310 protein-coding genes, 8 tRNA genes, 1 other RNA gene, 2 pseudogenes and 1 riboswitch (1 of these 322 cut by a window edge) are annotated in these 381,132 nt (G+C 37.5%); of the genes and pseudogenes, 122 read left to right on the top strand and 199 right to left on the bottom strand.

What is annotated here, in order from left to right; translation table 11 throughout:
• The 13 genes from CXF85_RS01970 to CXF85_RS01910 all read right to left on the bottom strand — a co-directional run.
• Positions 1–347: hypothetical protein (locus CXF85_RS01970; protein ID WP_157829005.1), on the bottom strand; the 347-nt coding region annotated here is incomplete at its 3' end.
• Between the two features lie 489 nt (positions 348–836).
• Complete coding sequence (locus CXF85_RS01965; protein ID WP_101226836.1) at positions 837–2,069, bottom strand: DUF4365 domain-containing protein; 1,233 nt, start codon at positions 2,067–2,069, stop codon at positions 837–839.
• Between the two features lie 670 nt (positions 2,070–2,739).
• Complete coding sequence (locus CXF85_RS01960) at positions 2,740–4,128, bottom strand: HNH endonuclease (RefSeq protein ID WP_101226835.1); 1,389 nt, start codon at positions 4,126–4,128, stop codon at positions 2,740–2,742.
• Entirely contained in the window at positions 4,121–4,984 is an 864-nt protein-coding gene (locus tag CXF85_RS01955; RefSeq protein ID WP_101226834.1) for a hypothetical protein, read from the bottom strand. Before CXF85_RS01955 ends, CXF85_RS01960 begins: the two co-directional genes overlap by 8 nt.
• Before the next feature lie 108 nt (positions 4,985–5,092).
• Positions 5,093–5,575 (bottom strand): hypothetical protein, encoded by a 483-nt coding sequence (locus tag CXF85_RS01950; RefSeq protein ID WP_101226833.1) that lies wholly within the window; start codon positions 5,573–5,575, stop codon positions 5,093–5,095.
• 371 nt (positions 5,576–5,946) lie between these two features.
• A complete protein-coding gene (locus tag CXF85_RS01945) occupies positions 5,947–6,303 on the bottom strand; it encodes a hypothetical protein (protein WP_101226832.1) in 357 nt (118 codons plus the stop codon).
• 597 nt (positions 6,304–6,900) lie between these two features.
• Positions 6,901–9,798, bottom strand: a complete 2,898-nt coding sequence (gcvP, locus tag CXF85_RS01940) for an aminomethyl-transferring glycine dehydrogenase (protein ID WP_101226831.1) — start codon at positions 9,796–9,798, stop codon at positions 6,901–6,903.
• A 369-nt stretch (positions 9,799–10,167) separates the two neighbouring features.
• The gene (gene gcvH / locus CXF85_RS01935; protein WP_101226830.1) at positions 10,168–10,557 is read right to left on the bottom strand and encodes a glycine cleavage system protein GcvH; all 390 of its coding nucleotides are present in this window, start codon (positions 10,555–10,557) and stop codon (positions 10,168–10,170) included.
• A 187-nt stretch (positions 10,558–10,744) separates the two neighbouring features.
• On the bottom strand, positions 10,745–11,833 hold the full coding sequence (gene gcvT / locus CXF85_RS01930; RefSeq protein ID WP_101226829.1) for a glycine cleavage system aminomethyltransferase GcvT: 1,089 nt from the start codon (positions 11,831–11,833) through the stop codon (positions 10,745–10,747).
• A 528-nt stretch (positions 11,834–12,361) separates the two neighbouring features.
• A complete protein-coding gene (locus tag CXF85_RS01925) occupies positions 12,362–13,657 on the bottom strand; it encodes a UbiH/UbiF/VisC/COQ6 family ubiquinone biosynthesis hydroxylase (protein WP_101226828.1) in 1,296 nt (431 codons plus the stop codon).
• Between the two features lie 525 nt (positions 13,658–14,182).
• Complete coding sequence (gene ubiH / locus CXF85_RS01920) at positions 14,183–15,511, bottom strand: 2-octaprenyl-6-methoxyphenyl hydroxylase (RefSeq protein ID WP_232771040.1); 1,329 nt, start codon at positions 15,509–15,511, stop codon at positions 14,183–14,185.
• An 80-nt stretch (positions 15,512–15,591) separates the two neighbouring features.
• Positions 15,592–16,929: a Xaa-Pro aminopeptidase gene (gene pepP, locus CXF85_RS01915; RefSeq protein ID WP_442871854.1), complete on the bottom strand. Its 1,338-nt coding sequence runs from the start codon at positions 16,927–16,929 to the stop codon at positions 15,592–15,594.
• A gap of 166 nt (positions 16,930–17,095) precedes the next feature.
• A complete protein-coding gene (locus CXF85_RS01910) occupies positions 17,096–17,698 on the bottom strand; it encodes a UPF0149 family protein (protein ID WP_101226825.1) in 603 nt (200 codons plus the stop codon).
• 559 nt (positions 17,699–18,257) lie between these two features.
• On the opposite strand from CXF85_RS01910, the gene CXF85_RS01905 reads away from it, so the two are divergent.
• The 4 genes from CXF85_RS01905 to CXF85_RS01890 all read left to right on the top strand — a co-directional run bounded on the left by CXF85_RS01905 (position 18,258) and on the right by CXF85_RS01890 (position 22,373).
• A complete protein-coding gene (locus CXF85_RS01905; protein ID WP_101226824.1) occupies positions 18,258–18,566 on the top strand; it encodes a cell division protein ZapA in 309 nt (102 codons plus the stop codon).
• Positions 18,567–18,734: 168 nt separating this feature from the next.
• Positions 18,735–18,915: non-coding RNA, 6S RNA (gene ssrS, locus CXF85_RS01900), on the top strand.
• A 493-nt stretch (positions 18,916–19,408) separates the two neighbouring features.
• Complete coding sequence (locus tag CXF85_RS01895; RefSeq protein WP_232771039.1) at positions 19,409–20,635, top strand: GAF domain-containing sensor histidine kinase; 1,227 nt, start codon at positions 19,409–19,411, stop codon at positions 20,633–20,635.
• Between the two features lie 220 nt (positions 20,636–20,855).
• On the top strand, positions 20,856–22,373 hold the full coding sequence (locus tag CXF85_RS01890) for a sensor domain-containing diguanylate cyclase (protein WP_101226823.1): 1,518 nt from the start codon (positions 20,856–20,858) through the stop codon (positions 22,371–22,373).
• A gap of 61 nt (positions 22,374–22,434) precedes the next feature.
• Here CXF85_RS01890 and CXF85_RS01885 read toward each other — a convergent pair whose 3' ends face one another.
• Both CXF85_RS01885 and CXF85_RS01880 read right to left on the bottom strand, forming a co-directional pair.
• Complete coding sequence (locus tag CXF85_RS01885; protein ID WP_101226822.1) at positions 22,435–23,151, bottom strand: hypothetical protein; 717 nt, start codon at positions 23,149–23,151, stop codon at positions 22,435–22,437.
• Between the two features lie 91 nt (positions 23,152–23,242).
• Positions 23,243–24,592, bottom strand: coding sequence for an MFS transporter (locus tag CXF85_RS01880; RefSeq protein ID WP_101226821.1), 1,350 nt, complete (start codon positions 24,590–24,592; stop codon positions 23,243–23,245).
• Between the two features lie 187 nt (positions 24,593–24,779).
• On the opposite strand from CXF85_RS01880, the gene murI reads away from it, so the two are divergent.
• The 10 genes from murI (at position 24,780) to CXF85_RS01830 (ending at position 34,632) form a co-directional block, all read left to right on the top strand.
• Positions 24,780–25,631, top strand: coding sequence for a glutamate racemase (gene murI, locus CXF85_RS01875; RefSeq protein WP_332870680.1), 852 nt, complete (start codon positions 24,780–24,782; stop codon positions 25,629–25,631).
• Between the two features lie 180 nt (positions 25,632–25,811).
• Entirely contained in the window at positions 25,812–26,999 is a 1,188-nt protein-coding gene (gene metK, locus CXF85_RS01870) for a methionine adenosyltransferase (RefSeq protein WP_101226819.1), read from the top strand.
• A 312-nt stretch (positions 27,000–27,311) separates the two neighbouring features.
• Positions 27,312–28,046: a 16S rRNA (uracil(1498)-N(3))-methyltransferase gene (rsmE, locus tag CXF85_RS01865; RefSeq protein ID WP_101226818.1), complete on the top strand. Its 735-nt coding sequence runs from the start codon at positions 27,312–27,314 to the stop codon at positions 28,044–28,046.
• Positions 28,047–28,184: 138 nt separating this feature from the next.
• Positions 28,185–29,147, top strand: a complete 963-nt coding sequence (gene gshB, locus CXF85_RS01860) for a glutathione synthase (protein ID WP_101226817.1) — start codon at positions 28,185–28,187, stop codon at positions 29,145–29,147.
• A gap of 97 nt (positions 29,148–29,244) precedes the next feature.
• Positions 29,245–29,889: a YqgE/AlgH family protein gene (locus tag CXF85_RS01855; protein ID WP_198555454.1), complete on the top strand. Its 645-nt coding sequence runs from the start codon at positions 29,245–29,247 to the stop codon at positions 29,887–29,889.
• Between the two features lie 91 nt (positions 29,890–29,980).
• Positions 29,981–30,427 carry a Holliday junction resolvase RuvX gene (gene ruvX / locus CXF85_RS01850; RefSeq protein ID WP_101226815.1) on the top strand — a complete coding sequence of 149 codons (447 nt, stop codon included), beginning with the start codon at positions 29,981–29,983 and terminating at the stop codon, positions 30,425–30,427.
• A gap of 35 nt (positions 30,428–30,462) precedes the next feature.
• On the top strand, positions 30,463–31,398 hold the full coding sequence (locus CXF85_RS01845) for an AEC family transporter (RefSeq protein ID WP_101226814.1): 936 nt from the start codon (positions 30,463–30,465) through the stop codon (positions 31,396–31,398).
• A gap of 164 nt (positions 31,399–31,562) precedes the next feature.
• The gene (locus CXF85_RS01840) at positions 31,563–32,531 is read left to right on the top strand and encodes an HlyD family secretion protein (RefSeq protein WP_101226813.1); all 969 of its coding nucleotides are present in this window, start codon (positions 31,563–31,565) and stop codon (positions 32,529–32,531) included.
• Positions 32,528–33,481, top strand: coding sequence for an ABC transporter ATP-binding protein (locus CXF85_RS01835; protein WP_101226812.1), 954 nt, complete (start codon positions 32,528–32,530; stop codon positions 33,479–33,481). Before CXF85_RS01840 ends, CXF85_RS01835 begins: the two co-directional genes overlap by 4 nt.
• A 2-nt stretch (positions 33,482–33,483) precedes the next feature.
• Positions 33,484–34,632 carry an ABC transporter permease gene (locus CXF85_RS01830; RefSeq protein WP_101226811.1) on the top strand — a complete coding sequence of 383 codons (1,149 nt, stop codon included), beginning with the start codon at positions 33,484–33,486 and terminating at the stop codon, positions 34,630–34,632.
• 52 nt (positions 34,633–34,684) lie between these two features.
• Here the strand turns inward: CXF85_RS01830 and CXF85_RS01825 are convergent, their stop codons facing one another.
• A complete protein-coding gene (locus tag CXF85_RS01825) occupies positions 34,685–35,575 on the bottom strand; it encodes a peptidoglycan DD-metalloendopeptidase family protein (RefSeq protein WP_101226810.1) in 891 nt (296 codons plus the stop codon).
• A gap of 178 nt (positions 35,576–35,753) precedes the next feature.
• Between CXF85_RS01825 and CXF85_RS01820 the strand changes: the two genes are divergently transcribed.
• Both CXF85_RS01820 and CXF85_RS01815 read left to right on the top strand, forming a co-directional pair.
• Positions 35,754–36,197 carry a DUF4124 domain-containing protein gene (locus CXF85_RS01820; protein WP_101226809.1) on the top strand — a complete coding sequence of 148 codons (444 nt, stop codon included), beginning with the start codon at positions 35,754–35,756 and terminating at the stop codon, positions 36,195–36,197.
• 65 nt (positions 36,198–36,262) lie between these two features.
• Positions 36,263–36,940, top strand: a complete 678-nt coding sequence (locus CXF85_RS01815; protein WP_101226808.1) for a DUF2982 domain-containing protein — start codon at positions 36,263–36,265, stop codon at positions 36,938–36,940.
• A gap of 81 nt (positions 36,941–37,021) precedes the next feature.
• Here CXF85_RS01815 and CXF85_RS01810 read toward each other — a convergent pair whose 3' ends face one another.
• Complete coding sequence (locus tag CXF85_RS01810) at positions 37,022–37,954, bottom strand: LysR family transcriptional regulator (protein ID WP_101226807.1); 933 nt, start codon at positions 37,952–37,954, stop codon at positions 37,022–37,024.
• A 145-nt stretch (positions 37,955–38,099) separates the two neighbouring features.
• Between CXF85_RS01810 and CXF85_RS01805 the strand changes: the two genes are divergently transcribed.
• A complete protein-coding gene (locus CXF85_RS01805; protein ID WP_101226806.1) occupies positions 38,100–38,624 on the top strand; it encodes an NADPH-dependent FMN reductase in 525 nt (174 codons plus the stop codon).
• Between the two features lie 225 nt (positions 38,625–38,849).
• Positions 38,850–40,112 (top strand): diaminopimelate decarboxylase, encoded by a 1,263-nt coding sequence (gene lysA, locus CXF85_RS01800; RefSeq protein ID WP_101226805.1) that lies wholly within the window; start codon positions 38,850–38,852, stop codon positions 40,110–40,112.
• Positions 40,113–40,441: 329 nt separating this feature from the next.
• Here the strand turns inward: lysA and CXF85_RS01795 are convergent, their stop codons facing one another.
• Together CXF85_RS01795 and CXF85_RS01790 are read right to left on the bottom strand one after the other, a co-directional pair.
• Positions 40,442–42,670 (bottom strand): CHASE2 domain-containing protein, encoded by a 2,229-nt coding sequence (locus CXF85_RS01795; RefSeq protein ID WP_101226804.1) that lies wholly within the window; start codon positions 42,668–42,670, stop codon positions 40,442–40,444.
• A gap of 90 nt (positions 42,671–42,760) precedes the next feature.
• Positions 42,761–46,846, bottom strand: coding sequence for a tandem-95 repeat protein (locus tag CXF85_RS01790; protein WP_101226803.1), 4,086 nt, complete (start codon positions 46,844–46,846; stop codon positions 42,761–42,763).
• Between the two features lie 945 nt (positions 46,847–47,791).
• On the opposite strand from CXF85_RS01790, the gene CXF85_RS23385 reads away from it, so the two are divergent.
• Positions 47,792–48,406 (top strand): hypothetical protein, encoded by a 615-nt coding sequence (locus CXF85_RS23385; protein ID WP_442871853.1) that lies wholly within the window; start codon positions 47,792–47,794, stop codon positions 48,404–48,406.
• Positions 48,407–48,555: 149 nt separating this feature from the next.
• On the opposite strand, the pseudogene CXF85_RS23380 reads toward CXF85_RS23385, so the two are convergent.
• From CXF85_RS23380 to CXF85_RS01765, 5 genes and pseudogenes are all read right to left on the bottom strand, one after another.
• Positions 48,556–48,870, bottom strand: a pseudogene (locus tag CXF85_RS23380) (FecR family protein); the annotation flags it as partial.
• A 133-nt stretch (positions 48,871–49,003) separates the two neighbouring features.
• Positions 49,004–50,377, bottom strand: a complete 1,374-nt coding sequence (locus CXF85_RS01780; protein ID WP_101226801.1) for a tetratricopeptide repeat protein — start codon at positions 50,375–50,377, stop codon at positions 49,004–49,006.
• A 256-nt stretch (positions 50,378–50,633) separates the two neighbouring features.
• The gene (locus CXF85_RS01775) at positions 50,634–51,293 is read right to left on the bottom strand and encodes a DsbA family oxidoreductase (RefSeq protein WP_101226800.1); all 660 of its coding nucleotides are present in this window, start codon (positions 51,291–51,293) and stop codon (positions 50,634–50,636) included.
• A gap of 63 nt (positions 51,294–51,356) precedes the next feature.
• Complete coding sequence (locus CXF85_RS01770; RefSeq protein WP_101226799.1) at positions 51,357–51,704, bottom strand: rhodanese-like domain-containing protein; 348 nt, start codon at positions 51,702–51,704, stop codon at positions 51,357–51,359.
• A 78-nt stretch (positions 51,705–51,782) separates the two neighbouring features.
• Positions 51,783–51,977 carry a YgaP family membrane protein gene (locus tag CXF85_RS01765; RefSeq protein WP_101226798.1) on the bottom strand — a complete coding sequence of 65 codons (195 nt, stop codon included), beginning with the start codon at positions 51,975–51,977 and terminating at the stop codon, positions 51,783–51,785.
• Between the two features lie 183 nt (positions 51,978–52,160).
• On the opposite strand from CXF85_RS01765, the gene CXF85_RS01760 reads away from it, so the two are divergent.
• The 4 genes from CXF85_RS01760 to CXF85_RS01745 all read left to right on the top strand — a co-directional run bounded on the left by CXF85_RS01760 (position 52,161) and on the right by CXF85_RS01745 (position 58,072).
• Complete coding sequence (locus tag CXF85_RS01760; RefSeq protein WP_101226797.1) at positions 52,161–52,481, top strand: ArsR/SmtB family transcription factor; 321 nt, start codon at positions 52,161–52,163, stop codon at positions 52,479–52,481.
• Between the two features lie 14 nt (positions 52,482–52,495).
• A complete protein-coding gene (locus CXF85_RS01755) occupies positions 52,496–55,942 on the top strand; it encodes an efflux RND transporter permease subunit (RefSeq protein ID WP_101226796.1) in 3,447 nt (1,148 codons plus the stop codon).
• Between the two features lie 2 nt (positions 55,943–55,944).
• Positions 55,945–57,024, top strand: a complete 1,080-nt coding sequence (locus CXF85_RS01750) for an efflux RND transporter periplasmic adaptor subunit (RefSeq protein ID WP_101226795.1) — start codon at positions 55,945–55,947, stop codon at positions 57,022–57,024.
• 247 nt (positions 57,025–57,271) lie between these two features.
• The gene (locus CXF85_RS01745; protein WP_101226794.1) at positions 57,272–58,072 is read left to right on the top strand and encodes a DUF481 domain-containing protein; all 801 of its coding nucleotides are present in this window, start codon (positions 57,272–57,274) and stop codon (positions 58,070–58,072) included.
• A 279-nt stretch (positions 58,073–58,351) separates the two neighbouring features.
• Here the strand turns inward: CXF85_RS01745 and CXF85_RS01740 are convergent, their stop codons facing one another.
• The gene (locus tag CXF85_RS01740; protein WP_101226793.1) at positions 58,352–59,935 is read right to left on the bottom strand and encodes an isocitrate lyase; all 1,584 of its coding nucleotides are present in this window, start codon (positions 59,933–59,935) and stop codon (positions 58,352–58,354) included.
• A gap of 343 nt (positions 59,936–60,278) precedes the next feature.
• Between CXF85_RS01740 and CXF85_RS01735 the strand changes: the two genes are divergently transcribed.
• From CXF85_RS01735 to CXF85_RS01695, 9 genes are all read left to right on the top strand, one after another.
• A complete protein-coding gene (locus CXF85_RS01735; protein WP_101226792.1) occupies positions 60,279–61,226 on the top strand; it encodes a LysR family transcriptional regulator in 948 nt (315 codons plus the stop codon).
• 6 nt (positions 61,227–61,232) lie between these two features.
• The gene (locus CXF85_RS01730) at positions 61,233–61,613 is read left to right on the top strand and encodes a CidA/LrgA family protein (RefSeq protein ID WP_101226791.1); all 381 of its coding nucleotides are present in this window, start codon (positions 61,233–61,235) and stop codon (positions 61,611–61,613) included.
• Complete coding sequence (locus tag CXF85_RS01725; RefSeq protein WP_101226790.1) at positions 61,613–62,335, top strand: LrgB family protein; 723 nt, start codon at positions 61,613–61,615, stop codon at positions 62,333–62,335. The genes CXF85_RS01730 and CXF85_RS01725 overlap by 1 nt, the downstream gene beginning before the upstream one ends.
• 347 nt (positions 62,336–62,682) lie before the next feature.
• Positions 62,683–64,851 carry a malate synthase G gene (locus CXF85_RS01720; RefSeq protein ID WP_101226789.1) on the top strand — a complete coding sequence of 723 codons (2,169 nt, stop codon included), beginning with the start codon at positions 62,683–62,685 and terminating at the stop codon, positions 64,849–64,851.
• Positions 64,852–65,289: 438 nt separating this feature from the next.
• The gene (locus tag CXF85_RS01715) at positions 65,290–65,739 is read left to right on the top strand and encodes a hypothetical protein (RefSeq protein ID WP_101226788.1); all 450 of its coding nucleotides are present in this window, start codon (positions 65,290–65,292) and stop codon (positions 65,737–65,739) included.
• 225 nt (positions 65,740–65,964) lie between these two features.
• Complete coding sequence (locus CXF85_RS01710) at positions 65,965–68,421, top strand: penicillin acylase family protein (protein ID WP_101226787.1); 2,457 nt, start codon at positions 65,965–65,967, stop codon at positions 68,419–68,421.
• 74 nt (positions 68,422–68,495) lie between these two features.
• Positions 68,496–68,882, top strand: coding sequence for an MAPEG family protein (locus CXF85_RS01705; RefSeq protein ID WP_101226786.1), 387 nt, complete (start codon positions 68,496–68,498; stop codon positions 68,880–68,882).
• A gap of 111 nt (positions 68,883–68,993) precedes the next feature.
• A complete protein-coding gene (gene pheA / locus CXF85_RS01700; protein ID WP_101226785.1) occupies positions 68,994–70,169 on the top strand; it encodes a prephenate dehydratase in 1,176 nt (391 codons plus the stop codon).
• Between the two features lie 112 nt (positions 70,170–70,281).
• On the top strand, positions 70,282–70,905 hold the full coding sequence (locus tag CXF85_RS01695) for a GspH/FimT family pseudopilin (RefSeq protein ID WP_101226784.1): 624 nt from the start codon (positions 70,282–70,284) through the stop codon (positions 70,903–70,905).
• 81 nt (positions 70,906–70,986) lie between these two features.
• On the opposite strand, the gene CXF85_RS01690 is transcribed toward CXF85_RS01695, so the two are convergent.
• The 11 genes from CXF85_RS01690 to CXF85_RS01640 form a co-directional block, all read right to left on the bottom strand.
• The gene (locus CXF85_RS01690; protein ID WP_101226783.1) at positions 70,987–71,331 is read right to left on the bottom strand and encodes a TapY2 family type IVa secretion system protein; all 345 of its coding nucleotides are present in this window, start codon (positions 71,329–71,331) and stop codon (positions 70,987–70,989) included.
• A 1-nt stretch (position 71,332) separates the two neighbouring features.
• The gene (locus tag CXF85_RS01685) at positions 71,333–71,740 is read right to left on the bottom strand and encodes a type IV pilin protein (protein ID WP_332870678.1); all 408 of its coding nucleotides are present in this window, start codon (positions 71,738–71,740) and stop codon (positions 71,333–71,335) included.
• A 31-nt stretch (positions 71,741–71,771) separates the two neighbouring features.
• Positions 71,772–75,470: a pilus assembly protein gene (locus CXF85_RS01680; RefSeq protein ID WP_101226781.1), complete on the bottom strand. Its 3,699-nt coding sequence runs from the start codon at positions 75,468–75,470 to the stop codon at positions 71,772–71,774.
• Positions 75,471–75,544: 74 nt separating this feature from the next.
• Positions 75,545–76,033, bottom strand: a complete 489-nt coding sequence (locus CXF85_RS01675) for a PilX N-terminal domain-containing pilus assembly protein (protein WP_232771038.1) — start codon at positions 76,031–76,033, stop codon at positions 75,545–75,547.
• Between the two features lie 35 nt (positions 76,034–76,068).
• Positions 76,069–77,085, bottom strand: a complete 1,017-nt coding sequence (locus CXF85_RS01670) for a PilW family protein (protein ID WP_232771037.1) — start codon at positions 77,083–77,085, stop codon at positions 76,069–76,071.
• Positions 77,086–77,108: 23 nt separating this feature from the next.
• Complete coding sequence (gene pilV, locus CXF85_RS01665; RefSeq protein ID WP_232771036.1) at positions 77,109–77,660, bottom strand: type IV pilus modification protein PilV; 552 nt, start codon at positions 77,658–77,660, stop codon at positions 77,109–77,111.
• A gap of 506 nt (positions 77,661–78,166) precedes the next feature.
• The gene (gene ispH / locus CXF85_RS01660; protein WP_101226779.1) at positions 78,167–79,096 is read right to left on the bottom strand and encodes a 4-hydroxy-3-methylbut-2-enyl diphosphate reductase; all 930 of its coding nucleotides are present in this window, start codon (positions 79,094–79,096) and stop codon (positions 78,167–78,169) included.
• A gap of 384 nt (positions 79,097–79,480) precedes the next feature.
• Positions 79,481–80,440, bottom strand: coding sequence for a PstS family phosphate ABC transporter substrate-binding protein (locus CXF85_RS01655; protein ID WP_101226778.1), 960 nt, complete (start codon positions 80,438–80,440; stop codon positions 79,481–79,483).
• 269 nt (positions 80,441–80,709) lie between these two features.
• Entirely contained in the window at positions 80,710–82,008 is a 1,299-nt protein-coding gene (gene phoR, locus CXF85_RS01650; protein WP_101226777.1) for a phosphate regulon sensor histidine kinase PhoR, read from the bottom strand.
• Between the two features lie 32 nt (positions 82,009–82,040).
• Entirely contained in the window at positions 82,041–82,748 is a 708-nt protein-coding gene (gene phoB / locus CXF85_RS01645; RefSeq protein ID WP_101226776.1) for a phosphate regulon transcriptional regulator PhoB, read from the bottom strand.
• A 234-nt stretch (positions 82,749–82,982) separates the two neighbouring features.
• A complete protein-coding gene (locus CXF85_RS01640; RefSeq protein ID WP_101226775.1) occupies positions 82,983–84,008 on the bottom strand; it encodes a porin in 1,026 nt (341 codons plus the stop codon).
• Between the two features lie 286 nt (positions 84,009–84,294).
• Here CXF85_RS01640 and CXF85_RS01635 point away from each other — a divergent pair, with 286 nt between their 5' ends.
• A complete protein-coding gene (locus CXF85_RS01635) occupies positions 84,295–86,037 on the top strand; it encodes a sensor histidine kinase (protein WP_101226774.1) in 1,743 nt (580 codons plus the stop codon).
• Positions 86,038–86,111: 74 nt separating this feature from the next.
• Positions 86,112–87,035 carry a recombination-associated protein RdgC gene (gene rdgC / locus CXF85_RS01630; RefSeq protein WP_101226773.1) on the top strand — a complete coding sequence of 308 codons (924 nt, stop codon included), beginning with the start codon at positions 86,112–86,114 and terminating at the stop codon, positions 87,033–87,035.
• 396 nt (positions 87,036–87,431) lie between these two features.
• On the opposite strand, the gene CXF85_RS01625 is transcribed toward rdgC, so the two are convergent.
• Positions 87,432–88,274, bottom strand: a complete 843-nt coding sequence (locus CXF85_RS01625; protein ID WP_101226772.1) for an HDOD domain-containing protein — start codon at positions 88,272–88,274, stop codon at positions 87,432–87,434.
• A 265-nt stretch (positions 88,275–88,539) separates the two neighbouring features.
• On the opposite strand from CXF85_RS01625, the gene trhP reads away from it, so the two are divergent.
• Both trhP and CXF85_RS01615 read left to right on the top strand, forming a co-directional pair.
• Complete coding sequence (trhP, locus tag CXF85_RS01620; RefSeq protein ID WP_101226771.1) at positions 88,540–89,931, top strand: prephenate-dependent tRNA uridine(34) hydroxylase TrhP; 1,392 nt, start codon at positions 88,540–88,542, stop codon at positions 89,929–89,931.
• 32 nt (positions 89,932–89,963) lie between these two features.
• Positions 89,964–90,209, top strand: a complete 246-nt coding sequence (locus CXF85_RS01615; RefSeq protein ID WP_101226770.1) for a YfhL family 4Fe-4S dicluster ferredoxin — start codon at positions 89,964–89,966, stop codon at positions 90,207–90,209.
• A 91-nt stretch (positions 90,210–90,300) separates the two neighbouring features.
• On the opposite strand, the gene cysB is transcribed toward CXF85_RS01615, so the two are convergent.
• A complete protein-coding gene (gene cysB, locus CXF85_RS01610; protein WP_101226769.1) occupies positions 90,301–91,275 on the bottom strand; it encodes an HTH-type transcriptional regulator CysB in 975 nt (324 codons plus the stop codon).
• A 280-nt stretch (positions 91,276–91,555) separates the two neighbouring features.
• Between cysB and CXF85_RS01605 the strand changes: the two genes are divergently transcribed.
• Positions 91,556–92,326 carry a hypothetical protein gene (locus tag CXF85_RS01605; RefSeq protein ID WP_101226768.1) on the top strand — a complete coding sequence of 257 codons (771 nt, stop codon included), beginning with the start codon at positions 91,556–91,558 and terminating at the stop codon, positions 92,324–92,326.
• 123 nt (positions 92,327–92,449) lie between these two features.
• Complete coding sequence (locus tag CXF85_RS01600) at positions 92,450–92,818, top strand: ribosome recycling factor family protein (RefSeq protein ID WP_101226767.1); 369 nt, start codon at positions 92,450–92,452, stop codon at positions 92,816–92,818.
• A gap of 74 nt (positions 92,819–92,892) precedes the next feature.
• Here the strand turns inward: CXF85_RS01600 and topA are convergent, their stop codons facing one another.
• The gene (topA, locus tag CXF85_RS01595) at positions 92,893–95,610 is read right to left on the bottom strand and encodes a type I DNA topoisomerase (protein ID WP_101226766.1); all 2,718 of its coding nucleotides are present in this window, start codon (positions 95,608–95,610) and stop codon (positions 92,893–92,895) included.
• 415 nt (positions 95,611–96,025) lie between these two features.
• Here topA and CXF85_RS01590 point away from each other — a divergent pair, with 415 nt between their 5' ends.
• A complete protein-coding gene (locus CXF85_RS01590) occupies positions 96,026–97,132 on the top strand; it encodes an arginase family protein (protein ID WP_101226765.1) in 1,107 nt (368 codons plus the stop codon).
• Between the two features lie 120 nt (positions 97,133–97,252).
• Here CXF85_RS01590 and CXF85_RS23035 read toward each other — a convergent pair whose 3' ends face one another.
• Positions 97,253–101,638: a beta strand repeat-containing protein gene (locus CXF85_RS23035; RefSeq protein ID WP_101226764.1), complete on the bottom strand. Its 4,386-nt coding sequence runs from the start codon at positions 101,636–101,638 to the stop codon at positions 97,253–97,255.
• Positions 101,639–101,901: 263 nt separating this feature from the next.
• On the opposite strand from CXF85_RS23035, the gene CXF85_RS01580 reads away from it, so the two are divergent.
• Entirely contained in the window at positions 101,902–103,263 is a 1,362-nt protein-coding gene (locus tag CXF85_RS01580; RefSeq protein WP_101226763.1) for a dicarboxylate/amino acid:cation symporter, read from the top strand.
• Between the two features lie 122 nt (positions 103,264–103,385).
• Here the strand turns inward: CXF85_RS01580 and sohB are convergent, their stop codons facing one another.
• Positions 103,386–104,450: a protease SohB gene (gene sohB / locus CXF85_RS01575; protein ID WP_101226762.1), complete on the bottom strand. Its 1,065-nt coding sequence runs from the start codon at positions 104,448–104,450 to the stop codon at positions 103,386–103,388.
• Between the two features lie 160 nt (positions 104,451–104,610).
• On the bottom strand, positions 104,611–107,034 hold the full coding sequence (locus tag CXF85_RS01570; RefSeq protein ID WP_101226761.1) for a VolA/Pla-1 family phospholipase: 2,424 nt from the start codon (positions 107,032–107,034) through the stop codon (positions 104,611–104,613).
• Between the two features lie 258 nt (positions 107,035–107,292).
• Between CXF85_RS01570 and CXF85_RS01565 the strand changes: the two genes are divergently transcribed.
• On the top strand, positions 107,293–108,030 hold the full coding sequence (locus CXF85_RS01565; protein ID WP_101226760.1) for a YciK family oxidoreductase: 738 nt from the start codon (positions 107,293–107,295) through the stop codon (positions 108,028–108,030).
• Positions 108,031–108,146: 116 nt separating this feature from the next.
• Here the strand turns inward: CXF85_RS01565 and fadD are convergent, their stop codons facing one another.
• The 9 genes from fadD to murJ all read right to left on the bottom strand — a co-directional run bounded on the left by fadD (position 108,147) and on the right by murJ (position 119,634).
• Positions 108,147–109,802, bottom strand: a complete 1,656-nt coding sequence (fadD, locus tag CXF85_RS01560) for a long-chain-fatty-acid--CoA ligase FadD (protein WP_101226759.1) — start codon at positions 109,800–109,802, stop codon at positions 108,147–108,149.
• Positions 109,803–109,919: 117 nt separating this feature from the next.
• On the bottom strand, positions 109,920–110,846 hold the full coding sequence (locus CXF85_RS01555; protein ID WP_101226758.1) for an alpha/beta hydrolase: 927 nt from the start codon (positions 110,844–110,846) through the stop codon (positions 109,920–109,922).
• Between the two features lie 85 nt (positions 110,847–110,931).
• Entirely contained in the window at positions 110,932–111,612 is a 681-nt protein-coding gene (locus CXF85_RS01550; RefSeq protein WP_101226757.1) for a M50 family metallopeptidase, read from the bottom strand.
• 75 nt (positions 111,613–111,687) lie between these two features.
• Complete coding sequence (gene tsaB / locus CXF85_RS01545; RefSeq protein ID WP_101226756.1) at positions 111,688–112,395, bottom strand: tRNA (adenosine(37)-N6)-threonylcarbamoyltransferase complex dimerization subunit type 1 TsaB; 708 nt, start codon at positions 112,393–112,395, stop codon at positions 111,688–111,690.
• A gap of 195 nt (positions 112,396–112,590) precedes the next feature.
• Entirely contained in the window at positions 112,591–113,034 is a 444-nt protein-coding gene (gene fkpB / locus CXF85_RS01540; protein WP_101226755.1) for an FKBP-type peptidyl-prolyl cis-trans isomerase, read from the bottom strand.
• 2 nt (positions 113,035–113,036) lie between these two features.
• Positions 113,037–113,570, bottom strand: a complete 534-nt coding sequence (gene lspA, locus CXF85_RS01535; protein WP_101226754.1) for a signal peptidase II — start codon at positions 113,568–113,570, stop codon at positions 113,037–113,039.
• Between the two features lie 370 nt (positions 113,571–113,940).
• Entirely contained in the window at positions 113,941–116,790 is a 2,850-nt protein-coding gene (ileS, locus tag CXF85_RS01530) for an isoleucine--tRNA ligase (RefSeq protein WP_101226753.1), read from the bottom strand.
• Between the two features lie 139 nt (positions 116,791–116,929).
• Positions 116,930–117,850 carry a bifunctional riboflavin kinase/FAD synthetase gene (gene ribF, locus CXF85_RS01525; protein WP_101226752.1) on the bottom strand — a complete coding sequence of 307 codons (921 nt, stop codon included), beginning with the start codon at positions 117,848–117,850 and terminating at the stop codon, positions 116,930–116,932.
• A 146-nt stretch (positions 117,851–117,996) separates the two neighbouring features.
• Positions 117,997–119,634 carry a murein biosynthesis integral membrane protein MurJ gene (gene murJ / locus CXF85_RS01520; RefSeq protein WP_101226751.1) on the bottom strand — a complete coding sequence of 546 codons (1,638 nt, stop codon included), beginning with the start codon at positions 119,632–119,634 and terminating at the stop codon, positions 117,997–117,999.
• A 347-nt stretch (positions 119,635–119,981) separates the two neighbouring features.
• On the opposite strand from murJ, the gene rpsT reads away from it, so the two are divergent.
• Together rpsT and CXF85_RS01510 are read left to right on the top strand one after the other, a co-directional pair.
• On the top strand, positions 119,982–120,242 hold the full coding sequence (gene rpsT / locus CXF85_RS01515; RefSeq protein WP_101226750.1) for a 30S ribosomal protein S20: 261 nt from the start codon (positions 119,982–119,984) through the stop codon (positions 120,240–120,242).
• Between the two features lie 242 nt (positions 120,243–120,484).
• Entirely contained in the window at positions 120,485–122,188 is a 1,704-nt protein-coding gene (locus CXF85_RS01510; protein WP_101226749.1) for a dipeptidyl-peptidase 3 family protein, read from the top strand.
• A 139-nt stretch (positions 122,189–122,327) separates the two neighbouring features.
• Here CXF85_RS01510 and CXF85_RS01505 read toward each other — a convergent pair whose 3' ends face one another.
• Together CXF85_RS01505 and CXF85_RS01500 are read right to left on the bottom strand one after the other, a co-directional pair.
• Positions 122,328–124,124 carry an acyl-CoA dehydrogenase C-terminal domain-containing protein gene (locus tag CXF85_RS01505; protein WP_101226748.1) on the bottom strand — a complete coding sequence of 599 codons (1,797 nt, stop codon included), beginning with the start codon at positions 124,122–124,124 and terminating at the stop codon, positions 122,328–122,330.
• A 448-nt stretch (positions 124,125–124,572) separates the two neighbouring features.
• On the bottom strand, positions 124,573–125,043 hold the full coding sequence (locus tag CXF85_RS01500; protein WP_101226747.1) for a DUF3010 family protein: 471 nt from the start codon (positions 125,041–125,043) through the stop codon (positions 124,573–124,575).
• 160 nt (positions 125,044–125,203) lie between these two features.
• On the opposite strand from CXF85_RS01500, the gene CXF85_RS01495 reads away from it, so the two are divergent.
• Positions 125,204–125,944, top strand: coding sequence for an SDR family NAD(P)-dependent oxidoreductase (locus tag CXF85_RS01495; protein ID WP_101226746.1), 741 nt, complete (start codon positions 125,204–125,206; stop codon positions 125,942–125,944).
• A gap of 71 nt (positions 125,945–126,015) precedes the next feature.
• A complete protein-coding gene (locus CXF85_RS01490; RefSeq protein WP_101226745.1) occupies positions 126,016–126,966 on the top strand; it encodes an amidohydrolase family protein in 951 nt (316 codons plus the stop codon).
• Positions 126,967–127,003: 37 nt separating this feature from the next.
• Here the strand turns inward: CXF85_RS01490 and CXF85_RS01485 are convergent, their stop codons facing one another.
• From CXF85_RS01485 to CXF85_RS22930, 3 genes are all read right to left on the bottom strand, one after another.
• Positions 127,004–128,179 carry a mandelate racemase/muconate lactonizing enzyme family protein gene (locus tag CXF85_RS01485; RefSeq protein ID WP_101226744.1) on the bottom strand — a complete coding sequence of 392 codons (1,176 nt, stop codon included), beginning with the start codon at positions 128,177–128,179 and terminating at the stop codon, positions 127,004–127,006.
• 216 nt (positions 128,180–128,395) lie between these two features.
• Complete coding sequence (locus CXF85_RS01480) at positions 128,396–129,166, bottom strand: class II aldolase/adducin family protein (RefSeq protein WP_101226743.1); 771 nt, start codon at positions 129,164–129,166, stop codon at positions 128,396–128,398.
• Positions 129,167–129,242: 76 nt separating this feature from the next.
• Entirely contained in the window at positions 129,243–129,416 is a 174-nt protein-coding gene (locus CXF85_RS22930; RefSeq protein ID WP_198555439.1) for a hypothetical protein, read from the bottom strand.
• Positions 129,417–129,505: 89 nt separating this feature from the next.
• On the opposite strand from CXF85_RS22930, the gene CXF85_RS01475 reads away from it, so the two are divergent.
• Together CXF85_RS01475 and CXF85_RS01470 are read left to right on the top strand one after the other, a co-directional pair.
• Entirely contained in the window at positions 129,506–130,732 is a 1,227-nt protein-coding gene (locus CXF85_RS01475) for a threonine/serine ThrE exporter family protein (protein ID WP_101226742.1), read from the top strand.
• A 307-nt stretch (positions 130,733–131,039) separates the two neighbouring features.
• Entirely contained in the window at positions 131,040–133,103 is a 2,064-nt protein-coding gene (locus CXF85_RS01470; protein ID WP_101226741.1) for a M13 family metallopeptidase, read from the top strand.
• Positions 133,104–133,184: 81 nt separating this feature from the next.
• Here CXF85_RS01470 and CXF85_RS01465 read toward each other — a convergent pair whose 3' ends face one another.
• Positions 133,185–133,898 (bottom strand): transporter substrate-binding domain-containing protein, encoded by a 714-nt coding sequence (locus CXF85_RS01465; RefSeq protein ID WP_101226740.1) that lies wholly within the window; start codon positions 133,896–133,898, stop codon positions 133,185–133,187.
• Between the two features lie 384 nt (positions 133,899–134,282).
• Here CXF85_RS01465 and CXF85_RS01460 point away from each other — a divergent pair, with 384 nt between their 5' ends.
• Complete coding sequence (locus tag CXF85_RS01460; protein ID WP_101226739.1) at positions 134,283–134,477, top strand: (2Fe-2S)-binding protein; 195 nt, start codon at positions 134,283–134,285, stop codon at positions 134,475–134,477.
• An 86-nt stretch (positions 134,478–134,563) separates the two neighbouring features.
• Here the strand turns inward: CXF85_RS01460 and bfr (CXF85_RS01455) are convergent, their stop codons facing one another.
• Both bfr (CXF85_RS01455) and bfr (CXF85_RS01450) read right to left on the bottom strand, forming a co-directional pair.
• Positions 134,564–135,031, bottom strand: a complete 468-nt coding sequence (gene bfr, locus CXF85_RS01455; RefSeq protein ID WP_101226738.1) for a bacterioferritin — start codon at positions 135,029–135,031, stop codon at positions 134,564–134,566.
• Between the two features lie 9 nt (positions 135,032–135,040).
• The gene (gene bfr, locus CXF85_RS01450; protein WP_101226737.1) at positions 135,041–135,526 is read right to left on the bottom strand and encodes a bacterioferritin; all 486 of its coding nucleotides are present in this window, start codon (positions 135,524–135,526) and stop codon (positions 135,041–135,043) included.
• 404 nt (positions 135,527–135,930) lie between these two features.
• Between bfr (CXF85_RS01450) and CXF85_RS01445 the strand changes: the two genes are divergently transcribed.
• The 5 genes from CXF85_RS01445 to CXF85_RS01425 all read left to right on the top strand — a co-directional run bounded on the left by CXF85_RS01445 (position 135,931) and on the right by CXF85_RS01425 (position 141,505).
• Positions 135,931–136,761, top strand: a complete 831-nt coding sequence (locus CXF85_RS01445; RefSeq protein WP_101226736.1) for an ABC transporter ATP-binding protein — start codon at positions 135,931–135,933, stop codon at positions 136,759–136,761.
• The gene (locus CXF85_RS01440) at positions 136,754–137,740 is read left to right on the top strand and encodes a FecCD family ABC transporter permease (RefSeq protein WP_101226735.1); all 987 of its coding nucleotides are present in this window, start codon (positions 136,754–136,756) and stop codon (positions 137,738–137,740) included. The genes CXF85_RS01445 and CXF85_RS01440 overlap by 8 nt, the downstream gene beginning before the upstream one ends.
• Before the next feature lie 37 nt (positions 137,741–137,777).
• Positions 137,778–138,392, top strand: a complete 615-nt coding sequence (cobO, locus tag CXF85_RS01435) for a cob(I)yrinic acid a,c-diamide adenosyltransferase (protein WP_101226734.1) — start codon at positions 137,778–137,780, stop codon at positions 138,390–138,392.
• A gap of 112 nt (positions 138,393–138,504) precedes the next feature.
• Positions 138,505–139,401 carry a cobalamin-binding protein gene (locus CXF85_RS01430; protein WP_232771034.1) on the top strand — a complete coding sequence of 299 codons (897 nt, stop codon included), beginning with the start codon at positions 138,505–138,507 and terminating at the stop codon, positions 139,399–139,401.
• A gap of 35 nt (positions 139,402–139,436) precedes the next feature.
• A riboswitch (cobalamin riboswitch) is annotated at positions 139,437–139,588 on the top strand.
• 36 nt (positions 139,589–139,624) lie between these two features.
• On the top strand, positions 139,625–141,505 hold the full coding sequence (locus CXF85_RS01425; protein WP_101226733.1) for a TonB-dependent receptor domain-containing protein: 1,881 nt from the start codon (positions 139,625–139,627) through the stop codon (positions 141,503–141,505).
• An 81-nt stretch (positions 141,506–141,586) separates the two neighbouring features.
• On the opposite strand, the gene CXF85_RS01420 is transcribed toward CXF85_RS01425, so the two are convergent.
• Positions 141,587–142,936, bottom strand: a complete 1,350-nt coding sequence (locus tag CXF85_RS01420; RefSeq protein WP_101226732.1) for a hypothetical protein — start codon at positions 142,934–142,936, stop codon at positions 141,587–141,589.
• A 356-nt stretch (positions 142,937–143,292) separates the two neighbouring features.
• Between CXF85_RS01420 and CXF85_RS22710 the strand changes: the two genes are divergently transcribed.
• Positions 143,293–143,430, top strand: coding sequence for a hypothetical protein (locus CXF85_RS22710; protein WP_157829004.1), 138 nt, complete (start codon positions 143,293–143,295; stop codon positions 143,428–143,430).
• Positions 143,431–143,514: 84 nt separating this feature from the next.
• Here the strand turns inward: CXF85_RS22710 and CXF85_RS01415 are convergent, their stop codons facing one another.
• Positions 143,515–143,892 carry a response regulator gene (locus CXF85_RS01415; RefSeq protein WP_101226731.1) on the bottom strand — a complete coding sequence of 126 codons (378 nt, stop codon included), beginning with the start codon at positions 143,890–143,892 and terminating at the stop codon, positions 143,515–143,517.
• 248 nt (positions 143,893–144,140) lie between these two features.
• Between CXF85_RS01415 and CXF85_RS01410 the strand changes: the two genes are divergently transcribed.
• The 3 genes from CXF85_RS01410 to CXF85_RS01400 all read left to right on the top strand — a co-directional run bounded on the left by CXF85_RS01410 (position 144,141) and on the right by CXF85_RS01400 (position 145,467).
• Positions 144,141–144,563: a hypothetical protein gene (locus tag CXF85_RS01410; RefSeq protein WP_101226730.1), complete on the top strand. Its 423-nt coding sequence runs from the start codon at positions 144,141–144,143 to the stop codon at positions 144,561–144,563.
• A complete protein-coding gene (locus tag CXF85_RS01405) occupies positions 144,560–144,763 on the top strand; it encodes a helix-turn-helix transcriptional regulator (RefSeq protein WP_101226729.1) in 204 nt (67 codons plus the stop codon). The genes CXF85_RS01410 and CXF85_RS01405 overlap by 4 nt, the downstream gene beginning before the upstream one ends.
• A 170-nt stretch (positions 144,764–144,933) precedes the next feature.
• Positions 144,934–145,467 (top strand): NUDIX hydrolase, encoded by a 534-nt coding sequence (locus CXF85_RS01400; protein ID WP_101226728.1) that lies wholly within the window; start codon positions 144,934–144,936, stop codon positions 145,465–145,467.
• Here the strand turns inward: CXF85_RS01400 and CXF85_RS01395 are convergent.
• Positions 145,464–146,165, bottom strand: a complete 702-nt coding sequence (locus CXF85_RS01395) for a glutathione S-transferase (protein WP_101226727.1) — start codon at positions 146,163–146,165, stop codon at positions 145,464–145,466. The two genes, CXF85_RS01400 and CXF85_RS01395, sit on opposite strands and share 4 nt — an antisense overlap.
• A gap of 145 nt (positions 146,166–146,310) precedes the next feature.
• Here CXF85_RS01395 and CXF85_RS01390 point away from each other — a divergent pair, with 145 nt between their 5' ends.
• Positions 146,311–148,650 carry a peptidase U32 family protein gene (locus CXF85_RS01390; protein ID WP_101226726.1) on the top strand — a complete coding sequence of 780 codons (2,340 nt, stop codon included), beginning with the start codon at positions 146,311–146,313 and terminating at the stop codon, positions 148,648–148,650.
• Positions 148,651–148,893: 243 nt separating this feature from the next.
• On the opposite strand, the gene CXF85_RS01385 is transcribed toward CXF85_RS01390, so the two are convergent.
• From CXF85_RS01385 to trmJ, 12 genes are all read right to left on the bottom strand, one after another.
• The gene (locus tag CXF85_RS01385; RefSeq protein ID WP_101226725.1) at positions 148,894–151,359 is read right to left on the bottom strand and encodes a putative bifunctional diguanylate cyclase/phosphodiesterase; all 2,466 of its coding nucleotides are present in this window, start codon (positions 151,357–151,359) and stop codon (positions 148,894–148,896) included.
• Between the two features lie 8 nt (positions 151,360–151,367).
• The gene (locus CXF85_RS01380; protein ID WP_101226724.1) at positions 151,368–152,600 is read right to left on the bottom strand and encodes a hypothetical protein; all 1,233 of its coding nucleotides are present in this window, start codon (positions 152,598–152,600) and stop codon (positions 151,368–151,370) included.
• Positions 152,578–153,012, bottom strand: a complete 435-nt coding sequence (locus CXF85_RS01375; protein WP_101226723.1) for a hypothetical protein — start codon at positions 153,010–153,012, stop codon at positions 152,578–152,580. Before CXF85_RS01375 ends, CXF85_RS01380 begins: the two co-directional genes overlap by 23 nt.
• Positions 153,013–153,221: 209 nt before the next feature.
• Positions 153,222–153,560 carry an ISC system 2Fe-2S type ferredoxin gene (gene fdx, locus CXF85_RS01370; protein WP_101226722.1) on the bottom strand — a complete coding sequence of 113 codons (339 nt, stop codon included), beginning with the start codon at positions 153,558–153,560 and terminating at the stop codon, positions 153,222–153,224.
• Between the two features lie 92 nt (positions 153,561–153,652).
• Entirely contained in the window at positions 153,653–155,515 is a 1,863-nt protein-coding gene (gene hscA, locus CXF85_RS01365) for a Fe-S protein assembly chaperone HscA (RefSeq protein WP_101226721.1), read from the bottom strand.
• Between the two features lie 100 nt (positions 155,516–155,615).
• Complete coding sequence (gene hscB / locus CXF85_RS01360; RefSeq protein ID WP_101226720.1) at positions 155,616–156,143, bottom strand: co-chaperone HscB; 528 nt, start codon at positions 156,141–156,143, stop codon at positions 155,616–155,618.
• 171 nt (positions 156,144–156,314) lie between these two features.
• A complete protein-coding gene (gene iscA / locus CXF85_RS01355; protein WP_101226719.1) occupies positions 156,315–156,638 on the bottom strand; it encodes an iron-sulfur cluster assembly protein IscA in 324 nt (107 codons plus the stop codon).
• A gap of 11 nt (positions 156,639–156,649) precedes the next feature.
• Positions 156,650–157,033 (bottom strand): Fe-S cluster assembly scaffold IscU, encoded by a 384-nt coding sequence (gene iscU, locus CXF85_RS01350; RefSeq protein ID WP_101226718.1) that lies wholly within the window; start codon positions 157,031–157,033, stop codon positions 156,650–156,652.
• 113 nt (positions 157,034–157,146) lie between these two features.
• The gene (locus CXF85_RS01345; protein WP_101226717.1) at positions 157,147–158,361 is read right to left on the bottom strand and encodes an IscS subfamily cysteine desulfurase; all 1,215 of its coding nucleotides are present in this window, start codon (positions 158,359–158,361) and stop codon (positions 157,147–157,149) included.
• A gap of 48 nt (positions 158,362–158,409) precedes the next feature.
• The gene (gene iscR, locus CXF85_RS01340; protein ID WP_101226716.1) at positions 158,410–158,916 is read right to left on the bottom strand and encodes a Fe-S cluster assembly transcriptional regulator IscR; all 507 of its coding nucleotides are present in this window, start codon (positions 158,914–158,916) and stop codon (positions 158,410–158,412) included.
• Between the two features lie 286 nt (positions 158,917–159,202).
• Positions 159,203–160,012, bottom strand: a complete 810-nt coding sequence (cysE, locus tag CXF85_RS01335; protein ID WP_101226715.1) for a serine O-acetyltransferase — start codon at positions 160,010–160,012, stop codon at positions 159,203–159,205.
• 32 nt (positions 160,013–160,044) lie between these two features.
• On the bottom strand, positions 160,045–160,851 hold the full coding sequence (gene trmJ / locus CXF85_RS01330; RefSeq protein ID WP_101226714.1) for a tRNA (cytosine(32)/uridine(32)-2'-O)-methyltransferase TrmJ: 807 nt from the start codon (positions 160,849–160,851) through the stop codon (positions 160,045–160,047).
• A gap of 357 nt (positions 160,852–161,208) precedes the next feature.
• Between trmJ and suhB the strand changes: the two genes are divergently transcribed.
• Both suhB and cobA read left to right on the top strand, forming a co-directional pair.
• Complete coding sequence (gene suhB / locus CXF85_RS01325) at positions 161,209–162,012, top strand: inositol-1-monophosphatase (RefSeq protein ID WP_101226713.1); 804 nt, start codon at positions 161,209–161,211, stop codon at positions 162,010–162,012.
• A gap of 181 nt (positions 162,013–162,193) precedes the next feature.
• Positions 162,194–162,997, top strand: coding sequence for a uroporphyrinogen-III C-methyltransferase (cobA, locus tag CXF85_RS01320; RefSeq protein ID WP_101226712.1), 804 nt, complete (start codon positions 162,194–162,196; stop codon positions 162,995–162,997).
• A gap of 137 nt (positions 162,998–163,134) precedes the next feature.
• Here the strand turns inward: cobA and CXF85_RS01315 are convergent, their stop codons facing one another.
• The 6 genes from CXF85_RS01315 to queA form a co-directional block, all read right to left on the bottom strand.
• Positions 163,135–164,535, bottom strand: a complete 1,401-nt coding sequence (locus tag CXF85_RS01315; protein ID WP_101226711.1) for a DEAD/DEAH box helicase — start codon at positions 164,533–164,535, stop codon at positions 163,135–163,137.
• Between the two features lie 481 nt (positions 164,536–165,016).
• The gene (secF, locus tag CXF85_RS01310) at positions 165,017–165,964 is read right to left on the bottom strand and encodes a protein translocase subunit SecF (protein ID WP_101226710.1); all 948 of its coding nucleotides are present in this window, start codon (positions 165,962–165,964) and stop codon (positions 165,017–165,019) included.
• A 21-nt stretch (positions 165,965–165,985) separates the two neighbouring features.
• Complete coding sequence (gene secD / locus CXF85_RS01305; RefSeq protein WP_101226709.1) at positions 165,986–167,833, bottom strand: protein translocase subunit SecD; 1,848 nt, start codon at positions 167,831–167,833, stop codon at positions 165,986–165,988.
• A 290-nt stretch (positions 167,834–168,123) separates the two neighbouring features.
• Positions 168,124–168,459 carry a preprotein translocase subunit YajC gene (gene yajC / locus CXF85_RS01300; protein ID WP_101226708.1) on the bottom strand — a complete coding sequence of 112 codons (336 nt, stop codon included), beginning with the start codon at positions 168,457–168,459 and terminating at the stop codon, positions 168,124–168,126.
• A gap of 203 nt (positions 168,460–168,662) precedes the next feature.
• Entirely contained in the window at positions 168,663–169,796 is a 1,134-nt protein-coding gene (gene tgt / locus CXF85_RS01295; RefSeq protein ID WP_198555452.1) for a tRNA guanosine(34) transglycosylase Tgt, read from the bottom strand.
• A gap of 106 nt (positions 169,797–169,902) precedes the next feature.
• The gene (gene queA / locus CXF85_RS01290; protein WP_101226706.1) at positions 169,903–170,973 is read right to left on the bottom strand and encodes a tRNA preQ1(34) S-adenosylmethionine ribosyltransferase-isomerase QueA; all 1,071 of its coding nucleotides are present in this window, start codon (positions 170,971–170,973) and stop codon (positions 169,903–169,905) included.
• A 251-nt stretch (positions 170,974–171,224) separates the two neighbouring features.
• On the opposite strand from queA, the gene aceK reads away from it, so the two are divergent.
• From aceK to CXF85_RS01250, 8 genes are all read left to right on the top strand, one after another.
• On the top strand, positions 171,225–172,988 hold the full coding sequence (aceK, locus tag CXF85_RS01285) for a bifunctional isocitrate dehydrogenase kinase/phosphatase (protein WP_101226705.1): 1,764 nt from the start codon (positions 171,225–171,227) through the stop codon (positions 172,986–172,988).
• 161 nt (positions 172,989–173,149) lie between these two features.
• Positions 173,150–173,226, top strand: a tRNA-Trp gene (locus tag CXF85_RS01280).
• Between the two features lie 192 nt (positions 173,227–173,418).
• Positions 173,419–173,799, top strand: a complete 381-nt coding sequence (locus CXF85_RS01275; protein WP_101226704.1) for a DNA polymerase III subunit psi — start codon at positions 173,419–173,421, stop codon at positions 173,797–173,799.
• 9 nt (positions 173,800–173,808) lie between these two features.
• Positions 173,809–174,297 (top strand): ribosomal protein S18-alanine N-acetyltransferase, encoded by a 489-nt coding sequence (rimI, locus tag CXF85_RS01270; protein ID WP_101226703.1) that lies wholly within the window; start codon positions 173,809–173,811, stop codon positions 174,295–174,297.
• 183 nt (positions 174,298–174,480) lie between these two features.
• Positions 174,481–174,729, top strand: coding sequence for a hypothetical protein (locus tag CXF85_RS01265; RefSeq protein WP_101226702.1), 249 nt, complete (start codon positions 174,481–174,483; stop codon positions 174,727–174,729).
• Between the two features lie 315 nt (positions 174,730–175,044).
• A complete protein-coding gene (prfC, locus tag CXF85_RS01260; RefSeq protein WP_101226701.1) occupies positions 175,045–176,625 on the top strand; it encodes a peptide chain release factor 3 in 1,581 nt (526 codons plus the stop codon).
• 329 nt (positions 176,626–176,954) lie between these two features.
• On the top strand, positions 176,955–178,715 hold the full coding sequence (gene argS, locus CXF85_RS01255) for an arginine--tRNA ligase (protein WP_101226700.1): 1,761 nt from the start codon (positions 176,955–176,957) through the stop codon (positions 178,713–178,715).
• Positions 178,716–179,009: 294 nt separating this feature from the next.
• Entirely contained in the window at positions 179,010–179,903 is an 894-nt protein-coding gene (locus CXF85_RS01250) for a TatD family hydrolase (RefSeq protein WP_232771033.1), read from the top strand.
• An 8-nt stretch (positions 179,904–179,911) separates the two neighbouring features.
• Here CXF85_RS01250 and CXF85_RS01245 read toward each other — a convergent pair whose 3' ends face one another.
• The gene (locus CXF85_RS01245) at positions 179,912–180,604 is read right to left on the bottom strand and encodes a hypothetical protein (RefSeq protein WP_101226698.1); all 693 of its coding nucleotides are present in this window, start codon (positions 180,602–180,604) and stop codon (positions 179,912–179,914) included.
• A gap of 154 nt (positions 180,605–180,758) precedes the next feature.
• Here CXF85_RS01245 and serB point away from each other — a divergent pair, with 154 nt between their 5' ends.
• Positions 180,759–181,769 carry a phosphoserine phosphatase SerB gene (gene serB / locus CXF85_RS01240; protein ID WP_101226697.1) on the top strand — a complete coding sequence of 337 codons (1,011 nt, stop codon included), beginning with the start codon at positions 180,759–180,761 and terminating at the stop codon, positions 181,767–181,769.
• Between the two features lie 105 nt (positions 181,770–181,874).
• On the opposite strand, the gene CXF85_RS01235 is transcribed toward serB, so the two are convergent.
• Entirely contained in the window at positions 181,875–184,346 is a 2,472-nt protein-coding gene (locus CXF85_RS01235) for a PilZ domain-containing protein (protein WP_101226696.1), read from the bottom strand.
• A 319-nt stretch (positions 184,347–184,665) separates the two neighbouring features.
• Here CXF85_RS01235 and radA point away from each other — a divergent pair, with 319 nt between their 5' ends.
• From radA to hpf, 3 genes are all read left to right on the top strand, one after another.
• Positions 184,666–186,054 (top strand): DNA repair protein RadA, encoded by a 1,389-nt coding sequence (radA, locus tag CXF85_RS01230; protein ID WP_101226695.1) that lies wholly within the window; start codon positions 184,666–184,668, stop codon positions 186,052–186,054.
• A 249-nt stretch (positions 186,055–186,303) separates the two neighbouring features.
• Positions 186,304–188,580 (top strand): S9 family peptidase, encoded by a 2,277-nt coding sequence (locus tag CXF85_RS01225; protein WP_442871851.1) that lies wholly within the window; start codon positions 186,304–186,306, stop codon positions 188,578–188,580.
• 333 nt (positions 188,581–188,913) lie between these two features.
• A complete protein-coding gene (gene hpf / locus CXF85_RS01220) occupies positions 188,914–189,249 on the top strand; it encodes a ribosome hibernation-promoting factor, HPF/YfiA family (RefSeq protein WP_101226694.1) in 336 nt (111 codons plus the stop codon).
• Between the two features lie 307 nt (positions 189,250–189,556).
• Here the strand turns inward: hpf and metH are convergent, their stop codons facing one another.
• The 5 genes and pseudogenes from metH to CXF85_RS01195 all read right to left on the bottom strand — a co-directional run bounded on the left by metH (position 189,557) and on the right by CXF85_RS01195 (position 196,153).
• Positions 189,557–193,249 carry a methionine synthase gene (gene metH, locus CXF85_RS01215; protein ID WP_101226693.1) on the bottom strand — a complete coding sequence of 1,231 codons (3,693 nt, stop codon included), beginning with the start codon at positions 193,247–193,249 and terminating at the stop codon, positions 189,557–189,559.
• Between the two features lie 55 nt (positions 193,250–193,304).
• A complete protein-coding gene (locus CXF85_RS01210) occupies positions 193,305–194,243 on the bottom strand; it encodes a homoserine O-succinyltransferase (RefSeq protein ID WP_101226692.1) in 939 nt (312 codons plus the stop codon).
• Between the two features lie 387 nt (positions 194,244–194,630).
• A pseudogene (locus CXF85_RS01205) lies at positions 194,631–194,924 on the bottom strand (methyl-accepting chemotaxis protein); the annotation flags it as partial.
• Between the two features lie 8 nt (positions 194,925–194,932).
• Positions 194,933–195,268, bottom strand: a complete 336-nt coding sequence (locus CXF85_RS23265; RefSeq protein WP_101226690.1) for a methyl-accepting chemotaxis protein — start codon at positions 195,266–195,268, stop codon at positions 194,933–194,935.
• 402 nt (positions 195,269–195,670) lie between these two features.
• Positions 195,671–196,153, bottom strand: coding sequence for a YajQ family cyclic di-GMP-binding protein (locus CXF85_RS01195; protein ID WP_101226689.1), 483 nt, complete (start codon positions 196,151–196,153; stop codon positions 195,671–195,673).
• Positions 196,154–196,357: 204 nt separating this feature from the next.
• Here CXF85_RS01195 and CXF85_RS01190 point away from each other — a divergent pair, with 204 nt between their 5' ends.
• Positions 196,358–196,723, top strand: coding sequence for a VanZ family protein (locus tag CXF85_RS01190; protein ID WP_101226688.1), 366 nt, complete (start codon positions 196,358–196,360; stop codon positions 196,721–196,723).
• Positions 196,724–196,778: 55 nt separating this feature from the next.
• Positions 196,779–197,750 carry a ketopantoate reductase family protein gene (locus CXF85_RS01185; RefSeq protein WP_232771032.1) on the top strand — a complete coding sequence of 324 codons (972 nt, stop codon included), beginning with the start codon at positions 196,779–196,781 and terminating at the stop codon, positions 197,748–197,750.
• 27 nt (positions 197,751–197,777) lie between these two features.
• Here CXF85_RS01185 and thiI read toward each other — a convergent pair whose 3' ends face one another.
• The 3 genes from thiI to pomA form a co-directional block, all read right to left on the bottom strand.
• A complete protein-coding gene (gene thiI, locus CXF85_RS01180) occupies positions 197,778–199,232 on the bottom strand; it encodes a tRNA uracil 4-sulfurtransferase ThiI (protein WP_101226686.1) in 1,455 nt (484 codons plus the stop codon).
• A 390-nt stretch (positions 199,233–199,622) separates the two neighbouring features.
• Positions 199,623–200,567 carry a flagellar motor protein MotB gene (locus tag CXF85_RS01175; protein ID WP_101226685.1) on the bottom strand — a complete coding sequence of 315 codons (945 nt, stop codon included), beginning with the start codon at positions 200,565–200,567 and terminating at the stop codon, positions 199,623–199,625.
• 59 nt (positions 200,568–200,626) lie between these two features.
• A complete protein-coding gene (gene pomA / locus CXF85_RS01170; RefSeq protein WP_101226684.1) occupies positions 200,627–201,391 on the bottom strand; it encodes a flagellar motor protein PomA in 765 nt (254 codons plus the stop codon).
• Between the two features lie 320 nt (positions 201,392–201,711).
• On the opposite strand from pomA, the gene CXF85_RS01165 reads away from it, so the two are divergent.
• From CXF85_RS01165 to dxs, 3 genes are all read left to right on the top strand, one after another.
• On the top strand, positions 201,712–201,960 hold the full coding sequence (locus CXF85_RS01165) for an exodeoxyribonuclease VII small subunit (protein ID WP_101226683.1): 249 nt from the start codon (positions 201,712–201,714) through the stop codon (positions 201,958–201,960).
• Positions 201,960–202,862, top strand: a complete 903-nt coding sequence (ispA, locus tag CXF85_RS01160; RefSeq protein WP_101226682.1) for a (2E,6E)-farnesyl diphosphate synthase — start codon at positions 201,960–201,962, stop codon at positions 202,860–202,862. Before CXF85_RS01165 ends, ispA begins: the two co-directional genes overlap by 1 nt.
• A 73-nt stretch (positions 202,863–202,935) precedes the next feature.
• On the top strand, positions 202,936–204,813 hold the full coding sequence (gene dxs, locus CXF85_RS01155) for a 1-deoxy-D-xylulose-5-phosphate synthase (RefSeq protein ID WP_101226681.1): 1,878 nt from the start codon (positions 202,936–202,938) through the stop codon (positions 204,811–204,813).
• A 123-nt stretch (positions 204,814–204,936) separates the two neighbouring features.
• On the opposite strand, the gene nqrM is transcribed toward dxs, so the two are convergent.
• The 21 genes from nqrM to CXF85_RS01050 form a co-directional block, all read right to left on the bottom strand.
• Positions 204,937–205,167, bottom strand: coding sequence for a (Na+)-NQR maturation NqrM (gene nqrM, locus CXF85_RS01150; RefSeq protein ID WP_101226680.1), 231 nt, complete (start codon positions 205,165–205,167; stop codon positions 204,937–204,939).
• 85 nt (positions 205,168–205,252) lie between these two features.
• Positions 205,253–206,272, bottom strand: a complete 1,020-nt coding sequence (locus CXF85_RS01145; RefSeq protein WP_101226679.1) for an FAD:protein FMN transferase — start codon at positions 206,270–206,272, stop codon at positions 205,253–205,255.
• Between the two features lie 362 nt (positions 206,273–206,634).
• Positions 206,635–207,858, bottom strand: coding sequence for an NADH:ubiquinone reductase (Na(+)-transporting) subunit F (nqrF, locus tag CXF85_RS01140; protein ID WP_101226678.1), 1,224 nt, complete (start codon positions 207,856–207,858; stop codon positions 206,635–206,637).
• A 64-nt stretch (positions 207,859–207,922) separates the two neighbouring features.
• Complete coding sequence (gene nqrE, locus CXF85_RS01135) at positions 207,923–208,546, bottom strand: NADH:ubiquinone reductase (Na(+)-transporting) subunit E (protein WP_101226677.1); 624 nt, start codon at positions 208,544–208,546, stop codon at positions 207,923–207,925.
• 4 nt (positions 208,547–208,550) lie between these two features.
• On the bottom strand, positions 208,551–209,174 hold the full coding sequence (locus tag CXF85_RS01130) for an NADH:ubiquinone reductase (Na(+)-transporting) subunit D (protein ID WP_101226676.1): 624 nt from the start codon (positions 209,172–209,174) through the stop codon (positions 208,551–208,553).
• Positions 209,174–209,944: a Na(+)-translocating NADH-quinone reductase subunit C gene (locus CXF85_RS01125; protein WP_101226675.1), complete on the bottom strand. Its 771-nt coding sequence runs from the start codon at positions 209,942–209,944 to the stop codon at positions 209,174–209,176. The genes CXF85_RS01130 and CXF85_RS01125 overlap by 1 nt, the downstream gene beginning before the upstream one ends.
• Positions 209,937–211,139: an NADH:ubiquinone reductase (Na(+)-transporting) subunit B gene (locus CXF85_RS01120; protein WP_101226674.1), complete on the bottom strand. Its 1,203-nt coding sequence runs from the start codon at positions 211,137–211,139 to the stop codon at positions 209,937–209,939. Before CXF85_RS01120 ends, CXF85_RS01125 begins: the two co-directional genes overlap by 8 nt.
• A 2-nt stretch (positions 211,140–211,141) precedes the next feature.
• Positions 211,142–212,479, bottom strand: coding sequence for a Na(+)-translocating NADH-quinone reductase subunit A (locus CXF85_RS01115; protein ID WP_101226673.1), 1,338 nt, complete (start codon positions 212,477–212,479; stop codon positions 211,142–211,144).
• A 677-nt stretch (positions 212,480–213,156) separates the two neighbouring features.
• On the bottom strand, positions 213,157–214,047 hold the full coding sequence (gene rpoS / locus CXF85_RS01110) for an RNA polymerase sigma factor RpoS (protein ID WP_101226672.1): 891 nt from the start codon (positions 214,045–214,047) through the stop codon (positions 213,157–213,159).
• A 113-nt stretch (positions 214,048–214,160) separates the two neighbouring features.
• On the bottom strand, positions 214,161–215,036 hold the full coding sequence (locus CXF85_RS01105) for a peptidoglycan DD-metalloendopeptidase family protein (protein ID WP_101226671.1): 876 nt from the start codon (positions 215,034–215,036) through the stop codon (positions 214,161–214,163).
• A gap of 85 nt (positions 215,037–215,121) precedes the next feature.
• A complete protein-coding gene (locus CXF85_RS01100) occupies positions 215,122–215,700 on the bottom strand; it encodes a YqaA family protein (RefSeq protein WP_101226670.1) in 579 nt (192 codons plus the stop codon).
• Positions 215,700–216,350 (bottom strand): protein-L-isoaspartate(D-aspartate) O-methyltransferase, encoded by a 651-nt coding sequence (locus CXF85_RS01095; protein ID WP_101226669.1) that lies wholly within the window; start codon positions 216,348–216,350, stop codon positions 215,700–215,702. The genes CXF85_RS01100 and CXF85_RS01095 overlap by 1 nt, the downstream gene beginning before the upstream one ends.
• Positions 216,351–216,368: 18 nt before the next feature.
• Complete coding sequence (gene surE / locus CXF85_RS01090) at positions 216,369–217,124, bottom strand: 5'/3'-nucleotidase SurE (RefSeq protein ID WP_101226851.1); 756 nt, start codon at positions 217,122–217,124, stop codon at positions 216,369–216,371.
• 30 nt (positions 217,125–217,154) lie between these two features.
• Complete coding sequence (gene truD, locus CXF85_RS01085) at positions 217,155–218,258, bottom strand: tRNA pseudouridine(13) synthase TruD (protein ID WP_101226668.1); 1,104 nt, start codon at positions 218,256–218,258, stop codon at positions 217,155–217,157.
• Between the two features lie 66 nt (positions 218,259–218,324).
• Positions 218,325–218,837: a 2-C-methyl-D-erythritol 2,4-cyclodiphosphate synthase gene (gene ispF, locus CXF85_RS01080; RefSeq protein ID WP_101226667.1), complete on the bottom strand. Its 513-nt coding sequence runs from the start codon at positions 218,835–218,837 to the stop codon at positions 218,325–218,327.
• A gap of 9 nt (positions 218,838–218,846) precedes the next feature.
• Positions 218,847–219,596, bottom strand: coding sequence for a 2-C-methyl-D-erythritol 4-phosphate cytidylyltransferase (ispD, locus tag CXF85_RS01075; protein WP_101226666.1), 750 nt, complete (start codon positions 219,594–219,596; stop codon positions 218,847–218,849).
• Between the two features lie 23 nt (positions 219,597–219,619).
• Positions 219,620–219,919 (bottom strand): cell division protein FtsB, encoded by a 300-nt coding sequence (gene ftsB / locus CXF85_RS01070; protein ID WP_101226665.1) that lies wholly within the window; start codon positions 219,917–219,919, stop codon positions 219,620–219,622.
• Between the two features lie 83 nt (positions 219,920–220,002).
• Positions 220,003–220,677, bottom strand: coding sequence for a hypothetical protein (locus CXF85_RS01065; RefSeq protein WP_101226664.1), 675 nt, complete (start codon positions 220,675–220,677; stop codon positions 220,003–220,005).
• Between the two features lie 177 nt (positions 220,678–220,854).
• The gene (locus CXF85_RS01060; protein WP_198555437.1) at positions 220,855–221,973 is read right to left on the bottom strand and encodes a beta-ketoacyl-ACP synthase III; all 1,119 of its coding nucleotides are present in this window, start codon (positions 221,971–221,973) and stop codon (positions 220,855–220,857) included.
• Between the two features lie 241 nt (positions 221,974–222,214).
• Positions 222,215–223,246 carry an ABC transporter permease gene (locus CXF85_RS01055; RefSeq protein ID WP_101226663.1) on the bottom strand — a complete coding sequence of 344 codons (1,032 nt, stop codon included), beginning with the start codon at positions 223,244–223,246 and terminating at the stop codon, positions 222,215–222,217.
• Positions 223,247–223,278: 32 nt separating this feature from the next.
• Positions 223,279–224,160: an ABC transporter ATP-binding protein gene (locus tag CXF85_RS01050; protein WP_101226662.1), complete on the bottom strand. Its 882-nt coding sequence runs from the start codon at positions 224,158–224,160 to the stop codon at positions 223,279–223,281.
• A gap of 173 nt (positions 224,161–224,333) precedes the next feature.
• Between CXF85_RS01050 and CXF85_RS01045 the strand changes: the two genes are divergently transcribed.
• Together CXF85_RS01045 and CXF85_RS01040 are read left to right on the top strand one after the other, a co-directional pair.
• Positions 224,334–224,540, top strand: a complete 207-nt coding sequence (locus CXF85_RS01045; protein ID WP_101226661.1) for a hypothetical protein — start codon at positions 224,334–224,336, stop codon at positions 224,538–224,540.
• Complete coding sequence (locus CXF85_RS01040; protein ID WP_101226660.1) at positions 224,531–224,758, top strand: hypothetical protein; 228 nt, start codon at positions 224,531–224,533, stop codon at positions 224,756–224,758. Before CXF85_RS01045 ends, CXF85_RS01040 begins: the two co-directional genes overlap by 10 nt.
• Before the next feature lie 16 nt (positions 224,759–224,774).
• On the opposite strand, the gene CXF85_RS01035 is transcribed toward CXF85_RS01040, so the two are convergent.
• Entirely contained in the window at positions 224,775–227,042 is a 2,268-nt protein-coding gene (locus tag CXF85_RS01035) for a GNAT family N-acetyltransferase (RefSeq protein ID WP_232771031.1), read from the bottom strand.
• Between the two features lie 250 nt (positions 227,043–227,292).
• On the opposite strand from CXF85_RS01035, the gene napE reads away from it, so the two are divergent.
• The 9 genes from napE to CXF85_RS00990 all read left to right on the top strand — a co-directional run bounded on the left by napE (position 227,293) and on the right by CXF85_RS00990 (position 234,286).
• Complete coding sequence (napE, locus tag CXF85_RS01030) at positions 227,293–227,457, top strand: periplasmic nitrate reductase, NapE protein (RefSeq protein ID WP_101226659.1); 165 nt, start codon at positions 227,293–227,295, stop codon at positions 227,455–227,457.
• 4 nt (positions 227,458–227,461) lie between these two features.
• The gene (locus CXF85_RS01025; RefSeq protein ID WP_101226658.1) at positions 227,462–228,043 is read left to right on the top strand and encodes a ferredoxin-type protein NapF; all 582 of its coding nucleotides are present in this window, start codon (positions 227,462–227,464) and stop codon (positions 228,041–228,043) included.
• A gap of 17 nt (positions 228,044–228,060) precedes the next feature.
• On the top strand, positions 228,061–228,366 hold the full coding sequence (locus CXF85_RS01020) for a chaperone NapD (RefSeq protein WP_101226657.1): 306 nt from the start codon (positions 228,061–228,063) through the stop codon (positions 228,364–228,366).
• A 93-nt stretch (positions 228,367–228,459) separates the two neighbouring features.
• Positions 228,460–230,958: a nitrate reductase catalytic subunit NapA gene (gene napA / locus CXF85_RS01015; protein WP_101226656.1), complete on the top strand. Its 2,499-nt coding sequence runs from the start codon at positions 228,460–228,462 to the stop codon at positions 230,956–230,958.
• 9 nt (positions 230,959–230,967) lie between these two features.
• Positions 230,968–231,468: a nitrate reductase cytochrome c-type subunit gene (locus tag CXF85_RS01010; protein WP_101226655.1), complete on the top strand. Its 501-nt coding sequence runs from the start codon at positions 230,968–230,970 to the stop codon at positions 231,466–231,468.
• An 8-nt stretch (positions 231,469–231,476) separates the two neighbouring features.
• The gene (locus CXF85_RS01005; RefSeq protein WP_101226654.1) at positions 231,477–232,064 is read left to right on the top strand and encodes a cytochrome c3 family protein; all 588 of its coding nucleotides are present in this window, start codon (positions 231,477–231,479) and stop codon (positions 232,062–232,064) included.
• 509 nt (positions 232,065–232,573) lie between these two features.
• Positions 232,574–232,786 (top strand): PA3496 family putative envelope integrity protein, encoded by a 213-nt coding sequence (locus CXF85_RS01000; protein ID WP_101226848.1) that lies wholly within the window; start codon positions 232,574–232,576, stop codon positions 232,784–232,786.
• A gap of 111 nt (positions 232,787–232,897) precedes the next feature.
• On the top strand, positions 232,898–233,551 hold the full coding sequence (pdxH, locus tag CXF85_RS00995) for a pyridoxamine 5'-phosphate oxidase (protein ID WP_101226653.1): 654 nt from the start codon (positions 232,898–232,900) through the stop codon (positions 233,549–233,551).
• Positions 233,552–234,286, top strand: a complete 735-nt coding sequence (locus CXF85_RS00990) for a substrate-binding periplasmic protein (RefSeq protein ID WP_101226652.1) — start codon at positions 233,552–233,554, stop codon at positions 234,284–234,286.
• Between the two features lie 18 nt (positions 234,287–234,304).
• Here the strand turns inward: CXF85_RS00990 and CXF85_RS00985 are convergent, their stop codons facing one another.
• From CXF85_RS00985 to CXF85_RS00810, 36 genes are all read right to left on the bottom strand, one after another.
• A complete protein-coding gene (locus CXF85_RS00985) occupies positions 234,305–235,129 on the bottom strand; it encodes a M48 family metallopeptidase (protein WP_101226651.1) in 825 nt (274 codons plus the stop codon).
• Between the two features lie 197 nt (positions 235,130–235,326).
• Complete coding sequence (locus tag CXF85_RS00980; protein ID WP_101226650.1) at positions 235,327–236,460, bottom strand: sodium ion-translocating decarboxylase subunit beta; 1,134 nt, start codon at positions 236,458–236,460, stop codon at positions 235,327–235,329.
• 8 nt (positions 236,461–236,468) lie between these two features.
• Positions 236,469–238,247: a sodium-extruding oxaloacetate decarboxylase subunit alpha gene (gene oadA, locus CXF85_RS00975; RefSeq protein ID WP_101226649.1), complete on the bottom strand. Its 1,779-nt coding sequence runs from the start codon at positions 238,245–238,247 to the stop codon at positions 236,469–236,471.
• A gap of 65 nt (positions 238,248–238,312) precedes the next feature.
• Positions 238,313–238,576 carry an OadG family protein gene (locus CXF85_RS00970; protein ID WP_232771030.1) on the bottom strand — a complete coding sequence of 88 codons (264 nt, stop codon included), beginning with the start codon at positions 238,574–238,576 and terminating at the stop codon, positions 238,313–238,315.
• 1,065 nt (positions 238,577–239,641) lie between these two features.
• Positions 239,642–239,718: transfer RNA gene (locus CXF85_RS00965), tRNA-Arg, on the bottom strand.
• A 64-nt stretch (positions 239,719–239,782) separates the two neighbouring features.
• Positions 239,783–239,859 (bottom strand) — tRNA-Arg (locus tag CXF85_RS00960).
• Positions 239,860–240,036: 177 nt separating this feature from the next.
• Positions 240,037–240,128: transfer RNA gene (locus CXF85_RS00955), tRNA-Ser, on the bottom strand.
• A gap of 88 nt (positions 240,129–240,216) precedes the next feature.
• Positions 240,217–240,293 (bottom strand) — tRNA-Arg (locus CXF85_RS00950).
• A 273-nt stretch (positions 240,294–240,566) separates the two neighbouring features.
• Positions 240,567–240,643: transfer RNA gene (locus CXF85_RS00945), tRNA-Arg, on the bottom strand.
• A 64-nt stretch (positions 240,644–240,707) separates the two neighbouring features.
• A tRNA-Arg gene (locus CXF85_RS00940) sits at positions 240,708–240,784 on the bottom strand.
• A gap of 79 nt (positions 240,785–240,863) precedes the next feature.
• Positions 240,864–240,955 (bottom strand) — tRNA-Ser (locus tag CXF85_RS00935).
• 374 nt (positions 240,956–241,329) lie between these two features.
• Positions 241,330–241,530, bottom strand: a complete 201-nt coding sequence (csrA, locus tag CXF85_RS00930) for a carbon storage regulator CsrA (protein ID WP_101226647.1) — start codon at positions 241,528–241,530, stop codon at positions 241,330–241,332.
• Between the two features lie 447 nt (positions 241,531–241,977).
• Complete coding sequence (gene alaS / locus CXF85_RS00925; RefSeq protein ID WP_101226646.1) at positions 241,978–244,608, bottom strand: alanine--tRNA ligase; 2,631 nt, start codon at positions 244,606–244,608, stop codon at positions 241,978–241,980.
• Between the two features lie 428 nt (positions 244,609–245,036).
• On the bottom strand, positions 245,037–246,080 hold the full coding sequence (gene dinB / locus CXF85_RS00920) for a DNA polymerase IV (protein WP_101226645.1): 1,044 nt from the start codon (positions 246,078–246,080) through the stop codon (positions 245,037–245,039).
• A gap of 216 nt (positions 246,081–246,296) precedes the next feature.
• Positions 246,297–247,361 carry a DNA polymerase IV gene (dinB, locus tag CXF85_RS00915; protein ID WP_269801138.1) on the bottom strand — a complete coding sequence of 355 codons (1,065 nt, stop codon included), beginning with the start codon at positions 247,359–247,361 and terminating at the stop codon, positions 246,297–246,299.
• 190 nt (positions 247,362–247,551) lie between these two features.
• Positions 247,552–249,003 carry a hypothetical protein gene (locus CXF85_RS00910; RefSeq protein ID WP_101226643.1) on the bottom strand — a complete coding sequence of 484 codons (1,452 nt, stop codon included), beginning with the start codon at positions 249,001–249,003 and terminating at the stop codon, positions 247,552–247,554.
• Between the two features lie 26 nt (positions 249,004–249,029).
• Positions 249,030–250,334 (bottom strand): DUF3644 domain-containing protein, encoded by a 1,305-nt coding sequence (locus CXF85_RS00905; RefSeq protein WP_101226642.1) that lies wholly within the window; start codon positions 250,332–250,334, stop codon positions 249,030–249,032.
• Positions 250,335–250,454: 120 nt separating this feature from the next.
• Complete coding sequence (locus CXF85_RS00900) at positions 250,455–253,682, bottom strand: type I restriction endonuclease subunit R (protein WP_101226641.1); 3,228 nt, start codon at positions 253,680–253,682, stop codon at positions 250,455–250,457.
• The gene (locus CXF85_RS00895) at positions 253,672–254,277 is read right to left on the bottom strand and encodes a DUF2971 domain-containing protein (RefSeq protein ID WP_101226640.1); all 606 of its coding nucleotides are present in this window, start codon (positions 254,275–254,277) and stop codon (positions 253,672–253,674) included. The genes CXF85_RS00900 and CXF85_RS00895 overlap by 11 nt, the downstream gene beginning before the upstream one ends.
• A gap of 8 nt (positions 254,278–254,285) precedes the next feature.
• A complete protein-coding gene (locus CXF85_RS00890) occupies positions 254,286–254,951 on the bottom strand; it encodes a hypothetical protein (RefSeq protein ID WP_101226639.1) in 666 nt (221 codons plus the stop codon).
• Complete coding sequence (locus CXF85_RS00885) at positions 254,951–256,201, bottom strand: restriction endonuclease subunit S (RefSeq protein ID WP_101226638.1); 1,251 nt, start codon at positions 256,199–256,201, stop codon at positions 254,951–254,953. The genes CXF85_RS00890 and CXF85_RS00885 overlap by 1 nt, the downstream gene beginning before the upstream one ends.
• Positions 256,201–258,468: a type I restriction-modification system subunit M gene (locus CXF85_RS00880; RefSeq protein ID WP_101226637.1), complete on the bottom strand. Its 2,268-nt coding sequence runs from the start codon at positions 258,466–258,468 to the stop codon at positions 256,201–256,203. Before CXF85_RS00880 ends, CXF85_RS00885 begins: the two co-directional genes overlap by 1 nt.
• 304 nt (positions 258,469–258,772) lie before the next feature.
• Positions 258,773–259,111, bottom strand: coding sequence for a hypothetical protein (locus CXF85_RS00875; protein ID WP_101226636.1), 339 nt, complete (start codon positions 259,109–259,111; stop codon positions 258,773–258,775).
• 10 nt (positions 259,112–259,121) lie between these two features.
• Entirely contained in the window at positions 259,122–259,466 is a 345-nt protein-coding gene (locus CXF85_RS00870; protein ID WP_101226635.1) for a hypothetical protein, read from the bottom strand.
• A 156-nt stretch (positions 259,467–259,622) separates the two neighbouring features.
• Entirely contained in the window at positions 259,623–259,988 is a 366-nt protein-coding gene (locus CXF85_RS00865) for a hypothetical protein (protein ID WP_157829003.1), read from the bottom strand.
• Positions 259,989–260,167: 179 nt separating this feature from the next.
• Positions 260,168–260,392, bottom strand: coding sequence for a hypothetical protein (locus CXF85_RS00860; RefSeq protein WP_101226633.1), 225 nt, complete (start codon positions 260,390–260,392; stop codon positions 260,168–260,170).
• Positions 260,393–260,416: 24 nt separating this feature from the next.
• The gene (locus tag CXF85_RS00855; protein ID WP_101226632.1) at positions 260,417–261,379 is read right to left on the bottom strand and encodes a DNA-binding protein; all 963 of its coding nucleotides are present in this window, start codon (positions 261,377–261,379) and stop codon (positions 260,417–260,419) included.
• Positions 261,380–261,545: 166 nt separating this feature from the next.
• A complete protein-coding gene (locus tag CXF85_RS00850; protein ID WP_101226631.1) occupies positions 261,546–262,037 on the bottom strand; it encodes a hypothetical protein in 492 nt (163 codons plus the stop codon).
• Positions 262,038–262,042: 5 nt separating this feature from the next.
• Positions 262,043–264,724 carry a hypothetical protein gene (locus CXF85_RS00845; RefSeq protein WP_101226630.1) on the bottom strand — a complete coding sequence of 894 codons (2,682 nt, stop codon included), beginning with the start codon at positions 264,722–264,724 and terminating at the stop codon, positions 262,043–262,045.
• A gap of 4 nt (positions 264,725–264,728) precedes the next feature.
• The gene (locus CXF85_RS00840) at positions 264,729–266,894 is read right to left on the bottom strand and encodes a hypothetical protein (protein WP_101226629.1); all 2,166 of its coding nucleotides are present in this window, start codon (positions 266,892–266,894) and stop codon (positions 264,729–264,731) included.
• Between the two features lie 13 nt (positions 266,895–266,907).
• Entirely contained in the window at positions 266,908–268,128 is a 1,221-nt protein-coding gene (locus tag CXF85_RS00835; protein WP_157829002.1) for a site-specific integrase, read from the bottom strand.
• A 284-nt stretch (positions 268,129–268,412) separates the two neighbouring features.
• Positions 268,413–269,492 (bottom strand): ferrochelatase, encoded by a 1,080-nt coding sequence (hemH, locus tag CXF85_RS00830; protein WP_101226627.1) that lies wholly within the window; start codon positions 269,490–269,492, stop codon positions 268,413–268,415.
• An 83-nt stretch (positions 269,493–269,575) separates the two neighbouring features.
• A complete protein-coding gene (ccmI, locus tag CXF85_RS00825) occupies positions 269,576–270,907 on the bottom strand; it encodes a c-type cytochrome biogenesis protein CcmI (protein ID WP_101226626.1) in 1,332 nt (443 codons plus the stop codon).
• A 36-nt stretch (positions 270,908–270,943) separates the two neighbouring features.
• On the bottom strand, positions 270,944–271,411 hold the full coding sequence (locus CXF85_RS00820) for a cytochrome c-type biogenesis protein (protein WP_101226625.1): 468 nt from the start codon (positions 271,409–271,411) through the stop codon (positions 270,944–270,946).
• Between the two features lies 1 nt (position 271,412).
• On the bottom strand, positions 271,413–271,961 hold the full coding sequence (locus CXF85_RS00815; RefSeq protein WP_101226624.1) for a DsbE family thiol:disulfide interchange protein: 549 nt from the start codon (positions 271,959–271,961) through the stop codon (positions 271,413–271,415).
• A 2-nt stretch (positions 271,962–271,963) separates the two neighbouring features.
• A complete protein-coding gene (locus CXF85_RS00810; RefSeq protein ID WP_101226847.1) occupies positions 271,964–274,003 on the bottom strand; it encodes a heme lyase CcmF/NrfE family subunit in 2,040 nt (679 codons plus the stop codon).
• A gap of 610 nt (positions 274,004–274,613) precedes the next feature.
• Here CXF85_RS00810 and ccmA point away from each other — a divergent pair.
• The 5 genes from ccmA (at position 274,614) to ccmE (ending at position 277,670) form a co-directional block, all read left to right on the top strand.
• Positions 274,614–275,261, top strand: a complete 648-nt coding sequence (gene ccmA, locus CXF85_RS00805) for a cytochrome c biogenesis heme-transporting ATPase CcmA (RefSeq protein ID WP_101226623.1) — start codon at positions 274,614–274,616, stop codon at positions 275,259–275,261.
• Between the two features lie 186 nt (positions 275,262–275,447).
• Positions 275,448–276,101: a heme exporter protein CcmB gene (gene ccmB / locus CXF85_RS00800; protein WP_442871852.1), complete on the top strand. Its 654-nt coding sequence runs from the start codon at positions 275,448–275,450 to the stop codon at positions 276,099–276,101.
• On the top strand, positions 276,101–276,847 hold the full coding sequence (locus tag CXF85_RS00795) for a heme ABC transporter permease (RefSeq protein ID WP_101226622.1): 747 nt from the start codon (positions 276,101–276,103) through the stop codon (positions 276,845–276,847). Before ccmB ends, CXF85_RS00795 begins: the two co-directional genes overlap by 1 nt.
• Positions 276,848–276,900: 53 nt before the next feature.
• The gene (ccmD, locus tag CXF85_RS00790) at positions 276,901–277,134 is read left to right on the top strand and encodes a heme exporter protein CcmD (protein ID WP_101226621.1); all 234 of its coding nucleotides are present in this window, start codon (positions 276,901–276,903) and stop codon (positions 277,132–277,134) included.
• Positions 277,134–277,670 (top strand): cytochrome c maturation protein CcmE, encoded by a 537-nt coding sequence (gene ccmE, locus CXF85_RS00785; protein WP_101226620.1) that lies wholly within the window; start codon positions 277,134–277,136, stop codon positions 277,668–277,670. The genes ccmD and ccmE overlap by 1 nt, the downstream gene beginning before the upstream one ends.
• 119 nt (positions 277,671–277,789) lie before the next feature.
• Here ccmE and CXF85_RS00780 read toward each other — a convergent pair whose 3' ends face one another.
• From CXF85_RS00780 to pgi, 10 genes are all read right to left on the bottom strand, one after another.
• Positions 277,790–278,005, bottom strand: a complete 216-nt coding sequence (locus tag CXF85_RS00780; protein ID WP_101226619.1) for a TIGR02922 family protein — start codon at positions 278,003–278,005, stop codon at positions 277,790–277,792.
• Between the two features lie 369 nt (positions 278,006–278,374).
• Positions 278,375–279,688, bottom strand: a complete 1,314-nt coding sequence (nagP, locus tag CXF85_RS00775; RefSeq protein WP_442871850.1) for an N-acetylglucosamine MFS transporter NagP — start codon at positions 279,686–279,688, stop codon at positions 278,375–278,377.
• Positions 279,689–279,747: 59 nt separating this feature from the next.
• Complete coding sequence (gene nagA / locus CXF85_RS00770; RefSeq protein WP_101226618.1) at positions 279,748–280,878, bottom strand: N-acetylglucosamine-6-phosphate deacetylase; 1,131 nt, start codon at positions 280,876–280,878, stop codon at positions 279,748–279,750.
• Positions 280,879–280,928: 50 nt separating this feature from the next.
• On the bottom strand, positions 280,929–281,843 hold the full coding sequence (gene nagK / locus CXF85_RS00765) for an N-acetylglucosamine kinase (RefSeq protein ID WP_101226617.1): 915 nt from the start codon (positions 281,841–281,843) through the stop codon (positions 280,929–280,931).
• Between the two features lie 188 nt (positions 281,844–282,031).
• Positions 282,032–284,671: a family 20 glycosylhydrolase gene (locus CXF85_RS00760; RefSeq protein WP_101226844.1), complete on the bottom strand. Its 2,640-nt coding sequence runs from the start codon at positions 284,669–284,671 to the stop codon at positions 282,032–282,034.
• Positions 284,672–284,961: 290 nt separating this feature from the next.
• Positions 284,962–286,524: a tryptophan halogenase family protein gene (locus tag CXF85_RS00755; protein ID WP_101226616.1), complete on the bottom strand. Its 1,563-nt coding sequence runs from the start codon at positions 286,522–286,524 to the stop codon at positions 284,962–284,964.
• Between the two features lie 21 nt (positions 286,525–286,545).
• Positions 286,546–288,093, bottom strand: coding sequence for a tryptophan halogenase family protein (locus CXF85_RS00750; RefSeq protein WP_101226615.1), 1,548 nt, complete (start codon positions 288,091–288,093; stop codon positions 286,546–286,548).
• A gap of 27 nt (positions 288,094–288,120) precedes the next feature.
• On the bottom strand, positions 288,121–288,825 hold the full coding sequence (locus tag CXF85_RS00745) for a SapC family protein (RefSeq protein WP_101226614.1): 705 nt from the start codon (positions 288,823–288,825) through the stop codon (positions 288,121–288,123).
• Between the two features lie 154 nt (positions 288,826–288,979).
• Positions 288,980–291,613, bottom strand: a complete 2,634-nt coding sequence (locus CXF85_RS00740) for a TonB-dependent receptor (RefSeq protein WP_101226613.1) — start codon at positions 291,611–291,613, stop codon at positions 288,980–288,982.
• 539 nt (positions 291,614–292,152) lie between these two features.
• Positions 292,153–293,793 carry a glucose-6-phosphate isomerase gene (pgi, locus tag CXF85_RS00735; RefSeq protein WP_101226612.1) on the bottom strand — a complete coding sequence of 547 codons (1,641 nt, stop codon included), beginning with the start codon at positions 293,791–293,793 and terminating at the stop codon, positions 292,153–292,155.
• Positions 293,794–294,048: 255 nt separating this feature from the next.
• Here pgi and CXF85_RS00730 point away from each other — a divergent pair, with 255 nt between their 5' ends.
• Positions 294,049–295,074, top strand: a complete 1,026-nt coding sequence (locus CXF85_RS00730; RefSeq protein ID WP_101226611.1) for a LacI family DNA-binding transcriptional regulator — start codon at positions 294,049–294,051, stop codon at positions 295,072–295,074.
• Between the two features lie 197 nt (positions 295,075–295,271).
• Here CXF85_RS00730 and CXF85_RS22925 read toward each other — a convergent pair whose 3' ends face one another.
• The 10 genes from CXF85_RS22925 to CXF85_RS00685 all read right to left on the bottom strand — a co-directional run bounded on the left by CXF85_RS22925 (position 295,272) and on the right by CXF85_RS00685 (position 304,687).
• On the bottom strand, positions 295,272–295,427 hold the full coding sequence (locus tag CXF85_RS22925) for a hypothetical protein (RefSeq protein ID WP_198555435.1): 156 nt from the start codon (positions 295,425–295,427) through the stop codon (positions 295,272–295,274).
• A gap of 161 nt (positions 295,428–295,588) precedes the next feature.
• Positions 295,589–295,939, bottom strand: a complete 351-nt coding sequence (rraB, locus tag CXF85_RS00725; protein ID WP_101226610.1) for a ribonuclease E inhibitor RraB — start codon at positions 295,937–295,939, stop codon at positions 295,589–295,591.
• Between the two features lie 20 nt (positions 295,940–295,959).
• Positions 295,960–296,688, bottom strand: a complete 729-nt coding sequence (locus CXF85_RS00720) for a 1-acylglycerol-3-phosphate O-acyltransferase (RefSeq protein ID WP_101226609.1) — start codon at positions 296,686–296,688, stop codon at positions 295,960–295,962.
• A gap of 178 nt (positions 296,689–296,866) precedes the next feature.
• A complete protein-coding gene (locus tag CXF85_RS00715) occupies positions 296,867–297,637 on the bottom strand; it encodes a response regulator transcription factor (RefSeq protein WP_101226608.1) in 771 nt (256 codons plus the stop codon).
• A 134-nt stretch (positions 297,638–297,771) separates the two neighbouring features.
• Complete coding sequence (locus CXF85_RS00710) at positions 297,772–298,917, bottom strand: ABC transporter ATP-binding protein (protein ID WP_101226607.1); 1,146 nt, start codon at positions 298,915–298,917, stop codon at positions 297,772–297,774.
• Positions 298,914–300,542, bottom strand: a complete 1,629-nt coding sequence (locus CXF85_RS00705; protein ID WP_101226606.1) for an ABC transporter permease — start codon at positions 300,540–300,542, stop codon at positions 298,914–298,916. Before CXF85_RS00705 ends, CXF85_RS00710 begins: the two co-directional genes overlap by 4 nt.
• A complete protein-coding gene (locus CXF85_RS00700; protein WP_101226605.1) occupies positions 300,539–301,549 on the bottom strand; it encodes an extracellular solute-binding protein in 1,011 nt (336 codons plus the stop codon). The genes CXF85_RS00705 and CXF85_RS00700 overlap by 4 nt, the downstream gene beginning before the upstream one ends.
• A gap of 107 nt (positions 301,550–301,656) precedes the next feature.
• Entirely contained in the window at positions 301,657–302,526 is an 870-nt protein-coding gene (locus CXF85_RS00695; RefSeq protein ID WP_101226604.1) for a sulfite exporter TauE/SafE family protein, read from the bottom strand.
• Positions 302,527–302,585: 59 nt separating this feature from the next.
• Entirely contained in the window at positions 302,586–303,101 is a 516-nt protein-coding gene (locus tag CXF85_RS00690) for a hypothetical protein (protein WP_101226603.1), read from the bottom strand.
• A 125-nt stretch (positions 303,102–303,226) separates the two neighbouring features.
• Entirely contained in the window at positions 303,227–304,687 is a 1,461-nt protein-coding gene (locus CXF85_RS00685) for an HDOD domain-containing protein (protein WP_101226602.1), read from the bottom strand.
• Positions 304,688–305,047: 360 nt separating this feature from the next.
• Between CXF85_RS00685 and nagB the strand changes: the two genes are divergently transcribed.
• Positions 305,048–305,854 carry a glucosamine-6-phosphate deaminase gene (nagB, locus tag CXF85_RS00680; RefSeq protein WP_101226601.1) on the top strand — a complete coding sequence of 269 codons (807 nt, stop codon included), beginning with the start codon at positions 305,048–305,050 and terminating at the stop codon, positions 305,852–305,854.
• 133 nt (positions 305,855–305,987) lie between these two features.
• Here the strand turns inward: nagB and panP are convergent, their stop codons facing one another.
• The 4 genes from panP to CXF85_RS00660 all read right to left on the bottom strand — a co-directional run bounded on the left by panP (position 305,988) and on the right by CXF85_RS00660 (position 310,301).
• Positions 305,988–307,619: a pyridoxal-dependent aspartate 1-decarboxylase PanP gene (panP, locus tag CXF85_RS00675; protein WP_101226600.1), complete on the bottom strand. Its 1,632-nt coding sequence runs from the start codon at positions 307,617–307,619 to the stop codon at positions 305,988–305,990.
• A 167-nt stretch (positions 307,620–307,786) separates the two neighbouring features.
• Positions 307,787–308,506 carry a tRNA (guanine(46)-N(7))-methyltransferase TrmB gene (trmB, locus tag CXF85_RS00670; protein WP_101226843.1) on the bottom strand — a complete coding sequence of 240 codons (720 nt, stop codon included), beginning with the start codon at positions 308,504–308,506 and terminating at the stop codon, positions 307,787–307,789.
• A 49-nt stretch (positions 308,507–308,555) separates the two neighbouring features.
• Positions 308,556–309,320 carry an ABC transporter permease gene (locus CXF85_RS00665; protein WP_101226599.1) on the bottom strand — a complete coding sequence of 255 codons (765 nt, stop codon included), beginning with the start codon at positions 309,318–309,320 and terminating at the stop codon, positions 308,556–308,558.
• On the bottom strand, positions 309,321–310,301 hold the full coding sequence (locus CXF85_RS00660) for an ABC transporter ATP-binding protein (RefSeq protein ID WP_101226598.1): 981 nt from the start codon (positions 310,299–310,301) through the stop codon (positions 309,321–309,323).
• Between the two features lie 317 nt (positions 310,302–310,618).
• Here CXF85_RS00660 and CXF85_RS00655 point away from each other — a divergent pair, with 317 nt between their 5' ends.
• A complete protein-coding gene (locus CXF85_RS00655; protein WP_101226597.1) occupies positions 310,619–312,982 on the top strand; it encodes a S9 family peptidase in 2,364 nt (787 codons plus the stop codon).
• A gap of 274 nt (positions 312,983–313,256) precedes the next feature.
• Here the strand turns inward: CXF85_RS00655 and CXF85_RS22920 are convergent, their stop codons facing one another.
• The 3 genes from CXF85_RS22920 to CXF85_RS00645 form a co-directional block, all read right to left on the bottom strand.
• Positions 313,257–313,406, bottom strand: a complete 150-nt coding sequence (locus CXF85_RS22920) for a hypothetical protein (protein WP_198555433.1) — start codon at positions 313,404–313,406, stop codon at positions 313,257–313,259.
• A 128-nt stretch (positions 313,407–313,534) separates the two neighbouring features.
• Positions 313,535–313,801 carry a hypothetical protein gene (locus CXF85_RS00650; RefSeq protein ID WP_101226596.1) on the bottom strand — a complete coding sequence of 89 codons (267 nt, stop codon included), beginning with the start codon at positions 313,799–313,801 and terminating at the stop codon, positions 313,535–313,537.
• Between the two features lie 359 nt (positions 313,802–314,160).
• The gene (locus CXF85_RS00645; protein WP_101226595.1) at positions 314,161–314,403 is read right to left on the bottom strand and encodes a hypothetical protein; all 243 of its coding nucleotides are present in this window, start codon (positions 314,401–314,403) and stop codon (positions 314,161–314,163) included.
• 209 nt (positions 314,404–314,612) lie between these two features.
• Between CXF85_RS00645 and CXF85_RS00640 the strand changes: the two genes are divergently transcribed.
• Positions 314,613–316,685, top strand: a complete 2,073-nt coding sequence (locus CXF85_RS00640; protein WP_157829001.1) for a winged helix-turn-helix domain-containing protein — start codon at positions 314,613–314,615, stop codon at positions 316,683–316,685.
• A gap of 227 nt (positions 316,686–316,912) precedes the next feature.
• Here CXF85_RS00640 and CXF85_RS00635 read toward each other — a convergent pair whose 3' ends face one another.
• Together CXF85_RS00635 and CXF85_RS00630 are read right to left on the bottom strand one after the other, a co-directional pair.
• The gene (locus tag CXF85_RS00635) at positions 316,913–317,116 is read right to left on the bottom strand and encodes a hypothetical protein (RefSeq protein WP_157829000.1); all 204 of its coding nucleotides are present in this window, start codon (positions 317,114–317,116) and stop codon (positions 316,913–316,915) included.
• A 104-nt stretch (positions 317,117–317,220) separates the two neighbouring features.
• Entirely contained in the window at positions 317,221–317,613 is a 393-nt protein-coding gene (locus CXF85_RS00630; RefSeq protein ID WP_101226592.1) for a hypothetical protein, read from the bottom strand.
• A gap of 452 nt (positions 317,614–318,065) precedes the next feature.
• Here CXF85_RS00630 and CXF85_RS00625 point away from each other — a divergent pair, with 452 nt between their 5' ends.
• Positions 318,066–318,458 (top strand): hypothetical protein, encoded by a 393-nt coding sequence (locus tag CXF85_RS00625; RefSeq protein WP_101226591.1) that lies wholly within the window; start codon positions 318,066–318,068, stop codon positions 318,456–318,458.
• Here the strand turns inward: CXF85_RS00625 and CXF85_RS00620 are convergent.
• Both CXF85_RS00620 and CXF85_RS00615 read right to left on the bottom strand, forming a co-directional pair.
• Entirely contained in the window at positions 318,455–321,145 is a 2,691-nt protein-coding gene (locus CXF85_RS00620) for a serine/threonine-protein kinase (RefSeq protein ID WP_101226590.1), read from the bottom strand. The two genes, CXF85_RS00625 and CXF85_RS00620, sit on opposite strands and share 4 nt — an antisense overlap.
• On the bottom strand, positions 321,138–322,151 hold the full coding sequence (locus tag CXF85_RS00615) for an FHA domain-containing protein (RefSeq protein ID WP_101226589.1): 1,014 nt from the start codon (positions 322,149–322,151) through the stop codon (positions 321,138–321,140). The genes CXF85_RS00620 and CXF85_RS00615 overlap by 8 nt, the downstream gene beginning before the upstream one ends.
• Before the next feature lie 841 nt (positions 322,152–322,992).
• Between CXF85_RS00615 and CXF85_RS00610 the strand changes: the two genes are divergently transcribed.
• Complete coding sequence (locus CXF85_RS00610; RefSeq protein WP_101226588.1) at positions 322,993–323,865, top strand: 1-acyl-sn-glycerol-3-phosphate acyltransferase; 873 nt, start codon at positions 322,993–322,995, stop codon at positions 323,863–323,865.
• Between the two features lie 244 nt (positions 323,866–324,109).
• Here the strand turns inward: CXF85_RS00610 and pulA are convergent, their stop codons facing one another.
• Positions 324,110–327,079, bottom strand: coding sequence for a pullulanase-type alpha-1,6-glucosidase (pulA, locus tag CXF85_RS00605; RefSeq protein ID WP_101226587.1), 2,970 nt, complete (start codon positions 327,077–327,079; stop codon positions 324,110–324,112).
• 597 nt (positions 327,080–327,676) lie between these two features.
• Here pulA and CXF85_RS00600 point away from each other — a divergent pair.
• The 3 genes from CXF85_RS00600 (at position 327,677) to CXF85_RS00590 (ending at position 333,658) form a co-directional block, all read left to right on the top strand.
• Positions 327,677–330,427: a TonB-dependent receptor gene (locus CXF85_RS00600; protein WP_101226586.1), complete on the top strand. Its 2,751-nt coding sequence runs from the start codon at positions 327,677–327,679 to the stop codon at positions 330,425–330,427.
• A gap of 125 nt (positions 330,428–330,552) precedes the next feature.
• The gene (locus CXF85_RS00595) at positions 330,553–332,049 is read left to right on the top strand and encodes a tryptophan halogenase family protein (RefSeq protein WP_101226585.1); all 1,497 of its coding nucleotides are present in this window, start codon (positions 330,553–330,555) and stop codon (positions 332,047–332,049) included.
• 88 nt (positions 332,050–332,137) lie between these two features.
• The gene (locus CXF85_RS00590; RefSeq protein WP_101226584.1) at positions 332,138–333,658 is read left to right on the top strand and encodes a tryptophan halogenase family protein; all 1,521 of its coding nucleotides are present in this window, start codon (positions 332,138–332,140) and stop codon (positions 333,656–333,658) included.
• A 53-nt stretch (positions 333,659–333,711) separates the two neighbouring features.
• On the opposite strand, the gene CXF85_RS00585 is transcribed toward CXF85_RS00590, so the two are convergent.
• Positions 333,712–334,401: a hypothetical protein gene (locus CXF85_RS00585; protein ID WP_101226583.1), complete on the bottom strand. Its 690-nt coding sequence runs from the start codon at positions 334,399–334,401 to the stop codon at positions 333,712–333,714.
• Between the two features lie 122 nt (positions 334,402–334,523).
• On the opposite strand from CXF85_RS00585, the gene CXF85_RS00580 reads away from it, so the two are divergent.
• The 3 genes from CXF85_RS00580 (at position 334,524) to ygjK (ending at position 339,041) form a co-directional block, all read left to right on the top strand.
• A complete protein-coding gene (locus CXF85_RS00580) occupies positions 334,524–334,928 on the top strand; it encodes a BlaI/MecI/CopY family transcriptional regulator (protein WP_101226582.1) in 405 nt (134 codons plus the stop codon).
• Complete coding sequence (locus tag CXF85_RS00575; protein ID WP_101226581.1) at positions 334,921–336,249, top strand: M56 family metallopeptidase; 1,329 nt, start codon at positions 334,921–334,923, stop codon at positions 336,247–336,249. Before CXF85_RS00580 ends, CXF85_RS00575 begins: the two co-directional genes overlap by 8 nt.
• A 290-nt stretch (positions 336,250–336,539) precedes the next feature.
• Positions 336,540–339,041: an alpha-glucosidase gene (gene ygjK / locus CXF85_RS00570; protein WP_101226580.1), complete on the top strand. Its 2,502-nt coding sequence runs from the start codon at positions 336,540–336,542 to the stop codon at positions 339,039–339,041.
• Between the two features lie 205 nt (positions 339,042–339,246).
• Here the strand turns inward: ygjK and CXF85_RS00565 are convergent, their stop codons facing one another.
• Positions 339,247–340,224: a zinc-dependent alcohol dehydrogenase family protein gene (locus CXF85_RS00565; RefSeq protein ID WP_101226579.1), complete on the bottom strand. Its 978-nt coding sequence runs from the start codon at positions 340,222–340,224 to the stop codon at positions 339,247–339,249.
• Between the two features lie 209 nt (positions 340,225–340,433).
• Between CXF85_RS00565 and CXF85_RS00560 the strand changes: the two genes are divergently transcribed.
• The 7 genes from CXF85_RS00560 (at position 340,434) to CXF85_RS00530 (ending at position 348,763) form a co-directional block, all read left to right on the top strand.
• The gene (locus CXF85_RS00560; RefSeq protein ID WP_101226578.1) at positions 340,434–341,333 is read left to right on the top strand and encodes a LysR family transcriptional regulator; all 900 of its coding nucleotides are present in this window, start codon (positions 340,434–340,436) and stop codon (positions 341,331–341,333) included.
• A gap of 24 nt (positions 341,334–341,357) precedes the next feature.
• On the top strand, positions 341,358–341,921 hold the full coding sequence (locus CXF85_RS00555; RefSeq protein WP_232771027.1) for a class I SAM-dependent methyltransferase: 564 nt from the start codon (positions 341,358–341,360) through the stop codon (positions 341,919–341,921).
• A gap of 36 nt (positions 341,922–341,957) precedes the next feature.
• Positions 341,958–343,115 carry a GNAT family N-acetyltransferase gene (locus CXF85_RS00550; RefSeq protein WP_232771026.1) on the top strand — a complete coding sequence of 386 codons (1,158 nt, stop codon included), beginning with the start codon at positions 341,958–341,960 and terminating at the stop codon, positions 343,113–343,115.
• Positions 343,116–343,138: 23 nt separating this feature from the next.
• Positions 343,139–343,741: a DUF938 domain-containing protein gene (locus tag CXF85_RS00545; RefSeq protein WP_101226841.1), complete on the top strand. Its 603-nt coding sequence runs from the start codon at positions 343,139–343,141 to the stop codon at positions 343,739–343,741.
• A 277-nt stretch (positions 343,742–344,018) separates the two neighbouring features.
• Positions 344,019–345,869 (top strand): hypothetical protein, encoded by a 1,851-nt coding sequence (locus tag CXF85_RS00540; RefSeq protein ID WP_157828999.1) that lies wholly within the window; start codon positions 344,019–344,021, stop codon positions 345,867–345,869.
• On the top strand, positions 345,866–347,449 hold the full coding sequence (locus tag CXF85_RS23030; protein ID WP_232771025.1) for a cache domain-containing protein: 1,584 nt from the start codon (positions 345,866–345,868) through the stop codon (positions 347,447–347,449). Before CXF85_RS00540 ends, CXF85_RS23030 begins: the two co-directional genes overlap by 4 nt.
• A gap of 3 nt (positions 347,450–347,452) precedes the next feature.
• Positions 347,453–348,763 carry a response regulator gene (locus tag CXF85_RS00530; RefSeq protein ID WP_332870679.1) on the top strand — a complete coding sequence of 437 codons (1,311 nt, stop codon included), beginning with the start codon at positions 347,453–347,455 and terminating at the stop codon, positions 348,761–348,763.
• 315 nt (positions 348,764–349,078) lie between these two features.
• On the opposite strand, the gene CXF85_RS00525 is transcribed toward CXF85_RS00530, so the two are convergent.
• Entirely contained in the window at positions 349,079–350,866 is a 1,788-nt protein-coding gene (locus tag CXF85_RS00525; RefSeq protein ID WP_101226575.1) for an alpha-amylase family glycosyl hydrolase, read from the bottom strand.
• Between the two features lie 72 nt (positions 350,867–350,938).
• On the bottom strand, positions 350,939–352,567 hold the full coding sequence (locus CXF85_RS00520; RefSeq protein ID WP_101226574.1) for an alpha-glucosidase family protein: 1,629 nt from the start codon (positions 352,565–352,567) through the stop codon (positions 350,939–350,941).
• Positions 352,568–352,847: 280 nt separating this feature from the next.
• Here CXF85_RS00520 and CXF85_RS00515 point away from each other — a divergent pair, with 280 nt between their 5' ends.
• The 3 genes from CXF85_RS00515 to CXF85_RS00505 all read left to right on the top strand — a co-directional run bounded on the left by CXF85_RS00515 (position 352,848) and on the right by CXF85_RS00505 (position 358,206).
• Entirely contained in the window at positions 352,848–355,403 is a 2,556-nt protein-coding gene (locus CXF85_RS00515) for a glycoside hydrolase family 31 protein (protein ID WP_101226573.1), read from the top strand.
• A 3-nt stretch (positions 355,404–355,406) separates the two neighbouring features.
• The gene (locus tag CXF85_RS00510; RefSeq protein ID WP_101226572.1) at positions 355,407–356,465 is read left to right on the top strand and encodes a glucokinase; all 1,059 of its coding nucleotides are present in this window, start codon (positions 355,407–355,409) and stop codon (positions 356,463–356,465) included.
• A 250-nt stretch (positions 356,466–356,715) separates the two neighbouring features.
• Positions 356,716–358,206: an MFS transporter gene (locus CXF85_RS00505; RefSeq protein WP_101226571.1), complete on the top strand. Its 1,491-nt coding sequence runs from the start codon at positions 356,716–356,718 to the stop codon at positions 358,204–358,206.
• A gap of 155 nt (positions 358,207–358,361) precedes the next feature.
• Here the strand turns inward: CXF85_RS00505 and CXF85_RS00500 are convergent, their stop codons facing one another.
• The 3 genes from CXF85_RS00500 to efp form a co-directional block, all read right to left on the bottom strand.
• Entirely contained in the window at positions 358,362–359,384 is a 1,023-nt protein-coding gene (locus tag CXF85_RS00500; protein ID WP_101226570.1) for a LacI family DNA-binding transcriptional regulator, read from the bottom strand.
• 286 nt (positions 359,385–359,670) lie between these two features.
• Entirely contained in the window at positions 359,671–360,357 is a 687-nt protein-coding gene (locus CXF85_RS00495; RefSeq protein ID WP_101226569.1) for an outer membrane beta-barrel protein, read from the bottom strand.
• A gap of 32 nt (positions 360,358–360,389) precedes the next feature.
• Positions 360,390–360,965, bottom strand: a complete 576-nt coding sequence (gene efp / locus CXF85_RS00490; RefSeq protein WP_101226568.1) for an elongation factor P — start codon at positions 360,963–360,965, stop codon at positions 360,390–360,392.
• Positions 360,966–361,063: 98 nt separating this feature from the next.
• Here efp and epmB point away from each other — a divergent pair, with 98 nt between their 5' ends.
• On the top strand, positions 361,064–362,104 hold the full coding sequence (gene epmB / locus CXF85_RS00485) for an EF-P beta-lysylation protein EpmB (RefSeq protein ID WP_232771023.1): 1,041 nt from the start codon (positions 361,064–361,066) through the stop codon (positions 362,102–362,104).
• A 66-nt stretch (positions 362,105–362,170) separates the two neighbouring features.
• Positions 362,171–362,473, top strand: coding sequence for a hypothetical protein (locus tag CXF85_RS00480; RefSeq protein ID WP_101226567.1), 303 nt, complete (start codon positions 362,171–362,173; stop codon positions 362,471–362,473).
• A 59-nt stretch (positions 362,474–362,532) separates the two neighbouring features.
• Here the strand turns inward: CXF85_RS00480 and CXF85_RS00475 are convergent, their stop codons facing one another.
• The 3 genes from CXF85_RS00475 to CXF85_RS00465 form a co-directional block, all read right to left on the bottom strand.
• A complete protein-coding gene (locus tag CXF85_RS00475; protein ID WP_101226566.1) occupies positions 362,533–364,197 on the bottom strand; it encodes a mechanosensitive ion channel family protein in 1,665 nt (554 codons plus the stop codon).
• Between the two features lie 130 nt (positions 364,198–364,327).
• Positions 364,328–364,831 carry a DUF3016 domain-containing protein gene (locus tag CXF85_RS00470; RefSeq protein WP_101226565.1) on the bottom strand — a complete coding sequence of 168 codons (504 nt, stop codon included), beginning with the start codon at positions 364,829–364,831 and terminating at the stop codon, positions 364,328–364,330.
• An 83-nt stretch (positions 364,832–364,914) separates the two neighbouring features.
• Positions 364,915–365,481 (bottom strand): DUF4136 domain-containing protein, encoded by a 567-nt coding sequence (locus tag CXF85_RS00465; RefSeq protein ID WP_101226564.1) that lies wholly within the window; start codon positions 365,479–365,481, stop codon positions 364,915–364,917.
• A gap of 282 nt (positions 365,482–365,763) precedes the next feature.
• Here CXF85_RS00465 and CXF85_RS00460 point away from each other — a divergent pair, with 282 nt between their 5' ends.
• Both CXF85_RS00460 and CXF85_RS00455 read left to right on the top strand, forming a co-directional pair.
• Positions 365,764–367,503, top strand: coding sequence for a substrate-binding domain-containing protein (locus CXF85_RS00460; RefSeq protein WP_232771022.1), 1,740 nt, complete (start codon positions 365,764–365,766; stop codon positions 367,501–367,503).
• Between the two features lie 60 nt (positions 367,504–367,563).
• Entirely contained in the window at positions 367,564–368,163 is a 600-nt protein-coding gene (locus CXF85_RS00455) for a hypothetical protein (RefSeq protein ID WP_101226563.1), read from the top strand.
• Between the two features lie 196 nt (positions 368,164–368,359).
• Here CXF85_RS00455 and CXF85_RS00450 read toward each other — a convergent pair whose 3' ends face one another.
• The 5 genes from CXF85_RS00450 to CXF85_RS00430 form a co-directional block, all read right to left on the bottom strand.
• The gene (locus CXF85_RS00450; RefSeq protein WP_101226562.1) at positions 368,360–369,556 is read right to left on the bottom strand and encodes a serine hydrolase domain-containing protein; all 1,197 of its coding nucleotides are present in this window, start codon (positions 369,554–369,556) and stop codon (positions 368,360–368,362) included.
• Positions 369,557–369,632: 76 nt separating this feature from the next.
• The gene (locus CXF85_RS00445; protein ID WP_101226561.1) at positions 369,633–370,487 is read right to left on the bottom strand and encodes a TolB family protein; all 855 of its coding nucleotides are present in this window, start codon (positions 370,485–370,487) and stop codon (positions 369,633–369,635) included.
• 55 nt (positions 370,488–370,542) lie between these two features.
• Positions 370,543–371,406, bottom strand: coding sequence for a TolB family protein (locus CXF85_RS00440; protein ID WP_101226560.1), 864 nt, complete (start codon positions 371,404–371,406; stop codon positions 370,543–370,545).
• 57 nt (positions 371,407–371,463) lie between these two features.
• Positions 371,464–372,327 carry a PD40 domain-containing protein gene (locus tag CXF85_RS00435; protein ID WP_198555432.1) on the bottom strand — a complete coding sequence of 288 codons (864 nt, stop codon included), beginning with the start codon at positions 372,325–372,327 and terminating at the stop codon, positions 371,464–371,466.
• Positions 372,327–373,196, bottom strand: a complete 870-nt coding sequence (locus CXF85_RS00430; RefSeq protein ID WP_101226559.1) for an alpha/beta hydrolase — start codon at positions 373,194–373,196, stop codon at positions 372,327–372,329. Before CXF85_RS00430 ends, CXF85_RS00435 begins: the two co-directional genes overlap by 1 nt.
• A gap of 257 nt (positions 373,197–373,453) precedes the next feature.
• On the opposite strand from CXF85_RS00430, the gene CXF85_RS00425 reads away from it, so the two are divergent.
• Positions 373,454–375,718 (top strand): winged helix-turn-helix domain-containing protein, encoded by a 2,265-nt coding sequence (locus tag CXF85_RS00425; RefSeq protein ID WP_101226558.1) that lies wholly within the window; start codon positions 373,454–373,456, stop codon positions 375,716–375,718.
• A gap of 120 nt (positions 375,719–375,838) precedes the next feature.
• On the opposite strand, the gene sigX is transcribed toward CXF85_RS00425, so the two are convergent.
• Genes sigX through CXF85_RS00410 form a run of 3 tightly spaced genes read right to left on the bottom strand, consistent with a single transcriptional unit; the run spans position 375,839 to position 377,490 of the window.
• Positions 375,839–376,372, bottom strand: coding sequence for an RNA polymerase sigma factor SigX (sigX, locus tag CXF85_RS00420; RefSeq protein WP_101226557.1), 534 nt, complete (start codon positions 376,370–376,372; stop codon positions 375,839–375,841).
• 15 nt (positions 376,373–376,387) lie between these two features.
• Positions 376,388–377,212 carry a mechanosensitive ion channel family protein gene (locus CXF85_RS00415; RefSeq protein ID WP_101226556.1) on the bottom strand — a complete coding sequence of 275 codons (825 nt, stop codon included), beginning with the start codon at positions 377,210–377,212 and terminating at the stop codon, positions 376,388–376,390.
• On the bottom strand, positions 377,212–377,490 hold the full coding sequence (locus CXF85_RS00410; RefSeq protein WP_101226555.1) for a hypothetical protein: 279 nt from the start codon (positions 377,488–377,490) through the stop codon (positions 377,212–377,214). Before CXF85_RS00410 ends, CXF85_RS00415 begins: the two co-directional genes overlap by 1 nt.
• A 272-nt stretch (positions 377,491–377,762) precedes the next feature.
• On the opposite strand from CXF85_RS00410, the gene CXF85_RS00405 reads away from it, so the two are divergent.
• Together CXF85_RS00405 and CXF85_RS22705 are read left to right on the top strand one after the other, a co-directional pair.
• Positions 377,763–378,821: an OmpA family protein gene (locus CXF85_RS00405; RefSeq protein ID WP_101226554.1), complete on the top strand. Its 1,059-nt coding sequence runs from the start codon at positions 377,763–377,765 to the stop codon at positions 378,819–378,821.
• 110 nt (positions 378,822–378,931) lie between these two features.
• A complete protein-coding gene (locus tag CXF85_RS22705) occupies positions 378,932–379,108 on the top strand; it encodes a hypothetical protein (RefSeq protein ID WP_157828998.1) in 177 nt (58 codons plus the stop codon).
• 550 nt (positions 379,109–379,658) lie between these two features.
• Here CXF85_RS22705 and CXF85_RS00400 read toward each other — a convergent pair.
• On the bottom strand, positions 379,659–381,132 hold the 3' portion of the coding sequence (locus CXF85_RS00400; protein ID WP_101226553.1) for a TOTE conflict system archaeo-eukaryotic primase domain-containing protein. 899 nt of this gene lie beyond the right edge of the window; only the last 1,474 of its 2,373 coding nucleotides appear in the window; its start codon lies off the right edge, out of view; its stop codon occupies positions 379,659–379,661.

The raw sequence follows: 381,132 nt of genomic DNA, 5'->3' as shown, positions 1-381,132 counted from the left end.
GAGAAAGTTATTATGGGTGGCCTGATAAGTTTGGTGAAATAAGCTTCTCGTTTGATTAAGTCTCTATTTTCCAGCCCCTTCAAAGCTAACAAAACATCAAAGCACTCTTTGGCCGTATTGGTTAAACTGTCATAGCCATCATCGCAATTTTTTAGAGCTACGCTTGTATATTCATTTAATTCACATAGATCCCTAATCGCGAAAATTTCGTCTGTCTCATTATTTAAAAACTTCAGAGAAGAAAAACCGTTAAATAGTAATTTCAACAAGTTCTGCTCAATACCCGCTCTCTTTTCCCCTTCAAGTTTCAGTTTTTCAGATTTATTTATCATATGTAGCTGTTTCATTTAATAATTTCTTTAATTAGTACTAGAGTACGGCATAGACTATTTGAGGTAAATTGAAATATCGAAACGATCAGAGTTAAGTGGAATGAATAATGTATCAACGTTTTTCTATCAAACAATATTACTATTAACTTAACCAATAAATTGAAGCTAAACCAAGACAGCTTACTGGCTTGAATTTTGGAACCAACAAAAACTCCCTAGAGGTTTTAGATTCAAAGTTACAAGATGAGTCACTTTTGATTAACAACTAAAAGCGATTGAATGGCACCTCATCACAATTAGGTAATTCGCTTTATTGCTCTAAATCCGAATCACTTCACTAAATTATGTTTTCGCTAAGCGCTAATAGTGGCCATGATGGGATTCAAATAAGGTCGAATGAGAATAGCTATCATGGGTCACCGACCCCTTAAATCTTTCTGAAAAAGATGAAGATACACTACAGAAAACCAACAGTTTAAAAGTAATAGCTATGAAATAATGTCTTTATGCTACTTTTTTAAATTCAATCTCAAATTTTAGTTTTGCCTGTTTATAATCGTCAATAAAGTGCCTAACATTCCAGATAATATTACTTTCGCCTCGCTTTTCTCCTATACCACTAAAAAATATAAAAATACTATGCAAGCATGACATTAAGCCACAATATTGATTACTAAGTTCTTCACATTCAAAAGGAGATAAACCTAATTCAGTTCCTTTTAAATAAATATCATTTACCTCATCAAATTTATCTTTGAAGTTATCATATAATTCATTAAAACCAATTTTTTTATCATCATAATTTTTCAATGTTTTTTCGGAAAAATCAAACAAAGGCAGAGATTGATTTGAGAATTTGGTGATAGTTTCAATAAACCCTCCCTTTGTCATGGTATTTTCAGAGTTAAATTTTGATACTGCTAAGTATGAATCATTCCATACAATACGAACATTAGAGCCTATATTTTCTCCATTGTTAGAATAAGGTAAATAATCATTATCTAATGCTTCAGAAAACCATTCTGTTTGGCATATATGATTGCAATTTCTTTCATCTTCAGCGGATGGGTAAACATATAACCATACAATCTGAGCTGGTTGATCTCGCCAGAGTGTTTTAGTTATATTACTTCTGTGATATTCACAATTTGCTATTTCTGGTGTTACTTTTTTTATTACATGGATTATTTCTAGCTGAGTATGTTCTTTATTTAAAATTATACTTGCAGAATATCTTTTCGCTCCTCTTATGCTTTTATCTGAAGTGGAGCTAATGGTGTAATTGTCATACGAAGGCATCTTATTTACTAGTCTTTTCAAGTCGGTAACCATACCACTATTAATTCTTTGAGCTTTTGGAACAATTATTTTCCATTGTTTTTGAGTATATTTAACATTTTGAGGAATTACTGTTTGCCAATAACACACTTCATTATCGATATCACATAAAATAATTAGCACAGAGAGGGAGTGCTCAAGCCAATATGATAAATGCTCTAATTTCCCTCGATAAATAAAAGCATCATCTTTTTCTTCTTTGAAATAGGATGCTCCAGATTTTATTTGAAGAGCAATGAGCTTTCCTGATGCGTTTTCATCTTCAACAGCTTCAATTTGAGCATCGATACCACAATCAACTATTGCTTGCTCCCTAAAAATACAGCCAATACGCTCGAATTGTGCTCCAACCGTATAAATACCAATTCTTTCACTATTTGAGCTTGAGGGGTATTTCATAAAATTAGCCTATTAACTGTTTATTTAAATTTCAGTGTTTGTGATTTTAATCTAAATAATATGATTATTCATTTGTTCTAGGAAATAATTTTATCAGTTAAACTTTCAAAATAATTAGAGCTAGAACGTATTTCATCACCCCAACCTATGTGTGTTTTTCGCCACCTATTGAAACTGGGGGGTGTGGTTATCGTTAATAAAGTTTGTGACTCGAACCACTGAATTTTGAAATTTATTTCAAATATAATTATGAATTAAATATGTAACTAGGCTCTTATTTTGACATTCAAGTCACAATAAAATTTTTCATAAAGATTGTGACTTGATCCATATGCCTACTTAGCAATATGTGGGTCTTTATAAATAATGAGAAACGCGTCACTTTGTGAGAAAATATAACAAACATTTACAATGATTACGCAAATTTTTTAGATTATCAATCAGCAAATGAAGTTGACTTCTAAGGATCTCTTTTACCACCAAAGTGGTCATTAGGTAATGAACGCCAAACAAGGCTTCGGATTAGATTTTGTATCGATAACGCCTTGCTCCCAGCCTTATATTGTGGATGGCGTTTTTGTGTAAAATTGATATTAGCGACTTACACAGAAACGACCGGAGTAGCATGAATCCTTGTGGAGAGATTTGTTAGATTTTGGTCAATAACAAACTACGCTTCTAATTTTTCTTTTATAGTTTTGTTCTCTATATAATTAGACAGCATATTGAACTTCTCATAACCATATTCTTTGCGGTTCTTACGCCCTTCCTCGGTATCATAATATCCCATTAGCGAAGTTATATAATCATGAGTCCGGCCTTCGAAAACATAATACCTTCTGTAGCTAAGTATATTAAAAATCTCCTCATCATTTTCATCATAACTATAAAAAAGGTCCAAATTAGATTTTGCATTCATCATCGTATTAAACGATGGCTGTTCCATAATTTTACTGGATGCATAACCAATTGCAATTTCCACCTCTCTATTAAAATCCACATGATATTTCTTCTTTATGTTCTCTTCCTGAATTATTTCATATTCAATTTCTTCGATAGTTTTTTCATCAGGTGAGCCTTTTTGCTTTTCATAAGCATCATTTATTCGTTTTTGATCAACTCCGAGAGAGGACAAGATCATTTCCCGCTCTTTATAGTGTCTTCTATCGGGCCTAAATACGTAGTCTTCTTCTTTATCTACACGCTGATGATAACTCTCATAAATTGGCTGCCCATCATACTGATCACTTAAAATCACATACCACTGAAAAGTCGAGAAAAGCTCAATATAGCAAACTAACAAGTTGGGGTTTGCGACTGCTGTAAATAAAATTAAAGTATGGGATGGATAGTATCTAATGTCTTTCTTATCTCTTTCTATAATCTCATCAAAAACACCTTTTGGATAAAATTGTATGAGACTAACATTATCTCTTATCTTCCCTAAATCAGAATCAAGGACCAGATTAAGAGTTGATCTATCAAGACCTAACTTAGAAGAAAATCCTATCGCAATCTTCGCGAAGCCTTTTTTAAATGCTTCATTATCCAACTCAAGGGGGAAAATTATAAGCCCTGTTACATCATCACAAGTGATGATCTCTGGCTTACAGTCACTACCATATTTTTCATCAACTTCCTTTTTAACCCTTTTTAAATAATTTTCTAACTGTTTTCCTCCGGCATAAACAATAACTTTCGATTGGTCAGAGCTATACTTGTGAATTGGTTTAACTGGAGCAACCTTGGATGCTTTCCAAAAAACCTCAATGCCACTTAGGTCATTTCCATACTTATCTCTATTGCTAAAAATAACTCCTTTTACAGCCCCTTTCTTGTTATTTCCTCTATCTTTTTTTATGCCGAGGCGAGTGCCGATACTGTCAAACATCTTATTGAAAGGTGCATCAATTACATTACCCAAACCTTCACCGCATGATCGACACAGAATACTATTATCTGTGAGCGCCCCGCCAATTGCCTGTTGAATAATGTGCTCGTTATGTTTAAGAACATCAGATTCGTTAAATAATTTTCCACACAAGTAGCATTTATCCATTTTTGTCCTGCTTAATAGCTTGTTCGGCTTTTTCCAGCTCCAACTTTGGTTTTACAATGTCTGTGTACATTTTAATTGCAGACATACCATCAACTGATATACCTACCATATTTTCTAATGGGCAATCCGGAGCACCTATTGCAACAGGTATGTATTTAAACTGAGTCCCATTGAATTTTACATTACCAGTTTTAAAAGTTTCTAAAACTTTCTCCAATACAGGATTAACTTTAGAAATCATGTTGGAAGAGTTTAATCCTTGAGCTTGAAGATATAGGCGTACTTCTGGGGAGATAATGTCTTCAACTTTTGCTTTATCAGCTTCTAATACTTCAGATATAATTAACTCAGGAATGTACTGTGACTCGTCAGAGTCTCGCTCTTGTTGCTTAATAGTTAAATCTATAATCCCAAAAGGAGGGGCAACTACCCAAGCATGACCAGCAGAAAAATCACCTTGATCCATTGACCAAAAGAAACGGTCGCCAATTCCTGATTGCTTAGGAAATGATACAGTAAGTGATCCTTTTACAATGTAATTCCAGAAGCCTTCTTTTTCCAGAATACGAGATAAAACCATAGATAGGTCTACACACGCACCTTGTCTTCCATCGCGTAACAACTCTTTATGCAGCTCTTCAACAATTAAAGGTATCACTTTTCTAGCCTCATCCAAATATTCATCACTATAGTTTCTTTCTTGGACAAAACGGGCATAGTTATTCAGATATTCAGGATTACCTTGCTCTACTCTCAAAAATCTCGGCTCGTCATAGAACCCTGGCTTAGAAGTATCAATGTTGTTTTTTTTGAAATCAGCAATTATTTTTTTTATTGAACTATGAAAATGTGCCATAACTATCCTTAAATACTAACGCCCATTTAAGGGCCTGATAATTGTTTGCTTAATTGTGTATCAAAGCGACACCGAGCAAACTGTTAGCAGTCCCGCTTTAAATTATTGTTAGACAAATATACTCAGATGCTCACTAACTAATCCACCGTTTTGATCACCAATTAAGATAGATTTTATATACTGCGTATCAATTGGACTTATACATGAAGCTTCAAGGTAAGGCATATAGTTTCGAGTCATTCCTGCTTTCTCCCATTTAACTAGAGTATCTTCAGCCGAAAGAAAACAACTATGCAATTTTGATGTATCTATTTCAAACCATACTGTTTTAGAAAATTTAACCTGACAAGGAACCCAGCGATACAATAATTCACTGGAATGCGATTCAGGTAAACGAAAATCAAATAAACTAATGCCTCCAATGGATTTAACGAAGGGATAATCAGTTTCAGAATTTCCTCCCCACTTATCTTCTGTACTTATATTCGGATTGGATAAGATGCTTCCACTTTTGATGATTTTGACTGCATTATCAAAGCTTGTGGAATGCCATACTTTTCCTTTCAATTTATGCGGAATTCTTTTCGGCATACGAATGCTCCTCTAGAGATTTTCCTAACAGCTTATTATGTAGACGTATCAATAATCCCCACCTACTCGATTCCTTTATAATCTATCGTAAAAACCTTTAATTTCAAACTCTTATTTTTTATCCTTTGTTTTTTGTAGTTACTTTTAACAACTATTGAAGATTAGAGATAATTCTCTGTAATCTGATGAAAAAACATTAGAAATAATATGGCAAATATACTTGAAGCTAAAGTCAGCAAGACACATTGCGGCCATTAGCATTTAACCTGCAATATTGATTTGGATTAGGTCTTGTTTCGATAACGCCTCATTAATATGCACAAAAGAGGCGTTATATAAACACCTCTGTATATGGATATCTGACAACACTGTCAATCGGCTCCGGTATCATCTGTAAAATCACCATACCCACCACAACCATCATTATCATCTGGGTAGAATTCATCGAAATCTATTGTACCAGAGCGTTTAGGCTTACTAACTCTTATTGGCTTATCATCATTAGCTAATGAAGAAAATATTGCCGCCAATAACTCTACTTTGTCTTTACGCTTGAATAGTGTAGGTACTCCAAAAGGTTTTCTTGGCTTAGCTGGCTCATCAAACAATGCTTCAAATGACTTATTGGCACTTTCACCATACAACTTAGCATTGATGGATTCAGGAGAATCACCAAACCTAATAGCCAATGGTGGCCTACTATTAACTAACGCTTTAGGTGTGACCACTACAGCTTCCTCTAGCCGCCTTGGCAATTCTCTACCGCATAAGAAGCACCTACCGCCTTCCACATGCCTGAAGTGAGCTAAGTACTTAGTGCCATCACATCTACTGCATCATTCCTAATTAGTACCATATAAGGTTTTTTGCATGTTGAGCCAAGCAAATAAACAGTTCAATGATATTAATGTTATTTAATGTATCACCCATCCAGATTGCTTAGTAAAAATCGACCGTAAGGTAATACAAATTTTGCAACAGAACCAATCGACCATAAGATGTTTAAGACGGGTTGTTTTCATCTGGATTTATAAAATTTTAGAGAGGGGATGTACGTGGACGGGATCATAGTATCGTGCCTGCATATAGATGAGCACTACTTATTATTCATAGTGGTAATTTCCCTCGCCCCTTGTCTGAAACTTTAAATACTTTGCAACAACAAGGTAATAATAAATCTATTGGTTTATAGTTAAAAAATAAAAAGGCGAACCATTTCTGATTCGCCTTTCAATATTATTTAGTTAGAGTTTCCAACTAGGTTAGCGGTTTCTAACTAGATCTGATCGGTTTCCAACTTCAACAGTCGTGATCAATTGAAAAAATTAGTCAATATAGCTTTCAATTGGAGGACATGAACAAATCAAATTACGATCCCCGTATACATCATCAATACGGTTAACTGTTGGCCAGAATTTGTTAGCTGCTGCTGCTGGTACTGGGAATACTGCTTCTTGAACCGTGTAACCACGATCCCAAACATCAGTAATATCAGCGAGTGTATGCGGAGCATTCTGTAGTGGGTTATCGTTTAATGCCCACTCACCAGATTCAACTTTACGTACTTCATCACGAATACAGGTCATTGCTTCAATGAAACGGTCAAGCTCAACTTTAGATTCTGATTCCGTTGGTTCAATCATGAACGTGCCCGCTACTGGGAACGACATCGTTGGTGCATGGAAACCGTAATCGATTAAACGCTTTGCTATATCAACTTCAGTAATACCAGAGGTTGCTTTAAGTGGACGTAAATCGATAATACATTCGTGCGCAACACGGCCATTTTTACCTGTATATAATAACGGGTAACTTTGGCTTAGTTTAGTTGCCATGTAGTTAGCGTTAGTGATTGCATATTTACTTGCATCAGTAACACCTTTTTTACCTAAAAGCGCAACGTAAAGGTAAGAGATACATAAAATACCGGCACTACCGTAAGGTGCTGCTGATACTGCGCCATTACCTTTCGTTTCTTCATCTACGTTGATGATTGCGTGATCAGGTAAGAATGGTGATAAATGCGCTTTAACGCCGATAGGACCCATACCTGGACCGCCACCACCGTGTGGAATAGCAAACGTTTTGTGCAAGTTAAGGTGAGAAACATCAGCGCCGATATGGCCTGGTGATGTTAAGCCAACTTGTGCATTCATGTTCGCGCCATCAAGGTAAACCTGACCGCCATTGTTATGAATGATGTTGCAAATTTCTGCAATCGTTGTTTCATATACACCGTGCGTAGACGGGTAAGTGATCATGATACAAGCAAGGTTGTCTGCTAACTCTTCAGCTTTCGCTGTTAAGTCGGCCATGTCAACGTTACCTTCTTTATCACAATCTACTACAACTACTTTAAAACCAACCATTTGCGCCGTAGCAGGGTTAGTTCCGTGTGCTGAAGATGGGATTAAACAAATGTTACGATGTGAATCACCACGGCTTTCGTGATACTTGCTGATTGCGATTAAGCCAGCGTATTCACCTTGAGCACCAGAGTTAGGCTGCATAGACATTTTGTCGTAGCCTGTTAATTCAACTAACCAATCGGCTAGTTCATCAATCATTTTCTTGTAACCTAGCGCTTGGTTAACTGGCGCAAAAGGATGCATGTTAGCAAATTCAGGCCATGATACTGGGATCATCTGCGCTGTTGCATTTAACTTCATCGTACAAGAGCCAAGAGAGATCATTGAGTGGTTCAATGCTAAATCTTTGTTCTCAAGTTTTTTGATATAACGAAGCATTTCTGTTTCGCTGTGGTACGAGTTAAATACTGGGTGAGTTAAAATTGCAGACTCACGTACTAAAGACGCTGGAATTGAAGAATGACCTAATGCAATCACAACATCATCTAATTCAGCTACGTTAAGACCGTGACCTTCACCTAATAAGATATCGAAAAGCCCAGCTACGTTTTCACGTGTAGTGGTTTCATCTAGTGAGATAGAGATTTGACCAGCAACGTCAGTGCGGAAGTTAACACCAGCAGTTAATGCACGTGCTACCACTTCATCTTTGTTAGTTAACTTGAATGTAAGCGTGTCGAAGTAGTGAGCATGCTTGGCAATTAAGCCTTTGCTTGCTGTACCTAAACATAAAATGTCAGTTAAACGGTGAATACGGTTAGCAATAGTTTTTAAACCTTGAGGACCGTGATAAACCGCGTAGAACGCTGCCATGTTGGCTAGTAATACTTGCGCTGTACAAATGTTTGAGTTGGCTTTTTCACGACGTATATGTTGCTCACGTGTTTGCATAGCCATGCGTAGTGCGTTGTTATCACGTGTGTCTTTTGAAACACCGATAATACGACCAGGTAATGAACGTTTGTATTTGTCAGACGTTGTAAAGAATGCAGCGTGTGGACCGCCGTATCCCATTGGTACGCCAAAACGCTGCGTTGAACCAATAACAGCATCTGCGCCTAATTCACCAGGAGACTTCAATAAAACTAAGCTCATGATGTCGGCAGCTACCGCTACAATGCCTTTTTTCTCTTGAATTTTAGCAATTAAGTCGCTGATATCAGTTACTTCACCGCTAGCGCCAGGGTATTGGATAAGGGCGCCGAAAATATCGTGATCAGCCGCTTCAGCAGCTGGTGCAACGATAATGTCAAAACCAAACATTTGTGCACGTTGCTTAACAACGTCAATTGTTTGTGGGTAAACATCATCACCGATAAAGAATAAGTTTGATTTTTTGTTTTTAGAAACACGTTTGGCTAATGCCATTGCTTCTGCAGCTGCAGTAGATTCATCTAATAATGATGCTGAAGCTAGGTCTAAACCAGTAAGGTCTATACACATTTGTTGGAAGTTTAATAATGATTCTAAACGACCTTGAGCAATTTCTGGTTGATACGGCGTATACGCTGTATACCAACCTGGATTTTCTAACACGTTACGTAAAATAACGTTTGGCGTTAAGGTACCGTAGTAACCTAAACCAATGTAAGTGTCGTTCACTTTATTTAAGCTAGCAACGGCTTTTAAATCAGCCAATGCTTGAACTTCTGTTTTACTCTCTTGGATGTTTGGCAAATCAGCTAAACGAATATCACTTGGTACGATTTCATCGATTAATGCATCAACAGATTCAACGCCTAAGTCTTTCAACATAGCTTGAGTTTGTGATTCGCTTGGGCCAATGTGGCGACGAATGAAGTCTTCAGTTTGCTCTAACTCAGCTAATGAGTTAACAATTACATTTGAGGTCATAACAGTTTCACTTAAATAAAATTTACATATTGAAAATATAAGAAAGCCTCATGTTCATAAAGAACAAAGAGGCTTAATATTTAGTACTAATAGTTTAGCTAAGATAATCAGTCTTTAGGCAAAGCCGTCAAGTTACTTGTTGCTGGAGCTTAGTAAGCCCTTAGCTACAATAAAGAGCTAAGTGACAAAACAAGTAACGCCGACAATGCCTACTAAAGTTGATTAACGACGCTAAAAATTTTTTCGTAAACAGTCAGCTGTTAGGCAAGGCGCTGAAGTTATGAGTTTTCTGAGCTTAGTACACTAAGCGATGAAAACGAATAACAAAGGCAACGCAGCATAAATGCTGAATGTGACCGAAAAAGAAAATTAGTCTTCGTCGATAGATGAAGCATAACCTTCAGCATCAAGTAAGTTTTCTAATTCACTTGCATCATCAAGTTTAACTTTAAATAACCAACCGCCACCAAAAGCGTCAGAGTTAACTAACTCAGGAGCGTCTTCAAGTTCTTCGTTGATTTCAACAACAGTACCTGAAACAGGTGCGTAAATGTCTGAAGCTGCTTTAACTGATTCTGCAACAGCAACATCATCGCCAGTGCTGATTGAATCATCAACGTCTGGTAATTCAACAAATACCATGTCACCTAAAAGGCCTTGTGCGTGTTCAGTAATACCAACAGTAACGATACCGTCTACTGCTACGCTAACCCACTCGTGAGAAGTGGCATATTTTAATTCTGTAGGGATGTTGCTCATTTTTATTTTTCCTATTTAAATTTTTAATTTAAGTAATTTTTATCGCACAAAACCACTAGATAATAGTATAAATCCTATGTAATTGGAATTACAGCGAAGCCGTCTAGTTGTGAGCCCTTGAGCTTAGTAAGCTAAGTGACAGGGCGAATAACGACGACAATAAAGCTGTAATTTCAAGTACGACGGATTAAAAAACTTTTTTGCCGTTACGAACAAAGCTTGGCTTGGTTACAGTAACTTTAACTAATTTTTTACGCATTTCAACTTCAACAACGTCACCTACTTTTACGCTACGTGGTACACGTGCTAAAGCAACTGAATGACCTAATGTTGGAGAGAAAGTACCTGAAGTGATTTCTCCGTTACCAAATTCAGTAACAACAACTTGATGTGAACGAAGCACACCTTTTTCTTCAAGCACTAAACCAACTAGCTTAGGCTGATCGCCCGCTGCTTTTTGTGCTGTTAATACGTCACGACCGATAAAATCACGGTCTGTAGGTTCCCAGCTAATTGTCCACGCCATGTTAGCCGCGATTGGAGAAACTGTTTCGTCCATATCTAAACCGTAAAGGTTCATGCCGGCTTCTAAACGTAAAGTATCACGCGCGCCTAAACCACAAGGAGCTACACCAGCATCTAATAGTTTTTGCCAAAAATCTTCTGCTGCGCTTTCAGGAACGATAATTTCGTAGCCATTTTCACCTGTGTAACCCGTAGTAGCGATAAATAAATCGCCAACTTGTACACCAAAAAATGGCTTCATGCCTTCAACAGCAGCACTTTCTTCTGGAGAAAGTAACGTAGCTACTTTAGCTATCGCTTCTGGACCTTGAACAGCAATCATGCCGTATTCAGGACGTTCAGTAATTGTTAGGTCAAAACCTACCGCTTGCTTATTCATCCATGCAAGATCTTTAACACGGGTCGCTGAGTTAACCACTAAACGGTAGTTAGTGTCTGAGAAGAAGTAAATGATTAAATCATCAATCACGCCGCCTTCTTCATTTAACATACCTGTGTATAACGCTTTACCAGCGGTAGTTAATTTTGCAACATCGTTGATTACTAAACGACGTAAGAAATCTTTTGCGTCAGTGCCTTGCACATCAACAATGGTCATGTGTGAAACATCAAACATGCCGGCATCGGTTCTTACTGCATGGTGCTCTTCGATTTGAGAGCCATAGTTAATAGGCATTTCCCAGCCATAAAAATCAACCATTTTTGCGCCTGAAGCTAAATGCTTTGCATGTAGTACTGTTTTGTTAGACATGTGTTTCACCTGAGAATTGACAAAGTTGACTAATTATAACTGTCAGCTACCGTTGATTCAACAGCAAAAACTACATTTAAAAAATATAAACCCGAGTTTAATGTAAAAACAGAATTAAATTTTAAAAACGTCCAAGTAATGAAATTAATGTCATTATTGTTTGGATGATCGAGGTACAGAACAAATAAAAGCCAATAATTTTATTGGCTTTTATTTGTTGATACATATACCAATCGGACTAATTAACTGCTCACTTAGCGAGAATTAAAAGGCATAGAGGCAAGGCATTGATTGAAGAGAATGGTTATTCCCTTGTCAAAATCAATAACGCCGCATGTAAGCCTTTTAAACTCGCCCTTTGGGAGCTCAGTAGCAAACTGATAACATCACAAAATGAATGAAATATAGAATAACTATGTTTAACTCATTTTACTTGTTCTCTGCTCGCTACTGTAGTTCTAAGTTGGACAGTTAATTAATCCGTTTGGTATTACTATATCAGTTGTTTATACGGGGAGGTTAGTCGCGTTAAAGAGTATCTTTTTGGTAAGCAAGCTCAGGCAGATCGGCCTTGATACCTAGCGCTTGAGCAATCAGACGGTTTTTAGCGGGGGCAAAATTGTTAATTAGATTCATGCCCATGCCACGCAGTAATTTTATCGGTGACTGTTGCGGAGCAAAAGCTTGTTTAATGCCAGCCATGGCCGCTATCATTTCAGTGGATTCACTTTTACGCCAGCGCGAGAATGCTTTCAGATCTGAGCTATTAACGAATTCAGTGTGACTTTCATCATGTTCACTAAGCTTTGCTGTTAACGTTTGTGCTAAAGCGGCGGCATCAAGCAAACCTAAGTTAACGCCCTGCCCGGCAAGTGGATGAATGGTATGCGCTGCATCGCCGATGAGTACTACGCGGTCTTTGACAAAGTCTTGTGCTAATCGCATAGTGAGTGGATAAGTAAAGCGCTCACTTTTCAGGGTAATATCACCTAATTTACCATCACTGGCTGCCGTTAATTCTTTGGCAAAGTCAGTTGCATCAAGATTTACTAGACGCTTGGCATCTTCCGGTGAGGTTGAATACACGATAGAACAGAGATCGCCTGTTCCCTCTTCTTTTGTATGTTTTAACGGTAAGAAGGCTAATGGTCCGGTCGGTAAAAAAACCTGCCAAGCGGTATTTTTGTGGCCTTGAGGGCATGCGACTGTCGCAACAATGGCGTGATGATCGTAATCTTTAAAGATCATCGCCATGTTCATTTGTTTGCGTACCCATGAATTAGCGCCATCTGCGCCAACAACGAGTTTAGCGATAATAGGTTGTGTTGGTGTGCTGCTCGATGAGTCTTCAGAAGAAGTATCATGTGCAAAGGAAGCAAACACTTCACTTTCGCCTTGGCTAATACTGGCTAACTTATTGTCGTTAAAAAAGTGAATGCCTTCATCAAGTTCAGCTTGCTGCCATAAGGCGTGGCGAATAACTTTATTTTCAATGATCCAACCAAGATTATCTTCCGGAGGGAAACTGGCACTGTCTTGGGCAGAGAAATCAAGTTTGCCAAGCCCTGCTTTATCCCACACATGCATGTGCTGATAATCTTGTGCACGGCCATTTTCAATAGCAGACCAAACGCCTAAATTTGCAAAGATGTTTTTGCTGGCCACATTAATAGCGCTGACTCTAACGTCAATGTTGTCATCTAGATCAGTCACGGCAGTAGTATCTACCAAGGCTATTTTTAGCTGGCTACTTTTACGTAAAGCTAATGCTAGCGTTAAACCCACCATGCCTGCACCAACGATTAACACATCAAATTTTTGCATTTTCTTCTCTTGTTAAATTCTTATAAGGCACTATTGGATCTCACTTTATTAATAATGAGAATGACCTAGGTAACGATAAAAGTAAAAGCCATATGGATCCTCGATTAAGTAACCACGAGGATGACGCCTATTTATAGTCGACCATCTGTCACTGTGATAACTAACATCATCATGCTCGACGTAAAAAAATAAAGTCATATGGATCTCATAGGAGTGACCACGAGGATGACGCCTATCTCAGTCGAACATCTATCATTGCGATAACTAACATCATCATGCTCGACGTTAAAAAATAAAGCCATATGGATCCTCGCTTAATTGATCATAGGAGTAACCAAGAGGATGACGCCTATCTCAGTCGAACATCTATCATTGCGATAACTAACATCATCATGCTCGACGCTATTAAAATACTAACACTTGCAGCCGTCATCCTCGAAGTCTCTGATCGAGGATCCAGTGCTTTCTCTATTTCTTGTCACATCACTGTAGCTAAACGTATAGCCCTATACCTAATAACCAGACCTAATAACCCATAGTCTTTTTAACTAAGGCATTTTTAAGTGGCGTTATAACATTAAGTGCCTGTAAGCCAATATTTCGACCTATCACCAACGGCGGTAAGTCATTAGCAAACAATGTCACCAATGAATCAGTTAATTGAATAACTTGTTGCTGGTCTTTAGCTCTATTGACTTGATAAGCATGTAATAAAGCAAAGTTACCAATATCTTGATCTGCTGCCAAAGCGTCTTTAACTAAGTCAGCCATCACCGAAACATCACGCAGACCTAAGTTAAAACCTTGCCCTGCAATGGGGTGAATGGTGTGTGAAGCATTACCTACCAACGCCATACGATGAAAGGTTTGTCGTTCGGCTTGTAGTAAAACTAACGGATAAGTATCGCGTTTACCCACATGGATGATGGCACCAAGGTAACTGCCAAAGGCGCGTTCTAGCGCTTCTTTAAAAGCATCATCGCTTAAGTGCTTAATTTCTTCAGCTTGAGAAGGTGTCATTGTCCATACTAGCGAGCAACGTGATTCACTATCAACAGCATTCATGGAGTTATTTAACGAAACCTTGCCTTGCTTAATCGGCTTTAACGGCAACATGGCAATAGGGCCAAATTCGGTAAAACGTTCAAAGGCTTTATGGTGATGTGCTTTGCTGGTGGTGACATTGGCAATTAAAGCAATTTGCTGGTAATCATCACAAGTGACCTCGATATTAGCGAGTTTTCTTACTGGTGATTGAACACCATCACAGCCAAGTAATAACTTTGCTGATAAAACTTTACCTGACTTAAGCGTCACACAGACCTGCGCCTTATTTGTGGCAACTTCGTCTTGCTCTTGCCAAGTTATGTCTTCTATTGAATCAGGACTAAACCAGTGAATATTCTGCTTTGTGCTGTTGTTAGCAGTACTTGTATTTTGACTTAACGCCTTTAATTGCGCCTTACCAATAAGTGCCATATCGATAACATAACCTAACGCATTAACGCCATGTTCGTTGGCTGTTAATCTTGCTTTACCAAAGTGACCACGATCAGAAATATCAATAGTCGTAATTGCACTGGCATCATCTTTTAGATATTGCCAAACGCCCTGCTTAGCGAGATATTTAGCGCTACCATGAGATAGCGCCAAAACACGCGCATCAAATAAGGCATTTTCAGTTGCAGGGCTTGTTTGATTAAAAGGTAGGGCTTCAACAATGGCAATGGATAATAAGCTTCCATCGTTTTTGGTTAATTTACTTAAGCTTAACGCCATTAAGCTACCAGATAAGCCGCCGCCTGAGATAATGACATCAAAATGTTGCTTATGTGTTTGCGTAAATTTTTCCATAGCGTTCATCTTAGTATTTTTATTTTTGTGTTAACTTCAGTTGAGTTTACGCAACTGAAGTTAACCTTGTATTGATTTAGTTATGCTTTGTGCGTTTCTTTCATTAACTCTTCAATATCTTCAATCGTTTGTGGCGAGTTAACGCTAAAGTTTTCAAAACCAGTTTCGGTTACGGCAATGTTATCTTCAATACGTACACCAATACCGCGCCATTTTTCTTCAACGCTTAAATCGCTGAGCGGAATATAAATACCTGGCTCGATAGTCATTACCATGCCTTGTTCAAATGCACGAAGCTGCTCTCTATCGGTATTGATATGATAATCACCGACATCATGTACATCTAAACCTAACCAATGACCAAGGCCATGAATAAAGTATTCTTTTATTTTTTTATCGCTAATCAGTTCGGTTAAATCACCTTGTAAGATACCTAAATCAACTAAACCTTGTGTTAAAAATGCATTGGTTAATACATTTAACTTGGCAAAACACATACCAGGTTTAATGGCATTAATGGCGAGGTTTTTGGCATCAAGCACTAATTGATAAATAGCTTTTTGTTCTGGGGTGTATTTTCCATTTACAGGGAAGGTACGGGTAATATCAGCGGCATAACCGGCTAATTCTGCCCCTGCATCAATGAGTAATAATTCATTGTCTTTTAAAACATCGCTATTAGCGGTGTAATGAAGAATATTAGCGTTATCACCACCCGCAACAATAGATGCGTAGGCTGGATGTCTAGCACCATGTCGCGCAAATTCATGCAGAATGTCTGCTTCGACTTGATATTCAAACTTACCGACAAAACAGTTTTGCATAGCACGCTGATGGGCGAGTCCTGAAATGTGGTTAGCTTGGCGCATCAAAGCCAATTCATTTTCTGATTTAATTAAACGTAGTTCAGCGACAATAGGGTCTGAATCGTTTAGTTGCTGTGGTGCATTAGCACCTTGACGAATACTGCTTTTGACTTGCTTTAACCAAGTAAAAACTTGCGCAGCAAAAGTATGATCATCAAAACCAAAAAACACTTGGCTTTTACCGTTAAGGTAATCAGACAGTAAGTTGTCAATGTCAGCCACTTCAAAGCTTTTATCTACGCCATAATCTTGTACGGCTTTAAGTTGACCTACACGGCGACCTTGCCAGATTTCATGTAAGGGATCTTTAGGTAATGAAAATAAAATAGACTCGGTATTACCCTGCTCACTTTTGAGTAAAACTAACAATGCATCGGGTTCATTAAAACCCGTTAAGTAGAAGAAGTTCTTATTCTGACAAAACGCATATTCAGTATCGTTACTGCGAGTCAATTCACTGGCCGCAGGAAATAAAGCAATACTGTTATTCGGCATTTTCGCCATTAATGCTGCGCGGTGTTTGCCATAATCACTTAAGGGAATCTGGCTTATAGCTGATTCACTTAATTGTGCGTTGTTATAAGGTGAAGTATTCAAAGGTGTTTTGTTAAAGGGTATGGAGGTCATAGTATTATTCGCGCCTATTTATTGTTGTTTTTGACTCTATTAACAATAACGGCTAAGCCTGCTGATTAGCCGTTATTCGTTAAAAGTAAGGTTAGTGAATAATCTTTTTGTCTGCGCTGTTACTTTCACGGTTAGGTGGTGTTGCTAGTTCACTAAAGCACAATAAAGCGGAAATTCGAACATACTCACTAATTTCAAAGTACGCTTGCTCGGTATCTTCGTCTTCTTCCATTTCGTCAGATAAGTTAGCAATTTCACTAAAATCGGTAAGCACTTCTTTAACTTCTTCAGAAACAATCGGGCTATCTTTGTGTTCTAAACCAAAACCTAAATTAAAACCTTGTACCCAGACACTTAATGCATGACCACGTTCAGCCATGCTGTCATCGTCATCAGGTAGTAAAAGAGTAAAGCTATAACTGTCATCTAATATGCTGGCCCACAATTCACTGTACACTTGCTTGAGTGCTTTTTTAACTGCCGTTGGAAAACCATCATTCTCATTGAATAAGTCATGAAGCATAGCTATATAGCCTTGGTTTTCAAATTCAAAACCTGCACAAACTAACCCGGTTAATACACCATGAATTTCACTCGCATGGCATTTTACGTCTTCGCTAGTCAAAATGGCTTGCAAGGAGGCAAAGTCCATTACGTTATTTTGGGTATCGATATTTGAGCTTGATTCAGTCATGATTTACTTTCTATGTTTGCTGGAAGTTATGATAAGTATGGTATCACTGCCGAAAATGCCAGAAAAGGAAATAATACCAATTCCAATAAGTTTCTTCCCACTCAGCGAGACTTAAAAGGCTTAGAAGCAAGGCGTTGATTGAAGATAATGGTTATTCAGGAGAATAAGCTCAGGATAATTGCTCCTGCATTATCTAATAAGGAACTTCCTGTACCGTCTGCATTCTCTAATAGGCTGCATCCATGCAGCGTCCTTGTCAAAATCAACAACACAGGCTGTAAGCTTTTTAAACTCGCCCTTGGGGAGTTTTCCAGCGATTAGGTAACTGCACATAATTTCTTTCATATAGAATAACTATATACAAAAAATTCTATTTGTTCTCAAACCGCTGGCAAGCTCTGAGTGTGAACTAACTTAATGGACTTGGTATAACAAAAAATGCCCATAAATTGTGCTATTTACTTGCATAGATGGCTCAGCATCGCTATGATGAAAAATAATAGACTAAAAATATTTTTATTTGGTCTATATTATTAATAATACTTGGAATTTTTTGTAAATGTCACAACGTACCGTAGAAATCAACATTGTTGATCGCAAGCTTAAAATCGCTTGTCCCATAGGCCAAGAAACCGCCTTATTATCTGCGGCGCAAGAATTAAGTGATCGTTTAACTAAAGCCGGTGCGAGCAAGGCCATTAGCAGTCCAGAGCAAACCTTATTAATGACCGCTTTAAATTTGGCTAATGATTTGTTGAAAACTCAGCAGCAATTAAAAATTGAGCAACAAGGTAATCAACAGAAAATCACGTTGCTGCAATCAACCATAGAACAAGCCATTTCCCATACTAAGCAAAAAATAGCTTAAGCATTAGTCGCTTACCTTATCCCTACATCGCTAGACTTATTTTCACCTTCGTTTATCTTAGCCACAGTTAAAGCTTAAAAATAAAACATAACGAATAATTACTCGTCACTCAGCCAAATATTATAAAAAAAAGCTTAGTTGATGATATATTTTTCGCTATACTGAGTTTGTCTTCTGGGGTGTTTGTATGTGAACTGTGTCCCTGAGCCGATAAGTTTTACCTAAGGAAGTTGATTATTAACTTTTGCGCAAGCCCGGCTCGTATCGGGAAGCCTACGGTTAGCATGATATTTCCGCCCTGAACACACGGTGTTCAGGACTCTGTGAACTGCGGCATCTTGGAAGCGTCTTTTCCCTATTTTAAAATTCCCTCTAATAATCATCAAATATCAGCGATATTTCCGCGCGTCTCTAGAAAATCACACTGTATTCAAAACTATGTGAACTGCGGCATCTTGGAAGCGTCTTTTCCCTATTTTAAAATTCCCTCTAATAATCATCAAATATCAGCGATATTTCCGCGCGTCTCTGCTCTTACCTTAATTAAAGTACACACGGTATTCAAAACTATGTGAAACTGCGGCATCTTGGAAGCGTCTTTCCCCTTGTTAAAATACTCCCCATTAGAAAAATAAAATATCAGCGATATTTCCGCGCACCACTGTGTTCTAGCCTAGTAAACTGCGCGACTACAACCTGTAATACCTAACATGCTTAAAATTATTATTCCGTAATAAATAAAGCCCTACGACCTAAAATACGCCTATCTATTGGTCAATGTAGCTCATGTTTCTTATACTAATATCATGAGTTAGTTATCACCTATCTAGGAAGGATAAATTTTGTATTATCACAAGCATGATGAGTTGATAGAAAGTTGGAACAAAACGCTTGCCGTGGTAGCTAAGCTGGCCTCTGTACCTGTAGCATTGGTTATGAAAATGGAACAAGATAATCTTAGTGTTTTTAGCAAAAACGAAAATAGTCAAAATCCCTACCAAATTGGTGACTCTGAGCACTTAAATGGCTCGGGGCTTTACTGTGAAGAGGTAATAAAATCACAAAAAACACTAAATATACCCAATGCCCTTGCTGACGAGAACTGGAATAAAAATCCTGATTTAGAACTTAATATGATCGCCTATCTTGGGCTACCGATAGTTGATGATGAAGAGACTCCCTTTGGTACTGTCTGTATTTTAGATAATAAGGAACATGTCTTTTCAGAAACAACCATTGAACTACTGGAAACGATAAAGCAAAGTTTTGAAGTTCAATTAAAACTATTACATCAACAGCATCTTGCAGAAGAAAAGCAACAACTTGAAGAGCTATCCATATTAATCCGTGGGCTTTCTCATGAAATGAATACACCATTAGGTATAGGAATCACGACAGTTGGCATCATAGAGTCCAGTATTGAAGCTATCCAAAAAAAATTAGACTGTAAGTCGCTCAATCAAACAACACTCATAAATAGCCTTAATACAATTAAGCAAAGTGTAAAGTTACTTACCAACAGCTTTAACAATGCAGCTGAAAAAGTCAGTACCTTACAAAGTTTATTAATAAGTGATAACGCAAAGTCAGCTAAAAAAATAGAGCTGTACCCATTAGTAAACAGCATTTTTGATAGCTATAAAAAGATGCTAAATACCCATAATATAAAATACAAAATCAAACAACAGCATAACGAACATACTGATGCTTTTATCGTGCCTGAATTACTCCAGCAAGTGTTACTTATACTTTGTAAAAACTCACTCGAACATGGCTTAGCTGAAACAAAGGATCCAGAAATACGAATTGAGCTAATAAATTACAGTAATGTCATAAAGTTGCACTACAAAGATAATGGTAAAGGAATTGATAGCGCTGAATATAATAAAATATTCAGCCCTTTTTATACAACCAGCCGCGCTATAGGCAGTAGTGGCGTTGGTTTAAGTATTGCTAAACGAATCATAACTCAACAGTTACACGGAGAAATATCTATCGTGAACTCATCTGGCGGTGTGCACTTCATTTTAAGCTTACCCAAAGCAACAACTTCTGCAGTTAAAAATTAAGTCATATTGACTCTCCGTGCTACCACTTAGTTTTGAGATTGAGTTCTTGTTTTAGCTATTTTCATTAACTACAACTACGCTTATTTATAGTCACGATTAAACTCCAACTTAATTTTTAGCACCTATAAATCAGGCAATTACTTTGTTTATAAGCTCATTAAAAACTAAACTCATCATTTTTTATTTTTTGCTGATTCTATTTGTGGCTTTTATAAAGGTAATGTCCCTTCACTACATTCAACTCCCACAATTATACGCACTAGAAGCCTCATCAGATGAAAAAGATATTAGCCGTATAAAAATGGCTTTTACCTCAAAAAGTAAAGAGTATGGGGTTATAAATTATGATAATGCCGTCTGGGATGAGACTTATCACTTTATAAATAATAAGAACACTGAATTTACTGAGAGTAACTTTGTTATTGATACCTATAAAAGCTTAGGCATTAATGGTATTAATATTTATGATAAACAAGCAAAAACAGTGTGGCACCAAGCATGGGATATTAATAACTGGAGTCCATTAACATTTCCACCTTTTGATAACCCCTCGTCATTTGTTAAGAAAAATATTTTAATTTCAGATGCTTTAATTAGTAAAAACAATAATAAGCCCGTTTCTCAAGTAGGGTTTACCTTTTTAAATGAAAAAATTATACTTTTTGCTGCGACCAGTATTTTTAAATCAAATTTAACGGGAAGTGCTAATGGCACTATGCTATTTTGGCGTTTTTTTGATGAGCAAGTGCTCACTGATTTACAGCAAAGAGCAGGCATCGATTTTACCGTAGAGCTTATTCAGCCAAACCTTAAAAGCATGGTAAAACTCACTTCAAAAAATGTCTTTATAAAAAACTCTTACCGCACTAAAAAAGGTGAAATATATGACGTTATTCCGCTTATAACAGGCAACGGCGGCATTAAATTTACTTATAAAGCGCCCATAAGACAGTTTTCAACAAGTTGGTTAAATCAATCGACCATTACCAGTTCAATGCTTTTTTTATTAACACTCTTTATGTTATTCATATTCTTTCATTACTTTATAATTCGTCCCATATTACGAGCAGATAAAAGGGTTACCGCGATAGTTAAAAACAATGACCATTCAATTCGATTTTATAGCAAAAGAAAAGATGAACTGGGCACATTATTTAATTTAATCGACAGACTTTTAGACAGTGTGGAATCGAAAGAGCAGCAACTAACATCTCATAATATACGTCTACAACATATCAGCCAAACAGACAGTTTAACCAAAATCCCTAACCGAAGGGCTTTTGATACTCATATGAAAAAATCACTCAATACCAGTAACTTAGGGTTAAATATTTCAATGATGATCTGTGATGTCGATTATTTCAAAAAATATAATGATAGTTATGGTCATGCTAAGGGAGATGAAGCCCTCTATTTAATTGCGCAAACATTGCGGAAAAACTTACATGAGGAGACGGATTTTGTTGCACGTTACGGTGGCGAAGAATTTGTTGTGGTATTAAAAAACACAAATAAAGATAATGCTCAAGCTGTTGCTAATAATTTAATCAAAATAATAGCTGATTTAAAAATACCACATAGAGAGTCTGATATTAATGACTCGGTCACTATCAGCATTGGTATCCATAGCTTTATTCTCGATGGACAGCAGCAATATATGCCATTTTTTGAGCTTGCCGATGAAGCGCTCTATCAAGCTAAAGAGCAAGGACGAAATAGAGCTATTACCAAAGGCTAATCTTACTTCGCTATTAGTTATTAATTCAGGTATCAACAGAACTAAGCCTATTTTTCTTAAGCTAACTTATGATATTCATGTCATTGATAATTTCTTGAATCGGTTTTTTATAATAAGTAGCAATCAACAGTAACCGTTGTAACTCAATATTAACCAACTGAACTTGACTACGGCATATTTTTGCAACGTTTTGAGTTATCAATTGATAGTTAGCCTCATCTATAACTTGCTGTTTGCTTTCAATTTCGATTAAGGCAAACAAAGCACTTAACTCGTGAGTGGCTAATATTGATAAATTTTTATTGGAATATAAATAGACTTCAACTGGGGTGAAGTTTTGGCTATCACGTTGACATAGCGCATTACATAACGATTCATTACGTTCAAATAACATCATAGATCGTAAATAATTAAATGGTGGTTCTACATTCGTTACCCGTGATTGATCGCCAGCTAATAAATAATGTAATACGTTTCGTTGTCGGTCATTCGTTTTATTAAAGTTACCCTCTAACTGCAATACAGGAGTAAAGAAATTTAATAAATCACTGCTTTTAAATTCCGAAATAAGGGCGAGTGGTAAGCCTTTTTTATCTATCCATTTTGTTGCTATTTGTTGATAAAAGCCAAATTTAATAATACTTTTTTGCCCTTGTAGGTATAGAAAAGCCAACTGCGCTATGTTCTCAGGCTCGCTAGAAATTGAAAAATGTTGAAGCAAAGCGTCAAAGTCATTTGACGTCAATAAATCAATCATTGTCTGCATGTGTTGCTTCATTTTTCCCTTATTCCTTATTTATTCATAGTTAAGCATTCGGCTTAATCTGATTCGCTCAGGCTTCCTGAAACGAGTATATTCAAGTAGAGCGTTATAATATTTTAACTTCAACAAAGTCTGGTCTAGGTAGGCTATCCAATACGCTATAAAGATAAATAACGACTGACGTTAACGCTGCAGTAATGAGGAATAACCAAGTTCCGCCAAGTTGGTCGAGAATAATACCACCGCCTAATGGTGCTATAGCATAGCCAAACTCATAAAACGAAGCAGCACCAAAGTACGCGCCGCGAAGATGCTCAGGTGCTAAACGGTCAATGTGAACATTCATGGTAGGGAAAAGAATCGTTTCAGCTAAGCTCATCACTACAATCGCTCCTATCCATCCCCAAAAAAGTGTTAACGGATTAAGCGCTAACCAAATTTGTGAACACATCAACAATACTAGCCCTACTTGTATTCGGCTAATTAATGATAAGTTTGCCATTAACTTTAATAATAGAAATTGTGTTGAGATTATGACGAGTGCATTGGTAAAAATCATCGATGAAATAAGTTGGAGAAGATCAGGTACTTCAGCACGCGTTAAGTATTGTATAAGCGAGCTATCCATTTGGGCATAAATGAACATGCATAAAATATTAGCCAGAATAAGACACTGTAATAACTTATCTGCAACTAACACCTTAATAATTTGATTAACCCCACCACCTTTCGTTGTAACCTTCTCTTGAGGTTTAGGCTGAGGCTTAGATTGAGCTTGTGAACCGGTTTCTACTGAGGCTGTAGTAATATCCACATCCATCATCTCAGTAGATATTTGTTGGGCTTTAACCACCTTCTCTTTATCAAGTTTGTTATGTTGATTAAAACCCCACCATAAAAGCACTAATAAAAAGGCAAACGCCCCTGCGGTAATATAAAAACTTGATTGCTCTCCTGTCAGTCCCATCCAAAGTCCTAACATAGGACCAACAGCACAACCAACATTAACAACAAAGTATAATGACTGCATGGCAAGCTCACGGGTGCCTTTATCTTTAATGATATCGCCGATTAATGCCGAGGTTAGTGGTCGCCATAAAGCAGTAGCAATAGAACATAACGTTATCACTAAGGCATAACCAGCTATAGAGTTTACCTGTGCTAATAACGAAAAAGAAATGATATATAAAATGCCACTGGCGTACATTAATTGATGACGACCAATGCGATCTGATAGCGCGCTACCAACAAAACTCACTAAAACAGAAATAACGGCAGCACTTGAGAGAATAAGTCCTACATGAGTGGCAGATAAAGCAAATTTTTCATAAAGAATGACCGCCAGAAATGGCCATACCATGTAATAACTGCCACGCGTAATAAATGAACCAAAGAGCAAAATCCACATTAGTTGTGGGAATTGTTTAAAACGTTTTGATGAGACTATATTTGACATATATTTCCTTTCTCCGCTGTCACGTTAGAAATAAGCTAAAGTAAACAGAGACAATACCTTGTGAATAAAAACTTTTAAAACACACTTTGTAAGTAAAAAACTTTACATAATTAATTATATTGCTTTTAGGCTGATAAAAGCAATACAATTTGCCAAGAACAACCTATTTTAATGTAGCAGAGCAACGATCATTACTAATCAAGAAAACAAGCAAAAGAATAAAGCAGAATTTAAGTCGGTAATCGCTGATAACTCAGCCCCAATTGGGGTCTTTGACTCTGGCGTAGGTGGGCTCTCTATTGCAAAGTGCATTGCCCAACAGCTACCCCATGAAAATATCATTTATATTGCTGATAGCCTCCATTCGCCTTATGGTGAAAAGTCTGTTGCTTTTATTATTGAACGAGTGAATTTTATTGCAAAACAACTCATTGCTAAAGGCGTTAAAGCTATAGTAATCGCTTGTAATACCGCCACAGTTAATGCCATTGAACAACTTAGAGCACAAGTTAACATCCCAATCATTGGTGTAGAACCCGCAATCAAGCCTGCCGCGAAACAAAGCATTAGTAAAAAAGTAGCGATATTAGCAACACAAGCAACCAGTGAAAATCAACGCTTTAAAGACTTAATTGATTTACATCATAATGGCGCACAAGTACTCATTCAACCTTGTCCTGGTTTGGTCGAATTTATTGAACAAGGCAAACAAAACAGCCAAGCATGTAATGCCTTGCTAAGACAATATATCGTTCCTTTAATTGATGAAGGCATTGATACCTTAGTACTTGGTTGTACCCACTATCCTTTTGTTCAACAACAAATCAGCATTATTGCTGGTCAACAAGTAAACATTATAGAAACAGCAGCCCCAGTAACGGTGCAGTTAACCAAGATATTACTTGAACAAAAGCTAGATGCGAGCAAAGAGCAACAAGGGCAAAGTCAATTTTTCAGTTCGCTTGAGACCAAAGAGCAAGAAAAAATCTTTAGCCAATTATGGCAAGAGCCACTTATTTTACATGCGTTAGCGCCATAATTAATTTCCTCGGTTGTAGTAGATACCGGTTAAATCCTCCAAAAACTTTACGCTAGTTCAATAAAAATCAAAATAATTAGAGACGTTTAGCCGTCTAGGCGTAAAAAAGCTAGAAAGTTGTTTTCAACAGGTGTAGAATCGCACCATTATTTTGTATAACTCAAATTTTTCTGAGGATTTATGTCTAGACACTTTTTTACTTCCGAGTCTGTTTCTGAAGGTCATCCTGATAAAATTGCCGATCAAATTTCTGATGCGGTTTTAGATGCTATTATCGCTAAAGATAAAAATGCCCGTGTTGCTTGTGAAACGATGGTAAAAACTGGTGTTGCAATCATTTCTGGTGAAGTTTCAACTACCGCTTGGGTTGATTTAGAAAAACTTACCCGTAATGTGATAAGTGAAATAGGCTATACCTCATCAGATGTTGGTTTTGATGGCGAAACTTGTGGCATCATGAATTTGATTGGCCAACAATCACCTGAAATAGCGCAAGGCGTAGATCGCAGTAACCCTGAAGAACAAGGTGCTGGTGATCAAGGTTTAATGTTTGGTTATGCAACCAACGAAACCCCTACGTTAATGCCTGCACCACTATACTATTCACACCGTTTAGTTGAGCGCCAAGCACAAGCACGTAAATCTGGTATTTTACCATGGTTACGTCCTGATGCTAAATCGCAGGTGACCTTTATCTATGAAGATAACAAGCCAGTAGCGATTGATACGGTTGTACTTTCTACTCAGCACAATCCTGAAATCAAACAAGAAGACTTGGTTAGTGCGGTAATGGAAAACATTATCAAGCATGTATTACCTGCAGAATTGTTAACTGAAGATACTAAGTATCATATCAACCCAACTGGCCGTTTTGTTATCGGTGGTCCGGTAGGTGATTGTGGTTTAACAGGTCGTAAGATTATTGTTGATACTTATGGCGGCATGGCTCGTCACGGTGGTGGTGCTTTCTCTGGTAAAGATCCATCTAAAGTTGACCGTAGTGCCGCTTATGCTGGTCGTTATGTTGCTAAAAACATTGTTGCTGCCGGTTTAGCTGACCGTTGTGAAATTCAAATTTCCTATGCAATTGGTGTTGCTGAGCCGACATCAATCTCAATTGATACATTTGGTACTGGAAAGATTTCTGAAGAGAAACTAGTTGAAATCGTACGTGAAAACTTTGACTTACGTCCATACGGTATCACTAAAATGTTAGACCTATTACACCCTATGTATCAGCAAACTGCTGCATATGGTCACTTTGGTCGTGAACCATTTGAAATGACTGTTGGTGATGATACGTTTACAGCCTTCAGCTGGGAAAAAACAGATAAAGCAGATGATTTACGTAAAGCTGCCGGTATTTAAACGCCAAGATTAGCTTAAGAAAGTAATTACTTAAAGCCGCTATTTTTGTTTAAATAATAGCGGTTTTTTTATGTCTATAATTTGAGCCTAAGGTAATGCTGAGTTTATGGACTTGTTGTGCACACGAAAAATAATTCAGGAGTAGACGCTTGATTGACCAATAACGGGTTATTGGAATTGAGAGCAACGTCGCCTTGAAATATTTTAACCCGCACAACTGAGTAATAATGTAATGGAATTGCTCTTAGCATTGTTTTTTAGTGTCGATGCCCCTATGTTGTTACTACTTACCCTTATTTATTTTTCCGCATAATGTCCAATCCTAGAATTTATCAAGCAAGTATTTTTACTTTACATGAATCCGTGAAATTATCTGACGATGCTTTCGGTCACTTGATTAGAGTATTACGTTTAAAAGAAGGTGATGAAGTCGTTCTTTTTAATGGTGAAGAAGCGTTTCAATATCAGGCTAAACTAATCGATGTGAGTAAAAAACAAGCTTACGCTGAAATATTAACTAAAGAAGCTGTTGATAACGAGTCGCCTCTCAATATTCATTTAGGTCAAGGTATATCTCGTGGCGATAGAATGGATTTCACCTTACAAAAATCCGTTGAGCTTGGCGTTAATACTATCACGCCATTATTTACGGAACGTTGTGGGGTAAAGCTAAATGCCGAGCGTCTTGAGAAGAAGCTTCAACAATGGCAAAAAATAGTCATTAGTGCCTGTGAGCAGAGTGGCCGTGCAAGCGTACCCGTTGTTGCAGAGCCGATGCTCTTAGCTGATTGGTTAAAACAGGAAACTAGCGCTTTAAAAATTAATTTACACCCAAAAGCTCAGCATTCCATTATGAGTTTACCAATGGAAAATACTCGTGTTAGATTATTAGTTGGGCCGGAAGGTGGTTTAACTGATGACGAAATTTCTAAAGCAAACGACGCCGATTTTCAAGATGTGTTATTAGGGCCAAGAGTATTGCGTACAGAAACAGCCGCATTAACGGCAATTACCGCATTGCAATGTCGCTTTGGTGATTTACAGTAAATTTATTACTGTTTATCTCAACTAAATCGTAAAAATTAATAACAGCTAATTATAAGATAAACACAAGATAACTAGACATTAAATGAAATTACGCCTTTCAACAACAGCGTTAAGAATCAACATTGAACAGGATTAAAAATGACTACAAATAAAGTAATAAAGCTCGGCATAGTAATGGATCCTATTTCACAAGTTAAAGTAGCAAAAGATTCATCAATGGCGATGATGCTAGAAGCTCAGAAGCGTGGCTATGAACTTTACTACATGGAAATGAAGGATTTATATCTTGAACAAGGTGAATGTCACGCGACAACACACAAGGTTAAAGTCTTTGATGATAGTGAGCACTGGTATGAATTGTCTGATCCACAAGATATAGCGGTAAGTGAATTAGATGCGGTATTGATGCGTAAAGATCCTCCTTTTGATACTGAGTTTATTTACGCAACCTACATGTTAGAACGTGCTGAAGAAGCAGGCACACTCATTGTAAATAAGCCGTCAAGTTTACGTGATTGTAATGAAAAGCTCTTTACTGCATGGTTTAGCGAATTCACCCCTAAAACTTTGGTGACTCGTAGCAGTGACAAAATTCGTGAATTTCACAAAAAGCAGCAAGACGTTATTATTAAGCCTCTTGATGGCATGGGTGGCGCTTCAATATTCCGCATAAAAGCTGATGACGCGAATGTTGGCGTAATTATAGAAACCTTAACGAACAATGGCGAACAATATGCCATGGTACAAGAGTTTATGCCTGAGATTGCTGATGGTGATAAGCGTATCCTCATTGTTAATGGCGAGCCTATGCCTTATTGTTTAGCGCGTATACCTGCTCAAGGTGAAACTCGTGGTAATTTAGCTGCTGGTGGACGTGGTGTTGCTCGCCCGTTAAGTGTCAGTGATAAAGCGATTGCTGATGCTATTGCTCCTGAATTGAAAAAGCGTGGTCTATACTTTGTAGGTCTTGATGTGATTGGTGATAAAGTAACTGAAATCAATGTAACGAGTCCTACCTGTATTCGTGAAATTGAAGCAGCTTATCCAATAAACATTAGCGGCAAGTTGATGGATGCTATTGAAGATAACATCAAAAAATAATAGTTGGAATTGCATGGCAAAATTACAAAAATCAGAACTAAAACAAGAATCCAAATCAAAGTTAACAAGCGAGCTTAACATTGGAGATTCACTGTCGATGAATAGTTTAGAGAACCAATTTTTGATTGCCATGCCTTCTCTTGGTGATCCCTATTTTAATAAAACGGTCACCTATATTTGTGAACACAATGAAGACGGTGCTATGGGTTTAATCATCAATTTGCCCGTTAACATCACCTTGTCTGACTTGCTTAAGCAAATAGACCCCGAAGAAGATGAAAAATCTGACAACGGGAGTGAGACTTCAAACAGTGGCTTAACGGAAAAAAGTAAGAGCATTGGCTTAGCTGATAATTCTCTCACTGATATTACCAATAGCTTAGAACAGTTAGTACTCACCGGTGGTCCTATTGCTCAACAGCGAGGCTTTGTTTTACATAGTTCACAAACAGGCTGGAGTAGTTCGTTAGTATTGAATAAAGAGTTAATGATCACTACTTCAAAAGATATCCTAATGGCATTAGGCACTGAAAAAGCACCTGAACAATTTATGGTTACCCTAGGTTACGCTGGCTGGGGCCCAGGTCAGCTTGAGCAAGAGCTGCAAGCCAATTCATGGCTTACCACGCCTGCAGACAGTGATATTCTTTTTAATACACCAATAGAACTACGCTGGAAAAAAGCGACAGAGAAGTTAGGTATTGATCTAGCCCATTTATCTTCAGATATTGGCCATGCTTAACTACTGCCCTTTTCATCTCTACTAGCTAAAATACTATCTTAAATGTAGTGGTCATAAATACCACTACATTGATTACACTCCAAGGAAAAAGATGTCGACTAAAACTAAATCACCTATTGGCCAACGTACCGTTATAGGCTTCGATTTTGGTAAAAAATATATTGGCGTTGCTGTAGGTCAAGAAATGACAGGTAGTGCGACACCACTTGGCTCGGTAAAAGCGACCGACGGTATCCCCCATTGGGACAATTTAGCTAAATACCTAAAAGAATGGCAACCTGATTTTATTGTCGTTGGTTTACCACTCAATATGGACGGTAGTGAGCAACAACTTACCCTAGATGCCAAGAAATTCGGTAACCGAATTAATGGTCGTTTTGGTATAACAGTAGAATTTCAAGATGAACGACTCACTACTGCAGATGCCAAAGAGCAGTTATTTGCTCGCGGTGGTTATAAGAACTTAAAAAAAGATAATATAGATGCGGAATCAGCAAGGTTGATTATTGAAAGCTTTTTTGAGCAACAGTATAACTAAAACTATTTAAAATCCCAGCTGATTTTTGAGGTACCATGAGTATAATCTCTATCATAATGCCACTTATCTTAGTGGCATTATTAGGTTTTTTTTGTGCAAAAAGCCAATGGCTTAATCGCGCTCAAATCGATGCGTTAAGTAAATTTACTTTTTATCTTAGTATTCCCGCTTTTTTATTTTATCAAATGGCGCAGGCTAATTTCACTGAGCAAATTAGTCCCGCGTTATTTGCGGCTTTTTACTTACCGGTATTATGCTGTTATTGCATAGCATGGTTGAGCCATTATTTTCTCATCGAGAGAAAAAAAACTTCATCAACGGCTGGCTCAGCAGTTTTTTCTTTAGGTGCAAGCTATTCCAATACAGTAATTATTGGCTTACCTATCTTATTAACCTTATTTGGTGAACAAGTCCTTGGCATAATATTCTTAATTATTACTTTTCATAGTGTCCTGTTATTTACCTTAACAAGTGCCATATCAAGCTTTAGTGCCAATGAAGAAAATTCTTTTAACGGTAAAGAAATTATCAAGCAGAACGTTAAAAATCCATTAGTTGTTAGTATTTCAACAGGTTTAGTCGTTAACTTACTAGGGATTGAATTACCCTCGATATTAGCTGATGGCTTAATGTTAATGGGTAAACCAGCGATCACCTTAGCGTTATTCATCTTAGGCGCTTCACTTGCTTATTATCACGTACGCGATAAGCTTTTTGCCATTGGCATAGCCAGCTTAACCAAGTTAGTTTTATTGCCGGCTTTAGTGTTACTAACAAGCCAAGTATTGTTCCAGCTGTCACCACTTAGCGTAACTGTGCTCGTTATATTGAGTGCTTGTCCAACAGGAGTGAATGCATACTTAATTGCTAAAACACATCAGCAAGAACAACAAACTGTTGCTGGAACTGTTGTGATGACAACATTGTTAAGCATGATCACTATCCCTCTGTGGTTATTCTTATTTGTATAAAGAAGCATATACTCAGCCTTGCCTACCTAGCAAATGAACGAACGACAGTGAAAGTAATATCAAAAACTTAACTGCCCTTGAGTTCACTTTCTGATAATAAATTGACTTTTAACTCATTGAGATTACACTAAAAACTAGTTTGTATTTCAATGAGATAAATAATCATGTCTGCCAAGTTTATCGTTCCTTGTTCTAATCTATTTATACTATTCTTCATACTAATTTCCCTTAGCGCTTGTGATAACAATAAGCCAGGCCTTGCCCTCGGTACATTAGAGCGAGAACGCATTGCTCATACAGCAACGGTTAGCGAAGTAATCACCGCTTTACCTGTCAGTGCGGGTAGTCAAGTAAGTAAAGGCACTATACTGGTAAAGCTAGATGACACCATTCAAAAAGCGCAGGTTGCTAAAGCACAAGCTCAAATGCAACAGGCAAAAGCTAATTTAGAGAAAGTGCATAATGGCGCCCGTGTAGAAGAAGTGGCTGCTGCTTCAGCGCAAGTAGCTGGCGAGAAAGCGGCGTTAGTAAAAAGTGTAGCTAATTATCAACGCGCTAAAATACTCATTAAAAAAGAGCTAGCAAGTCAAGCAACGCTTGATAATGCCCTTGCTTCACGTGATGAAAATACTGCAAAATTACATAGCGCTCAAGAAAAGCTATTGCAACTTATTAATGGCGCCCGTATTGAAGACCTTCAGATTGCCGAAGCTATTTTAGCAACCACCATTGCAGTGGTTGATAGCGAAAATAAAAAACTTAAAGACTTAACCATTACCGCTAAACGTGATGGTTTATTAGATAACTTACCGTGGAACTTAGGCGAACGTGTCACATTAGGTAGCCCAGTAGCGATTGTTTTAGCTGGAAAGGCGCCCTTTGCTCGTGTTTATGTACCTGAGCCCTATCGCGTAAAAATAAAAGTGGCTGATAAATTAGTGGTGCAAGTTGATGGCTTGACAGAACCCATTATTGGAACTGTGCGTTGGATATCTTCCGAGCCCGCTTTTACCCCTTATTTCGCCCTGAACCAAGCAGAACGCGCTAATCTTATGTATTTGGCTGAAATACAATTACCCGATAGTGCAGCAGAACTTCCTATGGGTGTTCCTGCACAAGTGCAAATGCCATGAGTACCGATTTTCATAGTACTGAGCATGATGAGTTTGCCATTAATGCTGAAAAACTTTGTAAAAATTTTGGGGCATTAACAGCAGTATCATCATTAGATTTAAAAGTTGAAAAACAAACTATCTATGGCTTTTTAGGTCCCAATGGCTCAGGTAAAACTACAGCAATTAGATTACTTACTGGTTTGTTAAAACCGACCAGTGGCCAAGTCAATGTGTTAGGTTGTCATTTACCCCAAGAGGCCAATAAACTTAGGTTGAAAATTGGTTATATGACGCAAAAATTCTCACTGTATGATGACCTTACGGTTAAAGAAAACTTACAGTTTATCAGTAGGATTTACGGTTTAACGGCTAACGAGCAGAAGTCTCGTTTGAGTGAATTATTAAGTACTCATCAGCTAACCCAACAAAGTCAGCAACTTGCTGGCAGCATGAGTGGCGGTCAAAAACAGCGTTTAGCACTTGCCGCTGCTGTAATACACAAACCTAAGTTACTCTTTTTAGATGAGCCTACCTCAGCAGTAGATCCTCAGAACCGTAGAGAATTTTGGGAACAGTTATTTGATCTTTGCGATCAAGGCACTACTATTTTAGTGTCAACACATTATATGGATGAAGCAGAGCGTTGTCATAAGCTCGCCATTTTAGAAAATGGTATCAAAAGAGCCGATGACTCACCCCAAGCCCTAATGAATAATATGACAACACAAGTGGTGGAAATTTCCGCTAATAATTTACGCCATATCAAAGATAATTTGATCAAACTTCCACAGGTAATTTCTGCTGCTCAGTTAGGCACGCACTTACGCGTTTTAGTGAATAAAAATGAGAGCCAACCTATAGCATTATTGCAACAGCAGCCTTGTCTAAAACCTAGCGATAAATTGGCCATTGTTAGGCCGAGTTTAGAAGATGTATTTGTCAGTTGTACGGGTCAGGGAGTTGCGTAATAATGAAAACATCCTTATTGAGAATTCAAGCGATTGTAATAAAGGAGTTATTGCAGCTTAGCCGCGATAAAATGACCTTTGGTATGGTCATCATGATCCCACTGGTACAATTACTATTATTCGCCTTTGCGATTAATACCAATGTGCGAGATATTCCCGTGGGTGTGGTCGATCACAGTCAAACATCACTCAGTCGAGTATTACAACAAACCGTTTCGGCAACCGGTATTGTCAGCTTCACTCACAGCTATCACTCGGTACAATCAGCACAAAAAGCTATCGACAATAGCGAAGTACGCGCGGTATTGATTATTCCGCAAGATGTTAGTCAACGTTTGGTTCGCCATCCTAGTGTCGGCTTTGGTTTACCGCCATCGAGTAAACAAGAAACAAGTCGCCCCATAGCGCAATGGTTAGTTGATGGCTCAGATACGGTCATAGCCGGTGCAATTAAAGGTTTGCGTAATATGCCGTTAGCTGAGCTATTAGACAAACCAGCCAACCGCAGTACCCCTACGTTTGAAGTCACCCTACTTTATAATCCAGAACAGCGTAGTGTGGTGAATATAGTACCCGGCCTCGTTGCGGTAATACTTACCATGACCATGATAATGTTTACTTCTGCCGCCATTGTAAGAGAGCAAGAGCGCGGTAATATGGAGATGCTTATTACCACGCCACTGGCCTCAATAGAATTGATGATTGGTAAGATATTCCCTTATATTTTTATTGGCGTTATTCAAGTCAGTATTATTTTAGGGCTAGGTTATTGGCTCTTTAATGTGCCGTTTAATGGTGGGTTAGCCCAACTAGCTCTGGCTACCCTACTCTTCATTTGCGCCAGCTTAGTACTTGGTTTAGTCATATCCACTATCGCAAAAAGCCAATTACAATCAATGCAAATGACTGTCTTTATTTTACTGCCCTCAATATTATTATCTGGTTTTATGTTTCCCTATGAAGGGATGCCATTACCCGCGCAATATATTGCTGAAGCATTACCTGCTACGCACTTCATCCGCTTGATTAGAGGTGTAGTATTACGTGATGTTGCTGTCGTTGAGATGAGCTTTGATATGCTTTGGTTGATAGCTTTTACTTGTTTTGGTTTACTTGTTGCCGCATTACGTTTTAAGAAGACCCTTGATTAGCCCTATGCAAACAGAGGTAAAAAATACAGAAGCTTTGATGTTAGGTGGTTAATCAAGGCTTATTGGCTCCGACCATGATCATTGCTCGTTTTGGGGTAAACACCTTGCCCTCATTATCTACAAACTTAAAAGGTATTGAGATACTATTAAGGCCTACGTTTTTAACAATTGAAAAGTGCAGATGAGGTCCGGTAGAAAATCCTGATGAACCTGAGCGAGCTAATCGATCACCAAGGGCTACTTTATCACCCTCTTTGACTAATGCTGTCTCCATTAAGATGTGTGCGTATGACGCAAAAGTACCATCATCATGCAGTACTTGAATGACATTTGCTTTATCAAGGAAATACCGAGTAGTACCACTCATATGGTAATCATCCTTAACAAAAATAACCGTACCAGCTCGAACAGCTGTTAAGTAAGTACCTACATCCATGGCGATATCAACAGCATATTTACTATACTCCCCCGTATGAGAAAACTCGCCATTAAAACCTTGGGTAATTCTATGGCCTTTTGGTGAACCGAAAGGGGCATGGTATTGGTAGCTATCAGCAACGCTTTTGGGATCACCTAATGCCCAGTTATAATTTATCTTAGGTGCTTTGTTTTTGCTTTCAAGTAAAGCGATTTTTCCTCGTGCTGGAATGACTTTGCTAATAAGTTTTTGACTAAATGGCGAGGTAAAGCCGACTTCAATAGGTGCATAAAAAGCACTTTTAGCATAGAGAGTGTAACCTTCCTCACTCTTTACATTATAAAGTTTAATTTTAGAGGTTGGTTTTTTCGGGCTAGTATATTTTAACGTTGAAAAGTCTTGTGCTTTTTCTGGCGGCTTATCGCTAAACACCCAGTGACCATTGGCATCTTTATATTTATACATCTGCCCTGCATGGGTATTAGTGATGCAGGTAACCAGTAATAATAGCCACAACCCTTTCATTATAAATCTTCCTTGTATTATTTAACAACGCGCTAAAAATTAATCATAGCAGGCTGTCACATCCTAATAAAGCTATGTTATTATTTCAATATTACGTCGATTAACGACGCTAATTACACAGTAAAGTTTTATATTATAAGCACTAAGATACAAAGCATTAAGATACAAAAGGGACTTTATGAAAATCTTAAGATTATTAGCAGTATTTGTACTGGTTACAAGCAGTATTTTATCATTTACCTCAATCGCTGAGATTTATACTTGGACAGATAAAGACGGTAAGGTGCACTTTAGTGATAAGCCAATTCATGATGAAAAAGTTACCAAGGTAAAACTGAAAGTAAATAATAATATTGCTAAAACTGTCACCCAAGATAGTCAATGGCAACAAGACTATAATAAAGCTAAACAAGCTAAGGCTGAAAAAACTCAAAAAGAGGCTAAACAATCCCGTAAAAGTAAGGGTTATTGCGATAATATAAAACGTCAACTCGCAATAATTAACCGCGGTGGCCGTATATATTTCATGTCACCCGAAGGCGAACGTACATTCCAAAATGATGAACAGCTTAAAGCAGAAAAGAAAAAATATACTAAGGCTTATAAAAAGACCTGCCGTTAACGTTTTGCCAACTATTTTAGCTCTGAGTATTAGCTAAAATAGATCAAAGAGTGAGAGAGGTAGTCATGTCAAGAGAGTTACCTGTTATCAATATTAAAGCGCAGAGTAATCACCATGCGCTCTTTTTAATGCTGACCGCATTTATAATTGCTTTTACCACGTTTGTTTTTAGTCAAGGCTATTGGCGACAATTTCAGTTGGTGATCATCTTTATTTACCTGTGTGCATTAGTGATATTTATAACGGGTTTAGCTAAGTATCTCGAACCTCAATACAGTTTATGTCTTAGTCCTAAGAGTATTAAATATCAGCATAGATATGGTCAATGGAAAATAGAGTGGCCAGAAATACAACGAATATCATTGATAAATGAAACCTTTGGCTTTACCAAAATACAGCTGCCATATATCGGCATTCGTTTAATACAGTTATCGTCACTCGCTCATCAGATTTCACCACGTTTGGCTAATCGTCTTATCCATGAACAAAAACCTTTATTAGCGTTTGCCATTAAGATGGATTTTCTAACCATTGAACAAAGTATTCTTAATTTTGAGCCTTTTATTTTACCTTCGGGTGAAGTATTGAAAGGACCATTAGCGGCCTTTCTTCATCACTGTACTGTGTTACATAAGGCATTGGGTTATCACTTGTTTCTACCTGAAACAGCCATTGATCGTGAACTTAATGAATTTTGTACTTTATTGACACAATGTATGAAGTCTTCTACTGAATACAAGTGAGCTATATCTTTGAAAAAATTTAAAATAGATTTAAAAGACCTTTTAAATCACCGCGAAGCCCTCCCCCAAAAAGTAATAAAACTAAGCTAGCGTTTTAGGCATTTTTTCTACAAGTAAATCAATGAAACAACGGACTTTAGGCGATAAATGTTTTCGGCTTGGATAAATAGCATAAACATCAATAGTAGGCGCGAGGTAATCACTGAGTAATATAGCTAACGTTTTATCTTTCAGTGCTGTTTCCATAACAAATTCGGGTAATCGGCAAACACCATGACCTGCAAGCACCATGGCTAATTCCATACTTGCGCTATTGCATAATAACTTTGCCTTCACTTCAACTTGACTATCAGTTCCATTTTTATGGCTATAACTCCATTTAGTGCTTTGCTTTAAGTTACTATAACAAATGCACTGGTGCGACTTGAGTTGCTCTGGTGATTTCGGCACGCCAAAACGTTTTAAATAGTCATGAGATGCTACCGTGTAACCATTGCAGCTGTATATTTTACGGCAAACCAAGCTTGACTCAGCCAGTTGCTCTGTTGCTCGAATGACTAAATCAAAGCCATCTTGAACCAAGTCGACCTGTCTATCATTTAAATCCAATACTAAGTTAACGTCGGGGTACTGGTGCATAAACTCGGATACTACATCTTGTAAGTGACTTTCAGCAAACGAAGTAGGACAGCTCACTTTAAGCACACCTTTCGGCTCTATATGACTTTGAGTTAACAGTGCTATTGCATCATGCGCATCGAGCACTAATTGTTGGCATTGCTCAAAATAGGCTTGTCCTTCCGGGGTCAAGCTAATAGAACGTGTGGTGCGATTTAACAAACGTACGCCAACACGAGCTTCAAGTTTATTCACTGTTTTACTGATGTAAGAGTTTGAATGGCCAGTGGCTATCGCTGCACCTGAAAAACTGCCACACTCAACGACTTGGGTAAAAACTACCATACCATCGAAAAGGTTACTCTCTTTACTTGAAATAAGGTCATTATGAGTCATATGGAAAAAGTCATTATCATTTAAGGGTATTAATTACATTTGATTATAGTTATATAATACTTACATCAAATGACTAAGCCAAAGTATTTAGTCATTAATTAAACATTTTAGATACCTAACTAGGTATAAATAAGGATGCATTATCATGAAATTATTAGCCTTTGCAGCCAGCAGCAGCTCAAAATCAATCAACAAAAACTTGGCGACTTACGCTGCCTCATTAGTATCTGGCGCGACTGTAGAAATATTAGATATTAACGATTATGAAATGCCTTTATTTAGTCAAGATAAAGAAGAAGTATTAGGTCAGCCTGATGCTGCCAAAGCTTTTTACGCTAAGTTGGGTCAAGCTGATGCTATTATTATTTCTTTTGCTGAGCACAACGGTTCATATACGGCTGCTTATAAAAACTTATTTGATTGGACTTCTCGCATCGATCAAAAATTATTTCAGAATAAACCAATGGTCTTACTGGCTACATCACCAGGACCCGGTGGTGCCAATACAGTATTAACCGCAGCAACTGGCTCTGCACCTTATTTTGCTGGTGATGTAAAAGCGAGCCTGTCGGTTCCTAGTTTTTATGATAATTTTGATAATGAAAAACAAGAGATTAGTAACCTAGCCATACTTGATCAGTTAAAATCTGCTATTGCTCAGCTAGGCTAGGTGGTCAGATCAACTAAGTTACTCTAGCCAATAAAGTAACTTAGTTAACATCATCAAATTCTCGGGTGATTGGGTGATAATTCCATAAGATATACCACCCCGATAGATTCCAGTTATGAGCTATAACATTTTACCTTGACGATATTGCACTTAGCCCTTGAATACTAGGGCAAGTTAGCATAAGTTTAGCTACATTATGTTTGCACAAGACTCGATGATTACCCTATGACACCAGTTACCTATTTCCCGCACAAAAATAATGAAATGTTTGTTGAAGATATTGCGATTAGCACTATTGCCAAACAGGTTAAAACCCCTTTTTATTGCTATTCAAGTACTGCCATTGAAACAAGCTTTCAAGATTATCAAAACGCTTTTAGCGATCAAGATACTTTGATTTGTTATGCGGTAAAAGCCAATAGCAACCAAGCGGTGCTTGCCACTTTAGCCAAATTAGGCTCAGGTGCTGACGTCGTCTCAATGGGCGAAATTCGCCGTGCAATAACAGCAGGTATTCCAGCCGATAAAATCGTTTATTCTGGTGTTGCTAAAACACAGGAAGAAATTGAGTATGCATTATCGTTAGGTATTTTTCAGTTCAATGTTGAGTCTGAGCCAGAACTAGAGTTGATATCAAAAGTAGCGACGTCACTTAATACTACTGCCGCGATTTCTTTTCGTATTAACCCTAATGTTTGTGCACAAACCCATGAAAAAATTTCCACGGGTAAAGCAGAAAATAAATTTGGCGTACCCATTTCAAAAGCCCGATTAGCCTATAAACAAGCTGCATCGTTACCCGGTATAAAAGTACAAGGTGTTGATGTACATATTGGTTCGCAATTAACAAATTTAGCTCCTTTTGAAGAAGCCTACCAACATATTGCACAGCTCGTTGTTGAGTTAAGAGCTGATGGCCATGACATTAGTGTGATTGATGTTGGTGGTGGTCTAGGTATTACTTATTTAGATGAAATCATCCCGAGTAAAAAGACCTATGCAGATATGGTTAAAGCGCAACTTGGCCACCTAAATTGTAAAATAATTATTGAGCCCGGCCGTTCGTTATTAGGCAATGCCGGTATTCTTGTCTCCAGTGTCGTTTTTGTCAAAACAGGAGAAGAGCGTCAGTTTTTATTACTTGATGCCGGAATGAACGATTTAATCAGACCAAGTATGTACGATGCATTCCATCAAATTATTGCGGTGAATCAAGAGAGTAACGCACTAAAAACCTATGATGTCGTTGGTCCCGTTTGTGAAACAGGCGATACCTTTGCCAAAGCAAGACAAGTACATCAATCTGACGCCGGTGATTTAATTGCGATTATGAGTAGCGGTGCTTATGGCGCTGTTATGTCATCTAGCTACAATACTCGTATGTTAGCCCCTGAAGTCATGGTAAAAGGTAATGAGTTTGCCGTGGTAAGAAAGCGCCCAAGTTATGAAGATATTATAAAACAAGATATTACGCCAAGCTGGTTGTAATAGTTATTGGCGCCTATTTATTATTAAATAGTCGCCAACACACTGATTAAAACTTTGTGCTTTTCGTAAAAGTTAAACATTGATGCGTGAATATGAAAGACTACTTTTTGTTGCAAGCGCTCGCCTCATCCGAACACCAGCTACCTTCCAAAGGTAGCTGGTGTTCGGATATATATTGCTCAACAACAACAACAACAACAACAACAACAACAACAACAACAACAACAACAACACACTTCGAGTACCCTGCTTTACTTGTGAATAGTTATATTTTTAAATCTCAGTTTTGTATATCTCATTGAATTTTATTCTTAATTAAACAGTTAGTTCTATTTTGTTGTGTGCTCAAAAACACCATTCCAATCTTTTGCAGGTGGCGTTTTCTGATAACCAGCAATTCGACTTAAATAGATATCATAAATTTTCTTGGTTGATACCGATTTTAATTGTTCAAATAAATTTTTTGCTGCCTGCCAATTTTGTTGATGATATTCGACAATGGCTTTGTTATAACAGGCTAGTTCCTTCTGCCCAAGACTTGAAAGCTCCCCTTTTTTACACAGTGGCTCAAAAATTATAATGGGGTTGTTTTTACCTTTTACTAAGACTCGATCTAATTCACGATAGACAAAAGCTGTTGCCAACGATGCAGTGGTATCGCTAACGATGATATCAACACCATAATTCTTTGTCAGACCCTCAAGCCTTGCACCAATGTTAACGTTATTTCCCATGACGGTGTAAGCCATTCTAAATTCAGAGCCCATGTTCCCTACATGCATCTCTCCTGAACTGATACCAACACCAACTTTAATTTTTGGCCAATTTTTTTTATCAAACTCGGGTTGAATTAATTTTATCGCTTCAATCAAATCAAAACTAGCACGAACTGCATGATTGGCGTGCTGTTTATCGGTAAGTGGTGCTCCCCAAAAGGCCATGACACAATCTCCCATATATTTGTCTATTGTACCTCTATTTTCATGGACCACTTTTGTTATTGGTGTCAAAAACTCATTCATTAATTGCGTTAAATCCCCTGGTGTCATCGTCTCAGAAATCGTTGTAAACCCCCTCACATCTGAAAATAAAACAGACATCTCTTTACTGTCACCAGTTAAACTTAATTCCTGAGAATTGGAATCCATTTCTTTTACCAATTCCGATGGAATGTATTGCTCAAAAAATAGATTCATACGCCGTTTCTGACGAGATTCTACAAAAAAATCATACGCGGTATGAACGAATGATTGAATAGAAACCAATAATATAGAGTTTGCCAGAGGTATAACAAAGTTAAATTTATGCCACAGTAAGAAACCAAAGCCTAATACACTAGCGATAGCAACAGGGAAGATTATTGCTGCACCCACGGCTCCTAGCCTTGAATAGGCCATATGCAATATTATTGTTATCAATAATAGAAAAACTGCTTCTATAGAATTCATATAGGAGGGTTTTAATTTAAAACGTTCATCCAAAATTCCTGAGATAATACTGGCATGAATTTCAACGCCTATATAAGTATCGCCTACCGGAGTTGAGCGAAGATCCATCATTCCTGTCGCCGAAGTACCTAAGAGTAAAATTTTATCTTTCAACATTTCTAAAGGAGTATCTCCCTTTAACACATCAATAACTGATACATAGGGGAAGCTATACATACCACCACGGTATGGAACATAAACAGCAAACTGGCCATCTACTGGAATTTTTTTATCTGCTACTTTTAGGTATTCGAGCGTCAGTGAGTTTAGTTTCTCTGCATTATTTTCAAACAAAAATTCAATATTATCTACGCCTAGGCTTACCATCGCAGTTCTCAGTGCCAAGGATGGATAAGCGTCGCCATTATATTCATATAAAAGAGGTACTTTGCGTAAACTGCTACTTTCTCTTGGGTAATTAAAAAAACCGCCATAAAAGGTTGCTTGACTCATATATTCATAATTACCAACAAAACCACCCGCTCGATAAAAATCAATATCAAGCGACTCCAATGATTTGGCCGTTACCAACGGCTCTGAAATAAAGCCTTTGGTTAAGTAATCAATATCGTCTCCACGGTAATTCTCAAAGGTATAGCCAATAACCACATTCCTTGCCACAAGACTTTCAGCAAATCTTGAATCCCCATCAAGCTCATCACCTTTCGTCTGTAAAAACGCTGCGACATCCTGTTTTTGAAATAATTCATTGTTGGAAAGAAGACTTAATAATTCCTTCGCACTAGTATCTTCTGCTTCAGGAAAAACGGAGTCAAAACCAATAACCTTAATTTGATAATCGGTATTCAGTTTATCAACTAATTCAGCCATTAAGGTACGACGCCATGGCCACTGACCAAGAGCAGAAATACTCTTTTCATCAATATCAAGTATGACTATCCTGTCATCAACTGTGTTCAATAAATCACTGCGTAGACGAAAGTCATAGAGTTGATTTTCCATGTTCTCAAGGTAGCGTGTTGGTAAAACACCCACTAAAAATAGGAAGAAAAATAGGAATAATATGCTCGATATTATTATTCGTATCTGTTTGTGTGATAAATTTTTCATTTTTTTCTTATTTTAACAATTGGCAATAACGTTTCATAAAAACAATTAATAACTATCGATAAGCAACTGAAAAAAATGTAAATATTAATTTTAGCAACCTACATAGTTGATAACAGTCGTTGCAGGTAATTCTCTAAACAGATCATCAATTTGAGGAGAACAATGTCCAAAACTCATATTATCTGTCTGAATGAACTGTAAATTAATCAAACCATCAGTCCCTGGCCCAGGGTTTTCAATTACGCCAAACAGTGGAATTAAATCGGTTATAGCAGCATTATCACTCAGATTTAACGTTCCGGATAACCAGGTTAACGCTGATAAACTTGAAATATCTGAAAGACTATTAAAACTCAACTCAAGATTAGCTAAAGACGTCAAACTTGAAAGATCGGCAATAGCTGCAGTCGCTGAAATACTATTATTATCAAGGTAAAGAGTTGCCAGTGTCGTAGGTAATGTTGAACTGGGAATGGTCGTAATCAGGTTATTGGATAATGTTAATATCTCGAGTGATGAAAAATTTGAAACCGCTGTAATAGTGGTTATGCTATTTGCACTTAAATCAAGTGAAGTCAGTGAGCTTAAACCTGAGAGAAAGGTAATATCTGACATACCAAGCAAATGTAAATTGAGCACAGTTAACGAAGTCATGGATGATAAAACAGATAAATCAGCCACCGCAACGTCAGCATTAGATAGTGAAAGGCTAGTAAGCGAACTAAGTGAAGACAATGATGATATATCAAGACCTGTATTCCAAGCAGATATATCATCCAACGTTAGCGTTGTTAATAATGGCAATGATGAGAGGAAAAAAAGATCATCAAAATAATTTTTTGTAAAATTTAGCGTTAATAAATTAGGTAATTGATTCATTCCGGTGTAATCAGCAGATACCCAATAGCTATCACAATTGAGAGATACAAATTCATGAACATAGATATAGCCATTTGCGGCTGCATTATCACTAACACAACCAGATAAAGTAGAATCAATAAAGACTGAAGTGGGTGCTAATAAATCGGCAACCAATACAGGGGTTACCGTCATATTATGTGCTGTTGTAGTTTGGCCACCATCATTATCAGTTACTGTCAGCGTGAAACTCAATGTAGTAGTCGCTGTTGTAATAGGCGAGTTAAATGATGCTGTCTGGCTATTAGCGTTTGTCCAGGAGCTTGTAACATCTATGCCGGAGGTTTGTGCCCACTGATACCCTGATATGGTACCATCTACGTCTGAGGCTGTAGCCGTTAGCGATACCGGTAAATCAACTCCTACATTTTGGTCCGCTGGCATATTAATGCTAGGAAGATCATTCACTGATATCACTGTAATGCTTATGGTCGCTGCAGTTGAAACCGTACTATTATTATCAGTTACCGTGAAGGTGAAGCTATCACTGCCGAAGTAATTGTTATTGGGAGTATAATTGAGGTTAGGAGCTGTCCCTGTTAGCGAGCCGTTGGAAACTGCCCCTGGTGAATAACTGATGACAGTTCCATCAATATCTATTCCAGCTAAAGTAATCGATAACGGAATATCCTCATCAGTTGATAATGTTTGCGGTGTAGCCGTTGGTTGGTCATTTACAGGTGTCACCGTTATTGTAAAGTTTTCAGTTGATGCAACAACACCATCTTCACCACCATCAACAACGGCTAAGGTTACTATACCTGAAGTTAAAACACCTTCAAGCGCTGTCCATGTTACTACACCGCTAGTTGATACAAGCATTCCTGCTGGAGCCCCTGTCAGGCTCCAGCTCAATTGCGTTCCATCATTAGCATCATCTATATCGCTTACCGTTGCACTATAGGTATAGAGTATATCCTCTGTTGCCGTTGTTCCTGCAATACTTGTGATATTTGGCGGATCATTTACTGCTGTTACGTTAATGCTAATTGTTGTTGCTAGTGAAGTTCCACCATCATTATCCGTTACCGTAAAGCTGAAACTATCACTGCCGAAATAATTATTATTGGGAGTATAAGTGAGATTAGGGGCTGTGCCTGTTAGAGAGCCGTTGGCAACTGCGCCCGCTGAATAACTACTAATCGTTCCATCAATATCTGCTCCAGCCAAAATGATCAATAACGGTATATCTTCAGCGGTGGATACTGTTTGTCCTGTTACTGTAGGAAGGTCATTCACTGGGCTTACCGTAATACTTACTATTGCAGGGGCTGAATCTATATCACCATCATTTATTGTATAGCTAAAACTATCAGCCACAGTTTCTGAACCATCATGAGTATAAGTAACCGTGCCATTATTATTGTTCACCAGGCTACCATTGGTAACAGTACTGAGGATGGTTATTATTAAACTGGAATTTGGCGTTTCTACATCAGTATCATTACTACGAATAGACATAGTAACACTCGCTCCTTCTGCCACTGTAGCAGTATCAGGGTTTGCAATGGGGGCATTATTAGCAATAATATTTATTGATACATCATCTGTACTCGTAAGACCAATATCGTCGGTTGCAGATAACTGAAATACCAATATTTCATCGGTACTAATATTCGGAGCAGTAAATGAAGGTATTAAACTATTGGCATTTAATAAGCTAACCCTTGTACCTGAAACCTGTGTCCAGCCAAAATTTACAATAATACCGTCAATATCAATGGTCGTGCCTGATAATGAGACTAAAGTCTGTTCATTAACTGTTTGATCATTACCTGCAGCAATTAAAGGCGCATTGGTGACAATAACATTGATTGCAACAGTATCCGTTGTTGAATCCCCAAAATCATCAGTAACTGTTAGGGTGAAAATAGCAATTTCGCTGTCAGTAATATCAGGGGTTGTGAAAGACGGATTTAAAATTGTAGTATTACTGAGTGTTACGTTTGTCCCCTGAGTTTGTGTCCAGAGAATAGAACGAATACTGCCATCAGTATCGGTTGCAGATCCTGATAAATTAACTAAATTTTGTTCATATATCGATTGGTCACCTCCAGCATTAGCTATTGGTTTTTGATTTGCAATGATGTTGATTGATACTGAATCAATCGCAGACTGACCAAAATCATCTGTCACCGTTAAAGTAAAGTTCAGGGTTTCATTGGTATCAATATCAGGTGCTGTAAATGATGGATTCAGGCTATTAAAATCATCAAATACAACAGTAGTTCCCTGCTGCTGATTCCATTCTATAACAGTAACTCTTCCGTCTGAGTCAGTTGCCGTAGCCGATAAACTAACTTGGTCCTGCTCCAAAATAGTTTGCTCAACTCCTGCATTCACATCAGGTATGACATTGGTTGGTACTTCCAGTAAATCATAATCAACGTCAGGAATACTGGTTGTTTGAAAATTGGTGAAATTATTGTTTTTGAAGCGAGTAATTGCAGCGTCTAGGTCAAGCCCCGATGGTAATACTCCTCCAGCAACAGATATGGCTACACCATTGATTGTTCCATCGATATTTCCATCACTGAAATCTGCAATAACTGCCTGCATAATTTCATAAGTTGGTAATGATAATCCCAAAGATACCGCTACTTGATTATCAATATTAGCAAGCCCTCCTGCAAGTAACGCATATTGCCTGGCCGTTTCAGGTACTGTCTGGTCTGGGTTTACTGGATCTGCGGGTATTATACTAAGGGGGTCAAATCCGAGTCCTGCTGTAAAGGTATCAATATTAATCAAATAAGCGGCATAAAAATCACTTCCAAATTCACGTAATGATTTGTCATAAATTGACTGAGAAATCATAGTCAATGCAATAGAATTATAGCTTGGGGGTAGAACAGTTGATAAGCCTTCTTCTGATGAAAATGTAATCTTACGTTTTTGATTAATATCAGGATTCTGATCCGTTTCATCGATAAAATCACCGCCACGGCTTTGCAGTAATAGATATCCTCGGACAGCGGGTAAGTCAAGATTGAATAATCCATTCACATCAGTTATTGCTGATGAAATTACTGACGTGTAATCAACAGTACCATCAACAGCAATGTTATAAGCATTAATAGTTGCCCCTACTAGCACTCCTTTAGTGACGCCGCCAGATACGTTGACTTTCACTACTTGTGCTGGGGGGATTTTTGTCACACCAACTGATGTTTCATCTTCACCTCCTCCGCACGCTGAGAGTATTAATATGCTTAGAGCGCAGCTAAAAATTTTCAAGTATGTTAATCGTTTATTCATAATCTTAATTCCTGCATGATACAGTCATATTAAATCTATGGATTTCTAGGTATCTATGGAACATTCTCCGCTGTAGAGTTACCAAAGATTAATGTCCCTGTGACAAGTTCACTTGGGGTCGTTATGTCGTTTTGTAATACATAAACTAACCCCGCTCCTGCAGGCAGATTATTGCTGCCAACCTTGCTACTAAATAAGCCAGAAAAACTACCTGTCCCTCTTAATGTAGAGCCAATATTTACGTTATCATAAGTTCCTGAAAACAAATGACTTCCATCAGCTATTGTTCCTGAACCAGAAGCATTCCAAACACTTCCATTGATACCTATACTAAGAGAATTTGCGACAGTTTGATTGGTAAAATCAACAGAGAACGAAGCTGTACCAAGTATACCTACATCACCTAAATTATTAGTTGGGTCGGTATTTCCAGCTAATGAATATACTGCTGAGCCTGAGATTGGTAACGCTTGATCAGTTTGAAAATTATCAAATTGCCAATGAAATGATGAGTTATTTAGATCAATTTTAGAAACAGTGCCGCCTATAGCTTCTGCCAGCATAAAGTTATTGCTCCAACGTCCCCAAGATAATCCTGAATGTGAATCATATCCAACACTAATTTGTTGTGCCTCTCCAAGACTAAAGAGCATGTTATTATTGGTTTCAGGTGAAAGTGCATAAAATTGAGTTAAACCATAATCTGCAGTGTTCAAACTGTCAGATGGAGTAACCGTTGCCGTTGATAAGCCCTCTCCATTACTAAAAAGTCCTGCAAAGGCGATTGAATTAATATCGGTAAAATCATACACCTTATTATCGATTCTAATCGGGTTACCATTTTGATCATACCCATCAGTTGAAACAACTGCTTCGTCCGCTCCTACTATCGAAATAATAAAATCGTTACTCGTCTGAGGAAATCCGGTGAAGGGTAGGATACCAATGGGAATGTCTTCAATATTAATACCCGAAAAAGGGCCTGCTAATGCCGGGTCAACTAATGTCGGGTCAACCAATGTCGGGTCAACCAATGTCGGGTCAACCAATGTCGGGTCAACCAATGTCGGGTCAACCAATGTCGGGTCAACCAATGTTGGCTCAACCAATGTAGGGTCAACCAATGTAGGGTCAACCAATGTTGGCTCAACCAATGTTGGCTCAACCAATGTTGGCTCAACCAATGTTGGCTCAACCGATGTTGGCTCAACCAATGTTGGCTCAACCAATGTTGGCTCAACCGATGTTGGCTCAACTGATGTTGGGTCAGCTGATTTTGGTTCAGTTGATGTTGGGTCAGCTGATTTTGGTTCAGTTGATGTTGGGTCGACTGATTTTGGTTCATTTGATGTTAGGTCGTTAGACGTTTCTCCAGAAGCGTTACTTTCATTATCAGTTTCATCTACATCGACCAGTTTATCATCTTCAATAACATCAGGATCTCCTAAGGTACGTTTGTTATCCGATAATAGAAATAAGATGGGATCAGCTGAATTAGAGACGAGGTTTATAGGTGGCATAATAATTCTAATAGGTGCTTCATTAGCAGAGGCTACATAGGCGTACTGGTTTTTTTCCAGTACCAATATACCGACAGCATTTGTGATAACGATAGAACCACTCGATACTGCAAAATATACTCCCGCAGGCATATTACCAGCCCCATCTAAACCTACACAGGTTGTAGTACAAATAAGAACACTGTAATCAGTCCCTCTGATACCTATCGTGGCAATGGGAGTTTTAACAAGATATTTAGATTTATCGGGCCCTGCTCCAATGGCACCACTAATCGTTCTAAAGCCACCTTTTAATAGGCTCATGGTCATCGATGATTTATCACTACTGCCCACAACATTTTGAACAGTATTTTTATTAAATTTATATTCTTCTAGCGATAATTCAGAAAGAGGTTTTAGCGTAACTTTTGCACCATCTATCATCAGAAGGTTTGCTCGAGCATCACTTCCTGTAGTGACAATATCTTTTTCAAATAGCAGAGAACCTCTTTTTAACGGAACCATACGCTCACGTTGAGCATTCACCTCACCTTTAGCAACCAATACTTTACCAATTTCAGCTGAAACATTGTTAACTCCTAAGACAGACAGAAATAAAATTATGCAAAATCGTTTTAAGTTCATTCCTTAATCTCCTTTAGAATTGGTAGTTAACGCCAAATTCAATAGCTGATTTTTTGTAGCTATACAATTCGAAAGCATCGTTTGAATTATTATCAATCCAAATAACTTTCCCCCAATAACTTAAATTTTCATTAATTAACCAAGTAGAAGTCCAATCAGCAGATGACTGTTTATCGATTCGATAATGACCAAAAAAACTTCCCTCATAATCAGTTTCTGCATACTGAAGTCCCAATCTTGAAATAACTTGAGACGTTAACTGATTAACAATAGCTAATTGAAACGCTAGTTTTTTATTAGCATAAGGTGATGATTCTATGTCCATTTTGTCCTCTACCGCGAACAGAGTTAGACGGAGCTGCCAACTTGATTCGAAGTTGGCCATATATCCTGCAGATAATAAATACTGAGTCATATCTCTTAACTCAAGAACTTTTTCATGACTATATTTAGAAATCTTAACTGACATCTCATAAGAAGAAGTTGAGTTTGCATCTAACTTATAATAGCTGTTGATAAAAGAACCTTCGCGGTCAAGATTTTCAGTTTGATAATCAATACTTGAGGTAGCTAAGCTAGGTTCAATATTAAACGCTTCACCTTTAACCCGTGATCTTAGAATACCTATATCTAGCTGAGTAATATTATTATCATTTGACCATTCTAATCCCGTTTGTAATATTTCGACATTCATGTCGACAAACTCTGCTGATGGATTACCTCTTAAATAAACCGCACCTTTAGATTTCCAACGCCAATCAGGTGCAATCGGCTTACTGTATGAATCAGATAATAATAACGTGTAGTAAGAAGAGGCTGTTTCTATATTTTTATCCGCAAGGGTGATGCCATTAATATCCCTGATACCGGTAGCATTATTTGCATTTGTATCATAACCAATTGAAAAAGAAGCTGTTGGTAAGTGAATAGTTTGATATAGATTATCTTTACTAGTTATTGCTCGAAGGTAAGTTGTAATAGCATTTTTGATGTTTTTTGGGGGAGACAATTCAAGGACTCGGTTAAAAATTCTTTTTGATTCTGAATATTCCTTGCTATGAAAATAAGCTCTTGCAAGTTCAAACATTGCACCGGCAAAATGTGGATTTGTTAAAATCGCACTTTCCAGTGCAAATATTGCTTCACTATATTGTTCTAACTCAAGATATGCAGTACCTAAATAATAATCGAAATTAGCATCACCTGCATAATCATAGGAATACGGACTTAATTGAGTGACTATATTTTCATAGTTATTTTCAATAACAGATGCTTTTGCTAGCTTTAAAAGGGAGGATAGACTAGGACGGTTTTCTGCATATACAGGTGTTGTAGTTATCACAAAATAACAGATAAATAAAAACAATTTGATAACTCTCAAATACATATAAAATCCTATTTTTCATAATTGAAAAAGTGACCCAATGTATTCGATAATTTAACCAATTATCTATACGTTATATTAATGCTTCTCACCTCTAACGTCTACACGAGGTATAAACAATAATATTATTGATTTTAAGTAGTGTTTAAAGTGTAATATATAAATTGAAATTCACAATGTTAATCGCTTTTTTATGACAACAATTAATATTAGCCAAAAAATATTCTTCGAACAAAGCAGCGAAACTGTAGTGGAAAATTTAGCACCAACTCGCTTCCTCCGTTGGCTGCCTTATATGTTCTTCAATATTTGCTAGCAACACCCGATAACCAACATTGCCATAAAGCACCTGCCGACCATTATCAATGATGTAAGATGGGCTGCCTTTCAAAGACAACGCTTTTGCTTGTTGGTAGTCTGCCATTAACGAGGCCATTGCGCTTCCGTCAAACATCGCTTTATTAATACGTTCACCATCAATACCCGCGGCCTCAAGCAACGAGAATAGTAAGCTTAGTTGGGCGATATCTTGTCCATCAATATAAAAGGCTTGTCGTATTAACAAGGCTATTTCTATGCTTTTATCTTTGCCATAACTCAGCTCAACAGCCTTTAGCACTAAATGGGCGTTAGCTGAAGTATTAGGTCGCACTTTATACCAAATATCTGGATTTATCGATGCATCAGGATAAGGCGCAGCAGAATCTATTACATGTTTTGCAAAACCCGCATAACCGCCACGTTCAGCCCACTGATTGGGTATTTTATTACAGGCATCGCCAAAAACATCAAGATAATGATAGCGTAACTCAATTTTACCTGACAATTTATTATTAAGTTCATCGATACGTCGTTGTGCTATCCATGCCCAAACACATAAAATATCACTGTAATAATCGATAACAACGGGAGCGGCCATGCTTTTTTCCTCTTTCTTAGGTACTGAACTTTTATGGGAAATTTAACTGTTAGCTATTAGCTATTAGCAGCAAGCATTGCAAATATCATCCAAACTTGACGTGATCACTGAAACATTCAGGTAACCAACGCGTTTTAATTGCTCCGCAGAAAAAATAGCACGTGCACCCGTTGCACAGTGTAAAAAAATAGGTTGTTTTTCATTGGGATACATTTTTAACATCTTCATTTCAAGTAAACCACGAGGGATATTTATTGTACCCTCAGCGGATTTCTCAGCATATTCACTGGGCTCTCGCACATCAATTATCACACCATTTTCTTGCTTGGCTAATACTACCGCTTCTGCTGCCGAAATAATGGTTAATGATTCTCTAGCTTGCGCGATTACATCAGGTATTGTTTTTAACATGCCCATTCCTCAATAGATAAATTAGGCTAACTTCGCCTAGTCATTACAGACGCTATTATTATCTTTAAAAGTCAATACTTAAGCGCTGCCCTTTAGTCCAATTTTTTTCAAAATAACCATCATCAAACACCATTTAGTGAAAGATGACTGTATTAAATTAACAGCAATAAAAACAGTAAACCATAACCAATGTTGAGAATAATTAACCGCTAAAAATAGTGATAGTAAAATCATAGTACCAGCAACTAACCTCAGAGCTTCGTTAATAGTCATTCCGCTTTACTCCTAATTATGTTTTTAAAATAATTTACTTTTAACAGCATCTATTTTCAATGCTATTTATTTAAATAACCATTCATTAGCATTTGCTAATAAATCTATATTAGCCTTTACTAATTTAGAAAACAAGTATAAAGTAAAATACATTAAGCCGTGCTAAAGACTTTGGATAAAATCATGAATACTGAACAACAGAAACTATTAGAAAATGCCACAGAAGTGGCCGCAATGTTGAAGCAATTATCCAACCCTTACCGCTTAATGATCTTGTGCTGCTTAAGTGATAATGAACTGACTGTTGGCGATTTAAATCAACGCATTGATCTTTCACAATCTGCACTTTCACAACACCTAGCCAAATTAAGGGAGAGTAATATTGTCACTACAAGACGTGAGTCTCAGACAATATTTTATCGTATTGCTAACCCCAAAATAGAAGAGTTACTGCGTGTATTACATGAGAAGTTCTGTAGCAATGAGCCAAGTATTAAAGTTTAACAAGTGCATTAATTATGACCATTAAAAAGACTTTTACCACCACGTTACTAAGTAGAGTACTTAACAGTAAAGTTCCGCTATTTATTTTGATCTTATCAATACTCGCTGGTTTGATGGCGCTTAACTTTACGCCACGTGAAGAAGAGCCACAAATTGTTGTCCCCATGATCGATGTTATCGTCGATGTCCCAGGGGTAAACGCCAAACAAGTCGAACGCTTAGTTACCACCCCACTTGAGAAACTATTAGCGCAAGTAAAAGGCGTAGAACACGTTTATTCTGTCAGTAATAGCAATCAATCCGTGGTCACTTTGAGATTTACTGTCGGTGAAAATCGCGAACGAGCACTGTTAAATACCTATAACAAATTACATGCTAATACCGAGAAAATTCCTGCCATTGTTAGTAATTGGCGGGTTAAACCTATTGAAGTAGATGATGTCGCTATTGTCATGTTAGCGTTATATAGCACCGATAGCAGTCAGGTAGATGATTTCGCCTTAAGACGACTTGCACAAGAAGTATCTACCTTTTTACAAGCTATCGAAAACACCAGTGAGGTTAACATTGTTGGTGGTCGCGCCCGCCAAATACAAGTAAATATCAATCCAGAACAAATGACAGCACGAAAAGTTACTGTTGATGATATTTTTAATGCTATTAAGGTGTCAAATGTATTAGAAAGCCACGGCAACATTACCTTATCGGATCAATCCATAACGCTTGAAAGTGGTGATACCTACCGGGATATTGAAGCCCTAAAGCAAACCCCTATCAGTGTTATTAATGGCAGCGTTATTTTACTCAAAGATATCGCTGAAGTAGTTGATGGTCCCGCAGAGCAAACCAGTTATACCTGGCTCGACTATGCTAACAATCGCGCTAAAAATCATGCTAACAATTCGGTTAGTGGTGCCCGTAATGATCTCCCTATGGTAACCATTAGTATTGCTAAGCAACAGGGTAGTAATGCTGTCACTGTTGCTAATGCTGTCCATGAGAAAATAGCACAATTACAATCGGCTATTTTTCCTGCTAATGTCGAAGTACAAGTATTACGTGACTATGGCGCAACCGCTAACGAAAAAGTAAATGATTTAACCACTAGCTTAGCCTTTGCTGTTTTTACGGTAGTGGTTTTTATTGGCGTCTTTTTAGGTTGGCGATCTGCGTTAGTGGTTGGTTTAGCGGTACCTATTTGTTACGGCATCACCTTATCGCTAGATTTAATTTTTGGCTACACCATTAATCGCGTTACCTTGTTTGCGCTCATTTTATCATTAGGTTTATTGGTGGATGACCCTATTACTGGCGTCGATAATATTGAACGGTATTTGGCAAAAATTAAAGGGAAAGCGAATACTAAAAATATGCATGACGCCATTGTATCCGCCATCAATGAAATACGTGTACCTTTATTAATGTCTACACTCACCATTGTACTTGCCTTTATTCCCCTGGCATTTATAACCGGCATGATGGGACCTTATATGGCCCCCATGGCCTTTAATGTTCCGCTAAGTGTTATCAGTTCAACCTTGGTCGCTTTTCTAGTTACCCCTTGGTTAGCTGGAAAACTTATTAAAGCAAAGCCTACTCCAACCAGTTCTTCTCAAGAAGTAAACCAGCAAGGTTTTCAACGCTTTTACCGTAAAATATTAACGCCACTGCTAGATAGCCGTGCAAAAGGTAAAGCAGTACTCGCTTTGGTATTAGTGTTATTTGTACTTGCCTCTTTATTACCTGTTATGCGTTGGGTGCCGCTGAAATTATTACCTTTTGATAATAAAAATGAAGTACAGGTCATTATTGATATGCCTGAAAGTGCTACCCTCGAGCAAACTGCTGCCATGGCCAAAAAAGTTTCAGTTATCTTACAAAGGATCCCTGAAGTGACCACCATTGCCAGTTATGTTGGCTTGCCCTCCCCCATAGACTTTAACGGCATGGTTAGGCAGTATTATCAACGTCATGCTCCTTATCTAGCTGACTTGCGAGTACTATTGCTTGATAAAAGCCAACGCCAGCATCAATCGCATGCCATTGTATTAAGAATGCGAGAGCACTTAGCACCGCTCAATAATCTATTAGCAAAAAACAGCGATATAAAAATTCGTGTGTTAGAAGTACCGCCGGGCCCGCCAGTATTGAGTACACTCGTTGCAGAAATATACGGTAGTGAATTCACTCAGTATGCCAGTTTACAGCAAGCAGCAGGCTTAGTAGAACAGCGCCTCAGGTTAGAGCCATTTGTGGTCGAAGTCGACTCTACTGTCGGTGGTGAGCAAACACAGTTACGCTTTGTTAGTGATAAAACCAAAGCAGCACTTTCTGGCATATCAACTGTAAGTATTAATCACACCATTGGCGTGGCAACAAAGGGACAAATTGCTGGTTATTTACACCTTGATAATGAAGCATCACCCTTAGCCATTAATATCAAATTGCCCCTTGAACAACGCCAATCATTGAGTGATTTAAAACGTCTATCCTTAAGGGGGCAAGCAGGCATAATTCAAACCAGTACCCCACAAGGTATTGATATGGCACCACAACCTTTAGTTTCTCTAGGTGAGCTTGGTGAATTTATTAAAAACACCCGTGATAAACCTATATTCCATAAAGACTTAAGACCTGTGGTTTATGTCACCGCTGATATTTCTGGTAGAACGCCTGCTGAAGTTATAGCAGACATCAATAGCGACTTAGTTCCGCACCAAACGGATACCAATAGTGATAATATTGAGCATACCGCTCAAAGGGACTGGCAAGACCGAAGCTTCCTAACTAATGGTGGCGGATCTTCTTGGCAATTACCCAAAGATATTGAGCTTTCATTTAGCGGTGAGGGTGAGTGGCGCATAACAATCAGAGTATTTCGTGATATGGGGCTAGCTTTTGCGTTCGCGTTAACAGCAATATTTATTGTTCTGAGGATTCAAACAGGCTCAGCTGCTTTATCAGGCATTATAATGTCAGCCATCCCATTAACGGTTATTGGTATTATGCCGGGTTTCTTTTTATTAAATCAATTTGGTGAGCGCCAAATTGCCGGAGCTCCTGATCCTATTTTATTCACCGCCACAGCGATGATAGGCATGATCGCCCTAGCCGGCATAGTGGTTAGAAACTCACTCATTTTAATTGAGTTTATTAGCCAAGCTCAACAACAAGGTGCTTCAATAAAAGAATCGTTAATTCAAGCAGGCGCAGTGCGAATGAGACCAGTATTACTTACAGCAGGTACAACACTATTGGGTAATTTAATTATCACCTTAGACCCGGTCTTTAGCGGGCTCGCCATAGCGATTATATTTGGCATTATCTCTTCAACAGTATTTACACTGCTGGTCGTTCCTATCGTTTATTCCTTAGTTTTTGATGGTAATAGAAATACCGACAACCAAGTAAAACATCAATTAGACGGTTCATTAGACTATTTATTAGAAAAGAAGGCTTAATCATGAGTACACCGCAAATTCAACAAGAGAACACAGCTAAAAAAGTCATTGTTCCTATATTAGCGCTTATTGTACTACTCATCATGGTGGCGTGGTTAGCGGGATCTTTTAACAACAAAGTCTCCCCTGGTTTTGAGACCCCTCCGACGGCATTGGTTAATTCAGCTAGCTATAGAGTAAAGAGTAGCACAGAGGCAATCTTTGAAGGTGTTGCCGCCAGTATTACCGCAAAACAAACCACGGTTATCTCTTCAAGATTACTGGCACGTATTGATAAAATCAACGTACGAGCAGGTGATATTGTTAAAAAAGGTGACATATTAATTACCTTAGAAAACGAAGGATTATCATCCAAAGTGATTGAAGCCCAAGAACAAGTCAATGCTGTGTTCGCTAAACACACCGAGGCACGACAAAACTTTAAACGGGCTAACGAATTATTCAATAAGAAAATTGCTTCTCAGTTTAATTTAGACAAAAGTAAGGCTAACTATCATAGTATCAAAGCCGAGTTAACCGCCGCGAAACAAAACTTAGCTCAAGCGCAAACAACATTAAGTTATGCAACACTACGTGCGCCAATTAATGGCAAGATTGTTGACCGCTTTGCTGAGCCCGGCAATACAGCACAAGCAGGTAGTAAATTATTATCGTTATACAACCCTCTTTCTTTACGTGTTGAAGCACAAGTACGAGAACAACTTGCACTTACGCTCACTCAAGGACAAAGTATCACGGTAGAACTACCAACGATAAAGGAAAAATCAGTTGGTCTAGTGGAAGAAATAGTACCTGCTGCTAACACCGGTTCACGTAGTTTTTTAATTAAAGTGAGCTTACCCTACCAAGAAAGTTTATTACCTGGCATGTATGCACGATTATTAATTCCTGCTGGTCATGCACAAAAACTTTACGTACCTAAAGACAGTGTTGCTCACGTTGGTCAACTCGACTTTGTGCACGTACTTGTTAATGGCCAAAGTCAAAGGCGCTTTGTACGCTTAGGTGGATTGAATGAGCAAGGTTTTGTTTCAATTATTTCTGGTTTAGTTAACGGAGAGATTGTTATCACAACTAACTAATAAGGGTTATTATTGCTGTTAGTCAGCATCAACAATGGCTATTATTCTTATTTTTATTTTTCATAAAAAAGATTCTGAATTTATCGTCTTAAATAGCTGAAATACGCCGATAAAGTAAAACATCATTCAATTTCTTTCATTTACATCGAGTTTACAAGTTGGCTATATAGCTAAAATTTGATAGGATCGCGGAAAATTTAATACATCAACATTTTAATCGATTAATAATCATTTTTTAAGGATGAACATGAAATCTAAAATAGCTATTGCTGCACTGCTTTTATTACCTCTTTCAGGTCAATATGCCATGGCTGAAGAAGCTGTCGCTGGAGAGTCAACGTTTACTACCTCTGCTGAGCTAGGCATGTTGTATAAAACAGGTAACTCTAAAAGCGGCGACATCAAAGCTGGCTTAAACATTAAGCATGAAAAAGACCAGTGGTTAAATTTACTTGCATTTAACGCTATAGCTAAAAAAACTGAAGTTGAAAATGCTGACGGCGAAGACGTTTATGAAAGTACTGATAATAAATGGGATATCTTAGGTCAAACTAACTATTCACTTCATGAAAATGGTAAAAACTATCTTTACGGTAACGCTTTTTATCAGCAAGATAAATTCAGCAGCTTCTCTTACCAAACATCGTTCTCTGCTGGTTGGGGTCGTCACTGGTGGGAAACTGAAACAAGTTCATTTTTTGCTGATATCGGACCGGGTGTAAAATACGATGTAACCCGTGCCGTGGCAGCAACAGATACAGATGCTGCAATTATTGAAAGCAGCGAAACTGCGGTAATAGTTCAAGCACAAGCTTTATACACTAAACAGATCAATGATTTTGTTGAATTTAAACAATATTTTGTTGCTAAGCAAGCACTTGAGTCTGATAAAAACAGTGTTTATAAGTCAGAAACTTCATTGACTACTAAGTTAATTGACTCATTACAGTTTAAATTCACTTTCCGTGTTGATTACGATACTGAAGTAGAAGAAGGCTTTGAGAAAACTAACACTGAAACGTCAGTGACATTAGTTTATAGCTTCTAAACTGTTCACTATGTAACAAGTAGCACCTTCAATGGACGTTACTTGTTGATGATTAAAAGGCTGTTACTTCACTTCGAAGACAGTCTTTTTTTGTGTCTAAATTAAAATGTATTTATTATACCATTTGGATTAATTATAGTTACTGAATACAATGAAAATAAGGTTTCAAGTACAAAAGGCTGATTAGGCAATAGTGAATATTCTGCTAAAAACAAAAAACCAGCCTTAATGGCTGGTTTTTATTAGTCAATTAGGAAACCTAATTAGAACGAGTTACTATTAAAACTGGTTAGAAGTATTGTTAGCGCCGCCTGCTTTAAGCGCATTTTCACCAGCAAAGTATTCTTTGTGATCATCACCCATATCAGAGCCTGACATGTTTTGATGTTTAACACAGGCGATACCTTGACGAATTTCTTTACGTTGAACACCTTCAACATAACCAAGCATACCAGCATCACCGAAGTACTCTTTAGCCAAGTTATCAACAGACAATGCCGTTGTATGATAAGTAGGAAGCGTGATTAGGTGATGGAAAATACCGGCTTCACGTGAAGTATCAGATTGGAAAGTACGTATTTTTTCATCAGCTCTTGCAGATAATTCAGAAGCGTCATAATCAGCATTCATTAAATCAGCACGAACATAAGAAGATACGTCTTCACCAGCAGCAACCATTGCATCATATGCTTGTTGACGGAAGTTAAGCGTCCAGTTAAATGAAGGACTGTTGTTGTAAACAAGCTTAGCATTCGGGATTTCTTTACGCACTTCGTTCATCATTGCCGTGATATCAGCAACGCTTGGTGTAGCCGTTTCAATCCACAGAAGATCAGCGCCGGCTTTAATTGCTTCGATGCTATCAAATACACAACGTTCTTCACCAGTACCTTGACGGAATTGGTATAAACCTGAAGGTAAACGCTTAGGACGAACAAGTTTGCCGTCACGGTTGAAACATACATCGCCTTCAGCCATTTGTGACACATCAATTTCTTCAACATCTAAGAAAGAGTTATAAATATCACCTTGATCGCCGGGCTCTTTAACAACTGCTATTTCTTTAGTAAGACCAGCACCTTCAGAGTCAGTACGTGAAACGATAATACCGTTATCGATACCTAGTTCTAGGAAAGCATGACGTAATGCACGAATCTTAGAATGGAAGTCAGCGTGAGGAACCGTTACTTTACCGTCTTGATGTCCACATTGCTTTTCATCAGCTACTTGGTTTTCAATTTGAAGAGCACAAGCACCGGCTTCAATCATTTGCTTAGCCATTAAGTAAGTCGCTTCAGCATTACCAAAACCAGCATCGATATCAGCAATAATTGGTACAACGTGAGTAACGTGGTTATCAATTTTATCTTGGATAGCAGCTTTGTTGCTTGGTGCCGCAGCATCTAATTCGCGGAAAAGACCGCCTAGTTCACGTGCATCAGCTTGACGTAGGAAAGTGTAAAGCTCTGCAACCAAAGAAGCTACTGATGTTTTTTCGTGCATAGATTGATCAGGAAGAGGACCAAACTCGCTTCGAAGTGCAGCAACCATCCAACCAGAAAGGTATAAGTAACGACGATCTGTTTTGCCATCAAAATGCTTCTTAATAGAAATCATTTTCTGTTGGCCAACAAAACCGTGCCAGCAACCTAGAGATTGAGTGTACTGTGAACTATCAGCATCATAAGCGTCCATATCTCTACGCATAATGTCTGCCGTATACTGAGCAATCTCTAAACCAGTTTTGAATTTGTTCTGTGCACGCATACGTGCAACTGATTCTGGGTTTATAGCATCCCAAGAACTTCCTGCATTTGCTTTAATCGCTTGAACTGCTTCTATTGCACTTTGATAGTTAGACATAACATTCTCCAAAAGTCTTGCTGTAGATTAATTAGTAGTTATTACTAGGTATTAGTTTTGGTTATTTAACTTTCGACTTAGAGACATTAAATCAGAGGTTGAACCTCAAGATGACTATAAGAAAGTAAGCTTTCATACCGGACTACAAAAACAATACCCCATCACATAGGTATTTTTGAAATATATAATCTCTATTACCACCATTCACACTATGAATACAAATACCCATTTATTGCCATAACTAGCTGCTTTATATTGCTCAAAAGATAAAATTTCATTGAATTAGCCTTTCATTTAGCTTATATCTATCTCACTTATATTTATTTACAGAGCCATTAATGACATGAATATTTCTAAAATTGATTTGAACTTGCTTATTTATTTAGACGTATTGTTGCGAGAGAAGAATGTTACCCGGGCAGCAAGCCAACTTAACATTACGCAACCAGCAATGAGTAATGGCTTAAAACGACTTAGAACTTTATTTAACGACCCTATTTTAGTACGTACTTCTGACGGTATGGTTCCAACAGAACGTGCTCGTGGTTTGGCACCTAGCATTCGTAAGATATTGCTTGAATTAGAAGAAGCATTACAAGGTGAAGAAGAGTTTAACGAGTTAAAGAGCCAACGTGTTTTTAGAATAATGGCGAGTGATTATGCCGCATCTACTTTAATTCCGACTCTATTAAAGGCCTTAAATGAAGTTGCACCCAATATTACCCTTGATATAATGACACCGAGTGATGTGACCTTCCATGATGTTGAGGCGGGTAAAATTGATATGGCGATAAATCGCTTTGATGAATTACCACAATCTTTTCACCAAAAAGCTATTTGGCGTGACTCTTTCTCATGCTTATTAAGTGCTGATAGCCCATTAGTAAGTAAATTTAATTTAAATGCTTATTTAGGTGCTAAACATGTCTGGGTTTCAAAAACAGGCTTTGGTGTGGGTGTCGGCATGGATCCTAAAGATGTTCAGAAACTAGGTTGGGTTGATGAAGCGCTTGCCCGCTTAGGTAAAAAACGTGACATAAAGGTTTTTACCCGTAATTATCATGTCGCTATGCAACTAGCTTATGAAGATAACTTAATTGCGACCCTACCGACAAAGGCTGCGCAGTTACACAAGAATGATAGTAATTACACTATTGTAAAGCCACCTTTTGATATCCCTGATATTGAATTAAAAATGATCTGGAGCCCTTTGCTTCATCATGATGCCAGCCACATATGGTTTCGACAACTCGTTATTGCTGCGGCACTAAAATGTCAGGAGAATATTTAATCTACTATGAATAATGTGCTTTATACCATTTTTGTCATCAGTATAAGTTTGCTGCTAGGTAAGCTCGCTAATTATTTATTAGCGGCTTTGCCAGCCAGTTTATACGGCATGATAATTTACGCGCTTTTTTTACAACTCAATTGGTTTAGTATCGAAAAGGTAACCAAAACTAATCAGTGGTTTATTAAACATATGGGTGTATGCTTAGTGCCTGCTGGCATGGGGATTATCAATCATTTTGAACTCATTCAACAACATGGTCTTGCGCTAGTGGTCATTATTTTTAGTACCACGTTTATTTTACTCACGGTTATTGGCTACTTGAGTGAGCGTTTTTTAATAACACCGGATAATCACCAAACAAACACAACGGCAGATTCAAAATAATGCTGACGACTTTCATCACTAACAGCCCTATATTGGCCAGTATAGTTATCACCTTAATCACCATAGCAACGTATCAATTCGCGGCCGCTTGCCAACAAAAATGGCAATATATATGGTTAAACCCTATGCTATTCACTATTAGCATTTTGGTGCCTTTTTTGCTATTAACTGAGATTAACTATCAGCAATATAGCGATAAAACTCAAATACTTAATCTTCTACTCGAGCCAGCTCTTGTTGCCCTGGGTTTACCACTTTACCAGCAATTGAAGCAAATACGCTTTTATTGGCGAGAAATGACCGCGATTTTAGTCTTAGGTATTACGGTGGTTATTATCGTAAGCTTTATGCTTGCTATGTGGTTGATAAAAGCCCCTGAAATAGCGATAGCCTTGTCATTAAAATCAGTCACAACGCCCATAGGTATCACCTTAACGGAACAATTATTTGGTGATAGCTCCATCACAGCTTTTGCAATATTAATTGCTGGCTTATTTGGTGCTTTACTCGGTCCTCAATGGCTTAGTTTCATTGGGGTTAATTCAGCTAAAGCTCAGGGTTTAGCTATTGGTAGTGCTAGCCATGTTATTGGCACAGCGGTACTAGTACGTAAGAGTGCGGAACATGGTGCATACAGCTCTGTAGCATTGATTTTATCCGCTGTTCTCACCGCACTTATCAGCCCTTGGTTAATACCTTTACTGCAGAAGTTATTTTACTAAAACAGCTCAATTTAATGAAACACCCTGTATTATTCACAAGGTGAATGATGTTTATCATAAAGTACAATAATATGAATTACTGTACTTCATCTGCATCAGACAACTTACTTAACCCTTATTTTACAGCGACTTGACGACTTACCTTTATCTATAATCTCACCCTACTTTCTTTTCTACCCCTAAAGCACTATTGCCAGCAGTGATAATAAGCCATAGGATTATCACTAATAGTTATTTCTACGCCTTTTTTGGCTACACTGTCATTGAAATGACGCTAGAAATAGAAACTTTTATATAGATATTCTTGAACGTTCAATACCAAATTTTGAATATAAGGTGAAGTAATAATGTCAGCGACAGTAACGATAGAGAACTTAACAGTAAGCCAGTGCCTTTTTGATTTTATTGAATATGAAGCATTGCCTGGTACGTCGATTAGTTCAGCGCATTTTTGGCAACAATTTTCCAGTATAATTAATGATCTTAGTCCCGAGAACAAGCAGCTTTTATTAAAACGTGATGCCTTACAAGCTAGCATTGATACTTATCACCAAGACAACAAGCCGCTTGAATTCTCTCACTATAAAAAATTCTTAGCGGACATTAATTACCTTGTACCGCAAGTAGATGATTTTAATATCAACACCTGCAATGTTGATAATGAATTAGCATTGATGGCTGGTCCACAACTTGTTGTACCGATAATGAATGCCCGTTTTGCCTTAAATGCTGTAAATGCTCGCTGGGGAAGTTTATACGATGCACTTTATGGTACTGATGTAATAAGTCATGATAATGGTGCACAGCCAAGCAAAACATATAATCCGATACGTGGCAAAAAGGTTATCGCGTTTGCCAAAGATTATTTAGACCAAGTCATTCCACTTGTTAACGGTAATCATAGCCAAGCCGTTAGCTATCACTTAACCGAACAACAATTGATGGTAGGTTTAGCTGACGGTCAACAAAGCCCCTTAAAAGATCCATCGGCATTTATCGGTTTTACTGGCAGCATAAACAAACCTGAGTCAATGATGTTTATTCATCACGGCTTACACCTCAATTTATTGTTCAATGATGATAGCGCTATTGGTAAAGAAGATGCTGCGAACCTGAGCGATATAATACTTGAATCAGCGTTAACCACTATTATGGATTGTGAAGATTCAGTAGCTGCAGTTGACGGCGAAGATAAAGTATTAGCTTACAGAAATTGGCTAGGGCTTATGACGGGCAAGTTATCTGCTACCCTCAATAAAAATGGTCAAACGATAACCCGCACCATGAACAAAGATTTAAGTGTTCAGACGCTTACTGGCGATAACGTTACCCTTAAAGGCCGTAGTTTGATGTTTGTCCGCAATGTCGGTCATTTAATGACAAACAATGCCATTATCGATAATCAAGGTAACGAAGTACCTGAAGGCATACTTGATGCAATGATCACCAGTTTAGTTGCCTTGCATGATTTGAAAGGTAATAGCGAATATAGCAATAGCAGTGAAGGTTCTATTTACATTGTTAAGCCTAAAATGCATGGCCCTGAAGAAGTGGATTTTGCTAATACCTTATTTTCTCGTGTAGAAACGGCATTATCATTACCTCAAAATACCGTGAAAATGGGTATAATGGATGAAGAAAGACGCACCAGTGTCAATTTGAAAAACTGTATTTTCGCTGCTAAAGATCGCGTAGTCTTTATCAATACCGGCTTTTTAGACAGAACTGGTGATGAAATTCATACTTCAATGATGGCAGGACCAATGGCCCGAAAAGCTGATATAAAGCTAACACCTTGGATTGCCGCCTATGAAGATAACAACGTTGATGTAGGGCTTGCTTGTGGGTTTAGCCAAAAAGCACAAATTGGTAAAGGTATGTGGCCAATTCCTGATCAAATGTCGAACATGTTAGCAACCAAAATAAACCATGTTGAAGCGGGGGCTAATACAGCTTGGGTACCGTCACCGACTGCGGCGACACTTCATGCTTTGCATTATCATCGAGTTAATGTATTTGATTTACAAAAGCAACTTACCCAGCGTAAGTCAGCTAACATAGATGATATTTTAACCATTCCACTAGCAGAACATACTAATTGGACTGAACAAGAAGTTAGTGATGAGTTAGACAATAACTGCCAAGGAATTTTAGGTTATGTAGTTCGCTGGATAGATGATGGCGTAGGCTGCTCTAAAGTACCTGATATAAATAATGTAGGTTTGATGGAAGATAGAGCCACTTTACGTATTTCTAGCCAGCATATTGCTAATTGGCTTACTCATAACATTTGTACAACAGCGCAAGTGCAAGCCAGTTTAGAGAAAATGGCGAGTATTGTTGATAAACAAAACGCTAGTGATAGTAGCTATCAAGCGATGAGTAATGACTTTAACAATAACATAGCTTTTAAAGCCGCTGCAGCGTTAATATTTTCAGGTGTAGAACAGCCTAATGGCTATACAGAGCCTTTATTACATCAATATCGCTTAGAAAAAAAGTGTCAGCTCAGCTAACCTCTAACGATATTACAACTCATTACTTCAAACTTAATGTTGAAAGCTGAATGTTTAAAACTGGATATTTAAAATAAGCAAAACTGCCATTATGGAAATATCCCGTAATGGCAGTTTTTCTTTATCGCCTATGTAAGTCACAGGAAAGAATGGAAGTAGCTTGCACGAGTAAATTGTTACTCATTTAAATCATTTGAAATACTTATTCAGCTGAACTGTTCTAATAATAAAGGTACTTATGTTGAATTACTGTCACTTTCTCTTTGAAATGTTCAGTTAAAAGCTATAAGCCATCTGCCGTGTGAAAGGTGCAGCTTATCTCAATTGGCTAGCATAATGATTAAACAACTCTTAAAGTAACATTTGTAACAATTAAGTAATGTTAAATTTTTAAAACAATACACTTAAAATACTGGCATAGCTAAAAGGATAGAAGCAATGAAATCAATTAAAGTACTATTAAGCAGTTGTGTTATCACATACATAACATTGATCTCTATTTCTACAGCTAATGCCAATCCTACCGTTAAAGTTCAACATTTAAATGTGACTAATACGCTAACAAATAAGTTTAATAGTTACGATATAATAAGCACTGCAAGTGAAATACAAAATAATTTATCAGTCAACTATCGAAATAGTCTATCTACCGGTTTGTTTATGTCTAATCCTGCCCTATTTAATAAAAAAAGCGCAGAGATAACAACAGATATAGTCAATAAATCTAACGACTTTTTCATTAGTGCTATGATATTTAATGACAAATTACATCAACTTATTTCATATTTCACTATTCCTAGCAATGAAAGTATGACTAAATCGCCTCTATCAACCACAGAGAGTACGGTAATAAAGCAGAAATGTAATAGTAAGTTAAATTTTAGCTAGTCTTCTCTTATTTCAACGTGGGAATGTCATCAGAATAGGAATACCCTATTCTCCTGAAACTATTGTCACTTTGACTACTTGCCTTTTTGATACGTTGATCATTTCCCCAATATTTTCCCTGCGCCCATCTTAAAGCTGCTTTTTGATAAAAATCAAAACTAAGAATATTCTCAGAGCGTATTTTACGTTACTCTGCTCTATACTTTTTTGTTAGCTTGTTTACCTATGAAAACATTTAAAAAACTACTCTTCGGCTTTCTACTCATTAGCTTGTTAGTTATAGCAACAGCATCAACTTGGCTTTACAGTAAAGTCGATAGCGCCCTCCCCATACTCGATGGAAAAAAAACAGTTTTTGGTCTAAAAAAATCTGCCATTATTGAGCGCGATGAGCAAGGTATTGCCACAATTAAGGCTCAAAACAGAAATGACATTGCCGTAGCTTTGGGTTTTGTTCATGCGCAAGAACGGTTCTTTCAAATGGATTTACTAAGGCGTAATTCTGCAGGTGAGTTAGCAAGCTTATTTGGTCCTTTAGCCCTCGATTATGATAAATCAATTCGTAGACATCGCTTCCGAGACAGAGCTAAAGTAATAGTTGCTCAACTACCTAAAAAACAACACGAATTAATTAAAGCCTATACTCGAGGTGTCAACCAAGGACTCAAATATCTAAATTCATCACCTTTTGAGTACCTGCTTTTGCAACAGGAGCCGGTTCAATGGAGTGAAGAAGACTCAATTCTAACAATTTTTAGCATGTACATAGATCTTCAATACCATGATGGACGGCGTGAGCGCACATTAGGTTTAATGAAAGCCGTTTTATCCGGTGACGTTTACGCATTTTTAGATCCAAAGGGTAGTATATGGGATGCAGCTATAGATAATAGTCATTACCCTCAAGCGCCTATGCCTTTAAATGCTTGGCCCTCAGCTTCTAGTTTTAACGCAATCCCTAAAGACAATAGGTACATCAAAGCGACCGCATTAGCTGATAGTAATGAAAATAAGTATCAAGGTGATCATTTGCCTGGCTCTAATAGTTGGGCTGTATCAGGGGCTTTAAGTACTACAGGTAGTGCGATAATAGCTAATGATATGCACCTTGGTATTCGTGTACCTAATACTTGGTTCCGCGCTTCTTTTGAATATCCACAGTCCCAAACGGATAATTCAAAAGCAGTAGGTTCAAACACAGTTATAGAACAAATTAAAGTGACGGGTGCCACCTTACCTGGTACACCGAATATGGTAATTGGTAGTAATGGTAATATAGCCTGGGGCTTTACCAACAGCTATGGTGATTATAGTGATGTCATTTTATTAACCACAAATGCTGATAACAGCCAATATCTAACGCCTTCTGGTTTTCAAGATTTTATCCTTCATAAACAAGTAATCGCGATAAAAGATCAAAAAGCACAAGAAATAACCGTAACAGATACCATTTGGGGCCCAGTTATTGGTAAAAATCATCAAGGACAATTACTTGCCTATCGCTGGGTTGCACATGATAAAGAGGCTATTAATTTCACAGCTACTGAGTTAGAACAAGCAAAGACAGTAGAACGTGCTTTCGATATTGCCGCACGTACCGGTATTCCGTCTCAAAACATGCTGATAGCGGATAACAACGGCGATATTGGTTGGACAATTATGGGACCAATCCCCAACAAAAAAGGCAATATTGGCGAAACGCCACAATCATGGGATTCAGGAGAGAATAGCTGGCAAGGTTATTTAACGCCTGAACAATACCCTCAGATAAAAAACCCAGAAAACCAAAGATTATGGACAGCAAACTCTCGCGTTGTTGGTGGCGATATGGTTGAAAAGCTTGGTAATGGTGGTTACGCACTTGGTGCTCGCTCACAACAAATTAGAAATAATTTACTGATTCAAGAAAAATTTGATGAACAAGCTCTGCTTAAAATTGGCTTAGATGACGAGGCGGTATTTTTACAACGTTGGCAGCAGTTTATTCTTGAGACAGTATTGACCAAGAAAGTACTCGCACAAGAGGAAAATTTTGTGCAGGTAAAAAATCTTTTAGAAAACACCGATGAATTAAGAGCAAGTGTCGACTCTGTTGCTTATCGCTTAGTGCGTAATTTTAGAATCAATCTAAGAGACAACGTTTTTTTCGAATTAAAAAGCAGTTTACATAATATTGATAAAGCATTTAACTTCAAGGCTATTCGCCACCAAATAGAAGTCCCTTTGTGGCAATTAATTAATGAGCAACCAGAAAACTATATGATGCTAGGTGAGAACAGCTGGCAGGATGTGTTCACGAAAGCACTAGAGTTAACGGTGGCAGATATGTCTATTAATCAACCTTTAACTGCGGCTACTTGGGGCCAACAAAATAGCTCAGCAATAAAACATCCATTAAGTAGTGCACTGCCCTTGCTAGACCATTGGTTGGATATGCCAACTAAAGCATTAGCCGGTGATAGTTATATGCCCAGAGTACAAGGAAACGCCTTTGGTGCTTCAGAAAGAATGGTGGTATCACCGGGTTACGAAGAAAATGGTATCTTTCATATGCCAACTAGCCAAGCTGGTCACCCGTGGAGTCCATATTATGGCATGGGACATAGTGACTGGGAACATGGTGTGCCTTCTCCATTTTTACCCGGTAAAACGTACTATAAGCTGACATTACTTAGCTATTAAATGATTCCCTGTGTAACTTAATCTTAATAAAATAAGAATTTAACAAACTTAACCAAGATAGATGACGAGATAATATGACAACTTTAATTATTTGCTTATTTTTAGCACTGCTTTTACCACTACTTGCAAAAGGCCCTGTCGCTTATGCCATGGCTAAACTTGGAGGGTATAATAACAACCACCCAAGGGAGCAACAAAGCAAGTTAACTGGATTTGGTGCACGTGCTTTAGCCGCGCATCAAAATGCTTTTGAATCAGTCATTCTTTTTGCCCCAGCGGTAATTTTAGCGGTGGCAACTGGCAACACCCAACAAAAAATAGTCATATTGGCTGTTGTTCATATTATTGCAAGAGTGTTATATAACATTTTCTATTTGTTGAATATCGGCCTATTAAGATCGATAGTATGGGCTATTGCGACCTTCTGTAGTTTCACTATCGTATTTCAATGCATTCCTTAACGTGCATTCATTAACAAAAAACGTCTAAAGAAACAGTTGACACTATTTAGCTAAGCTAGCTAGAGTAACTACTCAAAGTATGAAATCAATTAACGATAAAAAGGTAAACAAGTGAGCGAAAAGTTAGATTTAAATGAAATACGCCAAGAAATAACGCTTTTAGATCAAGATTTATTAGCTTCATTTGCTAAACGCCGTGCGTTAACACTTAAAGTGGCGAAGAGTAAAGTACAGCAAATTCGCCCTATTCGAGATCAACAACGCGAACAAGAGTTGTTAATACGCTTAATTAAACATGGTAAAAGCTTAGGGTTAGATGCTCACTATGTCACCAGTATTTTTCAAACAATTATTGAAGACTCGGTATTAAATCAGCAAGCTTACTTACAGAGCTTAGCAAACCCTGATATTCAAGTGCCAACTGTTAGTGTCGCATTCTTAGGTGATAAGGGTTCATATAGCTATCTCGCCAGTCATCGATATTTTTCACGACGTGCAGAGAAGATCATTGAATCTGGCTGTCAAAGTTTTTCCGATATATTACAGCAAGTAGAATCGGGTAAAGTTGATTACGGCATGCTGCCTATCGAAAATACAAGCTCTGGTAGTATTAACGAAGTTTATGACCTACTTCAACATACTAATCTATCAATCGTTGGTGAAATTACTCAACCGATAGAACATTGTCTGCTAACTTCGGTAAACACCACTTTAGATAAAATAAAAACGATTTATGCTCACGGTCAGCCTTTTGCGCAATGTAGTAATTTCTTAGATAAGCAAAATGGTATTCGAATTGAGTATTGCGATAGTACCGCTGACGCAATGGCAAAAGTGGCTGAATTACAAGACGATACTATCGCCGTAATAGGAAGCGAAGAAGGTGGTCAGCTTTATCAGTTACATGCCCTAGAACAATCTATTGCGAATCAAACTGAAAACCATTCGCGCTTTATTTTAGTTGCTCGTAAAGCCGTTGACGTCGCCGAACAAATACCAGCTAAAACAGCTATTATTTTGTCTACCGGACAAAAGGCGGGTGCCTTAGTTGAATGCTTGTTAGTTCTTAAAGATAAAGGAATTAACATGTGCAAGCTTGAGTCGCGTCCTATTCAAGGGCGACCTTGGGAAGAAATGTTTTATATTGATGTAGAAGCGAATTTAAAGAGTTTCGCCCTACAGGAAGCAATTAACGATATCACACCACACACTAATTTCATTAAGGTATTAGGCTGCTACCCTATTGAACACATCAGCCCTACTAGTGTTCCGAGCAGCGAAATTTAAAAAACGTGCAACTAGTGCTTTATGCCATTGCCTATAAAGGCATATAGCACTAGCGAGTCTTTCAGGAAAGTGTTATAAATATTAGATTAGTTGTATTAATCGGTCAAATATCATGCAGAATTATCTATTCAACATTAATAGCTCTAAAAGTGTTTGTTTACCCAAATTACAGTATCAAAAGTTATCCCCTACTCATCCCTCGAAACAAGGACATGGATTCTCCTTAATAGAGTTATTGGTGACTATCGCCATCGCGGGTCTTATAATTGCTATTTCACTACCTAACTTAGGTAGTTTCATTGCTCAAGTGCGCGTAGATAATGAGGTTTCAGAACTTCAGCGATTATTGCTGACAACCCGAAATGCTGCAATTAACTCGGGGGAAGATGCCACTCTTTGCCCGCTCCCTCTTGTCCCTACTGTCCCAGCTAGCTGCAAAGTGAGTAATGATTGGACAGGAAACATTGGCATTATATCTGTCGATGGGGTAATAAAAGAGAGAGAACCTATTCAAGCTGGTGATAAGCTTGACTTCACATTTAATAGTGTGACTTACAACTCTAGCGGGCAGTTAAATACTAATATCGGTGAGTTACGGCTATTTAGCTACTGCCCCAAAGATTTTGCCGATTTTTCTCGCGGTGTTGCGTTATCCTTATCAGGTCGAGCCTATTTAAGTTCTGAAGTTAATGGTGTAGAGAAAGATAGGCAAGGTAATGTTATTTCATGTAATTAGCGTATTTATAATTGATTAATTATTTATTAAAAAAGCGATATTCCCTAGGGAGTATCGCTTTTTTATAAACAAAACATCTCTTTAACGAGGGGTCATCCTATCTAGCGACCGAGCCTTGATACTTGTAAATTTCTCCTTATCCAATACACACTCAAAAGCTCGATATACTTTTATTTTGTCAGGAGACTTCTGAGTTGATACTTTCTTCCCAACGATACTATTAGTTAACAGAGATAATTTTTCAGGTTTAATACGATGAAATATAATAGTCTCGTTACCGCCGACTAGAACAACATGGCATTTAGCTGTTACTTTTTTACCTTTATCAATGTTTTTTTTATCCCCCCCCTCATTTGACAATGCCGCATGAGCAGAAAAAACAGACAACGTAAGTACACAACAGATTGATATAATAAAATTATTCATATTATCCTTCCCAACAGGCAATTGGTAACTTTTTACCTGTATCAGTTATTGTAATGTTCAAACACCCTGCATCTTGAGTTGCTTGTGTTCCTTGTGCCGTTGCCGTTAACGTAAAAGTACTGTTCACAACCGCTGATGAAATTTTATAATACCCGCTTGGCGTTTCCCACTCTGTAGCACTACCAACACCGAGCTCACTGACATTCGCCGTATAGGCTCGACTATCAACAAATAACTGCTCTTGTAAATTCGCCAAGCGAACCAGCTCTCTAGGTGCTTCTGCTCGATTAGAACGCACCACAAAATCACTATAAGAAGGGTAAGCAACAGCGGCTAAAATCCCCATAATAGCAACAGTTATCATTAATTCTATAAGGGTGAACCCTCTCGTAACATTCCATTTGCTCACACTTATACTTTTACCACTATTTAACATAAGTCTAATCCTCCGTAATATATAGGTAAGTTCTTAGCGTTTGCAATGTAAACCCTACAGGTACAATTTTACGACCCACGATGATATTACCAACAGATTCTTCAATGCCCGTTACGGAGTTAATCTGCTTAGTAACAATCAGAGTAGGGGCTCCCAAAAATTGTTCACTTATAAACGCAATTGTATCTTCTCTATTTTTTGGATCTTCATCTTTCCAATTATACTTACTAATTCCTAAAGACAAATCAACAGCATATAACCAACCCTGTCCACTTGGCAATTCACATGCCTCAGAATCTACAATTAAAGACGGTGGTGTGAATGTTGTAAAGTAAACAACATTATTAATGACTAAGGCTGTAGATGTGCTTTTTTCACCTAATTGTTCTAATTTTATCTTCCAACCAGACGCCAAACTAACCTCTAACAATAATTCCTCTTTTGCCTTAGTTTGTGTATCGGTTAAATTCAAGCTTGAAAATTCAGCAAAAGGGTTGTTAGTGTAATCCGCTAAATCCCCTATTCTAATAACCGTTGGAATAGCTGGCACACTACTTTCAGTGAATTGAAGAGTCCTTATATTACTATCTTTAATCATAAAGAACGTATCCTTATTAGTATCAATTCCCATAGGATTTGACCTATCTCCACTGCCTATCAATACGGCATCATAAGGGACATCTTGTTTGACGATAATGGCTTTATCATCCGAATCTTTTTTACCAGAATCAATGGTTTCGGTTATATAAGCTCTAACTACTGAAGGTTCGCTAAAAAAACGTCTATCATCAATAATATTTGCATCTTCACCAGGACCGAATTCTGCTAACTTAAATACAGAAAATTTAGTTCCATCATCTCCTGGCATATCAATACGCCAGACATTGCCACCTGTATCGCCTGCATATAATCGATCAGTTAACCCATCACCATCACTGTCTAGCGTAGCAATACTTGATGGAATACTATCGGTCCCAGCGAAAACAGTGTCTCCAGTAGGGCCTAAATCCCATAATAATGCCCCTGTTAGAGCATCAACCATAAAAATAGCTTTACCCTGACTATCAGCTCCGTTAATACCACCAATAGAATGAGAGTCCTTAGCTGGATCATAGCCCCCACCAAAAATCAATGATGGTTTAGCCGTATCCCCATCCAGGTTCAATTTTGAATATATTATTTTTGGCTGAGACCACGTTTGTCCTAGCTCTTGAAATGGGCTACCAGTTTCCCCTCCCTTAATAGTCCACATAACAAAGGGTTCCGTAGGTATTGTAACATCCATTGCATAATAAGAATTACCACCTCTACGATAACCAAAGAAAAGCCATACTTTATCATCGCCATTCACAACACCATCCCCATCGTGGTCAACAATATGTGAAGTAATAAGGCCATCGATACCGTAAACTTTATCGTCTGAGGTTAGATTAGAGCGTAATGAGTTAATATTAGAGAGGAACTCTTTAGGCATAAATGCCCAAGTTTCTGCTATAGTGTCGTCATTATCTTTAAACATGTGTAGTACACCGTGATTAGTACCTACGACAATATAAATATTATCATCACCATAATTGATAACAACTGGCTTAGAATGTAAAGGGTCACCAAAAACATCAGGTCGAATATCATCGGTATTTTCATCCTCATTATCATCATCAGAGTCCAACCCGTTTATCCAGTTAAGGTTTCCTTCTATAGCAGCCTGATCATCTGCTACATCTAGCGCTGCAGCTAAATCACTTTGTGAAGGATACACAGTACTAGTACTTGCGATAGCATAAGTTAATGCAACCATTTTATTACCAGAACCGACGGGATTAGCAGGGCCTATGTCACTTTTAATCTCTCTAGCAGCTTTTGTTCTAAGCATTTCAGCAACGCCGCCTTTGGACACAGTATCTCCATCAACACTGCTTGACCAGTAACTTTGTACCTCATCTGAAAAGTGCCCTGTTGATTGGTCTATTGCTGGAAGTTCATTAGCTCCTTCTTGAACGCCATCAATCACTTTATATTTTTTGATATTACCTTGCCATCTAGGACCTCTACTTGGCTGAAACATAGCATAGTACACAGAATCTAATGTTTCAGTTCTATCAAAGTTATTTGAGGCTACAGAGGCCGAAGTCAAGCTATCATTACTAGGTTCTATATTGCTAAGAAAATTAGTAAATGCCTTAATTAACGAAGAAGAATCATTGGCATAGACATATTGCCCTCCCCCTAAGTCAGCGGTTTCAGTAAGTAGAGGAGCGGCATCTCTTTCTGCATCTTCACCAAAGCCGATAGTGTGTATTTCAGCTATTTGCTTTCCATCAAGACTAAGATTCAAGTCATTTGTATTCATCCAGCCAGCGAGTGCAGCTAAATAACTGTATTGCCCGTCGAATGCAGCATCAGCTGTACCAACCGTAAAGGCATCTGCTATTGAAATACTATCTTGACCTGTTACTACGGGGAGTTCAAAAATATCATCAACAGCTTCCATGTCATAACTCGGCGCACCATCAGTTATAATTACCACGTATACTTTGTCTGAACATGCTGAAAATGGGCTTTGATATACTTCACTTACTTCTACGCCTACACTTGAATCTCTAATGGGTAGAGCACCTCCACTTTCTTTACCATAAAGAACTGTCTTACCACCAAGGTATCGAGATGCCTCATACAAAGTTTCGCACAATGGTGTCCAAGTATCTCCATTCAAACCATCAATTAAAGCTAATATGTCAGCTTTAGCGTCTACGGTTGTTTCTTGAATACCATGAACAACACGACCGCCATTTAAATTGTTATCAGCACCATTAACTTTTCTTGAATTGGGATTAAACACCATTAAACCAAAATCTACATTGGGGGTTGTGTTAATTATGGTGGTCACACTTTCTTTCGCAACATCTAACCGCGTCTTGTTCACAGTGGGTATACCACCATCACCAGGGGTTTCCTCTACATCGGCTTGGAGCCATCGGAGGTAATTATCCGTATAAAGTGTAATAGCTTGGCCTGCCCATGAAACGTCAGAAGGATCGCCATAGTATACGGGAGTCTGTTTATTACCCTCCCCATTTACAGGGTAACCCGAAGGAAGACTTTCTCCTGCTTTAGTGGTACCTGCATTGGTTTTACCTGCATCTATATCAGTGTTCAGCACATCAGCTTCACAATCTATGATGTTTATATTCGCACCATTATTGTCAGGAATATCTTGCCAACTACCATGGTGTCCTGAAAATGTATACTCTTTTATATGTCCGGTATAGATCCCTTCTGTTTCAAGTATACCTCGCGCTACCTCACAACTATTGATGGATTCAAGAAATCGGCGCACTTTAACATTATTACTAGCAACAGTATCAACTATGGGTATACTCGCACCATCAATCCCGCCTTTAGAAAAGTAGATGAATTTATCAGATAAAGCGTTTAGACTTCCAACAGCTGGATATGGATTTTCAGGATCATTAACATATCCTGCCTTATATTCCGCGGTGTGATCACTCATACTACCGGAGTTATCAAATATAATGAGTACTTTAGGCCTAGTTTTACTTTGTTGAGCGGTCTCACCAATATAGAGCTCGATATCTTCACTAAAACTACTCGTAGAAACCAGTAATAAAAAAACCGTAACACAACTGGTAAGTAGATTGATAACGACTTTAACGGCCCTATTTCTATCCTTTGATAAATTCATTTTAACTCTCCAAATCCGGTATGCGCTACAATGTTAATGGCTAAATTTAAAAACAATCTCATTAGATTGCTCCTTTACTTCAATAGTTGCTGTGCTATGCCTGAGTCAGCTGAGATGTTACTATTGCCTGTTCGTCCATAGGTACGGTTAGTATTCACTCTTAAGATATTACAACTGAATACCTCTGTAGATGACGCTAACTTAAGGTGGGGACAAGCAATATCAATATTAAATTGATTGTTTGCGACATTGACCGTCGCCGTTGAGCTTGTTGTTGTTCCTGATAGTAAGTCGGCCGAAGCGATTGGAAAATTATCACCTGATATAGGTTTAGCAAATCTATTGGTTTTCCCTGGAGCTACTTGATTAAAAATAACTTCATCAATAGCGCTAACAACTTCTTGAAGTGCTACAACTTTTTCTTCACTCGCCCCAGACATTTTCATATCTGTTGTACTATTTTGCATTAGCGCCGCAGCTACAGCAGTTAATGCGACTAAAAAAACAAGAGACACAACGAGAACTACGCCGTTTTGATTCGCTATATTGGGTGAATTTTTCATGTTTACCTCACTTGTCATTTTGCTTACGTTACTCATTACCACGATTCAACACTATTATTGTACAAAGTGATTGTAGAACTAAAAAGTAAACGGCGGTAATTATCATTTGGCTTAAAGGGTAAGTCATTCCCCAGTTGGTAAGAATTAGTATTAGTATACTTATTGTCAGGTCTGATTCCGCGAGCTAACACAAAAACCTTAACAGCTAATACTCTAGTGCCGCCAGTATTATCCCATAAATCTTGGGTCATATTAGTAGCAGAAATAAAGGTATCAACAATGCCATAACCTGGCTGAGTTGGATCAGTATCGGTATCTACGCCATACATAAAGCGGATTCTTTCAATTCCATCAATTATAGGCGAAAAGCTCATCTTAAAATTAGCCAAGCGCCCTTGCATTAAAACAGGCACATAACCATTTCCATCTGACTCTTCCCTGACATAATAAACATGATGCTGATATTGCCATAACCTTGAGTTATCAATTTCAGGAACAGCTGCATCAGCTCGAAACACGGCGCCGGAGGCTAAATTTGATGTTAAGTAATAATTCCCAGCGCTTACAGCAGCAACGGGATTAGAAATAACTCTTTTCAATTGAATAACATCTGAGCCAGTCATAATCCGAGTGTTATCAGCCATAGTCAAACAGGTTAGTGGCTTGAGTGATCCGGCAACAATCGTTTTCCCCCATAGCGTTCGAAAAGGACCTACCGCTTGAGGGAATGTTGCGTTATTCACCCCTTCCCCTACACAGTCGCCTCCCGGTTGAGCAGGAGTAGCAATTAAATTACTCTGGCTAAAGGTTCCGGAAAGGTCTCCCCAAAAATTTTGCCTTAGTAAGTCGTCAGTCAAAACACTAACGGCAAATCGACCGTTCTCTTGTAATTCACCATAACTCGAAGTTTCAGCTGTAGTAGAACGCATGCCAACAAAAACACTCATAACACCAGCAAAAATAACTAAACCAATAGATAATGAGACCATTAGTTCAACTAGAGTAAACCCTTTTGAAGTATGACGTACACGCCCTACCATTAAATCATTCATATTTAGCCTACTACCCTAAAGTTTTATATAATGAACGCTTGAACTACAACTTGGCGACTTTTTCCACTTGCAGCAGCTAAAGCACCGCAACTTCCATTTTTAGTGCTGTCTTTTATTTTCTGCCTTCCTTGCCAGCTAACAACAACTGTATAGGCGTTTTTAACGATATTACCAGCTACATCCACACCTGCTATAATACAGCCCCTGCCACCGATTAAACCTCCTACATTGACAGTGCCTGCAGTAACATTACCGCCCATAAGTGCCAATTCCCACTCATACCGGTCGTTCTTAATCATATCCACAATGCTGGCATCATCTATATATTTTCCTTCGCCATAATCGCTTTTTATATATTCCCTTAGTGCTAAATCTGGGTTTACCGATGGTGTTTGTGTACGCATTCTAGCAATGATATCTTGTGCCAAACTTGAAGCTAAAGAACGCTGCATGGCATCAAAACTGCCCTGTTTCGCAGTAATTTGCATTGCAACAGCACCTAAAATACCCGTTACCATTATGACCAAAGCGATAAGAACCTCAAGAAAGGTCATGCCACGTTGAGTACTTTTCAAACTAGCTACTATTGAATAATTATTCATATTTACTCCATAAGGGAAATGAATCAATTTTATAGAAAAATAAAGGGGATAAAACGGTAACATTGGATAAGTGTAGAGAAAAATTCACTGAGGGAGCATAACTGTAAGACTGTAAAAATCGATTAAGATTATCGGAGAGAAAACCAAGGAGGCTTGGATTCAATTTAGATTGTAGTCGCATAATTTACTACCCTACCATTTCCATGGTTATAACACAGCCGTACTGATATTCAAAAATCAGCACAACCTATTAAGAGTAGCATCCTAACACTTCACCATTATTTTTTTAATGTTTACAGCGACTACTCACGGCTCTAATCTAACCAATAATTAGCCAATGCATAAAACGCATGGTTAACAATAAGATATAGACTAATAATACAAATCAACCGACAACCGTACATTAACACCATGCCCACAAGCTTTGCAACAAGGTATTAACATAACGAATTATTTAACTTTCTGCTGGTAGATTAAGACTAGCGCAATTCAATGGGTACTGCAAACACTATGCTCTCTTCTTTTCCAGGATGCTCTATAACTTGATGACCACCATGTGTTTTTAGTGCTTCAACAACTTGTTTTATTAGTATTGCAGGCGCTGATGCACCTGCGGTTACTCCCACTTTATTAACGTCTATCAACCAGTCTGTTTCAATATTATCTGCTGTATCAATTAAGTAAGAGGTGACGCCCATTTTACTTGCCAGCTCTTTAAGTCGATTAGAGTTCGAACTGTTTTTTGCGCCAACGACCAACATAAGATCAACTTTATCTGCTATTTCTCGAACTGCATCTTGGCGATTTTGAGTCGCATAGCAAATATCATCTTTACGTGGCCCTTCAATTAATGGGAATTTAGCTTGCAGAGCTGATATTACATCCATAGTATCATCTACAGATAAAGTGGTTTGGCTACAGAAATACAGTTTTTCTGGGTTTTTAACCACTAAATTCGCAACATCATCAGGAGATTCAACTAAGTAAATACCTGCAGAGTCACTGCTATATTGTCCCATAGTCCCTTCAACTTCTGGATGCCCTGCATGTCCGATAAGAATACATTCAATATCCTTACGGCTAACACGAGAAACTTCCATGTGAACTTTTGTTACCAACGGACAAGTGGCGTCAAATACTTTTAATTCTCTAGATTTTGCTTCTTGTCTTACCGCTTTCGATACACCATGAGCACTGAAAATAACGGTATTATCATCAGGTACTTCATCAAGCTCATCAACAAAAATAGCGCCACGTTCTTTTAGGCCATCTACAACAAATTTATTATGCACAACTTCATGACGAACATAGATAGGAGCGCCAAATAAATCTAAAGCGCGCTCAACAATACTTATGGCTCTATCAACACCCGCACAAAAACCACGAGGGTTAGCTAAAATAATTTCCATACTTTTCCTTCAAAATAAGCGACAACAACGACTCACTGATACCAATTAATTTAATTAATGGTTCAACTTCACTTCAACATAAGCAATGATAATAAATTATCAAAAACAAGGCACTTGAGCAATAGCTAGCTATTGGGTTAGAAAGTAACAATGTTATTGAATAATTTGAGCTCTTTTAAAGATCACTGAGTAGTTTTATTGGGATTACATTATATCAATGAAACTCATTAATTATATATATTTTAACTGATGATGTTTTATTGACACAACTGAAGATGAATTAAATGATAAGGAGAATGGAAGTAATAATGAGGAAAGGTGAAATGAATAGGGCTAGCTTGATTCAAGCTTGCCCTATTAAATGATAGTAATGGAGTATCCGAATTATAAACCTAATTTCTTAAATTCTTTCGCAACTACTTCACTTGGTAGTGGTATGTAGCCATCTTTCTCAACAATTTCTTGTCCTGATTTAGAAAGAATCATTTTCAAAAATTCTGCCTCCATTGGAGGAAGGGCCTTATTTGGATGCTTGTTAACATAAACATATAAATAACGTGATAGTGGATACTTACCTGAAATAGCATTTTCCATATTCGCTTCAATAAAGGTAGTTCCTTTTTTAGCTAAGGGTAAAGCACGTACGCCAGAAGTTCGGTAACCTATACCTGAATATCCTATGCCATTAAGTGAAGCAGAAACAGATTGTACTACTGATGCTGAACCAGGTTGTTCATTAACACTGTTTTTAAAATCACCTTTACATAACGCTTTCTTTTTAAAGTAACCGTAGGTGCCAGATACTGAATTTCGACCGTAAAGTTGTACATCTTTTCCTGTCCAAACACCGTCTAAACCAAGGTCACCCCAACGGTCAATATCTTTATCCGCGCCACATTTTCGATTATTAGAAAAAACAGCATCAACTTGTGCAATTGTTAAGCCTTCTAATGGGTTATCTTTATGAACAAAAACAGCTAAAGCATCAATTGCTACTCTTACTCGGGTAGGTTTATAACCGTAACGTTTTTGAAATGCTTCAATTTCGCGCATTTTCATTTTTCGGCTCATTGGGCCAAGGTTTGCGGTTGCTTCCGTTAATGCTGGTGGCGCAGTAGATGATCCCGCAGCTTGAATTTGTATATTCACATTTGGGTAAGTGCGCTTAAAGTCTTCAGCCCAGAATGTCATCATATTTGCTAAGGTATCAGAGCCTACTGAAGAGACATTACCTGAAATACCACTAACTTTTTTATACTCGGGTAACTTTTCATCAAGCGCTGCTGCTGAAAAACAAATTAGACTTGATAAACTTATAATACTTATAACTTTCTTTAAACTCATGGTTATCTCCGGTAAGAGTTTGAACTATTTAATTGTTCACACTATACGAAGTGAACATGACAATTATATGGATGTTTTATGACAGAATTATGACGAGCAATAAGAAGATAATATCAACAAGCTAATTAAGGGGAGATGAACTCGATGAGAATGTGATTAAAATACGCTTAATTGAGTAAGAAGATGATATTACGATTGGCAATAATGTCATTCTGGATATTTTAAATAATCATAGAGTTAATCTAATGTATATCATCTATTAATTATTCTTAAGTAACAGATAGAGTGCTTGAGTCAAAACAGATTGAGAATTCACTTCCCTGCCCCCAATGGCTGTTAATTACTAATTCAGCTTGATGGTGATGTAAAACATGTTTCACTATTGCTAACCCTAAACCCGAACCACCAGTATCTCTCGAACGAGATCTATCTATACGATAAAAGCGCTCAGTCAAACGATTAAGATGCTCTGGTTTAATACCATCACCATTATCTTTGACTGAAAAAATAGCTTTATTATCTATTAACAGCCAACTCACCTCAATACAGCCTTTAGGTGGAGTATAAGCAATAGCATTAGATAGAAGGTTGGCACAAGCACTCTTCAATTCAGTTTCAGAGCCTAAAACACAAATATCCGTAGAAATATTCAGGCTAATTTGGTGCTGTTTATCCTGGTTAAGCCAAGTGACTTCATCAACTAATGTTCGAATTAATTGTGCCATATTGATGCATTGCTTCTCATCACCACTATTATTTTCTACTTTAGCTAAATTAAGTAATTGTTCAACTAAACGATCCATACGAGAGACTTGCCCTTCAATAGTCTGAAAAGCTTTTTGCCAAATAGGTTCAAATGTTTCCTGGGAAGCTTGAATCATTTCAACATATCCGCGAACAACGGTTAAAGGTGTTTTTAACTCATGTGAGACATTGGCAACAAAATCACGCCGCATATCCTCTAAACGCTGGAGGTTAGATATATCTCTTGCTAGAAGTAATACATGTTCGCTGCCATAAGCCATAAGGCGTATTTCAAGTTGTACATCAGAATGAAAGGGAGAGATTAACAAACAAGGGTACTCAAAATTCTCGTTTGCTAAATAATCTGAAAATTCAGGTGCTCTCAGTAAGTTATCTATCCGTAAACCAAAGTCATCCGGCCAACGAACCCCCAGAAGGCGTTGGGCTTTTTTATTACCCCACTCAATGGTCAGTTCCTCAGATAACATTAATGCCGCATCAGGCAGTGCTTCTGCGCCATCACGAAAACGGCGTATTTTTTCGTTTAATTGCTTTTGCTTATTACGCTGCTGTTTAACTTGCCTATATAAACCATCATATAAATACCCCCACACCCCTTTTGCTTGTGGAGGAGATAAAGCTTTCGACTGCCAAAGCCAATTGATCAGTTTAAATAAATGATGATAATGCCAAACCAATAAAAATATGCTGGTGGCAAGCATGGCTAGCAAAACATAATCAAATAACCAGCCAACAAAAGCACTGGTGACTAATAAGCCCATTAAGCGATAAATAATATTTATAAAAGATAAACGGAAGTGCATACTTGTCTAATTAATTTCCAACAGAGAAAAAGCTACAGTGAACTGACTTTTTTTAATTTACTTGAAAAGCGATAACCGGCCCCACGGACAGTTTGCACAAAGTCTTCATGTCCTTCACCTGAAATGGCTTTACGTAAGCGTCTGATATGAACATCAACAGTGCGGTCTTCAACGTAAATATTGGTGCCCCAAACATTATCTAATAACTGTTCACGTGAATATACTCGTTCCGTATGGGTCATGAAAAAGTGCAATAAACGAAACTCCGTTGGTCCTAAATCTAAGCTATTACCGTTAATAGCAACACGATGGGCAACAGGGTCAAGCTTTAAGCCATGAAAATCAACTTCTTCTTCAAGAGATGTTGGAGAAACACGGCGAATAACAGCTTTTATGCGTGCAATAAGCTCTTTAGGTGAAAAAGGCTTAGTTACATAGTCATCAACTCCGGCTTCAAAACCTTTTACTTTATCATCCTCATCACTTCTTGCTGTCAGCATAATAATGGGGATATTACGTGTGTATTCATTTTGTTTTAGCTTTTTCGCGAGCGCAACGCCAGTGCCACCAGGTAACATCCAATCTAGTAATATTAAATCAGGATAAGGATCATGAATTTTTGCTAATGCTTGGTCAATGTCACTGGCTTCAATAGCATTAAAACCATTTTGATCTAATACAAAGCTAATCATCTCCCTGATAGGGGTCTCATCCTCAACAACTAAAATTTTTCGACTCATGTATACATCCTAATAATATGACTAGCTGATTGAATCTATTGTTTGCAAAGCAAACATTAACAAAAGATTACACTTGATAAGTTATTGTGCAGAAGTTAAGTGACAGTTTTATGACAAAAGTGAAAATATCAATAAAGCTTATCGTTTTACCAAGCATAAATATATAAAAAAGCCATTAACCCACAGTAAGTTAACGGCTTTGTTTGAATTAAAAATTAAATATAAAGGTAATATTTAGAATTTTTGTTCCATTCCAATAGCAAAATATTTCCCTGCATCAGAGAACTTATAGAAATTACCATCATTCCCTTTAACGATATTCCCTTCTCTATCAGTATACCAAGCATACACCTTAGTCTTTTTACCTAATTTATAATCAGCACCGATACTAATGGCATCAGCCCCAGCAAATTCTTGATATTCAACTTTAGTAAGCACTTTACCTATTTTATAAGATAGATTAGCAGCATAACCTGTTTCAGATTTCCCCGTAGTAACAACTTCAGTATCAACGAACATAGCCCCCAAGCGTAAATCACCAATTTGATACATACCTGTTACACGTGTATTAGCTAAGGGCTCGGTTGTAGAAATAGAGTCTCCTCCTCCGTCAACCCCCTTAAATTTAACTGGCATATTTTCATCATGAGCAACTGATAAGAAAAAATCGGTTTTTTTCAAGTTTAAATCACCAAAAAAAACACCTACTGAATATGGATCATCGGCTTCATGATCATCAGAAATAATATAACTGGTTAATACTTGGAAATGTTTAAAAACAGGAGATTTATAAGTTATAGAATCGGCCACTCTATTTTCCCCTATGAAAAGATGTTTCAAATCACCTTCATAATCATTAAACAAATCAAACTTACCTTGAGATACTTTCAAAGTAGTGTCTGATCGACCAACAGTAAGCTCTCCAAAGTTACCTTTGACACCAACCCATTGATTACGAGCCGTTAGCGTATCTTTACTATCATCATTAACATTGACTTGCCATTCCAGTTTATAAATAGCAGTTAAGCCATTATCTAAATAATATTTACCTTTTACACCAACCCGAGAAGCATTACTTTTTAGCTCATTAAATGATTCACCTTTTTCTTCAGTGGCTTGTAATGAAATATTCAACTTTCCGTAAAAGTCAATAACCTCTTTATTTTCCTGCTTTTTGCTAATTGCGTCATCGGCAGCAAATGTAGGTAATGTTAATAAAGAACAAACAGCCATTGTAATACAGCTTTTAATCAGTTTCATGGGTATTCCTAATAAGTAAATTTTAAATTATCTGTAAGGGCATTAATAGATAGTACTTTACAATATGAAGATTACACTTTTGTTACAACTGTAAAGTTAAATTCATAAAAAACACCTATAACTGTCATGGTATCTATTTATATAAAATAATGTTTCAATTGAATTAAACAAGAAATTATTATAATTTTAGACTATATAATTTATTTTCGCGCACTTTATAAAAGATTCACTAGAATTAACTGTAAGTTCCTAAAATCACCTAAAAGACACCTAAAAGATAACTGATATGAAAATAACCAGCATATCGCGTAAGCTATTAACAAGAGTCCTCTCTGTTTATTTTATTTTAACGGTCAGTGTTACTGGCATTCAAATTATTGCTGAATATTTTAATACCAAAAGTCATATCAATAGTGAACTTCTCACCTTACAAAAAACAATTAGTGGTAGCTTAACGCGTGCTGTTTGGGAACTAAACACTCAACAAGCTGTTGATATTTCTGAAGGTTTAATAGCTATCCCTATGATACAAGGGATAACCGTAACAGATGAAGCCAATAATGTTATTACTCAACTTGGTGAAGTACTTACCGTTACTAACCTAGCTGCGCAAGAGAACTATAATGAACATCAGAGTATTAGCTCGTTAAGCGATGGGCTATTCGGCCACTCTTTTCCGCTGATATTTGAGTTTTCAGGACGAACTACAACCGTTGGAACCGTTACCTTACTCTCGAGTAATGATGTTATTTTTAGCCGCATCGAAGTAGGAATTTATTTTCTCATCGGCAACGCTATTGTCAAAACCGCTTTTCTGGTGTTCTTATTCTCATTGGCTTTTACAAAATTATTAACTGATCCGCTAAAAGACTTAACTAACCAAATGAAACAACTTGATCTCCATGATCCTGAAGCATCTAAATTTCATAGTATGAACGATGAAAGAAATGAACTTGATGTTTTAGAGGATGCTTACAATAATCTTATTGATGAACTAGTTGAATTTAAAGACAAACTTTCTTTATCGCAACGAGAAACTAATTTGGCAAATGACAAATTAGATGAACAAAATTTATTACTTGAGCAGGAAGTAGCAAGAAAAACCTCTACGTTAAGTAGAACGTTATTAAAAATGGAAGTTCAACAAAAAGAAATGCTAGCACAGCAGCACCAACTAGAAGGCGAGAATAACCGCCGCCGTAAAACTGAAAGTACACTGATGACCACAAATAAAGATTTAAAAAGCTCAATAATCGACCTAAGTAAAGCACGAGACAGGTTATTAGAAGCAGAGAAAATGTCATCTTTAGGACAACTCAGTGCTGAGGTTTCTCATGAAATAAATACCCCTATTGGCATTAGTATTACTTCAGCTAGCTATTTAGCTGATATTACTACTAAATTACAACAAGACATCAGCGCACAAAAATTGTCAAAGCGCACCATTGACAGTTTTATAGGTAATGCACAACAAAGTATCGAATTGCTATCCAGTAACTTACAAAGAGCTGCAGAGTTAATTACCAGCTTTAAGCAAGTTGCTGTTGATCAAACCAATGATAAAGTGAGATTAATCAATATTGCTAAATATCTTGATGAGATCATCCAGTCAATTCATCCTAAATTAAAGAAAACCAATCACTGTGTTAAAATAAGTTGCGATCCACATATTGAAATTTACACACACCCTGGTGCTATTGCTCAAATCATTATTAATTTAATTATCAATTCTATTATCCATGGTTTTAATAATATTAACCGCGGGATGATCAATATAGATGTGAGTATCGATCAACAAAGACTAGTTATACTGTATAAAGATAATGGTGTCGGTGTTACAGAAGAGCAGCTTGAGCAATTGTTTGACCCTTTTTATACCACTCAGCTAGATAAGGGTGGCACTGGTTTAGGCACTCATATAATTAAAAATTTAGTCATTGATACTCTTAACGGCTCAATTGACGCCTACTCAGAATCAGGTGAAGGCTTAAGCTATCGCATGACGTTACCTGACATGAGGTATAGCTAAAAGCTGCTGTCTTAACATTAGAATTCAGGTATGATAATCGCCGAAACACTCTCTTATCAGCCTAGGATTTACTTATGTGGTTTAAAAACCTTTACTTTTTTGCCTTTACTCGCCCATTTGAATGGTCTGAAGAAGACTTAGAAAAACATTTATCTGAGCACCTCTTTACCCCTCTAGGCTCTACAGAAGTTGCTCACTTTGGTTGGATTAACGCATTAGGTAAACATGGTGATACCAGTGTACATAGTGCAAACGGTAACTTTCTAGTTTGTGCGCGCAAAGAAGAAAAAATGCTTCCTGCCTCCGTTATTAAAGATATGGTTGAAGAAAAAGTCAACTTACTTGAACTAGAGCAAGGCCGTGGTGCTACGAAAAAAGAAAAAGAACAGTTCAAAGAAGATATAACGTTTGAATTACTACCTCGTGCTTTTTCTCGTATAACAGATACCCATGCTTACATAAGCCCTGTTAATAATATCATCGTTATCAATTCAAGCTCACGTGGTAAAGCAGAAGATTTATTAGCGTTATTGCGTAAAGTACTTGGCACCTTACCGGTTACCAGTTTCGAACCTGACATTTGTGCTGATGAAACCATGACTGACTGGCTAAACGAGAAAAGTTTAGGTGGTAAGTTTACTTTAGGTATGGAAGCTGAGTTTAATGCTTTAGGTGATGATGGTGCGGTTGTTCGTGTTAAAAACCAAGACCTGTTGAGTGAAGAGATTAAATCACATTTAGATGCTGATAAATACGTTGTAAAAGTAGCGTTAGAATGGGATGAATCGTTATCCTTTATTTTATGTGATGACTTAGCGATAAAACGAGTAAAGTTTTTTGATGTTATTCACGAACAAAATGATGATATCGATAGTGATGATGTAGTGGCTAAACTTGATGCAGATTTTGCACTAATGTCTGGAGAGTTAAATCGTTTCATTATCGATCTATTGGCTGAGTTTTCGATGAAGACGACTGACCTTTTAGAAAAAGATTAAACAATACCCGTTACCATTCAAAGTGCAGGATTTCAGTGGGAATTAAATTCACTTTAGGTAAGGCAAATAATTTAAGCATAGTCATTCTATGGTTTGATTATTTAACGCCGTATAAAGTCATTTAAAACCCATCGAAGAAGCGCTTGAGCAAAATCACTTCATCGTTGCTGTGATTTATAATGGCGCTACATGGATGTAGCTTATTAGAGAATGCAGGAGCATATTCTCCTGAATAACCATTATTTCATCACAGCGCCTTGAATTGAAATTGCTCAAGCACTCTGAAACTTGCATATTGATTGGTAACGGGTATATATATTTTAGCATTAAATAAAAATGGCAACTCAAGGTTGCCATTTTTATTATTATTTAATTTAAAAGTAACTTTAGTTATAATTAAATAAACATAGCCTTTACACCATCGCACATTTCTTTAAATTCATCACCTTCCATATAATCAACAGAAGGTAAAATTCCTTTCTTAGTATAATTTTTTAATAATGCCTCTTTGGTAGATTCATTTTTAAAGACATTATGATAAATAGCTCCTGCTCTTATAAAATCCAAATAATGAACTTCAGTTGGTAAAATAGTTAAATCGCTCCAACTTTCAGCTAATAAAGTAAAGTCCTCAGAAAACCCCCAACTGCGGGTAATTGCTCCCCCCACTCGTCCAGATAATTTAATAATTGCTTGCTGTAAAAAAGTAGGGTTAGCAAAAACATCAGGATGATTTTCTGCCTCAGTCAAAATAGGTAAAACACCAATATTATGTATTAATGCCGCTAATGTAATGGTGTCTAACGATAGTGAGGTACGCTTATTCTCTTTTAAATATAAATCCATCAAGCTAATCGCCACTGATGCGATATCAATAGTTTTTACCCAAGCCTTATTCATATACATAGTAACAACGTCATTATGCGAAACAAATACTTGCTCTATAGCCATTGCCGTTGCAATACTTTTAATTTGATTTAAGCCAATACGGGTTACCGCTTGCGGAACAGTTTCAACTTTAATACTACGTCCCAAGATCGCATTGTTAGCAACTTTGAGCATACCTAAAGATAAGGCTGGATCTTGCGCAATAATATCACTCATTTGATTTAAATTAATATCAGGATCATCCGCAGCACTTCTAACTTTTAATGCTACCTCCGGTAATGTGGGTAATACGAGAGTGTCTTGTTTTATCTTTTCAGTCAAAATTGTATACAGGGCATTTTCAGTTGCCATAAATCCACCTTTATTTTTATTGTGCTTACCATTAAAAGTAGCACATTTTTCTAAAAGTAATGCTTTTTATCAATGTTTTTCAAGCTAATAGCTGGGTTATCTACATTTTACCTATAACCTATTACACACATCTATCGACATTAGCTAAATAAATGTTGATCCACATCACCTTTAGCTTAATTCGAAATAGTCGCAGCAATGGCTATTGAGTATAATTTGCCGCTAATTTTTTTCGTTTTTATTCCATTTTAACTTTGAGTACCTCATGATAAAACCTGAACTTCTTTCTCCTGCCGGTAGTTTGAAAAATATGCGATATGCTTTTGCTTACGGTGCAGATGCTGTTTATGCTGGCCAACCTCGTTATTCTTTGCGGGTCAGAAACAATGAGTTTAGTTTAGAGAATATTCAAATAGGCATAAATGAAGCACATCAACTAGGCAAAAAATTCTATCTGGTTAACAACATAGCACCACATAACGGCAAGCTAAAAACCTTTCTGAAAGATATTGCACCTGTTATTGCCATGAAGCCAGATGCATTAATCATGTCAGACCCTGGCCTTATTATGCTGGCTAGAGAAAACTTTCCTGATATGCCTATTCACTTGTCAGTACAAGCAAATGCAGTCAATTGGGCAACGGTGAAGTTTTGGCAGCAACAGGGAATAGAACGTGTAATATTGTCGAGAGAACTATCCCTTGATGAAATTGAAGATATCAGATTTCATTGCCCTGAAATGGAACTAGAAGTATTTGTCCATGGCGCTCTTTGCATGGCCTACTCTGGTCGCTGTTTACTTTCAGGCTATATCAATAAAAGAGATCCCAATCAAGGAACCTGCACGAACTCCTGCCGTTGGAAGTATGATACTCATGAAGCCAAAGAAACAGAAACAGGTGATATTGTTGCTGTTAAACCGGAGTCCGTTGAAATATATATGCCAGAACAAGATATTATCGTCCCCTCACAGAAACCTATCGATGATGTCATTTTACTGCAAGAGCAAGGCCGCCCTGGTGAATATATGCCAGCATTTGAAGATGAGCATGGCACTTACATCATGAACTCAAAAGATCTACGCGCTGTAGAGCACGTTGAGCGCTTGGTTAAAATTGGTGTACACTCACTTAAAATTGAGGGACGAACTAAGTCATTTTATTATTGTGCAAGAACAGCGCAAGTTTATGGTCAAGCTATTAATGATGCCATGGCAGACAGAACATTCAATCAAAGTCTAAATACTGACTTAGAACATCTAGCACACCGTGGTTATACCGAAGGATTTTTACAACGTCATCGCCACAGTGATACGCAAAACTATGATTATGGCTATTCAAAAAGTGATACTCAACAATTTGTCGGGGAAGTGCTTGGCCGTAATGAAGAAACGGGTTTTATTGAAATTGACGTTAAAAACAAGTTCCTTACTGGTGATCTGCTTGAATTAATGACGCCCACTGGCAATCAAACATTTACCCTAAGTAATATGATTAACAGTAAAAATGGTGAGAGCATTAATGATGCAAAAGGATCAGGTCACTTTGTAGCAATTGAACTTGATACAGAATTAGATTTATCTTTTGGCATTATCATGCGCTATTTGGATGAAGGCGGTACAACTCGTCATCCATTTGCACAAAACCAAAAAGATTAATCGCTTGCCGATGATAAAAGGTCACAAGTGATATGGCATTAAAGATATTAGACTCATGTATTAATTGCGATATGTGTGATCCTGAATGCCCCAATGGTGCAATTACCCTTGGTGAAGAGATTTATGAGATTGATGTGGATAAATGTACTGAATGTATCGGTCATTATGACAAACCAACCTGCGTCAGTGTCTGCCCTATAGATTGCGTGAAACCCGATACAGATAATGTTGAAAATGAAGAGGTATTACTGGCAAAGTTTATAAGATTACATGGCTAGTCAGTGATGACATTTACAAGTATTCGCTTTGGAATGCTTGATTAGCGTACGACCGGTAATAAAAGATTATCACCGGTCGTTACTCCAACGTTTAACGCGTTGGTAATTTAATATCTTTCAAAAACTCATCAACTTCATGGTTATTCTTTAATAACATAGCTCGCGTAACAATATCTTTAGTCAAATGAGGTGCAAAACGCTCTATAAAGTCATACATATAGGCACGTAAAAAACTACCTCGTCTGAAGCCAATTTTAGTTGTACTGGCTTTAAATAGGTGACTTGCATCAATCACAACAAGGTCACTATCAATACGTTGATCAATTGCCATTGAAGCAATGACTCCAACGCCTACACCCAAACGAACATAAGTTTTTATGACGTCAGCATCTGTTGCTGTGAAAGCAATTTTAGGTTTTGCACCAGCGGCATCAAAAGCGGCATCAAGCTCTGAACGACCTGTAAAGCCAAAAACATAAGTAACAAGTGAATATTTTGCAATATCATTTATCGTTAGGTTTTGCTTTTTAGCTAATGGATGATCTGGACGAACAATAATACTGCGATTCCAGTGATAACAAGGAAGCATTACCAAATCGTTATACAAGTGTAATGACTCTGTAGCTATAGCGAAGTCTGCATCACCTTTAGCGGCCGCATCACTTATTTGTGCAGGTGTGCCCTGAGACATATGTAATGATACTTTACTATATCGTTTAATAAAGCCTTTAATAACATCAGGTAAGGCATAACGCGCTTGAGTGTGCGTGGTAGCAATACGCAATTTACCTTCATCTGGCTGAGTATGCTCTCGAGCAACAGCTTTAATACCTTCAACTTTTGAAAGAATTTGTGTCGCAATATCTATAACATCTTGACCAGCTTCTGTTACGTGTGTGAGGTGTTTACCACTACGACCAAAAATTTGAATACCTAACTCATCTTCTAGCATTCTTACCTGTTTAGAAATGCCGGGTTGTGAGGTAAATAAGCTATCTGCTGTCGCAGAAACATTTAAGTTATTGTTTAAGACTTCAACGATATAACGCAGTTGCTGTAATTTCATATAAATACTCAAGTAGCATTAAAAAATGCGAGATTTGTAATGTGCTTATGCCAAAATAATATACTTAATCGGACATTTATACCATAATAATTTTTTACTTTTTGTAAATAAAATCCCCCACTTCGCTCATATTTCATAAAGATTATTTTTTACTTAGTTATACTATATTAACAAACAGCTTTTTTTACACATTTTTCAGCTAAATCTACAACTAGTACTATGCTAAACAAAGCATTTTTTGTAGACTGCTTAGTAGTTTATTTATTCAAGAGAATCTTAAATGGTTGCTATTATTGTTGGCTTAATTATTGCCTTAATCATTATTGTTGTTGTGGTAACTTCCATTCAACAACATAAAGAAAAATTAGAAGCCGAAAAGCGCATTAAAGTATCGAAGCAAAAAGCGATTATTGATGAAAGTGAGGAGCTAATACTAAATTTAGCTAACCTGCCTAGCAACCCAAATATTATCAAAATATTAAACCGCCGTAGTTTAAATGCAGCTAAAACAATGCAAGAACTTATGCCTGTTGTAAAAGGTATTAAAAAAAGAGTACAGGAATTATCATCACGATTAAAAGCTTCGGAAGATCTGGCTGATAATCAAAGCGCTGCAGAAGAAAGCTTTACCTTGCCAGATAACGAGCAACAACTCGTTGCTATCCTACAATGTATTAAAAAATTACGTGCAGTGCTTAAGTCAGAACAAAGTAAAGGTGCTTTAGACGCACAGACCTTCTCTGCAGAAGATCAACGCTTAGCTGTCATGCAATTAAAAATCAATATTGAAAGCTTAGTTAAACGCGGTACTATGGCTTTTAATAAAGAAATGCTTGGCTCTGCTAGACAGTACTTTGAAAAAGCTTTGCAAAGTTTAGCCAGCACCACAGTAAAAAATGATTATGTAACAACTAGGCAAGCTGATGTTGCACAACAATTAGAAGATATCACTGATGCTTTAAAGCATACCAATGCCAAAGATGCCGCGAAAAAAGCAAAAAGTGAAGAGAATGAACTCGATTTATTATTTCAACCAAAGAAGAAGTGGTAGTTTATTACTTGCCCTCAAATCACATGAAGATGTTTGTTTCAGCTGATATACACAACTTCATGTGTCTTGGATATATATCGAATCATCCCAAACTTACCTAAACCATTCAAAACGATTAATGCTGTGGAAATAATTAACTCGATTAACCTCCCCTCATTTTTACGCCGAACAATGAAATCTTACGCTCTAAAGCTGTATATTAGGCAACAAGGCTGCCAGCTGAGTCGTATAGGCCGCTCTAGAAATTGGCAATTGCAAGCAACACCAAAACAATTACAATCCATAGTAACGTTTATAGAAAATGATAATGAAGTCAGCTGGCTATGGCTGTCAAAACGCCTTAAGAAAGAATACCAACACTTAAGTCATGAAAGTCTAGTAACACTAGCAAGTCGCCTTAATCCTCTGACTATCGCTGCATTGATGGCACAAACGGATTGTACATTAGCACAAGCACGAAAAGTATTAGATGAGTTAGAGGGAATAGATTAGCCTTATCTGTGCAGTTTATTGAGCACAAAAAAATAGGTACCAACGGTACCTATTTTTTTCAGCGCTGAGTTAGCTTATTCAGCAGACTTATCATCTGTCTTTTTTGGTTTTTTCTTTGTTGCTGTTTTCTTTACCGCTGGTTTTTTAGCTGCTTTCTTTTTCGGCTTAGGGATATCTTCTACCCACTTGCCCTCAATATATTTAGCAGTCCAACCAGTTGCTTTAGGCTTACCTTCCTCAGTAGCAATCTCTGTCATTACGTACTGCTCTTTCGTTTTACGGCTGTAACGTACTACCGACAAATTCCCTTCGTTATCTTTTGCTGGTGCATCAGCTAAGTAATAGAATTTTTCTGATATACGGTCTCTAAAACGTTGTAGCTCAGCAACCTTAGGTGCTCGTGTTTCACGAGAACGTGGAAAAGTGTGTGCCGCTAAAAAGATACCCGCTGCGCCATCACGTAGAACAAAGTGTGCTTCAGATTTTTCACACTCAAGTTCAGGCAGTTGCACAGGGTCTTCTTTTGGCGGCGCGGCTTCACCACTCGCTAATAACTTACGGGTATTTTTACATTCTTCATTAGTACAATCAAAATACTTGCCAAAACGGCCAGACTTCAATTCCATTGGCTCTTCACAACGGTCACAATCTAAAATAGGTCCATCATAACCTTTAATTTTAAACTCGCCCTTTTCAACTTCAATGCCATCACATACGGGGTTATTACCACAGACATGTAATTTTCGCGTTTCGTCAATAAGGTAGCTGTCCATTGCGGTGCCACATTTATCACAACGACGCATAGCCATAAGCGCTTCAGTTTCAGCATCTTCAGCTAAAACACTTTCAGCTTCTTCACCCGCCGTTAAGTTCATCGTTTTTGTACAACGTTCTTTTGGTGGTAGCGCATAACCAGAGCAACCTAAGAACACACCAGTTTGAGCCGTTCGAATGCCCATTTTACGATTACAGGTAGGACAATCTATATCAGTTAATACCGGTTCATTGGTTTGCATACCACCATCTTCAGATGGTTGGTCAGCTTTTGATAATTGTTTGGTAAAGTTTTTATAAAACTCATCTAAGACACCTTTCCAATCAGCAGTACCACCTGCTATTTCATCAAGCTCTTGTTCCATATTCGAGGTGAATTCATAGCTCATTAATTTTTCAAAGCTACCAGATAAACTGTTAGTAACAATTTCACCCATTTTTTCAGCGTAAAAACGTTTTTTGTCTAACCGAACATAACCGCGATCTTGAATCGTTGAAATAATTGACGCATACGTTGAAGGTCTACCGATAGAGCGTTTTTCTAACTCTTTTACCAATGATGCTTCACCGAAACGTGCTGGCGGCTTAGTAAAGTGCTGGGTGGGTTCAATATTATCTAACGTTAATACTTCGCCAACTTGCAAGTCAGGTAAATGTGTATCATCGCCTTTACTCAGCTGTGGATGAACAATTGTCCAACCATCAAACTGCATCACTCGGCCTTTAGCTTTTAAATCAAAGCTAGCAGCACTAATAGTTAATGTGCTGACTGTATAACGAGCAGCGGTCATTTGACAGGCAACAAACTGACGCCAAATTAGTTCATAAAGTCTCTTAGCATCGGGTTCAATACCCTCAAGAAATGCCGCTTCAAGTTTAACGTTTGATGGGCGTATTGCCTCATGCGCCTCTTGAGCACCGGCTTTAGAGCCATAAACTTTTGCATTTTCAGGTAAATAGTTTTCGCCAAAGCTATCAGCAATGTAATTGCGACACATTTCTACCGCATCTTTACTTAGATTGGTTGAATCAGTACGCATATAAGTTATATGACCCGCTTCATACAAACGCTGAGCTAAGCCCATAGTACGTTTAACGCCGTAGCCTAATTTAGTACTAGCTGCTTGCTGTAATGTAGAGGTAATGAACGGTGCAGACGGTGTACTTTTTGATGGCTTATCTTCACGTTTACTCACAGCATAATCTGCTGGTTTCAAAATCGCTAAAGCCGCATTCGTCTGTTTTTCATTAGTCGGCTTAAATGGTTTTCCATTTTCATGGGTAACATCAAGCGCGAGTACTTCACCTGTTGATGCGTGAGTATCCGCAGCAATTTCCCAAAACTCTTTTGGGTCAAATGCTTTGATTTCACGCTCTTTTTCAACAACTAATTTTACTGCAACAGATTGAACACGTCCTGCAGATAAACCACGGGCTACTTTTTTCCACAATAATGGGCTGACCATAAAGCCAACGACACGATCGAGAAAACGTCTTGCTTGCTGAGCATTAACACCCGGCATACTTAATTCACCTGGCGTAGAGAACGCTTGTTGAATTGACGTTTCAGTTATTTCATTAAAAACTACACGACGGAATTTTTCATCGTCTCCACCAATAATTTCTTTTAAATGCCAGGCAATCGCTTCTCCCTCGCGATCCAAATCGGTTGCGAGATAGATGATGTCGGCTTTCTCTGCTAACTTTTGAAGTTCTGCAACAACTTTTTCTTTACCTGGTAGTATTTGATAATTGGCTGCCCAATTTTTATCGGGGTCAATGCCCATACGATTAACCAACGCTTGTTTATCACGCTTGGCTTTGTATTTAGCTTTTGCTGCCGGTTCCATTTTACGTACTTCAGCCGGAGACTTAGCCGCAACTTTTTTACCGGTGCTACTATGGGGAAGATCACGTACGTGACCAACACTCGACTTTACAATAAAGTCATTACCTAGATATTTATTAATTGTTTTCGCTTTGGCTGGCGACTCGACAATAACTAGTGATTTTGCCATAAAAATTTATAATCCTTCGATAAAGACAAATTATTTTTGTCTTTTTATTCAAACGCTAATTTAGTCAACAAAGTGCGAGCGTACTTGTTATGACCTTGCTAGCGATAAAAAAAATATTTTATTTAAAATTATTTTTTGCATAACTATTTATAGGTATATCTATAAATATGCAAACTGACAAGTAATAATTTTACTTCTCAGTGAATGCTATTCACCCTGTTACTGGTTTTAGCTATAATAGGCATAATTGATATCACTGTGCGCTTAGTCACATTTTGCCTACATTTAGCGGCAATCATAATCGACTTTACGATAAAACATAAGAGCATAATGTTAAAAAACTTTAAATAATGAAAGTATGGGGCTCACATTCCTCAATCGATCACCCCTATAAATAATCTAATAGAGAGCTCAAATGACACCAATAACATCAACATTTTATAACAAACTCAGCAATTGCCTGTGTCCTCCTGGCAATGGCGTATTTACTGTAAATACCGCTAAAGAGCGTAAGGAGCAATTACATAAAACAATTTTCGGACAAGCCATCGGAGTTGAAGATTTATGGAAAACATCATTAAATCAACTACCAGAGGCATCTAAAGCGGTTATTTTAGGTATAGCGTCAGATTGTGGCGGTGGAATTTTACGTGGCGCGAATTGGGGACCATTATTTTTACGCGCGACTTTATTAGAGCAGTATCCGGAGTTAACCGCTTTTGATTTAGGTGATGTACGTGTTATCCCACACTTATTATCTGATAAATATTTAAATGAAGCGACGATAGCTAACTGTAAAAAAGCTTTATACCAAGATGAACATAGTGATTATCCTATTAGTCCATTAAGTATTACTGAAGACGTTTTACATGACTTCTACGCTGAATTCCCTGAAAAAGGTATTTTTGGCATTGGTGGCGATCATAGTGTCAGTTACCCGTTAACTAAAGCCTACTTACAAGCTAAAAAGCAACAAGGTAAACGCGCGGCAATAATACATTTTGATGCACATACCGATTTATTAGTAGAACGCTTGGGTATTGATTTATGTTTTGGCTCTTGGTGTACCCACATTTTAGATGACCTACATGAAAAGCATCACCTAATTCAAGTAGGCATTCGCTCTAGCGGTAGACCACAAAGTCATTGGGAGGATACCTTTGGTGTTAGACAACATTGGGCAAAAGATATTAAAGCCCATGGTATCAGTCAAACAGTAGATAACATTCTTAGCCAATTAGAAGGTGGAAATATTGATGAACTTTATGTCAGTTTTGATATAGACGCTATTGATGATAGTTTTGCCTGTGCTACAGGTACTCCTGAGCCGGATGGATTAATGCCCGATGATGCCATGGACATATTACGTGCCTTAGCGGCTAAGTACCCAATTACGGGTGCTGACATGATGGAGATAGCCCCTTTTACTGATAGTTGTGGTCAAGGTGTCGCAGGACAAGAAAAGACCTTAAAAGTAGGGGCTGATATTTCAGCGTTTTTACTTAAAGAAATGGCCAAGTAGTTTAATCTTTAGTTACTTGATTATTATTAATCATCCTGTATAGATACTTATTTAGTTCAGAAATTATCAGATATAAAAAAGGCTCCTAAGGAGCCTTTTTTTTGCATTTAATAGTAAAGATTAACTGGTTGTTATACTAATGATAGCAACCGTATACGAGGTAGCTACACCTAAAGGCGTTGTTACAGTAACCACAAGTGGTCCACTGATATTTTTGTCTTTAACACCTTCAACTGTTACAGAAAAACTACTACCACCATTAAAGCTTGTACTAGGCCATGTGTATGAACTTATCCCCTTGACAGATCCAACAGCAGCATCAAAACTAACTATTGTTCCTGCAGGCATAGGTTGATTATGGAAATCAGCAATAGTGACTGACGCTGCAGCAGTACCATCTTGAACTATGTTAATACTTGCACCATCGGTAGGATAATTAGTAACAAACCTTGGATTACTTCCAGACATTACCAATACTAAAGAGCCTCTAACATTAATTGACTTTTTAGTAGAGCAATTATCTGCATCACCACATAATGACCCGTTGTATTGGTTATCTTCTAAATCAAAATCGCTACTTGAGTTAAAGTCATCGAATTTCTCTTGTTGACCACCTACTTCACCACCGGCTCTTTCACCATCAGCAGCGGAAGGATCAGGGTTATAAATACCATCTTCATTATAATCAACAAAAGATTCGGTTAAATCATAAGGAGTACCATTAACATCAAGTCCTGCATTGCCATTATTTCCTAAAAATGCATCTTTCTCACTATTGTCATAAAGACCATTACCATTAAAGTCTGGGAATGATTCTTCACCAATAGCCGTTGCTGAAATAGTCGCTCTGCCACCATATTTTTGCGCCATAAAGTTGGAAGTTTGTGGTGAAGCACTATTAATTCTAGAAGCAAACGTTGTACCATCAGCAAGTCCCAATTCAGCGACTGTCGAGCTGCTTCCTGCCCCATTAGTTATTTTCATATCGAGACGAGTCGGTGATTCAAGCAATAAATAACTATTTCCTGCATAGATAAACTCTGAAGCAACTACAGATGAATTTATAAGATCCAAATTAACTTTGTCCACAATAGCGCTGGGACTATCGAAAATTGTACTTAAAGTCACAGTATCCGTACCAGCACTAGTTTCAACGGTGAATTCAATATCGTTACTACTAAAATCTTTACCTGCATAGATAATTTTCAGTACACTGGTTCCTACAAAAAAAGTAGCCTCACCATCACTAATACCTAATTCAGCAGACGTTGTACTACTGGCACCTTGATCAGCGAGTAAAATACCGATGTCTGTAGGTGTTGTTAGCTTAAGATAACTTTTACCATTTTCAGAAAACTCAGACGCAACGACAGAAGTATTTATTAAAGCTGCATTAACAGCTGAGACGATAGCTGACGTAGTACTGTAATTTTCGTCTAAGGTTACCGTATCGACCATAACTTCTGGGACGGCAACCGTCCCTTCATCGGTTGTGACAGTAAACTCGATATCATTTCCCAAAGAAAAGTCCTTACCATCACGAATACTATTAATACGATTTAATCCTAAAACTTGAGTAGCATCATTATAATAAGTAGTACCGTTAGCTATACCTAAAACATCCAGCGTAGTAACTGATCCAATAGAGGTATCTGCAATAGTGATATCTAAACCATCAGTTGAGATCAATTCAAACACATTTTCAAAACCAGATACGGCTTTAACACCTGAATTAACAAGTAAAGCATTGATTGAAGCGAGTAAATCAGCTTTAGATTCGAAATTTGTACTTAACGAAATATTATTATCAACTCCATCCGTCGTTGTTATCGAAAAGGTAATTTCTTTATCTCTAAAATCAAAACCTTTACTGATATCAGCAACACTTTTAATCAATGTAGGGCCATCATTAACTTCGCCTAATTCTTGCCCTTCTGGTCGAACATTTTGACTAGTCCAAATAACAGAACATACTCCTTTAGTGGTAACACAAGAATCTTCTATTGCCCCACCTTCAGTAGTAAAGGCAACAGCCGTACCATCAGGCGCAGGGTTATTAAATGCATCTGCTAACCTTGCCGTTATGGTGACTTCTGTACCATCTACATTCCAAGCTTCTGGATTAAATACATCGGCAGACAAACTAAAACTATCTTGGTCTGGGATGCCCGTTGAAATAACTAGAAGATTAGATTGTGTGAATATTGCTGTACCTACAGGGAATTCAAACTCAGCTCTAACTCGAACACTAGCATGCACTGTGCCTGAATTAACTACGGTTTGAACCAAACCATTACTATCAGTTTCTGCTGATGACGGACTCAAAACAATGCCGCCAACTTCAGTATTCAATGAAAAGTTAACAGTCTCATTAGCTACAACATTGCCATTGGTATCTCTCACTCTAAATACTACTGTCGAACTTTCAGTACCACCAACACCTTTTAAGCTAATAAGTTCGGGTGTTGCCGAAACAAATTCAATGCTACCAGAGTCTGCTGAGTTGATTGTTACTGTCCCTGTAGCAGATAAAACCGTTCCTCCTGCATTTGCTGTTGCAGTAACAAGATCATCTCCTTCACAACCTTGTGATAAATAAGTACTTTGAGCAACACCTGCGATGGTTGCTACTGGGGAGTCAATAATTGCGGTAGGTGTCGATAGGCCACTACAACCTGATGAGAAGGTAACTTCCACTGTTTCAGTAGTAAATAAAGTAGCTGGGGTTGTTGATATATCCCAAATGCTAACAGATAAACCTGCTGTAGCACCTGCTGATATTGAGGTAGCGGGAACATCTATCATGCCATTAGGTACACCCGCAACAAGAGCAGAGCCTATACCTAACGATGAAGCTCCAATTGAGAAAACTAAATCCTCTGATTCACCTGTTGCTAATTCTGCAGTCACAGTACCTGCACCAAGAGAATTACCAGCTAAAAGATCAACTACGGCAATATAACCACTTCCTGTTGTAGCGATTGCTGTTGAAATAGGAATACTACCGATGTCGGTGTTAAAAGTAACAATTACAGCTTTATTTACCCCTGTAACTGTTGCTGTAATTTTACCAGAAGATATACTACTTATTTGCTCAACCACATCACCATTAGTATCAGTTAACACCAAACTAATATTAACGCCTGTGCCAACACTATCACCTAGTGTAAAGAAACCTTGAGTAACCACATCACCCGCATTTGATCTAGCAGTTAAAACACCTGCACCTTCGACGGTACCTGCAGAGAGTGTGATCGTTGCATCACCAGTACTATTAGTAAGTACTGTGCCTATAATAGGATCAAGAACACCTAACGTGGAGGTAAAGGTCACCACTTCATTTGCTAAATCAGTGCCATCCGCTTGTTCAAAATGAATACTGATAGTTGCTGGGTTTGCATTAGAAATAGACGTACTGTTGGTAAAACTAGTAATAGTTAAAGTATCACCACCCAGCTCAGAACCATCACCTTCAGTAAAGAAGCCTTGAGTAACCACATCTCCAGCATTCGAACTAGCAGTCAAAACACCTGCACCTTCGACTGTACCAGCAGAGAGTGTAATCGTTGCATCACCTGTACTGTTAGTAAGTACTGTACCTGTCTTAGGATCAAGCACACCTAACGTGGAGGTAAAGGTGATCACTTCATTTGATAAATCAGTGCCATCAGCTTGTTCAAAATGAATACTGATAGTTGCTGGGTTTGCATTAGAAATAGATGTACTATTAGTAAAACTAGTGATAGTTAAGGTATCACCACCCAGCTCAGAGCCATCACCTTCAGAAAAGAAACCTTGAGTAACCACATCACCGTCATTCGAGCTAGCAGTTAAAATACCCGCACCTTCAACTGTACCTGCAGAAAGTGTAATCCTTGCATCACCTGTGCTATTGGTGAGTGCTGTTCCCGTAGCAGGATCAAACACACCTAAAGTTGAGGTAAAACTAATCACCTTATTATTTAAGTCTGTGCCATCAGATTCTTCGAAATGAATTGTTACTATCGCAGGAGTCGCATTGGAGATTGAAGTATTATTAGTAAAACTTGAGATAGTTAGTACATTACCCGATACTACTGAACCGTCTCCGTCTCCGTCTCCGTCACTATCAAAGCTAATATTATCAGTCGCACCATCGTAGCTGGCGATAACATTAACAGAGCCTTTTACGTCTGTTACTTTTACATCGATACTGGCAAGACCATTGGCATCTGTTGTTGCAGTACCAGCTATAGGATCTAGTTTGGCAGAGCCTTCAACTGCTAAGGCAAAGGTTACCGTTTTATTGACTACGGCACTTCCATTATCAAGTACAGTAGCAATAACAGTTACATTATTTGCGGCTGATAAATCACCATCGGATTTTATCACTGTTAAAGTGACACCCTCTGGGCTTCCACCATCATTACCACCGGTTAGATCACCACCATCTCCACCACCACATGCTACAAGTGTCATCATAGACATCAATAACATGGTAAAACTAAAACGTCGAATTAGCTGCATAAAGGGATCCCAAATTTCATTTTTTAAATATACTTAATAACTCATATTAACTGATAAATAACAAAAAGGTACTGCTTATTAAAAAAAAATTACAAACACTTACCAAGTTCAGCTGTTTTTACTTATAACTACTCTAACAAACTCAAAATAAAGTAGTTTTTAATCTAGGCAATTATTGCTAACCTTAACGCTGAACTTGGATGTGTAATATATGTATAATAATTACAACTTAACTTACCACTTAGCTGAAGTAACATAGACCTATGACAATTGATAAAACAACGTCCCCTACGCCAAATAAAACCAGTTTAACCAGCCGTATTGTTATCGGTATGGTTGCCGGTATTTTATTAGGTACATTTTTTCAGTGGCTGATGCCTAATGGCTCAGACAAAGTTATCAACCTCTATTTATTTGAGCTTTCTTTAAAAGGCTTCTTTGTAGATGGCATATTAGAAGTCATAGGCCAAGTTTTTATGGCCAGCTTACGTATGTTGGTTGTACCCTTAGTTTTTGTATCTCTAGTTTGCGGAGTCTGTTCATTAAAAGACACTAGCAAGCTTGGCCGTATCGGTGGCAAAGCTGTCGCTTTATACCTTGCTACTACAGCCATCGCGATTAGCTTCGCCATATTTATTGCTTTGATTATTGCTCCTGGTGAAGGGGTAAACATGGTCGCTAACAGTAGTTTTTCTGGTAGAGAGGCACCTTCTTTAGCACAAGTCATTATTCAAATGTTCCCAACGAATCCTTTTGAATCATTCGCTCAAGGAAATATGCTACAAGTAATCGTTTTTGCATTACTCTTTGGTATTGCTATTGCGCTTTCAGGGAAAGCTGGTGAGCGTATTGCTTCATTCTTCGAAGACCTAAGTGAAGTTATCATGCGTTTGGTAACTATTTTAATGAATATTGCTCCTTATGGCGTATTTGCATTATTGGCAACGTTATTTACCACAGTTTCACTAACTACCTTCGGTAATTTAATTGAATATTTCTTAGTGGTATTCTTTGTTCTTATTATTCATGCGTTAGTTACTTACCCTGTTATTTTAAAATTACTTACTGGTTTAAACCCATTAATCTTTTTAAAGAAAATGCGCGATGCTACTATTTTTGCTTTCTCTACAGCGAGCTCCAATGCCACCATCCCTGTCACTCTAGAAACAGCAACGAAAAAAATGGGTGTTAAAAACTCTATTGCTTCATTTACTGTACCACTAGGTGCCACTATTAATATGGATGGCACAGCAATTATGCAAGGTGTTGCGACTGTATTTATAGCCCAGGTATTTACTCAAGATTTAACGCTAGCCGACTACTTAACCGTTGTTCTAACCGCTACCCTCGCCTCTATAGGTACCGCAGGTGTTCCTGGTGTTGGCTTAATTATGCTAGCAATGGTACTAGAGCAAGTAGGTTTACCTGTTGAAGGTATTGCACTTATTATTGGTGTTGATAGATTACTAGATATGACACGTACCGCTGTTAATGTTACCGGTGATAGTATGGTGAGTATTGTAGTTGCCAAGAGTGAAGATCAATTTGACAATGAAATGTATCTAGATCCACAAGCGGGTCATAACATTGAAGAGATCGACTTTAAACACCTAAAAGACAATTAGGCCCAACAGAACAGTTAACGATTTCTGAACAAAAAAAAGCCTTGCGGAGTAAACTCAGCAAGGCTTTTTCAATGTGTCTATTATGTGTATTAACTCGGTTAGTGGTATTAACTAACCAACTATTACCCCGGGAAAATACTATTACGTTGTAATAACTTTCCTAAAAAGCTTTCCGCTGATAGAGAAGCGGCTTTAGAGAACTTTTCAGCCAAGCCTTTTTTCACTTCATACTTAATAGCAACGACTTTATGGCTTTTACTCTTACCTTGTAAGTAATCATCACTGGTTTGAATGCTATCTACTAGACCTAGCTCCAAGGCGGTTGTACCAAACCAATGTTCACCCGTTGCTACTTTTACCATATCTAAAGTCGGTCTACGTTCACTTACAAAGTTTTTAAATAAGACGTGCGTTTCTTCTAATTCTTCGATGAACTTTTCTTTACCCTTTTCGGTATTCTCACCGAACATAGTTACTGTGCGTTTAAATTCACCTGCAGTAAATTGTTCAAAATCAATATCATGCTTTTTCAATAACTTATTAAAGTTCGGTACTTGAGCAATCACACCAATAGAGCCTAAAATGGCAAAAGGTGCTGATATAATATTGTTTGCTACACAAGCCATCATATAACCACCACTAGCAGCGACTTTATCTACTGATACTGTTAGAGGAATATTATGCTGACGAATACGGTCAAGTTGTGACGAAGCTAAACCATAACCATGCACCATACCACCGCCACTCTCTAAGCGAACAAAAACTTCATCTTCAGGTTTCGCTACTGAAAGTATCGCTGTAACTTCTTCACGTAAAGAGCTGACTTCTTTAGCATCAATACTACCGTTAAAATCAACCACGAAAACATGCGCTTTGTTAGGCTCTTTTGCGCTTTCATCACCTGATTTAGCCAATTTTGCATTTGCCTTGTCGGCTTTAGCTTTTAGTTTTTCTTGTTTTTTGTCGGCTTTTTCTTTTTCTTTAAATTCTTCTTTACTCAATAACGCATGAATAATATCTTCTTCAGTCTCGATAAACTGTTCCGATAAGTCGGTGATATCAAGCTCACCTTTTTTGTGATGTTGTTTAGTAGCAGCACCTGCAATGGCAATAATAATGGCAATAACAGCCAAAACAAAAGTAATAGCTTTCGCTAAAAACAAACCGTATTCGTATAAAAATTCCAAGGTAACTCCTGAGGATATATTGGTAAATATAGGGATAAAATAATTGCCGTAATTCTACACTATTTTTATGTCTTGAAAACCATTGATAAAATAGTGTAAAAAACAGGCAAAAAAAAGCCCTCAAAAGAGGGCTTTTTTAAAACAGGTTTATAATGAAACGTTATTGAACAATAGCTTCATCTGTTACTGAAATCTGATGCCCCATACTCAAAATAAAGCTAACTAACTGACTTTGCATTTGTTGCGTCGCTCTTGCTGTCATTTCTGCATCTGGAGCTACTCCTGGAATAGCCATAGGTGTTAACACTGAACCATGGTGACCAAAAAGATAACGAACAGCGCCAGACACAGGTATTTCCGCGTCATATGTTGTGGTTGAAATGCTAGGTAGATTTAACAAAGCAATAGCCGGCTCTGTACCACCCATCGGTGTGTTTGGTGTCGTATTAATTACCACTTGGTCTGGCAAATTGTCACTGCCATTACCAATCACTTCCGTTAACATTATAGGTGTACTAGTCGCCGCTAAATCAGTTACATAGCTAATAGGATCACCTGAGTCTGTAACCGTTTGTGCCGCAAAAGTAAACTGAGCAAAAACCCCATTCAGCTCGGCTTGCTCTTCGATAGATAGACTATCGTAAAATGCTTCATAAGTTGCTGTTAATTGGTCTTGAGTAAAACCATTTGGAAATGTCATATCAACAAAGGCTTTGAAGTCATCTGAGCTTTTATAGACAAGATTAGACTTAACCAAACTACCAAAAGCAGGTGATTCCATACCAAAGTTAGCTAACATTAAGCCAGGTACAGATAGCGAAGCAGTATTTATCTTAAATAGTCCATCAACTTGCGGGGCTAATTCAGTGTTAGCCATAGCATTAATGCTTATGCCCATTATGCCACCTAAAGAGATACCAAAATAATGCACATTGCTTTGATCTAACATTAAATCAAGCGGGTCACCATTAACATCAGCCGCCCCCATAAAATTCAATCCAAAACGTAAACCTAAAGTATCAGCTATGGTTTGGCGAAAGTTATCTCGAGCGGTTAATAAGCTAGCTAAGTTAATGTAATGGAGCGTAGTGTCGCTACCATTAATATCATCATTGCCATCGCCATCTAAGTCAAAACCACGAGAACCATGTAATGGTGCGTCTATAGCCACCGTAGCAATACCATAAATAGATAACGCGCCTGTTACTGATAACATTTGCTCTTTATAACCAGATAATCCATGTTGTAGAATAACAATAGGCCAGCCGGCATCGGGTTTAACTAAAGGAGGTAACGGATTCGCCATGCCAGCACGAACTGCGTTAGCTATAGCTAAGTTTGGCGTGGTCATTTGTATGTCTATAGGCATCATAGCCCGTGGTGCTGGCACAGGGTTAAATTTAGTGATATTACGCTCGGTATCAATACCTAAATCACGCAGACCTGGAGCAGGTAATCCTTGCGCTTGTGATATAGCCATACAAGTAGCGTCATTACTATCAGGTACTGGTTCCACTGGAATGGCAGCAGGGTTCGTCGCGGCAAGTCCGGCTAACATAGCGCCTGAGTCACATAACGCTTTCCACCAATCATTTGTTGGGGCAAGCGGGTTTTCAGCACTAGGTATTGCTAAGTAATAAGGAAGCGTTATAGAACCTGTCATATAATTAGCAGCGCTATATACAGGGATGAGTTGATCTGGAATTTTCCCCGTTAATATATCAGCAGCAGACATTCCTGTATCTGTAATTGCTATAGTTGGCATTTGGCCTCTTGCTAAATTGGCGGCCATTAACCCTTTAATAGCATTCAGAGAGTCTGTAGTAGATTGAGTGGTCATCGCCATAGTATAAATAAGGCTATCACTATCAGCACCGGCGGCAACAATAGCACTTTCGTAACTGTTAATTACGCCTTGGAGCATTAACTGACTTTCAGTAGCTAATGGCTTAGTCGTTATATCTTGTCGAACAAGATCATAGGTAATGGAAGCAGCTATCGCTTTACCATCACTATCTTGGATATTATTAGTTAAAGCAACAATGTAAGTTGTTTTACCTTCGAGAGGCTTGAGTGGAGCAATAACAATACCTTTGCTAGAAGCTTGTGCAACAAAATCAACCCCAAAAGTTAATTCATTAACCACTTTACAAGCTGCGCCGCGAGGTACAGCTTCACAACCTATATCTTGACCCATTAGTGTTTCAAAAATACGTACTGAAGCCGGATTCATTACTGATACAGCATCTAGTGTTGTATCTTGTGGTAAATCGACATTAAGAACAAAAGGATTACTAACCGACCAACCGTCAAGTGCACTCATTGCAACAGCTGGGTCACTCCCATCATTTGGATCTTCCATTGGTAGTGCAAGCGTACCATCTTGTGTTCCTGAAAATAATAAGTCATTAGGGATAGATAAACGTGGTGTAGCTGCACCGGGATCAAAAACGACTCGTGCAAGGGAGGTAACAGCAGTACCATTATCTGCGACTTCTTTTTTTACATCTTCGATAGTTTCGCTATCACAAGCACTTAAACCAAGTGCGCTAATAATCGCAAGACTGAGAGCTAGCTTTTTCATGTTAAATTCCCCAATGCCGTAATATTTATTATGTGTTTTTTATGTTATTTTTATTTTATCAGTCAAACCAAAATTCAAACTATTGTTTGAATAACTAGTATGACCAGTTAAAGTTACCCCAAGATGTCACAAGGTTCCAGTGATTTTTTACTTTTTTGTTCTATTTAGTAACCAAAATAAACTTTTTGCTCGTCAATGAAAATACCAACGCGTAGAATAGCCAAGTAATTTCCTCACTCACAGCAATAAGATCCCAAGATGTATAATTATTCAATAAAAGATGCTTGTTTAACCAACAAAACTATTCTAGTAACGGGCGCTGGTGCTGGTATTGGCCGCACTGCCGCTTTAACTTATGCGCAACTTGGTGCTACCGTCATTCTATTAGGTAAAACGGTAAGTAAACTTGAAGCTGTGTATGATGAAATTGTTGCTTTAGGCAAAGCAGAGCCCGCGATTATCCCCCTTGATTTAAAAGGTGCGACTAAACAAAACTATATTGATATGTCTTCGACAATTGTCAGTCAATTCGGAAAACTTGATGGTGTATTACTTAATGCCTCTATTTTAGGCGAACTAACACCGTTCACTCAAATGCATGAGCAAGTATTTAATGATGTAATGAAAGTCAACGTAACCGCACAATGTTTATTAGCTCAAACATTAATACCGACGTTATTATTAGCACCTAATGCTTCCTTAATATTTACTTCGTCAGGTGTTGGTAGCCAAGGTAGAGCTTACTGGGGCCAATATAGCATCTCTAAATTTGCCACAGAAGGCATGATGCAGGTTATTGCAGATGAATATGAAGAATCAAATTTACGTACTAACGCGATTAATCCTGGCGCTACCAATACCAATATGCGTTCGTGTGCCTTCCCTGCTGAAGATAAAGACGAACTTGCTACACCAGAAGATATCATGCCTCTATATGTCTATTTAATGTCTGATGATAGCCTAGAAGTAAATGGTCAAACCTTAAAAGCTCAATAGAAGCCAATTTGATACACCTGAATAACCAACAAAAAAGGCAAGCTATTACAGCTTGCCTTTTTTATTGCTTGATATGAATTCATTACGGAATTCATATCGGCTTTACTATTAACGTCCTAGCGAAGTTCTCTTCTTAATATTTTACCGACATTCGTTTTAGGTAGTTCTTTTCTAAACTCAACTAATTTTGGTACTTTATAGTTAGTTAAATTTTCACGGCAATGTTTGATAAGTGTTTCTTCATCTAAATCATCCGATTTTTTCACCACAAATATTTTGACTATCTCACCTGAAACTTCGTGAGGTATACCAATAGCTGCAGATTCTAAGACCCCTTCATGCATGGCAAGTACTTCTTCAATTTCATTTGGGTAAACATTAAAGCCAGAAACAATAATCATGTCTTTTTTACGATCAACAATAGTGAAAAAACCTCTATCATCCATCATGGCAATATCACCCGTAGCAAACCAGCCATCTTTTAATACTTCAGCAGTAGCTTCTTCACATTTGTAATAACCTGTCATGACTTGAGGGCCTTTAACACACATTTCGCCTGACTCACCAATATCCGCTTCACTACCATCTTCACGCATGATTTTAACATCAGTTGAAGCGGCAGGAAGACCTATACTGCCGTCATAGGCTTCAAGATTGTAAGGGCTTATCGTTACTAAAGGTGCACATTCAGTTAAGCCATAGCCTTCTAACAAACGGGTACCTGTAACGGCTTGCCAGCGTTCAGCTACTGGTCGTTGCACTGCCATTCCGCCGCCAAGCGACATTTTAAGAGTACTAAAGTTAAGGTCACTAAAACCAGGGGTATTCAATAAGCCGTTAAATAAAGTATTTACGCCCGTAATCGCGGTAAACGGATACTTTGATAATTCTTTAACAAAGTTAGGCATATCTCTTGGGTTGGTAATCAATAAATTGGTACCGCCCATAGTAAAGAATGTTAGGCAATTCGCCGTCAAAGCAAAGATATGATAAAGCGGTAAAGCAGTTACCACTAACTCTTGGCCTTCTTCTAACATTGGGAAAATGGCCGCTTTAGCTTGTTGTAAATTGGCTACCATATTTCGGTGAGTTAACATTGCGCCTTTAGATAAGCCCGTTGTTCCACCGGTATATTGTAAAAAGGCCAGATCATCACCGCACAACTCTACCGGCGATAATGTAAGTCCTAAACCGCGTGATAAAGTAGTATTAAAACGTACCGCATGAGGGAGATTGAAAGCGGGTACCATTTTTTTCACGTATTTAACAACACAGTTTACTACCGTACCTTTGACTAAGCCCAAGCGATCACCTAGTGATGTCATGATGACATGTTTCACTGCGGTTTTATCCACCACTTTTTCAAGGGTTTGTGCAAAGTTCTCTATAATCAGCATTGCTTTAGCGTCAGAGTCTTTTAATTGATGCTCAAGTTCACGGGCCGTGTATAAAGGATTTACGTTTACAACAGTAAGTCCTGCTAATAAAGCGCCAAATAAAGCGATAGGATACTGTAAGCAGTTAGGTACCATAATGGCAAATTTATCGCCTCGCTCTAAACCTAAATCTTGTTGTAAGTATGCTGCAAAAGCGGTTGCTTGAATTGACAGCTCTTCATAGGTAATTGAAGCGCCCATATTAATGAAAGCAGTTTTATCACTATACTTTGTAGAATATTTTGTGAACATAGCCACAATGGATGGATATTTATCCGCATCTATTTCAAACGGTACATCACTAGGGTAACTTTTCTCTAACCAAATTTTTTCCACAACGACTTTCCTCAATAGGTAATTATGTTGCTATTTATTTTAATAATCATTTTATTTGCAGCAACTCATATTTCAATAATACAGTTTTATCAAATTTTCTAGTAATACGCCACAAATTTAAACGCTTGTTTGAATTTTACTGATAAAATGGCTAATTAAAGATGATAATTCCTTCGTTTGTTCCATATGAACATGGTGACCACCTACTAACTTGGACGTTGATAGGTTATCAACACCGGAAGAAAAATGTTCCAATCCTGTTGTAACCATTTTCATGCCTTTATCGCCAAATATCAATTGTAAGGGGCATTTAATATCACCAAACAATTGTTGTGCTTGCGCTAGACTTAATCGATAAGGTGAAACCGTACGTAAACGCGGATCTGAACGCCAACGATATAAAATACTAGCTTGGTTACGATTTATTGTGTCATCGGTCTTAATTTCAACTTCTATCAATGATCTTTGGACGATTAACTTAGCATGTTCCGGATTTAAATCAGACACATTTAATCGTGCTTTAATGGCAGTTTCTTCAGTAAAAGAACGGCTAGACTTAACTGACTTTACTCGGCTCAATATGCCTTTTCGTAGCTGATGAGTTGTTTGCTCTGCTGGCGCACAAATAAAGCCAAACGAGTCAATTAACGTCAAGGACTTTACTTTTTCAGGAAAAGCAGCAGCAAATGCACTCGCAATCATTGCGCCCATTGAATGAGCCACGATATCAATTTTTTTCCAATTATTCAGTTCAAATAGCGCGACTAAATCACTCACATAATCAAAAAAATGATAATGAGCACCAACACTACGATGATCTGAATGACCATGACCTGGCCAATCTAGTGCGATAATACGTCTATTGGAAAATGAGTTACTTTCTTGCGCTATTTGCTGTATTAAAGGTAAAAAGCTCGCGGCATTATCCAAGTAGCCATGTAAGCATAACACTGGTTGATGACGTTTATTCCCACAACCGATTGCGGCAAGTGTTAAATCACCTAACTGATAGCTAAGCTCATCAATTTCATTGTTATCTGCCATAGAGTTATACCTCTGAAAATTCACAGCTGAAACCACACTTTAAGATTAGAACTTTAAAACGGCACCTTTAAGTTAATATTTTGCTTTAAGCATGGGACTTTTTATTGGTTTTAATTAAGGAATACAGGGCTGCAATCGCTAACACGCACCATAATAATACCCAAACTAATTCAGGAACCATGGTCATTGAAGCTAAGGCGGCACCATCGCCTAAATCACGACCATCAAATAAGTACGTTGGACTAAATAAACTATTTAACAAAATACTTAAACCAAAAAACTTTAACAATAACTGTAGATAATATAATCGACGCATTTTTACAGTGAATACAAACATCACCGCTAAGCTCCCGATAATAATCATAGTAAGTAAATCTCTTGCCCATAAGACGATTGAAGCAAGCAGTAAAACGATCATCACGCCAGAAAAAATTTGTGCGGTACGTTGATGACTATTCGCCAGTTTGAACAGTAGCCAACCCCAAACAGTTGCTCCAGCATAACCAAAGAAGGTAATAAAGAAGCTTAAGCCACCTTGAGTAGTACATAGCCCTGCACCTGTAGCAAACAACTGGATATTGATGATTTCACCACCCGTAAGCAATGCAGCAATACCATGACTTATTTCATGAAAGTATGTTTCCAACCAATTCAGCGGGATAGAGACGATAGGAATTTGTCTGATGACAATCGCAGCCACCAAGAGGAAATATAATTGATATTTTTTCCAAAAGCTGGATTTAGTATTTTGTCGGCTACTCGTCATAATGTACTACCATAATATGCTGCTATAGTTTTATTCCAGAATTAACTGATCACAATTTACTGACCAAAATAGTTTTTATTTACCTGGAAGCTTTTTCCAAGAAACTGTATCTCTAACATATACCGGCTGAGCATCTTCGGCTGATACGCCCTGCCCTTGCTCTAATTTTACTTTACCAATACTCAACATAGCTTCTGCTGTCGGGAATAACACATATGGGCTGCCTTCATTGATTTTCAATGATAACAACTGTTCACCTAATTTTTCAGAGTACGCATCCCAACCTGTGCCAACAGCATAGAAAGAGGCAATAGCTACTGATGAAAGATGTTCTGTTAGCTTCTCTGGTGGTGTAACCGCTTCAGCTTGTTGTGCTTGCATAATATTATTTTCATCAAGGACAAAATAGCCATTATAAACTTCAGACATACGGGCATCTATTGCAGCAATAACTTCTTTCTGACCATGTTTTATATATGCCAATTGTGCCATAGCCTGTAAGCTAGAAACACCTACAACGGGTAAGTTAGCCGAAAAGGCTAGGCCTTGCGCCACACCAACACCAATACGAACACCAGTAAAACTACCTGGTCCTTGACCAAAAACAAGACCATCAAGTTCGGCTAGTTTTATTCCAGCCTCATTAAGCACTGCATCTATCATGGGTAGTAGATGTAAACTATGCGACTGTGGGCAAAGCTCATATCGAGAAAAGGTTTTACCGTTTACTTGTAGTGCAACAGAACATGCTTCCGTTGAAGCATCAAGAGCCAAATAATTCACTATATTTACTTACCTATATAAGTTGGTTGATATTTTAAGATTATCTTTTAAAAATAATAAAATAATTAAATTAATATTTATCCGAATTAAATGCTATCTTGCTCCCGGCGCGAGGACTGATGCATAGTTTTTCTATGTACCATTTATCGAAGTAAAGCTTCGCAACAAAGAGCAAGAAGTAATTAAGCGGATAACTTAAAGGATGTCGACTAAGTCTATAACGAATGTAACTGTTTGACCTGCAAGTGGGTGATTAAAATCGATAGTAACAGAGTCACCATTAATTTCTTTAATCATGCCTGGTAACTCACCACCGGGTTGAGAAAAAGTAATAATATTACCTATTTCTGCTGGTACTTCAGCAGAAAATTTATCAAGACCCATATAATGAATATTGTCTGGATTAGTCTCACCAAAAGAATCTTTTGCTTCAAGGGTAAATTCTCTTGAATCGCCTTTATTCATGCCAATTAATTCAGCTTCAAAAGCAGGAGAAATACTGTTATCACCCATAATGATTTTTGCTGGTTTATTATTTACTTTAGTACTATCAGCAGCAGAGCCATCACTTAACTTCATAGTTATATGAACAAGAATGCTTGAGTCACTTTGGATCTGTGTGTGCGTTGAATCGGTCATTATTACATCTCTACCTTATTTGTTTTATTCTTCTTTTCGTCTTTTTCGTTATCACTTTCTTTATTCGTGAAGGATTCAAAAATCATTAAAGCAGCACCAATAAAAATAGCAGAATCAGCAATATTAAACGCAGCAAAATGATAGCCAGCCCAATGAAAATCGAGAAAATCGATAACATAACCAAATAAGGCTCTATCGATTAAGTTACCTACCGCGCCACTTAAAATGAAAGCAAAAGCAATACTTAATAAGCGCTGTTGTTTAGGGGTTTTTGCCATCCAAACGAGAAAAACAATACTGGCGATACTGGCAATAGCAGTAAAGAACCAACGCTGCCAACCACCTTGATCAGCTAAAAAGCTAAAGGCTGCTCCGGGATTGTGAACGTATGTTAGGTTAAAAAAAGGTAACACTGACAAAGTTTCACGATAGTCAAACGTTCCGGCAACCCAATGCTTAGTTACTTGGTCAATGATCAAACAAAGTAGTGTTAACCACAACCAGCGTAAACCTGTTTCATTAAATAATTTTTTCACTTATGACAATTCCCATTCCACAATAAAAGAATACCAATTTCATTAAGTTTATTCGCACTCAGCGAGAGTTAAAAGGCTTTTATACAAGGCATTGATTGCAGAGAATAGTTATTCTATTGTTCAAATCAATAACGCAGGATAGATGCCTTTTAAACTCGCCCTTGGGAGCTTCTTCATAAAATGATAACGGCACAAGTATGTTTGATTTAGCTTGCTAGACCATCACAAACTCTATTTGTTCTAATTTCATGAAGACAGCTCTGAGCTGCAAGAAAATCAATGCAATTGGTATAGGCTACTAGGCAGTTAACTGCGTAGTAGCTTAGATAGTTTAACTTTAGAGAACTTAACTGAATTTACTTAAGTTAACTTAAGCAAATTGTCTCGTTTCACCAGCGCCATCAATATTAGTGATACAACGACCACATAACGTTGGGTGTGCTTCACTTTCGCCAATGTCAGTAGTGACATGCCAACAACGCTCACATTTAATACCTTCGGCTGGAGCAACAGTTAACCATAAACCTTCAACCTCAGTTTCAAGGGCATTTTCTGGTGCCGATGTTACGGTTTCAATAGTCGCTTTAGAGGTGATTAAAACAAAACGAAGCTCATCACCCAATTTAGCTAATTTAGCGGCTAGGTCAGCAGTTGCAAACAAAGTAACTTGTGCTTCTAGTGCTTTACCAACAGACTTATCTTTTCTTGCTTGCTCTAACGCGCGGTTAACTTCACCACGAACAGTCAATAATTCAGTCCAGTATTCATTACCAAGCTCTTCTGCTGAATCACTAACTTCAGCCTGTTTAGTGAGGCCATCGAACCAAACACCAGTAAAGACAAACTCATCGCGCTCACCGCTTACAGGTAAAGGTAGTGCTTCCCAAATCTCTTGTGCTGTAAACGACAAGATTGGTGCCATCCATGCAGTCATTGCTTCAGCAATTAAGTACATAGCTGTTTGACATGAACGACGTGCATTTGAATCGCTCTTAGCTGTGTATTGTCTGTCTTTGATAATATCAAGATAGAAACCGCCAAGCTCGTTAGTACAAAAGTTCATTAACTTATGTACAACTACATGAAATTCATATTCATCATACGCGTTAATAATGTCTTCTTGTAAACGAGCTGCTTTATCGATAACCCAGCGATCAAGCGCAACCATATCTTCAACAGCAACCATGTGGTTAGCTGGTTCAAAACCAGTTAAGTTAGATAATAAGAAACGTGACGTATTACGAATACGACGGTAAGCATCGGCTTGACGTTTGAATATTTCATCACCCGCTGTTATTTCTTGCGTGTAATTTACTGAAGCAGTCCACAAACGTAAAATATCAGCGCCTAAGTTGTTAGTAATTTCTTTTGGCGTAATAACATTACCTAACGACTTAGACATTTTGTGACCTTTAGCGTCAACCACAAAACCGTGAGTAAGTACTTGCTTATATGGCGCTGCACCATTCATAGCTACTGATGAAATCATTGATGACATAAACCAACCACGATGTTGATCAGAGCCTTCAAGATATAAATCTGCAATACCGTCAAATTCGTCACGCGCTTTGATAACTGATTCATGGGTAGTACCTGAATCAAACCATACATCTAAGGTATCAGGTACTTTAATATATTCGTTAGCGTCATCACCGATTAACTCGCTTGGCTCTAAATCAAACCAAGCTTGAATACCTGATTTTTCAACAAGAAGAGCAACTTCTTCAATAAGCTCAATGCTACGCGGATGCAATGCACCCGAATCTTGATGAATGAACAATGCCATAGGCACGCCCCACGTGCGTTGACGTGAAATACACCAATCTGGACGACCTTCAACCATAGATTCTATACGACGTTGACCCCAATCAGGGATCCACTGTGTTTTTTCGATTTCGTTTAATGAATCTTGACGTAAACCTTTTTTGTCCATGCTGATAAACCACTGCGGCGTAGCACGGAAAATTAGTGGTGTTTTATGTCTCCAACAATGCGGGTACGAATGATCTAATGCATGATGATGTACTAAAGCACCGTTTTCTTTTAACAACTCAACCACACTAGCATTGGCTTTAAATACATGTTGGCCAGCAAGTAATGGCGTATCTTCAAGATATACACCGTTAGCGCCAACAGGGTTAGCCACTTCTAAGTCATATAGTTTACCAACAACAAAATCTTCTACACCGTGACCTGGCGCAGTATGTACACAACCTGTACCTGAATCAGTAGTAACATGCTCACCTAAAACAACAGGAACCGTGAAGTCATAAAACGGATGTTGACATTGTACTAGCTCTAGCTCGCTACCTTTACAGAAACCTAATGCATGGTATTTATCAAAGCCGAAACGATCCATACAGGTAGTAACTAAATCAGAAGCAATGATTAAACGTTGCTTTTCACCTGCCTGTTCACATTGAACTAAAGTATATTCAACCTCAGCATTCACTGCTATTGCACGGTTAGCTGGAAGTGTCCAAGGTGTTGTTGTCCAAATCACAGCGCCGATTTCACCTTCGCCTTTATGGCCTTCTGGGTGAGAGAATTTATCTGCTACTGATTCGTCGCTAATAACAAATTTCACATCGATAGCGGGTGATTGTTTATCTTTATATTCAACTTCAGCTTCTGCCAAAGATGAACCACAATCAGTACACCAATGCACAGGTTTAAAACCTTGATGTAAGTGACCATTTTCAGCAATTTTACCTAATGAACGGATAATATTGGCTTCTGTACCAAAATCCATGGTTAAGTATGGCTTTTCCCAATCAGCGAAAATACCTAAACGTTTAAAATCTTCACGTTGACCATTAACTTGCTTAGCGGCGTACTCACGACATTTTTGACGGAAATCGCTAGCGCTGATCTTATGACCTGGTTTGCCGACTTTTTTCTCAACCATTAATTCAATCGGTAAACCGTGACAATCCCAACCCGGTACAAACGGTGAGTTGAAATCAGATAAGTTTTTTGATTTAACAATAATATCTTTTAAGATTTTATTAACCGCGTGACCTAAGTGAATATTACCATTGGCATAAGGAGGGCCATCATGCAGAATAAATGACTTTTTACCTTTTTTGGCTTCACGAATTTTGCCATAAAGATCTTTAGCAGCCCAATCTTTGAGCATGTTAGGTTCACGGTTAGCCATATTACCTTTCATAGCGAAAGAAGTGGCAGGTAAGTTCAAGGTCTGTTTGTAATCACTCATGTAAATCATTATCCGTTTATGTTGGCTGATAAATTTAACAAAACGCTATAAATATCAACCCGATTTATAACTGTTTATTTGATTAGTTTATTTTTCTTTAACTCAAGTAAAGTGCAAATAAAGCCTTTCGTTTAAAGCCTTATGCTAATACTTTTTTTGCTTGTTCACTGTCTTGATGAATTTGCGCGGTTAGCGCTTCAAGGCTGTCAAACTTAATCACTGGGCGTAGTTTTTTCTTCACTATCACCTCAATACATTGTCCATACAGGTTTTCATCAAAATCAAAAATATGTACTTCTAGCTGTTGTCTAACACCATTAATCGTCGGTCTAGCGCCAATGTTTGCAACACCTTTAAATTCACCACTATTAGTTTTTACCATGACAGCAAAAACACCACTAAGCGGTGAAACTCGTCTTTTAAGTAAGACATTAGCGGTTGGAAAGCCCAATTGGCGTCCACGTTTATCACCATGAAATACCCGACCAATAATCGAATATTCTCTGCCTAACATCTGTTTAACCGACACTAAGTCGTCTTGTTCTAATGCTTGACGAATAGCTGTTGAACTAATTCGGCAATCTGCCATTTTGTAACTGGTGGTATCTGAAACGTCGAAGCCGTATTTTTCTCCAGCCTGGCATAACATGGAGAAGTTACCGGTACGATTCTTACCAAAATGAAAGTCATCTCCGACAATAAGATGCTTTATTCCTAATTTTTTCACCAATAAATTTTCTATAAAATGCTGCGCACTTTGATTAGCAAATTTAGCGGTAAAATTTACACAGATAAGTCGTTGTACGCCAAGTTTGGCTAATAAATTATATTTATCACGTAACCTGCATAATCGAGCTGGTGCAGTTTCTGGCGAAAAAAGCTCTTGTGGTTGTGGTTCAAAAACCAATACCGCAGCCACACAATTTAATGTTTTGGCTTTACTTACTAAAGCTTTAATCACTTGTTGATGCCCTAAATGCACACCATCAAAATTACCAATAGTTAATACACAACCATGATCTTGTAATCGAATATTATGTACACCACGAACTAACTGCATTAGCTATTATTCTACCTTTATCTATCACGCTAAATGGCTCAAATAAGCCACCGACGAATCTCAATGATGACATTCGTTTAAAATAAATCGACAAATTATATAACAGCGCGCGCTAATAATCAGTAGCTCAAACACTTTTTTTACGCTTATTTTTCGTCTTTTAACACTTTAAAATCACTAAAACGTATGCCTAACAAAATAATCATCACAAGGTAACTGACAACACCTAAGATAATACAAATAGTCAGTTGTTGTACTTGGTCAAGAAAACTCATCGCTAACCACACATCAAAGTCACTGGATAATTGGTAAACTACCAGTGCCATAACACATGCGCTGAGCACTAATTTACCAATAAAAATGAGTGTTTTAGTCGACAGTTCATAAACACCTTTAGCTTTCAATCCACGGTATAACAACCAAGCATTGAGCGTAGCTGAAAGTGTCGTGGCGATGGCGAGACCGACATACCCGAAAAATGGTGCCAGCATTAAGTTAAAGGCCATGTTGGCAACCATCGCTTTAATACCAATTTTTACCGGTGTTTTGGTGTCCTGACGAGCGTAATACCCAGGAGCTAAAATTTTAATAAACATAAAACTTAGCAAGCCTGACAAATAGGCAAATAATGCCATAGATACTTGGGTAACATCGTGTTGACTAAATTCACCTCGCATAAACAACACCATGATAATAGGCTGCGCTAGTACCATCAGTCCCGCTAATGCTGGCCAACCAAAGAGACAAATAACCCGAATCCCCCAATCTAGGGTCGCGCTAAACTCCGCAGGATTATTTTTGCTATGAAGCTTTGCCAGACTAGGCAACACCACTGTCGCAATACCAATACCAAATAAACCTAACGGGAACTCAAGTAACCTGTCCGCATAATAAAGCCAACTGATAGAACCAGTGATTAAGAAGCTCGCAATTAACGTATCAAGTAATAAATTAATTTGCGTGACTGATACGCCAAATAAAGCAGGCACAATCAATTTTCGTATTTTGGTAACACCTTCACTACGCCAAGCCCATTTAGGTTTAACGAGCATACCCGCTTTATACAGAAAAGGAATTTGAAAGAGGAATTGGATTAAACCACCTAAGAACACCCCCCAAGCCAATGCATGAGCAGGACTTTCGGTATAAGGCGCCCCATAAATAGCCATGCTGATAATAGCAATATTAAGCAGTACCGGCGTAAAAGCAGCAACGGCAAAACGACCCATTGTATTAAGAATCGCACCTGAAAGTGCAGCAAAGCTGATAAACCATAAATATGGGAAAGTGATACTCAGCAAGTTATTTGCCAAGGTAAATTTTTCTCCACCAGGAGCATCATTAAACCAATCGACAAACCAACCAAAACCAAAAAGCATGACAAACAACGGCGACGCTAACATACCAAATAGTGTTACACCGGTGATAATGACACCTAAGGTGCCTGACACTTGTGCGATTAATAAACGCGTTTGTTCGTGGTTATTTTGTTCAGCGGACTTTTCACCTGATTTTTTATTTAGGTTTTCACCTTTGTGCTCACCTTGCTGTTCATCCTTGACCTGATATTCACTTAAAACTGGCACAAATGCTTGAGCAAATGCCCCTTCAGCGAAAAGTCTTCGGAAAAAGTTAGGGATTTTATTGGCAAATAAAAATACATCCGCCATCACACCTGTTCCCATCACATTGGCAATGACAACATCGCGTACTAAACCTAATACGCGAGAGATTAAGGTCATAACACTTACAATCAGCCCTGATTTAATTAACTTTTTACTCAAAAAAACATCTCCAAACCAAGTTCATACCAAGTTTTTTTTGGTTGTATTTTGGTTGTATAAACAGCGTTACATGGATACAGAAGTAACGTAAAAATAAGACAAAAATAAATAATGTGTATTATGTGATGATTTTAGCCATTTAAACAATGTATACTTACCGCTGTTCACAACATGTTTAGTTCTATCTGCTAAGTTTTTAGCCAGAAACAACAACCATATTCTTTTTAATTGCTTTCTTATCGCTAAGAATACAATTAAACAATTAAAACATTTGACAATGAGCTAAAAAAAAGGCATATTTCGTCGCCTTAAATTTAAGCTTATAATCAATCTTTTAGGAGATCACCTTGGCTAACTCAAAGCAAGCTAAGAAGCGCGCAGTACAATCTGAAAAGCGCCGTCAACATAACGCAAGTCGTCGTTCAATGATGCGTACTTTACTTAAAAAAGTACTAGCAGCAATTGAAGCTGGTGACAAAGAAGTAGCAACGAAAGAATTCGCTGCTGCTACACCAACTTTAGACCGTTACGCAAGTAAAGGTCTTATTCATAAAAACAAAGCAGCTCGTAGTAAGAGTCGTTTAAATGCAAAGATCAAAGCACTTTAATTTTTGCTTTTAATTGTATTGTTTTATGAAATGATCTTCATGTAGTTAATCTATATGAATCATTTAAAAACCGACTTAGGTCGGTTTTTTTATATCTGAAATTCACCGTTTATGGCTATTTAAGTATTTCTCTTAGATTAAATAGTCAGTTTTACAGTCGGAATGGCATAAAAGCCCCTTTCACTATTGCACTCACCTCCATTTTTGTTAGTCTCTAATCAACTTATTTATAGAGACCTCCTATGAAAGCACTAAAACTAACAAAAATAGCCGCCGTAGTATTACTAGCCTGCACCACTTTAACCGCATGTAATAATACCGACGAACAAAGCAGCGCCCAGAACAGTGCTAAAAAGGCACAAAGTGATATTAAAACAACTCAACCTGAATTACTTCAAGGTTTTGAAAGTCGTTTAAATATATACAAAGAAGTAACCCTTACCGCTGATTTAAGTCACTTATCTGTTAATCAAAAGAAAATGTTAGCCTTACTTATTGATGCTTCTAAAATAATGGATGACTTATTTTGGCAACAAGCCTATTCACAAGATAAAAAGAGTTTTCTAGCGAGTATTAAAGATGAGAACGTAAGAAACTTTGCTGAAGCTAACTATGGCCCATGGGATCGTCTTGATGGTGATAAAGTATTTTTAAGCCAAGCGACTACAAAAGCACATGGCGCTGAGTTTTACCCTGCTGATATGACTAAAGCTGAATTCGAGCAAAGTGAACTTACCGATAAAATGGGTCTTTACTCTGTTGTTAGACGTGATGATGAGGGTAAATTGACGAGCGTTTCTTACTCTGAAATTTATCATGATAAAATGAATCGCGCTGCTGCAATTCTTGATGAAGCAGCAAAATTTGCCGACGATAAAGAATTTTCTAATTATTTAACTATGCGTGCTCAAGCTTTACGTACTGATGAATATCAGGCATCAGATTTCGCTTGGATGGACATGAAGAATAATCCTATCGATGTGGTTATTGGACCAATTGAGAACTATGAAGATCAACTTTATGGTTACCGTGCTGCTTTTGAGTCGTATGTTTTAATTAAAGACTTAGCATGGAGTGAAAAACTGGCTAAATACGCTCAGTTTTTACCTGAACTACAAAAGGGCCTACCGGTACCAAAAAAATATAAAGCTGAAGTTCCAGGCTCAGATGCTGACCTAAATGCGTATGACGTTATTTATTATGCCGGTCACTCAAATGCTGGTAGTAAAACTATCGCCATTAACTTACCCAATGATGAAGAAGTGCAACTTAAAAAAGGCACCAGACGATTACAATTGAAAAATGCCATGCGTGCCAAGTTTGATGCCATCATGTTACCTATCGCTGATACGCTTATCGTGCCTGAACAGCGTAAAAACGTAACGTTCACTGGTTTCTTCGCTAATACTATGTTTCATGAAGTTGCTCATGGCCTAGGCATTAAAAACACCCTTAACGGTCAAGGTCCAGTTCGCCAAGCATTAAAAGAGCATGCCTCTGCATTAGAAGAAGGCAAAGCTGACATTCTTGGTTTATACATGATTCGCCAATTACTTGATAAAGGCGCAATCACTGACGGTACATTAGAAGATTATTACACCACCTTTATGGCAGGAATTTTCCGCTCAATTCGTTTTGGCGCAAGTTCAGCCCACGGTAAAGCGAATATGGTTCGTTTTAATTACTTCCAAGAAAACGGTGCCTTCACCCGTAATGAGCAAGGTTTATACAGCATTAATGTTGATAAGATGACCGCCGCTATAGATTCTTTATCACAACTGATCTTAACGTTACAAGGTAACGGTGACTATAAAGGTGTTGATAGCTTAGTGAAAGAGAGTGGCGTTATTGGTGAAACACTTGCCGCCGATTTAGCTCGCTTAGAAGCCGCTAGCATCCCGGTAGATATTGTCTTTAAACAAGGTAAGAAAGTATTAGGCCTTTAATTGCTTAACGTTGTGGTGTAATACCCATTAAAAAGGCGCTTATCGAATTATTCGATAAGCGCCTTTTTATTAACTTAACAAAAGTATTAAGAAAAAGAAGTTAGCCATTAAATAAGACTAACTTCTTTAAACATATCACTTAGAAAGAGAAGTCATCTGCATCAAGTGCCATCATTGATTCACCACCATTTTCAACACAAGCGGCATGGCCTTTGGCACGTGGTAATATACGTTCAAAGTAAAAGCGGGCTGTTTTAATTTTTGCTTGATAAAAGGCTTCTTCATCGGTGCCCTGAGCAAGTTTATCTTGTGCAACCTTCGCCATTTTTGCCCAGAAGTAAGCCAAAGTTAAATAACCTGAGTACATCAAATAATCAACCGATGCAGCACCAATCTCGTCTGGATTTTTCATTGCCTTTTCGCCAACTTTTTCTGTCATTTTCTGCCAATCACCGCCAAAGCTCATGATAGGTTGAATAAACTCTTGCATGGCATCGTCATCAGCATTTTCTAGACAGAACTTGGTTACTTCACTACCAAAGGCTTTAAGGATTTTTCCTTTAGACCCTAATATCTTTCTAGCTAACAAATCTAACGCTTGAATACCGGTAGTGCCTTCATAGAGACAACTAATTTTAGTATCGCGCATGAGTTGTTCCATGCCCCACTCTTTTATAAATCCGTGACCACCAAAGACCTGTACACCATGACTAGTACACTCTAAACCTAATTCAGTAAGGAAAGCTTTAGCAATAGGTGTTAATAAAGCGAGTTTTGTTTCAGCTGCTGCTTTTTCTTCTTCACAAGTACTAACATGGCCGATATCAACTAACTGAGCCAAATAAGCAATCAGTGCTCTACCACCTTCCGCAATAGATTTCTGTGTTAACAACATACGACGAACATCTGGATGAACGATGATGGCATCTGCTGGACCATTAGGGTTCTTCACGCCTGATAAAGAGCGCATCTGAAGTCTATCTTTCGCGTAAGCTAATGCGCCTTGAAATGATGCCTCTGCAGCCGCAACACCTTCAGTGGCTACACCTAAACGAGCAACGTTCATAAAGGTAAACATGCAATTTAAGCCACGATTCACTTCACCAATTAAATAACCTTTAGCGCCATCAAAGTTGATCACACAGGTTGCATTAGCATTGATGCCCATCTTGTGTTCAATAGAGCCACACGAAACCGCATTACGATCGCTAATAGCCCCCTCGTCTGTAATATTAAACTTAGGCACAATAAATAGTGAGATGCCTTTACTGCCTTCTGGAGAGCCAGGGATCCTTGCGATAACAATATGAACAATATTGTCAGATAAATCATGCTCACCGGCAGAAATAAATATTTTAGTACCACTTAACGAGTAACTACCATCATCGTTTAATTCAGCTTTTGTGCGCAACATGCCTAAATCAGTCCCGCAATGAGGTTCTGTTAAACACATTGTTCCCGTCCAAGACCCTTCAACTAACTTAGGCATAAACTGATTTTTTTGCTTTTCATTACCATGTGCTTCAATGGTCGCTAATGCGCCATGACTCAAACCTGGGTACATAGCAAAACTATGGTTCGCACTAGAGAAAAGTTCGGTAATGGCTGTATTTAATGAGTGTGGTAAACCTTGACCACCAAAATTTACATCTTGCGCTAGTGTTGGCCAACCACCTTCAACATATTGTTGATAAGCTTCTTTAAAACCATCCGGCGTTGTCACCTCACCATCTTTCCAAGTACAACCTTGTTCATCACCACTTTGGTTAATCGGGGCAATAACTTGCTCAGTAAACTTTGCCGCTTCGCTAATAATGGCATCAACCATATCTAGGCTAGCATCTTCATAACCTAACTTTTGATAATGGTTATCGCAATTAAGTAGCTCTTGCATAACAAACTTAATGTCTCTGATCGGGGCTTTGTACTCTGGCATGACTTTCTCCAATGGTTAACTTTTTGGCTTAACAAAAGCCAACTGGTCTGAGGTCAGACCTTTTCAAACAGTTGTTTGATTAAATCATGTTATTGACACTTTTTAAATAGCAGAAGTAAAAAAAGGAACATATCTCGTTCCTTTCTTGTCTTAAGTTATTTGAAATAGCGCGAATATATCCTCATTTTCATTCATAAAACATTATTTTATACATTTGAATATACCCATTACTATTCAAAATGCTGGATTTCAAATGACGTTAAATAAAATAAATACTTTAAGCATAGTCGTTATTATTTAACACGGGATAGGCTCTTTTAAAAACGATCGGAGAAGTAGATCTTACAGGGGGGTAATAACAAAAAAGCTTAGTGACGTTAATCACTAAGCTTTTTGGTGTCTAATTTTTCTTTCAAAAATTAAACTTAATAATCACGCAAGATAATTATTAATCTTCTTGAGTGCTATTTTCAGACGCTGTTCTATAGCTATTATTTTGAGATTCTAAGTAAGCAAAAACCGTAGTGAATGCTTCTTCTTGGTATTGCTTGAGACCGGTATCACGAAAGTCTATATCTATTTGGCTTCTTGATAATTCTTTCTTAATAAAACTACCAGCTAAAATTTCAACGTCTAATGCATCAATCAGTTGAATAGCGGCTTCGATTTTAAAACCAATTGGACCACCAGAAAACTTACCTTTTAAAGCGCGACCTTTAATTTGTACATGAGTCACTTGGTAATCTTCCATAAGCTTTGCAAAAGCAAATTGAAATTTCTTCACTTCTTCTGCATCGCCAGCATTATCAAGGCTAATTTTTTGTACGCGAGTATGAGGAATATCATACAAGTTGTTTTCTTTTGACACGATACAAATAATCGCATCATTACTTTTAATTTCTACGCCACAAGCTCTCATGGAAAAACCTCATTAATCTAATTGCCAATATTATATACTCATTATCATTCAAACTATACAAAGAAGTAATTAGAACTACCCATAATGAAGATGAACTTTATGGAAGTTAACTAAGCTTACAGGTATCATTTATTATAATTACGATAATTGAGTAAATTTAATGAAAAAAGTGTGTGTGATCACCGGTGGTAGCTCTGGTATTGGCTTAAGCATTGTAAAACTCTTCGTTGAAAATAATTACCAAGTATTTAATTTAGATTTATCTCCGTCAACGATGGGTGATGACTTCAAAAGTGAGTACCGCCAATGTGATGTGACAGATGTGAGCAAAGTTACCGAAATAATTAATGCTATCGCTGATGAACACAGCATAGATGTTTTAATATCAAATGCGGGCATTCATTTTTCGGCCAATATTGAAAATACCAGTGAAGCAGATTTAGATAAAGTTTTTAACATTAATGTTAAAGGTGCCTATGCCGCTATTAAAGCGGTATTACCCTCAATGAAAGCTAACAAAAATGGCGCAATTCTTTTGATGGCCTCTGACCAAGCATTAATTGCCAAACATAACTCGTTTGCTTATAACTTGAGTAAAAGTGCCCTTGCCTCTATCGCTAAAACAACAGCGCTTGATTACGCATCTTTTAATATTCGTGCCAATGCTGTCTGCCCTGGTACTATTGAAACGCCACTGTACCACCAAGCAATTAATAACTATTGTCAGAAGTCAGGTGCTGATATAAATGAAGTGCATCAAGATGAAGCTAAGCTACAGCCTCTACAACGCTTAGGTCAGCCTGAAGAAGTAGCTGAGTTGGTACTGTTTTTAGCTTCCGATAAAGCCAAGTTTATCACCGGTAGTTTACAAGTGATTGATGGCGGTTATACCGCGCAATAAGCTTTATTTATCAATTTATACATTAAGTTAAATATTGATTAAACCCTTAATATATTCAAAAACAATACACTATGACCATTAATATCATTGACCCCCACCTGCATTTATTTAGCCACTCACGTGGGGATTATCATTGGTTGAAAAGTGAAAACCCACCATTTTGGCCAGATAAGTACCTACTTCAGCAAGACTTTTCTATTGAGGATTTAAATAACGCCTTAGTAAATGAAGAAATTAAGCTGTCTGGCTTTGTTCATATTGAAGCGGGATTTGATAATGCTCAGCCTTGGCGTGAACTCGAGTATATTGAAAGTTTACCTTGTCAAAAAAATAGAACTATCGCCAGCATAGATTTATTAGTTTCACCTGAACACTTCCAAAAATCATTGCAACAATTACAGCAATATCAGAGTTTAATAGGCGTACGCCATATCCTTGATGAACAAGCTTATGCTATTTTATCGAATCATAACGTACAGGAAAACTTCGCCAAGCTTAATGAAATAAGCGATTTTATTTTTGAACTGCAGTTACCATTGGCTGATGAAAGTGCGATTAAAGTAATGCCGCTATTATTGCAAACTATCGATAAGAATAAGCAACTGCGTTTTATCATCAATCATGCTGGTTTCCCACCTAAAATAGCGTCTAAAGAGTTTAATGTGGATGCTTGGGATTTATGGAAAAAGCAACTAACTGAACTTGCTAAATACCCGAATGTGTTTATTAAATGCTCCGGTTGGGAGATGCAAGATCGACAATATGAAATGTCTTGGTTTAGTGATGTTACTCGCTTTTGCCTCAACAAATTTTCAATTAAACGAGTGATGTTAGCCAGTAATTTCCCGCTGTGTTTACTCGGTAATAGGCTAGATAATGAAGAAGGTAACAATAGTTACGCCAGTTATTGGCAGGATATTCTGAAATCTACAGTCATAAAACAATGTAGTAAAAATGAAAAAAACGCATTGTTATATAACAATGCGCTTCGTATTTATCAACTTGATAACATTGAAAGTTAGCCGATTAAACGGCCTACTTAACTGTCTATCTAATTATCTACTTAATAGTAACGTGCGGTGATTTTTTCACTATCGCATCATTAAGTTCAATACCTATACCCGGTACTTCTGTCACTTGGAAAAAGCCATCAACAGGCTGCGGATCTTGTAAGCACAACTCACGGTTCCAATCTTTAATCGCATAAGTATGATGCTCATGAATTAAGAAGTTTGGAATAGCTGTTTCTAAGTGCAATGATGCAGCTGTTGCAACAGGGCCGCCACAAACGTGTGCTTGTATACGAATATCGTAAACATCAGCATAATCACAAACTTTTTTCGATTCAGTAAAACCGCCACATAAACCGACATCAGGTTGTAATACATCAATACTTTGATCTTCAAAGTAAGGTCTTACATCCCAACGATGATACAAACGTTCACCACCGGCAATCGGTACATTAACGTTATCAGACACTTTTTTATGTACGGCCGGATTTAAATAGTTAACCGGCTCTTCGTACATCATACAACCCACTTCTTCGACAATTCTGCCCATTTGTATTGCTGAAGCTGCGCCCATTAATGAATGAGATTCAAAAATAATGTCGACATCTTCACCGACGGCATCACGAATAGCGCGTAGTCTATTACCAAATAAACGCATTTGTGGTTTAGTAAATAACTTGGTGCGATCAAAAGAAGAACTGCCATCACCGTTATAAACGATTGGATCAACCTTTACGGCATCATAACCTTGTGCAACAGCTTTTAAAGCAGCTTCTGCATACTGCTCAGGCTCAATAAGCTTTTTAATTTCAGTGTCCCAATCAAACTGAAGTTGACTCGCATAAGTGCGCAATTTATCGTTTACCTTACCACCAAGTAGCTGGTAAACAGGTACACCTAAAGCCTTACCTTTAATGTCCCATAGCGCCGTATCAATGGCGCTCATTGCTGAATATAAAACAGGTCCGCCGCCTAAGCCCCAAAAGCTCTCACGTAACATGCGCGACCATAAAAGCTCAGTGTTAAAAGGATTAAAGCCAATAAGTACTGCTTCACTGATCTCTTTAATCATGGCTGCTGCAGCGCTATGCCCCCAGTCATAAGCTAAGCCTGCTTCACCAACACCACTAATACCTTCATCCGTGTGTATACGCACAAAAATAGGGTTCCAACCAATGCGCTTAGGGCAATGGATATCAAAAACTTCAACGTGAGTAATCTTCATATTTTTCTCGACTAAGTTAATTCTTTTATTTAGTTAACTTCTATCTAGTTAACTCTCATTTTTAAATTTTTTAATAAACTTTATAATTATGTTCAAAAGGAGTAGTCATCTTTCTTGACGATGTATCGTTCAAGTTAAAGGAAAATGCACGGAGTTGACGCTAGTCAATGAGTACCTTTGACGCCTAAATTGAGCGATACAGCAAAAAGAAGGTGACTACTGAGCAAAAGTGGGGTCATTACGATAAACTCTTCTGAGCATGGCTGGCCATGCTTTTTGACCGCCCGTTTCGCCAGAATGCACAATATTAGCTTGCGCCTTAATGCCATCAATAATACTTTGCGGGGCATAAATAGGTTTCATGCCTGTCGCCATTACTTGAAGCTGTATTTCACAAGCACGTGTTAAATCATACATATGCATAAAGGCATCACCAATGGTTTTGCCCATGGTTAAAGCACCATGATTGCGTAATAACATAAAGTTTTTATCACCTAAATCATGTTGCAATCTACGCTTTTCATCATCATTAACCGCTAGACCTTCATAATCATGGTAACTCATAGACGCTAAGGCAAACATTGAATATTGACTTAAAGGCAATAGCCCCTCTTCTACACTAGCAACGGCAATAGTTTCATTAGTGTGTATATGCAATGCACAAATGTCATCGTGGCGTACTTGATGTACTGCACTATGAATAGTAAAGCCTGCTGGGTTTATTTCAAACGGACAATCTTTGTCGATAATATTACCGTCAATATCAATTTTAACTAAATTTGAGGCGGTTATTTCTTCAAAAGCTAAACCGAAAGCATTTATCAAAATATGTTCAGTACCCGGGATGCAGACAGAAATATGAGTATGAATAAGATCATCCCAACCGTGCATTTGTAATAACCGGTAACAAGCCGCCAAATCTACCCGTAATTGCCATTCTTGGGCTGATACTTTATTTTTTAAATCGAGTTTAGGCAGTGGCTGCATTACAAGAGCTCTCTATGTGTAAGAATAGTTGGTTATCGCTAGATTTTACCTGATGATGAATAGGCAATAAAGCCGTTTAAAACATTGCTTTGATAATAGCAGCGATTAATAATATAAATACCAATATTGGTAATATTTTACCGTACTTACCTTGCTGTTCATCGGTCATGGATTTACCAAACTTCTCCCCCAAAGTAACCATCAGAAATACCGCTAAAAAAACACAAGCCAAAATAATTATTAATGTCATTTTTTTTCTCTTTTTATTAGTTTTTTATACCCTGTTTTAGCAAAATCGATTACCATAGCAAACAGTGCAACTTACCATCAAATATAGCAATGCAACAAACCGATAATTTCTACCAAAAACGTCGTTTTATCATAAAATTAGGCAAAGCTTTACATAAGCTAGGCTCTACCGCATATCGTTTAGAAGATAACCTATTATCTATTGCAAGTTTCCTCGATATTCGCGCTTCATTTATCATCACGCCTACCGCATTAACTTTTATCTTATCTGATGATGAAGATGATCAGCAATATAATCATTTAGTCCGTGTTAGTCCTGGTGATATCGACCTTGGTTCTTTAGCACGTATTGATGAGCTTGTTGATGAGCTAATCAACGGTCAGCGTACACTAAGTGAAGCGATTGATCGTTTAGCCGAAGTAAAAAATAAACCAGCACCTTACGGTACTATGTTATCTTTTTTAGCGTACGGAGCATCAAGCGGCGCTTTTGCTATGTTAATGCATACTAGCTGGCACGATGTTTTTTGGTCGACTATTTTAGGTTGGGTTACCTTTGCTTTTGTACTTTGGGCTGAGCGCTCACGACGCATGTCTGATTTACTCGAACCAATGGCAGCTCTTGTGGCATCACTATTAGCTTCGGCCATATCAATAATTGATCCTAGCATAAATATCCCTATGGTAATTCTGTCAAGCATCATTGTATTTATACCGGGGCTATCTTTAACCGTGGGTTTATCTGAACTTGCGGCACGGCATTTAATGTCTGGTACTGCGCGCATCATGGACAGTATAATGATGTTATTTAAGCTGTATTTTGGTGCTGTATTAGGTATGGCTCTGGGTAATTTGATATGGGGAACTTCAGTATTCATTCCTCCTGACACTATGCCAGTGTGGACTTCATGGCTTGCGGTAACAACACTTTCTGCCAGTCTAGTTATTCTCTTTAAAGTAAGATTAAAAGACGCTCCTTGGGGTATGATTTCTGGTTATATTGCCTTTGGTGTTAGCATTTGGGCAAGTAATTATTTAGGCGTAGCGTTAGGCGCATTTGTTGGCGCTTTTGCACTAGGCTTATACAGTAATTTATTTTCTCGAATGATGAACCTGCCTTCTAGCATTGTAAGAATCCTCGGCTTAGTCGTACTTGTACCTGGATCCAAAGTTTATATTGGCTTAAATAGTGCGGTCTCTGGACAGAATATGTTGAACGTACCTGATTTAGGTTCCCAAACATTCTTAATATTTATGTCACTGGTTGCTGGTATTATTTTCTCCAATGCAGTATTGCCTCATGGAAAAACCTTATAATTAATATTTGCATCATCACATTAAGCGTCTGTAACACCTAGTCAAACATTTGTTAACTAGGTGTTAAACCAATAAAAGCAAGACCTTGCGTAATAACCTTCCTAAATATTAATTTCTGATGATATTTCTAAATAAAACAAATATGTAAACAGATGTTTCATTCGCTAGAAATCCTTAAAAATACCCAGTAGAATCGAGCAATCGTGCGTATTTAGCATGTTCAAAGTATAAAAAATTAAAAAATTAAAATTCTCATTATATCTTTGATTACTCAAAACATTCTATGACATATAGACAAGGAATTTTCATGAAAGCAATTATTACCAGTGCAATATGTTCATCATTATTGCTAATGACTGGCTGTACTACCCAAGCTGATACCAGCAATAACGTACCATTTACTACACAAAAAACCGCACTAGCTTCTGGTATAGAAAAAGCCAACATTGACAACACTATCCGTCCACAAGACAATTTTTATCGTTATGTAAATGGCAATTGGTTGAAGAACCATACCATTCCAGGTGATAAAACGGCTATCGGTTCATTCTATGATCTTCGAGATAAAGCTGATGATGATGTTAAAGCCATCATTGAAGAACTGGCTGTCGCTAAAAACCTAACTAAAGGTAGCGATGAACAAAAAGTAGCTGACATCTTTCGCTCGTACATGGACACAGAAAAACGCAACAGTTTAGGTGTTAAGCCAATCCAACCTATTTTTGATGCAATTAACAATCTTAATAATAAATCAGAATTAGCAAGCTTTTTTGGTGAATATCAAGCGGTGGGTGTTGGCAGTCCTTTAGCTTTTTACATTAGCGTTAATGCTAAAGATTCTAGCAGTTATGCAACGCACATCTGGCAAAGTGGCTTGGGCTTACCTGATAAAGACTACTACTTTAATGAAACTGAGCGTTTTACTGCTTTACGTGCTGGTTATATCGCTCATATTGAAAAAATGTTCAATTTAGCCGGTATTGCTGATGGTAAAAAAGCAGCTAAAACTATCATGGCATTAGAAACAAAATTAGCTAAGTTTCACTGGACGCAAGTTCAAAGTCGAGACAGTGAAAAACGTTACAACAAGTATGCAGTTAATAAACTCAATGAATTAACTGATGCTTTTGATTGGTCAGCTTACCTTGCTGCTCAAGGAGTTGCTTCTCAAAAAGATATTATTATTAACCAACCAGATTTTGTTGCTGGTTTCGGTGAAATATTTGCTGAAACATCACTAGAAGATTGGAAAACGTATTTAAACTTCCATAGTTTAAGTAACTTTTCTAGCTACTTAACTACTGATATAGATAATGAGAACTTTGATTTTTATTCAAAACAATTAAGTGGCCGACAAGAGCAACGTCCACAATGGAAACGTGGTGTAGGTGTTGTTAACGGTAATTTAGGAGAAGTCATTGGTAAAGTGTATGTTAATCGTCACTTTACTCCACAAGCTAAGGCGCGCATGAGTGAATTAGTTGAAAACTTACGTTCATCTTATGGTAATAGCATTGATGATCTTGAGTGGATGTCTACAGATACCAAAAAAGCAGCACATGTTAAGTTAGCCGCTTTTACACCTAAAATTGGTTACCCTGATAGATGGGAAGATTACTCTGCACTAAGTATTGATGGTAATGATTTAGTCGGTAATATTCTGCGTTCTTCACGTTTATCTCATGATAAAGAAGTTGCTAAACTTGGTGGTCCAATTAAAAATTGGGAATGGGGCATGACACCACAAACGGTTAATGCTTATTATAATCCAACGGTAAACGAAATTGTTTTCCCTGCCGCTATATTACAAGCACCGTTTTTTAATATGAAAGCTGATGATGCCGTTAACTACGGTGGCATTGGTGCAGTAATTGGCCATGAGATGGGCCACGGCTTTGATGATCAAGGTAGTAAGTATGATGCTGAAGGTAACTTACGTAATTGGTGGACTGAGCAAGATTTAGCAGAATTTTCTAACCGTACTAAAGCGTTAGTTGAGCAATATGATGAATATCACGTTTTTGACGACTTAGCTGTAAATGGTAAGTTGACACTCGGTGAAAATATCGGTGATTTATCAGGGGTAACTATCGCTTATAGAGCCTATAAAACGTCATTAAATGGTGAAGAAGCACCGGTTCTGGATGGCTTAACTGGCGATCAACGTTTCTTTATGGGTTATGCTCAAATCTGGCGTGCGAAAATTGTTGAGAAATCTGCACGTAATCGTGTAGCTACAGACCCACATTCACCTGCAGAGTTCCGTGCTCTTGGTTCACTTTCTAACATGAATGAGTTTTATCAAGCATTTGATGTTAAAGAAGGCGATGCAATGTATATAGCACCAGAAAAACGCGTTAAAATTTGGTAATTAGTTTGCCTATATAACAATAAAAAAGGAGCTTAGGCTCCTTTTTTATTGAGCGAAATAAGTTGCTATAATAGTAAATGATTATTCAGATAATAATGCCTCAAATTGACCATTACTTTTCATTAATCTTAATAACGCTGACAGCTTATCAGCCAATTCTGGGTGTTTATACTTATTAATATAAACATGTAATGCTATTTCAACTAAAGGGGGCTGATGAACCATAACTTCATGATCATATTTTAAACGAGCTAGGAAAGTGTTTGCTGTATTTCTACTTGTAATCGTAATATCAGCACGACCAGCATGAATAAGTGCTACCGCTTGATCAAATGTATTAACTAAAATAACACCTTTAAATTTATCTTGATGAGTCTCAATAAATTTTGTCCCTCTTTCATAAGCAACAATATACTTATTCATACTTTGCCAACCATTAACCTTAATACCTGCTTTTCCAATCACGGATTGATCAATAACAAAAAGTGGTTCATCAACTCGCTGCAAATTCATAAATGTTGTTAAATCTAGATTACTGATACGAAATAGATCACCATCAAGTACACCATGATTAGCCCAAATTAAGCTGCGTTTGTTCGGGAGAACCTTTATTGAAAGGTCATAGCCAAATTGAAGAAACGCATAAGTTAAAATGCGATGAGCTTTTTGATATAAAGGTGTTACAGTCGCATTAGTAGTACCTAATGTTATGGTTTTATTCGCAGCAGATTTTGCACTTAATGAATAAAAAAGTACGGCACTGATAATAAATAGATTACAAAAGAAAGAATGCAAAATAATAGACCTAAAACTTTACCGTCCTCTGCCACACTTACATTATAAGTATGCAACAATAGTTAAACTTAATTAGACTTAGTTAAAGTACAAATATACTTCAACTAAGTTTAGCAGTAAAAGTCACTCAAACCTGTCAACACCCCGAGTTGTTGAAAGATAAAAATTAAGATATAGCACTTATTAACAGCTATTTCATTACCATAAATAAGACTAATAATACTCAATAATCTTATAAAAAACTCTTCAAGATGATCAACAAAATACCTAAATAGACTAAGTCATTAATTTTACTACTAAACAATCTTATTGATAATTATTATCATTACGGTTATTATAAGCATCACTGTTTATACGTTGTTTTTCAAGTTGAGTGCTGTTTTTATGTTCATTTGTATTTGTCATGGTGTTACCGATACACAAATAGAATCCGCTATAGATAATGGCGCAGAAACGATGAAACAATTGACTCAAGAGCTTAAAGTAGGCTCACAATGCGGTAAATGTTGTCAATGCACTAAACGAGTATTAAACAAAAAATTAATGCAAATTGCTGAAGCACAGCCACAAGTTGCTTAACTACTGGTTAACTACCGGTTAGCGAATTTAACCGTTAACAGACTAACTTTTAACTGCACTTCACACATTACTTAGGATGCTAAAGGTTAGCTCATCATTGATTGCAAATAGTTTTCTATACCTGCATGGTCAATAATATATTGTTGAGATTCAATCCAGTCTATTTGTTCTTCTACATTTTCTAGTAAATCCTCAGCTAAATCCCTGCTGATATAATCTTGTAGCTTTTCACTCTCCACAATAAGAGTTTGTAAAGCCTTTTGAGAGACGTACTCTAAATCCATATTCGCTTGTAACATCTCTGCCGCATGTTCACCGATATGTAAACGTCCCAAATCTTGTAAGTTTGGCAAGCCTTCTAAAAACAATATCCGCTCAATAAGGTCATCCGCTTGCTTCATTTTATCAATGGATAATTTATAATCAGCTTTATTGAGTTTCTCCAGGCCCCAGTTTTTGTACATACGAGCATGCAAAAAATATTGATTAATCGCTATCAACTCAATAGCTAAAGTACTATTTAACAGTGCAATAATATTTTTATTACCTTTCATGACAACCCCCTACCCTGGTAAATGCTGACCCATATGAGATTGGATATAATTTTGCAGACCTATTTTGTCGATAAGCCCTAGTTGTTTTTCAAGCCAATAAACGTGATCTTCTTCGGTATCTTCAAGTAGTTTTTCTAACATCTCTCTACTTTGAAAGTCTCCTTCACTTTCACACAAAGTAATAGAAGCTTTTAATGCCGTAACAACTTCCATTTCAAGGATTAGATCATTAGTCAACATACTAGGAACATCACTGCCAATAAGTAGATCTCGTCGATCAGCTAAATTAGGTATCCCCTCAAGAAATAAAATTCGTTTTATTAACGCATCTGCATGGGTAATTTCTTCTTGCATCTCATGATCGAGTTGGTCAAAAAGTTTATCTAGTCCCCAGTCCTGATACATTCGAGAATGAATAAAGTATTGATCAATGGCTGCTAATTCGTTGTGCAACAAGCCGTTAAGACTGGCTATAACTTTTGGGCTACCCTTCATATTAACCTCTATCTAAGTTGTTAAAATACTGAAAATCAGTTGCCTTAAAGCGTAGTAGATGGATAAGAATTTATCGAATTAATACAGTGAATTGATGTTACTAACTATTTATATTTAAAGTGAAAATTATAATCTCTGTTGCTACCTCAAAATACCACAATTCAATTTCAATAACGCATAACAAATAGCCATCTAAACATCTAAAATTTGCTAATGATTATGAATCACTATAGAATCCGCTTCTCAAAGGTTTTATTGTGTTAACGAAGATGGTTAAAATCCATCACTGTGCCCGCAACTGTGAATGAACTGATATTTATTTTTACATAAAGTATTATTTCAAAGTCAGATAGCTAACCAAAAAAACTATACTTACTTCCGTGCGGGAAAACACGAGTCTAAATATGTCTACACTTCTTAATATCTCTGGTCTTAGCTGGAGAGTTCCAAATAAAGCTATTTTGCATAACATTAATTTTAATGTCAGCAAAGGTGAAGTGATCGGTATTATTGGGCCAAATGGCGCAGGTAAAACAAGCCTGTTACGTTGCTTAACTAATCAAGCCAATATTCTTGCCAGTAAAAATATAAGTGGTAGCGTTCAGCTAAAAAACCGTGCGATAACACAGTACAGTGCTAAAGAAATTGCCCAACATTTTGCGCTTGTTATGCAAAAAAATGAAACCATCTTTGCCCTATCGGTACAAGATGTTATGAAAATGGGCTTATTACCGCACAAAACGCTTTTCTCATTAGACAGTGATCATGATAAAGCTCAGATAACATTAGCATTAAGCAAGGTTGGTTTGAGTCACGCTGCGAATAGTCACTTTAATCTTCTCTCTGGTGGCGAACAGCAACGCGTATTAATTGCTAGAGCACTAGTACAAGCAAGCCAAATTTTAATTCTTGATGAACCAACCAATCACCTTGATGTTTATTACCAACATCAAGTATTGCAGTTGGTAAACAAACTCAATATCACCGTAATCATGACCGTTCATGATCTGAATTTAGCCAGCTTATATTGTCAGCGTTTATTACTGTTAAACCAAGGTGAATTAATTTGTGATGGTTCCCCTAAAGAAGTATTAGCTCCCAAGCAATTAAGTCAGGTCTTTGGCTTACCTTGCCAACAGAGTATTGATGCCATAACAGGTGCGACACAAGTATCGTTCTACCTTAATAATACTGATACTCAAGATAACTATTTTTTGGAGTCTCTCGGTGAATAAAGTCTCAATAACCTTATTCGTATTGGCGATATTAGTTATTTTATCTGCTCTTGCTGCTATAACATTTGGCCCCGCTGACATTGATTCAGCCCAATTGCTGAATTGCTTAGTTGGCACTTGCCAAAATCAAATAGCGAATGTTGTTATCTGGCAAGTACGTATTCCAAGGGTGCTTGTTGCACTAGTAGCCGGCATGGGTTTAGCTATTGCCGGTGCGATATTGCAAAATACCACACGAAATCCTCTTGCTGATCCTTACCTTTTTGGTATTGTTTCAGGTGCTGGCTTAGGGGCAACAATCGCCAATATTTCCTTGGCTGATAACCTAACTATTGCGCTACCACTCGCTGCATTTCTCGGTGCATTGTTTTCCGTCGTCATTGTCGTTTTTATCGCTAAAGTACTTAGAAGTATGGAGCAACTACTACTCGCTGGTGTAGCGGTATCCTTTATGCTCGCCTCAATAACTCAGTTCATTTTATATTTTGGCGAACCTTTTGCTACCAACCGCGTTATCTTTTGGTTAATGGGCAGTTTAGCCCGCGTTGAAATGAGTAACTTCTATGTCATTGCCAGTATTTTATTAATCGCAATGATCACCGTATTCGCACTGCATAGACAAATTGACGCGCTATTATTGGGTGATGAAAGTGCGGCTAGCTTAGGTGTTGATGTCGATAAACTACGTTTACTCATGTTAGGAATTTGTGCTGCGCTTACCGCAACCATAGTCGCTTATTGTGGCGGAATTGGCTTTGTTGGTTTGATGATCCCTCACATTGTTAGACAGCTCATTGGTGTAACAACACTTAAATTAATCATCGGCAGTGCATTAATAGGCGCAATATTTCTTATTTGGGTAGATGTAATTGCTCGCTCTTCACTGCCTCATGCAGAAATACCTATTGGTATTATAACGTCAGCACTCGGTAGTATATTTTTCTTATTTATTATGTATCGCTCTCGTGCAATAACTTAATAAAGATTCAATAAATTCAAACAGCAGAGATCCCACTATGACTGATGAAAAAATGACTGGTAACACGACTGAGAAGCACAAGCAAAGAATGCAAAAGTTAAAAGAGAAAGTTGATTCTCGCATTGATAGTGCTACTGATGAACGCGGTTTACTGATTGTTATCACGGGCAACGGTAAAGGTAAAAGCACGTCTGGTTTTGGCACAGTTGCCCGCGCGGTAGGTCATGGCCTTAATGCTGCTGTAGCGCAATTTATCAAAGGCACTTGGGCTTGTGGTGAACGCAACTTACTTGAAAATGCGGGGGTGAAATTTAGTGTCATGGGCACAGGTTTTACTTGGAATACTCAAGACAAAGAAAAAGACATTGCTGCTGCAAAACAAGTATGGCTTAAGTGTAAAGAATTACTCAGCGACCCGAGCCTTGACTTAGTTTTATTAGATGAGATGACCTACATGTTGTCATATAAGTATCTCGATTTAGATGACGTTATTGAAACATTAAATAATCGTCCTAAACATCAACATGTCATTATTACTGGCCGTGCATGTCATCGCGCTATTATTGAACTTGCTGATACTGTCAGCGAAGTACAATCAATCAAACATGCTTTTGATAACGGTATTAAGGCGCAAAAAGGTATTGATTGGTAAGGTTCGCCTCATTAATAAAAGAATGAAAACGGGCCATTATTTGGCTAGATTTTCACTCAAGAAAGCGACATACATTTCATATAACCAAATAGAAAGCGCACATAACTATACCATGAAATATACAATAAAATTAACTGCCCTACTTTGTACTTTACTTGTCATTTCAAGCGCTGCTTTTGCTGTGCCTTTTAAAGAAACGGGTTATGAATTAACAAAAGATAAAAGCAAACCAACCATTATCGCGTTAGCCCCACACATTGTCGAAATGCTTTATAATATTGGCGCCGGCGAACAAATAATTGGTACCACAGCTTTTGCAGACTATCCTGAAGAAGCAAAAAAAATACCCCGGATAGGTAATTATGTACGCTTACAGCTAGAGCGTGTTATTGAGCTTCAGCCAGACTTAATAATCGCGTGGAAAAGTGGTAATCCAAGTGATGATTTAGCGAGATTAGAACAACTAGGTTTCAAGGTTATTTACTCTCAACCTCACACGTTTTTAGATATCGCCAACGAAGTACGACGCTTTGCTAAAATTACCGGTCACACTGCACAAGGCGAACAAGTTGCGAAAAAATTTGAACACGAATTAGCGATAATAAAAAACACCTACAAAAATAAGACTGAAATCACTGGCTTTTACGAGCTTTGGTCACGCCCTTTAACAACCGTAGCTAAAGGCAGTTGGCCTCAGCAGTTTTTAAATATATGCAGAGTCAAAAACCCGTTTCAACAGGTAATCACACCATACCCGCAAATTAGTATTGAGCAAGTACTACCAGCCTCAGTACAACTCATTATTCAGCCGCTATCGGTAAATCAAAAAGATCGGGAAGCTTTTAATTGGCAAGATTGGCCAATAATACCAGCTGTTGCCAATAAACAGATAATTCAACCTGATGCTGATGCCATGCATCGAATGTCAATACGTAGCTTAACGGAATTAAAAAATTTGTGTGCAACCATCGATCAAACAAGGACGATTTTGCAACAAAAACATAGCTAGTCTAAACGCTAGTCACTAAGAAATATTTTAGGTGCCTAATAGCTTTATTTCTGAGTTATCAACTGATCTCAATCATAGCTAAAGGTGAAACGGGAAATTGGTAAAACCAATACTGCCCCCGCAACGGTGTGAGCTATCAATTGTTGATAATTCAAGTCCGGAGACCGGCCTAAAATTTAATTTATCATTGTAAGCACGGTGGGTGCCTATAACTGAGGAAAACATGAAAAAAACAATAATAGCACTAAGTATTAGCAGCCTACTTTACTCATCACTTTCTTTTGCAGAGCCAACTAACACTGCAATGATTAATAAAGCTGATGAAAACATTGTCATTACTGCTAACCGCAGCATTCAGAACAAATTTGATACCTTAGCTGCAGTGAATATCTTCACTAGAGAAAAAATAGAGCAAATCCAACCATTGTCTATCAGTGACTTACTGGGTCGTGTTGCTGGTATTTCAATTAGTACACAAGGTACTTCTGCTCATAAGTCTTCATCATTTGTACGTGGTACTAATTCAAATCACATATTAGTGTTAGTGAATGGCGTTCGCGTAGGCTCTGCCACACTTGGCGTAAAGAGCATTGCTGACATACCTGTTCAATTGGTTGAACGTGTGGAAGTAATTAAAGGACCTAGAGCTGCCTTATGGGGTTCAGATGCCGTTGGTGGCGTAATCCAAATTTTTACCCGTGACTTAAGTGCAGGTGAAGGCCAAGCAGGAATAAAGTTAGGCAATAATAGTTTATATCAAGGTTATGGTGCTTTAGGCTTTGGCAATGAAGAACACAGTTATACATTAAGTGCTACGGCGGAAAAATCTGATGGTTTTGATGTGATTGTACCTGATGGCAGCAGTATCTATACGGTTGACCAAACTGATAATGATGGTTATGACCGTCAATCTGTAGGGCTTGCTGGAACAAGTCAATTTACCAAACAATATGCGCTTGAATTAAACACCCAATATGACAAAGGCAACACAGAAATTGATGCTGACACTCAATACAGTGGTGATGAAAGCAATTACGAAAACTATCATTTTTTATTAAGAAATCATCTTCAGTTAGAACAGCTATATTTGCAATTGGGTTTAAGTACTTCTCAAGACAGTAATGAAGATAACTACAGTGATTTCAATGATCAAAATGGCTTTAATAATCCAAATAGTTTATTCACCACAACGCGTGATCAAGTAACAGCTTTAGCTCAGCTTCCTTTTGCTGACTCTTCAGAAGTCACTGCGGGTATAGAGTGGTATACGGAAAGCATTGATAGTAATAACGCATACGATGAAACTAAACGTGATGCTAACGCTATTTTTGTTACAGGTCGTCATGATATTGAGCAGATAAAGTTAGAAGCGTCAGTACGTTACGATAAAGTGGGTGATATAAATGGTGAAACTACTTACCAATTAGCAGCTGGCTACCAAGTGAGTGAACAGTTACTGTTCTCTTTAAGCCACGGTACTGCTTTTAAAGCACCTAGCTTTAATGATTTGTATTATCCTTGGTCAGGAAACTCTGACTTAGTTTCAGAAACCGCTGATAGCTCAGAGTTTTTAACTCGCTATCAAAATGATAGCTTTTCTGCGGAATTATCTATCTATCAAACAGATATTGATAACTTGATAGAATGGGCTCCTGTGGATATTTCTGATCCATACAGCCCTTGGCAGCCTAAAAATATTGCCCAAGCTAAAATATTAGGTGCTGAAGCAACTTTTACAGCAGACATTTACAACACCAATAACACGTTAACATTGAGTCATGTTGATGCTGAAGATAAAACAACAGCACAACAGTTAGCTCGTCGACCAAATTTCACAGCTAATTATAATCTTATCTACTCATTTGGAGAGATCGATTTTACTTTCGATACTAATTATCAAGGTAGTAGTTACGATAATGCCAATGCAGTAGATAAAACGTTAAAAGCTTATACATTGTTTGATGTAGGTGTAAATTATCGCTTAAATAGCCAAATAAATGTATTCGCTAAAGTGACAAACCTAACTGATAAAAATTATAACACTGCAAGTGAATACCCTGGAGCTGAGCGTGGTTATAGCATAACGTTAGATTATAAATTTTAATTCTGATACTGAATAAGCTTTATAATTTGAGAACAAAAAAAGCCTGCAATTGCAGGCTTTTTAATAGTATAAATTAGTTAATTAAAATTTAAGCGCAAGTTCTGCAGCGGTCATATTCCTAACAAAGTCATTATTGACATCCAAAGCACTATCACCTTGATAATGTTTAATATAATCTTGATAGTCATTATTCATATTACTTTTTATTAAGCGTACATTGGTGCTTTCTATATTAGTATCAAGATTAATAATATCTTCATAACCCGTTAATGGCGCACTTATCGCTAATACACCTTTATCTGCTCCATAAAATGTCCACTTTGCAGGCATTAATAGCTTTGTATCGGGATCATAAGCGGTAAAGGTAAAGTTGATGATGGCCATAGGATACCCTGCAACTGCGCTATAGTCGTAGCTACCATCAGCGTTAATTTCATCAAAGTATGGTTCGTTAAAAGCAGGTTGATACTCACTAGCCATTATAGACAAAGATTCTTCTGCACTCGGTGAAATGATTTGATGATGATTTTTAATCACAGAACTACGAAAAATAGAGTCACTTGGTACAAAAGTAACGCTGGCATGAGATTGATAATAGGCTTCACTGACATATGGATGAGTATCAAAAATAAGTAAGCTTTGCTCATCTTTAGCGACTTCTACAGAAAAGTGTTCCGTTCCTTGAATTATCTGATTAGTGCTAGTCTCTTGATAAGGGGGGGTTAATTGAAATTCATCTGCAAATTCTAATGCTGATAATAACCAAAGACCTTCATCATTGACCGTAAACTCATCAATAAATCCAGCAACCCCTATCGATTTTTCATTTATATCTCTACCAGATATAGAAAATGAACTTAATGGCCAAACTCCATCCAAGGTTTTACAAGCTCTAACCCCTTCAAATAATGTAGTGCCACTATCTATAATGCTAGAGCTAGCGAAATCCAAAGAACTCGTCACCGATGTTTGAGCCGCAAAGGAGCGATGCGTTAATTTCAGGTCTTGCTTCACACACTCACAAGTTATTTCATTAAGATCATCAAGTTTATTATCAAACTGTGCCTGATAATGCGATGGGGTTGCACTATTGGCTTGATAATAGCTTACTACATTTAAGCCTTCAGCTTCAGTACCCTGCTGGTCTTTGGCCACTAGAGTATAATTAATAAACTCACTTTCAGTGACGAAAGTTATTAATCCATTTACATCAGCCTGATAGGTATCAAGGGTTTGCCATGTGTCATCTTGAAGTAATAGTTCAACATCAGTAAAAGCACTGGCTACACCACAATCGTTAGTCAATTGTGCTGTTAATGAAAAAGTATATTCTACTGGCTCTACTGGTATATCTGGTGTATCTGATGAACTACTACCACAACCTTGAAGAAACAGGGTAAGCAATAGAGGGGGGATTAGGTATTTGTTCAAGGGAAGTTCCTCAAGTCGTTATTCAAAATAACGGATAAATGAAATGATATAACTGCCATGACTTCAGCGTAATAAACTGAAAGATAATATGACCCTGACAGAGCGTGTTCCGTAGAATTATACCTACTTTAAACCTCAATTAGTTAACTTTTGTTATGACTATTTCCTTACTAATCACAACAAGAATAACTAAACAAATACAATCACAATAGTTATTTTTGACAGTCACTTACCTTATAACTAGCCACCTTGTTTTATTCAATTTCATTCTCTACGCTAATTTATAAGAGAAATTTTTATCTTGATTTTACCGTAAATTTTCATCAAACAACTTTCCATGACCCATAGGAACAATAATGCTTGTCGATTTAGTACAAGGTTATTATTTTGCTAGGCCTATGGATGCTAAAAAATTAGTGCATTGGTTACAAGTCGACTTAGCCAAAATACGGCATGACTTGCATGAGAAGCAGACCCATGAAAGTGATAATTAGCGTCGCTTAGTAAAATATAGGGTTCATCGAATTAGCCTGATACTAACTTAAAGTTGATAAATCAAAACGACAGATGCACATTTATCAAGCAGTTTGAATATTGCCGTGTATCCTAGACAGTTGCTTTTTTAAGGTATTTAAATCAAAAGGTTTAACCATAAATCCTGTTACTTTACAGGCAATAAGATTCATTATTTTAGCTTTATCATCTTCACTAGATACCATTAATACAGGTAAATTACAGAGTTTTTTATCCCCCCTCACTTTACTCAACAATTGTTCGCCATTTAAATTAGGCATATGTAAATCTGTAATGAGTAAGTCATAATCATTTAGTCGCAACATTTTCAATGCTTGTATCCCACAATTTGCTTCATCTGGATTGTTATACCCTAAACTGGTAAGCATGTGCATCATCACCTGACGCATTGATGGCATGTCATCAACTACTAATATCTTCATCTTAATAAATCCTTTTGATTAAAAGTCTGCTTTCAAATAAAAGCTTAAATAAAATATTAAGTAAAAATTATAGCTGTCCGTAATTACTTTTCCACTACCTCATTAATTTCCCCCCTAATAACAATTTATGACTAAACATCAAAAAGACTAACAAACCAATCTTTTTTGTAAAGTAAGCTTGACTTTAAAGCTAGCAAGACTATAGTAAAGTCAAACTTACTTTACATTTAATCAAAGAGATTTTACTTATGTCTAAACAAGAACATGATAAAAATAACTATCAAATAAAAAATAGTGCCAATACGGTGAAATTAAGAAACTGGACCATTGCTTGGGTAGTCACCATGGCTATAGCCGCTTTTGCACCAAAATTCATTTGGGATTTCAATACAAGTTTAACTATTATTGCGTTAGTTGTTAATTTAGGTATTGGTTTTCGCATGTTAATTGCCAACCGAGCGTATTTGCGTGGTCTAGATGAAATGCAGCAAAAAATACTGCTTGAAGCAATGGCTTTAGCACTAGGGATCGGCTTAGTAGTTGGTTTAAGCTATGAGTTACTAGAAGATATAAAGTTGATAACTTTTCAACCAGAAATTGCTCATTTGGTTATCTTAATGGGTATCACTTATCTGATAGCAGTCATCTCTGGCCATAGGAAATACCAATGAAAAATCGCTTGAAAGTATTACGTGCTGAACGTGACTGGACACAAGCACAACTTGCTAGCGCTCTTGAAGTATCAAGACAGACTATTAATGCCATTGAAAAAGGTAAGTTTGATCCAAGCTTACCTTTGGCATTTAAAGCAGCAAGGTTATTTAACTTATCCATTGAAGATATTTTTCATGATGAAGTTGAAACAGTCTAAAGTGTAGATGCTAAATACTTGTCGCGTTAATCATTGTTAACGCGACTCCTCCCCCTATATTAATTCCTGTATTTATTATTACTGTTAGTTCAGCTGGCTTGATAAACGTCACGAAAGTCCCCATCTATAGCACAATAAATATTAATCATTATCTTATTAACTGTCCTATTATGCGTCTACTCAAATCAACAATTAATGCTGATATCAGCATTCTTTCAGCCAAAAGTTTTACTCGAAAAGCCACTAGAGCGATAGTGCTTAACGGTGAAAATATCTTGCTTCTTTATACCAAGCGTTATCACGACTATAGTTTACCCGGTGGTGGCATTGATGAAGGCGAAAGCAATATCGATGGATTAATTAGAGAGCTAAAAGAAGAAACCGGCGCTCATAATGTAAAAAACATTGAAGAATTTGGTCTTTATGAAGAGTATCGACCATGGCATAAAAGTGGTTTTGATATTATGCATATGCAATCTTATTGCTACACCTGCACAATTGATGATGAATTACTTGAGCCGGAACTTGAAGCCCATGAATTGAATAATGGCATGCACCCTGTTTGGATGAATATACATCAGGCCATTGCTCACAATGAAGAAACCATAGCTAAAAGTGACAAAAAAGGCCTTTCGATAGAGCGAGAGACCTTTTTACTCAAACTTATTGTCAGTGAATTACTGACCGAATCTCTGCAGTGTTAATTTCCGCCAAATAAAACATCTTGTGGCTCATCGACCCATAAAGGATGTTTTGCCATTACTTTAGTAAAGACGGGGCTCTGCAAATAACCATTTAACCATTGCCTTACCATTGGATAAGGTGATTGTAAGTACCACTGCCGCTCTATTCGTGCAAATTGTCGAATAAAGGGAATTAACGCAATATCGGCTAGACTTTCTTTATTCGACATTAGAAAGCTGTGTGCTGTTAAACGTTGTTCTAATTGTTGAATATATAACTGACAAACTTCACGGCACTCAACAACATTATCTTCTTGATAACGTTTGGCACATTTATAGGCTTCTAAACACGTTTTAAAATCACTGTCGAATTCATTAATGAGCATAAGCATGTCTGATAATGCGCTCTCGTTTTGACAATCTAGCAGATCATTAGGGTCCGTTTCTTGTAAAGCCCACAACATAACCTCTAAACTTTCTTCGATTACCGTACCATTGGCTAGCACTATTACCGGTACTGTCCCTTTCGGTGAAACGGCTATCATTTCTGCGGGTTTATTACTTAATACCAGATCGCGAAGTAATACTGTCTGTTTAGCTTTAAAAATAGCAAGTCGGGCACGCATGGCATAAGGGCAATTTCTTAACGAATAAAGAATGGGTAACGTACTCGTACCATTCGTTTTTTTATTACTTTTTTCATGAAAAGTGTCATTCATTGATAGGGTATTCCACTGCTGTAATGCTTTATGATAGTAAGTATCACAATAAATAAGCGACTTAAACGGTATTCATTGGCTCATTATACGAGTAAAATCCCCCCTTTAAAATTTAACCGCCGTTTAATTGGCTAAAGTTGTATAAATGAGTCCTAAAATTGAATTATTAGCCCCCGGTGGTGATATCGACGCGATAAAAGCAGCAATTATTGCTGGCGCAGATGCGGTGTACTGCGGTTTAGATACTTTTAATGCACGAAATCGTGCTGCTAATATTTCTTTTGATGAACTCGTCGGTATTATTCGACTAGCACATGAGTATGAATGCCAAATATTCTTAACGCTAAACATCATTATTCTAGAACGCGAATTTAAAACGCTGGCTAAATTATTAAGTAAATTAGCCAACACCACACTTGATGGTGTCATAGTGCAAGATTTGGGCATGCTCTATATCCTTAAGAAGCACTTCCCTACCCTTGATATTCATGCGTCGACACAATTAACAACCCATAACATTGGCCAAATTCCCTTTTTGAAAAAGCTCGGTGCCTCGCGTGTTAACTTATCGCGTGAATTAGATTTAAAAGAAATCACCGCGATTACTGCCGTATCACAGGAAGAAAACGTGCTTACCGAAGTATTTGTGCACGGTTCGTTATGTGTCGCCTTTTCTGGTTTATGTTATTCAACCTCAGCCAGTGTCGGTAATTCAGGTAATAGAGGTCGTTGCAGCCAAGCGTGTCGCGAAGAATATAAACCTACCGAATCAGGTAATAAATTCCCATTAAATATTAAAGACAACTCGGCATTTTTTGATTTACCTGCCCTCATAGAGGCTGGCGTTCACTCATTTAAAGTTGAAGGTCGTATCAAAGGTGCAAGTTATGTTCACACAGTTATTGATAGCTTCCGTAAACAAATAGATGGATTTGTAGAAACCGGTGAATTACTTGAAGATGGCGAACGCTTGTACAAGGTTTTCAACCGCGATTTTTCTAATGCTTTTTTACGTGGCGATTTAAACCAATCAATGTTTATTGAAAACCCACGTGATAATTCTAAATATCACGCTATTGATAAAAGTAATGCTATTTCTGTGGTCCAAATTCAAGACGTTGAACAAAGCTTAAATGACGAAAAAGAAGAAATTCACGCAGATGTATTTGATAAAATAAAACACCTAAGTATTGATAAACGTGATCTCTCGTTAGTATTCTCAGGTGAAGTCGGCGAGCCATTAACCGTTACTATCAAAATTAACGAAACAGATAATCAAAAAATAAGCCAAGGCTTTTCCAATAAAGCGCCGCAAGAGCAAATACATGTTATGCATTCTGAACGTGCACTTATCGCTAGTGAAAAAAACTGCATTGATCATAGTGCTATAGAAAAGCGTTTTAAAAGCTTCAATAACGCAGAATTTAACTTAAGCGAGCTATCTACTGACGATATGCCAGAAAGTGTCACCATTGCTTTTAAAGAGCTTACTACGCTTAAAAATAAAATAGCCGCACTACTCAATGACGGTAAAACTGTATTAGCAGAAGTAGAATTACCTAAATTAATACGTCACGATAAAAAAGACGATACGGCAAAATTATCGCTATTAATATGTGATGAAAGCGATATTAACCTTGGTGATGTAACCGATGCCGATATTTACTTTAAGTTACCTGATGCTTATAAGCGTGGCTGCACTAAATACGTTAGCTTTTTCAAAGAAAACCCACGCCTTATTCCATGGTTCCCTTCGGTACTAATTGGTAAAGACTATGATGTTGCAGTAAATATTTTAGAACAAGTAAAACCTAAATTAATCGTCACCAATAATACCGGTATAGCCAATAGAGCATTTGAATTAGGCATAGAGTGGATTGCAGGGCCGTTCTTAAATACGACTAACTCTTATGCGTTATTAGCGATGAAAGAATCCTTTAACTGTAGCGGTGCGTTTATTTCAAATGAAATAAACCGTCAACAAATGAAAACTATCGCCCGTCCTGAAAACTTTAAGATGCTTTACAGCGTTTACCACCCTATTTTATTAATGACTAGCAGGCAGTGTTTCTTCCAACAAAGTGTTGGTTGTGAAAAGCCGCGCATTGATAATGGCTGTATGCTGTCATGCGATAAGTCGACCAGTATCACTAATCTTAAAGGGATTTCTTTTGCTATTGATAAGCAAAAAGCAGGTTACCCAAGTATTTATAATAAAGATCAGTTTTTAAATACCGAAATCATAAAAGACTTAACGCAGTTATTTGATGGCTTTATGATTGATTTAACAAACATAGGTGCTGGTGATAAAGAATCGCCTGATAAAGCTCTTCTCATTAAGCAATTTGAACAGTTGCTTAACAATGAAAATAGCGCATCAGTTGGCTACTCAAACGAACTATCGAGCGAGCAATCAGACGCACAAGATAAACTTAACTCACTAGTGCCAGACTCAACCAATGTGCAATACCATAACGGTCTGTAAAGTCGAAAAACATTAAAAATTAGCTTCCTTGGTTATTTAGCTTATGCTTCATTTAGTGAAGTATAAGCTATTATAAAGCAGTGCTTTGGGGGAACCTGAGCTAAAATACTCGTTGTTACATTTGTTTATAGATGTTTGTTCATAAACAGTTACCTTTTCATCTGTTTCTGCATTGCAAAGCATAGGACGATATAAAAAACCTATAAAGTGACGTTTCAGCCTTAGTCAGTGGTATTTCTTTTATTAGTCTCGTTTAAATTCAACATAACTAACATTATCAAGGGATGTAGTAATTAACTTAATTGCTTCATCAATAGCTACTGGCTTACTAAAGTAATAACCTTGACCAATGTGACATCCATGCCGCTTTAACCACGCTAATTGCTCTTTGGTTTCAATACCTTCAGCGGTTACTGTTTTACCAATATTGATGAGTAAATCAATTAAGGATGCCAGTAATTTCTGACTGGTTTCATCCTGCAATAATTCACTTACAAAACTCCTATCAATTTTAATATTATCAGCTGGCAAGCGCCTTAAATAATTCAGCGAAGAATAACCGACACCAAAGTCATCCATTGAAACTTTTATGCCAATATATTGTAGTTCTTTAATTCGAATAATGGCCTCATCAATATTACTAATTAAAGTATCTTCGACTATTTCTATGTATATATTTTGTGGGCTAACTTTATAAGTATTTAAGAAGCGTGCAATTTTTTCTACTACTCTAGATGACATAAAAGTATCTGCACTTAAGTTAATAGCAAAAACTAATGGCCTTGCACTTAATTCACATAATTGCTGACAGCGCTTAATCCCCTCCTCCAAAACCCACTCTTCGAGTACTGGCATATATTCAGTATCTTTTAATATCGGTAAAAAACTATCAGGCATCAGCAAACCTCGCTCATCGTGATGCCAACGAATTAAACACTCAAAACCAAATAAATTATTGTCTTTAATGGAATAAAAAGGTTGAAAATGAAGTTGCAGTTCTTTTTTAATGAGTGCTTTAGGAAAGTCATTCAACAGATTAAACTGATTTAAAATAATGCTTTCCATCTCAGTTTTAAAAAATGAAAAACGTTGAATTTTAGAACCTTTAGCTGTGTACATGGCGATATCAGCTTTTTTAATAATATCTGTAATTGAATCTTTAGGGTTGTTAACCGTCGTAATACCTATGCTCAATTGTATATTGATCATTTTATTGTCGATATTAGCTGGCTCTTCAAAGCTCTTTAATATCAATTTTACTATTTTCAAGATGTTTTCTTGGCTATTAAGGTTATCTAATAATACGGTAAATTCATCACCACCAAGCCGTGCAACAAGGTCGCTTTTTCTAATACTATTTTGCAAACGCTGTGCCACAGTTGTTAATACTTTGTCGCCAACATCGTGACCTAAGGTGTCATTAATATGCTTAAATCGATCTAAATCAATAAAAAATATAGCAATGAAAGAGCCATCCTTTTTCAGCTTACTCACTTTTTGTTGTAGCGCTGCTAAAAAATTATCTCGGTTGGCAATTCCCGTTGTACTATCAAACATTGCTATTTTTTTTAACTCATTTTCTCGGTCATTTACCACATTATTTAACTGATTTAATCGCACAGCCAAGTCATTAGAGCACTCTTCTAAAACATCAATTTCATCCCAAAAAATGTTGTCATGTTCCCCTGATGAAAATGCCTTAATATGCTTACTTTTCGCTAGAGTCGGTAAGTACTCTTCTAACTTTTTAATTCGAGCAATAGGCTTCCATAAAACAATTAAAATAACAAAGAACATGATAAAAATGGTGATAATAGAAAACAAAATAAATGTTTGATTGAACCTTTTGTCCAAAGACAGTGTTTGGCTAACATCATTAAAAATAACAAAAAAACTTCTACCATTCTTAACAAAAGGTATCGGAAAAAGACTAATAAAATAGTGTGCACTTTCAAGTTCACTAATCACTCCTTTTTTTAAGAGATCTCCTACTGACATTTCCTTATTGACCATCTTCAATATCTGATAGTAATACTTATTTGCTTCTATTTTTAACATTTGGAACTGAGTATCAAGCCAAAACAATTGATTCAGCTCATCTCTTGGTTGGTCTTCTATATCAACGGGAGTAATCATGACTGCTTTTAAATTTAAAAGCTGTTGGAACTGAGTAATAGGATTAAGTAAGCTGGTACTAATAATTAAAGTAGCATCACCTGTATTAAATTCTAAAGGAATAAGAATATTGAGCAAACAGCTATTATTACAGGCGATATAGTGCTCAGGAAGGCCTGACTGGCTACTTGATTGTATATATTGCTTAACATCACTAAGTTCGACCTGCCCATATTCAAAAGCTCTTAGATTACTTTGGTAATAAAGAGCAGCCCCCGTTGATCCCCAATCTATAGAAAGGTTAGGCCATTCTTGTTTAAAATAATCAACTAAAACTTGTTCTGAATTATCTTGCACACTAACAAGTTTATAAATGGCATCCTCAATTGTTTGTACATGAAGGTCAATGGCATTTTTCAGGTATACCTCTGACACCTGTCTGAAGTTAATTTTTTCCTGAATGAGTCGTTCATCAAGCTCTTGCTTTGCCAAGTAAGCATATGACAGTATAACTATCGATTGGAATAAAAATAAAATAAATAATACCTTCCATATTAAACTTATATTCTTATGTGCAAGCTGCTTGTGCTTCATAATCTCCCCTAAAAACTATAAGAAACTTGTAAAGACCACAACTGCCAATATTTTTCATCGTTATCGCTGTGATCTAATTTAATCGTAGGTGAAATGGCCGCTGTACCTTCAAAAAAATGGCCTTCAAAATTAATTTGCCATCTAGATGATAATTTCCACTTTACCCCAGTGCTAAAGTCAAAGCTGTAACGACTAAAATCAGGCATACCTGTGTCTTGCTGGTATTGAGAGCCGTCCTTGTCATCAATATCGGTAAAGTACTTACCATAACGTAACATTAAGGTTAAATCCTCATTAAGGAAATAGCGCCACTGCGCGTAAAAACCAACATTAACTAAACTGTCTGTTGTTATTTCGGGAAAGACTGGTTGTTGAATAAACGATGGTAAATAAGGTATAAATAATTCAAAACCTTTAATTTCTGTATCTTGATAAATAAACTCAAAGGTTAGATCCCACAGCGCTGAAAAATATTGATGAGAAAAAATATAGCGATCAAATTTTATATCCCCTGCTTCCATTGCGATAGGATCATTAATGTCAAAAAGAGGTTTTGCAAAAGCTTGGGGGTTTTCATAACCCAATGAAACAGACCAATTACCAGCAACAGACTCCCAAGTGGAATGTATCTGGGTATTATTTTTTGTACTTATCTCACCGCCAAGCTCTTTGCCTAGAATACTTTCACTTAAATCACTTGATACTGGATAACGTCCATAAGCCAATGTCCAATTAAGTCGACCAAGATCAAATACCTGGTTTCCATACAGAGAAAGTCCATCATAAGATGTTGTCGTATCGCGTAAGGTGTCTTGATAGACCGACTGAGGTAAGAATATTGAGGGTCTCGCACTGGGAATATCTCGAGTAGAATTAAAAACACCAAGATCACTTTTTATTCGTCCCAAACGAAAACCAATATTGTAATTTTGTTGGTTAATAAATTGATAGTCCGCCATCAAAAAATCTATTCTAGAACTTTCTATTTTTCCCCAGTTTCGATATAAGGCCTGACCCGAGAGCCTTATTTGGTCGTTAAAAAGATAGTTTGCTTGCAAAGCTAATGTAGTCATATTAAATGAGGTATTATCTTCTGCATCAAAGAATTGATTATCTGAAGTATAAGAAATACCTTGGGAGACAAAGCCGGCAAAAGACAAATCATTTTTCCCGTTTGCAAAAGCCAAGCAAGGTAGTATTGAGAGTATTATCCACTTATTATTCATCAAAAAACGCAACATAGCGGACACCTTTCATTATTATTTTATTTTCAATATAACCAATTGCCCCTGGGGTATTAGCTACAGCTTTTGCTATATCGTTCTCGGTAAAAACTTCAATAGGTTTTGCCGCAAAACCACTAAAAAACAGTTTTTGCCAACGACGATTAAATTGGTAAGGGTAAAGACCAAGAGTCTGTTTAACGAATAATTGATGGGTTTTATGTTTTGAAGGTAACTTATAAAGCTTAATTAAGTGGCCATTAGGCCAATGAGATTGCTGCCCTAGGTAAATTGATTTAATTTGCTGGTAAGATATTTTTGATAAATTAACAGATTCATTGACTATTATTTCAATTGCATAACTTTGCTTAATAAGAGAAATGTAGACTAAAAGAGCAATTAATTGTAGGATATAATGTTTTAGATTCATATTTCACCCCATACCCTTTTCAAGTAAAACCATATCTAGTATTGTCGCTAATTCGTATAATTCAAGATAAACAACAAAAAAAGTAATCAAGCCTGCCGATCCTCCTTACTATTTCAATTATAAAAAATCACCGGGCAATAAAAAAGGGTAATAAAAAAGGGTAATAACATTACTGCTATTACCCTTTTTATTGATTTTTGATAGTTTAGTTAGTGATTCTCTGAAACCATATTTACAGTGTACTTAGGGATATCTACAACTAAGTCTTCATCACCAACAATAGATTGGCAACTAAGACGTGATTCAGGCTCTAGTCCCCAAGCTTTATCAAGCATGTCTTCTTCAAGTTCATCACCTTCTTCGATAGAGTCAAAACCTTCACGAATAATAACGTGACAGGTAGTACACGCACATACTTTTTCACAAGCATGTTCAATACCGATGTCATTTCTTAAAGCAACGTTTAATACGCTCTCGCCTTTTTCGGCTTCAACTACTGCGCCATCAGGGCATAGCTCTGCATTGGGTAAAAATATAATTTTTGGCATTTTAATTATTCTCTGCTTGCAAGGCTTTCGCCTAACTTAAATATTATTTGAGTGCGCTTTAAACATTGTTTAAAGCATATTCTAACGAAACGCTAAATTTTATCAACAGCCTGACCCGCAAGTGCTTGGCTAATTGAACTGTCCATACGTCGTTCTGCAAATACATCTGTACCTGCGCTTAACTTATCAAGTCCATTCTCTATCGCTTTTATATCCAAACCCATGCTTACTTTAGCAAGTGACTTTATCAAACTTTCTATCACTGCTACTTCGTCACTATTAAGTAAATGGCTATCAGCAACTAAAGCCGCTTGAACTGACTCTATAACGCGTGAAGCTTCAACTTGTTGCTCTTTCAACATACGGGCTTGCATATCTTCGGCAGCATTACTCATTGAGTCTTTGATCATCTGACTAATTTGATTGTCATCAAGACCAAATGAAGGTTTAACTTCAATACTCGATTCAACACCTGAAGACTTTTCCATCGCTGAGACAGAGAGTAAACCATCGGCATCAACCTTAAAGGTTACTCTAATATGTGCTGCACCAGCTGTCATTGCCGGAATACCACGTAATTCGAAACGGGCTAACGAACGACAACCTTCAACTAATTCACGCTCACCTTGTAATACATGAACAGCCATTGCCGTTTGACCATCTTTAAAAGTGGTAAACTCTTGTGCTTTAGCAACCGGTATTGTGGTGTTTCGTGGAATGACTTTCTCTACTAAACCGCCCATGGTTTCTAAACCAAGCGATAACGGAGTCACATCAAGTAATAACATATCACTATCAGGTTTATTACCCACTAAAATATCCGCTTGAATAGCAGCGCCAATAGCGACCACTTTATCAGGATCAATTGACGTTAACGGTGTTTTCTGAAAATGTTTTTCAACTTCGCTACGTACCAATGGCACGCGCGTTGAACCACCAACCATCACAACTTCGATGACTTCATCAATAGTAATATCAGCATCTTTAAGTGTGCGACGACAAGCACGTAATGTTTTATTAACTAATGAGCCAATAAGTTCATTCAATTGTGCTTTGGTTAAACTTGTTTTGAAGTCACTATTGTCATCAAGAGAAATAGTAATATCAACTTGTTCATTAGTTGTTAGCTGTTCTTTAGCAAAACAAGCTTGCTGCATCAATTGACGTTCTAACGAAGGTGATAAAGGTCTTATTAATCCCGCTTGTTCAACAAGATAATCAACCAATACAACATCAAAGTCATCACCACCAAGTGCAGAATCACCACCCGTAGCTAATACTTCAAAAACACCTTTATTTAAACGTAAAATAGAGATATCAAAGGTACCACCGCCTAAGTCGTAGACAGCAATAACACCTTCTTGTCCTGAATCTAACCCGTAAGCTACCGCGGCCGCTGTCGGTTCATTTAACAGACGTAGTACGCTAACACCCGCTAATTTCGCTGCATCTTTTGTACTTTGTCTTTGAGCATCATCAAAGTGAGCTGGCACGGTAATTACAACACCTGTGAGCTCTCCACCTAAAGCAGCTTGTGCTCGAAGCTTTAACGTTTTTAATATTTCTGCTGAGACTTGAACTGGGTTAACAGCGCCTTGCCTTGTTTTGATTTCAGGATGATTTTCATCACCACAAAACTCATAAGGTAAAGAAGGATATTTACCTTGAATGTCTTTCAATGAACGACCTATCAAACGTTTAGCAGACGTAATGGTATTTTGAGCATCTTCAATGCTAAGTGCCTGCGCTGTTTGACCAACTAAAATATTGTCTGCTTGATAGCTAACAATAGATGGCAATATATCACGGCCTTCATCATCGCTTAAGGTACTTGCGTTACCGCTTTGTACACTAGCTATTAAGGAATTAGTGGTACCAAGATCAATGCCTGCAGCTAATCTGTGTTCATGAGGAACGGTACTTTGACCGGGTTCTGCAATTTGTAATAAAGCCATGATGTTATTTCAATGATTTAGTTTAAGGTTAAATTCAAGTTTAGTTTTTTTTTCTTAGTTTAATCAAAAGTGTTTAACGTTGAAGTGTTTGCTAGTCACACTAGTCATCCAATAAACTGTCTTCAAGACGGTCCACTTCAACATTTAACTTTTGATAAAACTTTAATTTACGTAAATTATCGCACGCTGCACTATTTGATGCTGCATTATTTTCACTGAGCTGCGTTCTCATTATTTGAGAAAGCGCTAAGTATTCTGTCGACAAAACACTTTGTACTTCCAGTAATGCTGCATCAACGTCACCAGAGTGTCTAACGTCTTCAAGCATTTCTCGCAATTCCATTTGACGCATTAAAAAACTGGTATCTTGGAAAGAATGCTGTTCGTTCGGCATTTCTACACCACGTTGCACAAGAATATATTGGGCACGTTGTAATGGATTTTTCAGTGTTTGATAAGCGTCGTTAATATGCGCAGATTTTTGTACAGCAATTCGCTGCTCTTGCTCAGATGCATGGGCAAACTTGTCAGGATGCACAGTCTTTTGCAAGGTTTGATAATTTGATGAAAGTTGTTGTAAATCGACATCAAAGGAAACTTCAATGTTGAATAATTGAAAGTAATTCACTGCTTATACCTAGAGGAAATGGTCTAAAAGCTTTCTATAGTAAGCTAAAATTTAATAATGTTTAAAACTCGAAGGAACTCGGTTCAAGTACAAGGCGAAAGCGCGGAGTTGACGTTAGTCAATGAGCACTTTCAACGCCGTAATTGAATCAAGTTGCAAAGAGTTTACACATTATACGTTGAACGACTCACCACACCCACACTCACCTTTGGCGTTGGGATTGGTGAATTTAAAGCCTTCGTTCAAACCTTCTTTAGTAAAGTCGAGTTCAATACCATCAAGGTAAACTAAGCTTTTTTCGTCGATGATGATATTAACATCTTTAATGTTAAACAATTGATCATCTTCATTTAAATCATCAACAAATTCGAGCACATAGGCTAAACCTGAACAACCGGTGGTTTTAATACCTAAACGAAGTCCAAGTCCTTTGCCACGGTTTTTCATGAACGATTGAACGCGTTCAGCTGCAGCAGGAGTCATGGTAACAGCCATTGCTATCTCCGTTATTTACTTTGCTTGGATTTATAATCTTCAATCGCTGCTTTAATAGCATCTTCTGCTAAAATAGAGCAATGAATTTTTACTGGTGGTAACGCTAATTCTTCAGCAATAGCAGTATTTTTAATTTTACCGGCTTCTTCAATTGATTTACCTTTAACCCACTCAGTAACTAATGAGCTTGAAGCAATCGCAGAACCACAACCGTAAGTTTTGAATTTTGCATCTTCAATGATGCCGTCATCAGAAATTTTAAGTTGTAACTTCATTACGTCGCCACACGCTGGTGCGCCAACCATACCAGTTGCTACTGATGGATCGTTTTTATCCATTGAACCTACGTTACGTGGGTTTTCATAATGATCTAGTACTTTTTCGCTGTAAGCCATGTGACTCTCCTAGCATGTGCTAAATAATTCCTAGGAACTATTTAACACCAAATGTTATTTAAAATAATGAATTGTTTACTAAGTTATATTATAGGTATTAGCCTAGAAATAACTTAGTGAGCAGCCCATTCAATTGAATCTAAATCGATACCATCTTTGAACATTTCCCAAAGCGGTGACATGTCACGTAAATGACCAATTGCACCTTTAATAAGGTCAATTGCATAATCAATTTCTTCTGTCGTAGTAAAACGACCAAAGCTAAAACGAATTGAGCTATGTGCCATTTCATCATTTAGACCTAAAGCGCGAAGTACATAAGACGGCTCTAAACTTGCTGATGTACATGCACTACCAGACGATACAGCTAAATCTTTCAATGCCATGATGAGTGACTCACCTTCAACAAAGTTGAAACTAACATTTAAATTACCAGGGTAGCGTTTATCAGCATCACCGTTAATAAATACTTGTTCCATGCTATTTACGCCAGCCCATAAACGATCACGCATTGCAGTAACGTGTGCTTGGTCTTGTGCCATTTCGTCTTTAGCTAGTCGACAAGCTTCACCCATACCGACTATTTGATGTGTCGCTAAAGTGCCAGAACGCATACCACGCTCATGTCCGCCACCGTGTGTTTGTGCTTCTAAACGAATACGCGGCTTACGGCTTACATATAATGCGCCAATGCCTTTTGGTCCATACATTTTATGTGCTGAAATTGACATTAAATCAACTTTCAATGCTTGCATGTCGATGTTAATTTTACCGGCACTTTGTGCAGCATCAACATGGAAGATAATTTTACGTGCACGACACATTTCGCCAATTTCGCTGATGTCTTGAATAACACCAATTTCATTGTTTACATGCATGATACTCACTAAAATAGTGTCATCACGCATAGCGTCATTCAGTTTATTTAAATCAATTAAACCATTTTCTTCTGGATCAAGGTACGTTACTTCAAAACCTTGACGTTCTAATTCACGACAGGTATCTAAAACTGCTTTATGTTCAGTTTTACAAGTAATGATGTGCTTACCTTTCTTATTATAGAAATTAGCAGCACCTTTAATAGCAAGGTTGTTTGATTCAGTAGCACCAGACGTGAAAACAATTTCACGTGGGTCAGCATTAATTAACTCAGCAATTTGATTACGAGCGATATCAACCGCTTCTTCAGCTTGCCAGCCAAATTTATGTGAACGAGATGCAGGGTTACCAAAATGACCATCGTTGGTCATATACTGCATCATTTTTTCTGCTACACGTTTGTCTACTGGTGTAGTAGCTGAGTAATCAAAATATATAGGAAGCTTCATTCGCTAACACTCTCCGATGGTAAATCTTTAATACGACTCGACTAGTTATTACCAGTCGTTCATTACATTTTTAGTGGTTATTAATGTTTCTAAGGCTATGCTTTTGTGAGCATTGATATGTAATTCATCTTGGCGCTTAGAAACTTCTTGCACATCACCCTTCGCGACTAATTCGGATAAGGTAATGTTTTTCAAAAATTCTTCAATTCGTTGGCTTAAGCCTTCCCATAAGGAATGCGTTAAACATTGTTCTCCACCCTGACAATTTCCTTTACCCGAGCATTTAGTTGCATCAACACTTTCATTCACCGCATAAATAACATCTGCAACGGCAATTTGTGCTGAGCATCTGCCCAAGCGATAACCGCCACCAGGACCGCGAACACTCGTCACTAGACCTTCTTTACGTAAACGAGAAAAAAGCTGCTCTAAATACGACAAAGAGATGCCTTGGCGTTCTGAAATATCAGCTAGAGATACAGGTCCAGAGACCGCATGAATAGTAACATCTAACATAGCAGTAACTGCGTAACGACCTTTAGAGGTAAGTTTCATAATCTGTTCTCAAAACACTCTGTTGGTGTACTCAAAATATCAATTTAGTAGGATGACTAAATCAAAACCATTTGACAAAAAAGCATGAAAAAAATGGCTTATATTGCAAATGCTGCGCAATTTTACATAACCCTACAAATTAGTCAAGTAAATACCCTAGCAGTTTACTCGGGTATTATACACCAAGAGAAGTTTTGCGAAAAGTAATAGTTGAGTGTTTTACTCAACTATTATTTTTAATGACGAGATAGACTACAGATAGCGTACTAAAAAGGGAATAACGAGGTTAAATTTCAGGATCAAAGCTGGCCACTTTATTTTCACGTCGTTCCGCAGCGGCCTTTTCATCTTCGACAAACTCACCCACTCTTAACTCAGGTAGGTTTTTATCACAGATATTACCACCTAAAGTATTTATTTCTTTGCAGAGCGCACTGACCCGATCATCCATTAGATGCACATGATCGAGTAAGCGACCAATCGCCTTAGCGACAGGATCCGGGTTGTCGTGAGAAACGGCATAAGCATCAAAGCCATATTTTTTAGCCGCTTCTTCTCGCTGTTGACCTTCATCTTTACTGTGCTTATCCGGAACAATGCGTCCTGGAATACCTACTGCGGTAGCATTTGCAGGTAAATCTTTAACAACAACAGAGTTAGAGCCAACTTTACCGCCCTTACCTATCGTTATTGGTCCAAGCACTTGTGCGCCAGCACCGATAACAACATTATCTTCTAGAGTCGGATGACGTTTACCCGCTTTCCAACTTGTTCCACCTAAGGTTACACCGTGATAAAGCGTTACGTCATTGCCTACTTCAGCAGTTTCACCGATGACAATGCCCATACCATGGTCAATAAAAACGCGACGGCCTAATTTTGCACCGGGATGGATCTCAATGCCCGTTAACCAGCGAGAGAAGGTTGATATTACCCGCGCTAAAAGTTTCCAATTAGCGCACCATAATCTATGACTTAATCGGTGAATCCAAATTGCATGTAAGCCCGGGTAATTGAGAATAACTTCAAAACTGGTACGAGCGGCTGGATCTCTATCAAAGACACTATTGATATCTTCTTTGATACGGCTAAACATAAACTATTCCTTCTCTTTCTTTTAAGTGGCTGTTACGACTTCTCTTTACTAGACCTTTCCATCGAGGCAAAAATCCCACGCATCATCTTAATTTCTTTAACATCAGGTCTGGCACGATTAAATAAACGTCTTAGTTTAGTCATCACTAAACCAGGGTGGTTTTCGACAATAAAACCGGTCGCTTTAAGTGATTTTTCAAAGTGCTCATAAAAACGTTCCGATTCTTCTATAACAGGATAGAGTTCATCATCTTCATTTTTAGGTTTGGCAATTGAATTACCATTCCCTGTACTACGCTCTTGATAATTTTGATCATGCGCTAATAAATAACTAGTACGGACTTCATAACTTAATGTTTGTACAGCCATCGCTAAATTTAACGAACTGTAATCTGGATTTGCCGGTATCTGCACATGAAAATGACAAAGTTGTAATTCTTCATTCGTTAAGCCGCTATTTTCGCGGCCAAAGACTAATGCGACAGGATACTCTTGTGCTTCAGCAATCATTTTTTCACCACAACCTCTAGGCTCTAACATAGGCCAAGGTAATGTACGTGAACGGGCACTTGTACCAACAACTAAACCACAATCTTCAATTGCTTCGGCGAGAGTACTAACCACTTTAGCATTAGCTAAAACGTCGGTTGCACCTGCAGCCATCGCTTGAGCTTGACCATTAGGCATTTCAATAGGGTCGACTAATATAAGCTGACTTAATCCCATTGTTTTCATTGCGCGTGCTGCACTACCGATATTTCGACAGTCGGAAGTATTAACTAAAACAATTTTAACGCGGTCTAATAGTGAACCTGTAGTACTTTGCTGAGAATCTGACATTGTTTACTCTTCTTGTTTGCTTATTCGTGCTTATTAACAGCGAGAACAATTTATTGCCCGCTCGTTATTAACAGCCCATCTAGATGGCCAATATTCTAACATAGAAGAGTACTGCTGTAGCTAACAAAAAGCACGCATATTAGCGCTATTTATCTATGGCAATTTGATATTTAATAGTTTTTTTCACTCTAAAGAAACGTAATTAAACAAATAGTTCAATTATTAAACGTTACTTTAATAATTCTGTCGCTAAGTGCGTTTATATTTGCTATAATTTGCGCGCTCAATTTTCCAAGACAATGTTTGCTTGGAAATGAATCGTTCTTTTAAAAATTATTTACAAATAGGTACTCTATTATGCATCCCATGCTAAATATTGCCGTGCGCGCAGCGCGTACAGCAGGTAAAGTTATCGTTCGCTCTATGGAGCAACTTGATAAAGTTGAAATTGAATCAAAAGGCACTAACGATTTCGTCACCAGTGTTGATATTAGCTCTGAAGAAGCCATTATTGAGACTATTCGTAAATCATACCCAGATCACACCATTATTGGTGAAGAGTCTGGTGTTTTAAAAGGCAGTGATGACGATTATCAATGGATTATCGATCCGTTAGATGGCACAACCAACTTCATCAAAGGTATTCCACACTTTGCGGTTTCAATTGCTTTAAAAGTTAAAGGCAAATTAGACCAAGCTGTTGTATTTGATCCAATTCGTGGAGAATTATTCTCAGCGAGTCGTGGTAAAGGTGCACAATTAAACGGTTTCAGAATCCGTGTTAATAAAAACAAAGAGATTTCAGGCACTATCTTAGCGACTGGATTCCCTATTAAGCACAAACAACATAGCCTTGCTTACATGGCAATGTTCTCAGCATTATTCCAAAAATCATCTGATATACGTCGTGCCGGTTCAACTGCACTTGACCTTGCTTATGTAGCAGCGGGCCGTGTTGATGGTTTCTTTGAAATTGGTACTAAACCATTTAATACTGCTGCAGGTGAATTATTAGTGATTGAAGCAGGTGGTTTAGTTACTGACTTTACTGGCGGTCATAATCATTCAAATTCAGGCAATATTGTTGCAGCAAACACACGTATATTAAAAGATGTTTTAAAAGAAATTCGCCCACATTTAGGTGATGCTCTTAGCAAGTAATTTTGCATTTATACTCCGTAACAATCAAGATGCATATCTTAGAGCACTTTGAATGAGAACGGGTATACATTAAACGCTATACTTAAAGGCGCCACGTTATCTTTTTAAATAAAGAGAACGTGGCGCCTTTTTTGCTTTAGGTTAGCTAAGTAGTCAATAGAAGAATCGATTAAGAGAGCCCATGGAAAATACTAATACTTATACGAACACAACAAAACAAGCCTTTATTGCTGGAGAGGTTGCCCTCGTTGGCTCAGGACCTGGAGATCCAGACTTACTCACATTGCAGGCCTATCGGTTTATTAAGCAAGCTGAAGTTGTCATTTATGATAGGTTAGTTAGTGCAGAAATCATGTCGCTACTACCGAGTACTTGCCAACAGATATATGTAGGAAAAAAACAAGCAGATCATAGAGTTCCGCAAGATGGCATTAATCAGTTATTGGTTGATAATGCTTTATTGGGTAAAAAAGTTGTTCGCTTAAAAGGCGGTGATCCTTTTGTTTTTGGACGCGGATCTGAAGAAGCTCAATTTTTATTGAGTCATGGCGTCGCTTGCCACATCGTTCCTGGCATGACAGCGGCATCGGCATGTACTAGTTATGCTGGCATTCCATTGACCCACCGAAAAGTAGCAAGAAGCTGCACATTTATAACCGGTCATGTGCAAGATGATGGTGCATTAGACCTTCCGTGGCAGGCATTAAATGATAAAGAACAGACCATTGTTTTTTACATGGGCATAAAAAGTTTGCCAATAATCACCGCTCAGCTCATAGAAGCGGGCCGTGATATCAATACACCGGCGGCGTTGATTCGAAAAGGTACTCACAAAGACCAACAAGTGATAAAGGGAACGTTAGCTAATTTAACCAAGTTAGTCGCTTTACATAAGATAACACCACCAAGTTTAATTGTTATTGGTGATGTGGTGGGCATATTTCCTAGTGAACAACTGACTAACTTAGGTTACTTAACACCTTAATATTTTAATTAATCCAAGGTGTTGGTTGTCAAAATTTAGTATAAAAAAAGCCTTATGAAGAATATTAGCTATTCGTCATAAGGCTTTTTAGTTACATAATTCTGAGAATGAATTAAGTACTGAATTAACTGTGCTGGTTATTTTGTAGGGCGTATTGCTCTACGAGGTTTAGGACTAGTACCATCGTATTCAGGTTTTTTACGTCTAGAAGAATCATTGCCCGGCTTTGCTTTATTTCCACTGGTATTGTTACCATTAGCATTACGACCTGAACGTTGACCATCTTTGTGCTCAACTCTGCCCTTACCTGCCGATTGAGACTTACCTGACTTTGGTGGCTTACCTTGTCTTAACGGTTTGATAGCACGGGATTCGCCTAACTCATTTGCAGGTATAAACGTCTCAATAACTTTTCGTTCGATGTGCTGCTGAATAACATGCTCAATGCCCCACAATAAATCTAACTCATCGGCACACACTAAAGACAATGCTTGTCCGGTATTACCTGCACGGGCTGTTCTACCAATACGGTGAACATAATCCTCAGGAACATTCGGTAAATCAAAGTTAACCACTTGTGGTAATAAATCAATATCAATACCACGGGCAGCAATATCAGTTGCTACTAATATCTTCACTGAGCCATCTTTAAAGGCAGCAAGGGCTTTTGTACGTGCGCCTTGGCTTTTATTACCATGAATAGCCGCCGCAGTTAGGCCTTCAGCTTCAAGGTGCTTAGTAAGCTTGTTTGCACCATGTTTGGTTTTTGTGAAAACCAATACTTGTTGCCAGTCATTTTCTTTTATTAAATGCGTTAATACAGCAGGTTTACGTTTTTTATCAACCGCAGTTAACCATTGAGTCACTTTTTCTGCGGTGCTATTTTCTGCATCAACTGAAATTTCTAATGGATTATTTACCATGCCTTTAGCTAAGGCGCGAATATCAGGTGAAAATGTTGCCGAGAAAAGTAAATTTTGACGCTCTTTTGGCAAAGCTGTCATCAATTTTTTAATATCACGAATAAAGCCCATATCTAACATACGGTCAGCTTCATCAAGAATGAATACTTCTAGTTGGCTAAACTTAACAGCTCTTTGATTGTATAAATCTAATAGACGTCCTGGCGTTGCTACTAGTACATCAACACCTTGGCGAAGACGCGCCATTTGTGGATTAATTTTAACACCACCAAATACAACGGTTGAGTGTAAGTTTAAGTACTTACCATATTCTTCAATATTTACACTTATTTGCGCAGCTAACTCACGAGTAGGCGTCAATATTAGCGCTCTTACGTTGTTAGATGAAACCTTGTTACCATTACTGCTAGAAAGGCGCTGTAATAATGGCAAAGTAAATCCTGCCGTTTTACCAGTACCCGTTTGTGCTGCAGCCATGACATCACGTCCAGAAAGAACCGCTGGGATCGCTTGTGCTTGGATAGGTGAAGGCGTGTCGTATCCCTTGTCACGCACTGCTTTTAGTAATGCTTCAGATAAACCTAAATCAGTAAAATTGGTTGGGGTATCGCTCATAAGTATCTCTTTAAAAAGTATTAGGGTCTGTTGACCTTTAATGTTCAAAATCTTGTTCGAATTAAATGCTGTTGATTAAGGCGCTAGGAATGTAGTCTAGTTATACGATGTAAACTCTTCACCGCGAATAGCAATAAGTGCTTTAACACTCTAATTAGGCACTTCTACTTCGTAATCGTATAAAAGAGTCACGACGAAATTTCTGCTCAGCCTTGAATAAAAAGCAAATAAACGGCTGCAAAATGTAGCAGCAAAGTTAAACAGCCCCTAATCAAATACTGACAGCGTTATTAAGAATGTTGGCAGCATGAAAGGGCGTGCAGCATACAGCAAGGATCATTCCAAGTCTATTATTCTGTATGATTTACACTTGTCGCGTTAAGTGTAGTGCCTTTTTATCGATAAAATAAAACGCATTAAATAAAAAAGCCGAGTAACTTTCGTTACTCGGCTTTTTAGCTAGATCTTTAACTGATGAAACTTAAGGCATCATAGCTTCTTGATCTGCACCTTCTTTTTCAATCACTTCAGGTATCAAGTCTTCTCTTGAAATACCTAAACCTAATGCCACTAAGCTAGCCACATAAATTGAAGAGTAAGTACCTACAAATACACCAAATAATAATGCGGTAGCAAAACCATGTATCAGTGCGCCACCTTGAAAGAACAAGGCTGCTAATACTAATAAGGTAGTAATTGAAGTTATAAAGGTTCGGCTTAGTGTTTGCGTCAAAGAGATATTAATGACTTCTTCTGATTCACTGTTGCGTATTTTTCTAAAATTCTCACGAATACGATCTGAAACAACAATAGTATCGTTGAGTGAATAACCAATAACCGCTAGAATCGCAGCGAGTACAGTTAAATCGAACTCTAGTTGTAAAACAGAAAACAAACCAAGTGTTAACAACACATCATGGAATAACGCTACGACAGAGCCAACAGCAAAGCGCCATTCAAATCGAAAAGCAACGTATATCAAAATACAGATAAGTGCTGTTAGCATAGCTAAACCACCCTGCTCTGCTAATTCATCACCAACGCTTGCACCAACAAACTCAATGCGGCGCATATCAACTTTTTGACCTGAGCCACTTTCTAATATGGCTAAGACTTCATTACCAAGCATTTCAGCTTTAACGTCTTCACGTAAGCCTAAACGAATAACAACATCACGACTACTACCATAAAGTTGAACTTTAGCATCATCAAAGCCATTAGTTTTCATCACGCCACGAATTTTTTCTAAATCAGCCGCTTCTTGAAAACCCACTTCAATTAAGGTACCGCCAGTAAAGTCTAAACCAAAGTTTAACTTGTTGGTTGCTAACGATATAACTGAAGCAATCATGAGTAACGCACTAAACACCATGGCTATCTTGCGATAGCTCATAAAGTTGACAGTGTCTTTTAATTGTAAAATTTGCATAAATTTAAATTCCTGTCCTTATTATATAGGAAGTTTATCAAGGCGTTTTCCGCCCCAAATAGCGTTAACTACAGCACGCGTACCAACAACAGAGGTAAACATTGAAGTAATGATACCGATAGATAATGTTATGGCAAAACCTTTTACTGGACCAGTACCAATGGCAAACAGAATCAATGCGGCAATTAACGTGGTGATATTCGCATCAATGATCGTTGAAAATGCTGCATCATAACCCTGGTGAATTGCTTGTTGAATCGTTTTACCTTCACGTATTTCTTCACGGATACGTTCAAAAATAAGTACGTTAGCATCAACAGCCATACCAACCGTTAACACGATACCAGCCATGCCAGGTAAAGTAAGCGTAGCACCCGGTATTAATGACATAATACCGACAATTAGTACTAAGTTAGCGCCTAATGCAAGGTTAGCAACTACGCCAAAGGCACGGTAATAAATCATCATAAAGATAAACACTAAACCAAAGCCCATCAAAATAGCTTCGAAGCCAAGTCTTACGTTTTCAGCACCTAAAGTAGGACCTACCGTTCGCTCTTCGACAATAGCAATAGGTGCCACTAAAGCACCTGCACGTAATAATAAGGCAAGGTTATGCGCTTCCGCTGGGCTACCTGCTCCGGTAATACGGAAAGACTTACCTAGACGTGATTGAATCGTTGCAATTGAGATGATTTCTTGATGTTTTTCAAAGATTAAATTACCTTCAGCATCTTTTTTGTCAGTGGTTTTGTATTCAATGAATACTGTTGCCATAGGCTTACCAATATTACTTTTGGTGCCACTTGACATTTTAGAGCCACCAGCACTATCAAGTGAAATATTAACTTGTGGTCGTGAGTACTCATCAAAGCCTGATTTAGCATCGGTAATATGATCACCGGTTAACATAACACGCTTTTTCAATAAGCTTGGCTTACCGTCTTTATCTCTTAATAAGATAGAGTTTGCAGGCACGCGACCATTTAATGCATTTGATAAATCACCTTCGGTATCAACTAATCGAAATTCAATAGTTGCCGTTGCACTAAGAATTTCTTTCGCTGTAGCAGTATCTTGAACACCTGGTAATTCGATAACAATATGTTTTTTACCTTGGCGTTGAACAAGCGGCTCTGCAACGCCTAACTCGTTAACTCGATTACGAATAATAGTGATATTCTGTTCTAAGGCATATTCACGTATTACTTTAATCTTTTGCTTAGTCATTTTTGCTGTTAGCATCAGCTTATCGTCATCTGTGGTTAGCAGTAAATCACGATAGCGCTTTTTCAATAATGATTGCGCGGCTTCTAAGTCTTCAATTTTACGGAAAACTACATTAACAGCATCATTACTTTCTTTAACACTGCGGTAGCGAATTTTTTCATTGCGTAAATCACCACGAAAATCACTTACCATACCTGTTTTAGCTTTATTAATGGCTTCTTTCATGTTTACTTCTATCAAGAAGCTAACACCACCACTTAAATCTAAGCCTTTCTTCATTGGCGTACCACCAATGGCTGCTAACCATTCAGGTGTATTAGGTGTTAAGTTTAGGGCAACAGAAAACTGCTTACCTAAATTATCATCTAGTACATCACGGGCTTTCAGTTGATCTTCAGTATTACTAAAACGCGTTAAGACTTGACCATTTTCTAATGCAATACTGTCAAAGGTCAGCTTGTTTTTTTCTAGTTGTGCTCTGATTCTATCAAGGGTAGCGGTATCAGCTTCAACGCCGCGTAAACCTGAGACTTGAACAGCAGGTGATTCACCGTATAGGTTTGGTGTGGCATAGAGTGCACCAAAAGCGACAACCATTGCCACCATGAGTGTTTTCCATAAGGGGTATTTGTTTAACACAATATGTCCTTTTTAGAGGGCTGTTGTATTGCCGCTCTATTTTTATAATTACGGCGTTGAATGTGCTCGTTGACATGGGTCAACTCCGCGCTTTCGCCTTGTACTTATTTCAATAGACCACAAATCAGAGATCTACTAACTTTAATTATACTCTTTATAGAGTTTATCTTTACCATAGTACTTAAGCTCGCAATCAGTTAATACACTAGCAAAAAGGGAACACGGAGTTGACGAATGTCAATGAGTATTCCCGATGCCGCTAGCGTGTTAAATGGCAATGAGGTTATGTGCTACAGAGATTTCATTGTACCTTTAGGAAGCACCGCGTTTATCGCGCCTTTCTGTACTGTCACTTCAGTACCTTCGCTAATGCTAACAACAATAAAGTCTTTTTCATCAGAAACTTTAACGATTTTGCCAACAATGCCGCCTTGCGTTAAGACTTCATCGCCTTTAGCTAGTGAAGACATTAAACCTTTATGTTCTTTTACACGTTTCGCTTGTGGACGATAAATCATGAAAAAGAATACTAAACCAAAAACGGCTAGCATTATGATCATTTCCATTCCGCCGCCGGCTGCTGCTGGTGCGTCTGCTGCGTGTGCTGTACTGATAAATAAACTCATATTTGTCTCTACTTCTTATTATTGATTAGCTAATTAGTTAGTAACTTATCACTTTATTGCCATTAAGTTTGATTTAGGTGTCAAAGGTACTCATTGACTAACGTCAACTCTGTGCCTTTTCTTATAAATCAAACCGAATAGCTTCAAATTGACAAGCTACTGGATTTTTAAAACTCTTCTAAATATTTTAAGGTAAATTGACCTTAAACTTGCTTACTACCTTCAGCTAATGCTGGTACTGGTAAACCACGTAAAGCGTAAAACTCTTCTACATAGGCGTCTAACTTACCTTGCTCAATCGCATCACGCAAACCCTGCATCACTTTTTGGTAAAAATGAAGGTTATGTAAGGTATTTAATTGTGAACCCAGAATTTCTTTACACTTATCTAAATGATGTAAATAAGCACGAGAGTAATTCTTACAGGTATAACAATCACAAGTATCATCAAGCGGTGCTACATCTGTTTTATGGGCAGCATTTCTGATCTTAATAACACCCGTATTGACAAATAAATGACCATTACGAGCATTACGTGTCGGCATTACACAATCAAACATGTCAATACCACGACGAACGCCTTCAACTAAGTCTTCAGGTTTACCTACTCCCATCAGATATCGGGGCTTATTTTTAGGTATCAAGGGCGCGGTATGATCTAATATTCGAACCATATCTTCTTTAGGCTCACCTACTGATAATCCACCAATCGCATAACCATCAAACTCAATCGCTTTTAAGCCGGCAACGGATACTTCACGTAAGTCTTCATACATTCCGCCTTGCACTATACCAAACAATGCATTCGGGCTATCGCCGTGAGCATCTTTTGAACGCTGTGCCCAACGAAGAGAAAGTTCCATTGAGTCTTTTGATTCTTTATGACTTGCTGGGTATGGCGTACATTCATCAAAAATCATGACGATATCTGAATTTAAACTACGCTGTACTTCCATTGAACGCTCTGGCGTAAGCATGATTTTTTCACCATTAACCGGTGAGCTAAAACGTACACCTTCTTCGGTGATTTTACTCATCTTTCCTAAACTGAATACTTGAAAGCCACCAGAATCAGTTAAAATAGGTCCACTCCAATTCATAAAATCATGCAAGCCGCCATGCTGCTCAATAATATCGGTACCCGGACGTAACATTAAGTGAAAGGTATTACCCAAAATAATATGAGCACCGGTAGCCGCAACCTCTTCAGCTTTCATGCCTTTAACCGTACCGTAAGTACCTACGGGCATAAATGCAGGAGTTTCAACCACACCACGATCAAACGTTAATCGACCACGACGGGCTTTACCGTCAGTAGTGATTAGCTCATATTTCATTTTATTTTTTACTACTTCTGTCATAAATTCTCTCTTTCACCCACTAGCAAAACAGGCTGGCGGTGTTTGGTTTAAAATAAGGTTTTACTTAGGTAACGTTACTTAGTTAGCTATTGCTCAGCTCTTGTTTAGTTAGAAACATCGCATCGCCATAACTAAAAAATCGGTATTCTTTGCTTATCGCATGTTGATAAGCAGACATAATATGGTCATAACCTGAAAAGGCACTCACTAACATCAATAAGGTCGACTCTGATAAGTGAAAATTAGTCACTAAGGCATCGATTACTCTAAATTCACAACCAGGAGTAATGAAGATATCAGTATCACCATAAAAGGCACTTAACGCTTCGCCTTTTTCTTGTGAGGCTTTAGCTGCACTTTCGAGTGAACGAACTGATGTTGTGCCAACGGCGACGACTCGACCGCCTGCTGCTTTGGTTTTTGATATTTGCGCAACAACTTCATCTGATACTTCAACATATTCAGCATGCATAATATGATCGGCAATCTCGTCAACCTTAACCGGTTGAAAAGTCCCTGCGCCAACATGCAAAGTAACAAATGCCAGCTCAACGCCTTTGGCTTTTATCTGTTCTAATAAAGCTTCATCAAAGTGTAAACCTGCCGTTGGCGCGGCAACTGCGCCAGGCTTTTCATTGTAAACTGTTTGATAGCGTTCTTTATCGCTGTCTTCATCAGGTCTATCTATATAAGGTGGTAGTGGCATATGCCCTATATCATCTAAAATATCTAAAACTGATTGGTCACCATGAAACTTTAACTCAAAAAGTGCACCGTGGCGCGCAACCATTGTTGCTTTAACTTTAACGTCACTACCTTCATTCCCAAGGTATAGCTCATTGCCAACTTTAGGCGATTTACTGGCACGAATATGAGCAAAGGCAGTATTTTGGTCGATAATACGCTCAACCAATACCTCAATTTTACCACCACTGGCTTTTTGACCAAACATCCTTGCTGGAATTACGCGGGTATTGTTGAAAACGAGTAAATCACCTGAATTCAATTGCGCAACGATATCGGTAAAAACACCGTCGGTTATTGCGCCAGAATTACCATTTAAGGCCATTAAACGACTAGAAGTGCGCTCTGCTTTTGGATAACGAGCAATAAGAGCTTCGGGTAAATCGAAGGAAAAGTCTGAAACACGCATGATATTGGCTATTTTTCTGGCTTAAAAAAGGCGTAATTTTAGAGCTGCACGCCCTTGATAGCAAGTTAATTCGCCACTTTTAAAGCGTAAGCTTGAAGAAGAGAGAACAAAGTTGTGTTGAAACAACATTATTGCCAGTGATAACCAGTATTTATGATAATTATCTCTGCTATAAGGCTTTTAGTGTATGTTGGGTGATAAACACTACTTATATCCTCCCCTTTTTAAAACGACTAAAGAGTTGATGCCTTATGAAAAATGAACTTGCGCTTACTATAGCCTCCACTATTATTAACGGCTTTGAACACCATGTTGCACTTTTCACTGAGATTACTCAATCAGCCCGAGAGCGATTTCAACAATGCCAATGGAATGAAATTCATCGTTCGGCCAGAGCCAGAACTACTTTTTATGATGATCGTGTAACTGAAACTTTCAACCATATAAAAGAAAACTTCGATATTAGCTCACTTGATAACGCGTTGTGGCAGCAAGTTAAAGCTGTTTACTCCGATTTATTAACCAATCATATGCAACCTGAATTGGCTGAAACCTTTTATAACTCGGTTTTTTGTCATTTATTTGAACGTAAGTATTATCATAATGATTATATTTTTGTGGAAAGTACCGCGCACCGACTTGATGATAAAGCAGCACCAGAAATTTATACCTCTTATAAGCCGGAAGTATTGGGCTTAAAACAAACCATCTGTGACATTATGAACAATCATAGAACGGTTATTCCTTTTGAAAACCTCGACCGTGATGTTGATGCACTTATCAATACCTTTCGCCGTAAAGCACATAAAACTCGCGTAAAACTAGAAGATTTACAGTTTGATATTTTAAACTTTACTTTTTACCGTAACAAAGGTGCCTATTTAATTGGTCGGGTTTTATCTCCTGCAGGAGAAACTCCATTTATTGTCGCGGTACTTAATAACGAAAAAGGCGGTTTATACTTAGATGCACTATTAACTACCAGCGAAAGTATGGCGGTGGTATTTGGTTTTGCCCGCGCTTACTTTTTTGTAGATTGTCAGCATCCTTATGCCTTAGTTAATTTCCTACAAGGGCTTATGCCTCATAAAACTAAAGCTGATTTATATTCGGCAATTGGCTTTCATAAACAAGGTAAAACACAATTCTATCGAGATTTCCTTAACCACCTAGAGAGCAGTGATGACCAATTTGAATTAGCTGCCGGTATCAAAGGTATGGTGATGTCGGTATTTACCCTGCCCTCATACCCCTATGTTTTTAAGATTATTAAAGATAAGTTCTCACCCAGTAAAAACATGACTAAAAAAGATGTCAAAGGCAAGTATCGTTTAGTTAAGCTACATGACAGAGTCGGTCGCATGGCGGATACCATGGAGTATTCCGAAGTCGCTTTCCCCAAAAAACGTTTTAACGATGAACTGTTAGCTGAATTACAAAAAGTAGCTTCATCAATTATTCGTTATGAGGGAGAGGGAGAAGACGAGCTTCTTATTATTGAGCATGTCTATATAGAGCGTCGTATGGTGCCACTTAATCTATATCTAATAGATGCCCTTAAAAACAAAGCCCAAGAAAAAATAGACAATGCCATGTTTGGTTATGGTGAAGCGATTAAACAACTTATCTCCGCAGATATATTTCCAGGTGATATGTTACTCAAAAACTTTGGTGTTACTCGCCATGGACGGGTGATTTTTTATGATTACGATGAAATAACCTATATGAATGAGGTCAACTTTCGGGAGAAGCCTAAGGCGGTTACTGAAGAACAACTATACGCTGCTGAACCTTGGTATACAGTATTACCTGGAGATATGTTCCCAGAAGAAATAGCGACCTTTGCATTGGCAAATCCCAGTTATTTAAAAGCATTTAAAATACACCATGACGATTTGTTAACAGCAAAATATTGGCAACAATGCCAAAAAGATGTCGCCAATGGTATTTATAAAGATGTTTTTCCTTATCCAGAGAAATACCGTTTTTGTCATCAAGGGCTACCCGGTAAGTAACAAAATTGAATTTTAAAACAAAATTCAGAATTAACCTAGCAACAAACTGCTTACTTAACTGCCAGTTTGTTGTTAAATCAGGCAAACAGTCAATTTTTAGTAAATAAATCGTATTAGAGCTTTACCTTTTAGCTCGCATCAGTATAATTCGTTTCAGCTGCAGGGGTGTAGTTCCAATTGGTAGAACAGCGGTCTCCAAAACCGATGGTTGGGAGTTCGAGTCTCTCCACCCCTGCCATTTTTTCTCCTGTGTTATATCTATATCTCCCTGATAAATCATCTAGTAAATTTAAAAGTCAAACTACTAGCCATGACCAAAATAACTTATTAAATAATACTTAGCGCAACATTAATTTATCTGCTTTTAGTCAGCAACTAATTCTGTCATTATATTTAACCTTACGTTGTACTAGCAAATGAGCCATCACTGATGAGCATTAACCAACATCAATTTGAGCAACTCACTGAAATGGGCATCAGCCTTTGGCAGCGCCGTACTTCTCAGTCTGTAAATGCCGCAACCCAAACTCAACCCAACAGCTATCTTGATATCGATTTAAATGAGTTAGCAAAGCAACAACTATTCAATGACATTTTATTAGCAACGGGTTTAAGTATCGGTGAAATTAGTCACCAAGATGACCACTTAAACTTAGGGCTATTTAACTGGTATTTCACCTCAGTATCATCTAAGAATGAAATACAATGGCTTGAGCAGCAGCTTATTACGCCTACTATCGCCGAAATATCAAAGTCGCCTGCGCTTAAAAAGCAATTATGGCAATTACTGACTAAAAAAACACAAGAGTAAGTAAATACAATGAGTAATGCAGCAAAAAATAGCACAAAATACTTTACTGAAATAGCACAAGCCGATGTAGATAAGTTAATGCCCATTGAACTTGCTTGTCATTCACATCCTTGGAGTGAAAAAACTTTTTCAAGCTGTATTGGTGGCCGTTATTTTGGCGATTTTTTTCAAGTAACTGAAAAAGATCTCTCAGCCGAGCATGCTATAGGTTTTTATATTGGTGAATATGTTATTGGTGAAGCAACACTGATGGATATTTGTGTAGTACCAACAGAGCAAGGTAAGGGATACGGTAAAGCATTGCTTAACCAGTTTTTAGCCCAAGCTAAAAAACTGGGTACCACTAAAGTGTTTTTAGAAGTGCGCGCTAAAAATATAGCAGCTCAAATGCTTTATATGAATGCTGGTTTTATCGAAATTGATCGTCGTACAGGTTACTACCCGAGCAGTTCAGGCTTTGGTTATGAAGATGCTATTGTTATGTCATTGAAATGCTAATAAAAAACGTCAATAGACTGATAATCACCCCCTAAGTAAATACCAAACTAGCCATCCATTAACAAACAACAACATTTTCACACGCAAAGTGGCTAGTTAATCTCTCTGTTTTAGTTAATATACTCAACAAGATACTTACTAAGATTCCTAACAAGGTTTTTAACAAGTGATGATGAGAACAGTATGTTTACTAAAATAATTCCCACTACAGATAGCCAACTCTCGAATGAAGGTGTAGCAAACCTTGTTGTAAGTGATGCATTGAGAAAAATCAGCCAACTTACGGGACTTAGCGAACATCAAGCTTTTGCATTATTATCTAGCCAAGTGAATCCAGCAAGCAATGATAATAAAGTGGTAAAATTCACCCCGCGACCTACCCCCTTATTGGACCAAAATGAATCTCAATTTATTTCAAACTTATTCATCTAATTGCTCAAAGTAAGCTAATTAAACTTTAGAAAACTATCTCTTTAGCAACATATTTTTCGTCAATTTCATGTCGGCTTATCTAAAGTTACAGTAAAGTAAACAGACCTCTCCTGCCATTATTTTTAAGTTCCATTAATTCCCCTTTTAGCGATATAAAAAGTTAGTTTTTATAAACGCTGCTTTTTACAAATTTTTTCTATTTTAATGTTATAATGCGCGCAATTTTTTAATTATGATGAAAAGCCCTGTACTAAGGTTAATACTAAGCCAAGTACTCAAGGAGCTTCTCCACTATTTACTTAACAGGTAATTTGCATGTCTGTACAGCAACAGCAAGTCGATTTACGTCGCACCTTTGCCATTATTTCTCACCCCGATGCGGGTAAAACCACCATCACCGAAAAAGTGCTTTTGTTTGGCCAAGCCTTACAAAGAGCCGGTACGGTAAAAGGTAAAAAATCAGGTCAACACGCAAAATCTGACTGGATGGAAATGGAAAAAGAGCGTGGTATATCAATTACTACCTCGGTAATGCAATTTCCTTACAATGACTGTTTAGTAAACTTACTTGATACTCCTGGTCATGAAGATTTCTCAGAAGATACTTACCGTACACTGACCGCCGTTGATTCATGTTTAATGGTAATTGACGTTGCCAAAGGTGTTGAAGCACGTACCGTTAAGTTAATGGAAGTTACTCGTCTTCGCGATACGCCAATCATTACCTTCATGAACAAAATGGATCGCGATGTACGTGACCCAATGGAAGTTATGGATGAAGTTGAAGACGTATTAAAAATTAAATGTGCTGCTATTACTTGGCCAATAGGCATGGGTAAAGAATTTAAAGGCATTTACCATATTCTTGATGACGAAATCACCTTGTATCAATCAGGCCTAGGCCACATGATTCAAGAAAAGCGCGTTATTAAAGGTCTTAATAATCCTGAACTTGATAAAATAATTGGTAACTATGCTGATGATTTACGTGAAGAATTAGAGCTTGTTTCCGGCGCTTCTCATGATTTTAATTTAGAAGAATTCTTAAATGGTGAATTAACGCCAGTATTCTTTGGTACTGCACTAGGTAACTTTGGTGTTGACCACATGCTTGATGGTTTGACTAAATGGGCACCGAAGCCATTACCTCGCAAAACAGATTTACGCGAAGTAACTGCGACAGAAGAAAAGTTCTCAGGTTTTATATTTAAAATTCAAGCCAATATGGATCCAAAACATCGTGACCGTATCGCCTTTATGCGTATTTGCTCTGGCAAATATGAAAAAGGTATGAAAATGAAACAAGTACGTATTGGTAAAGATGTCAAAATCGCCGATGCGGTAACCTTTATGGCTGGCGATCGATCAAACGTTGAGGAAGCCTTTGCCGGTGATATTATTGGTTTGCACAACCACGGTAGTATTCAGATAGGTGATACGTTTACCTCGGGTGAAATGATGAAGTTTAGTGGTATTCCTAACTTCGCACCTGAAATGTTCCGTCGTATTCGTCTTCGTGATCCGTTAAAAGCTAAACAATTACAGAAAGGTCTGATTCAGTTATCTGAAGAAGGTGCTGTACAAGTATTTAGACCATTCATTAACAACGATATGATTGTTGGTGCTGTAGGTGTATTGCAGTTTGAAGTTGTTGTGCAACGTTTGAAAACTGAATATAAAGTTGATGCTATATACGAAGCCATTAGTGTTGCTACTGCACGCTGGTGTACTTGTGATGATGAGCGCACTTTAGAGCAATTTAAAAAGAAATCGGGTGATTACCTAGCATATGATGGTGGTAATAACTTAACGTACATCGCACCGACGATGGTTAATTTATCGCTAGCACAAGAAAGAAACCCAGATATACAGTTTCACTCGACCCGTGAACACTAACCTTTTGGTGTCGTATATAACGTTCTAGCGGCGTTGCTTAAACATTTTGATGCAGTCACTTAGTGTACTAAGCTCTTTTATAAAAATGATTAAGCGCCTTGCTATAACGCTATCTACTTAACCAAACATGAGTAAGTTGATATTATTTTTGATGATTTATTTCGTAAAACATCGGACATAAACAATAATAAATTTCACTAACTGCGTAATAGCTTCTTTATCGCAGTTAGTTGGTTCAAGGGAAAAGAAATCGCGCGGAGTTGACGCATGTCAATGAGCACGATTGATGAATGCCTTGAGCCAAATAACAATGATAAAGAGTCTATTACATGAATATTAAAGAAATTTTAAGTAAAAAAGTCAGTGCAGCTATGGTTGCTGCGGGCTTACCGATAGGTACTAACCCTGCCCTTAGTTTGTCTAATCGTCCGAATTTTGGTGATTATCAAGCCAATGGTGTTATGGGCGCAGCAAAAAAGCTAAAAACTAACCCACGTGAGTTAGCAACCAAGGTTGTTGCCGAGTTAGATCTAGCCGGTATCGCTAGTAAAATTGAACTCGCTGGTCCTGGTTTTATCAATATTCATTTAGATGAAAACTGGTTAGCTGAGCAACTTAACAAAGTTGCAAAAGATGACAACATCGGCGTAGCACAACGCGGTGCTACTCCTGGTGATGAGCCACAAACAGTAGTGGTTGATTATTCAGCGCCTAACCTTGCTAAAGAAATGCATGTTGGTCACTTACGTTCAACTATCATTGGTGACGCTGTTGTACGCGCACTAGAGTTTCGTGGTGACAAAGTTATTCGTCAAAATCACATGGGTGATTGGGGCACGCAATTTGGTATGTTAATCGCACATTTAAGCGATAAACTTGCTAGTGATGAAGTGGCTGAAACTGCCCTTGCCGATTTAGAGAACTTTTACCGTGAAGCCAAAGTACGCTTTGACAACGAAGAAGGTTTTGCCGATAGAGCCCGTGCTGATGTAGTTAAGCTGCAAAGTGGTGATGAAGGCTGTGCTAAGTTATGGCAACAATTTATTGATATTTCAATCACCCACAGTGAAGAAATTTACGCTAAATTAAATGTGTCATTAAAGCGCTCTGATATTATGGGCGAAAGTGCTTATAATGATGACTTATCAACAGTAGTTGATGAACTGATGGCGACAAAGATTGCTGAAGAGAGTCAAGGCGCTAAAGTTGTTTTCATTAATGAAATGGCTAACAAAGATGGTGAAGCGCCAGTATTCATCGTACAAAAGTCGGGTGGCGGTTTCTTATATGCTACTACCGATTTATCTGCATGTCGCTACCGTAGCGGTAAGCTAGCTGCTAATCGCATCATTATTTTTACTGATGCTCGTCAAGCATTACACTTTAAACAAGTTGAAATTGTTTCACGTAAAGCTGGCTTCTTACCTGACAATGTCGGTTACCAGCATTGTCCATTTGGTATGATGATGGGTGATGATGGCAAGCCATTTAAAACCCGTACTGGCGGTACTATCAAGTTAGCAGAATTACTTGATGAATCTATCGTTCGTGCTGCAGCATTAATCAAAGAGAAAAACCCAGAGATCACCGATGCTGATTTAGCTGAAATATCAAAGAAAGTAGGTATTGGCGCAGTTAAGTTTGCCGATTTATCGAAAAACCGTACCAGTGATTATATTTTCAACTGGAAAACTATGCTCAGCTTTGAAGGTGCTACCGCTCCTTATTTACAATACGCTTACTCACGTATTCAAAGTATCTTTTCTAAAGCAGAGAGTAAGGCTGGCACAATAAAGAATGATGCTGTTATCAGCATCATCGAACCACAAGAAAAAGCGTTAGCATTAAAATTATTACAACTTGAAGATGTCGTTGATGCAGTAATTAGCGAATGTACGCCTAACTTGTTATGTAACTACCTTTATGAATTAGCCAGCCTTTACATGAGTTTTTATGAAGCCTGCCCTATTCTTAAAGAAGGTATTAACGATGAAATTAAAGCGTCACGTTTAGCCTTATGTAAAGTTGTTGCAGATACATTAAAACAAGGTTTAGATATATTAGGCATTGAAGTAATGGACAGAATGTAATTTATATCTATTAATAAAAGCTTAGTCCTAATTAGTCATAAATTTAAATGAGAAGCTAACCTAGAATCTCAACGTCATTCCCGAAGTTACTGATCGGACGTGGCATGGATGCTACTTATTAGATAATGCAGGAGCATATTATCCTGAATCCAGAACTAAAACTGGATGCTCGATTAAGACATCACGAGCATGACGACTGAAAGGTTTAGTATTCAAGAATAGAGGTTATCTTCTCAATAGTTAGAGCTCAATATTCAAAGCTCAATAATATAGAGTAAACAACCAAAGGAGGCAATGATGCAGTTTACCGATAGTCATTGTCACCTTGATGATAAAGCCTTTAAAGAGTATTTACCGGCTTTGCTAACTCAATGCGCTGAGCTCGACATAAAGCGTATCATTGTTCCTTCCATTGCTCCTGATAACTTTACTCAAGTACTTAGCCTAGCCAAACGTCACCATGATAATCCTATAAAGATTTATCCTTGCTTAGGTATTCATCCCTGGTTTTTAAAAGGGCTGGATGACTCTCACCTAGACCAACTCTCCAAGATTGTAGTTGCATCACGAAATAATATTATTGCCATAGGCGAAATAGGCCTTGATGGCGCTATTGCCAAAAATGCTGAGAATCATGGGCAAACACCAGAAGATAATTGGCATCATCAAAAGCACTTTTTTGATTTTCAACTCAACCTAGCTAAAGAACAAAACTTACCGGTAATAGTTCATCACAGGCAATCACACGATAAGATAATGCCTTTTTTAAAGCGATATAAGTTAAATAGAGCTGGCATAATTCACGGTTTCTCAGGTAGTTACCAACAAGCTATTGGTTATATAGATTTAGGCTTTAAACTCGGTGTTGGTAGCACTATCACTTATTCTCGCGCTAAAAAAACCATCAACGCCATCAAACGCCTACCGTTAGAGTGTTTAGTATTGGAAACTGACGCACCGTCAATGCCAATTAGTCGAGAAGTAATGGGGCAAGAAGTTCTAACTGTTAATCTAGATAATGAGCAAGTAGAAAATGGGCTTACGGTTAACTCACCAGCTAATTTAGCAGTAAATTCACCCGTAAATATTATCAAAATTTTTGAAGTATTAGCGACAATACGCCCTGAAAAACCTGACGATATAGCGATTCAGCTTGAGCGTAATGTAGATCAGCTATTCTTTAGTTAGATAGGGGATTAAACTCTTTCGACCTTTGCATCTAAACGATAACCTCGTCGACTAAATCGATTTAAGCCACGGGTAAGTAGAAAGCCAATAACACCCGCTAATAAAAGCATTAAACGCTGTAAAGACTGCTGTTCTTCGTCTGCTTTAGCTAAAATATCAGTTAAATAAGACTGTTCTATAGTGAATCGTAGGTAGCCGTGAAGTTTATAGCTATTTGAGTCTGTATGTCTAATTTCTTCAACAAAAGGCGTTAAGGTCTCTGTTAAGTTACGCTGGTGTGGAGAAACACCGTAAAGGTCTTTAATACTCTTAGCTTTAAGGCCAGTAACCTTATTACCCTGCTTATCTTTTTCTACCGAAACACTCGATATTAACAGCAAACCTGATGCATCATATAAATGCGCTTGCCTAACAAAATTAACTTTTGTCAGGCCATCTAAATAACGCTGTAAAAATGCATTTTGATCTATTTTGCTTTGGTGAGATTGCTCAAGAATAACTGCAACACCTGCAATGGCCTGTTGAATTTGCTGCTTAGCAATATAGTTAAAGTGTTCGGTTAAATTATCGTTATTTCTCCCGCCGGTAGATTGTAAGATACTCATCAGTACTATGATAAGCAAAATTGCACTAGCTAATTGCAGGATTTTATTATAAATTGACGATAATTTAGGGTATAAAGACTGTTCGGCTTGCTTCATAAGAACACTGATGACTACTGTAGCGCATTAATAGTGTCACTATAGTTAGATTATTAACTGATGTGAAGTTTATTATTTTTATCATATAGCTAAGCGACTTGAAGATTTAATATTCATGTGGCCTGGATATCTACTAATACCCTAGAGAGTTAACGTGTCTTTTATCGCCAATATATTACCCCTATCCCTTGAACAGTATTTAGCCCAAAACTTAAAAGATGAACAATTCCCTGTCGCTTTTACCCTATCTGAGCAAGAGCTTACTTTAGCTGACCGCCCCCTATCGAATCCTGCAACAGGTGAGCAGGTAGAGTTGGTCGTATTTCAACAACTGCCTCTTAATCAACTATTAGCATTACAAACTCAAGCTCAGCTTAAAATCACCGCACTGACCACAATTAATCACCGAAACAATCAAACAAGTTGTCGCTTTCATGTTAACTGCGCTGACTTTATTCCAGCACGTAAAGCTCTCGCCGATTTTGCTTTGGCTAATAACATTGAGGCAGCATTATTAACGCAAGTTCCTACCTTGAGTGAACCCGGTTTATTAGTGATGGATATGGATTCAACCACAATAGAAATAGAGTGTATTGATGAAATAGCTAAGCTAGCTGGTGTTGGTGAAGAAGTCGCTGAAGTAACAGAGCGCGCTATGTTAGGTGAACTTGATTTTGCCCAAAGCTTACATCAACGTGTGGCAACGTTAGCTGACTCTCCTGACACCATATTGAGTGATGTAGCAAAAAACATCCCATTAATGGCTGGATTAAAGCCACTTATCACAGAGCTTAAAAAGCATAACTGGCGCATTGCTATTGCTTCAGGCGGCTTTACTTATTTTGCTGATCATCTAAAAGAAACGCTAAACCTAGATGCTGCGTTTGCCAACACGCTTGAAATTATTGATGGCAAACTTACCGGTAAGGTATTAGGTAGTGTGGTTGATGCGCAAGTTAAAGCGGACTCTTTAGCTATCTTAAGTAAAGAATACCAAATACCGAAAAATCAAACCGTTGCTATGGGTGATGGTGCTAATGATTTAGTCATGATGGCTGCGGCTAGTTTTGGCGTTGCTTTTCATGCTAAGCCTATTGTATTAGCGCAAGCTGACAGTAGCATCAACGTGCAAGGGTTAGACTGCCTGTTACACTGGTTAGCGTAACCTTTATCCACAGTTACAACGTCTAAGTGTTTTAAAGCCTAAACGAATAGTTAAATCTACTATCAGTTTAGGCTTTTTCAATAGTATTTATAATCTCGCTTAATATCAGCTAACGTTACTTGTCAGTGCATGTCTTAATAACGTTTCTTGTGTGACATCAATTAACTGAACTACCCCGGCGACACTATATATATCTTGCTCAAGTTGTTTACCTCGATGTATTGCATAAGAGCCAATATAAGCCAGTTCAGGATTTAAATGTGCCATATCTGCTTCATCAGTTCGTGATAGTTTTAATTGTAAACTATAAAAATCACCTTGTTTCAAAGACTTTTTAATAAAAAAGCTCCTCATCTGTGGCGTATTTAATTCACTTGCTTGTTTTATTGTTATCGATTTTTCTATGTCGGTAATACTTGGGTTGATAGCAATATAGATGAGTTCACTGACTGCGGTATCACTTGCCACTAACTTTTTCATATGTTGGTCGAGTAAGTTTCTAACCTGTAAATTACCTAACAAAGGGTATAGGTTGTAATAACCATGGCGATCACTTAATCGCAACATCGCAGATAGTAAATTTTTATGGCTTTGATAGCCATGCTGTCCAGCAACTAAATTCTCAACCTTATAACGACTACCACTTGATTGCACCATAGCACTAGGGATTTCCATATTCACAGCATATAAAGTTCTTAGTGCTCCTGATAAACCCGGTGTTAACATGGCATATTCATCGGGGGTTAATTTATCTTTGTTCTTATCAATTAACAATTTAAAAAATGATCTACCTATGTGTTGATGCTCTTTAACGGACACACGTAAATTCACCACTTTTTTATCTTTACTGATCCTCATAATCCTATAAGGTAATTGCTTTAGATCGAAAGCTGAGGTTATTTTCTGTAATTTTGGAAAAGTTAAATGCACGATATCGCCCTTAGATAGCGTAGCCGGATTTTCTAAGTCAATTTTTAGACCAGAAACAGAAAAGTCAGCCGACTGTCCTGACCAATTTAACGCTTCGCACTCAATGATTGCCGGGGTCTGATATTTAAAGCGCACTTCTTGACGTTGGTGGCCATAACCTAAGGTTATCTCATCCACTATATTTTCATTATCTTCATATTTGTGACCAAAGCTTTTAAGTCGTTCAAGATCAATACCTGAATAACCTAATGCTTGATAATCAGCCAGTTCACTGGTACTGGTAACATCCGTTGCCGTTATTGTACAAGGTATATGGACAACGATATCATTCACTTCATCTGTTAATGGTGGATTCAAATGATTTTGTTGCTTAGTCATCGCGGTAGATAGAGTAAAAGGCGAATATGCTTGTGTTGGATCGACGGAATGAGATTGTAACGCTGTTATAGCAAAGCTACTTTTACTGGCAGCAAAAGCTAAAAATTGCATAAAAAAAGTATTGTCGTTTTTCAGTTGCCCTTCATCTACTGTATAGAAAAACTTATGGCCTTTATGTTGATGAATAAAACTAAAGACTAATAAACTCTTACCTTGTTGCTTTAATACTTCGAGTCGTTGAAGTCGATCATCGTTGATAAGGTAATGCAAAGCTGATCGTTTTTTCTCATCTCGCCAATATTGGTAAAGTTTTTGATTATTTTTGGTGGTTAGCGCATATCGAGGAGACGCTTTATTCAGATCACCATTGGCACTGTGCATAAAGATAACTAATTCATTTAATTTAACTAATGCGTACTGCTCAAAGCTTCTCGCCTGTAATGCCACTAAGCTATTATCTAAATTTATTTTGTAACGACGTTTATTTCCTTGGATATAACCAAATAAGAATCGCTGAAAACCATCATTTTCAGGAGTGTCTATCCGCTGACAACCTATAATCTGAGTACCTGAATCACGTAATACATTTTGAACTTCAAAAGAAAATGAGCTATTTTTTCCAAATTGAAACTCTTGTTCTAATCCCGTAAATGCAATATTTAATTGATCACCTTTGAATAATGAAATTTCATTGAGCAGTTTGAATTTTATGCCCATAACACTCAGGTCAATACTTGTGGTCACCAATTCTTGCTTATTTAAGATGGTTAATGTGATCGGAATAGCAAAGTTCATTCGCTCTTCAACGCGGTTAGGATAGTTTTCTAACAGGTGTAACTTGGCTGGATATTGGAGTTTTTCTGTGCCAGCTTTTTTATTGTTATTTTCAACTATGCTAGGAGTACTCTGTTCATTTTGATAAATATTACGAAAGCTATTTTTCGCATCTTTGACTGCTTCGTACACACCAAAAGTATAACCGCCATAGATTGCGATGTTTTCATTGAAAGCAGCAATAGCGACGTCATCCAAAAAATGGCTTTGACCTTGAAAGTCAAATAATTGACATTCACCATTAACTAAACCACGTAAATCGATGGCACGCATACAAGCGCTCGCCAATCGCTTCAGTTCCATTTTCAATAAAAATTTTTCAGTTTTATTAAGGTGCTCAGTTACCGCACTATAATTAGCTTCAAAACTTTTCTTGTTAACCTCACCACGTAAATTGTTAATGATTTTCTGGTGTTTACTGAAATCTTTATTCATAGTTTTATTATTAATTTCTGGTTTACCCTATGTTTTAACAACTAAAGATGACGTTGTTACTAAATTAAGGGATTGAGTACTATTTTTAGTTTAGACAAAAAAATCAAAAGCATTATAATCTAACCGACTTTATCATTAAAAACCAAGCAATTTATGTGCCTATCAATGATGGTGCACAATCAAAAGCATTTTATTTGTCTGAATGCGCTTTATTGATAGCGCTATAGTTAAGCTTTCACATAGTTTAATTAATATAACATTGTTCGATGACGGTCTCTTATTACAGTCATATTATCGTTTAAAGGGTGGTAAAATCTAGATGGCAAAAGTAGCAAAAATAGAATTTGTATGTACTGATTGCGGTATGAATCACACCCGATGGCAAGGACAATGCCGTTGTGGTGCATGGAATACCTTGGTAGAAATGAAAATACCTAAGCTAGGCAGTAAAAGTGCAGTTACTCGTTCAGGCACTACTGGCGGTTATGCCGGCTTAACTGGTGGCGGATCTAAAAAGATTAATGAAATACAAACCACTGACGCAGAAAAGCAGCTTACTGGCATAGGTGAATTAGACCGCGTGCTTTGTGGAGGCGTAACAACTGGCTCTGTAAATATTATCTCTGGTGATCCGGGTGCAGGAAAAACTACGCTACTTTCAGATCTTGTCGCTCGCATGTCACAAACAACCGCATCATTATATTGTACCGCGGAAGAGTCATTGTCCCAGTTCAAAAATCGAGTACAACGTTTAAAGTTAGACTACAACGAAGACAACCTATATTTACTCTCAGAAACCAGCGTAGAGTCAATAATTAATGAACTAGATACACATAAGATAAAGTTTGCTGTCATTGATTCTATACAAGCGGTTGTTACCGACAATGCCAATGGTAGCCCTGGCTCACCTTCACAAGTAAAAAGTGCCGCCCAAGCGTTAACGCAATATTGTAAACAAAACGACGTTACTATGTTTCTTATTGCCCATGTGAATAAAAACAATGAAATAGCTGGTCCACAAACTCTTGTTCATATCGTTGATGCACTTTTACATATTGATACCAATGATGGTCAAATTCGTACCCTTAGAGCAAACAAAAACCGTTTTGGGGATATTGACACTGTCGGTATTTTTAAAATGTGTGAACGCGGTATGCTCAGTGTCGATAACCCCAGTGAGATATTTTTATCCGGATCGAGTACCGAATCGCCGGGCTCAACCATTACCTGTATCCGTAAAGGCAATCGAAACCTGTTGTTAGAAATTCAATGTTTAACCACTGAAACAGAAGCAGAGTTTCCACAACGCGTTTGTGTGGGTTTAAACATGAACAGAATTAAAATGTTAACGGGGATCTTGCGTAAACATACCAAAACTAAGATATATCACGATACCTTTTTTAATATTGTTGGTGGTCTAAGAATTGATGAGACTGAAACCTGTATCGATTTAGCTCTGGTATCAGCATTATTAAGCAGCCTGAACGACTTTGTTATCCCTCGAAACACCTGCATTATGGGTGAATTAAGTCTAAACGGAGATGTTAGACCAATAGACAGCGGCGTACCTCGCGTTAAAGAAGCTGCGCAACATGGTTTCACCGAAATATATATTCCTTATCGAAATTATCATAAATCAATGGAAGGTTTAGGCGCTAATATCAAGGCAGTTAAAACCATCCATGAACTTATTGAGCTATTAAAATAGCGACTATATAAGCTTTCCATTTGAAAATATTAGATTAAGCGGGGAACTGAGTGGGGATAAGTCAAATAACGTGCAATTTAACTGACATAAACTGCACGTTACAATATAAAACATTTGTCATCAAAACTTGCACTCGTGTTAAGTTTTAAAGACAATACCTGTCATAAAATTGGCATGGACGTCATAGGCTCAACGTACAAACTCACCTATTTACATACTATTAAAACAACTTAATAAGATAACTTTCCTATGAAATTTACTGTTAAAAAAGCACTTATTGCACTTGCTTGCTCATTAGCCTTACCGCTAAATGCAAACGCTAATGCAATTGATGAAAATATCAAAACGCCCGCCGTTACGATGAACGCAGAGCAATTAACCATTGAGCGCATTTATAGTTCACCTTCTCTTAATGGCCAAACACCCAAATCTTTAAAATTCTCACCTGACGGAACACGGGTAACTTACCTACAAGGTAAAAGCGATGACTTACACCGTTACGATTTATGGGAATACAACTTAGCCAGTAAAGAAAATAAGCTGCTGGTTGATTCACAATCACTGTTTAGTGGTCCAGAAAGTTTATCTGATGAAGAGAAAGCTCGCCGTGAACGCCAAAGAATCTATGGTGTTGGCATCATGGAATACCAGTTTTCACAAGATGGCAGCGCATTATTATTCCCGCTTAACGGGGATATTTACTATTACCATTTAGCGACTAAAACGGCTAAACGCTTAACCGAAACAGCCGGTTTTGAAACCGATGTGAAATTTTCACCTAAAGGTAATTTTGTTTCCTATATTCGTGAACAAAACATATACGTGTTAACTATTGTTTCAGGTGAAGAGCGTCAGTTAACCATTGATGGTGCTGGCACGATTAAAAACGGCATGAGTGAATTTGTAGCTCAAGAAGAAATGGCTCGCATGACCGGTTATTGGTGGTCACCCGATGAAAAGCACATTGCTTTTTTACGTGTTGATGAAACCCCGGTAAAAGTTGTTATTCGTAACGAGATATATGCTGAAAAAATTGAACTCATCGAACAGCGCTACCCGGCAACAGGTACTAATAATGTTCATATTCAATTAGCCGTTACAGATATTAAAGGCAAAAAGATTCGCTTCGTAAATATGGGCGATGACCAAGATATCTATTTACCTCGAGTAAAATGGTTAGCTGATAGTAAGAAATTATCCTATCAATGGCAGAGTCGTGATCAAAAAACCTTAGTATTAAAAACCTATGACCTAAAAAAGCGTCGCCAAAAGACTTTATTAACAGAAACATCTACTCATTGGCTTAACCTACATAAAGATTTAACCTTTTTAAGTGATAATAAAACCTTTATCTGGGCTTCTGAGCGTGACGGATACAAACACCTTTACCATTACAACTTAAACGGTGAGTTAATATCACAATTGACTAAAGGCGAATGGGTAGTTGATTCATTAACACGTGTTGATGAAAAAAATGGCTGGGTTTACTTCACCGGTCGTGCTGATACTCCGCTTGAACGTCATTTATATAAAGTACCTCTAAGTGGTAAATCACCTGAAAATGTCCAGCGAATTACTAAGCGTAATGGCTTTCACAGCATCAACTTCAGCGCTACTAGTGAAAGTTACATCGACAGTTTCTCAAACACTAAAACCCCTAAACAGGTAAGTTTACATCTTGCTAATGGTGAACATATTACTTGGCTAGCTGAAAATAAAGTCACTGCAGCTCACCCTGTCGCACCATATTATGATGATTTAGTTATGCCTGAGTTTGGTTCATTAAAGTCTGATGACGGGCAAGCGGATTTGTACTACAAACTTTATAAACCTAAAAATATGCAACCGGGCAAAAAGTATCCAGTGATTGTTAGAGTTTATGGTGGCCCTCACGCACAGCTTGTTACTAACTCATGGAAAGGTGCAGATATAACGCAATACATGCTACAGCAAGGTTATATTGTTTATCAGCTTGATAATCGCGGCTCTAACTACCGTGGTACAGCCTTTGAATTTCCAATCTATGAGAAATTGGGTCAAGTTGAAGTTACCGATCAAATTACCGGTGTAAAATATCTACATACGCTGCCTTATGTTGATAAAGAACGTATTGGTGTCTTTGGTCATTCGTATGGCGGTTATATGGCATTAATGACGATGTTCAAAGCCGGTGATTATTTCAAAGCGGGGGTTAGTGGCGCGCCAGTTACTGATTGGATGCTCTACGATACCCATTATACTGAACGTTATCTAAATCACCCTAAAGTAAATGCAGCAGGTTACCAACAAAGTAGTGTATTTCCTTATGTTTCGGGCTTAAGCGGTCCAATGATGGTTTATCATGGAATGGCTGATGACAACGTATTGTTTACCAATACCACTAAGTTAATTAAAGCCTTGCAGGACGAAGGCAAGTTATTTGAATTAATGACCTACCCTGGCAGTAAACATAGTATGCGCGGTAAAAAAGTTAAGGTGCACTTAAATACTACGATCATGGACTTCTTTGATAGACACTTTAAATAACGTCTTTAGCTCGTGTTAGCTATTAAGCATTAACCCGTAGTTATCAAGAGTGACAAAAACGGCAAGTAACAGAAGTTACTTGCCGTTTTTTTATTTTTATCGCTAATAAAACGAAAGTACAAATTAATTATTTTCATCGTTAATTGATCGCCGGGCATGTTATTTTTTTCTCTTTTTCGACTTGCATTTTTCATGCCCAAAAATGACTAAAACAGGCAAAAACTCTGGTTACATTTAATTGCATTTTTCTAGCATTTTCCTATTGCATTTTTATGACTGAAGGAGGAATATGAAGGTGAAGACAAAGATGAAGATAACGAAAGAGGTAAGACTATGAAGATTAAAATTTCTGGACACCACGTTGAAATAACTGAAGGTATCAAGCAATCTATCGAGAATAAGTTTGCGAAAATCTCTAAGCATTATCCGTCAATCATGACGTTAAACTCGACCATTACCGTCGAGCCGCATCTACAAAAACTTGAAGTAACAACATTGTACGAAGGAGAGAAAGTTACCGTAAACGCTTCTGACAAGCAGCTGTATGTGGCCATCGCCAAAGTTGCTAAGAAACTACAAGTTGCCCTTGCTCGTCGCAAAGGTGTGTTATCAGCCAAATTTAACAATAAGTTTGTTGTTCCACAAACAGACTTATTTCACTCTGCTTAACTTAGAGATAAACTAAGACATAAGCCAACAAGGTTAGTGAAGTGCTTATAGTGTCGCAAGACATTATAAGCAAAACTTAACTAGATAAAGCTCAAATAAATATCAACCAGAAAACTATTAGCTAGCAAGCTATTGGTAGGTAAAAAAAAGGCTGCACTCTGATTAAATCATAGTGCAGCCTTTTTTATTGGTATCAAATTATAGAGCTAAAATAGGTACTGAAGTCACCAATTATAACGACTGAATAAGTTCAGTAGTTATAATTCGACTGAGCTTATTCTAATCAACTCATTTGATCTGATTCATCTTACTCTGGTTCGTAATCTAAGTTTGCAGATAACCAGCGCTCTGCTTGTTCAACCGTCATACCTTTACGGGCGGCATAATCGAGTACCTGATCTTTAGCCAGTTTTGCTACCGCAAAGTACTTTGATTCTGGATGAGAGAAATACCAACCACTTACTGCAGCACCTGGCCACATCGCATAACTTGAGGTGAGGTCCATATCAATGTTTTCTTTAACATTAAGTAACTCCCACAACAATCCTTTTTCAGTATGCTCAGGACAAGCAGGGTAACCTGGCGCAGGTCGAATACCTTGATAACTTTCGCGAATTAATGCGTCATTATTAAGATCTTCATCAGGCGCAAAACCCCAATATTCTTTACGTACTTTCTCATGCAAATATTCAGCACTCGCTTCCGCTAATCGATCAGCGACCGCTTTGAGTAATATTGAATTATAGGCATCGTGATCAGCATCAAAAACCTTCACTAAATCTTCAACACCAAAACCTGCTGACACCGCAAAGGCACCAACATAATCTTCAATGCCTGAGTCTTCTGGTGCTATATAATCAGATAAACAGCGGTTAAACTGCCCTGCTGGCTTTTTACTTTGTTGACGTAGTTGATGAAGTCTCATTAATTTTTCGCTGCGACTTTCATCAGTGTATAGCTGTATATCATCTTGGTTACTGTTTGCTGGAAACAAACCAAATACCGCTCTAGCAGATATTTTTTTATTGTTGATAACGTCATCAAGCATGGCGTTAGCATCATTAAACAGACTCGTTGCTTCAACACCAATCACTTCATGTTTTAAAATTAGCGGATACTTGCCCGACATCTGCCAAGTCATGAAAAATGGTGTCCAATCAATATATTTTCTAACTTCGTTCAAATCGATATTATCAAGTACCGTAACACCCAGTTTGTTGGGTTTTTTAGGCGTATAATCTTCAAAATTAATTTTGGTGGCATTAGCACGCGCAGCTTCAAGACTAATTAAACTTGAACGTGGGCCTTTTTTGTAATGGCGAACACGTACACGTTCATACTCTTCCTGGGTACTAGCAAAAAATCCTGCTTTATGTTCACTTGATAACAAGTTACTCACTACAGATACAGCGCGAGAAGCATTCGATACATAAACTACCGGTTCATCATATTGCGGTTCAATTTTAACGGCCGTATGTGCCTTTGATGTAGTTGCACCACCAATTAATAAAGGCAGTTTCAAGCCTGTTCGTTTCATTTCTTTAGCGACATAAACCATTTCATCAAGTGATGGCGTGATCAGACCTGATAAACCAATAATATCAACATTTTCTTCTTTGGCTACGCGCAAAATATCATCACAAGAAACCATCACGCCAAGATCAATAATTTCATAGTTATTACATTGCAGTACTACGCCTACAATATTTTTACCGATATCGTGTACATCACCTTTAACCGTGGCGAGCAATACCTTACCGTTGGTGCTAATTTCAGTTTTCCCCTCTTCGATATAAGGGTTTAAGTAAGCTACCGCTTGCTTCATTACCCGCGCTGATTTTACTACTTGCGGTAAAAACATTTCGCCTGCACCAAATAAATCACCGACGGTGTTCATACCATCCATCAATGGCCCTTCAATAACATCTAAAGGACGGTCGGCAGCCAAACGTGCTTCTTCGGTATCCTCGATAATGAATTCATTAATACCTTTAACTAACGCATGAGATAAACGCGCATTAATCGGCAACTCTCGCCAAGTTAAATCAGTTTTTGAAACTTGTCCGCCAGCTTTACCATGGTACTCTTGAGCAATATCAAGCAAACGTTCTGTAGCATCATCATCCTTATTTTGAATAACATCTTCTACCGCTTGTTTCAGCTTCTCAGGTAAGTCTGAATAAATGGCTAGCTGACCGGCATTAACAATGCCCATGTCCATACCATTTTTAATGGCGTAGTATAAAAATACCGCATGAATCGCTTCACGTACGGGATTGTTTCCCCTAAATGAGAAGGATACATTTGATACGCCACCGGAGATCATCGCATACGGTAAGTTTTTCTTAATATCATCTACCGCTTCGATAAAATCGACCGCGTAGTTATTGTGCTCTTCAATACCCGTAGCAACGGCAAAAATATTCGGGTCGAAAATAATATCTTCAGGCGGGTAACCAATTTCATCAACAAGCATGTGATAAGCACGATGACAAATTTCATATTTACGCTTACGCGTATCAGCTTGCCCTTCTTCATCAAACGCCATAACAATAACAGCAGCGCCGTAACGACGAAGTAATTCAGCTTGGTGACGGAAGTTTTCTTCGCCTTCTTTAAGGCTGATAGAGTTAACAATACCTTTGCCCTGAATACACTTAAGGCCAGCTTCAATGATGTCCCACTTAGAGGAGTCAATCATGATTGGCACTTTAGCAATATCAGGTTCGCCAGCAATTAGATTTAAAAAACGCACCATAGCGGTTTTTGAGTCCAACATGCCTTCATCCATGTTGATATCAATAATCTGCGCGCCATTCTCTACTTGTTGTAAGGCTACAGAAATAGCTTTGTCGTAATCTTCTTCGACAATCAAGCGCTTAAACATAGCAGAGCCAGTAACGTTAGTACGTTCTCCAACGTTAACAAACAAACTATCTTTATTAATAGTTAATGCTTCTAAACCCGATAAGCGACAGGCAACTTCACGTTTTTCAACTTTACGTGGTTTGATATTTGCAACCGAATCAGCCATGCCTCTGATATGATCAGGCGTGGTACCACAACAACCACCAATAATGTTTAAAAATCCTGACGAAGCCCACTCTTCTACGTGGGTGTTCATATCTTCTACAGTAAAATCATATTCGCCGAAAGCATTGGGTAAACCGGCATTAGGATGAGCAGAAACGGCAACATCACAAATACGGCTTAACTCTGCAACATATTGACGTAATTCAACTGGGCCTAACGCACAATTAAGGCCAAATGAAACCGGCTTAGCATGACGAAGTGAGTTATAGAATGCTTCGGTAGTTTGTCCTGATAAAGTACGACCTGAGGCATCGGTAATAGTACCTGAAATCATCACAGGTAAACGTTCACCTAATTGGTCAAATACAGTTTCTACTGCAAAGATAGCGGCTTTAGCATTTAAGGTATCGAAAATAGTTTCGATTAAAATAATATCACTACCGCCTTCAATCAAGGCTAACGTTGATTCAATGTAAGCATCTTTTAGCTCATCAAAAGTAACGTTACGATATGCTGGGTCGTTTACATCAGGAGAAATGGAACAAGTACGGTTAGTTGGCCCTAAAACGCCGGCAACAAAACGCGGGCGGTCTGGATTTTTCTTGGTATATTCATCGGCAGCTTCACGCGCTATTTGCGCGGCAACACGGTTAATTTCAGCGCTATACTCTTGCATGTCGTAATCAGCCATGGCAATCGTAGTCGCATTAAAGGTGTTGGTTTCAAGGATATCTGCGCCAGCTTCAAGGTACTCAAGGTGAATCGCTTTAATGATTTCAGGCTGAGTAAGCACTAACATATCGTTATTGCCTTTAACATCAGTATGCCAATCAGCAAAGCGCTCAGCTCTAAAATCTTGCTCTTCAAACTTATATGCTTGGATCATAGTGCCCATAGCACCATCAAGAATGAGAATGTTTTTAGCTAGTTGCTGTTCGAATAAGGCAAAAGATGGGTGTTTTTTCATTTTAAATCCAAGAATAACGTTTTAAAGAATAAGGTGATTTTCAGTACTTAACGTACTATTTCATTAGTGTAGAGTTAATATGATCTGCATCTAATTGGTACGGCGTTATTTGATAAACATAATAATTTAACCAGTTAGTAAAGAGCAAGCTACCATGACTGCGCCATGAGCTTACCGGTTTATTATTAACGCTGTTATCTTGATAATAGTTGATTGGCACCCTGGTATCTGCATCTTTTTTACAATCTCGAAGATACTCTTCATGTAAGGTGGCAGTGTCATACTCTGGATGGCCAGTAAGGTATACTTGTCGCTTGTTTTTACTTGCCACTAAATAAACTCCCGCATCTGGAGATTGCGCTAAGATATTTAGCTCATCAACACCTTGATAATCGGCTTGATTTATATAGCCATAACGGGAATGTGGTACATTAAAATTTTCATCAAAACCACGTGTTAACGCTTCTTTACTATCTAGTGGGTAGTGTTGATAAACACCGGAGAGTTTTTTCTGGCGTAAATGACGGTTTAAACCATAGTGGTGATATAAAGCCGCATGCGCAGCCCAACAAGAAAACATCGTTGAGGTGACATTTTTATCTGCCCAGTCAAACACTTCGCATATCTTGTCCCAATAACTAACATCTTGGTAATCAAGTAAGGCTAGTGGCGCACCTGTAATAATAAGGCCGTCATATTGCTTGTGTTTGATATCATCAAATAAACAATAAAAACTATCTAAGTGCTCTTTCGGTGTGTTCTTAGAAACGTTTTTATGGATACGGACAAATTCGACATTAATTTGTAATGGCGTATTCGATAACATTCGTAAAATTTGAACTTCTGTTTCAATTTTATTAGGCATTAAATTCAAAATAGCCACTTGCATCGGGCGAATTTCTTGATTTGCCGCACGGTGCTCAGACATAACAAAAATATTTTCATTATCTAAAACGGAAAGAGCGGGTAATTGACCGGGAATTTTAATGGGCATAACGCTACCTAACAAAAAAAGCACTTAATAATTGAGAGTTACAATATTACTTAGATTGCTAGGCATGTCAACTTCTAAACGTATAGACGTCTAAACTGTTTTATTTCAACTTAGGTGTTTATCGAACTAATAGCCATATACAACAGCGCTTAATCAGCTAACTTTAGAAAACAATAAAACATAAGGTATTATCCCTTGAAACACTTTAAATTTCATAAGCGCCTTCAATAGCCGCGAAAATATAATTATTCCAACAATGTTAATTTCACATTATTGTATTAGGTATTTAACCCACAACATTCAAGTATGATTACGGTCATTAAACTTTAAATTTTGAAGTGGTTTCTTGTAATTGTGCTGAGTTAGTATCAAAGCAACTTGCCCTATCTATTCAATTGAAGATTGGGTTGCGCCAAAACTACCATGCATTTGTTCAATATTATTCACTACCACTTCAGCAACACTTGATTGCTCTTCTGTTGCTGTTGCAATTTGGCTATTCATTGAACTAACATGACCAATTTGATCTTTAATTTTAGTTAATGATTTATCGACCTCTAACGATATTTGTTCGTTACTTTGTGCTTTATCACTCGCTAACGCCATAGTCGTTACCGATTTATCTGCTGCAGATATTAGCTTATCTAATAAGCCTCTAATTTCAGTCGTGGACAAGGCCGTTCTAGAAGCTAAGTTTCTAACTTCATCAGCAACAACTGTGAAACCTCTGCCTTGCTCTCCTCCCTAGCGGTTTCTATTGCGGTATTTAAGGCAAGCAAGTTTGTTTGCTCTGCAATACCATTAATCACATCAGGAATTTGATTCATATTTTGCGAGTCTTTAGCTAACTGATCAACAACATTAGAAGCATTATTAATTTCTCCGGCTAACTCCTTTGATACCGATAAAGATCTCTGCACATTTTTCATGCCTAAATTAACCTCAGACTCCCCCTCATCTGCGGCTGTTGCAGCTTCCGCAGCAGATTTAGCAATATCAGTAACACTGTACTGCATTTCAATCATAGACTGCTTAGTTACCTCGGCAACATCGGCTTGCTCTTGTACATTTTCATTAACATCGCGTACCTTTTCAGTTAATTGCTCTGCACTTCGAGTTAATGGTGGTACCGTATCTATAACTTCTTTTACAATACTCCTTAAAAATTGCGTAAAGGCATTAAAGTTTTTTGCAACACTACCCAGTTCATCTTGACTGACAACATTAATTTGGTTAGTTAAGTAGAAAGTCGTAATAAATTCAAGGAAGTAAATAAAAAAGAAGAGTAATAGCTAGATGGGTCAATGGATAAATGATCGGTATAAAAAAAGCACCAAAAATTTATAAAATTTTGGTGCTTTAGTAATTTACTCTTTAGTTTATTTTAGGTAACGCCCTATCAACGATAGACCTGAATATAATAAAGCTTAGTCTTTAAAGTTATTATATTGGAAAGATTGTTCTAACTCGGCAGTTTTTAATAAACGCATTACCGCTTGTAAATCATCTCGTTTCTTACCGGTTACCCTTACTTGCTCACCTTGAATAGCCGCTTGTACTTTTAGTTTTTCAGCTTTAATAAGTTTAACGACTTTCTTAGCAACATCTTGTTCAATACCTTCTTTAAACGTTACTTGCTGGCTCCAGTTTCTACCGGTAGCACTCGCATCGCCAACGTTCATGGCTTTAGCATCAACGTTACGCTTAGCTAATTGGCTTCTTAACATGTCGGACATTTGCTTTAATTGAAAGTCACTTTCAGCTTTTAAAACTACATTAGGTTTTTTCCATTCAAAACTAGCTTCAACACCACGGAAGTCGAAACGTGTAATAATTTCACGATTTGCATTGTCGACGGCATTTTTAACTTCTTCAAAATCAGTTTCAGATACAATATCCATTGATGGCATAATTTATTTCTCTTCTATAGGTTTAGCTGTAGGTTGAATTAATTCATTACTCGCTATTATACCCCCACGTTTAATCCAAGCAACTAAAGTACTAACTAAAGCAGATAACTCTGCTGACCAGTATATCTACCAGGCCTTATCAATAAGAAATGCTCAGTAAATCATGCTAATATCAAGTCACTTCATTTTAATTGCAGAATATTTGTGAAAGCTCGTCAACATTATTACTTTTTTACTACCGTGATTGTCGTATCTATATTACTGCTTTTTGCTCATGAATTTTTACCCGATGCATTACGAAAACGTATATTTCAATTTCCAGAAATTGATACCATAGGACACTTAACTAGCTTTTTCATTTTAACCTGGGTTAGTCACTCGGTTATAAAATTGTCACTTCCCTTTTGTATACCTTTACTTATTTTTTATGGGGCATTAACTGAAATTGGCCAATCATTTTTAGGTTATAGAAGTGGTGAACTAGGTGATTTTATCGCTGATGTTGTTGGCATTAGCTTATTCGTATTGGCAAAATGGCTATATATCACTCTTTTTCGTAAAAATGATTAAGAACCTCTAACTATCAATCACTAATTAAATACATAGCATGGTAAATAATAGACTTATGACAAAAAGGTTAGATAATATTGTTGTCGTTGGGCAAGGAGCAATGGGCTTACTTTGGTACCATCATTTATCTCAAGATAATATTTCATCTAGTACTTCAGCTAACGTTAATATAAATAACAACGTTACTTTACTTGCCTCAAAACAAGACTTACTTAGTCCAAACGAGCTAAAAACTACCCGTTATCAATTTACCCCCTATCAACAAGATCACGCTAAAAATCATGCTCTAATTTATAGTGCCCAAGTAGATATAACATCAGCTGATATTATTCTGTTGTGCCTAAAGTCGTTTCATATCGCCAGTGCAATAAAAAAGATAGCTAAGGATATTCCCCCTCATTGCATAGTGATTCTAGCTCATAACGGCATAGGTACCTTTGAAGCGGTTGCCAAGCTACTACCAAATACACAAGTTATACTTGCCATGTTAACTACCCACGGTAGTTTACGAAATGCACCATTAACGATAACGCACACAGGGTTAGGCCAAACAGATATTGGACTACTTTCGGGTGAACTGAGTAATCCCCAAAAAGAACAACTCACCAGTCAATTGAATTTAGCCCTCCCGCATGTATGCTTTCATCAAGATATAAAGAAAAAACAGTGGTTAAAATTAGCAATAAACTGTGTGATAAACCCAATAACTGCTATTAACAATATTGATAATGGTGAGGTAAATGACAAGAAGTTTAGCAAGCAGGTAAATTTAGTATTAACTGAAATCATCGAACTTAGCCAAGCTGAAAATATAGGTTTAACATATACTGACTTACAAGCGATGGTGTATAAAGTAGCATTAGCAACGGAGAAGAACTGCTCTTCAATGCGAAGTGATATTTTGGCGGGTAGATCTACAGAGGTTGATTATATTAACGGTTATATTCACCGTTTAGGTAAGAAAAATAATATTGCCACACCCGAAAATACTCGACTGTGGCAACAGGTATTGAACCTTAAGCGCTAAAGAATAACGCTTAGCCTTAAGCTAATCTTAAGGACGATATACTTTTACATTTTTGAAACCATTATCAAGTAAATACAATGCTTGTAGTTTACTCATCACACCATGATCACAATAAAGTAAGTAATCTTTCGACATATCTAAGTCGCCGAATTGCGTAGAAAGCTTATAGAATGGAATATGCTTAACTTCGACATTTTCTAGCTCTAATGGATTGTTTTCTTCTTCCTCGGGGCTACGGATATCAACAATTACCGCATTCTCAGGAATGTTTTCAACAAGATCTACCGCACGAATTTCTTCTTCAGTCTCTTTACCAATATCGCGAATATCATAGACACGAGTCTCGCTAACAACTTTGTCTAAAACATCAAAATTGAAGTTACCTTCCTCTTCTACAACTTTAGAAAGTACGGCTTTGACTGTTGGTTTTTTCGAAATAACACCACAATACTCAGGAATAGTTTTAGAAAACTCTTCTGTTCCTATTTTACGAGCGATATCAATAATATCTTGCTTATCGTAAGCCCCTAATGGGCGTAGAATTAGCGTATCAGTAACACGATTGATAACGTTTAAGTTAGTTAAGGTTTGACTTGAAACCTGACCTAAACTTTCACCGGTAACCAGTGCTTGAATGTTTCCTCGGTCTGCTATTTTGGTTGCTGCACGAATCATCATTCGTTTTAACACAACACCCATATGGCTATTTTCAACATTATCTAATATCTCAGCAACAACAGGCTCGAAATCAACGGCAAAGAATTTAACTTTATGTGAGGCGCCAAATTTGTTCCACAAGAAATAACTTATTTGCTTAACACCCACTTCATGAGCTGAGCCACCTAAGTTAAAGAAACAATAGTGAGTACGAGAACCTTTTTTGATCATTTGGTAACTTGAAACACCAGAATCAAAACCACCGGACATAAGCGATAAGACATCTTCTTGGGTCGCAATGGGGAAGCCGCCTAAACCGATATGACGTTGGGTAACAATAAATAAGTCTTTATTTTTTATTTCAAGACGTATCGTAACATCAGGATTTTTTAATTTTACTTTGGCGCTTTCTACCGCTTGATTTAAGCCGCCACCAACATACTGCTCAACTTTTAATGAATTAAAGTCATGAGTACCAGTACGTTTAGCGCGTACGCAAAAAGTTTTATTTTCAATTGTATCAGCGTGAACAGCCAATGTTTTTTCATAAATATCATGAACATCGACAAAATCAGTTTGTTGTACTTCTAAAAAGAGAGGGATACCAGGAATGCATTTAAGGGCCTCTACTAAACGTTCACGGTTTTCAGGTGAATTGTCTTTGGTGTTAACTTCAACATTATCCCAGTTCATACGTGTAGTGACTTGCTCGTCAACACGACGTAAAACATTCTTAATGTTCGTCTCTAATATCTTAGTGAAACGTTTACGGACAGGGCGAGATTTGATAGTAATCTCAGATTGAAGCTTTACGATAAATTTCATCGGTTATAACCTAAAAAAGACAAAAAAATAATGGCGCGGATTGTACACTATTTGTCTGCCGTTTTTAAGCTTTTACTACGCGGTTGTAAAATTATCGCAAAAGTATTGTTTTCTATTCTTTTGTAATACCAATTCGCTCAGTTTCTTTTGCCTTACCTTGGCTTTTCCTTGAATAACTGCAATTTCAACACGACGGTTATGACATCATATAGTGCATTAGTATTAGATAACCAAAGTATTGCCTACTAATCTTTTGTAATACCAATTCGCTCAGTTTATTTTGCCTTACCTTGGCTTTTCCTTGAACAACTGCAATTTCAACACGACGATTGCGACGACGGTTATGACATCATATAGTGCATTAGTATTAGATAACCAAAGTATTGCCTACTAATCTTTTGTAATACCAATTCGCTCAGTTTCTTTTGCCTTACCTTGGTTAATCGCAATTTCAACACGACGATTACGACGACGGTTTAGCGCATTCGTATTTGGTACTAAAGGTCGAGTATCCGCATGACCGGCAACCACTAAACGAGTAGGGTCAAAGTTAGGTACTTTAATTAGCTGATGCGCTATTGCGACAGCACGTTTACTCGATAAATCCCAGTTAGAAGTAAACAATTCAGAATCAACACCACGATTATCAGTATTACCTGAGACCATTATTTCACCCGGCACGGTATTTAATAACTCACCAATCTCACGCATTACCGGCCAAAACTTAGGCTGTAAAAATGCTGAGCCTGATGGGAAAGAGCCATTTTCTCTTATGCGAATGATGACTTGTTGACCTAAAGACTCTAGCTCTATCGCACCATCTTGAATTTGTTGTTCAAGTTGTTCAGCAATTTTTTTCACTAAATCATTTACTTGCTCTTGTGCAGCTTGCTCTATATCTTCTTTCACTTTCTCTATTGCCTGTTGTGAAAGTGCATCTTCAGTATTTTGAGATTGACCGCCACGCTCAGTGCCACGCTGTTCTTGACGACCACCTGCAGATGTTTCATCACCCGCTTGAAACTCAAGCATTTGCTGAGTCATTTCCATGGTTTGTTGCTGAATTACTTCAATAGGTGTTGGCTCTGGCTTTCCTGGGCGGAATTCTTGAGCAATAATACTGGTACCTTTAGGGATATCTTTTACTTCAATTTTATTTTGCACACCAAATGCAAACTTCATTGAGCCGGCAATTTGCTTAAATTTCAAAACATCCATTTCAGAAAAAGATAATAGCAAAACGAAAAAACACATTAGCAGCGACATAAGATCGGCGAAAGTTCCCATCCAAGCAGGTAGTCCTGGTGGTGGACACTTACATTTTTGTTCAGACATACTTACCTCTCAACACAAGCACTTCGATCATAAACTCTTTTGACATAAGCCTACTCCCGCTATTCTTCTGTGGTGTCGATTTTTCGCTTACCTTCAGCTAAGTAATTTCTTAATAAGCCTTCGATAACACGGGGGTTTTGACCGTCTTGAATACCTAGCACTGCATCAAGCACTAACTCTTGGTTCATTTTTTCTTCAGCCATACGGAGTTTCAACTTTGAAGCGATTGGAATAGCAATCACATTGGCAAGAAAGGCACCGTAAAGTGTGGTAAGTAACGCTACTGCCATTGCTGGACCGATGGATTTTGGGTCATCCATATTAGATAACATAGCGACTAGCCCTATTAGCGTACCGATCATCCCCATTGCAGGGGCAACATCGGCAAGGGCCATCATCATATTCGAACCTGTCTCATGACGCTCTGTAGTTAAGTTAATATCTTTTTGCAAAGTAGCTCTTACTACATCAGCATCATGTCCATCAACCAACATATCAACGCCTTTTTGCATGAAAGGGTTAGTTATTTCTGCTTCTTCTAAGGCTAAAAATCCGCCTTTACGCGCAGCATCTGCCATATCAACAGCTTTTTCAATTAACTCTTCTGGCTTTTCAAGCTTAAACATAAAAGCTTTGCCAATAATTTTTCCGATACCAAAAAACTGACTTAAACCATAATTAGATAATACGATAAATATAGAACCACCAAAAACAATAATAACTGACTGGGTATCAGCAAACATCATAATGTCGCCTGACAATACCATCGCCATAACCAATAAACCGATGGCACCTAAAATACCAATTATCGTAGCTAAATCCACAAAACTCTCCTAAACAACTTACTAATAGCGCTTTAATACAATCGAATGAAAATCACGCACTTTTTTATTCGGGATGCTATAAGACCGTACTTCAATAAAAGAATAGTACATTATGTGAAAACTATTCGCTAATAACTCGCGAATTATTCACTAATAATAAAATCCCTATATAAGTTTATTATCGCCCGTAGTGTCAATAACTTAACACTAATGATAAAATATTTTCAGAACAATATTAGAACTTGGTTAATTGACCCGCGCAGTAAGCTAAGGTAAATTTGCCAAATTAAATTCACTGCTGAGTAGTTAGAGCAAAAATCATGGCTAAAAAGAAATTAGAAAACCTCTCTTTTGAAGAATCATTAAATGAACTTGATACAATAGTACAAAGTTTAGAGCAAGGTGACTTGAGCTTAGAAGAATCGATGGCTCTTTTTGAACGCGGTTTGAACCTTAGTCAATTAAGTCAGGTGAAATTACAAGCTGCTGAGCAAAAAGTACAAATATTGCTAGATAAAAATGGCACTGCTCAACTAACTGATTTTGATAGTAGTGCAGGCAATAGTTAATGACCATTCTGACTTCCTATGAGCATTATCAGCAACGTATTAATACCTTTTTAGCTACTAAGCTTGAAGAATTGACTATCAATGACCCTAAGTTGCTCGAAGCCATGCGTTATGGACTGCTTATCGGTGGTAAACGAATGCGCCCTTACTTAGCCTATATTACCGGTGAAGCAGTATCAGCTGATCTAAATGATATTGATGCAGTGGCTGGGGCACTTGAATGTATTCATGCGTACTCGCTTTTACATGATGATTTACCTGCAATGGATGACGATGATTTAAGGCGTGGCCAACCTACTTGTCATAAAGCTTATGATGAAGCGACAGCGATATTAGCCGGCGATGCCTTGCAAACTTTAGCTTTTGATATTTTAGCTAATCATTCTTTTTCTGCGAATCAAAGCGCATCTAAAACACCTATTCAAGTAAGTTTAATTCAACAATTAGTTAATGCTTCTGGTTATCAGGGCATGTGTGGCGGGCAAGCGCTTGATTTAGCTGCTACAGGTAAAGGTATTTCACTATGTGAACTGGAAGTTCTACATTCACTTAAAACAGGCGCTTTGTTAAAAGCTTCAGTATTAATGCCTGCCATGTGTAGTGAAAATGTCACCGAAGAACATAAGAAAACATTAAGCGAATACGCACAATTTATTGGCCTAGCGTACCAAGTACAAGACGATATCATTGACTTAACGTCAACCGAAGAAGAGCTTGGTAAACCTGTCGGATCTGATCTAGCTGCTAACAAAAGTACCTATCCTGCACTGCTCGGTTTACAAGGTGCACAAGACAAAGCTGAAAACTTATTACAACAAGCGCTTCAAGCTTTGACTAGATTACCTTACAATACCCAATCATTAGCAGATTTTGCTACCTTTATTGTTAAGCGCAGCCACTAAATATTAAACTGATTGATATCTAAGTACATGCTAAAAAACATTAAATAAAATTATTATTACCAATAGACAAACTATGACTACAAACCTTGCAGACTACCCACTACTTTCTCAAATTAATCTTCCTGAAGATTTGCGTAATATGCCGCAGGAACAGCTGCCACGTATTAGTAATGAATTACGTAGTTACTTACTTAACTCAGTGAGTAAAAGCAGTGGACACTTTGCATCAGGCCTTGGCACTATTGAGCTTACCGTTGCTTTACATTACGTGTACAACACCCCCTTTGACCACTTGATTTGGGATGTTGGTCATCAGGCTTACCCCCATAAAATTTTAACCGGCAGACGTGATCAGCTACACACTATAAGACAAAAAGGTGGTTTACACCCTTTCCCTTGGCGTGAAGAGAGTGAGTACGATACGTTAAGTGTTGGTCATTCAAGCACTTCAATTTCCGCCGCATTAGGTTTAGCTGTAGCTGCTGAAAAAGAAGATAAAAACCGTAAAACGGTAGCCGTTATTGGTGATGGTGCGATGACTGCAGGTATGGCTTTTGAAGCATTGAATCACGCAGGTGATATCAAAAAGGATATGTTAGTCATCTTAAATGATAATGACATGTCTATTTCCAAAAATGTTGGCGCATTAAATAATCATTTAGCAAAATTGCTTTCTGGCAGTATATTTACTGGTTTTAGAGAAGGTAGTAAAAAATTATTAGGCAATATCCCGCCAATAAAAGAACTCGCTAGCCGCGCTGAAGAGCACTTAAAAGGCATGGTTGTACCAAGTACCTTTTTTGAAGAGTTAGGCTTTAATTATATTGGCCCTATTGATGGCCACGATGTTGATAGCTTAGTCACCACAATTAAAAACATGCGTAACCTCAAAGGACCGCAATTTTTACACGTGGTTACCACTAAAGGTAAGGGATATCATGCTGCAGAGCAAGACCCTATAAAATACCACGCAGTGCCTAAGTTTAATCCTGAAGAAACCAACTTACCTCAGTCAAAGCCAAGTTTGCCGACTTATTCAAAAATCTTTGGCGATTGGTTATGTAAAACAGCTGAAGTTGATAAAAAGTTAGTTGCAGTTACTCCTGCTATGGCTGAGGGCTCTGGTATGGTTGAGTTCAGCCAACGTTTTCCAGACCAATACTTTGACGTAGCAATTGCAGAACAACATGCGGTAACTTACGCTGCAGGCCTTGCTATTGGCGGTCAAAAGCCGGTAATAGCCATTTACTCTAGTTTTTTACAACGTGGTTATGACCAATTTATTCACGACGTAGCTATTCAAAACTTACCTGTTATGTTCGCAGTTGATCGTGCTGGTATAGTGGGTGCTGATGGTGCTACGCATCAAGGTGTATTTGATTTAAGCTTTTTACGTTGTATTCCTAATACCGTTATTATGGCACCGTCAAATGAACGTGAATGTCAGTTAATGTTGAACACAGGCTTTAAATTAAATGGCCCAAGTGTTGTCCGTTACCCTCGAGGTAATGGCATAGGTGAAACACTACCTAGCGTCGATGAGACTATAGAAATAGGCAAAGGGCTAAAAGTACTAGAAGGAAATGAGCAGCAAGGCAAAAAAATAGCAATTTTAAGCTTTGGCACTATGTTAGGTGAAGCTAAAAAAGCCGCTTTAGAATTAGGTGCTACGTTGGTAGATATGCGCTTTGTGAAGCCTCTTGATGAATCACTTATTGATGAGCTAAATGCTACTCATGACTGCCTGGTAACGATTGAAGATAACGCCATCGCTGGTGGTGCTGGCTCAGGTGTAAACGAGTATCTACTTGCTCAAGGTAAACCAGTTACCATACTAAATATTGGTGTTAAAGATCATTTTGTTAAACATGGTACTCAAGAAGAAGTGCATCATGAATTAGGTCTAGACGCTGAAGGTATTGTCACTAAAATACAAAACTTTATTAGCTAGCCCTATAAAAAATCATAAAGACTAAGCAATAAAAAAGGATAATGAAGTTAATTCATTATCCTTTTTTATTATCTGTTACAACTACTCTACTTACTGCAAGTAAGATAGTTAATAAACATCGAATTATAAGTTTGTTACATCTATTCTATTTTTTAAGTTATCTTCAAGAGCAGATTTTTTCTCACGCTCTTGACGCTTTTCACACGGATTATCGCAGTTACATTCTTTATCAATGCCAACGCTTGCTAAACCACCGCAACTACCCGCGAGGGTTCTGTTCTGGAAAATATATCCTACAGCCATAGCAGTACCTACGAGAAGGAAAAAACCAAAGGTAATAAAGAAAATCATCATAATGTTTGCTCTCAACTTACTTATTTAACTAGAAACAGCCAATGCTCGGGACAAGAACATTGCACTAAATATCTACACGACACTATTACTTTAAGTATTGTCTGAATTTTACCGTAAATTGCTCATCAAAGCCATTTTCGGTCTTAGAAATAAACAAAGCTGCGAGATTATTTTTAACCGCAAAAGCCATTCCTTTTTCCATACCCATAACCATCAAAGTGGTCGACAAGCCATCAGCCGTCATAGATGATGGGTGAATCACTGTAACGGATACTAACTTATGATTGATTGGCTTACCTGTAGCGGGGTCAATAATATGAGAAAAACGCTGACCATCAGCTTCAAAATAAATTCGATAATCACCTGAGGTCGCAACTGCATTATCTCTAGGGATAATCACTTCTTGCACGCTGCGTTCATTAGTCAAAGGCTTTTCAACAGCAATAGCCCATAATTCACCCGTACTTTTAAAGCCCTTTAAACGTAACTCTCCTCCTATTTCGACTAAATAGTTAGTTATGCCATTCTTTTCAATTAACTCTGCAACAACGTCGACACCATAGCCTTTAGCTGTAGTGGATAAGTCGATATATAAGTCTGGTATTTTTTTAGAAAGCAGATTGCCTTCTAGTACTAAGTGTTGCAAACCTACACGTTTTTTAGTCGCCGCTAATAACTCATCACTAGGGACTTTATCAGGACGCTGTTCAGGACCAAATCCCCATAAGTTTACTAATGGCCCAACGGTAACATCAAGCTTACCTTCACTTAACTGACCAAGGCGAATTGACTCTTTAAGTACGCGAGCAAAACCAGGTGAAACTTCAATAGATTCGGTTGAGGTAGATTGATTGAACGTCGATATTTCTGAAGTTTTAATATAAGTCGACATCTCTTGGTTAACTTGCTTTAACACCGCATCAATTTTATCTTGCAAGTTAAGCGCTTCAACCTGCTCTTTACTGCCAACAACTTTAATATTATAGGTCGTGCCCATCGTGCGACCTTGTAATAATATTTCTTCTTTGTCAGTATTATTACTTGGGAAGCAAGCAGACAGTGCCAACACCAAAGTCACTAACAACGCTAGTTTCATTTTGTTCATAAGTGGTTCCAAATTATTATTTATGTGAGCCTATTTAAAAAATAGGCTCACATAAATAATAAAAACTATACATGACAATTAAAGTAAAACTGGATCTTCGACAAGATACTTCGAAGATGACGGTTTGGGGGGAGCGAGTTAAATCAAATGTATCAATGTCACACCTAAGTAACTGTTGGATAATACATAAAGAATAAAGACGACCGAAGTCGTCTTTATTTCAAATGCACATTCGATACATTATTGTTTAAATTTTAACGCTGAATATTACCTTTAGTTCAAGAAGGCTGCGCAGTGTTGACGCTAGTCAATGAGCACAGCCGACGACGAAATTAAGGTAAAAGGCAAATTAAAATAAACAATTAGCCACCGAAGTCATCTAGCATTATATTTTCGTCTTCTACACCAAGATCTTTAAGCATACCGATAACTGCTTGGTTCATCATTGGAGGACCACACATGTAGTATTCACAATCTTCAGGTGCTTCATGGTCTTTCAAGTATTCTTGGAAAAGAACATTATGAATGAAACCAGTTAAACCATCCCAATTGTCTTCAGGTTGTGGATCAGATAAAGCAACATGCCATTGGAAGTTATCATTATCAGCCGCTAAGCCGTTATAATCATCTTCATAGAACATTTCACGCTTAGAACGTGCACCATACCAGAAGCTCATCTTACGTTTAGAGTTCAAACGCTTAAGTTGATCAAAGATATGTGAACGCATTGGCGCCATACCAGCACCACCACCAATAAATACCATTTCATTATCAGTTTCTTTAGCGAAGAATTCACCAAATGGACCAGAAATAGTTACTTTATCGCCAGCTTTAAGACTGAAAATAAATGATGACATTTTACCCGCTGGTAAATGCAAACGTCCAGGAGGAGGCGTAGCAATACGTACGTTAAGCATAATAATGCCAGCTTCTTCTGGGTAGTTAGCCATTGAGTAAGCACGTAATGTATCTGTGTCTACTTTTGACTCTACGTCGAAGAAACCAAAATGTTTCCAATCGCCACGGTACTGTTCATCAATATCAAAATCACTGTATTTAACATGATGAGCTGGTGCTTCAATTTGAATATAACCACCCGCTTTAAACGGTACTGATTCACCATTTGGAATTTGTAGTTTCAGTTCTTTAATGAAAGTTGCTTTGTTATCGTTAGAGATAACTTCACATTCCCATTGTTGAACACCAAAGATTTCATCTTCAACTACAATGTCCATGTCCTGCTTAACAGCAACTTGACACGCTAAACGACAGCCAGTTTTAGCTTCACGTTTATTGATGTGACCTTCTTCCGTAGGAAGAATATCGCCACCACCTGAATGCACATCAACACGACATTGGCCACAAGTACCACCGCCGCCACATGCTGAAGGAATAAAAATCCCTTGATCAGCTAATGCACCTAATAATTTGCCACCCGCAGCAGTTTTCACTGCCTTTGCCGGATCGCCATTTATGCTAATCGTTACTTCACCACTTGATACTAATTTAGATTTAGCAAATAAAATCACTAATACTAAAAGAATAACGATTGTAGTAAACATCGATACGCCGAGAATTATTTCCATCGACTTTTTCCTTAAACTTCTCTAAGGGTGTAATACGACTTAATCCGTACTACACCGACCAAACTTATAGGGAAATACCACCGAAAGATAAGAAGCCAAAAGCCATCAAACCTGCAGTAATAAATGTAATTCCTAAACCTTTCAAACCATCTGGTACGTCAGAGTATTTCATCTTTTCGCGCAAACCTGCTAATAAAACAATAGCAAGTGCCCAACCGATACCAGAGCCAATTCCGTAAACAACACTTTCACCAAATGTTAGGTTTTTCGCTACCATGAAAGACACGGCACCAAAAATTGCACAGTTTACAGTAATCAACGGTAAGAAAATCCCTAATGCTTGATAAAGCGCAGGGAAGTATTTGTCTAGAACCATTTCCAAGATTTGAACTAAGGCTGCGATTACACCGATAAAGGTAATAAAAGACAGGAAGCTTAAGTCAATCGATTCATTTGGATCGGTAATACCTAATACAGCATCAAGCGCACCTGGTGCTAATATTGCTTGGTATATAACTTGGTTCATTGGAACAGCTAAACCAAGTACAACAACAACGGCAACACCTAAACCAATAGCCGTATCAACTTTTTTCGATACAGCTAGGAAAGTACACATACCTAGGAAAAACATTAAAGCGATGTTTTCAATAAAAATAGCTTTAACTAATAATGAAATATAATGTTCCATGCTATTAATCCTTCTCTACTTGTTCTGGTTTCCATTGGCGAATAGCCCAAATGATTAAACCAATAACGAAGAATGAACTAAATGGTAATACTAATAAACCATTCGCTTGATACCAACCATCGTTTTGAACTAATGGTAAAATTTCAATACCGAATAAAGTACCAAAACCAAGTAACTCGCGGAAAAAGGCAACTAACATTAAGATAGCGCCGTAACCTAATCCGTTACCGATACCATCTAAAAAGCTTACTACAGGCTTTTCTTTCATAGCAAAAGCTTCAGCACGCCCCATAACAATACAGTTAGTAATGATTAGACCTACAAACACGGCTAATTCTTTAGATAACTGATAAGAGAACGCTTTTAATACTTGGTCAACAACAATTACTAAAGACGCAATAATCGCCATCTGCACGATAATACGTACACTTGATGGGATATGGTTACGAATAATTGAAATAAACAAGTTAGAAAATGCTGTTACGAATATAACCGCTAAGCTCATTACTAACGCATTAGCCATAGAACTTGTTACAGCAAGTGCTGAACAAATACCCAGTACTTGTAATGCAATCGGGTTATTATCTACAATAGGACCCGTTAATACTTTTTTAGCATCTGAAGACATTATTTAACCCCTTCTGCACGATATTTAGTAATAAAGGTCTTATAACCTTCTTTACCAAACCAAAACTGTAATGTGTGAGTAACGCCGTTACTTGTCAACGTTGCACCAGATAACGCATCCACACCGTGAATATCATTAGCTTTAGCGCCACCTTTAACAAGCTTAGCTTTTACTTCACCAGCATCGTTATATATTTTCTTACCTGGCCATAAAGCTTTCCATTTAGGGTTAAGTACTTCAGCACCTAACCCAGGAGTTTCTTTATGATCAGAATAAATAACACTTTTCACTGTGTTTAAGTCAGACTCTAAGCCAACATAACCATACATCAAGTCCCATAAACCAGAACCAACGATTGGTAAAACAACAGTGTCAATTACACCTGTTTCGTCTTTAACCAAGTATACAACGGCCGTATTAGAACGACGGTTGATACCGGCTAAATCGCTTTCAGGTTTAATTGATAATGCTTTATCACGTGAATTACGACGTTCATCAAAGTTGATTACATCACCTTCAATAAATTCGCCTGAATCAAGATCAATCATACGTGCAACAACAAATTCGTTATAAGTTTTAACAACGTCTTTGCCGGCTTTTTCTAAAAGACCAGAAGCCTCAAGAATTTTAGTTTGTTGATCAAGTAATTTGTTTGCTTTTTGTAATGGCTTTAACTGCACTGCAGAAAAAGATACTAACAACGCACAAACAACACAAACAGCTAGTACAAAGCCAACCGTTCCACCGAATGTTTCTTTCTTACTAGACATTACGTGCAAGCCTCCGTTTTATGTTGCCTTTAACTACGAAGTAGTCAAACAATGGCGCAAACAAGTTAGCAAATAAGATAGCTAACATCATGCCTTCAGGAAAAGCAGGGTTTACTACACGTACTAATACAACCATGATACCAACTAAGGCACCAAACCAGTATTTACCTGTGTTAGTAAATGATGCAGAAACAGGGTCTGTTGCCATAAACATCATACCAAAGGCAAAACCACCAATAACTAAGTGCCAATGCCAAGGCATAGCAAATAAATGGTTAGTATCACTGCCGATTACGTTAAATAATAATGATGTTGCAACCATGCCGCCAAATACACCTAAAACGATGCGCCATGAAGCAATACCTTTATAAAGGATATATGCGCCACCAAGTAGAATAGCAAACGTAGAAACTTCACCAACAGAACCAGGAATGAAACCCCAGAAAGCGTTCCACCAGTCAGCATTCATTGAATAATCAACAAGTCCTTGGCCTGCAGAGCTAAGCATAGTTGCGCCAGAGAAGCCGTCAGCAGCAACCCAAACAGCATCACCAGAAATTTGAGCTGGATAAGCAAAGAATAAAAACGCACGACCCGCTAATGCTGGGTTTAAGAAGTTTTTACCTGTACCACCAAAGATTTCTTTAGCAATCACGATACCAAAAGTAATACCAATGGCAACTTGCCATAAAGGAATACTAGCCGGTAGGATAAGTGCGAATAAGATAGAGGAAACGAAGAAACCTTCATTCACTTCATGCTTACGAACAGCAGCAAACAATACTTCCCAAAAACCACCAACAATAAAGGTAACGGCATATATAGGTAGGAAGAACATAGCACCATAGAAAACCATATCAAACAAGCCTGAGCTAGCCGTTAATGAGCCTCCTAATAAGCTGAACAAATCAACTTGCCAAGACTGTGGTAAAGCATAACCAGCGGCTAAAGCATCTACAGCTTGATAACCAATGTTATACATACCAAAAAACATGGCTGGGAAAACAGCAAGCCATACAGTGATCATGATACGTTTTAAATCGATGCTATCACGAAGATGCGTTTTACCTTTATTCACATAACCTGGCGTGAATAAACCGGTAGCAACAGCTTCATAAAGTGCAAACCACTTCTCATGTTTGCCGCCTTTTTCAAAATGCGGTTCAATATCTTCAATAAACTTTTTCAAGCCCATGACTAACCTTCCTTTTCGATTGTGGTTAGGCAATCACGAAGAATTACACCGTAATCTGTTTTGCCTGGGCAAACAAATGTACACAGTGCTAAATCTTCTTCGTCTAGCTCTAAGGCACCTAGTTGTTGCGCGCCGTCGGTATCACCAGAACAAATATCGCGTAAAAATAAGGTAGGTAAAATATCTAAAGGCATAACACGTTCAAAGTTACCAATTGGCACCATGGCACGTGAACTACCGTTAGTTGTCGTAGTCATATTAAATAACTTACTCGGGAAAAAGTGCGACATATAAGCACGAGTTACAGAGAATTTATTAGGACCTGGGTACATGTAACCAATAAATTCTTTTTCACGACCTTCAAGAACTAATGATATTTGTACGTTATAACGACCTAAGTAACCATGAACAGCGGTAGCAGTTGAACCCATTAATAATGAGCCAGAAACAACACGTAATTCACCATCAATCGTTTCGCCTGCTGATAACTCAGCAGTACTTGCACCTAATACCGTACGTATTAAACGTGGGTTAGTAGCCGCAGGGCCAGCAAGTGAAATAACACGGTTATTATCAAGCTCACCAGTTACGAATAACTTAGCAAAGGCGATAACATCTTGATAACCAACATGCCAAACAAATCTTTCGGCACTTGCTGATTTTAAGAAGTGGATATGCGTTCCTACAAGTCCTGCAGGATGCTTACCAGCAAATTCTGTAACTGTAGCATTGCTATCTACAGGGATATTAGCCCCTGGCGCTTTGCTAACAAATACTTCACCAGTAGTTAAACGAGATAAAATGGTTAAACCATTTTTAAACGCTTCACTTTGCTCATTAATAATAATTTCTGGATTGGCAGCTAATGGATTAGTATCCATTGCGCTAACAAAAATCGCAGCAGGTGCACTATCAATGGCAGGAACTTTGCTGAATGGGCGGGTTCTAAATGCCGTCCATAAACCTGAATCGACTAAGTTCTTAACAACGTTTTCACGTGTTATAGAAGCTAATTCAGTTGCTGGATAAGCAGTAAACGTTTCTTGATCGTAGCCATCAACATCGATAACAACAGATTGTAAAACACGTTTTTCACCACGGTTAATTTCTTTAACAACACCGGCAGCTTGAGCTGTGAATTTAACGCCAGGATTTTTTTTATCTTCAAAAATCGCTTGACCTTTTTTTACACGTTCACCCACTTTAACAAACATGGTTGGACGCATACCCACAAACTCTTCACCGAGTGTTGCAACGGTTTTGATGGACGGACCATCATGGATTACCTGCTGGGGAGCACCTTGTACAGGAACATCCAAGCCTTTCTTTATTGTAATCATAAACACTTGCACTACTTTTGATGGGAGTATAAAAATCAGTTCGTTACTTTATCTAATGAATATCAACTGCGTTAACTCATGTAAACATGAAGTAAAAGCATAAATATCAATTAGATAAAAGTTAAGTCACCTATTTCAGTGTATTTCAGTGAAGAATTAATTTTAGTGTTGCCACTAACTAAAAAGACCCACTGGCTCTAAGTTAAAATTTTCTGGCGCGATAGTACCATAAAATGACCTTTTTATTCTACGGGCATTCGATATTTTTCATTACAATTTAGTCTATAAATGTATCTTTTGCGTAGCTTTTGCTGATAATTTAGTCATGCTAACAGAATCCTACTTCCATCATCAGTTCGTAAATTGAGAATTTCACTTGATTGTATTGTGCTTTGAACTGGTATTATTTAAGGTAAATAATAATTACCCCCCTGTTTTAGGTCATTAATAATATGATATTTAACCATATATATTATGGACTTAACATTGGGCACCGAGTTCCTCTGTTGGCATACACCCCCTGTATGAATGGCTTTAATTAGTAAGAACTACCTCGCCGGCTTAAATTTTAGGCATAAAAAAACAGCAATATTACATTGCTGTTTTTTTGTTTAAGGTAAAATTAGCTAGTTTACTGTAAATAAAATGAAACTTAGCTCACTGCCTTATATTCTCAGTTAGGCTTGAAAAATAGCCTCTATTGATAAGTTTTGTTGAGATAAAATATCTCGTAAACGTTTTAATGCTTCAACTTGAATTTGACGAACACGTTCGCGTGTCAATCCAATTTCACTACCTACATTCTCTAACGTTGCTGCTTCATAACCAAGTAAACCAAAACGTCTTGCCAACACTTCTCTTTGCTTGCTATTCAGCTCATTCAACCAATGTATAATATTATTACTCATATCTTCTGATTGTAAATCACTTTCAGGACCGGTATTTTTTTCATCGGCAATGACATCCAATAAAGCTTTATCTGAGTCGCCTGCAAAAGGGGTATCTACGGAAGCAATACGTTCATTTAATCTCAACATCTTATTAACGTCAGCGACAGGTCTATCTAAGTGCTGTGCTATATCTTCTGAGGTAGGCTCGTGATCGAGTTTTTGAATAAGTTCACGCGAAGCGCGTAAATAAATATTAAGTTCTTTAACAACATGTATGGGTAATCGAATAGTACGGGTTTGATTCATTATTGCCCGTTCAATAGTCTGTCTTATCCACCAAGTAGCATATGTTGAGAAGCGAAATCCTCGTTCAGGATCGAATTTTTCAACCGCTCTAATTAAACCTAAGTTACCTTCTTCAATTAAATCTAGTAGAGGTAGGCCTCGATTATTATAACGTCTGGCGATTTTGACAACTAAACGTAGATTACTTTCGATCATACGCTTTCGTGATGGCTCATCCCCTTTAAGGGCTAAGCGTGAGAAATATACTTCTTCTTCAGCGGTTAATAACGGTGAAAAACCGATTTCGCTTAAATAAATCTGTGTAGCGTCTAAATTTGACGGTACATCTTCCTTTGATTCAACAGTATCTTTTTCTTCTTTTAATTTTACCATGCTATTCTCCCAAATTTGCAAAGCTTATTTTTAGTATTTAAATATTCACGATAACTCCGATTGTTTTAGTCTTTATCTTAAGGTTTATTATTTATTGCTATTATTTTATAGCATTACTTTTTTGGTAAATATTTTAAAGGATTAACTGATTTCCCTCGAAAGCGTATTTCAAAGTGAAGCATAACTTTGTTGGCTTCAGTGTCTCCCATAGTGGAAATAATATCGCCTCTGCTAATTTGCTGCTGCTCTTTAACAAGAATGCGATCATTGTGAGCATAAGCACTGAGGTAATCATCGTTATGTTTTATAATAATGAGCTTACCGTAGCCCCGAAGAGCACTACCTGCATATACCACTTTACCTTTTGCCGTAGACCTAATTTTAGTGCCACGACGGCCAGTTATATCAATTCCTTTATTACCTTGTGCGCGGTTCGAAAAATACTCAACAACTTTGCCTTTAACTGGCCATTGCCATTGACTAATTTTTTGTGAAAATTTGTCAGATGACTTTTCCAATTCTAATGTGCTGTTTTGGTATGATTTTTGTGCGCTTACATTTTCACCATACGCCTGCTTTTTAGTAGATGCAAGTGTATTCTTTTGACTATTTTTGTTGCTCACGGTAGAGCTTTTAGTCGAATTTTTATGCGATACCTTGTCCTTACTTGCTTTCGTCGATTTTTGAACCTTCGCTACAACTAAAATTAATTTTTGTCCGGGGTAAATTCGATAAGGTGAGGCGATACTATTCAGCTTAGCTATTTTCCTAACATCGGAATTCGAACGCCAAGCAATTGAATAGAGAGTTTCCCCTTTCTTAACAGTATATTGAGAAGATTTAATAGTATCTCTATTTCGCTCCCCCAATACGGTGACACTGTTGATATTTGACACAGGAGCAGGGGTATTCCGACTACTACAAGAAAAAAGAGTCATAGCGAATATAAAGAAGACAAGTGTATATTTAGCGGTACAAAAAAAACTCATGACAATTCCCCAGGAGGAGGAATCATGGCTTTTTCCATACTGACGAAACAACTAGTTATGCACATAAACCGAATAAAAAACCAACCTAGCGTAAGGCGAAATAAGCTATAATGATGGCGACAACAATACCCCATCCTAAAACATCAACCCACTGACGAATTTTTTTCTCCATTGGACTGCCACCCCATTTAATAAGCCCTGCAACCAAGAAAAAACGTAGCCCTCGACCTATCGCTGAAGCGATAAAAAAGGGTAAAAAAGCCATATGTAAAAAGCCTGCACTTACCGTAAATAACTTATAAGGTATTGGCGAAAACCCGGCAATAAAAACCACCCATACACCCCACTCATTAAACCAACCAATGGCAGTATTAAATCGCTCTTGATAACCAAAATCGGTAATAAGTGGTTGAATCCAAGGTTCAAACATTAAATAGCCAAGCCAATAACCAACGGCTCCCCCTAAAATAGAAGCAATAGTGGTTAAACTAGCAAAATACCATGCCTTTTCTGGTTTTGCTAATACCATAGGAGCAAGTAGGACGTCAGGTGGGATAGGAAAAAAGATAGACTCGGCAAAGGTAAGTGCAGCTAAAAAACGTGGCGCAAATTGATGTTCCGCCCAACGTAAAGTCCACAGGTAAAGACTAGAAAAAATTTTCACTACAATAAATCTCCGGATATTAAAGGTACAAAGCGCACGGCTTCTACTTGTTGTTCGTTAAAAACATCACCCTGACGAGTAATAATCTTTAAAATTTGTGTTTGTTCTCCAACGGGGATAATTAAACGCCCGCCGTCGGCTAGTTGCTCTAATAAGGCAGGAGGAACACTTGATGGAGCGGCGGTCACTATAATGGCTTCAAATGGCCCTTTACTTTGCCACCCTAGCCAACCATCGCCATGTTTCATAGACACATTGTGTAATTCCATAGCACGTAAACAACGTTTCGCTTGCCATTGTAATGCTTTGATTCGCTCAACTGAAAAAACTTTATCAGTTAACTGCGCTAAAATAGAGGTTTGATAACCCGAGCCTGTGCCTATTTCCAATATATTTTTGGGGCGACCATTAGCTAATAATAACTCAGACATCTTGGCAACAATATATGGCTGAGAAATTGTTTGACCTTGTCCAATAGGCAAGGCGGTGTTGTCATAGGCTTTATGTGCCAATATTTCAGGCACAAATATATGTCGAGGTGAATGAGCGATTGCCTGTAATACGGCAGTGTTAGCTATTCCTTCATTTTGTAACTTTTGCGCTAGCAATTCGCCACTGCGCTTTGATTTTCCGCCTATGCGACTAGACATCATAAGAATCCATCCAATTTAATCTGATAAGTTGAGCTCTGACAGCCAACTTTTAATATTTTCTATACTACGGTGCGCCGTCATATCAACGGTTAATGGTGTTACCGACGCATAGCCATTAGCAACCGCATGGAAGTCAGTCCCCTCTCCCCCATCAAGTTCTTGTCCTAACAAGCCATACCAATAAATATCACGCTGCCATGGGTCTTGCATTTTTTGCATACTTTCAGCTTTGTGACGGTGACCCAACCGCGTTACCTTTATCCCTTTAAGTTCAGCTAGGGGAATATCGGGTACATTAATATTTAAAATCTGATCCGCGGGTAATGGATGAGTACGTAGGCGTTGGATTATTTTTGCGGTTACAATAGCTGCCGTTTGATAATGTTGCTCATTTTTACCCGCTAAAGATACCGCAATAGCAGGCATGCCCATATGGCGACCTTCAGTTGCCGCTGCTACGGTGCCGGAATACAAGGTATCATCACCTAAATTAGCGCCTTTATTGATGCCTGCAACAACTAAGTCACAATCCGTAAAGAGCTGACTAATCCCTAGGTGTACTGAATCTGTCGGTGTACCATTAACAGAGACAAAACCATTATCCAATTGTTCTGCGCGTAATGGGTTAAGTAATGTTAAAGAGTTACTAGCACCGCTACAATTTCGATCAGGAGCAACTACGTTTACCGAAAAATGCTTAGCGAGTTCATCAAAAAGTACTTTAATCCCTAATGCGTGTACACCATCATCATTGCTCAATAATATTTTCATTTGACTCGTCAAGCTTTGCTCATCCATGATTTATGCCGATTCCTGCTCATCCGGGGTTGCAGTTATTTCTCTTTTATCAACACGCGTTGTCATGTCCTGATAATTCAATAACTCACGTAAAACTGTCGTGGCGTAGCTACCTGGCGGTAAAAAGAAACTAATCTTTACTGCGTTCTTTCCTTCTTGTACTGAGCCTTCTGTTGCTGTCAATAATTCAAGGTCGGTATCGCTAACCGTTAAACGAATGCGACGTCGCTCTTGTTTTAAACCAAAGCGTGGTAGACCTTCGCAAAACGCTTGATTTTTTTCAGCTATTGCTTGCTCTAATGCCAAGGGTTCATTGCTAGTCATTAATTCACCAGCTCCCCACATAGGTGCTGTTATATCAACATCTTTATCAATAAGACGCTGTTCAATGGTGCTATCTACTTCATCAAGATGAAACACCGATTGTGTACCCGCCAGCATTAACACATCGCCAACAGCAACTTCATCAAAACGTTGCTGCTCAATACGTTCATTAAGCACACTGTTAAAAATATGAGAGCGGGCTGCCGATAAGTAGATGCCACGTTTTTTCTTATCTTTTACTTTTTGACCTGAAAATAAAGATAAAGCACGTTCAATGTTGCCACCGCCAATACCAAAACGTTGCTCGCCAAAATAATTAGGCACACCTTGTTCAACAATTTTTTGCCAGCGTTCTGTAAACGCCTTAATTGCAGTTACTTCACGTAAGATAAGTTCGAAGCGGTTACCTGATAATGCACCTGTACGTAATTTTTTATTGTGTCGTTTGTATGACAGTATTTCTACGCCTTCAATATTCAAGTCACCTAAGTCATATTCTTGCTTACCTGGAACATGCACACCAAACCACTGTTCCGTAACCGCGAAGCGATCTTTTAAGCCAGCATAAGAGACAAGTTGTTCTTTCACGTTGAAATATTTAGCCAGCTCTCGAGCAACAAATAAAGTATTAGCGCCTGTTTTTCGAATATGAACAAATAAATGTTCACCTTCACCGCAGGGTAAAAAGGGGAGTACTTCAATAACGTTAAAATCACTGATTTGGCTACGTAATAAACCAGAGGATTCAGGTTTTCCGTGCAAGTAAGCTTGTTTTGTTGGCATGTTATTAATCTTCTTTTATTTCGGTAATGGGCTAGCTATAAAGGCAAATAGGGGTAATAAAGCCCACTAAATATTTTGAATCTCTTCAATAGAAGACAAAGGTTGCTCTATCGCTGTTAATAAAACGACAGCATGTACTGCTACCCCTTCTTTTCGTCCGGTATATCCTAGTTTTTCTGTGGTGGTGGCTTTAACATTGACTTGATCAATCGTTGTTTTTAAGTCTTCACTTAAACAAGTACGCATAGCTAATAAGTGAGGAGCCATTTTGGGTGCTTGTGCTACCACGGTAATATCTGCATTGCCTAGTTGAAAACCTTTATCTGTCATTAACGACACCACATGACGCAATAAAATTCGACTAGAAATATTTTCATATTGGCCATCGGTATCAGGGAAATGATTGCCAATATCAGCTAAACATAACGCACCTAAAATAGCGTCACAAAGCGCATGAATAGCGACATCTCCATCTGAGTGAGCAATAAACCCCTGTTCAAACGGTATATCTACTCCACCGAGCACTAAAGGGCCTTCGCCACCAAATTTATGTACATCAAAACCATGACCTATACGCATTTTGTTGTCCTAGCTGTTTGCTTGCTTATTTAAATAAAATTCAGCCAATGCTAAATCATTCGGATGAGTTATTTTTATATTTTCACTACTTGCTGATACTAATAAACTAGGCAAGTTAGCATATTCAATGGCTGAAGCTTCATCGGTTATCTTTAAACCATTTACCAGCGCCTGTTCTATGGCAAGGGTAAGCTCATCCGTTTTATATAACTGTGGTGTTAGCGCATGCCATAACTGCTCTCGTTCAACCGTGCACTCGATAGTACTATTCTCGCCTTTGACATTCCCTGGAGCGTTACCTTTAGCATTATCATTAGAAAACACACCACGTTTCATGGTATCTCGAACAGGTGTCGCTAATATTCCGCCATGATCATTCGCTAAACATTGATAAATCAACTTATCGATATCGTCATGACTGACACAAGGTCGCGCCGCATCATGTACTAGTACCCATGGGTACTTTTTGTCATCGACCGCTTTTAAACCATTGAGTACTGAGTTAACACGCTCAATGCCTCCATTTACACGAATGATGTCTTTATGATGCGCTAATTTAGATTCAGCAAAGTATTGATCATCACTTCCTAAAGCAATAATAACTTGGTTGATTAAAGGATGACTTAACAGCCTTGTCACTGTATGCGATAAAATGGTTTCATTATTGATACAGAGGTATTGTTTGGGACAATTTGCTTGCATACGTTTCCCCACACCTGCGGCGGGGACAATAGCAATAAATTTTTGTGCTGACTCCATTAAGAAGTTACCTTGCTTTTCATCTAATTATTTATATTACGTGTATTGCTTTCTTTAGGGATAAGACGGAAAAATGTTTCATTGTCTTTTATCATACCTAACTCATTTCGAGCACGTTCTTCAATCGCCTCAAGTCCTAATTTCAAATCATCAGTGTCAGCAAAAAGTAACTTGTTTCTTTGCTGTAATTTTTCATTGGCACTTTGCTGGCGAACAACATTCTCTTTCAGAACGAGATAATCAGGCACACTATTTTTACCAAACCAAAGTCGGTATTGAAGTAATATTAATAGAATCAGCAAAATTGCAGTGAATACGCGCATGACAACCTAAGTAATAAATAAAGAATGCAAAGTGCAGAATAAAACGAGATTATGAGCGTTATTATACCTATCTATCGGCAGAGTTATATAGCTAACGGTTTTTTGAAGTTTTTCCAATTAATAGAGCAAGATAGTAACAACTCTCTCAGCGTTGGAATAATAGGGATTTGCTTACTGTTACCTTGCCAGCGATGACCAGTACAAGCTGAAGTCATTATTTTTTTATTGGGTTGAAGCAGACGTTTATTTACTCGCTGACCATTATTCATTAAGTCGTCTGCTGTTAACGAAAACCAACCGCCAACATTAGTTCTTATCTTTTGCTTATCAAGATCGATACGGTCAATGCAATCAATAATAATGTGATCAACTAACAACACGGGAACAACAAGACCAACATAGATGTCTTCTTGTAAATACCAGTTGATTGTATTGGCCCATTCTTGGTTTGTTTCTAGACAAGTTTCTTGACCCGTTTCTTTATGAGACCAAGGCATATTTTTACTTTGCTTGGCTGACCAACTAGCATTATGCGTATCCAACAGCAATGGTGATTGCCCAAGTTCGATGACGCGTATCATAGCGTGTGCGGTAAGGGTTATGTAGTAAGATAAACTTTCTAATCTAGCCTGTACAGCCTGCGTATTTGCAAAATTCCCTTTGGCAATAATACTCACTTCGCGCTGATAAAGGCCATTGCAAAGTTCTGCAAAATCGCCTGTTTCAGTGTGTATTTGCCAAAGGTTAGATTGCGACATTTTATACCAACTCCATTAAATTATTGCTCACTTGTGCTGGTTAAAATAATCCATATCTGCGTTGCTCTCAATCCCAATAGCAAGCTATTGCTCAATCGAGCGCCTTGCCCTGATTTATTATCCCTATGCACAACAAGATCAAAAACTTATTGTAATTGGTATTACATAAGCCCTACTTTAAACGTATTCCAATAACAAACAACAGGCTGAATATCCGGCACCAAAAGAGCACAAGACACTTTTATCTCCCGACACTAAGCCCTGTTTATTTTTGTGTAAAGCGATAATACAACCTGCTGAACTCGTATTTGCATATTCATCTAATATAATAGGTGCTTCATCGCTATCTGGCTCTCTTCCAAGTACTTTTTTAGCAATAAAATTATTCATGTTGATATTAGCTTGATGTAAATATAATCGCTTAATATCATCAGCACCCAGTTCCATTTTTGCCATTTCACTGGTAATCAATTGAGAGACCATAGGCAATACTTCTTTAAAGACTTTTCGCCCCTGCTGGATAAAGAACTTATCAATATCATCAGCATTATCGGGGCTACAGTTATTCATATAACCAATATTACTGCGAATATTATTTGAGAAACTGGTCATTGGTTGTTCACTGATTATTTTAAAAACATGCTCAGCATTGGCTGTACTTTCATCTTCAATGATAGAAGCCGTTGCTACATCGCCAAAAATAAAATGACTGTCTCTATCTCGGTAATTAATTTGTGGTGATAATATTTCAGGGTTAATCACCAATACTGTTTTTGCTGTGCCACTTCTAATAGCATTAGCGGCATTAATGATGCCAAAAGTCGCCGCAGAGCAAGCAACTAACATGTCAAAACCCCAACCGCCACAACCAAGGGCATGTTGTATTTCAATCGCCATCGCAGGATAAGAACGCTGTGTATAAGCACAAGCAACAATAACAAGATCAATATCCGCAGGGGTTTTATTAGCCGCTAACATCGCTTCTTTAGCAGCAGCGACGCCTATTTCTGCCTGCATAGAGAGTTCGTCGTTACCACGTTCTACATAGCGTGGTGACATAATATCAACATTTAGGATGCTATCTTTATCCATGACATAGCGACTTTTAATACCAGAGGCTTTTTCAATAAAACTACTATCTGAAGGAGATAACGCAGTTACCTCGCCATCTTGAATAGCCTGACTATTGGTCAGGTTGAATTTCTCTACGTATTGGTTAAAACAATGTACTAACTCATCATTGGAGATGCTCTGCGTTGGAGTGTACAAGCCAGTTCCACTAATCACTACGGACATAATAGGTCTCTTAAAATAAGGGGTAAATGTCATTGTATCTAGGTGACAACGACGTATTCAAAACAAGTATACTGGTATGACCATGCTATTACCACAACCGCAGATAATAGCGTAAACCTCTCAAAAGTATTACTCTACTTGCCTGTTTATAATAGTAATACTACACCACAATATAATGATTTCAATTTTATTTACTTGGAAGTATCCATTGCTCCAAGGCACTATTTATCGTAATAAATGTCTATCTCTCGGTATTCCAACTGAACAAATAGGCGCCTAATACTAAAAAGATAGTACTCATCAACAATAAAACATTAACATGAAAGCTAATATCACCCAGTGTTGCCCCCTCGGTAATAACCGCTCTTGCGCCAGCAACTAAATGGGTTAAAGGCATAAAGTTTGCCAATAATTTTAAACCTTCAGGGGCACCTTCCAAACTAAACCAAACACCTGAAAGCATCATCATAGGCCAAGAAGTTAAATTCAATAGACCGCCAATAAGCTCTTCGCTTTTACTACGACTTGCCACGAGTAGTCCTAGGCTAATTAAACAAAAAGCCCCTAATGCGCCAATAATGAATAGATCGAGGTAACTTCCCAGCATAAAAAAATCGAAAAACAGATTACAGCCACCATAAACGACCGTTGACATAAACATCACAATAAACAGCCGTGATAATAATTGCGCAGAAATAAATTCGAATGAAGATAATGGTGTTGCTTTCAAACGTTTTAACACTGAATTTTTTCGATATCTCACGATGACATAACCAACGCCAAATAGGCAACTGAACATCATATTCATACCCAATATGCCCGGTAATACCCAATCAACATAACGGATGCTTTTGCCGCTGCTTTGTAAACGCGTAAAAACTGGTTGTTGGCCAAGCTGTTGACCGAGAAATATTTTTTCAACGAGATAACTTTTTGGTGACTCTTCATTCACCCAATAGCGTTGAGCACTATAATCAACCAATAAATCAAGGCTGTGCCGGCTAATTTTTTCTTTAGCGATAGCAAGATCACTATAATCAATAAAATCAATAAAACGTAATTGCCTAAGTGTTATTTGTGCCGCACTTTCCTTTTGTCCTTGCTCAACAAGTAAACCAATTTTATAGGCTGGACGCCCGTCTCCCGAAAAGATAAACGAAAAACCGACTAATAATAAAACGGGAAAAATCAAATTCCAGCCAAGTGCGGATCTATCACGAAAAAATTCAATATTTCTAGCTTTAAACACGGCAAAAAAACGTTTGAAATTCATATTTCTTCCTAAAATGTAAAGTACAACTACAGCTATGCCTGTAATGAATGGCCTGTTAGCTTCATAAATAAATCATCAAGGTTAGCTGACTTAACATGTAAGCCTTCAAGAGAAACATTATGCCTCATCAATAGGGTCAAGGTTTTCTCTACGTTTTTACTGGCTATTTCAATGCGATCAGCTAATTTATTCCAACCATGCTCTTTTATCAGCTCCTTCGACACCTGCGCCAGTGGTAAGTAGATAAAAACATCTTCAAAATGTTTTGTTAATAGTTGGTGAGGTGTACCGGCTTCAATTATCTTCCCTTGATCCATAATGACAATATCATCACAAAGCTGCTCCGCTTCATCCATATAATGAGTCGTTAAAATAACCGTTTTATTTTGTGCTTTAATATTTTTAATAAGTTGCCAGAAATTTCGGCGGGCATGAGGGTCTAAACCTGTTGTTGGCTCATCAAGGAAGATGATTTTAGGATCATTTATCAAGGCTAAAGCAAGCAGCAACCGTTGTCTTTGCCCGCCCGAAAGCAAGCGGTTATCACGGTCTAAAAACTCATTTAAATCACATAGCTCGATTAATTGTGCTTGAGGTAACGTATTTTGATAAAAAGAAGCAAATAAGTTGAGCGTTTCTTTAACCGTTAAATAATCTTGTAAGGCGGTATGCTGAAACTGAATACCTATTTGCTGGGATATCTGACTATCTACCTGCTGCCCTTGATAAAGCACATGACCTGATGTCGGGCTTATAATACCTTCCATAATTTCAATGGTAGTCGTTTTCCCTGCGCCATTAGGCCCGAGTAATCCAAAACAATGGCCTTGCTGTACTGCAAAGCTCACATTATCAACTGCGCAGAGATCTTTATAATTTTTGCAAAGTGACTGTACGCTTACAGCTGCGTTCATATACTCGTCCTTTATTATTCGATACCGATATTTAGTGTACTGATTAATGAGCATGAGTAATACAAAATAACATTCACTCTCATTTCTTTATCACAAGCCACAAACGGTAATAATTATCATTTGCATTTATAGGGTTCTTTGTTTATGCTTAATAAAAACATGGGGGAGGAGATATGACAACTATAACTGTCAGCAATGTCGACAAAGTACAGGTAGAAATATCAGGGAATTTACTAACGCATTTGCTCAATTCAGGCTTACTACATTGTGGTGACTGTAAGTGTTTAAATGCAAATGCTAAAACAGTTATTTGGCATACCTTATTAGCGAGTAGTACAAGCAGCGATGACCTTAACGGAGAAGAAATATTATGTGCCTAGCCGTATCAAATGAATTTGTTTATATGGAAAATTGGCTTGTTATGCTACTTAGCACTTACAACAATAATCCCAGTACAGGTTTAGCCCATACTATCAATTTTTATGTAGACAAGTTACTGCGTCATGATGACATAAACTTTTATGGTAATAAGCGCTGCGAATATCTTGCTATGCAACGATATTGGCGATGGCAGGGAGCAAATAAGCGAGATAATTGATTTAGTCTTACTTCTACTAATGATTCGCAGAGTTAACATTAGCGATATTAAGCCGAAAATTTATATAATCTTTCATCTGTTGGTTTAGCATTTTTTTACCGGTTAACCCAAATTGCTGACAAACAGTGTCACTGTCATGCTTTTGAATCAATCTTGAAATAAGCACTAAGCTGGCTTGCATAACATTACTAGAGGTATGTTTATTTTCATTCAACAAGTCATGTTTGAGCCATAAATACAGGCTATAACAGCAACTACTATATAAACGTTCTCCCTGTGAAAATGCTTGAACATTAGATATGTCCAACGCAGACAAAGCGCTTAAATTTTCTTTAGTATTTTGCCTTAATAACAAAAACACCAGCTCAGTTGAGAGTGTTTTATATTCATCTAACAGTAAATAATCAAAGCTTTGATAAAAATTTCGTTGGAACTCTTGCTGCTTGTGCTTATTTTTGACATTTCCCCCTTTAATTAGCCCTTTTATTAGTAAAGCAGAGTGCTCGCCACTTGCCTTATCTTTAGTAAAACCAATGCGAGCGATAGAGAAATCGGCATTAAGCCAGAAAGAAAGTAGTTCAGGGTTAACGCCAAAACTAGCGCCGATAAAATCAGCACCCTGCTCTATTGCTAATAACTCAATATAATTAAGGAATTTTGAACCAATACCTTGTTGCTGAATCTGTGGGTGTACCGCAATACGCATAATGCGTACATAATGAAAGCTAAATGCTTGTTCAAAACCACAATGACTGAATAATGACTGTGGTAAGAAGTGATTACGTAAACGACGTTTGGAGTTTTTTACCGCTCGAATATCCTCATCATTTACCCCATTCCCCTTACCTTCACTCATTAATAAAGCAACAGCAAGTAGCTCTGCATTATTCTTTTCTGAGGAAAAAAGACAGGCCAATTGTACCTGTGGGTTATCTAACAGTAGCTGTAAATCGCTCGGTTTTGTTTGATAATGTGCGGTAACCAAAATAGCGAAAACTTGCTGTAATAAAACCTCATTAACAACCAATTCTTCAGCGGTGATAACTTTAAATACTTGTTGATCTGGAGTCTCTTGATTATTGATAGAACTAACATCAAACTTTATCTTCGACTGGGATGTTATTGTCGTGGTTAAGGTAGGCAATTCTGCATTTAATAAACAGCTATTAAAAACCAATTGTTCAAGAGGATCATTTTCTCGCCAACGGATTGGCTGATTTAAATGTAAATTCACCCATTGTGGGCACAACCTATCAAGCGTTTTTTGAAATTTTAAGGTAAATCCTCGCCCTGCTCCTTCATAACCATGTACAGTACTGGAAAAAACCATCCTGTGATAACTACTCAGTAATTGTTCAAGCAGATAAACAGGAATAGCCGCAGCCTCATCAACCAAAACAAGATTAACTTTTATTTGTGATCTTATTAATTGATCAACAGGAATAAAGGCTAATTTAGCCTTGCCAAAGGAAATATTGTGACCTTGTTGAACAGCCCCAACTAAACGTTGACCTAATTGCTGATAAAAGACTGACAAAGCTTGCGTATCTGGAGCGGTAATAATGATGCTAAATTCATCATGTTCATGTGTTTTCATTAGTTCAGCGCAAGCAATAGCCAATGCTGATGACTTACCTCGACCGCGATCAGCCGTTAACACTAAAGGTCTTTTTCTGTGGCCTGAAAGTACTTTAGCAATAGCGTTAACCGCTAAGTACTGCTCTTGGGTAATACAACCTAAAGGGTAAGTTAAACATGCCTTTGTACTTTCTTCCACTGCTGAATCAGCACTCTGTGGTAACAGCATAGCTGTCGATTCAGCTATGATTTTATGAGTGGATACTTCTGTTATCAATGAATAAAACCGTTTAAAAAACAGGCTCTCAACTGATTTGTTAACTAACGCGGGTATGACTAAAAATAATATACCACCAGCTTTTAGGGTTCCCGATAATGCAGCAAAAGCATCAATGGTAAACTGACTATCGACAAAAATAATGACATCACTTTCGCTACCTAATTTATCTCTATAGCGCTTTTTTTGAACATTAGCGGTAAGTAATTCACTGTCACCATAGATTAGACATGTCGAATTACTTGAAGATAACTCAAGCTCCTGATTACCATTAGTTTTCAAAGAAGAAAAGACTGATTCAATAGATTCCAATAATGATAGCGCCCATGATTCACGGCCAGATAAAACAACCAGGCGTCGTTCATTTTTTAACAGTGCCTGCCTTGCATAATCATTAAACCAAGGTAAGAAATCTTGTACTTGCATCATCTTTTTTTAAGATCCCAAAATCAATAGAGGTGAATAAAATTAAAGTTATCAAGTATTTTAAAGCAAAAAATATAAATTACATGTATATATTTTAAACTATTCACTTATATATTGCTTTAGAGCATAAATGAACTAGGGTTAATCTGAACAACTTGATCTAGATCAACCTATCTGACCTAGCAAGCGATTAAAATCAATCATAAATTAGCCATAAATCAGCTTACTTTAATCATAAAATTTCGAGAGCATTATGAATCAAGCAATATCTCCTGAACAACAAAAAAAGCATGAGCGAAATACTTTTATTTTTCTAGCTGTTTTTTTAGCTCCCATTTTATCAGTAATTATCGTTGCTGGTTTTGGTTTTGCCGTATGGTTCAGTCAACTAGCTTTCTTAGGCCCACCTGGCACTTAATATTTTGCAAACTAAAAACACTAAAACAACGGAACGTTTAGCTGATCCTTCAAGAAGACGTTTTTTTCGCGGTCGAGTTAAAACCAAGCAAGAGTTACGTTTACCTTGGGTAATTAATGAGGCGGTATTTACCTCTGGCTGCACCCAATGCCAAGACTGCATAAGTAGCTGTGAAAGTAATATTATTGTTAAAGATGAAGATGGTTTTCCAAAAATAGATTTCAACTTAGGTGAATGCACCTTCTGTAATAAGTGTATAGAGGTTTGCGAGCAACCACTTTTCTCAGGTGTTTTTACTGAAAATAATAGTATTGAAAGTAATAGTACTGAAGAAAATACGTTAAACAATAAGGAAAAAGCTTGGCCGGTAACTTTAGAGATTAGTGATAAGTGTTTAGCCAAAAATAATATTTATTGTCAAAGCTGTCGTGATGAATGTGAAACCAGTGTAATTAAATTTAATTACCTTAATTCAAGCATTCCCCAGCCCAGCTTAAATGACCTTGATTGTAATCAATGCGGAGCATGCATCAAAAGTTGTCCACAAGATGCCATAGCATTTACATTCGAACCAAACGTAAGCTAACTTAATAAAGAATCAATATGACCAAAAACACTGACAGTACAACATGTGAATATCACGTAGCTAGCTTTGTAGCTTACCCGATATTGGCGCAGTTGGATGAAGTAAAAAAAGCTATTACAAACATTGAGGGTGCAGAAATTCATGTTACCAGTGAAGAAGGTAAAATTGTTTTCACTATGGAAGGTAATAGTTATAGAGATATTGGCACAAAAATGGACATCATAAGAGTTCACAAAGGCATTATAAATTTATCTCCGGTTTATCATCAAATCCTGGATGAGACTGATAATGAAAAAAACGAAGATCAATATAAAGAATTATAAAGCAATTAAAATAAATACGCTTAAATAAAGAATAAATAAAACATAACCATATTTTAAATATCGAATCAAAATAAGCAAGAGGAAGGTGACACGATGACAATTAATCGCCGAGAATTTATTAAAGCCAATGCTATTGCAGCAGCGGCCGCAGTTGCTGGGGTATCTGTACCTGCAGTAGCATCAAATTTAATTACCAGTTCTGATATTACTAAACTAAAGTGGGATAAAGCTCCCTGTCGTTTTTGTGGTACGGGTTGTAGTGTTAATGTTGGCGTCATGGATGGCAAAGTTGTTGCTACCCATGGAGATATCAAATCTCCAGTAAACAAAGGCCTGAATTGTGTAAAAGGTTACTTCCTTTCTAAAATCATGTACGGCAAAGATCGCTTAACCACACCGCTTCTTCGTATGACCAATGGTAAATACGATAAAGAAGGTGAGTTTGCTCCTGTCTCTTGGGATCAAGCCTTCAATGTGATGGCTGAAAAAGCTAAAGACGCATTGAAAAAAGATGGCCCTGAAGCACTTGGTATGTTCGGCTCAGGTCAATGGACAGTACAAGAAGGTTATGCTGCAGTAAAATTGATGAAAGCAGGCTTTCGTACTAACAACATTGACCCTAATGCTCGTCACTGTATGGCCTCTGCTGTTGGTGGTTTTATGCGTACCTTTGGCATCGACGAACCTATGGGTTGTTACGATGATTTAGAAGCTGCTGATGCGTTTGTATTATGGGGCTCAAACATGGCCGAAATGCATCCGATTTTATGGACGCGTTTAACAGACCGACGTTTAAGCGCCCCCCATGTAAAAGTGGCGGTATTATCAACGTTTGAACATCGAAGCTTTGATTTAGCCGATAACGGCATGATTTTCACGCCACAAACAGATTTAGCGATTTTAAATTACATCGCTAACTACATTATTCAAACAGGCAGAGTTAATAAAGATTTTGTCAGTAAGCACACTAACTTTAGATTAGGTGAAACGGATATTGGTTATGGTCTACGCCCTGAACATCCGTTAGAACAAGCCGCTAAAAACAATGGTAAAACAGCCGGTAGTTCAACACCGATTGATTTTGATGAATATGCAAAATTTGTTAGCACCTATACTGTCGAATCTGTCTCTAAACTATCAGGTGTACCAGAGCATAAATTAGAAGCGTTAGCTGAGCTATACGCTGATCCAAAAATTAAAGTTACCTCTTTTTGGACTATGGGCTTTAACCAGCATACGCGTGGTGTTTGGGCAAACAACCTTGTTTATAACATCCATTTATTAACAGGTAAAATATCAACACCAGGTAACAGCCCGTTCTCGTTAACCGGTCAACCTTCTGCTTGTGGTACGGCACGTGAAGTAGGTACTTTCTCACATCGTTTACCCGCAGACATGGTAGTTAAGAACCCTAAGCATAGAGCTATTGCTGAGAAGATTTGGGACCTACCTGAAGGTACTGTTCCGCCAAAACCGGGTTACCATGCAGCATTACAAAACCGCATGTTAAAGGATGGGAAATTAAACTTTTATTGGGTGCAATGTAATAATAACATGCAAGCTGCAGCCAATATTAATGAAGAAGGTTACCCTGGTTACCGTAATCCTAAAAACTTTATTGTCGTGTCTGACCCATACCCAACGGTTACCGCACAAGCCGCTGACTTAATCTTACCTACTGCTATGTGGGTAGAGAAAGAAGGGGTTTATGGTAATGCCGAACGTCGTACTCAATCTTGGTATCAAATGGTTGAAGCTCCAGAAGGCGCTAAATCAGATTTATGGCAGTTAGTTGAATTCTCAAAACGCTTTAAGGTTGAAGATGTATGGCCAGAAGAGCTAATAGCCAAAAAACCAGAGGTACGCGGTAAAACGTTATTTGACGTACTCTACAAAGACTCATCAGTTGGAAAATTCTCCCTTGATGAAGTTCCTGAAGATCGCTTAAATGATGATGCTCGTGATTTTGGTTTTTATATTCAAAAAGGATTATTTGAAGAATATGCAACCTTTGGTCGTGGACATGCTCATGATTTAGCTCCTTACGACAGATACCATAAAGAACGCGGATTACGCTGGCCTGTAGTTAATGGTAAAGAAACTAAGTGGCGCTTTAAAGAAGGCTCCGATCCTTATGTTAAGCCAGGTAGTGGCTGGGATTTTTATGGTAAAAAAGATGGCCGTGCCATAATTTTTGCCCTGCCATATGAACCAGCAGCAGAATCACCTGATGAAGAGTATGACTTATGGTTATCAACAGGTCGTGTTTTAGAACATTGGCATTCAGGCTCTATGACTCAACGTGTTCCTGAGTTATATAAAGCCATGCCAGATGCTTTAGTTTATATGCATCCAGATGATGCTAAAAAACGTGGTATGCGTCGAGGTGATTTAGTGAAACTTATTTCACGTCGCGGTGAAGTACAAACGCGCGTAGAAACAAGAGGCCGAAATAAGCCACCAATTGGCTTAGTATTTATGCCTTGGTTTGATGCTAGTCGTTTAGTAAACAAAGTCACTTTAGATGCTACTGATCCGCTATCAAAACAGACGGATTTTAAAAAGTGTGCAATCAAAATTGTTAAAGTTTAGGAGTCTGAAATGAAAAAATTTAACCTAGCAGTAATTGCCAGTTTATTGGTACTAACAGTATCACCAATTATGTACTCTCTAAACGCTAATGCTGCTGATAAAGAAACGGTTAATACTGTTGCTACATTAAGGGATCATACGCCTATTAATGTTCAAAAGGAGCCAAACGCAATTCCTAAAGTGATTAACAAGGATATCAAGCAAGGCCGTAATTACCCGATGCAGCCGCCTGTTATCCCTCATACGACTCGTAGTTATGAGGTGAATAAAAACAATAACAAGTGTATGTCTTGTCATTCACGTCATCGTACAGAGAAATCACAGGCACCTATGGTGAGTGTTACCCATTTCATGGACAGAGATGGTAACTTCTTAGCTGAAGTATCGCCTCGTCGTTACTTTTGTAACCAGTGTCATGTTACACAACTAGATGCAGAGCCTTTGGTCGAAAACACTTTCACTGATATGCACAGCTTAATGAAAGCAAAAGCTAAATCAAAAGAGCATTAGGAGTTAGTATGAAGAATATCCTTATAATAGGCTGGAAAACCCTAAGTAAACCTAGTGGTTATTATAGTCTTGGTGCATTAGTTATCGGTGGTTTTATTGCCGGTATCATCTTCTGGGGTGGTTTTAACACCGCTCTTGAAGTGACAAACACTGAAGCGTTTTGTATTTCATGTCATGAAATGGAAAACAATGTCTATGAAGAGATGAAAACGACTATTCACTTTTCTAACCGCTCTGGTGTGCGTGCAACGTGTCCTGATTGTCATGTTCCACACGCATGGACTGATAAAATAGCGCGTAAAATGCAAGCTTCCAAAGAAGTTTGGGGCATGATTTTTGGCACTATAGATACACGTGAGAAGTTTTTAGCTCACCGTAGAGGTTTAGCAGAAAACGAATGGCGCAGGCTTAAAGCCAATGACTCTTTAGAGTGTCGTAACTGTCATAACTTCGATTACATGGACTTTACCGAGCAAAGTGAACGTGCTTCTTATCAGCATTCAACGGCACTTGCTGACGGTGAAAAAACCTGTATCGATTGCCATAAAGGTATTGCACATCAACTGCCTGATATGAAAGGTGTTGAAGGTTGGTAACCCCCTTTTACAACATTATCTAAATAATATTAACCAGAACCAGTGCTTGTCACTGGTTTTTTATTGCCTGTTATTAAGTAACCTGCACTCTGGATAAGCAGCACTTGCTCAACATCCCCTTTTATCCCATTCTCAGCGTTAAAACGTCGATATATAGCCTGCTATTCATAAACGTTTTGCCTTGATAATGGCATAAAATGAAACATTGATAGAGTCTATAGTTACTTCAAACTTGGTGTCGTTTTTGTTTAACGCCTTAGCACTCATTATCCAGAGTTCAGGTTAAGCATTAACTTCATGGATAAACTTTAAAAATCAGATGATACAGCTTTTATACTTTTATCGATTAAATGTAAATCTATATTCAACCAGTTATTAAGCAACTTGTAGCAATACGTAATATTTTTGATTTTTTTTGTAAAGAGGCATTGAAAATAGCAAAATTCTTACCTATGTTAATCAATATACTTTGTAATATTTTATTAATTAGTAGTAAAAAGGTAAAACCTATGGTCAGCGATATAGACGATAACTTCCTCGATGGAGCAAGTGGAAATAGCACAGATGAAACGAATGAAAGCAATCCTCCAAAAGGTGAATCTTTGGCAGAAAAACAGATCCAAGAGCAAGCCCAAAAAAACCTGTTAGCGCGGAAGCGTATTGATGAGCTAAAAGAAAAAAAATATCTTAAAGATTTACTCGATGATAGTGAAGATTGGTAAGTCGAAACGAATTATGATTCATCTTACTATTACCTTGATATAACTTTGCAATAACGACATTTAAGCATAGAATATCTATCCATTATTAATTCTCATAAACTTTTAAATATTATGACGTTATTTGAAAAGCTTCGCTGCCTATTTACCTTTGGTCAAGGGGTAGCTTTACCTCTTCCTGAATTATCTGCTGACACAACCCCAGATCAATTATTTGAGCAATGGTTTAATGATGCTAAAAAATCTGGAATATTACTGCCTGAAGCAATGTCTGTGAGTAGTTGTAATGCTGATGGGCAACCTAGTTCTCGTATGGTATTGCTTAAAGACTATGATGAAAAAGGTTTTGTTTTCTTTACCAATTACGCTAGTCGTAAAAGCCATGAGCTTGATGAAAACAATAAAGTAGCCTTATTGTTTCACTGGAATGTATTACAACGACAAGTCCGTATTGAAGGTACTGTAGAGAAAGTATCGATACAAGAATCTGCCGATTATTTTCATAGCCGAGATAGGGGTAGTCAAGTTGGCGCTTGGGCATCAAAACAAAGCCAAAAACTTACACATAATGATGAACTCAAAGAGCGTATGAGCCATTATCAAGAAAAATTCTCAGAAGGTGAAGTGCCACATCCCGAATTTTGGGGTGGATGGCGTATTAAGCCGCATGCCATTGAATTTTGGCAAGGACGATCAAATCGTTTACACGATAGAATATGTTTTGAAAAACAAAACGAACAGTGGACACAGCATAAGTTACATCCATAAATGAAGTTCACCGTAAACATAGTCGCTCTACTTTTATGTCTATCACTTAACGCTTATGCACAAGATATACATATTGGCTTAGAGCCATTTCCACCTATTGTTAACGAAAATGGTCAAGGTTATGCTGTTGATATGTTCAAAGCAATTGAGAAGATATCAGATCTAAAATTTCACTTTCACATAATGAACTACGCTAGGGCGAAAAAAGAGTTAAAAAAACAAAGTTTAGATATGATCGGCTTAACGCCCCAAGGCTTTGAGACAAAGAGTTTTTATCAATATGCTGAGGACATTGATTGGTCTGTCGTTGCCAAAGTAGACTTATTTGCACTAGATAAAAAGTATTTCAATACACAATTACTACCAAAACAAAGTATTGGCACTTTACGAGGTAACGCAGATTTTTTTTCTGAAGTACTTAATATACCCAGAGATAAATTTATTGAAGTAAGTAGCCTAACCCAGTTAACTCAAATGTTACAACGTAAGCGCTTAAACGTTATAACATTTGAACGAGCATCAACAATGTCAACCATTGAAAAGCTGGGGATTACCGGTGTTTATTACCAGAAAGTCGCTGAAATACCTGCTAGCTTTGCCGTCTATAAAAATGATAATGGTAAAAAATTAAAAAGTAGAATAGATACACTTTTAACTAAAATAAAAAGTAAAAACTACTTTGGTTCTTACTTTCATTATCAAAAACTAACTGATACTGGATTAATAGTTCCTTAAAAAATAAAGGCTACAACGCTATTTTTTCGGCGCTAGAATGACTTTTGGCTTAACACAACTAGGTCGATTACTGCTTTTATAAAGTGTCATTGAACTCGGTAAGTGTTTGGTCAGTTGCTTAATACGCGTTTGGTTCGATGGATGAGTTGACATAAACTCTGCCGGTGCTGCTTGACTAGAGCCTTCACTTAGCTTCGCCATATTTTGCCATAGTTTAATACTTGCACTCGGTTCAAAGCCAGAACGTGCCATAAGATCTTGACCAACAATATCAGCTTCACTCTCATGAGAGCGGCCATAAGGCATTATTACACCGTATTGTAAGCCTAAACCTAATCCAGCCATCCACAAACCTTTGTTTTCTACATCAGTTAATCCCACGGCTGCAGTTGCAGCAGCCATGCCCATATTCTGTAGCTTATTTGCAGATAAACGTTCATTTGAATGATGCTCAATCACATGACCAACCTCGTGACCAATAATTGCGCCTAATTGATCTTGGTTTTCAGTCACGTTTAAAATGCCCGTATAAACACCTATTTTTCCACCGGGTAAAGCAAAGGCATTCACTTGCGATGAATCAAACACGATCACTTCCCAGTCACCTTGATGAACTGATTTATCGACATTTTTGGTAATGGATTTCGCAACACACTGTACAAAGTCATTAGTCGCTTTATCTGTACTAATTGGTGTATTCTTTTTCATGTCTTCAAATGAAGCTGCGCCCATTTTATCGAGCTCAGACTCAGAAAATAACATCACTTGTTTGCGACCAGTGCTTGAACTTGTACAGGCGGTAAGCGCTATTAACGCGCTAAGCATAATGAGGGGGAGTTTCATGGCTAACTTATATAATCCTTAAATAGTAAGTAACCGTATTTTATGACGGCCGGACTTAATATACTAGTCAGAATTATTCTTTAGTCGTTTTTCACTTTCTTTAACTTATGTTTATGCCTCTTCATTCAATAACCTTGAGCATAAAAAAAACCGAGCAGTGCTCGGCTTTTAAAGACTAACAGTACATAAGTTAAATGCTAACCACCAACTAAGGCCAATAAGATACCCGCGGCTACGGCTGAACCAAGCACACCAGCCACGTTAGGTCCCATTGCATGCATCAACAAGAAGTTATGTGGATTTGCTTCTAAACCGACCTTATTGGCAACACGTGCAGCCATAGGTACTGCTGAAACACCTGCAGCGCCAATTAGTGGGTTAATAGGATCCTTAGAGAGCTTGTTCATGGTTTTCGCCATCAATACACCTGAAGCAGTACCAATTGAAAACGCTACCGCGCCTAAGGCCAAAATACCGAGTGTTTCTACATTTAAAAAAGCTTCTGCACTCAGTTTTGAGCCGACACCCAATCCTAAGAAAATAGTGGTGATATTAATTAACTCATTTTGTGCGGTAGTACTTAAGCGATCGACAACACCCGACTCTCGCATTAAGTTACCTAGACAAAACATACCTACTAACGGCGTTGCTGAAGGTAAAAAGAAAATTGTCATCATTAAAACACCCAGTGGGAAAATTATTTTCTCAATTTTAGTTACTGGACGTAACTGCTTCATTTCGATTTTACGCTCTTCTTCAGTGGTTAATGCTCGCATGATAGGCGGTTGAATAATCGGTACCAATGCCATATACGAATAGGCTGCAACAGCAATAGCACCCAACAATTCAGGGGCTAACTTTGAGGCAAGGAAAATAGCCGTAGGACCATCAGCGCCGCCAATAATAGCAATCGCTGAAGCATCTTTAAGGGTAAATTCAATACCTGGCACATAATTTAAAGCAATAGCACCAAATAAGGTCGCAAAAATGCCAAACTGAGCCGCTGCACCTAAAAGCAATGTTTTCGGGTTAGCGATAAGGGCACCAAAGTCTGTCATGGCACCAACACCCATAAAGATAATGAGTGGGAAAATTCCCGTATCAATACCCGCATAGTAGATGTAATGTAACAAACCACCTGCTTCTGAAAAGCCTGCAACAGGGATATTAGTTAAAATAGCACCAAAGCCCATAGGTAATAATAACAAGGGTTCAAAGTTTCGAGCAATGGCGAGATAAAGCAAACCACAACCAACTAACATCATCACTACTTGGCCTAACTCAAAATTAGCTAAACCGGTTGAAAGCCATAATTTTGTTAATGAATCCATGTGACCTCCTATGAAAAACTAAGTAATGCATCACCAACGGCAACTGAGTCACCCTCTCTGGTGAATAAAGAGACTATTTCGCCTGCTGAAACTGCACGAATTTCAGTTTCCATTTTCATTGCTTCCATAATGATAACTACATCACCCGCTTCGACATAATCACCTTCATGAACCAATACTTTGAAGATGTTACCTGCAAGTGGTGCATTTAATGTTTCTTCTGCAGTGATAGATGCTGATTGTTTCATTGCATCATCCCCAGCAGGATGGGTTATCGCATCGATAGAGCCTCCAGGAGCAACAATGACATCATAAACCTTGCCATCAACACTCACGGCGTAGTTTTCTGTTGTAGTTACCGCATTTGACTCTGTGGAAGCTTTAGCCTTTGCACTCGCTTTAGTCGGAATAGGTTCGAAAGCCGCTGGGTTATTGCGGTTTTCAAGAAACTTCAACCCTATTTGCGGGAACAATGCATAAGTTAATACGTCATCAATACTTTCATCCGCTAAGTTGATATTTTTCTCTTTCGCTAAAACTTGTAGTTCATCTGATAGCTTATCTACTTCAGGATCTAATAAGTCAGCCGGACGACAGGTAATAACTTCTTTCCCGTCTAACACTCGTAATTGCAGTTCCGCATCAACAGGAGCGGCAGTAGCGCCATATTCACCTTTTAATACACCCGCAGTTTCTTTTGTTATAGATTTATAACGTTCACCGGTTAATATATTAAGAACCGCTTGAGTTCCTACAATTTGCGACGTCGGTGTTACTAGAGGAATATATCCTAAATCTTTGCGAACTTTAGGGATCTCAGTTAAAACATCATCAAATCGATCAGATGCACCTTGCTCTTTCAGCTGATTTTCCATATTCGTTAACATGCCACCAGGTACTTGTGCAGTTAAGATACGGGCATCAACGCCTTTTAAACTACCTTCGAATTCAGAATATTTTTGTCTAACATCACGGAAATAAGCGGCAACCTCAGCCATTTTTTCAACATTAAGACCTGAAGCACGTGGAGTCCCTTCAACAATAGCAGCAATCGTTTCAGTTGGTGAGTGACCATAAGTCATACTCATCGAAGAAATGGACGTATCGATTACATCAATACCGCTATCAATTGCTTTCATTTGAGTAGCAAGGCTCAAACCCGTTGTTGCATGACAATGTAAAGCGATAGGTAATGAGACAGTTTCTTTTAAGCGACTAATTAATTCAGCACCATCGTAAGGCTTTAATAACCCGGACATATCTTTAATACAAAGAGAATGAGCGCCCATATCTTCAAGTTGCTTGGCCATGGTTAACCAACCGTCAAGGGTATGCACTGGGCTTTCGGTATAACTTAACGTACCTTGAGCATGCGCTCCAACTCTAACAGCGGCTTTAATAGATGTTTGCAGGTTTCTAACATCATTCATGGCATCGAAAATTCTAAAAACATCAATACCATTGATATGAGCACGTTCAACAAATTTTTCTACAACATCATCAGCGTAATGACGATATCCTAGAATGTTTTGACCACGGAATAACATTTGCTGCTTGGTTTTAGGCATCGCTTTTTTAAGCGCTCGAATTCGTTCCCATGGATCTTCACCTAAGTAACGAATACATGAATCAAACGTTGCACCACCCCAAGATTCAATTGACCAATAACCAACATCATCCAGCGTCGCTGCGATTGGCAACATATCAGCTAAACGTAACCTAGTGGCTAAAATTGATTGATGGCCGTCTCTTAAGACAACTTCGGTGATACCTAATGGCTTACTCATGTTAACGCCCTTTTATCTAAATTTTTAATTACAATGATGTAGAAGAGTTTCAATTTTGGTCAAGCTTATTTATCTTGCCCATGTTGCGATCGATAACGTTTTACCGCTCCGCTAATTGCAGCAACAACTGCTGGTGAGATATCACCGCTGGTTGTACTCTTACTCTTTTTATTTGGTCGAGAATGTGGCACGACAATAGGATCTGGAAATTTTATCGCCAGTCTTGCCAGTACAGTATTAATAAAAATAATTAATACGCCTAAAAATGCAAACACAAATACCATTCCCGCCAACATCAGTGTTCCAGCTTCTATAAATTGCTGCTGCATATTGTCCATCTTTCATTCTCGTTCACAAAACATTACAATTAGAATAATCACTCCAATACCTACATTGCAAATAATTTTAAGCTGTTTCAGAAAAATAATTGAGCGTCAACCCCAAAACAAACGAATATTCACCGCAATAGACGATATATACAGGTAATTTTGCATACTTTAAATATTGTATACAATATCAAAAGCATGAATAACGGGTATTACAATTAGATAAATAGCGATATTATACAATATACAAGTCATTCTTTTAAATTCAGCATCACCGTATATTTATACGAAGACATGGGTAGTTACACATATAACCAAGACAAAAGTAGTATTAAATAATCGATAAAATCAGTTGAAAAAGTTCATTTTGAAGGTCGATATTTAAATATCAATAGCATATATCTTGCTTATGAATTGATGGTAGAAGTATCTATGTGGATTCCTGCTCAGAAGCCATAAAATTCGATTAGCAATGCCTTTCTGTGAAGGATGGCTCATTTGTTGATGTCACTACTAGATTCGAATAGTTAGGCTAATAGAAGTCCTCAGAAGTAACTAATATCGTTATCATAAAGATGAATAAACGATCTTTGCATCAAGTGTATTTGTCTACTCAGGTTTTTAAACGAAAAAATCCCCATCTAAAAAGATGAGGCTTACGCTTTTTTATTTAGGATAATGTTAACGCTGGAATATTCCAACCTGCGACCGAAAGGGATTCAGTTTCGTAGCCAGCTTTCTATCGCGGTAAATCTATCCAGATGATCTACGCTAAGCCCCAACAAAATGAGGTTGGCTTTTAGGTTATTTCAGGCATATAAAAACCTAGCATAAGCTAGGTTTTAATATATCTACTATGTAGAAATGTGGTGGGCGTGGCAGACATCTAGCTACAAGAGAAACCTTCGACCGAAAAGGATTCAGTTTCGTAGCCAGCTTTCTATCGCGGTAAATCTATCCAGATGTTCTACGCTAAACCCCAACAAAATGAGGTTGGCTTTTAGGTTATTTCAGGCATAAAAAAACCTAGCATAAGCTAGGTTTTAATATATCTACTAAGTAGAAATGTGGTGGGCGTGGCAGGAGTCGAACCTGCGACCGCCTGGTTCGTAGCCAGGTACTCTATCCAGCTGAGCTACACGCCCAAGGTATAAAATTTTATCCAGCTTTAACAATAGCTGCCTTCATTATTTAATCACTTGAAGAAAGTGGTGGGCGTGGCAGGAGTCGAACCTGCGACCGCCTGGTTCGTAGCCAGGTACTCTATCCAGCTGAGCTACACGCCCTCAATAAAGTTATTTTTTATATCGTTACTTAATCGATAATACGAACGTCGCTCGTAGCCATCAAAATATACAATCTATCCTGATGTTCTACACGCCCTCATGAACTATTTTTTATATCTTAGTCTAAAGATAGCGAACTTGCGTTCTACACAACCATTATCCCTCATAAGAAGAAAATGGCGGAGAGCGAGAGATTCGAACTCTCGAACGGATTTAAAGCCGTTACTCCCTTAGCAGGGGAGCGCCTTCGGCCACTCGGCCAGCTCTCCATTAGTTGCAAATAATAAGGTTTTCTAAAAAATATCTTTATTAAACCTTAAAAAAGCTGTCCTTCATTATTTTACCACTTGAAGAAAGTGGTGGGCGTGGCAGGAGTCGAACCTGCGACCGCCTGGTTCGTAGCCAGGTACTCTATCCAGCTGAGCTACACGCCCTCTTCTAAGTTATTTTTTATATCGTTACTAATCGATAACGAACTAAGCCCGTAGTCTTAAAATGTCTTTATCCAGCCTTAACAAACTGCCCTTCATTATTTTATCACTTGAAGTAAGTGCGAACAAAGAAAGATTTGTGTTTGCTACTATTAATGACTCAGTAACTATCACTATCTCTATTCTAAAGATTGACACCGTGATTTAAATCAAGAAATGTCAGTCTCTACCCTTTGAACGAAAAAAGCCCCACCTACAAAGGTGGGGCTTTAAATGTGGTGGGCGTGGCAGGAGTCGAACCTGCGACCGCCTGGTTCGTAGCCAGGTACTCTATCCAGCTGAGCTACACGCCCAAAGTATAAAATTTTATCCAGCTTTAACAATAGCTGCCTTCATTATTTAATCACTTGAAGAAAGTGGTGGGCGTGGCAGGAGTCGAACCTGCGACCGCCTGGTTCGTAGCCAGGTACTCTATCCAGCTGAGCTACACGCCCTCATGAACTATTTTTTATATCTTAGTCTAAAGATAGCGAACTTGCGTTCTACACAACCATTATTCTTTATAAGAAAAAATGGCGGAGAGCGAGAGATTCGAACTCTCGAACGGATTTAAAGCCGTTACTCCCTTAGCAGGGGAGCGCCTTCGGCCACTCGGCCAGCTCTCCATTTTCTTTTACTTCTTTATTGTTGAGAAATAATGCGCATAAAAAAACACGTTATATAAGAACACTTAATCCGGTTGCAAACCAGACATTCCCTTAACAGGCGAGTATCTTCGACCAATTGGCCGCCTCTTCAATGGGTGCGAATAATAAGGGATTCTAAAAATAAGTCAAACAATATTTAGTATTTATTTACTATAACTTTCTATTTGCTGACAATTCAGTCAAATATGTTGTTTTTTAATCATTAACTCAACGTGGAGCATAAAAAAACACCGCCTGGGCGGTGTTTCTTAGCCGTTATATAAAGCGTTAAATAACACTTTGTATAACGCTATTGTCCAAAGACTCTACTAATCAACTTAATGATAAGTAATTTATAGGACGTTATTGCCTGAAACTTCAGTATCGCCCTTTTCGGCTTGAATGCGCATGTAAATTTCTTCACGGTGCACTGAGATTTCTTTTGGCGCATTAACACCTATTCTTACCTGATTTCCTTTAACGCCTAAAACAGTCACGGTAACTTCGTCACCAATCATTAAAGTTTCACCGACGCGTCGTGTTAATATAAGCATATTTGCTTCCTTATCCTTTAAAGTGAGATCACTAAATAAATATATATAAGCTAGTAATATATTCGAATAGCTACTTTTTAATCCATTCACTATAACTAATAGTCAATTTTCTATAAAAAGTCATTATTCATTAAAAACACCATATCCGATGATCGTTTTTAATGAAGCTTCGATAATAAGCAACAAAAAGTATTGTTACACTATTAATCTGTCCTATTTTAGCAAGATTTCCATATCCTTTAATAGTTTTATAGCTTATTTTTACTGCGAAATCTGTGTTCAAGTGCAGTGTTTCGTAACTTTTCGTCATTAGTAACAAAATAGTAACATTCGATAGTTAAAATTATAATTTTATAACATGCGTAAAAATCAAAAAAGGAAGCAAATGCTTCCTTTTTTATTATGGGTAATGTTATTCGTTATAGACTAATCACTACTTTATAGCATCTAAGCTAATTTTTCTGTTAACCATGCAGAGACACTTTCAAGTGCTAAGGTTATATTCTCAGGCTGTGTACCACCCGCTTGTGCCATATCAGGACGACCGCCACCTTTACCACCCACTTGCTGAGCCACCATATTAACTAATTCGCCTGCTTTAACACGGCCAACCAAGTCTTTGGTGACACCGGCAATTAAGCCAACTTTAGGACCATTAGCCGTCGCCAGCATAATAACGCCTGATTGCATTTTATTTTTAAGTTCATCAACCATGCCGCGAAGTGCTTTACTTTCTACACCACCTAAATCAGCAATGAGTACCTTGACGCCATTAATTTCAATAGTGTTATTAACTAAATCAGATCCGGCTTGCGCTGCTAGCTCCTGCTTTAGTTGGCTAACTTCTTTTTCTAGCTGCTTAAATCTACTAACAAGTTGCTCAACTTTACTACTCACATTAGTTACATCACTTTTAACCAGCGCTGCAATACTCGTTAAAGAGGCTGTCTGTTGATTAATAAAATCAAGTGCTCCTGTACCCGTAACCGCTTCAATACGACGAACGCCAGCAGCAGTGCCTGATTCAGAAACAATTTTTAATAAACCGATATCACCCGTTCTATTAACATGCACACCGCCACACAGCTCTATTGAAAAGTCACCTAAGGTTACTACACGCACTTCATCATCGTATTTCTCACCAAAGAGAGCCATAGCACCTTTTTCTTTAGCTTCTTCAATATACATAGATTCAGTTTGTTTTGAGTGGTTACGACGAATTTCATCATTAACCATTTGCTCAACCGTATGTAATTCTTGAGCGGTAACACCTTCAAAATGAGAGAAATCAAAGCGCAATTTATCACTATCACATAATGAACCTTTCTGAGTAACATGATCACCCAATACTTTACGTAAAGCGGCATGTAACAAATGGGTAGCAGTATGGTTTTTAACAATAGCGGCTCTGCGTTCAACATTAATTTCGGCTTTTACTCGACGATTTAAGCCAACATCAGTACGCGCGGTACCTCTATGAGCAAAAGCATTACCTAACTTAATTGTATCTGTTACTTCAAATACTCCGCCATCAAGGTGAAGTAAGCCACTATCACCTACTTGACCGCCTGATTCAGCGTAAAATGGCGTATGATCTAATATCACAATGCCCTGTTCACCTGAATTTAGTTGACTAACAGGGTCTTGATCTTGGCTGTTAAATAGCTCAACGACAGTCGCAGAATATGAGTCATTATCGTAGCCTTTAAAGGCTGTATTTTGGTCAGATTTCAGTTGTTGATTATAATCAGTGCCAAATTGACTTGCTTGCTGGGCACGCTCTCGCTGTTGCTTCATCGCAACATCAAAACCATCTTTATCAATTTTCAAGTTACGCTCTCGGGCAATATCTGCCGTTAAGTCGGCAGGAAAACCGTAGGTATCATACAGCTTAAAGACGTCATCACCTTTAATGATATCGCCAGATAAGTTAGCTAAAATATCTTCTAATAAGATCATGCCACGATCAAGAGTTCGACCAAACTGCTCTTCTTCAATACGTAGTAGTTTTTCAATAATTGCTTGTTGCTGAGCTAACTCTGGGTAGGCTTCTCCCATTTGAGCAATTAATGAGGCAACAAGTTTATGGAAGAAATGTCCTGTCGCTTCTAGCTTATGACCATGACGAATAGCACGACGAATAATGCGGCGAAGTACATAACCTCGGCCTTCATTTGACGGTACAACCCCATCAACAATTAAAAAGCTACATGAGCGAATATGATCACTAATAACACGTAGTGATTTATGCTCAAGATCACTGCAATCAAGTAATGCTGCAGTATCTTTAATTAGTGCTTGGAAAATATCAATTTCATAGTTGCTATGCACATTTTGCATAATTGCAGAAATACGCTCTAAGCCCATGCCAGTATCAATTGATGGGTTAGGTAATGGCTCCATGCGGCCGTCACTTTGACGGTTGAACTGCATAAATACTATGTTCCATATCTCTATAAAACGGTCACCGTCTTCATCAGGGGAGCCTGGAGGTCCGCCGAAGATGTCTTCCCCGTGATCATAGAATATTTCAGAACAAGGTCCACAAGGCCCAGTATCACCCATTGACCAGAAGTTATCTGATTCATATTTTTTATTCGCTGACTTATCACCAATACGAATTATTTTATCTTCAGGTACACCAATCTCATCTCTCCAGTAAGAGAAAGCTTCTTCATCGGTGGCATATACTGTGACTAATAACTTTTCTTTTGCTAGCCCTAATTCGCCAGTTAAAAACTCCCAAGCATAGCTAATCGCTTCATTTTTAAAATAATCTCCAAAACTAAAGTTACCCATCATTTCGAAAAATGTGTGATGACGTGCAGTGTAGCCAACATTTTCTAAATCGTTATGTTTACCGCCGGCTCGTACACAACGTTGTGCAGAGGTGGCTCGTGTATAACTACGTTTTTCAGCACCTAAAAAAACATCTTTAAAAGGAACCATGCCGGCATTGGTAAATAATAACGTTGCATCATTACCAGGAACCAGTGAGCTACTTTTAACTATTTGATGTTGTTTGGTGGCATAAAAATCTAAAAATGCCTGACGGACTTCTGCGGTGCTTTTAATCATGGGATACTCTACAAATCGATTTAGGTCTATTTTAATTAGGGTCTACGTTCATTATGGCTTTAGCTTTATACCGAAAATTTATCACGGGAATAACCACGGTATTATAATAAACGAATTATCTTAGCTTGTTCTTTTTATGCTGCTTATTATACGCAAGCTCAGCTTGAAGATACCAATCAATTTCACAACTTTCACGCTATTATTGGATAAATGTTGGACATAAACCCATTTGCTCAACTTCATTACCAATGTATAGCCATGCATGACCACGTAATATTAGTTCAGTTAAGTTTCTGATCTTCTTGTTTGAAAGAATAGTTAATCAAGATAAGGCGCTCGATTGAGCAATAGCAGGCTATTGGGAATGAAATAAACGAAGTCTAATTTATACTAAAGTAGGAGATACTTTAATGGAATTACTAGAAATACTACAGTGAAAACGACATCTGTTGGCTTTCTCCTGGATTATCAGCAAACCCTAACGTTAATCCGACCAAACGTATGCCACGCTGATTTGACCTGCTATATGCCTTTGACAGTAAACTTGTAAAAAGTGCCTGCTGACATTCATTACTTTGTGTCTCAACCGTAGTTTGATTAAAGTCAGCAAATTTTAGCTTTACCCCTTGCTTAATAATCTCCCTATTACTGTGGGGTGCAAGTCGAGTAAGCAGTTTTTGATATAATGATTCTATAACGAGTTCACATTCATCTTGCGATGATAAATCTTGTGCTAACGTTGTTTCAATGGCGAGTGACTTGCGTTGCCGACTAACCTCTAACGCTCTATTATCGACACCGTGGGATTTTAAGTACAAGCTATTGGCAAATTTACCGACGATATTTTGTAGTGTTCTAATATCACTTTGACGCACATCTGCACAGGTTACATAACCATGTCTGTTGAGTTTTTCAAATGTTTTTGGACCAATACCAGGGATTTTTTTCAATGAAAGTTGCTCGACAAAACCGGCTACTTTATCAGGGGTAATAACACACTGGCCATTAGGCTTATTTTCGTCACTAGCAATTTTAGCCAAAAATTTATTTGGTGCAATGCCGGCCGATGCGGTCAGTTTTAACTCATTAAAAATATCAGCTCTAATTTTTTCAGCAATAAGGGTAGCACTGCCCTGACACATAGTTGCATCGGTGACATCAAGATAAGCCTCGTCTAACGATAACGGTTCAATGAGATCGGTATAACGAGAAAATATTTCTCTGATATGTTTCGAGGTTTCTTTATATACATCCATGCGGCCATGAACAATTTTAAGATGTGGGCAAAGTTGTTTTGCTTTAATGGCTGGCATCGCTGCACGGACACCAAATTGACGAGCTTGATAGTTACTCGTACATAAGACACTGCGTGGGCCATCGCCCCCAACAGCCAAGGGAATATTTTGATACTCAGGAAAATCTCGCATTTCAACAGCAGCATATTTACTTTTTAAGAAACGGAAATTGAACACTAACTAATATATTAATGAGTGAATTACAGCCAAGAGCCTTTATTTATAACAAAACATAAATTTTATTTAACTCTAAACACCTTATTTTTAGTGTTCAATTTTTGGTGTTCAATTTTCAAAAGGTAAAAATGTGCTAAATTTGTATCAGTATAAAATAATTGCGGATATTTAGTGTTCAATTTTGATATTGATATAACTTGCTGCTTTCTAGCTTTTCTACAATGATAACTCAAATTGCTGACTTTTAGCTTCGATGTCACTAAGGCCAATATGAACGCCTAAAAGTCTAACCTTTTTACCGTCACCACGTTTCACTACTTCTGTTAACAGATCTAAAAACATCCCCTCATCAAAGTTAGTATAAGCAAAATCTTTAGTCGTTTGATGGAAATCATTGAATTTAACTTTTACCCCTAACTTACTTATTTTTCGCTCATGCAGATACTTTTCAGATCGTCTTTTTAATTCAGGTATTAGTTTATCGGTTAAAATACTACGAAGAATATCTAAGTCATCAATATCTTCAGGAAATGTTCTCTCAACACCAACTGATTTTCTAACTCGTGTTGTTTCAACATCTCTATCATCTATACCTTGGCAACGTTGATAAAGCACCTGTCCAAATTTACCAAAGTTATTATTAATAACTGACTGGTCAACGGCTTGAATATCTCGACCATACTCCAATCCTAATAGCTTTAGTTTTTCAAAAGTAACCTTACCTACACCTGAGATCTTATTTAAAGGTAATTCGGCAATGAAGCTATAAACTTCAGAAGGTGTGATAACAAATTGACCATTAGGTTTATTATAGTCTGAAGCAACTTTAGCAAGAAATTTCAGAGCAGAGATTCCAGCAGAAGCAGTTAAACCAGTCTCTCTATGAATTGTTTCTCGAATATCTTGTGCTATTAAAGTGGCTGAACCTTTAAATAATTTGCAATCTGTAACATCAAGGTAAGCTTCATCTAATGAAAGGGGTTCAATAATACTAGTATAACGCGAAAATATTTCACGGATATGAATACTGACTTCTTTATATGCATCCATTCTAGATGGTACTAGAACCAAGTTTGGACATTTTCTCATTGCCACACTAGTTGGCATAGCTGATCGAACACCGAATTCTCTAGCAATATAATTACAAGTAGAAAGTACACCTCGCCTTTTAGAGCTTCCCCCCACAGCCACAGGGAGATTTACCAATTCAGGTCTATCTCTAATTTCAACAGACACAAAGAAGGCATCCATATCAATATGTATGATTTTGCGATCTTTCAAATTAACCTACTTCAAGTATACGCATTATTGCTAAAACCACACGAACGCTACTGTATATAATAACAGTATACTACATTAAAGTTTATTTTCAACTAGAGGAAGATATAGCATACAGCCCAATTTATTGGTTATTTAGCATTGGGTAATCCGCATTGGTTATATTTCAAAAGAGTTAGAAAGTTATTATGAATTAACTCTTTTTCAGTGAACTCAACCATTCTTCAGTAGTTATATCTAAGCGCTTCAATACTTTTTTAATCAACAATGAAGGTATTTTTTGATCTTGTTTATGTCTTCCTAATGTATATATTTTGGAACCATTTCGCCATATTTTCATTTCACTGCCTTTACCATTATCAACTTTGCAATCGAATGTTTTTTGCATGAAAGTGAAAAACGATGACATCATCATAGATGGAACATTAATGCGCTGTGCATCTGAGCATTGATTTTCTTTAACAGAATCACTGATACTTAGTGCTTGATAATACTTAGTAGTAAAGTCAGCTACTTCATATGCATAGTCGTTAACGTACTCCGTTGGTTCTATTTTCTTTACTTCAGGCTTACGAATAGCAAATAAGGATACTAATTTGTCATGAAATTCTTTTAGAACAAAATTACCTATTTTTTGCAACGCTTCAGATTCAACATCTAATTTTGCCCAACATCTAAACTCATTTGTTACAGACCATGAAAAACGAAAGGTTGATGTAATAAGGTTTGCAGCTTCATCATCAATCTTGCCAAGAACAAAGCTTGGGAATCCATAATCCATCACCAGGAATATTGCTAATTGGTCATTCAATACAATTTTATTTTTATCAGGCGACCAACTTTTTATATATAGTGGAATTAACTCATAAATATCAAATAATAAATCTTCGTTACTTATAACAGATTTAGTCTCCATACATACCAAGTCAGAGGCTAACCCCTCGATGATATCCTCCGCGATTACGTAGTCCTGAACGTTATAAAGCTTAATTTGTTCATCTAAGAAGTGAGCTTCTAACGGGGTTTGACACATTTTCTTATGATCTATAGAGATACCATAATCAAGATTAATATCATTTGAAGCCTGTATGCTATCGCTGACAAACTGACTTAAATAGGATTGAACTAATAAATCAAAGCTTTGTTGAAATAGAAAGTCCAAGCGACAACCTTCTTTCCATGTAAATTTGTCTAATGGCGATGTTACATTCTTAAACAAGAAACCCTGAGCCTCATAAGCAGACTTCCTTCTTTTTTTATGCGCCAAAGCTTTCCCTAAGATAGAAAAGGCTCTGAACAACCTACCTTGAAAGTCACTAAGTTCGGGTTGGTTGAACCACTCAAAACCATCATCAGGGAATCGGCACCCTGCTATGTATTTATTATGAAGTTCAATTGCTTCTTCAAAAAAGCCTACAACAAGTGAATAGTTATCTTTTAAAGCCATTCTAAAATTAGCAGGAAAAAACACTCTTTGTTCAAATTTAGATACGACATAAGATGTATCATTGGTATCCGTTAAAAATTTCTTTAACGAATTTGGTACACCTACCTTTGACTCAAGTGATTCATTAACGGACTCTCGGTAATCTTTTACTAAATCTTTTTTTAGTGTTTTTGAAAAGATTGGACGACTATTATTCACGTATATTAATTCCTTTTAATTAGTGGCTAGATTCTATTATTTTTATTTAAACTTGTTTTGGCTTCTTTAATAAAATTTTCGTTTTGAGATGTTCTTTTGACTATCTCACTAACTAGTTCTGGTGAAAATATGTGCTTATTGGCTATAGACTGGTAAAAGTGGTATTCATTGTTACCGTCTTTCCATTTCAGCTTATGTAAACAAGCTTGAAAACAGTTAGAGTTAAAGGTCGGTTTACCTGTATTTTTATCTCTACTTACTAAACACCTGCTTAACTTATTGGTGTCAAATTTATCAAATAACTCTTTTTTAATTTCTTTAATCGCATTAGCTTGAGTTAATGGGTGCGAGTCTTCTGGGTTGACGGTTTTATTGATAATTAGAGCATTTTTCAAATTTTGCAAATCATCTGTTTTACCACTGGCATTAGCAATGATGGTTTTTCCATCCTTTGCATAAACAAGCGATACATTTATTGGTATCGCAAATTCTATATCATTTGAGTCTGCAATCTCTTTTTCAACGTTTGCAGCCAACTCCAAAATTTCATTAGCTGCACTTCCATAAAAAGTTTTAAGAACCGATGCGGGTGGCAGCTTAAAGTCACCAACGAGTGATAACATTCCACTATGTTGAGAATGAAACAATGGTGTATCAGTGAACTCTTCAAATTTTGCTGAATAATTCAATACACCAGATTGAAAAATACGAGAAGCCAAACCCTGTAATTCAGGCATTAGTAAGTGAACAGCCTTATCTCGCCAATCAGCAATAGTTTCAATGTTTTTTCTTACTTTATCATTAGCTTTAAGTAGTTTATCTAAAGAAACTCTCAAAGAAATTGTCTCTCTAATCCCTTTTTTTGTCGCTGTCCTGTATATACTTTCTTCGCCATCTCTTTCTATAAGCATAGCTTTTAATAATTGCTCCCAAGAGGTTGAAAACAACATAACAAAGCCATCAAGTTTATTTTCTAATGACGGTCTATTATAAAGTTCAAGTGCCAACATCATATTATCACGAGATTTTTTCAACAGAGCCTTAGCAAGGTTAGACTTACATTTGTGTCCTAGTTCTTGATAATGCTTACTTTGAGATAGTCTTTTCTTAAATTCAACAAAGGTAATATCTAGCGTATTGATCGCTTCATATTTATCATCTGCAACTTTTATTACGAACTGAGTAATCTGGCCTTTACCAAAGTAGGTTTTAAAGGTATCAGGTTTCCAATCGGTAGCTTTAATCACCTCTGCCTTATTAAAAGTTTTTACTTGTTTTTGTTTAAGTATTAAAAAATCAAAAAACCTTTGTTGCGCTGTACCTTTACCCACAGAAAATATCCTTATCTTAAGTTTTACTTACATCCAATCAAAATAAATACTTAGTTATCGCATTCAATGTCTATAGATGAATACCTTGTTATGTTTTGACCATCATATAATTAAGCAATACTACTTATTAACCGTAGTATCAGTATTTCCCAAACCCTTCATCAATACATCAAACATCAGTTCAGCAAAGCCTTTAGCTACTGCTTCGTTCGATAACACTTTCATAGCCATGTTTTCATGTACGCCCATGCTTTGTATTACTGCATCATTAATTGATTCAGGGAATGCACCTAACATGGCTTGTTCTTTGGTGTTGTTGCGAAGTTGATCCATTACGGTTTCATTTTCCGCAACCTTGCCAGCAATGGTATTGGCATAATTGATCATATCGCCTTCAGTTAATCCATCTTCAACAAACAGATCATTCATTCGGCTGATTATTTCATTTAATAATTCAGTTTGAGCATCCTTGGGGGTTGCTCCACTGCTTTCTTTAGTTGGTGCTAAATATGATGCAGGTTCTTCACCTACTTTATGACCTAGCTGTAAGTTGGCTTCACGTTGTTCGTGTAAACGATAATGTGTCATTGCCACATCAGATAAATCAATATCATCCTCTAGTACATCAAAACGTAATAATGGATGTAAGTGTTTAGCGAAAATACTGAGTTTTTCTAAATCGAAATCATCAAAATCAACAATTTGAGAACTGAATTCGTAATAACGGCAAAATGATATTAAATCTTTTTTAAATACTTCAATAATGTCTCGTGCTTCTTTAGCATTTTTAACACTATTTTCAGCAAATTTAATTTTCTTATCATTGTTTTCCGCTTTGGCTTTTTCAAGTTCAGCTCTAGAAATATCCATTACATGCGTAGCTTCTTTATAACGAACAGAAAAACGCTCAACCGCTGGTTTACAAATATTGGCTAACTTTTCTTGTTTAGTACGTTTGTTGTTATAAGCTTCTACAAAGTTTTCAACTTCAGACCATTGATAGATGCCAACGGCATTAAGCTTATCCATTATTTCAAACACAAGATTAGGGTCTGACACGCCAGCTAACTCAGCCGTTTGAAAATATACTTTGAATTCTTCTAATACTTCTTCAGGTTCGTTAACAAAATCGAGAACAAAGGTTTTATCTTTTCCTTTGTAAGTACGGTTTAATCTTGAAAGTGTTTGAATACATTCAACACCTTTTAATGGCTTATCAACATACATTGCAATCAACTTTGGTTGGTCAAAACCTGTTTGAAATTTATTTGCCGCCAACATTATTTGATAATCAGTAGTATCAAAGGCTTTACGCATGTCTCTACCACGTAAGTTAGGGTTCATACTTTTTTCAGTAAATGCGGAATCAGGAAAATCAGGGTCATTCACTTCACCAGAAAAAGCCACCATTGCATTTACATTGTCATAGCCTTTATTAGCAACGTATTTTTCAAACGCCAGCTTGTACCTTACTGCTTCTAATCGGCTTGATGTCACCACCATAGCTTTAGCTTCACCACCAAGTAAGTGTTTCACCTTACTATTGAAGTGCTCAATAATGGTTTCAACTTTCTGAGCAATATTATGTGGGTGTAATCGTACCCATTTAGCCATTTTAGAAGCCGCTTTTTTACTATCAACTTCGTGGTCACTATCAGGGTTTTGATGCGCTAATTGGTAAGCTACGCGATAACTAGTGTAGTTTTGTAATACATCTAATATGAAACCTTCTTCAATGGCTTGGCGCATTGAATACACATGAAAGGCTTCTGGCTTATTTTCATCACTTGCTGGTGATTCTGGATCTGGGCAACGACCGAATAACTCTAGTGTTTTACCCTTTGGTGTTGCAGTAAAAGCAAAGTAACTAATGTTTTTAGAGCCTTTTCTGGCTTCTAAACTCAGTCTTAATATATCTTCACTATCTAACTCTTCATCATCGCCTAGTTGTTCAGACATCAATACTTCACGTAATTTACGTGCTGTTGTACCTGTTTGGCTTGAATGCGCTTCATCTGCAATAACAGCAAAGCTTCTACCAGCTAAGGTTGAATCTTTACGAATAGCTTCTAATACATGTGGAAATGTTTGAATAGTAACTATGATAATTGAGGTACTAGCTTTTAATTCACCCGCTAACTGCCTTGATTTACTACCTTGTGCTTCTTCACGGTTAACACGAGCTATCATGCCTTCGTTATGGTCGAACTGATAAATTGTGTCTTGTAACTGACTATCAAGTACTGTTCTATCAGTAATAACAATCACTGAATCAAATACTTTATCACCAACATTTTTCTTTAATTCTTTATGGTTTGAGTAGTAATGCAATGATGCTAATTGATGAGATAACCAAGCAATCGAATTTGATTTACCTGAACCTGCACTATGTTGAATTAAATATTTTTCGCCAGTACCTTCTTTTTCTACAGTATTTAATAATGTCGATACCGCAGACCATTGATGATAACGTGGAAATATCAGCGTTTCTTTTTTAACAATGGCACCATCAAGTTGTTCTTTTTCTTCAACTTGCAGATGAATATAACGACCTAAAATAAGTAATAAGTTATCTTTTTTAAATATTTCATTCCATAAATAGGCTGTTGGATATCCGATATCAGATACATCATTTCCTTCACCACCTTCGCTTGTGCCTTGGTCAAAAGGTAAGAAAAACGTGCTGTTACCTGCTAAGCGAGTAGTCATAGCTACTTTATATTGGCTAACAGCAAAATGGACTAATGCACCCCGTTTAAAGGTTAATAAAGGCTCAGGCTTTTTAGTTTTAGGATCTTTTGGTTGGCGATCCTTCATGTATTGAATTTTGGCATTATCTAATGCTTGTTTAAATTCAGACTTTAATTCTAAAGTAACAACAGGAAGACCATTAACAAACAAAGTTAAATCTATTCTACCTTCATAGTTATTAGGCGAATAAACCAGCTCTGGAACAACACGTAGTATATTTTGATTATAACGTTCTATAGCTTCAGGATTTAAGCCATGATCAGGCTTAAATGTACATAAACTAAATTTAGCACCACGGTCTTTTATTAAATTGCGTAGTACCCAAAGAGTACCTTTGTTACTGGCTGATAAATCTCGAACCACCGCCTTTAATAATGCATCTTCAGGGGCGGTTGGGTTTCTAGTAGAGGGGGGATGTATACCTAACTGCTTTTTCCATTGCTCTGGTTGAGTAGTTTGAACAAAGTTAATTAAATCTTCAGGGTATAATGCCAGTTCATTATTATATTTTTTAGATTCACCCAACAACCACCCATGTGATTGCATTTGGTCTAAAATGTCATTTTGAAACACTACTTCTTGGGCTTTAGTAGACATACAAACTTCCTTTTTCAATGACTTCTAAATCATAATCTAAATTTTTTATTATCTTTTTTAAAAGAGCTTTATCTGTCCTATCAGCTTTTTCACCAAATATAATTTGCTTAACTTTTACATCAATAAAGTTGCCTTTGCCAGCAAAAGCCCGATACTCTTCTTCATATTCCCAAAACTCATTTTTATAACAAAGAACTCGTTTTGCTCTCTCTATATCAAAACCAAATGATCTCTTAGATAATTCTACTTCTAGGGAATGTGGCTGTAATATATGCGATGGACCTTTGTAATTAACTTCTCTACAATCAGTTTTTTCTTTTAATTCAACGGCAATGGCGATTCCTCTTGCGCCTTTTGAATAATGTGCCCACATAAGTGGGTTATCGGAATTTGAGCTTAATGAACAAAACTTTATTTTTTTATAATTATCTTCCAAAGCTTTCAAAGACTCTTGTGGTACACCATTATCGTGTGTATATACGCCTTCCATTGGATCATTCATTTCATCATAAGTGGTAGCGTATAATCGTTGGTTTACTAATATGTCTAGCACAAATTTGAAATCATCTAACGTCCTGTATTTGTATAAAATCATCAGTAATCCTAGCTCTTATTTAGTAACACGCTTAAAGTTGTAATGAAGAAAATCAAATATGGTGCAAAAATATCTAATGATTCGCTATACCTTACCTGAGCGTCAAACCATTGATTTAAAACAAGCCATAAGGCTTTTATTGAAGCGAAAAACATTGAGAATTTAAACAAGTAGACTTTTTTATTTTGCATATGACCGTGGCGGCTAAATAAATCATATTGGAATTGAGCATTAATAAACCAATTAGCGTGAAACTTTACCTTTAGTGATAGACAATCATCATCGTGTCTAAAACTCTCATCGTTATAACCAGCATACTGTGGAGCAATATCAACTAAATAGCCTGTTTCACCATCTGAGTGTTCGCAAACTGAATAAAAATATTCTTGCTTGAGTAAACGGGATGTCCAATCATCGTATATCGCCTTATGGTATTTAGCAGCGTTTGAATAATATCGAATAACTAGAAATGCTATAGATAACAACAAAAGATCAATAATACCTTCTGAATTTGTGAAAGTTAGTTTGAATAAGAACGTATTGGCTTCAGCTATTTTTGCTCCAGAAAAAGTTAAAGCCAATAATACTAATGAGACAAACATTAAATATTTTCTGCTTTTGGCTAACCCTGCATCAGCTTCAATTTTTTGGCTTAATTCACTCGCATCTATCATTATTGTTCCTGCCAGTTTCTTACATCTATTTTGCCAGTCACCGCAGCAGAAATAAGGGCTGTTTTACGTTCTTTTAGCAAAGAAATACCTATCAGAGACTTTTGTTTCATTAAATCAAATTTTGCTAATTGTTTTTCTAGATATATAGAAATCTCTTTTTGTTCTTCAATACATGGAACTGCTATGTTACGACAATGGATATTATTTCTATCTAGGCTACCTACAGCACTTCCTGCTGCAAGGCTTTTCAAATCCATAGAGAGCAAAAAATAATAAATATATTTTACATCTGAGTTGTTATAACTTTTTAAATAAAGTGAAGTGTTATGCGCCCAAAAATTTTCATTTATAAAGTTAACTTCTCCAACACTTCCACTACGTCCAACAGTTATACATGGTGCATACGTGGTAAATTCAGCATGGTGACCAATCACACCGTTTGATCCATATACAGGGTATTTCCCTTTTTTAAATTGAGATGAAGCTAAATCATGTCCCCTTTGTAGGGTAAAGCAATGCTTTAGCTGCTTAACAACCCAATTTTCTGGGACTTCGCCCAACCATTCAACGCCTGATTTTTTCATTTGAGCATTAGGGTTGAGGCCACGGGTGACGGCATGAGAGATAACGGCTTGGCGTTTTTCTTTTAATAGCTCAATTAACTTTTTTTGTTTGGCAATTAAAGTGTCAATTTTTTCAGTTTCATTGTCGAGAAAATGAACTATTTTATTTTGTTCTTCAATCTTAGGAATACCTATTTTTATTCCACCAACAGTTTCAGTATTTAAATTTAATTGTGTACCAAATTTACCTAACCCTTTATATGCTTCACCTGCTGCAAAGATATAATAAATAAATTTTGAGTTCTCTTTAAGTTCAGGAAAATAAACAAATCCATCGTGGATACATGCTTTGATTTTATTTATACACGGCTTACCAACAGTTCCTGCAACGCTTAAAAATAATTCGTTTGGTTCCAACTTGACACTTAAACTAGCACCAAGGGCAGATAATTGTTGAGTAGAATTTTCTAAATAGGTATCAGAAGCTGAAACATCTGCAATTCTTACCCACGCATATTCACCATTCTCATCAAAGTATTTAGGATCTTCAATTGGTCGTGGCGATGCCCCTCGTTTGATTTGAGTCAAGCGATTAATCTTTAAAGCTCGCCAGTGTTTAGGGACACTACCTAACCATACTTCATCAGTGGTCTTATATTCAGGATAAGATTGGTAACGTCCTGGCATTATGAATGTACCTCTTGCAGTAACTTCATAATATCGGCAGATACCGCATCTAAATCAGCATCAATTGCTTCTAATGCTCTTGGTGGTTGATATACATAAAAGTGACGGTTAAAGGGTATTTCATAACCAACAATACCGACTTCACCGTCTTTATCATCAGTTCTGCTTTCATCAATCCATGCATCAGCTACATGCGTTAATACTTCACGTCTAAAGTAGTCATGTACTGATTGTGTTAATGGAACATTTTCATTATCACGTAAATCAGGGTTGGCTTCAAAGCTAACTATTTCCCCCTTGTATTCAAACCTCCCTAGAACAGGGTTAATCTTCTGCCCTGAAAGTACTTTTTTAATCTTCGGCTCTGCCTCTTGATTGGTCCAACTGACAGTTTTAACAATAATGTTGATATCGCCTTCAGGAAGTTTTATTGCTAATGATTTAGCTGCTTTTTTTAGTTCAAGGATAAAAGCATTGATGTCGTCAAACTGCTTATCTCCAACTACTGCTCGTATCGCTAATGCACGCGAGTATAAACTGAATGACTTTTCCCACACTTTAGGATCTAACAGTTTATCTACTTGCTTAGTGGTTAAATCTGGGTGGTTTATCCGAATTTTTTTCCTGATAGTTGCTTCATTTTCAACTAAACCGTCAATACTACTATCTTTATCATTATAAGAGAGGAAGCCAGCTATAGTAAGCATGCCGCTCAAAGTATGCTTCAGTATTGCTAAAGTCTCATCAGTCATTTTGGCCGACAGTCGCAGAGGACGCTCTACCGTGATACGCCTGTAACCAAAATCTTGATAATCCAATATTTTACTAAAATCATTTTCAGCAAATTGACCGTAAGTTCTAACTATTGTTTCAATACTTTCTTCGGTAAGTTCTTTTCGTTTACTACCTAAAGACTTACGCATGGCTTGGTAGAATACATTTTCAACTTTTTCTGTTGATTCTCCACCACCACTGCGACCTCTACCGCCAGTTTTTGCTCGTGTGGTTGCAGCGTTTATTAGCTGTACTTTACTTTTTCGTTGTTGGGGTTTGTTGTTTGACAACACCCACACATAGGTAGCAATACCCGTGTTATAAAACATATCTGTAGGCAAAGCGATAATGGCTTCAAGTAAATCATTTTCAAGAACGTAACGCCTGATCTCACTTTCACCTGAACCTGCACCACCAGTAAATAAAGGCGAGCCATTTAAGATAATACCAATACGTGAACCGCTTTCTTTTGAATTAGGCGTAAGAGGACGCATCTTGCTAATAAGATGCATTAAGAATAATAATGAACCGTCTGACACTCTTGGTAAACCAGCACCAAAACGACCTTCAAAGCCTTTTTCTTTATTTTCGTCATTAATTTTCTTTTGTACTTTTTTCCAATCCACACCAAAGGGTGGGTTAGAAAGCATGTAATCAAATTTTTCGGCTGGTAGCTGATCATCAGATAAAGTATTACCCAATTTAATGTTATCGACCTTTTGCCCTTTAATGAGCATATCGGCTTTACAGATAGCGTATGACTCAGGATTTAATTCTTGACCGAATGCCGATAATGCGGCTTTGTCATTAAGTTCATGCACGTATTCCATGCCTGATGATAAAAATCCACCAGTACCAGCGGTAGGATCGTAAATACTGCGTACTAATCCTGATTGAGTAAGTAAGTCATCATCATTACAAAATACTAATGAGGTGGTTAAACGGACAATATCGCGTGGGGTAAAGTGCTCCCCTGCGGTTTCATTAGAGCTTTCAGCAAAACGTCTGATTAATTCTTCAAACACTAAGCCCATATTATGGTTATCAACTACTTCAGGGTGAAGGTCAGTTGTAGCAAATCGTTTAGCTACTTTATAAAGTAAGTCGGCTTCTTCTAATTTGTCGATGGTATTGAAGAAATCAAAATGTTCAAATATTTCACGGGCGTTAGGACTAAATGATTGTACATAACTTTCAAGATTTTGCGCTACGCCTGTTTCACCTAGCTTGTTTAAATCCATTTTGCTGGTGTTATAAAAACTTAACTTGGCAGCATGGGTAAGTAATTTGTCTTGCGCTTCAATTGGTTTGTCTTTAACTGTTTCATACATTGCCAATACATTAGGCTTTGTAGCCTCTAAAACACATTCTAAGCGCCTTAATAGCGTAAAAGGTAAGATAATGCGCCCGTATTGGCTTTGTTTAAAATCACCGCGAAGAAGATCAGCAACTGACCATAAAAAGGCTGCTGTAGAGGAGAAGTTATCTGACATTGTATATCCATTTTAATTTGCAAAGCTAGTTGTCTCATGACAACTAGTAATTACAGCAAATTTATCACAATAAACAGAAACTTGCTTGTTACAACATTAAAGTTTAGTGCTTTTTTGTAATGCATTAAGTAAACAGAACCTTTTAGTTATTCACTTATTTATTTGTCCCTCCGCCAGCCGCCAGTATTATTTACTAAGGGAGTCCATTAATGGACTTAATCTTCTTTCTTTAAAATCAGATCTCTATGTTGATTTTAATGTTTTAAGCGAATTTCTTTCTACAGCAGTAAGTTCTTTGCATGCATCATACATTAGAATCAACATCATCATTGTCATAAAACTCGATAGTCAAACTGAGGATTATGAGAATGTCCGCAATGTAATTAATGGTTGTATCACGTTTAACAGTATGTGATTCATTAAAATCAACATCTATGAGCTGTATATTAATGATTTTATTTAAAATTGACTCATAATGCGTGATTGTTGATCTAATAGATTTTTTGCTAAAGTCCCAAAAAGGGGTGATTAGTTGGTCTTTAAAATAAGGTTGTAAACGAACATCTTCCAGTTTTATTATTTGATCTATTTTGAAATTCAGTTCGTTGATTATTTGAGTTCTATTTTTTACATCAATGCTCATATTTATCTCACTATACTTTTTCAGCAGATATTGCTGTTGTTATTAATTTTTGATTGTATTCTTCAACAATTCTAAAAATGTTATTCATTACTTCTTTAAGAACAGCTTTATATTTCTGTTTAAAGTAATCATCTAGTAGGTTAAGTAAGAATTCATCGTAGTTATGAATAATTTCAGCAAGGTTTGCTTCTGATAAATTATCGCTCTTAGGTAATGTGACAATAACTTTTGAAATATGGTGTTTGTAATCACAGCTAATGGCATCGGCAAGTTTCTGTAGCTGATAATTTAGTTGCTCTAAAACAATATGACTTCTTTCTGAAATGAGCTGCTGATTTTGGATGCTATTAACCATTTACATATCTCAAACACTAATCTTATATGTATTTATAGCAGCTTGTATATCGAATGCAATAGGGAGTTGATTTAGTTGATTTTACCAACTAAATCAACAAGTAGAAAATAAGATCTGAATCAATGACTTAGGTAAAACCTTATGAATTAAATTATTTTAAATTAAATTTATAACATCTATATTTATATCTGTAATGAGTTCCTCAATATCAACAAAACCCTCAAAACCTGCCTCATTTTTTTCAACTTTAAAACATATTTTGCCTTCAATTCTATAAAGCGCACGTTTGTGAGTGTTGATTTCATCAATGATCTCGGAAACTTCAAGAGATTGACGTACGGATTTTTTATGTTCTTGCCTTAAATCCAATTCTTTTTTAACTGCCATCAACGGAAATAATATACTTTGCATAGCGTGGAAGTCCGTTTTTGTTCCATGAGCTTTCATTATATCTGTAACTCCCTTTACCATCTTGGAAGTCTTTTCTGGGGTCATTTTTGGATACTTTTTCTTTAATTTCATGAGGGTTATCATTTGATATTAGGTAATTAAAAATGGGATGCCACCATCAGCTAAGTTTGGTGGATTGGGTGGCGTGTTATTATATCCAATAATTCTTATTTTCTTCAGAACGCTCAGCATCAATATCAGCCCTCCAAATATCGGAGTAAGTTAATGGTAAAGTGGTACGAAATGATGCGTTAGCTGGCTCTCCTCTTGTTTGAAATAAATTGTTTTTCAAACAAGTCATGAAGGATAGCTCTACAACCGTTTAGCTCTGAAGCTGATTCGATCATTTCACCACCGCTTTCAAAGTTATGTTCATATACCATGAAAAAATCAGCACTCAAAGGTTCAACAGCAATGAACCCTTTAGTGTTGTCAATTTTAATCATATTCATAATACTGTCAGAATCTAAATTCAAAATTCACCTTCCTGTTTATTATTACTATTGATTTTTACTGTTATTATTAGCTTTTACTGAATGCAGATTGTCAAAACCATTTTCTGCTGTCTTAATTTTTGTATGTAACTCTTCGATTGTATTGTTAAGTTGATGAATATGTAGCTTTTGCTCTGAAGATTTCCCCTCTTCTGTTCCTAATTTAATCTTTGTTTCTGTCAGGTTATTATTGATTTCATCAACTTTGGTATTGGCTTTATTGATATTCTCATTAGACTGATTAAGTTGGCTAACTAGCTCTGTATTTTGGGCTTTTAGAGTGGCGGTACTTTTTTCTGCATTTAAAATTGCTTTCTGCAATGCATTAACTTGCTGCTCAAGCGTTATATTTGCTTTATTTAAAACACCAACATTAATATTGGCTTCTGATTTTTCATCTATTGTCTTTAATAAAGACGCTTCTAATTCAGCTATCCGTTTATTAGTTGCTTCTTCATTGCGTTTGAGTTCATCATTATTTGCTTCTAGTTTGACTATTTTGTTGCTCGACTTTAATGATTCACTTTTTAATTCTGCAATTTCTTCTTTTTGATCTTCAATAGTATCGTCACATTTATCAATCGCTGTGCTGGCTTCATTTTCAGTGCGTTCAGCTTTCGCTATACTTTTTTTCATATCTGAAAGCGTTTCTGCGACACGCTTATCAGCTATTTTTGTCGCAATTGCATTACATTTAATGATTGTATCTTCGATATGTTTAGCGACATCAGCGGTAATTATATTCACAGAATCTTGAATTTCTGGCGGTAATCGTATGTTTAAATCTTCTTCTTTTTCAACGATATTTGTTGATTGTGTAGCATCAGTCCAGATTTTAAACATTCGTCTGGATTTTCCACCACCAACTTCTTCTCTTAAAGAAAATGCTGAAATTGGAATTTCCCCCCGTTCTTCTAATCTTCTGCCAGCGGCAATTATTGCTTCATCTGAATATATTGTACGTGCCATGTATTACTCCTTAGTCAACCAATTTAACCTAACTAACCTAGCTAACCTAACCAACCTAACCAAACATAGTTGATTTAATAACTTATTCCATTTTATTTGATGTCTCCCCATCATTAATACAATAGAAAGTTTTAAGGTTTCGCTTAGAACCAAGCAGAATGACGGTCTAAAACAAGCCTAACTTCTGCTTATCTTTAAGTGGCATTTTCTTTGCTACATCATCATAAAACTCACTTAATTTCTTATTTTTCAGTTCGTCATAATTTTGCTGCAAGCTTTGAGCTTTTTTTACTACCGTTTCTTTGTCGTTGGCACGTAGGCCGACTTTCTTGACTCGCTCCACCTTTCTTTTTTCTAAGTCATCATTTACTGAGTCTAAGTAAGCCTTAAGCTCCTTAGCATAAGAACCATGAGTAAATAATCCAGTCCTAGCCATCTCAACGGCACTTGCTACTTCTACTTGCGTAATCTGGTAGTTACCTTTCTTACGGTAATCGTTAACCTTGCCATGCTTTTTTATATAGCTGAGTTTTTCAAGGTTTAATTCTTTGATTTTATGAAAAACTTTCAATGAACTATTGCTATTACTGATCCAGTTAGGGAAGTCTTCTTTTCGGGATAAAGTGGTTTCTTCGTTCAAAATTTCGAGCAAATTCATACTACTTATACCTCTAGCTTATCAGCCATATCTATAGCCACTTGCATCTCTTCAATATATTTTTCATTTCTGGAGGTATTACTATTTTTATCTAGTTGCTTTAACGTTTTAATCGTTTCCTTTACGATACGTTGGCTTTCCATCTTAAATATCATTGGTAGAGGTTGCTTTAGCGTTGTTACGTGGTTTGAAACGTTCAAAATAATAAATGCTACATGTTCTTGCTCAACAAGATGATTTGTACAACCTATACAGAACTCAATCCCCGCATTTTCTCTTTGTGGAATACCGTCCACAGCACAGTTAGCTCTTTTCTGGTTGCGGTTTTTCAACATGCAGTATCCCCAAGGATTCGCTTTAATATCCGCAATTTCAAGATGAGCAAATTCTTTCAAGGTGGCACCAATTTCATCAGGACTTATCGCCTTTGTTTGCTTTAATACTCTTCGTAAAAAAACGTCCATTTTCCCAGCGAACTCGCGATTTTCATCATGTTTCATGGACTCCAAATGGGAACTAAGTATTGAACTTACAACCCTTCTTTTTGCAACTTCTTCTGATGTTTGCATATGCTTCTCGCGTAAATACCTGCGATAGAATTGCTCTCCGAAGTGTTTAAAGTTGGTACGTATCAACCAACCAACATCCCCAGAATATCTTCTGTAAACACATTCTGCCCACATATGACGAAAGGCATGAGGAGTAGGATATGCACAACCCGATTTTATAGTATTGATAACATCGTTAACGCTACCTCTATCTAACTTCTGATCTAACGAGATAGAGGCCATGTATTCTTTTTGCTCATGTGACAATCTATCAACCCAGATATTATAATAATCCATAGTCATGGTTTTATTAACATAACTATTTATTAAACTAGCTCCTTGTTTCTTTACATTAAACTCAAAAACACCTGATGACATTAATATCTTTAAATCGTTTTTAACCTTATTTCGCACTTCCAATAATTGCTGAGTTTTAGCTGATGGTTTATAAAGTTCGCTTAAATGAATTAACCTTTCTTTTTCATATTCTGAAAGCACACTTTTAGAGCAACTTTCTTTTAATAACCCCATCTCATCTAAATCTTTAAACGGGGTATAGCAATCAACAAACTGTTTCCATCCAAAAAGGCATGCTATATTTGCTTTTGATGCAATATTGAAAATATTACTCATATTCCCTTCGGATTTATAAAGCATTGGTTGTTCATCATTAGAACAATGAAGTTCCTGAATCATCCTTAATAAAATATAACTTGTTAAAGTTATTTCTCGATGTATCTTGGTTTCACCACCAGTTTTTGGTACTTTCCACTTAATATTAAAGCGGATTGGATAACGGGATTGATCAACAACATCATCATTGCGGAATAAATGTATCGCCGAATTTGGGAATGTGTATTCTGATTCTCGCCAACCAAGCAAGGCCATAATCTGCGTAAATCCGTACCTTCCAACCGCTGTAGAGTACTTGCTTATTTTTGATATATTGGGGTCAGGAGCAACTACAGGAGTATTTTTGACTATAAGGTTCGTTAATGCATCTTTCTCAGCTAAAAATTTCTTCAGTGTAACTTGTGGATTTCCAGATTTATACCCAAGTGTTGAAGTGTAATCTTCTATTATTTCAGCTTGTGTAATGTCAGAGTTAGACAGTTCGATTGCCAATAGTGACTTGATAAATAACTTATTATCATCACAACTGTTAATTCCAAGTTTTTCAATCATAATTTCAAGTGAGGATTCGTTGAATATTGCAAACTTCCTCAACGCTTCCTTATAGAACATCTCATAAAGTTTTTTTACTTTTGGTTTTATTTCTTTATATGCATTTTTATTATTAAGAACTGAACTTGGCAATACCCCCTCGTGATTTCCCATTAACGCGAACCGTATTAATGTTAAATTAATCTTTGATTCTACTCTACCACACAGTACATCTGTTGTTCTTTTCTCTACCTGTGCAACGGCATAAGCTGAGTAATATGCATCATTAAAGCTATCATTTAAATAATTAATATAGTGCTTACCTATATCAAGAGATAAAAAATTAAATGACCCCCCTTCTTTGTAATCTGCGTAAGACATGTCAGCAACTGACATGGTTACTTTATTAAGTTCTCTATATGTTATTTTCTTTGTAAAACCTGATATTAGTGGTTTTAAAGCCAATTTCCTGCAACATTGATTGATTTTTTTTGGGCTGAAGGTGTAAAACACACCAACGCCTCTAATACCAAGCCGCTTACTAATTCCTACCTCTCCAGAAGAATGTGTCATTACAACTTCTAAGAAATCGGTGAAAAAGTCCATTGTAATACTTTCTATATTGCTCTTAGTTAAGTAAGCGAACATGATGAGTAAAACTTCAAATACTTGCCTCTTTAATTTAATGCTTTCAATTTTTTCAACCGATTCACACCAGATTATCCAAGCGAGTTTAGATGTTGTAATTTCGAACTGATCGCCATCAACGGTGATGGTATATTTCTTTTCAGCACAATACCCTTCCATGTCAAACCATTCAAACCTAAGTTCTATTCGGTACTCATCTTTTAAAACCAACACATCAGAAAATCCTTCACCACTCTCTGGTGACATGCTAATAATGTGATCTTTTATTTGACAATAAAGTGACGTTTTGTTGAAAGACTTTTGATTTATTAAACTTATAATACTCATGATTTCACACTCTTATCTGTGAGACAAAAAGCTCTGGTAACATCGGTTTATACTGTTTATATGTCGCATATCCTTTGCTTTTTATTTGCTTTGAGATTAAATTATTTAAAACGTACTCTTTCCACTCTGCTTCAACTAAAACGTTCATTTCTAAAAAATCAGGGTTGTGTTGGGCTAACATCTTATATTTTTTTCTAGCTTCATTTATATAATGTAGAAAATTAACCACTGTCTCTACACTGTCAATAACAATAATAGAGTCACCTTGTTCATCATCAGAACCATCAAAGTATTCAACCTTATTAAACGGTTGTATATCCCCAGTTGTTTCCGATACTAGTTTAGTTCTGAGCTGCCTTTCGGTCACACTTCCATGAATTTGCTCAATATTAGGTTTAAACGCCACGTTTTCTATATCTTCCATCACAAACCTCATTAATCGTCCTGACATATTCATATACTCTTCATTTTCTTCAGAAAAATAAACGTCATGCTCTGTTTTACTAGTGTGTGAGTTATGATTATTTATAAGACCAACTCTAAATTTTAAACTGCCAGCATGAACGGCAGCAGTTTTAATCATGGAGCCTGTAAACCAATTAGAAGGAAAGTGGTGTTTATTTTTTATATCAGGATTTTGTTTTTTTTGCTCCCTGTCGAATTGTTGCTTCGAGCATGTAGCATTGCTAAGCAAGCATTGAACCAAATCCAGAAACACAGTTGATACAGCTTGTTGTCTCAATCTTTTTTTAATAAGTTCGTTGCAAAGAGGTTCAGAAAAAAGCGATAGCACTCTAGCAATAAAACCAACATGATTTGCCATTGCACTATCAACATCCTTTGATTTCAATGACATTAATGAATTAGCATTCCCTTTATTCTGTATAAAGTACAATAGGGCTTTTCCAACACTTAAAGTTGTATCTAGCGTATCTGTCGTTTTGAAATCCTGAGACCTCGACTTATAATAATCACAACTTATGTGTGTTATACGCTTAGAAGAACCATGAAAAATATAGTCTTGATATGTTAATTGTCTCACATCACTAGCTTGCACTGCTTGAGCACAATTCAACCAATAAAAGCATAATTCCTCCGCTTTCGATACGGGGATAGATGTTTGTTTACCACTGGCGAATTTATCAATTTGACTAAAAAAATCTTCATCAAAAATGGCCGCTGTTCTAAAGTTATGTTTAACTTTCTTTTTCTCGGTCGGCTTAGTGGAGAAATTATCATTATTTCGTAATGAATTGGAAACAATAGATCTTCGATCTTTCGGACAAAAATCAGATATTAAAATTTCAAGTGTTTGTTTATTTATACTTAAATCACCACGAGTGGCTATATACAAAATTTCCCTTTGCTTTTTATACTCAACAGATGTCTGATCAACATCTATAAATTTTGATTTTAATAAGTTGAGATTGAAATGATTTTGTTGTAACGCTTTAGCTATATCTAAACTAAAATCTTGAATAATAAGCATTAATTCTGAAATGGTATGACTGAATGACTTCATTAGCAGTCTAGTTGAACTGATACGTTGATAAACATCCAATTTACCAGCCTTTGCCATTTCCTCCCTTAGCCATCTAATTTGCGAAAACCATTTTGTAAGTGGATACTGCTTATTTTCTAAAGGGTTAAGCTTTGTAGATTTATCTATCTTTTTCAATATCTCAATTTTTTTAGGTGTTATGAATTTAACACTACAAGCCTCCCTTACAATTGATATCAGACTGTAAGCTCCCCTCCCACTAAACCCCTCATCTACCAGGTAAGTTTCAAAATTTTTAATTATTTTAAAGTCATTTCCATTTGTTTCATGTTGATTAATAAAAGCGGTGACATTGGGAAATTGGTCTATAATGCTTTTAACTTTTGATTCGGCATAATCGTTGGGATGATGTATTACCTCATGAAAAACCAAACATAAAGAACCAAACACAAGCTGTGCCAGTTCATGCTTATTTGTACATTCATAAATTACATCTTTAGCCTTATATGGTTTTCCAATCACTATTCGTTTGGGTAATATCTTAATAGAGCTTATTTTTGAATTTATGTTATTGGCTCTCTTCACTGACCCTGAGTATGCCGATTGAATTTGTTTTAATTCCTCTTCGGCTTGAACCTTTTTATTACTCACTTTATCTTCATCCATCATCCATCACACCCTCCTAACTTTCAACATCCAACATAAAATCAACACTGCGTATATATCGCATTGTAATTACTTGAGCATGTGTTTTTTTGTTGATTTTATGCCCCATAAGTCTTGCCATTTCAGTTATTACCGCATGGCCTTCATTAATAGAGTGGTGTGGGATTTCACCGCATAGCTCATAGAATTTTTCTGTAGCAAAGCTATGCCGTAAATGGTGATATGAGTTTTCGTTATTCAAAAAAATCTCCGATGCTGCATCACCTTCAAGTAGACGCTCTCTAACTTCTCTGAATATGCGTGTTGCTGTGCTTTGCGATATTGTGCTTCCAGAAGTACTTGCTCCATAGTTAGCAAACAATGAATTAGAATCGGATTCAGGGCGTTCTGTTAGATAATACTCATGACAATTTTCTAGTAATGCACGAGGAATGTAAATTGTTCTCGAAGGGGAACCTTGATTGGATCTTCTTTTAGTTATGGTCAATAAATATTCGAAAGAATTTTTATCTAAATCCTTTTTCAACTCATCGAACAAAGATAAAAAACCTTTCTGCGGTTTTCTACCATATGTGAAATCCCTTAAAAATAAACCTGTATTTTCTATTGAACGAAGACCACATTCATAGCCGAATCTTAATAGCAATTCATCTCTCTGTGTTCTACACTCAAGATTCATTATTGTACGTGTACTTTTCTGAACATACTGATATGTCCGTTTTCTTTTAACGTTTTTCGTTGCCACCTTCCTTAACTTCGGGTAAATATATATTTTTCTAACATTTGTAACCCCTGCCGCTGCTAGATAATTATAATATGCACTAAGTGTAACTCTAGCCTTATCAACTACTTTAATGCCTTTTTGAGACTCTTCTATCAAGTAATCATTAATGTATTCATTTATAAGTTCGGATGGTGCATGGGTATGCATATGAACATTTGGCAAGTCGGGGGCTAGAAAGGATTGATGCTCTAAATACTGAAGGAAGTGTAAAATTTCATCTTCATACTGATTGATTGTTGCCTCTCCAATTTCAGAGTCAACAAGTTGGTGCTCTACCTCATTAGTATCCTCATCAACAACTTTTTTAGCCAGAGATATAATTCCGAGCTTATTCATTGAAATTGAAAAAAAAGTAGGGAATAGCAGAGGCGTACCATCTGAATCAACGAAGCTAACAAATCTTTCTACTTGAATGTGACTCATGTAGTTATTGTTATGAATAAATTTTTCCATGTTAGTGATCACTCCCTTAATCAAATTCAGACTAAGTGTAGCACCAACCATATCAATGTAAAATTTTTATCAACGCTATATTCATTAAGGGTGATTGTTCAATATTACCCTCCTATTACCACCTCTTAAAAAAAGCAGTCCATATCAATGTGAATTATTTTTTTCTGATTACCCATAGCCAACCCACCACCAATACTGTACGTAAAAACAGTATACTATTTTTATGTGGCTTAGCAAGTGCGTTTATGAATTGACTAATGCAAACTTTGTATCTAACTTGCCACCTAATTATGGTCAGGCGCACCTAATGTTGGCTCTAAGATGTTAAACAAGGCATTAATATGGTCATCACGGTCGTTTAGCGCGGCAATATAATGGTAGGTTTCACCACCTGCCTTTAAAAACACTTCACTATTTTCGTGAATTAACTCTTCAAGTGTTTCTAAACAATCGGCACTAAAGGCTGGGCTCATAATAGCAACGTGTTTTATGCCTTGCTCAGGAAGTTTTTCAAGCGTTACATCCGTGTAAGGTTTAAGCCATTCAGCTTTACCAAAACGTGATTGAAAAGTCATGATAATTTCATCATCAATAAAGCCTAAATCACTTTCCAACAATAACTTTTTAAGTAATACCGTTGTTTCATGGCAAAAGTCATAATAAGGATCACCCCACTGACGAAATAACTCTGGCATACCATGATATGACAGTACTAAGCGCTCTGGTTTACCATGACTTGCCACATGCTCTTGTACAGTATCAGCTAATGCTTGAATATAGAGTGGATTGTTATGATAGGTATTTAAGAAGTGTATCGATGGTATATAACGCCACTTTTGTAATTCTTTACTTACCGCATCGAAAGTTGACGCTGTGGTTGGCCCTGCGTACTGAGGATATAAAGGTAATACCACAATTTTATCAACACCTTGTTGCTGAAACTTTTGCATTACACTTGCCACTGATGGATTGCCATAACGCATAGCAAAATCGACAACGACATTATCACCATATTGAGATTTGACTTTTGCCGCCAGTTTTACTTTTTGTGCAGCGGTTATGCTTAATAAGGGAGCACCATCATCTTGCCAAACAGTTTGGTATAACTTGGCTGACTTTGCCGGTCGGATTCGTAAAATAATACCGTGTAAAATAATAAGCCAAATGAGACGCGGGATTTCTACTACACGCCTATCAGATAAAAACTCTCGTAAATAGCGACGTACAGCACTGGTTGTAGGTTCATCAGGGGAACCTAAATTAGTTATTAATACTGCTGTTGATGGACTTTTCTTATCATCAACCGTGTTATCTTTAACAGTATTAACGCTATCTTTTTTACGTGCACTAAAACGAGATTTCATTTGTCTTTTCTTCTTATTAAACTTAACGGGCAACGTTAATACGTTGCCCGAGTAAGAAAGATCAACTTAACTAGTTAAAACAGTTATTCAACTAAAGTATTTACGATCAGTTCAAGTGTTTCACTGCTATTAACATCAACACCTAAAGATTCCGCTTTATAGTCACCTGATTTAATACCAACACCACCTTGCATTGACACAATGGCATATACGTGTGCTTTCTCTACACTACCTAAGTTATTCGCCGGGCTCATCGCTTGACTATTGTTTAGCACAATAACAGTAGGTAAATCACTGGCTTTCAGCTTAACTGCAGCAAGCGGCATACGTTGACCATTAGTAGGTACTGCATAGATAAATACTACGCGATCTTCACCCTGTGCCAGTTGCTTGGCAATATCATCAGATAAGCGAACACTCACTTTTAATTGTGGTCCAACAACCGCTGGTGTTTTGTCTGCTGAGTTAGTTGCTGACTGACTTACCGAATTAGTTGCTGAGTTACCTGCTGTGCTTGTTGCTGGCTGACCTAACGACTGACCCAGTCGATTATTCGCTTCGGCTACTGCTTCTTTAAGGGCAGTAATATTCACACCTTGATTATTTACATCAATTACACGCTGCCAATGAGTTATCGCTAGCTGGTAATTTTCACTAATAAAATTATGCATACCTAATAAAATATTGGTTGATGCATCATTAATATCAAGCGCTAATGATTTATCAATATATTCTTGTACTTGGGCACTAATTTTCTGATCATTCTTATAATAAAGCGCTTGTGCAATAGCACCTAAAACATCAGCATGCTCGCCTTCAATTTTGATCACTTGAGTAAATGCAGCAACCGCTTCATCAAAACCGCCAACAGCAACATAGGTTTGCCCTAAATTATACCAAGCCTCACTATCTTCAGGGTTTGATTCAATATGTTTTTGCAGTTTTTCAATATGTGCTATTGCTTCATTTTCACGCTGCTTTAGCATTTTCTCTTGTGACATAGCTTCTTGCTGACCATGCCCTGTAGGTAATTGGGTAATGAGTTTATAGCTACCTTGCTTATCATAAAGCGCGACAGAGAAAATGATAATAAAGGCACTTAATCCTAGTGGCCAAAAAGGAGAATAAGACCTTACATTAGTGGCTACTTTTACCTCTTTTGACGTGCTTTCTATATCTTGCAATAAAGTATTATCAAGTTCAGCCAATAGGTATTGATAATTTTCTTCATCAATACCACCTTCGCCGTAATCTTTTTCTATCTCTTTTTTATGTTCATGATACAAACGAACGTTGGTTTCATCACGCAAACTACTATCGACAAGAACCGCTTGTGACTTCTGTTTGAAGAAAGGTCGCCATACCATCAATAATAATAAAATTAAAAATATAAGGCTTATTACTAAAAATTCCATAATGTTATCTACTACTTCTTTTAATTTATTGAGCGGTTACTTATCTTTGGTTAGACTGTTGAGCTTATCTTGTTGCGCTTTCGATAAAACCAAGTCTTCTTTAGGCACTGGTTTTCGGCGAACAATGACAATAACGATAATAATGCCGAACAAAATAAGCACTGCTGGACCAAACCATAATACGTAAGTTAATTGCGATACTCTTGGGCGATATAAAACAAACTCGCCATAACGGTCGACCATAAAATTAACAATTTCAATATCGGCTTTACCTTGTTGCAATAACTCGTAAAGCTCTCGACGTAAATCAGCGGCAATGGGTGAGTTAGAATCAGCTAAGTTTTGGTTTTGACACTTAGGACATCGTAATTCTTTACTTAGCGCTTGAAAGCGAATTTTAGTCACTTCATCCTGAAACTCGTAAGTATCCACTGGACTGGCACTTACCTGATTACTACTTAACGCAAACACCAACGCGAGTATAAGTATGCTGATTATACGCATGTTATTTCCCCTGCTTTTTTTCTTCAATTAGCTGAGCAATTAATGGCTCAAATTCACGTCGCCATACGCGTGTATCGATGGCTCCAGCAAAACGTTTACGAATAATACCATGATGATCAATAACAAATGTTTCTGGCGCGCCATAAACACCTAAATCTAGACCTAAAGTGCCTTCGTCATCAAAGATAGAAAATACATAGGGATCTTCATAGTGTTGTAGCCATTGCTGCGCTGCAACACGCTCATCTTTATAATTCAAACCATACAGTTTAACTTGAGCATCTTTAGCGACATCAACGAGGTACGGGTGTTCATACTTACACGTAGGACACCAAGTAGCCCAAACATTAATTAACACGATATCACCGAGTAAATCAGCCTTAGTGACAACTTTATCGCTATTATTTAATGTTTGTAGTTCAAAAGCAGGCATAGTTTTACCAACCAATGCTGATGGCATATCTTGTGGGTTAAGTGATAACCCACGATATAATACAACACCTAGGGCGATAACTAATATCAATGGCAAAAAGCGAATTAGCTTACCCATTATTACGCCTCCGAGGCTTTTGAATGAGTGGTGGCTGTGCCAATAACTACATCTTTCATCGTATCAGTAGCAACAGGCGAGCTTGCCACTACCGGTTTTTTACGACGATAACGTTTATCAAGCATAGACAGAAGACCACCTAGCCCCATAAATATTGCACCTAACCAAATCCAACGAACAAATGGCTTATAATGCACACGTATTGCCCAAGCACCATCTGGTAATGGGTCACCTAAAGCGACATAGACGTCACGGAACAATCCAGGATCAATACCTGCTTCAGTCATTCCCATAGTTTGTACGCGATAAGTGCGGCGTTCTGGCTTCAATAAAGAAACAAAGTCACTTTCGCCTGAGCCATTTACTTTATAGATATTAATTTGTCCCTGCTCGGCACTATAATTTGGCCCTTCGACATGTTTAATGCCTTTGAACTCAATTTCATAACCTGAAACAGTCACTCTTTCATTCAGCGCCATTTTCACATTAGTTTCACTTTCATACATTGAAACAATGGTCACGCCAACAATAGTGATAGCGATACCTGCATGAGCCGTTGCCATGCCGATGTGACTAGTGGTTAATTTACCTACTGTTTGAAAGTGGTTTTTAATTTCTTTAACTACCACTAAGAAAACCCAAGTCGCTAAGGTGATACCCATGGCAACTAAAATATTAAACTCGCCACCGTAAACCACTGGAAATAATAAACCAAACGCGATACTAAATACTGATGAACTTAACAGTCTTTTACGTAATTCACCTTGCTTGGCTTTTTTCCAACGAATTAACGGACCTATTCCCATGATAATAAATAGAATACTCATGATAGGAACAAAAACGGCATTAAAATACGGAGGACCTACTGATATTTTCCCGTAACCTAACGCATCAACTAATAAAGGATATAAGGTACCTAAAAGTACGGTTACCGTCGCAACAACCAATATGACATTACACAGTAATAACGCTGTTTCACGTGAGTAAAAGGCGAAGCGAGAGAAGCTCGCCACTGTATTTGCTCTAAATGCGTATAACGTTAAAGAGCCGCCCATAGCAATGGCTAAAATCACGAGTATAAAAATACCGCGAGAAGGATCAGCTGCAAAAGAGTGAACTGAAGTAATCACTCCTGAGCGTACTAAGAATGTGCCTAATAAACTGAGGCCAAAAGCAAATATTGCCAGTAATATAGTCCAGTTTCTAAAAGTACCACGTTTTTCTGTTACGGCTAAAGAGTGGATCAGCGCGGTACCAATAAGCCATGGCATAAATGATGCATTTTCAACAGGATCCCAGAACCACCAACCACCCCAGCCAAGTTCATAATAAGCCCACCAGCTACCTAGCGCGATACCTACAGTTAAGAACATCCAAGCGCCTACGGTCCAAGGACGAGACCAACGAGCCCATGCGGCATCCATTTTCCCGGCCATTAACGCGGCGACAGCAAAAGCAAAGGCAACAGCAAAACCAACATAACCAAGATATAACAATGGCGGATGAATAATTAAACCAACATCTTGTAATAATGGATTTAAATCACGACCTTCCATTGGCACATTCGGCCATAAGCGTTCAAATGGGTTAGAAGTTAAAAGGGTGAAAGCGATAAATCCGATAGCAATCATACCCATAACAGCTAACACACGTGCAATAAACTCTTCTTCAATGTCTTGTGAAAAACGCGCAACAGCGGCTGTCCATGCTGTTAATGAGAACACCCACAATAATAAGGAGCCTTCATGACCGCCCCATACCGCGCTTATTTTAAAATAATACGGCAAATGCGTATTAGAATGACTGGCGATATACTTAATAGAGAAATCATCAACGACAAAACTGTACGCAAGGATGATAATACTGATACCGGTGAAAAAAAACATACCGTAAGCAAGTGGTCTAGCATAGGTCATGAGTTTCTTTAAAGAACTCTGCTCTGGACTATGAACACCTATTAAGGGAATCAAACTTAAGCAAATAGCAAATGCTAAAGCAATAATAAGGGCTAAGTGACCGAGCTCAGGTATAAGCTCAGGCATTTGTGTCGCTACCAGTTCTGGTATCATTGGGTTCTCCGCTCTACTTCAAAAAACAATTAACCTTTAGTGATTGTTATCAATACTAATGAGGTTAAAAATTATCGCGTCATACTAACATTTTATGAGGTTGAATATTAATGTAAATTAACTGCTCAAGTTGTTTCATAATGTTACAAGTTTCTTGGGCTATGTTAATCTTGGCTGTGTTAATATTGGCTATGGTATTATATCACCCAAAGTGATTATACGATCCATATCAAGAATTACTCGACAAACATACGCTAGAATCCACTCTACTAGCTTGATATACCCGTACCAATCAAAGTGCAGGATTTCAGTGGGAATTTAAAGAGTTTTAGGCAAGGGAATAATTTAAGCATAGTCATTCTATGGTTTCATTATTTAACGCAGTATAAAGCCCTTTAAAACCCATCGAAGAAGCGTTTGAGCCACATCACTTCGTCGTTGCTGTGATTTATAATGGAACAACCATTATTTCATCACAGCGCCTTGAAATGAAGTGGCTCAAACACTCTGAAACCTGCATCTTGAATGATAATGGGTATATAATAAACTTTTAAATAACGTTGATAAAGAATAAGTGAATCCATTGTCCAAAAAAACCTCAACTCCCTTGATAAGTGCAGTAAATCTAACCTGCATTCGAGAAGAACGCTTATTATTTGACGAACTATCAGTGGAAATTTATCCCGGTGACATAGTGCAAGTTGAAGGTCCGAACGGCTCAGGAAAAACCAGCTTATTACGTATTTTATCAGGACTATCGCAACCTTATGATGGTCAAATATTATATAAGAACGAGATAATTAGCCTCTGTCGAGAAGAGTTTCATCAAAACTTGTTGTATTTCGGCCATTTATCTGGCGTAAAAGGTGAAATGACGGCAGAAGAAAATCTTGATTTTAATTTAGCGTTACACGGTAATAAAACACAAGAAAGCTTAGCTTATTTAGCCAAGGTAAATCTTTCTGGTTTTGAAGACAGTTTAGCGTCCCATTTAAGTGCCGGCCAGCATAGACGTATTGCCTTAGCCCGTTTATACCAAAGTAATGCGCCTATTTGGATTTTAGATGAGCCTTTTACTGCCATAGATAAACAAGGCGTTGCCGGTTTAGAACAGCTATTTTCTGCTCATGCACAACGAGGTGGTTGTGTTATTTTAACCACACATCAAGATTTAATCAGTATTAAGCCCGCACAAGTCAAAAAAATCACCTTAGATTATAGTTACCTATGATAGTGTTTTTGACTCATATGCATACATTTTATAGCGCTTAGAGAAAGTAACCTAATGACCTTAAAAGCACAGTCAACTCAAGAGACTGAAAACTTAACCGCTATGAACGGCAATTCCGTGATAGACAATACCGTGTTAGAAAATGCTGCACCGTCATCACAGCCGTTATCTTATCGCCGTGCCTTTATGTTGGTATTAAAACGCGATTTGACCATTGCTATGCGACATAAAGATGACATTGTTAATCCATTATTATTTTTTGTTATCGTAGTAACCCTTTTCCCTTTAGGTATTGGTCCTGAAGCACAAACGTTAAGTCGTATTGCGCCAGGAATTATTTGGGTAGCCGCCCTACTCGCCACGTTATTATCATTAGATCGCTTATTTAAATCCGATCATCTCGATGGTTCACTAGAGCAAATGTTACTTAGTCCTCACCCTATTTTTGTCTTAGTATTAGCCAAAATATTTGCTCATTGGTTAATAACGGGTTTGCCGCTTATCTTAATAGCACCACTGTTAGCGGTGTTATTGCATTTAGATGAAAACAGCTATACCGCCTTATTACTTACCTTATTATTGGGTACGCCAGTACTTAGCTTACTTGGTGCCGTGGGCGTTGCGCTTACCGTAGGCATCAAAAAAGGTGGCGTATTACTTAGCTTACTTGTTTTACCGCTTTATATTCCGGTATTAATTTTTGCCACCAGCGCGATAGATACTGCCGCGCTTGGTTTACCTTACAGCGGCCAACTTGCTATAATCGCCGCATTATTCTTTGGATCTTTAACGCTAGCTCCTTTTGCTGTTGGCGCTGCCCTAAAAGTGAGTACCAACTGATGTGGAAATGGTTACACCCTTATGCAAACCCAGAAGTGTCTTATCACTTTACCAATAAATTATTACCTTGGTTAAGTGCCCTAGCGGCAATATTTTTAAGTATTGGTTTAGTCTGGGCATTATTATTTGCCCCTGCTGATTATCAGCAAGGTCACAGTTTTCGTATTTTCTATATCCATGTACCTGCCGCTTCGTTATCCATGGGGATTTATGTTTCCATGGCAATAGCCGCATTTAGCAGTTTAGTATGGCAATTAAAGCTTGCTGATGCATCTGCTGCTGCGATGGCGCCTGTTGGCGCAGCGTTTACTGCCATAGCATTAATCACTGGTGCTGCTTGGGGTAAACCAATGTGGGGGACGTGGTGGATTTGGGATGCACGTTTAACATCTGAGCTTATCTTATTATTTTTGTATCTCGGGGTCATCGCCTTACATAACGCCTTTGAAGATAAAAATTTAGCAGGAAAAGCGGCTGGAATACTTACCCTAGTAGGTGTGATAAACATCCCAATTATTAAATACTCTGTAGAGTGGTGGAACACCCTTCATCAAGGCTCAACGGTAAGTAAATTGGGAAAACCATCCATGTCACTTGACATGTTGTGGCCATTTATTTTTTGTTTTATTGGTTTTTCATTATTAGTCGGGGTGATTATATGTCTACGTTTTCGTAATGAAATTCTAGCGCGCAACAGCATTCGTCCTTGGGTGCGCGAACTAGTACAACAAAACACAGTTAAATAACACTAAGTAACATAAAACAACACTAAAATTAGTGCGTAATTGGAGAGCATTTAATGCAATTTAATAGTTTCAGCGATTTCATCAATATGGGTGGTTATGGCTTTTATGTCTGGCTTTCTTTTGGTGCAGCAGCTTTGATACTTACCCTGTTATTGATCAGTTCTAAAGCGGGTCATCAGCAGATTATCACACAAATTTCAAAGCGTAAGCAACGAGAAGACAAACTTCGACAAGCTAAAGAGCTACGCAAAAAACAAAATGAAGTATTAAACGAGGTAACTGAATAATGAATCCACGCCGTAAAAAACGTCTTGCAATTGTTGGCTCTATCCTAATTGGCATAGGAGTTGTAGCAGGACTTGTTTTATATGCCTTAAGTCAAAACATTGATTTATTTTTTACCCCGTCAGAGATCACCCAAGGTAAAAAAGAGACGGGTTTAATGCCAAGTCTTGGTCAACGTATTCGTATCGGTGGTTTAGTGGTTCCTGGCTCCGTAAGTCGCGATCCTGAAAGCCTTAAAGTATCATTTAAGCTTAGCGATATGACCATGCCTATCATTTTCAAAGATAGTGACCCTATGGTTACTGTGTATTACGAAGGAATTTTACCGGATCTATTTCGTGAAGGACAAGGTATTGTCGCTAATGGTACTTTGACTGAGCATCCGCCAACGGGTTTAAGCATTGAAGCGAGTGAAGTCCTTGCCAAGCATGATGAAAACTATATGCCTGCGGAGCTCGCTGAAGCTGCTGGTCAGAAACATGACAAAGCTACTTACAGTGAAAAACAACTAGAAAGTAAAAAGACTAATAGCTATTAAACTCATAACAATCGGATTAATAAATTAGTCTGATTGCTATTTAACAGACACAAAAAAGGTGACATTAAAGTCACCTTTTTTATGTTCGTTTTTAGCCATTTTATTTAGCTATAACCTTATTAATGCCAGTACTCTTCAACAAGTTTGTCACCTACACTGTTGATGATATCAATATCACCATCACACACCGCAACGATAGTTTTTCCACGTTTAAAGTCATGTGGAATGATCATATCGCCATAGGCATTTAAGTTAAAACTTTCTGTTTTCCTATACATCGCTAATTCATCATCACAGCAATAGATAACCGTAACTTTCCTTTTAGCTTCACCCATAATTAAATCCTTTTAAGTGCTTTTAAGTGCTTTTATACAAAGTTTATTATTAACTCTAAACTTAGCTTAAGATGGCTTCCTAACCCCACAATAGTGGTTTGACCTTAAGCAATGTTCTTATATTAGTACGATTGTTCCACTAGGTCAACACCTGGTACAACCAGTACGTCATGTTTTAAACATCAATTAACAATATAATATAACTTTCTCGTCTATCGGGTAAGCTGTTGAATTAAAGATATAAAAAAACCTCGGCTTAGCCATTGTATAACAAGGCTAAACCGAGGTTTGTTTATTGAGCGTTTAAAGCGCGGCTTTTACTCGCAGTGCTAAACGTCTTTAACTAGAGTTAACATATCTTAACTTAGTCTATTTCCAAGATTTCATTTTACAGCCTTTAACAGCGTAGAATAAAATAAATAAATAACAAGGTAACATCACGACATAACCACCTTGAAGATCTACTGCCTGTCCGCTAGTGCCACTGACTAAGCTCCAGAATAATGGACCAAAGGCGCCACCTGAAATACCCATAACTAAAAGAGCAGAGCCAACACTGGTTAGTTTACCTACGCCTGAAAGCGCTAATGGGAAAACAGCAGGCCATACAATCGCGTTAGCAAGCCCTAAGAAAGCAATCAATATCAGAGTATCAGGTAACTGAGCACCACCCAAAATAAACGATAACGAGTTAGCGATAGCGAAAGAGTTATTATCTCCGAAGATAACACCAAAGCTTAGTGCCAAACCTAAAACCGCTGAGACCATCAATGCTTTTTGTTGTGAGATAAAGCGTGGAATAAGCGCGATACCTAGAATGTAACCAAGCACCATACAACCCATAGTATATGAAGTCATGACACTGTAGTTTTCAACACCTAGTGCAAGGGCGAAAGCACCAATAGTATCACCAGCGATAACTTCTACTGCTACATATAGAAATAATGCTACAACACCCAATGCTAAGTTGGGGTGAGAAAGTGCTTCTTTTAATTGACCTTTATGTCCGGCTTCCCCTTCCTCTTCTTCACTAGCTAGTTCAGGCAAAGGAGATTTTTTCACGGCATAACCAAGAATACCAATAAATAAAGCCATACCTAGGTAAGGTAGAATTAATTTATCAGCCATTGCATCAATTTGAATTTGGCTTAACTCAGTACCTACAGTGCCACTAAAGCCACTTAAGATTAAGGCAGTAAATACGATTGGTGCAACAACACCAGCACCTTTATTTAAGATACCCATAATTGAAATACGTGCAGCTGCTGACTCTTCAGGGCCAATACGTACCACATACGGGTTAACAGCTGTTTGTAGCAAGGTTTGACCTGCGCCCATCACTAACTGAGCCAGTAAGAATAATGGAAATATCTGGGTTTTAGCTGCTGGAATGAAAAGTAAACCAGCAATCATCATAGTACCCATACCCATTGCCATACCATTTTTGTAGCCTACTTTACGAATAATCGCTGCAGAAGGTAAGGCAGTAAAGGTAACCGCAATATAAAAAGAAAATAATATCAACGATGCTTGAAAGGGAGTTAATTGCAGTATTTGTTGCAAGTACGGCATTAAGGAGCCGTTTAACCAGGTAGCAAAACCTAGGATAAAAAATAGCCCGGCGACGATTATCATCGGCACGGCATTACTCTGTTTTTTCTCTTCTGCTAAAGACATTTCCATAATTTCCTCGTTAACTTGCATTATTGTTATAATTATTGCGTAAATTTATTGGGGTGTGATTAAACTTTTTCACCTGCAATCCAGGTCTCTTTTACTGATAAATCATCATTTAACACGACCATATCAGCTTGCTTTCCTTGAGTCAGTTCACCACGAATTACTGCTTGATTTTGATATAAGTATTCTGCTGGGTATAAACTTGCCATACGAATTGCTTCGCCTAACTCAATGCCTAATCCTTGATGAGTATTTTTTACTGCACTAGCCATATCTAATGAAGAGCCAGCTAGCTCACCTGTTGTCGAGGTAAGTTTGCCGTTATCAACATAAACGGTTCGATCGTATAAAGCGAATTGGGTTTGATCTGTACCCACTGGTGGCATTGCATCAGTGACTAAAAATATTTTACCTTGCGGCTTAGCTTGAATCGCTAATTTACAACTAGCGTAATCAACATGGAAGCCATCAACAATTAAACCGCAACTTGTATTGTTATTTAAAAGCGCCGCACCAACAACACCAGGCTCACGCCCTTGTAATGGTGACATAGCATTGAACAGATGAGTAAAACCACTAGCTCCTGCATCAATAGCCTGCTGAGCCGTTTGATAATCGGCATTGGTATGGCCTAAGCAAACTTTAATGCCCAATTCAACCATACGTGTAATATCTTCGGCATTAACAGTCTCAGGGGCTAGTGTAACAATAACTTGGCCAATGTCTTTTCGTGTAAGCACCTGCCATTCATCATCTGAAAGAGCACGGATATAGTCGGCACAATGGGTGCCTTTCTTCGCAACTGATAAATGAGGGCCTTCAAAGTGTATACCGACAATACCAGGAACACCTTCTGACAATGCTTGAGCAATAGCATCTGCAGCTTGCTGCATTATTTCAAATTTATCAGTAATTAATGTCGGCATCATCGCTGTAGTGCCAAATTTAGCATGAGCAGACATGATTGTTTTTAAGTTATCAACCGAAGGTGAGTCATTGAACAATGCCCCACCGCCGCCATTAACTTGTAAATCGATATAACCAGGAACAACTAAGCCAGTAGCAATAATATCGACCTTGCTTGTGTCTTGGTCAATATCGGTAATTTTACCGTCAACTATGGTCAACACTTGATCTTCAAGGAAAGCTTGACCGTCAAAAAGTCGTTGAGCATGAAAGCGTATTTGTGTCATTAGTTGTCCTAGAATATCAAGTTCAATGGGAAAGCTAGATTATACCGCTATTACGCAGATTGCTGTACAGACTGCTTAGCCTGTTGCTGTCTTGCGAAAAGAACAGAGCCGACTTCTGGCGCATGTATTGGCTCTTCAAGGGTTTCCTTGATGTTATCTGCTAACCAAGATTTTAATCTTGGTGTTAAGCCACCAAGCATAGAAATACGTGGTGGATTTTTTGTCGTTAAAGTACGCGCGATACTATTAATGTACTCAGCACCTTCAGCAACAATAGCCAAGGCAACTTGATCACCCTGCTCTGCAGCATCAAACACTAGGTTTGCCTGCTGTGCATAGAATGTTGCCTTTTGACTCGCCACGGCTTCAACTAAATCGGTATCATCGTTGCAGTTAAGCTTCTGTAAAAGCACAGCTGACATTAATGTTGGTTGAACTAAACCATCAAGCGATAATAGAACCTGCTTAACACCTTGTAAGCCAAACCAAGCGCCACTACCTTTATCACCATGAGGAAAACCATGAGCACCAACAATACTGTGTTTCTCTTCAACACAAGCAAAGCCACATGAGCCAGTACCACTGATAATAACAGCACCATCGCCACCATCATGAGCACCTAGACAAGCGATTAATAAATCGGTAGCTAAATAAATTGTTTTAAAAGGATGTTGCCAATCAGCCATTTTATCAAACAGTACCGGTATATTAACACCTGCAAGGCCTACGCCAGCGACTAATTCACTTAGTTCTATGTGAGTTAAGCCAGCATCTTCAAGGGCTAATTTCGCCGACTCAGTAATAGAGTTTGTCGCTTGCTCAAAACCATGTAACGGATTGCCTGGACCTGAAATGCCTGTACCAAGTATTTCATTATCTTTATTCATAATAATGGCTTTACATTTACTACCACCGCCATCAATACCTAAAAATAATTCATTGTTTTTGTCACTACTTGTCAGCATACCAACCCCATGTTAACTGCATATACGATTAATTTTTGTTTTTTCATCTTAGCTAGAAATGACAGCGTTGTCATTTCTTTTCTTGAATAAAAATACAGCTTTATTGATTAATGTTACTAAATGTAACTTAACTGACTGATAATAATGAAAAATATCAGTCAGTTGTTTTAGTAATTATTTTACTTGGATTACTTTACCTGAGTAATACGACTTGCTCTCAAGCCATTAGTACTACGACTTCTAATACTTATCTCACCTGAAACTGCAATAGGCTCTTGATAATTAAGCCAGTTTCCGCCGTTTACTTGATACTCTATCGTTAAGCCCGGGAAGGCGATATTAGCGTGTAATTTACCAGCTTTGATAATCGCCCCAACTGTAGGTAAACGGTAATCAATTTGTGCTAAATCAAGTTTAGCAAATTCTTTGTGACCTAAGGTATTTGCAAATAACTGCCATTGGTTATCACGCATAGCCTTTAATTCAGCAGTAAACGTATTACTTTGCGATGAATATTTTGCGCCTTTATAATTATAAGGTACGGCCCAATCAGCTTGATGCCATGCACGCTCTGCAAGTGCTAATAAGCGTGGAAATACTTTGTGCTCAACCATATCATCGGTACGAACGTTTTCGCTCCACAACTGCCCCTGGATGCCTAAGAACTTTTGGCCTGGCGCTAATGGTGTTTTAGTGTCATCAGCTACATAAGCGTTATCTTGCCTATCTAACCAAAACTCAGCATGAACAGGCAAGTTATCCGGCATAAACTGGAAGACTTTTTCAGTATTGGTATGGCGTGATGCCCAGTAGTAGCCATGTTCTTTTGGATCCGCTTCATGAGGAAAATCAAAATACAATACATCAGGGCTAGAAATAACAACTTGCCAATCTCTGTTTGCTAACTGATGAACTTTATCGTGACCACCCCAAAAGAGAGCATCCCAAGCATTAGCTTGAACGATAGCAGGCATATTCTCTTTACGAGTATGCTCCATACCATCACTCCAACCAGCCGTTTCAATATCAAGCTCTGATAAAATACCAGCAACACGCTCAATGAAATAAGCACCAAGCTCACTCATTTTCGTCACACCTTTGTCATTATCTGCAACAAAGGCTTTACAAGCTGGAGATTCTAACCAAGCACCTGCCGTTTCATCTGCGCCAATATGATAACGAGTAAGCGGTTGGCCTGCATCAGCATGAATTTTCTTAACTTGTGTCATCACTTCAATAACAAAATCATAAGAAGACTCTAAACAGGCATTGATGGTGTTATCACCATAAAACTGCACTGAGGAATAATTAGTTTTATCATCAAAATCTTCTAACAAGAATTGCTTAGCTTTTGCTTCATCTTCTAACGCCATGAATTTTTTATAACGAGCAGTCATTGCTTTTATTGACGATCGTGAATGACCTGGCATATCAAGTGATGGGATCACTTGAATATGACGCGCGGTAGCGGCTTGTAAAATTTCTTGGTAATCACTTACGCTGTAATAGCCACTTACCGATGAGTTTTCATCAGCACCTGCGCCTAACTGCGGCATTAAACAATTGTCTTCTGTTATATCAAAGCAGCGTTTTGCACCAATATCGGTTAATTCTGGCAAGCTTGGAATTTCTAAACGCCAACCTTCATCATCTCCCAGGTGTAAATGTAATTTATTTAATTTGTATGCTGCCATTTGATCAAGCAGTTTTAAAATAAAGTCCTTCGAATGAAAATTACGGGCAACATCAACTAACATTCCTCGAAAGGCGAAGTGAGGTTCATCATCAACCGCTAACATGGGTAGTCGAGACTCCCCGACAGTTACTAAGCTTGCTAATGATTGTAAACCATTGAATACGCCATTACCGTCAACACCTACGATGGTAATTTCTTTGTCTGTTACCGCTAAACTATAACTACCAATTATTTTATCGTTATTACTTACAATACTTAAACGCAAAGGTAGCCCTTTAGCGCTCTGTTTCACACCTAGTTCAGCTAAACGTGAAATAGCGGCATCGACCTCTGTGTGTTTAACATTGCCTAATGAAACAGCAATACCATGACTAATATCAACAAAGCCGGCGTTTGCATCGATGCTAACAGAAGTAGGTGTTGGGATAATGGCTTGAATAACAGCTAACTTATCTTCAACAAGCACGGCATTACGCTGATAAAGTTTTTCACTGGTTAGCCATTGAGTTTTATCTGCTGCACTACGTTTAAACTGAGTATTAGTATCAGTAAACGTTTCAACGTGTGGCAAGACTTCTAAACCCGATTCTTTATCGATATATGGTTTGGTACTTTCAATGACTCGTGCTTCTAAACCGGGTGCACTAACAATATAGTTAGGCATAACATCTGATTCAGCTAATGACCAAAACATAGCGCGGAAGTTTAACGTTTTTTGTTCACCTGGAGCAAAACCAGAAAAAGTATCCTTTAAACTAATTAGATGTAAATCGCCATTGAGGTGTTTTACGCTAAAATCATCGCTTTCAAAAGATTGTATAGGCGCAATTTGACTAAAGTGAATAGTCCAGTCTTTTGCTGCAATAGCTTGTTTAGCGGTAAAAGTTAACTCCACTTCAAAACAGGCGCCATCAGCAACTTTACCGTCGCACTTATCAGTAGGAATATTAGTAACGACGCGATAGTTAACCACTAAGTTTTCAGCAATTTTATTTATGTCACTTTGCGTAACTGAATATATTGCTTGCAGGTTAATCTTCTCGCCAGTATCAACGGCTGGTTTAGGGGCTTTGTCACAACCGAGTAATGATAAGCTAGCGGCAATGGTAAGCGCCAACATTTTTTTATTCATCTTCTTAATGTACATGTTAAAGGACCTTATACAGCTTTATATGATAAAGACTGTTCTGCTTTAAAAATTTATATTAGCTTAACTATCCTTAATTTTGACAGCGCTGTCAAAATTAAACACACAAAACATCAATCTGGTAACAAGATCGCACACATTTAGTTGTCAGTGTGCATTCAATTCAATTTAACTGGATATTTATACGGTAACTTAATAGATACATATAAAGTTTTATGGCTTAAAGTGGAAAATAATGATTAACAGCTGAGTATTAATCATTACTTATTATTTGATTAAATTTTTTGTAATCCATATTGATAAATTTTATCAATAAGCTCACGATGCTTTGGAAGTTTATTTAATGCTAAATCAGAATGGTTACTAATATCCGCAAAGACCTTACTTGCTAGCTCATCTTGGCTTAGTCGATGCTGAAAATGAGTTAGATTGGTGTCAAAGTCCATCCCGTACAAAATATATTGATAATTTTCTAAATTAAAAACGCCAAATTTATTGGAAAAATCATAGGGACTTGGTGGCTGATACTTCCATCGTTCCAATCGCTCTTGTAGAGAATCAGGGATACTATCATTTGCTCGGTTATCTAACCAAAACTGACTGTCATCACGTTTAGATAGACAATAGTGTGCTTTTACAAAATCGATGACATTATCCCAACTAAGGGCAACCCGTTCATTAAATTGTTTCGCAATAAGTGGCATATCGAGTTTACTGCTCGGGAACTGCTCGGCTAGCATTTTAGCTGTTGCATCAAAGACTAATAAACCCGTGGCTTCAAGGGGCTCGACAAAGCCTTGAGACAAGCCTAATGCGACACAGTTTTTATGCCAGAACTTTTCCCTATAGCCTATCTTCATTGGAATTAGACGACTATCAACACCGTCAGATATAGGACCAATATACGCCCTTAGATCTTGTTCCGCTTGTTCATGTGAGGTATGACTCGAAGAATAAACATGCCCAATACCACGTCGCTCTTTCAGCCCTATATCCCAAACCCAGCCAGAAGTGAGTGCTGTAGAAATTGTATGTGATGCAATTGGGGCATCTGCTTGTTCATAAGGAACTTGAATAGCAACGGCATGATCAACAAAGAGTGTGCCGCTTTTATCTTTAAAAGGAACCTTGAGTTTCTCACCTAATAATAAAGACTTAAAACCAGTACAATCAACAAAAAAGTCTCCCTGAATATTCTCTCCATTAGCGATAACCAAAGAACTAATCTCACCATTTTCATGCTGTAAAACACTTACAACATCGGCTTGAATATGTGTAACACCTAACTTCTTAACTGCATTCTTAGCAAGTAGTGCTGAAAACTTATTGGCATCTAAATGATAACCATAAGAGGTGGCACCTTGAAACTCAGGTGTGGTAATCATTTTAGGTGCTAAACCAGCATCACAAATTTTTCCTTGAATGGATAATGCATCAACATAACTTATACCTGAGCCTTTCATATTTTTCAGCCAGTAAGCCGTTAAATCTAACTCACTAGTTTTAGGATAATCAAAGATATGATGGTAATAGGCAGGTTTACCCGCAACAGGGTTAGTGGTCCAATCTACAAATTTAATCCCCTGTTTAAAAGTGGCATCACATTCGAGAATAAATTCAGTCTCACTAATTCCTAGATGCTGTAAAGATTGACGCATCATGGGCACAGTACCCTCCCCTACACCAATGGTAGGTATATTAGCTGATTCAACTAAGGTTATTTCGATGCTATTGACTGAATTGGTAATCAAGTTTTTTGCTAAATGATTCGCTGCTAGCCAGCCAGCTGTACCGCCACCAACGATAACAATTTTTTGAATTACATTTGTTTGCGACATGAAAATTACTCCACTGAAAGGTTAAAGCTTCTGGGGCTTATGCAGGTTTTTCAAATAATCTCGATAAGGCATAACAATATTACTTACGTGGGTAACTCGATTGTCAAATTCATGAAACATCTTGTTATTTTCATCTTTATCCACAGCGAGATTTAGTTGTGGATAGTGTTTCATACCATATAAAACTGAGCGATAATTACTATCAGAAAACATCGTAGTATAACCTCCCCCAATATCCATAAACTCACAAACCTTGTGCTGCCAAGTAGCAAGTTTCTGCTTTAATCCATCACAATATTGAACGGTTTCACCTACCTCACGCCAAAATTCAGTGTCATCCCTATCGGTTAAACAGTAATGTAACACGATGAAGTGTTTCAGATCTTGGTAGGTACTATTCATTATTTTATTATAAGAATCACGCACAGCTTGTGCTGTATTTGTCCCGGTCAAATGAGTTCCTAATAAGCGAGCACTCGTATTAACAAGGTGTAACCCTGTTGACTCTAATGGCTCAATAAACCCTCCGGATAAACCAAGAGCAAGACAGTTACCGACCCAGAATTCTTTCAAACAGCCTATGTTCATATCAAGATGTACAGTCCGTAGTACTTCTTTTTCACGTCCATTACCTTCGTTAAGGTAATTAAGCAACTCTGTTTCTGCTTCGTCTTTGCTTAAACGATTTCCATCATAAACATACCCGGTACCTCGACGGTTCATTAAGTCTATCTGCCAAGCCCAGCCATTACTTAAAGCGGTAGCCTCTGTATAAGGTTTAGGCTCTTGATCGTCACTGTAAGCAAGTTGTACTGCAACCGCTTTATTACAAGGCAGTGCATCTTCAAAAGACTGCCAGTTGTCTTTTCTCTCTTTAACTGAGTTGATTAATAAGCCTTTGAACCCAGTACAATCTATAAATAAATCTGCGGTAAAGCTGCCTTTACTTGTGCGAACGCGTACAATGTTTTCACCTTCAACTTCAACATCATCGACCACAGCTTTTACGTGAGTAATACCGGCAGCAACACCTTTTTTAGCCATAAACGCGGCCATTTTAATCGCATCTAGATGGTAACCGTAAGGCACAACACCTTCATAAGGTCGAGAATTAGCATGCTTTGGTGACAACTTGTCTTTAATCAAATGTGGCGATATCGAGGTGGCCTCATCAAAACGTTGCTTGTTATAACCTTTACTTAGAAACCAAGCTGATGATATATCTATGCTTCGCGCAATATTTTGTTGGTCAAAGGAGTGAAAATACTCATGCGTGGAACCATCTTCATTAGGCTTCATCCAGTTACGAAACATAATGCCTGTTTTCAATGTGCCATTAGTCGCTTGCAGTAGCTCTTTTTCATCTAATCCCATAGCAGCAAAGTAACTTCGGATGCTATGCACTGTTGCTTCACCAACACCAACAGTGGGGATTTCAGGACTTTCAATCAAAGTGATTGCAACAGTAGCTTGGCTATGATTATAAAGTTTATTTAAATATAAAGCTGTCATCCAACCAGATGAGCCACCGCCAACAATTGCAATAGATTTAACTTGTTCTGAGACCATACGTCCTCCCACTACCTATAATGTTATTTACACTTCGCTTTTTAACCTAGCTAAACGACTTAACTGATGCAAAGAGCTTAAGTGATTATAAATAGGCGCTAAGTAACCTCTTTGACGAAGGATTAGAAAGTCCTCATCAGGTAAAGCTTTTAATGCTTTCTCATCAACTAAATACACACCATTAATCGAAATATTTTCATCATTTAATTTCATCGTTAAATTTTGCTCACTTAGCAATGACTTTTCGACCAACAAGTCCATAAAAGCTTTGGTAGTTTGACTATTTTCATAATAATGGCCCAAAGCGCTTTTACGCTTCTCCATATATTGTGTTTCATTACCTTTATCATCAAAAAGTGCATCCCCTTCTTCATTTGAAACAAGGTGACTGTCTTCCTTAATGACAACCTGAAGCTGACTCTCATCATTTTGGCTTGGCAATAAAGCAAATGGGTGATGCGTAATCAAAGCAGGAAGGTAGTTCGCTAACCATTTATCTTCACTGTAAAAGAGGTTTTCATTAACGGTTAAGCCGAGTAAAGCAACAGATTGAAGCTCACCTGTTTGACCATTCTTAACAAATACAATTGGCATTTCAGCACTTGCACGTGAAAACTCATGAATAATAAGCGGTACTACTTGCTGACTTTTAGCATGCTGATAGTTAGCACTAGATTTAATTTTTATTTTACTATGGCTAGCATAATTTACGGCTTGGATTGCAGAAGTCATTTAAATATCCTTGAGGTTGTTTTTTATAATTAGTTATATGAGATTATGCTGATATTTTCCAGCCTTTTTCGAATAGATCTCTCTTAAATTTTGAGCAAAAAAAAAGGGGAGTATTACTCCCCTTTTTTAAACACTATTTATAATAACTATAAGCTTAGAATCTGAAGCTTACACCCGCATTGATACGAGTAGCCATTTCATAAGAAAATAATGGGAAGCCTTGAGCAAAACCATTTGAATCATCAAACTGGTTATTACCTGTCTGTTCCGAACCAGAGCCTGTTAAATTAACAACGTCAAGTTTAAAGTCAACATTATCATTCATATGGTAAACAGCGCCAAGGTCTAAAGTACCAAATGAATCATGTAAACGGTTGCCATAAGAACCTTCTTCACGAAGCATGTACTCAGAACGGTAGTTATAAGATATACGTACAGAGAAGTCTTCATTTTCATAGAAACCTGAAGCATTCATTACATGGTCTGAACTATCACTCAAATAAGGGTTATTATCACTGAAAGTATCTGTATCAGTGCTAGTATCCGTATAAGTGTAGTTAGCCATTAAACCAAAACCGTTATCAAAGTCTTGTTGGTATTGTAATTCAAGACCAAATACTTCACCTTCTTTAGAGTTTTGTTTCTCTTGTACTGTCCAACCAGCCGCATCTTCTTCAGGGCGAAGGTCACCAGGAAAAGGACCACCAGGTAAGTTAGCTGTAGTTGATTGATACTCTGTAATACTAACAAAGTTAGCAACATCCTTCATAAACACTGTTGCGCCTAATAATGAACTTTCATTGAAGTACCATTCAACACCAATTTCAAATTGGTCAGCCATGAAAGGGTCTAAGTCTACGTTACCAACAACCCAGAATTGGTTGTTATCTAAGTTATCATTAGCACCTAAAACATTAGGGTTAACATACATATCGTTATACTGAGGACGAGCCATTGTACGAGCAGCTGCTGCACGGATAATAACATCATCAGTAAGGTTATATGCTAAGTTAGCACTTGGTAATATTTCAGCATAATCACCATCAGTGCTATTTTTAACGCCATTTTGGTAATAAGTAGAGGTAGCATCAGTCATAACATAACGTACACCAAAATTACCACGGAAGCCGCTATCGGTATTATAGTTTGCCATTAAATAAAGCGCTGTATTGGTTTCGTCAAGTTCTCTATAAGAACCTAGGTCTTCAGTTTTGCCTGTGATGCTAGCTTTTGCAATATCTTTAAAAGCATCAATATCAAAATCAGATATTTGATAATTTCCGTCACCTACATTAATAGTACCTGTTCTTAGACCTGACGTAGAAAGCATATTATCAAAACCAGCATCTTGGTCAAACTCAAAACGACGAGAAGTAGTATTGTGATCACCGTAACGGAAACCAGTTTTAATACTTGTTATAAAGTCACCATCAAGTTCATATTCAAAATCAGCTTGTAAGTATGTTTCTTCATCTGTTTTAGGCGTAGCATTAAAGTTAGAGCCTGTCCCCATAGCGAATGAGCCGGGATCATACTCAGCCATTGATTGACCAGCAATGCCATTAGGAATATCCCAAGTTTGCTGACCACCAGTAAAATCGTATGTACCACCATTAACTGGCGTACCACCATTACCATCTTCAAGTACCATTTCAAAATCAGTACCACCCGTAGATGTAGTACTACCAAATTGTACTTCTAATGTGAATGAATCACCTTCATACGTGGTTTGTAAATCAATTAAGTCTGAATTCATCGTAGCTTCACGAGGACGAGCCTGATAAAAACCAGTATATAAAGGACCTGCCGCTGGTACGCCATTACCATCCGAATTTACTGTACCGCGATCAATCCACTGAGTAGTTTCACCTCTACCAGTGTCACATTGTGCACCACCCCAACCACAATCACCTTGAGTCATCCATAAGGCGTAGTTAGTGTTGTCTGCTTCCATTTTCATATCCATCGCATTCAATACGAAAGATAAATTATCTGTAGGTGCATATTCTAAAGCGACAGTTAGCGCTTGACGTTTACGTTCTTGTTCAAATGCAACAGGACCCGCGCCCCACTGCCAAAAAGCTTCATTACCTTGACGCTGTAATTCACGTTCTTGCATTACACCAGAAACCATTACACCAAAGTTTTCATCTTCATTTTTCCAGCTATACATAGCAGAAATTTGAGGATCAACTGACTCTGAATCATCTGAGTATTGCGCTTCAACAGAAGCATAAGCGCTGTTAGCGTCTAATTCTAGAGGCGTACGTGTATTAACAACAACCGTACCACCAACACCACCTTCGATAAGATCAGCTTGTGATGTTTTATAAACTTCTAAATCACCTACGATTTCTGAAGGAAGTAATTCATAGTTGAAACTACGTTTTGCAGGTTCAAGTACAAACCAGCCAGTAGATGCAACGTTTTGACCATTTAAAGTTGTTTTAGTAAATTCTGCACCAGCACCACGAATTGATACTGAAGAGCCTTCACCGAATTGACGTTGAATAGTAACACCAGGAATACGTGCTAAAGAATCAGCAACGTTTTTATCTGGAAATTTACCAATATCTTCTGAGCTAATTACATCAACAACGCCATCAGCAAATCGTTTAGCATTTACGTTAGCTTTTAAGCTACCTCGAATACCAGTTACTTGAATGACTTCTACGTCGTCTTTATTAACTGCCGCTTCTTCAGCAGCAATAGCTTGTGATGATACACCAGCTAAGATCATAGCAATTGAACTAGCTAATACGCCTTTTTTAAATGTTTTAGTTGACATCGACTTTCCCTTACACACGTTTTGTTTTTAGAATGTTATTATTTTAGCTTCGTTAGAATATTATTTTTTTAGCTTAAAATAATTTATTTAGTTTACGACAGCGCTGTCAATATTTAATGACAACGCTGTCATAAGACTTGATAAACCATACCGTGTATTATTACGTTTGACCAGAATAAATTAACCAAAAAACACGAAATGATTACAAAAAATAACAAGACCACTGAATTTAAAGGGTTTATTGTTTATATTTATTTGTTACTAAACTGTTAACTAACTAAATAGTTATCACTTTTTGTATAAAAAGAAGACACGAAATACTGATTTATGAATTTTTATACCATTTTTTGGAATAATAAATCATTTCAATAGAGAGGGGATGTTTGATAATTATTATGCTGTGTTATTTGATCTACAGATAAAAAAAAGCTAAGGCCATATTAATAGCATTAGCTTTTAGTAATTTTGTTTGTTCTAGCTAAGCTTTATAGCCCTTAGCGGTACTATTGTGGATTAACTAGTTGAAACTGATTGAAATGTTATTTTGCTAATTGGTAAAACTTAAGCAAACTTGACGTTGAACAATCATGCTGCTCAGAAATATTATCAGTTTGTAGTTCATTTTGTATCTCAGCGGCAAGACCTTTACCAAGCTCAACCCCCCATTGATCAAAAGAACATATCTGTAAGATAATACCTTGAACAAATATCTTATGTTCATAAGCCGCAATTAAACTACCTAAATTTCTAGGGTTAATACACTTCAATAAAATGGTATTAGTGGGTCTATTACCTTTATGTACTTTATGTGGCGCAACTTTATCGATGTAATCTGCATCGCGACCTTTGGCTTTTAAATCTGCACGTACCTGATCTTCATTAACACCAACCATCAGTGCTTGTGTTTGCGCAAAGAAGTTAGCCATCAAAGTTTCATGATGCCCTTTCACTGGTGTAACACTTTTAACTGAGCCGATAAAGTCAGCAGGCACTACATTGTTACTTTGATGCAGGTATTGGTAAAAGGCATGTTGACCATTAATACCTAACTCGCCCCAAATAGAAGGTACGGTAGCATAATCAATTTCATCGCCATCCCAACTAACCGACTTACCATTACTTTCCATTTCAGCTTGTTGTAAATATGCCGTTAGCATATGTAATGTCTGATCGTAAGGTAAAATAGCTTGTGATTGTGATCCAAGGAAAGTGGTATTCCAAACACTAATCAATGCAAGAATGGCTGGGAAATTCTCTTTTAACGGAGCGCTGATAAAGTGCTGATCCATGTCATGTGCACCGCTAAGTAACTCTTCAAACTTATCGAAGCCTAGATCAAGCGCTACCGCAAGACCAATTGCTGACCATAAAGAAAAACGACCACCAACCCAATCCCACATATCAAAAATATTTTGTTCTTCGATACCGAAGCTCATAGCATTTTCTTTATTGGCTGTTACGGCAACAAAGTGTTTCGCAACTGAGTTCTCATTAAAAGAAGCACTCGTTAGCCAATTAATAGCGGTACGCGCATTCGTCATAGTTTCTGTGGTAGTAAAGGTTTTACTTGAAACAATAAACAGTACTTTTTCAGGCTCTAATGGGCGCAGTACATCAGCAATTTGCGCGCCATCAACGTTAGATACGTAATGAACATTAACGCTGCCGTCGCTATAGTGTTTTAAAGCTTCCGTGACCATTTGAGGACCAAGATTTGAACCACCGACACCAATGTTAACTATATCGGTAATACGTTTGCCTGAGTAGCCTAACCAATGTCCTTGGCGTACTTTATTAACAAAAACTTCCATTTCAGCGAGCTGATTTTGAACATGGTCAGTGACATTTTCACCATCAATAATAAGTGGCTCATCACTTTGACGACGCAAAGCGGTATGCAATACTGCGCGGTCTTCTGTTTTGTTAATTTTCTCACCAGCAAACATTTTAGCTCGCCAATCACAAACCTTTGTCTCTTCAGCCAAGGCTAATAATGCATCTAATGTTTCGCTGTCTATTAGGTTTTTAGAGTAATCGAGCAGCATGTTTGGCAATTCTATCGAGAACTTATTGAAACGCTCATCGTCTTGCGCAAACAAATCATTCATGTGTTGCGATTTTTTATCTTGGGCAAGTTGCTGAAGCTTTTTCCAGCTAGCTAGTGTTTGACGCGATGACATACTAATTCCTATAAGGTGGTTTAGACACAATTATCGACTTCATCACGATAGTTAAGTTGAGTATTTGCTCGATTTAACCATTATGACCTGTGAAAATTTCATGGTACCCTATAAAAAAATGACAGCGCTGTCAATTGTTAATACCTTAAATAATACTGTAAATGCCAGTAGATTACTACAGAACAGCCGTGTAATAATAACAAGACTCCTGGTTCAACCAGTGATATATAATAATAAGCACAAGGTTACCTGCAGATGAAAGCGACTATAAATGACGTAGCAAAACAAGCTGGCGTATCAATAAAAACTGTTTCACGTGTTATTAACAATGAAACTTCAGTACGTCAATTAACAAGAGAAAAAGTACAACTCGCGGTAGATGAACTAAATTATCAACCTAACTTATCAGCACGTAACTTAGCTGGTGCAAAATCATTCTCTGTTGCTTATATTTACGATAACCCAAACGCTTATTACATCATTGATATGCAAGAAGGGATATTATCAGCCTGTAAAAAGCAAGGTTTTGAGTTATTGATCCACCCTTGTGATGCAAAAAATGAAAACATTACTGAAGAGGTGGTAAACATGGTTAAGCATGCACGTATTGCTGGCTTAATTTTAACCCCACCTTTATCTGAAATGCCTGAATTTGTGAAATCGTTAGTCGACCTCGATGTTAAGGTGGTGCGAATTATGTCTGGTGACGTTGCTCCTGATGAGCTTAGTCCCTGTGTTATGGTCAACGATAGAGAAGCTGCGCAAACTATTACTCAGCATCTTATTGACTTAGGGCATAAAGATATTGCTTTTATTGCCGGTGATGCAAAACATATGTCGACTATTGAACGCTATAAAGGTTATAGAAAAGCATTGAAGGCAAGTAACATTGACTTTAATAAGTCGCTCATTATAGAGGGGGATTACTCTTTTGATTCAGGGGTCAGTGGTGCAAAACAGTTGATGTCTACAGAGGGTAATAATACTCGCCCTACCGCCATTTTCTCTTGTAACGATGAGATCGCAGCTGGGGCATTATTTGCAGCACGATTAATGAATATATCGATACCAGAACAACTATCTATTGTCGGTTTTGAAAACAGCCCTTTCTCTCGACAAACTTGGCCAAAGCTGACGACTGCAGATCAACCCAATGGTCAAATAGCTGAAGATGCGGCAAATTTACTATTAAGCCAAGTTCGCAAGCAAAAAAATCAAGTGACCATTAGCCAATATGTACCAAAACTTATTGTGAGAGACTCAAGTGCGCAGTGTAATTAGTTGCTGAGGAATAAAACGTTAGGTTAACAGGAAGCTTAAAATTCTGTCTATAGCAGTGAGTTCTCACTGCTTCAGTTTCATGTATATGAAGCTAAATCATACCAATTCTACTAATCTTACATCAGTGAAGAGATTTAAACTGGCTGATAGCAACTTATAAAGAAAGTTGAATTTAGTAGGGCTTTCACCTTCAAATATTACTTAATATTAAAAGAATCGTCTATCTTTTTCATTTTAGCTAAATGGTTTAAGTGCGCTTTTCTTGCCGCAAAGACAAAGATAGTGACAACTAAAGTGATTGAGAGAGCTAGTACGGTAGGTTCTTGTGATAGTGTTCTGCTAAGCCATTCCATGGTTTACTTTCCTTAGTATTTAAGATATTAATAATTTCAAATATCAGCTAGTGTATCTTATCACCAGCAAGCCAGTTTAAAAAACTGGCTAGTTATGTTGCACATTTTAAAATATTTTGTACAAGTGTTCAAGCCTTAGAGTATTTTCCTAACCCTTAACGCTATTCTTCAAAGTACGTACCCCAACCATCATAGTCAACGCCACATTTTTTTGCCAGTTCAAACATAGCTTGAGTTTCTTTTTTGATCAAGTCCACATCCAACATTTGTTCTGTTGCAATATCAAAAGCAAAAACTTTATCGCCATTTTCTAATTCAGCTTCTTCTGGCTCTTCAATCTCAAAACCAAGTTTAAATGCTGCAATAGCCGCTTTTTCTAATACATCAAAATCACTGCTGGCAAAGTGATGCTCTATGGTGTGATAAACTTCTTCATTAGTGCCATCACCAAGCAACTCAGCAATTAACATCTCGGTATGGGCAAACCATTCTTGTAATTCTTCATCAATCATCTTTATTACCTATTTATATGTTATTTGTTATGATAAGCCGCTGCTTCAACTGATAATTTTTCTATTTTATCAGACATTAATCCATGGACTTCATTTACTACTGAGCGTAAGTTTTCGCGGCTTGAATCATTAAGCTGAATCGGGTCTAGAAATTCGATAATAATTTTACCATTATCCCAACGGTTTAAGTTGATAGTACCAACTTGGTTACTGGCACAAATAGGTACAATCGGTACATTTGCTTGAATAGCTGTTCGAAAAGCACCTGTTTTTAATGGTAACAGACCTTTACCTCGGCTACGGGTACCTTCTGGAAACATCCAGATAGAAAGTTTATCTTTCTTTATTTTATCTGCCGTTAATTCAATGGTATTCATTGCTTTACTAGTGTTTTTACGATCAATCAGAATATTGCCTGATAACCAATACATTTGTCCGAAAAACGGGATCCACTTTAAGCTTTTTTTCCCGACACTCACCGTACCAGGTAATACAGCATTAGCATGAGTGAAAAGATCATAGCTGTTCTGATGATTTGCCATATAGACAACAGGACCAATATCTTTAACCGATTCAGGAATTCTCACCTCTACATCAATACCAAGAAGTTTAGGGACTTTCCCTAGAAATCTCGCTGTGTGATAAACATTATTACGGTGAAAAGGACGCAATATTGAATAAAAAACAGAAATGGTGCAAATGATGACCAGCGCCAAGGTCATTAAAAAAACGCGTATTACAGCTAGCAAAGAAAGCTCCAGCATTGGTAGCTAAAAAAAGATTATGGGCGAGTATACAGAAAAACAAATAATAAGGTAAAGCTATTATCTATTTATCATAATAAAAGGGCGTGCATGATAAAATCATGCACTGAGAGCCTAATATTTTAGACTGTTTCGCGTACAATAACTGTATTTAGCAATGGAGCTAGGCGGTAGTATTGCTAAACATATAACCTTGGCCCCAAACTGTTTCTATCTGGTTATGCTTCATACCTGCTACAGTCAGTTTCTCACGTAATTGAGACATTCTTACATCAAGTGTTCGTTCCACACCATTATATACCCGTTTTAGTAGGGTGTTATAAAGCTGGTCTCGAGACAAAATCTTTCCTTGATGTTCAATGAGTGACTTCAGTAAATTAAATTCGAAGGTGGTTAGTTTCACCATATCACCATTAATAAAGCACTTTTGTGATTTAGGTTGTAAACAAACCTCCCCCACCGTCAAGCTAGCTAATTCAACTTGATTTACTTTATTGTTTTGACGACGAAACAACGCCTTAACTCGCATCATTAAGATTCGACTATCGATAGGTTTAACTACATAGTCATCGGCTCCTAGCTTAAATGCATCCATATGTTCTTGTTCACTATCCGAATTTGATACGATAACAAGTAGACCATCAAATAAGGCGCGAACATCACGTATAATTAAAAGCTGTGCGCTATCAGCAAAGCCGATATCTAACACAATCATATTTGGTCGGTTGTCTACTAAGTAACTATTCAATTCCTGAGTTAGGACTTCACCTGTGCTTATTTTTGTAGTTTGGTACTCTGATTTATCACCATTAATAAAAAAGGCTTTACTGAGGTAATGATCATTCTCAATCAACAGTAATTTTTGCTGTAATTGATTATCATTGTTAGTTTCAAGTGGTTGTGTATTTTCAACAAGCTCAATACTTGATGCCATGACAGTCTCCTTAAAATTAAACGACTTTTATAATTTTATCTAATGATTAAATTATAAAAGTAAAGTCGTGAAGAGACTGTAATAGCTTGTAATGGAACTGTAACACCTTGCAACAGGCCGGGATTATTAAAAGATTAATGATTGTTATTGAAAAATAAAAAATCATGCGGCTTAATACTTACCGCCACTTGTTGCTTTAATGATAGCGCGATATCGCTGTATAAACTCAGCTTATCAAATGCCATAGACTTATCCGTAGCGGCGTCATCGAGACTACTAAGGTAATAGTGATAACCTTGCTCGGTTACACTAATATATTCAACTTGTGCATTGGCTTTAGCATTCGTATTTTCGTCATCTAAAATATTAAGTAACAAATTAGCGGGCTTGACCAGTAAATACACTAAGCTGTCTTTCTTATCACTTCGATTATCTATATCAAGCTTGCCTAACAAGCTCTGCGCACCTGCTGCATTGACTTGGCAAGGAAGCCAACTGCCAAGCTGTAAAAAATCAGCTACTTGATAACTATTAGGTTGTTGGCAAATAATACTAGGCGCATCAAATTGTAATAACCTACCTTGTGCCATCACTGCCATTTTATCAGCAAAGGTGAATACTTCATCTTTGTTATGAGTTACAAAAATAGCCGTCGTCTTAAACTGCTTTAACAACTGCCTGATTTCTACCATCAATTCATTTCTAAGGCGGGCATCAATATTTGAAAAAGGTTCATCAAGTAATAGTAATTTAGGCTTCGGTGCTAACGCTCTCGCAATAGCTACACGTTGCTGCTGGCCACCAGAAAGCTGATGAATATAACTGTCGCTGTGATCGGTTAGCTTTAATATAATGAGTAACTGCTCAATTTGTTCAAGTTGCTCTATTTTGCTTAGTTTACTTATGCCAAAAGCAATATTCTCTTTTACTGTTAAATGAGGGAATAACGCATAGTCTTGGAAAATCATACCGACTTGACGTTGCTCTGCCGGTACACAATGCTCGCCATCACTCAGTCCATTACTACTGAGTAAATGACCATCAACAACTATCTTTCCTTTCGTTGGTTTACTAAAACCAGCGATAGCATTAAGCAAGGTTGTTTTACCGCAACCACTAGCGCCAACGAGCCCTAAAATATCGCCTTCATTAAGACTTAAATCCAAGGCAGATAAAATCACTTTATCTTGCAGTACTACAGAAAGTTTTTGGATAGTTAGCTGAGCATTAGACTCGGCAGGTAAATCGGTGGCTGACTGGGTAGTTAACAACGTGGTCATGCTTTTTCCTTACTCTTATTCAGTAGCACTATAGGCAATAAGCCGAACAATACAATGAGGATAGCGCCCAAGGCACCTTGCTCTAACATTTCATCAGAAATCAACTGATAAATTTGGCTACTTAACGTTTCAAAATTAAAGGGGCGCAATAGTAATACTGCGGGTAATTCTTTCATTGCTTCAACAAAAACTAATAACCATGCCACCAGTATTGCTGGTGTTAAAATAGGTAGATGTACCTTGGCTAAACTCCCCTTCAGGTTTACGCCTAACGTTGCCGGAGCATAATCTAGTGATTGGGGTATTTGTTTTATGCCACTAGCAATGGTGCCGTTAGCTATCGCTGAAAAACGTACTACCAGCGCAAATACAATAGCAAACAGCGAACCTGATAAAATTAGCCCTGGCGCGCTAAACCCTAAAAATTCAGCAACCCCGTTGATCCAATGATCGAGTGGACCTAAAGTTGACAACATAGCCATAGCTAGCACAGTTCCGGGTACCGCATAACCAAAGCCAGATATCAATTGTGGGATTTTACGATATTTATCATTGTGTAAACGCTGATATAAACCTAATGATAAAGCAATAACTACCGCAATTGTCGCCGCAAATACTGACACCTTTAATGAATTGACACCGGTAGACAATAAAACAGATAACTGTGCAACATCACTGTATTGAACCGCCATAATAATCAACAAGGTTAACGGTAATAAAAAACCTAAAATGACCAGTGCCCAGCAAAAAATACTGGCAATAAATTGTTGGCTAACAGACAACTGAATAAGTTCTCTATTTAAGTTAGGTCTAGCGCTCTGATGACGTAACCCTGCCCTGCTTCGTTGCTCTGCTAACACCACAAACAACACTAATAACATCAAAATACTGGCTAAGGCATTAGCCGCACCAAGATCGCCATAACCAAGCCAAGTATCATAAATTGCTGTGGTTAAGGTATTAACAGAAAAATATTGTACGGTAGCAAAATCTGCTAAGGTTTCCATCAAGACAAGACTCGCCGAAACAGCGATAGCAGGTCTTGCTAATGGTAGAGCAACTTTAAAGAAACTTTGTTTTGCGGTTAAGCCGAGTAATCGACTCGCGCGAATTAAATTTTGATCTTGTTGTTCAAAAGCGCCACGCGTTAGCATATAAATATAGGGAAATAACACCAGTGCCAGCATTAAAGCAGCACCGGGTAAGGTACGAATATCAAAAAACCAATAATCATTTGGCGATTGCCAATCAAACCAGCCTCTCAAAGCACGCTGAACTGGGCCAGCATAATCAAATAAATCAGTATATAAGTAAGCAACTAAATAGGCAGGCATAGCTAAGGGTAAGAGTAACAACCAACGCAACTGTTGCTTAAAAACAATGTTGGTTTGTGTGATGATGGCGGCACTAAAGACGCCAAAAAACAACGCCAATAACACCACCCAAAAGGCAAGTAATAAAGTATTTTCAAGATAACTCGGTAGCACTGTTTGCCATAAATGGACAAACAGCTGCGTTGAAGCACTAACGCCACCGACTAGCATAACCAACACAGGCACTATCAATACCAGTGCAATTAAATAGCTAGATAACTTCCATGATCTGCTGTTATACAGTGCTATCACAAATCAAACTGTGCTTGATCTAATAGCTTCAATGCTGTTTTACGGTTTTTAGCAATATCTTCTAACGGTAAAGCATCTGCTTTATAACTTCCCCAAGAAGCAACGAGCTTAGATACTGCAACGCCCTCTCGAACAGGGTATTCCATATTTGTTTGTGCGTATAACGCTTGCGCAGGCTTAGAGACTAAAAATTCCATTAACGCTTGAGCATTTTTTGCGTTAGGGGCATATTTAGCCATAGCAACGCCTGAGATATTAATATGGGCACCGCGATTTTTTTGGTTAGGAAAATTAATATACACTTCATCAGCCCAAGTCTTTTGCTTTTCATCTTTTAGCATTTTGCCAAAGTAGTAGCTATTACCTAAAGAAATATCACACAGTTTTTGATGAATCGCTTGTACTTGGCCACGATCACTACCCTGAGGTTTGCGCGCTAAATTATTCTTAACTTTTTTCAACCAATCTAATGTGTATGTCTCGCCATGCTCACTGATCATAGAAGCAACTAAAGCAACATTGTATGGGTGTTTACCACTGCGCGTACAAATACGGCCTTTATATTTTTCATCCGCTAGATCTTCATAATTTAAATCCAGTTTCCCTAAACGTTTCGCTGAATAAATATTACGAACCCGCGTAGTTAAAGCAAACCAAGTATTGTCTTGTGCTTGGTATTGTTTAGGAATTGAATTACTTAATATTGAAGAGTTAACTGGTTGTACTAAATCCTTATCGCGTAATTCAATCAAGCGACTTATATCTGTGGTGAGTAAGATATCCGCAGGACTATATTTACCTTCACGCGCTAAACGTTCAGCCATCCCCTTTTTAGCGAAAACCACATTAACTTTAATACCGGTGTTTTCGGTGAATTGGCTAAATAAAGGTTCAACAAGGAAAGGTTGTCGGTATGAATAAACGTTCACTTCCTCACTAGCATTAGCGATAAAACTTGTTGTAAAAAAGATAGCAACAAACAAGGTGATAAACAGTTTTTTAAACATAAGTCGTGTCTCAATAAAATACAGTGAGCGGATTGTACAAGGACAGCAAAGGCTGTCAAGGTTTTTGAGAATAACTCTCATTAAGAAATATTTTAGATCATTATCTTTTAACTTAACCCCACAGCACCACTTAACAGCAACCAACAAGCAAAAAACAACTTCAACTTAGTGGCCGATAAATGCGTGACAACGGTTTTAGCGAATAGCCCGCCCAATACAGCCCCTGGACCTGCAAATAAAACAACTTGCCAATAAACATCACTATTAACTTGTGCGATTGCCGTCCACACTGTGATGGCGGAAACGATTACCGCTGCGGCTACCGCCATACTAATGTCAAAATGGCGTAACAATAAATATATAACTAAGAGCTCGCCAACACCAACACTTAACCACGCAGTAACGGCACCACCAAATAAACCTATAAGCACCATAGCTATATAATCAACATAATATAGCTGACTACGCTCACGATGAGGTTGTAATAAATAGATAGTTAAGATGATGAAAAACCCTAACAGCAATGAAAACCAACTAAAACTAAGAGGTAAAGCAGCAGGAGAATTAACCTGATAAATAAACACCGCATTAAGACCTATTATCGAAGCAATAGTCGTCACACAAATAATGCGTTTAAAGCCTTGCCATAAACGTAACTCTGTTTTTTCAGTTTTATAATGATGCCACCATGTGACAGCACCCGCAGTCATACCAAAGCATTGAATAGCAAAACTTGTAGCAATGGATTGTTGTTCAGTAAAGTTAAGCTGAGTAAACATGGGAATAAATACCACGCCACCGCCAGCTCCGGTTGAGTTGGCAAAAATAGCACCTATAGTCCCTAAGAAGGTGAATAAACGATAATCGGCTAATTCAGCTAAAGCATAGCTCGAGCTCAAAAGTAAGCCGGTCCATAATACTAAAAACAGCACTATAAACTTAGGGTTTGATAAGCGCATAAATGATTCTTTAGACATAGGTACTTAACTTCAACTTAGCTATTTCAACTTATCTACTTCAATTTAACTGAGTTACTCTAAGCAATAATGGGGTTTTTACTCATAATAAAAGCGCTAGCTTCATCAGGTAAACATGCTTTAGATATATAACTTTTACTGGCAATATCTTTACCGGTAACGCTTTTACCCAAGCTAAAGGAAATAACAAAACCTAAATTGGTTTCAGTGACTAGCGTCACATCAGGCCACAAAATTCGACTGTTTATATGAAATGATTCAGTCAATATACCCTGTTCATCAATAGTCAGTTTTACTTCACTGTTGGAGGCTTTACTAAGCATCTGCCTAATCACCCACCAAGGCTTATGATAATAAACACTAATTGATTCAAGTATCCCTAAAGCAATAACGAACCAAGCAGCATAAGGGTTTACTGGCGTAGCAAACAAAATTATCAAACCAAATACAGTTAAAACATTAGCTTTGAAGTATGTTTTTTTATCGTGAGTCAAAGTGCTAGATTGCGTATAGCATTCAGTGTAATGAGCTTTATCTAAAATAAAGCGGGCAGAAAAAGTGTTAGATTGTGTCATTAAAATTATTGGCGCTTTAGGCATTGAACTAAAAAATTATCACTAGTTTATCAGAAGAGTTAATGAAACGAGAAACTAATTGAAATAGCTCTTTGCTTTTATCACTAGTAGCAGGTGAAGTCGATTTATTGGTTATATCGGATCATAGTGAGACACATATTAAGATGGTCTATAAAGCTGCAAACTTGTTGGAAGTCTTCTTTAGGTATTTTTTCATTACCTGTCAATCGCTGTATACATATCAAACCTATCGCTTTACGCCCTATTTTCACCGGAATAAAAGCTACCGTGCCACCATCAATGAGATCACTAATCTCTTCAGTGATTAAATGACACCAACGCACATCTTGCTGATCATTAATCAGAACAGAGGTGTCCGAGTTAAGCACCCTGCCAATTACATTATCAACCTGCTTAATATCAATATTGATTTTTTTGTCATCGTCTCGTGCATTTTTATCAACGACTAACCGTGACTTAACCCTTGCTCTATCATCAACTAGCATTAAAAATGAGCTGCGATCAAACGTGAATATATTAGCTATATCTTCCAATGCTAACTGAAAATATTCATTAAAATCTTTGCTATGTTGCATCAGTTTAGTGAGCTTCATAAAACTTTTTAGTAAAGATTTATCTCTATTTTCAGACTCTGGCGTGTCCACAGGTTCGATCTCAACGGAAAAATCTTTGCTGGTAGGTAAACTATTAATACGCTCAGTTAATATTTCTGCACTGTATGATGAAAGCAATTCATCTGCTTGCTCTCGCGTATGATCGATTCTTACCATGAGTTGCCTAACCGTAATATTCATGATTTTGGCAATGTCTGCTAATAAACGACGATAGTCTAATTCGCTTCCCTCTGGCTTTGCAATAATACTGCTGAGCCTATCAGCAAAGTAGATTATTTTCACTTCGTTGGTGCGCGTAGTCGGTTGGTCCAGCGCTTTGATTAATAGATCACTCAATCCCCAATTTCCCGCAAGACCTTTACTTAATTCATTAAAGCTTATACCCATTTCTTGCTGACAGTATTGATTAAAATCTTTTGTCGATTTCGCCTCATAACTTGCCAATTTTTTAGCGACATCACCACCCGCGCTCCAAAAAGCGGTTTCACCTATCCGGTACAACATAGCAGCAAGGTAAAGTTCTTCTTGCATTTCATCGCTATAATTAGGCACCATCATTTTAGCTAACATACCGGCATAAAATGAATTAGCCATAAGTTGAGTTAAATGCTCATAAACATTCAAATCAAGATTCTTCGACGCTAATAAGCTAGAGACTAACTTTGACGTTAAGCAAATATTTTTAACCGTTTGAGTACCTAGAACTACCGTAGCACGTGAGACTGTGGTGACTTTATTAACACTAAGATGCTGGATATTATTAGCGACTTTAAGCAAGCATGAAGACAGCCCTTGGTCATGTAAAATGGCTTCACTTAACTTGGCTAACGATGACTTATCATCATTAGAAAAGGTATCTAGCATTCTAGCGGTAGAAGTAATAGCAGGTAATTCACTATTAGCGATAAGGTCAATCCATTGCTCTGTAGTTCGTAACCCTTTATTGCTCATGACAATTTCTCAATGATTATCTTTAGTAAAGCATGGATATTATAATGCACCCAATTAGTAAATATGTCTAAATCTTTAACAAAAGAACTCTTTTGTATGTACCCATGATAGCTCAAAAATTCAGCCTCCAGAGTACTTTAGCTATTTCGACGCTATAATGTAGTGATATTAATACCAACTGAAATATAGCACTCTGATTTTGAAAAGGGTTATAGGAATTATAGATAACTATTAACAAATAGCATTAACAATTGACAGCGCTGTCATTTTTTAATAATGTAACCTAATAGTTACCATGCTAAAAGTTCCTCGCTTTAAATACAGTGATGCTTTATTAATTCAATTTTCTAAGGAAAAAACATGCAAGTTATTATTTTTGATGATGCACAACAAGTTGCACAAAGTGCAGCAGAATGGGTTGCAGAGTTAATCAATAAAAAATCAAACCCTGTTTTAGGTTTAGCTACAGGCAGTACGCCTATTAGTCTTTATCAAGAATTGGTTAATAAGCACAAAGCTGGCGAACTTAGTTTTAGTAACACGACAAGTTTCAATTTAGATGAATACTTAGGCATTGATGAAACAAATGAACAGAGTTACCGTCATTTTATGAATGTAAACTTGTTCAATCATGTTGATATTGATAAATCTAAGACCTTTGTACCAACATGTAACAATGGTGAAAACCCAAGAGAACAAGGCTTAGCTTACGAAGATAAAATTTCTCAAGCTGGCGGTGTCGATTTACAAATTTTAGGTATTGGTGCAAATGGCCATATTGGTTTTAATGAACCAACGTCAAGCTTATCATCACGTACTCGCATTAAAACACTGACTCAACAAACCATTGATGATAACAGTCGTATGTTTGCTGCTGATGAATTTCAACCAACGTTAGCCATGACAATGGGTATTGCTACCATCCTTGATGCGAGATATGTATTACTGATGGCTACGGGTAAGAATAAAGCCAAAGCAGTAAAAGATATGGTAACAGGTGCATTATCTGCAGCTTGTCCAGCATCTGCGTTACAGTTGCATGAAAATGCGATTATCTTACTTGATAAAGAAGCGGCAAGTGAATTAGAAGATCAAGACTATTATATCTGGGCAAATAAGCAAAACCTCAAGATAAACCGAGAGTTTGGCTTGTACCATAACTACTAACATCATTACGAATAAAGTTAAGTAGGCTAACTTACCTAACTTTATTTTTCGTAAGAAAGAAAAAAGGCTCACGTTAATTAATTGATTAACGTGAGCCTTTTATTTAGTTGCTATAAACAACTCATAAACAGTTTTATTTTGCTGCCTGTAATAACTCAGGTAAAAAGTTTTCACTTTCCTGTGCTAACAAACATTGCTGTTGCAAAATATCTTGTAGAATTTCTTTAGTGGTTAATGGGTTTGCTAACACAACTCTAAAGACAATAACTTTTTCCCCGCCATATCGACTCACTTCAATACGAGTACGCGAGACAAAAGAACGACCATCTTCACGTTGACGCTTTTGAATAAACTTAGTCAATTTACCAATCAACAAATTCACCGACTTATTCGCTTCATTATCATTACGCGCTAACAAGGCTTGTACTGTCTTAGGTGCATAACGATACGTTAATAGGCACAATTCAGGGCGCGTTATTAACTCAAAATCATCATGTTGGTTAATTAATTCGGCAAAGTATTCTGCTTTTTCAATTGCCTGATTAATTAGCATCTCATAACCAGGTCGGCTAATAATATGCAAACTAGCATAAACTAGCATCGCCATGCCTGGGCGAGAGCCTTCTAACGTATGACTACCTAAATCTTTCGAGCCTTTACGTAATATGTATTCCGCATGGTGCTCAATCGCACTCACAGAAGCAGGATCTTTAAAAATCACTAAACCTGCGCCCATAGGCACATACATCTGTTTATGCGCATCAATAGTCACTGAGTCGGCTTGTTCGATACCTTTAAGCAAAGGACGGTATTTATTCGATAACAATGTTGCACCACCCCAGGCGGCATCAACATGAAAATGACATTGATGTTGCTGAGCGATCTCAGCCATTTTATCAAGTGGATCAATATTACCGGTTTCTGTAGTACCGGCAACGCCAACAATAGCCAGCACTTTGACATTTTCTGCAGCAAGTTGCTGGCATTTTTCCGCCAGCTTTTGACAATCTATTTTATTATGCTCATCGGTAGGAATAGCAATAACATTCTCTTGGCCTATACCAAGAATATCAGCCGATTTTTTCAGTGAATAATGACCACGGTCAGATACTAAAATAGCTAAGTCTTGATAGCCATAATGTTTCATCGCACGGTGTAAACCTTCTCGCGATACACCTCTAAAATCACCATCAGCTTTAAGTAGTTTATTTCGGGCTACCCATAACGCGCTAATATTCGCGACAGTACCACCTGAACAAAAAGCACCAAGGGAGTGTTCTGCGCTATGCATCCAATTTTGGTAAAAGTCATCATCCTGTTGATAGACCAAATTGTGCATCATGCCTAAAACTTGACGTTCTAGAGGCGTGAAAGCTTTTGAGGTTTCAACTTTAACTAAGTTTTGATTTAAACCCACCATCAACTTAGACAGAGGTAAAATAAAGGATGGTAACGCTGAGGTCATATGACCAATAAAGCTAGGACTTGAAGTATGTACCGATTGCGCAACTAACTTATCAAGCAAGTGATGCATATGATCTGAAACAAATTCAGGCTGCTCTGGAATATGAGGATTAATAAAATCTTGCTCAATATCCGTTAACGCATTTTTACTGGCAACAATATGGTTGTTTAGAAAACCAACCAAATTTTGTGACATCTCTTGCTCAAGGCGGCCCAATGTAGAATCAGGTGCCTCAGCGACAGTAAAAATTCGATGTAAAGACTCTTGCGTCGCATCAGCAATGCGCTTAGTTGCTCTCATAGTTATTCACTTAACTTTCACTATAGTCACTTGCTTGGCCAACTCCTGTTGTGCACATAGACAAGTTATATAATTATGGGCTATTAGTAGCTTAAACGAAAAAAGGCACTTTAATAAAAAACACTACAAAAGTCTCCTAATTTCGTCAACAATCCTATCAATACTCACTATCGCTTTAGCGTTAACTGCCAACAAATCTGGCCACTTGCTTGGTATTTCGCTTCAAAAGGCGTTAAAGCTAACGAGGGTTCAGTAACAGGCAAAGAGTCAATATCACCTTGTAAATCAACAAACTTAGCGGCTTGTTGAAACTCTGCTAAATAAATACGCCAGTTGCTACGTAAAATAAGTTGCTGACCAATACTCGTCATTTGTGGAAAAACCGCACTACCATGCCAACGGCGTTGTAAATGCTTAGATTTAGGCCAAGGGTTGGGATATAAAATATAGTGCTTTGATACCGCCCAATTGGCTGCTTTAACTAAACGATAAAAGTCATTTAAATCGGCACGTACTAAATGATAATTCTCAGCGGTAAAACCATCATCAGCATCAAAACCTTCAACATTACGATTAATTCGATGATCAGATTTATCTACCCCAATCACTAACGCTTGTGGATTTTGCTTGGCTAAAATACGGGTACTTTGCCCTACGCCACAACAGGCATCTAATATTATCTCACCTTCAGGATTTGCCACTAAAAAGGCTTTCACCAACGCATCCATTTGCGCAAAGGCTTCTTCTGTATGCTTTTGATAAGGCTTTTGTGAAGCATGAGTCAGGTGTCTGTTTACCACTTCATCAAGCTTTTCATGGATATCTTCTTGATTACTAATAATCGCTTTAGAATCACCCAATGCTGTTTCACTATCTAATGTATTCATTTTCTCTACCGTATTAGCTGCGCAGTTAACTTTTGTATTGGCGGTCATATTAGCTTCTTAGCCCTATGCCTTTAGAAATAAGTACCATCGCAACGGTAAATAACGTCACAATAAAGAAAATAATGACAGAAAAAGCAGTCACTAGGCTCACATCAGATATACCTAAAAATCCGTATCTAAACGCATTAACCATATAAACAATAGGATTTACTTGAGAAACGCCCTGCCAAAATTCAGGTAATAAACTAATCGAATAAAACACACCACCCAGGTAAGTCAACGGCGTTAAAATAAAAGTCGGTATAATTGAAATATCATCAAAACTATTAGCAAAAATAGCATTAATTAAACCACCTAAAGCAAACGTTGCAGAGGTTAACGTAACCGTAGCGATAATCACCCAAATGTTATGTAGTTGAATATCAACAAATAACAATGAAACTAACGTTACAATCAAACCAACTAAAATACCACGACACATGCCGCCGCCAACATAACCCGCGACAATAACCCAATTAGGTACTGGCGCTACTAACATCTCTTCAACATTTCGCTGCCACTTGGCGCTAAAAAATGATGAAGCCACATTAGAATATGAGTTCGTAATAACACTCATCATAATAAGGCCTGGCACAATAAACGACATATAATCAAAGCCGCCCATTTCACCAATACGTGAGCCAATTAATGAACCAAAAATAACAAAATACAAGCTAATAGTTATAGCAGGTGGTACTAAAGTTTGTACCCAAATACGGGTAAAACGTTGGACTTCTTTCGTTAAAATACTTTTTAACGCAATAGAGTTATTCATTTAGTTTGCTCCCACAACAGCACTTTGCTGCTTTGCTTTAGTAGTGCTCGATTTTTTATTGATCAAACTAACAAACAAAGCCTCTAAGCGATTACTTTTATTACGCATACTCAGCACTTCAATATTGGCAGCATTCAATTGTTCAAAAATTTGATTAAGGTTTTGCGACTTATTTAAATCGACTTCCAAAGTATGATCATCAATAACACGATAAGCGATTGATTGTGATTGCTCGGCAAATTGCGTTAATGAAGTTAGCGTTAGATTCGCTTGCAGGTCAAAAATAAAAGTTTCAACATCAAGTTGCGCTAATAATTTTTTCATACTGGTATCTTCAACAATTTCACCACCATCAATAATGGCAATATTGCGACACAGCATTTCAGCTTCTTCTAAATAGTGCGTGGTAAGAATAATGGTAATACCTTCTTCGTTTAACGCTTTTAGAAAGTCCCACATTGAGCGCCGTAGTTCAATATCAACACCCGCGGTTGGTTCATCTAAAATCAGCATTTTTGGCTCATGCATTAAAGCACGTGCAATCATTAAACGACGCTTCATACCACCTGAGAGCGTACGAGCGGGTTCATCACGCTTGTCCCATAATTCTAACTGCTTTAAGTATTTTTCTGCGCGCTGTATAGCGACAGGCTTACTTACGCCGTAATAGCCCGCTTGATTGACTAAAATATTAACCAATGGTTCAAACTGACTAAAGTTAAATTCTTGTGGCACTAAGCCAATAAAGCTTTTAGCTTTTTCTAAATCAGTATCAATGTCATAACCAAAGACTTTAACTTTACCACCGGTTTTATTTACCAGTGAAGTAATTACGCCAATAGAAGTAGATTTACCCGCGCCATTAGGGCCAAGCAAAGCAAAAAAATCGCCCTGTTCCACGGTTAAATCAATGCCTTTCAACGCTTGAAATCCGCCTTTATAGGTTTTTTCCAGTGCGCTAATCTCTAGTGCGTATGTCATGTATGCTGCCAATCAAAATGAGGATGGAGTATAAATATGGAGCCTAAGAACTGATTTTCAATAGCTCCTATGTGATATTTATTCGGTAATTGCTTTCTTTCTAACTAAGCCAGTTATGCAACCCTTGTAAAGCTACTACCTAAACGGTTATTTCAACAGTAAAATGTGTTCATTCATCGTCTTTCGCTTGAAGGTATATTGTATACCACATATAGTAACGTCCTGTTTGAGCAGCTAACGCTGCCAACGATCTTTGCCCGCAACATAGCGTACTTACTCTGCGCTAACGTTATCGGAAACTACGCTTAAGGAACATTATGCGACAAAAACACTTAACCTCTTCAATAGCTAAGCTTTCAGCCAAAATACTGCTTACTTCGGCTGTTGCCCTATCGCTTTTCTCTTGTCAAAGTACCACCACCAAAGACAGTGAGTTAACAACTGAAAAGACTGACTCGCAACTAACCCTTAAAGCTATTTATCAAGATAAAGCCTTTAAATCAGAAAAAGTTGGTCAAATTCGCTGGCTTAAAGATGGCAGCGGCTACCTTGCCATAGAAGCGCCCCAAGGCAGTGATAAAAAAGAAATCCCTGACAACAAGAGTAAAGACAAAGAAATCGTACAATATGACTCTGAAACATTAACTCGCAAAGTGTTAGTCACCACAAAACAATTAACACCTACCGGTGCAGACGAAGCGCTGAGCATAGACGACTACATTTTTTCAGATGATCGCAGCAAGTTATTAATTTATACCAATAGCAAAAAAGTATGGCGTTCAAACAGCCGTGGGGATTATTGGTTATTTGACTTTGCCAATAACACACTTAGCCAATTGGGCGGAAAAGGTGTTGCCGATAGCCAACTCATGTTTGCCAAATTCTCACCTGATGCAAACAAAGTGGCTTTTGTATTAAACAATAATATCTTTGTGCAAAACCTTGAAAGTATGAACATTACTCAACTTACCAATAGTGCAGGCAATGGCATTATTAATGGTTTGTTTGATTGGGTTTATGAAGAAGAGTTTATGATCAAAGACGGCTTTCGTTGGAGCCCAGATGGTAAAAAAATCGCTTACTGGCAACTAGACACCAGTGGCAGTAAAGATTTCATCATGATCAACAATACCGATGAGTTATACCCTACCCTCACTAAATTCCCTTATCCTAAAGTTGGCGAAGACAATGCCTTAGCTAAAGTAGGAATCGTTGATTTAACCAGTAAAAAAACGACTTGGACTAAACTGCCTAACAATTCACGTAACATGTACATTCCACGTATGAACTGGTCAGGCAACAGCCAAGAGATACTAGTACAGCATGTTAACCGTAAACAAGACACTAACCACTTATACCTAGCCAATGCGAATAACGGCAGCGTTAAGTTAGTCATGACAGAAAAAGAAGAACACTTTATAGATTTTGTTGACGATGCCCGATGGTTAGACAAAGGCAATAGCTTTATTTGGACCAGTGAACGTAGCGGCTGGCGCCACCTTTACCGCATATCACGTGACGGTAAAACGGTAACTAATTTAACAGACGGTGATTTTGATATTACTGAAATAAAAGCCGTTGATGAAAAATCTGGCTGGTTATATTTTATTGCCTCACCAAAAAACGTTGCACAACGTTATTTATACCGCAGTAAGTTAGACGGCAGCTTAAGTAATCAACGTGTTACGCCAGCAGAGTTTGCTGGTTTTAATCAATATCAAATGGCAGAAAATGGCAGTTGGGCAATTCACAGCCACTCAAGCTTTGCTAAACCTACCAGTAAATATTTAGTCAGCATTCCCGTTACTAACGAAAGTCCATCTGATAACAGTGTGCACCTGAAAAAACATACCTTAATGACTAATGACAAGTTAAACGCTAAGTTAGCTGAACTTGATATTGCGCAAACTGAATTCTTCCAAGTTGAAGCGCAAGACGGCTTAGTACTTGACGGTTACATTACCCGCCCGGCGAACTTTGACGCCAGCAAAAGCTATCCAATAATATTCTATGTTTACGGTGAAGCGTGGGGACAAACAGTACAAGACAAATGGCGCGGTGATAAATTTTTATGGGACCAAATGTTAACGCAGCAAGGTTTTATTGTTGCCTCAGTTGATAACCGTGGAACTCGTGCACCTAAAGGACAAGCATGGCGTAAATCAATTTATGGCGGTGTTGGTATCTTATCTTCACGTGATCAAAGTGATGCCTTAAAAGCCATGGCAAAACGTTGGTCATATATCGACAGTGACCGCGTAGGTATTTGGGGACATTCTGGTGGCGGCTCTATGACACTTAACATGTTATTTAGATACCCAGATCAATATCATGTCGGTATTTCATCAGCGCCAGTCGCTGACCAATTACTTTACGATACTATCTACCAAGAGCGTTATTCTGGTCTGTTAGAAGATCACGCCGAAGGTTATAAAGAAGGTTCACCGATTACTCACGCAGCAAACTTACAAGGCAAGTTATTACTGGTTCATGGCACTGGTGATGACAACGTGCATTACCAAGGCAGCGAGCGTTTAATCAATAAACTCGTTGAAGCCAACAAACAGTTTGAGTTTATGTCTTACCCTAATCGAAGCCATAGTTTAAAAGAAGGTGAAGGCACAACACTGCATTATAAAACTATGAAGACTGAGTTTTTCAAAGTGAATTTATTGGATTAGTAAGCTTACGTGCGAATAATTAAAGTTACAAAAAGGGCAACTAGTTTAAGCTAGTTGTCCTTTTAATTATTAAAGACATCCCCCTAATGAAACGAGGATTCATACTACGAATTTCAACGACGGGGCTTTAAGATGACTAATTAATACTTTTGTTTAATAAGCACAATCTGCGCATTCATGACGTACATTAAACTGACACTTGTCATAGGGTGATACTCAAATTCATTGCTATATCGGTATTTGTCTAACAAATTATGATTAATATTTATAAAACCTAATCCTTACAACCGTTCTTATCACAGGTGATTTTTTGCTGTGAATCGCCCCAATGGTCATTGTTCTTTTTGGTATCTACACCGCAACCTGTAGTGCCATCCTTCTTTTCATGATGTACCACGCCGGTAGGAATATGTTTAACAGCCATGTGCTTCTCCTTGGTAATTTGAATAAATTTATCCACTATCTATTTACACTAATAGTTATTAACAAAAAATTGAGGTCTTTGACCTATGAAAGTAATACTCATGCATCACGGCCGTTTGCTAGGTCAACTTAAAATGGGATTGGTTTTGACTTACTCACGTTCACCACTGCATCATAATTAGCAACTCCTGAATACCGAGAAGCAGCAGCAGCTACGTCTTGCTTTACTTCAGCAATAATCCGCTCTTCTGTTGCCGATTCCTTATAACAGGTAAACCATGTTGTGGTTACTTTGGCTAGCTTCATCCAACCACTGTCTCTGATGTGGGCGTAGAATTTTTCTCGTTCTGTGGTAGTGGTCTTTTCATCTAGGTCTAGCGATAACATTGCGTGCATTGTTTTTACTCCCTTACCTACAACATATAAATGCTTGTAGGGTGCAAGTTTTCTTATTAATGGTTATTGAATTTTTTGGCGTAATTTTTATTAACAATGCGAGCTATAAAACTATTCAACCCTTGGCCATTATTTGCTATCGCTGCATTTCGTTAATGTTTACAGCGCCACTACTTGTCACTGTATAAAGATAAAAACTGTTATGACTAAACTGAACAGTAATTCCAGTATTTCCTAGGCATAAAAAATCACATTGGAATTTAGGCTTAAACTCTTAAAGCTTTCATCCAATATCACTCTGTAGATTGGCCTTACAATTAAGTTGTTCTAACAACTTATCAAGCAACGTGTTTATTACTTTATCGACTAACAACACGAGTATTATTAAAACCGTTCTTACCTGAACCACCAGAATTATCATCGGGATAATCAACACAAAGAGGATAAGATGAGCATTTAAAGAATTGTATTTTTTCGAGCGCTATTTCTTGAATTTTTAGTGCTGGTACAGTTTGAGAAAATGCTTGGTCATTAGGTACTATTTCCGCAGAAACACCGCAAAATGAAATAAAGAAGCTAACTAAAATGATTTTTTTCAACATTATAAAAACAACCTAATAATACTATTTTAAAATAGGCCTTTAATATTGAATTTAAACAGGAAAATAACTTTATGGATTTGTTATTTAATGTTTATGCTTTTATTATTTCAATCATATTTACTGTTTTGGTCGTGTTTTTCTTGCGCTTATGATTGGACGAATACACAATGTCGATGAACTTTGTTTATTGACTGGCTAAAGGTTGTACAGTGACAAATACTGACTTTATTTTACTTGGAAAAAATATCCTTTTCTCCCCAGAGAAGAACACTTTAACTTCTAAAAGCGATCGTTCCCTATGCGTGCAATTAGAAAACCTTGAAGCAAAAGTTTTACTAAAATTGTATCAAGCTCAAGGTGAAACGTTATCAAAAGAAATGTTATTTGAGTGTTGGCCAATTGATATAACCACTTCCGATAATTCGTTAACGCGGATAATTTCTAACTTACGAAAAAAATCTAAAATTATAGAGCCTACTCTTTCATCCCTTATCGTTAATATTTCGAAAAAAGGTTATCACTTAAGTAACCTTGATTCTGTTAAGGAAATAGCAACACCGGTAATAACAAGCATTGAAAAAGAGCAACTCAATACTAAGTTTTTTTCTTTACGATTAGTGCTTTCCATTGGTTTAGTAGGCTCAGTAATATTGTTGTGCTTTATATTAGTGTTGTTATTTAGTGCTAAAAGCATTTCAGAGTTAGATGAAAAAACTAAAACCAAAATCCCTCATTATAAAATAGCCTATGAGTCGAAAACCATGAAGTATGAGCTGTCCCCGAATGAAAACGGCGATACCATATTATTTTCAGCACAAGCGTTAGATTCTCCTCATTGGCTATTAGGCATTCACTCTATTGCGGATAGCACCACGCAATACATTAAGCGACAAGGAACTGCGCTAACCTCCCCTATTTGGCTTACCGACAATACGGTTGCCTTTAAAAATGTTAAAGATGGTCAGTGCTGGATTGAAAAAATAGCGTTAACGGCTTTGTTAGCAGATGGCATTGGCGAAACAATGACCAATTGCAGTATTAATTCACCCACCTTTTCTATGATCTATAACGGTAATAATGGCCTACTTGTAACCGAGTCTTTTAAAGAATCTATCCCGGCAAATTTACGCCTTATTAATATTGAAAATGGTGAACAAACAGAGGTTAAGACTGCCGAAAAAGGCGGAGCGGGTATTTATAAGGTTGTTACTAATAAAGACAATACCTTAGTGGCACTATTGAGTAATAATGACTGGTTTGCTACGCATATTTCTATCTATGAAAATAACAACTTTAACGAGGAACTATGGTCTACCACGGTTGAATTACCCTTGTACTCCGTTGCCTTATTTACTTCAAAAATAAAATATAAAGATAATTATGGTGGCATAACAACCGTTCATTTTAATGATAATGGTGAGCCAATTGATACGGTTAAAATGCCAATAATACAGCCATTTAAAGCTGTTACTCGCTTTAACAATGGCATTATATTTAATGAAGGCGAGTTTTATTCTCAAAATTTAGTCATGCATGGATTACATTCCGATATCTCAACTGAAATCACCACCGAAAAAGGTATAAAGAATAACATTCCCTATCAATTTGATAATGAACATCTTTGGTATGCTTCAAATAGAACAGGCATTAGCCAAATTTGGTCATATAACCAAAACACTCAGCAGCACCAGCAAATTAGTGACTTCAAAGGCAGTTTATCTATAAAAAGCATGTCGGCAGATAAAGACGCTAATATAGCGGCCATTTCCACTCAAAAAGGCATATTAATCTTTAACTTAGATAGCCAATACCGATTTGGTGAGTTCATCGTACACGTTGAAGGTTCTCATCCCACGTTGACAGCTAACAAGCTGGTTTTTACAGGTAAAACAACCGACAGTTACAACTTATTCAGTTATCAGCTAAGCTCTGGGGATATTACGCAATTAACCACGCATGGTGGCTATAATCCGTTGATAAACGGTGACGAATTGTTTTTTGAAAATTACCACAAGTTCGGTATTTGGACGTTATCAGCTACAGGAAGTGAAACCTTGTTAATACCACTTTCTTTCGAGCTATCAAATTGGTTCTATTTTGATGATACCTTCTACTTATACGATCCTAGCAACAAGCTTTATACATTCAACACTGTAAATAATCAGTTGGCTGAAAGTGAGTTAAATTCAGGTTGTAATCGAGTGGCATATTTAATTGAAGAGCAGTGTATAAAGGTTCAAAACGAGAAGTTTGCCAACCAAATGGTCATATTAGATGAGTAAGTTTAAATGCGTAGTAATTTAGTTGAGTAATAGCTGGCTACTACGGTTAAGGATAAATCGTTATTCAATATTTAGGTCCTGTGCACATGTTACCAGGTAAGTTAATAACATAAGGTTATTTCAGATTGTTATTCGGCAGATGATAATGCTTATGGGAAAAGTAAATAGACGTGGATTGTTAGATTGAAAGGATTAAAGGTTAGGGTAGAGACACTACCCCACACCCATTACACTGCTTGTTCTTGGTTCAGAAGACATAACATCTTAATGAAATTCTCAGCTTCTTTTAAGCTACCAAAACGGCCGATAACATCTTCAATAGGATCGATAACTTCAAAAGAAGTTCTCATGATGTTATTACCTGCATTCAATAAGTCGACTTGAACTAAATTAAAACCAGATTCTATCATTAGTATTGTTCTCTTTTTCATTAAAAACTCCGGTTGAAAAATTGGGAAGAAATCACTTTCCATCCCCCTTTAACTTCCTTTTGAACTGCTCTTCAAACTAGCGTTAACTACTTTGAAAGGTGCTACTAGCTAAGAATAAACGAATTAACGCCATCGCTATACCCTAGAGCAAAAGCTTGATGAATACTTTTATAGTGACCATCCGCGCTTGCATGTGAGTCACCTAAGCTTTCAATATCCAAACTAATAAATTTTTGTAACAGAGCGCCTTGTTGGTATCCAGAGTTATATGCGCATTGGCAACACTTACGTACGCCTTTAACATGCATTTGATGCTCAGCTAAGTTGGTAAGTATGCTTTCGTCAACTTGCCTTACGTGAACTTGATTACATGGCGTTGCAGTTTTCATATTTATTACCCTTAACCCACGCGTTCCAGCTTTAATTCCTGGCTGTGAAATAGCATCAGCTTCTCGGTTTAAGTCATGATTAAAGTCTAGTGATAACATCGCATGCATTATGATTGTCTTCCTCGCCCTAAAAATATGATTATTTGAAGGCGATTTTTGATTTTTTAGCCTCAGACAACTATTTCATAATTAATGACGAATAGACATTACACGACATTACAAAAATAATGTCATTAGAAAAATATGGCGTAACAAATGGATTTTTTTCGGTTAATTGTGCAATAAAAATGACACGCTATTACGAAAAAAAATTTTAAGTAATTTTTAACCGGTATATTGACAAAAACACACATATAGACTAATCGATTGTTAAACAATAACTTATTGAGCAGGAAAACATTGAAAAACAAGATGAATAGAAGTATTAACTACCTTGTAATTGGCTGTCATGGATTAAGGAGCACCTAACCTATAAATTTACATCCAGATTTCAAGGGAACACATCCCTCACTTAATAAATAATTTAAACTAAACACTTACGTTACAAAACAGGAAACGTCATGAACAAATATATTAAAGTATTATCACTATTGTTGGCTTTAACGAGCAGTGTTTATTTACCTAGCGCTTTTGCAGCTACCACGACAAGCTCGACTGACATGCTAATCACTATTGCAGAGACTAACCCTGACCTTATTGAACGATTAGATGACATCGCCATAACGAATCCAGAACTACTTAATCAATTACTAACAATGGCTGATGGAGATGCAGAGCAGTTGGAAAGGTTATTAAATTTAGCTGAGAGCAATTATTATATATTTTCGAAATTGGCCAGCATTAAAAGTGTTGAAACAACACAAGAAGTAAAAGTAGAAGAAGAGCAAGTTTCACCGTATGGTCAAATGTCAACTTTTGGAGCTATTGATGTTGGTGACGTAATTCAAAATTAATTAGAACAGCGTTGTGAATTATTATTTTCTTCCATTAAACGCATAAACTCTTTATTTGAGCATAAATTATCAAACCAAGGAAGGTTAAACCAAACGACACCAATATTATCCTTCAATGCTGTTTTTACATGATGAGTCGCCGAAGATTTCTCATTCAATAAGCTGTAAACGATAGCTGAACTATAAGAAACCTCGCCATTTTCAGGCGCCAATGATTGCGCTTTACTTAATGCTGCTATAGCCAAATTCGCCTGATTTAACTGCCCATAAGCTTGTGCTAAATATGTTAAATATTTAACTTCATCCTTACCAGCTAAAATAGCTACTACTTCTTGGTAGTGAGAAATAGCCTTATCTTCATTACCTAAAATCATTTCAATATCAGCTAAATTTAATAGTTTAATTGGATGTTTCGGGCTTTGCTTGAAAGCTTTCAGGGCAAATTCGAGCGACTTCTGGTATTGCTTATTCAAGCCATAGGCCATGCTTAAATTAGTTAGATCGCTGCCATTATTTATGCTAGCTACTATTTTTTCATACGCAGTAATCGCTAATTCGAGTTTACCTTGCAATAACCAAACATTAGCTTGTAATCTATGCGCTGTATAATGATTAGGGATAATATTAAGAATTGTAGCTAATGTTTTATTTGCTTCCTTTATGGAGCCCATCTGCCAATAAGTTAGAGCTAGGTTATATAGTAATCGAGTACTTTGACGTAGCTTCAATGCACTCTGATAAGCATCAGCTGCTTTTTCATATTGACCATTTATAAAATGATAATAAGCATTTAACTCAGTATCAGTTGAAGTATCGGCGCCCCGATTCTTAGCTTCAATGATCTGTAATTTCGCTAAATCCATTTCGCCTAAATAACATGCTAACCAAAATTTATCTATTGCATGATAAACACTATATCTATACTCAGGCGGGGATTTTTGCAGTACCAATTCAAGTCGTTTGAGATGACTTTTATCGCGAGTATCTATATATAAATTTGAAGCAGTTTCACGAAATAAACCATAAGCAGCATATAGATAAGGGGAACGTGCTAACAAGGATTCTAACTGGTCCAAACTTTCAGTACTAGAATTCCCGTGGCCTTTAATTTCGCTATAAAGCTCAATGTAGTCACGATAATCATCTTCATTAATAGGGCGTTGAACTAAACCTGATTGATTTATTTCTGACTGCTCAGGAAATAGCGAAGCAAACTGCGTTTGGCTAGTACTAAAAATCCCATTAAACTTATCAATTGGTGCTAACCAGTTTTTCTCAGATTTTACCTTTAACATATCACTGTTATTTGGGTTAGCAACCAAACGTGAAAAACTCACTTTACAACGGCTATTGTCACATTCCAGCTCAGTTGAAATAATATCTGAAGCACCAACCGCTTGTTTAAGTTTTTTGAGATCATCAGGATATGCTTTAGTAATAGCATTTACTTCTCGTTGCGAGATTAAATACATATTTTTGGTATTTATTACTGCTTGGCGTAAAGCATCTTCTACCGCTGACGTAACTAAATCTTGTTGCATAGGTGCCATTAATGAGCTGTCAGACAATGTCGGCTTTAAAATAACAACTTGCTTGGTTTCCACTTCATTCGTTTTATCAAACCAATAAAGTAAGATCAGCATGAGACACGCTATAGTCATGCTAGTAATGGCTATATTATTCTGTCTAAACCAGGGTACTGGTCGGCTTTCAGGTGTATGAATAACTTGAGTATGTAATATAGGCTGTGTATACAAAGCAGTATCACCACCGCCTATGCCAGCAGCGCCAGAAGATAAAGGCAATTCACTCAAAGGTAATGTTGCTTGCTCACTGATCTCTGCTTGCATTAGTGCTGTTCTAATATGCTTTAATCTATTTTCTATGCCGCTAGCGGTTAATGTTCTTTGCTCAAGTTGTTGAATTAACATTTCCATGAGCAAGTCAGTTAATGCACTCGGTGCATTTAACATTAAGTTTTTGGCATGTTCTGGTGTGCTTTCACATATTCTATTAGCAATATCTGTCGCTGAGCCTCGACCAAAAGGATGGCTACCCACCATTAATTGATAAGCAACTATGCCGAAGGAGAATATATCGCTACGATAATCTAAAGCCTTCCTTTGTATTTGCTCTGGTGACATATAAAGCAAACTACCGTATTGAATACCTTCTGCATTATCAGCCTGTTCATTACCTTCAAGCGTATTAGTAATGTTTTCATTACTTGCTATCAAAGCGATGCCAAAATCAGTGATTTTTAGCTGGCCTTGATCATTCACTAATATATTATTCGGTTTTAAATCACAGTGAATCACATCATTTTTATGCGCTGCGGCTAACCCAGCAGAAAGTTGCTGCAATAAATCAAGCTTTTGAACCAGGGTACAGTAAGTTTCCTGTTGAAACTGAGTTAATGTTTTACTATTGAAGTACTCCATGACCAAGGAGATATGATCACCTTCATCATGGACATTATAAATTTGTATAATATTAGAATGGTTCACACGCGCTAATAAACGTGCTTCTTGCAGGGCATGATTAACCGTATCGCCATTAGGCTGATAAGTTAATTCTTTAATAGCTACTTGTCGTTGTAATTGGTTATCTTGGGCTAGGTAAACTTTACCCATACCACCTTCACCCAATAATCTTTCACGACTGTAATGAGGTAACTGGTTATCCATGCAATACCGTAAGTGATACTTTATCTTGTCCGCGATTAACGATCAGTTCATTACCTTTATAAATACGATAAAAAACGCCGGCAAAACGTATTTTTTTGCCTTTACGTTCAATCAATTCGTCACCATCACACGCACCATCGAGCATATCTCTAAATTGCTGTTTCGCACGGCAAACATGGGTATTAAACAAGGTAATATCACAACCTAACTCTTTAGTGAGTGTTTCAGGTAGGCGCCAGCCTTGGTTATCGGCATCGATACCTTCTTTAGCATCTTCATCACGATGCCTGGCCAAACTCAACGTTAAATAATGATGTGCTTTAGTCGCTAAGGATAATTGTTCATCATCAGTCGTTACTGTCAATTCGGTGTTTTCTTCATCTAGACTTAAATTGAAACGATACTTTATTTGATCAACCGATAACTTAGCTTTCGCCATTAATACGGTATTTTCAGTTAATGGGGTTAATTTAAGCTGCCATTTTTGATTATTGAAAAATAACAAATCTGAATTTGTCACAGGATAGGCGCTGCCGTCGGTATCAATAAGGAATTCTTTATACCATTGATCTTTGCTCGGCACATAAAACAAAGCTATTTCAGGTTGGTCTTCTGAGGGCAGTAAATTACCATCAGATAATACAATGGGTGTTTCAGTTACTTGCTCACCATCTTGGCCAATAGGCAGTAACATATTTTGCGGAGGGCTTAAATCTTTTATAGAAAAACCGTGGCTTTCACCAGAAGCAAAAAATATATTATCACCCACTTTAAGTTTATGCGGGCTATCTTTGATTAACTTCTGACTATTAACCCAAGTACCATTATTACTAAGATCACGAATAAGCCATTGGTTATTCGACCATTCAACAACAGCATGAATTCGAGATACTTCCTGAGCATTAATAACAGTATCAACATTGGTCGGTGAACGACCAAAACAATGACACGCATTTAAATAACGTAATGCTTCGTTTTTAATATTTAGATTTAAAATAGCAGCCATATGATTATCATTAATACGTTAAGTTATTATAAAAATGCAAAAAAAGCATAATAAATATGATTGTATATAAATACAAGAGAGTCTTCTAGTGGAGATGATAAGTTATCTTCTCGTTTTCTAACCATAACATAAAGAGATAACTACTCAGCTTATTACGATAAATACAAACTATTACCTTTCGACTCGTACTTTAATAGATCATCATTAGGTGAAAAATCGTGATAAAATCTCAACCAAAATAAATTAAGCTATTTAATTTCAACAACCTATCAAAAAAAATTGAGTTCAATAGCGAAAAAAAAAGTAATAATCACAAAAAGTGAATATTCACTTTTTAAAAACTACAGAGCAACTAATCGCTGTAGTAGAAGAACAAGGACCCAGTATATACATCTAAAGTTATAAAGCGATAACAATAAGTTACAAAACCAATAAAAATGATTATCAACAAGATTGAACGATTAGTAATACTGAATACTTTTTTTTGGTTTATTTATTAAACAAAACCATGAGATTAGCCATGGAAGAGTTTTTTACACTGCGACTTTATCACTAAAATTTTAAATATAAACACTTATACATCATATTAATTCATTTATTTCAAACGCTTTACCGATACAACTAGCCTCTCTAGGGTGTTAATAAAATCAGCTAACAGCCCGTTTTTATTAATAATAACTAGTGTAGTAACGTTTAATTTTTTCTAAGTTTAAAACACTCGTTTACATTTTGATTAATTATCATACGCCAAGCTAACAAAATTGCTGCCTACATCAATATTTCTCAATACTTTGATGCTACAATTACACCATCTCAGTAGTAACTTTATATTGACTTTATTATGGCTAAAAAAGAGCTCACCATACGAGAAAAAACCATCTTCGATGGTATTTTCACCAAATACTTCTTAAAATTTATTTTCACACTGTGGTTTAAAATCGCTGGTTGGAAACTTTGTAAAATAGCGCCTGAAGGTGCTGGTGTTGCAATTGCTGCGCCTCATACCTCAAACTGGGATTTTGTTTACGCTCTCGGTGCTGCAATTTTACAAGATGTTAAAATTTACTTTTCCGTAAAAGACAGCTTATGTCGTGTGCCCCTATTAGGTACGTGGATGATGTATCTTGGTGCTATACCTATCAATCGTTCTGCAAAAGGTGTTGGCCAAGTAGAGCAAATCAAAGCTTTTATTAATAGCCAAAAATTAAATAGAGTGTTTTTCTTATTCACCCCTGAAGGCACTCGTGGCTTAGTACCTAAATGGAAAACGGGCTTTTATCATGTAGCCCAAGGCTGTGAGTTACCTATATTTTTAGCTAAAGTAGATTACTTAAGCAAAGAAGCGGGGGTTTTTCACACATTCTCTTTAACTGAAAATAAAGAAAGTGATATAAAAGCGATTCAAGCTTCTTATGAAAGTGTTCAAGGTAAATTTCCATTAGATCAATTCCCTGCTTACACGGGTCAGATGCCAAAAATATCTGAAGTAGAAGCTAAGGTAATCAAGGCTATGTATTCATTTAAAGGCGTAGCCACTAAGGTTGATATATCTGCTAAGGCAAAATTAGGTGAGTTATCAACGACTATGCTGGATTATTTAGTTGATAAAGGTTTGTTAGAGAAAAGCCTAAGTAAGACTAAAAATGGTGAGCCAGGCTATCAATTGACTTTTGCAGGTCGTGGCTGCTTTTTACATTTATCACCCAGCGCTTAACTATACCAAGTACATTAATGAATATGACTATGTAGTTAACTCAGGCCATCATTGTAAACGTCATCTTCGAAGTCACTGGTCGAAACGGAGCATGGATGCTTCTTATTAGACAATGCAGGACGCATATTGTCCTGAGCCATTCTTTTTTATAGACTGGATCCCCGATTAAGACACCACGGGGATGACGTTCCTATACCGTTTACATAAGCATGTTAATTAATATGGTTATGTAATCAGCCCCTTATTAACTTATTGGTTTTACAAAGACTACGCTGCTCAGTGCTGGCACAGTAAAGCCCTTTGCTGTTACTTTACTTTGCTTAACTACCTCATCAGCTCCCTGCTTCTGTATTGGGTGTAATTGATAGCCTTGAGTTCTGTTAACGTTAAAGCTTTCTTTCACCTTGTATTTAAACGTCTGTGTTTTATCACTGGTATTAAAGATAACCATCAAGCTTTGATAGTTGTCATCAACTGCCTCGCCAGCATTGTCATCAATAAACATAACTAACAAGCCTGTTTGTTGTTCTGAGCTTTTATCAGCACCTTGCTTTGTACCCTGCGTTAAAATATCAGCGTTAAGAAAACTCACTTTATCGATAATGCTCTGCTCGCTGGTTAACCTAAATAACGGGCTACTCATGCGTATTGCTAACAGGTCGATAAAAATATCACTGCTTCGCTGGATTTGTTCCGCATTAACCTGATCACGACCTTGGTGACCGCTAAGTACTTGTTTTATTAACGGCCAGTTGGCTTGATCTTTTTCTGCCGGTGGCAGCCCAACATTATAGAAGTTATCTTGCTTAGAAAAATCAACACGATTGAACCAATCACCGTAATCATAACTGTCGCGAAGAAATGACTTAGAGCGCATAAACTCTGAGCCCATATGAATAAAAGGAATACCTTGAGCAAATAAGGCAAAAGACAAGCTTTGACTATGCATTCTCACTCTATCTTCTGTTGAAACATCAAACGGTAAACGGTATTGACTGTTATCCCAAAGCGTTTGATTGTCATGCTTAGACACATAGTTGATGGTATCCGCAGGATCTAACGCATAACCTGTTGGTTGGTCACCATAAGGAATGTCTTTACCTAATACTTCTTTGCCATCGATGTTTTTTAAAGGGAAGTTAATTAAGTTACCCGCTAAACCAATACGCAATTGGTCCATACGCAGCATATAATCTGCATAAAGCTCTGCTTGATTATCATTAGCCTGTTCACCATTAGGTAAAGTGCTATTAGGAAAGGTTAATAGACCATTGCCAACGCCCTGAGAATCTCGGGTATTGTTACCTCCACCACGAACCGCATCACGTAATCTATCTGAAAAAGTGCCTATTTCGCTGCCACCTAACTCTAACTGGCTGGCTTGAACAAATTGGCTATTACTTGCTACTTCACCAAAATTCCAACCTTCGCCGTAAAAGTAAGTATCGCTGTCTACTCTGCGCACGGCTTCTCTTGCCGCTAACATGGCTTCTTTTGGTTGATGGCCCATTAAATCAAAGCGAAAACCGTCTATTTTATAATCGCGCGCCCAAACCACTAACGAGTCTGTCATCAGTTTTGCCATCATTACACGCTCTGTCGCGGTATTATCACAACAAGTAGATTGTTCAATTGCACCGGTAATAGGGTCTAATCGATGATAATAAGTAGGCACTATTTTATCTAATACGGCATTAGTCTCTACCCCTGCTTGGTGAGTATGGTTATAAACTACATCCATAATCACCCTAAAGCCCATACCATGCAGGCTTTGCACCATTTCTCTAAATTCTACTAAGCGTGAAACACCTTTAGCATCAACGGCGTAACTTCCTTCAGGCACAGTGTAATGAAAAGGGTCATATCCCCAGTTGTAGTTATCAACTTCACGTAACTCACTGACTAACTGCTGTGCTTGCTCTCCAGCAACCGAATAGCTCTGTAATAATGACTTTATTGACTGTTTTTCATCGTAAGGTTGCTGACAGATGCTGGTATTTGGTGTAATGGCACAAACTTTAGCCAAATTATCATCTATATCAATGTGTTTACTGTCATCTTCATTAACCGTGGCGATATCAAAAGTAGGTAATAAATGAATGTTATTTAATCCCGCAACTTGCAGCGCTTTTAAGTGTTTCATGCCATCAGAGTTTATCTCGCTGAAGGCTTTATATTTCCCTTTAAATTTAGCATTACTAAGTTGCTTATCATTGGCACTAAAATCACGAATATGTGTTTCATAAAAAACATTATCTTCAACATTTTTCACGGTAGGTATTTGCTGAGTAAGCCAGTTTGGTGGCTGAGTAACTGCATCATTCAAATCAACTACCTGTGAGTACTCACTATTAACAGATAAACTTAAAGAATAGGGGTCAGTAACTGATAAAGATTCGATTTTTTTAGATACTGGGTGATAAACGTTTACCTGATACTTATAATAAGCGTAACTCGCTTGGTTATCTGACAGTACTTGCCATACACCTGTATTGGTATCTTCTACCATATCAAGATTACCCGCTGAAATGGCCTGTAAATTATCATCATAAAGCTGCACAGAAACAGCTTGTGCTGTCGGCGCCCATAATTTAAAGCTAACACCTTGCTCAATAATAGTTGCGCCGAGATCCGTTACTTCATCAGCATCATTAACGCCCTGAGTATAAAGCGCATCTATTACACCACCCGTTTGTACATAAGCAACTTCTTTGGCTTGCTCATGCACTGTAAGCGTTCGATCAATAGCAATCACCATGAGTTGTTGTTTTAACCAACGTTTACTTTGAGCTGGCGTTAATTGCACTTTAAAAGCTTGGAAGTCAGCTAAGTGGGGGAACTTTTTTGCCTGTTCTTCAGGAAAACTAACCGGCGATAAATCAATAGCATGAAAACCATCTGATTTTTTACTAAGTAGTTGATATTGATATTTGTTAACCGATTTTGGCAATACCAATAACTGGGTGGTTAGCCAATGCGCCGAAGTATCACTGTGTAAATTAGCGAGTTCAGTCGCTTTAAAGTCACTTGCCTTAATAACATTAGCCTTCGCTTCGACAGTGTTAACTTCGACATTAGCGCCCTGTGGTTCTAACTGAGAAGACTGAGTAGATTGGCTTTCACTACAAGCACTAACTAACAAAGAGGTTGTGAGTGCAATATAAACTGCATGTTTAGGACTTGCGATAGAACAAGGAAAAGAAGGCATTTTCATAATAAATAAGTCGTTAAAATTGTTATGGATATTAATTTACTCGTTCAGTGATTAGATAAATACCTGTTTCCCTCCATTACATACGTATTCAAGATTTATACCCGCTCCACTTGAAAATGCTCGTTTCAGGAAACCTGAGCAACTTATGATCAAAGCCTATTTTTTATTAATGCTTGTTTCGTTAAAAATAGCGGTAAACATAATAGGTATTACAAGTTTCATTATTCCATTAATCTAGTCCCTCCCCCTCCTTCCTAAAAGCATTATGTTAATTAAAACTGCCTCCCCCCTTAATTAGACATCAAAACATTCCAGTTATTGTTATTAGTTTCTTTTTCAACTTAATGACTTGTTTATTTTTAAAACAACCTTTGCATACGTATTCAATGAACATAAAGGTCATAGCTAACCTTTGAATACGTATGCAACCCCTATTCATCTGTAATTTGCCCCTTTATATTAAAGTTGTTTACAAATAATAACGAATGAATACGTACGACCACATAACTAAACATATAAAACACAAACATATAATTATTAGGCTAAATGGAAGTTAGCTTATAAAATTAATCATGGATGGCTAGGGGAGAATATTCAATGCTACATTTTAAACCAAGCAAAATGACATTAGCACTACTTTCAAGTGGCTTAATGGCACTAAGTACACAAGCTTTTGCCGCAGAAGAAATTAACGCAGATAAAAAAGCTGAAACAGGAATTGAAGTTATTCAAGTAACAGGTATTCGCGGAAGTTTAATTAAGTCAATTAATACGAAACGTTTTTCTTCGGAAGTTGTTGAATCTATTTCTGCAGAAGATATTGGTAAATTACCCGATTCATCTATCGCTGAATCAATTGCACGTTTACCTGGTGTCGCTGCGCAACGTGTCAATGGTCGTGCCAGTGTTATTACTATTCGTGGTTTAGGTGAAGATTTTAACTCAACTACATTTAATGGTCGCGAACAAGTATCTATCGGTGATAACCGTGGTGTTGAATTCGATTTATACCCATCAGAAATTATCAATGAAGTTGTTGTGTATAAAACACCCGACTCAGCACTAACTACACAAGGTATTGGTGGTACGGTTGATATGCGTTCTGTACGTCCCTTAGATCAAGATAAACGTACTATTTCTTTTAATTATCGTGCTGAAAAAAATGGCATGGACGCTGTTAACCCTGAAATGGATAATACAGGTCATCGTGCTGCTTTTGGTTACATCGATCAGTTTGCTGATGACACTATCGGTGTTGCAATTGCTTATTCAACTACGGCTTCTCCAAGCCAAGAAGAACGTTGGAATGCATGGGGTTATGATGAAGCAGGTCCCGATGGCGAATTACGCTTAAATGGTGCAAAACCTTATGTTCGTTCATCTGAACTAAAGCGTGACAGTCTTATGGGTGTACTTGAATTTGCACCAACAGATGACTTACATATTACCGCTGATGCTTTATATATAGATTTTGAAGAAAATTCTGTTTTACGTGGTATCGAGCTACCGTTAAACGCTTCGCGTGGCGGCTATACCAATAATGAAGTGCAAGGTAATGTTGTTACTTCGGGTTCAATCGCTGATGTTAAAACGCTTATGCGTAATGATGTAGACTTCCGTACTGCTGAAATGTTTGCCACTGGTATTAACCTAGAATACATCATTAACGATCGCTGGTCAGTTGAAGCTGATATCAGTTATTCGCAAGTAGAACGTGAAAGTTGGGGTCTAGAAAGTTATGCCGCAACTGGCCGTGGCGATAACCAAGGCGCTGGTGATAATATTTCATACCAATTAAAACCTGGCGGTTCGGGTGCAATATTTACGCCTTCATTAGATTACTCAGATCGTTCGTTATTCGAACTAGGTGCTGCACGCAGCTGGGGTAACGATATTGTTGGTTCTGATGGACAAGATGGCTTTATTAACTTACCAAGTGTTGAAGATGAGTTATTATCATTGAAATTAGCGGCTGCAGTTGATATTGACACGGATTACTTTGACTCAATTCAATTTGGTATTCACTACAACGAACGTGAAAAATCAAAAGTTGATAGAGGGCAGTACTTACGATTAAAAGATTACCCTAATACAACCGCTGTTCCCGCTGAATTTGATTTAGGCAATGTCGACCTTGGTTTTATTGGTATGGGCGAAATGATAGCTTATGACTCACTTGGTTTTTATAATGCCGGCGGTTATGATTCATTTGAACAAGGTGATACAGCAACAGATCGTTGGTCAAATACTTGGACAGTGAACGAAGAGGTTCTAACGTTATTCGCTAAAGCTAACATTAGTGCTGAAATTGGCGGTATGGGCGTAACGGGTAACTTAGGTCTACAAGTCGTTAATATTGATCAAAGCTCAGATGGTTATGGTGCTTTACTCGAAGATGGTTTATCAATTGTATCTGAACTATCTGATGGTACTGATTACACTGAAGTATTACCTGCAATCAACTTAAACTTTGCGTTAACTGAAGATCAAGTTTTACGTGTTGGCGCAGCCCGTACCATGGCGAAATCTCGTATGGATCGCATGAAGATTAGTGGTGCCTTAACCTGGGAAGAATCAGCAAACATACCTGCCAATGCTACTGATCCAACAAAATCTCCTTGGGGAGGTGATTCAGGTAATGCTGCACTTAAACCAATTATCGCAACACAGTTTGACCTTTCATATGAATATTACTTCAGCCCTGAAGGTTATTTAGCCGCAGCATATTTCTATAAAGACATTGCAGATTGGCAGTTAAATGTTCAAACAGTTAAAGACTTTACTGGCGTTCAAGTACCTGGTGGTTCAACACCGGTAACTAACTCAGGTACCGTGAGCTCTTGGCAGAATCAAACAGATGCAACGGTTAGTGGTGTTGAACTAACAGCAACTATTCCATTTAATGCCTTTTCAGATGTGTTAGAAGGTTTTGGTACGGTTGTTAGTGCTACTTTCCTTGATTCAGAACTAAAAGACCAAGAAGGTATTAATACCCCAATCCCTGGTTTATCTGAAGAAGTATACAGCTGGACTACTTATTACGAGCGTGCAGGTTTCCAAATTCGCGCGAGTATGAGATATCGTGCTGAACATCTAGGTGAAGTTGCAGGTTTATCTCAAACACGCCAAGAAGTGAATGTTGCAGAAGAAACATTATGGGATGCGCAAATTGGTTATGACTTTGGTGAGGGTGGTTTCACTAGCTTAGAAGGTCTGACTATTACACTACAAGGTCAGAACTTAACAGACGAGCCTTTCCAAACTTACACTGGTGATGATAAAATCGCAGTACGAGATCATCAGTCTTATGGCCGTAATTTCTTACTTGGTTTTGCTTATCAATTCTAATGAATAAGCCATAAAGCAATATAAACCTAAACACCTTAGTAATTCTTTTACTAAGGTGTTTTTATTTATATTACTGATACTTATAATGTTAAAGTAAATTGTCAATTATTGAGTAGGGTATTGAGATGCAACCAAAGTCTATAGTTATTGTTGGTGGTGGTACTGCTGGTTGGATGGCGGCTAATTTAATGGCCAAAAAGTGGCGCAATAGTAATATTGACATCACCTTAGTAGAATCACCTGATATAGGCATTATAGGTGTTGGTGAAGGTTCAACGCCGCAACTTAAAGCATTTTTTGATAAAATGGATATTGCTGAACATGAGTGGATGCCTCAATGTAATGCCACTTACAAACTTGGCATCAACTTTAAAAATTGGTCAACAAAAAAGGGATTTGAACAATACTTTCACCCTTTTGATAGCGCCTTAGACTTGCATACCCGTAAGAAATTTATTCTTAATTGCTACGGTAGACGACTCGGTGATGATGTAAAAACACTACCGAACGATTTCTTTATTGCCGCTTACTTAGCAAAACAAAACCTTGGCCCACATGCAAATAGTAACTTTCCCTTTCCTGTGAATTATGGCTACCATTTCGACTCTCATTTATTAGGGAAATTTCTGTGTGATAAAGCCATTGAATTAGGCGTAGAACATATATCGGGTAATGTAACTGATGTCGCTTTACATCTTAATGGTGATATAGAGAAGCTGTCAGTAGATTCCGTAGGTTGGTTATCCGCTGACTTTTTTATTGATAGTACTGGTTTTAGGTCATTGCTATTACAGAACACACTAAAAGTACCTTTTGTTAATTTTAAAGAAAATTTATTTAACAATTCTGCCGTAATTATTCCCTCACCAAGTTCCAATAAACGGCCACCTCAAACCACATCTACAGCGTTAAAAAATGGCTGGGCATGGGATATCCCATTAACCAACAGAACGGGTAATGGTTATGTATATAGCAGTGATTTTTGTAGTAGTGAAGAAGCAGAGATCGAGTTACGAGAAAAACTAAATTTACTGGATAGTGATGTAGAAGCACGTCATCTCAAAATGAAGGTTGGCAGAGTTGAGCAACACTGGGCTAAAAATTGTTTAGCTGTTGGCTTGTCACAAGGATTTATTGAGCCACTTGAAGCAACAGCTTTACATTTAGTACAAGAAACTATTGAGCACTTCATTAGTGCATGGGACAAAGGCAATTTTACCAATACCCATGCAGCAGCCTTTAATAAAAATATTAATCAACGCTTTGACGGAATACGTGATTATATTGTTTGCCATTATAAATTGAATTCCCGAACAGACAGTGAGTATTGGCAGCAAAATGCCCGAAATACGAAAACATCGGGTTCGTTAGCTGAAATTATCAATGTTTGGTTAAATAGAGAAGATTTAGCACAGTATTGGGAGCAATCAACGCAAGCTAAATCCTACAGTGTTGTGTCTTGGCACTGTATCCTTTCTGGTTACGGTATTTTTCCTGAACTTAATCAAAAAATAAATACACAAGCAATGTCGGTCAATATGGATGAAGTTCATCAGTTCTTATCTCAATGTAGTCGTAACTTCCCAGACCATACACAGCAATTAAATAACTTACTTAAATAAACGGTTTAAGTGACTGCACGTTTTTCGCAAGACACTATTAACGCTCGAAATCGGTGACAGAACATTATATGAGTTTTTAGGACACGTTATGAACAAAAATAAAATTGAAAATATTGTCATTGTTGGTGGTGGTACCGCCGGCTGGATGACCGCTTCGTTATTAGCTAAAGTACTCGGCAAAACAGTGAACATCACGTTAATTGAATCAGATAAAATTGGTATTGTTGGCGTGGGTGAAGCCACTATCCCACCGATAGTTAGTTTTAATAAAGCGATAGGGGTTGATGAAACTGAATTTATTAAAGCCACCCAAGGCACCATTAAACTTGGTATCGAGTTTAATAACTGGTATCAAGACGGCGATAGTTACATGCACGCTTTTGGTAACATAGGTAAGAATTTTCCTTTCTGCGATTTTCATCACTTCTGGTTAAGACACCAACAGAATACCAATAATTCATCGGGCAGTTCATCGGGCAGTACGCCAAGTTACTGGGATTATTCATTGAATTACCAAGCGGCACGTTACAATAAATTCTCACCACTTAGATCGATCCCAAATACCAACCTACCCGGTCTTACTCACGCCTATCATTTTGATGCAGGTCTCTACGCAAAATTTTTACATAAACATGCAGTTGGCCTAGGCACTAAGCGTATTGAAGGTAAAATTGTGCAAGTACAGCAAAACCATGATTCAGGTTTTATTGAAAGCGTATTATTAGAAAATGGCACGGCTGTTACTGGTGATTTATTCATCGATTGCAGCGGGCTTGCCGCATTATTAACCGAAAAAACACTCAGCACTGGTTATGAAGACTACTCCCATTGGCTGCCTTGTGATCGCGCAATTGCAGTCCCCTGTGAAAAAGTTGAACCTATTGAACCTTATACACGCTCTACTGCACATAAAGTTGGCTGGCAATGGCGTATTCCACTGCAACATAGAACAGGCAATGGCTTAGTGTATTCAAGTAAACACATGAGTGACGAAGAAGCCAAAGAATTACTACTCAATAACCTTGATGGAAAACCACTGGCAGAGCCTAGAGTTATCTCATTTAAAACAGGACGTCGCCTAAAGCAATGGCATAAAAATGTCATTGCTATTGGTTTATCCAGTGGCTTTTTTGAACCTCTGGAATCAACGAATATACACTTGGTTCAAACAGCTGCACTACGGCTATTAGATTTCTTCCCACATAATGGTATTAATATCGAAGAAGTTGAGGAATTCAATCGCCAATCTAAGGTTGAGTTAGAAGGTATTCGTGATTTTATTATCTTGCATTACAAGCTTAATAACAGAGGCGACAGTGAGTTTTGGCGTGCTTGTCAGCGTATGGAAATACCGGAGTCATTACTGAATAAAATTGAATTATTCAAAAAAACAGGCAAAGTATTTTGTAAACCTGACGATTTATTTACCGAAATTGCCTGGCAGCAAGTAATGATAGGCCAAGGTAATATTCCTGAAGATCATCACCCTTTAGTAGATACCTTATCCAAAGAGCAGCTAATCGATTTAATGGCAAGTTTAACAACACTTATCAATCGTACGGTTGATAAACTACCCAGCCATGATGAGTTTTTACAGTTGCTAAAGTAGGTTCTAGCTTTAGATCTCCCTCCAGATACTTAATGAAATGAGCGTAATTTATTTTACGCTCTTATCCCATAAACATAGCTACATTCAGGCAAGGTATACTGTTCATCTACTGGTTTTAGTTCAATAACTTCTATCTTACCAACCACATCTGACTCTATACTTTTCTGTACTTCATAATAGAAACGCCACGCTTTATTCAACGAGATCAACTCAATATATGGGTAACTTGTGATCTGCCACTTGCCTTTTAGTTGCTCATTTTCATTGTAAGTATTATTTGAGTATAAGAATTGATAAGTTGCATCACTATTTAACCTAAGTTTTATCGAACTTTGACATTTTTTACTTACATATTCATTGGCAAGGTCTTGCGTTGTGACTCGATCATTTTTCACCACCCCATCAGGCAGTAAAAGCAAACCAACGCTATTTTGTGCGTAATAGTGATTACCAGAAAAAAGAGGCTTTACACTAGAAACAACCCAACCCGATTTATCAAGTGAGTCGATTAAAGCATTTATACTATTCTCACCTTCTACAAAGGGAGAATAGAGTAATGTCGATTGCTCAATATCGTCAGGAAAAACAAGCGTATTAGCGATAACATCAAAGCCTAACGCCTCTAAATCCTGCGTGACTCCTTGAGTTTCTTCTGCTGATAAATAACGCGTATAAAGATGAACTTTTGTTGATGAACATGCCAAAATAAAAAAGCACATTAGTACAACACATATAATCTTCATTTTTTACAATCCTTAATATTCAAAAAATAACCGCAGATAAAATAACAATTGACAGTGATGATTACAAGTGTAATCTATAGGTATTGATTACATATGTAATAGTTTATTTTTCTGGAAGTAATATGACTGAAATAAGTAATGCCGAATTTGAAGTATTAGAGGCTCTCTGGCAAAACTTTCCTGCTAGTGCTAACGATATAATTGCCAAACTTAATGAAAGCACCGATGGTGCTGATGATAAAAATCAAGACAAGCAATGGCATGATAAAACCGTAAAAACATTACTCAACCGTTTAGTAAAAAAACAGGCGCTAAGCTTTGAAAAGCAACAACGCCATTACTTATACACTCCCTTATTAGAACGTGAAGCCTATACCTTAAAGGAGAGTAAAAGTTTAATCGAGCGTATGTTTAGCGGAAAAGTAGCCCCTTTAGTCGCGGGGTTTGCCAAGCAAAATGACCTTAATAAAGACGATATAAATGCACTGAAATCATTAATTTCTGACTGGGAGAAAAATAATGATTAGCGCGTTAGTGAATTCATTACTGCCATTAACTATTTTATTATCAATAATGTTAGTTATTCGCCGACCGTTAAGAAAAAGTATTGATGCCAATACTGTTTATAACTTATGGCTCATTATCCCTTTGAGTTTAATGCTTTATTTTATTCCCTTACCTTGGCAGCATTTAAGTGAATTAAGCATAAATGAACTAACCACTGTTGAGTCACAAAATAGTTTAATGCAACGCTTCTTAGTTTCACCAAGCCAAAGCATTACTCAAGAATTATCATTAGATAACCTACTAGGTTTCTGGCTAAGTAGTACTTGGATACTAGGGTTTACCTTACTTATTAGCTACTGGAGTTTAACGCAATATAACTACCGTAAAGCGTTAAAACTGGAAGTTCTAATTGATAGTAAATATCAGCAACAATTAGTCGAAAGTAATGCACATAAATTAATGATTGCACGAAGTAGCCATATACATAGCCCGATACTCATTGGGTTATTCCAACAGATTTTAGTTATTCCTGAGGACTTTGAAACACTTTATACCCCTGAGCAGCAACAGCTGATCATCAGTCATGAAGTTTGTCATTTTTCTCAGCACCATATGTGGACGAACCAACTAGCGCTTTTGCTCTTAGCGCTATTTTGGTTCAATCCGCTAGCTTGGCGTGCTTATGCGGCATTTCGTCAAGATCAAGAGCATTCCTGTGACCAAGTTGTTTTGGCGCGAAAACAAACCCAATCCAGGATCCAATACTGTAAAGCACTGGTATTAGCGGCGGAAACATCGCCACCCAACGCTTTTACTTTACTTAGTTTCAAGCAAAACGGAGAACAACATTTTATGTTTAATCGAATAGAACAAATAAAGCAGATGTCAAAAGGCTTATCGGCAAAAAACACCATGGCTAAAGTAGCTAAAATAGGCTTAGTTACCTTGGTATCAAGTTCATTATTGGTTGGCGTAAGTTACGCTGGTAGCCAAGTGATGCAAGATAAAAAGGCTGAGGTTCATAAAGAAGAAAAAGTTCATGCTTACCCAACCCAGAGAATAGAACCTAAGTATCCTATTGCAGCAGCTGAAGCAGGTACCGAAGGTTCCGTGGTATTAAAATTTGATGTTGAAGCCGACGGCACAGTTAGCCATGTTGAAGTTGTTAATGCTAAACCCGCTTATGTTTTTGATAAAAGTGCTGTTAGAGCGTTAAAACAGTGGCGTTATAAAGAAACAGGTAAGGTATCTAAAAACTTATTAGTACAATTAGACTATCTAATGGGCCCATCATCAAAAAAATTAGAATCATTGATTGAGCGTATCGAGGTAAGTCGTTAAGTTTAAGCTAAAACATCTAAATCAATGAATAAATACTATTAAATTCAATAAAGTAAGTTATTAAAAGCTAACTTATTTAACCTGTAAGGCTTCCCCTGCTTTACAGGTTTTTTATTGTCTCTTTTCGACAGGATCCCGCCTTACCTAAACAAACAGATATACAATATACCGAACTTACTTCATAGTAAGCTTATCTAATACCACTTGCCGGTAACGTATAAAAATCGGACGTTTTATTGCTCCGATTGGTATAACACCAAGCTCAACTAAGAAGAATAAGAAGAAGTACAATGTCATTATTTAGAAATACATCGTTTGCATTAATACTTGTGACCTTAATACTATATCCACTGCTTGCCTCAGCAACGACGAGTAATACCAGTAATGTCATTGACAGAGCAGGTACGCCAAAACAGCATAAAGAATATGATAAATACCAAAACCAACGCTTTAACCCACTGTTTGATTTAGGCGCTTGGCACGGCTTCTTATTACCTGAGAAACAAAACACCTACGCCGCCTTCACTGGCCCGATGATTATTGCTCAAGAATACAGCTTATTTATTGCTGAAAAATTAGAGCAATTAACAATTACTGATTTAGCCAACAAACAGGTTTTAGACTTATCACTGGCGAAAATTAGCCGCATTTCAAAACCAGGTGAACTACAGCAAACGTTTAGCTTTGAAAAATTTACCCTTGAGTTAAACTTGCACTTTGTCAGCAGCAGAACAGCTATGATTGAAACAAAATTTATCAACCACAGTAATGACAAGCTTGCTTTTGCACTCACCTGGCAAGGTGAATTACTAGAAAAATGGGATGATAAAAAAACAGTAAAACAAGCCCTACCTCAGTGGCATAGAAGTTTAACTGCAAATACTAACGGTATTATATTTCATTTTAGTGAAGTACGTAATACCTGGAATATCCTCACCAGCAAGAGTGCCCAATATCAAATTAGCCGATCACTTCCAGCTAAAACAACGATTAATCAACAGCAACATAACTACCAAAGCACGGCGACTATCAGTATTGCTAAAAATGATAGTACCAGCATTTATAGCACGCAGAGTTACTTTCATAACCAGGCCGAAGCAGATGCCGAGCAAGATTTTATCCAAAAAGCCTTAGTAAAACCTCAAGTAAAAATATTGGCAACCAAGCGCCGCTGGCAACAGTATTTAGATAAAGGTATGGCAGTTGGAAAGCGTAGCCCCGCACAAAATAAAGTTGCTATCAAAGCCATTGAAACACTTAATGGTAATTGGCGCAGTCCTGCGGGAAGATTAACCCATGATGGTGTTACGCCTTCAGTTACAGCTCGATGGTTTAATGGTGTTTGGGCTTGGGATAGTTGGAAACATGCTTATGCCATGGCGCACTTTAATGCTGATATCGCCAAAGAAAATATCCGCGCTATGTTTGCTTATCAAATTCAAGCTAATGATGCCATCAGACCACAAGATGAAGGCATGGTTGTTGATGCAATATTTTATAATCAAGATGAAGCTCGTGGTGGTGATGGTGGTAACTGGAACGAACGAAACACTAAACCACCGTTAGCAAGTTGGGCTGTGTGGGAGATATATAAAGCCACGCAAGATGTTAGCTTCATCGAAGAGATGTTACCTAAACTACAGCGTTATCATCAGTGGTGGTATCGTAACAGAGATCATAACCAAAACGGTTTGGTTGAGTATGGCGCAACTAAACATAGATACCATAATGATGTCGAAGGCAATATAAGCTTTAAAGTACGTTACTTACCTAAACCTGTCAGCGCTAAGCCTAGCAACGCCTCTATTGATCTGAAAACCTGCAAAAGCGCAGATGAAGATTGGTATATCTGCTCAGGTATTTCGTTATATCAAAACATCATCGCCAGTAGTGATTATGACGATATAGATATTGGTGCTCAACACGGTACTGCTTGGGAATCAGGCATGGATAATGCGGCAAGGTTTGGCTTTATCAATGCTGAGCAGTTGAGCGATTTTGCTGATAAACACTATCAAGGTGACTTAAGTAAAGCGCGTAAAGACTGGCAAGTGATGTTCTACCAAAATACTAATAACGCCGGTGATTTGTTGGGCTTTTCAATCAATCAAGAATCAGTAGAGCTTAATACTTATCTGGCTCATGAAAAAACATTACTAGCCAACATGGCAGAGCTACTTCAACAAAAACAGATAGCGGCAAGTTACCGACAAGCAGCAAAGGACTTATCAAAACGTATTAATCAGTGCTTTTTCGATGAAGAGAGTGGTTTTTTCTATGACCGAAGTTTTACCCTTTCTACGCTAAAAAGTAATATTAAAGGCGTTCAAGAAAGTGAGCAAGTTGATAAAAAGGGCTGCATCGGAACCTTGTTAACAGCACGTGGCAGAGGACCAGAAGGTTGGAGTCCATTATGGGCAAACATTGCCGACGCGGATAAAGCCGAGCGTGTCAAAAACGTTATGTTAAAAAGTAACGAATTTAATACTACTATACCGCTTGGAACAGCTGCTTTAACTAATCCTGCTTATGATGCTGACATTTATTGGCGTGGCCGAGTTTGGCTTGACCAAGTCTATTTTGGCTTAATCGCCCTTGATAATTATGGTTATCATCAAGAAGCTAAAGCCTTAGCAGAGAAGTTATTTAATAATGCCGAAGGTTTAAGTGAAAATGGTGCAATTAGAGAAAACTACAACCCTGAAACAGGTGCAGTACAAGGCGCAACTAACTTTAGTTGGAGCGCAGCGCACTTACTGATGTTATATAGAGAGTTTTTAGCTGAGCCATAAGAGTAAATAGAAAACCTGCTAATAAGTTATTTGCAGCTTTTTTTAAACATGCCTATGCACAGGCCTCTGGGGTGTCATCCCCGTGGTATCTTAATCGGGGATCCAGTCTCTAAAAATAAATGGATCTTCGAAGATGACGTTTACAATGATGGCCTGAGTTAACTACATAGTCATGTTTTTAAATGAAGATCAGATAACTCTAAATCTATGCTGTTAGTGTCACTTTGCCTACCGCTTTGCCAGAAGCAAGGTGATCGTGCGCTTTTGCTACTTCCCAGATTGAGAAATTACTTTCATCAATAATAGGCGTGATTTTTCCTGCATCTACCAAGGTAGCAATTTCAGTCAAAATACGACCATGTGATGCATGGTTAATGCCATGGCATAATGGAATAAGCATTAAAATACTGTGGAATGACAGACTTTTAAGCGCAATTTGTAATGGATCAGCAATAGGTAAAATAGTCGCTACATGGCCATTAAACTTAACTGCTTCAAATGATTTTTCAATGTTATCACCGGCAACTGTATCAAAGACTTTGTCAAAACCAACACCATTGGTGTAAGCCTGCACGTAATCTGCAACTGACTCAGTTTTATAGTCAACTAAGTTATCTGCACCTAGCGTTTTTGCAAGCTCTGCATTAGCTGGTGAATATGTTGAAGTTACCTTAGCACCCAATACTTTTGCTAACTGAACCGCAATATGACCAACACCACCGGTAGCGCCATGAATAAGGACATTATCACCGGCTTGCACATTCATTTTTTCAACAAGTGCTTCATACGAAGTGATGGCCACTAATGGCAATGCCGCGGCTTGTTTCATCGTTAACGTTTTAGGCTTATTCGCCATTAATCGCGCATCAACCAACATAAACTCAGCTAATGCTCCATCAACTCCGTTAATGCCACCCGCCATACCGTAAACTTCGTCTCCGACATTAAAATCAGTAACACCTGCACCAACTTCAGTAACAATACCTGCAACATCACCGTGTAATATTTCAGGTAAATTCGCTGACCAAGGTAGTTCAATGGAACGCAGCATAGTATCAATTGGATTAACACTGCTTGCCTTCACTTCGACTACCATATGGCCTGCTTTAGCTACTGGTTTTGCTTTTTCTGCAAGTTGGAAAACATCAGTAGTACCAATTTCTTTAATGATCATTGCTTTCATAGGAGTTTCTCTTTATTTGTATAAATAGCGCTATATGTCGCTGTAAATTAGTTTATGTTTATTTAGCTACGAGTTTGCTTGCTCGTTTCAATGTGGCTATTCTACTCATTGCTAATTGAGCAAACCATAACCTAACTGGCAAATCACATTTGCTTTTTAGACAACGCAAAGTTAAAGTGATCACACTATCAATAATCCTAAGATCCATGATGAGTTCACTGAATCGGTTACTGTATTTCAACAGTGTGGTCGAAACTGGTAGTATTTCTGCAACCAGTAGGATTTTTGATGTACAACCCTCTTCTATTTCAAGACAACTCGCCGTACTTGAACAAGAACTTGGCGTACGTCTGCTAAATAAAACCACTCGAAATACTGGCTTAACAGAAGCTGGCCTCAAGTATTATGAATACTCTCAACGTATTGTCTCTGAGTTTGATGAAGCTAAAAGAGTCGTTAATGACTTGCAAGAAGCCCCCAAAGGTAAGCTTAATATAAGTATGACCGTGGGCTTTGGCGAAAGTGTGATACTGCCATTGATGCCGAAGTTTATATCCCTGTACCCAAATATTGATATAGAACTAGAATTAACCGAGCGAGTTGTTGATCTGGTCGAAGAAAATATCGATGTAGCCATTCGCAGTGGGCGTTTACCTGACTCATCCATGATAGCAAGGCAACTCGCGTTAAATAACTTTTTATTATGCGCAAGTCCTCATTATCTAACTATCAATGGAACTCCAGACTGTCCTGAAGCGTTAAAAGATCATCAATGTATCCGATACAACTATGCTCGCTGGAAAGATTGGTTTTTAATGGCTGAAGAAAGAACAAAACTTTCCCTCAACAAGGCTATTTCGGTTAACTCGGTTAATGGTCAAAAACAGCTAGTCTTAAATGATGCAGGCTTAGCGTTAATCCCTCTATGGGCAATTAAAAATGAGCTAGCCGATGGCAGCTTAATTCAAGTTATGCCTGATTATACTTTTAGCCCTTATGAAGAATTAAGTGCCACTTACGCTATTTATTTGAAGCGAGAGATGCTCTCCCCAAAAACACGGGTTTTCTTAGACTTTTTAGTAGAGAATATCGTCGATGTTGAAAAATAACGTATCCTATTTGAGAGTTTAGCTTTGATAATTCCCGACATTTTTTTGTTTATTATTCTTGCCTTTATGATGGTCTTTGTTGCCAGTTCTATCGTATACAGTACGATAAAACTAGGTATTACACCGATGCCAAGTTCAAATAAAGCCTACCTTGCTATGATGCAGTTAGTTGATGAAACCGGCAGCGGTACCATCATTGACTTAGGCAGTGGCTGGGGCAACTTCGTAATACGTATTGCCAAGAAATATCCGCAAAGGAAAATCGTGGGATACGAACTATCCTATCTGCCATGGCTAACATCGTCCTTACTCAAAAAAGTATTAGGATTAAAAAACCTAACGTTACACCGACAAAACTTTTATAAAGCAGACTTATCTAAAGCATCGGTCTTAGTGTGTTATTTATTTCCCGAGGCGATGGGGAAAATCGATGAAAAATTACGCTTAGAGCAAGCTGACATTAACTTTCTTATCAGCAATAATTTTGCCCTACCCTCATGGCAACCGAGCAAAACCATACGACTCGATGATTTTTACAAGTCTCCTGTTTACCTCTACAAAATTGGTAAGGATGAAGCTAAGCTTTGAGGTATCATGTGTGTAAATTATAACAGCCTTTAGCTAGTGAGAAATATTCTATTGAATGCCGACATAAACATTAACTTCGTTAACCATATAGACAAAATATGCGCTAATACTTGGCAGAATTTAAATAGCTCTCCTTGCCCTTTCCTTCAGTATGATTTTTTTAATACCCTTGAAAAAAGTCAATCGGTCAGCGCTAAACAAGGCTGGCAAGCTCATCATTTAGTGGCAACCACTAACAATGAAGTGACGGCTGTCATGCCGATGTATTTGAAAAGTCACTCTTGGGGCGAATATGTTTTTGATTGGGATTGGGCTGATGCCTATAAACGTAATGGCATAGAGTATTATCCTAAATTAGTGGCTACCATTCCCTTTACCCCGGTTAGTAGTGATAAATTGCTTTCTTCAGCGCTGAAAATGAATGAGCTTTTTGAGCCATTAATTGCACATTGCCAACAACAGAATATTAATAGCTGGCATATTTTGTATTGCGATGAAATAAAGACCGCTTTACCGGAAGATGTTTATCAGCGTAATACGGTACAGTTTCATTGGTTTAATCATGATTATGAAACATTCGAAGATTTTCTAAATACCTTCAACTCGCGTAAAAGAAAAAATACTCGCAAAGAAAGACTCTCTATCATTCAACAAAACATTAACGTTCGTCAGTTGAAAAATAACGAAATTAGCCAACAAGACCTTGAGTTTTTTTATTTAACCTATCAACTAACCTATTTAAAACGAGGTCATCAACCACACTTAAGTTATGAGTTTTTTAAACAAATACTAGCCAGTGAGACCGATAATATTTTATTGATTATTGCCAGTGATGAACAAGAAGATATTGCTTGTGCACTATTCTTTTACGATGAAGCTCAATTATATGGTCGATATTGGGGCTGTACTAAACCTCATAATAATTTACATTTTGAGCTTTGTTATTATCGTGGTATCGAATTTTGTATTCAAAATAAACTCAAAAGCTTTAACCCTGGTACCCAAGGTGAACACAAAATACAACGAGGCTTCGAGCCGGTATTAACGCACTCTTACCACTGGATAAAACATCCCGCTTTTAGAGAGGCCATTAAAGACTTTTGTCAACAAGAGCAAAAGCATATGCTAACGTATCAACAGCAATGTCGACAGATGTTACCTTTTAAGACAGTACCTTTAAAAAACGTACCTTAAGATAGTGATTAAGAATAAATATGATGAATAAACCTTTTTCCCAAGCATGTGAAAATAATAAACAAGCGATTTTAAATATTTTAACCAAAGTATTTTCAAACACTAAACATGTGTTAGAAATTGGCTCTGGAACAGGACAACATGCAGTTTTCTTTGGCCAACACCTACCTCACCTAACTTGGCAAACCAGTGATTTGCCAGTAAACCATCAAGGTATTAACGGTTGGTTAGATGAAACTGTTTTAGCGAATGTGCAAAGACCTATTACTATTGATTTACATAAAACTTGGCCGGTGCCTAACAATAACCTAGCCGTTGATGGGCTCTATACCGCCAATACTCTACATATAATCAGTTGGCCGTTAGTAGTTAAGTTTTTTGAAGCTATTGCTCAAAACTTAACGGCAGAAGCTAACGTTTGTATATATGGCCCTTTTAATTATCAGGGAAAGTTCACCAGCGAAAGCAATGCCAACTTTGATATTTGGCTCAAAGATAGAGACATAAATAGCGGTATTAGGGATATAGAAGCGATATTATTATTGGCGAATTCTACGGGACTTAATTTAATTGACGATAATGAAATGCCAGCTAATAATCGATTATTAGTTTTTTCAAAAATATAAAATTCCCACCAACATAACCTGTGATGATAGCGATAAATTATTTTAATATGCATAGAAAATTTCGCTATCGTTAAACTGTAATGTTCTGATGAATATTTTCCGTATTAAGTCTAAGAAAAAGCACTGCCTTCCCTTCCATTATTTTTACTGAACGACCACTTACTCGGCTTTAATTAATAAGTTGTACTATGCTCTAATATAAGAAAATATACTTATTAGAGACTGACTTGATAGATAAAAAAAATAGATATATCAACACCAGCGAAATGACTTGTTTATGAAAAAATATTTTCTTTTGATATTATTCAGCCTGTCTATTTGTCTCATGGTTCAAGCCAAAGACTATACGCCCAACGATGTGTATGCCGAGGCATTATTACTTGAGAAAAATATAAAACAATGGCACCTAAAAGAAGGAAAATTGAATCCTTGGGTAACCATCGCAGTTGAAAATCACTATAAGCCTAGGCATGTTTTTCAAAAGGCGGTGGTAATCATTGAAAAGATAAACCGATATCGTGTCAATGTCCTTAAAATAGGGGCTATTCCGGTAAATTATCCTGGCGGTCGAGAGATCACCCCAAATGAAGTCTATAACCAAGTTTACTTTGCACGCCAAGAATTGTTAGCAATGTTGAATAATATCAACATCGTTATCGAAGATACGTCGATAAAACAAAAAGTAACAGGTAAAGCCCCTAACGATGTTTATGCAAAACTTGAAGAGATCTCTTTAGCATTAGATGGATCTCTTGGCTTACGCGGTATTTCCCCTTCGGATGTTTATGTTGCCAGCCAACAAATTGTTTCACTAGCCCGGTTTTTAAGAGTTAGCCAAAATTTACCCGTAATATCTCCTATAGCAAAACGCACTAAAAATAAGCACCCCAACCACACTTTAGCCGCAGTAAAAGCGTTAACAGTGAGAATAAATGCCATTGATAAAAGTTTGTCTATGGATCCGGTCAGAGTTATAGATGTCCCTAAAAGAGTGATCAGCCCGAGTGATGTCTACAGTGCCATGGGCATAGTCTTTGCTGAACTACAACGTATTCAATATCATTTAGGTCTTGAACGGTATTTTCCACAGGAACTAACAAAAACGGCTATAACCTCTGATGACATAATATTTAATATTAATTACGCGCAAGATTTATTACCTCCTTTTTTAGATAAGCGTAAATTACAACAATATGATGTCAGTTTACTGATAAAAACGCCAAATGATGTTTATTCGTTAACTCATCATATTTTAAAAGAATTATTTAAATTTTGTCGCTTAAAAGGCATAAGAATACCCCCTTTCATTATACCCAAAGTAAAAAACCTACAACCTCGACATGTATTTACCCAAGGCTTAGAAACGTTAGAAATGATTGTTCTACTGCGTGAAAATCAGGGATTAGGACTATCAGCAGCACAAAACTACCCTGAAAAGGAAATTACGCCACAAGAAGTTTTTGATCTATCATTACGTGTCGATGAATACTTAAATATGGTTTTCACAGAGTCTGGAATGGTGACTGGCACTTGGATAATAAAGGATGAAATTGAATATTTTTTCGATAAAAAACCAAGTGATGCTTATATCAATATGTGGAAAATCGCCTCAACATTGAAAGCTATTTTAAGCAACCAAGGTTTTGATGAAAATCATCTTTTTCAAAAAGTAGATTACCTCGTAAATAAAATAGACAAACTAAATAGTCACTTTGCTGCAGCATCAGCGGTAGATAAAAAACAAGCCGTAAAAAAAATCGTTCCTGTGAATAAACAATATAAAAACACTAAAACAATTGGTAATAAAGACGTTTTACAGAAAGCATTTTACCTTAAAAAATTAATAGCACAGATAAATACTCAACAGGGCCTATCTACTAACGCTAGTGTTTCATTACCAAAGGTAAGCAATGTAAAAATCGCTGATATTTACAGCGTGTTTTGGCAGCTTGATTTGGGAATATCTGAGATGGGACTGTTTTGGGGGATCGATACACAGGCGGTAAAATCGGTAAAAGTTAATAATAAACAACTTATTGATGTCTACCGAAAACTTCTTACACTTGAGGAAAATTTACTGATGTTATCTCGTTACTCTATCCAGGTTAATTCGAGGAATAATGGATGAAATTTTCATTAGCGATTAAATTTGCCGCCTTCGCTTTTTTAGTTGCCGGCGTCAGCATATTGTTTACTTCTGTACTAACTTATAACGACGCGGCTTCCTTAATGAAAGATCACAGTTTACAGCGTTTAGCAAAAGATCTGGATCGACAAATAAGTTCATTTGATCAAAAAATTACTCAAATGAAAAACGATGTAGCAACCATCGCCAGATCGGAGTCTATTACCGGCTATTATCGTGCTGAAGATAAAGACGGTTATGATGAGTTGAGCAACATGACCAGCAATTTATTGAAAGAACGTTTAACGCTAGAGCTAATGGGATTAATGCGCCAGCGACCTGAATACATTCAAGTGAGATTTATTGGTAAAAGTAATAACGGTAAAGAAATTGTTCGTATTGATAAGAGAAATGATGAGCAACAAATCATTGAAGAAAGTGATCTACAAAAAAAGGGGGCAAGCAGTTATGTCGTAAATACATTATTACTTAAGGAAAATGAGCAGTATTTATCACCGATTGAGCTTAATAGAGAATATGGCAACATAACATTTCCATTGCAACCCGTCGTACGTGTGGCTTCACCGATTTATTTTGAAGGTGAAGTTTTAGGGTTAATGATCATTAATGCTGACTTTAACATTCTGTCTAAATTATTTCGTAATCCTCCAGACAATGTGAAATATTTTATCGCTGATAACCAAGGTGATTATTTATTACATGCAAATAAAGACCGAGAATTCTCATTCGCGTTAGGCAAAGAAGCTGGGTTGCTAAAGGATTATCAATCACTAGACCTATTACAACAGAGTACCGAAAGAGTAAAAATATCGGTATTAGAGCAGCAATCCAGTAATATTATTACCTTTCACCATCAAATTGATCCACTAAATGTAGAAAATATACTGGTTATTGGTAGCCTTGTATCTCATGAACTTATTGAAAAGGATTCAGCGAGTTTTGGCCAGCGTATGTTTACCCGGGTATTTATTAGTGTTTTATTACTCAGTATCGTTATGGCGTGGTTGTCTCATCGCCTATTGGCTCCAATAAAACATCTAACCCATACGGCCAATGAAATTGTAAAAGGCAATAAAAATATAGTATTAACTAATAATGGCGGCAGTGACGAAATAGCTGTTCTTACACGTTCTTTTAACACTATGTACTCACACCTAGATGAGTCAAAAAACGAATTAAAAATATTTGCGGAGAACTTAGAAAATCAAGTAGAAGATCGTACTGCTGAATTAGAAATAGCCTTAGAAGAAGCTAAAGAAAGTGCCAAAATAAAAAATGAGTTTTTAGCCACCATGAGTCATGAAATTCGTACACCGATGAACGGTGTATTAGGCATGTTAGGGCTTTTATTAAACACTCAATTAAATGAAGAGCAACATAGCCGAGCAAAACTGGCACAAAGTAGTGCCGAGTCTTTATTAACCTTAATCAATGACATATTAGATTTCACTAAAATTGATGCGGGTAAAATGGAATTGGAGCTAATCGACTTTAACCTCAATAGCATGTTAGGTGAGTTTTCTGAGGCGATGGCTTTTCAAGCACAAAACAAATCTTTATAGTTAATTTTAGATGTTTCAACGATTGATGAATCACTCGTTATTGGAGACCCCGGTAGATTAAGACAAATATTGACCAATCTTGTCGGTAATGCGATTAAGTTTACTGAGCACGGTGAAGTAATAATTCGAGCGGAGTTATTTTCTAAAAATGAGACCACGTGGAAATTTCATTGTTCGATCATTGATACCGGTATAGGTATTTCAGCAGATAAGCAAAAACAACTCTTTGAAGCATTTACCCAAGTTGATGCTTCAACTACCAGAGAATATGGCGGCACAGGGCTTGGGTTGGCCATTGCGAAGAAGTTTTGTAGTTTAATGCATGGCAATATATCGGTGAGTAGTGACAAAGGCAAAGGCAGTACTTTTACCGTCGTTGTAGAATTTAAAAAATCACCTAAATCTCAATTAGTAATACCTTCCATAGATATTAACAAGCTCCATTTATTAGTTGTCGATGATAATAAAACTAATCGTGATGTGTTAACCGGACAGTTAACGCATTGGGGAGCAAGTGTTACCGAAGCAGATAGTGGTCAAAATGCGTTAAACCTATGTGAACAACAAATATTAGACCCAAGTAAACCTTTTTTTGATGTCGCTTTTTTAGATATGCAAATGCCTAACATGGACGGAGAACAATTAGCTGTATTGTTAAAAAAAGACAAACGATTCAATAAAATTAAATTAGTGATGATGACCTCAATGGTTTCCAGAGGGGATGCGCAATATTTCGCTGATTTGGGTTTTAGTGCCTACTTCCCAAAACCTGCGACAACGTCCGATTTGTTTAATGCACTGCAAGTGGTTGCTGAGAATGGTCAAGTTTTACAACAGGCGCAACCGTTAGTTATGCACCATTACTTACAGGGACTGAAAACGGAAGATCAAAAAAATGATATTCAAGAAATAACCTGGCCTGAAAATACCCATATATTATTGGTTGAAGATAATAGAATAAACCAAGAAGTGGCAAAAGGTGTTCTTAAGAATTTTAACTTAATTATTGACGTTGCTGCCAATGGCTTAGAGTCACTTTCCGCTTTACAACTTTCCTCGAAAAAACGACCTTATAATTTAATTATTATGGACTGCCAAATGCCCGAAATGGATGGTTATGAAGCCACTCGCCAAATCCGAGACGGCGCTGCCGGTGAGCGGTATAAAAATATTCCTATTGTCGCGATGACGGCAAACGCAATGCAAGGTGATAAAGAGAAATGCATTGAGGCAGGTATGAATGATTATCTAACCAAACCCATTGATCCAAAGAAGATATATGTTTTTTTAAAGAAGTGGCTAGCAACCCCATAAATTATAACGCTATAGCTATTTCCTCGTGTGGAAGTAATTTTATCGACAAAAAAAGCGACATCAATATGAATTGAGGTCGCTTTTTTATTTCGACTTACCTTATACCAATTCCGTTAAATTATTGACCACTTGTACTGGCTAAAATTCTCCATGACGGCGTTGCTTTCAATCCCAATAGCCAGCTATTGGTCAATCAAGCGCCTTGCCCTGAAATATTTTTACTTCGTACAACAAGATCAGAAACTTATCGGAATTGGTATTAGAACAACTAAACTGAAAACCACTTAACCGATGAAGTAAGTTAAGGTTTAATAGCTATTTCAATTGATAAATAGCAAAACTCAGTGGCGCTATTTCATCAGCTTTTCCAGCGTTCACTGAACGATAAAGTAACTTACTATCTGCCTTTTCTGATAATACATTGAGGCGTTGAGAATCAATCGCTGTATTGAATACAATCAATAGGTTTTGCGCTTTAGTTTTACTTGTCGCTTTCATTTGACGCGTGATGGCGAAAATACCAGCTTTATCTTGTGCATAAACAAGCGCCTGCTCACCAAAGCGTAATGCTGGGTATTGCTGATATAACTGCGCATACTTAGCAAAGCTTTGATAAAAAAGATGATTAGTATCAAAATTATCATCGGCTGTAGTCTTACTTGTTGCCAGTAAATCATCATCATTATAACTAGCAACAAAAGAAGGCATCATATCTTGGCGTGAAGCTTGATCACCACCGTCACCAACAAACCCTTGTTCATCACCATAATAAATAACCGGTACACCACGACTAAAGAACATCATGGCGTGTGCAAGCAAGTTACGTTGAATTTGTGCTTGTTCATCGTAGTTATGAGGACTTTGTTTAAGTGCATAAGCAAAGCGACCCATGTCATGATTACCGGTAAAGTTAACTAATTGATTAGCATTGGTGTTACTAATATATTTATGTTCAGTTTGATAAAAATGGTCTTTCGCGAATAATTGGGCCAATACATTTGTACCCTGCTGTTCAACCAAAGCTTTTGTCATCGCACCTTGAAAAGCAAAATCTAATACGGAAGGAATTTTAGCTTCAGTAGTAAAGCGACTCAATAATTCAGGTTCAAAACTATAAACCTCACCAAACATGAAAAAGTTATCAATGCCCAGTGTTTTAGCATGACTTATCAAAGCGGGTGAGAATTGTTGCCAAAATTCTATGTTGACATGTTTTACCGTATCAATACGAAAACCATCAGGCTTAAACTCATTAATGATATCTTTATATATATCGATCATGCCATTAACAACACTGGCTTTTTGGGTATATAAATCATCAAGGCCAGCAAAGTCACCACGTACTGAGCTTTCACCTCGCCAAAATGAATCACCTTGGTTGTGATATTCAGATAGTTCATTAAGCCATGCTGGGTATTTTAATGTTTCCTCACCTTTAGGGATTAAGGGGCTGTAATGCTTGCCTTTAGCAAGTTGTGCCATTGAAATAAAGGGACAATCATTACCTTCACTTACATCTACAATCCAGCCTAAGCCGTCTTCACCGTGACATTCTTTGTACTTAATTACATCAGCGGTATGATTAGTAATAATATCAAAAAATACTTTTATATTACGTTTATGTGCTTGGTCGATAAAGTTTTTTAGCTCAGCGTTACTGCCAAGATGAGGATCAATTTCAGTGAAATCTAAAATCCAATAACCATGATAACCAGAGGTACCTGCTTGCATAGCGCGATTACGTAATACTGGCGTTAACCAAATAGCACTTACGCCCATATTATCAAGATAAGCTAATTTGTCAGTAAGACCCGCTAAGTCACCACCGTGATACATACCTTTATGGCTTTTATCAAAACCTCCACGAGACACAGCACGCTTTTTATCATTCGCAGCCGCGCCTAAATCATTGCTAGTATCACCATTGTAAAAACGGTCTGGTAAAACAAAATAAAAGACTTCGTCTTGAAAATCACGTTGTTGATAAGGTGCTAACGTGGCCGCTTTAGCTGTTAACTTAGCTTCGCTTGCTTGGCTTAACTGCGATGTTACACAGGCTAAACCTATTGCTGCTAGTACCGAACATTTACTAATAAAATTCATAAAGTTTCTCTTATTGTGTTTACCGTATTAACTTACTGACATACCTGAGTAAGGAACTGACTAAGCAAGCGATTAAAGCTTGCTATAAAAACAACCAAAAGGCGGTAACATTAAGATACCATCAGTAATTGTTCCGCTTACTAGCTTATGATCAGATAACACAGTTAGGCTATCACTTGCTTTAGTCAGTGAAGATAAAGCCATTGTTTGGCTTTGTTCACTAAAGTTAAAGCATACTAATAACTGCTCACCTTCGTATTGACGAACAAAGGCTAATATCGGCTCATCAGTATCAATAAAGTTGATGTCACCGTAACGTAAAGCAGGTTGCTCTTTACGCCAATGATTAAAGTGACGATAGCTATTTAAGACTGAATCCATCACTTCATCTTGTACATCTACTGATTTATCAAAGTGCTCGTTCGCTACGGGTAACCAAGGTTTACCTTCACTAAAGCCAGCATTAACTAAGTCATGCTGCCAAGGATGTGGCGTTCTGCAACCATCTCGGCCTTTAAATTGTGGCCAAAAAGTGATGCCATAAGGGTCTTGAATATCTTCAAAAGCAATATCAGCTTCAGTTAAACCTAACTCTTCACCTTGATAGCTGCAAACACTACCACGTAATGACGAAATCATTGCGTAGAGCATCTTAGCAAAATCGTTACTATTAAAACCGCCCCACCTTGTAACAACACGCTCTACATCGTGGTTTGAAATAGACCAACATGGCCAGCCATCTAAAACACGTGATTCAAGGTTTTGCACCACTTGTTTAATATAACTCGCACTAAAATTATCGGTCAATAAATCAAAGCTGTAACCCATGTGCAAACGATGTTCGCCTTGGGTATATTCCGCCATGGTTTTTAGTGAGTCTTCTGAAGATATTTCACCTAAAGCAACCGTACCTGGGTACTGGTTCAGTAGCGTTCGAATATCTTCCATAAAACCTAAGTTTTCATCTTGGGTGTTATTGTAATAATGATACTGGTAAGCGTATGGATTTTTCTCATCAAAACCGATGCTTGTTCTTAACTCTTTAGCCTTCGCAGGGTTATCACGTAATTGCGCATCATGATAACAAAAGTTAATCGCATCAAGACGGAAACCATCAACACCGCGTTCAAGCCAAAATTCAATATTGTCTAATACCGCTTGGCGCACATCAGGATTATGGAAGTTTAAATCTGGCTGACTCGTCAGAAAGTTATGTAGGTAATATTGTTGACGTCTTGGCTCCCAAGTCCACCCTGTGCCACCAAATATAGATAACCAGTTGTTGGGTGCTGTGCCATCTGCTTTAGCATCACTCCATACATACCAATCGGCTTTATCGTTAGTTTGATCTTCACGTGAATCAATAAACCACTGATGTTGATCAGAAGTATGACTAAGCACCTGATCAATCATAATTTTAATACCAAGCGCATGAGCTTTTATGACAAGTTCATCAAAGTCAGCTAGCGTACCAAAAATAGGATCAATTTCACGATAGTCACTAATGTCATAGCCAAAATCTTTCATTGGGGATTTGAAAAAAGGCGAGATCCAAATAGCATCAACACCTAAACTAGCAATATAATCTAACTTGCTAATAATTCCTGGCAAATCACCAATGCCATCCTGATTAGCATCATAGAAGCTACGTGGATAAATTTGATAAATTACCGCGCCACGCCACCACATTTGTTCATTCATTTGAAAACCCCAACACTGATACTTGCTTGTTTGGCGACAGTTATTATCAACTGTCGTTACTCAAGCATTTAATAATTCTTTCAAATAAGAATACGCAAATAAAAACTTAGCTGAAAGGCTTTGCATACGTATGTATAACAAATCCCCTAAATTACATACGTATGTAATACTTATGCAATGAGAAGTGCCCCTTGCATACGTATTCAAGATGTCGCGTACCTTAGACTAAGGGTATTATCAAAAGCACTCTCGTATTTCCCTCAACCTTAAGGGTATTATTTTGCGTTTATTCACCTATAAATACTTCAGCGTTAACTTATTAACTTGTCTATTAACAAGCTTGCTAGCTTGCTTAGCCATATCAACTTCATCATTGGCAAGTAATGGCAATTACCTAAATCATAAGTTAGAGGGAAATAGTGTTGTTATCACAACAAATTTATCGACCGTCACCTTAAATGCTTATGGTGAAGGCGCAATAGCAACCCACTATCAAAGTTTGAAAAAACAACTACCGGCCAGTCACCTGCCTTCTTTCGCTATAAAGGAACAAGCGTTGAGCCGTCACTTTGTTATTAAAGAAGATAAAAATCAGCTGACCTTAACCTTGAATAAACTCATTGCTGTTATTAACAAAGCACCCTTTTCTATTAGTTATTACCAAAAAAGTGAGAACCAGAAAGATAAAGACCAAAAGAACAAGTTACTCATCGCCGAGCAGCAAGGATTTTTTAGCGGAACAGTAAGTGAAGCAATTGAAATACCACCGGTAGAAGGTAGTAGCACAGCAACCAAAATCACCAAAGAATTACCGGTTCAAGGCTTCCGCTTTCATCTAGACGACACCGAGAAAATGCTTGGTGGTGGTGAACGGGTATTAGGCATGGATAGACGCGGCCATAGCTTCCCATTATATAATCGAGCGCATTACGGCTATACCACGCAATCAGAACAAATGAATTTCTCGATACCAGCGGTTATGTCGAGTAACAAATACATTGTGCTATTTGATAACTCTGCCAAGGGTTATATGGATATAGCTAAAAAAGAAAAGAACATTCTAGAATTTTCTGCTGTCGCAGGTCGTATGTCTTACATCATTTTTTCTGCCGACACTTACCCTCAACTACTTAATAATTATGTTGATGTTACCGGTAAACAACCTTTACCACCCCGCTGGTCTTTAGGTAATTATGCGTCACGTTTTGGTTATCGAACAGAAGTAGAAGTTAGAGCAACCGTGGATAAGTTTATCGATTTAGACTTTCCTCTTGATGCACTTATCTTAGATTTATATTGGTTTGGTAAAGATATTAAAGGTCATATGGGGAATTTAGCTTGGGATAAAAAGGCCTTCCCTGAGCCTGAAAAAATGATCAGTGATATTAAAGATAAAGGCGTGAACACCATTTTAATCACGGAGCCTTTTATACTGAGCACATCAAGTAAGTGGAAAGATGCTGTTGATAATCAAGCATTAGCTACCGATGAACACGGTAAAGCGAAACAATTTGATTTCTATTTTGGTAATACTGGCTTAGTGGATGTCTTTAATGACAAAGGTCAGCAGTGGTTTAATGATATTTATCAGAAGCTTTATCAGCAAGGTGTGACTGGCTGGTGGGGTGACTTAGGAGAGCCAGAAGTTCATCCTAGCGATACATTGCATACGCTAAGTGATGGCAGTGTAGTTAATGCCGATGCCATTCATAATGTTTATGGCCATCAATGGGCAAAAATGGTGTTTGATAATCAAGTTAATATGAGCCCTGATCAACGACCATTTATTTTAATGCGTTCTGGTTTTGCGGGTTCACAGCGCTATGGCATGATCCCTTGGACAGGTGACGTGAGTCGTTCTTGGGGTGGTTTAAAGCCGCAAGTTGAGTTGAGCTTACAAATGAGTTTATTAGGCATGGCTTATACTCACTCTGATTTAGGCGGCTTTGCTGGTGGCGAACAATTTGATCAAGAGATGTATATTCGTTGGTTACAATATGGCATATTCCAGCCAATTTACCGTCCACACGGCCAAGATAACATAGCACCAGAAGCTGTATTTCATGACAAACGTACCCAAGATATTTTAAGAGAGTACATAAAGTTAAGATATAAGTTGCTGCCATACAATTACACCCTAGCCTATCAAAACAGTACTACAGGTATGCCATTAATGCGTCCGCTATTCTTTGAGGATGATACAAATTCATTACTTATTGATAACGCCAGCAGTTACCTATGGGGTGATGCTTTTCTAGTAACCCCTGTGGTATCCCCTAATGTCACTTCTGTCGAAGTAAACTTACCTGCAGGTGTTTGGTTTGATTACTTCACTAGTGATAAAAAAACAGCTAAAAAATATAAAGGCAATCAAACAATTAACTTGCCAACCCGTTTAGAAACTCTGCCAGTGCTGGTACGCGCAGGTGCGTTTATTCCCATGATTGATGATATTCAATCGACACAAGATTATGACGCCAGCAAATTAACCTTACATTATTATGCAGATAAATCAGTGCCAACTGCTAACTATGAAATGTATGAAGATGATGGCAAAACCTATCAAGCTATCGAAAAAGGTTTATTTGAATTACTTCAGTTTTCAGCTAAACAGCAAGAAGATTTAAGCATAAGCCTTAAACGCACAGGTAAAGGTTATAAAAGCATGCCAACGACACGTGTAATGACGTTAGTTATTCATAATATTGAGCAAGCGCCAAAGAAAGTAAGCCTGAACAATAAACTAATAAAAGATGCTATTTGGCAGAATACTGACAACACTTTAACAGTCACTTTTACTTGGCAGCATCAACCTTTAACTCTAACGATACAATAAGTCATGAATACAAATTTACCTTCGACAGAAAAAAGAATAATCAACCTCATCGCTGATATTGGTGGTACCAATATTCGTTTAGCGCAAGCAACAGCTATTACTGATAATAGTGATATTACTAAAAACGGTGGTAACAGCGATACCGATGGTATTAATATCACTGATATTGAAACCTATCAATGCAAAAAATTTGCAAGCCTAGCCGAAGTGGTTGCCCATTATATTGAAATTAAAAGTATTGATAATCTAGTCATTAACGCGTGTTTTGCGATTGCCTGCCCGGTAGATAATGACTTAATTAGTATGACTAATTTACCTTGGCAGTTTTCCCAAAAAGAACTTAAACAAGCATTAAAACTTAATACCTTAAGTTTCATTAATGATTACACCGCCATCGCCATGGCTATTCCGCTTTTATCCGATAATCAAAAAGTAAAAATAGGTGGCGGTAAAAGCGTTGCTGGTAAACCCATTTCGGTATGCGGCCCAGGCACAGGTTTAGGGGTAGCCAACTTAGTACCAATAACCGTTGCCGGTAATAAGCAATGGCACTGTATTAGTGGTGAAGGGGGGCATATTGATTTCGCCCCGATTAATGAAACCGAACAACAGGTGATGAACTTCATCCATGGTTTAAGAAAACGTGTTTCATACGAGCAATTATTGTCTGGTTATGGATTAGAACAAGTTTATCAGGCCTTATTATTTATTAATGAAGGCAAAGAAATCACCACGGTTAACGATAAGCTTACCGCTAAAGATATCACTACTAAAGCCCTTGACGGTACCTGCAGTATCTGTGAGCAAACACTGACACTCTTTTGTAATGTACTCGGCAGTTTTGCCGGAAATTTAGCCTTAATAATGAATAGCCAAGGCGGTGTTTATATTGCCGGCGGCATAGTGCCGCGCTTTATTGATTACTTAAAATCAAGTGACTTTAGAGCACGCTTTGAAACCAAAGGTCGCTTATCCTCTATTACCGAGCAAGCACCCACTTACGTGATAACAGAAGAGCAACCGGGATTACTTGGCGCCGCCGCTTTTGTACTGCAAAAGTAACCAAAGGATATTAAGGGTAATTAAACGTTACTGAATACGTATGTAACATCTAGTGGTTATTCGTTAAAATGGGTATATTAAAATTCTTGTTTTAACTTTTGTTGGTCAATTTCCCTTCAAAGATATTTCAACACACGCTTGTTTAATGCCTTATTTGGTATTGCACATTATTATTAAGCTTTCCTAAAATAATAATGTGCTTTTTTTTAAAGGCAAACAAGGTAATACATAACAATAAGAGTGCATTGAGATGAGCAATCCAAGCGACATAAGTAAGCCAGCAAAAAATAGTCAGCACAAACCCCGTTTGAGTTTTTGGCAAATTTGGAATGTAAGTTTTGGTTTTCTCGGGGTACAGTTTGGCTTTGCCTTACAAAATGCCAATGCGAGTCGGATACTTTCTGACTTAGGCGCAGACCTTCATTCTTTATCATTATTTTGGTTAGTTGCCCCTATCATGGGCTTGATTATCCAACCTATCGTTGGCGCGGCTTCAGATAAAACGTGGAACCGCTTAGGTCGTCGTAATCCTTATATTTTAGCCGGCGGTATTGCCGCTGCCATTGGTATGTTATTAATGCCAAACTCTGCAACCTTAGCGAGTTTTATCACGCCACTATTTTTTGGCGCTATGATGCTAGCGTTAATGGATGCCTCTTTTAACTTAGCTTTTCAGCCATTCCGTGCCTTAGTTTCTGACATGGTGCCATCAGAGCAGCGTAACGTCGGTTACTCTATCCAGTCATTTTTAATTAATATTGGTGCTGTCTTTGGCTCGATTTTACCGTTCGTATTAACGAATGTCATTGGGCTAGAAAACACTGCGAGTACTGCAGGTCAAGTTGCCCCCTCGGTGATTTGGGCTTTCTATATTGGCGCAACGGTTATGCTCGGCTCAGTATTATGGACAGTATTACGTACCAAGGAATATGAGCCAGGTACTAATGGCTTAGCTGAACTAGAAGAACAAAAAGTAGAACAATCTCTTAATGAAAAGTTAGTCGAATTTTTCTCGCTAGTAAAAACCATGCCAAAAACGATGAAACAACTTGCGCTAGTGCAGTTCTTCTCTTGGTTTGCATTATTTATTATGTGGGTATACACCATGCCTGCCATTGCACAACATATCTGGGGTATTGATGCAAAATGGTTTGACCCAACTTATTTAGAGTCTGTCGGCACCATCCCTGCACATATTGCTCAAGCTAAAGGCACTGCCGGTGATTGGGTGGGTATTATCTTTGCTGCTTATTCATTATTTGCCGCAATAGCTTCCATTTTCATGGCGAAAGTAGCCAATAAAATTGGCCGTAAATTAACCTACTCACTTTCTTTACTTGCTGGCGGTATCGGTTATTTAAGTATCATGCTGGTACATAACCCAGAGTTAACGCTTGTTAATCTAGGCATAACGCAGATTTCAGTACCTCAAGGTGCGGTATCATTATTCTTACCTATGATTGGCGTTGGTATAGCTTGGGCAGCAATATTAGCAATGCCTTACGCTATTTTGGCTGGGTCATTACCGGTTAAGCAAACAGGCGTTTATATGGGAATATTTAACTTTACCATTGCTGCTCCACAGATAGTTTCTGGTATTTTTGCCGGTTGGATTTTAACGGCTGTATTCGATAATCAAGCTATCTATATTATTATGTTGGCGGGTATTTCAATGTTGCTTGGTGCTATTTCGGTTTACTTTGTTAAAGAAGATGCTGAACAAGCAATTGTGACGGAGTAAGTTAACCTCGCTTCTTAACTTAACTTAAAGCTTAATTTACGTCACTTCTAATGTTAAGTAATTAATGTTGGAAGTGACGACGTTTATCGCTTCATTCGTCACCTTCTCTAATCAAGAAATAATATTTAACTATTTTCTTATCGTTTGATTATAGTCTAGCTTCCACAAGACTTACGAATCACCAATTCAGGTGGGATCAAGGTCGTTTTCGCTTCTTCACCACTTATCATCGTCAATAAAGTAGCCACTAATAACTCGCCGGCTAATTGGGTATCTTGTTTTACCGTGGTTAGCGGTGGAAAGGTAAAACTGGCAATAGCGATATCATCAAAACCTACCAGCGCAACTTGTGTTGGTATTTCAATATTATGTTCTTGTAATGCACGCATGGCACCAATAGCAATAAGATCACAAGCGGCACAAATAGCATCGAAAGGCTCACCACTTGAGATTAATTGACTTGCAGCCTGATAACCCGCTTCTTCGGTGTACAGCGCATTAAACTGCAATAGTGGATTAACTACTATGCCATTCGCTTTTAACGACTGACAGTGGCCTTTATAACGTTCAAAAAACTCTGGCGCATGCGTAGAGGCACTACCTAAAAAGGCAAGCTTAGTACGCCCTTTTTCGATAAGGTGCTCGGTCATTTCTTTGCCGCCTTGGTAGTTATCACAACCTACCGATATGAGAGGTAAGTTTTTAACTTCAGCGCCCCAGCGAACAAAGTGCGTACCTTGGTCTAGCAATTTAACTAATTTCTCTTCGTAGTCAACATAGTCGCCATAACCCAATAAAATCAAACCATCGGCTTTATTACTATCCTCAAAATCAGCATGCCAGTCATCACTTGCTTGTTGAAAAGACACTAACAAGTCATAGCCTTTTTGCGAACAAGCCCGAGTGATACTGCCCAACATCGACAAGAAAAAAGGGTTTATTGCTGAATCATCATTGGTTGGATCTTCAAATAACAACAAAGCAATAGTATCACTTTGCTGTGAGCGTAAATTACTGGCGTTTTTATCAACCTTGTAATTTAACTCTTTAGCAATAGCTTGAATTTTTTCTCGGGTAGCCTCATTAACTAATGGGCTATTTCGCAAAGCTCTTGAGACTGTAGATTGAGAAACACCAGCCCTATAAGCAATATCAAATGACGTTGACTTTTCTTTCACGCGACCAACTTAAAAAGTAAAATAACAAGGTTAAAATTGAGTATTGAATATACCTGAGCAGGTGACTTAAGTATAGCCAGCAGTAATTTAAACTGAATTAACCAACTGACAAATTTGTGATTTATTTATTTCATCTACCAAATGCATTTTAATAGACAATAAAAAACCCAGTAAACAGTAAAGCTGTTTGCTGGGTTTATTTAATAAATAATTTACTAATAATTAGTGATATTCGCTTAAAGTTACCTTTAAGTAATTCTATCGTTATCGAAGCTAAAAATAACGCCTAAAATATAGAACCTACTTCCAGATTATAAGAGCCAATGCTCGCATCCTCTGAATGGCTCATATTAATCCATGCTTGCTTATAGCTAGCTCTGAAAAAAAGGCTATTATCTAACTCGTAACGAAAACCTACCGCTACATTATAAGAAAAGCGTTCATCGTTATAAGTATTTTGATAACCATCACACACATATCCCCACCAAGGATCATACCAACAGAATGAGTTAGGTGGTCCATCGGCGATATTACTATCCACAAAACTCCAACCAACACCGGCTTGAACATATGGCGTAAATTGGGAAGCAAAAACACTATAAACCACATTAAATTGACTTTCTAACACGTCCATTTTGTGATTTATTTGATAAGTACTACCGTCATCAGCATCAACTAAAGTAGCGGCATAACTAGGCGTCGTTGATGAAAAATCAAAGTTAACTAAAATATGTGGGTTCACATTATAACCAAGGGTAAAACCCCAGCCATAATCACTTTTCATTGCAATATTAGACTCATCCTCTCCACCAATATTGGTGGACTGAGTATTCAATACTTTAAAGCTCGCTTCCCACTTATCACTGCGCTTAGTGTAGTTTGCACTAGCATTAGTACTAAGCATGCTAGTTAGTAGGCCAACAGCACAACTAACTATCATTACTTTTGACATTAACACTTTGTTAATAAACATCTCTATTCCTTTAGCTGATTTTATTATTTAGCTTATAATGCTTTTGTTGCACGAGAAACATATTCGCCAGAACGTGTATCAATACGAACTTTTTCACCTATTTGAACAAATAAAGGTACACGAACAACAGCGCCTGTCGCTAATGTTGCCGGCTTGCCACCAGTACCAGCGGTATCACCTTTTAAGCCTGGATCTGTTTCTGTGATATCAATATCAACAAAGTTTCCCGGCGTTACCGTAATAGGCGTACCATTCCATAAAGTAATAGTACAAATATCACCTTCAACTAACCACTTAACAGTCTCGCCTAAGGCTTTTTCTTCTGCGCCGATTTGCTCAAAAGTCTCGTTGTTCATAAAGTGCCAGAACTCGCCATCAGCGTATAAATAAGCTAATTCAACTTCCATTACGTCAGCACCTTCAACAGACTCACCTGATTTAAAGGTTTTTTCTAAGACTTTACCTGAAACAAGTTTACGTATTTTAACGCGGCTAAAGGCTTGGCCTTTACCTGGCTTAACCAATTCATTCTCAAGAATATTACAAGGTTCGCCATCAAGCATGATTTTAAGTCCAGCTTTGAACTGGTTGGTACTGAAATTAGCCATAGTAAGAGTGCTCTTTTATTGATTACTTAGTTATTTATTTGATCTTCGCTAACCTTTAACCGTTATAATGGTCGAAGTAGCTAGCAAGAGATGTTCAATTGAAATTAGAATTGCCGCAGATAATAACCCAAATTGATCATGATTTGCATCTTTGTGATGAAAAATCATGGCAAAAAGATTTACGTGACGTTGTGACCGAACCAGAACAACTCTTAACACGACTTAATATTGACCCTACGGAATATTTACAGCATTTCAAGGCCCGTCAATTATTTCCCGTTCGCGTGCCACTTTCATTTATTAAACGTATGAAAAAAGGCGATTTTGACGATCCTTTGCTTAAGCAAGTAATGCCACTCTCGAGTGAGTTTTTACTCACTGAGGGGTATTCTGCCGATCCATTAAACGAGCATGATACCGTTGCTGAAGGTTTGCTGCATAAATACAAAAACCGCGTACTGATGATTGTTAAATCGGCGTGTGCGGTTAATTGTCGTTATTGTTTTCGCCGTCATTTTCCTTATCAAGATAACAGTCCGAATAAACAGCGCTGGCAAAGTGCTCTTGATTATATTGCGGCTCATGATGAAATAAGTGAGGTTATTTTTAGTGGTGGCGATCCGTTAATGGCCAGCGACGATCACTTGGCATGGTTAATTGAGCAGATAGAGAAAATTCCCCATGTATCGCGCTTGCGTATTCATAGCCGTTTACCCGTGGTGATACCTAACAGGATCACAAATAAACTGGTCAAACTTTTAAAAAATTCGCGTTTAAAAGCTACTATGGTATTACATATCAATCATCCTAATGAAATTAATGATGAGTTAATTGAAGCGCTTGAACCGCTTCGAGCAGCACGTATACCACTGTTTAATCAAAGTGTGCTATTGCGTGGCATAAATGATGATGCTGAGGTATTAATTAACTTGAGTGAGTCACTATTTGATGCGGGTATTCAACCCTACTACTTACACCTTTTCGATGCGGTTCAAGGCGCAGCGCATTTCGACGTTAAAGAGACAGATGCGGTAGCTATTTTTAAAGACATGTTAGCGAGCTTGCCGGGATTTTTAATGCCTAAATTGGTACGAGAAATTGCCGGACAAGCTAACAAAACGCCAATCAATCTGGCATAATTACCAAAAACAAATCCTATAACTGTGCCCAATAACTGTGCCCTATAACTAATAGTAAGAAGTATTATGACTAAAGCTATCGAACAACAACTAATTGAAAATATATCAATAATTTTAAAAAAAGCATTAACGGCTGATGCAACTTTAGCTGATTTACGTGAAAAGAAAAAAGCCAGTTTCAAAGCAGTTTTCACTGCTGATTCAGCATTTTCAAGTTCAGCTGATACTTTTCAGCCATACGTTGAAGAAGTTGCCGATGACCTGTTGAAATGGCAAGAAAATAACGACCAAGCGCTGCTGATTACGTTAGTTAAAAAGATAGAACAACTTTTCACTGTATTAGCTAACTTTGAACAAAGTTATAATTAATAACATGACTCAATAAAGTTAATAAATAACTCAGTTAACGCTGCTCTATTTAGCGTTAACTATTCAACAACTCTCTCTGACATGACTTGCACTTTACAGTTGTGTTCGCTCAACAGCGCTAAAATATTCAGATTGAGTTGGTTGATTTCATCTAAATACACATCAAAATCTGTCGTTTTAACATAAGCTAAAATATCCAATTCTAAGCCATAGATGGTATAAGCTTTAAAGTGTGTTCTAAGTGGCGCTTCACCCAGGTTATCAGTAGTACTCAACATAGACCTAATCGCGAGAAGTAGCGCATCCAGGTTTTCTTTAGGTGTATTGGGCGCTAAAAATATCTTAGGTCTAAAAGCAATTTTTTCACGTTCTGAATAGTTTTCGATATTCATATCAATAAATTTCGCATTAGCCACATAAATAACACTTCGGTCTAAAGTACGAATGCGCGTTGCTCGCAACCCTATCTCTTCTACCACGCCAAAACTATTACCAAAACGACAAAAGTTACCAATTTTAATGGGGGCAGATGTGTATAACGTGATAGCACCAATAATATTTTCTACCGTTTTCTGAGCAGCCAAAGCAATAGCTAAACCACCAATACCTAAACCAGCTAACAAAGTTGAGGCATTAAAACCAATATTTTCTAACCAGTTTAACGAGGCAATACTAAATATAATTATCTTTATTACAGTGCCAGCAGGTCTCAGCAAGTATATTGCTAAAGGTTTATCTTGAGCGATAAATTTTTCTGAAAAAAATGTTTTCATTAGATCAATAAAGCGAAAACATACCCAGCACCAAGCAATAATAAGTAGAGTACTTCCTTCAGTTACCGCTTTAACTGCAATGGTTATATTAGCTTCATCATGAAAGTTTCGAGCCAGAACCACGGCAAGTAAGAGTGCAACGGGCTCTTTAATAAATTTTAAACTGTCATTTGAGACTTTTGTGTAAATTCGGTTTATCGCAAAAGCAGCCAACCAAGTGAAGACTTTCGCGATGAAATAATAAATGAGCATCATTAAAGTGAAATATATCCACTGCCATAACATGACACCAAATAAATCTACCGCTGGTAATTTTTTAGCTAATAATTCACCTAAGGGGGAATATGAATAACGTTTAAATAAACGGGGGATTTTCTCAACCGTAGCATTGGATATTTTCCAGATTTTAACTTTATCTTCCGCTCGTGGAATACGCTGTAATAAAAGTTCTAGATTATTACCTTGGTAATCAACCTGCCCAATGAGATCTCTATACGAGGGAAGATTGTCATTTTTACGTCCTTCCTTTAAGGTACTGATACTATTTAGATCAATCCAAAGAGTACGATTGAGTACTACCCCTAATTGCCGAGCTAGCTCTTCTTTACCAACACTCAGTGTTTTTTCTGAAAGATTACGGTAATCTAAATAATTAGTGGCTAAGGCTAAATCACCTAAACGCATGGCACGTAAATATCCGGCAATGGTGCTGCGAGGTTGGCCTCGTTCATAATCATCCAGCGGGACATTATACTCATCAGAGTAATCAGACGGTTCAACACTGTGCTGCGATTTTTCCTTGCTATCGAGCATATCTTTAATCGAAACTTCATTGCCGCTGTTAGCTGACGTTGCGCTAAACGCACTTGGGCTGATAAGAATCAAAGAGAGGATAATAATTAAGGCAACAGAGAAACGAGTAAATAAAATAGAGTATGGAGCTAGCGTCATTGCGCATTTTCCTTGCTATAACGTAAAGTAACTTAGCAAAGATAGTAGCTTAAATTCGAACGGGAAAATACAAATTTTGGGCATAAAAAAAGTCACCTCAGTGACTTTTATACATTTTTAACGAGTGACCTTACTTACTAATGATCATCTCTTTAAAGGTTTTTGCAAACCAATCATCGAGCATTTTTTTCTCATAGCCTAACGGCTTATTACGATACTTTAAGCTGTTACTCGACATAAAGCTCAAATCTTTGACCACTACATCATCTGATTGAATTACCGTGCCATCAGCAGCAAGTAACTGGTACGAAAAATTCATTCGAGGTGAATATATATTTTTGATAATTCGAGTACGATGAATACCTGCAGCATTTGTATCGCCCGCTAGGTCAACATCAGTCACATCAATTTTTAATATTTGATCTGCTGGTAATGTAGCTGCAAGTTTAGCAAAGTGTTTTTCAAAATTATTAAACGTTCGCTCTCTAAATTGCTTACGTCCGTTGTTACCTTCATCGATATCTCGGTAACTTTTATAATCAGTCCAAGTCACTTCACTGCTTGCTGCAAAGGCACTAGGTGTCAGCAATAACGTTGAGACGAATAGTGTCACTATATAAATAGATTGCTTCATTTGTAATTCCTCTTATTAAATACCTAACATTAGTAAAACAAATTAAGACAGTGTCAACAGTATCAATTTGATACTTTCCTGTATTAATTTGTAGTATAAAATTGCTTCATAACACGACTAACTATTGATGCCGTACGTTGCACTCTTTGCGCTTCATTATTATCTTCATGAGCAAAGCCTTGTGCGGCGCCACGCCAAACTCTTTTTCCTGTGCTCGCATCTTCAATGTAAATTAAGAAGCTACCTTTTTTCAACGCATCATTACTCGGCAGCCCAGGAGTAATACCAAATTCTTCATTAATCTTTGTATCGGATACATCACTCGCTAAGGCAATACCAAAACCAACATGAAAAGCCGCGCTTTTCGTTTCCTCTGTATTTTTAAATCCGTGACTATTTAGATCAGCAACAATGGCGTCAGCATAAAGCTTATATACTGCTTGAGTTTGTTCAGCCTTTAATGATGTTTCTTTTACATATTTAGGCGCCAAGGAAAACTGGCTACCTTGTGAATAAGAGATCGGAATATCACGAACGCTTGATATGGCTAATTGGTTTTTATTCATGTGCGGCTCTTGTGGTACGGTCACACAAGCACTAACAATTAAGCTGCTAAAAAGAGCCAAAGCTAAACTAATATTTTTCTTCATTATTCAATCCTAGAAAGGTGTATTAACGCTTTAATACTGACCTAATTATGCAATTAAGTATATAAATACATTCAATTAAAACTGCAACAGTATGTAATGTAAATACACGTACTTAATTAGCGCTACATCTCGCTAAAATCCTATCGCATCAACTCTTTTCTAGTTGAAACAAAACGTTTTTTTAATATATAGCCTGTCAAAAAGTAATGATAATCGTCATAAAAATGTAACCTTCACTGATTAAACTTACTAAAAATATTTTTAACCTTGGAGATAGCCTAAATGGAAATTATTTTTTCAGGCTCATGGCAAGCAAACAACCAACCTCTTATGACAAAACTGGCTCAATTAGCCCGTATTGCACAAAACGAGTTTGATATTGAAATATCGACGGAAAAAATGCTGCTAGAAGAAGATTACCGTCTATTGGTGATAAGTGAATTAACGCTACTTGCACACCAAGATATTAGCCAGATTACTTCATGGTTAACCGCCATAGATGAGCGCCCATCAAAGCGTATTGAAGCGGAAGTAATAACGTCGAACAAGCGCCCGTTAAAAGTATTGTTAACGTTAACTTTACTGATAGTCGCAGCAAGTATTTTTTGGTATAGCAACACACTGCAATCGTTCAATTCGCCTTCACAGGCACAAGTAACTAATGCAACTATAGATACCAGCATAAATAATACAGTTAAAAGTTCAACGGCTAGAAATCCCCTGCAACCGTTACCATCAGCAAACACTACAATAAAAACGATAGTTAAATCTGAAAGTGAAACAGTATTTCGCTTGCATGGCTCTAATACTATTGGCGAGAAACTAGCACCTTTATTGCTAGAAGGTTTCTTGAAAAAGCAAAACATTAACAACTTCACTTGGACACGTAATACCCCATTAGAACGAGTATTACACTACAGCGTTGCTGATAAAAATTATGCTATTGAATTAAAATCACATGGCTCTAGTACAGCATTTTCTGCACTAAAAAATAAGACCGCCGATATAGGCATGTCTTCACGCAGAATAAAAGCCAGTGAAGTTAAGCAATTAAGTAATACTTCTGGCCATTTAAATAAACTCGGTAACGAGCATATTATTGGTTTAGATGGTTTGGCCGTTATTGTTAACCAGAATAATTCGGTTAAACAACTCTCAAGTAAGACCCTGGCTAAAATATTCTCAGGTGAAATCAACAACTGGTCCCAGATTGGCGGTGCTTCATTGCCTATAGAACTGTATGCCAGAGACCAACATTCTGGCACTTGGGATACCTTTAAAAACCTAGTATTGAAAAAACATGGTAAAAAATTGTCTCAACAAGCTAAGCGATTTGAATCAAGCTCTGAGTTATCTACCCTAGTATCACAGAATGAAGCGGCAATTGGCTTTATTGGCTTAAACTATGTGTCGCATAATAAAGCCATCGCTATTTCTGCCAGTAAAGGTACAAGTGCTATTTTCCCAACCCGCTTTACCGTAGGAACAGAAGATTACGCGCTATCAAGACGACTATACTTTTATACACCAACTTCTGCCTCGAACTTGGTAAAAGACTTTGCACAATATGCGCTTTCAACGCAAGGACAGCAGGTGGTTTCACAAGCAGGCCTCATTTCGCAGAATATAAAATTAGAGCAGGTTTATCCTTTAGCTGACGCGCCAAAAAAATATCAGCACTATGCCAGTACTGCTAAACGCCTTTCACTTAACTTTAGATTTGACTATGCAACCAAAGATCTTGATAACAAAGGTAAACGCGATTTGTTGCGTTTGGTAGATTTTATGGAAGATCACCAAAGCCGTAGAATTGTACTGATGGGTTTCTCAGACAGTATTGGCGCACAGCTAAAAAATAGTAGCTTGTCTTATAAGCGAGCAAAGTCAGTTGAGCTAGCACTGACCTCTCGAGGAATACCAGTATTGGCCGTTGAAGGTATGGGCGAAGCATTACCCATAGCAAATAACAATACTGATGATGGTCGAAAGCGTAATCGCCGTGTAGAAGTTTGGATGCTTTAATATTTCTGCAATATTAAAGGGCTATTATTCGAACATCAGCTTTATTAAGGGAGATAAATTATGTTTAACCTATTATCGAATCAAAAAAAATTACTAAAACTTGTTAGCAATTACACGGAACAAGAGTTTGGAATAGTTTGTACCAACTTAAAGCTGATGATTGAATTACTCAGCATCAGTACCAGCGACTTATTAGCCAATCGACGAACTTATGGTCTTTTATTACCTTCCGCCGATGCAGGAAGCAAAAAACTGAGTAGTGAAAAACCTTCGATTAAGATAAATGCCCAGTTATTACTTGAGCAAAATAATCTGATTAGTGCCATCAACTCTCTATGCTTAACTGAAGCCATCATGGTGCGAAACAACTTTACCAATTGTTTAGAGCTTCTCAATGAGAAAAATGATGGAGATAAAAAGACTAAGGACGTCGAACAAAAAACAGTAATAAAAACGACTCCAGAAAAAAGCACTGAAAGGGTTGTTATAGTTAACGAAAAAAGTAATGTATCTCCTATTCGTTTAACTGAAATTAAACAACGCTTGGCACAGGCCGTTCAAGTATCAGCAGCGAAGCAAGATAGCATTAAGAATCACCTTAATAATTTGTTAGATAAGCCGACTGCAACTCTATCAAAAATTTCCTCTAAACAGGCTTAAGTCCTAACCTAGCGAAAAATTAACGCTGGAGAGAACAGAGCCTAACCAAAGTGATACTTTCTATTTATAGCCTGAAGCGCTGTTAGTAACAGCGCTCTTTTATCCGTAGAATCATTTGACAATTTAAGGCGCTTTATAGTGGCGTTTAGTATTTCTTAAACAAGCGATTAAACCGACAACATCCATGTAAATAACCTTATTGGATAAAAGCTGGCAGGATATTTTCTGCCATCACCTGCATGGTATTATTTTCTCTAGCATGAGCGGTAAATACAACAGTTAAGTCAAGCGCTTCAAATGTTATAATATATTGTTCACCACCACCCCAAGCAAATTTTGCATGATAACTTTTCCCTTTGACTATTAACTCTGTTTGATACCAAAAGTAACCATATGAAAAGCTCTCAGATATCCAGTCTTCCGTAGGTTTTGTTATGTTGCTGGTCGCCTTAGATAAAAAGGCAGCTGAAATAAGTTGCTCGCCCTGCCATTTTCCTTTGTTTAAAACCAAAGTTCCCAACTTGAGCATATCGCGAGAAGTAAAATGAGAAGTACTTTCTGGTATAAGTAAGCCATTAACATCCTCCTTCCAGCCGTAATCAGTGATGTTCATTTTTGCTAGCACTTCATTCTTGATAAAATCTTTGGCCGATCCAGGAACAACGCTATTAAGGACTTGCATGGTAATACGTGGATCTGCATCTTGATATTTAAACGTTTGCGACTCGGGTGAAATAGCGTCACTGTGTTGTAAAAACTGCTGACTGACATTAGACCCTTTGGTTTTAGTGCTACTATCCATGATTATTTTTTGTTTTTCAGCACTGACTCGAATGCCTGAACGCATAGACATTACTTGATGAAGGGTGATATTTTCCGCCCCAGCAGCAATTTTTTCAAGATCAACACCTTTAATAAAACTGACCACCGGTTTGTTTAAATCCGCCATAGTCAGATACCCCAACTGAATTGCTCGCCCAACGGCTATCGATAAGTAAGACTTGGTTACCGAGGATTGGAAGTGAGGAAGATTGATACGACCTCTGCCGTAATACGACTCAAAGATAAGTTTATTTTTATGAGAAATAAGCACACTGTCGAATTTTCCATTGTTATTATCTGAAATTTCCTGCGCCATATTAATAATGATGGCTTTATTACCGCCATCAACATCTAACTCACCGACAGCAATATCATCTTTTCTATCGGCAGGACTTGAATCAATAAAGTCATTTTTTAGCAACGCCATATCCCAAAATGTTAACTTGGCATCGGCGACTGAAACCTCTGCACCAGCGCTATGCTTATCTTCTACATTTGCAACAGCAATGTTGCTAAAACTGATTACTAGAAACGTAATTATTAAATTTTTAAGTTTTAAATTGATGACCATTAGACATCCTCTCAATTAAAATTAATTATATTTGCAGGAATTTGTCCTGCATTTGAAATTAGTTATTACCCGTATTTTATTTAGTTCTAAGGGTCTCAATAATCTGTGCATCCACCCAATAGATGTCTATATTACCTTCACCAAAGTTTCTATTAAAAAGTATGTACTTACCGTCAGGAGTAACACTCGCATAGAAATCCGCTTTATCAGAATTAACCTTGTCACCCATATTGATGGCTGGTCCCCATGAACCATCTTTTTGCTTGAAACTAATATAAAGATCCGTATCACCATAGCCGCCTTCTCGCTCACTATCCCAAATTAGATAACTTTCGTCTGGCGCGATAAAGGGATGAGCTGTCCATTTTCCAGTGTTGACCACAGGGCCCATCTCTTTCGGGACTTGGCGTATGCCATCCTTGAGCGTAGAGATGCGGATTTTGTCATTGCTTTTATAGTCATCAAACACATAGGTTCCCTTGGCTGATGCTGACAGGCGCATAATGCCCCAGTCTTTTCGGTCAAACATCGGCCCAAGACTTTTGCGTTCGGACCAACCGTCACCCACACGATCTTTATAACCTTTAGCCATATGCATGCGCTTGCCGTCAGGTGAGAAGGTAACTTCACCTGTGCGCGGAAATTCAATATACTTCTGCCAGATATTGTTTTGCAGGCGAAAGCCGGTAACGGTGGCCTTTTTTCGGTTTGACGTGAAGTAAAATTCCTTCATGCCAGGGGGAAATACACCTTCAAGTTGCCAGCCATCTTTAGAGATAATGCCCGGTGCAAAGGGTTCTGCTACTAAGCCAGGTGGATTTTGTCCCATATAGGGGCCTTTCAAAATGGGAAAGTCATCCTGACTATAGCTAATGCTACTCATCATCAAAGTAGAGGCGAGGAAAATTATTGCAGGTAAAGTCTTTTTCATAGTGTGTGCCTTATTTAACGTTAGTTTGATGCTGTTATAAATTTCTATTGTAGGGTTATGACTTAGGTCTAAGGTTTTCTATAACCTGTGTATCGACCCAAAATATGTCGGTGTTACCATCACCCACGTTTCTGTTGAAGAATATGTACTTACCATCAGGTGTGACGTTGGCACCGAAGTCCTCTTTATCGGAATTGACCTTGTCACCCATATTGATTGCAGCTCCCCATGCTCCATTTTTTTGTCGGTAACTAATATAAAGATCATTGCCCCCATAACCCTCTTCCCTTTCGCTATCCCAAATTAGGTAGCTGTCGTCTGGCGCGATAAAGGGATGGGCATTCCACTTTCCTGTGTTTATCGCTTTGCTAAGAGGCTTCGGAGCTTCACGTTTGCCATCGACTCGTTGAGAATAACGAAGAACACCATTACCGTCTTTAGTCGCTTCGTCAAAAACATAAGTGCCTTTTGCAGAAGCCGACAATCGCATAATATGCCAATCTTTCCTGTCAAACATAGGCCCAAGGCTTTTGCGTTCTGACCAACCATCATCAATGCGGTCTTTATACCCTTTTGCCATATGCATGCGCTTACCATCAGGCGAAAAAGCGATTTGACCTCTTCGTGGAAATTCAATGTACTTCTTCCAGCTATTGTTTTGCTGACGAAAACCGATAACCGTATTTTTTTTTCGGTTTGTTGTGAAGTAAAACTCTTTCATGCCGGGTGCAAACATGCCGCCAATCTGCCAGCCTTCTTTGGAGATGATGCCAGGTGCAAAAGGCTCTGCTACCATGCCTGGTGGTTTTTGTCCCATATAGGGGCCTTTCAAGATTGAAAAATCATCCTGACTATAACTTTTGCTTCCCATAGTTAGAATTGAAAGTAAAAGAGTGATAAAAATATAACTACGTTTCATTATTTATTTCTTATTTAAAGTTAAAGTTAAAGTTAATTTTGATATACCGTTAATGGCTTACTGTTTTGTTCTAAGTGTTTCAATAATCTGTGCATCCACCCAGTGAATACCTGAATTACTTTTACTTATAGGACTGTTAAAGAAAAAATATTTTCCGTCTGGCGTTACGTAACCTCCTCTTTCTGCACCGCTTGTATTTATTTTATTTCCCATATTAATAGCAGTACCCCATGAACCGTCTTGCTGACGAAAACTGATATACAAGTCAGACTTACCATATCCGTCGACTCTTTCACTATCCCAGATTAAATACGACTCATCTGGTGAAATGAAAGGGTGAGCAGTCCATTTTCCAGTGTTAATATGCTTACCGAGCAGTTTGGGTTCTTCACGTTTTCCGTCCTTGAGTCTTGATATACGAATTACATCGTTGCTTCTTGCATCGTCAAAAACATAGGTGCCCTTAGCGGATGCTGATAGACGCATAATTCCCCAATCTACCCGATCGAACATGGGTCCCAAACTTTTTACCTCTGACCAGCCTGCTTTGGTTCGATCCATATAATTTTTGCCCAAATGCATTGTTTTACCATCTGGACTAAGAATGGGGCGGCCCACTCTGGGGCCCACGATAGACTCGTGCCATCGATTGTTTTCGGATTTAAAGACAACTAACGACCATTTTCCGTCTTTACTTCTTCTGGTAAAATAAAATTCTTTCATATCAGGTGTGAAGAAAGCGTTACCGTCACGATGTTCTATTGAAAGTACACTGGGGGCAAAAGCTTTGGGCGTTAATCCTGGTGGTTTTTGGCCTAGGTAAGGGCCTTCAAGAACTGGAAATTTATCTTGGCTATGGCTTTTGCTACTCATCGCTAACACAGAAAGCAGCAGAGCAATAAAAAGTGCAATACGGTTCATTATTTATTCTCCTCTTTTGACAAGTTTGATAACCATTTCACACTACGGACGCCCAGCATAGGAAATGAGTCGCTGTGGCCAGATGATTCAATCACTACATGTTTTATGGATGATAACCCTTCATATTTTTTAGCTTTTAGCTTGGTAACAAAATCTTCAATATGAGGACTCAATCTTTCCTCCAATTCGCCATATGAGATAAAAAGGTTAATCGCCGACGTTTTGCTTTTTAATGCTGGATTTTCCAAAGAAAAAAGTAAGGGGATATCTCGCCAAAGCGATGGACTGCCGAGAATGTAATTTTTAAAAGTATCTGGTTGTGCCATTAAGATATAAGCGCCAAACCTGCCTCCTGAGGAAAAACCAAAATAAGTACGATTGTCAGGGTCAGTTCGGTAATTTTTTTCTATCGTCTTAATCACATCATTTCGAATAAAAGTCAGATGATTACTAGCCTGCCCGAGTTGATATTTGGCCTGAATTTCTGGGTTGCTTGACTTACTTATTGAATAATCTCTACTTCGACTTATGTGCTCTCCTTTTTCTTTTAATAGTGCTTCATTGATATCCTTCTGCCAGGAAATGCCAACCAAAATAGCGTCTTCCATCATAAATTCAGTGGCACCGGATAATAATTCGATTTGCCAGAGTGCATCAGTGAGATAAATGACAGGATAGATTTTATCTTTGTTCTTTGAATATCCCTCAGGTAACTTAATATAAAGCTCATACTGTCTATCGGCCTGCGTATCTTTAATCGGTAATACTTGTATTCTCGATAAGGTGAAATCACTTGTTTCGTTCGCCTGAACTGATAGGAAAGGCAATAAAGTTAGACAAACTAAAATTAAAATATTTTTCATAGTCATTAAATATCTCACTGGTAAACGCTAAACCGCATGTAGGCATTTCTTGAACATCAAGAATGTTTTGACTGTATATCAATAAAAGCCAAAATACCTGACGTACTACTGATTTTTAGCTGATTTCAAACTGACTTTTGATTATCCTTTAATTATCAGTCCGTTATAAAGTTAGCTTTAGTTGCCTTCCGCATTTATGCTAAGATGATTTTCTTGTTTATACTCAATTTCGAGTAACAACTTTCATTCTAGTAAGAGGTTTTATGGCGGTAAAGTATTGGGTAGGTGATTTTTTTGTCGATTTATCTAGGAATCAAGTCACACAAAAACAGCAGTCACAAACAATTGCCCCTAAAGCTTTAGCGGTTTTAACCTACCTTGCTGAAAATCAGGGGAAAGTTGTTAGTTACGATGAATTGTTTACTAAAGTGTGGCCTGACACTGTTGTAACGCCTAATACATTACAAAGAAGCATCGCCCAACTGAGAAAAGTATTGGGTGAAGACAGTCAATACCAGTCTTATATTAAGACCCATACCAAACAAGGGTATAGTTTGGAATGCGAGGTGCGCTGGCAGGATAAAATCGATGCCCAATTACTCTTTGAACAAGAACTTTTATTAAAAAGCGATAAGATAGAGCCTAAAATAACGCAAGACAATAGCTTTCCGCATATCCCTATTGAAAGTCCCCATATTGAAAGCAGCCGTAGTGAAAGCTCTGGTATTGAAAGTACCAGTATTAGAGACAGTGATGCTGAAAATAAACCTCAATCAGCTTTAAGCTGGCTCACTCTCATCGCCAGTATTATCTTGGCGATTATTAGTACTATATACTTTATACAGCCACAACCTTTTAAACTGTCCGTTGGCGAATTACGTTCGGTCACGGCAACTGACAATAAAGAATTTGGCGGTATCTATTCGCCTGACGGTGAATACATTGTTTTCCTCCGCTATTCAGAAAAACTCTGTGTTGATAGTAATCTCTGGGCAAAACACACTAAAACTCAAAAAGAAATCCAATTGACCAAAAACATGGCACGCTATGGTACGCCTAGCTTTTCTAAAGATGGCAAAAAACTGGTCTTTATTAAAACGGAAAATTGCAGCCAACCAGTCACTCAGAAACAGTGTTATAAACTAATGACCTTGGATTTTGAGCAAGCACTTAAGACCGCTCAATCTCCAAATTTATTAATGGCGTGTAAAAACTCAAGAATACGTAAGCCTACCTGGCTAAATAATAATAACGTCGCTTTATTGCAAAAAATATCAAATCGTTGGAAGTTAGCCAGCTACTCGATAGTGGACAACAAAAGTACGGTGATATACTCACTCGAAGATGGCAATTTAATTGACTATGACTATTCAGTCAAAGACGACCTTATCGCATTGACCAGTATCCACAATGATGGCCTGAACTATATTGAAACACTCAAACCAAATGGCGAGATCATATCTAGTCACCTGATTGAATATCCACCCGAAATAGCTAAATTCAGATTTCTTTATCCAAACTTTACACCGATGAATGAACAACTTATTTTCAGCACGGGTCGACAACTCTTTGGTCTATCTTACCAAGGTAAAATTACCAATATTAGTTTGCCCCTTGATGCACCAATGGGCTCACCAATATTTCACCCTGATGGTAAAAGAATGCTTGTGATTAAGGGAAATTGGGATAGTGACATTGCTACGATTTCCCTATCACGAATAACAAAGACGCAAGCGGACCAATTTATCACAAGAGAAGATGAGAATTACTCGATCATCGCACGCTCCAATATTGCAGAATACGATGCACAATATCAGCCCAATGGGGACTTAATCGCTTTTAAATCGGACCGTTCAGGTGAGGATCAACTTTGGATAACCGATGGCAATAGTCCACTGCAGCTCACACATTTTTTGATAGATAGTCGTATTGATGGTCATGATTGGGCCGTTGATGGTAAGAGTATTCTAGTCAATGCTAATAATGTACTCACTCAAGTGGCCCTAGCTTCAACACAAAATTCCAAGCAAGATTCAACTGAAGAGTCCTTTCCATTCGACCATAGTATTGAACAACTTTTCCATTGGAACAGTGAAGATAATACCGCCTTGATAACTGCACGTATTAAAGGAATATTAACCTTTGGTGAGTTCAACCTTAATAATTCTGAATTTAGGGTAATCACAGATAAAAAAGTAAACTGGGCGCTCAAAAGTGAAGATGGTCGATTAATTTACACTGATCAAATGGATAGGTTTTGGCAGCCCGGTCCCGCTGAAGACCAACTGATTGAATCACTAGAACATCAAGGAAGCGACCAACGCTTCATAACAAAAAACAATGTGCTTTATGGTATTAATGAGCAATTTCAATTGTGGTCTTACGACCTTAACGGGAACACCTTTAAAATTCTCGGTAACACACCGATTAACGTTGATTATTTAACTGATACTAATCAGGTTGATATTCTACTTAGCATTCGTATTAGCGCTAAAAAAGAAGTGGCTGAGCTATATTTAAAAGATTAAAAGTTAGCGATTATTCATCATAGGGGCTTGTCTAAAGGTTATAACCTTTAGACAAGCCCGCCTCAGTTGTGATTAGACCTATTAACTGTGAAGCATTTAAATTACGCGGACAAAAAGCACCTACTCCCTTAACTGACCTTTTAAGAATTCTACCACCCTTTTATGACGCATTTTTACGGCTGATATCTTTAAATTACAAATATCTGCAATTTCCTGAAATTCCAACTCGGTACGATAACGTAACAACATAATGTTACGGTCCGAAAAAGATAAATTGACCATTAATGCTGATAGCGCCGTAGCTAAATCTTGGTGAGTACTTTCAGCCCCGATTATATTTTCTAAATATTCATCATTATTTTCTAGAGTATCCCAACGACGGTCTCTTATTTTATTAATACATTCGTTATGCGCAATTTTAAACAGCCACGCTTTAAAAGACACTGCCCACTTAAAGTTTTTCAAGTGGGTGAGTATCTTTATAATAGTTTCCTGTACAACATCTTCAGCATCAGATTGATTATTAAGTAATTTTGCACAATACCCTTTTAAAGTCGGTAGGTATGGTGTAATCAATTGCTGAAAAAGACGCGTATCATAAGGTAGGTTGGCTTGCACTAACGCAACAAGCTGCCTTTCATCAAGCGTAGTCAAACGAAAAAGTCCGAGTTATTGCTTAGTAACTTTGTTAGCTAATAAAAAGGTATTAGGAACAGTAGTTATCGACTCACCTTCACCCATTACTTTGCTGGCTACGCTACCAATAGACGCTAAGATTCCTTTGATATCTTTTACTTCAATGTTGTCGCCTACTTGGTACATTTCTCGTAAATACACCCCCGCGACAATTTCTTGTGCCATTGATTTAGTACCAATACCTAAAGAAATAGCGGCTGCTAAGCCAACACTAGCAATAATTACAGTCATGATGTTATTCAGCAGAGAAACATCAATATCAAGTTGCGTTATTGATAATGAAACAGTGATAACGATAATAATGCCCCGACACACTTCAGCAACAGAGCGGCCATAATCTATACCCGTATTTTTAGCGGCTATTTTTACGCCATTGAAAACAATTTGAGCAACAAAGAAGCCAGATAATAATACCGCGAGTGAAGCAAGTAATTTAGGTAAGAACAGTACTAAGGTATCAATTAACCCTGAAAGCACCGTTAAGCCAACAATATCAAGAGCAGCTAATAAGAATATTAATAGAAAGAATGTTGAAACAATACTCGCTACTACTTGGCTACCCGTAACGCTCACTTCCATTTTTTTCAATAAAGCGTCTAAACCAAGCTTATCTAAAAAAGTATTAAAGCCGATTCTAATTAACAGTTTATTTAAAAACCTTTTAACCATGGATGAAACTAACCAACCAACAAGTAAGAATATAGTAGCGACAATTAAATCGGGCAAAAAAGTTACAACCTTATGCCAAATACTCATAAAGCCAGAATAAGCTTTTTCGGTGATGTTTTCAGTATCCATTATTTGCTCCTATTATTGGTTGTATTGGTCGCTGTATTAGTACTTATTTTCGGTGCTTTCGCCGCCATCTGTTTAAATATTGGCTTTAATATCTTCATAAATATGCTAATAAAAACTACCCAAAGAGAAGCCATACCGAGTGCCAGAAGGTCTTTGCTACCTTGCCTGTTATTGCCGGTTGCTGTTGCACGTTTAAATAGGTCATCGTCTGAAGTACTAAAGGCTAATTCAGGTTCGCTTTTAAGCTCTGCTGCTATATTTTTTTCTATATCGTTCATCTAATTCTCCAGCAATAATTTTACCGCTTCACTTCTTAACGACTGAATCGTTAATAAGTCACATTAAATCGGTATAAATTTCATTCTTATTTTTATATATACATTTTTAGCTGTTTTAAATCGGGTGCATTCTACCTCAATAAATTTACTTTTTTTCGGGTTTGAGCGTTAATTGTAAAAAAAACATTAAAATATTGTGACTTTTACGTTCCTTATTCGTTATAGAGCCAGAAATTAAATAAAATCACACAAAACTCAATAAGGATTTATCCATGAAAACATTTAACATTACCCTGCTAGCTGCATTAATTAGCTCTCCATTAGCAGCAGAAGGCATTGATAAAACATGGGAACTAGGCGTGTTTGGCGAGTACATAAAGTCGGCCACAGCAAAAGAAGACATGATCGACTGGCAACAAATTGAAGCTGGTAGAGGTCTAGGTATTGATTTGCAAAAAATCATTAATGAACAATGGAATGCTCGCATAGAATTAGCAAAAACTCGTTACGACATTAACAACGGCAATGATACCGATTATGGTACACGCTTCGGCCTTGACGCGATTTATAAGATTGAAGATACCGGTATTTACGCTTTCGCTGGGGTAAAACGTTTTAATAATGCGCAATCTTACAATGCTGTAAATATAGGTGCTGGTTATAACTACGATTTAAATGAACGAATTTCTCTTTACAGTGAAGCCGTTATTTATCGTGATGTTGATAATGGCTATACCGACCAAGGATTTAAAATTGGTTTGAAATACGCTTTTGGTGACGTGAAAAAATCCCCCGTAGTGAAGCAAGCGGTATATCAAGAAGTTACAGCAATACCTGTCGTTGCAAAAGTGATCATTGTTGATACGGATAATGACGGTATTAGCGATAAACAAGATAACTGTAAGAATACGCCAGCTAATGTAAAAGTTGATTCAACTGGCTGTCCACTCTTTTTAGAAAAAGCAGTAGATATTAATTTGAACGTAGCATTTGAAACAAATAGTGCGCAGATTAAAACAGAAAAAATGAATGATATTCAACGTTTAGCTGATTTCATGAAGCAATATAGTAATACAAGTGTTGTTATTGAAGGACATAGCTCTGCTGTTGGTAGTGCAAAATACAACTTAATACTTTCACAAAAACGCGCTGATGCGGTTAAAAGTCTATTAATTAATAAGTTTAATATTGAGTCAAACCGTTTATCTGCAAAAGGTTTTGGTGAAACACAATTAATCTCTCAGGGTAATACCCCTGCCGATCATGACGCAAATCGTAGAGTACTTGCAAAAATTGAAGCTACCGTTAAAAAAATGATGATAAAAAGCTAAAAATACTTTTATCGTTGGGCTAAGGTGACGAAGATATTATCGTCAGCCTAGCCCTATTTATTTCATCCGATACAAAGCGGTTATAAGTTACCTTTGTATAGAGGAATACCATGAAAAAAATCAATTTATTAACGCGTAAATTTATTCACCAAAATATAAAAGTAAATACCACGGTTTGTTCTTATCCCATACGTACAGTAACGTCTCCGCTTACTATTTCAAAATCAAAAGATATTACGAATAAAGATAGATTAATGAAAGTAAGCTTTGATGATATAAACAAATAACATGCCTTATGCACAGGATAAATGATTAGTATAGGCGCTGTAAACGAGCCATAGTCTTTTCTATGCGAGTCAAATGCCGACGATTTAGACAAACATGATAAAGCGATACAAAGCAAAAAGCTCACCGAAGTGAGCTTTAAAGCTATAAGCAAATAAAATGCTTTATGCGCAGAGTAAATTGTTTAATTCAAGGTACTTTATAGTGACGTTTAGTGTTATTAAATCAACTATAAAACAACGAAGAAATCCTCCAGAGAAATCAACTAAGTTAAATCCTGGAAAGCAAAAAGCTCACCGAAGTGAGCTTTAAAGCTATAAGCAAATAAAATGCTTTATGCACAGAGTAAATTGTTTAATTCAAGGCACTTTATAGTGACGTTTAGTGTTTCTTAAACGAACTATAAAGTAACGAAGAAGTTAGCAATTTAAACAAGCATAATTACATCATGCCGCCCATGTTAACTACAGACCATACAGGCAATGGCGCGAAAAATTCTGAAGATTAAATACCCCTTATTATACCCCTACCCTCTCTTTTTAACCTTTCGCCCTAAATCAATAAGTTTTTTTGTTCATTGAATTGATATCCTAACGCTTTATAACCTTTTTCCCGTTTCTTCCACATACGCTGTAATGTCGGGAAATCATCAATAAAATCGTAAACTTGAATAACAGTTTTACTACTCCATTCTCGCTGAATTCGTCCAGCGTATTGCGCTAAAATCCCTTTCCAAGCTATCGGTAGTGTTATAAATAAAGTATCTAAATGCGGTAGATCAAAACCTTCACCAACGTATTTTCCTGTAGCTAAGATAACAACAGCTTCATCATAGCTTGGTTTACTGGATAAGAAAGCTATTCGTTCCTGCCTTTGCTTTGTTGAAATACCTCCATGTAGTTCAACAACTTTTATACCCTTATCAGTCATCATTTTAGCAAGTAATTCAATATGCTCTTTTCTTTCGGTAAGCACCATGACTGATCTGTCATTATTCACGGACTGCTTGATGCCGTTAACAATCATTTCATTTCTAGCTTGGTCACAAACTAAATGTTTATAAACTTGAGATATATGTGGTTTAGTTTCAGGAATTAACCATTCTGGAGGGAAACAAGTATTAGTTTTAACTACCTTTACATGTTGTTCAAAGCTACTGGTAGTTGCTGCGGCTTTATAAACCACAGAGCCGATTTGAAAGTGCATTAATTTTTCTAAGCCATCTTGGCGTTTAGGTGTTGCTGTAAACCCGTGAATATATTTAGCATGCACTGACTTTATCAAACACTCGTAGTTTGATGCAGGCAAGTGGTGGCATTCATCTATTAATATTTGCCCATATTTTTCAATGGCAGGTTTAATGTCTATTCCATTACGGCTTACTAAACTTTGATAAGTAGCAACATCAACTTCATAGGTTAGATTATCTTTACCGCCTAATAATGAACCTACCTCAACATTCACCAAGAATACTTTTATCCGTTCAAGCCATTGTTCCGCTAATTGGCGATTATGAACCAAAATTAAGGTATTCACCTTCCTTTTTGCGATAAGAGCTAACCCTGTAACTGTTTTACCAAAACCCGTCGATGCCACAAAAACGCCATTGGTTTGTGCAAATAAAGCATCAACAGCTTTTTTCTGCTGGCTTTTAAGTTTACCAGTGAACTTGATTCTTTCTAATTGGCTACCTGCAAATCGTTTATCGCTGTATTCAATTTCTATTGTTTGGCCTGATATGATGCGAGTAGCTTCGGCTAAGCAACCTCTTGGTAAGATTAAATAACCATTTTCTATATGCGCGGCGCATATATATCGACTTGTACCAATCGTTGATAAACGTAAGGCTTGTCGTTTGTAAAACTCTGGATTAGAAAATACTGCACAATGCTTTAGTTTAGAGGTCAGTTTTCCGGGTAAATTAGCGATAGGAACATATAACTGATCAGCTAGCGTTAATGTGATCTTCTTCGGACAATCATTGATCTTAATGCTGTCATCATCGTTAAGTTTCCTCCATGGCTCA

Source organism: Colwellia sp. 75C3 (assembly GCF_002836255.1).
In the GTDB taxonomy this organism is placed as follows: domain Bacteria; phylum Pseudomonadota; class Gammaproteobacteria; order Enterobacterales; family Alteromonadaceae; genus Colwellia.
This window is presented reverse-complemented; position numbering and strand designations above follow the sequence as displayed.

What these genes read in the sequence shown, in the direction of transcription:
- CXF85_RS01965 (WP_101226836.1), bottom strand. Translation starts at nt 2,069, where the DNA reads ATGAAATACCCCTCAAGCTCAAATAGTGAAAGAATTGGTATTTATACG.
- CXF85_RS01960 (WP_101226835.1), bottom strand. Translation starts at nt 4,128, where the DNA reads ATGGATAAATGCTACTTGTGTGGAAAATTATTTAACGAATCTGATGTT.
- CXF85_RS01955 (WP_101226834.1), bottom strand. Translation starts at nt 4,984, where the DNA reads ATGGCACATTTTCATAGTTCAATAAAAAAAATAATTGCTGATTTCAAA.
- CXF85_RS01950 (WP_101226833.1), bottom strand. Translation starts at nt 5,575, where the DNA reads ATGCCGAAAAGAATTCCGCATAAATTGAAAGGAAAAGTATGGCATTCC.
- gcvP (WP_101226831.1), bottom strand. Translation starts at nt 9,798, where the DNA reads ATGACCTCAAATGTAATTGTTAACTCATTAGCTGAGTTAGAGCAAACT.
- gcvH (WP_101226830.1), bottom strand. Translation starts at nt 10,557, where the DNA reads ATGAGCAACATCCCTACAGAATTAAAATATGCCACTTCTCACGAGTGG.
- gcvT (WP_101226829.1), bottom strand. Translation starts at nt 11,833, where the DNA reads ATGTCTAACAAAACAGTACTACATGCAAAGCATTTAGCTTCAGGCGCA.
- CXF85_RS01925 (WP_101226828.1), bottom strand. Translation starts at nt 13,657, where the DNA reads ATGCAAAAATTTGATGTGTTAATCGTTGGTGCAGGCATGGTGGGTTTA.
- ubiH (WP_232771040.1), bottom strand. Translation starts at nt 15,511, where the DNA reads ATGGAAAAATTTACGCAAACACATAAGCAACATTTTGATGTCATTATC.
- CXF85_RS01910 (WP_101226825.1), bottom strand. Translation starts at nt 17,698, where the DNA reads ATGACTGAATCAAGCTCAAATATCGATACCCAAAATAACGTAATGGAC.
- CXF85_RS01905 (WP_101226824.1), top strand. Translation starts at nt 18,258, where the DNA reads ATGTCACAACGTACCGTAGAAATCAACATTGTTGATCGCAAGCTTAAA.
- CXF85_RS01890 (WP_101226823.1), top strand. Translation starts at nt 20,856, where the DNA reads ATGTCCCTTCACTACATTCAACTCCCACAATTATACGCACTAGAAGCC.
- CXF85_RS01885 (WP_101226822.1), bottom strand. Translation starts at nt 23,151, where the DNA reads ATGAAGCAACACATGCAGACAATGATTGATTTATTGACGTCAAATGAC.
- CXF85_RS01880 (WP_101226821.1), bottom strand. Translation starts at nt 24,592, where the DNA reads ATGTCAAATATAGTCTCATCAAAACGTTTTAAACAATTCCCACAACTA.
- metK (WP_101226819.1), top strand. Translation starts at nt 25,812, where the DNA reads ATGTCTAGACACTTTTTTACTTCCGAGTCTGTTTCTGAAGGTCATCCT.
- rsmE (WP_101226818.1), top strand. Translation starts at nt 27,312, where the DNA reads ATGTCCAATCCTAGAATTTATCAAGCAAGTATTTTTACTTTACATGAA.
- gshB (WP_101226817.1), top strand. Translation starts at nt 28,185, where the DNA reads ATGACTACAAATAAAGTAATAAAGCTCGGCATAGTAATGGATCCTATT.
- CXF85_RS01855 (WP_198555454.1), top strand. Translation starts at nt 29,245, where the DNA reads ATGAATAGTTTAGAGAACCAATTTTTGATTGCCATGCCTTCTCTTGGT.
- ruvX (WP_101226815.1), top strand. Translation starts at nt 29,981, where the DNA reads ATGTCGACTAAAACTAAATCACCTATTGGCCAACGTACCGTTATAGGC.
- CXF85_RS01845 (WP_101226814.1), top strand. Translation starts at nt 30,463, where the DNA reads ATGAGTATAATCTCTATCATAATGCCACTTATCTTAGTGGCATTATTA.
- CXF85_RS01840 (WP_101226813.1), top strand. Translation starts at nt 31,563, where the DNA reads ATGTCTGCCAAGTTTATCGTTCCTTGTTCTAATCTATTTATACTATTC.
- CXF85_RS01835 (WP_101226812.1), top strand. Translation starts at nt 32,528, where the DNA reads ATGAGTACCGATTTTCATAGTACTGAGCATGATGAGTTTGCCATTAAT.
- CXF85_RS01830 (WP_101226811.1), top strand. Translation starts at nt 33,484, where the DNA reads ATGAAAACATCCTTATTGAGAATTCAAGCGATTGTAATAAAGGAGTTA.
- CXF85_RS01825 (WP_101226810.1), bottom strand. Translation starts at nt 35,575, where the DNA reads ATGAAAGGGTTGTGGCTATTATTACTGGTTACCTGCATCACTAATACC.
- CXF85_RS01820 (WP_101226809.1), top strand. Translation starts at nt 35,754, where the DNA reads ATGAAAATCTTAAGATTATTAGCAGTATTTGTACTGGTTACAAGCAGT.
- CXF85_RS01815 (WP_101226808.1), top strand. Translation starts at nt 36,263, where the DNA reads ATGTCAAGAGAGTTACCTGTTATCAATATTAAAGCGCAGAGTAATCAC.
- CXF85_RS01810 (WP_101226807.1), bottom strand. Translation starts at nt 37,954, where the DNA reads ATGACTCATAATGACCTTATTTCAAGTAAAGAGAGTAACCTTTTCGAT.
- CXF85_RS01805 (WP_101226806.1), top strand. Translation starts at nt 38,100, where the DNA reads ATGAAATTATTAGCCTTTGCAGCCAGCAGCAGCTCAAAATCAATCAAC.
- lysA (WP_101226805.1), top strand. Translation starts at nt 38,850, where the DNA reads ATGACACCAGTTACCTATTTCCCGCACAAAAATAATGAAATGTTTGTT.
- CXF85_RS01795 (WP_101226804.1), bottom strand. Translation starts at nt 42,670, where the DNA reads ATGAAAAATTTATCACACAAACAGATACGAATAATAATATCGAGCATA.
- CXF85_RS01790 (WP_101226803.1), bottom strand. Translation starts at nt 46,846, where the DNA reads ATGAATAAACGATTAACATACTTGAAAATTTTTAGCTGCGCTCTAAGC.
- CXF85_RS23385 (WP_442871853.1), top strand. Translation starts at nt 47,792, where the DNA reads ATGGGAATGTCTTCAATATTAATACCCGAAAAAGGGCCTGCTAATGCC.
- CXF85_RS01780 (WP_101226801.1), bottom strand. Translation starts at nt 50,377, where the DNA reads ATGTATTTGAGAGTTATCAAATTGTTTTTATTTATCTGTTATTTTGTG.
- CXF85_RS01775 (WP_101226800.1), bottom strand. Translation starts at nt 51,293, where the DNA reads ATGGCCGCTCCCGTTGTTATCGATTATTACAGTGATATTTTATGTGTT.
- CXF85_RS01770 (WP_101226799.1), bottom strand. Translation starts at nt 51,704, where the DNA reads ATGTTAAAAACAATACCTGATGTAATCGCGCAAGCTAGAGAATCATTA.
- CXF85_RS01765 (WP_101226798.1), bottom strand. Translation starts at nt 51,977, where the DNA reads ATGACTATTAACGAAGCTCTGAGGTTAGTTGCTGGTACTATGATTTTA.
- CXF85_RS01760 (WP_101226797.1), top strand. Translation starts at nt 52,161, where the DNA reads ATGAATACTGAACAACAGAAACTATTAGAAAATGCCACAGAAGTGGCC.
- CXF85_RS01755 (WP_101226796.1), top strand. Translation starts at nt 52,496, where the DNA reads ATGACCATTAAAAAGACTTTTACCACCACGTTACTAAGTAGAGTACTT.
- CXF85_RS01750 (WP_101226795.1), top strand. Translation starts at nt 55,945, where the DNA reads ATGAGTACACCGCAAATTCAACAAGAGAACACAGCTAAAAAAGTCATT.
- CXF85_RS01745 (WP_101226794.1), top strand. Translation starts at nt 57,272, where the DNA reads ATGAAATCTAAAATAGCTATTGCTGCACTGCTTTTATTACCTCTTTCA.
- CXF85_RS01740 (WP_101226793.1), bottom strand. Translation starts at nt 59,935, where the DNA reads ATGTCTAACTATCAAAGTGCAATAGAAGCAGTTCAAGCGATTAAAGCA.
- CXF85_RS01735 (WP_101226792.1), top strand. Translation starts at nt 60,279, where the DNA reads ATGAATATTTCTAAAATTGATTTGAACTTGCTTATTTATTTAGACGTA.
- CXF85_RS01730 (WP_101226791.1), top strand. Translation starts at nt 61,233, where the DNA reads ATGAATAATGTGCTTTATACCATTTTTGTCATCAGTATAAGTTTGCTG.
- CXF85_RS01725 (WP_101226790.1), top strand. Translation starts at nt 61,613, where the DNA reads ATGCTGACGACTTTCATCACTAACAGCCCTATATTGGCCAGTATAGTT.
- CXF85_RS01720 (WP_101226789.1), top strand. Translation starts at nt 62,683, where the DNA reads ATGTCAGCGACAGTAACGATAGAGAACTTAACAGTAAGCCAGTGCCTT.
- CXF85_RS01715 (WP_101226788.1), top strand. Translation starts at nt 65,290, where the DNA reads ATGAAATCAATTAAAGTACTATTAAGCAGTTGTGTTATCACATACATA.
- CXF85_RS01710 (WP_101226787.1), top strand. Translation starts at nt 65,965, where the DNA reads ATGAAAACATTTAAAAAACTACTCTTCGGCTTTCTACTCATTAGCTTG.
- CXF85_RS01705 (WP_101226786.1), top strand. Translation starts at nt 68,496, where the DNA reads ATGACAACTTTAATTATTTGCTTATTTTTAGCACTGCTTTTACCACTA.
- CXF85_RS01695 (WP_101226784.1), top strand. Translation starts at nt 70,282, where the DNA reads ATGCAGAATTATCTATTCAACATTAATAGCTCTAAAAGTGTTTGTTTA.
- CXF85_RS01690 (WP_101226783.1), bottom strand. Translation starts at nt 71,331, where the DNA reads ATGAATAATTTTATTATATCAATCTGTTGTGTACTTACGTTGTCTGTT.
- CXF85_RS01680 (WP_101226781.1), bottom strand. Translation starts at nt 75,470, where the DNA reads ATGAATTTATCAAAGGATAGAAATAGGGCCGTTAAAGTCGTTATCAAT.
- CXF85_RS01675 (WP_232771038.1), bottom strand. Translation starts at nt 76,033, where the DNA reads ATGAAAAATTCACCCAATATAGCGAATCAAAACGGCGTAGTTCTCGTT.
- CXF85_RS01670 (WP_232771037.1), bottom strand. Translation starts at nt 77,085, where the DNA reads ATGAATGATTTAATGGTAGGGCGTGTACGTCATACTTCAAAAGGGTTT.
- ispH (WP_101226779.1), bottom strand. Translation starts at nt 79,096, where the DNA reads ATGGAAATTATTTTAGCTAACCCTCGTGGTTTTTGTGCGGGTGTTGAT.
- CXF85_RS01655 (WP_101226778.1), bottom strand. Translation starts at nt 80,440, where the DNA reads ATGAGTTTAAAGAAAGTTATAAGTATTATAAGTTTATCAAGTCTAATT.
- phoR (WP_101226777.1), bottom strand. Translation starts at nt 82,008, where the DNA reads ATGCACTTCCGTTTATCTTTTATAAATATTATTTATCGCTTAATGGGC.
- phoB (WP_101226776.1), bottom strand. Translation starts at nt 82,748, where the DNA reads ATGAGTCGAAAAATTTTAGTTGTTGAGGATGAGACCCCTATCAGGGAG.
- CXF85_RS01640 (WP_101226775.1), bottom strand. Translation starts at nt 84,008, where the DNA reads ATGAAACTGATTAAAAGCTGTATTACAATGGCTGTTTGTTCTTTATTA.
- CXF85_RS01635 (WP_101226774.1), top strand. Translation starts at nt 84,295, where the DNA reads ATGAAAATAACCAGCATATCGCGTAAGCTATTAACAAGAGTCCTCTCT.
- rdgC (WP_101226773.1), top strand. Translation starts at nt 86,112, where the DNA reads ATGTGGTTTAAAAACCTTTACTTTTTTGCCTTTACTCGCCCATTTGAA.
- CXF85_RS01625 (WP_101226772.1), bottom strand. Translation starts at nt 88,274, where the DNA reads ATGGCAACTGAAAATGCCCTGTATACAATTTTGACTGAAAAGATAAAA.
- trhP (WP_101226771.1), top strand. Translation starts at nt 88,540, where the DNA reads ATGATAAAACCTGAACTTCTTTCTCCTGCCGGTAGTTTGAAAAATATG.
- CXF85_RS01615 (WP_101226770.1), top strand. Translation starts at nt 89,964, where the DNA reads ATGGCATTAAAGATATTAGACTCATGTATTAATTGCGATATGTGTGAT.
- cysB (WP_101226769.1), bottom strand. Translation starts at nt 91,275, where the DNA reads ATGAAATTACAGCAACTGCGTTATATCGTTGAAGTCTTAAACAATAAC.
- CXF85_RS01605 (WP_101226768.1), top strand. Translation starts at nt 91,556, where the DNA reads ATGGTTGCTATTATTGTTGGCTTAATTATTGCCTTAATCATTATTGTT.
- topA (WP_101226766.1), bottom strand. Translation starts at nt 95,610, where the DNA reads ATGGCAAAATCACTAGTTATTGTCGAGTCGCCAGCCAAAGCGAAAACA.
- CXF85_RS01590 (WP_101226765.1), top strand. Translation starts at nt 96,026, where the DNA reads ATGACACCAATAACATCAACATTTTATAACAAACTCAGCAATTGCCTG.
- CXF85_RS23035 (WP_101226764.1), bottom strand. Translation starts at nt 101,638, where the DNA reads ATGCAGCTAATTCGACGTTTTAGTTTTACCATGTTATTGATGTCTATG.
- CXF85_RS01580 (WP_101226763.1), top strand. Translation starts at nt 101,902, where the DNA reads ATGACAATTGATAAAACAACGTCCCCTACGCCAAATAAAACCAGTTTA.
- CXF85_RS01570 (WP_101226761.1), bottom strand. Translation starts at nt 107,034, where the DNA reads ATGAAAAAGCTAGCTCTCAGTCTTGCGATTATTAGCGCACTTGGTTTA.
- CXF85_RS01565 (WP_101226760.1), top strand. Translation starts at nt 107,293, where the DNA reads ATGTATAATTATTCAATAAAAGATGCTTGTTTAACCAACAAAACTATT.
- CXF85_RS01555 (WP_101226758.1), bottom strand. Translation starts at nt 110,846, where the DNA reads ATGGCAGATAACAATGAAATTGATGAGCTTAGCTATCAGTTAGGTGAT.
- CXF85_RS01550 (WP_101226757.1), bottom strand. Translation starts at nt 111,612, where the DNA reads ATGACGAGTAGCCGACAAAATACTAAATCCAGCTTTTGGAAAAAATAT.
- fkpB (WP_101226755.1), bottom strand. Translation starts at nt 113,034, where the DNA reads ATGACCGATTCAACGCACACACAGATCCAAAGTGACTCAAGCATTCTT.
- ileS (WP_101226753.1), bottom strand. Translation starts at nt 116,790, where the DNA reads ATGAGTGATTACAAACAGACCTTGAACTTACCTGCCACTTCTTTCGCT.
- ribF (WP_101226752.1), bottom strand. Translation starts at nt 117,850, where the DNA reads ATGCAGTTAGTTCGTGGTGTACATAATATTCGATTACAAGATCATGGT.
- CXF85_RS01510 (WP_101226749.1), top strand. Translation starts at nt 120,485, where the DNA reads ATGAAAGCACTAAAACTAACAAAAATAGCCGCCGTAGTATTACTAGCC.
- CXF85_RS01505 (WP_101226748.1), bottom strand. Translation starts at nt 124,124, where the DNA reads ATGCCAGAGTACAAAGCCCCGATCAGAGACATTAAGTTTGTTATGCAA.
- CXF85_RS01500 (WP_101226747.1), bottom strand. Translation starts at nt 125,043, where the DNA reads ATGAGAGCTTGTGGCGTAGAAATTAAAAGTAATGATGCGATTATTTGT.
- CXF85_RS01495 (WP_101226746.1), top strand. Translation starts at nt 125,204, where the DNA reads ATGAAAAAAGTGTGTGTGATCACCGGTGGTAGCTCTGGTATTGGCTTA.
- CXF85_RS01490 (WP_101226745.1), top strand. Translation starts at nt 126,016, where the DNA reads ATGACCATTAATATCATTGACCCCCACCTGCATTTATTTAGCCACTCA.
- CXF85_RS01485 (WP_101226744.1), bottom strand. Translation starts at nt 128,179, where the DNA reads ATGAAGATTACTCACGTTGAAGTTTTTGATATCCATTGCCCTAAGCGC.
- CXF85_RS01480 (WP_101226743.1), bottom strand. Translation starts at nt 129,166, where the DNA reads ATGCAGCCACTGCCTAAACTCGATTTAAAAAATAAAGTATCAGCCCAA.
- CXF85_RS22930 (WP_198555439.1), bottom strand. Translation starts at nt 129,416, where the DNA reads ATGACATTAATAATTATTTTGGCTTGTGTTTTTTTAGCGGTATTTCTG.
- CXF85_RS01475 (WP_101226742.1), top strand. Translation starts at nt 129,506, where the DNA reads ATGCAACAAACCGATAATTTCTACCAAAAACGTCGTTTTATCATAAAA.
- CXF85_RS01470 (WP_101226741.1), top strand. Translation starts at nt 131,040, where the DNA reads ATGAAAGCAATTATTACCAGTGCAATATGTTCATCATTATTGCTAATG.
- CXF85_RS01460 (WP_101226739.1), top strand. Translation starts at nt 134,283, where the DNA reads ATGTTCATTTGTATTTGTCATGGTGTTACCGATACACAAATAGAATCC.
- bfr (WP_101226738.1), bottom strand. Translation starts at nt 135,031, where the DNA reads ATGAAAGGTAATAAAAATATTATTGCACTGTTAAATAGTACTTTAGCT.
- bfr (WP_101226737.1), bottom strand. Translation starts at nt 135,526, where the DNA reads ATGAAGGGTAGCCCAAAAGTTATAGCCAGTCTTAACGGCTTGTTGCAC.
- CXF85_RS01445 (WP_101226736.1), top strand. Translation starts at nt 135,931, where the DNA reads ATGTCTACACTTCTTAATATCTCTGGTCTTAGCTGGAGAGTTCCAAAT.
- cobO (WP_101226734.1), top strand. Translation starts at nt 137,778, where the DNA reads ATGACTGATGAAAAAATGACTGGTAACACGACTGAGAAGCACAAGCAA.
- CXF85_RS01430 (WP_232771034.1), top strand. Translation starts at nt 138,505, where the DNA reads ATGAAATATACAATAAAATTAACTGCCCTACTTTGTACTTTACTTGTC.
- CXF85_RS01425 (WP_101226733.1), top strand. Translation starts at nt 139,625, where the DNA reads ATGAAAAAAACAATAATAGCACTAAGTATTAGCAGCCTACTTTACTCA.
- CXF85_RS22710 (WP_157829004.1), top strand. Translation starts at nt 143,293, where the DNA reads ATGCTTGTCGATTTAGTACAAGGTTATTATTTTGCTAGGCCTATGGAT.
- CXF85_RS01415 (WP_101226731.1), bottom strand. Translation starts at nt 143,892, where the DNA reads ATGAAGATATTAGTAGTTGATGACATGCCATCAATGCGTCAGGTGATG.
- CXF85_RS01410 (WP_101226730.1), top strand. Translation starts at nt 144,141, where the DNA reads ATGTCTAAACAAGAACATGATAAAAATAACTATCAAATAAAAAATAGT.
- CXF85_RS01405 (WP_101226729.1), top strand. Translation starts at nt 144,560, where the DNA reads ATGAAAAATCGCTTGAAAGTATTACGTGCTGAACGTGACTGGACACAA.
- CXF85_RS01400 (WP_101226728.1), top strand. Translation starts at nt 144,934, where the DNA reads ATGCGTCTACTCAAATCAACAATTAATGCTGATATCAGCATTCTTTCA.
- CXF85_RS01395 (WP_101226727.1), bottom strand. Translation starts at nt 146,165, where the DNA reads ATGAATGACACTTTTCATGAAAAAAGTAATAAAAAAACGAATGGTACG.
- CXF85_RS01390 (WP_101226726.1), top strand. Translation starts at nt 146,311, where the DNA reads ATGAGTCCTAAAATTGAATTATTAGCCCCCGGTGGTGATATCGACGCG.
- CXF85_RS01385 (WP_101226725.1), bottom strand. Translation starts at nt 151,359, where the DNA reads ATGAAGCACAAGCAGCTTGCACATAAGAATATAAGTTTAATATGGAAG.
- CXF85_RS01380 (WP_101226724.1), bottom strand. Translation starts at nt 152,600, where the DNA reads ATGTTGCGTTTTTTGATGAATAATAAGTGGATAATACTCTCAATACTA.
- CXF85_RS01375 (WP_101226723.1), bottom strand. Translation starts at nt 153,012, where the DNA reads ATGAATCTAAAACATTATATCCTACAATTAATTGCTCTTTTAGTCTAC.
- fdx (WP_101226722.1), bottom strand. Translation starts at nt 153,560, where the DNA reads ATGCCAAAAATTATATTTTTACCCAATGCAGAGCTATGCCCTGATGGC.
- hscA (WP_101226721.1), bottom strand. Translation starts at nt 155,515, where the DNA reads ATGGCTTTATTACAAATTGCAGAACCCGGTCAAAGTACCGTTCCTCAT.
- iscA (WP_101226719.1), bottom strand. Translation starts at nt 156,638, where the DNA reads ATGGCTGTTACCATGACTCCTGCTGCAGCTGAACGCGTTCAATCGTTC.
- iscU (WP_101226718.1), bottom strand. Translation starts at nt 157,033, where the DNA reads ATGGCTTACAGCGAAAAAGTACTAGATCATTATGAAAACCCACGTAAC.
- CXF85_RS01345 (WP_101226717.1), bottom strand. Translation starts at nt 158,361, where the DNA reads ATGAAGCTTCCTATATATTTTGATTACTCAGCTACTACACCAGTAGAC.
- iscR (WP_101226716.1), bottom strand. Translation starts at nt 158,916, where the DNA reads ATGAAACTTACCTCTAAAGGTCGTTACGCAGTTACTGCTATGTTAGAT.
- cysE (WP_101226715.1), bottom strand. Translation starts at nt 160,012, where the DNA reads ATGTTTAGCCGTATCAAAGAAGATATCAATAGTGTCTTTGATAGAGAT.
- trmJ (WP_101226714.1), bottom strand. Translation starts at nt 160,851, where the DNA reads ATGTCAGATTCTCAGCAAAGTACTACAGGTTCACTATTAGACCGCGTT.
- suhB (WP_101226713.1), top strand. Translation starts at nt 161,209, where the DNA reads ATGCATCCCATGCTAAATATTGCCGTGCGCGCAGCGCGTACAGCAGGT.
- cobA (WP_101226712.1), top strand. Translation starts at nt 162,194, where the DNA reads ATGGAAAATACTAATACTTATACGAACACAACAAAACAAGCCTTTATT.
- CXF85_RS01315 (WP_101226711.1), bottom strand. Translation starts at nt 164,535, where the DNA reads ATGAGCGATACCCCAACCAATTTTACTGATTTAGGTTTATCTGAAGCA.
- secF (WP_101226710.1), bottom strand. Translation starts at nt 165,964, where the DNA reads ATGCAAATTTTACAATTAAAAGACACTGTCAACTTTATGAGCTATCGC.
- yajC (WP_101226708.1), bottom strand. Translation starts at nt 168,459, where the DNA reads ATGAGTTTATTTATCAGTACAGCACACGCAGCAGACGCACCAGCAGCA.
- tgt (WP_198555452.1), bottom strand. Translation starts at nt 169,796, where the DNA reads ATGAAATATGAGCTAATCACTACTGACGGTAAAGCCCGTCGTGGTCGA.
- queA (WP_101226706.1), bottom strand. Translation starts at nt 170,973, where the DNA reads ATGCGTGTTTCAGACTTTTCCTTCGATTTACCCGAAGCTCTTATTGCT.
- aceK (WP_101226705.1), top strand. Translation starts at nt 171,225, where the DNA reads ATGAAAAATGAACTTGCGCTTACTATAGCCTCCACTATTATTAACGGC.
- CXF85_RS01275 (WP_101226704.1), top strand. Translation starts at nt 173,419, where the DNA reads ATGAGCATTAACCAACATCAATTTGAGCAACTCACTGAAATGGGCATC.
- rimI (WP_101226703.1), top strand. Translation starts at nt 173,809, where the DNA reads ATGAGTAATGCAGCAAAAAATAGCACAAAATACTTTACTGAAATAGCA.
- CXF85_RS01265 (WP_101226702.1), top strand. Translation starts at nt 174,481, where the DNA reads ATGTTTACTAAAATAATTCCCACTACAGATAGCCAACTCTCGAATGAA.
- prfC (WP_101226701.1), top strand. Translation starts at nt 175,045, where the DNA reads ATGTCTGTACAGCAACAGCAAGTCGATTTACGTCGCACCTTTGCCATT.
- argS (WP_101226700.1), top strand. Translation starts at nt 176,955, where the DNA reads ATGAATATTAAAGAAATTTTAAGTAAAAAAGTCAGTGCAGCTATGGTT.
- CXF85_RS01250 (WP_232771033.1), top strand. Translation starts at nt 179,010, where the DNA reads ATGATGCAGTTTACCGATAGTCATTGTCACCTTGATGATAAAGCCTTT.
- CXF85_RS01245 (WP_101226698.1), bottom strand. Translation starts at nt 180,604, where the DNA reads ATGAAGCAAGCCGAACAGTCTTTATACCCTAAATTATCGTCAATTTAT.
- CXF85_RS01235 (WP_101226696.1), bottom strand. Translation starts at nt 184,346, where the DNA reads ATGAATAAAGATTTCAGTAAACACCAGAAAATCATTAACAATTTACGT.
- radA (WP_101226695.1), top strand. Translation starts at nt 184,666, where the DNA reads ATGGCAAAAGTAGCAAAAATAGAATTTGTATGTACTGATTGCGGTATG.
- CXF85_RS01225 (WP_442871851.1), top strand. Translation starts at nt 186,304, where the DNA reads ATGAAATTTACTGTTAAAAAAGCACTTATTGCACTTGCTTGCTCATTA.
- hpf (WP_101226694.1), top strand. Translation starts at nt 188,914, where the DNA reads ATGAAGATTAAAATTTCTGGACACCACGTTGAAATAACTGAAGGTATC.
- metH (WP_101226693.1), bottom strand. Translation starts at nt 193,249, where the DNA reads ATGAAAAAACACCCATCTTTTGCCTTATTCGAACAGCAACTAGCTAAA.
- CXF85_RS01210 (WP_101226692.1), bottom strand. Translation starts at nt 194,243, where the DNA reads ATGCCCATTAAAATTCCCGGTCAATTACCCGCTCTTTCCGTTTTAGAT.
- CXF85_RS23265 (WP_101226690.1), bottom strand. Translation starts at nt 195,268, where the DNA reads ATGATTGAAATGCAGTACAGTGTTACTGATATTGCTAAATCTGCTGCG.
- CXF85_RS01195 (WP_101226689.1), bottom strand. Translation starts at nt 196,153, where the DNA reads ATGCCATCAATGGATATTGTATCTGAAACTGATTTTGAAGAAGTTAAA.
- CXF85_RS01185 (WP_232771032.1), top strand. Translation starts at nt 196,779, where the DNA reads ATGACAAAAAGGTTAGATAATATTGTTGTCGTTGGGCAAGGAGCAATG.
- thiI (WP_101226686.1), bottom strand. Translation starts at nt 199,232, where the DNA reads ATGAAATTTATCGTAAAGCTTCAATCTGAGATTACTATCAAATCTCGC.
- CXF85_RS01175 (WP_101226685.1), bottom strand. Translation starts at nt 200,567, where the DNA reads ATGTCTGAACAAAAATGTAAGTGTCCACCACCAGGACTACCTGCTTGG.
- CXF85_RS01165 (WP_101226683.1), top strand. Translation starts at nt 201,712, where the DNA reads ATGGCTAAAAAGAAATTAGAAAACCTCTCTTTTGAAGAATCATTAAAT.
- ispA (WP_101226682.1), top strand. Translation starts at nt 201,960, where the DNA reads ATGACCATTCTGACTTCCTATGAGCATTATCAGCAACGTATTAATACC.
- dxs (WP_101226681.1), top strand. Translation starts at nt 202,936, where the DNA reads ATGACTACAAACCTTGCAGACTACCCACTACTTTCTCAAATTAATCTT.
- nqrM (WP_101226680.1), bottom strand. Translation starts at nt 205,167, where the DNA reads ATGATGATTTTCTTTATTACCTTTGGTTTTTTCCTTCTCGTAGGTACT.
- CXF85_RS01145 (WP_101226679.1), bottom strand. Translation starts at nt 206,272, where the DNA reads ATGAACAAAATGAAACTAGCGTTGTTAGTGACTTTGGTGTTGGCACTG.
- nqrF (WP_101226678.1), bottom strand. Translation starts at nt 207,858, where the DNA reads ATGGAAATAATTCTCGGCGTATCGATGTTTACTACAATCGTTATTCTT.
- nqrE (WP_101226677.1), bottom strand. Translation starts at nt 208,546, where the DNA reads ATGGAACATTATATTTCATTATTAGTTAAAGCTATTTTTATTGAAAAC.
- CXF85_RS01130 (WP_101226676.1), bottom strand. Translation starts at nt 209,174, where the DNA reads ATGTCTTCAGATGCTAAAAAAGTATTAACGGGTCCTATTGTAGATAAT.
- CXF85_RS01125 (WP_101226675.1), bottom strand. Translation starts at nt 209,944, where the DNA reads ATGTCTAGTAAGAAAGAAACATTCGGTGGAACGGTTGGCTTTGTACTA.
- CXF85_RS01120 (WP_101226674.1), bottom strand. Translation starts at nt 211,139, where the DNA reads ATGGGCTTGAAAAAGTTTATTGAAGATATTGAACCGCATTTTGAAAAA.
- CXF85_RS01115 (WP_101226673.1), bottom strand. Translation starts at nt 212,479, where the DNA reads ATGATTACAATAAAGAAAGGCTTGGATGTTCCTGTACAAGGTGCTCCC.
- rpoS (WP_101226672.1), bottom strand. Translation starts at nt 214,047, where the DNA reads ATGGTAAAATTAAAAGAAGAAAAAGATACTGTTGAATCAAAGGAAGAT.
- CXF85_RS01105 (WP_101226671.1), bottom strand. Translation starts at nt 215,036, where the DNA reads ATGAGTTTTTTTTGTACCGCTAAATATACACTTGTCTTCTTTATATTC.
- CXF85_RS01095 (WP_101226669.1), bottom strand. Translation starts at nt 216,350, where the DNA reads ATGTCTAGTCGCATAGGCGGAAAATCAAAGCGCAGTGGCGAATTGCTA.
- surE (WP_101226851.1), bottom strand. Translation starts at nt 217,124, where the DNA reads ATGAAAATATTATTGAGCAATGATGATGGTGTACACGCATTAGGGATT.
- truD (WP_101226668.1), bottom strand. Translation starts at nt 218,258, where the DNA reads ATGCCAACAAAACAAGCTTACTTGCACGGAAAACCTGAATCCTCTGGT.
- ispF (WP_101226667.1), bottom strand. Translation starts at nt 218,837, where the DNA reads ATGCGTATAGGTCATGGTTTTGATGTACATAAATTTGGTGGCGAAGGC.
- ispD (WP_101226666.1), bottom strand. Translation starts at nt 219,596, where the DNA reads ATGGAGTCAGCACAAAAATTTATTGCTATTGTCCCCGCCGCAGGTGTG.
- ftsB (WP_101226665.1), bottom strand. Translation starts at nt 219,919, where the DNA reads ATGCGCGTATTCACTGCAATTTTGCTGATTCTATTAATATTACTTCAA.
- CXF85_RS01065 (WP_101226664.1), bottom strand. Translation starts at nt 220,677, where the DNA reads ATGTCGCAATCTAACCTTTGGCAAATACACACTGAAACAGGCGATTTT.
- CXF85_RS01060 (WP_198555437.1), bottom strand. Translation starts at nt 221,973, where the DNA reads ATGTCCGTAGTGATTAGTGGAACTGGCTTGTACACTCCAACGCAGAGC.
- CXF85_RS01055 (WP_101226663.1), bottom strand. Translation starts at nt 223,246, where the DNA reads ATGAATTTCAAACGTTTTTTTGCCGTGTTTAAAGCTAGAAATATTGAA.
- CXF85_RS01050 (WP_101226662.1), bottom strand. Translation starts at nt 224,160, where the DNA reads ATGAACGCAGCTGTAAGCGTACAGTCACTTTGCAAAAATTATAAAGAT.
- CXF85_RS01045 (WP_101226661.1), top strand. Translation starts at nt 224,334, where the DNA reads ATGACAACTATAACTGTCAGCAATGTCGACAAAGTACAGGTAGAAATA.
- CXF85_RS01040 (WP_101226660.1), top strand. Translation starts at nt 224,531, where the DNA reads ATGTGCCTAGCCGTATCAAATGAATTTGTTTATATGGAAAATTGGCTT.
- CXF85_RS01035 (WP_232771031.1), bottom strand. Translation starts at nt 227,042, where the DNA reads ATGATGCAAGTACAAGATTTCTTACCTTGGTTTAATGATTATGCAAGG.
- napE (WP_101226659.1), top strand. Translation starts at nt 227,293, where the DNA reads ATGAATCAAGCAATATCTCCTGAACAACAAAAAAAGCATGAGCGAAAT.
- CXF85_RS01020 (WP_101226657.1), top strand. Translation starts at nt 228,061, where the DNA reads ATGACCAAAAACACTGACAGTACAACATGTGAATATCACGTAGCTAGC.
- napA (WP_101226656.1), top strand. Translation starts at nt 228,460, where the DNA reads ATGACAATTAATCGCCGAGAATTTATTAAAGCCAATGCTATTGCAGCA.
- CXF85_RS01010 (WP_101226655.1), top strand. Translation starts at nt 230,968, where the DNA reads ATGAAAAAATTTAACCTAGCAGTAATTGCCAGTTTATTGGTACTAACA.
- CXF85_RS01005 (WP_101226654.1), top strand. Translation starts at nt 231,477, where the DNA reads ATGAAGAATATCCTTATAATAGGCTGGAAAACCCTAAGTAAACCTAGT.
- CXF85_RS01000 (WP_101226848.1), top strand. Translation starts at nt 232,574, where the DNA reads ATGGTCAGCGATATAGACGATAACTTCCTCGATGGAGCAAGTGGAAAT.
- pdxH (WP_101226653.1), top strand. Translation starts at nt 232,898, where the DNA reads ATGACGTTATTTGAAAAGCTTCGCTGCCTATTTACCTTTGGTCAAGGG.
- CXF85_RS00990 (WP_101226652.1), top strand. Translation starts at nt 233,552, where the DNA reads ATGAAGTTCACCGTAAACATAGTCGCTCTACTTTTATGTCTATCACTT.
- CXF85_RS00985 (WP_101226651.1), bottom strand. Translation starts at nt 235,129, where the DNA reads ATGAAACTCCCCCTCATTATGCTTAGCGCGTTAATAGCGCTTACCGCC.
- CXF85_RS00980 (WP_101226650.1), bottom strand. Translation starts at nt 236,460, where the DNA reads ATGGATTCATTAACAAAATTATGGCTTTCAACCGGTTTAGCTAATTTT.
- oadA (WP_101226649.1), bottom strand. Translation starts at nt 238,247, where the DNA reads ATGAGTAAGCCATTAGGTATCACCGAAGTTGTCTTAAGAGACGGCCAT.
- CXF85_RS00970 (WP_232771030.1), bottom strand. Translation starts at nt 238,576, where the DNA reads ATGCAGCAGCAATTTATAGAAGCTGGAACACTGATGTTGGCGGGAATG.
- csrA (WP_101226647.1), bottom strand. Translation starts at nt 241,530, where the DNA reads ATGCTTATATTAACACGACGCGTCGGTGAAACTTTAATGATTGGTGAC.
- alaS (WP_101226646.1), bottom strand. Translation starts at nt 244,608, where the DNA reads ATGATTAAAAGCACCGCAGAAGTCCGTCAGGCATTTTTAGATTTTTAT.
- CXF85_RS00900 (WP_101226641.1), bottom strand. Translation starts at nt 253,682, where the DNA reads ATGTCTACTAAAGCCCAAGAAGTAGTGTTTCAAAATGACATTTTAGAC.
- CXF85_RS00895 (WP_101226640.1), bottom strand. Translation starts at nt 254,277, where the DNA reads ATGATTTTATACAAATACAGGACGTTAGATGATTTCAAATTTGTGCTA.
- CXF85_RS00890 (WP_101226639.1), bottom strand. Translation starts at nt 254,951, where the DNA reads ATGATAGATGCGAGTGAATTAAGCCAAAAAATTGAAGCTGATGCAGGG.
- CXF85_RS00885 (WP_101226638.1), bottom strand. Translation starts at nt 256,201, where the DNA reads ATGCCAGGACGTTACCAATCTTATCCTGAATATAAGACCACTGATGAA.
- CXF85_RS00880 (WP_101226637.1), bottom strand. Translation starts at nt 258,468, where the DNA reads ATGTCAGATAACTTCTCCTCTACAGCAGCCTTTTTATGGTCAGTTGCT.
- CXF85_RS00875 (WP_101226636.1), bottom strand. Translation starts at nt 259,111, where the DNA reads ATGAGCATTGATGTAAAAAATAGAACTCAAATAATCAACGAACTGAAT.
- CXF85_RS00870 (WP_101226635.1), bottom strand. Translation starts at nt 259,466, where the DNA reads ATGGTTAATAGCATCCAAAATCAGCAGCTCATTTCAGAAAGAAGTCAT.
- CXF85_RS00865 (WP_157829003.1), bottom strand. Translation starts at nt 259,988, where the DNA reads ATGAAATTAAAGAAAAAGTATCCAAAAATGACCCCAGAAAAGACTTCC.
- CXF85_RS00855 (WP_101226632.1), bottom strand. Translation starts at nt 261,379, where the DNA reads ATGGCACGTACAATATATTCAGATGAAGCAATAATTGCCGCTGGCAGA.
- CXF85_RS00850 (WP_101226631.1), bottom strand. Translation starts at nt 262,037, where the DNA reads ATGAATTTGCTCGAAATTTTGAACGAAGAAACCACTTTATCCCGAAAA.
- CXF85_RS00845 (WP_101226630.1), bottom strand. Translation starts at nt 264,724, where the DNA reads ATGAGTATTATAAGTTTAATAAATCAAAAGTCTTTCAACAAAACGTCA.
- CXF85_RS00840 (WP_101226629.1), bottom strand. Translation starts at nt 266,894, where the DNA reads ATGATGGATGAAGATAAAGTGAGTAATAAAAAGGTTCAAGCCGAAGAG.
- CXF85_RS00835 (WP_157829002.1), bottom strand. Translation starts at nt 268,128, where the DNA reads ATGGAAAAATTTATTCATAACAATAACTACATGAGTCACATTCAAGTA.
- hemH (WP_101226627.1), bottom strand. Translation starts at nt 269,492, where the DNA reads ATGAAATCTCGTTTTAGTGCACGTAAAAAAGATAGCGTTAATACTGTT.
- ccmI (WP_101226626.1), bottom strand. Translation starts at nt 270,907, where the DNA reads ATGGAATTTTTAGTAATAAGCCTTATATTTTTAATTTTATTATTATTG.
- CXF85_RS00820 (WP_101226625.1), bottom strand. Translation starts at nt 271,411, where the DNA reads ATGCGTATAATCAGCATACTTATACTCGCGTTGGTGTTTGCGTTAAGT.
- CXF85_RS00815 (WP_101226624.1), bottom strand. Translation starts at nt 271,961, where the DNA reads ATGGGTAAGCTAATTCGCTTTTTGCCATTGATATTAGTTATCGCCCTA.
- CXF85_RS00810 (WP_101226847.1), bottom strand. Translation starts at nt 274,003, where the DNA reads ATGCCTGAGCTTATACCTGAGCTCGGTCACTTAGCCCTTATTATTGCT.
- ccmB (WP_442871852.1), top strand. Translation starts at nt 275,448, where the DNA reads ATGTTGGTATTAAAACGCGATTTGACCATTGCTATGCGACATAAAGAT.
- CXF85_RS00795 (WP_101226622.1), top strand. Translation starts at nt 276,101, where the DNA reads ATGTGGAAATGGTTACACCCTTATGCAAACCCAGAAGTGTCTTATCAC.
- ccmD (WP_101226621.1), top strand. Translation starts at nt 276,901, where the DNA reads ATGCAATTTAATAGTTTCAGCGATTTCATCAATATGGGTGGTTATGGC.
- ccmE (WP_101226620.1), top strand. Translation starts at nt 277,134, where the DNA reads ATGAATCCACGCCGTAAAAAACGTCTTGCAATTGTTGGCTCTATCCTA.
- CXF85_RS00780 (WP_101226619.1), bottom strand. Translation starts at nt 278,005, where the DNA reads ATGGGTGAAGCTAAAAGGAAAGTTACGGTTATCTATTGCTGTGATGAT.
- nagP (WP_442871850.1), bottom strand. Translation starts at nt 279,688, where the DNA reads ATGGAAATGTCTTTAGCAGAAGAGAAAAAACAGAGTAATGCCGTGCCG.
- nagA (WP_101226618.1), bottom strand. Translation starts at nt 280,878, where the DNA reads ATGACACAAATACGCTTTCATGCTCAACGACTTTTTGACGGTCAAGCT.
- nagK (WP_101226617.1), bottom strand. Translation starts at nt 281,843, where the DNA reads ATGCTGACAAGTAGTGACAAAAACAATGAATTATTTTTAGGTATTGAT.
- CXF85_RS00760 (WP_101226844.1), bottom strand. Translation starts at nt 284,671, where the DNA reads ATGAATAAAAAAATGTTGGCGCTTACCATTGCCGCTAGCTTATCATTA.
- CXF85_RS00755 (WP_101226616.1), bottom strand. Translation starts at nt 286,524, where the DNA reads ATGTCGCAAACAAATGTAATTCAAAAAATTGTTATCGTTGGTGGCGGT.
- CXF85_RS00750 (WP_101226615.1), bottom strand. Translation starts at nt 288,093, where the DNA reads ATGGTCTCAGAACAAGTTAAATCTATTGCAATTGTTGGCGGTGGCTCA.
- CXF85_RS00745 (WP_101226614.1), bottom strand. Translation starts at nt 288,825, where the DNA reads ATGACTTCTGCAATCCAAGCCGTAAATTATGCTAGCCATAGTAAAATA.
- CXF85_RS00740 (WP_101226613.1), bottom strand. Translation starts at nt 291,613, where the DNA reads ATGTCAACTAAAACATTTAAAAAAGGCGTATTAGCTAGTTCAATTGCT.
- pgi (WP_101226612.1), bottom strand. Translation starts at nt 293,793, where the DNA reads ATGTCATCGCGTCAAACACTAGCTAGCTGGAAAAAGCTTCAGCAACTT.
- CXF85_RS00730 (WP_101226611.1), top strand. Translation starts at nt 294,049, where the DNA reads ATGAAAGCGACTATAAATGACGTAGCAAAACAAGCTGGCGTATCAATA.
- CXF85_RS22925 (WP_198555435.1), bottom strand. Translation starts at nt 295,427, where the DNA reads ATGGAATGGCTTAGCAGAACACTATCACAAGAACCTACCGTACTAGCT.
- rraB (WP_101226610.1), bottom strand. Translation starts at nt 295,939, where the DNA reads ATGATTGATGAAGAATTACAAGAATGGTTTGCCCATACCGAGATGTTA.
- CXF85_RS00715 (WP_101226608.1), bottom strand. Translation starts at nt 297,637, where the DNA reads ATGGCATCAAGTATTGAGCTTGTTGAAAATACACAACCACTTGAAACT.
- CXF85_RS00710 (WP_101226607.1), bottom strand. Translation starts at nt 298,917, where the DNA reads ATGACCACGTTGTTAACTACCCAGTCAGCCACCGATTTACCTGCCGAG.
- CXF85_RS00700 (WP_101226605.1), bottom strand. Translation starts at nt 301,549, where the DNA reads ATGTTTAAAAAACTGTTTATCACCTTGTTTGTTGCTATCTTTTTTACA.
- CXF85_RS00695 (WP_101226604.1), bottom strand. Translation starts at nt 302,526, where the DNA reads ATGTCTAAAGAATCATTTATGCGCTTATCAAACCCTAAGTTTATAGTG.
- CXF85_RS00690 (WP_101226603.1), bottom strand. Translation starts at nt 303,101, where the DNA reads ATGACACAATCTAACACTTTTTCTGCCCGCTTTATTTTAGATAAAGCT.
- CXF85_RS00685 (WP_101226602.1), bottom strand. Translation starts at nt 304,687, where the DNA reads ATGAGCAATAAAGGGTTACGAACTACAGAGCAATGGATTGACCTTATC.
- nagB (WP_101226601.1), top strand. Translation starts at nt 305,048, where the DNA reads ATGCAAGTTATTATTTTTGATGATGCACAACAAGTTGCACAAAGTGCA.
- panP (WP_101226600.1), bottom strand. Translation starts at nt 307,619, where the DNA reads ATGAGAGCAACTAAGCGCATTGCTGATGCGACGCAAGAGTCTTTACAT.
- trmB (WP_101226843.1), bottom strand. Translation starts at nt 308,506, where the DNA reads ATGAATACATTAGATAGTGAAACAGCATTGGGTGATTCTAAAGCGATT.
- CXF85_RS00665 (WP_101226599.1), bottom strand. Translation starts at nt 309,320, where the DNA reads ATGAATAACTCTATTGCGTTAAAAAGTATTTTAACGAAAGAAGTCCAA.
- CXF85_RS00660 (WP_101226598.1), bottom strand. Translation starts at nt 310,301, where the DNA reads ATGACATACGCACTAGAGATTAGCGCACTGGAAAAAACCTATAAAGGC.
- CXF85_RS00655 (WP_101226597.1), top strand. Translation starts at nt 310,619, where the DNA reads ATGCGACAAAAACACTTAACCTCTTCAATAGCTAAGCTTTCAGCCAAA.
- CXF85_RS22920 (WP_198555433.1), bottom strand. Translation starts at nt 313,406, where the DNA reads ATGGCTGTTAAACATATTCCTACCGGCGTGGTACATCATGAAAAGAAG.
- CXF85_RS00650 (WP_101226596.1), bottom strand. Translation starts at nt 313,801, where the DNA reads ATGCACGCAATGTTATCGCTAGACCTAGATGAAAAGACCACTACCACA.
- CXF85_RS00645 (WP_101226595.1), bottom strand. Translation starts at nt 314,403, where the DNA reads ATGTTGAAAAAAATCATTTTAGTTAGCTTCTTTATTTCATTTTGCGGT.
- CXF85_RS00635 (WP_157829000.1), bottom strand. Translation starts at nt 317,116, where the DNA reads ATGAAAAAGAGAACAATACTAATGATAGAATCTGGTTTTAATTTAGTT.
- CXF85_RS00630 (WP_101226592.1), bottom strand. Translation starts at nt 317,613, where the DNA reads ATGCATGCGATGTTATCACTAGACTTTAATCATGACTTAAACCGAGAA.
- CXF85_RS00625 (WP_101226591.1), top strand. Translation starts at nt 318,066, where the DNA reads ATGAACAAATATATTAAAGTATTATCACTATTGTTGGCTTTAACGAGC.
- CXF85_RS00620 (WP_101226590.1), bottom strand. Translation starts at nt 321,145, where the DNA reads ATGGATAACCAGTTACCTCATTACAGTCGTGAAAGATTATTGGGTGAA.
- CXF85_RS00615 (WP_101226589.1), bottom strand. Translation starts at nt 322,151, where the DNA reads ATGGCTGCTATTTTAAATCTAAATATTAAAAACGAAGCATTACGTTAT.
- CXF85_RS00610 (WP_101226588.1), top strand. Translation starts at nt 322,993, where the DNA reads ATGGCTAAAAAAGAGCTCACCATACGAGAAAAAACCATCTTCGATGGT.
- pulA (WP_101226587.1), bottom strand. Translation starts at nt 327,079, where the DNA reads ATGAAAATGCCTTCTTTTCCTTGTTCTATCGCAAGTCCTAAACATGCA.
- CXF85_RS00600 (WP_101226586.1), top strand. Translation starts at nt 327,677, where the DNA reads ATGCTACATTTTAAACCAAGCAAAATGACATTAGCACTACTTTCAAGT.
- CXF85_RS00595 (WP_101226585.1), top strand. Translation starts at nt 330,553, where the DNA reads ATGCAACCAAAGTCTATAGTTATTGTTGGTGGTGGTACTGCTGGTTGG.
- CXF85_RS00590 (WP_101226584.1), top strand. Translation starts at nt 332,138, where the DNA reads ATGAACAAAAATAAAATTGAAAATATTGTCATTGTTGGTGGTGGTACC.
- CXF85_RS00585 (WP_101226583.1), bottom strand. Translation starts at nt 334,401, where the DNA reads ATGAAGATTATATGTGTTGTACTAATGTGCTTTTTTATTTTGGCATGT.
- CXF85_RS00580 (WP_101226582.1), top strand. Translation starts at nt 334,524, where the DNA reads ATGACTGAAATAAGTAATGCCGAATTTGAAGTATTAGAGGCTCTCTGG.
- CXF85_RS00575 (WP_101226581.1), top strand. Translation starts at nt 334,921, where the DNA reads ATGATTAGCGCGTTAGTGAATTCATTACTGCCATTAACTATTTTATTA.
- ygjK (WP_101226580.1), top strand. Translation starts at nt 336,540, where the DNA reads ATGTCATTATTTAGAAATACATCGTTTGCATTAATACTTGTGACCTTA.
- CXF85_RS00565 (WP_101226579.1), bottom strand. Translation starts at nt 340,224, where the DNA reads ATGAAAGCAATGATCATTAAAGAAATTGGTACTACTGATGTTTTCCAA.
- CXF85_RS00560 (WP_101226578.1), top strand. Translation starts at nt 340,434, where the DNA reads ATGAGTTCACTGAATCGGTTACTGTATTTCAACAGTGTGGTCGAAACT.
- CXF85_RS00545 (WP_101226841.1), top strand. Translation starts at nt 343,139, where the DNA reads ATGAATAAACCTTTTTCCCAAGCATGTGAAAATAATAAACAAGCGATT.
- CXF85_RS00540 (WP_157828999.1), top strand. Translation starts at nt 344,019, where the DNA reads ATGAAAAAATATTTTCTTTTGATATTATTCAGCCTGTCTATTTGTCTC.
- CXF85_RS23030 (WP_232771025.1), top strand. Translation starts at nt 345,866, where the DNA reads ATGAAATTTTCATTAGCGATTAAATTTGCCGCCTTCGCTTTTTTAGTT.
- CXF85_RS00525 (WP_101226575.1), bottom strand. Translation starts at nt 350,866, where the DNA reads ATGAATTTTATTAGTAAATGTTCGGTACTAGCAGCAATAGGTTTAGCC.
- CXF85_RS00520 (WP_101226574.1), bottom strand. Translation starts at nt 352,567, where the DNA reads ATGAATGAACAAATGTGGTGGCGTGGCGCGGTAATTTATCAAATTTAT.
- CXF85_RS00510 (WP_101226572.1), top strand. Translation starts at nt 355,407, where the DNA reads ATGAATACAAATTTACCTTCGACAGAAAAAAGAATAATCAACCTCATC.
- CXF85_RS00505 (WP_101226571.1), top strand. Translation starts at nt 356,716, where the DNA reads ATGAGCAATCCAAGCGACATAAGTAAGCCAGCAAAAAATAGTCAGCAC.
- CXF85_RS00495 (WP_101226569.1), bottom strand. Translation starts at nt 360,357, where the DNA reads ATGTTTATTAACAAAGTGTTAATGTCAAAAGTAATGATAGTTAGTTGT.
- efp (WP_101226568.1), bottom strand. Translation starts at nt 360,965, where the DNA reads ATGGCTAATTTCAGTACCAACCAGTTCAAAGCTGGACTTAAAATCATG.
- CXF85_RS00480 (WP_101226567.1), top strand. Translation starts at nt 362,171, where the DNA reads ATGACTAAAGCTATCGAACAACAACTAATTGAAAATATATCAATAATT.
- CXF85_RS00475 (WP_101226566.1), bottom strand. Translation starts at nt 364,197, where the DNA reads ATGACGCTAGCTCCATACTCTATTTTATTTACTCGTTTCTCTGTTGCC.
- CXF85_RS00470 (WP_101226565.1), bottom strand. Translation starts at nt 364,831, where the DNA reads ATGAAGCAATCTATTTATATAGTGACACTATTCGTCTCAACGTTATTG.
- CXF85_RS00465 (WP_101226564.1), bottom strand. Translation starts at nt 365,481, where the DNA reads ATGAAGAAAAATATTAGTTTAGCTTTGGCTCTTTTTAGCAGCTTAATT.
- CXF85_RS00460 (WP_232771022.1), top strand. Translation starts at nt 365,764, where the DNA reads ATGGAAATTATTTTTTCAGGCTCATGGCAAGCAAACAACCAACCTCTT.
- CXF85_RS00455 (WP_101226563.1), top strand. Translation starts at nt 367,564, where the DNA reads ATGTTTAACCTATTATCGAATCAAAAAAAATTACTAAAACTTGTTAGC.
- CXF85_RS00450 (WP_101226562.1), bottom strand. Translation starts at nt 369,556, where the DNA reads ATGGTCATCAATTTAAAACTTAAAAATTTAATAATTACGTTTCTAGTA.
- CXF85_RS00445 (WP_101226561.1), bottom strand. Translation starts at nt 370,487, where the DNA reads ATGAAAAAGACTTTACCTGCAATAATTTTCCTCGCCTCTACTTTGATG.
- CXF85_RS00440 (WP_101226560.1), bottom strand. Translation starts at nt 371,406, where the DNA reads ATGAAACGTAGTTATATTTTTATCACTCTTTTACTTTCAATTCTAACT.
- CXF85_RS00435 (WP_198555432.1), bottom strand. Translation starts at nt 372,327, where the DNA reads ATGAACCGTATTGCACTTTTTATTGCTCTGCTGCTTTCTGTGTTAGCG.
- CXF85_RS00430 (WP_101226559.1), bottom strand. Translation starts at nt 373,196, where the DNA reads ATGACTATGAAAAATATTTTAATTTTAGTTTGTCTAACTTTATTGCCT.
- CXF85_RS00425 (WP_101226558.1), top strand. Translation starts at nt 373,454, where the DNA reads ATGGCGGTAAAGTATTGGGTAGGTGATTTTTTTGTCGATTTATCTAGG.
- CXF85_RS00415 (WP_101226556.1), bottom strand. Translation starts at nt 377,212, where the DNA reads ATGGATACTGAAAACATCACCGAAAAAGCTTATTCTGGCTTTATGAGT.
- CXF85_RS00410 (WP_101226555.1), bottom strand. Translation starts at nt 377,490, where the DNA reads ATGAACGATATAGAAAAAAATATAGCAGCAGAGCTTAAAAGCGAACCT.
- CXF85_RS00405 (WP_101226554.1), top strand. Translation starts at nt 377,763, where the DNA reads ATGAAAACATTTAACATTACCCTGCTAGCTGCATTAATTAGCTCTCCA.
- CXF85_RS22705 (WP_157828998.1), top strand. Translation starts at nt 378,932, where the DNA reads ATGAAAAAAATCAATTTATTAACGCGTAAATTTATTCACCAAAATATA.